412 protein-coding genes, 16 tRNA genes, 3 rRNA genes, 16 pseudogenes and 3 riboswitches (2 of these 450 only partly in view) are annotated in these 461,373 nt (G+C 37.0%); of the genes and pseudogenes, 315 read left to right on the top strand and 132 right to left on the bottom strand.

All coding sequences use genetic code 11. The features are described 5' to 3' along the window. From JFU50_RS06835 to JFU50_RS06810, 6 genes are all read left to right on the top strand, one after another. Positions 1–5,134 carry the 3' portion of a non-ribosomal peptide synthetase gene (locus JFU50_RS06835; protein WP_242489123.1) on the top strand. The gene continues 2,405 nt to the left of window position 1, outside the view, so 5,134 of the gene's 7,539 nt are visible here — the last part of the coding sequence; its start codon lies beyond the left edge, outside the window; the stop codon is at positions 5,132–5,134. Positions 5,135–5,145: 11 nt separating this feature from the next. After that, positions 5,146–5,412 carry a phosphopantetheine-binding protein gene (locus JFU50_RS06830; RefSeq protein WP_190270362.1) on the top strand — a complete coding sequence of 89 codons (267 nt, stop codon included), beginning with the start codon at positions 5,146–5,148 and terminating at the stop codon, positions 5,410–5,412. A 26-nt stretch (positions 5,413–5,438) separates the two neighbouring features. Further along, complete coding sequence (locus JFU50_RS06825; RefSeq protein WP_201222215.1) at positions 5,439–10,160, top strand: non-ribosomal peptide synthetase; 4,722 nt, start codon at positions 5,439–5,441, stop codon at positions 10,158–10,160. A gap of 81 nt (positions 10,161–10,241) precedes the next feature. Continuing rightward, entirely contained in the window at positions 10,242–17,933 is a 7,692-nt protein-coding gene (locus JFU50_RS06820; protein WP_201222213.1) for a non-ribosomal peptide synthetase, read from the top strand. A gap of 29 nt (positions 17,934–17,962) precedes the next feature. Further along, positions 17,963–20,833, top strand: coding sequence for a non-ribosomal peptide synthetase (locus JFU50_RS06815; RefSeq protein WP_207198783.1), 2,871 nt, complete (start codon positions 17,963–17,965; stop codon positions 20,831–20,833). A 27-nt stretch (positions 20,834–20,860) separates the two neighbouring features. Continuing rightward, on the top strand, positions 20,861–21,613 hold the full coding sequence (locus JFU50_RS06810) for a thioesterase II family protein (RefSeq protein WP_201222209.1): 753 nt from the start codon (positions 20,861–20,863) through the stop codon (positions 21,611–21,613). A 422-nt stretch (positions 21,614–22,035) separates the two neighbouring features. Here JFU50_RS06810 and JFU50_RS06805 read toward each other — a convergent pair whose 3' ends face one another. Then, positions 22,036–22,776, bottom strand: a complete 741-nt coding sequence (locus tag JFU50_RS06805; RefSeq protein WP_201222207.1) for an IclR family transcriptional regulator — start codon at positions 22,774–22,776, stop codon at positions 22,036–22,038. 147 nt (positions 22,777–22,923) lie between these two features. Between JFU50_RS06805 and JFU50_RS06800 the strand changes: the two genes are divergently transcribed. From JFU50_RS06800 to JFU50_RS06780, 5 genes and pseudogenes are all read left to right on the top strand, one after another. Further along, entirely contained in the window at positions 22,924–23,808 is an 885-nt protein-coding gene (locus JFU50_RS06800; protein WP_201222205.1) for a dimethylarginine dimethylaminohydrolase family protein, read from the top strand. Between the two features lie 7 nt (positions 23,809–23,815). Next, positions 23,816–24,303 (top strand): annotated as a pseudogene (locus tag JFU50_RS06795) (hypothetical protein). Between the two features lie 78 nt (positions 24,304–24,381). Next, positions 24,382–26,001, top strand: a complete 1,620-nt coding sequence (locus tag JFU50_RS06790; RefSeq protein WP_201222203.1) for a M20/M25/M40 family metallo-hydrolase — start codon at positions 24,382–24,384, stop codon at positions 25,999–26,001. A gap of 162 nt (positions 26,002–26,163) precedes the next feature. Next, the gene (locus tag JFU50_RS06785) at positions 26,164–26,925 is read left to right on the top strand and encodes a dimethylarginine dimethylaminohydrolase family protein (protein WP_201222201.1); all 762 of its coding nucleotides are present in this window, start codon (positions 26,164–26,166) and stop codon (positions 26,923–26,925) included. Positions 26,926–26,974: 49 nt separating this feature from the next. After that, entirely contained in the window at positions 26,975–28,396 is a 1,422-nt protein-coding gene (locus JFU50_RS06780; protein ID WP_098176109.1) for an amino acid permease, read from the top strand. A 198-nt stretch (positions 28,397–28,594) separates the two neighbouring features. Here the strand turns inward: JFU50_RS06780 and JFU50_RS06775 are convergent, their stop codons facing one another. Next, a complete protein-coding gene (locus JFU50_RS06775; RefSeq protein WP_201222199.1) occupies positions 28,595–29,986 on the bottom strand; it encodes a hypothetical protein in 1,392 nt (463 codons plus the stop codon). 140 nt (positions 29,987–30,126) lie between these two features. On the opposite strand from JFU50_RS06775, the gene JFU50_RS06770 reads away from it, so the two are divergent. Next, positions 30,127–30,396 carry a hypothetical protein gene (locus JFU50_RS06770; RefSeq protein WP_201222197.1) on the top strand — a complete coding sequence of 90 codons (270 nt, stop codon included), beginning with the start codon at positions 30,127–30,129 and terminating at the stop codon, positions 30,394–30,396. Positions 30,397–30,486: 90 nt separating this feature from the next. Here JFU50_RS06770 and JFU50_RS06765 read toward each other — a convergent pair whose 3' ends face one another. Then, positions 30,487–30,753 carry a hypothetical protein gene (locus tag JFU50_RS06765; RefSeq protein WP_201222195.1) on the bottom strand — a complete coding sequence of 89 codons (267 nt, stop codon included), beginning with the start codon at positions 30,751–30,753 and terminating at the stop codon, positions 30,487–30,489. 868 nt (positions 30,754–31,621) lie between these two features. Here JFU50_RS06765 and JFU50_RS06760 point away from each other — a divergent pair. The 11 genes from JFU50_RS06760 (at position 31,622) to JFU50_RS06710 (ending at position 43,807) form a co-directional block, all read left to right on the top strand. Next, complete coding sequence (locus JFU50_RS06760; protein WP_201222193.1) at positions 31,622–32,686, top strand: C45 family autoproteolytic acyltransferase/hydolase; 1,065 nt, start codon at positions 31,622–31,624, stop codon at positions 32,684–32,686. Positions 32,687–32,938: 252 nt separating this feature from the next. Beyond that, complete coding sequence (locus JFU50_RS06755) at positions 32,939–33,715, top strand: IclR family transcriptional regulator (protein WP_201222192.1); 777 nt, start codon at positions 32,939–32,941, stop codon at positions 33,713–33,715. A 275-nt stretch (positions 33,716–33,990) separates the two neighbouring features. Continuing rightward, positions 33,991–35,199 carry a CaiB/BaiF CoA transferase family protein gene (locus JFU50_RS06750; protein ID WP_201222190.1) on the top strand — a complete coding sequence of 403 codons (1,209 nt, stop codon included), beginning with the start codon at positions 33,991–33,993 and terminating at the stop codon, positions 35,197–35,199. A gap of 1 nt (position 35,200) precedes the next feature. Beyond that, positions 35,201–36,154, top strand: a complete 954-nt coding sequence (locus JFU50_RS06745; RefSeq protein ID WP_201222188.1) for a hydroxymethylglutaryl-CoA lyase — start codon at positions 35,201–35,203, stop codon at positions 36,152–36,154. A gap of 158 nt (positions 36,155–36,312) precedes the next feature. Beyond that, positions 36,313–37,611 (top strand): CitMHS family transporter, encoded by a 1,299-nt coding sequence (locus tag JFU50_RS06740; RefSeq protein ID WP_201182900.1) that lies wholly within the window; start codon positions 36,313–36,315, stop codon positions 37,609–37,611. A gap of 74 nt (positions 37,612–37,685) precedes the next feature. Further along, positions 37,686–38,369, top strand: coding sequence for an RraA family protein (locus JFU50_RS06735; RefSeq protein ID WP_201222186.1), 684 nt, complete (start codon positions 37,686–37,688; stop codon positions 38,367–38,369). A 307-nt stretch (positions 38,370–38,676) separates the two neighbouring features. Next, entirely contained in the window at positions 38,677–38,967 is a 291-nt protein-coding gene (locus tag JFU50_RS06730; RefSeq protein WP_201222184.1) for a DUF3817 domain-containing protein, read from the top strand. A 524-nt stretch (positions 38,968–39,491) separates the two neighbouring features. Continuing rightward, positions 39,492–40,640: a VanZ family protein gene (locus JFU50_RS06725; RefSeq protein WP_201222182.1), complete on the top strand. Its 1,149-nt coding sequence runs from the start codon at positions 39,492–39,494 to the stop codon at positions 40,638–40,640. Positions 40,641–40,774: 134 nt separating this feature from the next. Beyond that, a complete protein-coding gene (locus JFU50_RS06720) occupies positions 40,775–41,542 on the top strand; it encodes an ABC transporter ATP-binding protein (RefSeq protein WP_053344432.1) in 768 nt (255 codons plus the stop codon). Next, on the top strand, positions 41,529–43,448 hold the full coding sequence (locus JFU50_RS06715) for an ABC transporter permease (protein ID WP_201222180.1): 1,920 nt from the start codon (positions 41,529–41,531) through the stop codon (positions 43,446–43,448). Before JFU50_RS06720 ends, JFU50_RS06715 begins: the two co-directional genes overlap by 14 nt. Before the next feature lie 5 nt (positions 43,449–43,453). Then, positions 43,454–43,807 carry a YxeA family protein gene (locus tag JFU50_RS06710; RefSeq protein WP_201182892.1) on the top strand — a complete coding sequence of 118 codons (354 nt, stop codon included), beginning with the start codon at positions 43,454–43,456 and terminating at the stop codon, positions 43,805–43,807. A gap of 81 nt (positions 43,808–43,888) precedes the next feature. Here the strand turns inward: JFU50_RS06710 and JFU50_RS06705 are convergent, their stop codons facing one another. Both JFU50_RS06705 and JFU50_RS06700 read right to left on the bottom strand, forming a co-directional pair. After that, positions 43,889–45,319 carry a sensor histidine kinase gene (locus JFU50_RS06705; RefSeq protein WP_201222178.1) on the bottom strand — a complete coding sequence of 477 codons (1,431 nt, stop codon included), beginning with the start codon at positions 45,317–45,319 and terminating at the stop codon, positions 43,889–43,891. Between the two features lie 5 nt (positions 45,320–45,324). Continuing rightward, positions 45,325–46,026, bottom strand: coding sequence for a response regulator transcription factor (locus tag JFU50_RS06700; protein WP_201182888.1), 702 nt, complete (start codon positions 46,024–46,026; stop codon positions 45,325–45,327). 526 nt (positions 46,027–46,552) lie between these two features. Between JFU50_RS06700 and JFU50_RS06695 the strand changes: the two genes are divergently transcribed. After that, positions 46,553–47,722, top strand: a complete 1,170-nt coding sequence (locus JFU50_RS06695) for an MFS transporter (RefSeq protein ID WP_201222176.1) — start codon at positions 46,553–46,555, stop codon at positions 47,720–47,722. Positions 47,723–48,151: 429 nt separating this feature from the next. Then, a complete protein-coding gene (locus JFU50_RS06690; RefSeq protein ID WP_201222174.1) occupies positions 48,152–49,510 on the top strand; it encodes an IS1182 family transposase in 1,359 nt (452 codons plus the stop codon). Between the two features lie 162 nt (positions 49,511–49,672). On the opposite strand, the gene JFU50_RS06685 is transcribed toward JFU50_RS06690, so the two are convergent. From JFU50_RS06685 to JFU50_RS06670, 4 genes are all read right to left on the bottom strand, one after another. Next, on the bottom strand, positions 49,673–50,410 hold the full coding sequence (locus JFU50_RS06685; protein ID WP_201222172.1) for an amino acid ABC transporter ATP-binding protein: 738 nt from the start codon (positions 50,408–50,410) through the stop codon (positions 49,673–49,675). Positions 50,411–50,439: 29 nt separating this feature from the next. Further along, positions 50,440–51,144 (bottom strand): amino acid ABC transporter permease, encoded by a 705-nt coding sequence (locus tag JFU50_RS06680; RefSeq protein WP_201183503.1) that lies wholly within the window; start codon positions 51,142–51,144, stop codon positions 50,440–50,442. Next, positions 51,128–51,952, bottom strand: coding sequence for an amino acid ABC transporter substrate-binding protein (locus JFU50_RS06675; RefSeq protein WP_053344440.1), 825 nt, complete (start codon positions 51,950–51,952; stop codon positions 51,128–51,130). Before JFU50_RS06675 ends, JFU50_RS06680 begins: the two co-directional genes overlap by 17 nt. Positions 51,953–52,461: 509 nt before the next feature. After that, entirely contained in the window at positions 52,462–54,093 is a 1,632-nt protein-coding gene (locus JFU50_RS06670; protein ID WP_242489032.1) for an S-layer protein, read from the bottom strand. Positions 54,094–54,448: 355 nt separating this feature from the next. Between JFU50_RS06670 and JFU50_RS06665 the strand changes: the two genes are divergently transcribed. Both JFU50_RS06665 and JFU50_RS06660 read left to right on the top strand, forming a co-directional pair. Then, positions 54,449–55,345 (top strand): TIGR01777 family oxidoreductase, encoded by an 897-nt coding sequence (locus JFU50_RS06665; protein ID WP_201222170.1) that lies wholly within the window; start codon positions 54,449–54,451, stop codon positions 55,343–55,345. A 61-nt stretch (positions 55,346–55,406) separates the two neighbouring features. Then, entirely contained in the window at positions 55,407–56,594 is a 1,188-nt protein-coding gene (locus JFU50_RS06660; protein ID WP_201222168.1) for an LL-diaminopimelate aminotransferase, read from the top strand. A gap of 66 nt (positions 56,595–56,660) precedes the next feature. Here the strand turns inward: JFU50_RS06660 and JFU50_RS06655 are convergent, their stop codons facing one another. Continuing rightward, positions 56,661–56,903 (bottom strand): hypothetical protein, encoded by a 243-nt coding sequence (locus JFU50_RS06655; RefSeq protein WP_053344445.1) that lies wholly within the window; start codon positions 56,901–56,903, stop codon positions 56,661–56,663. A 454-nt stretch (positions 56,904–57,357) separates the two neighbouring features. Next, the gene (locus JFU50_RS06650; protein ID WP_201222166.1) at positions 57,358–57,867 is read right to left on the bottom strand and encodes a DoxX family protein; all 510 of its coding nucleotides are present in this window, start codon (positions 57,865–57,867) and stop codon (positions 57,358–57,360) included. Between the two features lie 453 nt (positions 57,868–58,320). On the opposite strand from JFU50_RS06650, the gene JFU50_RS06645 reads away from it, so the two are divergent. From JFU50_RS06645 to JFU50_RS06625, 5 genes are all read left to right on the top strand, one after another. Then, positions 58,321–58,935, top strand: coding sequence for an undecaprenyl-diphosphatase (locus JFU50_RS06645; RefSeq protein ID WP_201222164.1), 615 nt, complete (start codon positions 58,321–58,323; stop codon positions 58,933–58,935). Between the two features lie 175 nt (positions 58,936–59,110). Further along, positions 59,111–60,100: a zinc-dependent alcohol dehydrogenase family protein gene (locus JFU50_RS06640; RefSeq protein WP_201222162.1), complete on the top strand. Its 990-nt coding sequence runs from the start codon at positions 59,111–59,113 to the stop codon at positions 60,098–60,100. A 554-nt stretch (positions 60,101–60,654) separates the two neighbouring features. After that, positions 60,655–60,927 carry a phage holin gene (locus tag JFU50_RS06635; RefSeq protein WP_053344448.1) on the top strand — a complete coding sequence of 91 codons (273 nt, stop codon included), beginning with the start codon at positions 60,655–60,657 and terminating at the stop codon, positions 60,925–60,927. A 242-nt stretch (positions 60,928–61,169) separates the two neighbouring features. Beyond that, entirely contained in the window at positions 61,170–62,375 is a 1,206-nt protein-coding gene (gene tnpB, locus JFU50_RS06630) for an IS200/IS605 family element RNA-guided endonuclease TnpB (protein WP_201222160.1), read from the top strand. 204 nt (positions 62,376–62,579) lie between these two features. Further along, positions 62,580–63,059: a C40 family peptidase gene (locus JFU50_RS06625; RefSeq protein WP_201222158.1), complete on the top strand. Its 480-nt coding sequence runs from the start codon at positions 62,580–62,582 to the stop codon at positions 63,057–63,059. Positions 63,060–63,160: 101 nt separating this feature from the next. Here the strand turns inward: JFU50_RS06625 and JFU50_RS06620 are convergent, their stop codons facing one another. Continuing rightward, complete coding sequence (locus JFU50_RS06620) at positions 63,161–63,700, bottom strand: GDYXXLXY domain-containing protein (RefSeq protein ID WP_201222156.1); 540 nt, start codon at positions 63,698–63,700, stop codon at positions 63,161–63,163. After that, positions 63,690–64,751 (bottom strand): DUF2157 domain-containing protein, encoded by a 1,062-nt coding sequence (locus JFU50_RS06615; RefSeq protein ID WP_201222154.1) that lies wholly within the window; start codon positions 64,749–64,751, stop codon positions 63,690–63,692. Before JFU50_RS06615 ends, JFU50_RS06620 begins: the two co-directional genes overlap by 11 nt. A gap of 321 nt (positions 64,752–65,072) precedes the next feature. Between JFU50_RS06615 and JFU50_RS06610 the strand changes: the two genes are divergently transcribed. The 3 genes from JFU50_RS06610 to JFU50_RS06600 are packed head-to-tail and all read left to right on the top strand — an operon-like array spanning position 65,073 to position 66,731. Next, complete coding sequence (locus JFU50_RS06610; protein ID WP_056522239.1) at positions 65,073–65,393, top strand: PadR family transcriptional regulator; 321 nt, start codon at positions 65,073–65,075, stop codon at positions 65,391–65,393. Continuing rightward, on the top strand, positions 65,390–65,944 hold the full coding sequence (locus tag JFU50_RS06605) for a DUF1700 domain-containing protein (RefSeq protein ID WP_201182861.1): 555 nt from the start codon (positions 65,390–65,392) through the stop codon (positions 65,942–65,944). The genes JFU50_RS06610 and JFU50_RS06605 overlap by 4 nt, the downstream gene beginning before the upstream one ends. Beyond that, positions 65,937–66,731 carry a DUF4097 family beta strand repeat-containing protein gene (locus JFU50_RS06600; RefSeq protein WP_201222152.1) on the top strand — a complete coding sequence of 265 codons (795 nt, stop codon included), beginning with the start codon at positions 65,937–65,939 and terminating at the stop codon, positions 66,729–66,731. Before JFU50_RS06605 ends, JFU50_RS06600 begins: the two co-directional genes overlap by 8 nt. Positions 66,732–66,779: 48 nt before the next feature. Here JFU50_RS06600 and JFU50_RS06595 read toward each other — a convergent pair whose 3' ends face one another. The 3 genes from JFU50_RS06595 to JFU50_RS06585 all read right to left on the bottom strand — a co-directional run bounded on the left by JFU50_RS06595 (position 66,780) and on the right by JFU50_RS06585 (position 70,036). After that, positions 66,780–67,751 carry a bile acid:sodium symporter family protein gene (locus tag JFU50_RS06595; protein WP_201222150.1) on the bottom strand — a complete coding sequence of 324 codons (972 nt, stop codon included), beginning with the start codon at positions 67,749–67,751 and terminating at the stop codon, positions 66,780–66,782. 209 nt (positions 67,752–67,960) lie between these two features. After that, entirely contained in the window at positions 67,961–68,149 is a 189-nt protein-coding gene (locus JFU50_RS06590) for a hypothetical protein (RefSeq protein ID WP_201182855.1), read from the bottom strand. A gap of 516 nt (positions 68,150–68,665) precedes the next feature. Further along, the gene (locus tag JFU50_RS06585) at positions 68,666–70,036 is read right to left on the bottom strand and encodes a hypothetical protein (protein WP_201222148.1); all 1,371 of its coding nucleotides are present in this window, start codon (positions 70,034–70,036) and stop codon (positions 68,666–68,668) included. Between the two features lie 469 nt (positions 70,037–70,505). Between JFU50_RS06585 and JFU50_RS06580 the strand changes: the two genes are divergently transcribed. Together JFU50_RS06580 and JFU50_RS06575 are read left to right on the top strand one after the other, a co-directional pair. Further along, on the top strand, positions 70,506–71,702 hold the full coding sequence (locus JFU50_RS06580) for an MFS transporter (protein ID WP_201182850.1): 1,197 nt from the start codon (positions 70,506–70,508) through the stop codon (positions 71,700–71,702). Between the two features lie 202 nt (positions 71,703–71,904). Beyond that, positions 71,905–76,590: a hypothetical protein gene (locus JFU50_RS06575; RefSeq protein WP_201222146.1), complete on the top strand. Its 4,686-nt coding sequence runs from the start codon at positions 71,905–71,907 to the stop codon at positions 76,588–76,590. A gap of 220 nt (positions 76,591–76,810) precedes the next feature. On the opposite strand, the gene JFU50_RS06570 is transcribed toward JFU50_RS06575, so the two are convergent. Next, a complete protein-coding gene (locus JFU50_RS06570) occupies positions 76,811–77,758 on the bottom strand; it encodes a hypothetical protein (protein ID WP_201222144.1) in 948 nt (315 codons plus the stop codon). A 654-nt stretch (positions 77,759–78,412) separates the two neighbouring features. Here JFU50_RS06570 and JFU50_RS06565 point away from each other — a divergent pair. The 5 genes from JFU50_RS06565 to JFU50_RS06545 all read left to right on the top strand — a co-directional run bounded on the left by JFU50_RS06565 (position 78,413) and on the right by JFU50_RS06545 (position 82,512). Further along, complete coding sequence (locus tag JFU50_RS06565; protein ID WP_098174491.1) at positions 78,413–78,643, top strand: excisionase family DNA-binding protein; 231 nt, start codon at positions 78,413–78,415, stop codon at positions 78,641–78,643. A gap of 238 nt (positions 78,644–78,881) precedes the next feature. Beyond that, complete coding sequence (locus tag JFU50_RS06560; protein ID WP_309558543.1) at positions 78,882–79,901, top strand: AI-2E family transporter; 1,020 nt, start codon at positions 78,882–78,884, stop codon at positions 79,899–79,901. A gap of 335 nt (positions 79,902–80,236) precedes the next feature. Further along, positions 80,237–81,058 carry a basic amino acid ABC transporter substrate-binding protein gene (locus JFU50_RS06555; protein WP_053344464.1) on the top strand — a complete coding sequence of 274 codons (822 nt, stop codon included), beginning with the start codon at positions 80,237–80,239 and terminating at the stop codon, positions 81,056–81,058. 78 nt (positions 81,059–81,136) lie between these two features. Continuing rightward, entirely contained in the window at positions 81,137–81,793 is a 657-nt protein-coding gene (locus tag JFU50_RS06550) for an amino acid ABC transporter permease (RefSeq protein ID WP_201222142.1), read from the top strand. After that, the gene (locus JFU50_RS06545; RefSeq protein ID WP_056522225.1) at positions 81,790–82,512 is read left to right on the top strand and encodes an amino acid ABC transporter ATP-binding protein; all 723 of its coding nucleotides are present in this window, start codon (positions 81,790–81,792) and stop codon (positions 82,510–82,512) included. The genes JFU50_RS06550 and JFU50_RS06545 overlap by 4 nt, the downstream gene beginning before the upstream one ends. A 65-nt stretch (positions 82,513–82,577) precedes the next feature. On the opposite strand, the gene JFU50_RS06540 is transcribed toward JFU50_RS06545, so the two are convergent. From JFU50_RS06540 to JFU50_RS06525, 4 genes are all read right to left on the bottom strand, one after another. Next, positions 82,578–82,949, bottom strand: coding sequence for a hypothetical protein (locus JFU50_RS06540; RefSeq protein WP_201182838.1), 372 nt, complete (start codon positions 82,947–82,949; stop codon positions 82,578–82,580). 167 nt (positions 82,950–83,116) lie between these two features. Continuing rightward, positions 83,117–84,001 carry a cidABC operon transcriptional activator CidR gene (cidR, locus tag JFU50_RS06535; RefSeq protein WP_201182836.1) on the bottom strand — a complete coding sequence of 295 codons (885 nt, stop codon included), beginning with the start codon at positions 83,999–84,001 and terminating at the stop codon, positions 83,117–83,119. 22 nt (positions 84,002–84,023) lie between these two features. Beyond that, a complete protein-coding gene (locus JFU50_RS06530) occupies positions 84,024–84,167 on the bottom strand; it encodes a hypothetical protein (RefSeq protein ID WP_201222140.1) in 144 nt (47 codons plus the stop codon). Between the two features lie 18 nt (positions 84,168–84,185). Beyond that, a complete protein-coding gene (locus JFU50_RS06525) occupies positions 84,186–84,611 on the bottom strand; it encodes a universal stress protein (protein ID WP_201222138.1) in 426 nt (141 codons plus the stop codon). Positions 84,612–84,775: 164 nt separating this feature from the next. Between JFU50_RS06525 and JFU50_RS06520 the strand changes: the two genes are divergently transcribed. The 5 genes from JFU50_RS06520 to JFU50_RS06500 all read left to right on the top strand — a co-directional run bounded on the left by JFU50_RS06520 (position 84,776) and on the right by JFU50_RS06500 (position 90,179). Next, positions 84,776–85,156, top strand: a complete 381-nt coding sequence (locus JFU50_RS06520; protein WP_053344470.1) for a MerR family transcriptional regulator — start codon at positions 84,776–84,778, stop codon at positions 85,154–85,156. A 121-nt stretch (positions 85,157–85,277) separates the two neighbouring features. Next, a complete protein-coding gene (locus JFU50_RS06515; protein WP_201222137.1) occupies positions 85,278–86,045 on the top strand; it encodes a 3-hydroxyacyl-CoA dehydrogenase in 768 nt (255 codons plus the stop codon). A 116-nt stretch (positions 86,046–86,161) separates the two neighbouring features. Next, positions 86,162–87,307, top strand: coding sequence for an acyl-CoA dehydrogenase family protein (locus JFU50_RS06510; protein ID WP_201222135.1), 1,146 nt, complete (start codon positions 86,162–86,164; stop codon positions 87,305–87,307). Between the two features lie 28 nt (positions 87,308–87,335). Then, positions 87,336–88,487 (top strand): thiolase family protein, encoded by a 1,152-nt coding sequence (locus tag JFU50_RS06505; protein WP_201182832.1) that lies wholly within the window; start codon positions 87,336–87,338, stop codon positions 88,485–88,487. Positions 88,488–88,619: 132 nt separating this feature from the next. Then, positions 88,620–90,179 (top strand): fatty acid--CoA ligase, encoded by a 1,560-nt coding sequence (locus JFU50_RS06500; RefSeq protein ID WP_201182830.1) that lies wholly within the window; start codon positions 88,620–88,622, stop codon positions 90,177–90,179. A gap of 352 nt (positions 90,180–90,531) precedes the next feature. Here JFU50_RS06500 and JFU50_RS06495 read toward each other — a convergent pair whose 3' ends face one another. The 3 genes from JFU50_RS06495 to JFU50_RS06485 all read right to left on the bottom strand — a co-directional run bounded on the left by JFU50_RS06495 (position 90,532) and on the right by JFU50_RS06485 (position 91,919). Beyond that, entirely contained in the window at positions 90,532–90,708 is a 177-nt protein-coding gene (locus JFU50_RS06495; protein ID WP_201182828.1) for a YfhD family protein, read from the bottom strand. A 114-nt stretch (positions 90,709–90,822) separates the two neighbouring features. Next, a complete protein-coding gene (locus JFU50_RS06490; protein ID WP_082527457.1) occupies positions 90,823–90,945 on the bottom strand; it encodes a YfhE family protein in 123 nt (40 codons plus the stop codon). A gap of 53 nt (positions 90,946–90,998) precedes the next feature. After that, positions 90,999–91,919: a TIGR01777 family oxidoreductase gene (locus JFU50_RS06485; protein WP_057217250.1), complete on the bottom strand. Its 921-nt coding sequence runs from the start codon at positions 91,917–91,919 to the stop codon at positions 90,999–91,001. Between the two features lie 127 nt (positions 91,920–92,046). On the opposite strand from JFU50_RS06485, the gene recX reads away from it, so the two are divergent. Continuing rightward, complete coding sequence (recX, locus tag JFU50_RS06480; RefSeq protein WP_201222133.1) at positions 92,047–92,844, top strand: recombination regulator RecX; 798 nt, start codon at positions 92,047–92,049, stop codon at positions 92,842–92,844. Positions 92,845–92,919: 75 nt separating this feature from the next. After that, positions 92,920–93,231 carry a YfhH family protein gene (locus JFU50_RS06475; RefSeq protein WP_053344476.1) on the top strand — a complete coding sequence of 104 codons (312 nt, stop codon included), beginning with the start codon at positions 92,920–92,922 and terminating at the stop codon, positions 93,229–93,231. 47 nt (positions 93,232–93,278) lie between these two features. Here the strand turns inward: JFU50_RS06475 and JFU50_RS06470 are convergent, their stop codons facing one another. Further along, positions 93,279–93,434 carry a small, acid-soluble spore protein K gene (locus JFU50_RS06470; protein ID WP_034305387.1) on the bottom strand — a complete coding sequence of 52 codons (156 nt, stop codon included), beginning with the start codon at positions 93,432–93,434 and terminating at the stop codon, positions 93,279–93,281. A 113-nt stretch (positions 93,435–93,547) separates the two neighbouring features. Between JFU50_RS06470 and JFU50_RS06465 the strand changes: the two genes are divergently transcribed. Further along, positions 93,548–93,814: a YfhJ family protein gene (locus JFU50_RS06465; protein ID WP_053344478.1), complete on the top strand. Its 267-nt coding sequence runs from the start codon at positions 93,548–93,550 to the stop codon at positions 93,812–93,814. A 57-nt stretch (positions 93,815–93,871) separates the two neighbouring features. Here the strand turns inward: JFU50_RS06465 and JFU50_RS06460 are convergent, their stop codons facing one another. Beyond that, positions 93,872–94,849, bottom strand: coding sequence for a metal-dependent hydrolase (locus tag JFU50_RS06460; RefSeq protein WP_053344479.1), 978 nt, complete (start codon positions 94,847–94,849; stop codon positions 93,872–93,874). 205 nt (positions 94,850–95,054) lie between these two features. Between JFU50_RS06460 and mutY the strand changes: the two genes are divergently transcribed. Both mutY and JFU50_RS06450 read left to right on the top strand, forming a co-directional pair. After that, positions 95,055–96,173: an A/G-specific adenine glycosylase gene (gene mutY / locus JFU50_RS06455; protein WP_201222130.1), complete on the top strand. Its 1,119-nt coding sequence runs from the start codon at positions 95,055–95,057 to the stop codon at positions 96,171–96,173. 116 nt (positions 96,174–96,289) lie between these two features. Further along, complete coding sequence (locus JFU50_RS06450; protein WP_201182820.1) at positions 96,290–96,553, top strand: hypothetical protein; 264 nt, start codon at positions 96,290–96,292, stop codon at positions 96,551–96,553. Between the two features lie 109 nt (positions 96,554–96,662). Here the strand turns inward: JFU50_RS06450 and JFU50_RS06445 are convergent, their stop codons facing one another. Continuing rightward, a complete protein-coding gene (locus tag JFU50_RS06445; RefSeq protein ID WP_053344482.1) occupies positions 96,663–96,887 on the bottom strand; it encodes a hypothetical protein in 225 nt (74 codons plus the stop codon). A gap of 60 nt (positions 96,888–96,947) precedes the next feature. On the opposite strand from JFU50_RS06445, the gene fabL reads away from it, so the two are divergent. The 5 genes from fabL to JFU50_RS06420 all read left to right on the top strand — a co-directional run bounded on the left by fabL (position 96,948) and on the right by JFU50_RS06420 (position 101,414). Then, positions 96,948–97,697 (top strand): enoyl-[acyl-carrier-protein] reductase FabL, encoded by a 750-nt coding sequence (gene fabL, locus JFU50_RS06440; protein ID WP_201182818.1) that lies wholly within the window; start codon positions 96,948–96,950, stop codon positions 97,695–97,697. A gap of 82 nt (positions 97,698–97,779) precedes the next feature. Continuing rightward, positions 97,780–98,058, top strand: coding sequence for a gamma-type small acid-soluble spore protein (locus tag JFU50_RS06435; RefSeq protein WP_201182816.1), 279 nt, complete (start codon positions 97,780–97,782; stop codon positions 98,056–98,058). A gap of 169 nt (positions 98,059–98,227) precedes the next feature. Next, positions 98,228–98,482, top strand: a complete 255-nt coding sequence (locus JFU50_RS06430) for a YgaB family protein (RefSeq protein WP_053344485.1) — start codon at positions 98,228–98,230, stop codon at positions 98,480–98,482. Positions 98,483–98,715: 233 nt separating this feature from the next. Beyond that, positions 98,716–99,246 carry a nucleoside tri-diphosphate phosphatase gene (ntdP, locus tag JFU50_RS06425; protein ID WP_201182812.1) on the top strand — a complete coding sequence of 177 codons (531 nt, stop codon included), beginning with the start codon at positions 98,716–98,718 and terminating at the stop codon, positions 99,244–99,246. Positions 99,247–99,668: 422 nt separating this feature from the next. Further along, the gene (locus JFU50_RS06420; protein WP_201222128.1) at positions 99,669–101,414 is read left to right on the top strand and encodes an ABC transporter ATP-binding protein; all 1,746 of its coding nucleotides are present in this window, start codon (positions 99,669–99,671) and stop codon (positions 101,412–101,414) included. 299 nt (positions 101,415–101,713) lie between these two features. On the opposite strand, the gene JFU50_RS06415 is transcribed toward JFU50_RS06420, so the two are convergent. From JFU50_RS06415 to JFU50_RS06395, 5 genes are all read right to left on the bottom strand, one after another. Beyond that, on the bottom strand, positions 101,714–102,634 hold the full coding sequence (locus JFU50_RS06415) for an EamA family transporter (RefSeq protein ID WP_201222126.1): 921 nt from the start codon (positions 102,632–102,634) through the stop codon (positions 101,714–101,716). A gap of 292 nt (positions 102,635–102,926) precedes the next feature. Continuing rightward, complete coding sequence (locus JFU50_RS06410) at positions 102,927–103,274, bottom strand: hypothetical protein (protein WP_201222124.1); 348 nt, start codon at positions 103,272–103,274, stop codon at positions 102,927–102,929. Between the two features lie 13 nt (positions 103,275–103,287). Next, positions 103,288–103,818, bottom strand: a complete 531-nt coding sequence (locus tag JFU50_RS06405) for an NAD(P)H-dependent oxidoreductase (RefSeq protein ID WP_053344490.1) — start codon at positions 103,816–103,818, stop codon at positions 103,288–103,290. 18 nt (positions 103,819–103,836) lie between these two features. Beyond that, positions 103,837–105,441: a DHA2 family efflux MFS transporter permease subunit gene (locus JFU50_RS06400; RefSeq protein ID WP_446728178.1), complete on the bottom strand. Its 1,605-nt coding sequence runs from the start codon at positions 105,439–105,441 to the stop codon at positions 103,837–103,839. Between the two features lie 54 nt (positions 105,442–105,495). Then, complete coding sequence (locus JFU50_RS06395; protein ID WP_201182799.1) at positions 105,496–106,134, bottom strand: HlyD family efflux transporter periplasmic adaptor subunit; 639 nt, start codon at positions 106,132–106,134, stop codon at positions 105,496–105,498. A 412-nt stretch (positions 106,135–106,546) separates the two neighbouring features. Here JFU50_RS06395 and JFU50_RS06390 point away from each other — a divergent pair, with 412 nt between their 5' ends. After that, positions 106,547–106,960, top strand: a complete 414-nt coding sequence (locus tag JFU50_RS06390) for a MarR family winged helix-turn-helix transcriptional regulator (protein WP_056522183.1) — start codon at positions 106,547–106,549, stop codon at positions 106,958–106,960. 59 nt (positions 106,961–107,019) lie between these two features. On the opposite strand, the gene JFU50_RS06385 is transcribed toward JFU50_RS06390, so the two are convergent. The 4 genes from JFU50_RS06385 to JFU50_RS06370 form a co-directional block, all read right to left on the bottom strand. Then, on the bottom strand, positions 107,020–108,111 hold the full coding sequence (locus tag JFU50_RS06385) for an FUSC family protein (RefSeq protein ID WP_053344494.1): 1,092 nt from the start codon (positions 108,109–108,111) through the stop codon (positions 107,020–107,022). Positions 108,112–108,478: 367 nt separating this feature from the next. Continuing rightward, entirely contained in the window at positions 108,479–112,951 is a 4,473-nt protein-coding gene (locus tag JFU50_RS06380) for a glutamate synthase-related protein (protein ID WP_201222120.1), read from the bottom strand. A 333-nt stretch (positions 112,952–113,284) separates the two neighbouring features. Next, entirely contained in the window at positions 113,285–114,574 is a 1,290-nt protein-coding gene (locus JFU50_RS06375) for a glutamate-1-semialdehyde 2,1-aminomutase (protein ID WP_056522175.1), read from the bottom strand. A 144-nt stretch (positions 114,575–114,718) separates the two neighbouring features. After that, positions 114,719–115,039 carry a hypothetical protein gene (locus tag JFU50_RS06370; RefSeq protein ID WP_201182791.1) on the bottom strand — a complete coding sequence of 107 codons (321 nt, stop codon included), beginning with the start codon at positions 115,037–115,039 and terminating at the stop codon, positions 114,719–114,721. Positions 115,040–115,190: 151 nt separating this feature from the next. On the opposite strand from JFU50_RS06370, the gene JFU50_RS06365 reads away from it, so the two are divergent. From JFU50_RS06365 to JFU50_RS06355, 3 genes are read left to right on the top strand one after another with little or no spacing between them, the layout of a single operon-like run. Beyond that, positions 115,191–116,198, top strand: coding sequence for an ABC transporter ATP-binding protein (locus tag JFU50_RS06365; protein ID WP_053344498.1), 1,008 nt, complete (start codon positions 115,191–115,193; stop codon positions 116,196–116,198). Between the two features lie 48 nt (positions 116,199–116,246). Then, on the top strand, positions 116,247–117,038 hold the full coding sequence (locus tag JFU50_RS06360) for an ABC transporter permease (RefSeq protein WP_056522169.1): 792 nt from the start codon (positions 116,247–116,249) through the stop codon (positions 117,036–117,038). A gap of 4 nt (positions 117,039–117,042) precedes the next feature. Continuing rightward, on the top strand, positions 117,043–117,828 hold the full coding sequence (locus JFU50_RS06355; protein WP_201182789.1) for an ABC transporter permease: 786 nt from the start codon (positions 117,043–117,045) through the stop codon (positions 117,826–117,828). 40 nt (positions 117,829–117,868) lie between these two features. Here the strand turns inward: JFU50_RS06355 and JFU50_RS06350 are convergent. Both JFU50_RS06350 and metE read right to left on the bottom strand, forming a co-directional pair. Then, positions 117,869–118,358, bottom strand: a pseudogene (locus JFU50_RS06350) (acyl-CoA thioesterase). Beyond that, positions 118,351–120,660, bottom strand: coding sequence for a 5-methyltetrahydropteroyltriglutamate--homocysteine S-methyltransferase (metE, locus tag JFU50_RS06345; protein WP_201222118.1), 2,310 nt, complete (start codon positions 120,658–120,660; stop codon positions 118,351–118,353). The pseudogene JFU50_RS06350 and the gene metE overlap by 8 nt, the downstream one beginning before the upstream one ends. A 155-nt stretch (positions 120,661–120,815) precedes the next feature. Then, positions 120,816–121,007: riboswitch (cobalamin riboswitch) on the bottom strand. Between the two features lie 291 nt (positions 121,008–121,298). Between metE and JFU50_RS06340 the strand changes: the two genes are divergently transcribed. The 7 genes from JFU50_RS06340 (at position 121,299) to perR (ending at position 125,011) form a co-directional block, all read left to right on the top strand. Further along, the gene (locus tag JFU50_RS06340) at positions 121,299–121,718 is read left to right on the top strand and encodes a potassium channel family protein (protein WP_053344503.1); all 420 of its coding nucleotides are present in this window, start codon (positions 121,299–121,301) and stop codon (positions 121,716–121,718) included. Between the two features lie 62 nt (positions 121,719–121,780). Continuing rightward, positions 121,781–122,251 carry a thioredoxin-dependent thiol peroxidase gene (gene bcp, locus JFU50_RS06335; RefSeq protein ID WP_201222116.1) on the top strand — a complete coding sequence of 157 codons (471 nt, stop codon included), beginning with the start codon at positions 121,781–121,783 and terminating at the stop codon, positions 122,249–122,251. 11 nt (positions 122,252–122,262) lie between these two features. Further along, positions 122,263–123,372 (top strand): aminopeptidase, encoded by a 1,110-nt coding sequence (locus tag JFU50_RS06330; RefSeq protein WP_201182781.1) that lies wholly within the window; start codon positions 122,263–122,265, stop codon positions 123,370–123,372. 271 nt (positions 123,373–123,643) lie between these two features. Continuing rightward, positions 123,644–123,838 carry a hypothetical protein gene (locus JFU50_RS30675; RefSeq protein WP_342214745.1) on the top strand — a complete coding sequence of 65 codons (195 nt, stop codon included), beginning with the start codon at positions 123,644–123,646 and terminating at the stop codon, positions 123,836–123,838. Positions 123,839–123,881: 43 nt separating this feature from the next. Continuing rightward, a complete protein-coding gene (locus JFU50_RS31730) occupies positions 123,882–124,067 on the top strand; it encodes an NAD(P)-dependent oxidoreductase (RefSeq protein WP_277950978.1) in 186 nt (61 codons plus the stop codon). 37 nt (positions 124,068–124,104) lie between these two features. Then, positions 124,105–124,254 carry an NAD(P)-dependent oxidoreductase gene (locus JFU50_RS31390; RefSeq protein WP_274606917.1) on the top strand — a complete coding sequence of 50 codons (150 nt, stop codon included), beginning with the start codon at positions 124,105–124,107 and terminating at the stop codon, positions 124,252–124,254. Between the two features lie 313 nt (positions 124,255–124,567). Next, positions 124,568–125,011, top strand: coding sequence for a peroxide-responsive transcriptional repressor PerR (gene perR, locus JFU50_RS06320; RefSeq protein ID WP_053344506.1), 444 nt, complete (start codon positions 124,568–124,570; stop codon positions 125,009–125,011). A gap of 105 nt (positions 125,012–125,116) precedes the next feature. Here the strand turns inward: perR and JFU50_RS06315 are convergent, their stop codons facing one another. Then, positions 125,117–125,470, bottom strand: coding sequence for a YgzB family protein (locus JFU50_RS06315; protein WP_053344507.1), 354 nt, complete (start codon positions 125,468–125,470; stop codon positions 125,117–125,119). Positions 125,471–125,651: 181 nt separating this feature from the next. On the opposite strand from JFU50_RS06315, the gene JFU50_RS06310 reads away from it, so the two are divergent. From JFU50_RS06310 to JFU50_RS06215, 20 genes are all read left to right on the top strand, one after another. After that, positions 125,652–126,515 carry a nucleotidyltransferase-like protein gene (locus JFU50_RS06310; protein ID WP_201182779.1) on the top strand — a complete coding sequence of 288 codons (864 nt, stop codon included), beginning with the start codon at positions 125,652–125,654 and terminating at the stop codon, positions 126,513–126,515. 282 nt (positions 126,516–126,797) lie between these two features. After that, positions 126,798–128,349 (top strand): 16S ribosomal RNA (locus tag JFU50_RS06305). A 175-nt stretch (positions 128,350–128,524) separates the two neighbouring features. Then, a 23S ribosomal RNA gene (locus JFU50_RS06300) occupies positions 128,525–131,457 on the top strand. A 116-nt stretch (positions 131,458–131,573) separates the two neighbouring features. Next, positions 131,574–131,689 (top strand): 5S ribosomal RNA (gene rrf, locus JFU50_RS06295). Together the 16S, 23S and 5S rRNA genes with 15 tRNA genes alongside form the textbook arrangement of a ribosomal RNA operon. Positions 131,690–131,698: 9 nt before the next feature. After that, positions 131,699–131,773 (top strand) — tRNA-Asn (locus tag JFU50_RS06290). Between the two features lie 5 nt (positions 131,774–131,778). Beyond that, positions 131,779–131,870, top strand: a tRNA-Ser gene (locus JFU50_RS06285). 9 nt (positions 131,871–131,879) lie between these two features. After that, a tRNA-Glu gene (locus JFU50_RS06280) sits at positions 131,880–131,954 on the top strand. Positions 131,955–131,968: 14 nt separating this feature from the next. Beyond that, a tRNA-Val gene (locus JFU50_RS06275) sits at positions 131,969–132,044 on the top strand. Positions 132,045–132,134: 90 nt separating this feature from the next. Beyond that, positions 132,135–132,208: transfer RNA gene (locus JFU50_RS06270), tRNA-Met, on the top strand. A gap of 5 nt (positions 132,209–132,213) precedes the next feature. Beyond that, a tRNA-Asp gene (locus JFU50_RS06265) sits at positions 132,214–132,289 on the top strand. Between the two features lie 12 nt (positions 132,290–132,301). Further along, positions 132,302–132,377, top strand: a tRNA-Phe gene (locus tag JFU50_RS06260). Positions 132,378–132,384: 7 nt separating this feature from the next. Further along, positions 132,385–132,460 (top strand) — tRNA-Thr (locus JFU50_RS06255). Between the two features lie 15 nt (positions 132,461–132,475). Further along, a tRNA-Tyr gene (locus tag JFU50_RS06250) sits at positions 132,476–132,559 on the top strand. A 10-nt stretch (positions 132,560–132,569) separates the two neighbouring features. Beyond that, positions 132,570–132,643, top strand: a tRNA-Trp gene (locus tag JFU50_RS06245). Positions 132,644–132,660: 17 nt separating this feature from the next. Beyond that, positions 132,661–132,736 (top strand) — tRNA-His (locus JFU50_RS06240). Positions 132,737–132,774: 38 nt separating this feature from the next. After that, a tRNA-Gln gene (locus tag JFU50_RS06235) sits at positions 132,775–132,849 on the top strand. A gap of 3 nt (positions 132,850–132,852) precedes the next feature. Next, positions 132,853–132,927, top strand: a tRNA-Gly gene (locus tag JFU50_RS06230). An 8-nt stretch (positions 132,928–132,935) separates the two neighbouring features. Then, positions 132,936–133,009, top strand: a tRNA-Cys gene (locus tag JFU50_RS06225). A gap of 8 nt (positions 133,010–133,017) precedes the next feature. Beyond that, positions 133,018–133,098, top strand: a tRNA-Leu gene (locus tag JFU50_RS06220). Between the two features lie 411 nt (positions 133,099–133,509). Next, positions 133,510–133,848 (top strand): hypothetical protein, encoded by a 339-nt coding sequence (locus JFU50_RS06215; protein WP_201222114.1) that lies wholly within the window; start codon positions 133,510–133,512, stop codon positions 133,846–133,848. A gap of 39 nt (positions 133,849–133,887) precedes the next feature. Here JFU50_RS06215 and JFU50_RS06210 read toward each other — a convergent pair whose 3' ends face one another. From JFU50_RS06210 to JFU50_RS06200, 3 genes are all read right to left on the bottom strand, one after another. Next, the gene (locus tag JFU50_RS06210) at positions 133,888–134,187 is read right to left on the bottom strand and encodes a hypothetical protein (protein WP_053344515.1); all 300 of its coding nucleotides are present in this window, start codon (positions 134,185–134,187) and stop codon (positions 133,888–133,890) included. 91 nt (positions 134,188–134,278) lie between these two features. After that, a complete protein-coding gene (locus JFU50_RS06205) occupies positions 134,279–134,482 on the bottom strand; it encodes a hypothetical protein (RefSeq protein WP_056527384.1) in 204 nt (67 codons plus the stop codon). A 608-nt stretch (positions 134,483–135,090) separates the two neighbouring features. Further along, positions 135,091–135,381 carry a hypothetical protein gene (locus JFU50_RS06200; protein ID WP_201182773.1) on the bottom strand — a complete coding sequence of 97 codons (291 nt, stop codon included), beginning with the start codon at positions 135,379–135,381 and terminating at the stop codon, positions 135,091–135,093. 512 nt (positions 135,382–135,893) lie between these two features. On the opposite strand from JFU50_RS06200, the gene JFU50_RS06195 reads away from it, so the two are divergent. Both JFU50_RS06195 and glsA read left to right on the top strand, forming a co-directional pair. After that, positions 135,894–136,310 (top strand): hypothetical protein, encoded by a 417-nt coding sequence (locus JFU50_RS06195; protein ID WP_201182771.1) that lies wholly within the window; start codon positions 135,894–135,896, stop codon positions 136,308–136,310. A gap of 603 nt (positions 136,311–136,913) precedes the next feature. Then, positions 136,914–137,855: a glutaminase A gene (glsA, locus tag JFU50_RS06190; protein ID WP_201225031.1), complete on the top strand. Its 942-nt coding sequence runs from the start codon at positions 136,914–136,916 to the stop codon at positions 137,853–137,855. Between the two features lie 217 nt (positions 137,856–138,072). On the opposite strand, the gene JFU50_RS06185 is transcribed toward glsA, so the two are convergent. Both JFU50_RS06185 and JFU50_RS06180 read right to left on the bottom strand, forming a co-directional pair. Continuing rightward, complete coding sequence (locus JFU50_RS06185) at positions 138,073–138,264, bottom strand: hypothetical protein (RefSeq protein ID WP_053344519.1); 192 nt, start codon at positions 138,262–138,264, stop codon at positions 138,073–138,075. A 13-nt stretch (positions 138,265–138,277) separates the two neighbouring features. Further along, positions 138,278–138,832 carry a site-specific integrase gene (locus JFU50_RS06180; protein ID WP_242485334.1) on the bottom strand — a complete coding sequence of 185 codons (555 nt, stop codon included), beginning with the start codon at positions 138,830–138,832 and terminating at the stop codon, positions 138,278–138,280. Between the two features lie 395 nt (positions 138,833–139,227). Between JFU50_RS06180 and JFU50_RS06175 the strand changes: the two genes are divergently transcribed. The 3 genes from JFU50_RS06175 to JFU50_RS06165 all read left to right on the top strand — a co-directional run bounded on the left by JFU50_RS06175 (position 139,228) and on the right by JFU50_RS06165 (position 142,544). Then, the gene (locus tag JFU50_RS06175) at positions 139,228–139,938 is read left to right on the top strand and encodes a sigma-70 family RNA polymerase sigma factor (RefSeq protein ID WP_201182769.1); all 711 of its coding nucleotides are present in this window, start codon (positions 139,228–139,230) and stop codon (positions 139,936–139,938) included. Between the two features lie 30 nt (positions 139,939–139,968). Then, on the top strand, positions 139,969–140,553 hold the full coding sequence (gene clpP, locus JFU50_RS06170) for an ATP-dependent Clp endopeptidase proteolytic subunit ClpP (protein WP_053344522.1): 585 nt from the start codon (positions 139,969–139,971) through the stop codon (positions 140,551–140,553). A gap of 500 nt (positions 140,554–141,053) precedes the next feature. Continuing rightward, the gene (locus JFU50_RS06165; protein WP_201182765.1) at positions 141,054–142,544 is read left to right on the top strand and encodes a DHA2 family efflux MFS transporter permease subunit; all 1,491 of its coding nucleotides are present in this window, start codon (positions 141,054–141,056) and stop codon (positions 142,542–142,544) included. 151 nt (positions 142,545–142,695) lie between these two features. Here the strand turns inward: JFU50_RS06165 and JFU50_RS06160 are convergent, their stop codons facing one another. Beyond that, entirely contained in the window at positions 142,696–143,589 is an 894-nt protein-coding gene (locus tag JFU50_RS06160; RefSeq protein ID WP_201182763.1) for a TauD/TfdA dioxygenase family protein, read from the bottom strand. Positions 143,590–143,619: 30 nt separating this feature from the next. Further along, complete coding sequence (locus JFU50_RS06155; RefSeq protein WP_201182761.1) at positions 143,620–144,609, bottom strand: ABC transporter substrate-binding protein; 990 nt, start codon at positions 144,607–144,609, stop codon at positions 143,620–143,622. 388 nt (positions 144,610–144,997) lie between these two features. On the opposite strand from JFU50_RS06155, the gene JFU50_RS06150 reads away from it, so the two are divergent. Then, positions 144,998–145,765, top strand: coding sequence for an ABC transporter ATP-binding protein (locus tag JFU50_RS06150; RefSeq protein WP_201222112.1), 768 nt, complete (start codon positions 144,998–145,000; stop codon positions 145,763–145,765). Between the two features lie 25 nt (positions 145,766–145,790). Then, on the top strand, positions 145,791–146,624 hold the full coding sequence (locus tag JFU50_RS06145) for an ABC transporter permease (protein WP_379161119.1): 834 nt from the start codon (positions 145,791–145,793) through the stop codon (positions 146,622–146,624). Positions 146,625–146,699: 75 nt separating this feature from the next. On the opposite strand, the gene JFU50_RS06140 is transcribed toward JFU50_RS06145, so the two are convergent. Then, positions 146,700–147,926: a sensor histidine kinase gene (locus JFU50_RS06140; protein ID WP_201182756.1), complete on the bottom strand. Its 1,227-nt coding sequence runs from the start codon at positions 147,924–147,926 to the stop codon at positions 146,700–146,702. A gap of 352 nt (positions 147,927–148,278) precedes the next feature. On the opposite strand from JFU50_RS06140, the gene JFU50_RS06135 reads away from it, so the two are divergent. Beyond that, the gene (locus tag JFU50_RS06135; protein WP_201183494.1) at positions 148,279–149,178 is read left to right on the top strand and encodes a glycerophosphodiester phosphodiesterase; all 900 of its coding nucleotides are present in this window, start codon (positions 148,279–148,281) and stop codon (positions 149,176–149,178) included. Positions 149,179–149,507: 329 nt separating this feature from the next. Continuing rightward, the gene (locus tag JFU50_RS06130; RefSeq protein WP_201182754.1) at positions 149,508–149,966 is read left to right on the top strand and encodes a hypothetical protein; all 459 of its coding nucleotides are present in this window, start codon (positions 149,508–149,510) and stop codon (positions 149,964–149,966) included. A gap of 366 nt (positions 149,967–150,332) precedes the next feature. Here the strand turns inward: JFU50_RS06130 and JFU50_RS06125 are convergent, their stop codons facing one another. Next, positions 150,333–151,229 carry a PdaC/SigV domain-containing protein gene (locus tag JFU50_RS06125; protein WP_201222110.1) on the bottom strand — a complete coding sequence of 299 codons (897 nt, stop codon included), beginning with the start codon at positions 151,227–151,229 and terminating at the stop codon, positions 150,333–150,335. A 102-nt stretch (positions 151,230–151,331) separates the two neighbouring features. Here JFU50_RS06125 and JFU50_RS06120 point away from each other — a divergent pair, with 102 nt between their 5' ends. From JFU50_RS06120 to JFU50_RS06100, 5 genes are all read left to right on the top strand, one after another. After that, on the top strand, positions 151,332–151,868 hold the full coding sequence (locus JFU50_RS06120) for a histidine phosphatase family protein (RefSeq protein ID WP_201182749.1): 537 nt from the start codon (positions 151,332–151,334) through the stop codon (positions 151,866–151,868). A gap of 180 nt (positions 151,869–152,048) precedes the next feature. Then, positions 152,049–152,837 (top strand): HAD family hydrolase, encoded by a 789-nt coding sequence (locus tag JFU50_RS06115; protein ID WP_201182747.1) that lies wholly within the window; start codon positions 152,049–152,051, stop codon positions 152,835–152,837. Positions 152,838–152,987: 150 nt separating this feature from the next. After that, positions 152,988–153,104: riboswitch (TPP riboswitch) on the top strand. A gap of 133 nt (positions 153,105–153,237) precedes the next feature. Continuing rightward, positions 153,238–155,019: a phosphomethylpyrimidine synthase ThiC gene (thiC, locus tag JFU50_RS06110; RefSeq protein WP_342214743.1), complete on the top strand. Its 1,782-nt coding sequence runs from the start codon at positions 153,238–153,240 to the stop codon at positions 155,017–155,019. A gap of 22 nt (positions 155,020–155,041) precedes the next feature. Then, positions 155,042–155,212 carry a hypothetical protein gene (locus tag JFU50_RS06105; protein ID WP_162878748.1) on the top strand — a complete coding sequence of 57 codons (171 nt, stop codon included), beginning with the start codon at positions 155,042–155,044 and terminating at the stop codon, positions 155,210–155,212. 409 nt (positions 155,213–155,621) lie between these two features. Continuing rightward, the gene (locus tag JFU50_RS06100) at positions 155,622–156,245 is read left to right on the top strand and encodes a spore coat protein (RefSeq protein WP_201225030.1); all 624 of its coding nucleotides are present in this window, start codon (positions 155,622–155,624) and stop codon (positions 156,243–156,245) included. A 137-nt stretch (positions 156,246–156,382) separates the two neighbouring features. On the opposite strand, the gene JFU50_RS06095 is transcribed toward JFU50_RS06100, so the two are convergent. Then, positions 156,383–156,748: a carboxymuconolactone decarboxylase family protein gene (locus JFU50_RS06095; RefSeq protein WP_201225029.1), complete on the bottom strand. Its 366-nt coding sequence runs from the start codon at positions 156,746–156,748 to the stop codon at positions 156,383–156,385. Positions 156,749–157,054: 306 nt separating this feature from the next. Between JFU50_RS06095 and JFU50_RS06090 the strand changes: the two genes are divergently transcribed. From JFU50_RS06090 to JFU50_RS31950, 10 genes are all read left to right on the top strand, one after another. After that, positions 157,055–157,822 (top strand): arylamine N-acetyltransferase family protein, encoded by a 768-nt coding sequence (locus JFU50_RS06090; protein WP_201222108.1) that lies wholly within the window; start codon positions 157,055–157,057, stop codon positions 157,820–157,822. A 220-nt stretch (positions 157,823–158,042) separates the two neighbouring features. Continuing rightward, entirely contained in the window at positions 158,043–158,279 is a 237-nt protein-coding gene (locus tag JFU50_RS06085; RefSeq protein ID WP_053344532.1) for a hypothetical protein, read from the top strand. A gap of 75 nt (positions 158,280–158,354) precedes the next feature. Continuing rightward, entirely contained in the window at positions 158,355–158,981 is a 627-nt protein-coding gene (locus tag JFU50_RS06080) for a hypothetical protein (RefSeq protein WP_201182739.1), read from the top strand. A gap of 383 nt (positions 158,982–159,364) precedes the next feature. Then, a complete protein-coding gene (locus JFU50_RS06075; RefSeq protein WP_201222106.1) occupies positions 159,365–159,937 on the top strand; it encodes a YdhK family protein in 573 nt (190 codons plus the stop codon). A gap of 219 nt (positions 159,938–160,156) precedes the next feature. Continuing rightward, complete coding sequence (tnpB, locus tag JFU50_RS06070) at positions 160,157–161,362, top strand: IS200/IS605 family element RNA-guided endonuclease TnpB (protein ID WP_201222104.1); 1,206 nt, start codon at positions 160,157–160,159, stop codon at positions 161,360–161,362. A 133-nt stretch (positions 161,363–161,495) separates the two neighbouring features. Continuing rightward, the gene (locus JFU50_RS06065; protein ID WP_056528993.1) at positions 161,496–162,524 is read left to right on the top strand and encodes an FUSC family protein; all 1,029 of its coding nucleotides are present in this window, start codon (positions 161,496–161,498) and stop codon (positions 162,522–162,524) included. A gap of 498 nt (positions 162,525–163,022) precedes the next feature. Then, a complete protein-coding gene (locus JFU50_RS06060) occupies positions 163,023–164,207 on the top strand; it encodes a glycosyltransferase family 4 protein (RefSeq protein WP_057217183.1) in 1,185 nt (394 codons plus the stop codon). Positions 164,208–164,227: 20 nt separating this feature from the next. Next, a complete protein-coding gene (locus tag JFU50_RS06055) occupies positions 164,228–164,551 on the top strand; it encodes a hypothetical protein (RefSeq protein ID WP_201182733.1) in 324 nt (107 codons plus the stop codon). 37 nt (positions 164,552–164,588) lie between these two features. Beyond that, on the top strand, positions 164,589–166,379 hold the full coding sequence (locus JFU50_RS06050; RefSeq protein ID WP_201222102.1) for a hypothetical protein: 1,791 nt from the start codon (positions 164,589–164,591) through the stop codon (positions 166,377–166,379). A 262-nt stretch (positions 166,380–166,641) separates the two neighbouring features. Then, the gene (locus JFU50_RS31950) at positions 166,642–166,917 is read left to right on the top strand and encodes a transposase (protein ID WP_207198782.1); all 276 of its coding nucleotides are present in this window, start codon (positions 166,642–166,644) and stop codon (positions 166,915–166,917) included. Between the two features lie 177 nt (positions 166,918–167,094). On the opposite strand, the gene JFU50_RS06040 is transcribed toward JFU50_RS31950, so the two are convergent. Together JFU50_RS06040 and JFU50_RS06035 are read right to left on the bottom strand one after the other, a co-directional pair. Next, on the bottom strand, positions 167,095–167,517 hold the full coding sequence (locus JFU50_RS06040) for a carboxymuconolactone decarboxylase family protein (RefSeq protein WP_201222098.1): 423 nt from the start codon (positions 167,515–167,517) through the stop codon (positions 167,095–167,097). A 717-nt stretch (positions 167,518–168,234) separates the two neighbouring features. Further along, positions 168,235–168,822, bottom strand: a complete 588-nt coding sequence (locus tag JFU50_RS06035) for an ABC transporter permease (protein ID WP_242489031.1) — start codon at positions 168,820–168,822, stop codon at positions 168,235–168,237. Positions 168,823–169,190: 368 nt separating this feature from the next. Here JFU50_RS06035 and JFU50_RS06030 point away from each other — a divergent pair, with 368 nt between their 5' ends. The 8 genes from JFU50_RS06030 (at position 169,191) to JFU50_RS05995 (ending at position 175,626) form a co-directional block, all read left to right on the top strand. Continuing rightward, positions 169,191–169,688 (top strand): PaaI family thioesterase, encoded by a 498-nt coding sequence (locus tag JFU50_RS06030; protein WP_201222096.1) that lies wholly within the window; start codon positions 169,191–169,193, stop codon positions 169,686–169,688. A 382-nt stretch (positions 169,689–170,070) separates the two neighbouring features. Further along, positions 170,071–170,526, top strand: coding sequence for a LytTR family DNA-binding domain-containing protein (locus JFU50_RS06025; RefSeq protein ID WP_098176513.1), 456 nt, complete (start codon positions 170,071–170,073; stop codon positions 170,524–170,526). Then, positions 170,523–170,942 (top strand): DUF3021 domain-containing protein, encoded by a 420-nt coding sequence (locus JFU50_RS06020; protein WP_236694850.1) that lies wholly within the window; start codon positions 170,523–170,525, stop codon positions 170,940–170,942. Before JFU50_RS06025 ends, JFU50_RS06020 begins: the two co-directional genes overlap by 4 nt. A 613-nt stretch (positions 170,943–171,555) precedes the next feature. After that, a complete protein-coding gene (locus tag JFU50_RS06015) occupies positions 171,556–171,870 on the top strand; it encodes a PadR family transcriptional regulator (protein WP_201182725.1) in 315 nt (104 codons plus the stop codon). A 1-nt stretch (position 171,871) separates the two neighbouring features. Next, the gene (locus tag JFU50_RS06010) at positions 171,872–172,396 is read left to right on the top strand and encodes a DUF2812 domain-containing protein (RefSeq protein WP_201182723.1); all 525 of its coding nucleotides are present in this window, start codon (positions 171,872–171,874) and stop codon (positions 172,394–172,396) included. Between the two features lie 299 nt (positions 172,397–172,695). Beyond that, positions 172,696–173,109 carry a hypothetical protein gene (locus tag JFU50_RS06005; RefSeq protein ID WP_201182721.1) on the top strand — a complete coding sequence of 138 codons (414 nt, stop codon included), beginning with the start codon at positions 172,696–172,698 and terminating at the stop codon, positions 173,107–173,109. A 636-nt stretch (positions 173,110–173,745) separates the two neighbouring features. After that, positions 173,746–174,543 carry a fumarylacetoacetate hydrolase family protein gene (locus JFU50_RS06000; RefSeq protein WP_053344548.1) on the top strand — a complete coding sequence of 266 codons (798 nt, stop codon included), beginning with the start codon at positions 173,746–173,748 and terminating at the stop codon, positions 174,541–174,543. 537 nt (positions 174,544–175,080) lie between these two features. Beyond that, a complete protein-coding gene (locus JFU50_RS05995) occupies positions 175,081–175,626 on the top strand; it encodes a GNAT family N-acetyltransferase (RefSeq protein WP_201222094.1) in 546 nt (181 codons plus the stop codon). Positions 175,627–175,889: 263 nt separating this feature from the next. Here the strand turns inward: JFU50_RS05995 and JFU50_RS31945 are convergent, their stop codons facing one another. After that, the gene (locus tag JFU50_RS31945; RefSeq protein WP_446728175.1) at positions 175,890–176,249 is read right to left on the bottom strand and encodes a hypothetical protein; all 360 of its coding nucleotides are present in this window, start codon (positions 176,247–176,249) and stop codon (positions 175,890–175,892) included. 175 nt (positions 176,250–176,424) lie between these two features. Between JFU50_RS31945 and JFU50_RS05985 the strand changes: the two genes are divergently transcribed. Both JFU50_RS05985 and JFU50_RS05980 read left to right on the top strand, forming a co-directional pair. After that, the gene (locus JFU50_RS05985; RefSeq protein WP_201222090.1) at positions 176,425–176,943 is read left to right on the top strand and encodes a GNAT family N-acetyltransferase; all 519 of its coding nucleotides are present in this window, start codon (positions 176,425–176,427) and stop codon (positions 176,941–176,943) included. A 266-nt stretch (positions 176,944–177,209) separates the two neighbouring features. Next, a complete protein-coding gene (locus JFU50_RS05980; protein ID WP_201222088.1) occupies positions 177,210–177,737 on the top strand; it encodes a dihydrofolate reductase family protein in 528 nt (175 codons plus the stop codon). A 229-nt stretch (positions 177,738–177,966) separates the two neighbouring features. On the opposite strand, the gene JFU50_RS05975 is transcribed toward JFU50_RS05980, so the two are convergent. Then, on the bottom strand, positions 177,967–178,419 hold the full coding sequence (locus JFU50_RS05975) for a VOC family protein (RefSeq protein ID WP_201222086.1): 453 nt from the start codon (positions 178,417–178,419) through the stop codon (positions 177,967–177,969). Between the two features lie 126 nt (positions 178,420–178,545). On the opposite strand from JFU50_RS05975, the gene JFU50_RS05970 reads away from it, so the two are divergent. Both JFU50_RS05970 and JFU50_RS05965 read left to right on the top strand, forming a co-directional pair. Further along, positions 178,546–178,986, top strand: coding sequence for an Lrp/AsnC family transcriptional regulator (locus tag JFU50_RS05970; protein WP_201222084.1), 441 nt, complete (start codon positions 178,546–178,548; stop codon positions 178,984–178,986). A gap of 223 nt (positions 178,987–179,209) precedes the next feature. Then, complete coding sequence (locus tag JFU50_RS05965; RefSeq protein ID WP_201222082.1) at positions 179,210–179,530, top strand: hypothetical protein; 321 nt, start codon at positions 179,210–179,212, stop codon at positions 179,528–179,530. Between the two features lie 716 nt (positions 179,531–180,246). Here JFU50_RS05965 and JFU50_RS05960 read toward each other — a convergent pair. Further along, positions 180,247–181,482, bottom strand: coding sequence for an IS110 family transposase (locus JFU50_RS05960; RefSeq protein WP_116821653.1), 1,236 nt, complete (start codon positions 181,480–181,482; stop codon positions 180,247–180,249). A 323-nt stretch (positions 181,483–181,805) separates the two neighbouring features. On the opposite strand from JFU50_RS05960, the gene JFU50_RS05955 reads away from it, so the two are divergent. Further along, a complete protein-coding gene (locus JFU50_RS05955; protein ID WP_201182705.1) occupies positions 181,806–182,243 on the top strand; it encodes a bleomycin resistance protein in 438 nt (145 codons plus the stop codon). An 819-nt stretch (positions 182,244–183,062) separates the two neighbouring features. On the opposite strand, the gene JFU50_RS05950 is transcribed toward JFU50_RS05955, so the two are convergent. Next, positions 183,063–184,424 (bottom strand): D-serine ammonia-lyase, encoded by a 1,362-nt coding sequence (locus JFU50_RS05950; protein ID WP_201222080.1) that lies wholly within the window; start codon positions 184,422–184,424, stop codon positions 183,063–183,065. 151 nt (positions 184,425–184,575) lie between these two features. Here JFU50_RS05950 and JFU50_RS05945 point away from each other — a divergent pair, with 151 nt between their 5' ends. The 6 genes from JFU50_RS05945 (at position 184,576) to JFU50_RS05920 (ending at position 191,199) form a co-directional block, all read left to right on the top strand. Then, positions 184,576–185,121, top strand: coding sequence for a helix-turn-helix domain-containing protein (locus JFU50_RS05945; RefSeq protein ID WP_201222078.1), 546 nt, complete (start codon positions 184,576–184,578; stop codon positions 185,119–185,121). Between the two features lie 120 nt (positions 185,122–185,241). Beyond that, positions 185,242–185,430, top strand: coding sequence for a hypothetical protein (locus tag JFU50_RS05940; protein WP_201222076.1), 189 nt, complete (start codon positions 185,242–185,244; stop codon positions 185,428–185,430). 195 nt (positions 185,431–185,625) lie between these two features. Next, positions 185,626–187,083, top strand: coding sequence for a S8 family serine peptidase (locus JFU50_RS05935; RefSeq protein WP_201182699.1), 1,458 nt, complete (start codon positions 185,626–185,628; stop codon positions 187,081–187,083). Between the two features lie 1,335 nt (positions 187,084–188,418). Beyond that, positions 188,419–190,152, top strand: a complete 1,734-nt coding sequence (locus JFU50_RS05930; RefSeq protein ID WP_201182698.1) for an amidohydrolase — start codon at positions 188,419–188,421, stop codon at positions 190,150–190,152. A gap of 441 nt (positions 190,153–190,593) precedes the next feature. After that, positions 190,594–190,809, top strand: coding sequence for a hypothetical protein (locus JFU50_RS05925; RefSeq protein ID WP_053348812.1), 216 nt, complete (start codon positions 190,594–190,596; stop codon positions 190,807–190,809). A gap of 240 nt (positions 190,810–191,049) precedes the next feature. After that, positions 191,050–191,199, top strand: a complete 150-nt coding sequence (locus tag JFU50_RS05920) for a hypothetical protein (protein ID WP_201222074.1) — start codon at positions 191,050–191,052, stop codon at positions 191,197–191,199. Between the two features lie 33 nt (positions 191,200–191,232). Here the strand turns inward: JFU50_RS05920 and JFU50_RS05915 are convergent, their stop codons facing one another. Beyond that, positions 191,233–191,496 carry a hypothetical protein gene (locus tag JFU50_RS05915; RefSeq protein WP_201222072.1) on the bottom strand — a complete coding sequence of 88 codons (264 nt, stop codon included), beginning with the start codon at positions 191,494–191,496 and terminating at the stop codon, positions 191,233–191,235. Between the two features lie 1,067 nt (positions 191,497–192,563). Between JFU50_RS05915 and JFU50_RS05910 the strand changes: the two genes are divergently transcribed. From JFU50_RS05910 to JFU50_RS05900, 3 genes are all read left to right on the top strand, one after another. Beyond that, on the top strand, positions 192,564–192,773 hold the full coding sequence (locus JFU50_RS05910; protein WP_201222070.1) for a hypothetical protein: 210 nt from the start codon (positions 192,564–192,566) through the stop codon (positions 192,771–192,773). A gap of 951 nt (positions 192,774–193,724) precedes the next feature. Further along, entirely contained in the window at positions 193,725–194,042 is a 318-nt protein-coding gene (locus tag JFU50_RS05905) for a hypothetical protein (protein WP_201222068.1), read from the top strand. A 36-nt stretch (positions 194,043–194,078) separates the two neighbouring features. Next, a complete protein-coding gene (locus JFU50_RS05900; protein ID WP_201222066.1) occupies positions 194,079–195,335 on the top strand; it encodes a glutathionylspermidine synthase family protein in 1,257 nt (418 codons plus the stop codon). Between the two features lie 569 nt (positions 195,336–195,904). Here JFU50_RS05900 and pcp read toward each other — a convergent pair. The 3 genes from pcp to JFU50_RS05885 are packed head-to-tail and all read right to left on the bottom strand — an operon-like array spanning position 195,905 to position 198,236. Next, positions 195,905–196,552, bottom strand: a complete 648-nt coding sequence (pcp, locus tag JFU50_RS05895; protein ID WP_056523388.1) for a pyroglutamyl-peptidase I — start codon at positions 196,550–196,552, stop codon at positions 195,905–195,907. An 11-nt stretch (positions 196,553–196,563) separates the two neighbouring features. After that, positions 196,564–197,526 (bottom strand): DUF979 domain-containing protein, encoded by a 963-nt coding sequence (locus JFU50_RS05890; protein ID WP_141995143.1) that lies wholly within the window; start codon positions 197,524–197,526, stop codon positions 196,564–196,566. 35 nt (positions 197,527–197,561) lie between these two features. Then, a complete protein-coding gene (locus JFU50_RS05885; protein ID WP_098178254.1) occupies positions 197,562–198,236 on the bottom strand; it encodes a DUF969 domain-containing protein in 675 nt (224 codons plus the stop codon). A 494-nt stretch (positions 198,237–198,730) separates the two neighbouring features. Between JFU50_RS05885 and JFU50_RS05880 the strand changes: the two genes are divergently transcribed. The 7 genes from JFU50_RS05880 (at position 198,731) to JFU50_RS05850 (ending at position 204,813) form a co-directional block, all read left to right on the top strand. After that, positions 198,731–199,120: a VOC family protein gene (locus tag JFU50_RS05880; RefSeq protein WP_201183486.1), complete on the top strand. Its 390-nt coding sequence runs from the start codon at positions 198,731–198,733 to the stop codon at positions 199,118–199,120. Positions 199,121–199,219: 99 nt separating this feature from the next. After that, the gene (locus tag JFU50_RS05875; RefSeq protein WP_201250014.1) at positions 199,220–199,612 is read left to right on the top strand and encodes a hypothetical protein; all 393 of its coding nucleotides are present in this window, start codon (positions 199,220–199,222) and stop codon (positions 199,610–199,612) included. Positions 199,613–199,861: 249 nt separating this feature from the next. Further along, complete coding sequence (locus tag JFU50_RS05870; RefSeq protein WP_201222064.1) at positions 199,862–200,572, top strand: VOC family protein; 711 nt, start codon at positions 199,862–199,864, stop codon at positions 200,570–200,572. Between the two features lie 197 nt (positions 200,573–200,769). Then, entirely contained in the window at positions 200,770–201,372 is a 603-nt protein-coding gene (locus tag JFU50_RS05865) for a hypothetical protein (protein ID WP_201182660.1), read from the top strand. A 154-nt stretch (positions 201,373–201,526) separates the two neighbouring features. Next, positions 201,527–201,691 carry a hypothetical protein gene (locus tag JFU50_RS05860; RefSeq protein ID WP_207198781.1) on the top strand — a complete coding sequence of 55 codons (165 nt, stop codon included), beginning with the start codon at positions 201,527–201,529 and terminating at the stop codon, positions 201,689–201,691. A 462-nt stretch (positions 201,692–202,153) separates the two neighbouring features. Next, positions 202,154–203,293, top strand: coding sequence for an FtsW/RodA/SpoVE family cell cycle protein (locus JFU50_RS05855; protein ID WP_201222060.1), 1,140 nt, complete (start codon positions 202,154–202,156; stop codon positions 203,291–203,293). A gap of 323 nt (positions 203,294–203,616) precedes the next feature. Further along, positions 203,617–204,813, top strand: a complete 1,197-nt coding sequence (locus JFU50_RS05850) for an FAD-dependent monooxygenase (RefSeq protein ID WP_201222058.1) — start codon at positions 203,617–203,619, stop codon at positions 204,811–204,813. A gap of 342 nt (positions 204,814–205,155) precedes the next feature. On the opposite strand, the gene JFU50_RS05845 is transcribed toward JFU50_RS05850, so the two are convergent. The 6 genes from JFU50_RS05845 to JFU50_RS05820 form a co-directional block, all read right to left on the bottom strand. Continuing rightward, a complete protein-coding gene (locus JFU50_RS05845; protein WP_201222028.1) occupies positions 205,156–206,373 on the bottom strand; it encodes an IS110 family transposase in 1,218 nt (405 codons plus the stop codon). A gap of 312 nt (positions 206,374–206,685) precedes the next feature. Continuing rightward, on the bottom strand, positions 206,686–206,937 hold the full coding sequence (locus JFU50_RS05840) for a hypothetical protein (RefSeq protein ID WP_201182649.1): 252 nt from the start codon (positions 206,935–206,937) through the stop codon (positions 206,686–206,688). 565 nt (positions 206,938–207,502) lie between these two features. Continuing rightward, positions 207,503–208,048, bottom strand: coding sequence for a DUF1697 domain-containing protein (locus JFU50_RS05835; protein ID WP_201222056.1), 546 nt, complete (start codon positions 208,046–208,048; stop codon positions 207,503–207,505). A 151-nt stretch (positions 208,049–208,199) separates the two neighbouring features. Further along, the gene (locus JFU50_RS05830) at positions 208,200–208,844 is read right to left on the bottom strand and encodes a Vat family streptogramin A O-acetyltransferase (protein WP_201225027.1); all 645 of its coding nucleotides are present in this window, start codon (positions 208,842–208,844) and stop codon (positions 208,200–208,202) included. A 35-nt stretch (positions 208,845–208,879) separates the two neighbouring features. Then, the gene (locus tag JFU50_RS05825) at positions 208,880–209,767 is read right to left on the bottom strand and encodes a Vgb family protein (protein WP_201222054.1); all 888 of its coding nucleotides are present in this window, start codon (positions 209,765–209,767) and stop codon (positions 208,880–208,882) included. Positions 209,768–209,900: 133 nt separating this feature from the next. Next, positions 209,901–210,287 carry a VOC family protein gene (locus JFU50_RS05820; protein WP_201222052.1) on the bottom strand — a complete coding sequence of 129 codons (387 nt, stop codon included), beginning with the start codon at positions 210,285–210,287 and terminating at the stop codon, positions 209,901–209,903. Positions 210,288–210,667: 380 nt separating this feature from the next. On the opposite strand from JFU50_RS05820, the gene JFU50_RS05815 reads away from it, so the two are divergent. The 4 genes from JFU50_RS05815 (at position 210,668) to JFU50_RS05800 (ending at position 213,990) form a co-directional block, all read left to right on the top strand. Further along, the gene (locus JFU50_RS05815) at positions 210,668–211,243 is read left to right on the top strand and encodes a recombinase family protein (RefSeq protein WP_201225026.1); all 576 of its coding nucleotides are present in this window, start codon (positions 210,668–210,670) and stop codon (positions 211,241–211,243) included. Positions 211,244–211,350: 107 nt separating this feature from the next. Next, a complete protein-coding gene (locus tag JFU50_RS05810; RefSeq protein ID WP_201222050.1) occupies positions 211,351–211,599 on the top strand; it encodes a hypothetical protein in 249 nt (82 codons plus the stop codon). Between the two features lie 308 nt (positions 211,600–211,907). After that, the gene (locus JFU50_RS05805; RefSeq protein WP_201222048.1) at positions 211,908–213,299 is read left to right on the top strand and encodes a VanZ family protein; all 1,392 of its coding nucleotides are present in this window, start codon (positions 211,908–211,910) and stop codon (positions 213,297–213,299) included. Between the two features lie 232 nt (positions 213,300–213,531). After that, on the top strand, positions 213,532–213,990 hold the full coding sequence (locus JFU50_RS05800; RefSeq protein ID WP_201222046.1) for an NUDIX hydrolase: 459 nt from the start codon (positions 213,532–213,534) through the stop codon (positions 213,988–213,990). A 320-nt stretch (positions 213,991–214,310) separates the two neighbouring features. On the opposite strand, the gene JFU50_RS05795 is transcribed toward JFU50_RS05800, so the two are convergent. Beyond that, the gene (locus tag JFU50_RS05795; RefSeq protein ID WP_342366272.1) at positions 214,311–215,159 is read right to left on the bottom strand and encodes a TVP38/TMEM64 family protein; all 849 of its coding nucleotides are present in this window, start codon (positions 215,157–215,159) and stop codon (positions 214,311–214,313) included. Between the two features lie 262 nt (positions 215,160–215,421). Between JFU50_RS05795 and JFU50_RS05790 the strand changes: the two genes are divergently transcribed. Continuing rightward, positions 215,422–215,916: a GNAT family N-acetyltransferase gene (locus JFU50_RS05790; RefSeq protein ID WP_201182639.1), complete on the top strand. Its 495-nt coding sequence runs from the start codon at positions 215,422–215,424 to the stop codon at positions 215,914–215,916. Between the two features lie 820 nt (positions 215,917–216,736). On the opposite strand, the gene JFU50_RS05785 is transcribed toward JFU50_RS05790, so the two are convergent. The 3 genes from JFU50_RS05785 to JFU50_RS05775 are packed head-to-tail and all read right to left on the bottom strand — an operon-like array spanning position 216,737 to position 218,959. Further along, a complete protein-coding gene (locus JFU50_RS05785) occupies positions 216,737–218,011 on the bottom strand; it encodes an FtsW/RodA/SpoVE family cell cycle protein (protein WP_201182637.1) in 1,275 nt (424 codons plus the stop codon). Then, entirely contained in the window at positions 218,008–218,427 is a 420-nt protein-coding gene (locus tag JFU50_RS05780; RefSeq protein ID WP_201182635.1) for a PadR family transcriptional regulator, read from the bottom strand. The genes JFU50_RS05785 and JFU50_RS05780 overlap by 4 nt, the downstream gene beginning before the upstream one ends. Then, positions 218,417–218,959, bottom strand: coding sequence for a sigma-70 family RNA polymerase sigma factor (locus tag JFU50_RS05775; protein ID WP_274606916.1), 543 nt, complete (start codon positions 218,957–218,959; stop codon positions 218,417–218,419). The genes JFU50_RS05780 and JFU50_RS05775 overlap by 11 nt, the downstream gene beginning before the upstream one ends. Before the next feature lie 303 nt (positions 218,960–219,262). On the opposite strand from JFU50_RS05775, the gene JFU50_RS30665 reads away from it, so the two are divergent. From JFU50_RS30665 to hutH, 19 genes and pseudogenes are all read left to right on the top strand, one after another. Then, a complete protein-coding gene (locus tag JFU50_RS30665) occupies positions 219,263–219,478 on the top strand; it encodes a hypothetical protein (RefSeq protein ID WP_242489030.1) in 216 nt (71 codons plus the stop codon). After that, entirely contained in the window at positions 219,444–219,746 is a 303-nt protein-coding gene (locus JFU50_RS30660; protein WP_242489029.1) for a hypothetical protein, read from the top strand. The genes JFU50_RS30665 and JFU50_RS30660 overlap by 35 nt, the downstream gene beginning before the upstream one ends. 210 nt (positions 219,747–219,956) lie before the next feature. Continuing rightward, the gene (locus tag JFU50_RS05765; RefSeq protein ID WP_201183480.1) at positions 219,957–220,178 is read left to right on the top strand and encodes a DUF3953 domain-containing protein; all 222 of its coding nucleotides are present in this window, start codon (positions 219,957–219,959) and stop codon (positions 220,176–220,178) included. Between the two features lie 201 nt (positions 220,179–220,379). Then, complete coding sequence (locus JFU50_RS05760; protein WP_201182631.1) at positions 220,380–220,541, top strand: hypothetical protein; 162 nt, start codon at positions 220,380–220,382, stop codon at positions 220,539–220,541. 17 nt (positions 220,542–220,558) lie between these two features. Continuing rightward, entirely contained in the window at positions 220,559–220,924 is a 366-nt protein-coding gene (locus tag JFU50_RS05755) for a hypothetical protein (protein ID WP_201182629.1), read from the top strand. Positions 220,925–221,158: 234 nt separating this feature from the next. Beyond that, the gene (locus JFU50_RS05750) at positions 221,159–221,698 is read left to right on the top strand and encodes a GNAT family N-acetyltransferase (RefSeq protein ID WP_201222044.1); all 540 of its coding nucleotides are present in this window, start codon (positions 221,159–221,161) and stop codon (positions 221,696–221,698) included. Between the two features lie 178 nt (positions 221,699–221,876). Beyond that, the gene (locus JFU50_RS05745; RefSeq protein WP_201222042.1) at positions 221,877–222,092 is read left to right on the top strand and encodes a hypothetical protein; all 216 of its coding nucleotides are present in this window, start codon (positions 221,877–221,879) and stop codon (positions 222,090–222,092) included. Positions 222,093–222,336: 244 nt separating this feature from the next. Further along, entirely contained in the window at positions 222,337–222,786 is a 450-nt protein-coding gene (locus JFU50_RS05740) for a YrvL family regulatory protein (RefSeq protein WP_201182623.1), read from the top strand. Between the two features lie 434 nt (positions 222,787–223,220). Next, on the top strand, positions 223,221–223,382 hold the full coding sequence (locus JFU50_RS31385) for a GNAT family N-acetyltransferase (protein WP_242486097.1): 162 nt from the start codon (positions 223,221–223,223) through the stop codon (positions 223,380–223,382). Between the two features lie 255 nt (positions 223,383–223,637). Next, on the top strand, positions 223,638–223,961 hold the full coding sequence (locus JFU50_RS05730; protein WP_201182621.1) for a heavy metal-binding domain-containing protein: 324 nt from the start codon (positions 223,638–223,640) through the stop codon (positions 223,959–223,961). A gap of 2 nt (positions 223,962–223,963) precedes the next feature. Next, positions 223,964–224,194 (top strand): hypothetical protein, encoded by a 231-nt coding sequence (locus tag JFU50_RS05725; RefSeq protein ID WP_201182619.1) that lies wholly within the window; start codon positions 223,964–223,966, stop codon positions 224,192–224,194. A 259-nt stretch (positions 224,195–224,453) separates the two neighbouring features. Further along, positions 224,454–225,563, top strand: coding sequence for a lactonase family protein (locus JFU50_RS05720; RefSeq protein WP_201222040.1), 1,110 nt, complete (start codon positions 224,454–224,456; stop codon positions 225,561–225,563). Positions 225,564–226,139: 576 nt separating this feature from the next. Further along, entirely contained in the window at positions 226,140–226,535 is a 396-nt protein-coding gene (locus tag JFU50_RS05715; protein WP_201182615.1) for a DUF2500 domain-containing protein, read from the top strand. A 189-nt stretch (positions 226,536–226,724) separates the two neighbouring features. Beyond that, positions 226,725–226,928, top strand: coding sequence for a zinc ribbon domain-containing protein (locus JFU50_RS05710; RefSeq protein WP_201182613.1), 204 nt, complete (start codon positions 226,725–226,727; stop codon positions 226,926–226,928). Between the two features lie 187 nt (positions 226,929–227,115). Beyond that, positions 227,116–227,433 (top strand): alpha/beta fold hydrolase, encoded by a 318-nt coding sequence (locus tag JFU50_RS30655; RefSeq protein ID WP_242485331.1) that lies wholly within the window; start codon positions 227,116–227,118, stop codon positions 227,431–227,433. 29 nt (positions 227,434–227,462) lie between these two features. Then, positions 227,463–227,686: pseudogene (locus tag JFU50_RS05700) on the top strand (DDE-type integrase/transposase/recombinase); the annotation flags it as partial. Positions 227,687–227,793: 107 nt separating this feature from the next. Beyond that, positions 227,794–229,290, top strand: a complete 1,497-nt coding sequence (locus JFU50_RS05695) for a helix-turn-helix domain-containing protein (protein WP_201182611.1) — start codon at positions 227,794–227,796, stop codon at positions 229,288–229,290. A 173-nt stretch (positions 229,291–229,463) separates the two neighbouring features. Further along, on the top strand, positions 229,464–230,834 hold the full coding sequence (locus tag JFU50_RS05690) for an MFS transporter (RefSeq protein WP_201182608.1): 1,371 nt from the start codon (positions 229,464–229,466) through the stop codon (positions 230,832–230,834). 129 nt (positions 230,835–230,963) lie between these two features. Then, positions 230,964–232,499, top strand: a complete 1,536-nt coding sequence (gene hutH / locus JFU50_RS05685; RefSeq protein WP_201222038.1) for a histidine ammonia-lyase — start codon at positions 230,964–230,966, stop codon at positions 232,497–232,499. Here the strand turns inward: hutH and JFU50_RS05680 are convergent. Then, positions 232,496–233,020: pseudogene (locus tag JFU50_RS05680) on the bottom strand (IS110 family transposase). The gene hutH and the pseudogene JFU50_RS05680 overlap by 4 nt on opposite strands. Positions 233,021–233,326: 306 nt before the next feature. Between JFU50_RS05680 and JFU50_RS05675 the strand changes: the two are divergent. The 5 genes from JFU50_RS05675 to JFU50_RS31940 all read left to right on the top strand — a co-directional run bounded on the left by JFU50_RS05675 (position 233,327) and on the right by JFU50_RS31940 (position 237,032). After that, a complete protein-coding gene (locus JFU50_RS05675) occupies positions 233,327–233,767 on the top strand; it encodes a cell wall hydrolase (RefSeq protein ID WP_056523359.1) in 441 nt (146 codons plus the stop codon). Between the two features lie 1,057 nt (positions 233,768–234,824). Beyond that, positions 234,825–235,268: a MarR family winged helix-turn-helix transcriptional regulator gene (locus tag JFU50_RS05670; RefSeq protein WP_201182604.1), complete on the top strand. Its 444-nt coding sequence runs from the start codon at positions 234,825–234,827 to the stop codon at positions 235,266–235,268. A gap of 1 nt (position 235,269) precedes the next feature. Further along, complete coding sequence (locus JFU50_RS05665; RefSeq protein ID WP_201182602.1) at positions 235,270–236,310, top strand: threonine aldolase family protein; 1,041 nt, start codon at positions 235,270–235,272, stop codon at positions 236,308–236,310. A 3-nt stretch (positions 236,311–236,313) separates the two neighbouring features. Further along, on the top strand, positions 236,314–236,505 hold the full coding sequence (locus JFU50_RS05660; RefSeq protein ID WP_201222036.1) for an alanine--tRNA ligase-related protein: 192 nt from the start codon (positions 236,314–236,316) through the stop codon (positions 236,503–236,505). Positions 236,506–236,675: 170 nt separating this feature from the next. After that, a complete protein-coding gene (locus tag JFU50_RS31940; protein WP_201183478.1) occupies positions 236,676–237,032 on the top strand; it encodes a hypothetical protein in 357 nt (118 codons plus the stop codon). 215 nt (positions 237,033–237,247) lie between these two features. Here JFU50_RS31940 and JFU50_RS05650 read toward each other — a convergent pair. Then, a protein-coding gene (locus tag JFU50_RS05650; protein ID WP_201182105.1) for an IS3 family transposase occupies positions 237,248–238,596 on the bottom strand; the annotation gives its coding sequence in 2 pieces (ribosomal slippage) (positions 237,248–238,152 and positions 238,152–238,596; 1,350 coding nt in all). A gap of 384 nt (positions 238,597–238,980) precedes the next feature. Here JFU50_RS05650 and JFU50_RS30405 point away from each other — a divergent pair. Then, positions 238,981–239,130 (top strand): hypothetical protein, encoded by a 150-nt coding sequence (locus JFU50_RS30405; protein WP_201182598.1) that lies wholly within the window; start codon positions 238,981–238,983, stop codon positions 239,128–239,130. A 187-nt stretch (positions 239,131–239,317) separates the two neighbouring features. Here JFU50_RS30405 and JFU50_RS05645 read toward each other — a convergent pair whose 3' ends face one another. Next, the gene (locus JFU50_RS05645) at positions 239,318–240,199 is read right to left on the bottom strand and encodes a DMT family transporter (protein WP_201222034.1); all 882 of its coding nucleotides are present in this window, start codon (positions 240,197–240,199) and stop codon (positions 239,318–239,320) included. A 162-nt stretch (positions 240,200–240,361) separates the two neighbouring features. On the opposite strand from JFU50_RS05645, the gene JFU50_RS05640 reads away from it, so the two are divergent. From JFU50_RS05640 to JFU50_RS05620, 5 genes are all read left to right on the top strand, one after another. Further along, on the top strand, positions 240,362–241,168 hold the full coding sequence (locus JFU50_RS05640; protein ID WP_342366270.1) for a LysR family transcriptional regulator: 807 nt from the start codon (positions 240,362–240,364) through the stop codon (positions 241,166–241,168). Positions 241,169–241,370: 202 nt separating this feature from the next. Then, positions 241,371–241,925 carry a GNAT family N-acetyltransferase gene (locus tag JFU50_RS05635; RefSeq protein ID WP_201222032.1) on the top strand — a complete coding sequence of 185 codons (555 nt, stop codon included), beginning with the start codon at positions 241,371–241,373 and terminating at the stop codon, positions 241,923–241,925. A gap of 270 nt (positions 241,926–242,195) precedes the next feature. Next, a complete protein-coding gene (locus tag JFU50_RS05630) occupies positions 242,196–243,098 on the top strand; it encodes a hypothetical protein (RefSeq protein ID WP_201222030.1) in 903 nt (300 codons plus the stop codon). A gap of 487 nt (positions 243,099–243,585) precedes the next feature. After that, positions 243,586–244,026 carry a CoxG family protein gene (locus tag JFU50_RS05625; protein WP_201182588.1) on the top strand — a complete coding sequence of 147 codons (441 nt, stop codon included), beginning with the start codon at positions 243,586–243,588 and terminating at the stop codon, positions 244,024–244,026. A 703-nt stretch (positions 244,027–244,729) separates the two neighbouring features. After that, positions 244,730–245,227: a GrpB family protein gene (locus tag JFU50_RS05620; protein ID WP_201182586.1), complete on the top strand. Its 498-nt coding sequence runs from the start codon at positions 244,730–244,732 to the stop codon at positions 245,225–245,227. A 138-nt stretch (positions 245,228–245,365) separates the two neighbouring features. Here the strand turns inward: JFU50_RS05620 and JFU50_RS05615 are convergent, their stop codons facing one another. Beyond that, positions 245,366–246,583: an IS110 family transposase gene (locus tag JFU50_RS05615; RefSeq protein WP_201222028.1), complete on the bottom strand. Its 1,218-nt coding sequence runs from the start codon at positions 246,581–246,583 to the stop codon at positions 245,366–245,368. Between the two features lie 413 nt (positions 246,584–246,996). On the opposite strand from JFU50_RS05615, the gene JFU50_RS05610 reads away from it, so the two are divergent. The 4 genes and pseudogenes from JFU50_RS05610 to JFU50_RS05595 all read left to right on the top strand — a co-directional run. Beyond that, the gene (locus tag JFU50_RS05610; protein ID WP_201182578.1) at positions 246,997–247,632 is read left to right on the top strand and encodes a Type 1 glutamine amidotransferase-like domain-containing protein; all 636 of its coding nucleotides are present in this window, start codon (positions 246,997–246,999) and stop codon (positions 247,630–247,632) included. A gap of 168 nt (positions 247,633–247,800) precedes the next feature. Next, on the top strand, positions 247,801–248,085 hold the full coding sequence (locus tag JFU50_RS05605) for a hypothetical protein (protein WP_201182570.1): 285 nt from the start codon (positions 247,801–247,803) through the stop codon (positions 248,083–248,085). Positions 248,086–248,239: 154 nt separating this feature from the next. Further along, positions 248,240–248,767 carry an N-acetyltransferase family protein gene (locus JFU50_RS05600; RefSeq protein ID WP_446728172.1) on the top strand — a complete coding sequence of 176 codons (528 nt, stop codon included), beginning with the start codon at positions 248,240–248,242 and terminating at the stop codon, positions 248,765–248,767. A gap of 56 nt (positions 248,768–248,823) precedes the next feature. Further along, positions 248,824–248,973: pseudogene (locus JFU50_RS05595) on the top strand (lipid II flippase family protein); the annotation flags it as partial. A 384-nt stretch (positions 248,974–249,357) separates the two neighbouring features. Here JFU50_RS05595 and JFU50_RS05590 read toward each other — a convergent pair. Then, positions 249,358–250,788: a sigma-54 interaction domain-containing protein gene (locus JFU50_RS05590; RefSeq protein ID WP_242486804.1), complete on the bottom strand. Its 1,431-nt coding sequence runs from the start codon at positions 250,786–250,788 to the stop codon at positions 249,358–249,360. Positions 250,789–251,096: 308 nt separating this feature from the next. On the opposite strand from JFU50_RS05590, the gene JFU50_RS05585 reads away from it, so the two are divergent. The 4 genes from JFU50_RS05585 to JFU50_RS05570 all read left to right on the top strand — a co-directional run bounded on the left by JFU50_RS05585 (position 251,097) and on the right by JFU50_RS05570 (position 255,965). Continuing rightward, complete coding sequence (locus JFU50_RS05585) at positions 251,097–252,131, top strand: aromatic ring-hydroxylating oxygenase subunit alpha (RefSeq protein ID WP_201222026.1); 1,035 nt, start codon at positions 251,097–251,099, stop codon at positions 252,129–252,131. A 146-nt stretch (positions 252,132–252,277) separates the two neighbouring features. Further along, entirely contained in the window at positions 252,278–253,834 is a 1,557-nt protein-coding gene (locus JFU50_RS05580; RefSeq protein ID WP_201222024.1) for a BCCT family transporter, read from the top strand. Positions 253,835–254,134: 300 nt separating this feature from the next. Continuing rightward, complete coding sequence (locus tag JFU50_RS05575; protein WP_201222022.1) at positions 254,135–254,314, top strand: hypothetical protein; 180 nt, start codon at positions 254,135–254,137, stop codon at positions 254,312–254,314. 238 nt (positions 254,315–254,552) lie between these two features. Next, positions 254,553–255,965: an MFS transporter gene (locus JFU50_RS05570; RefSeq protein WP_201182554.1), complete on the top strand. Its 1,413-nt coding sequence runs from the start codon at positions 254,553–254,555 to the stop codon at positions 255,963–255,965. A gap of 40 nt (positions 255,966–256,005) precedes the next feature. On the opposite strand, the gene JFU50_RS05565 is transcribed toward JFU50_RS05570, so the two are convergent. After that, a complete protein-coding gene (locus tag JFU50_RS05565) occupies positions 256,006–257,172 on the bottom strand; it encodes an ROK family transcriptional regulator (RefSeq protein WP_342366269.1) in 1,167 nt (388 codons plus the stop codon). Between the two features lie 263 nt (positions 257,173–257,435). Between JFU50_RS05565 and uxaC the strand changes: the two genes are divergently transcribed. The 21 genes from uxaC (at position 257,436) to tnpB (JFU50_RS05460) (ending at position 282,925) form a co-directional block, all read left to right on the top strand. Continuing rightward, complete coding sequence (gene uxaC, locus JFU50_RS05560) at positions 257,436–258,839, top strand: glucuronate isomerase (RefSeq protein ID WP_201222020.1); 1,404 nt, start codon at positions 257,436–257,438, stop codon at positions 258,837–258,839. Positions 258,840–258,930: 91 nt separating this feature from the next. Further along, positions 258,931–260,721 (top strand): beta-glucuronidase, encoded by a 1,791-nt coding sequence (gene uidA, locus JFU50_RS05555; protein ID WP_201222018.1) that lies wholly within the window; start codon positions 258,931–258,933, stop codon positions 260,719–260,721. A gap of 622 nt (positions 260,722–261,343) precedes the next feature. Next, positions 261,344–262,279, top strand: coding sequence for an AraC family transcriptional regulator (locus JFU50_RS05550; RefSeq protein ID WP_201182542.1), 936 nt, complete (start codon positions 261,344–261,346; stop codon positions 262,277–262,279). Beyond that, positions 262,280–263,167: a sugar phosphate isomerase/epimerase family protein gene (locus JFU50_RS05545; protein WP_201222016.1), complete on the top strand. Its 888-nt coding sequence runs from the start codon at positions 262,280–262,282 to the stop codon at positions 263,165–263,167. It abuts the gene before it with no gap. Between the two features lie 2 nt (positions 263,168–263,169). After that, positions 263,170–264,330, top strand: a complete 1,161-nt coding sequence (locus JFU50_RS05540) for a Gfo/Idh/MocA family protein (protein ID WP_201222014.1) — start codon at positions 263,170–263,172, stop codon at positions 264,328–264,330. Positions 264,331–264,404: 74 nt separating this feature from the next. Next, positions 264,405–265,409, top strand: coding sequence for a Gfo/Idh/MocA family protein (locus tag JFU50_RS05535; RefSeq protein ID WP_201182536.1), 1,005 nt, complete (start codon positions 264,405–264,407; stop codon positions 265,407–265,409). 4 nt (positions 265,410–265,413) lie between these two features. Next, positions 265,414–266,277: a sugar phosphate isomerase/epimerase family protein gene (locus JFU50_RS05530; RefSeq protein ID WP_201222012.1), complete on the top strand. Its 864-nt coding sequence runs from the start codon at positions 265,414–265,416 to the stop codon at positions 266,275–266,277. 729 nt (positions 266,278–267,006) lie between these two features. After that, positions 267,007–267,777, top strand: a complete 771-nt coding sequence (locus JFU50_RS05525) for an SDR family oxidoreductase (RefSeq protein WP_201222011.1) — start codon at positions 267,007–267,009, stop codon at positions 267,775–267,777. Positions 267,778–268,706: 929 nt separating this feature from the next. Next, positions 268,707–270,299, top strand: a complete 1,593-nt coding sequence (locus JFU50_RS05520; RefSeq protein ID WP_201222009.1) for a spore germination protein — start codon at positions 268,707–268,709, stop codon at positions 270,297–270,299. After that, positions 270,286–270,435, top strand: a complete 150-nt coding sequence (locus JFU50_RS05515) for a hypothetical protein (RefSeq protein ID WP_201225216.1) — start codon at positions 270,286–270,288, stop codon at positions 270,433–270,435. Before JFU50_RS05520 ends, JFU50_RS05515 begins: the two co-directional genes overlap by 14 nt. Continuing rightward, positions 270,422–271,540: a Ger(x)C family spore germination protein gene (locus tag JFU50_RS05510; RefSeq protein ID WP_309558605.1), complete on the top strand. Its 1,119-nt coding sequence runs from the start codon at positions 270,422–270,424 to the stop codon at positions 271,538–271,540. The genes JFU50_RS05515 and JFU50_RS05510 overlap by 14 nt, the downstream gene beginning before the upstream one ends. A 14-nt stretch (positions 271,541–271,554) precedes the next feature. Beyond that, positions 271,555–271,758, top strand: a complete 204-nt coding sequence (locus JFU50_RS05505; protein WP_207196258.1) for a hypothetical protein — start codon at positions 271,555–271,557, stop codon at positions 271,756–271,758. Positions 271,759–271,814: 56 nt separating this feature from the next. Beyond that, complete coding sequence (locus JFU50_RS05500; protein WP_201222005.1) at positions 271,815–272,912, top strand: GerAB/ArcD/ProY family transporter; 1,098 nt, start codon at positions 271,815–271,817, stop codon at positions 272,910–272,912. Between the two features lie 150 nt (positions 272,913–273,062). Beyond that, positions 273,063–274,175: a GerAB/ArcD/ProY family transporter gene (locus JFU50_RS05495; RefSeq protein ID WP_309558606.1), complete on the top strand. Its 1,113-nt coding sequence runs from the start codon at positions 273,063–273,065 to the stop codon at positions 274,173–274,175. A gap of 129 nt (positions 274,176–274,304) precedes the next feature. After that, positions 274,305–274,457 carry a hypothetical protein gene (locus tag JFU50_RS05490; RefSeq protein WP_201222003.1) on the top strand — a complete coding sequence of 51 codons (153 nt, stop codon included), beginning with the start codon at positions 274,305–274,307 and terminating at the stop codon, positions 274,455–274,457. Positions 274,458–274,517: 60 nt separating this feature from the next. Further along, positions 274,518–274,904, top strand: coding sequence for an SRPBCC family protein (locus JFU50_RS05485; protein WP_309558607.1), 387 nt, complete (start codon positions 274,518–274,520; stop codon positions 274,902–274,904). Between the two features lie 446 nt (positions 274,905–275,350). Beyond that, on the top strand, positions 275,351–277,198 hold the full coding sequence (locus JFU50_RS05480) for a sigma-54-dependent Fis family transcriptional regulator (protein WP_201222001.1): 1,848 nt from the start codon (positions 275,351–275,353) through the stop codon (positions 277,196–277,198). A 168-nt stretch (positions 277,199–277,366) separates the two neighbouring features. Then, the gene (locus JFU50_RS05475) at positions 277,367–278,701 is read left to right on the top strand and encodes a GntP family permease (protein WP_201221999.1); all 1,335 of its coding nucleotides are present in this window, start codon (positions 277,367–277,369) and stop codon (positions 278,699–278,701) included. Between the two features lie 34 nt (positions 278,702–278,735). After that, positions 278,736–279,656 carry an NAD(P)-dependent oxidoreductase gene (locus JFU50_RS05470; protein WP_201221997.1) on the top strand — a complete coding sequence of 307 codons (921 nt, stop codon included), beginning with the start codon at positions 278,736–278,738 and terminating at the stop codon, positions 279,654–279,656. An 11-nt stretch (positions 279,657–279,667) separates the two neighbouring features. Then, the gene (locus JFU50_RS05465) at positions 279,668–281,188 is read left to right on the top strand and encodes a CoA-acylating methylmalonate-semialdehyde dehydrogenase (protein ID WP_201221995.1); all 1,521 of its coding nucleotides are present in this window, start codon (positions 279,668–279,670) and stop codon (positions 281,186–281,188) included. A 531-nt stretch (positions 281,189–281,719) separates the two neighbouring features. Continuing rightward, the gene (tnpB, locus tag JFU50_RS05460) at positions 281,720–282,925 is read left to right on the top strand and encodes an IS200/IS605 family element RNA-guided endonuclease TnpB (RefSeq protein ID WP_201221993.1); all 1,206 of its coding nucleotides are present in this window, start codon (positions 281,720–281,722) and stop codon (positions 282,923–282,925) included. A 79-nt stretch (positions 282,926–283,004) separates the two neighbouring features. On the opposite strand, the gene JFU50_RS05455 is transcribed toward tnpB (JFU50_RS05460), so the two are convergent. Beyond that, positions 283,005–283,649, bottom strand: a complete 645-nt coding sequence (locus JFU50_RS05455; protein ID WP_201221991.1) for a GntR family transcriptional regulator — start codon at positions 283,647–283,649, stop codon at positions 283,005–283,007. A gap of 257 nt (positions 283,650–283,906) precedes the next feature. On the opposite strand from JFU50_RS05455, the gene garR reads away from it, so the two are divergent. From garR to JFU50_RS05435, 4 genes are all read left to right on the top strand, one after another. Next, positions 283,907–284,797, top strand: coding sequence for a 2-hydroxy-3-oxopropionate reductase (gene garR, locus JFU50_RS05450; RefSeq protein WP_201221989.1), 891 nt, complete (start codon positions 283,907–283,909; stop codon positions 284,795–284,797). 7 nt (positions 284,798–284,804) lie between these two features. Then, complete coding sequence (locus JFU50_RS05445) at positions 284,805–286,244, top strand: four-carbon acid sugar kinase family protein (RefSeq protein WP_201225019.1); 1,440 nt, start codon at positions 284,805–284,807, stop codon at positions 286,242–286,244. Between the two features lie 66 nt (positions 286,245–286,310). Further along, a complete protein-coding gene (locus JFU50_RS05440) occupies positions 286,311–287,147 on the top strand; it encodes a class II fructose-bisphosphate aldolase (protein ID WP_201221987.1) in 837 nt (278 codons plus the stop codon). Between the two features lie 87 nt (positions 287,148–287,234). Continuing rightward, on the top strand, positions 287,235–288,554 hold the full coding sequence (locus JFU50_RS05435; RefSeq protein WP_201221985.1) for a gluconate:H+ symporter: 1,320 nt from the start codon (positions 287,235–287,237) through the stop codon (positions 288,552–288,554). 257 nt (positions 288,555–288,811) lie between these two features. Here the strand turns inward: JFU50_RS05435 and JFU50_RS05430 are convergent, their stop codons facing one another. Continuing rightward, complete coding sequence (locus tag JFU50_RS05430) at positions 288,812–289,162, bottom strand: VanZ family protein (protein ID WP_342366343.1); 351 nt, start codon at positions 289,160–289,162, stop codon at positions 288,812–288,814. Positions 289,163–289,681: 519 nt separating this feature from the next. Here JFU50_RS05430 and JFU50_RS05425 point away from each other — a divergent pair. The 3 genes from JFU50_RS05425 to JFU50_RS31930 all read left to right on the top strand — a co-directional run bounded on the left by JFU50_RS05425 (position 289,682) and on the right by JFU50_RS31930 (position 291,892). After that, the gene (locus tag JFU50_RS05425; protein ID WP_201221983.1) at positions 289,682–290,386 is read left to right on the top strand and encodes a YjjG family noncanonical pyrimidine nucleotidase; all 705 of its coding nucleotides are present in this window, start codon (positions 289,682–289,684) and stop codon (positions 290,384–290,386) included. Between the two features lie 305 nt (positions 290,387–290,691). After that, positions 290,692–291,429 carry an RNA-guided endonuclease TnpB family protein gene (locus JFU50_RS31935; protein ID WP_446728136.1) on the top strand — a complete coding sequence of 246 codons (738 nt, stop codon included), beginning with the start codon at positions 290,692–290,694 and terminating at the stop codon, positions 291,427–291,429. A gap of 4 nt (positions 291,430–291,433) precedes the next feature. Beyond that, the gene (locus JFU50_RS31930; protein ID WP_446728135.1) at positions 291,434–291,892 is read left to right on the top strand and encodes an RNA-guided endonuclease TnpB family protein; all 459 of its coding nucleotides are present in this window, start codon (positions 291,434–291,436) and stop codon (positions 291,890–291,892) included. A gap of 180 nt (positions 291,893–292,072) precedes the next feature. Here the strand turns inward: JFU50_RS31930 and JFU50_RS05415 are convergent, their stop codons facing one another. From JFU50_RS05415 to JFU50_RS05405, 3 genes are all read right to left on the bottom strand, one after another. Continuing rightward, the gene (locus JFU50_RS05415; protein ID WP_242485327.1) at positions 292,073–292,585 is read right to left on the bottom strand and encodes a hypothetical protein; all 513 of its coding nucleotides are present in this window, start codon (positions 292,583–292,585) and stop codon (positions 292,073–292,075) included. Positions 292,586–292,603: 18 nt separating this feature from the next. Next, on the bottom strand, positions 292,604–293,110 hold the full coding sequence (locus JFU50_RS05410) for a hypothetical protein (RefSeq protein WP_201182494.1): 507 nt from the start codon (positions 293,108–293,110) through the stop codon (positions 292,604–292,606). A 491-nt stretch (positions 293,111–293,601) separates the two neighbouring features. After that, positions 293,602–294,993 (bottom strand): sigma-54 interaction domain-containing protein, encoded by a 1,392-nt coding sequence (locus tag JFU50_RS05405; protein ID WP_201225017.1) that lies wholly within the window; start codon positions 294,991–294,993, stop codon positions 293,602–293,604. A gap of 531 nt (positions 294,994–295,524) precedes the next feature. On the opposite strand from JFU50_RS05405, the gene speB reads away from it, so the two are divergent. The 16 genes from speB (at position 295,525) to JFU50_RS05330 (ending at position 312,986) form a co-directional block, all read left to right on the top strand. After that, complete coding sequence (gene speB / locus JFU50_RS05400; RefSeq protein ID WP_201221981.1) at positions 295,525–296,523, top strand: agmatinase; 999 nt, start codon at positions 295,525–295,527, stop codon at positions 296,521–296,523. Positions 296,524–296,627: 104 nt separating this feature from the next. Continuing rightward, on the top strand, positions 296,628–298,049 hold the full coding sequence (locus JFU50_RS05395) for a sodium:solute symporter (protein WP_057218010.1): 1,422 nt from the start codon (positions 296,628–296,630) through the stop codon (positions 298,047–298,049). A 45-nt stretch (positions 298,050–298,094) separates the two neighbouring features. Continuing rightward, positions 298,095–298,856 (top strand): class II aldolase/adducin family protein, encoded by a 762-nt coding sequence (locus JFU50_RS05390; RefSeq protein WP_201182492.1) that lies wholly within the window; start codon positions 298,095–298,097, stop codon positions 298,854–298,856. 174 nt (positions 298,857–299,030) lie between these two features. Beyond that, positions 299,031–300,020: a D-2-hydroxyacid dehydrogenase gene (locus JFU50_RS05385; RefSeq protein WP_201182490.1), complete on the top strand. Its 990-nt coding sequence runs from the start codon at positions 299,031–299,033 to the stop codon at positions 300,018–300,020. A gap of 336 nt (positions 300,021–300,356) precedes the next feature. Further along, positions 300,357–301,226 carry a 5-oxoprolinase subunit B family protein gene (locus JFU50_RS05380; protein ID WP_201221979.1) on the top strand — a complete coding sequence of 290 codons (870 nt, stop codon included), beginning with the start codon at positions 300,357–300,359 and terminating at the stop codon, positions 301,224–301,226. Then, positions 301,223–302,221: a 5-oxoprolinase subunit C family protein gene (locus JFU50_RS05375; protein WP_201182486.1), complete on the top strand. Its 999-nt coding sequence runs from the start codon at positions 301,223–301,225 to the stop codon at positions 302,219–302,221. The genes JFU50_RS05380 and JFU50_RS05375 overlap by 4 nt, the downstream gene beginning before the upstream one ends. Beyond that, positions 302,214–302,462, top strand: a complete 249-nt coding sequence (locus JFU50_RS05370; protein ID WP_053344618.1) for an acetyl-CoA carboxylase — start codon at positions 302,214–302,216, stop codon at positions 302,460–302,462. Before JFU50_RS05375 ends, JFU50_RS05370 begins: the two co-directional genes overlap by 8 nt. Before the next feature lie 31 nt (positions 302,463–302,493). Continuing rightward, complete coding sequence (locus JFU50_RS05365) at positions 302,494–303,849, top strand: acetyl-CoA carboxylase biotin carboxylase subunit (RefSeq protein ID WP_201221977.1); 1,356 nt, start codon at positions 302,494–302,496, stop codon at positions 303,847–303,849. A 5-nt stretch (positions 303,850–303,854) separates the two neighbouring features. Next, positions 303,855–304,619 carry a LamB/YcsF family protein gene (locus JFU50_RS05360; protein WP_201182482.1) on the top strand — a complete coding sequence of 255 codons (765 nt, stop codon included), beginning with the start codon at positions 303,855–303,857 and terminating at the stop codon, positions 304,617–304,619. 368 nt (positions 304,620–304,987) lie between these two features. Then, on the top strand, positions 304,988–307,042 hold the full coding sequence (locus tag JFU50_RS05355; protein WP_342214683.1) for a sigma-54 interaction domain-containing protein: 2,055 nt from the start codon (positions 304,988–304,990) through the stop codon (positions 307,040–307,042). 18 nt (positions 307,043–307,060) lie between these two features. Continuing rightward, positions 307,061–307,936, top strand: coding sequence for a 5-oxoprolinase subunit B family protein (locus JFU50_RS05350; RefSeq protein ID WP_201182478.1), 876 nt, complete (start codon positions 307,061–307,063; stop codon positions 307,934–307,936). Next, complete coding sequence (locus JFU50_RS05345; protein ID WP_201221975.1) at positions 307,937–308,914, top strand: 5-oxoprolinase subunit C family protein; 978 nt, start codon at positions 307,937–307,939, stop codon at positions 308,912–308,914. A 316-nt stretch (positions 308,915–309,230) separates the two neighbouring features. Next, the gene (locus JFU50_RS31925) at positions 309,231–309,323 is read left to right on the top strand and encodes a putative holin-like toxin (protein ID WP_223305372.1); all 93 of its coding nucleotides are present in this window, start codon (positions 309,231–309,233) and stop codon (positions 309,321–309,323) included. A gap of 268 nt (positions 309,324–309,591) precedes the next feature. Continuing rightward, positions 309,592–310,164, top strand: coding sequence for a TetR/AcrR family transcriptional regulator (locus JFU50_RS05340; protein ID WP_053344623.1), 573 nt, complete (start codon positions 309,592–309,594; stop codon positions 310,162–310,164). 62 nt (positions 310,165–310,226) lie between these two features. Next, positions 310,227–311,657, top strand: coding sequence for an MDR family MFS transporter (locus JFU50_RS05335; RefSeq protein ID WP_116821497.1), 1,431 nt, complete (start codon positions 310,227–310,229; stop codon positions 311,655–311,657). A 444-nt stretch (positions 311,658–312,101) separates the two neighbouring features. After that, complete coding sequence (locus JFU50_RS05330; protein WP_201182471.1) at positions 312,102–312,986, top strand: DMT family transporter; 885 nt, start codon at positions 312,102–312,104, stop codon at positions 312,984–312,986. A 111-nt stretch (positions 312,987–313,097) separates the two neighbouring features. Here the strand turns inward: JFU50_RS05330 and JFU50_RS05325 are convergent, their stop codons facing one another. After that, positions 313,098–313,784, bottom strand: a complete 687-nt coding sequence (locus JFU50_RS05325) for an ArsR/SmtB family transcription factor (protein WP_201182469.1) — start codon at positions 313,782–313,784, stop codon at positions 313,098–313,100. Positions 313,785–314,284: 500 nt separating this feature from the next. Here JFU50_RS05325 and JFU50_RS05320 point away from each other — a divergent pair. The 4 genes and pseudogenes from JFU50_RS05320 to JFU50_RS05305 form a co-directional block, all read left to right on the top strand. Next, a pseudogene (locus tag JFU50_RS05320) lies at positions 314,285–314,530 on the top strand (hypothetical protein); the annotation flags it as partial. 192 nt (positions 314,531–314,722) lie between these two features. Further along, positions 314,723–314,902: a hypothetical protein gene (locus JFU50_RS05315; RefSeq protein ID WP_201221973.1), complete on the top strand. Its 180-nt coding sequence runs from the start codon at positions 314,723–314,725 to the stop codon at positions 314,900–314,902. Positions 314,903–315,372: 470 nt separating this feature from the next. Next, a complete protein-coding gene (locus tag JFU50_RS05310) occupies positions 315,373–315,621 on the top strand; it encodes a hypothetical protein (protein WP_201182465.1) in 249 nt (82 codons plus the stop codon). A 120-nt stretch (positions 315,622–315,741) separates the two neighbouring features. Next, on the top strand, positions 315,742–316,683 hold the full coding sequence (locus JFU50_RS05305; RefSeq protein WP_201221971.1) for a hypothetical protein: 942 nt from the start codon (positions 315,742–315,744) through the stop codon (positions 316,681–316,683). Between the two features lie 736 nt (positions 316,684–317,419). On the opposite strand, the gene JFU50_RS05300 is transcribed toward JFU50_RS05305, so the two are convergent. Continuing rightward, positions 317,420–318,796: an aminotransferase-like domain-containing protein gene (locus JFU50_RS05300; RefSeq protein ID WP_201221969.1), complete on the bottom strand. Its 1,377-nt coding sequence runs from the start codon at positions 318,794–318,796 to the stop codon at positions 317,420–317,422. A 161-nt stretch (positions 318,797–318,957) separates the two neighbouring features. On the opposite strand from JFU50_RS05300, the gene JFU50_RS05295 reads away from it, so the two are divergent. From JFU50_RS05295 to JFU50_RS05285, 3 genes and pseudogenes are all read left to right on the top strand, one after another. Then, a complete protein-coding gene (locus JFU50_RS05295; protein ID WP_201221967.1) occupies positions 318,958–319,860 on the top strand; it encodes a DMT family transporter in 903 nt (300 codons plus the stop codon). Between the two features lie 170 nt (positions 319,861–320,030). Next, on the top strand, positions 320,031–320,642 hold the full coding sequence (locus JFU50_RS05290; protein ID WP_201221965.1) for an FMN-binding negative transcriptional regulator: 612 nt from the start codon (positions 320,031–320,033) through the stop codon (positions 320,640–320,642). Between the two features lie 229 nt (positions 320,643–320,871). Further along, positions 320,872–321,036 (top strand): annotated as a pseudogene (locus JFU50_RS05285) (GNAT family N-acetyltransferase); the annotation flags it as partial. Positions 321,037–321,493: 457 nt separating this feature from the next. Here the strand turns inward: JFU50_RS05285 and JFU50_RS05280 are convergent. Further along, entirely contained in the window at positions 321,494–321,679 is a 186-nt protein-coding gene (locus tag JFU50_RS05280; RefSeq protein WP_201221963.1) for a hypothetical protein, read from the bottom strand. A gap of 196 nt (positions 321,680–321,875) precedes the next feature. Here JFU50_RS05280 and JFU50_RS05275 point away from each other — a divergent pair, with 196 nt between their 5' ends. The 8 genes and pseudogenes from JFU50_RS05275 to dfr all read left to right on the top strand — a co-directional run bounded on the left by JFU50_RS05275 (position 321,876) and on the right by dfr (position 328,775). Next, positions 321,876–323,186 (top strand): hypothetical protein, encoded by a 1,311-nt coding sequence (locus JFU50_RS05275; protein ID WP_201221961.1) that lies wholly within the window; start codon positions 321,876–321,878, stop codon positions 323,184–323,186. A gap of 81 nt (positions 323,187–323,267) precedes the next feature. Then, positions 323,268–323,810: an NADPH-dependent FMN reductase gene (locus JFU50_RS05270; RefSeq protein ID WP_201221959.1), complete on the top strand. Its 543-nt coding sequence runs from the start codon at positions 323,268–323,270 to the stop codon at positions 323,808–323,810. A 261-nt stretch (positions 323,811–324,071) separates the two neighbouring features. Continuing rightward, positions 324,072–324,427: pseudogene (locus JFU50_RS05265) on the top strand (MFS transporter); the annotation flags it as partial. Positions 324,428–324,514: 87 nt separating this feature from the next. Beyond that, positions 324,515–325,702 (top strand): amidohydrolase, encoded by a 1,188-nt coding sequence (locus JFU50_RS05260; protein ID WP_201221957.1) that lies wholly within the window; start codon positions 324,515–324,517, stop codon positions 325,700–325,702. Positions 325,703–326,040: 338 nt separating this feature from the next. Beyond that, complete coding sequence (locus JFU50_RS05255) at positions 326,041–326,256, top strand: DUF3953 domain-containing protein (RefSeq protein WP_242489121.1); 216 nt, start codon at positions 326,041–326,043, stop codon at positions 326,254–326,256. 570 nt (positions 326,257–326,826) lie between these two features. Beyond that, positions 326,827–327,435 (top strand): DedA family protein, encoded by a 609-nt coding sequence (locus JFU50_RS05250; protein WP_201221953.1) that lies wholly within the window; start codon positions 326,827–326,829, stop codon positions 327,433–327,435. A gap of 502 nt (positions 327,436–327,937) precedes the next feature. Next, complete coding sequence (locus JFU50_RS30650; RefSeq protein ID WP_242486171.1) at positions 327,938–328,096, top strand: GNAT family N-acetyltransferase; 159 nt, start codon at positions 327,938–327,940, stop codon at positions 328,094–328,096. Positions 328,097–328,277: 181 nt separating this feature from the next. After that, on the top strand, positions 328,278–328,775 hold the full coding sequence (gene dfr, locus JFU50_RS05240) for a DfrD/DfrG/DfrK family trimethoprim-resistant dihydrofolate reductase (RefSeq protein ID WP_201221952.1): 498 nt from the start codon (positions 328,278–328,280) through the stop codon (positions 328,773–328,775). A 599-nt stretch (positions 328,776–329,374) separates the two neighbouring features. Here the strand turns inward: dfr and JFU50_RS05235 are convergent. From JFU50_RS05235 to JFU50_RS05225, 3 genes are all read right to left on the bottom strand, one after another. After that, on the bottom strand, positions 329,375–330,781 hold the full coding sequence (locus tag JFU50_RS05235) for a M20 family metallopeptidase (RefSeq protein WP_201221951.1): 1,407 nt from the start codon (positions 330,779–330,781) through the stop codon (positions 329,375–329,377). A 67-nt stretch (positions 330,782–330,848) separates the two neighbouring features. Further along, positions 330,849–332,108, bottom strand: coding sequence for an amidohydrolase (locus JFU50_RS05230; protein WP_201182425.1), 1,260 nt, complete (start codon positions 332,106–332,108; stop codon positions 330,849–330,851). Positions 332,109–332,234: 126 nt separating this feature from the next. Beyond that, on the bottom strand, positions 332,235–333,764 hold the full coding sequence (locus JFU50_RS05225) for an AbgT family transporter (protein ID WP_053347958.1): 1,530 nt from the start codon (positions 333,762–333,764) through the stop codon (positions 332,235–332,237). A 511-nt stretch (positions 333,765–334,275) separates the two neighbouring features. Between JFU50_RS05225 and JFU50_RS05220 the strand changes: the two genes are divergently transcribed. From JFU50_RS05220 to JFU50_RS05210, 3 genes are all read left to right on the top strand, one after another. Then, a complete protein-coding gene (locus JFU50_RS05220) occupies positions 334,276–335,580 on the top strand; it encodes a hypothetical protein (RefSeq protein WP_201182421.1) in 1,305 nt (434 codons plus the stop codon). A gap of 431 nt (positions 335,581–336,011) precedes the next feature. Beyond that, on the top strand, positions 336,012–336,545 hold the full coding sequence (locus JFU50_RS05215; RefSeq protein ID WP_201182419.1) for a GNAT family N-acetyltransferase: 534 nt from the start codon (positions 336,012–336,014) through the stop codon (positions 336,543–336,545). Positions 336,546–336,719: 174 nt separating this feature from the next. Next, on the top strand, positions 336,720–337,334 hold the full coding sequence (locus JFU50_RS05210) for a LysE family translocator (RefSeq protein WP_201182417.1): 615 nt from the start codon (positions 336,720–336,722) through the stop codon (positions 337,332–337,334). A 260-nt stretch (positions 337,335–337,594) separates the two neighbouring features. On the opposite strand, the gene JFU50_RS05205 is transcribed toward JFU50_RS05210, so the two are convergent. The 3 genes from JFU50_RS05205 to JFU50_RS05195 all read right to left on the bottom strand — a co-directional run bounded on the left by JFU50_RS05205 (position 337,595) and on the right by JFU50_RS05195 (position 341,352). Beyond that, on the bottom strand, positions 337,595–339,385 hold the full coding sequence (locus JFU50_RS05205; protein ID WP_201221950.1) for a S9 family peptidase: 1,791 nt from the start codon (positions 339,383–339,385) through the stop codon (positions 337,595–337,597). A gap of 406 nt (positions 339,386–339,791) precedes the next feature. Then, positions 339,792–340,172, bottom strand: coding sequence for a CBO0543 family protein (locus JFU50_RS05200; RefSeq protein ID WP_201221949.1), 381 nt, complete (start codon positions 340,170–340,172; stop codon positions 339,792–339,794). Next, positions 340,165–341,352 carry a DUF2515 domain-containing protein gene (locus JFU50_RS05195; RefSeq protein WP_201182411.1) on the bottom strand — a complete coding sequence of 396 codons (1,188 nt, stop codon included), beginning with the start codon at positions 341,350–341,352 and terminating at the stop codon, positions 340,165–340,167. Before JFU50_RS05195 ends, JFU50_RS05200 begins: the two co-directional genes overlap by 8 nt. Positions 341,353–342,180: 828 nt before the next feature. Here JFU50_RS05195 and JFU50_RS05190 point away from each other — a divergent pair. The 4 genes from JFU50_RS05190 (at position 342,181) to JFU50_RS05175 (ending at position 346,636) form a co-directional block, all read left to right on the top strand. Next, positions 342,181–343,479, top strand: coding sequence for a hypothetical protein (locus JFU50_RS05190; RefSeq protein ID WP_201182409.1), 1,299 nt, complete (start codon positions 342,181–342,183; stop codon positions 343,477–343,479). 236 nt (positions 343,480–343,715) lie between these two features. Next, positions 343,716–344,903 (top strand): M20 family metallopeptidase, encoded by a 1,188-nt coding sequence (locus JFU50_RS05185; RefSeq protein ID WP_201182407.1) that lies wholly within the window; start codon positions 343,716–343,718, stop codon positions 344,901–344,903. A gap of 12 nt (positions 344,904–344,915) precedes the next feature. Then, positions 344,916–345,116 carry a DUF3311 domain-containing protein gene (locus JFU50_RS05180; protein WP_053344651.1) on the top strand — a complete coding sequence of 67 codons (201 nt, stop codon included), beginning with the start codon at positions 344,916–344,918 and terminating at the stop codon, positions 345,114–345,116. Continuing rightward, positions 345,113–346,636, top strand: coding sequence for a sodium:solute symporter family protein (locus JFU50_RS05175; protein WP_201221948.1), 1,524 nt, complete (start codon positions 345,113–345,115; stop codon positions 346,634–346,636). Before JFU50_RS05180 ends, JFU50_RS05175 begins: the two co-directional genes overlap by 4 nt. Before the next feature lie 339 nt (positions 346,637–346,975). Here the strand turns inward: JFU50_RS05175 and JFU50_RS31380 are convergent, their stop codons facing one another. After that, on the bottom strand, positions 346,976–347,104 hold the full coding sequence (locus JFU50_RS31380; RefSeq protein ID WP_255264060.1) for a hypothetical protein: 129 nt from the start codon (positions 347,102–347,104) through the stop codon (positions 346,976–346,978). A 348-nt stretch (positions 347,105–347,452) separates the two neighbouring features. Between JFU50_RS31380 and JFU50_RS05170 the strand changes: the two genes are divergently transcribed. The 3 genes from JFU50_RS05170 to tatC all read left to right on the top strand — a co-directional run bounded on the left by JFU50_RS05170 (position 347,453) and on the right by tatC (position 350,096). After that, positions 347,453–349,090, top strand: a complete 1,638-nt coding sequence (locus tag JFU50_RS05170; protein ID WP_201221947.1) for a PhoX family protein — start codon at positions 347,453–347,455, stop codon at positions 349,088–349,090. Between the two features lie 12 nt (positions 349,091–349,102). After that, the gene (locus JFU50_RS05165) at positions 349,103–349,285 is read left to right on the top strand and encodes a twin-arginine translocase TatA/TatE family subunit (RefSeq protein ID WP_053344654.1); all 183 of its coding nucleotides are present in this window, start codon (positions 349,103–349,105) and stop codon (positions 349,283–349,285) included. Between the two features lie 64 nt (positions 349,286–349,349). Then, positions 349,350–350,096: a twin-arginine translocase subunit TatC gene (gene tatC, locus JFU50_RS05160; protein WP_201221946.1), complete on the top strand. Its 747-nt coding sequence runs from the start codon at positions 349,350–349,352 to the stop codon at positions 350,094–350,096. Positions 350,097–350,471: 375 nt separating this feature from the next. Here tatC and JFU50_RS31375 read toward each other — a convergent pair. Both JFU50_RS31375 and JFU50_RS05150 read right to left on the bottom strand, forming a co-directional pair. Next, positions 350,472–350,588 (bottom strand): annotated as a pseudogene (locus tag JFU50_RS31375) (YjcZ family sporulation protein); the annotation flags it as partial. Between the two features lie 637 nt (positions 350,589–351,225). Then, positions 351,226–352,494 (bottom strand): ATP-binding protein, encoded by a 1,269-nt coding sequence (locus JFU50_RS05150; protein WP_201221945.1) that lies wholly within the window; start codon positions 352,492–352,494, stop codon positions 351,226–351,228. A gap of 532 nt (positions 352,495–353,026) precedes the next feature. On the opposite strand from JFU50_RS05150, the gene JFU50_RS05145 reads away from it, so the two are divergent. The 3 genes from JFU50_RS05145 (at position 353,027) to JFU50_RS05135 (ending at position 357,222) form a co-directional block, all read left to right on the top strand. Next, a complete protein-coding gene (locus JFU50_RS05145) occupies positions 353,027–354,436 on the top strand; it encodes a GH1 family beta-glucosidase (protein WP_201221944.1) in 1,410 nt (469 codons plus the stop codon). 88 nt (positions 354,437–354,524) lie between these two features. Beyond that, positions 354,525–355,232: a GntR family transcriptional regulator gene (locus JFU50_RS05140; RefSeq protein WP_201182393.1), complete on the top strand. Its 708-nt coding sequence runs from the start codon at positions 354,525–354,527 to the stop codon at positions 355,230–355,232. Between the two features lie 697 nt (positions 355,233–355,929). Next, the gene (locus tag JFU50_RS05135) at positions 355,930–357,222 is read left to right on the top strand and encodes an MFS transporter (protein WP_201182391.1); all 1,293 of its coding nucleotides are present in this window, start codon (positions 355,930–355,932) and stop codon (positions 357,220–357,222) included. 506 nt (positions 357,223–357,728) lie between these two features. Here the strand turns inward: JFU50_RS05135 and JFU50_RS05130 are convergent. Continuing rightward, entirely contained in the window at positions 357,729–358,952 is a 1,224-nt protein-coding gene (locus JFU50_RS05130) for an alpha/beta hydrolase family protein (protein ID WP_309558640.1), read from the bottom strand. Between the two features lie 530 nt (positions 358,953–359,482). Between JFU50_RS05130 and JFU50_RS05125 the strand changes: the two genes are divergently transcribed. Together JFU50_RS05125 and JFU50_RS05120 are read left to right on the top strand one after the other, a co-directional pair. Next, positions 359,483–359,923, top strand: coding sequence for an SRPBCC family protein (locus JFU50_RS05125; RefSeq protein ID WP_201221943.1), 441 nt, complete (start codon positions 359,483–359,485; stop codon positions 359,921–359,923). A 64-nt stretch (positions 359,924–359,987) separates the two neighbouring features. Further along, positions 359,988–360,455: a UPF0158 family protein gene (locus JFU50_RS05120; protein ID WP_201182385.1), complete on the top strand. Its 468-nt coding sequence runs from the start codon at positions 359,988–359,990 to the stop codon at positions 360,453–360,455. A gap of 203 nt (positions 360,456–360,658) precedes the next feature. Here JFU50_RS05120 and JFU50_RS05115 read toward each other — a convergent pair. From JFU50_RS05115 to JFU50_RS05085, 7 genes and pseudogenes are all read right to left on the bottom strand, one after another. Continuing rightward, positions 360,659–362,016 (bottom strand): annotated as a pseudogene (locus tag JFU50_RS05115) (IS1182 family transposase). Positions 362,017–362,314: 298 nt separating this feature from the next. Further along, positions 362,315–362,662: a DMT family transporter gene (locus JFU50_RS05110; protein ID WP_053344663.1), complete on the bottom strand. Its 348-nt coding sequence runs from the start codon at positions 362,660–362,662 to the stop codon at positions 362,315–362,317. 25 nt (positions 362,663–362,687) lie between these two features. Continuing rightward, positions 362,688–362,960, bottom strand: a complete 273-nt coding sequence (locus tag JFU50_RS05105) for a DMT family transporter (protein ID WP_235569608.1) — start codon at positions 362,958–362,960, stop codon at positions 362,688–362,690. Between the two features lie 69 nt (positions 362,961–363,029). Then, positions 363,030–363,569 carry a TetR/AcrR family transcriptional regulator gene (locus JFU50_RS05100; protein WP_201221942.1) on the bottom strand — a complete coding sequence of 180 codons (540 nt, stop codon included), beginning with the start codon at positions 363,567–363,569 and terminating at the stop codon, positions 363,030–363,032. A gap of 774 nt (positions 363,570–364,343) precedes the next feature. Then, positions 364,344–365,414 carry a HAMP domain-containing sensor histidine kinase gene (locus JFU50_RS05095; RefSeq protein WP_242486801.1) on the bottom strand — a complete coding sequence of 357 codons (1,071 nt, stop codon included), beginning with the start codon at positions 365,412–365,414 and terminating at the stop codon, positions 364,344–364,346. Continuing rightward, positions 365,378–366,052, bottom strand: coding sequence for a response regulator transcription factor (locus JFU50_RS05090; RefSeq protein ID WP_201182380.1), 675 nt, complete (start codon positions 366,050–366,052; stop codon positions 365,378–365,380). Before JFU50_RS05090 ends, JFU50_RS05095 begins: the two co-directional genes overlap by 37 nt. 23 nt (positions 366,053–366,075) lie before the next feature. Then, positions 366,076–367,827 carry an ABC transporter ATP-binding protein gene (locus JFU50_RS05085; RefSeq protein ID WP_397443447.1) on the bottom strand — a complete coding sequence of 584 codons (1,752 nt, stop codon included), beginning with the start codon at positions 367,825–367,827 and terminating at the stop codon, positions 366,076–366,078. 490 nt (positions 367,828–368,317) lie between these two features. On the opposite strand from JFU50_RS05085, the gene JFU50_RS05080 reads away from it, so the two are divergent. The 4 genes from JFU50_RS05080 (at position 368,318) to JFU50_RS05065 (ending at position 372,432) form a co-directional block, all read left to right on the top strand. Further along, positions 368,318–369,346, top strand: coding sequence for an NADP-dependent oxidoreductase (locus JFU50_RS05080; protein WP_201182376.1), 1,029 nt, complete (start codon positions 368,318–368,320; stop codon positions 369,344–369,346). Positions 369,347–369,646: 300 nt separating this feature from the next. Then, on the top strand, positions 369,647–371,602 hold the full coding sequence (locus tag JFU50_RS05075) for an FUSC family protein (protein ID WP_201221940.1): 1,956 nt from the start codon (positions 369,647–369,649) through the stop codon (positions 371,600–371,602). Positions 371,603–371,755: 153 nt separating this feature from the next. Then, complete coding sequence (locus JFU50_RS05070) at positions 371,756–372,169, top strand: YbjN domain-containing protein (RefSeq protein WP_098176604.1); 414 nt, start codon at positions 371,756–371,758, stop codon at positions 372,167–372,169. A 189-nt stretch (positions 372,170–372,358) separates the two neighbouring features. Then, a tRNA-Gly gene (locus JFU50_RS05065) sits at positions 372,359–372,432 on the top strand. 325 nt (positions 372,433–372,757) lie between these two features. Here the strand turns inward: JFU50_RS05065 and JFU50_RS05060 are convergent. After that, entirely contained in the window at positions 372,758–373,426 is a 669-nt protein-coding gene (locus tag JFU50_RS05060) for a B3/B4 domain-containing protein (protein WP_053344669.1), read from the bottom strand. 105 nt (positions 373,427–373,531) lie between these two features. On the opposite strand from JFU50_RS05060, the gene queG reads away from it, so the two are divergent. The 8 genes from queG (at position 373,532) to JFU50_RS05020 (ending at position 381,515) form a co-directional block, all read left to right on the top strand. Beyond that, entirely contained in the window at positions 373,532–374,671 is a 1,140-nt protein-coding gene (gene queG / locus JFU50_RS05055) for a tRNA epoxyqueuosine(34) reductase QueG (protein ID WP_053344670.1), read from the top strand. Between the two features lie 453 nt (positions 374,672–375,124). Continuing rightward, positions 375,125–375,982 (top strand): amidase domain-containing protein, encoded by an 858-nt coding sequence (locus JFU50_RS05050; RefSeq protein WP_057217886.1) that lies wholly within the window; start codon positions 375,125–375,127, stop codon positions 375,980–375,982. A 65-nt stretch (positions 375,983–376,047) separates the two neighbouring features. Then, positions 376,048–376,536, top strand: a complete 489-nt coding sequence (gene trmL / locus JFU50_RS05045) for a tRNA (uridine(34)/cytosine(34)/5-carboxymethylaminomethyluridine(34)-2'-O)-methyltransferase TrmL (protein WP_053344672.1) — start codon at positions 376,048–376,050, stop codon at positions 376,534–376,536. A gap of 91 nt (positions 376,537–376,627) precedes the next feature. Beyond that, positions 376,628–377,377, top strand: coding sequence for an oxygen-insensitive NADPH nitroreductase (nfsA, locus tag JFU50_RS05040; protein WP_057217955.1), 750 nt, complete (start codon positions 376,628–376,630; stop codon positions 377,375–377,377). Between the two features lie 337 nt (positions 377,378–377,714). Beyond that, entirely contained in the window at positions 377,715–378,563 is an 849-nt protein-coding gene (locus tag JFU50_RS05035; protein ID WP_201182370.1) for an ABC transporter ATP-binding protein, read from the top strand. Next, complete coding sequence (locus tag JFU50_RS05030; RefSeq protein ID WP_201182368.1) at positions 378,514–379,434, top strand: iron-hydroxamate ABC transporter substrate-binding protein; 921 nt, start codon at positions 378,514–378,516, stop codon at positions 379,432–379,434. Before JFU50_RS05035 ends, JFU50_RS05030 begins: the two co-directional genes overlap by 50 nt. Positions 379,435–379,500: 66 nt before the next feature. Next, positions 379,501–380,511, top strand: coding sequence for a FecCD family ABC transporter permease (locus JFU50_RS05025; protein WP_201182366.1), 1,011 nt, complete (start codon positions 379,501–379,503; stop codon positions 380,509–380,511). Beyond that, positions 380,508–381,515 (top strand): FecCD family ABC transporter permease, encoded by a 1,008-nt coding sequence (locus JFU50_RS05020; RefSeq protein WP_201182364.1) that lies wholly within the window; start codon positions 380,508–380,510, stop codon positions 381,513–381,515. The genes JFU50_RS05025 and JFU50_RS05020 overlap by 4 nt, the downstream gene beginning before the upstream one ends. A 116-nt stretch (positions 381,516–381,631) precedes the next feature. Here the strand turns inward: JFU50_RS05020 and JFU50_RS05015 are convergent. Beyond that, positions 381,632–382,578 (bottom strand): annotated as a pseudogene (locus JFU50_RS05015) (response regulator). A 4-nt stretch (positions 382,579–382,582) separates the two neighbouring features. After that, positions 382,583–383,902 carry an ATP-binding protein gene (locus tag JFU50_RS05010; protein ID WP_342366342.1) on the bottom strand — a complete coding sequence of 440 codons (1,320 nt, stop codon included), beginning with the start codon at positions 383,900–383,902 and terminating at the stop codon, positions 382,583–382,585. Positions 383,903–384,298: 396 nt separating this feature from the next. Here JFU50_RS05010 and JFU50_RS05005 point away from each other — a divergent pair, with 396 nt between their 5' ends. The 6 genes and pseudogenes from JFU50_RS05005 to JFU50_RS04985 all read left to right on the top strand — a co-directional run bounded on the left by JFU50_RS05005 (position 384,299) and on the right by JFU50_RS04985 (position 390,635). After that, a complete protein-coding gene (locus JFU50_RS05005) occupies positions 384,299–385,291 on the top strand; it encodes a glutaminase (protein ID WP_201182360.1) in 993 nt (330 codons plus the stop codon). A gap of 142 nt (positions 385,292–385,433) precedes the next feature. Next, positions 385,434–385,658, top strand: a pseudogene (locus JFU50_RS30640) (alanine:cation symporter family protein); the annotation flags it as partial. Positions 385,659–385,752: 94 nt separating this feature from the next. Next, positions 385,753–387,390, top strand: a complete 1,638-nt coding sequence (locus JFU50_RS05000) for an APC family permease (RefSeq protein WP_201182359.1) — start codon at positions 385,753–385,755, stop codon at positions 387,388–387,390. A 72-nt stretch (positions 387,391–387,462) separates the two neighbouring features. Continuing rightward, positions 387,463–387,559: pseudogene (locus JFU50_RS31920) on the top strand (alanine:cation symporter family protein); the annotation flags it as partial. 647 nt (positions 387,560–388,206) lie between these two features. Continuing rightward, positions 388,207–390,102, top strand: coding sequence for a PrkA family serine protein kinase (locus JFU50_RS04990; RefSeq protein WP_201182355.1), 1,896 nt, complete (start codon positions 388,207–388,209; stop codon positions 390,100–390,102). A gap of 191 nt (positions 390,103–390,293) precedes the next feature. Further along, positions 390,294–390,635, top strand: a complete 342-nt coding sequence (locus JFU50_RS04985; protein ID WP_207198777.1) for an SCP2 sterol-binding domain-containing protein — start codon at positions 390,294–390,296, stop codon at positions 390,633–390,635. 172 nt (positions 390,636–390,807) lie between these two features. On the opposite strand, the gene JFU50_RS04980 is transcribed toward JFU50_RS04985, so the two are convergent. Further along, a complete protein-coding gene (locus JFU50_RS04980; protein WP_053344681.1) occupies positions 390,808–391,017 on the bottom strand; it encodes a heavy-metal-associated domain-containing protein in 210 nt (69 codons plus the stop codon). Positions 391,018–391,135: 118 nt separating this feature from the next. Here JFU50_RS04980 and JFU50_RS04975 point away from each other — a divergent pair, with 118 nt between their 5' ends. Continuing rightward, complete coding sequence (locus JFU50_RS04975; RefSeq protein ID WP_056530917.1) at positions 391,136–391,315, top strand: hypothetical protein; 180 nt, start codon at positions 391,136–391,138, stop codon at positions 391,313–391,315. Between the two features lie 362 nt (positions 391,316–391,677). Continuing rightward, a complete protein-coding gene (gene yhbH / locus JFU50_RS04970; protein WP_201182353.1) occupies positions 391,678–392,847 on the top strand; it encodes a sporulation protein YhbH in 1,170 nt (389 codons plus the stop codon). Between the two features lie 413 nt (positions 392,848–393,260). Here yhbH and JFU50_RS04965 read toward each other — a convergent pair. The 4 genes and pseudogenes from JFU50_RS04965 to JFU50_RS04950 form a co-directional block, all read right to left on the bottom strand. Beyond that, a pseudogene (locus tag JFU50_RS04965) lies at positions 393,261–393,485 on the bottom strand (NAD(P)H-dependent oxidoreductase); the annotation flags it as partial. Between the two features lie 49 nt (positions 393,486–393,534). After that, positions 393,535–394,761, bottom strand: coding sequence for a CynX/NimT family MFS transporter (locus tag JFU50_RS04960; RefSeq protein ID WP_201221935.1), 1,227 nt, complete (start codon positions 394,759–394,761; stop codon positions 393,535–393,537). 16 nt (positions 394,762–394,777) lie between these two features. Beyond that, a complete protein-coding gene (locus JFU50_RS04955; RefSeq protein ID WP_201182349.1) occupies positions 394,778–395,455 on the bottom strand; it encodes a FadR/GntR family transcriptional regulator in 678 nt (225 codons plus the stop codon). 428 nt (positions 395,456–395,883) lie between these two features. Further along, positions 395,884–397,266: an amino acid permease gene (locus tag JFU50_RS04950; protein ID WP_201221933.1), complete on the bottom strand. Its 1,383-nt coding sequence runs from the start codon at positions 397,264–397,266 to the stop codon at positions 395,884–395,886. Between the two features lie 1,076 nt (positions 397,267–398,342). Here JFU50_RS04950 and JFU50_RS31915 point away from each other — a divergent pair. After that, positions 398,343–398,456, top strand: a pseudogene (locus tag JFU50_RS31915) (YjcZ family sporulation protein); the annotation flags it as partial. 134 nt (positions 398,457–398,590) lie between these two features. Here JFU50_RS31915 and JFU50_RS04940 read toward each other — a convergent pair. The 3 genes from JFU50_RS04940 to JFU50_RS04930 all read right to left on the bottom strand — a co-directional run bounded on the left by JFU50_RS04940 (position 398,591) and on the right by JFU50_RS04930 (position 400,815). Continuing rightward, complete coding sequence (locus JFU50_RS04940; RefSeq protein ID WP_157444081.1) at positions 398,591–398,764, bottom strand: hypothetical protein; 174 nt, start codon at positions 398,762–398,764, stop codon at positions 398,591–398,593. A gap of 93 nt (positions 398,765–398,857) precedes the next feature. Beyond that, positions 398,858–400,252, bottom strand: coding sequence for a cytochrome P450 (locus tag JFU50_RS04935; protein ID WP_242485324.1), 1,395 nt, complete (start codon positions 400,250–400,252; stop codon positions 398,858–398,860). 422 nt (positions 400,253–400,674) lie between these two features. Then, positions 400,675–400,815 (bottom strand): hypothetical protein, encoded by a 141-nt coding sequence (locus JFU50_RS04930; RefSeq protein WP_201221931.1) that lies wholly within the window; start codon positions 400,813–400,815, stop codon positions 400,675–400,677. Between the two features lie 156 nt (positions 400,816–400,971). Further along, a riboswitch (cyclic di-AMP (ydaO/yuaA leader) is annotated at positions 400,972–401,115 on the top strand. Positions 401,116–401,266: 151 nt separating this feature from the next. On the opposite strand from JFU50_RS04930, the gene JFU50_RS04925 reads away from it, so the two are divergent. The 3 genes from JFU50_RS04925 (at position 401,267) to JFU50_RS04915 (ending at position 405,338) form a co-directional block, all read left to right on the top strand. Continuing rightward, positions 401,267–403,093: an APC family permease gene (locus JFU50_RS04925; protein WP_201182343.1), complete on the top strand. Its 1,827-nt coding sequence runs from the start codon at positions 401,267–401,269 to the stop codon at positions 403,091–403,093. A gap of 589 nt (positions 403,094–403,682) precedes the next feature. Next, positions 403,683–404,537, top strand: coding sequence for a RhaT/GlcU family sugar-proton symporter (locus JFU50_RS04920; RefSeq protein WP_190270240.1), 855 nt, complete (start codon positions 403,683–403,685; stop codon positions 404,535–404,537). A 15-nt stretch (positions 404,538–404,552) separates the two neighbouring features. Further along, a complete protein-coding gene (locus JFU50_RS04915) occupies positions 404,553–405,338 on the top strand; it encodes an SDR family oxidoreductase (RefSeq protein WP_053344696.1) in 786 nt (261 codons plus the stop codon). Positions 405,339–405,653: 315 nt separating this feature from the next. Here JFU50_RS04915 and JFU50_RS04910 read toward each other — a convergent pair whose 3' ends face one another. After that, positions 405,654–406,199 (bottom strand): NADPH-dependent FMN reductase, encoded by a 546-nt coding sequence (locus JFU50_RS04910; protein ID WP_201182337.1) that lies wholly within the window; start codon positions 406,197–406,199, stop codon positions 405,654–405,656. Positions 406,200–406,345: 146 nt separating this feature from the next. Continuing rightward, positions 406,346–407,455: a dimethylsulfone monooxygenase SfnG gene (sfnG, locus tag JFU50_RS04905; RefSeq protein ID WP_201182335.1), complete on the bottom strand. Its 1,110-nt coding sequence runs from the start codon at positions 407,453–407,455 to the stop codon at positions 406,346–406,348. Between the two features lie 409 nt (positions 407,456–407,864). Here sfnG and JFU50_RS04900 point away from each other — a divergent pair, with 409 nt between their 5' ends. Further along, positions 407,865–409,049 (top strand): acyl-CoA dehydrogenase family protein, encoded by a 1,185-nt coding sequence (locus JFU50_RS04900; RefSeq protein ID WP_201221929.1) that lies wholly within the window; start codon positions 407,865–407,867, stop codon positions 409,047–409,049. Positions 409,050–409,075: 26 nt separating this feature from the next. On the opposite strand, the gene JFU50_RS04895 is transcribed toward JFU50_RS04900, so the two are convergent. Then, a complete protein-coding gene (locus JFU50_RS04895) occupies positions 409,076–410,050 on the bottom strand; it encodes a bile acid:sodium symporter family protein (RefSeq protein WP_201221927.1) in 975 nt (324 codons plus the stop codon). 201 nt (positions 410,051–410,251) lie between these two features. Here JFU50_RS04895 and lepB point away from each other — a divergent pair, with 201 nt between their 5' ends. Further along, entirely contained in the window at positions 410,252–410,800 is a 549-nt protein-coding gene (lepB, locus tag JFU50_RS04890) for a signal peptidase I (protein ID WP_201221925.1), read from the top strand. A gap of 164 nt (positions 410,801–410,964) precedes the next feature. Next, complete coding sequence (cobT, locus tag JFU50_RS04885) at positions 410,965–412,011, top strand: nicotinate-nucleotide--dimethylbenzimidazole phosphoribosyltransferase (RefSeq protein ID WP_201221923.1); 1,047 nt, start codon at positions 410,965–410,967, stop codon at positions 412,009–412,011. A gap of 136 nt (positions 412,012–412,147) precedes the next feature. On the opposite strand, the gene JFU50_RS04880 is transcribed toward cobT, so the two are convergent. The 3 genes from JFU50_RS04880 to JFU50_RS04875 all read right to left on the bottom strand — a co-directional run bounded on the left by JFU50_RS04880 (position 412,148) and on the right by JFU50_RS04875 (position 414,714). Further along, entirely contained in the window at positions 412,148–412,375 is a 228-nt protein-coding gene (locus JFU50_RS04880; RefSeq protein WP_201225012.1) for a zinc-binding dehydrogenase, read from the bottom strand. A 328-nt stretch (positions 412,376–412,703) separates the two neighbouring features. Beyond that, entirely contained in the window at positions 412,704–412,835 is a 132-nt protein-coding gene (locus JFU50_RS31360) for a hypothetical protein (protein ID WP_269083720.1), read from the bottom strand. Between the two features lie 484 nt (positions 412,836–413,319). Then, positions 413,320–414,714, bottom strand: a complete 1,395-nt coding sequence (locus tag JFU50_RS04875; protein WP_201221921.1) for a sigma-54 interaction domain-containing protein — start codon at positions 414,712–414,714, stop codon at positions 413,320–413,322. 550 nt (positions 414,715–415,264) lie between these two features. Here JFU50_RS04875 and JFU50_RS04870 point away from each other — a divergent pair. Both JFU50_RS04870 and JFU50_RS04865 read left to right on the top strand, forming a co-directional pair. Next, entirely contained in the window at positions 415,265–416,314 is a 1,050-nt protein-coding gene (locus tag JFU50_RS04870) for an XdhC family protein (RefSeq protein ID WP_201182324.1), read from the top strand. Further along, positions 416,289–416,927, top strand: coding sequence for a nucleotidyltransferase family protein (locus JFU50_RS04865; protein WP_201221919.1), 639 nt, complete (start codon positions 416,289–416,291; stop codon positions 416,925–416,927). The genes JFU50_RS04870 and JFU50_RS04865 overlap by 26 nt, the downstream gene beginning before the upstream one ends. 174 nt (positions 416,928–417,101) lie before the next feature. Here JFU50_RS04865 and JFU50_RS04860 read toward each other — a convergent pair whose 3' ends face one another. After that, on the bottom strand, positions 417,102–417,701 hold the full coding sequence (locus JFU50_RS04860) for a DNA-3-methyladenine glycosylase (protein WP_201221916.1): 600 nt from the start codon (positions 417,699–417,701) through the stop codon (positions 417,102–417,104). Positions 417,702–417,821: 120 nt separating this feature from the next. Then, a complete protein-coding gene (locus JFU50_RS04855; protein ID WP_201221914.1) occupies positions 417,822–419,387 on the bottom strand; it encodes an MDR family MFS transporter in 1,566 nt (521 codons plus the stop codon). A 266-nt stretch (positions 419,388–419,653) separates the two neighbouring features. Here JFU50_RS04855 and proC point away from each other — a divergent pair, with 266 nt between their 5' ends. From proC to JFU50_RS04840, 3 genes are all read left to right on the top strand, one after another. Further along, a complete protein-coding gene (gene proC, locus JFU50_RS04850; RefSeq protein WP_053344709.1) occupies positions 419,654–420,460 on the top strand; it encodes a pyrroline-5-carboxylate reductase in 807 nt (268 codons plus the stop codon). Between the two features lie 85 nt (positions 420,461–420,545). Further along, positions 420,546–421,916, top strand: a complete 1,371-nt coding sequence (locus JFU50_RS04845) for an FAD-binding oxidoreductase (RefSeq protein ID WP_201182318.1) — start codon at positions 420,546–420,548, stop codon at positions 421,914–421,916. 100 nt (positions 421,917–422,016) lie between these two features. Next, the gene (locus JFU50_RS04840) at positions 422,017–422,613 is read left to right on the top strand and encodes a dienelactone hydrolase family protein (protein WP_201182316.1); all 597 of its coding nucleotides are present in this window, start codon (positions 422,017–422,019) and stop codon (positions 422,611–422,613) included. Between the two features lie 83 nt (positions 422,614–422,696). Here JFU50_RS04840 and ald read toward each other — a convergent pair whose 3' ends face one another. From ald to JFU50_RS04810, 6 genes and pseudogenes are all read right to left on the bottom strand, one after another. Further along, positions 422,697–423,830, bottom strand: coding sequence for an alanine dehydrogenase (gene ald / locus JFU50_RS04835; RefSeq protein WP_201182314.1), 1,134 nt, complete (start codon positions 423,828–423,830; stop codon positions 422,697–422,699). 198 nt (positions 423,831–424,028) lie between these two features. Next, on the bottom strand, positions 424,029–424,850 hold the full coding sequence (locus JFU50_RS04830; protein WP_201221912.1) for an EcsC family protein: 822 nt from the start codon (positions 424,848–424,850) through the stop codon (positions 424,029–424,031). A 52-nt stretch (positions 424,851–424,902) separates the two neighbouring features. Then, positions 424,903–426,156 carry a PucR family transcriptional regulator gene (locus JFU50_RS04825; protein ID WP_201182310.1) on the bottom strand — a complete coding sequence of 418 codons (1,254 nt, stop codon included), beginning with the start codon at positions 426,154–426,156 and terminating at the stop codon, positions 424,903–424,905. A gap of 142 nt (positions 426,157–426,298) precedes the next feature. After that, a pseudogene (locus JFU50_RS04820) lies at positions 426,299–427,298 on the bottom strand (anion permease). Positions 427,299–427,313: 15 nt separating this feature from the next. After that, positions 427,314–427,934 carry a DUF47 domain-containing protein gene (locus JFU50_RS04815; RefSeq protein ID WP_053344716.1) on the bottom strand — a complete coding sequence of 207 codons (621 nt, stop codon included), beginning with the start codon at positions 427,932–427,934 and terminating at the stop codon, positions 427,314–427,316. Between the two features lie 234 nt (positions 427,935–428,168). Then, complete coding sequence (locus JFU50_RS04810; RefSeq protein ID WP_056530991.1) at positions 428,169–429,167, bottom strand: inorganic phosphate transporter; 999 nt, start codon at positions 429,165–429,167, stop codon at positions 428,169–428,171. 399 nt (positions 429,168–429,566) lie between these two features. Here JFU50_RS04810 and JFU50_RS04805 point away from each other — a divergent pair, with 399 nt between their 5' ends. Further along, a complete protein-coding gene (locus tag JFU50_RS04805; protein ID WP_201182306.1) occupies positions 429,567–430,397 on the top strand; it encodes an aldo/keto reductase in 831 nt (276 codons plus the stop codon). Positions 430,398–430,914: 517 nt separating this feature from the next. Further along, positions 430,915–431,169 carry a GlsB/YeaQ/YmgE family stress response membrane protein gene (locus tag JFU50_RS04800; RefSeq protein ID WP_170946860.1) on the top strand — a complete coding sequence of 85 codons (255 nt, stop codon included), beginning with the start codon at positions 430,915–430,917 and terminating at the stop codon, positions 431,167–431,169. Between the two features lie 145 nt (positions 431,170–431,314). Here the strand turns inward: JFU50_RS04800 and JFU50_RS04795 are convergent, their stop codons facing one another. Continuing rightward, on the bottom strand, positions 431,315–432,220 hold the full coding sequence (locus JFU50_RS04795; RefSeq protein WP_207196262.1) for an RluA family pseudouridine synthase: 906 nt from the start codon (positions 432,218–432,220) through the stop codon (positions 431,315–431,317). Positions 432,221–432,451: 231 nt separating this feature from the next. Between JFU50_RS04795 and JFU50_RS04790 the strand changes: the two genes are divergently transcribed. Next, positions 432,452–432,871 (top strand): DUF5365 family protein, encoded by a 420-nt coding sequence (locus tag JFU50_RS04790; protein WP_201182304.1) that lies wholly within the window; start codon positions 432,452–432,454, stop codon positions 432,869–432,871. Between the two features lie 69 nt (positions 432,872–432,940). Here the strand turns inward: JFU50_RS04790 and JFU50_RS04785 are convergent, their stop codons facing one another. Beyond that, positions 432,941–433,411 carry a thioredoxin family protein gene (locus JFU50_RS04785; RefSeq protein WP_201182302.1) on the bottom strand — a complete coding sequence of 157 codons (471 nt, stop codon included), beginning with the start codon at positions 433,409–433,411 and terminating at the stop codon, positions 432,941–432,943. Then, positions 433,411–433,848: a disulfide oxidoreductase gene (locus JFU50_RS04780; RefSeq protein ID WP_056530998.1), complete on the bottom strand. Its 438-nt coding sequence runs from the start codon at positions 433,846–433,848 to the stop codon at positions 433,411–433,413. Before JFU50_RS04780 ends, JFU50_RS04785 begins: the two co-directional genes overlap by 1 nt. Positions 433,849–434,239: 391 nt before the next feature. Between JFU50_RS04780 and JFU50_RS04775 the strand changes: the two genes are divergently transcribed. From JFU50_RS04775 to JFU50_RS04765, 3 genes are all read left to right on the top strand, one after another. Next, positions 434,240–435,787 carry a bifunctional GNAT family N-acetyltransferase/carbon-nitrogen hydrolase family protein gene (locus tag JFU50_RS04775; RefSeq protein ID WP_053344722.1) on the top strand — a complete coding sequence of 516 codons (1,548 nt, stop codon included), beginning with the start codon at positions 434,240–434,242 and terminating at the stop codon, positions 435,785–435,787. 156 nt (positions 435,788–435,943) lie between these two features. Further along, complete coding sequence (locus JFU50_RS04770; RefSeq protein WP_201221910.1) at positions 435,944–437,674, top strand: phospho-sugar mutase; 1,731 nt, start codon at positions 435,944–435,946, stop codon at positions 437,672–437,674. Between the two features lie 201 nt (positions 437,675–437,875). After that, complete coding sequence (locus JFU50_RS04765; protein WP_053344725.1) at positions 437,876–438,403, top strand: NADPH-dependent FMN reductase; 528 nt, start codon at positions 437,876–437,878, stop codon at positions 438,401–438,403. Positions 438,404–438,531: 128 nt separating this feature from the next. On the opposite strand, the gene JFU50_RS04760 is transcribed toward JFU50_RS04765, so the two are convergent. After that, positions 438,532–438,774: a YhdB family protein gene (locus JFU50_RS04760; RefSeq protein ID WP_053344726.1), complete on the bottom strand. Its 243-nt coding sequence runs from the start codon at positions 438,772–438,774 to the stop codon at positions 438,532–438,534. Between the two features lie 128 nt (positions 438,775–438,902). On the opposite strand from JFU50_RS04760, the gene JFU50_RS04755 reads away from it, so the two are divergent. The 9 genes from JFU50_RS04755 to JFU50_RS04715 all read left to right on the top strand — a co-directional run bounded on the left by JFU50_RS04755 (position 438,903) and on the right by JFU50_RS04715 (position 448,621). Continuing rightward, positions 438,903–439,871 (top strand): M14 family zinc carboxypeptidase, encoded by a 969-nt coding sequence (locus JFU50_RS04755; protein ID WP_201221908.1) that lies wholly within the window; start codon positions 438,903–438,905, stop codon positions 439,869–439,871. A gap of 48 nt (positions 439,872–439,919) precedes the next feature. Beyond that, entirely contained in the window at positions 439,920–440,240 is a 321-nt protein-coding gene (locus JFU50_RS04750) for a DUF3889 domain-containing protein (RefSeq protein ID WP_201182296.1), read from the top strand. A gap of 486 nt (positions 440,241–440,726) precedes the next feature. Further along, positions 440,727–441,608: a radical SAM/SPASM domain-containing protein gene (locus JFU50_RS04745; protein ID WP_053344729.1), complete on the top strand. Its 882-nt coding sequence runs from the start codon at positions 440,727–440,729 to the stop codon at positions 441,606–441,608. A gap of 207 nt (positions 441,609–441,815) precedes the next feature. Further along, positions 441,816–442,658: a MurR/RpiR family transcriptional regulator gene (locus tag JFU50_RS04740; protein WP_201221906.1), complete on the top strand. Its 843-nt coding sequence runs from the start codon at positions 441,816–441,818 to the stop codon at positions 442,656–442,658. Between the two features lie 21 nt (positions 442,659–442,679). Then, a complete protein-coding gene (locus JFU50_RS04735) occupies positions 442,680–443,837 on the top strand; it encodes a M20 peptidase aminoacylase family protein (RefSeq protein WP_180320452.1) in 1,158 nt (385 codons plus the stop codon). Next, on the top strand, positions 443,827–444,621 hold the full coding sequence (locus JFU50_RS04730; RefSeq protein WP_201221904.1) for a GNAT family N-acetyltransferase: 795 nt from the start codon (positions 443,827–443,829) through the stop codon (positions 444,619–444,621). Before JFU50_RS04735 ends, JFU50_RS04730 begins: the two co-directional genes overlap by 11 nt. A gap of 13 nt (positions 444,622–444,634) precedes the next feature. Then, the gene (menC, locus tag JFU50_RS04725) at positions 444,635–445,744 is read left to right on the top strand and encodes an o-succinylbenzoate synthase (RefSeq protein WP_201221902.1); all 1,110 of its coding nucleotides are present in this window, start codon (positions 444,635–444,637) and stop codon (positions 445,742–445,744) included. Positions 445,745–445,913: 169 nt separating this feature from the next. Further along, on the top strand, positions 445,914–446,993 hold the full coding sequence (locus JFU50_RS04720) for a YkvI family membrane protein (protein ID WP_201221900.1): 1,080 nt from the start codon (positions 445,914–445,916) through the stop codon (positions 446,991–446,993). Between the two features lie 212 nt (positions 446,994–447,205). Beyond that, a complete protein-coding gene (locus JFU50_RS04715; RefSeq protein WP_201182288.1) occupies positions 447,206–448,621 on the top strand; it encodes a SpoVR family protein in 1,416 nt (471 codons plus the stop codon). A 267-nt stretch (positions 448,622–448,888) separates the two neighbouring features. Here JFU50_RS04715 and JFU50_RS04710 read toward each other — a convergent pair whose 3' ends face one another. Then, positions 448,889–449,215: an antibiotic biosynthesis monooxygenase family protein gene (locus JFU50_RS04710; protein ID WP_201221898.1), complete on the bottom strand. Its 327-nt coding sequence runs from the start codon at positions 449,213–449,215 to the stop codon at positions 448,889–448,891. Positions 449,216–450,407: 1,192 nt separating this feature from the next. Between JFU50_RS04710 and JFU50_RS04705 the strand changes: the two genes are divergently transcribed. Next, positions 450,408–450,596 (top strand): hypothetical protein, encoded by a 189-nt coding sequence (locus JFU50_RS04705; RefSeq protein ID WP_201221896.1) that lies wholly within the window; start codon positions 450,408–450,410, stop codon positions 450,594–450,596. Positions 450,597–451,221: 625 nt separating this feature from the next. On the opposite strand, the gene JFU50_RS04700 is transcribed toward JFU50_RS04705, so the two are convergent. Beyond that, complete coding sequence (locus tag JFU50_RS04700) at positions 451,222–452,001, bottom strand: PhzF family phenazine biosynthesis protein (RefSeq protein ID WP_201182284.1); 780 nt, start codon at positions 451,999–452,001, stop codon at positions 451,222–451,224. 115 nt (positions 452,002–452,116) lie between these two features. Between JFU50_RS04700 and JFU50_RS30625 the strand changes: the two genes are divergently transcribed. The 6 genes from JFU50_RS30625 to JFU50_RS31355 all read left to right on the top strand — a co-directional run bounded on the left by JFU50_RS30625 (position 452,117) and on the right by JFU50_RS31355 (position 456,425). Continuing rightward, the gene (locus tag JFU50_RS30625; RefSeq protein WP_242489026.1) at positions 452,117–452,665 is read left to right on the top strand and encodes a GntR family transcriptional regulator; all 549 of its coding nucleotides are present in this window, start codon (positions 452,117–452,119) and stop codon (positions 452,663–452,665) included. 19 nt (positions 452,666–452,684) lie between these two features. After that, positions 452,685–453,446, top strand: coding sequence for an aminotransferase class I/II-fold pyridoxal phosphate-dependent enzyme (locus JFU50_RS30620; RefSeq protein WP_242489025.1), 762 nt, complete (start codon positions 452,685–452,687; stop codon positions 453,444–453,446). Between the two features lie 575 nt (positions 453,447–454,021). Next, positions 454,022–454,369: an ArsR/SmtB family transcription factor gene (locus tag JFU50_RS04690; RefSeq protein ID WP_201221894.1), complete on the top strand. Its 348-nt coding sequence runs from the start codon at positions 454,022–454,024 to the stop codon at positions 454,367–454,369. 18 nt (positions 454,370–454,387) lie between these two features. Beyond that, the gene (locus JFU50_RS04685) at positions 454,388–455,686 is read left to right on the top strand and encodes an arsenic transporter (RefSeq protein WP_201221892.1); all 1,299 of its coding nucleotides are present in this window, start codon (positions 454,388–454,390) and stop codon (positions 455,684–455,686) included. A 33-nt stretch (positions 455,687–455,719) separates the two neighbouring features. Then, positions 455,720–456,139, top strand: coding sequence for an arsenate reductase (thioredoxin) (arsC, locus tag JFU50_RS04680; RefSeq protein WP_201221890.1), 420 nt, complete (start codon positions 455,720–455,722; stop codon positions 456,137–456,139). A 91-nt stretch (positions 456,140–456,230) separates the two neighbouring features. Beyond that, positions 456,231–456,425, top strand: a complete 195-nt coding sequence (locus JFU50_RS31355; protein WP_207196517.1) for an arsenic metallochaperone ArsD family protein — start codon at positions 456,231–456,233, stop codon at positions 456,423–456,425. 56 nt (positions 456,426–456,481) lie between these two features. Here JFU50_RS31355 and JFU50_RS04670 read toward each other — a convergent pair whose 3' ends face one another. Then, positions 456,482–457,237, bottom strand: a complete 756-nt coding sequence (locus JFU50_RS04670) for a SurA N-terminal domain-containing protein (protein WP_201221886.1) — start codon at positions 457,235–457,237, stop codon at positions 456,482–456,484. A gap of 534 nt (positions 457,238–457,771) precedes the next feature. Between JFU50_RS04670 and JFU50_RS04665 the strand changes: the two genes are divergently transcribed. The 3 genes from JFU50_RS04665 to JFU50_RS04655 form a co-directional block, all read left to right on the top strand. Beyond that, on the top strand, positions 457,772–459,064 hold the full coding sequence (locus tag JFU50_RS04665) for a globin-coupled sensor protein (RefSeq protein ID WP_242486105.1): 1,293 nt from the start codon (positions 457,772–457,774) through the stop codon (positions 459,062–459,064). A 19-nt stretch (positions 459,065–459,083) separates the two neighbouring features. After that, positions 459,084–460,094, top strand: a complete 1,011-nt coding sequence (locus JFU50_RS04660; protein ID WP_201221884.1) for an HD domain-containing phosphohydrolase — start codon at positions 459,084–459,086, stop codon at positions 460,092–460,094. Between the two features lie 683 nt (positions 460,095–460,777). Beyond that, a protein-coding gene (locus JFU50_RS04655) for a metallophosphoesterase family protein (RefSeq protein WP_201221882.1) crosses the window boundary here: on the top strand, positions 460,778–461,373 show its 5' end (the start). It continues 610 nt past the right edge of the window; 596 of the gene's 1,206 nt are visible here — the first part of the coding sequence; it begins with the start codon at positions 460,778–460,780; its stop codon lies off the right edge, out of view.

Here is a 461,373-nt window from a genome sequence, read left to right as displayed (position 1 = left end):
AATGCGTCAAAAGTCCCTATTACAATATGATTATCAAAAAACAGATGATAGTAAAAATACTTCCGATATTATCAGCTTTTTATTACCAAAAGATATTCAAAAAAATCTTGAAGATCTTCACAAAAGAACAAAATCAACCTTGTTTATGAGTTTACTAACCGCATATCAAACCTTTTTATCTGTATATTTTGATGAAGAAGAAGTTGTTGTAGGAAGCCCATTGGCGAAGAGAAACAATGTCGATACGGAACAATTAATAGGTTATTTCGTTAACACCTTGCCCTTTAAAATTAATGTTTTTCTGGAAGATTCATTTGAAGAGATTTTGAGAAAAAATATAAAAAATATAACAGCTGTTTTTGACCACCAAAATTTACCGACAGAGAAAATTTTGAAACATTTATCATTAGATAGGACCATAGATTCAACGCCTTTGTTCGATACTGTTTTTGTACTACAAAATAACCAAAAAGAAAAGTTAACATATAAAACTTTAAAATTAAAACCTAAAAAAATTAATGCATTTAAAGCAAAATTTGATTTGGTTGTACAAGTAGAAGAATTTGATGATGCATTAGTCATTTCTTTTGAATTTAACAAATCATTATTTAATAAAACTACGATTCAAAGAATGGCTAACAATTTTCAACATTGGCTGCAAGAAATTACAACGCAGGATGACAAGCAGCTAAGGGATTTGTCTTATTTAGAGCCCGCACAGTTTCGAACAATAATTGAAATGAGTACAAGTAAAGTAAATCTGGAAATAATGGATGATCATCACTTTGAAGATGTAATTACTAGGTTTGAGAATAAAGTAAAAACAAATTTCGAAGATATTGCCATTGTTCATGGCGATGACGAAATAACATTTGGCGAGCTAAATGCTCGTGCAAATCAGATTGCACATCACTTATTCCGAAACCATGTTGGTATAGAAGATAAAATTGGTATTTTTATGGATCGATCAATTAATATGGTTACGGCTATTTTAGCCATTATGAAGGTTGGAGCGGGATATGTACCTTTGGACCCATCACAACCAGAGTCGCGACTAAAACACATGATTGAGGATTCTCAAATCATGTATTGTTTGAGTAACGATGAGGGAATTTCAAAATATCCTGGCGAAGAAAGTAAGCTAATATTGGTCGAAGAAATACTAAAGCAACAAAAAAGTGAAGTAGAAGAGTTCCATTCTATACGAATTTCGAAAAATAATTTAGCCTATATCATCTACACTTCAGGAACAACAGGAAAACCTAAAGGGGTCATGATTGAGCATGGTGGATTAGCAAACCTCTGTGACTGGCATATTAATCATTATTCTGTTTATGAAAAAGACGCAGCAACACTTGTTTCAAATACTTCTTTTGATGCTTCTGTTTGGGAGATATTCCCGTATTTAACAAATGGGAATAAACTCGTGATACTAGATTACTATGATTTACTTGATGTAGAAATCCTTTCAGAGAAGTTAGAAAAAGAGAGTGTCTCACTCGCATTTTTTTCAACGGGGCTGCTTGAGCAATTATTTATTAACGAAATGAAATTTCCAAAATCAATAAGAGCTGTTTTGACAGGTGGAGATCGTTTAAAAACGATACCTAATCGCTTGAGCTTTGATTTATATAATAATTATGGGCCAACAGAAGGTACTGTTGTTTCAACATCATATAAGATACTTCCAATTGACGATACAGTGATTCCCATTGGAAAGCCTATCTTAAATGTAGAGGCATTCGTATTTAATTCTGGAATGAAGCTTACTCCTAAAGGGCAAATAGGTGAACTGTATATTGGCGGTAAAGGTATTGCAAGAGGATATATAAATAATACAGAGAAGAACCTTGAAAGTTTTATTCCAAATCCGTTTAATCACTCTAAGAAACTATATAAAACTGGGGATTTAGTTAAGTATACAGAAGATGGGAATTTACTATTTGTAGGTAGAGTGGATGACCAAGTGAAAATACGGGGATATCGAATAGAACTAGGTGAAATCAATGCTGTTCTTAAAAAATGTACAGGTATAAAGGATTGTTTTATCACAGTAAAAGATGAATCTAAATTGAAGAAATTTATTATTGCGTATTATATTTCAGACAATGACTTGGAAGAAGATCATATCCGTGTATATATGAAAAATCATCTTCCTCATTATATGATTCCTGCTTACTTTATTAAAATGAATTCTTTTCCCCTAACAGTTAATGGAAAAGTGGATATAAAGAGCTTGCCAGATCCAAGAACTAATCAGGAAGAGACTAACAAAAAAAGTGTCATTAATGGCACGGAACAAAAATTGTTAAATATATGGAAAGAAGTGCTGAATAATCAGGAAATAACTATCTTTGATAACTTCTTTGAATGTGGAGGAGACTCCATCCTAAGTATTCAAATTTGTTCACTTGCAAAGAAAGAAAATCTTTTTATTACTTCAAAAGACATCTTTGAAAAACAAAGCATTGAAGAACTGGCAAAGGTTGTGGAATTGAAGGGCGATTTAACAATAAACCAGTCTGATGTTTTTGGAAAGGCATCATTTACACCCATTCAAAGTTGGTTTTTCTCTCAACAAATTGATAATTATAATCATTGGAATCAATCTGTAACGTTAAAAGGCTACCCGCTAATGAGTGAGAAAAAGCTTCAAAAGATCATGACACATATCGTTAAACATCACGATGGGCTGAGATCAAGGTTTGATAGTATAGAAGCATTTTCAAAAGTTGAAAAGAATGTGAACCACAACGAAATGTGGAGTACAAAATACGTAGATCTATCAAACATGAATAAGGACTTACAAGAACAAGAAATTTCTAAACTCGAGAACGTTGCACAGCAGGGTATAAATATTTCAAACGGGCCACTGATGAAAATTGTTTGTATAAAAACAGACGAAGATGAGCATACAATCATTTGGATTATTCATCATTTAATTGTTGATGGGGTTTCTTGGAGAATCTTAATCGAAGACTTTGATCGATTATATATTCAAGATATCAACAATCAAGAACTAAAACTGGATAACAAAACAACATCATTTAAAGAATGGGCAAACAAACTAAAAGAATATAAAAAGAGTATTCCTGTAGGTATTAAAGAGTACTGGCTAAACGAAAAAAGTGAAGTGTATGAAAGCCCATTAGTTAAAACAGAGAATGTATACGATGGAAGATCATTTGAAATGAAGCTAAATAAAGAGATCACAAGCAAAATCTATAATCATATGACAAGAGCTTATAAAGCATCTATTGATGAACTCTATTTATCTCTGTTTGCTAGGATAATCGGGAATTATTTCAATAAAAAAGATATTCATTTTACTTTGGAGGGACATGGTCGCGAAGAATTATTCGACGATGTCGATTTGTCTAGAACAGTAGGATGGTTTACGACGATGTGCCCGGTTTATCTAGAAAATACAGAATCATTGTCAAAAACGATTCAAGTTACAAAGCAAAAGTTAAGAGCTTTGCCTAATAAAGGGATTGAATATGGAATTATAACAGAACTATGTGGTGAAACACATGTGAAACAAAATAAGCCAATTATTAGTTTTAATAATTTAGGTAGGTTTCATCAAAGCAATCAATTAGTTGCGAAGGAAGTTATCTTTTTTAGTGAACAAGATATTCAACATAACTCCTATACTGAACATGAAGTAGATATTGAATTACTTGTAGTAAATGATGAGCAAACTATAAAAATAAATTACAACAGACATTTTGCAAGAGAAGATTTTGAGAATTATATAGAAAAAAACTTGCTGGAATTGCTACGAACATTAGAAGCAGAGACAAAATTGAAAGAATCAACGTATTTGTCGGAAGACTTTCCATTAGTAAAAATGCCTGAAGAGGAACTTAACCAACTCCTAATCAGCGAATCACGAATTGTTGATATTTATGATCTGACTTCTCTACAAAAAGGGATGTTATATCATAGTTTGCTTGATAGTGAGAGCAGCCAGTATAAAGTACAACTCATTTTTGATATCAAAGGTTGTTTGGATGTCCGAAAATTAAAGAATGCCATTAAAACAATAGTAGGGAAACATGATATTTTAAAAACCAAATTATATTCAAGTAGAAAAGGAATATTTTATCAACTATTAATGAGTTCTCTAGATATCGAAGTTCAATATGAAGAAATGAATGATCATCATGTGATGCTGGAAAAGTTGTTAGCAGATCAATACAAGAGCATAGATATCGAGAACAATAGGTTAAATAGCTTCATGATCGTTAAGCTAGCGGAGAATGAGTACCAATTAATATGGACATTCCACCATATTATTATGGACGGTTGGAGCTACTCGATGGTGATTAATGACATTTTTAATACTTATCATTCAAAAACACCTTCTTCATCCGTGAGTACCTCATTTAAAAAGTATGTTGAATATATGAAAGATTATACGAAGCATAAAGAACTACAAGAGTATTGGGCGGAGAAACTGCAAGATGTTCAAGTTCCAGGGCCTAGTTTAACAGGAGCATTAGTAAGCGAGGAATATATTGAGAATTGCTACTTGAAAGTATTAGATGAGGAATTGAGTACTTCCATTCAACGATTCTGTCAGGAAAATAAGATTACCATTAATACTCTCTTTCTAACTATTTGGCTTGCTACATTAAAGGAAGTAAAAGGAACAGATAATGTGTGTTGTGGAGTAGTGACATCGGGTAGAAATATCCCCGTTGAAAATATTGAGATTATGGTTGGTCCATTTATCAATACTGTCCCGTTTATTAAGAAAATCACCCAAGAGAAGTCTTACAAGGAACTACTAAAAGAAGTTCAAAAAGAGTTTTTAGAATTAAGTGCCTATGAAAATACACCATTATCAGATATTTATGAGTGGGCGAACGCTAAAGATCACTTGTTTGATTCTTTGTATGCTTTCGAAAATTACCCAATGACACTACCTAGTACTAGTGAAATCAAGGTGAGTTTGAAAGAAGGAAGGGAAACAACGCATTATCCAATCGTCATTATCATTACTCCTGGTTCAAGTGTTCAAATTAAGTTTAATGAGACAGTAGTCAATCCGAAGTTAAGGTCATCAGTCATTTCGGTATTTAATCAACTACTCAATGAAATGTTAGAAAAAATAAAAGTTAAGTGAGGCGAAGATATATGGAAACTACCATAGTCGTTAAGGAAAGGTTAATTGAGGAAAAGCTTATTGGATTTTGGAAAGAAATTTTAGATCAAGAAACCCTTAGTACAGATTCTAGCTTCTTTGATTTAGGAGGAAACTCTCTTTTAGCAATGCAGTTTATTCAAATGGTGAAGAATAACATGGGAGTAAAATTACCAATCAAAGTGATGTTCGAACAATCGACTATTAAGGAACTTTCAGTACTCATCAAACAACTAGATGATATTAATAAGTTAAGTTGAATGGAAAAGAATTGGGGTGATTTCCTATGAACAGGAAAATTAGTGGAACAGAAGAGAAGCTAGTAAACATGATTTCAAATGTTATCGATCCTCTTAAAATAACACTGTTAGAAAACATAAATGAATTGTTAATAACAAATGAAAAACATCATGAGTTTTTGTCTTCAATAAAAAGAGAGTTTGGTATTCAGTTAACACCTGAGATTATTTCAAGTCAATCGAATATTGAAAAGTTAGCGAGTTTCATAGATATGCTTCTCAGTATGAGAGAAGACGAGGAAAACAAACCTTTCAAACGAGGAGAAAGTGAAGGAGTACTTTCGCATAATCAAGATCGAATGTATCTGTTTGATAGACTCGAGGAAAAGAAAATGCTTTATAATATGCCATTTAAATTTATTTTAAATGGCGTAGTAGATATCGACGCCTTACAACAGGCACTAGATATTATGATTGAACGCCATGAAACTTTGCGGACGAATTTTAAAGGTGAAGAACATCAAATTCTTCAGTTCGTTATGAAAGATTGTCGTAGTGTAATAGCATATGAAGACTATCGAAAAGTAGACCCCGAAGTGATTAACTTAAGGGTTGCCTCCCATCTTAATGAAGAAATGAAAAGATGTTTTAATCTAGAAAATGATCCGTTATTTAATATGAAGCTATTTCGAATTGAAGAAAAAAAATATTATTTAGTATGTAATTTTCACCATATTATTTTTGATGGAGTATCGTTTTTGACATTTTTCGAGGAGTTAATGGGGATTTATGAATTGATTCAAACAGGACGGATTGAGGATATTCCCCCTATTGAAATGCAATATTTAGATTATGCTGCCTGGCATAAGGAGTGGGTCAAAGAGAGCACGCCCAGTCAAAGAAAGTTTTGGGGAAGTTATTTGAATCAAGAGGAAGAAGTATTAGAACTTCCATTTGACTTTCAACGCCCAAAATCACCTTCTTATTCAGGTGACAGATTAGAAATGGATATAACGGATGAACTTCGTTTATTGATAGACACGATTTTAAAGAAGAATGGTATAACTTTATATACTTTTATGATGACCGCCTATCAAGTGTTTTTAAGTCAGTATACCGGGAAGAATCAAATCATTGTCGGGAGTACCGTCGCAAACCGAGGCCAAGAAGAATTTGCTCGTACAGTGGGCTGCTTTGTTAATACATTACCTTTTAAGTTAACAGTAGATGATACAGAATCATTTCACACAATCTTAACCAGAAATCGTAAGTTAATTCTGGATGTATTAGAACATCAAGCTTTTCCATTTGAAAAAGTTGTTGAGATCATTAATCCAGACAGAGACTTGAGTTATTCTCCATTGTTCCAAACAGCTTTGGCAATGGAAGAAAGCTTCGATGGAAACTTTAGCAATTCATTTTTCACTCTTGAAAAAGATAAATTCGACATTCCTTTTTCAAATTATGATCTTACTATAAAAGTAAAGGGTTCTCAAAAGCTAGTACTTGAATTCGAGTATTCTGATGAACTTTTTCACCGGGAAACAATCGAAAGACTCATGAAGAGTTTCGAAAAATGGTTATTCCAAATTTGTCAAAATACAAATATTCCTATTTGTCATTTAGATTATTTAGATGACAGTCAAATGAATCAATTATTATCTGAGTGGCAAGGTGAAGTTTCGGATACATATCAAAATGAGACAATCATCTCCATTTTTGAAAGGATCGTAGAGAACCATTCGAACAAATTAGCCGTTACTGATAATGGAGAAAGTATAACCTATCTAGAATTAGATGAAAGATCAAATGTGATTGCAAACTTGGTTAGAAACCATATGAAAAATGGTTCAAATAAGGTAGGTCTGCATGTATACAGATCTATTGATATGGTAATCGGTATGTTGGGGATCATTAAAGCTGGATGTGCATACGTACCGCTTGATCCTATGCTGCCAACTGAAAGATTAGAATATATCATTAATGATTCGAAAATAGATATATGTATTACGAATCAAGAAGAAGAACCTGAGATTAAAAAGATAGCAAATGTGATAAAACTTGAATCCGTAAATTACATAGATACAGAAAGCTTTTCTAAATTGCTTGCACCTTCAGATTTAGCTTACATTATTTATACTTCTGGAACTACAGGAAAACCGAAAGGGGTCATGTTATCTCATAGAGGTGTAGTGAATTTAGTAATAAGTCAAAACAAATACTTACAACTTAATGAGACATCAAAGGTATTACAATTTGCTACCTTTAATTTTGATGCTTCTATATACGAGATATTTGGAAGCTTATTAAATGGTGCAGAGTTGCATATCGGAAATAATAAAGAGGAAATGTTTGATTTATTCGCACTTGAAAATCAAATCATAAGTGAAAAGTTAACGCACCTTGTATTACCACCGGCGGTATTACAAGAGCTAAATATAGAGGATTCTGATGTGACGTTCGTTGGTTCAGCGGGGTCAGAATGCCCAATAGACTTGCTAAATCGATATCAAAAGATAAACTTTTATAATGCGTATGGCCCGACAGAATACTCTGTATGGACTACATTCGAAATGTTTAAGGCATTTGAAAACAATAGGATTCAAAATAATAAAGTATCGATAGGTAAACCAATACTGAATACTAACGTTTATTTATTAAGTCCTGAGCAAAAGCTTGTCCCAATAGGTGCTACTGGTGAAATATACATTGGTGGTGAAGGGTTAGCAGTTGGATATGTTAATAATGATGATTTAACAATAGAGAAGTTTATTGAACACCCTTTTAAAGTTGGAACGCGTTTATATCGTAGTGGTGACCTTGCAAAATTCACGAGCAATGGCGAGTTGATTTTTCTAGGGCGCAAGGATAATCAAGTGAAAATAAGAGGATTTCGAGTTGAAGTTGATGAGATTTCGGTCACTCTCAACACGTATCCGCAAGTAATTGATTCATTCATTAAAATTCAAGATCAGCCAAACTTAAATAAACAAATAATTGCCTATTTCACATCAAAACAACAAGTCGATTCCAATCAGTTAAAAGCATTTTTAAAAGAGAGATTACCAAATTACATGATCCCGTCATTCTTTATACAAGTGGACAAATTTCCGTTAAACGCAAATGGGAAAATTGATTCAGCTATTCTTCCGGTTCCGGACACTAGAAGTAGTACCGATTTAGAAGTACCTAAGACGAATAATGAGAAAGTTCTTCTTCAAATTTTCAAAAGTGTCTTAGGAATAGATGTCTTAAGTATCCGAGATAACTTTTTTGAACTTGGTGGGGATTCTATTCAGAGTATTCAAATATGCTCCCTAGCAAGACAAGAAGGCATTATCATTAGTCCGAAATCAATTTTTGAAAATCAAACGGTAGCTGAGTTAGCTGCGATTGCGAGAACTGAAAATAAAGTCATGGTTCAACCTATTGATACCAGAGGGAATGTGGAACTGACCCCAATCCAAGAATGGTTCTTTGCAGAACACACGACTTCTATCAATCATTGGAATCAGTCTATTGTGTTTAGTAAAAATATTTGTGCTCAAATAGAGGACATTGAAAAAATTCTATCTCAGATAGTAGAACATCATGATGGATTATTAACCCTATTTGAAAACCATAACAATAAATATTTAGGGAATATAGACTCTGATCATAAAACATGGGAGTTAGTCTATAAGGATATTCATCATTTAGATGAGGAAACACGAATAAGAACAAGAGATGAATGGGAAATGACGATACAAGGTTCATTAGACATAAGAAATGGACCGATAATGAAAATGCTAGTTTTGAAAGAACAATCGAACAAGTATCGCTTCCTTTGGGTAATCCATCATTTATTAGTTGATGCTGTTTCTTGGAGAATTTTACTTGAAGACTTTAATTATCTCCATGATCAAGTATTAAACAATCAAACAGGAAAGCTGGCAACTAAAACTTCATCATTTAAAGATTGGTCAAACTTCTTAAAGAAATACAATGAAACGTTAATGGATTCTAAAACAATCCGTTATTGGGAGCAAAAAATAAAAAATAAAATAGCTGATTTTAAGATAATAGAAGACTTTATAGCAAAAGAAGAAAGAACAATAGAGAAGTCATTTAGTGAAGAAGAAACTGAGTTTTTGATCCATGAATTAACAAGTCAATCTAAAGCAACTGTAGAAGAAGTTTTGTTGTCATTAATCGCAAAGAGTGTGAACAAATCTTTTGAAGTAGAGAATTTTTGGATAGAAGTGGAAGGCCATGGCAGGGAAATAGTAGACGAAACAATAGATGTTACACGAACAGTTGGCTGGTTTACTGCGATGTATCCAATATTATTACATTCAGATGCGACATTTAATAATACGTTAAAAAACACAAAGAATGCAATAAGGGAAATTCCAAATAAAGGTTTTGATTATGGTGTGATCAAGTATTTAAGACCCGGAGTCATCCAGGAGCCAGATATCCATGTTACTTTTAATTATTTAGGAAAATTGGACTCTCAATTTGAATCATCTAATAGCAAGGATTTTGGTGAATTTGAAAATAAACCGAAACTACATTTCCTGGCCTTGATTCAAGACGGAAAACTAACCATAAAGATAATATCAAAATTAGCTAAGAATAAGATAGATCTATTAATAGAAGCTATTGATAAAGTGGTAATGGAAATCGTGGGCACTGAATCTAAACAAAGTTCGTTAATAGAAAGTGATTTTCCAGATGCCATGATTACTGAGGAAGACTTGTTTCATATATTAAATTCTAATAAATGAGATGATTACTAGTTTCCTAGAAGGAAAGAAGTAAGTAGATATGGATGGAACACAATGATAATGGGATCGGGAGGCGCAAAATTGGAGAAATCAATACAAAATATCTACTCATTAACTCCGCTTCAAGAAGGAATTCTCTATGAACTTGAAATGAATAAACAAACAGAAAATCTGTACATTTCTCAAATGCAAATCAGAATAACAGGCACTCTAGATGTAAACGCATTATTCCAGGCATGGAATCAGGTTGTAGATCGTCATGAAGCATTAAGAATGAAGGTCATCTCTAAAAATATAGAAAACAATGTTCAGGTTGTATTCAATTCAATCGATTATCAACCAGAAATATTCGACATGACATTGCTAAATGAACAGGAACAATTAAAGGAAATACAGAGGATATCCAATGAATCCCGTGATATGGACGTAAATAACTCGAATTTGATGAAATTCCAGTTGATAAAAATCGAAGAAAATCAATTTATAATGATTTGGACTCATCACCATATTATTTTAGATGGCTGGAGCACAAGTATTGTCCTCAATGAACTCTTTGAAATTTACAGCCAAATAGTAGGAAAAGACACAAAAGGGCTTATTGAAAAACCAAAACAATATGGCGACTTTATTCGGTTTATGAATAGAACCAATACGGAAGAGTTAAACCGTTTTTGGAAAGTGCTAGCAAAGGATATTGAACAACCAACGATCACATTTCCTGTTATAAAACAAGCGAAGGAAAACCAGAAGGGAGATAGTCTCTTTTGGGAGTTAGATAAAGAACAAAGTAAACTATTAAGAGACTTTTCAGCTAAAAACCATGTAACGATTAATGTATTATTGCAATTAATTTGGTCGATGGTGCTAAAGGAAATGTCTCATCAGAATCGAATAGTTTTTGGGATTGTGAGCTCTGGTAGGTCGAATAATTTATTCAAATCAGAAGAAATTGTTGGACTGCTCATTAATACGATTCCTATGATAGCAAAAATAGAAGATACAGATAGCATTGCTGATTTATTGAAACAATTTCAAGAAACATTAAACAACATGTTAGATTTCTCCCAAATTTCTTTAGTAGATATCAAAAATCATACGAAATTAAAGAAGGAAGATCCTTTATTTGAGACTTTATTTGTTTATGAAAATTATCCAGAAGCTAAAGATGAAGGATCGAGTATTAATTGGGAAGTACAAGGTGGAACAGAATCACACAGCTTTCCTTTATCATTACAAGCCCAGGATAATAAAGAAACAATAAAATGTAAATTGTATTTTAATCGAAGCTTTTTAGAAATTTCACTTGTACATGATATTCAAGAAGCCTTTATGCAAATTGCTAATCAAATTACAAAGGCTCAAAACATCAATGAAATTTCTGTGGAAGTTGATTTTCCAAAAACAAAAAATAATGTCAGTAATGACTTTAAAGCTATACGAAACCGTTCTGTCTCTACCTCAACTGTTAATGAAGATCTTAAAGAAATCTGGCAAGAGTTTTTCTTGAACAGAGAGATTAATGAGGATTCTGATTTCTTCCAGCTAGGTGGGCATTCGATAACAGCTATGAAATTGGTGTCAAAAATAAATAAAAAACTTGATACCAATATAAAATTAAAGGATTTGTTTGAAAATCCTACCTTGAAATTGCTAAGTCATAAGATGTTTCCAGAAATAATGATATCCACTAAAGATGAAACTCAATTTGAAGAAATAGTTATATCATTTGTAGAAAAGACTTTTTTGGAAGTTTTATCAACAAGTCAAATCGATAAAAACGCCGATTTTTTTGAAATAGGCGGCCATTCGATATTAGCCATGAAGTTATTAACAAAATTAAACAAAGAATTTAATCAAATTCTAACTTTAAAAAATATTTTTCAAAATTCAACGGTCCAATCGTTGTCTGACTTCATCATTAATAAAATTTCAGATACTGCAAGTGAACACAAAGAAACGCAACCACAAAATTATGTTCTATCTAGTAACCAAGAAGCTTTGTGGTTTAACGAAAAACTAAATGGTAAAACGACTAATTATAATATACCTCAGAAATATAAAATTACTGGGAAAGTGGACATTACACTTCTAGAAAAAGCCGTTAATCATGTCATTAATAGACATGAAATTTTAAGAACTATCGTTCGTGAAAAAGATGGTATAGGCTATCAAGAAATAAGAGAAGATTTGTACGTTAAAATAGGTGAAATAGACCTCACTGAGTTAAAAGCAGAACAGCAAACAACTCATGTTTTGCAAATAGAAGACGACATACAATCGGAAATTTTTGGAATAGAAAAAGGTCCTCTCTTGACGATAAAACTTGTTAAATTGAGTGAAAAAGAGTTTGTACTATTTGTTAATCTTCATCATTTTGTTTTTGATGGATGGTCAGTGAGTATATTTTTAGATGAATGGTTATCGTTTTATGACAGTGAAGTGAATAAAAAAGAACTTATCCTTGGAAACGATTTTATACAATATAAGGATTTTGCCGTAGAACAAAAAAGCTGGTTGGAACGTAATTTTAAAGAAGAAATGCTATTTTGGAAAAGAAATTTATCAGGCGATTTACCTAAATTAGAGCTTCCTTTAGATACGATTCGAAAAAAAGAAAATCGCAATAATGGCAGTAGTTTCATAGTGGAGCTAACAAGGGAAGAGCTCCAAAGCCTAAAGCGGATGTCACTTGAAAAAAATTCAACACTATATATGACTCTACTAACTATGTATCAGTCTTTTCTAGCAAAATATACAGGACAAAATGATGTCATTGTTGGAAGTTCTTTAGCGAATAGAATGATTTCTGGAACAGAGAAATCAATAGGCTATTTTGTCAATACACTACCCTTTAGATTAAAGATAGAATCTGAGGAAACATTTGAAGAGATTCTACATAGAAATACGGATCATATCGTTGACATCTATGATCATCAACAAATGACATTAGAAAAAATTGTTGAAGTTATTAATCCTGAAAGAAATTTGGCGAACACCTCATTATTTCAAACGGTCTTTATTTTACAAAACAATGCTAAAGCAGCATTTCAAAGTGAATACATAAACATAACGCCTGAAGTTATAAAATCAAAGGTAGCAAAATTTGATTTAAGTTTAGCTGTGGAAGAATTTGAAGATAAACTATTATTCGCTTTTGAGTATAATTCAGAGATTTTCAATGAACAAACCATTCGATTATTAGGTGAAAATTTTTTAGAGTGGATCAAAACAATTACAAATCAGCCTGAACAATCAATTGATCTAGTATCTGTTGTGAGTAAGAAACAAGAGAAGATATTGTTAGAGGATTGGCAAGGAGAAACTATTTGTTTTGAGGGGATCAATGATTCCATTCCAGAAGCTTTCTATAAAATTGTTGAACAATTTCCTGATAAAATGGCCATTGTTGATGGTTCGAGAACCATTACATATCGGGAATTAAATCAAAAGAGTAATCGACTTTCACACTATTTACTAAGCAAAGGAATTTCTAAAGAAGAGAAGATTGGAATATATGTGAATCGATCGATTGATATGGTAGTCGGGATGTTGGCAGTAATTAAAGCTGGAGCTGCTTATGTTCCATTGGATCCTCATTATCCAAACGATAGATTAAGCTACATGGTTCATGATTCGTCCATTTCATATTGTTTGACTCACAAAGAACTTGAAGAGAACGGATTAATCGATCAATCTAAAACAATATACTTTGAAGATATTGAGAAAGAATCGAATACGTTAATGGAAGAAAATCTTCACATTGCTAATCATAAAGATCTAGCATATGTCATTTATACTTCCGGAACAACAGGTAGACCAAAGGGAGTAATGATAGAACATAGAGGAATTATTAACTTAGTTTTTAATCAAAATAAAATGATGTGTTTAGATACTTCAGCTAAAGTGTTGCAATTCGCTACGTTTAATTTTGATGCATCCGTTATTGAGATTTTTAGTTCACTTTTATTTGGTGCTGAACTACATATAAGTGTAGATAAAGAAAACCAATTTGACATGAATAAACTTGTTGAACAAATAAAGGACGAAGAGATTTCGCATATTATTTTACCACCTGCTGTGTTGAAGGAACTCCCAATCACTGAATTGAGTAGTATTAAAGTGTTAGGGTCTGCAGGTTCTGAATGTCCAGTTGAACTCGTTTCAAAGTTTAAACATATATCGTTTTTTAATGGTTATGGGCCTACAGAATATTCGGTGTGTACAAGTTATAAAATATTTCCTCCGAATGAAGATGTAACAAATGAATTCGTTGTTTCAATTGGAAAGCCTCTGACTAACACTGTTGTACTTGTATTAGATAAACATAAAAAAATAGTACCGGTAGGATCTGTGGGTGAACTTTACGTGGGAGGACTTGGGTTAGCACGAGGATATTTGAACAATGAGAGTCTGACCAATGAAAAGTTTGTACCCAATCCATTCAACCCTACAGAAAAATTATATAGAACTGGGGATTTAGTTAAGTTTAATAAAGCTGGAGAATTAGTTTATATAGGTAGAGCAGACGATCAAGTGAAAATAAGAGGATATCGTGTTGAACTATCAGAGGTTAATGTTTCATTACGAAAAATAGAAGAAATAAAAGATAGTTTTGTAACGGTAATGGAAGATAGATTTGAGAATAAAAGGCTAATTGCTTACTATACGGTGAATAATGAAGTTTCGGTAGAAATAATCAGAAAAAAATTAAGAGAGACTCTGCCTACTTTCATGATTCCCTCTCATTTTATGAAACTAGATACGTTTCCTTTGACGCCGAATGGAAAAGTAGATCAAAAAGCACTTCCTAAATGGACGGAACAAATGGATGAACGTAAGGAAAACATGCTAGATGTGAAAGGATTGTCTAAAACTGAAACAGAGCTTTTGACAATTTGGAGAAATGTTTTAAACGATCCATTAATAGGTCCAGATGATAACTTTTTTGAATGTGGTGGTGATTCAATCATCAGTATTCAAATATGTTCTGCTGCAAATGAGAAACATTTATTTATAACACCTAAAGATTTATTTGAATATCAAACGGTACGAGAGTTAGCGAGTATTGTAAATGAGCAGGAGCAAAGCCAAGTGGTTCAAGAAACAATATCAGGTTATGTCCCGTTAACGCCTATTCAATCTTGGTTTTTTAATGAAAATCATGAGAATATTCATCATTGGAATCAGTCTGTCGTTTTAATGAAGGATAATACAATGTCAACTGAACAATATAAAAAAATCATTATGAAATTAATTGATCATCACGATGTTTTAAGGACATTATTTGAAAAACAAGGTGATTCATATATAGGCAATATTCGGAATGTAGATACGGCATGTGGTTTTTATGAGTATCATGTTTCAAGTTTTAAAGATGAAAATAGTTTGAAGGAAATTAAAGAACTAGAAGAAAGTGCCCAACAAAGTTTAAACATTCACAATGGACCTATGATGAAGTTTCTTCTTTTTAAGGATCAAAGAGAAGTAAGGATTTTTTGGGTAATCCATCACCTCGTAGTTGATGGTGTTTCGTGGAGGATACTTCTTGAAAATTTCGAAAGATGTTGTCAACAGATAAAGTATGAACAAGAACTATCACTGCCTTTAAAAACGACTTCTTATAAACAATGGTCCGAGAAACTTAACGAATATCAGAATACTGAACGATCAGAAGAAGCCGTCCAATATTGGGAGAAGGAAATGAATAAGACCGTTTCTCCGCAGACGAAAAGTTTAGGAGAAACGTGTGATTTTGAAGGCATGTATAAAATAGAAGTGGATGAGGCCAAAACACAAAACCTCATTAAAAATATATTAAGAAAATATAAAACGTCGATTGATGAAGTTTTATTATCTGTTATCGCTCATGTGTTTTCCAATCGAATAGGAATCCATGAATTTTGGCTCGATTTAGAAGGCCATGGAAGAGAGGATATTGAGGATGGTATTGATCTATCAAGGACGGTAGGATGGTTCACCTCTATCTATCCAGTAAGGATTGAAGGAAAATCGTCTTTGGGGTCAACGTTGAGAAATACAAAAAACACATTAAGAAGTGTGCCAAACAAAGGGTTTGACTTTGGTATCCTAAAGTATATTTCTAATAAGAATTATAGCTATCCAGATAGCCTTGTGAGTTATAACTATCTAGGTCAGTTTAACAACACAGGTGATATGGAACAAACCAATAGTAGCAATATTGATTTAAACTACAAGTTTCCATATAAACTGAATTTCGTCGCAAGCATCGTAAACAATAGACTCATTCTGAATATTATTGGGGATAGAAAAAATGAGAATTTCCAAATAATATGTAAAGAAGTTGAATCGCAAATAAACAAAGTTTTAAGCGGAAGTGTAGATTTAAATGATTCCATTGTTGAAACGGATTTCGAATCCGAGAAAATAATTGATGGAAGTACGATCACCCATTTTATTAATAAGTTTAATAATATTGAAGAGATTTACCCAGTGACATCACTTCAAGAAGGGATGTTATTCCATAGTGAAGTGAATCAAAGTTCTGAATATATTTCACAGCTATCTATTGATTTAAAAGGGGATCTTGACCTGGATAAATTAGAAGAAGCTTGGAATGATACCTGTAGAAAATATGACGTTCTAAGGTCAGTTTTTAGGCGAAATCAAATGGGAGACCGCTATCAAATTATACTCAATGACATTTATTATGTGTTTAATCATGTGAATCTAACGATGTTTAATGGCGACGAGTTAGAAGAGAAAATAGATAATCTGTTAGTGCAATGCAGGGGTAGACAAATTGAGTTAGAGAATGGTCCACTCATGAATATAACATTAATTCAACTATCGAGTCATCGCTATAAATTCATTTGGACACATCATCATGCCCTAATAGATGGCTGGAGTCTGCAAATTGTTATTAATCATTTCATGGATAATTATCTAAATGCATCCAGTATGTCAAAAGACGGTGAAGAGCATAAGCTTGCTTATAAACAAGTCATGAATCATGTTCAGAATGTTAATAAAAAAGATGAAGCAGCTTTCTGGAATAAAGAGTTGGAGGATTTCGGACAAGTAAAAGCACTAGCAAGTACGAAAAAAAATAAACAATCTTTTACATCCGATAAGGTTATTGAATATAGCTTATCTGAGGATCTTACTGAAAAACTAATAGATATATCCAAGCGACACAGGAAAACAATTAATACAGTGGTTCAAGGAGTTTGGGGCATCGTCCTATCCTACCTTAGCGAAAGCAAGTCAGTATGCTATGGTGTGACAAGCTCAGGAAGGAACCTCAGCATTCCACATATCGAATCAGCTGTAGGTTTATTAATCAACACACTTCCATTTTCTTTGAAAATCGATTGGGAAGATGAGTTACAATCTTATTTTACCGCTATTCAAAATAAGCAATTACAAATGAGAGAGTATGAGTTTAGTTCACTAACGGATATTAAGCGATATGCTGAAATTCCATGGGATAAAGATTTATTTCAACATATATTTGTGTTCGAAAATTACCCGAGCACAGAACTAGCAGAGGATTCGCGAATAATGATTGAAAATTCTGTTGGAAATGAATCGACTAATTTCGATCTTACGTTTTCTGCCGCTTTAGTGCAGTCAAAGCTCCATTATAAAATTATTTATAAAGACAGTATGTTTGATGAAAATGAGATCTTACGTTTTATGGATACGATGCAAAGGATATTCTTAAATCTAACAGAAGATGATACTTTATCTATTGGTAAATTAATAAATAACTTGAAAGTTGGGGCACTATGATAAGTAAATTGATGGCGACGAATAAATTGATGTCAATAACTGAAGCTTTTAGAAAAATAGTAGAGGATAATCAATCAAAAGTTGCACTTTGTGAAAATGAACGGCAAATTACCTATAAAGAATTAGATATTCTCTCAGATAATCTTGCCAAAAAAATCGTTGATTTAGGAATACAACAGGAAACAATGATAGGGATTCCAAGTCAAAGATCCATTGAACTGGTCATAGGGATGCTTGCAATTTTAAAGTCAGGTTGTTGCTATGTTCCAATAGACGAAAAGTATCCATTAAAAAGATTAGAATATATGCTTGCAGATACGAATATGAAGTTCTTCTTATCTAATGGCCCTCAAGGGAAGTTTAGTGAATTAGGCATTCAACCAATTCTATTTGAGCTTAATGAGCTAAGTAAGGAAGGACACACTTCTGTCAACCGTTCATCAGAAAATGGTCTAGCGTATGTAATTTATACTTCTGGAACAACTGGAAAGCCAAAAGGCGTAATGATAGAACAAAGTAGTGTAGTTAATTTAGTATTGAACTCTAAAATGCTTGAAATAAACGAAAATAATAGAGTGGCTCAATTTTCTAACCCCTGCTTTGATGCCGCAACTTTTGAGATATGGGGAGCGTTACTAAATGGAGCTACATTATTCTTGATGTCAAATGAATTTACTTCTTTTGATGATTGGAAAGAAGCAATATCAGTTGGAAAGGTAGATGTAGCGTTTTTTACAACTGGTCTTTTCAATGCAATGGTAGATGAGGATCCATTTATTTTTGAAGGATTAAAGAAAATCGTGGTTGGTGGAGATAAAATCTCCATTTCTCATGTAAATAGATTGAAACAAACGATCGGTCATGTTTCTTTAATTAATGGGTATGGACCAACCGAATGCACAACCTTTGCTATTTGTCATGAAGTTGAAGACAAAGATGTAGATGTTATTCCTATTGGAAAGCCGTTGAGTAATGTTGAAATAAAAATTCTATCTGAAGAACAAGTTGAGGTTGGCGATGGAGAAATAGGAGAGATCTACATTGGCGGTCAAGGAGTTATGAGAGGTTATTTAAATCAACCAGAATTAACAGAACAAGCTTTGATTATAGATGATTTAAATCAGACGAAGTGGTATAAAACAGGTGATCATGGCATCCGTTTAAATAATGGTGAGATTCTGTATAAAGGACGAAAAGATAGCCAAGTAAAAATACGCGGTTTTAGAATTGAGTTAAATGAAATTCAAGAAAAACTTGATAAATATACAAAGGTTGAAAGTTCAGTAGTAGCTGTTAAAAACATCAATAATGAGAATTACGTTACCGCTTATTACACACATAAGGATGAGAACACGGAAAACGTCGAGAATGATATAAAAGATTATTTGAGTAATGAATTGCCGAATTATATGATTCCACACTTCTTTGTTAGAGTTGATAATTTCCCTCTTAATGCCAACGGTAAAGTGGATAAAGAGAAATTGTTAGAAATGGATATAATGCAAAATAAAACTTCCGTAGCTATTCAAGAAGATGGAAAGAAAAAAGAAGTATTAGAGATTTGGAAAAAGGTATTAGGAAATCAAAGTTTAGGATTAGACGATAATTTCTTTGAAAATGGAGGGCATTCCATTTTAGCTACCAAACTGGTCTATGTAATGAAAGAAACTGTATTACCAGAAGCCACTTTACAAATATTATTAGCAAATAATACAGTAAATAAATTTGTTGATGCACTTGAAATGGATTCATCTGGCAGTATAGAAGTCGTGATGGAAAACGATTCTACGCTCGATCACTCTTTGAAGGAGAAAATAAGAGAAATATGTGCTCAACCAGTTCAATTTGAAAAAAACATGTTGATTACAGGAGGAACAGGGTTTTTAGGAGCACATCTATTAAACAAATTGTTAGTGGAAATAGATCATGTCAAAATCTATTGTTTGGTTAGATTTCCTTCGAAAAATAGATTAAAAGATACATTAATAAAATATGGTCTTTGGCAGGATGAGTTCGAAAGCAGAATAGTGGTAATTGAAGGGGATTTTAGTAAACATCAATTCGGTTTAGATGATATGACATATGAGAAATTAAGCAATGATGTTTCTCAGGTGTATCATGTAGGTGCAGAAACGAACTTCTTCGAACCGTATAGTAAATCAAAAATTTCGAATGTAGATGGTGTAGTAGAGATTGTTAAGTTTGCTTCTTCCAACACTCGGAAAAATATTTATTACGCATCAACGCTTTCTGTATTAACTGGAGAAAGAAAATGGGACGAAGAAGACGAATTAGTTTATTCATCCGATTTAATGATCGGGTATAGCCAGTCAAAATGGGTTGCAGAGAAACTACTTCTCCAAGCAAGAGATTATGGACTAACAGTCGATATTTTCCGATTAGGTAGGATTTCATCTAATTCATCAAATGGGGTCTGGAACGAGAAGGATATGTTGTACAAAGTTTTTGAATCATTTATTGATCAAAAGATATTACCATTTAAAGAAGAAATTCATTTTGAATTAATGCCAGTCGATTTTGTAAGTGAGTTTATTTACAAAATATCAAGATTAGATGAGAACAATAAACTCGGAATCTACCATATGTTCAATGATCAGAAAGTTTCAAGTGAATTCGTAACCTCTTTCTTTGAAAAGAATGATATATCTTACTCGAATATGGACTTAGATGAATGGCTGCAATCTTTAAAAGAAAAGACACAATCTAATGAGATTCATTCATTAAGTGCTTTGTCCCAATTAATTGACGAATCAACAAAATTAAAAGAATCAGAAATTCTACAATCCAAAACCAAAAAGGAATTAGATCTGCTGTCAATGAGAATGCCAGAAATTGATTCGAGATATGTTGAAAACTTTATGAAGTTTATGTTGAATTAATTCTTATTTAGGTGGAGGAGTAAGGGGATGAAAGGACTGAATAAAAAACTTTTTTGTTTTCCTTATGCTGGGGGAAGTGCATCTTTTTATAGAGAGTGGAAATTTGATAGCAATGAGATTGAGGTAATCCCGCTAGAATACCCTGGACATGGAAGTAAATACTGTGAACCATTGTGTGATCGTATGTCTGCTCTGACGGATATCTTAATGGAAGAAATGCAAACCAAATATCAAATAAATTCACTAAAAAATATCTCCTTTTTTGGACATAGTATGGGTGCGATAGTAGCATATGAAATTGCGGCAAAATTAGAAGAGAGATACGGAAATAAGGTAGAACAATTATTTATATCTAGCAAATCGTCTCCAGATTATAAGGTAGATCAAATCGATTGTTCTAATTCAAACAATTTAAAACAATCACTAAAAAAAATCGGGGGAACAAACAAGGAGCTCTTAGAAACAGAAGATTTCATGAATATATTCCTTCCGATTATCCAATCAGATTTAAATATATTAGCAAACTATCATGGTGAAAATAGACGTCAAAAAAAGTTGAATAATAAGGCTGTTTTGTTATTAGGCTCTGAGGATTCTGTGACGAAGGAAAGTATTGAAAGCTGGAATCAATACATTGAACATATTAACGAATTGCATATTTTAAAGGGAGATCATTTTTACTTAAAGCAAAATCAAGATATCGTATTAAAAATTATTCAAGATTATTTACTCAGTAGTCATTGTGAAAATTCTGATTTAAGTACAGTCGTATCAAGTTAAAACCTTCGATTAGGAAAAATTGTGAGAAAAAAGAATAAGACCCAAAAGTGTTCGAACCACAACTTTAGAATATTAGATGAAATCTATATTTTAAAGTTGTGGTGATTTCAGACACTTTTGGGTCCTTTTTTATTATGCCATCGGTTTCAGAGACAAGGTTTTGAAGTAACGTGACACCCGTTTCTATCTGCTTAGGATCTGAGGCCTACTATTCTTATAATTGGTTTGGTGGAATAACAATCTACCATATTGACCGCTTTGATTATTTGCGTTAATTGCAAGGGAAAGACTGAAATTTTAACGAAAAGATTAATTCGGAAAAGAAGTGACGACTTATTAAAATTTTCAGGGTTTATTATAAAACAACAAGATATTAATGGATGAATCGTTTCGTGAATACCGTTCATCCACTGGTCTCATATTCATGGTCCTCTATACCCCAATTTTGAAGAAACTCGATTGCCGGTTTCAATCACATTTTTAATGAGAAAATCAAGTCTGTCTTCTGTCAAGTTAAAGCTGACAAAACCAATACTCACTGCCCCATGCACTTCTCCAAAATGGTTTAAGACCGGAACAGCTACAGAAGATGTTCCTTCTGTTCTTTCACTGTGACTGATTCCATGTCCCTTCATTTTAGTTTCTTTCAATATATCCCAAAAAGCTGCTCTTTCTTGAACTGGCAAAAGAGCATCTACGATTTTTTTCGCTTGATTATATGGCATATAGGCGAGCATTACCTTATTAGCAGCTCCAATATGCATAGGGACTCGTGAGCCAAGCTGGTCATAAACACGGATTTGGTTTTTTTCACTGTCGATTCGTTCGATAATGAGTGACTCAATTCCTACTGGCTGGCTGAGATAGACGCTTTCCTCCACTTTGTTCATAAGCCTTTCTAGTTCAGGCCTTATTTGACTTATGTAATCCATTTTGTCATACATACGCAAACCATATTCGAGCCAAATATTTCCTAAACCATATTGTTTGGATTGTTCGTCTTGTTGAATTAGGCCATGCTTGGACATTGCTTTTAACAAACGGTGCATGGAACTAACCGGAAGTTCACATTCTTGAGATAGTTCCGTAATAGACAGCCAGTTTTCCGATGAATCGGAAACTAGCACCTTAATAACGTTCATGGCCCGGTCAATTGATTGCATAAACTTACCACCTATCTTTCATTACGAGTTACAAAAAAACTGAAGATTTAAAACATATTGACATTATACCATATTTAATTTTATAATTTAAGAAAATTTCCTATTGTCGGAAACGTTTTCCGATATGCGGAAAAGGGAGGAAAGGTAATGACATATTGTTCGTCTATGTACCAACCATTAGAACGTGTCATTGTGAAACATCCGAACGACGCTTTTATTAGTCAAGAGCATATAAGCCAAGAATGGCAGAATTTCAACTATGTAGAAGAGCCAGATTTCAAAGAAGCCCTAACAGAGTATGGTGACTTTATTTCTATTTTGGAGAAATATGTTCCAAACATCGATTATTTGCCCGCATCTTCGGAAGTCGGAATGGATTCCTTATATGCGCATGATCCTGTAAAATTCACGAGTGAAGGAGCCATTATTTTAAAGTCTGGGAAAGAATTGAGACAGCCTGAAGCAAATGTATACAAGGAGTTTTGTAAGGAGAAGAACATACCGATTATTGGTGTTTTAACTGGTGATGCTGTCGCAGATGGCGGTGATATCGTTTGGCTTGATGATCGGACACTTGTTGTTGGACATGGTTATCGTACAAACGCTGAAGCTATTCGGCAATTAAAAGAAATGACCGCTCATCTTGTCGATGAATTCATCGTAGTCCAGCTTACACATGATCAAGGCGAGGCAGAGTGCCTCCATCTTATGTCCTTTATCAGCATGGTAGACCATGATTTAGCAGTAATCCATTCTCGTCTTATGCCAGTATTTTTCAGAAAACTGCTTATTGATCGCGGTATTCAGCTTATTGAAGTGCCGGATGATGAGTACATGAACTTAGGCTGCAATGTGCTTGCATTAGCTCCGCGTGTTTGTGTAATGTCTTCTGGTAACGCTTACACAAAACAACAGCTTCTTGATGCTGGAGCCACAGTATATGAATACAAGGGAACTGAAATCAGTTATAAAGGCACTGGAGGACCAACTTGTTTAACCTGTCCAGTTGTACGTACGAATATTAAATATTGAGGGGGAAATTAAGTATAAACATGTAATTGTAAAAACACTGGGAGAAAGTTATGTAAATGGTTTAACAACCTCCGACCTAGGCAAGCCAGATTATGAAAGATTATTAGAGAAGCATGCTGCTTATGTGGAAGCATTAAAAAAATGCGGGGTTTCAGTTACACACTTGCCAGCAAGTGAGGAATTTCCAGATTCAACATTCGTTGAAGATACCGCTGTCTGACAACAGGAATCTCCTACCTTGGGGAAAACTTGATTGTAGCTGCAGGTGAATTTATCAATCATCATAATTTTTCACCATACAAGAAAATAACGGTTTCAACTGAAGACGAATACTCAGCAAACTGTATCCTTGTAAATGATTATGTGATTATTCCAAAGGGATATGAAGAGTCGAAACGTAAAATGAATGAAGTTGGTTTTAAAACGATTGAACTGGAAATGTCTGAGTTCCAAAAGCAGGACGGTGGATTGAGCTGTTTGTCACTACGCTTTTAAAAAACAGAAAATTTAGATAAAGGAAGGTTGGTTTTCCCTATATTCTTACATTTATTAAAAACCGGAAGGGGGATTTCGATGAGTCGATCACTATGGGGTACACCTGAAACTCTTCGTGCTTTATTATGTGAACTTGTTAGCTGGGAAAGCCGTACTCTTACTGAAGGGGAATGCATGTTTCCTTATAAAGTTCAAGAGAAATTAAGCAAGCTTGATTATTTTAAAAGGAATCCAGAGCACTTATCACTTCACGAAGTTGATCTAGGGAGAAACTTTGTCAATGCCTTTTACAAATATCCTGAAGCCAAGGAGACAGTCGTATTAATTAGCCATTTTGATACGGTCCAGACTGAAGAATACGGCGATCTTGAGACTCTTGCTTTTCAACCAGAGGAGCTCACAAAAAAACTTCATGAACGAAAAGATAATTTACCGGAAGAAGCTCGCATTGATCTTGAATCGGGAAGATACTTGTTTGGAAGAGGAACGATGGATATGAAAATGGGACTTGCCCTTCATATGGCTCTCATCGAAAAAGCAAGTATCGAACAATGGTCTATCAATCTTCTGCTATTAACCGTCCCAGATGAGGAAGTGAATTCAGCGGGAATGAGAGCTGCAGTTAAAGAACTTGTGACTTTGCGTGATAAATATGACCTTTCTTATAAAATGTTTTTTAACAGTGAACCATCTTTTTCACAGAAACCGGGAGATGATAGACATTATATCTATTCTGGAACGTTGGGGAAAATCATGCCGGCTGCTCTTTTTTATGGAAAAGAAACTCACGTTGGTGAGCCTTTAAAGGGAATTACAGCTAACTATATTGCCTCGTTCCTTACTCAACTCATGGAGTGGAACACTCTGTTTCAGGAAAGTGATCTCGGAGAGGATACACCTTTACCCGTTTCGCTTCAGCAAAAAGATTTGAAATTACAATATTCAACACAGACTCCTTATCGTGCAGCCGCCCTTTATAATGTTTTCATTATGAAAAGAAGCGCTGCTGAAATTATGGATATATTCGAGCAGGTTGCACAGGAAGCAGCGATAATGTGCAATGAATCATATAAAGCTGTTTGCCTGCGTGAACAGATTGAAGGTGTAGGCGAAGTAAAAGTATTGCGCTACGAAAAGTTACTTTCTTATGCCGAGGGGAAATTTGGTGCAAATTTTGTTGCGGAAATAAAGAGTGAAGTCCAAGGAAACATGGAATGGGATGAGCGGGAAAAATCACTGCGAATCGCTGATAAACTGATGATTCAATGTCAGGAGCTTGCGCCGGCTATTGTATTGCTGTTTGCGCCACCCTATTATCCAGCTGTTAATACGTCCAATGACCCGTTTATCATCGATTCTGTGCAATTAATAAAGGAAACTGCAGCCAGGTTTAATAAAGAAGTCAGCCAAATTCATTATTTTAATGGTCTTTGCGATTTAAGCTATGTTCAATATAGTGATGAGGCTGATGGCTGGACTGCTTTTGAAAAGAATACGCCAGTCTGGGGCGATACTTATAGCATTCCTTTCGCTGATATGCTTCAACTTCAAGCACCCGTGCTCAATGTAGGGCCGTTCGGCAAAGATGCACATCAGCGTACAGAGCGCCTTCACATCGATAGTGCCTTTGTCCATACTCCTGCTATGATAGAGAGTTTGATAAAGAGTATGTTTAAGAGTTTGGTAGAGAGGCGATAGAGACATTTTATCGTTTCTGCAAGGCCAGTGGTGCCGAAAATCCAATAACTAAAAAACTGCTTGTACAGTTTGGAGCACAAGTGCAATAGGTCCGGAAGGTTCAGATGGTTTAACTGTCCCTATTTTAAAAAAATTAAGTTAACTATATTAGGAGGAATAAATATGTTTAAACATGCGATTGTACGAAAGATTGGTAAAAGTTATGTAAATGGCTTAACAACATCGGATTTAGGAAACCCGGATTATGAAAAAGCGCTTGTACAACACGAGGCTTATATAGAAGCATTAAAACGCTGTGGTGTGAAAGTGACTGTTCTCGAATCGGATGAAACGTACTCTGATTCTACGTTTGTAGAAGATACCGCCGTGTTGACGCCAAAATGTGCCCTTGTAACGAATCCTGGTGCAGAAAGCCGAAATGGTGAGATTATTGAAATGAAAGAAGTTTTAAAAGACTTTTATGACACAATTGAGTATATTCAATCTCCAGGTATGTTAGATGGCGGAGATGTCATGCAGGCAGAAGATCGCTTCTATGTTGGACTTTCTTCAAGAACAAATGAAGCAGGTGCTCGGCAGTTCAAAGATATTATGGGTAAGTATGGCTATGATACGACCATCATTCCACTTAAGAAATTCTTTCATTTAAAAACGGGCGTGAATTATCTAGGAGACAATAATTTATTAGTGGCCGGAGAATTCATCAATCATGAAGCTTTTTCTAGCTATAATCAAATTGTTGTAACAGAGGACGAAGAATATTCGGGTAACTGCGTCCGAATGAACGACTACATTATTGTCCCGAAAGGATTTGAGGGAACAAAGAAAAAGATTGAAGATATTGGATACACTGTGATTGAAGTGGAGATGTCAGAATTCCAAAAACAAGATGGCGGTCTTAGTTGTCTCTCATTAAGATTCTAAGTTAGTTAGGAAGAAGGTGGATTATTAGCAAAGAAAAGGACGTGATAATATGGGGAATGGTTTGGAAAACAATGAACAACTGCAACGCTCAATGAAAAGACGTCATTTATTTATGCTTTCGCTTGGTGGCGTTATTGGGACAGGCCTATTTTTAAATGCAGGCTATACAATTAATCAAGCAGGGGCTGGAGGGGCTCTGGTGGGTTATTTAGCAGGTGGTCTTATTTTGTATATGGTAATGGTCTGTCTAGGCGAGCTAGCTGTTCATATGCCGGTTACAGGTTCATTCCAAAAATATGCTGCTACATATATTGGACCTTCCGCTGGTTTTTCGCTCGGATGGATGTATTTCGTCGGTTCAGCCGCAACTGCAGGAGTTGAGTTTACAGCAGCGGGAATATTGATGAAACACTGGTTCCCTCATGTTCCTATCTGGATTTGGTGTGCTGTGTTCATTGTACTTTTATTTACATTGAATGCGTTAACGACAAGAGGCTTTGCAGAGGCGGAATATTGGTTCGCGGGAATAAAAATCGTTGCGGTAATCTTGTTTATCTTAATTGGAATCGCTGGCATCTTTGGCTTTGTCTCCTTATCTGATCGTCCAACCCCATTCTTTGAGAATCTAGCTCCTTCTGGACTTTTCCCAGCAGGTGGTATTGCAATTGTCTTTGTGACAATGATGAATGTAATATTTTCTTATCAAGGCTCAGAACTAATAGGGATTGCAGCAGGGGAAAGTGAAAATCCTGAAGAGAACATACCTAGAGCTATTCGAAATGTAATTTTTAGAATCATTGTATTCTACATTGCCTCCATTATTATTCTTTCTGCCATATTCCCTTCTTCTGAATTAGGTCTATTAGAAAGTCCTTTTGTAACTTTAATGAAGATTGCAGGGGTCCCTTATGCAGCAGGTATCATGAATTTTATTATTTTGACAGCTATTCTTTCTGTTGGAAATTCATGTCTTTATGCATCTTCACGTTTACTTTGGTCGATGGCACATGATGGAATGGCACCTAAGATATTTGGTATTTTGTCTAAGAGAAAAGTACCGTTGAATGCCCTTCTTTTTACAATGTCTTTTTCACTCTTATCGTTATTGACCAGCTTTATTGCTGCTGATACTGTGTTCGTATTACTTATGTCAATCGCAGGTATTTCCGTCACGATTTCATGGATGGGAATTGCTTTATCGCAATATATGTTTCGTAGGAAGTTTTTAAAAGCGGGTGGGAAAACGGAAGAATTACAATACAAAGTACCATTTTATCCATTTGTCCCATTGTTTTGTTTAGGATTTTGCTTTTTGATTCTAGTATTTCTAGCTTTTGATTCTACTCAACGAGTCGGATTATTTTATGGGATAGGATTTTTAATCGCCTGTATATTATTCTATAAATTTAAACTGGCTAAGAAAGTAGAGTCAACAATAAATGTTGATAGTAGTAATGAAAAAATAATGTAGTTTAGAATCTACAGGGCATTATCTTCTTGGATTACTGGATTAGGATAAAATTTGATTTTTATCTAAAATGTAAAAAGGACTGATCTTTTTTTCAGTCCTTTTTCATATGGAAGTGGAAATTACTTCACACATTCAAATCTAGATCATCAAGTATTGTTCTCGTTTTTTAATACCCAGGCACATTGGCTGTATAAAAAGTTATATGAGAAACATCGCAACTATTGTTGTGACTACTAATCCAATGGTTACCGGTAGCAGATTCCGGCGTGCAAGTTCGAAGGGACTGACATTACATATTGCAGCGGCTGGGATGAGTGCCCAAGGAATCAAGGTTCCGCCGCCTACCCAAATTGCAGTTATTTGCCCAAGTGCAGTCAAGGTGGCGGTTCCGCTTCCAATGGCCGTTCCAAATAGTTTGGCAACCGATCCTGCTAAAGAGATTCCTGAAAACCCCGACCCATCGAGGCCAGTGATGGCACCGATGCCCGTTAATGTAACGGCGGCTATTTCTTTCGTTAAAGGAACTGAGGCCGCTAATGCGGCACCGAGATCATTGACGATGCCGAGAGACGTTTTTGGTAAATAGTCACCGATGATTTGGTTGAAGCCAGAATCACCTAAATAGAAGAATGCAGCGATTGGAATGACGGGTCCGAATACTTTGAATCCAAATTGAAATCCCTGAATTAAATAGGCCGTTGATTTTTCAAGTCCTTGTTGTTTATGTGCGACAAGGGATAAAATGAGCAAAATGAAAACGGCAGTACCGCCAACCAATGCGGTTGCATCTCCCCCTTGTAACTTCAAAATCGATAATGCCACAACATCCAACAGAAATGCGATCGGAATGAAGACTGCAAAAAACTTCTTTTGTGCCAGTGTGAGCAGATCTTCACTAAATGTTTGATCTTGGAGGATACCTTCATTATCCTCCGCCTTGATTCTTCCAAGTTTCATATCCCGCTTCAAGAGGATAAAGGCGGAGAGGGTGGTGACGACGCCCATTGTGATGACAAGGGGAATGCTCGCAGCGATAACATCACCGACTGGTATCGAAGCGGCATCCGCCGTCAGTTTAGGTGCAGCTTGAATGATGAAATCCCCTGACAATGCTATTCCATGACCAAAAAGGTTCATCGCCATCGCCACACCGAGAGCAGGTAAACCAGCCCGTAATGCAACGGGGAGCATAACCGCCCCAAGTAAGGCAACAGCCGGTGAGGGCCAGAAAAACCAGGATATGATCATCATGACGATTCCGATTATCCAAAAGGCAAGGGTAGGATTTTTAATGAATTTAGCAAATGGTGCGATCATGACATCATTAATTCCAGACTTTGTTAAAACTGTGCTCATGGCAACTATGATTGAAATAATTAAAATCGTGGACATTAATTCTGTGATTGCGAAAATGAAGCTGTTAAATATACCGCTAATGGATGAAGCTAAACTGCCTGTAGCAACTAATGCTAATAGGAAGATTCCGACTATACAAATGAGGGTAGTGTCACGACGTTTTACCATAAACCCGATTATCAATGCGATAAATACAACATAAATCCAATGGAGTGCTGTCAATTCCATCTCCATGATCCGTCCCCCTCATAAATGTGCCTAGTTACAGATTATGAGGGGAGATCGGGGTGGTGAGTTGTTTCATAAATTTAAGGGCTTATCTTCATTATTTTCACTAATGATGAAAATATCGAGTTCAAGAAGCAGCAACATGAATGCTTCTTGAACATTTTGTCATTTGGTTTATTGTGTACGGCAGCAGGGATGTCCTGGGCTTGTTAACATTTAGCCGAAATAGAAAAAATGATATCAAAAGTAATGTCAAAAATGATGCTACTGAATCGGCTATCATTAAAACAAAGCTAGACAATATTGGTCAATTTGTTGATTCAATTAGGATTGACTTTAAAGCTAGTGACCAGCGTAGGACTGCATTGTCAGAGACGGTTATTCGTATAGATAAGGCAAATCATCTTAAATATTGACGCTGATAAACTTGTGGAATTTTGGCATTTGGGACGATAAATAAGACAGCCATATTGGTTGCCTTATTACTTCAATAGCAAATGAATTTTCTAAGCATTAATTTTCCTATATCTTAATGTCATATCAACTATAGTTAATAATAAAACAAACCATAAAATAGGATTATTTAATGAGATTCCTACAGTAGATTTCCCACCCATTAATGTTAATACTCCTATTAGCACTAAAGTATAGAGAATAAATGCTGCTTCTCCTATAAATGAGTTTTTTTCGTTATCTTCATCAGTCTTTCGATTAATTACCATATAGATAATCACTACTGCGATAATTCCAATTGTCATTGTAGTCTTAGACATGTCACTGAAGACGATATTCGGGAAATAATCAAAAATCATAAGACCAGAAAATAATAAAAAGATACCTATTCTCACTAATGTTATCAAATTCATCTTCCCCATTTGTGTTTACTTGTGCCTTATCAGTTTGGATTGCCCCTTCGTTTGCTGATGCAAATGCTTTGCAAAACTATTAATTACTAAATCGAAAACTATAATTCATGACAAAAACCTTCTTATTTTACACATCAAACCTCAGTTGGTAAAATATATTAATTATAACTAGTACTATAATACCATAATAATTTAAAAATATAATTTTTTTATTTTTTCTTTAAAATAAAGTACCTAGAGATATATTGAATATTTCAAACAGATAAGGAGCGATTTTTTGAAAAAAAAATACACTGGGAAGACAAATGTTTTATTTTAATAACGCTTTTAGCTATTCCAATGGGGTTTAATCCGATATTTAGTTTGTATTGACTATTTTAAATTGTATGAACCGTACTACAGCACAATAAGACTAATTTTTAAAAGCCCTTCTCGTTTGAGAGGGGCTTGATAAATGTAATATTTAACGACCTAAAGAACTTTCTAATTGTAGGGTATTTTATCGGATTTATCCAGTTATGAATGTTGTGGATTTAAGGAAGTAAATTCAGATGTTTAATCTACATCAAAAGCCAACATTGCCATTTCGTTTGAATAAATTCTTTTGCAAGCCATCATCACGCCAAGCCCAGATTAAATGGCCCATAAAACAACGGTGAGCAGAACAGGCCCTAGTAAGTTGTTTCATAAATTTAAAGGCTTATCTTCTTTATTTTCAACAATACATCAAGTATCCTTAATTTGAATGGCCATTACTGTAAATGAGGGATAAGTCGTGAAACAAATATATAGTAATATTATACAATTTCGGGGTACACATTATGAGTTTGGATACATGCAAGGTGAGGAGTTAAAAGATTCACTAACGGTAAAAAATCGTGAAGATCAGTGGAAGATTAGGCAGCCACGGTTTACGGTTGAAGAAGAAGAGGTCAAGAAAGCGATTACACAATTTGCCCCTGGTGTGTGGGAAGAATTACTTGGCTTGCAAGAAGCGCTGAAATGGCCAATTGAACGTGTGTTGCAGGAGTTTGGAGGGTACCGATTGGATTATGTTCGTTCGGGATGTTCCATTATGACAGGTGAGAATTATTTCATTCGTAATTATGATTACCACCCAAAGACATATGAGGGACGCTTCGTCCTATTTCAACCAACCGATCAGGGCTATGCTAGCATTGGTCCAAGTCAACGTGGGACTGGACGGATGGATGGCATGAATGAAAATGGGCTAGTGGTTGGATATAACTTTATGAATCGAAAGAATCCAGGAGATGGATTCATTTGTTGTATGATTGGTAGATTGATTGTAGAATCTTGTGCGAACGTTCAGGAAGCGGTCGCGATGTTGAAGGAAATCCCACATCGGCATTCATTCACTTACGTTGTCTACGATAAAAGTGGTGATACCTATATTGTGGAAACCTCTCCGAGAAATGTAGAGGTGCGCAGGTCAAATGCCTGTACCAATCACTTTGAAATCATGAAAAATGAAAATCGTAACCATCTTATAGATTCGAAACGCCGATTGGAAATTATACAAGATCATGAAGGGAAACTTTCATCTGCCTACGATGCTTATAGATTGTTTAATGATACCAACCAAGGTGTCTTCTCAGATTTATATAGCAGCTGGGCAGGAACGATTCATACATCCGCTTATTTACCTAAGGACATGAAAGCTTGGATGGCCTTGGGAGGGAACCAGGAACCTACTTCAATAGATTTTGCGAAATGGCTCGAAGGAGAAGATGTTGAGTTAGACCGAATTAGAGGTGTAATTGATACGGATATTCCATTTGTACATATGGATGAGGGGGCAAATTGGTTTCGGAATTGATCGCTCCCTTTGGAAATTCAGATAATATAGCTTGATTTGTTGTGACAAAGCTGAAAACTGGGAATTTTTATGATTAGAGAATTAAATGGACAAAAACAGTGATTGCTGTAGAGACAGGATTTGATTTTAAACGGTAAGTAAGGCTTATGTAATCTTGAAAATTATTTACGTATCGTTAAAGGAACAGTAATCATTTTTAAACAGAATTGCAAAGGATTTGGAATTAAATACTCGTAATTGGGGGCATTTATAATGGATGAAAATGAAAGCTCGAAAGGATCACGAACAGTTCAACGCTCAATTAACATAATGAACTGCTTTACTATGGAAGAATCTGAATTAACTCTGACAGAGATCTCGAATAAAATTAATTTGGCAAAATCAACAACTTCCAGGTTAATAGATACTTTGGTACATAACGGTCTTCTTCAAAAAAAATTCTCAAATTCAAAATACCAGTTTGGCTACAAAATGTATCAATTTGGTCGTATTGCAGAAAATACCATCTCATTTGATATAACAGAAATTGCAAAACCATTCATGAAGAAGTTAAGAAATGAAATTGGAGAATCAGTAAGTTTATATATGCTGGAGAATAAAAAACGAAGGTGTATTGCGCGATACGGGAGCAATCAATCAATCCGTCATGTTGTAAGTATTGGGGAGATACTTTCGTTGGAGATTGGTTCAGGGGGAAAGGTGTTATTAGCTTTTCAGTCTCCATCGTTTATTGAATCCACATTAAATGATTTAGATTCAGAAAGTTTACGCATAAGTCTTACAAATGAATTGCCGATCATTCAAAAAGAATCTATTTCAATAAGTTTAGATGAGAGGGGAGCAGGGGTTAATTCAGTTGCATCACCTATCTTTGGATTAGATCGAGAAGTGAATTTTTGTCTATGCGTATCGGGCCCGAGTACACGATTTACGGAAGAAAGTATGAATGCTATAAAAAATGAAGTGAAGACAATTGCCTTGAAAATTTCCGAATGTTTTAGTAATCCAAAAGAAAATCATTCATTTTAGAAAAGATACACCCATCCTATTACTAGGCGACGCCTCACTGGCGCTGTCTTTTATTTTTAACCTCTTAAAAAAACAGAATTTTATAATTTTTATAGTGACATCTAAAAAGTGCTTTGTTATAATCAACACATAAAGTTCTGTTAGATGGAATTATTAGTTCCATCTAATGAAACTCAAATCAATTTAATAGTAATCGATGATAGGAACATTTCATATTTCCATTGCGTCTAGCAACAGTAATACTGAAATAAAACATCAAGGAGGAAGTAATTACTATGGATAATCCTACAAATGGACCTTTGACAGGAATTCGTGTTATTGATGCATCTACTGTGATTGCAGCTCCTTTTGCAGCCACTTTACTAGCAGACCTGGGAGCAGAAGTTATAAAAATTGAACTTCCAGATAAAGGGGATCCTTTGCGTGGACTGGGACCTTGGAAAGAATCTGAACCGTTAAGGTGGCCAGGGCTTGCACGTAATAAACAGTCTGTAACATTAGACATTCGCACTAAAGAGGGCAAGGAGATATTTAAAAAATTAATTAGAACCGCAGATGTATTAATAGAAAATTTCAGGCCTGGAACCATGGAAAAATGGGGACTAGGATATGATGTGCTGAGGGAAGTGAATCCCCGTCTCATTATGACTAGGCAATCTGGTTATGGGCAGACAGGGCCATATGCAGAAAAGGCAGGATTCGGAACGCCTAGTACTGCATTTTCGGGATATACCTACCTACAGGGATTTGAGGACCGACACCCAGTAAGCCCTTCATTTTCATTACTCGATTATATATCTGGCATATATATTGCTTTTGGAACTGTAAGCGCTCTCCTTCATCGTGAAACATCGAGTAAAGAAAAAGGTCAAATCGTTGAGATGGGACTATACGAAGGGATGTTCAGGATGATGGATTTCTTAATTGCTGAACATGATCAGCTCGGAAAAGTACGCGAGAGAGCACCTATGCTTCACGGTCATTCAAGCCCTTCGGGTACTTACCAAACAAAAGACGGACATTGGGTTGTCATGGTATGCAGTACACAAAAAACATGGGAACGTTTGGCTCAAGCTATGGATCGGACGGATTTGATAGGAAATCCTGATTATTTAACAAACCAAGCACGAATGAATAACAATGACATCCTTCAAGAACTTGTTATGACTTTTATGAAATCTCTAAATAAACAAGAACTTTTGAAGACAATGGATGAGTTTGGTGTTCCCATTTCTCCTATATTAAGCATAAAAGATATCTTCGAAGATCCTCATTATCAAGCGAGGGAAAATATTTTGGAAGTTGATCATCCTCGGTTAGGCAAAGTTAAAGTTCCCGGCATCGTGCCAAAGTTTTCAGAAACACCTGGGCGTATCCGTCATCGTGCACCGGAACTGGGAGAGCATAACAAGCAGGTATATAGTGGACAACTTGGTATATCTGAAGAGGAATTAACAAGTTTGAAGGAAAAGGGGATAATTTAACATGCAAAATAAAAAAAAGGTTGTACCCGAACAAGTGAATATATGGGAAGTCCTGCCACGAGATGGTTTTCAAATGGAAGAAAAATGGATACCTACAGAGGAAAAGGTTCGTATTATTCGTGGTCTGGCAAGTACAGGAATTAAACACATTGAAGTTACATCATTTGTACATCCGCGAGCAATACCCCAATTAAGAGATGCTGAAGAGGTTGTAAAACAGGTTCAGGATTTAGATGGAGTAAAGTTTCGGGCGCTAGTTCCTAACCTGCGCGGTGCAGAACGTGCTATTAATTCAGGAATGAAAAAAATAAAAATATTATTATCGGCTACAGACTCGCATAGCCTATCCAATTCTAACTGTTTAGTTAGTGAAGCACAAAAGGATCATTTGCCTATTGTAGAACTTGCTAGAAAATATGGTGTAGAAGTTGGAGGTTCAATTGCGGTAGCTTTTGGTTGTCCTTATGAAGGAAAGGTACCTTTGGAAAAGATCTTATCAATTCTTGAAGGTTATAAAAATATGGGGGTTACTGAGGTTTCATTAGCAGATACGGTTGGAATGGGAAATCCAAAGCAGGTTTCTGAAATGTTAAGTATTTTAAGAAAATTATTCCCTAGTTTCAAGTTCACTTTGCACTTACACAATACAAGAGGGATGGCATTAGCTAATGCAGTTGCAGCGTTGGAGCAAGGAGTTACAGACTTTGATAGTTCTACCACGGGATTGGGTGGATGCCCTTATGCTCCTAACGCTGCTGGAAATATACCCACTGAGGATCTCACTCATGCTTTTCATGAGATGGGAATTCAGACAGGAATTAATCTTGACTCATTACTCGATGTTGCTAGGGATATCAAAAATACAATTGGGCATGATGGTGGAAGCTTTATTCTTAAGGCAGGTCCAAATAGTAGGCTGCACGCTAAACCTAAAAATCAAATAAAACTGGGATGAGAACGAAAAGGGATTCATGCGAATCCCTTAAAAAACTTCAAAGGGTAATATTTAGAATCGAAAATTGTTCCAATTAATCTGAACAAGTATGAATTAGAAAGCGCTATTCTATTGCCAAACATGAAATGAAAACGCATTCAAATAAAGGGGAGGTATTTATGTTATCAATTTTAGGATTTATGATGATTGTTGTTTTTATGTATTTAATTATGAGTAAGCGTTTAAGTGCTCTTAATGCCCTGATTATCATTCCAGTCATTTTTGCACTAATTGGTGGATTCACTGACCTAGGACCTATGATGATGGATGGAATTGGAACTATTGCACCAACAGCAATTATGGTTACATTTGCCATTTTATATTTTGGGATACTAATAGATGCAGGTATGTTTGATCCTTTGGTGAACAGAATGGTGAAAATATCAAAAGGGGATCCGTTAAAAATTTCAGTTACTACTGCAGTTTTGTCTTTGTTGGTAGGATTAGACGGAGATGGAACGATCACATACCTAATTGTTGTTACGGCATTATTGCCATTATACGAGAGATTAGGGATGAATAAGCTAATACTTGCTTGTCTCCCCGCAATGTCAATGGGAATTATGAATGTCCTTCCTTGGGGTGGGCCAACTGCAAGGGTTATGTCTATATTTGGTTACGATGCAATGGAACTACTTGGACCAATTATTCCATCTATCATTGCTGGGGCATTATATGTAATTGGGCTTGGTGTATTTTTTGGCTTAAGAGAACGTAAAAGATTAGGTGTATATGGCAATAAAACGGAAGCCGAAGTGGAAATAGCCGCATCAATCGAGGACGAGGCTGTTCAATCATTAAAAAAACCAAAATTGTATTGGTTCAACATAATGCTTACACTACTATTAATTTTTGCATTAGTTAAAGCCATTTTGCCACTCCCAGCCCTATTTATGATTGGCTTTGTCATTGTCATAGTCGTGAACTACCCTAATTTAAAAGATCAACAGAAAAGAATTGAAGCACATGCAGGAAATATTCTAACTGTTACTTCCTTGATTTTTGCTGCAGGTATTTTCGCAGGTATTTTGGAGGGAACGGAAATGGTTGATGCAATGGCATCATCTTTGGTCAAAGTAATTCCTGACTTTTTAGGTCCACAATTGCCAGTTATCGTAGGACTAACAAGTATGCCATTCACTTTTGTAATGGCGAATGATCCTTATTATTTTGGTATAATTCCAATTATTGCTGAGACAGCTGCGGGATTCGGTATTGATAAACTTGAGATTGCCCAAGCATCGTTATTAGGGCAGCCTTTACATTTATTAAGTCCTTTGGTCGGTTCCGTTTACGTATTAATCGGGCTTGTTGGTATTGAGTTTAGAGAGCATATTAAATTTTCATTTAAATACGCTGTTGGAACAGCTCTGGTTATGATTATTACAGCTATCTTTTTTGGTGCATTATCAATTTAGTTATGTAATCAGTTGTCGATTTGAAAGAAACTATCATTTTCATTCGAGTAAATAACGAAATGGGGTGTAAACATATGACTAGATTGGACTCAGTTCCTGCTCTTTTACCTGTATCAATCATAGAGAGGGCTAAAGCATTAAGTACGACCCTTATAGCAGATGCGATGGATTGTACCGGTGTAATGGATTATAAGATAAAGCCTGTGGCATCTGGAATGAAAGTGGCAGCGACAGCTATGACTGTTAATATGAGAGCGGGAGATAATTTAATTCTTCATCAAACCATCTATTCTGGAAGAGAAGGCTTTGTATTAGTCGTAGATGGAAAAGACCACAAAGCAAATGCCTATTTAGGGGAGTTAATGGCTGGAGCTGCAAATGCAGTCGGACTTGAGGGTATTGTAATTGATGGATTAGTTCGTGATAAAGAGGCTCTTTGTAAATTGGGATTTCCAGTTTTTGCAAAGGGATTCACGCCTAGCGGACCATTTAAAGATGGACCTGGGGAATGTAATACAACTATCTCGTGTGGTGGTGTAACTGTTCACCCCGGTGATTTAATCATTGGTGATGAAGATGGTGTAGTTGTTGTTTCAAAGGAAACTATTGAAGATGTATTTGCCAAGGCAGAGAAAAAGTTAGCTTATGAGCAAAAGCGCCTCAGAGAAATCTCAGAATATACTCGAAAAAGTAAAGAAGGTGATCCAGAGAGAACTATTGAGCCTTCTTGGTTAAAAAATAAAACAGAAAAATTTTAAATTGTTAATTGGGAGTATTTTGTGGTACAAACACTAGAGGTGGAGGATCGGGTTTTTCATTTAAACTAGTCCGATTCCGAAGTCTCTTTTGAAGCTGTTAGAAAACACTTAGGCTCAGTCTTTGGACTGGGCTTTGTTTGTTTATTCTAGACCTAAGAAATCATGGATACTATTTATTAGTGGAGCGGCTAGCAATATAATATGATAGAGAAATAGACTGGAAAATTAAAGTAGCAAGTAGATAGAAACCTTTCATGTGAACCGTTCCTATCAATTTGTACTTGTAAAAAAGTAGGGGGATGAACAAGTGTTTTCTACAGCTCTTGGATGGTTTAGGTTTATTACAATAATTGAGGGAATCTCATATGTTCTATTGCTGGCTATTGGTATGCCCTTTAAGTACATATTGGATATTGGAGAAGCAACACTCATTTTAGGCAGCATTCATGGTTTCCTATTTGTCGTGTTCGGACTTTTACTACTTTATGTGAGCATTAAATCAAAATGGTCATTTATAAAAATGGCGATGATCTTCATCGTTTCTTTTATCCCGTTTGGGAATTTTGTTATTGATCGAAAACTATTGAAGCAAAGCTAAATAATAAAGAAATATTCAATTTATATCAAAACAAATGACTTTTTAATGGCATATTGGATTAAAAAATTACGTGATAGAGTAGCTTGAATGCATAGCTACTCTTTTTGTTATTTCCAAAATTGCCACCACATTTTTGTTAATTGGCTGCAAGTTGTTTTTTCACTTCTTGAGATTCTCTTATGCTTTCATCTCGTTCATTTTGTCCGTAGCTAACTTAATAGTTGGTCCTTCTATAACCTCATAATAACCATATGTTAATTTGGTGAGATGATGTGGGCAGAGAAGGAAGTGGAAAAATTGTCAAGAAACAGTTAGAAAGGGATATTTAAGTGCGAAATATATTTGACTATCTAAAAGAACAAATAGATATCTTAGATGAACATCTTTGGAACTTAATGATGGATGAGGATGAAATATTAGAGCCGCTTAGAGGAGTTATATATTTTATAAAAAAATATAATTGAGAGAAAAGCGCATGTTAGGATGAAGAGCATAAATTATTTTCATGAAAAGAGGGAGAGAAATTGACAGCCTATACACAACCAATCTATGTGGCAGCCATCTTTTTTGCCATATTGGTGTTTATGTTATTTATTCCATGGCTCATTTATACATATAGAAAATATAATCACTTGCCACTTTCTACTACATTTATCACATTTTCATTTATCTTTTATTTTCTATCAGCGTTGTTTTTAGTATTACTGCCATTGCCAGAAATACGCGATACTTGTTCGTTACAAAAATCTGATACACAGCATTTTTCACTGGTGCCATTTCAATTCGTGGCGAATACCTTTGAGAACAGTGGTATTGTATTAACACAACCAGGTACATATATGCAGTTATTTAAACAACCTTCATTTTATCAAGCGTTTTTCAATTTCCTATTATTATTGCCCTTTGGCGTTTATTTACGCTATTTCTTCCAAGAGAAAAAATATTGGAAGAAAGCTCTTGGCTTCACATTCGTATTAACTCTATTCTACGAAATAACACAGGTAACTGGCATTTATGGCATTTATAATTGTGCTTATCGAATTTTTGATGTAGATGATTTAATGTTGAATACTTCAGGTGGCGTACTCGGCTTCTTCATTGCCCCAGCTGTACTAGCGTTATTTCCGTCGAAGCAGAAAGTTAAGGAGAAAGCAGATAAACTATTAGCCCATGATGAAGTAAAAAAGATGTCTGTATTGCTAGCAATAATTATTGATTTATTCATATGTAAAATTGTAATCCGAATTGTTTTGAACATGTCCAATGTTAATGAGGTTAGTGAATTTGTTGTAAGTACAATTGCATTATTTGTAATGTTTTTTTTCATTCCAATGCATTGGAGTGGACATACAGTTGGTACGAAGATTATGCGCTTTCGCTATGACAGTAAAGTATGTAGGGCAGAAACAAACAAGCGATTGTTTAAACGCTTTGGTGCAATTTATGCCATGTATTTTATAACAGTGATTGCGAGCACTTTGAATAATATGGAAGTACCAATGGACTCTCCTTATTATAAGTCATCCGTATTTTTAACACTGGGTACTTGGGTCATCTTTGTTACTTTAACAATCGTGTTATTCATTCACGTTATGTTAGTCGTATTTGGTAAAGAAAAACGCCGTTTCTACTTCGATGAAGCATCTGATTTGTATACAACTAGAAAAAAATAAGGTAATAAATCGTCTTCTATACAATAGAAGACGATTTTTTTTAAGATTTAAGGTTGCTGTAAGGTTGGCACAAAGATGCTGTAAGGATGGGCATTTATAGTATAAGTATCAGCAAAAATGACGAGGTGAAACACATGGAGCCATTATTAAAAGTAGAAAATATTAAAAAAACATATGGTAAATTAAGCGCTGCTTATACTGCGTTAGAAAATGTATCTTTTGACATTCATGAAGGAGAGTTTGTGGGCATCATGGGGCCTTCTGGAGCAGGGAAATCGACTTTGCTTAATATGTTAGCAACAATTGATTCACCAACTGAAGGGAAAATCTATATGAATGATACGAGTATTCACGATTTGAAGGAAGCTGCTTTAGCAGATTTCAGACGTGACAATCTTGGTTTCATCTTCCAGGATTACAATTTGCTCGACTCATTGACTGTGAAGGAAAATATATTATTACCACTGGCGATTGCGAAAACCCCAGCTAAAGAAATTAATATCTTAGTGAATCGTATTGCTAAAGTATTTGGTATTGAAGATTTACTAGCAAAATATCCTTACCAAATTTCCGGTGGACAAAAGCAAAGAACAGCTGCAGCCAGAGCTCTTGTGACAGAACCTGCACTGATTCTAGCGGATGAACCAACAGGTGCACTTGACTCAAAATCAGCGACAAATCTACTTGAAAGCTTAAGTAATTTAAATGAAAATAATAATTCTACCATCATGATGGTGACACATGATGCATATGCCGCAAGCTTCTGCCGACGTATTATTTTCATCAAGGATGGTACGCTATCAACAGAAATTTATCGTCGTGACCAAACACGTAAAGCATTCTTCCAACAGATTTTGGATGTCCTTGCAACAATTGGGGGTGAGGTAGATGACGTTATTTAGTCTAGCGAGAAAAAATATTGCACGTAACTTCTCCCAATATTTTTTATACATCGCATCTATGGTTTTTAGTATTGTCATCTACTTCACATTTGTGACATTAAAATATAGTGATACGATTGCAGAAAAAACAGCGTCATCACAAAAATTAGATTCACTAATGAGTGGTGCGGCAGTCATTCTAATATTCTTCGTTGCCATATTTATCGCATATTCGAATTCATTCTTTATGAAAAAACGTAAAAAAGAAGTGGCATTGTATGCATTACTAGGCGTACGTAATCGTCAAATTGGCTTTATGCTCTTTTTTGAAAACTTATTATTAGGTTTGGTTTCATTAGTAATGGGGGTTGTTCTTGGATTCCTTTGTTCAAAAGGATTTATGACGATTTTGATTCATTTAATGGGCTATGATGTCATAGCACCATTTACATTTTCGGGATCAGCAGCTTTGAATACAGCTATTGTATTTCTTATTATTTTCTTAGTGACATCATTCCAAGGCTATCGTTTAATTTATCAATTTAAACTAATTGATTTATTCCATGCATCGAAAAAAGGGGAAGCTGCTCCGAAGCCATCTATGATTGTAGCCATTCTTGGAGTATTACTAATTGCCATCGGTTATTGGTTGGCGATGCAAGATCTTTTTACTTCTAAAGTGTGGCAAAAAGTCGGCTTTTTAATGACAGCACTCATTATTTTATCAACAGTAATTGTCGGTACGTTTTTATTGTTCCACAGTGTGACAGGCTTTGTGTTAGCTGTGATTAAGAAAAATGAAAAATGGCTATGGAAAGGTCTTCATATAATGACGATCTCACAACTGCTATATCGTATTCGAGGTAATGCACGTACATTGACTGTAATTGCGGTGTTAAGTGCTACAACTGTAACAGCAGGCGGTGCAGTGTATGGTCTTTATTACAACACAAATGACCAAGTTATGACCGCTGATCCGAATACCTTTATGTATCAGCAAACAGATGCAAAAAGCGATCAACAAGTTAGCAATGTATTGTCAGATACAAAGTACGATGAAAATATCGAAGCACTATCAGTCACATTTAATACAAAAGAATTAAACGCGGCATCAGTTTTCGATAGCTCAGATAAAAGAATTTATACGGTTATCAACGAAAAAACATATAACAAATTAGCAGCAGTACAAAACAAGGAAGAACTACATGTGAATGCTGACAATGCGGTTATTTTAGATATTGGATATGACAAAAGATTCTCACCTAAATACAAAGGAAAGACCATCACGACAGAAAACAACTCTGCAATCACATTCCAGAGCTTTAAAACGCAAACAGTTTTAAATGCCGGCACAGCAGGTATTGCAGTTGTGGTATCAAATGATCAATTTAAAGTATTACAAAAAGAAGGAGAAGCACTAAAATATCGTGTCATTGGTGTGGACAATGCTTCTACGGATTTATCTAAAAAAATTGCAAAACAAATACCTGAAGAAGCGCTATTTTCTAGTGCCCCTCAAGATTTTCAGAGAAGCATTGAAGGCGTGGGATCACTGCTCTTTATCGGAAGCTTCCTGGGTCTGGTATTTTTAGCTGCAACAGGTAGTATCATTTATTTTAAAGTATTAACTGAAGCAGAGGAAGATAAATCACAATACAATATGCTTCATAAAATGGGCGTTAGCGCAAAAGAAATGCGGAAATCCATTGCATCACAAGTATTCGTAATCTTCTTCGTACCACTAACAGTAGGGTTATTACACAGTGTTGTTGCTTTAAAAGCCTTCTCTAGCTTACTGATGATGGACCTTGCAAAACCTGTGATGATCTGGATGATTGCTTATACAGTTATCTACGGTCTGTATTATATCTTAACGGTAGCTTCTTACAATCGTATTATCACACAAAATAATAAAACAGAAGGATGATCGAGATGAAAAAATTTCTAATGGTAGTGGGCATTTTGTTTTTGCTAGGAGTAGTAGGAGTCTTCGCGCTTACTAATATTGACTTCAACCGTATGAATGCCAGCAATTATTATTTACAAATTACAGAGGATGGGGAAGAGCATGAAACCAAACTGGATGATGGTACAGTGATGACCTCCTACTCTTATAAACTGGACGCTACTAATGCTGATGGTGAAACAATTCCACTAGAATTCACTGCACAAAAAAATCTTCGGAAAGATGCCTACTTGAAGATGTACGTAAAAAATGGTGATGAAGTATCGTCATATGATGAAGTGAAATTTGAGGAAATTCCGGAAAAGGCACAAAAAAAATAAAATATGAAAGAAGGGCTGTCTCCAAATAAGTAAGTGGAGTACAGCCCTTTTCTCTGCCTGTTAAGAAAAATATAATTAGCATTATAAAAGAATAGTAATGGTGGTGCCCTTATTTTCAACGCTAGTCAAATCGATTTTCCCATTATGGGCTAGAATAATATCCCTTGCAATCGCCATACCTAAACCAGTTCCATGTGTACTGGTAGTATTCGTGCCTCGGTAGTAGCGTTCAAAAACCTGTTCTAAATCTTTAGAGGGGATACCACGGCCATTATCGGCAATGGTAATTTGGGTATGAAAGATTGAAGCTGTGGATATGTTGCTTGACTTTTGCTCTTGTCCACCCAGTAGATAAATATTATCAATTCGAATATTCACAACGACATTTTCATCGTTATGCACAAGTGCGTTGTAGATAAAATTAAAAATCGCCCTTTTCAGTAATTTTTTATCCACTTTATGCATGGCTTTGTCCACATTTGCCTCAAATTCAACCTGTCGATCCCCAAATGATGAATCATTTAAAAGCTCAATCGTCATTTCACGAATAAACCCAACAATATTTACATCTTCAAATTGTAACGGGAGTTGTTGATTGCGCAAACGCATCGTTAAATTGAGGTCGTCTAACAAATCTTTCATATAAATAGACTGTCTATTTATAATAGATGTATACTCATGCAATTCTTGTGGTGTTAAATCTGTGGAGCTATCTTTCATCAATTCTGCATACCCATGGATAGAAGCAAGTGGTGTCTTCATATCATGCGAAACATTGCTAATCCATTCCTCACGCATTTGGTCGATTTGATCACGTTCTTTCTCATACTGATCTAATTTCACCGAAAGTTCATTCATATTGCGAAACACATCTTCATAAACGCCTTTTGGTATGCTCATCTTCTTAAAGCGTCTCTCCCGAAGTCGCTGAATTCCTTCTATTAATAAGTTAAGTGGACTCGTTAATCTTTTACCAAATAAAAATCCAATGACTAATGCAATAATAATATCGACGATTAAAAATAATAAAAGTAAGATGTTAAAGTTTTTAAAACTTTTTCCATAATCATAGGTTATTACATAGCGACCTATTTTCTGTTCCTTAACACCTACAAAATAGCTGAAATTATGGGCTTCGCCGACAAAAACAGTCGTCTCTGCATCAATTTCTTTATACTTATACATTTGTACGATTTCAACAGGAGAATACATGGTTTGCAAATTTTGAGGTGTATAAAAGGCTGCTACTTGCTCACCCTTATTATTCAAAAATTGTATCCAGGCCTTTTTGTCTTGGAGTTTTTCTAGCCCTTCTTCATTTACCATCGGTTTGTTATCTTGCAGTTCTACATATTGTGAAAATGTTCGGCTAAAGTTTTCCGCAGATACTTCTTCTGTCCCCAAATTAGGAAAAAAGATTAAGCAGAGGAGTAAAATTGTATTTACAATCCCTACGATTACAACAATTGTCACAACGGATCCTAAAAAGCGCCGTGTCAATTTCCACTTCATTTGTCTCACCCCTTGGTATGTAATTTATAACCAAGTCCTTTAACAGTTAATAAAAACGAAGGCTTTGAAGGATCTATCTCAATTTTTTCGCGTAAACGGCGAATATGTACCATCACCGTATTATCGGAGCCAAAGAATTCATCGCCCCAAACATGTTCAAACAAAGTTTCCTTGCTCAAAATCTGATTCGAATGATGCATAAAACAACTCATCAGTCCGATTTCTTTAGCTGTGAGCTCAATCGTTTTTCCATCCTTTTTCACTTCTGTTTCATTGGCACTAAGCTCAAAAGGACCAACTTGCAAACTTTTCGGAGCTGCTTTTTCCTCTGAAAATCCAGCCCGTCTCAACTGTGCCTTCACCCGATAAGCAACTTCTTTCGGACTAAATGGTTTGGTAATATAATCATCCCCACCTATCGCCAGCCCTAAAAGTTTATCAATTTCCTCATCCTTAGCCGACATAAATAAAATTGGCACATTTGACACTTCACGAATTTGCTTGCATAAATCATAGCCTTCGCCATCAGGCAGCATAATATCTAGCAATACAAGTGCAGGATTAAACTCCTGAAACTTTGCCCAACCAGCCGCAACGGTTCCCGTCGTTACAATATTTGTAATACCTTCTTTATGTAAAACTGTCTCCATGAGACGCGCCAAATCTTCCTCATCGTCAATAATTAAAATCCACTGATCATTAGCCATTCTTCTACCTCCCAAACATCAATCTTAACCTACAGTATAGAGTACCCTGTAGCAAAAAATAAGGGGAAGGGAGAGATATTTCTGGAATAAGCGGCGTCTTAGGCATCCGTTTCATAATTTTTCATTAAAGATTATATTTAATAGCGAAGATAGGCTGCGAAACAAAGTAGAGAAAAGCACATAGGTTCCATTAAAAAAGAAAATGTACTTTCGATGAAAGGATCAGGACCTTGTTGCCATAAAACGTAGAGGCCTGATCATGGCTTGGTTTTAAATGAGGTAGTTTATGGTTGTAGGCTTATTTATTTGAGGTGGATATAGATAGTACTAAATACTGATTTGGTAAAGGTTGTATGATAAACTGTTTAAAGTATTGGTAGGTAGATAATGATATAGCTATTATGTTTTACTATGCAATTAAGTCTAGGTCTTCGATAATATTCTTTCTAGACCAAAATCATTTTCTATCAAAGATCATTAGAAAAAGTATGCAGCAAATGTGAAAGAATAAAAGGAGAAAAAAATAATGGAAACAAAAAAGGTGTTGCCTGTTCTTTTTTTAGTCATGTTTTTAGTGATGGTCGGCTTTGGGATTATTATTCCCGTAATGCCGTTCCTAGCTGAAAAGGTGGGTGGCAGTCCGACAGAGCTTGGTCTTTTAATGGCTGTCTATTCGTTAATGCAATTATTATTTGCCCCAATGTGGGGACGTATCTCAGACCGAATAGGTCGTAAGCCTGTTATGATGATTGGAATCGCAGGATTAGCGCTTTCTTTTTTCATCATGGCGACAGCAGATTCTTTATGGGTTTTATTCGTAGCTAGAATTGTTGGTGGGGTTTTATCCTCTGCTAACATGCCAACTGCAATGGCGTATGTAGCTGATATTACGACGCCAGAGGACCGGGGGAAAGGGATGGGGATCATTGGTGCTGCTACAGGACTTGGCTTCATCTTTGGTCCGGCAATTGGAGGTATCTTCTCAAAATCAAGTTTGAATTTACCTTTTTATATTGCTGGAATTTCATCTTTAATTACTCTAATTTTAGTGTTTATAATACTGAAAGAATCACTTACAGTAGAAAAAAGATCTCAGCATTCGAAAAATAAAGAATCAATGTGGAAAGCCTTTAATGGACCTCTGAGTATTATGTTTATTCTACAATTGATTATCACACTTTCGATGGCTGGACTCGAAACGACTTTCGCCTATTTCGCAGCTCAAAAGGCTAATATAAGCCTTGTACAATTAGGCTATATCTTTATGATCATGGGATTTGGCACTGCGATTGTTCAAGGTGGATTAGTGGGAAGGATGACCAAGAAATATGGGGAAGGAGCGGTCATCCGAATCGGGATTATCGTATCGGCCATTGGATTTATTCTAATACTGTTCTCTAATAATTTCTGGACATCTGCAGTTTTCTTAACCATTTTCGGATTAGGGAATGGTTTCATCCGGCCGGCCATTTCGGCACTGTTGACCAAAAATTCTACAACTGGACATGGCAGTGTTACTGGCTTACTTTCTTCATTTGACTCATTCGGTAGAATTGCTGGGCCTCCAATAGGTGGATGGTTATTTTCCATTTCGATAGATTTGCCATTTATTTCAGGAGCTATGCTTTCAGTTTTTGCATTGGTTCTTTATCAGATTTATCATGCACAGACGAAACAAGTTAAAGCATTTGTTTGATGTATGTGCAACCCTAAACAAGCCTGTAGATAACGTCCAAAGTCGGGCAAATCTACAGGTTTTTTCAATAAGTTCGTACAGTCGAAATTGAGATTATACATTTAATGTAAATGAGCAAAAAAACCCTATTTTGCAAATAGGGTTTCAGACTGTAGACAAACTCGATGAAAATCGAGTTTGTCTACAGTTTTTTTGAGGGGTTGTAAAAATTCGACGTTGATTTCCACTCCAGGCACTCGCTTTCCGCGGGCGGTCAGGGAGCCTCCTCGGCGCCTTTGCGCCTGTGGGGTCTCCCTTGGACACGCATTTCCCGCAGGAGTCTCGCACCTTCCGTTCCAATCAACTTTGTTTTAACAATTAGATATAACCACTTTTGCCTATAGTCCTTTTTGTTTTAATATAGAAGTATTAAAACTTGAGGTGATGACGATGCTTTCGAAACATAATTCTATTCAGCGAGATCAACTTGAAATGATTACTTTGGATCAACTGGTGCCAGCGAACCATTTGGTTCGTAAAATTGAGGGGGCCATTGACTTCACTTTCATTTATGACTTGGTGAAAGATATGTATTCAGAGATAGGGCGCCCAAGTATTGATCCAGTTATTTTAGTTAAATTGACATTCATTCAATATACCTTCGGTATTCGTTCGATGCGTAAAACGATTGAAGAAGTTGAAACGAATATGGCTTACCGTTGGTTTTTAGGTTACGGTTTCCATGATAAAGTACCTCACTTCTCAACGTTCGGGAAAAATTATGAGCGTCGCTTTAAAGATACAGACCTGTTTGAACGGATTTTTTATCGTATCTTAATGACAGCTTCAGAAAGAAAGTTAATAAGTGCAGAGCACGTATTCGTTGATTCAACACATGTGAAAGCCAGTGCGAATAAGCGAAAATTCGAAAAGAAAATCGTTCGTAAGGAAACACGAGCATATCAAGGACGCCTTCAAGAAGAAATAAATCAAGATCGTGAAAACAATGGAAAGAAGCCTTTTCCACCGGATAAATTTGATAAAGAAGAAACCAAAGAAATTAAAGAAAGTACAACTGACCCTGAGAGTGGCTACTATGTAAAAGATGAACGAACAAAACAGTTTGCCTATTCATTTCATGCGGCTGCGGACCGCAACGGTTTTGTGCTGGGGACGATTGTAACACCGGGAAATACGCATGATAGTCATATCTTAGAGCCTCTTGTTGAACAAGTGATTGAGAAAGTTGGAAAACCTGAAGCTGTTGCCGCAGATGTAGCTTACAAAACACCAGCCATTACAAGCTACCTTTTTGGGAAAGAAATCACACCAGCTTTACCCTATACACGTCCACGAACAAAAGAAGGGTTCTTTCGCAAGCATGACTATGTTTACGATGAACATTTTGATTGTTATCTCTGCCCATCGGGCGAGATTTTAAAGTACTCAACAACAAATAAAGAGGGCTATCGCGAGTACAAATCACCCAAACACACTTGTGCGACATGCTCATTTTTATCACAGTGTACAGTAAGCAAAGACCATCAAAAAGTGGTGACACGCCATATCTGGCAAAATTATATGGAAGAAGCAGATCATCTGCGTCATCACAAGGATGTAAAACCTATATATGCGAAACGTAAAGAAACAATAGAGCGTGTATTCGCAGATGCAAAAGAAAAGCATGGTATGCGTTGGACTACTTTAAGGGGACTTAAAAAATTGTCGATGCAGGCGATGCTTACTTTCGCTGCCATGAATTTAAAGAAGATAGCCAATTGGGCATGGCAAGGTCCAAGAATGGCTTAATAAAGTGGGCTCGTAGAGGCCCAATCTCTTAATCTTGAGCAAAATTCAAAGGGAATTTCAAAAGGGGTCCGGAATTAAAACATTCCGAACCCCTTTTGTCTACAAACTGAAACCCTATTTTGCAAATAGGGTTTTTCTATTCTACTTAATATAAGCGCCTTTTTATTGAATCATATTCAAAAAACGGCGTGTACGCTCTTCTTTAGGGTTTGTGAAAATTTGTTCGGGGGTCCCTCGTTCCATAATTTTTCCTTCATCCATAAAGATAACTTCGTCTGCTACATCACGAGCGAAACGCATTTCATGTGTCACAACAACCATTGTCATTCTTTCTTCTTTCGCTAGGTCTTTCATTACTTGTAAGACGTCACCAACTAGTTCAGGATCAAGAGCAGAGGTTGGCTCGTCAAACAGCATTACTTTTGGCTCCATGGCCAGTGCCCTTGCAATTCCCACGCGCTGTTGCTGGCCACCGGACAACTGGAACGGATAAAAATCAACTTTGTCACCTAACCCCACTTTTGTAAGCAATGCCTTGGCTGTTTCTTTCGCTTTTTGTTTTGGAATGTTCTTTACGATAATGGGACCTTCCATTACGTTTTCTACTGCTGTTTTGTGTGGGAAGAGGTTATAGTTTTGAAATACCATTCCTGTCAAACTGCGAAAAGAAGTAATGGATCTTTTACTAACAGGCTTTTTAAACTCCATTAATTTCTGATCAATTTCAATCGTCCCGTCTGTAGGCACCTCAAGGAGATTTAAACACCGAAGAAAGGTTGTTTTACCTGAACCTGAAGGACCGATTAATACAATGACTTTTCCTTGCTCCACTTCCAAATCAATACCTTTTAATACTTCAAGGTCACCAAATGATTTATGAAGATTCTTAATGTTAATCATTTTAAAATCTCCTTTTAATACTGCAGCTCTTATTTTGCTACATAACGATTAAGTCTGTCCTCGATATTTCCTTGAATGAAAGATAAAATAGTGCACAAAATCCAATATAAAGCAGCTGCTTCGATGTAAAGTAATAGAAATTCATAGTTTTTTGCAGCAATTTCTTGAGCTTTACGGAACATCTCTGCTACAAGAATTAGTGATGCAAGCGATGTATCCTTTAAAAGGCTAATAAAAGTGTTTGATAATGGGGGAATGGATACTCGAGCTGCTTGCGGTAAAACAATTCGCTTTAATGCTTGGGTATATGTCATACCAATTGAATAACCTGCTTCCCATTGTCCTTTTGGTATTGATAGAATAGCAGCCCTTATAATTTCTGATGCATAAGCTCCGACGCTTAGAGAAAATCCTATAATAGCCGATATGAAAGGATTAATCGTTATACCTAAGTTTGGCAGCCCGTAGAAAATAATAAATAATTGCACAAGTAATGGTGTCCCGCGGATGATTGACACATATACACGCGCAATTATTTGTAAAATTTTTATAGAAGATAATCGAGCTAAGGCTGTTAGTACAGCGAGAATAAGGCCAAGAACAAATGAAATTAATGTTAGTGGAATTGTATTTTTAATAGCTCCCTCTACCATAGGATAGAGGGAGGTTTGAGCGATAGAAACAAGTTGGTTCATACGCTCTGGGTCAGAGAAAATATTACTTAGGAGAAACATCTTCACCAAACCATTTTTCGGAGATTTTTGCATACGTACCATCGTCATTCATATCTTTTAGTGCTTTGTTTACTTCTTCCACTAACTTGCCGCTGTCTTTTCTAAACATTAACCCACTAGCTACACCGTTTTCTTCCTCATCAGCCACTTTGATAGGTGCATCGGGGTGCTGTTTTTTATAATCAAGGTAAGATAATTTATCATTTATCGTTGCATCTACACGTTTAGAACCAATAAGCTGTACAGCTTGAGAAAATCCTTCAATACCGGTAACTTCAGCACCATGGGATTTTGCTATATCATTGTAGTTACTTGTTAAAGATTGTGCAGATTTCTTCCCTTTTAAGTCATCGAATGATTTAATATCTGAATTGTCTTTGTGAACAAGTAATACTGCTCCTGATTGAATATATGGGTCAGAGAAATCGTATTTCTTTTGACGGTCTTCATCAATTCCAACTTGGTTTGCGATCATATCAAAACGTTTAGCATCTAATCCTGCAAACATACCGTCCCATTGTGTTTCTTTAAACTCTGCTTTCACACCAAGCCGCTTTGCTACTTCCTTAGAAATTTCAACATCAAACCCAGTTAGTTTGTCTGAATCATCGTGGAATGTGAAAGGAGGGTATGTACCTTCTGTTCCAACTGTTAACACGCCATCTTTTTTGACTTTATCATATAGACTTTCTTGTGAAGAAGATTTATTGTCGGTATTATTTGCCTCATTTTTTGTATTTGAACCACAAGCCGTAAGTACAATTGTGAAAGCTAACAATAGCGATAAAAGAGCAATCGATTTTTTCATTTGATAAACCTCCTAGTAATCTGATAGGGATTGATACTCTGTGATACTAAATTAGAAAGGGCAAAAAGTCAATAGAAACAACTTATATCATTAGTGTTAATGTTTCTTTGCGAATTATACAGATTTTAAGGGATTGAAGTGAATTAGTACTCATAACGAAGAGCTTGTTCTTTTCTACAACTTTTCATTTCTAATATCAACCATTTCGTAAAAATGATGCCTACATAGATTTTCTTTTTATCCTTGAGAACGTTTGTCCTAATTATTCTCAAGATAATTGGAGGGGTCTACCTATCCTTTCTACTTATATGGCATCTGTTCTGATACCGAACTCGCACGTGAGTTTCAAGGTTTTTTTGTCTGGAGGAGACTAAGGAGATTAGAAACGATGGATTTAGAACTTTCCAGAACATAAAGACTCCCATCCACCTTTAGAACTAAGCAGGGGATGGGAGTGTTATTTCTGGATTTGAACCGCCCGAAACTATTGCAGCATCTTTATTATTGGCTTAGTGATTGTCATGTGTTCTTTCCTCTACGCTTACGAAGATAGGGTTCGAATAGAACCAAAGGTCTTTATAGTTACGGTTATTGATCTCGGCAAAACGTGATTCGTTATCCTCAATATCAGTCTTTGAATCGATCAGCGGCTCACCGTTGCTCGTTTCTCCAGAGACATTTTCTCCCAGATTCGTACCTCTCAAACGGAAATATTGGTCCTTACTCGCTTTGACTTTGTAAGTGATAATATGGTAACCGTCGCCATCAGTTTTCCAGTCTTTGCTTGTAAAGCGTTTAACTACTTTTGTCGTATCATTGGTGTCTTTACTGTAAGCAGGTGTTCCAGGCACAGCTTTCCCAGTTACATCACCGGAAATTAAATCCACGTGATCCACTTTAACCGAATCGCCGTTGTTGTTCTTTTTAGGGCTCTTAAATCGGATTGTAATTTTGACCATTTGTCCTTCCTTCACTTTAAGGTCCCCGCCCATATCTACCTTGCTGCTGCCGCCTTTAGCTTGGAAATCAAGTGCGTTAATCAAGTCACCAAAAACAGAGAATGATTTCCCCGACCGCATGCCGTCCAAGACGGATTGCATTGTGGAACCATTCACCCAAGTGTAATTTTTGGAATATTCGCCAGGCCAGTATCCGCTTGAGTAAAGTCGGTTTTCACTGATTTCGAAATGGGAGTCCGAATTGGAAAAGTTCCAGAACTGACGTCCTTCTCCAAGAAGCGCATCCCATGCACCGCCTACCTTAGCAAGCATGTAATCGGAACCGCCGTAAGTTCTGTTTTCAGGCGTTGTCAGGTTTAAGCCGCCTCTGTCAGGCTCCATCTGGTTTCCGGGCATGCCTTCAAATCCGAACAAGACATCCGGTGCGATATTGTTGAAGTCGCGGAAATCAGATATGGTGTACACCTTTTTTCTCGAAGGGTGATTCAGGATGGCATAACTTGTATTCTTATAATTCTTCTCAAGCCATGCCAAGGCTGTTCGAGCATCCTGGGGTGTCTTATTGGCTCTTTGATCCTGTGCTTTCCAGATGGCTACATCCGTTGAATTGAACATCTTTTCATCCTGGTTGGTAAACAAATACTCGAATTGATTGCCAGCTTTTAAACTTTTCGATGAACCTGCCTGATCTCCCAAAATTCCTATGCCGACATGCTCGTATGTAGGCATGTCCCATTCGAACCCCGAAAAGATAATTTTATTTTTATATTTGCCCTTTTTCTGCAGTTGTTTCATTTTCGGAGCTTGATATTGAATGATTCCCTGAGACAGCGGAATCGGACCGCCTGGAACCAATTGTCCTTCATCATCCCGTGAAGACATTCTCAAATGGTCGGAAATACCCATCCAATCCATACCATACTTGTCAAATGAGTTGTTGAGCACGTTTTCAAGGGTCTGAGACCCCTCTGCATCGTCGGACTGAGTGGTATGGGCATGATATTCCCCTTTCATCCATCTGCCTCCAGAATTTGTCTGGTTGTTTTCTTCTGCATCTTTTGCAGCGACCGGCAGACTTTGAGAAAAGATGGCTAAGCTGAGAGCCAATACCGTGAATGATTTGAACTTATTTAACATCTTTCTGATACCTCCGAAATATTGAAATAATATTGAACAAGCCAATTTTATTGTAAAAGTATTAAGTAGCTATTTGGGGAGAGTATGGTTTTTGTAAATGAAGAGGGGGAATTTCTGGAATAATCTTTGTGGATTTCTATTCGAGAACCTATAGAAAAACCCCTGTGTTTATTGACGAAAAAAGGGGAAAGCTCTTTAGCAGAGCCTCAAGTTGTCGCGAAACCTTCGACAGCCTTTATATTTATCTTCATTCTTTTATCCATCACGTTAAATTAAAAAGAGTATACTCCTACCATTTAATGTAATTGGGTGATATAATTTTTGTGAATAAATTCACAAAAATAGAAATATCTAGTTAAAGTATTAGCTATTAACTCTTGAAAGAAAGCGTGTTGGTTATATGAAGAAGAAAGTAGTTTTGGCTGGCGGGACTGGGTTTGTCGGTAAATACTTTGAAAATCATTTCATGAGTTTAGGATATGAGGTAAGAATAATCTCAAGACAATCTCCACATATAAGTTGGAGTAATAACGAAGGGATAAGAGAATCAATTGAGAATTCTGATATGCTAATCAACTTGGCAGGGAAAACAGTTAACTGTCGCTACAATGCTAAGAATAAGGAAGAAATCTTACAGTCACGAACTGAAACTACTAAAATACTCGGAAATGCGATTAAACAATGTGAAAATCCTCCTTCATTATGGATAAACTCAAGTACGGCGACTATTTATAGGCATGCTGAAGATAATCCAATGACAGAGGATGACGGTATCATTGGCTCAGGTTTCTCGGTTCATGTGGCCAAAGAGTGGGAGCGTTCATTTTTTGAATTTCAATTACCTGAGACAAGACAAATTGCTTTAAGAATTGCGATTGTGTTGGGCGATGATGGTGGGGTAATGACTCCTTATAAAAATTTAGTTAAATTTGGTCTAGGCGGTCATCAAGGATCGGGAAATCAAAAGTTCAGTTGGATACATATAGATGATTTATTTAACATTGTCCTTTTTCTTAGAAAGAACGAGGAGTTGAGCGGAGTATTCAATTGTTCTTCGCCTCACCCAGTTACAAATCGCGAGTTCATGGCTTACCTGAGAAAAGCCATGAATAGAAAGATAGGATTACCATGCCCGAGACCCATGCTTGAAATGGGAGCTTTCTTTATGAGAACCGAAACTGAATTAATCTTAAAGAGTCGCTGGGTTATTCCTGAAAGATTGGTAAGGGAGGGTTACGAGTTTAAATTTGATAAACTCGATGCAGCCCTTCAACAAATACTCAAGAGTTCTAAATAAGGGTAGAGTGATTTGCTATAATAATAGATAAAAAGATTATTGATGAAGGGGAATCCGTATTATGAATATTACTCCATCTGAAAAAGTCGGAAGATTCACAACTGGAATTTTTTCGGAGTTGGCGACTCGTAAGCAGGATGCGATGAAGCGCGGGATAGATGTTATCGATTTGAGCGTTGGTAGTCCTGATTTGCCACCGCCTGCATTTGTAGTGGATACGCTGGTCAAATATGCACAGGATACAAACTCATACGGTTATACGTTAAAAGGTACAACTGAATTCCATAAGGCTGTTTGCTATTTTTATCGGCAGCGTTACGGGGTAGAGCTTGATTCAGATAAAGAGGTCCTTCAACTGATGGGCTCACAAGATGGGCTTGCACACTTGGCAACAGCGATGATTAATCCGGGCGATTATGTGTTAGTACCAGATCCGGGATATCCAATTTACGAAGCAAGTGTAAAACTCGCGGGAGGTAACATTTATCCGATGCCACTTACTGCCGAGAATAAATTTCTGCCACAGCTCAATCAAATCCCAGTGGAAATATTGAACAAAACGAAAATGATGATCATCAGTTACCCTGGAAATCCAGTCACTGCACTTGCTGATGAAGCTTTTTTTTCAGAGGTTATTTCGTTTGCTAAAAAGAATGAGATTCTGGTTGTTCACGATTTTGCTTACTCTGAGTTAATTTTTGATGACCATCCTCCGATTAGCTTTATGTCTATTCCGGGAGCTAAGGAGGTTGGGATTGAATTTAATTCGCTATCGAAAACGTTCAATATGGCAGGCTGTCGTATTGGATATGTGGTCGGTAATCATGATGCGTTACATATCTTAGGTACATTGAAATCACACATCGATTATGGAGTTTTTTATCCGATTCAAAAAGCTGCAGAAATGGCGCTTACATCCAACCTTTCGCTGCTGTCCGATCAGGTTAAGGAATACGAGGCCCGTCGGGATGCCTTGATAACAGGTCTTGCAAAAGGAGGATGGCATGTACCTAAATCCTCAGCTACCATGTTTATTTGGGCTCAGATTCCTGCTGGTTGGAAGTCACGCGATTTTGCTTATGAATTGATAGAAAAAGCGGGGGTTACGGTTGTCCCTGGGGATGCTTTTGGAGAACAAGGCGAAGGGTATGTTCGAATGGCATTGGTCCAACCGGCTGAGAGATTGACAGAAGCTGCAGAAAAGGTTCAATTGTTCCTGGAAGAATATCAAAAAGTGGTTCAGGATTGAATATGAAAAGTAAACGGAAAGAGTGCGGAGGGTAAGCCGCACTCTTTCTTTGCAGGTCCTTCTCATTCAATTCTTTTTTGCGACTTTATTCAAAATGAAATAGGCTGATATAGCAGATAAAACAGCAATTATTAATGTAGGTATTTGTGAACTTTGAACAAAAATTACTTCTTGAGAAAGTGTATTACTCATGCCCAATGACTCTGAAAAATCAGGGGTATATGTAGCAGTTAGAAATAGACCAGATGAAATTTGCAATAAGGTAAATAACAATAAGAAACTAATAGTGAAAATTAGATACTTTTTCATTTTACACCTCCTCATTTAATTACGAGTATAGCGTACAAAAGTTTCGATTAATTTTACACTTTTCTGGAAAATGTGAAATGGTGCATTTTTATTAGATTGCTAAAGCCATTCGTTAGGTTCTTAGCTTGTGTCTATAAAGTCCTCATCAAACTCTTCGAAACGTTTAAATCCTTTAGCTTTATAGTAATTTTCTCCGACTTAGTTTCCTATTTCAACATCGGCAATAACTTGCGATAACCCTTGTAATTCTTGGATTAACTTCTGTAAAAGCTTTGTACGAATTCCCTTTCCTTATGATATTTTATTCACTTATTCTTACTCTATCTAGTGGGATGAAATCCTGCGAATAAGCAAGCATTCGTAAGAAATACTTAATTAACTGAGGGAGTTCAACAAGAAGAATGCAAAAAAGACCGCCTATACTGGCGATCTTTCGAATTTACGTATTAAAAAACTAAGCAGCATTTTTTATCTCTCTTGTTTTTTTAGCAAATAGTTTTTCTTTAAGAGTTGGCATAATCAAACCATCTACCCCATACCTTCCCGCATTAATAGCAGAAACTAGGATAAACATTGACAATAAAACAAGTTGTGGGTTTGTACTTGTAGTACCACTAAACATATAAGAAAAGTTCATCGCTATTCCAAAAAACACTGCTGTTTTTGTAAAATAACCGATTAATAAACCTACACCTACAAATAGTTCTCCCCAAGGTACTAAGAGGTTAAATACCTCTATATTAGGAATCGCTATATTTTTTAGAAATACCACCCACCATTCTTGAACAGCCGGGTGTTCTCCTGTTGAGTTAGCTAGAGCACCCTGTAAAAAGCCAGAAGCATCAAACTGTCCACTTGCTATCTTCCCCCAACCAGCCATAATCCACGTATATCCGATATATACACGTAATACAGCTAAGAGTATAGAAATGTTTTTGTTTTGTCTTAGAGCATCAATCATCATGTTTTCCTCCAGTATTTCAAAATAATAAGTACTAAGGAATATAACAACATCATCGAAAATGATTTACATTATCAATTATATTAAAAATGTATTAAGAATATATAATGAACCTCCTTCTACAATCGGAAGTAAATCTGAGGATTCAGTAAGACTCTTCGGTTATTCAAAAATGCTATTGATCCAATTGTTGAAGTTAGTCTCAGTAGACAGCAATTTATTGGAGTTCTCTATTTGAAATTACCATCAGACGATTCCAATTTCGAAGCTAGCTAATATTATTGTTATTTAACCACTCAATCCCGAAAAACAACGCTATTATGTGAATAATAAACCACCTTACAAAAATATGACAAAATTGTAAGATGTGAACCTTAAACTGTTAGGTTAATCGATGGCGATTTATCTCTCCCTCTTTTAAGATTTAAGAAAAAGAGGAAAAAAAGGTGGTATGAAATGAGTTTTTTAGAACTGAATATGAATTTATTTAGAATGATTAATGACTTAGGGAAACAATACACATACTTAAATCCTGCTATGATTTTTATTGCCGAGTATATGGTATTTTTCTTAGCTTTTGGTGTTATTGTAATTTGGTTTACTCAAAATAAAAAGAGTAGAATGATGGTTTTTTGTGCAACCATTACTTTTGTATTTGCTGAAATAATCGGGAAGATAGCAGGGGAATTTCATTCCAATAATCAACCATTCGCTGAGTTGACAAATGTTAATAAATTAATTGAAAAAGCAGTTGATAATTCTTTTCCAAGCGACCATACAATATTGTTTTTCTCATTTTGTGTATCCTTTTGGATATTCAAAAGAGGATGGTGGTTTTTATGGATCATACCGGCTTTCCTTGTTGGTTTTTCTCGTATTTGGGTCGGTGTCCACTATCCAGCAGATATTCTAGCAGGAGCTATTATAAGCATCATTTCAGGCTCAATTGTTTACCTTATTGTTCCTAAGTTACGCTTGACTCTGAAATTATTAGGGGTTTATGAGAAATGCGAACAATTGGTTATATCTCCTTTAACTAAATCGAAGGGGAAAAAATCAAAGGATTTTTAAGAAATAATAGCATTGAAAATTTTAAATTTATGAATAACTTTCAACTAACAGGTGCTTTACTTCAATAAGAGAGTTGCTTCGGCAGCTCTTTTTCTTATGTCACGAACAGGGCAGGTTAGTGAAAGGTGATATTATAAATATAGATGAGATTTTTTAGTAAAGGAGATTTATTATTTTGGAAGCAAAATGTATTAAGTTCTATGAATTCGGAAGCCCGCAAAGCGTATTGAAAGTTGAAAGTAAAAACATTCAACGACCTGCTAATGGAGAAATCCTTGTGCGTATGAAAGTTCGCCCTATTAACCCATCTGACTTGCTACCAATTCGTGGGGTATATTCTCATCGAATCCCTTTACCTTCCATTCCTGGCTACGAAGGGTTCGGTATTGTAGAAGAGGTGGGTCCTTCAGTTTCTCAAGAACTAATAGGTAGGCGTGTTCTGCCTCTGCGTGGTGAAGGAACTTGGCAAGAATATGTTAGAACATCTGCGGAGTTGGCAGTTCCTATACCTCGTTCCATTGAGGATTATATTGCAGCACAATTATATATAAATCCGATAACAGCTTGGCTTACTTGTACAGAAGTATTAGCATTGAAACCGGATGATGTATTAATCGTGAATGCTTGCGGATCTTCTATTGGTCGTATCTTTACTCAGTTATCCAAAATTCTTGGTTTTCAGTTGATTGCTGTAACAAGAAACAATAAATATACGGAAGAACTACTTAAACTTGGAGCTTCTTATGTAATCAATACTTCGGATAGATCATTACATAATACCGTGATGGAATTAACGAATGGGCGTGGAGCAAACGCTGCTATTGATTCTGTGGGTGGAACAGATGGTTCAGAGTTAGCTTTTTGTGTTCAACCAAATGGAATGTTATTAACTATCGGGCTTTTATCAGGAAAGCCTGTAAATTGGGCGGAAATTTCAAATAGGACAAAAGTGAATGTTAAAATGTTTCATCTTCGGCATTGGAATCAACAGGTATCAGTACAAACTTGGCAAGAAACTTTTAACCTTTTGATAAATTTTATAAACGATAAAAAGTTGAGGTTTATGATGCCAGACTCTCACTATGGCCTACAGGAAGTACAGGAAGCTATTCGTGTAACAGAATCCCCTATGAGTAATAGAGGGAAGATTTTTTTATCCAGTTAGCTACTAATTTTTCTTCTTCAACTATAAATCAGGCAGTTTTTAATAATAAGATCGTTTTTTTGAAAAAATAGTGGGATTGTTCTTTGAGAAAAGGAAAAAAGAAGTTTTACTTTTAGTTTTCTATTTCGTAATATTTATTTAAAGTACAGTCGGGTGCGTACGTTCATTAAGAAGTATGGAAAAGGTATTAATAAAAGTATCATTTGATTAAATAAGTTAAGAGCATGTTTTGACCAGTCTTTTTTCAAAACATGCTTTTTCTTTTGTACGTTTATAAAGGTTAATAGTAATGAAATTATCAAACTTTATTTCAAACCTACTATTATTATCTGCTTTATCTATCTTTCTCTCATTTGCCTATAAAATGCGCATTGTTATAGATTACTTTCTGTTATCAATTTTTCTTTAAATTATAAGTAAGGAAATCAAAGTATAAAGCGATATATTAATTTCATAGGATTCCCGAACGCTAGAAGGACAAGCTACATAAAATATAGCAAGTCCGTACTATTTTATGAACTGAAGTGGGCTTAATATAAATAAGGGGCATAGCAATGATCAACTGGAAAGTGCGTTTTAAAAATCCGACGTTTATTTTTACAGTTCTTCTCCCTGGGCTTTTAATATTAACGCAAATGGTTGCAGCGTTCATTAATAACTTTATCCACCCGATTGGTTTTACCATTACCGATGATGCGCTGAATGGGGCGATGGGGATTATTAACTTTATTGCGCTTACATTCTTTGGGGTCGGCGGTGTGGTTGATCATACTACTAAAGGTCTAAGCGACAGTGATGAGGCTCGAAAATATGAGGAACCTAAGTAATTGGACGAACCTTTTTCTACTAAAAATGTAGAAGAAACCAGATGCCACCGTTTATTTTATGTAACGGAACATGTGGTTTTTTTGTTTTTAATCATTTCCCGCCAGAAGACTCCCTCTTCAAGCGTTTGAAGGGCGAGAGCCCAACGGTAAGGGGGAGATGAATGGCGGTTGGCATAAGCCAAAGTAATCTTTTGACAAACGTACGTTCGGTGGTTAATAATAACTATAAGGGGGTGAAACCAATGGTCGTAAACAAAGCTTATAAATTTCGAATCTATCCAACTAAAGAACAACTTGTTCTAATCAATAAAACGATCGGCTGCTCCCGTTTTGTCTATAACTTCTTTTTAGGCAAACAAAAGGAGAAAGATGCCTGCTGGTATATTTGTGAAGAAATGAAGCAGAACGGCCAATTACCCTCTAATGAATGGAAAGGTTCTTTTCTGAATAAATACGCAACAATCAAAGAACTTCCAGCTTTAAAGAAAGAGTATTCTTTCCTGAAAGAAGTAGACAGTATTGCCTTACAGAAATCGGTGGAAAATTTAGCAGATTCCTATAGTCGATATTATAAAAAGCAAAACAAGTCACCACGCTTCAAATCGAAAAAGAATCCTATCCAGTCCTATACGACTAAACATACGAATGGGAATATTGGAATTGTTGGAAACAAAATCAAATTGCCAAAACTCGGTCTAGTTCGTTTTGCTAAAAGCCGCGAAGTCGAAGGGCGAATCATCAATGCCACAATCAGGCGGAACCCTTCGGGTAAATATTTCATTTCCATTTTAGCGGAAACCCATGTACAAGTACTTTCTAAAACGAATCGATCGTGCGGTGTAGATGTTGGTTTGAAGAATTTTGCTATTCTTTCAGATGGTACGGTCTATCAAAATCCAAAATTCTTCCGGACGGTCGAAAAGAAATTGGCCAAAGCACAACGGATTCTTTCAAGGCGACAAGAAATAGCCTTGAATCAAAATAAACCATTGGCTGAAGCTAAAAACTATCAAAAACAAAAACGAAAAGTGGCTATCCTACACGAAAAAATTTCAAATGCCCGAATGGATTACTTACATAAAGTTTCTACCGAAATCATCAAAAACCACGATGTTATTGGAATGGAAGACTTGCAAGTGTCAAATATGATGAAAAATTACAAACTAGCTAAAGCTATTAGTGAAGTATCTTGGTACCAATTCAAAAAAATGTTGGAATACAAAGCAAACTGGTATGGTAAACAAATCGTGACCGTATCTAAAACGTTTGCTTCTAGCCAATTGTGTTCTAGCTGGGGTTACCAAAATAAAGACGTTAAACAACTGAATCTTCGTAAATGGGACTGTCCTTTTTGTTCTACTCACCACGATCGAGATATTAACGCAGGACTCAATCTAATGAATGAAGCCATAAGGCTTCTAACCGTAGGAACTACGGGAGTAGCCTAATTAAAAATTGGCCGATAGGCTAATGTTCTTAGGAATCCCCCACTTCAATCAGACCGTAAGGTCGATAAGTGGGGGGGAGTTCAAATAGAGAATTTATGGTGAATAACGAAGATGGTAGAGATAAAAAAGGATTTTAGGAATCAAATCAAAACTTCATCATATATTTAAAATTGTGTTTCACTTACAGATTGGGGAGGAAAAAGAATGAGTCTTAGTTTACCAGTTTCAAAATGGCTTGTAGCAATTGTTTCACTTGTAGCATTGGTTGCAGCATTTATTTTCGGTCCAGCTAATGCATCAGCATCAATCAACTATGGCGATGAAGTTGCCGCCTTAGCGGAGAAGCAGGTGGGGAGCCCATATAAATATGGAGGGACGACACCAAAAGGATTCGATGCAAGCGGGCTTACTCAGTATGTTTATAAAAATGCAGCGACAGAAATGAAAATTCCAAGAACAAGTGCAGAACAGTATAAAACCGGTAAAGCCGTGAAGCAAAAAGACTTAAAAACAGGAGACTTAGTGTTCTATGCAACTGGCACGAAAGGAAAAGTCTCATTTGTGGGCATCTATAATGGAAAAGGTACTTTTGTGGGAACCACAACAAAAGGTGTAAAGGTAGTTAAAATGAGCGACAAGTATTGGAAAGATCGATATATTGGGGCTAAACGGGTCATTAAGTAAAAGCTCTGATATTCATAACGGATACTTTATAATATGACTAGCAAAAAAGAGCATCGAAAATCTGATGCTCTTTTTGCTAGCCTAGGATAGTTGGAAAACACTTACTCAATGATAATATCTGTTAATACAACATGACCATTTCTAACCTTTACTATAGCAACTGAAGGTTTAGCCAAAGCGTCTGTTTCCATTTCCTTAGCCTTTTCTTCGGATGCATAATAATTGTCTAGGCCGTATCTAATCTGAACAGTTGTAGCTCTTTTTAAGTCATAAGGAATTTCTAATTCTCCTTTTAGATAAACACCTTTGCTGGGTTTTTCTTTCGTTACTAAATCGACTTTATATAGACCATCACTGCTTTGTTTTAGTCGTACATATACCTTTTTATAATCACCCATATTTCTTGTTTTAAACTCAGAAATAACAGAGTCATCAAGTTGTGAAGGCTTAACGGTCTCTATTTCGTAATTCAGAGCCACATAGCTGCCCCGGAACAGGTCCGTCGGGTCGACTGGGGCGGTTTTGATTTTGATTTCCTCTCCGGTCATGGTAGTCCAGACGGGAGGAATCGCCAAGACTAAAAGAATCAAGATTGGAATGGAAAATACGATGAGCGGTCGGAAGAATAGATTATTCTTCATTGAAATCGCCTCCTTTTTTCCGTTGGTTTTCAAAGAAGAAGCCAAAACCAATAAGCATGATGCCGCCGATTATGAATGTAAGCGATTTTGGCAGGAAGTCAAAGGAATCAATATAGTATCTGAAAATCAGTGCACATATTATCACAATGCTGGTTAAACTGCCCTTTAGAATGAGGTAAAGCAGGAAAATAAAATAAGCTATAGGGAACCATATCGAAAATTCAAAGGTAAGGAAGAGTGCGGTGATTCCATGTAAGATATGCCCTTGTATGTGGGTGGTGCTTTGTAATTTAGATGGAAATGGAAGATACGCCAGTATAATTCCCAATACAAACAGAATGGAAAGGACGATCGTATTCGACTGTTTAAAATCTAACTTCGGTACAAATTCCATTAGAAATAAGGCGATTGTATTGATGGCTAATGCGTTAATAAAAAAGCCCAAGGCCTTAGGATAATCGAATTTTTTTAATAGAACATATAAAAACGGTATAAATACAAGAATAGCAAGCGGGTAAGACGTTTCATCAAGGAATATACTTCCGTTAATATAAATGAAAAGCAGAAAGGAAGTAAAAAGAAGGATGAAGACGTCTTTTAAATAGTAACCAATGAATACTGTTCCAATGGCCCATAATAAAAAGGAACTGTTGAAATTGATGCTAATGTTAAACATCTGCTCAACTAGAAATATACCTGCTCCGAATATCAAAATTCCAACATAATGTAAACTCCGGGCTGTTTTGGGAAAGCGTTTCTGCCACTTAACACCAGCGAAGTTTACTCCAATTAGACACGCAATTATTATTAGGAATTTTACTCCCTTATTTAAATATATCCAGTTACTGGCAACGAAGGTTAATACCCCAAGACCTAAAAGAAGCGCCCCGATGGACAATAAAATAGTAATGAAACTTAAATTCTCCTTCACATCATAGGAATCTAGCATCTTTTCTTTTTCTTGCTCAGAGATAACTCCTCCTGTTTCAAGATACTTAAGTTCGTGTTCAAGAAAATCAAACTGCTTTTTCGTTATTTCTTTTTTTGCCAAAGTAATTCCTCCTTCCATATATTTCTATTATATAACTTATTCTCCGTTAGCTATTAATATATGTTAATTTTCTCTTACCCTCTTTTGATTACACTTAACGGAAATTACGATATATACAATTCTGATTAGTTAGGCGGTCAGCTCAAATCATAAAAAAATAGGATAATTACAAGGAAGAGGGTAAGCTTTTAAATATTTTTTTACAGTACCTTGCAATAAATAGTACCATGTGGTAAATTATTTGCATAAGATGTATTGTTCGTCGTTTGGTACTGTTTAATGAATAGTACTAGAAACATACTAGAAGGGAGTGATGGTACATTGAATGTACAATTTAAAAAAGGTGTTTTGGAACTGTGTGTCCTTGTGCTGTTGGATAAGCAAGACCGTTATGGCTATGAACTTGTTCAGAAGATTTCAGATCAAATCGAAATATCGGAAGGTTCGGTTTATCCACTTTTACGACGATTAACGAAGGAAGAGTATTTTACGACATATTTGCAAGAATCAACTGAAGGGCCACCGCGTAAGTATTATAAGTTAACTGACAAAGGCCGGGAGTACCTTCACGAATTGCTGACAGAATGGACCGAATTTTCTAATGGGGTCAATCAATTAATCAAGGAAGGTGTGGGCCAATGAATAAAGAAGAATTCTTAAAACAATTGGATGCCTCATTAAAAAGGCTTTCTCTAGAGGAACGGCAGGATATCCTGCAAGATTATGAAGAGTATTTCGAAATTGGGTTGGAAAAAGGAAAAACAGAGCAAGAAATTTCAGAAGCTCTTGGAAACCCGAAACAAATTTCCAAGGAACTATTGGCATCCTACCATCTTGGTCAAGTCGAGGAAACGACTTCCGCTGGAAATGTCATGCGAGCTGTTTGGGCAGTTATTGGTTTAGGATTTTTTAATATTGTGATTGTATTAGGACCTTTTATTGCATTGCTAGGGGTTGTTATTGCAGGGTGGGCATCAGCGATAGGATTCATTCTTGCTCCGTTTGGCGTACTTCTTAATCTGATTTTAGGGAGCTTTCAATTATTTGATTTGTTCTTTGCATTGGGACTTTGCGGGATTGGAATATTCATAGCGATGGGGATGTTTGTCGCTACAAGTGCTTTAATTAAAGGATTTATTCGCTATTTGAAATTTAACGTTTCCCTTGTGAAAGGTGGTTTGAAACATGGTTAATATTAAAAAATTATCGATTATTGCACTTGTTCTGTTATTGGTTGGTGTAGTAGGCTGTTTGTTTACATTTTCGCAAGTGACGGATAAGGAATCCACTACAGAGAAAAAATCGATTACAGATGAGGTAACGGACATTCAGGTTATTTCTGACAATGCAGCTGTTGAAATTATCCCAACGACAGGTACTGAGACTAGTGTAGAGTTAGTATCAAAAGGTGTGGATGTTTCTAAGCTGAATTTTTCTGCAGATGTGGAAGGAAAGAAGCTTGCGATAAAATTAAAAGATAAACGTTCCTTTAGCTTTGGGTTTCAAATTCAATCATTACATTTAAAAGTGTATGTGCCCGAGAAGGCTTATAAGTCCTTTGTCGTTAAAAGTGATAATGGAAAAGTGCAAATGGCTGAACTGGAGATAAAGAATCTGAACGTGGAATCACAAAATGGCCGAGTTGAATTAAATGATATAGTAACCGAAAAAGTAGAGGTGAAATCTGCTAACGGAAGAGTAGATCTTAATAATGTAGAGGGAAATCTGGTAGGTTCCTCGAATAACGGCAAAATCTCCCTTGTCACAAAAGACTTAGATCGGAATATTCAATTGGAAAGTGACAATGGCAAAATTATGATTAAAACAGATAAGGAGCCGACCAATACAACCTTTGATGTTCATGTTGATAATGGGAAAATCGATATTCTCAATAAATATGAGGGGAATGTTGTCATTGGTAAAGGTGAAAACATGGTTAAATTAGAAACGAATAATGGGAAAATTGAGATAATAAAATAGCAACAAAGCGAGAAAAAAGCCGATACCGTTGGAATCGGCTTTTTTCAGTTAAGCAGCCATTTTATTTTCTTGAACTGGCTTAGGCTTATGATAATACCTGTTTAAGAATGAACCATAAACGGAAGCGAGTATTTGTTGGAAAAGAGTACCGAGAATGACAGGAACAGCAACGGCGGCAGGGAAATAAGCAACGGCAAGAGCAGCTCCTGCAGCGATATTTCTCATACCTCCTGTATAGGTGACGGTAATAATCTCTTCTTTTTCCCACTTCAGGAATTTTCCGACCATCCAGGATAATAGATAACCAGAAAAGGCAATAAAGAAGACCATAATAGCCATTTTGATTAATTTTGCATCGATATGACTTAAATATGGAGCAACTTTCGCGCTGTTTAAGGTCACACATATACCAAGTGCTATTTTAGAAAAGGGAGCTAAACGCGGTCCAAGCATCGGTTTTATTTTTCCCTTGGTAATCTGATTCAGTACCATCCCAATCAGTGAAGGAATGACAACCATTACGATTAACCCTTTCATGATTGCCATGGTATCCATTTCAACCGATGTTCCGCTGAAGAAAGCAACGCTATACGGCACAATAATCGGTGACAAGAGCGTATCGATTAAGACAATCGTCAAAGTGAGCAGGGTGTTCCCTTTGTAAATGGATACCCAAAGCAAACTGGTAACACCAGTTGGAATCACAACACCTAGAACTAAACCAGTTATGGTCAGATTGTCTCCAGGAAACACCAGGTGTCCAAGTAGCCAAGCCCAAATTGGCATGACAATATGGAGGATACAAAGGACCACAATTATCGGTAAGGGATTGGAAGCGATACGCTTCAATGAACTGAAATCCGACCCTGAACTTCCGGAAAATGTAATAAATGCAAAAATCCAAGGGACGAGGAATATATAGGAATCTAAATAACTGGCAAGCAATACGCCGACCACTACACCAGTTGGCGTGATAAAAGGCATAGCCTTTTCAAGAAAATGATTTAACTTCTGTAACAACAATTTCACTCCTAGCCAAATACGTATGATGATAAAGGCAAGCTGCTTCGTACTATCATGTATGTAAAATCCCTGTGAAAGTCCCAGCAAAGGAAGTTTCACACTATCATCTGTAGATCAGGTGGAGAAGAACAAACGAAGTTTTTAATAATAATAGAAGGTGCTGATAGTCTTTTCGTTTTTCATATTATCATAGCGGGGGTAATTTGCTATGGTGCGGTTTTGATATTGTGGAATAAAATTGCCACAGTTTTTTGTTTATTATGGGTAATAAATCCATTGGAGTCGAAAACCTTTGTATCCTTGGAATGGATATACATTTTAAGCAGGAGCTTTATTTTTTTCGTTTCTTCAATACGGTCAGGCATTCCATATGCTTTTGTAATTCGTGAAACCATGGAATAGCTTCTTGTTTCTTGAGTATCTTCATTATTTTCCTTTTTTTATGAAAGTAGAAATCATAAACTTTACTTTGAAAAGATGATCTTCTTTATGAGGAAAAGGGGGGCCTACATTCATCCCCTTAATCATAACCATTCTTAGTTCCTTTGTTAGTAAAGTGATTTAGACCCTTTCTTTAGACCCTTTAATAACTTTTTTGCCGAAAGCCTTGGTATGACTGATTCGAATAGAATCTATCAGGGGAAAGAAGAGCATCATTTAGTTATCCACAGCATGTAAGGCACTATTCACAGTATAAAGAGTTCAATGCACACCTGGATGAAGGGTGTCTACAGTCAGGGAAAAGCTAATTCACAGAACAACTTCAAAATTATCAGTCCTCAAAATCAGAAAAAGGGAGGGAGGCAGCTACATAAGGGAATAGGTATTGGAGTGGAATGGAGAAAGGAATTTTTATGCATGACAAAAAACACTCGCCCAAAAGCCAGTGTTTCTGTTAGCCATATTTTATCCTAATTTTTCATATGATCTTTTTGGATAGCAAAATAGGATCGTATAGCTTCTTTTTTCTGTTTCAATACATCTAGGACGGATTCGTTATTATTTACATTTTGGTACATCGTACTATGTTTCTCAAGTTGTTCGTATGTATGCTTTTTAAGTGTGTTGAGATAATCGGAAATAGACTGATCCTTTTTTAGAATTCGCTGTTTTCCGCGTATAGACTTTTGATCAGTATCTTCTGTACCTACTATGACAGAATTCACGCGTGAGATCACCCAATCTTCACACCATATGCTTAGTGTTCTATGAATCTTAAACGCCTTGTCATGCTTCACACGGATCATATCAATATGCTCATTCACTTCTATATAATCCACATTTCTCGCTAAAGATCCCTCCGAAATTCCGCGGTGCAAGTGTTCGCGCTCCATTAAGTTTTTAATGCAGGCAGCCTGGTGTGCATACGTGGCCAATTGTTCCAGTACTTCATTATAAACGATTGTACTAAAATAAGCGGAAGCCTGTTTTGGATCGGCTAATAGATGCTTTTTGTTTGACAGGACTTTACCTAACTTTTTAAGTGAAGTGCTATACACAAATCGAGCCAGTTTTAACAAATCATCTTTTATAGGTCCATGTGCAGCTTTAAGAAACGAACGGTAGATATATTTTCCGACCCGTTCTAGCTCCATACAGACTTTATCTTCTATATATTCAAGGAATCCTGCTTCATAAATTGTTTTCCGTACCAACATCCTCTCCGTACGATTTTCAAGATAATCCTTCAACATTCCTTCTTTGAAAGAAGCTAAAATGATTTCTTTCCGTGTGAAAACGGAGCTGGCAATAGTGAAGGTTACCATGTCGCCTAATGTTTGGTCAACTGTTTCCATGGCATCAAGTACATCCTGTCTTTTGAAAAGGGAACATTCTGAATGGACAATTTCATCGTAGTGCAGCGAGACTTCTTCAGATTTATTGACAGACATATTGAATGCTGCCATGAGCATGAGTCTCTTGGAGGGCAGGGATAGGCTTCGGAAGGCATTACTATAGAAGAAACGGTATTTTTTACAGTATCGGTCCTTTTTACTGTTGAAGCTGAGACTGCCTGTCGGCCCGAGATTGAATTTATATTTTGTTATCTCCTGTTGAATGGGAAGGAAGATTTTTCGGCCGCAGCCAACTTGTGGGGATGAAAATTTCTTGATGATCTTTTTCAGATATTTTTCAGTCGTTCCAATCCCTTTAGCCATTTTGTGGAGGGGACTCTGAATCACACCATCCCAATCCATATGAAGGAGGGAATATAAACATGTGTCGAACTCCTTGGAGGATACATGGCGTATTAAATATCGGTAGGTTTCTTCATAAATCATTGTTTTCGGCTCCTTTTTTTCACAAGTCAAAGGCTATTTTTCTTTCACAGTCTATATAAACTTTTAAAAGGAAAAAGTAGCATGTCTTAAAAAAAAAAAATGGAGGCAAAGAAAACGATGCCTAAAATGAATTTAGTGAATGCAGATATTATGGGAACCTTAACAATTGGAAAGGCAGGTGCAGCCAGTAAAGAAATAGTAAGTGCGCATACAGATGGGTAACATACCATATGCTTCTTAGGGGATAGAATAAACGCTAATGTAAAAACATACATTACTCCTAAATCATGAGATTTTTGTGTATGTACATATCATTCTTTTATGTTCATGAAGATTAGAAAACTTGGTCCAGTTTCAAGCTGGGCTTATCATTTTGAATTTTATTTAGGAACACGAAATAAATCATTCGCTTATTGTATCTATTTTTAGTAAACTGGCAATAACTATTTGGATTAGAAGGTGAAGGAAAATGAGGGAAACCTTAGTGGATGAGAGGGTAAGAGGTTCTGATAAAATATGGACACGTGACTTTATCATGATTTGTTTGGCAAATCTGTGTATTTTCATGGGTTTCCAAATGACGATGCCAACCATCCCGCTGTTTGTTGAGCAGCTTGGAGGGGACGATCGCCTAGTAGGGGCTGTCCTAGGGATTTTTACATTTTCCGCTCTGCTTGTTCGGCCAATTGCCGGAAAATTATTGGAAACGAAAGGAAGACGTATTGTTTTTCTTATCGGGTTAGCCATTTTCGCTATATCCGTGGGTTCCTTCGGTTTTATGGGGAGCATCGGATTGTTATTTTTAATGCGCATTGTACAGGGAGTCGGCTGGGGTTTTTCTTCAACAGCTTCAGGCACCATCGCCTCTGATATAATTCCGGCCAAACGCCGTGGCGAAGGGATGGGGTATTACGGATTATCGGGCAATCTAGCACTCGCATTCGGTCCATCACTGGGGCTTTTTCTAGTTACAGTCCTTCCATTTCAAGAGCTGTTTCTGATTTGTTCTTTGTTAGGATTGTTTGCTGTAATAATGGGATCGATGATTCGATATCAAAAAGTGGAAATAAATCCGTTAACTGCTGTGGCTGCAAAGAGGTTTGATATTTATGAGAAAAGTGCCCTGCAGCCATCTCTACTTATTTTCTTTATTTCCGTTACATTTGGCGGAATCGCAACTTTCCTGCCACTTTATACAGCAGAAAAAGGTGTGAGTGGAATTCAGTGGTACTTCTTGCTTTATGCAATGGCTCTCATGGTCACGAGATTATTCTCTGGCCGATTATATGACAGAAGAGGCCACCGGGCAATCTTTGTGCCATCAACAGTGCTCATCATGACAGGTATGCTCCTGTTAGCTTGGATGCCAAGTGAAGCGGTACTATATATAGCTGCGGTGCTTTATGGATTTGGATTCGGTTCAGTTCAGCCGGCCTTGCAGGCATGGTCGATTGAAAAAACAGCACCCAATCGTAAAGCGATGGCAAATGCCACTTATTTCTCATTTTTCGACCTTGGAGTTGGTATAGGAGCTATTGTTTTCGGACAGATTGGCTACCTTTTCGGCTATCGGAGTATCTATGTCACAGCAGCTGTCTCGATTTTCATTTCGATTATAGTTTATTTTTGGATTGTTAGAAGTGAGGGTAAGTTAAAAATAGTATAGAAATTTTGGATGACTCCATTGAGGGGTTATCTTTTTTTTGTAGCAAAATTTGTCCGATTGAATGGAAATGGTTTTTGGTAGATTTAAGGGGTTATCCGACTTGGATACTAAATATATAAAAAATGGAAAAACTTTGTTATTATCTAAAAGAGATTATACATACGATAATATAAGGTCTAAGTGAAGGAAGGGGAATCTTTGGATGGATGATTCTTCAAATCAAGAAATGACATTAGAAAGAAGGAAGCAGATTTTCCAAGAAGAGCTTGAAGTTTTATGGGAAAGGCGGCTCATCCCAAAAACAGAATATATACGTATTAGCAGGGCGTATGATCGGCATTTTCAAAGAGCCCTTTATAAACAAAAACGATTAGATAATGAAAAAAAGCAAGCTAGTCTCAAAGCAGAGACAATATTGAAAAGTGAGGCAGCTGAGAAGAAGGTTCAGGATAACCTTGTTATAGATGAAGAATCACATCAAGAAGGAGTACAAGGGATACCTATATTTGACGAATCAATAATGAATGATAAGAAGGTTTCGGATGTCCCTAACGAACCAGTTATAGTAGAAAGACCTGAACTGGTCATCGCGAGCATCCCTGAAAGGAAACCTGTTAATCAACAGCGGGTAATCAAGCAGGAGAAGCCTGTTCAACCAATAAAGCAAAAGAGAACACCCGAGCAAATCCGGGAACGGAATATCTCTGTCGTCCTGCTCACGGGGGTAATTTTACTTCTATTTGGAGGTTTAATTTTGGCAACCTCATCATGGGGGAATTTGAATGCGGTTCTGAAGGTGTTTTTCATAGGAATGGTATCCGTCGTTTTCACGGGAATGGCCTTTATCGCCTGGAAGCTGAAAATTAAGCAGACGGCTTTTGCTTTCCTGACGCTTGCAGGATTATTTATTCCAATTACGATTTTATCAGCTTCATATTATCAGATATTTGGAGAGTACTTATCGCTTAATGGTGAAGGGCGGGCTCTACTTGGTTTTCTTGGAGGATTACTTTGCTTTGGCATATATTTCAAGATTGCTGATTACTTTAAGTCAAAAATATTCATTATCATATCCATATTAACGTTTGCTGTTACCTGTTACTTCGGTTTTGCTTTTGCGACTCCAACGATTGAGTGGATGTTTTTGACGGTTAGTGTCCTTAATCTATTGCTTTTATGGAATGTTGAACGGTTGAAAAATAGGAATAAATTAGTGTTATTCAAACCGTTCATTTTTCAATTCATCCTGTTTAAAATCATTGTGGAAACCTTTGTTATTTTGACATTATTTTCAAGTAACCTGGTTTATTCGATAACATTGATTGTCATTTCTGTTTTGTTTTTAATTTTTGCAGTCAAATTTCAAAAGAAATATTATGAAATTGCTTTTAGTGCTATCTTCACTTACGGATATATCCATTTTGTTTATAATTCATTTTTCAATGAATTCATGGTCATTGCTTTTGCACTTGTGCCAATCATTTTTATGGCGCTTTCGACTTATATGGCTAAAGCAAAGGAGCCTAAGTTATCTAAGAACTTTATGTTTACCAGTTTGATTGAGAGCGGAATCGTTTTTTTATATATAAACGCGATGGTTTATCAGGAAAACTATGCGCAAATTTTTGTTGCGCTTATGATACTATCTGCTCAGTTTGTCTATGTTTCACTTCAATCGAAAAATACGAGCTTCACGTATCCAGCTGTTGTTGTTTTTAATTTAGCATTTGTATATCTTTGCTTTGCTTTTCAATTCTCGTTTACTACTGTTTTAAATCTAATATTCGTGCTTCAGGTTTTCAAGTATATTGGGCTGTATTTATATAATCGCCACCCAAGCTACAGTCTATTTAAGCAAAGTGTCTTATTTATCTCTCCAATGATAATGGTGGGGGTATTAACTAGTAAATTGATTGAAATGGATTGGCTTGCTGTTAGTGCAGCTCTCGTCCTGATTTCTGGACTTTTCTTTATTACCTATGTAAAAGATGATACAAAATCTATGATGGAAACAGCCGTATATGGATTTCCGATTTCTTTCGTATTAGCGTTGGTTGCCTTCTATCCATATTTGTTGGAAGGTAGTGTTTGGGTCAGTTCAAATATCACTGTCAGCCTTTATTTAATGGGGACAGCACTGATTTCAATCGGAGCGGCCTACGCTTTAAAGAGTAGATTTCCAATATTCTTTCCTGTCTTTACCTATAGTGGACAGATTCTTTCCTTCCTTGCTTTTATACTGATTCCATACAGTGAGTTGAATCCAATGGGTGTAACGGGTTTAATTACTATGGCGACTGCAATAAACGTATGGTCTGTTCATGTACATCGGAAACATATATTCTGGCTGCCCGTTATTATTACAAGTGCCAGCCTATATGGTTCGCTTTACGATGTTTTTGATTTTAACCAGGTGATATTTAAGATTGGTTTCGCGTTGTTTGGTCCTTTTATCTTTTTCATTGTAGGAGAATGGCTTGGGAAATATTCAAAAAATGGGAGACTATACTTTCTTTACTCCAGCCATCTTGCAAATTTAGTGGCGATACCTGTTGGATGTTTACTCATTGTCCATACGAATAGCTCGCCGTTTCTATATGTTACGCAGCTATTGATATATATCTTAAGTGCCTTGCGTACGAAAGTGAAATGGGAAAAATACGTCTTTACGTACCTTGGGTTTTCAGTGCTTTTCTTACAGGTGCTTCTGTTTTTAGCCAACGTGGAACAAATAAAATTTGTTACTTCGATTTGCTTGATGATTACAGCAGGAATCATTGCCATTCTATGGGCAGTATCTAATAAGAACTGGAAAGATATCATGGAATATTACCTCATTCCATTCATTCATTTGGCGGTCAGTGTTTCGATATTTGAAACGGCAATCCGTGATGTCCCACTAAATCGGGAGATCATTTGGGTGGGGTTTGTGACTGTACAGATTGTGTTTTCCTGGTATCTGCTCATAAGAAGGAATTGGCAGAACTTTGTTGTGGTTCCTCTTAGCCTCGCTTTCATTTTCTATGCGATGTTTGTAAATAGTTTACCTCTGGTTATGGGGATAGTTGTACTGTTTGCATGTGCAGCTGTGATGGTATTTGCTAGCCGTCGCTATTTTAAAGGGCTAATTAAACAAGAAGGTAAAACGAGGTTCATTGATTATTATAGGGTATACGGCTTGTTATTTTTGATTTATATGAATGTGAAATTTTTAATGACCGAAACAGGTTATGAAATCCTAGGAATTTTCGTTTCACTATTGTTGCCGAGCTACTTTATCCTGATGAGAAGCTTTTCAATTCAAGCGAAGGAAAGAAACATCTATTCAGGTATAGCGACTGTCGTCAGCCTATATCCGTTTATGAACATCCAAGATTACGCGCACAGACTCCCGATTTTTACGAGTATGGCTGTTCTTTTCGTCTGTATGATAGGGATGTTGTTGCTAAGCAGACGCTATTCCAAAGGACTAATCAAGAAGAACGGATCAGGCACCACAATTGATCCTTTTAGGATTTACGGTTTGTTATTTTTGATTGATATGAATGTGGAAGTGTTTACGAATGAAACCAAATATCAGGTGCTTCAAGTCTTAGTATCGCTCTTGATAACGGGCTACTTCATATTACTGAGAAGCTTTACAGGCGAACTAAATGAACGGAAAATCTACTCCAATATTGCAGCAATCGTCAGTCTGTATCCTTTCTTAAGCATTATGAACTATGTTCACACCCTTTCGATTGTATTAGGATTGATTGTTCTTTTCATCTGTATGTTAGGAATGGTAATACTAAGCCGTCGCTATTTCAAAGTATTGATTAAGAAAGAAGAAACAGGCGCAACGATTGATGCTTTCCGGATTTATGGTCTTTTATTTTTGCTGGCCATGAATAGAGAAGTACTAGTGAATGAAACGACATATCAGTTACTGCAAGTCTTTGTATCACTCTTGATAACGGGCTACTTCATCCTGATGAAAAGCTTTACAAGTAATGTGAAGGAAAGAGATATCTATGTATGGCTTGCTGGAATTCTAAGTTTGTATCCGTATTGGATCATCATTAAGTATGCAGACACGTTAGCTCTTCCGATTGGCATCACGGTCCTTTTCGGATGTACGACCATAATGGTGATACTAAGCAAGAGATATTTTAAAGGGATACTAACGAAAAGCGAAATTGGCCTTAGTATGGATTTTTACCGGGTATATGGGTTGCTGTTTCTTTTTGCAATGAATATAGAGGTTCTGATGAGTGGATCAGTACATTTCATTCTAGAAGTTTTCGTAGCACTTCTGATTGCGGCCTATTTCATCTTGATAAGAAGCACGACGACTGATCGAATGGAAAGAAAAATCTATTTGGCTGCCGCCATATTGCTTAGTTTGTATCCGTATTGGGTCATCATCAATCAATTTTCGATTCCTGCTGTCCTCGAGGTAGAGACCGAGATTCTGCCACTGTTTATTGTCAGTACTATATTATTGAGGAAAATCTTTGTTAAAGGCAAAACTACGCAATATATCGAGATTGGAATTGTCTTTCTCTTGTTTTTAGTCTTGATAGGCGATGCAATGGCGAGCAATACCTTAAATGATGCGCTTATTATCGGAACGATTTCATTATCAGCATTGCTCTTCGGATTCATGATGAAATACAAATCGTATTTCATAGTAGGGACCGGGACAATTTTATTCAATATTTATATGAATACGAATTCGATGTGGAGTGAGATGCCATGGTGGCTGTATTTAATCATCGGCGGAGGGGTGCTTATCGGAATTGCTTCCTTTTTTGAATGGAAAAAACAAAAAGATAATAGGACATCGAAGGAAGTTCTTGAGAAAAATAAACAAAGAATTAAAAATTGGTTCAATCGATGGAATTAATAGAGCTTAACTAAACTAAGGCAGTAGCCAAAGGCTTTTACTTGAAGGAGTAAGAAATGAAATTTTCAGTATGATTCAGTTAAAGTGCCTCCTTTAGTAAAGGGGGCACTTTAACATTGGTGCATCTATTATTGATGAAATTCATATTTCGGGTGACTAGAAAATAATAGACCCAAGCGCTTAATTTTTCTCTGCATATCGGAACTATATAACAAAAATTTCATGACGAGCACGAGCTGCACGAAGAACAGCTAGAAGAAGAATCAGAACCAGAACTAGAACTCGAACCACTGTCATAGGTGCTGCTATGATCTCCACCATGATTAACATTGATTGAGTCAGAGGAGGTAGTGGCTGCTTTCACCCCGAAAATATCATTAAAGTCTGTATCATGATTATCGGAACTGGCATAGATGAAGTAGGCAGGAGCAGCATAGTCTGTTTGATCGTATCTTTCCCGCCAATCTAATACTATTTTCGGACGATTTTCTTTAAAAAGGGAGGTGAAACATTCAAAGGTCTGTTCCGCTTCTATACTTGTAGGAGTACGCATATATTTCTCCTTTAACTGTTCCAACTCCAGCGTTTCGAATTCATGGAGCAATCCTTTTCCTTTATCATGCTTGAAAAATTTCCCCCATTTTTGAATCGAACTTGAATCAACCGTAAACAGTTGTACATAGTAAAAATCAAACAGCGTGCGTTCTTCAGGTTTAAAAACAGGCTGTGAGTGGGGATTATGCTGAATGGGTTGGCCAATGAATGTCTGGCAAAAATCATCATATTCCTGTTTGTAATTCAGCATGATATGCCATAGCTCATCGATGACCTCATTAAACATTTCAACTTTGCCAAACACAGCAGCCATAATCAAGTAGCGTTTAAATTCGCGCCACAGCTCATTAACCCTTTCCTGTGAGTTTCGGGGATACTTCAGCCGGAATTCTGTATTGACCTTTTCCATATAATCGTAATCCAGTGCTTTGTTAAGCTGTACGATTAATGCTTCTGGTACAATTTCGGTTATTTCCACGTCAAAAGTGTCCGTATATAATTTACCAAATTCATTTTGATACCGCTCTATTCTAGCTGGCTCACTTCGCCGTTTCACAACAATGACTAGAAGGACAGCGAAAATTGCCGCAAGTATTACATAAAATAAGGTCATTTGGTCAACTCCTCTTAATCTATAGATCTATCACTTAGTATTATCTTACATGTTATTGGAAGGGTTTGTAAGTTATTACTGTGATTTGTTTTTGAGATAGCCATTTATTCATAGGTTGAATTTTTCTGAGACTGAGGTTTAGACATCGTCCTTTCACCCCTTTACATACTTGCGTGAAGCAGGGAAACTGACCCAAATTCAAGTAAAGGTTAATAAATCGATAAACAAAAGACTGGAACAAAAGTTTGGACCACATGGTTGGATGGGATAAAAAATATCAAATTACTCCAATAATAGCAACCGTAAAAGATCTAACCGCCATAGAAACCCCAACCTTCGTAAAAACTAGTTCTTGCCAATTCGTTTTAGGTAAAATCGAGGCAAAGGTAAAAATGAGGGTTAAAGCAGGGTACAAAGTACTTTAAAAAGCGACTGAAGATAAAAAAGAAACGGATAAAGTGGCGTTAAAAACAAAAGAAAACTCTAAGCTATCTGTCGGTGCATTCGATAAAACTGGAAATGCAAAAACGGTAAAAGTCACTTTGTAATAAGTTAATGGCCTCTCAAATTGAGAAGGCCCATGTATTTGTATGGATTAGGCACTTCAAATGAAGACTCTTATCTAGTATAGTTAAGAGGAAAAGGGGTGAAGGCATGTACTTGACAGTAAAAGAGACTGCGGAATATTTATCAATGCCGGAATCTTATATAGAAAGCATGATTGTTCAAAATAAAATTCGCACCGTCTATGATGGTGAGCAGTATTTAATTTTTAAAGAGCAGTTTAATACGCATCTGGAACAGATGGAAAAATATAAGAAGCAATTAGCGGACTATTATAGTGAACCCATCCCAGAAGATATCGATGTGAAAGATGAAGATTAGCATCTGCCTTATTGGCAGATGTTTTTTAAAAATATAGACCTAAATCGTCGTTGAAGTCAGTGGATGTTCTAAAAAAGTGAGTCTGGAATAATAATCTAACCTCCTCTCAATAAGACTTACTGATCATTCAAATAATTTTGTCTTCAATGGAAGGTAATTGTAGTAGAATCCCTCAATTCCGTGTAAAATACATGTAGAAGGAATTATCACGGCAGAATGGTAGTTAGGAGATAGGTAAGTGGTAAAAGAGTATTTACAAAGTGAAGGTTTTTCAAGGTTAATTACATTAATAGTGTTAGTCCTGTTTCTAATAAGTATTGGAAGTATGGTTAATATTGTATTATTCACATTTGTTTTCACTTTCCTAATGGGAAGGCTGGAACAATTTATCATGATTCGACTAAATAAAGTGATGCGTATTAACTCTAAAGTTGTCATAAGCTTTTTATATATAGTCGTCATTTCTTGTTTAGCCATCGTTCTTTATAAATATTTGCCGGTCATTACGTTGCAATTTACAGAATTAGTAACACAGATTGTTTTTTTCTTTCAACATCCACCCGATAGTCGGGTCATTCAATACGCCATTAGTTTAATGAACGAGACTGAATCGCCGCTCGATCTTCAAAAACAGATGAATACGCTCTATCTTTATGTATCTGATTTCGGTAAACTGGCATTACAGATTTTCCTTTCCATACTGCTTAGTCTGTTTTTCTTATTGGAAAGAGATAAAATTATTCGCTTTACTTCTAAATTTAAGCGAGGTAAATTCAAATCCTTCTTTATAAACCTTGGTCACTTTGGAGTAAAATTTATCAATTCATTTGGAAAGGTAATTGAGGTCCAGTTCTTAATTGCCATTACGAATGCAGTCCTTTCAGTAACTTTCTTATGGATTCTTGGGTTTCCACAGTTGATCGGTCTTGGAATTATGATTTTCTTCCTAGGGTTGATTCCAGTTGCAGGAGTTATTATCTCCCTAATTCCACTTAGCATGATTGCCTACAGTATCGGCGGTATGCCAAAGGTTATTGCTGTGTTTGTTATGATTGGGATTATACATGCACTTGAAAGCTATATTTTAAATCCAAAATTCATGTCGGCAAAAACAAATCTGCCAACGTTCTTCACCTTCATCATTCTTCTGTTTTCCGAGCATTTTCTTGGGATATGGGGTTTGATCATTGGGATTCCGATCTTTATCTTCCTATTAGATATGTTAGATATTGAAGAGGGGATTAAAGAAGTGCCCTAAATAAATTTAAGTAAGCAGCGACCAAGCTAATGAGGTTGCTGCTTATTTTTGTTTCCTATTTAAAATCTGGCTAATAGTTCTAATATCTGTTTTCAATATAATTTCAATAATTACTTAATAAATGAGGAAATGTCTGCCGTTTTTATAATTAAAGCCTATTTAAATTCTTGGTTTTTTGAGTTAATTGGATAAAATTTTATTTTACTAAAGTTATTTACGGACTTTTTATTGCATAAAAAAACAAATAAACGTATAATATTTTTAAGTGAAAATACTGAATATTCTTTCTAATTTGATTTGTTTGCGTTCTTTAAAAGAGAGAAGAGGGGATTATTTTGAAAAAAGTTTCGTTTTTAATGTTTGCCATGGTAGTTTCTTTGTTACTGATTATGACTGGATGCGGGAAAGAAAAGGAAGTAACGACAACTAGCGAAAAAGAAGAAGCAAATGGGAAAACACTTAGGATCGTGACGGATGCAGCATATGCTCCATTTGAATATCTAGAAGGCGATAAAGTTGTTGGATTCGATGTTGATTTTATCAATGCTGTTGCAAAAGAAGCCGGTTATAAAGTGAAAGTTGAGCATGTTGGCTGGGATCCGATTTTTGTGGAAATCGAGTCTAAAAGAGCGGATGTAGGGATATCTGCAATTACAGTAAATGATGAGAGAAAACAATCGTATGATTTTTCGGTGCCTTATTTCTTATCCACAAACAAAATCTTAGTTCCTGAGAAAAGTGATATAAAATCAGGGAAAGAATTGAAAGGAAAGGTTATTGCTGTTCAAACAGCTACAACTGGACAGGAAGCAGTCGAGTCACTTCTTGGGAAAAATCATAAAGACATCAAAAAATTCGAAAATAATAACCTGGCCATTCAGGAATTATTACAAGGCGGAGCTGAAGCGGTAGTAGCGGACAATACCGTTGTTGAAGAATATGTGAAAAATAACCCTGACCAAAAGCTGAAAGTTGTTGAAGATAGCAGCAGTTTTGATCAGGAATTTTATGGTCTTATGTTCCCAAAAGGTAGCGAGTTGAAAGCTGATTTTGATAAAGCCGTCAATGCTATTTATGAGAATGGAAAGTATGCAGAAATCTATAAAGAATGGTTCGGCACAGAACCAGATGTTGAAACGTTAAAAGCACAGCAATAAAACAAATTAATAATAAAAAATTGCGTAACTTTACGTGTGAAGTTACGCAGTTTTTTTGGTCTTTAGGGGGGGAACAGAATGAATTTTCGCTGGGACATTATTTTTGAATATGCTCCTTTCTTATTAAAGGGAACGATACTCACAATTGGGCTATCGGTTTCCTCTATTCTCATCGGAACTTTTTTAGGGTTACTGATAGGTTTAGGGAAAATAATGAGAAACAAGGTGCTCGCATTTCCATTTTACTGTTATGTCACGGTTTTTCGTGGAACTCCGCTATTAGTTCAGATTTTTTTAATCCATTTTGGTATTGTGCCCTTTTTTACTGGGAAGACGAACGCAATCACAGCGGGAGTCATTGCTTTGTCTTTAAATGCAGCGGCTTATATTGCGGAAATATTCCGTGCAGGAATTCAATCCATTGATAAAGGACAAATGGAAGGGGCTCGTTCGTTGGGAATGACCCATACTCAAACAATGATTCATGTTGTCTTACCTCAAGCATTCAAACGTATGATCCCTCCGTTAGGAAATGAATTCATCGTATTATTAAAAGATTCCTCCCTCCTTTGTGTCATTGCAGCCCCCGAATTAATGTATTGGGGAAAAGCGATGGGGGGGCAGTACTTTAAAGTTTGGGAGCCGTATTTGGCTTGTGCCTTTATCTATCTTTTCCTGACCCTTATTTTAAGTTTCGTATTAAATAGACTCGAAAGCAGGTTGAAAACAGAATGATTAAGGTCGAGAATTTAAAAAAGTCATTTGGAGATAACGAGGTATTAAAGAATATCAATGCAATCGTTGCCCCACAGGAGGTAGTTGTGGTGATTGGGCCTTCAGGGTCTGGTAAGTCTACTTTTCTCAGGTGTATTAATCAACTTGAAACGATAACGGGAGGACATATTTTCATAGAGGGACTTGATACGACAGATAAGAAGGTCAATATCAATAAAGTACGCACTGAAGTTGGCATGGTATTTCAGCATTTCAACTTATTTCCGCATAAAACAGTTATTGATAACATTATGCTTGCGCCGCTAAAGGTTCGTAAAGTTTCCAAAGAACAGGCATCACAAAGAGGCATGGAACTACTTAAGAAAGTAGGACTTGCTGAGAAAGCGAACGCCTATCCGGATTCATTATCGGGTGGACAAAAGCAACGTGTGGCAATCGCAAGGGCATTGGCAATGGAACCCAAAATCATGTTGTTTGATGAACCGACTTCTGCTCTAGACCCGGAAATGGTCGGTGAAGTGCTTGAGGTTATGAAGCAATTGGCTAAAGAAGGTATGACAATGGTCGTAGTGACCCATGAGATGGGGTTTGCTAAAGAAGTTGGTGATCGTGTGATTTTCATGGACGAGGGCTTTATTATCGAAGAAAATATTCCAAGTGAGATTTTTGATAATCCGCAGCAGGAAAGAACTAAAGCCTTTTTGAGCAAAGTGCTCTAATATTAGAATAAGAAAAAAAACCTTCCGTAAATCGGAGGTTTTTTTTGGGAACATATCAGGGGGTGTTATTTAATATATGATGAGCCTAAAAGTGATTCAGGGCTTTTACCGAGCACTAGCATACTGATTTTAGCATATCCAATATTTTCATTTTGGGAGAAGGTTTGTTGTAAAACCTGGATATTAGGATCATCCTTTAACTTTTGAACTTCCTCTATATATAAGTGGATAACGGAGGGCATAACGAATTCAGGGGTGTATTCGTTATGGTTTTCATCCATGATTAGTGTGCCCATAAATTGATATTTAAATTGAAAAGCTCGTGTTAAGGCAACGACATGGAGTAGTTTATTAAATAATTCGGGGTATGAATATTTAATTTTCTCCAAAGCTTCTTCGGTTGCTTGTAACTCATCGACACTAGATAAAGTGATCATAAATATCTCCTTTCTGAAAATATAGATTCCATCAGTAATTACAGTGCTTTTTACTCATACCAAGTCTAACTCCGCGGTTAAGTATTGTAAAATGGTTAGATGTTATCATGAGCATAACTTAAATCTATGATAGTGCTTACATGTCTAATGCTTTACTATCGAGGTAGTTAATCTTTATGAGTTAACGCTTCTCTTGTATATTTTAGCCATTCTTTTGCCGCATATGAAAGGTATTGATCCTTACTCCAAATGAATCCTAAGTTCCAACTAATGGAAGGGTTTTTGACCTTAATGGACTTGATGCGTTTATCATGGCGGCATAAACTTTCCGGTAAAAGAGCGATTCCAAGATTACAGTAAACCATTTCCTCTATAAAATCCCAACGTGAGCTTTCTGTGACAATGTGTGGAGAATAACCAGCTTCTTTACAGGACGAAATTATGAGATCACGCAAGACATAATCTTTATTAAATAAGATAAAAGACTCGTCTTCAAGGTCGGCCAAATCAATCTCTTCCCGACAAGCAAGTGGGTGGGAGGGGGGCACAATCAAGTTAATGTCTTCTTCTAAAAAGGCAAAATGATGAAAAAGTACGGTGTTAGTTGGCAGGACTATTACGCCAATGTCGAGTAAGTCATTTTGAACAGATTCTTCAATTTTCTTTGAGCCATCCTCTACTAATTGAAAGGTAATATTAGGATAATCCTCATGAAAACGGCTAAGAATTCGGGGGAAGAAGGAGGCGTCAATAATCGGCGGTAATCCGATTCGTATATGTCCCTTTTTCAAGCCTAATAAATTGTCCATTTCTGTTTCTAAATTATGAAATGCTTTATCAATTAATTTTGCCTGCTCTAATACAACCCTTCCGGCATCAGTCAGAATCAGTTGTTTGCGGGAACGATCAAAAAGTTCAACACCGAGCTCAGTCTCCAAGTTTTTGATCATCTTACTGATGGTCGGCTGAGTAATGAATAAATGATCCGCTGCCCGAGTAAAGCTATTGAAATTGGTAACCTCTATAAAGTATTGTAAATGCTTAATATCCATCACTTCACCTGCTTATCCTCTTTTAAATTTCTTTCATTTTACCTGTTAACAGAAGGGTTTGTAAAACATGAGAAGCTTTGTTGGTAAGATTTCCTCTTTGTTTCGTGAGCGTATAAAAAAGCTGGGCTCCAAATAAGAGCCCAGCTTCTTCTAATTGGTTAGTCATAGGGTTGTCGCAAATTGTTTATTTAACTAATAAGACAGGTACCGGAGAATTCTGGACGATATAGTGGCTGACGCTTCCTAGGAATTCCTTGAATCCGCTTAAGCCTCTGCTGCCCATTATGATAAGGTCACAATTTTGAGATTTCGCATGTTCCAACAAAGTAGTGATAGCTGAACCTTCTACAACAAAAGACTGAGATGTATTAGGAATTTCGGATAACAGTGCATCCGCTTTTTCGATAACTTCGTTGCCATACTTAAGCATGGCTTCTTCAATTTCTTGAAAAGCATTGCCATATATATTTGGATGGATTGGAAGTGTAACAGCGTGAAGTACCTGAATTTCAATAGCAGGATCCAGCTTCGCTAATTCAATCGCTTTTTCTAAAGATTTACGTGCCAATTCAGATTCATCATAAGCAACTAATATTCTTGAGCAGAGCATAATTAATCCGTCCCTTCATTTAAAAAGAATATACCCATAGTATATCAGTTTATAACTTTCATTCAGTTTTATATATTTAAAATTTTGTGAATATTTATTGAAGTTTACGTTAACGTCAATGTTAAGATAAGGTAAATAATCCCTTTGCAAAGTGTGGTTTTAACATGTACACCATTTCTGAGTTAGCAAAAGAATTTGATTTGACAACAAGAACACTACGATATTATGAAGAACTAGGTATGCTAAGGCCAAAGCGGACCGAAACCGGAAAAAGAGTATATGGAAAGAAAGAACATGCTCAACTTAAAATCATTATGCGTGGCAAGAAGTATGGCTTTTCTTTAGTTGAAATAAAGGATATTGTTCTGCTATTTGATAAGGACAGGACGGGTATTAAGCAATTGGAGAAAACAATTGATACAGCTGGACAGAAATTAAATGAAATAAATGAACGTATTAAAGAGCTTGATGAATTGAAGCAGGATTTTGAACAGGTGATTAAAGGTTTTACCGAAACACTTCATAGCTTAAAAAGTAAACAGTGAGTCAGGCATTTCAAGCAGCAAAACCATCAGAATAAAAATACTTCAAAGTATTATTGAAATGAGTTTTGACGATAGGTAAAGATGAATATATATTCTAGACGAAAACAAATGAGGTGAAGATTTGGATATTCAAGAAACTATTGCAGTAGTGACAGGTGGGGCTTCAGGTCTGGGAGCGGCCACTGTAAGAAACATCATTAAAAAAGGTGGAAAAGCCGTTATCTTTGACCTCTCAGAAGAAAATGGCGTCAAAATGGTCGAGGAATTAGGAGATTCAGTCATATTTATTAAAACAGATGTGACAAGTGAAGAAAGTGTACTAGAAGCGTTGGATCAGGGAATTGAAAAATTTGGATCAATTAACACAATTGTCAATTGTGCTGGCATTGCGATTGCTGAAAAGGTCATTGGAAGAAAAGGTGCGCATGAATTGGAAGCGTTCTCAAAAGTAGTGACGGTTAACTTGGTCGGTACATTTAATGTAATTCGTCTTGCGGCTGAAAAAATGGTCAATAACCAAGTAAACGAAGAGGGGGAGCGTGGTGTCATTATCAACACAGCGTCGGTAGCTGCATTTGAAGGACAAATCGGACAAGCGGCATATAGTGCCTCAAAGAGTGGGATTGTCGGTATGACTCTTCCGATTGCAAGGGAGCTTGCTTCCAAAGGGATACGTGTCGTATCGATTGCACCGGGGTTATTTCATACACCGATGTTTGATTCATTACCTGAAGAAGCGAGGGCGTCATTAGGGAAAACCGTGCCATTTCCATCAAGGCTCGGATATCCGGAAGAGTACGCTAAACTTACGGAAAGCATTATTACGAATCCAATGCTGAATGGAGAAACGATTCGGTTGGACGGGGCCATTCGAATGTCACCTAGATAAGATAGGTTCAAACCCTTCCGGGGAATTTTAAATAATTGATTAGAAAACTAAAGTGTATTTTTTATAAAAAGGAAAAGGTTGATACGAAAAAGCTAATGACAGAGGAGATAATGCAGATGGAACATCCATACTTAAGTGAAGATCACGTGATTTTCCGTAAATCATTACGCAAGTTTTTAGAGAAAGAAGCGGTTCCCTATTATGAACAATGGGAAGAAGACCGTATTATTCCTCGTTCGTTTTGGGGGAAAATGGGGGAGCAAGGCTTTTTATGTCCGGATCTTGGAGAAGAGTATGGGGGTTCTGAAGTAGATTGGGGCTTTGCGGTCATAATTAATGAAGAACTAGAAAGAGTGGGTTCAGGTTTCATAGGCTTCGGGCTCCATAGCGATATTACGGTTCCGTATATTTCCGCATACGGAAATGAGGAGCAGAAACAGCGCTGGCTCCCTAAATGCACGACAGGGGAAATCATTACAGCCATCGCCATGACAGAGCCGGGAACAGGTTCGGATTTGGCCAATATTAAAACGACTGCGATTTTGGATGGAGATCATTACATACTAAACGGCCAAAAAACATTCATCACAAATGGGATTCATTCGGACCTGGTCATCGTGGCTTGTAAAACAGATCCAAATGCTGTTCCGAAGCATAAAGGCGTCAGTTTAGTCGTGGTCGAAAGAGATACTCCGGGATTCACCAGGGGACGAAAACTGAAGAAGCTTGGTTTGCATTGTCAGGATACAGCAGAACTTATCTTTGAAGATTGTCGTATACCAAAGGAAAACTTGCTAGGTGAAGAAGGCAAAGGGTTTAAGTATTTAATGGAGAAATTGCAGCAGGAACGTCTTGTCGTAGCAATTTGTGCCCAAACCGCATCCGAGGATATGCTAGCGGATACGATTGAGTACGTCAAAAGCAGGGAAGCGTTCGGGAAATCAGTGAGTCAGTTCCAAAACACTCAATTTAAAATCGCAGAAATGGCCACTGAAATTAAAATGGGCCGAGTTTTCCTGGATCAATTGATTGCTAATCATATGGCGGGTGAACAGGTGGTCACAGAAGTATCGATGGCTAAATGGCGTTTGACAGAGACTGCCCGGAAAATATCCAATGAATGCATGCAGCTTCATGGGGGCTATGGTTATATGGAAGAATACAAGATTGCTAGAAGGTACCGTGATGTGCCGGTAGCAAGCATCTATGCGGGTACAAATGAAATCATGAAGAAAATCATAGCAAAGAGCCTTGGACTTTAAAAAACAAAATGAGAAGGGGAGAGATTACATGCGGGAAGTGGTAATTGTTGAGGGAATTCGTACTCCGGTTGGCAGAAGAAACGGTGTCTTAAAGGATGTTCGCCCAGATGATTTAGCAGGTGAAGTATTAAAGAGGCTGGTTGAAATAGCAGGCATTGATCATGCCATCATCGATGATGTCATTTTAGGCTGTGTTTCGCAGGCTGGGGAGCAAGCCGGAGATATTGCTCGGATTGCTGCTCTGATTGCCGGCTATCCGATTGAAGTGCCAGGTACGACAATTGACCGACAATGCGGATCGAGTCAGCAGGCTGTCCATTTCGCTTCCCAAGCCATTTTGTCAGGAGATATGGATGTGGTCGTAGCAGGAGGAGTAGAAAACATGTCTCGTGTCCCAATGGGTTCAAATTATCAAGGAGCTGAAACAAGTCAAAAGTATTTAGACAGCTACGAGGTAATCAACCAAGGTATATCGGCTGAAAGAATCGCAGAAAAGTGGGGAATCACCCGTGAGGAATGTGATCAGTTTTCTGTTGAAAGCCATGAGAGGGCAATACGTGCTCAAAAGGAAGGCTATTTCGACCGTGAAATAATCACAGTTACAGGTACAGATAAATTAGGAAATCATATTGAAGTTACCGAAGACGAAGGACCAAGGGGGGGAACTACGGTAGAAGTCCTTTCAGGGCTGAAGGCAGTTTTTAAAGAAGAAGGATTAATACATGCCGGGAACTCAAGCCAAATAAGTGACGGTGCTGCAGCTTTACTATTAATGGAGCGTAGTAAAGCAGAAGAGCTTGGATTGAAACCACGCTTTAAAGTGCATACACGGGTTGTTGTCGGATCAGATCCTACCTTAATGTTGACAGGTCCAATTCCTGCCACTCAAAAAGCATTGGAAAAAGCAGGTCTTTCCATTGATGATATCGATGTCTTTGAAGTTAATGAAGCCTTTGCTCCTGTACCGCTTGCCTGGTTAAAAGAAACAGGGGCCGACCCTAAGAAGCTAAATCCAAATGGAGGAGCGATTGCCTTAGGACACCCTCTTGGCGGCAGTGGTGCCCGTTTAATGGTTTCGATGATCCATGAATTAGAAAGAAGAGGCGGCCGATATGGATTACAAACAATGTGTGAAGGTCACGGAATGGCGAATGCTACCATTATTGAAAGAATAGATTGAGACGGTATTTTCTCGTGAATAACATTAGAAATTCACACGAAAGTAAAGGCTGAAAAAGTGATAAAGCCGACCATCAGGAGCATGACGTGAAATCATCCTGCTGATAGTGGGTTTACTTGAGGAGGAAATGATATGTCAGTAACGATTAAAAATATCTTTGATCAGACGGTTCAAAAATTCCCCATTAAAGAAGCTATCTACGACGTGAGAAGAAATATCCGCTATACCTACATTCAATGGAATGAGCAGGTGAATAGGTTGGCGGCGGCTCTCCAAGCAGAAGGTGTCCAAAAAGGGGACCGGGTCTCTACCTATCTTTATAATAATGAAGAACTTGCCACCGCATTCTTTGCCTGTGCAAAAATCGGTGCGGTCTTTAATCCAATCAACTTTCGCTTAATGGCAGAAGAGCTTGCATTCATCTTAAGTGATGCGGCGCCAAAGGTCGTTTTATTTGAAGGTGAATTGGAATCGACTGTGGCAGCTGTTGAAAAACGCTTCCCTGAAATAGCATTCTGGTATATTGATGAGAATGTGCCTCGCTTTGCCGAAGGATACCGCCAAAAAATGGTCAGTACATCTTCTAAGCCTGTTGATGTAGACATTCACGAGAATGATGTCTATGCCATTATGTATACAAGCGGGACGACAGGACGGCCAAAAGGAGTAATTCACCTTCATAAAGATATAGTCGAGCAGGCTATGATTTTATCAGAGGCGATGAAGTATGAAAGCAGTGATATCGGTTTGATTACCGCGCCAATGTTTCATTGTGCGGAATTGCACTGTTCATTTTTACCGCGCGTGCAGGTTGGTGCAACGAATGTAGTTCTTCATCAGTTCAATCCTAAAAAGGTACTAGAACTGTTTGAATCCGAAGGGATTACCAAACTGTTTGCGGCCCCAACGATGTGGAATATGCTTATTCAGGAAAATCTGAATGATTATAAATTTCAAAGTTTGAAGCTGGGACTATATGGAGCCGCTCCAATGGCGCCTACGCTTGTACTTGCTTGTCAGGAAAAACTGGGCATTCAATTTATCCAAGCATATGGAATGACGGAAATGGGTCCGGCCATCACTCTACTATTAGAGGATGATCAAATAAGTAAAGCTGGCTCTGCCGGCCAAGCGTGCCGCGATCATGAAATCGTCATTGCCCGTCCAAATGACGAAGGCCCATCGGATCCCGATGATGCACTCGAACCCGGAGAAATCGGGGAAATTCTTGTAAAAGGCCCTTGCATCATGAAAGGGTACTTTCAAAGAGATGGAGAGACAGAGAGAGCACTTTACAGAGGCTGGTACCATTCCGGGGATATAGGTTTCCTTGATGAAGATGGATATTTGTGGGTCAAGGATCGTGTGGATGACATGATTATCTCTGGTGGCGAAAATGTGTATCCACGTGAAGTGGAAGACACACTTTATGAGCATCAAGGAGTACTCGACTGTGCAGTAATTGGTCAGCCTGATGATAAATGGGGAGAAACGGTAACGGCCTTTGTAGTGGCTAAAGATCCGTTGTTGACGGAAAATGATCTAGAAGACTGGTGTAAGAACAGCGATACACTTGCTAACTATAAACGTCCAAGAAGATATATCTTCTGTAAAGAGTTACCTCGAAACGCAAGTGGGAAAATTCAAAAATTCATGCTCCGTAAACAGTTGGAAGAAACTGTGGCTGAATAACAAAAGGTGGGGAAATCTCCTTTGTTTTAAGCAGAATGGCTTTTTTAGTTGAGTTAGTAAAATGAAAATAAATAATCCAGTCAAATCATTTTAGGGTAATGCTTTTTTATGTAAGAAAAAGAAAAGTTATCCACAAATGAAATGCAGTTGAATCAATGAGATCTTAGGGTTATCCACACTATCCACATAGTTATCCAGAAATTACATTATTTACATGTTGATACCGCGAGACAAACACCTATTATTTGTCAGTATTTTCAGAAAATATCCACAATATACACAGGGGTGTGGATAAGACGGTGTCAGTAAGCTAATTTAAGGGGCTGACTAACAGCCCCCTAAGGTGTAAAAGTTATAATTTGCGGTTATGGGCACGGCGATTAGCCGCATTGGATCGCGCTTGTGCTTCAATATCTTGTTGGTCAGCCAGTTCTGAAGAATATTCGACATCAAGTCCGTCACTTTTTAGGTTTTTAGGAACTTGTGGAAGTTTTTGAACGTTATTGTCTCGATTATTATTGCGTCCCATATCAGCGCCCCCTTAGAGTAAATAAATAAATAAGCTAGCGATGATTTCCTTAATCATCGCTAGCTTATTTTGTGCTGAATGGTAGATCAAAATGTACGGGAAAATACTCCAAACTTAACGGCGAGATTTCTTCTCGTTAAATCCACCTGCTCGGTCTGCATTTTTAAATTCTCGAGAATAAAGAATTGCTTGCGTGCTCGTTAAGGTACTTTTTTCTTTTTCCTGTTTTTTGGGCAATTAGATCATCTCCATTTCACTTGATATCCCTATTTTTTCCTAAAAAGTTTCATTCATACATGAGAATTTTCTTTTAAGATATTGTGTAAAGCCGTATTAAGGGTTGGAAAAGTGAACGTGAATTCTTCCTCTGCAAGTTTATTAGGAAGGACTTTTTGGCCTTCTAGCACAAGTATGCTCATTTCACCGAGCATGGTTTTTAGCATGAAGGGAGGAACAGGTAACCAATGAGGCCGGTGCATGATAGTACCAATTTCTTTTCCGAATTTATCCATTTGAACCGGGTTAGGTGCTGTGAAATTGACTGGACCTTGAATGTGTTGATTGTTCATACAAAAAACAATTGCACGGGCGACGTCGTGAATATGAATCCAGGAAAGCCACTGACTTCCTTTGCCCATTTTTCCTCCGCCGAAAAGTTTATAAGGAAGAACCATCATTGGCAGTGCACCTTCTTTTTCCCCTAGAATCACACCAAACCTTGTAAGGACAACTCGCTTACTGTATGAGCGGGATTTGGTTGCTTCTTTTTCCCATAGCTTAACTGTACGGGCCAAGAAATCATCACCGATGGAATCAGAGGTTTCGGTAAAGGTCTCATGATCAGAGATACCATAAAAACCCACTGCACTTGCATTGATAATGACAGAAACTTTATCGGGAAGCTTAGAAAGGATCCGGTTCATTTCTTTGGAAGCTTCAACTCTGCTTTCGACAATCCGGCGTTTTCGTTCCGGGGTCCAACGCCCACTGTTTAAAGACTCACCGGCAAGGTTAACGAACACATCAAGGCCTTCTAAATTTTGTTCAGGGCTTGAGTCTGGGGTCAGCCAGCCGATATATTGGAGATTTTCCCGTCTTTTATATTTGTCAGGATGACGTGTCAATATATATAAATCATGATTTTCTTTTAATAATTCATCGATAAGGGCTGTGCCGACAAAACCGCTTCCACCAGCAATGGCTATTTTCATGAAAACCACTTCCTTTTTCCTGTCTTTTATTCACTTTAACATGCCCTTGTTCTTTTTTCATTTTTAGACATGCTATATATAGAAAAGGTACTCGTAAAGGGGTAAAGTAGGGATGGGGGTGGATTTTATGCCAAACATAACAAAAATAACAACCCAAAAAAAACGTAAAGATCGTTATAACATATTTGTTGATGAAAAATATGCGTTTAGTGTGGACGAAGAAGTTTTATTGAAATTTCACTTGAAAAAGGGTACTGCACTTGATGATCTGCTTCTTGCTGAAATACAATTCCATGATGAAATTCAAAAGGCATTTACGGATGCTCTTAATTATTTATCATACCGCATGCGTTCAGAATCGGAAATTCGCCTTTATTTAAGAAAGAAGGAAATAGAAGAACCGATTATAAAGGAAGCGATACATAAGCTATACAGCTTTAACTATTTAGATGATCTTGAATTTTCCAAGGCTTACGTGCGGACCCATGTAAACGGAGGCAATAAAGGGCCTACTACCCTTAAGATGGAACTGAAGGAAAAAGGAATACAAGAAAAGCTAGTTGTGGAGGCTTTGAAGGAATACCCCTATGATATTCAAATTGAGCATGCGAAAAAGCTTGCGGGAAAATCGGTGAAAAAAGAAAAAAATATCTCGGAACGAGCTTTAAGGCAGAAGCTTGAACAGACATTGACACGAAAAGGTTTTCCAAGAGATGTCATTCTCGAGGCACTTGAGGATGTGACGGTAGAAAAGGATGAAGATGAACAATGGGATTCGCTATGTCATCATGCAGAAAAGACGCAGCGCCGCTATAAAAACTATGAAGGCTTCGAATATGAACAAAAGATGAAGCAGGCATTATACCGAAAAGGTTTTCCAATAGAATTAATTGACCGATATCTTTCCAATTCAGATATGGAATAAGTACATCGATAGCCAAATCGCAAAATTTTGTTTAATATAGAAGTAAATTAATATTTAATTTAAGGAGCCATATATATGAGCGACGTAAGATACAGCAAGTTGTCGGCCTATGAACTACAACAGGAAATTGCAGCGTTAACCGAAAAAGCGAGAAAAGCTGAGCAATTAGGGATGGTTAACGAATTCTCTGTGTTGGAACGCAAAGTAACTATGGCCAAAGCCTATCTGTTAAATCCGGATGATTTTAAAAAAGGTGAAATTTATCAAATTGAAGGCGATCCGGGAGTCTATTTCAAAATTGATTATATGAATGGTGTATTCGCCTGGGGATACCGTTTGGGTGGAAGCGGGAAGGAAGAAGCACTGCCGATTTCGATGTTGAGATAATAAGATTGAAGGAACCGGGAGGACCCGATTCCTTCTGAATATTGTTTCTAATTCGATCGCTCGTTTGATGCTTTCATACGTTCTTGAGGGTGTGTGTTAATGCTGCCATCCGCACGCTTTGAAGCATATCTCGCTTTTGCACGAGGCTCACCTTGAAATTTATTATTGTTTTGGTTGGGGAATCCTTTTTGTTTATTTCGCAAGTTTTTCTCCTCCAAACATCAGAATTAAGAAAACAGCGTTTCCGCTTACTACTAGTATGGGTAAAGAACAGTATAGTTCAGTCTGTAAAAATATTGGCAATGAGGTGGTTCTAATGAATGATTACCATGAAAGATTAACCAAGATCCTGCTTGAGAAAAATGATCACATCACGTATGAGCAAGCTTTAACTTGGGTGGAATTATTATGGGAAGATTTCGAAGCGACCTATGCAAAAGCTGGGCATGAGTATGCTGGCGAAGAAATGACGTCACGTGTTGTCCAGACCTGGATTGATAATTACGGTGAACAATTCCACGAATTCATTGCGAAAAATCCTAAATATAAGCATTTATTAAATCAACAGAATCGACTGCATTAAAAAAGCTGATTCCAGCGGGTTTCCCCTGGAATCAGCCTTTTTTAAATCTGCCTAGACCTACAAAATAATATTCAATTTCTTCTGCAGTTTCGCTTCACTAAAGATCCAACCGGTATACGAATTCAAGATATTTAGGTCGCTGTCTAAATGGACGACTGCTACAAAGGGGTAATACCCATTGCTTCGGTATCTTAAATCAATAAAACGGACTTCGTAATAGTCCTTAATTTGTTCAATTTCAAAGCGGTAAACAGGGGAAAAAGACAGAAAGGCAGCCAAATTGATATCAAGCTTGGCGGCTTCGAGAATTTTGCTTTCAGGCAATGGAATTCGATCAAATGTATCAAGAATCGTCACATAACCATTATCAGCTCTCGCTACATAATAATGCTTTTCGGTAATCACGGCTATTTTCCAGCGATGAAAACGCATGGTTGGTGATAAAATAATTTTTCTTGCTCCCGGAATTTGCTGCTTAACAGCTCTTTTAATGAAAGCCTGTTCCCTGAACCTAGAGATATAATAGATCACGAGTATCCCGTAAATGGAGAGAAATAAATAGCCGGGAGGAAATCCATACCCCCACAATATCAAGCCGGCAACATGGATTCCAAAAATGAACGGGTCAAATGTATTGATGACCCCTAGAGCTACCCAATTGGAAGAAATAGGCCTTAGCGCCTGTGTTCCATAGGCATTAAAGATATCGACAAAAACATGAAGAAATACGGCTAAAAAGGTCCAAAGCCAAAGATGAAGGTAATTTGCTTCAGGTATGAAGGCGAAAAGTGCACCGCTGATAATCAAGGGCCAAAGTAATACAGCGGGAATCGAATGTGTAATTCCACGGTGATTTCGTATATATACAGCGTTATTTCGTAATTTTAAAACGGTGTCAATGTCAGGAGCTTGTGATCCTAATATCGTACCTGCAATGACTGCACTTGCAGTAACTGGACTTTGCGCAATAACAGGATCTAATGTGGCAAGTCCTCCAAGAGCAATTCCCATGACAAAGTGAGTACCTGTATCCAAAAGTCTAACCTCCCTGCCACAATTTGAAAAAAAGATCTTCCTTAATCATACCGTATTTATATATTATCCATCAAATGAATATATTTTTGACTTATTTTTGTGACCTATTACAATAAAATAAATATGAACATGATAAAAAAAAAGAATGCCTACTATTATGTATTCCCATTTTTAATAAAAGTGTAACATCTTTGGAGGAACTGAAGTGAAAGAAATAAATATCCCAACAATAGAAAAAATAAATATCGAGGCGTTTCAAAAAGATTTAGTTTCCTGGTTTCTCGAAGAACAAAGAGAATTGCCATGGAGGGAAAGCAAGGATCCGTACCGTGTTTGGGTTTCAGAAATTATGCTTCAGCAAACGCGAGTGGATACGGTCATTCCTTATTTTAACCGGTTTATAGACTGGTTTCCGACACTTGAGGATTTTGCCAATGCCGATGAAGAAAAAATATTAAAAGCATGGGAAGGACTCGGTTACTATTCGCGGGTCAGGAACCTGCATAGTGCTGTTCAAGAGGTAAAGGCGTCATATAATGGTGTTGTACCAGACAGTCCTGAGGAAATTTCTAAGTTAAAAGGTGTTGGTCCTTATACAGCTGGAGCGATTCTGAGCATAGCCTATGGCAAGCCGGAGCCTGCTGTGGATGGGAACGTCATGCGTGTACTATCAAGGATATTAATGATTTATGAAGATATTGCAAAGCCAAAGACGCGAAAGACATTTGAAGCTGCTGTTCGTAAGCTGATTGATCACAACCATACATCTGCTTTCAATCAGGCCTTAATGGAACTGGGGGCTTTAATATGCACACCTGGTAAGCCTGCCTGTCTGCTGTGCCCAGTTCAAAGTCACTGTCTTGCCTTTGAGGCAGGGGTTCAGTCAGAACTGCCGGTGAAAATCCAAAAGAAAAAAACGCGTGATGTACCAATTGTGGCTGTGCTATTAACGAATGAAAAAGGTGAATTTTTAATTCACAAGCGAGCATCTGAAGGATTGCTAGCAAACCTTTGGGAATATCCAAACTTCGAAAACCATACATCCCTTCAGCATAAACGGGAATTCTTTGAAAGTCGATTTCAAGAAATGTACGGTGTAAAACCGGAGATTACAGATCCGCTTGTGAAAATTGAACATGTTTTTTCACACCTTGTCTGGAAAGTGGATACGTATACTGGAACGGTCAAAGAAAAAATTAGTGAAGCGACGTTATTAGAGAATCAGTTGAAGTGGGTGAGTAAAACGGAGATGGAGGAGTTCGCGTTTCCGGTTTCACACCAAAAAATGATGAAGGCTTATAACGATAAAGAGGGTATCAATTAAGTTATCGTTTTTTTTATACCCTCCATACAACCAATTTAAATAGAACAAGCAGTGCGTTCCGGATAAGATAGTACATTGTTTTTATGGTAATATAAGGATATGGAGGGGGCATATAAATGAAGGTAGTTTTTCAAGCATTTATTGGTTCAATAATTCTTCATGTGTTTTATTTTGTTAGTACGATGATAGTCGGATCTATAAAAACAAGCCAATATAAACCAGGAATTGAAAACGCATGGGGTCAAGCGGAGACACTTCAAAATGAAGTAGTCTTTGGTAAAGTTATTTCCCCTTCTGTTTACTTGTTATCACTTGTAGGTGTAGCTCTGATTTGCGGAATTATTATATTTTCCTATAAAAAAATCTTTACGGAGAGATAGCTCAATAAATATGAAAAGCCAGCAATGGTTCCTCTCAATAGTTTATACTCAAAAAGAGGATATCCGCTAAGATACCCTCTTCTTTTTCGCTCAATTGTATAAAGTTAAATTAATCGTAGCTTGTTTCTGTTCCATGGGTGTAATTGGCTTCTTGTCTGTTAATTCCGCCTCTATTTTCAATTTCTTTGACGATTTCGGTATGGATACTCTGTCCTTCTTGGTTTAAATAAGGTACCATTTGTTGAAGGGAGTGATGAAAATAGGCAAGTTCACTATTTTCCCAATCCGATTTTTTCATCATCGACAACTCTGTCATATCACGTCCAACATACATAAAAAGTAACACTCCTTTTTTAAAGTGATGGGTGTTTACTCAGAAAGGATGAATAAACAAATGGAACAAAAAGTAGCGCTCGTTACAGGAAGCAGTAAAGGTCTAGGAAGAAGCACAGCATTAAGACTTGCAGAGGAAGGATACGACCTCGTTATTAATTATGCCCGGAGCAAGTCAAAAGCATTAGAGGTAGCTGCTGAAATTGAAGCATTGGGTCGTAAAGCCCTTGTAGTAAAAGCGAATGTCGGTGACGTTGCGAAAGTGAAAAGCATGTTTGAGGAAATCGATGCGTATTATGGACGTTTGGATATCTTCATCAATAATGCTGCATCAGGTGTGCAGCGCCCGTTAATGGAGCTTGAAGAAACCCATTGGAACTGGACAATGGATATCAATACAAAAGCCCTCCTTTTCTGTGCCCAGGAAGCGGCGAAATTGATGGAAAGAAATGGTGGAGGTAAAATTGTAAGTATCAGTTCACTTGGTTCCATCCGCTATTTGAAAAATTACACAGCTGTCGGAGTATCGAAAGCGGCGCTTGAAGCACTGACAAGATATTTAGCTGTTGAACTGGCTTCAATGAATATTTGTGTCAATGCCGTTTCAGGCGGTGTGATTGATACGGATGCGCTAAAATCTTTCCCGAATCGGGATGAAATGCTTGCTGAAGCAGCTGAACAGACTCCGGCTGGACGGATGGTTGAGGTAGAAGATATGGTGAGCACCATCCTATTCTTAATTTCCGATGGAGCAAGTATGATTCGCGGACAAACCTTAATTGTTGATGGAGGCATCTCTTTGCTTGTTTAATATAACTGGTAAAATTTAAATGTTTTTAGCCGGATAACACTCCATAATATTGGTTATCTTATTATTTGTGGAGGTGATATTAATGGCTAACAACAATAAATCAAAAGCAGGTACTAACGCCCAACAAGTGAGACAACAAAATGCGCAATCTCAGCAAGGTCAAGGTCAAGGCCAATACGGTACTGAGTTTGCAAGTGAAACAAACGTTCAACAAGTGAAACAACAAAACATGCAATCTCAGCAAAATAAAGGCCAAGGTCAAGGTCAAGGTCAATACGGAACTGAGTTTGCAAGTGAGACAAATGTTCAAGAAGTGAAAAAACAAAACCAAAAATCTCAAAGCAATAAAAGCCAAGGCTAATTGCTGATACGAAAAGGCATCCTTCTTTTGAAGGGTGTCTTTTTATTTTTTTCCCTTCTTTTGTATTCGACAAATGTTTCTTTACGTTTACATTTTATGTCAAAGGAGATATCAGATAAAAATAGAATATACATACTATAGAAAAAATACAGATTAGGATGGTGCAATCATGGAGCAATTTAATCAGCTTATAAACAATCAGTTGAAAACGATGGAAAAGCTTTTACTTTTACAATCTGAAATCGAAAGATGCCAAGATATAGAGAAGCAACTCCTTGATCTGCAAGAGGAGAGTGAAGCAGTTACCATTCAGGAAGAGATTCAACTTAAGAAGCAAGAATTGAAATGTATCCATGATATGTTCGAGAGGCAAACAGAAGAGGTCATTCGTTATTTTCAGCAAGGACAGGCTGCAGTACAATAAATAATTGGCTAATTTCTAAGTAGAAATGAGTGGAAGGTCAGATTTTTTTGGCTTTTTTTCACATTTTCACTGGGGGATTAGCCACTTTTGTTTTAAATTTATGAATAAATCGCTATAATATAGGAATATAGGGTAAATGGAAAAAAGTATATATATTAAATACACACAACAACTGCAAACGGAATAGGGCACAGTACGCTGAAAGGGTGTCTATAGAAAGTAGGGAGAGATAAATGGGGATTGTTCCTGCCGAAGGAGGAAAAATCCAAATTCATAGCTATAAACATAATGGACATATCCATCGTATCTGGGAAGAGACAACCGTTTTAAAAGGAACCCAAAATCTGGTGATAGCGGCAAATGACCGTACTATGGTGACGGAATCAGATGGAAGGACATGGATTACAAGAGAGCCGGCGATTTGCTATTTTCATTCAAAGTATTGGTTTAATGTTATTGGTATGTTGAGAGAGGACGGGGTTTATTACTATTGCAACATCAGTTCTCCGTTCACATGCGACCCAGGAGCATTGAAATACATTGATTATGACCTGGACATCAAAGTATTCCCAGATATGACGTTTAATTTGCTGGATGAGGATGAATATGAAAGGCATCGGAAAGAGATGAATTATCCTGATGCTATCGATCAAATATTAAAACAGAACGTAGATTATTTAATTTATATGATACGCCAGCGAAAAGGACCATTCTCCGCAGAATTTATTGATAGTTGGTATGAACGCTTTTTAACTTATCGATAATAGTAAAAAGGCCTGCTGCTTATCTAGCAGGCTTTTTTTCTATTGTGTATTCCCCAGTACTCTAACAAATCAATGCGACAGATTATACATGTTATTCATCTTATTTTTCTAGAAGTAAGCCCTATTCCTTTAACTGTTGCGGTTTTAAAGTTAAACTTACGAGATGCTGAAATGATTCCCGTTTATAGAAAGCCTCTGAATAATATGTTGTTGAAAAGAATATTTTGGAACTATTCATAAAATATTTGGAAGAGAACGTGAATATGTGAAAGACTAATGATAGCTTAATTTTCTAAAAGGAAAATAAAACTGAAAGTGTATCTTCTGGAATCTTTTACTCGATATTATACAGTATAAACTAATACTAGAGCATTACTATCTTAAATCTTCTTCAAAATTATTTGGAGAAATGGAGGAATCCCGTGGAGAGCATTAAGAGATATTTACAATTTGTTAAGCCGTATAAATGGCAGATTATCGGGACGGTATTGATTGGGCTGTTAAAATTCGCGATTCCACTGTTGATTCCCTTGCTTAGTAAATATATTGTGGATGACATCATCAATAGTGATCTGTCTACTGATATGAAATCCGAACGCCTTTTATGGGCTATGGGAATCATGCTTTTTATCTTTGTAGCGGTAAGACCGCCCATCGAGTATTACCGGCAGTATTTTGCTCAATGGACAGGAACAAAAATCTTATATGATATCCGTAATGATTTATTTACCCATGTACAAAAACTAAGCTTTAAATATTATTCCAACACAAGAGTGGGCGAGGTCATCTCAAGGATGATCACGGATGTGGAACAAACTAAGAACTTTGTTATCACCGGTTTGATGAATCTCTGGCTAGATATCGCTACAATTATTATTGTGATAGTGGTTATGTTCACGATGGACGTAAAGCTAACCATTGTATCCATCATTATGTTGCCATTTTATGCTTTTTCAATCAAACACTTTTTTGGAAAGCTCAGAACCTATACAAGGGTTAGGTCTCAAGCGTTGGCGGATGTGCAGAGTCATCTTCATGAACGTGTTTCAGGCATGTCGGTTATTAAAAGCTTTGCGATTGAAGATCGTGAGCAGGAACTGTTTGCGAAGCAGAATAAAAATTTCCTGGATAAGGCACTGAAACATACGAGTTGGAATGCTAAGTCATTTGCTGTCGTCAATACAATTACAGATATTGCACCCTTACTAGTGATTGGCTTTGCGGGTTATCAAGTCATCAATGAGCAGTTGACGCTAGGTACTATGGTAGCCTTCGTCGGTTTCATAGACAGGCTTTATAATCCTCTCAGACGATTAGTTAACTCTTCGACGACAATGACACAAACATTGGCGTCTATGGACCGGGTTTTTGAATTTGTGGATGAGAAATATGATATAGATGATGAACCGGGTTCAAAAGAGCTGAAGCAGGTAGAAGGCCGAATTACGTTTCAGGATGTGTCATTTGCTTATGATGAGAAAGAGGCACCTGTTTTAAAACATATCAACCTGGATGTGAAACCGGGTGAAACCATTGCACTTGTTGGAATGAGTGGCGGAGGGAAATCCTCAATCGTTAGTTTAATTTCACGTTTCTATGATGTAACAGAGGGAAGCGTATTACTAGATGGAACGGATATCCGGAAATATCAAGTCCGCAGCCTAAGAGATAAAATCGGAATGGTGCTTCAGGATAATATCTTATTTAGTGAATCAGTTAAGGCAAATATCCTAATGGGACGGCCTGAGGCAAGTGATGAAGAAGTATTTGCAGCAGCAAAAGCAGCAAATGCTCATGACTTCATTACGTCTTTAAAAGACGGTTACGAAACTAAAGTGGGTGAGCGGGGCGTGAAATTATCCGGGGGGCAAAAGCAACGGGTTGCCATTGCGAGGGTATTTTTGAAAAACCCGCCTATCCTTGTTCTGGATGAAGCAACATCCGCCTTGGATTTAGAGAGTGAACATTACATCCAAGAAGCGCTTGATATATTAGCGAAAAAACGGACCACGATCATTGTAGCACACCGCTTATCAACCATTACCCATGCCGATCGGATTGTTCATATTGATAATGGGGAAATTACCGAAATCGGAACACATGAGGAACTAATGAAAAAACAAGCGCATTACTATAACCTATTTCAAGTTCAACAATTGGATGCTTAAGAAAAATAGCATATAGGAAATCCTTGTATATATTACGGATTCACTACAGAAGGAATTTTAAATAAAAGAGCAGATCATTTCGCAGTAGTGCAATGGTCTCTTTTTTATTTAAAAACTATCACAATAAGTGTAAAGCTCCCAAATTGTTAAAGTCGTTCATGATGTAATTTGCATACTAAAAGAGCATCGGTAATCGATGCTCTTTATTGTTGAATTTTCAGCTGTTTTAAATGTGAAAAGTAAAACAAAAAAGTAATTTAGCCTGCAATACTTCCAGTTAAAAGAACCTGCTATATTCATTAGGATACTCTTTTTTCGTGCGAAGTCCTTTTACTATTAGGAAGAAATCTAGTGAGATGCTTTATCCCCTCAGGTAATGCAATTCCGATAATAATCAAGAACATTCCGAACCACTGCAGGGATGTAACTTGTTCATCTAGGAAGATAACCGAAACGACCATCGCGGAGGGCAATTCTGCCGCACAAAGAATCGTGCCAAGCCCGACACCAACTTTCGGCATACTGACAGCAAAGAAAAAGAAAGGAACAAGGACACCCAACGTGCCAAGCAGTAGACCATAATACCATAGGTTTGTTTGAACCAGATTTGTTACAAGTGTGATAGGGTTAGTAGTGAATACAGCAGTCAGCATCGCCCCTGTTGCAATGAAAAACAACCGCTTCATGGAAGATTCTCCAACGGCGAACTGAGAGTTACAATACATATAAAGAGCAAAAAGTAACGCCGATAAAAGGCCAAACAATACTCCTTTAAAACTAAGTGCAGAGAGAGGCTGGCCAAAAATTGCTCCAGCTAATAACGTACCGATAAATAGAACGAAAATGGCAATGAGTTTATTTTTATCCGGACGTCTTTTATTTAGAAAGCTTTCGATTAGGACGCCGATCCAGGTAAACTGAAATAAAAATACCACGGCTATCGAAGCTGGAAGCTCTGATACTGAGACGGCATATGCCTTCCCGACAAAAGTGGACATCATCCCTGTGAATAAAAGTAATCCGGCACTTTTCCATGAAACTTTATATTTAAACGAAAAAAGAAATAAAACAGAGACAATCAGCCAGCCGACCAGGTATTGACTTCCGACTAATTCTCCGGAAGAATGGCCGTCCATGAATCCAAACTTAATCATAGTGGATAATGTACCGTATGAGATAGAGCCGATTAAAACCATTATGGAATACTTCAATAGTTGCATAATTTTTCACCCCTATAAAAATAAAAATCGCCACCTGCCTAAAGGGCAAGTGACGAACGAAAAAAGGAAATCCTTTTAAAATTCCGTCTCTCAACAAAAGCTGAGTTTAAAAATGATGGTGTTGCATTACCTTAGCTTAAAGTCTCTGTGAATAATTGTCAACCAGAAAAAAAAGTAAAGTAAACTCGTCGATGGGTAAGCTTAAGGCGACAACAGCCCTTTAGATTCCCTTATACTCTGAATTATAAAATAAGATCCCCACATGGTCTAACGCCAATGTGAGGATCTTATTTTATTTGCCATTTTGCTGAATATCCTCTAACGTGCCGCGATATTCTTCATCCTTCATTTTGCGAACGGTTGGATTGTTTTCTTCAGATGAATCATCGTTTGAGTGCTGTTGACTGTGAAGATTAGAAAGCACCAAACGATAATCATCATCCTTCATTTTCAGTTCATCCCTGTCCTTTTGGACAATGATTTCGGTACTAAGGTCAATTTCTGGGGAAAAAGCGGGCTCTTCTAAAGAGTGCTCTTCCTCAACGACCGGCTTCTCATCAGGGGATAACGCTTTGATATTAAAAGTAATTAAACCCGTAACCGCTAAAATGGCAACGATAATAATTAGAATTATGCCCATTGAATCAAGCCTCCTAGAGCTCGTTTATGAATGATCGGGTGACATGGGCTACCCGTTTTCCTAATGCTTCTCCAAGCTGGAAGTCCTTTGTGGTGATGCTGTCATCTACGCCGGGTGGACAGCTGATTCCCACACCATAATAAGACCCGTATAATGCGTTTTCAGGAACAGTACCAGGTAAACCAACAATGATCATCCCCTGATGAAGCATCGGAGTAATCAAGTTCAGCATCGTAGCCTCCAGCCCGCCATGTAAGGTAGCCGTTGTACAGAATACAGCCCCGACTTTATTGATTAGTTTACCTTCCGCCCATAGATAGCCTAGTTTATCAATCCAGGTTTTCAGACTCGAACTGATGGTTCCGAAATGTCCGGGACAGCCCCAAATGATGGCGTCCATTTCTGGAAGCTTATATACATCCGCCTCGTTTACATGATCAATTAGAACTTCAGCTCCAGGAACCATAGCGGCTCCATGAGCGATTGCTTCGGCAAGTGCCTTCGTGTGGTTGCCTTCACTGTCGTATATAACATAGATCTTCATTCTTATCCCCCTATTTGGTTAAACTGATTTTTTTACTGGTGAAGGCAATAAAGGTACATCGATTTTCTCTTGTTTAGTTTGTTTAAATGTTTTGTCCTTCCGTACGTCACGCAAAAACAGTGAGAGAACAATGCCGACAACTGCAAAGCCTGTTGCCCAAAAGAAAGCATCATTGATTCCCATTACGTTTGCTTGACCCTGGATTTGGGTGGAAATCAGTGACATTGCGGTTTCCTGTGCCTGTTCGCTAGTTTGATTCATGGAACTCATGATGGATTGAACCATTGATTGGAAATTTTGCACAAAACCAGGGTCACTACCACTCATATCCGTTCCTAAAGTGATGCCATGAAAAGAAGCACGAGTTGTATAAATGGTCGTAACAAAGCTTGTTCCGATGGCCCCGGTTACTTGTTTCACCGTATTGCTCATCGCAGTACCATGTGTATTCAGATGCTTTGGAAGCTGATTCATCCCAGCTGTCATAATTGTCATCATCAGTAAAGACATTCCAAGAGAACGAATGGCATAGAAGATAACCAAAGTCGAATAGGTCGTCTCTGTAGTCAGGTTTGCGAATTCAAAGGTTGTGATTGCTGTAATAATCAAACCAACAAGTGCTAATGGACGAGGTCCGACTTTGTCAAATAAAGCTCCCGAAATAGGAGACATCACCATCATCACAAGTGCTCCCGGTAACATCAATAAACCAGATTGAACAGGTGTGAATCCCCTTAGCGTTTGTAAATAAATCGGCAACAAGAAAATACCGGTAAACATCGCCACCGTCACGATAGCTGAAATAATATTTGATAAAACGAACATATCGTACTTAAACACACGGAAATCGAGCATCGGTGTATCCGATTGTAGCTGCTGAACTACAAATAGGGTAAGAAGGAGAAGCCCAACGATGATGGTTCCTAGAACGATAGCGTCTAACCAGCCTTTTGAACCTGCTTCACTGACACCGTATAGTAGGGATGCTACACCTATCAGAGATAAGGATGCACCTAATATATCCAATTTGATTTTCTTGGGTTCTGCCACATTGCGCATATTTAAAAAGGCTAGTGTCATGATGATTATGCCAAATGGCACCATTGCATAGAACATGACTCTCCAGCTATATTCCTGTATGACCCAACCAGATAAAGTTGGACCGATGGCAGGGGCAAACATGATAGCGAGCCCAAAGATTCCCATTCCTTTCCCACGCATTTCTGGAGGGAAGATAAAAAGGATGATCGTCATGACTAATGGCTGTAATATCCCGCCACCAGCTGCCTGAATTAACCGGCCGGTAAGAATAACAGGGAAATTTGGTGCAATACCACAGATAAGAGTTCCGACTGTGAATAAAAACATGGCAGCGAGGAATAAGACGCGCGTGCCAAAACGCTCAATTAAAAAAGCGGACAAAGGAATCAATGCCCCATTGACGAGCATGAAACCAGTGGATAACCATTGAATCGTAGTTGCTGCGACATTAAATTCAGCCATCATTCTCGGCATCGCGACACTTAGCAAGGTTTGATTCAAGATGACCATGAACAAGCCAAGCATTAAGATGATTAACATGGGAGCATATTGTTTCATTCCTTTGTTTTCATTTACTGAGATTGTTTGAGGAGCCATTTAAGCCAACCTCCTTTCTGTAAACCTGAGTTGGCAAGATTATTTTGTTGATATCTTCACTTCGGCGTTCATGCCTGGTAATACTTTATCAGAAGGAGCCTTAATGGAAATTGTAACTGGAACCTTTTGAGTGACTTTTGTATAGTTTCCGCTACTATTTTGGTTACCCATCACTGAAAAGACTGATGTGGTTGCGTAACCGATTTGTTCTAATGTACCCTCGAAAACCGTATCGGGATCTCCATCGATGATAATATCGACGCTATCACCCTTTTCAATGTTTTTCAGTTTATTTTCTTCAATATTAGCTGTTATCGATAGTTCTTCCATATTAATGGTCTGTGCAAGAGTTTGACCTGCTTGGACAAGTTGATCCTCTAATACCTGTGTTTTAACAACTGTACCTGGAGCTGAAGTTTTTACAGTTTGGTCACCTTCTACCGTTGCTACTTTAGCCACTTTATTGTCTTTACTGACAATGTCGCCTTCTTTTAGGTCCCAATCTGTTAGTTTTCCAGAAGCAGGAGCTACGATCGTATATAAATCTCCTGTAACTTTTGCTTCATCTGTTTTGATGAAATTCGTGCTTTCATAATAGTAATAAGCCCCTCCGCCTACAACTGCCAAAATAACCACTAATCCAATGACATTGATTAAAATTAAACGTCCTTTATTCACGTGTTTTTCGCCTCCAAGAATTTTTGATAATGATTCAATTGAATTGCTCTAAAAAATTGTCACACGATTTGTTGCAGGTCCTTCTATAAAAAACTGACGTGACCTAATTAACACCTGCCTTCTATGTTTATAACATATTGGTTAAGTTTAATAAATATTAATTTTTATAAGTATTAATATTATCAAATAAAAAGTTTACCAGTTTACTTAATTTTTGTCATGTAATATATTCGGAGTTACTTATGGTAAATAAATCCTAATGGAAAAATTGAGGGGAAGAGCTGCGGCTTTACGGATAAAAGATGAGTAGATTTGACAATACTTTATCATTTATTTAAATTTAAGGTAGGATTGTCCTATATAAGGAGTGAGAAGGCTGGATTTTAAATGGGAAGTAACCAATAGTGTAGAAATGCAGATTTTTCGAATCAGGAAGAAACTTCGGAACATCGTTGTCAAAAATCTTCAGCCTTATGGATTGACGTCGCCTCAATTTTTCATATTGATGATATTAAAGCGAGAAGGATCAATTAAATCAACTCAACTGGCTGACTTTTTGACGGTGAAGCCGAGTGCGATTACTGTTTTTGTAGATAAATTGGTCGAAATGGATTATGTGAAACGGCAGCCTTCAGAAAAGGACCGCAGAGTCATTAACCTTGAATTAAAAAAGGGCGGGGAAGAAATTTTGGGTAAAGTCCTTGCGGAGCATAACCAATTAATGGGTAAGAACTTTAACACATTCTCAGAGGATGAGATGCAGGATTTATTAATGAAATTGGATAGGCTTGAAAAGGCAGCAGATCAACACCTTTTGGAAGATTGAATAGAAGTACAATAAATAGAAAAACGAAAAAAGACGGTTCCGAGGAACCGTCTTTTTAATTAATCTTCTTCATATTGGACAGAGATTTCATTGTCATCCTTATGGAAGGACTGGAAGCTGACAATCAACTTTTCAAGATGCTCCAATTGTTCGTCATACTCTATGACGGCTGAAATCAACGGTACAAGGCGGGCAGAAAGATGGCCCAAGTTATCATGCATTTCGTCCACTTGATTTTGCTGTTCAAAAAAGTGGGCAAGAAGCTCTTTACGACTTAAGCAATCCTGATCCCAATCTTCAATTTCCTCAATCGCTTTAATTTTTTCGATATGCAGTAATATCAGCTGTTCATGCTTACGAATTAGGGAATCAAGCTGCTGCAAGATACTCCGTTGGAAATCTTCAGGCATTTGATAAAGTTCATTCTCGAATTTATGAATTCTCTTCAAAGTTTCAAACGCCTTTTTTGTGGTGATAATCATTTGTCGATATACAACTAGCTTCCTGGCTTTAGCAACACTGTTCTTTTTGAAATATTCACGTTCCTCTTTGTACATGGAATAGATATGTTCTAGATCAAGTAACTCTTCTTTTAATCTGCTGATGTCTTTTTTCAATAATGTGTGTTCAGTAGCATGTCTTGTGCTAATTCGAATCCATTTTAAAATATCTTCCGTCACATCTGTTATGCGTGTATAAAGCTTTGCTTCATACTTAGGTGGGAGAAAAACAAGATTGACGATAAAAGATGAGACAATCCCCAGTAAAACAGATGAGAGACGAATAAAGGCAAAGTTTAGAAATTCACCTTGCTGACTTTCCATAATGGCAATAACCGTCACGATAGAAAGTACAATTGTTTTATCCATTTTTAATTTTAAATTGATGGTTATGACGACCATCACGGCTAGGCCGATTATAAAAATGTCATTTCCGAATATCAATACGAAGGAAACAGCTACCAACGCCCCGATTATATTTCCTTGTACTTGTTCCAATACCGTTTGATAAGAACGATAAATGGTCGGCTGTATTGCAAAAATTGCAGCAATCCCAGAAAGAACAGGAGCAGGAAGATTAAGTAGTTCCGAAAGATAAAGAGCTAAAACAATCGCTATTCCTGTTTTGAGAATGCGGGCACCAAACTTCATATATAGGTTAATCCTTTCTTTGTAATGTAATAGGTTTTTATAACAAAGGCTCTAGTTATATATAGACTATTGCTTAAAGTTGTATTCTAACTTATTTGTTAGTACTTTACACTAAAATAAGAGGAAGTAAACAAAAAGTAATATACAGGAATTCCCTAAAAGTTACAATGGGTAATTTTAAGTCTAATGTATAAAGAAAATAGAGGCAATTTATCATACGTGTAATTACCTCATATGTCTTTCTCTTCAGGCAGTGTAAATAGAAGAATACTATTGGAAAAAGCTGATGCTCAAAATAAAGAGCATCAGCTTTTTCGATAATATTAAGACTTAAGCTGCCAAGTATCTTTCAAGTGAGAACTTTTTATTACTCAGTGGATACAGCTGGATCCGCTTGTTCTTTAACAGGAACAACTTGAAGGAAATGTTTACTAGGGTGTTGAAGCAAAGTCTCTAGAGAAGTTGCTTCTTCTGTTTGGCCTTGATCTTTTAACAGAGACACGTATTTTCCAAGAAGTTCAGTCACGTCTTGAAGACCTTTTTTAGAAAGCGCCTCAATTGAAATTTTCGCTCCTTTTGCAACCCGCTTTTGAATAACTTCTTTCGTTAATCCAGCTTCAGGTTGTTGACGTAAATAAACGACACCGCCGGTCATCCCTGCACAGATCCATGGACCCGGATCACCTAGAACCAATCCTCTTCCATTTGTCATATATTCAAAAGCAAATCCCTTAATATTGGAAGTTACCGCAATATTTCCAGTTTCCTTTGCTGGAATGGGTTGCTTCAGCAGTCCGCCAATAATCATATCTGCTCCGGAAAGCCGGATTCCTGCCCTGGCATCGGCATCGCCTTGGGCAATAAGGAGACCGTGCTGTGCGCCATATCCGAAGCCTTTACCGACTGATCCATTATAAAACTTTCCATCTTTCCCGGGAGATTTAAAAATGGCGATATTTCCACCAATCGATGTTTTACCAATTCCATCCTGGGCGCCGCCATTTACGCTAATCGAGATTCCTTCGGTATTGTATGCCCCAAGTCCATTACCTGGAATCGAGCCATCCTGATAGGATAGGTGAACAGGAGGAAGTTTTTTGTATGATCCATCGAGTCTGCCTCGGACCCGGTGGCAGGATACCCGGCTACCGAGTACACGCTGCTCGGATGTGATCGAGCTATAGCTGCGGGATTGCTGCAGTTCTTCCACATGTGAATCCAGGTATTCTGCACCTACAGCAACCTGCATGGAACCCTCGTTCAAATAAGTCGCTTTTTCTTTATTAGAGAATGGCGTTATATCCAGGTTTTTTAATAAATATGTTAAATCCAGTGTTTGTTGACCTTTAACTTGCTGAAGCAAATCAGAGCGACCAACAATATCTTGAAGATTCTTCACACCAAGAGATCCGGTCAGTGCTTTAAGTTCTTTGGCAAACGCAGTGAACATATTCGTTAATCCTTGAACCGCTAAATCAAATTTTCGAGGAACAAAGCGGCGTAGCCCATGTTCTTTTGCTTGGGCTTCCGATTCGATTTGAGTGGCGATTCCAACATGGCATGTATCAAGATGACAGCCACGGCACGTTGTACAGCCAACTGCAATCATCGAAAGGGTTCCAAAGCCGACACGGTTTGCCCCAAGCAACATCAATTTTAATATATCCATCGAGCTTTTTAACCCGCCATCAGCCCAAATTTCAATGTTTTGACGAATCCCGGATTCAAGGAGCGCGTTATGGGCCGCCTTCACACCTATCTCAACTGGAAGACCAACATGTTCGAGGGCATGAATCCGAGCTGCACCTGTTCCGCCATCAAAACCAGAAAGCGTGATAATATCGGCGCCAGCTTTGGCGACACCGACTGCAATCGTACCAATGTTTGGAACAACTGGTACCTTAACGGCGACTTTGGCTTTGTCGTTTGCCGTTTTTAACTCATGAATCATTTGCGCCAAATCTTCAATAGAGTAAATATCATGGTTATTGGAAGGGGAGATTAAGTCAGAACCAATGGTTGCATTCCGGGCTTCCGCAATTTTCGCGGTAACCTTCGAGCCGGGAAGATGTCCGCCCTCACCAGGTTTTGCCCCCTGCCCAATTTTAATTTCTAATAGATTAGAAGAGTTTAAGAGCTCTGCGTTGACACCGAAACGGCCGGAAGCAATCTGCTGTCCGCGGGATTTCGGGTACTTGCCCAGCATATCCTTAATTTCTCCACCCTCACCATTCATACTAATCATACCTAACCGTTCGGCAGCCTCTGCGTACGCCCGGAAAGCTATCTCATTTTGAGATCCAAAGGACATAGAGGCAATGACAAATGGCAGCTCCTGTTCGCCGATAGAAAGACTGACTTCTTCGGATGGGACAGATGAATCGGAAGCTTTTAAGGATGTTAAATGACGAATCGTTGTCGGATTGGACTCTTCTTGTTCAGTAATTTTTTCGCGATAAGCGTCATAGTCACCGGTTGAAGCAACTTCTCCAATCGATTTCCAAATCCTTGGGAATAAATGAAAGGTTTTACCCATCCGTTCTTTTTCATTATTGTAATCTACCGCACGCTGTATGGCGTCGGCTTTTATTTTATCAAAGTTATAGTCTAAATCATTTGAACCAAAGAAGTTAGCGATATTTAAATAATTGGCAATTTCCTCATGCAAGCCGATGCTTGAGAAAAGTCGTCCATAGCCGCGTAGTTCATGAATGCCGATGGTGGAGATAACTTTCTCGAGTCCTTTTGTCAATGAGTTATATAGATTGGTAACACCCTTAAGATCATCAGAAGATAAGGATAGGAACATGAAATACGGACTGATTAAGTTGGCTCCAAGTCCATAAGAAACAATGATATCATGCAGGGATCTTAGTGATGCAGAACGTAAAAGAATGGAACAATCCCTACGTTTGCCTGTATTGACTAATGCTTGATCGACTGCTGAAGTGACAAGGTGTGGATCAAGCCAAAGATTTCCGTTTTGATGGGCGAGGGCATCATCCAAAACGAGCAGAGTTTTTCCTTCATCGATTGCGTTAACCGCTTCATCGGTAATTCTGGTTAATGCATCCGGAATACTTTCATCCTCTGTAAAAGTGCTCGAAATAAAATGTACTAGTTTTTGATCTTGATTATATTTAACGAATTGATCGTAGCTAGGCTGCGAAACAATAGAAGAGCATTCATAACCTGTTAATCCTTCAATTAGTAAAGGAGTTAGAAGCTCCGTAACTTTCCCCGCCTTTTTTGCTTCAAATAAAGAAGGTCGATTCCCAATGATGGTTCTTGTTGAGAAGTGCTCGGTTTCCCGATCCCGGTCGATCGCTGGGTTGGTTACAACGGCGACACTTTCCTTAATGAAATCTGCAATATTTGTCCGCTGAGGATTGAGGGCGGCCAGTGGTGCATCGTGACCTAGTGAACGAATAGGTTCAGCTCCTTTTTCGGCCATCTGTTCGACTAATTGAACATGCTCTCTTTCCCAGCCAAAGGCTTTATATTGGCCGTTATGAATGGCTTGTGTGTTTGTCATGGAGACCACTTTTTCAAAAAACTGTGGCTGTAAGCGAACTAGATCATTGTAAAGAACAAAACGATTATTGAAAAGTTCAAACACCTTATCCTGGAAATCTTTGTAGTTGTACAATTCAATAGAATCACCGTTCCATTTCAAGCCGACTTTTTCCCCTGGACCCAATGGTCTTGGATCTCCTGTATATTCATTAGAAGAAATGATACCTGGTTCAGAAGTGAACATATAGGATGTTTCCGTTTCAATATTCCAAAGTGGACGCAAGCCTAAAGAGTCGACAGAGAAAACTGCTTCGTCGCCAAAACGAGAGATAATTCCAGCAGGACCCTGTGCAAAATGTCCCCATGCTTCTCGTAAATACGTATATAAGTTTTGTAAGTGTTCAGGATATTCCTTGATTTCATTAATAATTGGAGGGAAAACAAGATCGATTGCCTCAAACAAAGAGTAGCCATGACGACAGATAAATGTTTCAATTGTTTTGTTTAAATCCTGGGAGTCACTCCCGTCTTTTGCGATTGGAACCCCAATCATTTTTGCTTCATCACGCAATTTGGCAATAGTATTGATTTCGCCGTTATGTCCAAGCACACTGAAGGGTTGGACCCTGAAAAAGCTTGATAGAGTATTAGTTGAAAAACGATTGTGTCCTAGGGTCATAGTGGAAGCGGCTAAAGGGTCAGCAAGATCATGGTAATAGGCAGGAAGCGTATCTCCGGCCCCCATTACTTTGTAGACCGCATGATACTGGCTTAGAGAAGCAACATGGATAAAATCACTTTTTTCGATGTCGGAAGTTAGTTCAAAAAGAGCATTGGAAAGCTCCTGGTGGTTTTCGATTGTGGATGAACAGGCAAATTGCCAGAACACTGGGTCTTCTTGAATGGCAATCGGCCCTAATGCTTCAGAACGGTATGCTTTATCTGTTTCGAAGATCAAGGAAAGCCCGTGTTGAAGGAGTTTCTCTTTGACTTCGATTTTCAAATCATTTGCTTCTGTTTTATTGCTTAAAAATAAGTGGCCGACTATGAAGGCATCTTGATCGACGATGCTGGAATCGATATTTTCCGCTTCAAGCTTCTTTTTCCAGAGAGCCCTAGGAATATCAATATGAATACCGGCGCCATCTCCTTCACCATTAATAAAGCCGCAGCGATGGTTCATTTTAACCAAAGCGTCGATACAGGCAAAGATATTTTCGTTGGTTGGGATTTTCTTTTTTTCAATGCAGGAAACAATTCCGCAGGCATCATGTTCTTCTCTGTAAAATTCTTTGAATGAAGCAGGTGTCCATTGTTGAGTCATATGTTTGGCGTGAATAAGGTTTTCCCTTATTTTCTGCCTTTCACCTCCTGTAGCATTTGATTTAACGAGGATAATATTAGTAAACTTAAACAAACGTTTAAGTTATTAATTGATTGAAAGAAATTGTATATAAATGTATTGATATCATATCATTTAAATATTCAGAAATCAATTTTTTATACAATAGATTGGATGAGAGGATGAGTGTCAATTTTATGAAAAAATGATTTAAAGGCCAATTTCAATGATTTATTTAAAGGAAATAAGAAACCTCCAAGAATGATGTGCATCTTGGAGGTGTATAAAAATTGCATAATTATGCTTTTTTATTTCTTATATTAGGTTTTTGAATGCATGTTCAACCGCTTTTAGAGTATAAGCGATATCATCATCTGTGTGAGCTATTGTCAAGAACCAAGCTTCATATTTTGACGGTGCCAAATTGATGCCTTGGTGAAGCATAAGCTTGAAAAACTTACCGAACATTTCGCCATCCGTGTTTTCTGCCTGCTCATAATTTTCAATTTTTTCTGTTGTGAAGTAGATAGTTAAAGCCCCTTTAAGGCGATTAGTAGTGATAGGGACATTATATTGGCGAGCTGCTTTTAGGATACCTTCTTCGAGGATTTTTCCTAAGCGATCAAGCTCATCGTATAGACCTTCTTCTTTTAGAACTTCTAAGCATGCAATCCCAGAAAGCATGGAAGCTGGATTACCTGCCATCGTTCCTGCTTGGTAGGCAGGTCCGAGCGGTGCTACAGTTTCCATGATTTCTTTTTTACCGCCATAAGCGCCGATTGGAAGGCCTCCACCGATTATTTTTCCAAGGGCAGTCAGGTCAGGCTGAATTCCCAAAAGGTCCTGTGCTCCACCGTACATAAAACGGAAAGCGGTGATAACTTCATCAAAAATAACGAGTGAACCGGCTTCATGAGATAGAGAGATGACTTCTTCTAAGAAGCCTGGGTTTGGCTCGACGATTCCAAAGTTGCCGACAATCGGCTCGACTAGGACACCAGCAATCTCATTGCCCCATTTGTTAAGCGCTTCTTTAAATGGCTCGATATCATTGAAAGGCACCGTGATGACTTCTTGTGCAATACTTTTCGGAACACCAGCAGAGTCCGGTGTTCCAAGCGTGGACGGACCTGAACCTGCAGCTACGAGAACAAGGTCGGAGTGACCATGGTAACAGCCAGCAAACTTGATGATTTTGTCGCGTCCAGTATAAGCGCGGGCCACACGGATGGTGGACATAACAGATTCAGTACCTGAATTGGTGAAGCGGACTTTATCTAGGGATGGAATCGCTTCTTTCAGCATTTTGGCGAACTTGACTTCGTGTTTAGTGGGCGTACCGTATAAAACACCTGTTTCAGCTGCTTTTGTAATCGCCTCTGTTATATGGGGGTGGGCGTGGCCAGTGATGATCGGCCCGTATGCCGCTAGATAATCGATATACTTGTTGCCATCGACGTCCCAGAAGTAAGCTCCCTTGGCATGATCCATGGCTACCGGTGAACCGCCGCCTACGGCTTTATAAGAACGAGAAGGGCTGTTGACCCCGCCGACAATATGCTCCAATGCTTCTTTATGTAAAAGCTCTGAATTACTAAAATCCAATCTAAAAACCTCCTAAAAATACAATCATAATCCCCTTAATCATAGCACTTTTCTGGCTGGAAATCTGGGGTGAAAGGTTGGGAAATAGGGTCTGGCCCCTAATAAAAACGCTGAAACCCTAGAAACAGCAGGCTTCTTCGCATTTTATTTTGTTTGGGAAATAGGGTCTGACCCCAAAACTTCAGTTATAAAGGATAGGATGTTCAGGATGGTGATAGGGTTTTCGATGTCAAAGCTTTGGCGTTTGATTTCACCTTGGGCTTGGTAGAAGATAAGGTGGCCGGTTCCTTTTTCTTCATTAATATGCAAGTGGAAGCTTAAGGGGGTGTTTTCAATCGATCCGGAGGAATCCCTTTGGACAACTTGGCATAATATTTCATCGTATTCATCTTCGTAAAGGAAATCATATCGAAGATCGATAACGACCTTTTCGATTTGGGATAGTAATAATTGTTTAATATTCATAGCATACTTGTCTCCTTTATATATGTATCTCATGCAACGCCAAAATTTGCCCTGAAAATAGTCCTTTGCATCTAGGCATTTTTATTGTCTAAAAAGCTGAGGTTGGATAAACTAATTCATTAGGACAAGAGATTACGGAGGAAATAATAGAATGAGTGATGCAATTCAAGTGAAACAGCTGCGGAAGGAATTTAAGTCGGTATCAAGCCGATCTGGTTTAAAAGGGGCCTTTCGCGATTTACTTACAAGAAATTATAAAATTGTTCCTGCTGTTAACGATATTAATTTTACTGTAAAAAAGGGTGAGATGGTAGCTTATATCGGGGAAAATGGTGCAGGGAAATCGACAACGATTAAAATGCTGACAGGTATTTTAGAGCCAACAGCGGGTGAAATTACGGTAAATGGCATGAATCCACATAAAGAACGGGAAAAGTTCACGCAGACAATCGGGGTTGTATTTGGTCAGCGCTCCCAGCTGTGGTGGGATATCGCAGTCCAAGAATCCTTCCGGTTGCTGAAAAAAGTCTACAAAGTATCAGATGAACAATATAACGACCATATGGAACATGTGATCAAGACGCTCGATATCGGCCCTTTGCTCGACAAACCGGTGCGTAAACTTTCACTTGGTCAGCGGATGCGCTGTGAGCTTGCTGCAGCACTGATTCACAATCCACCGCTGCTGTTCTTAGATGAGCCGACGATTGGCCTTGATGTGCTCGTGAAAATGAAAATTCGCGAGTTTTTGAAAGAAATCAATAAAAAATATAACACGACAATCCTTTTGACTACCCATGACTTAGGAGACATAGAGGCTTTGTGTGAGCGCGTAATCATGCTTGATGAAGGCCAGATTATTTATGATGGGGAACTGCAGAGTTTGAAAGATAATTGGGCGGAGGAAAAACAGGTTCACTTTCAATTTATTGAGCCAGTTGAGTTACACGAATTGCAATCCTTACCGCTACCGTTTACCGCGAACTGGGTATACGATGAAAAACATCAAACTTACATGGCTATGATGAAAGAGGAAAGCGATCATATTTCACAGCTTGTTTCTGCGGTCGTATCACATTTTAAAATTAAGGACGTCAAAATTCATGAAACCTCTATCGAAGAGATTGTTCGTAATATTTATGAAGAAGGCACGGTCTGACTCTCGTACCATTAAGAAACAACGTGTCTGACAAGAAGGGAGAGGACCATGGGGAAATATCTTGCTATGATTCGCATGCGTTTTTTGATGATGCTTGCGTATCGAACGGATTATTATACCGGTATTTTAATTTATAGCATCAATATTGGTGCTTATTATTTCTTATGGAATGCGATATATGGGGATAAAAGCTCCATCGAAGGACTTTCAAGTATGCAGATGACAACCTATGTAGCGGTTGCCTGGATGGCGCGTGCTTTTTATTTTAATAATATTGACCGTGAAATTGCTAATGAAATAAAAGACGGCAAAGTTGCCATCGAAATGATTCGACCTTATAACTACTTAGGCATGAAGACGATGCAAGGACTGGGAGAGGGAATATTCCGTTTCTTCTTCTTTTCCATTCCAGGTATGCTGCTGGTAGCTTTTATTTTTCCTATCGAATTGCCACATGAACCGGCAACGTGGGGAATATTCGGCATTTCCTTGCTGTTCAGTTTCATCATTAATACACAAATTAACTTATTAACGGGAATCACTACATTTTTCTTATATAACAACGCAGGGTTGATCCGGGCAAAAAGAGTCATCATTGATTTATTTTCCGGGCTGTTACTACCAATCAGTTTTTACCCAATATGGGCGCAAGAAGTAATGAAGTATTTGCCCTTTCAAGGGATCAGCTATGTACCAAGTATGATTTTCACAAATGGTTATAGCTCAGGCGATATCGGCATGGCCTTATTACAGCAATTTATTTGGGTCATCATTCTCATAATACCAATTCAGCTTTTATGGATAGTCGCAAAAAAACAGCTGATTATTCAAGGAGGTTGATGAGATGTTCTATGTATCGATGTTTTTTCAATATGTAAGCCAATATATGAAAACGAGATTGCAGTACCGTGCCGATTTTTTCATGGAAATTCTTTCTGACCTATTGAATCAGGTTGTGAATCTGGTATTTATCTTAGTTGTTTTCGGACATACGCAATTTTTAAGCGGTTGGAGCCGTGAAGAAATTATTTTCATATACGGATTCTTCCTTATACCATTTGCTCTTTTTTCTTCATTTTTTAATATCTGGGATTTTAACGATCGCTATATCGTTAAAGGTGAGATGGACCGAATATTAACTAGGCCAATCCACAGTCTGTTTCAAGTCATTTTGGAAAGAATTGAGCTTGAATCATTATTTGGTGTTGTGACCGGCCTGATCATTATTTTCTATTCGGGTGCTTCATTGAATCTCGAGCTTGTCTGGTATGACCCTATTCTCTTTGTGATTTTTTCAATCGGTGGGGCACTTGCTTATGCGTCCATCTTTGTAGCAATTGCAAGTATTGGGTTCTGGTCGGATGCGAAAACGTCAATCATGCCAATGATGTACAATATCGGGAACTACGGCCGCTATCCTGTTGATATTTATAACAAGGTCATTCGGTTTGTACTTACATGGGTGCTGCCATTTGCGTTTGTCGGCGTGTATCCAGCCTCTTATTTTCTTAGAAAAGAAGAGTGGTATGTTTATGCATTTGCAACACCGGTTATCGGGATTGTCTTTTTCACTGTATCTGTTTTCATTTGGAATCAGGGAGTGAAAAGGTACCGAGGGGCCGGAAACTAAAAAAATCCCTTCAACATTAACACTGTTGAAGGGATTTTTCTTATTTACGCTTATTCTTTCTTTCAATATATCTAGCTTGTGCTTGAACAAATTGCTGCTTTTCCTCTTCCGTTTCCGGAAATACCTGAGGAACGGGGGGGGGGCTTTCCATCTTCGTCTATTGCTAGCATCGTTAAAAAAGCACGGGCTGTAAGCTGCTTTTCGCCGGTTAATAAGTTCTCTCGCTCTACTTTCACAAATACCTCCATCGACGTCCGATGGGCACAGGTGACATAGGCCTCAAGGTTAATCGCATCCCCTGTCTTGATGGGTGCCAAAAAGTCAAAGGAGTCACTTGATACGGTCACAACCGGTTTTCGGCAATGGCGCATTGCTGAAATGCAGGCGATTTTATCTACATAGGCCATCACCTTACCGCCAAAGATGGTGTTGTGATGATTCGTATCTGGTGGGAAAACAAGATCTGTTAAAAAAGTCCGTGACTGCCGGATAGGATTAGCATTTGTAAGATCAATACCTTTTTCAGTCATTTGACTGTTGATTGACCAGTAGGTTTTTGCGAACGATTGTTGCGGCTTCCACCATATTTTTCAAAGAAGCAACGGTTTCAGGAACGCCCCTTGTTTTCAGACCGCAGTCCGGGTTAATCCAAAATTGATCTTTATCCAATACTTTGATGCCTCGTTCAATCATATCGACCATTTCCTCGACTGCAGGAACCCGTGGACTGTGAATATCATATACGCCTAGACCAATACCCTTTTCATACGTTTTTTCCTCAAATGCGGTAGCTAGTTCACCGTGGCTGCGAGATGTTTCTATGGAAATTACATCGGCATCCAGGGAAGAGATGACATCCATGAAGCTGTTGAAATCGCAATAACACATATGCGTGTGAATTTGAGTTGTATCTTCCACACTTGAAGTGGAAATCAGGAAGGAGTTCACAGCCCATTTTAAATATTCATCGCGGTCGCTTTTTTTCAATGGCAGACCTTCTCTAAGGGCAGGCTCATCCACCTGAATCATTTTGATTCCGGAAGTTTCTAACGCTCTCACTTCTTTTTCCAAGACAAGAGCTAACTGGTAGCAAACATTCTCCCTTGAAATATCATCACGTACAAATGACCAGTTCAGAATTGTTACAGGACCTGTCAGCATTCCTTTTACCGTTTTCTTCGTCAGGGATTGCGCGTACACACTTTCCCGGACCGTCATCGGCTCGATGAAATGAACATCGCCGTAGATAACAGGCGGTTTTACGCAGCGAGAACCGTAAGATTGTACCCAGCCTTTTTCGAGGAAAACGAATCCGCCCAGTTTATGGCCGAAAAATTCAACCATATCTGTTCGTTCAAATTCTCCATGTACAAGAACATCCAAGCCGATTTCTTCCTGGATATCGATCCATTTGCTGATTTCCTCGTTAACAAATGTTTCATATTGAGCAGCCGTCCATTCTCCTCGTTTGAATTTCCCGCGAGCTTGTTTTACTTCAGCTGTCTGCGGAAAGCTTCCGATTGTTGTTGATGGAAGGAAAGGCAGTTTGAAAAATTCCTGTTGTTTGTGATAACGCTCTTTAAATGGCAGCTGACGGCCGGCTGTTTGACTCTTCGCCTGTTCGACACCAGTTTGGACGTCTTTGTGGTTTCGCGCGTTTGAATTTGCTAACGTTTGAAGTGCTAATTTGTTAGCGGCTACTTTTTCAGCAATTGCTTCGGCACCTTGATTACTACCTTTTACTAGTAGAGTGATTTCTTCAAGCTTCTCATCAGCAAAAGCAAGGGCCTGTTGCACTTCTTTAGTAAGAGCCGTCTCATTACGAACCGTTACTGGTACATGAAGCAGGGAGCAAGAGGGTTGAAGCCAAATTTGGTCTTCGGCTACGTTTTTTGTGAGGGTATTGATCAACTGATTCTTTTTCGATAAATCGGAAAGCCATATGTTTTTCCCATCAATCACACCTGCACCGAGCACTTTGTCTTTCGGGAAGCCGAATTCTTGAATATTACTAAGGTTTTTCCCTTTATCATGGACAAAATCAAGACCGATCCCTTGAACGTGTAATTCAATAACTTCTTGGTAGTGCTCTACCGCATCAAAGTATGTTTGTAGCATGATGTTCAAGTTTGGAGCTGCTTCATTCAATTTTTCATATAAGTAAGTAACAGTTTGCATATCATCTTTAGAAATGGATGAAACAAGGGAGGGTTCATCCATTTGCACCCACTTCACGCCTTCTTGTTCTAACTCTTGCAGAATTTGTGTGTATAAAGGCAGGAGACTAAGGATGATTCCAGGTACATCTTGCTTATTGTAGCCTTTAGACAGAGTAATAAAAGTATAAGGTCCGACTAAAACGGGCTTAGCTTCAATTCCTAGTTTTTCTTTGGCTTCGCGATAAGCAGCAAGTGGTTTATTTTCTGTCAAAGTCAGCTTCGACGGTTTTAATTCGGGAACGATATAGTGATAGTTTGTATTGAACCATTTCGTCATTTCAGAAGCAACTTCATCCTTGTTTCCGCGAGCCATAGAATAATATACAGAAAGGGGAACAGTGCCGCCTTTATAGGCTGAATAACGCTCAGGAACAAGACCGAACATTACAGACATATCGAGCATTTGATCATATAAAGTAAAGTCATTGACAGGAATAATATCTATACCTTGGTCCTTTTGCTTTTGTAAGTTGCCTAAACGGATGGCTTCTAGCTGTGCCGTAAACTCCGATTCATCGATTTTTCCCGACCAATAAGCTTCTAATGTGCGTTTCCATTCACGATCTTCCCCAATTCGCGGGTACCCTAAACTACTACTTTTCAATATTCCCATCCTCCTACATTCTTTTTTTAAAAAATAAAATAACAACAAAAAAAGCACCCCTAACCGTCAAAAGAGAAAGTTAGAAATGCTTAAAATAAAGGGGTATACAAAAACCCCTTAAAATTATAAGGTCCCTAACACTTCCCTATTCTCCGTAGGTTAAAACAGTGTTGTCGAAACAGGCAGGTCTCCTGACTTTAGGAATCTTATTAGCGGCAGGCCTTCCCAATCCGAAAATCAGTGGCATATTGCATAGCGCTAACATTCCTATTACAGTGGCGGGACCGTGCCGGAATTACACCGGACTTCCCTTTTAATCCTAAAAAAAATTAGGAACCTATTTCCACATATGAAATTTCACAAACCCGCTGTAAATTAAACTGCAGGCAACAAATATTTATAAAATAAAAACTATTATAAAAATTTAGACAAGCTTATCATATCCCGACTAAAATGGTCAACAAGGAAAAAAGTCTCGGGAAATGGGGTCTGACCCCGCCCTATATCGACAAAACTATTGGTGCACCTAGGTTTGTTTAAGGATGTGAATGTTGGGAAATGGGGTCTGACCCCTAAATAAAGAATATATTGTTTGGACGGGGAGTATGTATAGGGGGAGTGGGTTGTTTTGAAATGAGGCGTGGGGGATGACTTTTTACATCTTGATTGCAGGGATTATTTTTTGCATGGTGATGAGCATTCGAACGTTATTTCTTGTTGAGTCGGGAGGAAAAAAGTTTTCTCTAGAGGATATGCTATGGCTCGGCAATTTATATGCGACGATATTAGTAGGTTTTGCACTGATTTATTTATTATACGAGCTTCAGAATCATTCGGTGATTCTTGATATGGGCAATCGTTTAGACGGCAGTTTTTACGAGCAACTGAAGACTTCTTTTTATTTTAGTGCAATGACAATGTTTTCAGTAGGGTATGGAGATATAGCCCCGATAGGCATGGGCAGGATGATTGCGACAATCCAGGCGTTCATTGGATACACTCTCCCGGCTGCGTTTGTGATCCGGACAGTGATTGACTTAGAACAGAAGGAAAGGAAGAATAAATGAAAGTTGTGTTTCTTTCAATTATTGGGTACGCTTACCATAATGAAAGAAATGGAGGGGTAAGAATGACTGTTAAAATTGGAGAAAAAGCACCGGATTTTCAACTTCCTGCAAACAACGGTGAAAAAGTTTCCCTATCGGATTCTAAGGGCAAACACGTTGTTTTATATTTTTATCCGAAAGACATGACGCCTGGTTGCACAACGGAGGCCTGTGATTTCCGTGACCACAATGAGCAGTTTGAGGAATTGAATGCTGTCATCATAGGGATCAGTCCAGATCCGGCGGCGCGTCATGAAAAATTTATTGAAAAATATGGGTTACCTTTTCTGCTACTAGCTGACGAAAATCAAGAGGCTGCTGAATTATATGATGTATGGAAATTAAAAAAGAACTTCGGCAAGGAATATATGGGCATTGAACGTTCAACTTTTCTGATTGATAAGGAAGGAACGATAGTTAAAGAATGGCGTAAGGTAAAAGTCAAAGGCCATGTCGAAGAAGCGCTTGAAACTCTTCGTGATCTAGAAAAATAAGGTACAGCCAGATGAAGGATAAGCGAATAACCAAGCTTGCTGAAAGGCTGATTCATCATTCCGTACAATTACAGCCAAAAGAGAGAATCTTGATACGGGGTCATATCAACATGAAACCGCTATTGAAAGAGCTGATTGATGAAACATACAGAATCGGTGCATATCCATATGTCGAACTGGAAGACGATGAAATAAGCCGACACTTGTTAAAAGGGAATGTGAAGGAACAACTTGATACCTTATCACAATGGACTTTGAGGAAATATACTGATATTGATGCGATAATAATCATCTCCAGTGAAGAAAACGATGCTGAATTGGCAGAAGTTCCTGCAGAGAGGCATCGTCTTCATGGGGAAGCGATGAAGTCGTCGACTCTTTTCTATGTAAACAACCGGCGTTGGGTTTTACTTAATTACCCGACTGTCAGATTAGCACAAAAAGCCGGTATGAGTTTTAGAAAGTACGAAGACTTTCTATTAAACGTGTGCACAATGGATTACGGGAAAATGGAAGTGGCACTGAAACCGCTTAAGCAATTGATGGAGCGTACTGAAAAAGTCCGGATTGTTTCACCTGGGACAAATCTCACCTTTTCCATTAAAGGAATGCCGGCTGTCATATGCGCTGGGAAAAATAATCTCCCTGACGGGGAAGTGTTCACGGCACCCGTAAAAGAGAGTGTTCATGGTAGGGTAGCCTTCAACACACCTTCAACATATCAAGGAATCACCTTTCGTGACATAGTTTTAACCATACAAAAGGGGAAAATCACGAAAGCAGTTTCTAATCAAAATTCTAAAATGAATGAGATTCTCGATGTAGATGAAGGGTCCCGTTTTATTGGGGAATTCGCGCTTGGAATCAATCCTTACATTTTGGAGCCAATGGACGATATTTTGTTTGATGAGAAAATATGTGGCAGTCTGCATCTAACTCCTGGCCAAGCCTATCAAGAGGCTGATAATGGTAACCGTTCTTCTACACATTGGGATATGGTTTTGATCCAGCGTCCTGAATATGGCGGTGGTGATATCTACTTTGATGACATTCTGATCCGAAGGGATGGCATTTTTATGTTGCCGGAACTAAGTGCTTTAAATCCAAATTTATTAAAATAAAGCCTTTTTTAACAGGGGTAAGGCTTTTGTCCAACTCAAAAAGAGGACACCTGAATATGCTTTATTAAGGGAATACCTCCTCAGAGAAAGTTGCACGGGACATACAGAGCCCGTGTTTTTTTTATGTTAATTAAAAGGTGAGATAAACATGTTAGTACTTTCAATAATTATTCCAAAAGAAGACATCCAAAAGCAGATGGAGGATACCTTTCCTGCTTTGAATTTCATTTATCAAGGGGATTGAGAGGATGAACCACTTCGTGAAGCAAAAATCTTAATTCCATACGGCGAAGATTTAACAGATGAGACAATTGAGAAAGCACCGAATTTAAAGTGGGTTATGGTTATGAGTGCAGGTATGGAATTAATGCCTTTTAAAGTCATTGAGAAGCGCGGGATTTTGGTAGTACACGATTGGGATGCTTTTACAGTACGAAAAGAAATTGAAACAGCTTATCATGAATGAAGCAGACGTCGAGCTGTGGGATAGAAAGATAGAAGTATGAGAATTGAATGGGAAATCGATACTCATTCTTGGTGCTGGTGCAATTGGCGGAGAGGTAGCGCGTCTTGGGAAAGCCTTTAGGATGACCACAATTGGGGTCAATCGTAGCGGAAATCCTGTGCAGCACTTGATCGTCTTTATGGGCTCTCTGAGTAAGTTACATCGTATCTGTTCTGCCAAGTACGATTGAAAGACAAAATCTGTAGCAAAAAGAACACTTTAAAGCTATGAAAGGTTCTGCTGTCTTCGTGAATATTGGACGAGGTGATCTGGTTAAAGAGGAAGTGTTGATAGAGGTTTTACAAAACAGGGAAATTGCTCATGCCATTTTAGATTTATTCGATCCAGAACCTTTAGATAAGGAGCATCCGTTTTAGCGTATGGAAAATGTAACGGTCACACCGCATCTTTCGAGTAAAAGCAGTGAATATTTACCTAGAACCTTTTCAATTTTCGAAAAAAACATGCATGAATTCCTGAATAGATGGAAAAGACTTTATCAACGTCATTGAGATCAATCAAAAGGATACTAGGCACAATTAGAAAATGGGAAAGAATTAAAGGGGTAATGAATAAACTAAAAATGAATCGATAAACAGATGAAATATTGACAAAATCAACGTATAAAAGGTACACTATTTATAAATATTATAATTTAATAATTCATACTTAATGAGAAAAAAGAGGTGGATGGCGGTGTCTGAAGTTCAGTTAAAAGAAGCGTTGGATTCCCTTAAAGATACCGGTGTAAGAATAACTCCTCAACGCCATGCGATACTTGAATATTTGATAAGCTCTATGTCCCACCCTACCGCAGATGATATATATAAAGCGCTAGAAGGTAAGTTTCCCAATATGAGTGTGGCTACGGTTTATAACAACTTGCGTGTGTTCCGAGAAGTAGGATTGGTTAAAGAACTTACCTATGGTGATTCTTCAGCAAGATTTGATTTTGTAACGACGAATCATTATCATGTAATCTGCCAAACCTGCGGAAAAATTGTAGATTTTGATTATCCGGCATTGGACGAAGTCGAACATTTTGCAGCACAGGTCACCGGTTTCAATGTTAGTCACCATCGGATGGAAATCTATGGAGACTGTACAGAGTGCTCAAAAAAAGAAGCACATTAAAAAAAGTTCCGCCACTTGGTTGGAACTTTTTTTTTGTTGCAAAAAAATGATACAATTAATCTTGGACCATCTGCCTGGGATAAATAAGCTCTCTTAAGGGGTTATTTAGTCTTGCAGGCTTTTGCGATTATATTTTTCGTTAAATTCTTCGCCTTCTAACTTTTTATCAAGGGTCAATGGTTCTTCACAATGCATGCAAATATCCACACGCCCTAATATTTTTGTAGGTTTACTACAGTTAGGACATACAACCTGGATCGATTTTGTAGAAAGCATTCCAATCCAAAAATAAACGCCGGTACTTGCAATTATGAATAAAAGACCTAGACCCATAAAAAGTGTCATAACAATAGGGTGTGTTTTAAAGAAAAGTCCAAGATACATCACAATAAAGCCGATGAAAATCAAACTTAAAGCAAATGTACGGATTTTATTGATTTTGCTAGAATATTTAGCCATGGATTGTCCCTCCTAAAATATAACTTTAACTATAACATAAACTACGGATGGAACAAAAAAGAAATAAAGGATACATATTACTTTTGAATATGTTGTTTTTGTAAATATCATCTAGGTGAAATACAGGATTTTGAAGAGTTTTGTCGAATGTAAAAAAAAAAAGGTTTTGGAGGAATTTATAATGGAAGATATCCTTCGCCCGATTTATCAAGAGCGAGCAAGTTTAAAATCTACACTTGGAATCTTGTTAATAGAAAAAAGAGAAAATAATAGCCCGATTACCGATACATTTGACTACATTCTTTTTGTTATTGTAGATGAAGCAGAAGAGGCAGTGTTTTTAAAACACTACACATATCAGGACAAAAAGGCAGCTTTACATATCGTAAAGGAAGAACAACTAAAAGAATGGCTTCTATTAGGTACAAACCGAAAAGTAGTTGACTGGATTTATAACGGAAAGGTCCTCTTTGACCGAAATGAATATTTGGATCATTTGAAAACCGAAATTCGAGAGTTCCCTTTTTATGGAAGAAAGTTGAAGATAGGGATGGAGTTTGCGAAGTTAATTCGCAGATATATGGATGGAAAAGGCTTCTTTGAAAAAGGTCATTATCTTGATGCATATAACCATATTGTTCATTCCCTGCATCACTTAGCTCGTTTGGAAGTAATAGAACAAGGTTTTTATCCAGAAGTTACAGTCTGGAACCAAGTGAAACATATGGAACCTGAAATCTATAAGTTGTATAAAGAATTGATTAGTAGTGAGGAAACGCTTGAAAAAAGATTGGAGCTTCTTTTCCTTGCGAGTGAATTTCTTATTTACTCTAGGACGAATACGGGTTCACAGCATTTAGTTGAAATAATGAGTACAAAAGAAGATCCTTGGACAATTGCAGAGTTAATGGATCATCCGGAACTTAATTATTATTCAGTAGATCTAGGTGTTCTGTTAGAATACTTAATAGAGAAGAAAGTAATTGATGTCATCAAAGTGGAAACAAAAGGACAAGACGTTTATCATCGATTTTATAGAGTATAAAAAAATATTTCAAAAAAATCATTTTTAGTGTTGACCAATAATAATCTAGGTGTTATATTAATACATGTCGCTGCGGGACATCAGCTTTCGCAGCTTCAACAAAACAAAAAACATCAAAAAACATGTTGACAAAATAGTCTACAACATGATAAGATGTAAAAGTCGCTTACGAAGTAAACGACAACGAAATTGCTCTTTGAAAACTGAACAAAACAAAGCGCCAACGTTAATTTTTTAAGTGAGCACACACTATCAAAAAGCAAAATGAGCAAGTCAAACATTTCTTCGGAGAGTTTGATCCTGGCTCAGGACGAACGCTGGCGGCGTGCCTAATACATGCAAGTCGAGCGAATCAATGGGAGCTTGCTCCCTGAGATTAGCGGCGGACGGGTGAGTAACACGTGGGCAACCTGCCTATAAGACTGGGATAACTTCGGGAAACCGGAGCTAATACCGGATATGTTCTTTTCTCGCATGAGAGAAGATGGAAAGACGGTTCTGCTGTCACTTATAGATGGGCCCGCGGCGCATTAGCTAGTTGGTGAGGTAATGGCTCACCAAGGCGACGATGCGTAGCCGACCTGAGAGGGTGATCGGCCACACTGGGACTGAGACACGGCCCAGACTCCTACGGGAGGCAGCAGTAGGGAATCTTCCGCAATGGACGAAAGTCTGACGGAGCAACGCCGCGTGAACGAAGAAGGCCTTCGGGTCGTAAAGTTCTGTTGTTAGGGAAGAACAAGTACCAGAGTAACTGCTGGTACCTTGACGGTACCTAACCAGAAAGCCACGGCTAACTACGTGCCAGCGACCGCGGTAATACGTAGGTGGCAAGCGTTGTCCGGAATTATTGGGCGTAAAGCGCGCGCAGGTGGTTCCTTAAGTCTGATGTGAAAGCCCACGGCTCAACCGTGGAGGGTCATTGGAAACTGGGGAACTTGAGTGCAGAAGAGGAAAGTGGAATTCCAAGTGTAGCGGTGAAATGCGTAGAGATTTGGAGGAACACCAGTGGCGAAGGCGACTTTCTGGTCTGTAACTGACACTGAGGCGCGAAAGCGTGGGGAGCAAACAGGATTAGATACCCTGGTAGTCCACGCCGTAAACGATGAGTGCTAAGTGTTAGAGGGTTTCCGCCCTTTAGTGCTTCGCGACTAACGCATTAAGCACTCCGCCTGGGGAGTACGGCCGCAAGGCTGAAACTCAAAGGAATTGACGGGGGCCCGCACAAGCGGTGGAGCATGTGGTTTAATTCGAAGCAACGCGAAGAACCTTACCAGGTCTTGACATCCTCTGACAACCCTAGAGATAGGGCGTTCCCCTTCGGGGGACAGAGTGACAGGTGGTGCATGGTTGTCGTCAGCTCGTGTCGTGAGATGTTGGGTTAAGTCCCGCAACGAGCGCAACCCTTGATCTTAGTTGCCAGCATTCAGTTGGGCACTCTAAGGTGACTGCCGGTGACAAACCGGAGGAAGGTGGGGATGACGTCAAATCATCATGCCCCTTATGACCTGGGCTACACACGTGCTACAATGGATGGTACAAAGGGCTGCAAACCTGCGAAGGTAAGCGAATCCCATAAAGCCATTCTCAGTTCGGATTGTAGGCTGCAACTCGCCTACATGAAGCCGGAATCGCTAGTAATCGCGGATCAGCATGCCGCGGTGAATACGTTCCCGGGCCTTGTACACACCGCCCGTCACACCACGAGAGTTTGTAACACCCGAAGTCGGTGAGGTAACCTTTATGGAGCCAGCCGCCTAAGGTGGGACAGATGATTGGGGTGAAGTCGTAACAAGGTAGCCGTATCGGAAGGTGCGGCTGGATCACCTCCTTTCTAAGGATAAATACGAGAGCGCTTTTGTTTTGTTCAGTTTTGAATGAGTAATTCATTCAGATACGAAAGACATCATCACGTTGTGATGGGATTCTTTCTACTTTGTTCCTTGAAAACTAGATAATAGATAGAAGGCAATTAATTTTTTCAAAGCATCAGTAAGATCTTTTTTAACGGTTAAGTTAGAAAGGGCGCACGGTGGATGCCTTGGCACTAGGAGCCGATGAAGGACGGGACTAACACCGATATGCTTCGGGGAGCTGTAAGTAAGCTTTGATCCGGAGATTTCCGAATGGGGAAACCCACTGTTCGTAATGGAACAGTATCTTTACCTGAATACATAGGGTACTGAAGGCAGACCCGGGGAACTGAAACATCTAAGTACCCGGAGGAAGAGAAAGCAAATGCGATTTCCTGAGTAGCGGCGAGCGAAACGGAATTAGCCCAAACCAAGAGGCTTGCCTCTTGGGGTTGTAGGACACTCAACATGGAGTTACAAAGGAACGGGGTAAATGAAGTGATCTGGAAAGGTCCGTCAAAGAAGGTAAAAACCCTGTAGTTGAAACTTCGTTCCCTCCTGAGTGGATCCTGAGTACGGCGGGACACGAGAAATCCCGTCGGAAGCAGGGAGGACCATCTCCCAAGGCTAAATACTACCTAGTGACCGATAGTGAACCAGTACCGTGAGGGAAAGGTGAAAAGCACCCCGGAAGGGGAGTGAAATAGATCCTGAAACCGTGTGCCTACAAGTAGTCAAAGCCCGTTAATGGGTAATGGCGTGCCTTTTGTAGAATGAACCGGCGAGTTACGATTTCATGCGAGGTTAAGTTGATAAGACGGAGCCGCAGCGAAAGCGAGTCTGAATAGGGCGAATGAGTATGAGGTCGTAGACCCGAAACCAGGTGATCTACCCATGTCCAGGGTGAAGTTCAGGTAACACTGAATGGAGGCCCGAACCCACGCACGTTGAAAAGTGCGGGGATGAGGTGTGGGTAGCGGAGAAATTCCAATCGAACCTGGAGATAGCTGGTTCTCTCCGAAATAGCTTTAGGGCTAGCCTCAAGATGAGAGTATTGGAGGTAGAGCACTGATTGGACTAGGGGCCCCCAACGGGTTACCGAATTCAGTCAAACTCCGAATGCCAAATACTTATTCTTGGGAGTCAGACTGCGAGTGATAAGATCCGTAGTCGAAAGGGAAACAGCCCAGACCACCAGCTAAGGTCCCAAAGTATACGTTAAGTGGAAAAGGATGTGGAGTTGCTTAGACAACCAGGATGTTGGCTCAGAAGCAGCCATCATTTAAAGAGTGCGTAATAGCTCACTGGTCGAGTGACTCCGCGCCGAAAATGTACCGGGGCTAAACGTATCACCGAAGCTGTGGATTGACACCGTATGGTGTCGATGGTAGGAGAGCGTTCTAAGGGCGTTGAAGTCAGACCGGAAGGACTGGTGGAGCGCTTAGAAGTGAGAATGCCGGTATGAGTAGCGAAAGAAGGGTGAGAATCCCTTCCACCGAATGCCTAAGGTTTCCTGAGGAAGGCTCGTCCGCTCAGGGTTAGTCGGGACCTAAGCCGAGGCCGAAAGGCGTAGGCGATGGACAACAGGTTGATATTCCTGTACCACCTATACATCGTTTGAACGATGGGGGGACGCAGAAGGATAGGGTAAGCGCGCTGTTGGATATGCGCGTCCAAGCAGTTAGGCCGGAAACGAGGCAAATCCCGTTTCCATTAAGGCGGAGCTGTGATGGCGAGGGAAATATAGTACCGAAGTTCCTGATTCCACGGCGCCAAGAAAAGCCTCTAGTGAGATGTAAGGTGCCCGTACCGCAAACCGACACAGGTAGGCGAGGAGAGAATCCTAAGGTGTGCGAGAGAACTCTCGTTAAGGAACTCGGCAAAATGACCCCGTAACTTCGGGAGAAGGGGTGCTTTTAGGGTGAATAGCCCGGAAAAGCCGCAGTGAATAGGCCCAGGCGACTGTTTAGCAAAAACACAGGTCTCTGCGAAGCCGCAAGGCGAAGTATAGGGGCTGACACCTGCCCGGTGCTGGAAGGTTAAGGGGAGAGGTTAGCGCAAGCGAAGCTTTGAACCGAAGCCCCAGTAAACGGCGGCCGTAACTATAACGGTCCTAAGGTAGCGAAATTCCTTGTCGGGTAAGTTCCGACCCGCACGAAAGGTGTAACGATCTGGGCACTGTCTCAACGAGAGACTCGGTGAAATTATAGTACCTGTGAAGATGCAGGTTACCCGCGACAGGACGGAAAGACCCCGTGGAGCTTTACTGCTGACCTGATATTGAATTTTGGTACAGCTTGTACAGGATAGGTAGGAGCCTGAGAAGCCGGAGCGCTAGCTTCGGTGGAGGCGTTGGTGGGATACTACCCTGGCTGTATTGAAATTCTAACCCGCGCCCCTTATCGGGGTGGGAGACAGTGTCAGGTGGGCAGTTTGACTGGGGCGGTCGCCTCCTAAAGAGTAACGGAGGCGCCCAAAGGTTCCCTCAGAATGGTTGGAAATCATTCGTAGAGTGTAAAGGCACAAGGGAGCTTGACTGCGAGACCTACAAGTCGAGCAGGGACGAAAGTCGGGCTTAGTGATCCGGTGGTTCCGCATGGAAGGGCCATCGCTCAACGGATAAAAGCTACCCCGGGGATAACAGGCTTATCTCCCCCAAGAGTCCACATCGACGGGGAGGTTTGGCACCTCGATGTCGGCTCATCGCATCCTGGGGCTGTAGTCGGTCCCAAGGGTTGGGCTGTTCGCCCATTAAAGCGGTACGCGAGCTGGGTTCAGAACGTCGTGAGACAGTTCGGTCCCTATCCGTCGCGGGCGCAGGAAATTTGAGAGGAGCTGTCCTTAGTACGAGAGGACCGGGATGGACGCACCGCTGGTGTACCAGTTGTCTTGCCAAAGGCATAGCTGGGTAGCTACGTGCGGACGGGATAAGTGCTGAAAGCATCTAAGCATGAAGCCCCCCTCGAGATGAGATTTCCCATAGCGCAAGCTAGTAAGATCCCTGAAAGATGATCAGGTTGATAGGTCAGAGGTGGAAGCGTGGCGACATGTGGAGCTGACTGATACTAATAGATCGAGGACTTAACCACGCTTTAAAAAATGAAATACCTTCTTATTATCTAGTTTTGAAGGAATGAAAATTTCTTCTTGCATTTTCTCAAAAAGACGTTATAATAATATATGTCTTGAAAAAATGTTAATAATGTTTGGTGACGATAGCGAAGAGGTCACACCCGTTCCCATTCCGAACACGGCAGTTAAGCTCTTCAGCGCCGATGGTAGTTGGGGGTTTCCCCCTGTGAGAGTAGGACGTCGCCAAGCTTATATCGTTCCGCAGTAGCTCAGTGGTAGAGCATTCGGCTGTTAACCGAACGGTCGTAGGTTCGAGTCCTACCTGCGGAGCCATTATTGGAGAGCTGTCCGAGTGGCCGAAGGAGCACGATTGGAAATCGTGTAGACGGGTAACCCTGTCTCAAGGGTTCAAATCCCTTGCTCTCCGCCATTTACAACTGGCCCGTTGGTCAAGCGGTTAAGACACCGCCCTTTCACGGCGGTAACACGGGTTCGAATCCCGTACGGGTCACCATTCCGAAAACATATGGAGGATTAGCTCAGCTGGGAGAGCATCTGCCTTACAAGCAGAGGGTCGGCGGTTCGATCCCGTCATCCTCCACCATTTTTTAAAAAGCAACAAGTTGTTTCTATATATCAGATATAATGAAACTGTTAACACGAAAACTTGATGCAATAGCAGCATTATTAACGTCGCGGGGTGGAGCAGTCCGGTAGCTCGTCGGGCTCATAACCCGAAGGTCGCAGGTTCAAATCCTGTCCCCGCAATCTATGGTCCCGTGGTGTAGCGGTTAACATGCCTGCCTGTCACGCAGGAGATCGCGGGTTCGATTCCCGTCGGGACCGCCATTTTTATTGTTTGGCTCAGTAGCTCAGTCGGTAGAGCAAAGGACTGAAAATCCTTGTGTCGGCGGTTCGATTCCGTCCTGAGCCACCATTGTAGTGCCGGTGTAGCTCAACTGGTAGAGCAACTGACTTGTAATCAGTAGGTTGGGGGTTCAAGTCCTCTTGCCGGCACCAGTAACATCCATATGCGGAGGGGTAGCGAAGTGGCTAAACGCGGCGGACTGTAAATCCGCTCCTTCGGGTTCGGCAGTTCGAATCTGCCCCCCTCCACCATTTTATTTATAGGGGTATAGTTTAAAGGTAGAACAGAGGTCTCCAAAACCTCCAGTGTGGGTTCGAGTCCTACTACCCCTGCCAATTTTAATTTTATAATGGCGATTGTGGCGAAGTGGTTAACGCACCTGATTGTGGTTCAGGCATTCGTGGGTTCGATTCCCATCAGTCGCCCCATTTTTTAATAAATGATGGTATAATAAGTATAACGTTAATGGGCTATAGCCAAGCGGTAAGGCAACGGATTTTGATTCCGTCATGCGAAGGTTCGATCCCTTCTAGCCCAGCCATTCGCGAAAGTAGTTCAGTGGTAGAATACAACCTTGCCAAGGTTGGGGTCGCGGGTTCGAATCCCGTCTTTCGCTCCAAAAACGTTGGCGGCATAGCCAAGCGGTAAGGCAGAGGTCTGCAAAACCTTTACCACCGGTTCGATTCCGGTTGCCGCCTCCAACAAAAATGCCGGTGTGGCGGAATTGGCAGACGCGCACGACTCAAAATCGTGTTCCTCTGGAGTGCCGGTTCGACCCCGGCCACCGGTATCACCAATAGCGAAGAAAAGCTATTACTTCAAGCTTCACACTTAATTGTGTGAAGCTTTTTTGTGTTTATCACGCACTACAGAATATGTACAAATATTGTGCGGGGTAGTGTGCGATGAGTAAAGGAGGAAATTTACTATAGGAAGATGAATTAAGAATTGTTACAAAAACTACTTACGTTAAATCTGATGAATTGGAGTTTAAATTATTCTTTGAAGACTGCCAATTAAGGAATCTTTGTCCTCATACTTTGAAATATTATCGAGAACAATTTAATGCGATTAAACGACCATTGGTAACAATGACAGAAAAGGATATTAAATTGCTGATATTAAATACCGTGAAGTTCGTCATTTACCGCGTTCTGGTGGTAAAATACAGTTGTAGTATTATGGGAAGAGAGGGGAAAATTTGAATAATATCGGTGAAGATTTTAAATTACGTGTTCATAGCAATCGTTGGGGCCATTATGACAATTACACTCTTATAAAAAAAGAAAATGGATGGACTGTTATTACTATGAAAATTCATGGTGACGAAGGCGATAAACACGGCAGTCCTGCTATTGAAAAAGCATTTGACAGAGAATCAATTTCATATCCAAACGATTTAGGATATTTCTTATCAGATATTTGGGATGCTTCAGAAACCAAAACTAAAGAAGAAGTTCAAAAATATTTCGATGAATTAGGAGAATGGATTTCTACCACTGAGAAAACGAAGCCTAATTTCGGAGCATTGCATTTATAAGTAAACAAAAAAGATGTGTCCAAATCGGGCACATTTTTTTTAGTATTCAACATTTTCTTCAATAATCGGATTTCCTTCTGCGTCAAGCAGCTCTGGTTCGTAGAGATCATAATTGAATGTTTTCTGTTCCTCTAAATATTTTATTTTTTGGTATTCTTCTTTACTCATGCCCTCCCAAATATTTGGCCTGTGTTCGACATGCCCCATCTTGTAATACTTCATATCTACTTCTGGCTCTGTGAAAGCTTTGTTGAAAAGTATAATTCCGAAAGTGAATATCATGAGTATGATGGTCAAAATGGAGCCAGCTATTTTGATTTTGTTTAGAAATTTTTTCAATGGTGGGGTTATTCCTTTCTGTGTTCGGTAATTTCAGAACTGCATAACTCACAAGACTGGATGAGTTGATAAGAAACTTTTTCGTATCAACTCAACTGTATAAAAGCCGACTTTCCACGTTACGCAGCTCTCCAGATGAAACACTATCGGCAACAATTATTTGCAAGGTTCTCATAGCTGTCATTCGCTTGTCTGGATGCTTCATTTGAAGATGTTGTTGTATCGCTCGGAAAAGCTCATTATTTTCTGGTCGGTTGGCATTATAGATTTCTTGTAAACTCTTCGATTTCTCCATGGCTTCTCCTACTTTCCATCAAGTGTGCATCCGTGTGAAAGCATTCACCTTCATTTCTTATGCAATTAACATTTGGGTTAAATCGGTAAATTTGTAAGGGTGATGCTTGCTTTGAGATGCAGTTCTATACATTCGGTGGAAGTTTAAAACTTCTTTGAGTACAAACTCCTTTGGGTCGACCTTCTCCATAATATAATATTCGGTCATGACGGTGCATTCACCTCCATTTCAACATTATTTTAAATATTCTTGGGGATTTTACGTGCATATTAAATATGCAGGTACCTCGTGGCTATCGAGGCACCTACATATCATTGCAATAATTACAGGCTATTTCAACGGGGGTAACTTTATTAGTGCTACTAGCTTTTTGACGTTAGGGCCTGAGGTGTATATTACGCACATCAGCTTTTTACCCACTTTATACATTGCATATATGCCTTCTTGACCTTCATGAACAATTACTTCATTCAGATTTACACCGCTACATTATAGCGGTCAATTTGAGAGGCTCAGTGAACTAGCGGAACAATAGGTTAAGAAAACTATTCGTACCCTAAAAATCATTATTGATATTAGAACCAGTTAATGGTAGTGGCCCGATGATTTCAGATTTCTATATTCATAGCATTGAGTTCTGCTTCCGTATAGCCAGAAGCGGATAGTGCTATTTCAATTTCTTCAGCAGCCTTATAATCAAATAATTTAAATTTAGACATTAAAGCGAAAGCATTTTGATCTTCAATTGCCAAGGCAACAGCTTCCACGTCTTGTAGTAACTTCAGGTCTTCAATGTAGAATTGAGCGGTTCGCATCGCTAAATACTCATTCAGTGTAGTTGAACTGTAGAAAAGTCTTGTTAAAGTAGCGATTGCGTTAGGAACGAAAATCTTATTCATAATTACCCCTCCAATATTCTCAATATTCTGTTATATTAATCACTACAAGTATGAGTCACCATAAAAATGTTGTCAATCTTTATCTGTTGAGCACTTTTACTCACCAGATGAATGTACATCTGTACTCAAATTGAGTAACTAGAAAATGTCGATAGACGCCTTTGCCAAAGGCAAAGAACCGATTTACAATGCTTTCACTTGAAATGATGGTGGAACAATATCAAGAAGAAATACAACCAATGATAGAAAGTTTTAAATTGAAATAAATAGAAGGAGGAAAGTATGGAAGAGTAATTAAAAGCAATCTCTTCCCTTTTAGGGGGTCTAGTAGGGGATTATTAACAATCTTCTCGTAGGACGTACACACCACTTCATTATTACATAGTAAATATTTCCTTTGTTTTCTAACTGTATGATTTTAATATCTAAACAGTTTATTATATTGATAAAGGAAGAATAACTTAAGCTAATACTATAATGAAATAAGTCTTTAAAAGGGAAGTGATAGTTAAATGCTTTATATAAGCGATATCGAAAAAATAATTAATAACACATTAAATGAGCACAATTTGGATATTATTTGTGAATTTGACAATAATCTAAGTGCACCTATGAGTTATAACGTATCGACCAATACTATAAAGTTTAATTATCTTCAAGTTAACGGTTATAAAGGAAAAGTTAGAATTAAAGAGACAGAGGAAGACTTTGTTAAAATTATTCTTTATCGTATTATTGGTTATTATTTAGATTTTAAGAAAAACAAACATGATTTAAGGATTATGATGTATGGTCACGAAGAGGAAAAAGAAAAGCTGAAATCTGAAATAGAAACTAATGCTTGGGATTATGGGAGAACATTAATACCTGAACAACTATTGGAGTCATATGATAAAGTCCGTGAGTTAGATAAAATGCTAATAAATTAATGTAATTAAATTGAGACCCGACTTTAAACTGAAAGCCACATCATTTTTAAGTATGTAATATTAGTTCCAGCAAACGTGAAGAGTCAAAAGAGCTTTTCCTCCCTTGTTCACTCTGGATTTCCCATTTTCAAGGCAACCTAGTAAGGTAGTAATGGAACAGGAACACTTATAAGGAAGCCTCCTTGGAGGGGCAACTGGTAGAATACTCTTTGGAGATTCGCTCTGGAGCTGGCTTTTTTGAGTGAGAAATTAAACTGATATCCAATAAGACAAGACCAAGAGAAAGAGGAGTTGTCTGAGAAAGCTTGACTAATAAATAAATAGAAAATGAAAAATGGGGTTTTTGAGATTACATAGCTCTCTATACGGTCCTCTCCTTTGTCATTATAAGTCAATCAGAACTATGTAACCGTTCCTCTATATCAGAAGCAATGCAAAGAGAGTGAATAGCCTCCTCCCACAATGAAGATAGTAGCTCCTGTAACTTTACTTCTTTTATTATCTGCTTCCTAGTTTTGCAAATAATAACTATGAAATATGGTAATAAATAATAACAACACTTCACAAGACAAATTTTCAAAGGGGCGGCAAATTGTGAACAATATGGGATGTCAATGCAGGTCCAATGAAGAATTACAGCAACTGGTTGATCAGGCAAAAAAATATACAAATAAGGGAAAAGTGGCGGACTATATACCGGCTCTTGAAAAGGCGAATCCTGAGGGCTTATCTGTGGCTATTTACTATCCTGACGGTAAAGGGTATTGTGCGGGGGATGTAAGTGGTAAAGTGACTCTGCAAAGCATATCAAAAGTTTTGACACTTGCTCTGGTATTAATGGAAAAAGGTGAGGAATATGTCTTTTCCTATGTAGGAAAAGAACCCACCGGTGATCCTTTTAATTCGATTGCCAAGTTAGAGACAAACAAGGCATCCAAGCCGTTAAACCCGATGATCAATGCAGGAGCATTGACTGTGACACACATGGTTGCAGGTGACAGTGTAAATGAGCGATTCAATCGTATTTTACATTTTATCCGGGAATTGACGCAAAATCCTACTATCGGTTTTAATGAAGATGTTGCACGTTCAGAATACAATACAGCAGACTTAAATAGGTCGCTAAGCTATTTTTTAAAGCAGCATAATGTAATAAATGAGGATGTGGAGGACTTAATCGAATTGTATTCGAAGCAGTGTGCCATTGAAATGGACAGTCAGGATTTGGCGAGGATCGGCTGTGTGCTGGCCATGAATGGGAAAGATCTGTTGACGGGAAAGCAAATCATCCCCGGGGACATTGCCCGTATTTGCAAGACATTCATGGTTACCTGCGGCATGTATAACGCATCAGGTGAATTTGCCATTAATGTTGGAATTCCGGCTAAAAGCGGTGTGTCAGGGGGAATCATGGGGGCCGTCCCCGGAAAATGTGGGATTGGAATTTATGGCGCTGCGCTTGATGAGAAGGGGAACAGTGTTGCCGGGATAAAGATGTTGGAAATGATGGCGAAAAAGTATTCCTTAAGTATGTTTAATATGTAAACAAGGTTGTCCGTATTTATCAAAATGAACCTGATGACATGTATGGCCTTACAAGAGGAAAAGGCCTGCCAGGTGCAATTAGTGCAGTGGCATTAGTAAGTGTGGTTCACTCCAAAGCCTTACAGAAACAAAGCATTTACTTCAAGCTGCAATTGTAATCGTTACTTTCAAAGCACAAAAAAGGACCTCTGCACATAAGGCAAGGTCTTAAGCTCGATTATAACAAGTTGGATAGAAGGGATACTTTTCTATACAAAGCATTTGCCTCTTTATTCTGATGTTCCCCCGCCTCATTTAGATGTCCTTCCATATCGGTCATTAAATCAGCTAATTTCAGTGCCTTTTGTCTGTCAGAAATATTACTGCGAATGATATATTCGTACTTTGCATTGTATTCAGTTAGTGTCATTTAATCCGTCCTCCTATAGTACAAAGCCATTTAAGCTGTCCTCTATTTCTTCATCAGCAATTCCTATGTACTTCAAAGTTATTTCAGGGTGTGAATGGTTAAGAATCAATTGTAATTTAGCCACGTCTTTACTCTGTTTATAGTACCAGTATCCGAATGTTTTCCGCATGGTATGAGTTCCTACACTTTCAATGTCTACCATATCTGCGGCTTTATTAAGCTGTCTGTATGCTTGTATCTTGCTTATCGGCTTATCACCTTTGCGTGAAGGGAATAGCCATTCGCTATCAATGGTATCTATATAAGTTGCTAACTCATTAAATACATTGTTAAGTTGTATTGTTCTAGGCTTCTTTGTCTTGCCTTCCTTAATGATAATTTTCATCTGGCCTTTAATATCCTTTACCTTCAACGATAATAGATCAGACACACGTAAGCCAGTATTTATTCCTAAAAGGAACAATATGTAATCTCTTTCGCTGCAATGTCTTTTCAATGACCATTTCATATCATCTAATTTTTCCAATGATCTGATTGGTTGAACGTCAATTAAATGTTCTTTCGCCATTTTGCATCAGCTCTTTCATCCTGCTAGTAGAATCAATGATTTGAATGTATACTTTTATCTGATAGTTAAAGAATAACACTTGAACAGGCAAGAAGTCAAAAAAATTACCGTTTTGAAAGTAAACTTTTAACTATTTGTTTACATTGGGTGTGCCTTGATTAAATTATTGGTGACGAATCCGGTGCACAAAGGGGAAGCCCTAGTATAGTCTATTTGCTGCATACAGAACACTGAGATTAGCTTGTTTGGGTCATAACCAAACAGGTTTTTAGTATGAAAGGAAATCCACAGGAAAAAATGGAATAGAATAAAATAAAGGAAAAAATTTTCACCCCCATATCTTTTTCTCTTTCTAAAACGTTTATAGGATAGAGGGTGTTGAAGGAGTGAGAAAAATGATAAATAAGTTGAAAGAAGATATTTCTGAAGGAAAAGATAACGACATGATTTTGCGTGAAGTCTATCCTGAATTGCTTCGGTTTTGCCGATTCCTTACCCAAAATAATTGGGATGGCGATGATTTAGCACAGGATACGATACTGAAGGTAATGCAGGGCTATGGGAATAAAACGGAGGTAACAACGGCTTTATTGAAGACGATAGCCCGTCATTCCTGGATTGATACGATACGTAAAAGAAAAAAAGAATCCGTAGAGGATCTGAAGGACACCGAACAGCAGGGGGCAATTGGGGAAAATGCCTTTGAAACGGTTGAATATATTATAAAATCCCTTACCCCAAAACAAGCTGTGGTGTTCATATTAAAGGAAGGGTTCCTCTATCGATCTAAAGAAATCTCAGATTATTTGAACACGACGGAAACGGCTGTAAAGGCCATCTTGAATCGTGTGAAAAAGCGTTTTGACAAAGATGGCATTGATGAGCGTAAGTTGTCCTGTGCGGAAGATTGGCAAGATGATGAGGAACAGAGGCTGATGTCTCTGATGACGCAGGCTTTGAAGGTCCGAAATCCTGATATCCTCATTAGAAGTATTCCATCTTTCAAATCCCTGAACAGTGAATCAATGATTCCTAAACTGATGAATCGTTCGATGCACTCCAAAGCATGCTTCACTCCTTCAAACACTCTCTCAATGGCTGCATAGCCAATCATTTTGTTAGGAGGAAGAAGAGATATGACTACCATTCCATATGTAATTGAGCAATCCAGCAAGGGTGAGCGCTCATACGATATTTATTCCAGACTTCTAAAAGACAGAATCATCATGATTGGGGAAGAAATCACCGATCATTTAGCCAATAGTGTGGTTGCTCAATTGTTATTCTTGGCAGCAGATGCCCCTGATAAAGAAATTACCATCTTCATAAATAGTCCTGGGGGATCGACTAGTGCCGGTTTTGCTATTTATGATACGATGCAATATATTAAACCTGATATCCGGACTGTATGTACGGGTATGGCTGCATCATTCGGGGCAATGCTTTTATTGGCGGGTACGAAAGGAAAAAGGTGCGCTTTGCCGAATAGTGAAATTATGCTTCATCAACCTCTTGGAGGGGCAAGGGGGCAAGCTACGGAAATTGAAATTTCTGCCCGAAGGATTTTGAAACTGAAGGATCATATCAATCAGATCATCTCGGAAAGGACTGGGCAGCCTATCGAAAAGGTGGCGAAGGATACTGATCGTGATTATTTTTTAAGCGCAAATGAGGCGAAGGAATACGGTATTATTGATGAGATAATCGTTCAGGGGAATTAATTCATAAAAAGGCTACTTGAATTTTGAACTTTCTCCCATTAAGTGGAGAGTTTTGTAAAAAGACCTAATTAAAAAATGACATCAGTAATGGATGAGGTTGCAGACAAAAATAAGCTGAAATATGGAATGAAGAGAAACAATCGATATAAATTTATCGGCTGTTTCTCTTTTTTTATCTATTCACTGATGTGATTACATTCATAGTGGTAAACAAAATACAATTATACGAATTAAGGTCTGGTTGTATGGTTATTAAGATGGGAACAACAAAGAAATATCTTTAATATAGTGCCAATATGAGTTGAGAAAAACACCATCTAAAAGTCGTAAATTGAGGTTAAACGAATTTAGCTGACTGTATTATTGGATAAGATAGGTTGATTTCCTTTATGATAGGGAGGCATATTAACTTAGTAAAGTCGAATTAGAATATTAAGACTTGAAAAATATAGTAGGAAGTAACGATATGTAATAACTCAATCAAAGGAAGTGCAGTAAGAATGAATCTCGATAAAACAGCAATCACTAAAATTCGTACAGGTCCCATGTTTGCGGTGATGTTGGCTGGTGCTCTCGTCGCTTTCTTGAATCAGACTCTAATCAATATCGCATTGCCTCAATTGATGAATCATTTTGAAATATCGGCTGCAACAGCTAATTGGCTGACAACTATCTTTTTGTTGGTCAATGGGATTGTCATCCCGATCACAGCTTTCTTGATGGAAAGGTTTAACACAAGACAATTATATCTAACTTCGATGGGACTCTTTGCTTTAGGAACTTTTTTATGTGGAATTGCACCTAGCTTCTCCGTCTTATTGATCGGACGTGTGGTTCAAGCTGCAGGTGCAGGGATTTTATTCCCTTTGATTACAAATGTGATTTTCACTTTATTTCCTCCTAATAGACGTGGTTTTGCGATGGGGATATTTGGAATTGCGATGAATTTCGCCCCAGCCGTAGGACCAACGTTATCAGGATGGATTGTACAAAACTATTCCTGGAGAGTTCTGTTTTTTATCATTTTCCCATTTGCACTTCTTGACTTTCTTTTTGCAATTTTTATCATTAAAAATGTAGGGGAAACTAGCCGACCCAAACTCGATAAAATGGGTGTAATTCTATCCACTATCGGATTTGGAGGAGTTCTATACGGATTTGCTACAGGCGGTACTAAGGGGTGGGGCAGTTTAGAAGTCCTTATAATGTTCCTTGTTGGCGGAATCAGTATAGTATTATTTGTCTGGAGACAATTTACCGTAAGGCATCCTATTTTGGAATTTCGAATTTTTCGTTATCGGATGTTCACATTAACTACGATTATCAACGTCATCGCGACTATGGGTATGTTCTCTGGAATGATATTAATGCCAATCTATATGCAGAATATCCGTGGCTTTACTCCCTTGGAATCTGGCCTCATGCTATTGCCTGGAGGTATTGTAATGGGGATTATGTCTCCTATCACAGGTAAGCTGTTTGATCGGTTTGGGGCGAGATGGCTAGCGGTAAGCGGACTTGCTATTACTATTATTACAACCTATCTTTTAACACGGCTTGAAACAGATACGTCTTATTCTTATGTGGTATGGGTATATACTATTAGAATGTTTGGTATGTCGATACTGATGATGCCTATCTTTACAGCTGGATTAAATGAATTGGCACTTAGCTTAAATAAATACGGAACAGCAATGGTTAATACGTTGAGAATGGTTGCAGGTGCTGTCGGCATGGCATTCTTTGTGTCAGTTATGACAAATCAGGGAACGAAACATGTACAGGGAATTTTAACACAAAATCATATCTCACCAGAAAATAAAACCCAAATGGCAATGGCCATTAAACAAGGAAGTGTAATGGGGGTAGATGATGCATTTATGATAGCTACATGGTTAACCATAGTTGCGTTCATACTGGCCTTTTACATACGGCGAACTTCACCACAAGAAGATACCATCACCAATCGATTATCAAAAAAACAAGTTTGAATAAACAAGGCAAAGTTAGTGAGTATCACATCTAGTTCCCTAGGTACAATAAATCCTTTCATTATAAACGGACTTGCCTTAAGATGACATATAAATACCAGAATAAGGGACACTTTTTATGAGTGTCCCTTTTCATTTCAGACAGAAAGTTTTATTTCTTAATAAGTAGTCTACTGGATTCGTTGTCTTTATTTACAGGAACATCTTTTCCTACTGTGACACGGCGAACAACGCGATGTTGGCTCTCATAGTCTGCAATAGCATAATGCTGCGTGGCTAAGTTATCCCAAATAACAACATCCCCTTCGCTCCATTGCCAACGTACGGTATTTTCTAAGCGGGTAACGTATGAATCGAAGATACTCAATAATCGTTCAGATTCACTTGTTGTATATCCTTCAACTCTTCCCGCAAAGCCACCTAATAACAAATGCTTTTTCCCAGTTTCTGAGTGCACATGAACGACTGGATGTCTCGTTTTATAAATTGTCGATTCAAATACATCACGATATTTCTTTTTAATCTCATCATTGATATTTTCGGTTGGTTTGAATTGAGCGTAATCGTATTCATTTGTATGGATGGCCCATAGTTCGTCTGCTAATTTTTTCAATCCTTCTGGAAGATCTTCATATGCTTTATTCGTATTTGCCCAAACTGTATCTCCACCCACTTTAGGAATGGTTACGCCTCTTAAAACAGAGTATTTAGGAACTTCTGGAACGAAAGTAACATCAGTGTGCCAATGGTTTGCTTTAGCACCTTGTTCAGAATCAAGTTCGAAGATATAGTTTGTATTGTCTTTGACCGGTACTGTAGGATGTGCATAAGGCTCACCTAGTAGTTTGGCAAATGCTTCTTGACTAGCATCGTCCAAATGATTTTGACCTTTGAAGAATACGACTTTATAATCGTTTAGCGCTTGTTTGATTTCACTGAAAATAGCTAAATCCAAGTCTCCGCTTAATTGGACTCCTTGAATTTCCGCTCCAATTCTTCCTGCTACTGGTACCACTTTTAATTGTTGTGTTTTAGTTTCCGTCATAATCAATCTCCTCCTGAATGGTATGTTTTTTTATTTTTTAAAGGCTTCATCAATGTATTCATTGTGGATCTGGTTTTTAAAATTAAACGATTTCTTGATATAACCCACACCAGCTAAAGTATCGATTGATTCTTGTTGTGCTTTGATGGCCTCTTCAGTAAAGAAGATATTTGGCTCTTCAGCCGTTATTATTTTCTTGACTGTGTCCACAGGCAATTTAGTTTCTTTAGAATAAATTTCAGATGCTTCATCTGGATTTTCAATTTGCCAATCGGCTGCTTTTTTATAAACCTTTAAATAGGCCTCTACAATTTCAGGATGTTCTTCGGCAAAACCCTTACGTGCAATGATTGCACCAGGAGCTAATATTTTTCCTTTTACTTTAAGTGCGACTGCATTTCCTTTTTCAATATTATTAAGATAATAAGGGTTCCATATGGCCCAAGCGTCCAATTGTTTGGTTTCAAAGGCGGCCTGGGCATCATCCGGTTGTAAATTGATGAGTTTAATATCATCAGTCGTTAAACCATGAGCTTTCAATGCCTTAATTAAATACACATGGCCCGTTGTCCCCGAGGCAACACCAACCGTTTTTCCCTTTAAGTCTTCAATCTGCTTTATGCTACTATCTGCTTGAGCTAGGATCCGGACAGAAGACTCACCCTGACCTGTTTGTGCAATCACTTCGAATGGTAGATTCTTATCAATTCCGGCAATTAGTGCACCATCCCCTAAAAAAGATAGGTCAACCCTGTTGGAAGCAAGGGATTCCAAAAGCGGGGGACCACTCGGGAATTCACTCCACTCGATTTGGGCATCCAGTTTAGAAAACTCTTCGTCGAACAATCCCTTTTCCTTTGCAATGACTAATGGCCCCATCTTGCCATTTAGGGCAATATGCACTTTTAGTGGATCACTTTTTCCGGAAGCTTTGCCGGCATCGGAATTACAGCCTGCTAATACTGCGATACTGATGATGGCAAGTAGTACTGCGGTTAACTGGCTACGATATTTCTTCATGAATTCCCTCCCTTTTTTTATTACACTTACCACATCTGGATAGTCAGATTAATGACAAAAAAGAGATTCAACGAAGAGTATGCCGGGGTTACTCTTCATTGAATCTCCGGTAGTCCAGTTGATTCACATGACTTTTATTGAATTGGCTCCTTTGTGAAGCGGATTGGTGTATGAATGCATCTTAACAGCTGTTAGAATAATCTGTCAATTATTTTTTTATAATTAATCCGATAAAATAAATTGGTATTAGGTGTTGATATTAAATAATCGATAAGTTAATATAAAATGAAATATTGAATCGACTAGTTAACTAGAGATTCAGCAAAGGGACATTATGTGTCTTCTTGCTGGATCTCTATTTTTTTTATTTGAGAAAGGGTGATGAGTATTGGTATCGACGTTAGAAATTAATCACGTAAGCAAGACATTTAAGAATGATAATGAAAGAGTCCATGTTTTGGATAACTTGGATCTAACCGTAAACAATGGTGAATTCGTTACCATCATTGGTCCGAGTGGTTGCGGGAAAAGCACTTTATTAAAGTTGATCGCAGGACTTGATTTAGACTTTGAAGGCGCGATTATTGTAGGCAATCAGGAGGTTAGTGGCCCTTCCAAAGACCGTGGTTTCATTTTTCAAGAGCACCGTTTATTTCCATGGTTAAACGTGGAGAAGAATATTTCAGGTAACCTTCCATTAAAAAAGCCAGAAATACGAAAAAGGGTGGATGATTTGATTTCACTTGTTAAACTTAAAGGATTTGAAAAGGCATATCCACGCCAATTATCCGGTGGAATGTCTCAGCGGGTCGCGATTGCCAGAGCCTTATTACGTAACCCTGAAGTTTTATTGTTAGATGAACCATTTGGTGCATTGGATGCTTTCACGCGAACACATCTTCAAGAAGCATTATTGGAAATATGGGAGAGGAATAAGACAACGATGGTGCTTGTCACCCATGATATTGATGAATCGATCTATTTATCGAAGAAAGTGGTCGTCATGGATGTAAAGCCTGGACGGATTAAAGGTATCGTTCCAATTGATTTACCTTATCCAAGAACTCGAACAAGCAAAGCGTTCCAAGAATTTAGGTCCGTTATTTTAAATCAACTAGATCATCATCCTGAAGAAAAGGAAGATTGGAGCATCTAATAAAATTTTTAAAAAGAAAGAAAGGATGAAGAAAATGTCTACACAGACCGTTGCTCAAAACAAGACGATTGTCATTAGGAAAACGACAAAACAATCCAAAATGGCCAAATCAGCATTTCGAGGATTATTCCTTCCTGTTGTAGTGTTGATTGCATGGCAATCATTAGGTTCAGTTGGAATCCTGCCTGCCCAATTATTCTCATCACCTTTATTGATCGTTACTACTTTTATTGATCTCGTTCAGTCAGGTGAAATGGCCATACATTTACAAATTAGTTTAACGCGGGCGCTTCTTGGCTTTGCATTAGGTGGTTTTTTAGGTTTATTGATCGGAGTCATTGTTGGTATGCAAAAAAAATCCGAGGAGTATTTAAACCCAAGCATTCAAATGTTACGAACAGTTCCTTTACTTGCCATTACACCTTTATTCATTATGTGGTTCGGATTTGGTGAATTATCTAAAGTACTGCTTATTGCGTTAGGTGCTTTTTTTCCTTTATATTTACAAACCTTTTTAGGACTTCGGAATGTGGATAAAAAACTATATGATGTTGCTCAAATCTTAGAATATAGCCGTCTGGAACAAATAACGAAGCTCATGATTCCTGCAGCTTTACCAAACATATTACTCGGTATCCGTTTAGCATTAAGTTCCGCATGGATGTGCTTGGTCGTCGCTGAATTATTAGGGGCAGATAAAGGGGTAGGCTTCATGATCCAAGATGCCCGTTCATTTATGCAAACTGACGTCGTATTCGTAGGTATCATCATTTTTGCTCTCGCTGGTAAAATCTCAGACTCTTTTGTCCGCTTTTTGGAAAATCATTTACTGAAATGGCAAGATAGCTTTAAAGCTTAATTGAAAAGGATGACCGCCCGTGATGGGAGGTCATCCTTTTTTTGTTTTGTTGGAGTTGCTGGAAGGTGTTGTTTTTTATTCTTTTTCTTTATATAAAGGTAAAAAAATAGTGAAGGATGTTCCTTTATTCAATTGGCTTTTAACTATAATTTCTCCCTTGTATTTTTGGGCGATATTATAGCAAACAGTTAAGCCGATACCGGTACCTCTTTCTTTAAGTGAATAAAACGGCGTGCCTAGTATTTCAAGCTGTTCCTTAGAAAGTCCTATACCTGTATCCGTGATTTTTATTTTTGCCATATTTCGTTCTTGTTCTGTTTCTACAGTGATAAATCCGGGATTGTTCATTGATTCAATCCCGTTTTTAATAATATTTACTAATACTTGTTTAAGTTCAATCGGATTCATTTTGATGTATAGTTCTCCGCTAAATTTAAGTAGAAAGCCTACATTACAATTATTAGCAAAACTAGTTAATAGATCAGAGATTTTCTGAATTTCATGATTCAAATGAATAACCTGGATATTTCCTGATTGTGGTTTTGCTAATGATAAATAGTCATTAATTATTACCTGTGTATATTCAAGTTCTGTAAGCATGGTTTGTACATAAAATTTTTCTGTTTCGTTCAGTTCTTTTTCTTGATCTAATAATTGGGCAAATCCTTTTACGACTGTAATGGGGTTCCTTATTTCATGCGCAATGGTAGCGGCTAGCTGACCGACTGAATTTAATTGTTTAGCTTGTTGAATTTCTTTATGAAATGCATTTGTGGATTGCATTCTATTGTTTGTTCCTATAAATACAAATACTAATATTATTTGTATAGCTATAAAATTCAATGTATTACCAAAACTATCTAATGCGACATACTCGTACGTATACTGAAGATTTGTATGCGAAATAACTAAGATAAAAGTAGGTCCAAGTATGATATTTAAAGAAGCGACAATATAAAACCCTATTTTATCAAAGAGAAAAATGGGGATTAAGGGTGCTATTGCGAATAAAGACAACATAATTGCAGTATCTGGGAATACCCAAAATTTAATATATAAATAAACAGTAATTAAGAAAATGAACAGGGTTTTATATAAATTAGTTTCTTTTTTTACGAAAAATAACAAAGAAAGAATGATTCCAGATATCAAAATGACCTGTAAAGACATATCGTAAGGATTAGCTTTCCAACTTATTGGAGATACAGAAATTCCAACTAATAGTAAAAAGGATATCATTGCCATAAATGCCTTAAGTATAAATCGGTGTTTGTTTTGATAATACTGATAGTTTTTTAACATAATTCCCCTTGATTTTAATATTCTGTTTTTTTTAATAGTAATCTTTTACTAGTTTTTTGTAAATCAAAAAAACATAGATTTTGATATCTCATTTTACAAAGCTTTAAATTGGGAAGCAAATTAAGTAAAATAAGTCTAAAGGAACTGGATAGTGCATTCAAAATAGGTGAAACGAACTAAGTGATTTTTATCAGTATGCTGTTTTATGGGTTTCTTTCCTTATTTTTATAGAGGTGTAGTTTCTTTACACTATATTAGTTGTAGCTTTACATTTCCCTTCTAAAATGAAAGTAAGAATAGAAGGGAGAGAGGGAAATTGAAAACTAGTATAAAGAAATTAGGTCTATGTATTATGAGCGTAGGATTTATATTACAGGCTACATCGTTGGATGCTTCAGCTGCTTCAGCAAAAGAAAATCACTCAAACTCATCAATTTATGAGAAGAAAATTGTGAATATCGCGCATCGCGGTGCTTCTGGTTATGCTCCTGAACATACCATTCCCGCTTATCAATTGGGAGAACAAATGAAGGGTGACTACATAGAAATCGATCTCCAGATGACTAAGGACGGAAGATTAATAGCGATGCATGATGAAAAGGTGGATCGCACAACAAATGGTACAGGTCTGGTGAAAGATTTAACACTAGCAGAAATAAAAAAACTGGATGCCGGCTCTTGGTTCAATGAAAAATATCCGCAATTTGCAAAAACGAAATATAAAGGGTTAGTGGTTCCAACTCTTGAAGAGGTCTTTAAAAAATTTGGCAGACAGGCAAATTATTATATTGAGACTAAGTCTCCAGAGGTATATCCAGGAATGGAAAAAGAACTTCTAGAGGTTCTGAAAGATTATAAGATGGTAGATTCAAAGGGACGTACCAAAAATGTACTTATACAATCGTTCAGCAAAGAAAGTCTGTTGAAGGTTCATGACATGAATCCAAAGTTGCCACTGGTTCAACTTTTCTCTTATAAGAATCAGGCAACTATTTCTGATAAAGAATTGGAATCTATTAAGGAATATGCCATTGGAGTTGGTCCGAACTTCACTAAGATAGATGGACAATACGTGAAAATGGTCAGAAATCATGGTCTTCAATTTCATCCGTATACAGTAAATGAAAGAGCTGATATGAAAAAAGCTTTAGAATGGGGAGCAACGGGATTGTTTACAAATTACCCTGATGTATTTAATGAGGTAATAAAAGAGTATAAAAAAGAAAAACACAATCAGATTATGAGTAAATGAAGAATAGATTGAGAAGATCTATATAAGCTTATTAGGAATCATCAACTAAATAAAGGTATCCATAAGTAAGCTTCGATTCTTCGGGGCTTTTTTTGTATCTCGTTTTTTGAATTTAAACCTAATCCGAAACTTCAGAAGAAGGATGATATTATCGTACGTGTGACATCGACGGCAATTTGCGCGTCAGATCTTCATAGTATTATGATATAGAGAAGTATAATATGTGTTTTAAAAAAAGAAAGGCCGATAAATGATCTTGAATAAGAGTGTTTGATAAGAAAATGATACAATTTATTATATAATAATATTGATAAAGGGAGGTAGGTCTGATGGTATATAATTCGGCGGCTGAACTTTGTGAAGGGTTTGAGGCAGTATATCAGCCTATTCAAGTTCAGTTAACGATTGAGATTGTTGATAAGAGATTAGGGCCTGTAAAGGCTGAAGCAGAGATTGCCATCAAGCCTGTTGAGTCAAAGGGGTTTTTAGAGGTGTTGGTGGAGGATCTGGAATCGGAGCATATTTTTGCTGATGAAAATGGCAGCATATACGGAAGCTTTGGAATTGATCAGAGCATCCAAATTTATGATGAAGTTCTAGACATTATTCCGTTAGATGATCTAATCGGAAAAGAAAATTGGAAAGTGACTGTCGATTCATTTATCGCGGAAGAAAAGCTAAAAGGACAGCTGGAAAAGGTACTGAATAATTACCAATTTAGTGATATGAGCGGTAAATATAAATTTAGAAAAATATGTACGATTACGGAACTCCAATTTTTGAAGTGAAAAAAATAGAGAAGGTAAAAGCCTTCTCTATTTTCATTATTATTCTTGGATCATTTTAAATCTGTTCTGGTTAGCTTTTCTTCGTATTCGGCCTCATCTAACCCTATTCACTCCTTATTCTCGTCCTTTAACTAAGAGCTTCTTCGAATTATGTTTAAATCAGACAAAAGTAAGTTCGGCATTGGTTAAAAACATATTCCCATCAAATATCTATTATTAAAAAATCCACTTTTTTGAATGCGATGGTAAGTATGCATGAAATCGCATCGGATTGTGAAATATGGTTCTATATTTTTCATCATTTGTTAGATATATTGAATTAAAGGGTACTAAAAAAGCACAGGAGTTAGCCCCTGTGCAACGAAATTATTTATAAACCTTACTTGGGATTTTTACGGCAGGATGGCCAGCGGCATAAGGAGCCACTTCATATTCTTGGAATACGAGATAGATCCCCCCGTTTGTATAATAGAACTGTGAATCCTTATTGACGGGAACATCGCTCTGTTTTTTCACATAAAAACTATCTCTTTTCCTCATGTAGTCATAAGCATATTTCTGCACCTTCGTATATTTCACTTTGGATGTGAGGATTTCACTGATTTTCACCTGTTTACCGGAAGATTCTTTGAAATTATAGGATGTTGTGTATCCCATTCCATGAGCTCCACCGCTATAGTAGTAATCGTCAATAAGAATGCTTAGCTTTCCATCTTGGTTGAATTTCACTTTATACGAAATACTGTAACTATACTGACAAGAGTATGGGGATTCTTTGCACCATTCCTCATTTTTATCTTTTTCCCTATCCTTTTTGGCTTGCAGATAAGAGGAATAGGCGTCCTTGGCATGCTTAGTTAACACCTGATTAATTTTATCCTGAGCTGCTTTACTTTTAAGTCCTGATACTTGCGGATACGACAAGTCACTGATATTTTTATATTTTTTCTTGGTTATCTTCACATTGCTGAATTTTAAATATTTTGTAGATACATAGGCTTTTTTTCCATTGTACCGAATTTCCGACCAGCCGGATTTTGTTTTCGAATAAACGGTTACGGCTTTCCCTTTCTCCAACGATTCTACTTTTTTATAGCTGGTGCTGGGGCCACTTCTAACAGTTAAAGGGGAACCCTTCGTATTTACCGTGGCATTTTCTGTAGTGGTCGCTGAGACTGAGTCGATTTTTATCAGTAAAAAAGAGATGCATGTAAAAGTTAATGCGACAGCAAGGACAATCTTAGTGAAATTCTTGAATAGCATTCAATTACCACCTTTGTATAATTTTTACATTATCTATTATATAAGTAGGTGGATCAATTAGAAAGTGAATTTTTTATTTCAAAAGTTAAAGAGGAGAAAAAAATGAAAATTGGTTTAGTACGACACTTTAAGGTGGCACATGAATTCCCAACTGGAAAATATGTGACGGCGGATGATATGAATCAATGGTTTAAGGATTATGATGCAGCAGATATTATTTATGGGACAACTTTATTGGACGATGTGGAATGGAAGAGATGTTATTGCAGCGATATGTCGAGAGCAGTGAAGACGGCTGAGCATATCTATCCTGGTGAGGTTAATCAGATGGAGGAACTTCGGGAAATACCATCTCCACCTCTTAACGGGAAGGTGAAGCTGCCATTCATACTTTGGGCCATTTGGATTCGCTGTTGCTCGGTAGTTAACAAGCAGACGAGAGCGGAGATTAAGATTGCTGAGAAACGGATCAATAAAGTATTGGACGAGCTTCTCGCAAAAGGAGAGCAGGATGTTTTGATTGTGAGTCATGCTGCTCTCATGGTATATATGAGGAAAGAGCTGATCCGACGGGGATTCGCAGGTCCAAAGTTTAAGATTGCTAGTAATGGAAAGTTGTATGTGTTCGAAAGAAAATAAGGAAAAACTCGCATGTGAACTTTTTTAAGTTTTCATGAGCAAATAGGGTAAGCCTTTTGATATTTCAAAGAAAGATGAAGGCATTTTACCGATAGTTATTCTTTTTCTAATGGTTGTGGTTTATTATTGTAATAGTGTAATTTTTTCGAATTCAATGGTAGGGAAAAGAGGGTGAGCATTTTGGTAAAGGCAGTTTTTTTTGATTTAGATGATACGTTACTTTGGGATCAGAAGAGTGTGAAAGAGGCTTTTATAGCGACATGCGAATTGGCAAAGGCGAAATATGATTTGAATGTTGACGAGTTTGAGGAAGCGGTACGGAAAGAAGCACGTGAGCTTTATTCTTCTTATGATACATATGAATTTACGCAAATGATCGGTATCAACCCGTTTGAAGGACTTTGGGGTAATTTTCAAGATGATCATGATGAATTCCGTAAGATGGCCGAGATTGTACCAGCTTATCGGAAAGAGGCATGGACAAGAGGCTTGAAGGCATTAGGGATAGATGACCCGGCATTTGGTCTTGAGCTAGCAGAACGTTTCCCTGCTGAGAGACGGAAAAAACCATTTATTTATGAAGAAACATTCCAGGTGTTAGATGAGTTAAAAGGGAAGTACAAATTGTTATTGCTGACGAATGGTTCGCCTGAGCTTCAAAATACGAAGCTTGAAATCACGCCTGAGTTAGTTCCTTATTTCGATCAAATCGTTATTTCCGGCGCGTTTGGACGTGGGAAACCGGATGCTTCTATTTTCGAGCATGCATTAGAAATCATGGAGCTTGATAAGCATGAAGTATTAATGGTCGGCGACAATTTAATGACGGATATCCTTGGTGCATCACGTGCAGGCATTAAATCGGTTTGGATAAACCGTCATGATAAGGAACGGAATGAAGTCATCCCTAATTATGAAATTACGCATTTAGAGGAGCTTTTTCCTATCCTTGAGAGTCTAAATAAATAACGGATATATCCCCTTCAAGTAGTAAGTTCAAAAAAACTTAACTTGGAGGGGATTTTATTTAATTCAAAACATGGCATTAAAATAATAGGTCTTTGAATTTATTTACAAACCAAAATGGATGGTATATAGTTACCATGTAATAATTAATATTATTCAGACTAGGGGTGTCCAATAAAAGTTGGGCTGAGAGAGAAGCGCGTTAAAGCTTCTTAACCCTCAGGACCTGATCTGGTTCATACCAGCGTGGGGAAGTTAGAATCTACTATTCAATGACATGTAATTTGGTCATTTCTGTAGTCATACTAACTTTAGCCGGGTCTTAAATATGAGACCTGGCTTTTTCGTGCGAAAATGGATTGGATTTTGTCCTTTTTAATCTAACTTAAAAAGGAGAAATGAAATCATGAGTAATTCAGTAAATGACATGAACGTTTCAATTATGTCCAATTTTGCAGGAAGTAAAAAAGTTTATGTAGAGGGGTCTAGACCTGATATAAAAGTTCCTATGCGTGAAATTAAACTAAGTCCCACAACAGGAGCATTTGGTGAAGAGGAAAATTTACCTCTACGCGTATATGATACTAGCGGTTTCTATACGGATTCTGAGTATTCTATTGATATTCGTAAAGGTCTTGACCCTATTAGACGCAACTGGGTTCTTGAACGGGAAGACGTTGAAGAGTATGTGGGGCGTAAAATAAAACCAGAAGATAATGGGTATAAAAAAGTTGAGTCTCATTCCAAAGCAGAAGTTTTTCCGGGATTGATAAGAAATCCTTTGCGTGCAAAGAAGGGGAGAAACATAACCCAACTCCATTATGCTCGTAAAGGTATCATTACCCCAGAAATGGAGTTTATTTCGATTAGAGAAAGTGTTTCCGCTGAGTTTGTACGAGATGAAGTAGCTAGCGGGCGGGCCATTATACCGGCTAATATTAACCATCCTGAAAGTGAGCCGATGATTATCGGACGTAATTTTCATGTGAAAATAAATGCGAATATTGGGAATTCAGCGGTTAGTTCATCCATCGAAAATGAAGTAGAAAAAATGACTTGGGCCACTCGCTGGGGAGCCGATAACATCATGGATCTCTCTACCGGAAAAAATATACACACAACCCGTGAATGGATTATTAGAAATTCGCCTGTACCTGTTGGAACAGTACCGATTTATCAAGCGCTTGAAAAAGTAGATGGAGTCGCTGAAAATTTAACATGGGAGGTTTTTCGGGATACTTTAATTGAGCAGGCTGAGCAAGGTGTTGATTACTTTACCATACATGCTGGTGTGCTTCTGCGATATATCCCATTAACAGCAAAGCGGATGACGGGAATTGTTTCCCGTGGGGGTTCTATTATGGCTCAATGGTGTCTGGCTCATCATGAAGAAAGCTTCCTCTATACTCATTTTGAAGAAATCTGTGAAATCATGAAAGCATATGATGTATCTTTCTCATTAGGAGATGGACTTCGTCCTGGATCTATTGCAGATGCAAACGACGAGGCGCAATTTGCGGAATTGGAAACATTGGGTGAACTAACAAAGATTGCTTGGAAACATGATGTACAAGTTATGGTTGAGGGGCCCGGTCACGTTCCAATGCATTTAATTAAAGAAAATATGGATAAGCAACTGGAAGTTTGTCAAGAAGCCCCATTCTATACATTGGGACCCCTAACAACTGATATAGCTCCTGGCTACGATCATATTACTTCTGCGATTGGGGCTGCCATGATTGGCTGGTTTGGAACTGCGATGCTTTGTTATGTGACACCGAAAGAGCACCTTGGTCTTCCAAATAAAGAGGATGTTCGAATAGGGGTTATTACGTATAAAATTGCAGCCCATGCCGCTGACCTAGCAAAAGGCCATCCAAATGCTCAAAAACGAGATGATGCCCTTTCAAAAGCAAGATTCGAATTTCGTTGGAGAGATCAGTTTAATCTATCGCTCGATCCTGAAAGAGCCGTTGAATATCACGATGAAACTCTGCCTGCTGAGGGTGCCAAAACAGCTCACTTTTGTTCAATGTGCGGTCCTAAATTCTGCAGCATGAGAATCTCACAAGATATTCGTGATTTAGCTAAAGAAAAAGGGCTTGGTTTTGAGTCTGTAATTGATGAAGGCTTGAAAGAAAAAGCGAATGAATTTAGAAACACAGACGGAAAAATCTATCAATAATATGGACGAAAAGGAGAATTCGATGAATCGAGTAATCCAGATTAAAGTTGAAATAAAACAGTTGGAAAATCAGCTGGATCAGCTTAAAAAAGAGCTGAGTATTTTTCGGGAAAATTGTAATCATGAATTTGTAAAAAATGATTATTTACAAGAATGCACAAAGTGCCACTTAATTGAGAGTCTGCAATGGTAGGGATTTCTCGATTAAATAACTTTGGATTCTTGGTATTCTAGTAAGTAGAAAAATTGCAAATCAATAAGACTTTAATGCTCCTTGGGATTATTCAGTTTTATAAGTATTAAGGAGAAAAAGGACTAACCATCCTTTTTCCTTATTTTTCATAAGCACCGAATCAGACTTTGAGAAAGTTCCATAGATACCCTCGGCATTACCTTTCTCTTTTATAAGTATAAGTTACCCCAGGTATTTTTCTTTATCCTATATGTCCCTCATTTCTTCGGATCATGTTAGTCATAAAAACCAGTGTATAAAGGAACGTGGCTTTATTAGGTTTTCATGGAAGGGTTTTGCACGGATATTCTTGTTTTGTTTTAACATACTAAGCTTGTCCACATCATAAAACAAGGAGGGAATTTACATGATGCAAAATCAACAAGGTCAAACACACGAGAATATGCAAACAGGTGCTATACCCCCACAAATGAATCACGGTGGTCACGAAGTATTCGATGTACATGAAGTGTTGTCGGGAACGATTGGTACTTTAAACACTTATATGCTTTTGCGTCAGCATGTACAGGATCAGGAATTACTGGACATTCTGGATCGTCAATATCAGTTCATCCAAGATGAATATAACCTTTCATTAGAGTGCTTTCAATCTGGCCAGGACCCATCCAAACGAACACAGAGTTACAACATGAATCAAGGTAACGATTTTATATATGGATTGACACCAACTCAGCCAAAGAAACCTTTGCAATCCGTATCGGAAATTACGGATGAATGCATTTCAGGCTTGATGCTTGGGGCAGTGAAGTCTGCTGCTTCTTTAAAAGCAATGTCTGCACTTGAAATTACAAACCCAGTTGTGCGTCGCGTATTTGCAGCTTCTGTTCCGAACTGCATTGAAATGGCATATGAGATTTCGATATATCAAAACAAACATCATTACTACCAAGTTCCACAGCTTGCACAGCAGGATATGCAACAAATGTTGAATTCATATTCACCCGCACAAGGAAATAACAACGTAAGCCATTAATTAAAAAACAAACAAAATCTAAAAAAACTAGCAAATTTATTCCGACCAGTTAGATAACTATAGCAATTTATTAAGGGATAGGACTAAGCACCGTAAGTCCTATCCCTTCAATAATATTAACCAGTGTTGTTTCCTTATTATTGTTTCATCTGATTTATTTCCTGAACACAATTTTGGACAAGAGTTACAGCCTGGCTCATAGTTGCTCCTCCACCAAATGCTGCCGTCACTCCGATTGCTTCCAGGATTTCTTGTTCTGAACACCCTTGATCAAGGCATCCTTTAGTATGGTAGATAATACAGTATTCATCTTGAGAATATAAGCTTATGCCTAAAGCGATAAGCTGTTTCTCTTTCTTAGATAATAGACCTTCTTTAAAGCATTCTTCCGTAAAGGAATTGAATTTCTCAGCGAGCTCAGGCATTTTATCCGTAAAAATACCAATACCAGCTTTATAATCGTGAAGAGTAATTTCTGTAGTGTTTTTTGCTTCAAATTCCATATCCCATTCAACTCCATCCATAATAATCTTTCATCAAAAATTAGTATGAACTAAACAAGAAATGATTAATCAAAAACGATGGAGTTATTGTGAATGAATAGCCTGTTAGATCACGTGTAGATGCACTAATACATATACATAAGGATATTCTGTTGCATCGCCACATACAGCTCATTTGTATAGAGCATCCATAGACCGCAAGGCACTCCAGAATAGTTGAAGACTAAAATATGGACAAAGTATAATGAAATATGTAAAGAGTTAAGATACCTTTTTGCAGTGTCTAACTTAAGGGGGGAAATCGTAATGAATGAACTGAACGCATTATTCCGAAAAAGAATAGGGCTGCTGGAACATGAAAAAGTGACTTTTGAAAAATTAGATGAAATTCTTGAAAAGACAGCGAAAACAATTCCCTTTGAAAACTTATCCATCATGGCATCTCATCTTAGTGACATCAACAAAGAAAATATCATGAACAAAGTTCTTGTGAGAAACGAGGGGGGACTTTGTTATGAATTGAATACGGCGCTTTATTTTTTCCTAGTGGAAAATGACTTTGACGTTTTCTTAGTTCGCGGCGTAATTTACAATCAAGGGTGGATGACCATAGGTAGAACCCATGTCGCCATTCTATTAAATCATGAAGGTCAAACTTATTTAGTCGATACGGGATTTGGAGGGAATTTACCTTTAAAACCAGTACCGTTTAACGGAGAAACCGTTATTTCTCAAAATGGTGAATTTCGAATTAAAAAGGAATGTAACGAACATGGAGATTATATTTTTGAATTAAAGCTGAAACATAAAGATCCCGATTGGAAAATTGGGTATGCTTTCGATTCTTCAAAGACCGTAGAAAATGTTGTGGAACTGAATGAGATTCAAACTATCATCAGGGAAAACCCAAAATCACCTTTTAACAAACATCCTTTAATCACTCGACTTACAAATAGCGGGAACATCACTTTAACCGATACATCCTTTACGCAGTGGGACGACGGGAAAGTGACAAAAGAAGAAATAGATAGCACACGATTCAAAGAGATAATGAAACAGTATTTTGATAGATAAGAGATAACGAAAGAAAGTTGCCCTCCCTCAGGCTGTCGAGAAACCTTTGACAGCCTTTTTTATGTTCCTTAACCTAGACATTGAATTTGTTAGGGTGCATACGGGAACCATTACTGTACGACCTTGAAGGAAGGAGACAATCTGATTTTGTTATCCTTATTAAATGCAGGACAATCACCCTTCCTTGTCGAACTAAGTACAAGAGAAGAGGCTGATGAAAATGAGTAATGCAAAATACAAATTTTATTATGTGAATGGGGAAACAGAGGAGTTAGAGACGAATGAACCCTATACTGATGAAGCCAATAGTATTCTGAATCTGCAGTTAATTCAAAATGCGACATGGTTACAAGCAGGTGGGAAGCATATCAACTTAGCTAATGTAATTAGTATCGAATTTGCAGGAGACCAAGATAAACGTAAATTAGAGCAAATTAAGTTTAGGCCTAATAAATAAAGCACCCAATACGGGTGTTTTTTTTTATCATTTGTTATAGTTTTAATTGAATAGGTGAAAAGGGAGGGATTCAAAATGGAGAAGAAAAATCGATTAGTTTTTACTAGATCAAACGCTGGTACTAAACGGAAATTCGATGAGGCTATTACAATTCTGGAATATAGCGTAATGCTTGTTGAACTCTTCGACTTAAAAGAATTTAATAATGTTATTGCCGGGCAGTTAAGACTAATTCTATGTGAGAACAAATATACACGAATAAAGAGGGAAAAAGTCACCATTGATAACTCCTTAATAAAGAAAATCAATCCTAACCCGAAATTGTATCCCGTTAAAGATTTCATTGAAATAAGCAAAGAAGGCAATACAGAAATACCCGAAGAACTTTTCGATTACACTAAGCCGAGGATTGATTTAAATATTTGGCGAAATCAAGTAATCTATAAAAGTAGTTTAGGGGGCATTCTCCAGGAAATTACAATCTTAGATTTTATTAAGGAGTCTGCTCAAAAGAGTGGTGGTGCTCACGTGGAATCAAGTCTTCCTGAAAAGTCTTTTATGGTGGACGAGCATGCCGAAAGTATTTTAAGGTGTATAGCAAGAGGATTATTTAGGTCTATTGGTAGAGATTTTGAAGAACATTCTTCTATGAACCTTACACATATAATAAAGAAAATTGAAGAATCAAAAGCCTCCGAATAGTTTCTTTATTGTAAAAAAGGGGGGGATTTACCCTTACTTCATGACATGACAATCACATTGCCTGAAGATTGAGTAAAAAGCATTTAGGGGAAGATATAACAGAAGGCTGAGTAAAGGTAAGTTCTTTATGTAATGAGTAGAAGAAATTATCCAATTAAGTCTTCAATTGTAGCAGGTTAGGATAACAATAAAAGACGATTTTTCCACCTAGAGTAGGAAAAGTCGTCTTTTTATTTGTTTATAGGTCAGGAGATAAACCGGAATAAACCCACTAAATGAAAAAACAGTATGAAAGGCACTATTTTTTTGTCCTGAGCGTACTCCACAATTTCTGCATATTTAATTGGTACGATGTATTCAAATGTTAAAGGAGGATTTATTACATGCTGAAAAAAAGAATAAAAATGCCCATCATTTTATCATTATGTGCAGCCCTTTTCTTAGTATTGGGTGCATGCTCCAACACTAATGATGAAAGTAAAGAAAATAAGGAAGACAAGGATCATAGTAATATGGACATGAACCATTCTAGTTCAGGTGATGTTCCTAAAGGTTTAAAAGTAGCTGAAAGTCCAACCTATGAAGTCGGAAGTCAAGCGATTATAGAATCAGATCACATGGAAAGTATGAAGGGTGCGAAAGCAACAATTGTTGGTGCCTATGATACTACCGCTTATGCTATTTCGTATACTCCTTCAAATGGTGGAGACAAAGTGGAAAATCATAAATGGGTTATTCAAGAAGAGCTTAAAGATGCTGGCGAGAAAACGTTAGAACCTGGAGCAGAAGTTACAGTAGATGCATCCCATATGGAGGGGATGGATGGTGCAACCGCTGAAATTGATTTTGCTGAAGAAACGACTGTGTATATGGTTGATTTCACTCCGACTAATGGTGGAGAAGAAGTTAAAAACCATAAATGGGTAACAGAAAGTGAATTAACATCGGCTGAATAATGTTGAAACAACAAATTTTTACGTTCAAATCAAAGGTTAGCCAGTTCTTACTGGTTAACCTTTTTTATCATTTCCCGCCGGAAGACTCCCTTTTCAAGCATGTGAAGGGCGAGAGCCCAACGATAAGGGGGAGATGAATGGCGGTTTGGCATAAGCCAAAGTAATCTTTTGACAAACATACGTTCGGTGGTTAATAATAACTATAAGGGGGTGAAACCAATGGTCGTAAACAAAGCTTATAAATTTCGAATCTATCCAACTAAAGAACAACTAGTTCTAATCAATAAAACGATCGGCTGTTCCCGTTTTGTCTATAACTTCTTTTTAGGCAAACAAAAGGAGAAAGATGCCTACTGGTATATCTGTGAAGAAATGAAGCAGAACGGCCAATTACCCTCTAATGAAAGGAAAGGTTCTTTTCTGAATAAATACGCAACAATCAAAGAACTTCCAGCTTTAAAGAAAGAGTATTATTTCCTGAAAGAAGTAGACAGTATTGCCTTACAGAAATCGGTGGAAAATTTAGCAGATTCCTATAGTCGATATTATAAAAAGCAAAACAAGTCACCACGCTTCAAATCGAAAAAGAATCCTATCCAGTCCTATACGACTAAACATACGAATGGGAATATTGGAATTGTTGGAAAAAAAATCAAATTGCCAAAACTCGGTCTAGTTCGTTTTGCTAAAAGCCGCGAAGTCGAAGGGCGAATCATCAATGCCACAATCAGGCGGAACCCTTCGGGTAAATATTTCATTTCCGTTTTAGCGGAAACCCATGTACAAGAACTTCCTAAAACGAATCGTTCGTGCGGTGTAGATGTTGGTTTGAAGAATTTTGCTATTCTTTCAGATGGTACGGTCTATCAAAACCCAAAATTCTTCCGGACGGTCGAAAAGAAATTGGCCAAAGCACAACGGATTCTTTCAAGGCGACAAGAAATAGCCTTGAATCAAAATAAACCATTGGCTGAAGCTAAAAACTATCAAAAACAAAAACGAAAAGTGGCTATCCTACACGAAAAAATTTCAAATGCCCGAATGGATTACTTACATAAAGTTTCTACCAAAATCATCAAAAACCACGATGTGATTGGAATGGAAGACTTGCAAGTGTCGAATATGATGAAAAATCAAAAACTAGCTAAAGCTATTAGTGAAGTATCTTGGTACCAATTCAAAAAAATGTTGGAATACAAAGCAAAATGGTATGGTAAACAAATCGTGACCGTATCTAAAACGTTTGCTTCTAGCCAATTGTGTTCTAGCTGCGGTTACCAAAATAAAGACGTTAAACATCTGAATCTTCGTGAATGGGATTGTCCTTTTTGTACTACTCACCACGATCGAGATATTAACGCAGGACTCAATCTAATGAATGAAGCCATAAGGCTTCTAACCGTAGGAACTACGGGAGTAGCCTAATTAAAAATTGGCCGATAGGCTAATGTTCTTAGGAATCCCCCACTTCAATCAGACCGTAAGGTCGATAAGTGGTGGGTAGTTCAATTGTTATGTTGATTATTAATAAAGATTACAGAATGGGAGATACAAATCCATGACTCTAGGCCCGCGTGTCCTTAAAACAGGAATTGCTGTTACATTGGCATTGTTAATTTGCTCGATCTTAAATTTGCAGCCTGCAGTGTTTGCAGGGGTGGCAGCTGTTTTCACGATACAGCCTTCTATTTATCGTACATGGAGGCATTTGTTTGACCAAATCATTACCAATGTAATTGGTGCACTGACTGCGCTTTTTTCTATTCATTTCTTGGGGGATAGTCCAATTATGATTGGACTTGTCATGATATTGGTAATTTCGCTATGTTTGAAATTGAAAATGGAAAGCACAATACCGCTTACACTCGTTACGGTATTAGCCATCATGAGTGCTCCAGGTAATGAAAGTCTACACTTTATATTAAATCGTTGTTTAATCATTTTAGTTGGCATTGTGTGTGCAATGATCGTAAATATTGCCATCTTCCCACCAAAATATAAACGAAATTACCTTGATAAAGTTCAATTGATTTTTAACAATCTTTCTTTATTATTACGTACGGCATTTTCCAAGGAAATGAAGGCAAAATCTTTTCAAGAACACTATGCAAAATTAATTAAAGACATTCCAAAACTAGAAGAACAATATAAGATTTTTGATGAAGAAAGAGGGAACCTTGTAAAACTAAACCAGCTGGATGTTAGGGAAATCGTAGTATTTAAACAAATGCTGAAGACCCTCAAGCAGGCAGAACAAGTAGTAGAAAACATTGATGAACATTATTTCCAGAGTAAGACGAATGAGGAGGAAAACCATCTCTTCGACCATCATCTTGAAGAGTTAATCAAAGGTCATGAATACTTGTTGCTAAAATACGAGGGGAAAATAAAAGGGGAAGATTATCATATTGAAAATGATATGGCGGAAAAAAGCCAAATATTTTTCGAGCGTGCTCTCGAAATATACAGTCAAAATAAAGAACAGAAATTACGCACAATGATTATTGCTTCTTCCATCGTAGAATATAGCCTTCAATTGCGACGATTAAGTCGATTAATCGATCAGTACCAAACGGCAAAAAGGTAATGGGAGTCATCTGATTATAATCAGGAGAAAAGGATGCTCACTGTACCATAGTATTAAAGGATCTTCATCATCGTTTGACTATTTCACTTAACAGTTTTGATATTTCGCCTTAATTTTCCAGTACACAAAAAATACAATAGTTTCAATGTAAGAGGACGATTCTGGTAAATGAATCGTTCTCTCTTTATTTTTGCTAGTTAACATTGTCATCAACTCTTCATGTGAATACTGGTAATCACCCTATTTCTGTAATAATTTTAAAAATATGTTCTAGAATTCCTATTCCCTTTACTAAAATATATAAAAATTCATGAAAACTTTACTTTTATTTACATACTTCTCGTATTGATGTCAATATTCAGTAATACATGTTTGTTATAATCGATTCACAGTTTTAAAAGTAGAATTGACTTGGGATAAGGGTCTTCTAAAAATCTTTCATTTACAGATGAGTAAGCAGGCTGATTGAAGATGACTGAAAAGTAGGAGTGAACAAAAATGGAGCAATCTATAAATCTAAATGAACTTACATTTAACGATAAAGATAGATATGTAATCATTACGAATGCTTATCCACACGAAAAGCAATTATATCGTAATGGGTTTATCCACCGAAGAGTCAAGGCTTATTTGGCAGAGGGTTTGAAGGTCGATGTCTTTGTTTTACATCCTGCCTATAAAAAAGCAGAAAAGTATTCGTATGAAGATGTGCCTGTTTATCGAGGAACTGAACAGCATCTACGCATGTTCTTAAATCATAAAGTACATAAAAAAGCGCTCATTCATTTTGTTAATTCAAAAATGGTACAAGCGATAAAAGAAACAAGCACAGATTTACCAATTATTACGTGGATACATGGTTTTGAAACGGAGGCTTGGCATAGAAGATGGTTTAATTTTCTTGAAAGCCCTGAAAGCTTACGGAAGATTCTTGAAATGGCGGACGACTATTATGTAGCACAGCTTTCTTTTATGAATTGGTTTTATCAAACGAATGAATTGGATACAACTTTTGTTCATATTTCCAAATGGTTCAAAGAACATATAGCGGAATGTGACGCGAGAGCAGAATCGAAAAATTCAGTAATCATTCCCAATGTAATAGATGACAATCTGTTTACTTTTATAGAAAAGCCAGTAGATATGCGGACAAAAGTCCTTTCAATCAGGCCGTACGCTTCTCGGAAATATGCCAATGATTTATCGGTGAAAGCAGTGCTAGAGCTTTCAAAGAGACCATATTTCAATAAATTAGAATTTGCTTTTTATGGTGATGGAAAGTTGTTCGATCAAACAGTTGAGCCAATCCGTAATTTTGAGAATGTAACTATTCATAAAGGCTTTATATCTCAAGAGCAAATCGCTGCATTGCATAAGGAGTATGGAATTTTTCTTTGTCCAACCCGTTTGGACTCTCAAGGGGTTTCAATGTGTGAGGCCATGTCTAGTGGGCTAGTGCCGATTTCAACAGATATCACGGCAATCCCCGAATTCGTTAAACACGACGTTTCTGGCCTTCTTACAAAACCTGAGTCTCCTATCGAAATTGCGGATGCAATAGAACGCTTATATTACAATTCGGACGTATTCTTAAGAGTGTCAAAACAAGCATCGCAGTCTATTCGAGATAAATGCGCCGTAGATGTTGTTATTAAAAGAGAATTAGAGATTATCCAAGGTTAATGGAGGGGAGTTTTTTCAATATGGACGAACGAAACGAATATTGGAAAACTATGTATGAGGAACTAGAATTACAAATGAAAGACATGATGTCCATGACATTAGAGCTCATAGAGAACGATAGCACTGAAAAACAAAACATTATTGAGAACGTTACAAAAGAAAATAATAGGTTGCGAGAAGAATTAGAAAAAAGTAAGTTAGCCCAACAAGAAAACATTAAGCTAAACAAAGAGATACGTAGACTTAAGTTATTAGAACACAAATTCAACGTTACATATATAGGGAAATTCACGTTGAAATACCTTGCACTCAAATCATCTATGAAAGAACAAATAAAAAAATAGAAATTCATATCACATTTCAGTCATTGGAGTGAAAACTTTGAGTTCACATGAATTAGTGCGTAACAGAAAAATGAAGGTACTTCTATTTGGCTTTATTGACATGAATTCAATGGATGGATCTGCAGTATTTTTATCTTCCCTAGCTTCGACTATTGCGTTAGATTCTAACATCGAGGTAGATTTACTTTTAGCTAGCCCAGTCAAACGCGATATATTAATTCAGCCACTTGAGAAATTTGACAATATAACGATTCTTAATCCTTTTGTTGATCCTTTTTTTAATGCCACCGATGAAGAATGGGTAAAAAAAGGTGTCATTAATTTTGATATTGCTGAAATGCTCATTTCTCATTATTGGAGTCAAAAGGAATATGATTGGCTATTTGTAAGAAGCATTGAGACTGTTGAAAAAATAGCAAGGCATAAGCATATCATAAAGAATACATTGGTTTATGCTACAGGCTTAACTCACATAGGTCAGGATGTTAATGAAGAAAAATTTGAGAGCATCAAAAATATATACAATCAATGTGCTTATTTCTTATGTCAAACAGAAGAGATGTGCGAATTTGTAATTGAGATTCTTAATTTGAATAAAGAAAAAAACAAAGTTTCCCTGCTTACCCCGATGATACCAAACGTTGAATCAGCAGGAGGGGAAGATCGGTTAAAACACAAACTTGTATATACCGGGAAATTTGACCCTGATTGGAAGACGATTCCTATCATTACTGCTTTTAAAGAATTAAAGCGTGAGATTCCGAATCTTTCACTTGATATAGCAGGGGATAAATTCAAATGGGTTAAAGGCGATTCTCAGTTTAAGGAAGAAGCAACATATCTCCTGGAACATACAGAAGGGCTTACATGGTACGGGGCAGTGACGAGGGAGAATGCTCAACAATTAATAGTGAACAGTGACATTGGGATAACCTGGAGAAGTGAGGAAATGGACAGCAGTCTGGAACTGTCTACGAAGTTATTGGAATACGGAATTTTAAGGAAGGCTGTAATAATGAATCCAACCAAAATGCATTTAAAGCTTTTTGGGGAAGATTACCCGTTATATGCTGTTACAGAGAAGGATTTCCGTGACACAGTCAAATTAGCTTTATGTAATAAGGATATTTATGAGTTTGCAGCCAAACGAATGTATCAAGTTAGCAGGCAGTTTTTGTTTTCGGAAGCATTAAAAAAACTGCAAGGGCTATTATGGAGTAGACGTATTACTGATTATTTATATAAAAGTGGAAATGCATATTATATTGATGAAGATGACTTTGATGAACTAAATAAGCATGTACCATCCCATCAGGTAAAAAAATTGCCTGCAGATATAAATGTTGAAGAAGTTTTCACCTATATTTTCAAAAGCATTCCAGAAGAATTAAAAAAAGTAGAAAAACTTGTTAAGCTGTCTCGGTTTGGTCAAATCATTCAAGCGGAAAATGCAGGATGTTTTACCTTCCTTCAAATTCATAAAAGTTATAGCGGCTTTGAGGAAAACTTTCAAAATAATTTGCCATATCTAAAAACTATAGGATTTGAAACCAATAGCACTCCAAAATTAAAACCAAAAGACATGGAAATTTCAAAAAAAGAACGGATAATTGTAGAAAATAAAAACAATGATGTGAGAGTGAAAAACAAAGAATTTGTTAAAGAAGTAAAGAAATTAAAAAAACTGAACGCGGTTCAACTTAAACAAATTACTAAGCTAGAAAAACAAAACCTAGCACTTGGACGTAAATACGATTCACTTTCGAAGTCGAAAATGGGTAAGATAACATTTAAATATAGGGATTTAAGAAAAAGGCTTAACTTTTAAGAAGGGGAAGGTTTTTTTGAAGCTGACTAAGTAGACAATGCAATGGAAAAGACTCAAAATAGAAAATCATTAAATTGTGAAACAATAGCAGCTTCCTTGTTGCTGATATTTCAGAAAGCTATATGTCCCCTGAGAGATTAAAGTCAAAATCAGACTCAAGACTCCTTTCCAATGTAAACGTCAAGTAGCCCTAAATACACGATGAAAATTGTGTTTTCGGGGCTGCTTTTTGTTTGCTTCCCTTTTTACCGGTACCTTGCATATGGAAGGTACCGGTAAAAAGGGAAGACTTGATCTATTTCTTCTTTATTCGTTACATCCATATTTGGTAGGTGTAGGTAAGGATCATATACACTTATTATTATCTTGTTCGTCAAGTTTAGCACCCAGTAAAATCATGCAGTACCTAAAAGGAAGATCCTCAAGAATTCTGCAGGATCAATTCCCTGAGCTGAAAAAGAAGTATTGGGGGACAACATTTATGGGTAAGAGGCTATTTCTGAGCCACAGTAGGAACGATGACAGAAGAAACAATTAGAAATCATATAGCTAATCAAGTCACTGAAGAAAAGAACGGCATATTCAGGATTGAAGACTGAATATGTCGAAAAAATTTATTATGCTTAAGGACTTTGGGATGACTTTAGTCGTCGACATATATGTCCAAATCCACCTGCTTTAGCATGTGGTCGTTTAAGGCGTGTTAGCGGTTTTATTAATTTGGCTGCATTTCTAAATCCTTAATTTTTACATTTCTTTGAGCAAAAACTTTTTTTACCACCTTTAGAGCATTCAAGACACGGGGGAAGCCTGTATAGGGAATCAAGTGCATGACAGTTCCAACAATTTCATTTGGAGTTAATCCAATTGTAAGTCCTGTGTTGATATGCAATTCCAATTGCGGCTCCGTACCTAGAGTTACAAGAGAAGAGATTGTGGCAATCGTACGTTGATGATTAGTTAAGCCCTCTCGTGAATAAATATCTCCAAAAGCAAATTCAACAATATAACTCTCTAAATCAGGTGCAAGTTCTTTAAATTCGTCTACAATATTCATGTGTGTTCCAATTTCCTTTTTATCTGTTAAAGTATACTCCTTTATAATATCTACACCTTGTTGGTAACGAGTTTTTTCCATGTTATTTTCCTCCTAAAAAATCATTTGTATTTGACAGAAATAACTATAACGCAGTTTTCTTTATTCGTAAAATACATATAACTCATGCAATTCATTCCTTTTTTTCATGATTAAAAAGGTAATTCAGCTGGAATATACTGGATAAATTCACGAACTGCAGGTGTATTGGGCTACTTCTATAAAGTAAGTGAGGAGAACTAAAAGCCCCTGAACGCTACCTAGCGTACAGGGGCTTTTGTCATTTATATCGAGAAAAGGAGCAGGGGAAATGATTATGATAATTGACCATCTTGAAACTTTTTATGTATGTTGTCCATTTTAAGATGACGTTAATTTAATCAAACTTTATTTCAGTATAAAAAGGATTTTACATCATATTCAACTGTTTTATAGATCGTGACAAAGATAATAAGTTGATTTCAGATGCACTAGAGACATTTGGAAATCAACTATTACTTAGTGTGCAAAAGTATGTCCGTATGGTAACACCGTGGCCGAAGCGATGTACAACGCGTTTAGAAATGAATTCGCAAACGGGGCACATGTCGCTTCGCTTGAACAGCTGGCTCCTGAACTAGATAATTGTATATTGGTTTAACAACATTGACATTCATGGAACACTTTATTATTTGACACCAGTGGAATTTCAGCGATGGTACTTATAAAAGTCGTTCAATTTAGTGTTGACATACCCTCTTTGCTTGCCCGTTCTTCAAGTTAAATCGCATCCTCTTTCTCAATATTTCGAATCGCCGAGTAAGCAATTGTTACTCCGACTGCCGCGAGCGCTAATTGAAGAGGAATGAAAGTCACCATTGAGAATGCTGGATTAGAAGCACAAGCAATCATCACTACTATAAGGGATGAACTTATTGTGGCCGGAACAGAATGTTTACGCATCCCAAAATACAATGGAATTAAGCTGATTCCTGCTGTGGCAATGGAATATGGAATCATTTTTAAGGCCTCTCCAAAATACTGATTTGCAGTTATTGAAAATGGAACAATGGGAAAATAGCTATTTATGATAGTAAATGATCCCGCAACAATGATATTAGTCACCAACATGGTGATAAACGTCAGCGCAGCTATAAATAACAGTTTGCTAGCAATCATTTTCTTTCGATTAATGGGATATGAGAACATAATCAAAATGGTTTTGTTTTTATATTCCTCAATGACTATTTTCGCAATCAATACTGCGGCAAACACAATAAATGTAGCTCTCACCATTGCGCCGATCATTACAAAGGCTTCTTGATACATTGTAATCATTGAATCTCTTTCCTGCTGTTCTAAATACATAACGAAACACAGTATAGGTGTCATGATTATGTTTGCGATAATCGTACCTTTTATTTTGTTAAATAGCTTTCTACCATTTCTTGAATCGATAAATCATCTTCCACTAGCAAAATATTAGATTGCATTTCTTACCGCTCCTAACTTTTACATATATTAACACTTTTAATTATACTCCAAGATCTATTGAACGTGAAAAAATGTGGAAACCATTCTAGCAGAAATTCTATTGGTGAATACAACAGAAAATGTCAATTAATTCTCAAAACTTGTATTACTAAATTAAGAGCGATCATCACAATATTGAATTAGTGAAGCTTCTACAGTATCCTTGATATTATAATATTCTGAAAAATACAGGGGGAGAAATGATGGAGGAGAAAGTGCTAAAAGCGATTCAAGATGATTATCCAGATGCATTTGCATGGTGTTATGGATGTGGTCGGTTAAATAAAGATGGTCATCATTTTCGAACGGGTTGGAAAGGAGAACAAACTAGGACAATTTATACACCACGCTCAGAACATATTGCAATTCCAGGCTTCGTTTATGGCGGCTTAATTGCATCGTTAATTGATTGTCATGGAACAGGTTCGGCTGCATTGGCATTGCATCGAAAAAATGGGCATGAAGTTGGGGATGGAATAGAGCCTCCTCGGTTTGTAACAGCTTCATTAAAAGTGGAATTTGTAAGGCCAACTCCAAATGATGTTCCATTAATAGCGGTTGGGAGGATACAAGAGATTCATCCTAAGAAGTGGAAAATTGATACAGAAGTATTTGCAAATGAAACACTTTGTGCTCGTGGAGAAGTTGTAGCAGTGGTGATGCCAAGCACTTTTACAAGCAAAGAACAATCCCTAGCATGATGAGTCATAAGTAATCAATGCAACGGATCCTTCAGTTGAGAAGAAGTAAGGCCTAATAAAAGCTTTATAAGAAAAAGAGTATGTGACCGTCCAAGCATTTTGGACGGTTATTTAGTGCACCTAGCAAGTATCTTCAAAATCAAAGAATGAAAGACAGTGCAGGGCAGAATGTTTTAACATACATATTCACCTTAGCTTGATGGAGAAAGTCCATCCAAGTGGGTGATTCCAAGGCGGATGCGCTTTTTGTACCAAAATACCGATGTAACTGACAGCGCATTTTTTGCAAGTTAGAGCTATTTAGTTACATGTGGCTGGAAATCACAAGCGAAATTTCAGTTTATCAATATACTTAAAATATAAGCAAAGGGAGGTCGCAAAGATGAAAATACAGGTAGAGATAGATGAGGAGGTCCAAGCGATAGAGGTACTTATCCGAAATCATGAATGGAATGAGGAAGTGCAAGAATTAATGGAGCGCTTGAAGGAGAGAAAACGACCATATTTTGTTGGCAGGAAAGAAGATATGCAGCATGTTTTCAGGGCAGAAGAAATAATCTGTTTGTTTACAGAGCAAGATTCCATAATGGTGCGGACGAAACAAGGGACTTTTGAAATGAAAGAAAGATTATATGAACTGGAAAAGGACCTTCCAGGTAATCAGTTCGTTCGATTATCCAAATCGGTGATCGCAAATCTAAATGAGTTAAGCAGATTTGAGGCATCTTTCAATGGAACTTTATGCGTTTATTTTAAGTCAGGGGAAAAAGAATATGTTTCTCGACACTATGTTCAAGGAATTAAGAAAGCATTTCAATGGAGAAGGAAGGGATTATGATGAAAACACTTTTGTTTCGTAGTTTTGTAGGGATTTGTTTTGGAGCACTCGTGATGGTATTGACGTGTTTTGGAGTAATAGGTTTTGGTGATGTGACCTCATTAGACAGTGGGATTTTCGTGAAAAATGCGATAGGCTGCCTATTATGTGGCTGGTTTTTCAGCACAGCAACTATATTATTTGAAATAGAGAAATGGAGTTTATTATCTCAGACTATTCTACATTTTTTGACTGTTAGTATACTATACTTTCTTCTTTCTTTCTTTGTTGGATGGATTCCATTTAGTTTAAAAGGGTTAGTAACAGGAATTGGTATTTTCCTACCATTCTATGCGATCATCTGGATTATTTTCTATCTCTATTTCCGCTACCAAGTGAAAATTTTGAATGATGGGTTAGATAAGAGAGGGAATTGAGAGAGGATGGACAGTAATTTTTTAAGGTAAGAGAGATAAGTAGTTTCAGTAATAATGTTTTTACCTGATTGAGTTGCTTTTTTAGCAGCTCTTTGTTTATTGGCTCCTGCCTTCTGATGATTCTTCTTACATATCAGGACAAATACTTTTCGTAAATGGTGGATCAATCGCTACCTGATAAATTGTCTGAAAGGCCCCCTCATTTCCTAATATTTAGCCTTTTCCTAGAGCTATCCCCACAAAGAAAATACGAATATCTTATACAGTTTTTTGGTATATCTGACACATGTTACGTCAAAGGTAAAGCGTATTTAATGTCTCCTAAGAATAGTCCATATTGACAGGTGCTTTACTTCAATAAGAGAGTTGCTTTGGCAGCTCTTTTTTTTATGGAACTATCGGGGCAGGTTACGATAAGCGTAGTTGTAGATTTATAATAAAGTTTGATTGTTTCTAAAAAAGATTGATTATTTTTTTTATGATTTGATAAGAACTCCCTTTAAATATGGAATAAAATTGAATATTTATTCCATATATTTATTGTTAACTATATCGCTTTATGATATATTATTTTTAGATGTATCATAAAGTGATATAAAAAGGTAGGGTGAAAATGAAATCATTAGAACAGTTAACCGATTCTGTATTTTATATTATGGCAGGATTTACAAAACCAAGACATGGCTATGCGGTGATGAGTTTGATTGAAGAATTAACGAATGGGCAAGTAGTAATTGGACCTGCATCGCTATACACAATTATTAAAAAGTTAATAACCGAATCCTATATTGAGCTATTTGATGATTCAGATTCACGTAGAAAAGTATATAAATTGACAAATAAAGGTAGATATGTGTTGGAACAAGATATTTTGAGACGTAAAACGATGCTTGATTTCGCTGAAAATGGATTAAAAGGGGAGAACTAAAGTGGGGGAAACAAAATTTATAGTTTCAAACGGGATTGCTTTTTCAGAAAAAAAAGATTTAAAAATGCTAAGAAAGTATGCTGCAAAAGGATGGATTGTGAAACGCTTTAAAAAAATGGGATATGAATTAGAAAAGGGTGTTGCTGAAGATGTTATTTTTAGTCTTGATGTAAGAGAATTAGCAGAAAATGAACTAGAAGAATATATTGAAATGTTTGAATTGGCAGGGTGGGAGTATATTTGTTCAAGTTATAATATGCACCTATTTAAAGCGAGACCTGATACAAAGCCAATTTATACAGATAAGGAAACAAAACAGGAAAAGATAAAAAACCTTAGAAAACCAGTTATATTAGCAGTTGCCATCAGTATGGCTATGCTCATTGTAAGCTATATAGTTTTTTCAGTAAGTTCAGGATTATTAAGTACAATATTTTCAAAACTTTTTTTATTATCACTTGTCATTACTATTCCAATGTTAATGACATTAATGGCGACCTACTACCATTCGTTTCGAACAAAATAATATGGAAAGTGAATTTGTGAGTTTATAAAGAAATGGTGGTTATTATAACTTATTCGCTTACCAAAATTATCAATCTTTTTTATAACATTTTCGAGAGCTAAATCCCTTACATTTTGATCAATCTTTGTTCAAAACGTAGGGGATTCTTTTTATGATGAAATGAATGTTTTCAGCAACTTTTTAATCGAACTTTATTTTAAGCCAACAGTAGTGTATTTGAACTGTGCAATAAAGAATTTTATGGATAAAACCTAACTTCTTGTAAAAAATAAGATAATAATCTACAAGGAGACTTAATAATGAAAAAAATAGCCATACTCTTTCTTATCTTTTTCATTTCGTCTAGTAGTGCTACTGAAGCAAAAAACACAATTGAAACAATTCCTCAAAACAAGCCACCTTCCATTATGGAATTAGCTTTTCTAAGATATCTTGGTGGAACCATTCTTGAAGTTATGGAAAAACACGGTGATAGTCAATTATTCACATTTAATAGAATTGAAAAAATTTCAAGAGATATTCAAAATGATACATATGAAGTGTCATTACATGTAATTGGATATGAGGGACCCATCAACCCGCCTTTTAAGTTAATTCAAATGACTATTCGTATACCAGGAAAAAAATATACTAAATATAGTGTGATTTCATACAAACATCGGTATATTAATGACAAAGAATTGAATGAGCTAACTAAATATGTTGCAGATTAAATTAGATTTCATAATTTCGCAGTTTGTGTCCATTCTACAATAAGTCTTAATGAACGGGTGCGTTAGCTGAAGATCAGAGCTGTCTTTAAGGCAGCTTTTTCTTTATGCCTCTATCGGGGCAGAATAGTTGAAGAAGGATTGATAACTTTTTTCTAATTAGGAAAGATTAGAAAAGATGTGTGTTTTTATATAAAAAAACTTATTGTACTGATTTTGATTATATCTCTATTTACTTTAGATTCAGTTGGAGTGTATGCACTCAAAGAATGCCCAGAGTTAAATGAGTTAGTAGAAATATCAATAAGGGATAAAAAAGAAGTAGTTAAAGCATTAAAATATTAATTCCTAAAACTTACGAAGTAGGAGATTATCCTGTAATTCGTTCGAATCAATTACTAAAGGAATGTCTCCCGAAGAAGCGTTTAATTATGTTCCAAGTGTCATTGAGGTGTTACTTACAGGCTTCCATTTCCCTACTATTATGTCTAGAGCGACTTCGATATTACCACTAACTTCATTTTCATTGGGCTTTTCGGTTATAATGAAGTTGGAAGTCTTCGTTTGCGATTATGTGGAGACCCGAATTTTATATTATCTGAGGTAGTATACCTTACTTATCAAAGGAGTTTATTCATCATGAATGTGCTACAAAAAACACAAAAAATAGTTCGCTATCAGAATCAACAGGGCAAAATACATTACGGTATTGTTGAGGATGAGATGATATTACAACTGTCTAGCAGTTTTGCTGAACTTGTCAACAAGGAAATAAAGTATGACGGGGTAGAGCTGAAATATAGTGACGTTAAAATTTTGGAACCTGTAAAACCTTCTAAAGTGGTTAATTTCGGCTGGACCTATGCAGGTCATGCGAAGGAAACAGGGGGAGAGGCAAACCTTGTAGAACCATTTCTATTTTTAAAGCCATTATCTGCGCTTATTCCAGACAAGGAGAAAATTATCCTTCCTCCAAACGATCTATCCAACCAAGTAGAACTTGAAGGGGAAGTAGCCTTGGTGATTGGAAAGCGCGGAAAAAACATTAAAGAAGAAGATGCGCTTGATTATGTGTTTGGTTGCACAATATTTAATGACGTCACAGCAAGAGATCTTACAAAAAAAGATCCACAGTTTACGCGGGGCAAAGGATTTGATACGTTCGGACCTTTGGGGCCGTGCATCGTTACCGGGGTAGATCCTACAAATTTACGGATTGTGACCACTTTAAATGGCCGCGTTGTCCAGGACGGGAATACCAATGAAATGTCTTTAAGCATTCCGTATCTAATCAGCTGGCTTTCGCAGGTAATGACACTTGAGCCAGGTGACATTTTGGCCACGGGTTCACCATCTGGCAGCTGCCCGATCAAGTCAGGGGATGAGGTCGTTGTTGAAGTCGAGAATATCGGTCGGTTATGTAATGAGGTTCAGTAGGATTTGCCAGTATTCTTAATGCTAAATATGAAAATGTTCATAAATAGATGAGCCGACTTTTTAAAATGTTACAGGGGACATCGCAATAAAAAGAAAGAAGAGTTTCTTTGTACTTGCATTCGCATGTGGTACTGCTAGAGAAACGGCAGTATTAAAAGAGCTTGGTGTCAATTTATTTGAGATAAATGATAAACCTGATGGTCAATGGCTAAATATAGTTGAGTATTGAATCATTCCTTAATGAACTAACGGTGCGTTAGTTCATTAAGGAACACAAAAATGATCAATCTTTTTTATAAAAGAATAATCAAATTAAATAGTATAAGGGCATGTTTTGATTAATCTTTTTTCAAAACATGCCCTTTCTATTTATTCATATATAGGTTTCTTGTATTAATTTGATAAAACTTTGTTCAAAGCTACAGAAATATGATATGAAAATTTTGTAGGTTTTCACTTAAACTAAAGAAGCAGATACTTCAAAAAGGATTATTGAAAACTTTATAGAATTTAAGAGCTGAGAGGGAGGGGTTCGGAGTGCTTAATGTTGAGATTAGAAGGCCAAGAACTGAGAACATTAAAGAGTTAAATCATTTTTTTAGGGTAGTGATTACAGACACGTTTACTAAAGAAGGTATCGGAGAGAAGTTGGATGATATAGAAGATGAAATCGAAGCTAAGAAAAAATACTTAGAAAGTGATCTTGAAAGCAATGGGGAAAAACGATATTTCTTGATTGCTTTAGATGATGATAAAATTATTGGTTCAATCGAATACGGTCCATCAAGCGAGCTGATATGCAATTGTACAAAAAATGCTTTAAATAAGCTAATTGAGGTAGGTACAGTATTTGTTCATCCTGACTACCAGAGGAATGGGGTAGGTAATTTACTATTGAAGACAATGTATCATACTTTGCAGCATAGGGGCATAGAAGAATTTTGTTTAGATAGTGGATATATTCGTGCACAAAAAATCTGGAAAAAGAAATTTGGAGATCCTGATTATTTGTTAAAGGATTATTGGGATGAAGGGTATGATCATATGGTTTGGAGAATCAAGGTCAATGATTTATTAAAATAGGATATTTTGCACTCGTTCGTTGTATGCTTTTATTCAATTAGACAGCATAAATGATCTCCACAATCAGGCGCCTTTGTTATAGAGAGCGTCCAAATTGCGTGTTTAAGGCCTCAGAATTAAATAAGTTTATTGTAACTTTACAGCATCAGTATAACGCACTGTACACTTTTACTGATGCTTGATTTCAACAAATATTTCGGGAGTCGAATGTTTAACAACCGCCCAACTTCCTTGAATAGCAAGGATCGTAGGCTTTTTTATTATTAAAATTCACTTTTCACCACGTCATTTCCTTCGATAAATTCTTTATTCAATGCATAGTAATCTTTTACATCAACTATAATCCAGCGTTTGAATTTTTCATTATAAGTTAAAGCTAACCAATATTCCTCAAATGTTTCTACTATTGGTTCACTGTCATTAAATCCATTGTATCTTTTTTGTTTATTATGAAATTCTACTGGAATTCCCACTCGATATTGTTCATTTTCTTTAGATAATTTAATATTCCCAAGATTGATTCGAGTCCCTAACGCTGTTCCTTTCCAATAACTTTCATTTGTTTTTGCAAACTGAATGTTTTCCTCATAGTCTTTAACGATATTATCAGCGACTGTATTGATAATGGCGACCTATTCTTATAGAACTATCGGGGCAGGATAGTTCAAGAGTGCATATTGATTTGTTCAACAATTGGTTCATTTTATGGAATAACACTTATTGAGCTAACTGAGGGTTGAAGAAAGAATGTTATAATAAATTTTATTATTTTACTGTTTTGCATTGGAGGTACTTAACTTGGAAATTAGAAAAGCAAGGAAAGAAGATATAAAAGGCATATCAAGAGTTTATGTTGATAGTTGGAGGACTACTTATCGTGATCTAGTACCTGACGATTATCTGGACGAATTATCGTATGAAGATGCTGAAAAAAGATGGAATGATTTTTTATATAACGAAAATGAACCTTTTATATATGTTGCAATTAATGAAACAGGGAAAATTATAGGTTTTGCATCCGGTAAAAGTATAGATGAGAAGAATTACGATGGAGAACTATATTCGCTTTATCTCTTACAGGAATGTAGAGGATTTGGTGTTGGTAGGCAGCTTATTTCAGCTATTGCTAAACATTTTAAAGAAAAAGGTATTTATTCTATGATGGTTTGGGTAATGAAACAGAATAATTCTGGACTTGGATTTTATGAACGTATGGGAGGAAAAGAATACATTCATAGGACCAGTACGTTTGGAGGAACCATAGTAGAGGATATTGCTTATGGCTGGAAGGATATCTCAGAATTATGTATTGAGTAAGAGTAATAAAGATTTACAAGCGTGTAACTTGTTTAATTAACGGACGCGATTCTTGAATAAGATTCGCTTTTCTTAATGAACTAACGGGTGCTTTAGCGCCATAAGAAGGCCGCCAATTTGGCGGCTAATATACGAACTACTTTCCTTTTCTTATTGAACTATCGGGGCAGAATAGTTCAATAGTTGAAAGTTAAGAAACAGAAGAATTTATATAGTTTAATAGGTATACTAATTTTATCATCTGAAACAAAGGAATGGAGATTTACATGAAAAAACAGCGTAACATTATTTTATACATTGGTACTTCAATTGATGGCTATATTGCAAATGATGATGGTACATTAGAGTGGTTAGAATCAACAGAAGTAGAAGGAGATTCTGGCTACAATTCACTCCTGGATAGAATTGACACTGTTGTTATGGGAAAAGGAACTTATGATGTCATTCGTGGATTTGATATGAATTATCCGTATAGTGATTATAAAAATTATGTATTTTCTAAATCTGTTAGTGGATCAGATGAATATGCTTCATTTATTGATGAAGATGTCAAAAATTTCATTAAAAATATAAAACAAAGGCCTGGTAAAGATATATGGTTAATTGGTGGAGGAGACTTAGCTCGTGAATTTTTTAAAGAAAATTTAATTGATGAATTTCACCTAGCCATTGCACCTATTATTTTAGGGAAAGGAATCTCCCTTTATAACGGAGATGATATTACTCTAAAATACACGTTAACCAAAGTAGAAAAATTAGGTCAACTTGCTATGCTTCATTATATAAAAAAATAATTTTCATCATCTTTCCCTTTTTTAGTAGGGGAAGATTTTTACCTTTTCAACTACATTTTTTACTGAAAACCGTTCGAAAATTAATAGATGTTTATATAACTAACGGGTGTATTAGCTGAAGATCAGAGTTTAAATATAAAATAAAGCTAAACCGTTTAAAACAAAGTTAAACGGTTTGTAAAAAAATTTCATTGAAACACCTCTTAGGGATGAGTAACAGTAAATATTATCAATTGAATTGTTGGAAATTTACCTTTTCAATAAACTCAATGACTTCCCCATTTGGGCTGTATACAAGTGCATTATTAACTTTAATTACTGGATATCCTAATTCAATTGTAGCTGGTGGAACACAGTTTTTTGCCCCAAAGTGAATAGCTGTTTTATAAGCTTCACTTGCATTCTCTACTGTTAAGGCAAAGTGTAATAATGCACCATGTTTTATTTCTTCATGCTCCAAAGCCTTTCTTCCTTGAGCAGCTATTTGTGCCTCGTAATCAAAGACTTCTATAAATGTATTACCATCGGATGAAACGAGCATAGCAGCTTTCTCTAAATTAAACTCAGGTAGTGCCCAAGTATGTGCAATTTTAAAATTCAATGCATTAGTATAAAATCTAATGACTTCATCGAAATCCTTTGCTTGGATTGCAATATGTGCAATTCCTTTAATATTAGACATAAAAACGCCTCCCTTTTTTAGTGTACTTTATTCTATGTGATGAATACATATGATTAATAAGCTAAATTTGATATAAAACCTTATAAATAATGGTATTTTTAAATAAATACCTAAGGAGTTGTAAGTGTGAAAAATTACAGTGATTTAGATGCGGTTGACTATAAAATAATGGAGATTTTACAAAAAAATGCGCGCATTCCTATTTCGAAAATTAGCCAAAAGGTTGCTATGTCACAACCTTCTGTGAAAGAACGCATTTCTAAATTAGAGGAACAAAAAATAATTTTAAGCTACAACACTGTACTTAATCCAGATAAGTTGGACAAAGGAGTAACAGCATTTATTTTATTCAAAACTGAGAAATGCCAATCTTTCATTGAATTCTGTAAAGATTCTAAAGAAGTTTCTGAGTTACATAGAATTAGTGGGGATTTCAATTATCTAATTAAAGTTCAAACGATATCTATTGAAACGCTAGCAGATTTTCAAGATTCTCTTACCGAATATGGAAGTTCCAAGTCTCTTATTAGTATGAAAAATCATATTGAGAGTAGATTGGTGTTTTAGTGTGTACCTTTCAAAAAATTTCTATTTTATCAGGAAACAACTTCATTCTTAGGGAACATACAAATTGTCATTCTTCTTTCATTTTTGATTTCACAGATGTACTATTTAATCAATTTGATTAGAAGAAAAGGTAATTTCATTTTTTCACTAACGGGGCAGTATTGTTGAAGAAGGATTTTACTTTAATAAGACGAACTTTTGCTATATTTAAGGAGTTTTGCTTATGAAATTTACATTATTTCTTGAGGCAAGTAATTCAGAAGAAACTAACAAACACTTAGATGATTTTAAGAAATTTGCTGTTAATTATAAAGTTTTCATGTCTGTTTCTGAAATTGGGGAGTATTGGAAAATTAAAGGTATGTACAAGGTTTTTCTTGATATAGATGAATCATCTGAATCTAATGTAAAACCTATGCTAAATAATATTGCATCTAAATGGCTGGAACTTCCCAATGAATTTTTAGCTTCAAACACTATGGATGGCTTTGAAATTTATATTCCAAACCTTCATATGATAACTCTTGTGATAGACGATAATTAAAACCTCTCTTGTTAAGCTAACGGGTGCGTTAGCTGAGGATCGGAGCTGTCTTTAAGGCAGCTTTTTCTTTATGCAACTATCGGGGCAGGTTAGTTCAAAAGTAATTTTTAATATGCAACCCAATATATGGAATTATGTGTTAAAGTTTCACTAAGAAGATTTGAGACTCGAATTTAAAGGGAGATAAAGATGAGAAATGTATTTTATATATTTATTACTAGTTTAATTTGGTTATTATCAGGAATATTTTTGTTCATTCATAATAAGGGGGCGATGAATGTTAGTCCTTGGGGGATGCACAATTATGTTAATATAACGATACAAATAGCAGTTATTCTATTACCGGTTATTGGACTATTTTTGTCAATTCTTATTAAGAAAAGAGTCATAAAGTATGTAATGATTTTGGGATGCTTAATAAACATTTATTATCTCTCCATTCCATTTATCTTTGCTTGGTTACATTACTTTAAGGTCATTTAATACGGTAGAATACTTTTGAAAATTAAACTAACATGTGCTTTTCTTCAATCTTTAAACACTTTCTACTATATCGTGCTTAAGCTGTTCTTATGCAACTAAACCAGCTAATAGTTAGTCAACATTTTTCAATGAAAACTTAAAATATTTCATGCTATACTAAATTTGTGCATGCTAAATAACCTTCCAATGAACTATATTTGGAAAGTTTTGTGCTATTTAGTTATACTTTTAAACTAGGTTAGATCTTGGAAAGTCGAGTTATTTTGTAATAGTGCATAAATCCATTGTAGAAGCTTATTGGCACATGCTATCACAGCTACTTTAAAGGGCTTTCCTTCTTCACGTTTCTTATCATAGAACTCTCGTAATCTCTTGTTCCGAGGGATGATTTCATCTGTCGTTTTCTTCTTGCGACAATCACGAATGGCACAACGAACTGCCATATATAAGGCATGTCGTAGTCTACCAGAACCTCTTTTGGTAATCCGATTTACTGAGCCTTTAAATTTACCTGATTCAAAGATACTTGGATCAATTCCGGCAAATGCCACTAGTTTTTTAGGGTGATTAAACCGATCAATCTCTCCAATTTCAGAAATAATCGTTGTAGCGATTTTTTCACCGATACCAGGGATGGATTGGATAATCTTATATTCTTCAATTTCTTTTGCCAAAGCATTTATCTCTTCTTCAAATTTGGATAAGTGCTTTTGGTATTCTAGAAGCATTTTTATATACATCTCTAGGCTTAAAATGTGACTCTGATATAAAGTTCTCTGAAAAGGATTTCGAGCTGAGGCAGCCATAAGTTTCTCTGCCTGTGTATTCGCCCACTTTCTAGAACGACTTGGACAAAGTTCATTAATCCTATTTGCTACAGTTTCTTCATCGACTGCTGATATGTCTTCAGAAGTAGGGAATTCTAATAGAGTAAGCAAAGAAACAACCGAATACAAATCTCCAAAAACCCCTCTATATTCAGGAAATACTTGATCAAGAACAGCCTGAAACTGTAGTTTTGTTTGTACATAGATACCTGTTATATTTGCATGTTGTCTTGAAAGATTACGAAGATTTAAGAGTTGTATCCCTCGTTTTTTATAAGGCTCTAAATCCTCTTTATAGTACAGCTCGCAGAGGTGACGTGCATCGATTAAATCTGTCTTTACTTTCCGTAAACTAGAGCTCTTCGCACGATAAGAAATGAGTGGGTTAACGATAATTAATAAGTAACCTCTCTCCTCAAAATACTGTACAACGGGCGTATGATAATGCCCAGTAGACTCTAAAACGACCGGAGGTCGAATTCCTGTTACGTTTTCTATCTCTCTAAGATATTGGTGTAAGCTCTCTAGTCCTTCAATGGTATGTGCTACTTTAAAACTTCTTTTATAAGGCTTCTTTTTATCCAAGAACGCTTGAACCTGACTTTCACCTTTAGCTACATCCAGACCAACCACTGGATTCATTTTTTATCTCCTCCAAAAACATAATATTGCCGGTAACCCCTAATCCTTCTTGCAGTATCATAGCTTCGCTTGTTATACGAGATCTTGGTCCCAACCAGCCAAATCATGTTTAAGCAAGTAGGGGGCGAACTGTTTAGTTGACGGGGTCCAAGCCCCACGGGCAGGAACGTTCTACCCCGGCTACCGTTATCATATATCGATATAAAAATTGTTCAACCAGAAATAACTGGCTGACCTTTATAATACGAAGGGGGCAGGATAGTTCAATAAGGAATGATATAGAATAAAGGGTGCTAACAACATTGGAAATGGAGATAGATATGATGTTTAGACTAAATTCATTAGTACCAGAGTTATCAGTTTCAGATATAAATAAAAGTCTTAATTTTTATTTAAACATTCTCTCGTTTAAGTTAGAGTATCAACGTCCAGAAGATAAGTTCGCTATGTTATCACTAAATGACTGTCAAATTATGATTGAAGAGATAAATGGGTATTGGCAGACTGGGGAGTTATCATATCCTTTTGGGAGGGGAATTAACTTTCAAATAACGGTAAGTGATATTAACGAAATATATAAAAGTCTAAGAATGTATCAGTATCCGATTAAGATAGAAATTCAGGAGAATTGGTATAGAGCAGATACTAAATTAGTAGGACAGAAGGAATTTTTAATCATGGACCCAGACGGATATTTATTAAGGTTCGTCCAAACCTTGGGGGAAAGAGAAAATGAAGGAGATCCAGCTGTTGGTGATTAACTTGTTTTCATGGAAAACTGCATGCACAATTGTATCTCGTTAATGAACTAACGGGTGCTTTACTTCAATAAGGAAGGTTGCTGAGGCAGCCTTTTTCTTATGGCACAAACGGGGCAGGTTAGTTGAAGAAGCTTTCTCGATATTTACTGTTTCCCAAAGTTGTTTCTTACAGCTACAATAATGGTGAAATACAATGGGAAACTGAGAAGGAGCTTATACTTTTTGAATCTTATTAAATATTTTGGAATCCAGTTTATTCTATTTACTGTAATAATCCTAACAGGGGTTTACTCAGATAGTTTCATAAGCAAGCCATTTACTTACACTGATTTAATAGCAATAATTATTTATTTTGCTATACTAATCGTCGTGCTAAATGGAAATTTTAAGCTGAAAAACGTCTAATGCCTATTCATTTATTTAATAGGGTTATACTTTCTTTGTTAGCATTTGTTATTACCATTATTATTATAGGGATTTTAACAGGAGAATGAGGTTCCTTATTCAACTAACGAGTGCGTTAGTTCATGAACAAACACAAAAATAAACAATTATATTCAAAGTTATATAAAAACAGTTAGCTAATAAGCAAGAAAAATAAAAAAAGCCTACTGTAGATTTAAAAAGTATCGATATGCAGGATTGTGTTGTTCCACAATCGGGCCAGATTGTGGAACAACACCTTCATAGAAAATTTGATATCTAAATCAAAGTTTAGAAGATTTTGTGAGGGTTTGTACTTATACTATCGGGAGGCTAGTTTAACAAGAACTGAAATTTTAAATATAAAAACACAGGGTTAAACTACCCCTTGTTAAATTACTTCTGTTTCTCTAACGATAATTTCAACCCTTTTTGATAATATTGTGTCTTCATCTCTTCAGGAACCATGCTTCCACCAGTCCCCCAAATAATATGTGTACCCTTACTCATCTTTTCCGTTAAACTATGCTTCTGTAAATAATCGATGCCCTCTTTACATAATTTACTTGGTCCTATCATGCCTGCTAGTGCAGAGGGTTCTAAATGGATCCCCTCTGTATCGACTAGCTCTTTTAGCAACTTATACAACTGTTCATCGCTAACCGTATAATTACCACTTAAAAAAGGTTCCATAGTTTTACCCACAAACCCAGATGGTTTTCCTACAGCAAGTCCATCCGCGTCTGTTACATTATCGATACCAACATCAAGTACAGAAACTTTATCATGAAGTCCAGTCATTAAACCGAGTAACATACACGGTGAGTGGGTAGGTTCTGCAAAGAAACAGTGAACATAGTCTTGATACAATAATTTCAAACCAAAAGCTACGCCTCCAGGACCTCCACCTACTCCACATGGAAGGTAAACAAACAAAGGATGATTTTCATCTATTATTATCTCTAGCTCTTCTAATTGTTTCTTCAATCGAGATGCAGCCACTGCATATCCTAAAAATAGGTCGTGAGAATTTTCATCATCCACAAAATAACATGATGGGTCACTATTTGCTTGGATTCGACCTTCCTCTACAGCTTTACTATAATCAGCTTTATATTCAATAACTTTGACATTTTTGCTTCTAAGCAAGTCCTTTTTCCACTGTTTTGCATCAGCTGACATATGAACAGAAACATTAAAACCTAACTTTGCACTGATGATGCCAATACTAAGTCCTAAATTTCCAGTCGAGCCTACTGCGATTGAATATTGTGAGAAAAAGGTTCGAAACCTATCACTATCAATAATCGAATAATCATCTTGAATCGTTAACAATTGATGTTGAAAAGCTAATTCTTCTGCATGTTTGAGAATTTCATAAATCCCGCCTCTTGCTTTAATAGATCCTGATATAGGAAGGTGACTATCACATTTTAGTAATAATTCTCCTAATATAGGTTGTTGATAATCCTGTTCTAAGGATTGTTTCATGGCAGGAATTCTCACTAAAGGAGATTCTATGATACCATTCGTTCCTTTTGTTTCAGGGAAAACCTTGGCGATATATGGAGCAAAACGTTTCAACCTTTCATCTGCATCTCTTACATCTTCTTGAGTAAGGGGGGATTTTTTAATGCCCGTTTGAAATTTTTCGACATTTGGATTGAGCCAAAATACTTCATCCATCGAAATGAGATTGTTTAGTAAAGGATATTGGTCTTTCCATGTTTGTATTTCTTTGCTTTCAATCTCTTTCATTTGTTTAAACCTCCTAATTTTCTTGTAACGAGTTGTATTATAAATTATAATTAAATAAATTTTAATACAGTTTAACACACAATTATCTTTATGTTAATTTAAATTTAATTCATTTAAATTAAATTTAACATTTTGTTAAGGAGTATCGATTATGGAAAATATAGATATTGGTAAGAAAGTTGAAAAATATAGAAAAGCTAAAGGATTGAGTAGTAGAGAGTTAGCAAAATTAGCTGAAATTACACCTTCAATGTTAAGCCAAATTGAACGAGGTTTGGCGAATCCTTCTATTCAAACCCTAAAGGTCTTAGCTAAAACCCTGAATGTTCCAACTTTTAGTTTTTTACTTGAAGAAACAATTACGGAGGATTTAATCGTTAGGTCTAGTAATCGTAAGAAAATGATCATTGATAATTTGTCTTATGAGTTATTGTCACCTAATTTTACGGGTAATTTAGCAACAGCGATTATGAAAGTTCCTTCGAATACTTCTTCGTCAGAAAATCTTCTAGAACATAGAGGAGAGGAAGTAGCATTTATTTTGGAAGGGAATATTAAGGTGTATTTAGGTGAAGAAGAATATCTATTAGAAGCTGGTGATAGTGTGAAAATACCAGCAAATTTAAAACATAAATGGGAAAATAATTTTAGTCAAAATGCAGTTGTATTATTTTCAGTTACCCCACCTGTGTTTTAATGTAGAAAAATGTTACATATAATGTTCTTCTTCCACAATCAGGCGCTTTTCTGTAACAAGGAACAGCGCTTATTTCCATTATAGGGCCAGATAATTGATCAACACAGAGGAGGAGAATTTTTGTTAATACATAAAATCGATGACGAAGTATCTTTGAGGTTATTCAATGTGGGTGACGCTGAAGAGTTTTTCAATTTGATCATTAGTTCAAAACCTTATCTCAAAGAATGGCTTGATTACGTAGAAAAAGTAGAGGATACTGTTGAGACCATAAAATCTCGACTACAGAGCTTATTTAATATTATCTAAATAATACTGCGTTCATCACAATAATAATGAGAGGAGTATTCCGAGCTTTATCACGGGACAGTCGCTCTTTTATTTATTAAAAAATATTTATTCTTTATTTCAATAATATGAGATTTATTAGGAAAACTTGGAATTTAAGTTGTTGTATATTAAGATAGTATATGATGAATATTTTCCATATATAGGAGGAGACATATGAAAAAGAAAATTTTACATACGGTACTTTCGATTGCAGTAGGAGCAGGGATACTGTCCGTTGGTGGTGTTCCTACCCAAGCTAAGAGTCAAAATCAGGAGATGAATGACACATACGCAATAGCTTTTAAAAGTGGATTACCAGAGAATTATCAAGAGGTAATACGGAAAGCTGGTGGTAAAGTAACTAAAGTTCTTCCCGAAGTTGGAGGATTAGAAGCTCAATCTGACGAGCCTTCTTTTCTTAAAAACCTAAAAAGTAATTCTTCAATAGAAGCTGCTAACAGAGAAATTCCCCTAACCTTAGACAAAACAGCAGTCAGCCCTTATAACTATGAGTCTAGTATCATCAGCCAGCAAAATTCAGAGAGTTATTGGGACTCCCAATGGGATATTCAAAGGGTGACCAACGGCGGGAAATCATATGATTTAGAAACAGGCGGATATAAAAATAAAGATGGTAGTATTACTCATAAAGCAGTGGTGGGAGTGATTGATACTGGAATTGATGAGTCTCATCCTGACTTAAAGAATAATATAATAGGTGGACGTAATCTTGTTCCTGCTGGAATGGATGAATCTGAAACAGGTGATCCTACTGATATAAAAGATCGCAATGGGCACGGTACTCACGTTGCCGGGATCATTGGAGCAAATGGTAAAGTAAACGGTGTAGGACCAGATTTAGGAATCCGATCCTATCGCGTATTATACTCAGAGCAAGCCCTTGGATTACCAGCTTGGATTATAGATGGAATTATTGCAGCAACAAATGACAAGGTAGATGTTATTAATATGTCTCTTCGCTTCTATAATAATACCAAAATGACAATTGAGGGAGAAAGTTATAAATCAGTCGCTGAAACGTTACTTTGGAAGAGAGCAATTCAATATGCAGTAAAGAATGGAGTAACTGTAGTAGCCGGTAGTGGTAATGAAAGTTTAAATTTAGATGACAAGAAGGAAGTAAACGAATTTTTAAATAAAATGTATGAACCATATGGAATGAGCGTGAAAGGGCCTGCAACTGTAGTACCAGCACAAATGCCAGGAGTTATTAATGTGTCTGCCTCCACAAAATGGTCAACTCAACAGCTTGCTTTCTACTCTAATTATGGAAACAGTGCTATTGACGTGGCAGCTCCTGGAGGAGATTATGGGTCTAAATATGCAGAAACCAATGATCCTGCGGCGGCTGATCCAAGTAACTTAATCCTAAGTACTTGGCCTACCTATTTAGGTACTTCATATGAGTTTAATGCTGGTACTTCTATGGCCACTCCTCAAGTAGCTGGAATTGCAGGAGTTATTAAGGCAGCTCATCCGGAGTATAAACCTGCCCAAGTAACAGCACGTATTAAGCAAACAGCTCTTGACTATGGAAAGAATGGACAAGATGCTTTATTTGGTTCAGGAGAAGCAAATGCTTATAGAGCATTAGAAAATATAAAGAAGTAGCTTATGTTTCTAAATAAGATGAAATATTAAAAGTACAAGGAAAGTAAATCATCTTTTCAAAATAAATATAGAGGCTACTGATTAGGTGAGTGGCCTCCATATAAACTGAATAAGGTCTTTTTTCTTTCATCTTTTTAACTTATTGCACAGTTTGTGTCAACTTTACTATAAGTTTTATAGTACTACCTCAGTATAATAGATAATGCTCACGAATACTCGCTTATTCGCAGGATTTCAAACCACATGGTATAGGTTGCTTTAGATGAACGAAAGAGATAGGACCGTTTTGATAAGATGAGGGCAGATTGAAATAGAGGATCTATTGAAAATCCAATATTATTAAATATAATGCGTACATTCTCCACGCTGCCCCTGGAGGCTTCCCTCCCATGTCTCAACGGGTCATAATCATATGCCCTTTCATTCCTTCGTCATGCCTATCCAAGGGGGGAGGCCGGTTTTGCTAATGGAACGGATCAATGCCCTTTTGTTCTATAAATCCAGTACTTCGTGCTTTCTTTGAAATTCTACGAATAAGCTAACTTTCGTAAAAAACAATGTGAATTTTAATTTACGCTGCTAGTTGTTCAAGAGGGAAGACCATTTCCGGTTTATAGGCAGAGCCATTACGAGCAATTCCTACTAGGACACGGGCCCTACGCCTCTTTCCTACCCCAGCTGAATTATGTTCCTTACAGCCTCAAGATATCGTAACCGGGTGGAAATCATGTATTTAGCTATCGTGGTAGGTCTTTAGATAAAGAGCTATTTTTACGTGCTAAAGCAGATGCCGAAAAAGCAGGATTCAATAAAGTTTTCCTTTGTACTGACCACATTGGATACTATGAAAAATATGGATTCACTTATATAGGTGACGGATACCATCCTTGGAGAAGTAGTTCAAGAATTTATGAGAGCAATAACCAAAATAATCATTTTTCAGCGTAGCGATTTTTTATTCAAGAATGGCTTTTCTGAACGAACTATCCTGTGTTTTACTTCAATAAGGGAGTTGCTTCGGCAGCTCTTTTTCTTATGGAGCTAAAGTCAGGTTAGTTCAACAGTGCTGTTTGATCTTTGTTCAACAATTGGGCCATCCTAATGATTTTTGGAGAAAAATAAATATACCCCTATGTAAAATTCAGAATATTTCGTATAATATATTTATATTTGGTACGGACATCATGATGTTTATGAAGCTTTTTCAACAGCATTTAGTAGGGGGGGCTCTTTCTAGTTGTTTAAATGAAATATTTCTTAGAACATCATCGGTGTATATGGCATAAATCAAGAGGTGTTATGGATAGGATCTTAAATCAGAAAAGGGGTTTTTTCTTGAAAAGAAATTTTTTAAGTAAAAGAAATTTGTTTATCTTCTCCCTTGTTTTTGTGCTTGCATTAGTAGGCTTTTCTTCAGGTACACTTCCAGACCATCTTGACCCTCTTGCACCTGACACTGTTTACTTTAACGGAAAAGTTATCACCATGGACAAAGATACTACTATTGCCGAAGCCGTAGCAGTCAAGGACGGAAAAATCATTGCTGTTGGTTCAAATAAGGAAATTAGCAAGTTAAAGGGACAGCACACGAAAGTTGTTGATTTAAAGAATAAAGTGTTATTGCCGGGATTCTATGATGCCCACAGTCATTTTCCGAGCTCCGGAATGGATGGGACTGTTCAAGTTAATTTAAATAGCCCACCGGTAGGTCCTATTAAAAATATTGATGATCTGATCATTGCCTTAAAAGATCGAGCTATGGAAACCCACGAAGGTGAATGGATACTCGGGCGAGGGTACGATCAGACACTTTTAGCGGAAGGACGTCACCCGACACGTGAAGATCTGGATAAGGTATCAACGGAGCATCCAATCTATATCGGACATACTTCCGGACATTTAGCAGTAGCTAATAGTGTTGCACTTAAATTGGCAGGAATTACAAAAGATACTCCTGATCCACCTGGTGGGGTAATCGTAAGAGACCCTAAGACAGGAGAACCGACTGGGGTATTAGAGGAATCTGCTAAAGGTCTTGTAAGCAAGCATATTCCTGTTGTTACAGAAGAGGAAAATCTTGCAGCGTTTAAAAAGGCTGTCCAGGATTATATCTCAAAAGGTGTAACGACCTCGATTATAGCTGGGGCAAATAAACAGGGTCTTATTGATTTACAAAGATATCAGAAGCAAGGTTTGCTGCCGTTAAGGGTTACAGCCATGGGTGCCGGGTTTGGTGGCGTTATAACCCCTGGTGAATTAGGCGGTTTTGTAACAGGTTTCGGTAGTGATATGTTGAAGCTTGGCCCTGTGAAGCTGTCTCATGATGGATCCATTCAAGGGTACACCGGCTATTTAAGTAAACCGTACCACGTGCCGCCGGGAGATGATCCAAATTATCGGGGATATCCGGCGACAAGTCGTGAGGAATTAACGAAGCGAGTAGTGGAATTGCATAAGGCTGGATACCAAATTGCGATTCATGGTAACGGAGACGCAGCAATTGATGATATTCTTTACGCCTTCCGTACTGCCCAGGAGAAGTATCCGCATAAGGATGCCCGTCATCGTATTGAGCATGCTCAAATGGCTAGATTAGATCAATTGGATGAAATGAAGAAACTGGGTGTTACACCATCATATTTTGTTTCCCATACCTTCTTTTGGGGCGATCAGCACAGGGATATATTCATGGGGCCTGAACGTGCCGCTATGATGAGCCCTCTTAAATCGTCCATTGATCGTGGTATTAAATTTAGCATTCATCTTGATTCTCACATTACCCCAATGGACCCGCTGCAGGCAGTATGGTCTGCTGTTAACCGGATTTCAAGAAGCGGCAAGGTGATTGGTCCGGAGCAAAGAATCACACCATTAGAGGCACTTCGCGCAGTAACAAGTGATGCAGCATGGCAAAACTTCGAGGAAAATGAAAAAGGCTCAATCGAAAAAGGGAAATTTGCGGACTTTGTTGTTCTGGAAGAAAATCCGTTAACAATTGACCCTATAAAAATTAAAGAAATCAAAGTACTTAAGACAATTGTGAACGATAAGGTTATCTACGAAAATTAAATTAAGGATAGGATGCACGGGGACGGTTCTACTGCTTCATTCACTTGCTGGTGAAGCACAAGAACCGTCTCTTTACTTCCTGCGTGCCCAGCAAGCCATTAATTGTTAGTTGGCGAAAGTCCAACCCGAGTAAGTGCCAAGACGCTCGGTAGCTGACAGGCAACTGGTGGAGAAATCCTAAGGTTGAAGCCCTGTGACAAAGTAACTTGCTTTAAGGGGGGGAATACCAGCTAATACAAAGTTATGTGCTTATTCAAGAAAAGGGCGCGATTCTTTAATAAGAATCGCTTATCTTAATGAACTAACGGGTGCTTTACTTCAATAAGGGAGGTTGCTGCAGCAACCTTTTTGTTATGCAACTTAGGGGCAGGTTAGTTGAATAAGGTAATATTTGGATTAAGATAGATATAAGTAGAAAAGTTAATAACAAGGGGTGATTTTTTGGAGAAAAATATTGGGGATGTAGATTTTTTTAAACAAGTAGTAAAAAGACTTTGCAAAAAAAACAATATTTCCCCTCAGAAACCTAAATTTGAAATCATCGAGAACGTAATGGTTATTAGCATTAAGAACCATTTAAAAGATGGAGTAGACTTAGATTGTTTTAATATTTTAAACCTTATTTACCGAACAATTGGACCTTTAGAAGAGAGCTGAACAAACAAGAAATAGAATTATTGAGGCTTATGCAGAGTGTCAAGGCATTTTATTTTGATTATAGCAATGAAATGAATACCATTTGGCGATGAATTTTTTTACTAAGTTTTTAATGTTTTTACTGATATATGCAAAGTTAGCAGTACACTAATAAAGTAATAAGGTTTACTTCAGTAAAATAAGGTATATTATATTTGTTGAATAGATTCTCTTTAAAGACATGAAAAGTAGGTGAACAAAGTGGGAAAATATCAATTGGATTACAAAGGTCAGGTAGCTGTGACAAAGTTTCATGAAAAACAGACGCCTGCCAAATTTGATAAAAAGCGACAACTTGAAAAAATACGTGCGGAGTATTTGAAAAAGAAGCAAAAACAAACAGATAAATAATATGAATGAAAACATAGGAAGACTAAAATCTCCCTATGTTTTTCTTATTCGAAGTTCTTTTTTCAATTGACGATTGAGTTTATTATTCCCATAAATTTCAGATTCGGTGACAAAAAACTCGTCATCAGATATCCATTCCTCACTAAAAATTTCAGTAGCAGAATCAATAGACCAGCCGTTATTTTGGATACACCAGTAATCTCCAGCAGAAATTTTTAAAACATTTGGATACTCACTTGGCTTAGGTAGCTGAATAAAAAGATAAGTCTCGATCTTTTCAGCAAGATACTTTCTCAACACCCCACACTCAAAGAAAGTCAGGGAATACCAATGCGCTGAATTTACTTCTAATAACTTAAAGGTAAACCAATGAGTAAACCTATAAAAAACCTACTATATCAACGTTTATAGGTTAAAAGGTTTACAGGTTTACGCAATTATGGAATTCTTTATATAAAAAAATAGATAGATGATGAGTTAGAGTTAGCCTTAGACAAAATTAGCTTATCAATCATCATTAGAAAGTTTGAAAATCGCTTAGAATGGTTTTCTGAACACACAAAGCTGATTAATAAGCATAGATGGAATGTAGCAAGCTACCAGCGTTTAGCTTAATAGCTTTTATTGCTAGTAGTTTTCTTACCACAGCTAAACATTTCTGATATGCTCCAATAAAAAATAAAGCAACGCATTCCAATATAGAAACGGCTGCTTTAATTCATACTTTCAATTTTACGCTTGACGAGTTTTTTATAAAAATGGTTACGGTTTTGGTTACGTTTCTAAATGGTTGTAAATCAATTCTAGTCAATTGCGATAGTTAAGAAACATTGTATTCATCGTAAGAACTAATATAGAATAATTTAAAATAATTGAAAAAATATACCTCAATTAAATAAACTGAAATCTATTAAATTGTTGATATATCAATGTTTCTAACGTATTTTTTGATGAATTTATAAACTTAGTTACGTTTTTGATTACGTTTTTCCCAATTTTCTGTATATGGTGCAAACAAACACAAGAAAATAGGTAAGTTATTCATCGTTCAAATATATACAGGCTATTTTTTCAAACCTCTTACTTATGCAACTAACGCATGCGTTAGTTGAAGATCGGAGCTGTCTTAAGGCAGCTTTTCCTTACGGAACTTTCCATAAGGAGTGCTATTATAAGACCTATCGTAAAATGCCAAAAACGATGTGCATTGGTGGGCGGAATTATACCCTCTGACGTATTTATATTACCTCTTACTAAAATGCCTTACAGAGCCATCTAAGTAGTAAATAATTTCCACTTTTTAGTTTTTTATTTCCAGGAATAATGCTATTATTTGTAAAATACATATAATAAGGCGGGATCTTATGGATGAAAAAACTCAACTAGCTTTGATTTTTCTATTAATACCTCTGGCAATATCAATTTATTTTTGGTTTTCGGATTCAGCCTTATTACGAGGCGGATATGACTTAGCTATAGATGGTTTTGTAGTAGCCAGAGCCTTAATGATTATTTACACATTACATTTATTAGGAAAATTAGGAGAATTTATTATTAAGAACAAAAAAGATTAGTTATGAGCTATTTTTTTTTGTTTTATAGATTGATGGATTAAATACTTCAATAAGGGAGGTTGCTGAAGCAACTTTTTTCTTATGGAACTATAGGGGCAGGTTAGTTCAATAAGGGAAAATTATGAAACTATTGGGACTTTCTATCCGTAGAATATAGAGAGAGGGTGTGCATGTATTGATGTTTTCACGGTGGACGTTTCTCCAAGGGATTATAGTAATAATTTTAGGAATTCTCGCATTTATAACTGATTATTTTAAGAAAGATATGGCAACGTCAAATCTATCAAACACTGTAAATACAGTACAGATGTTAATGACACTATTATTTATTATTGCTGTTATTGGTTTATTTAGCTTACTTATGTTTTTCCAATCTAAGAAAAGTAATACTTTTTTATTGCATCCTATTTGGAAAAAAATGCACATAATAGTATCTTTCCTATTGGTTATATCAATAGTTGTATTTATTAGTGCGTTTTTTATAAGTCCCCTCAGTGAAGTAATTCAGAGTAGTAGGTGGATTTTATTCATAACCATCTATTATTTTCTATTTTTAATAAATATTTTAGTTTTAACCTTAATAAAAAAGAATACAATTTCAAATGCGAAAAAGATTAAATCATCATTTATATGGACAGTATTAGTGCTCTTTGTAACTATTTTTTTTATTTAACCTTAACTAAAATTCATTTTGAATCTTATAAAACTAAAGGTGTGTTAGTTCATTAAGTCGTACAAGACCACAGAGTTGTCTTTTTTTTGTTCAAAAAACAATGTTTAACAGAGCCATAATAAAAAATCAAAACGATCATTTTATCAGCATTTAAATACTTAATTCGCTTTCTCTCTGATTCTCGGAAAATAATAAAAAAAATATGTAATATAAATTAGTTTAAGAAAGAATTAAAATTTTTTATAAAAAATACAAATGAAAATAAGGTGAATTATTTAATGAAAATGAATAAGAGAAAATTAGCTTCTTTAATAGCCTCTTTAGCGTTAACAAGCTCTGTTTTAGTAGGTTGCGGATCTACTCCGTCTGTTAATAAAAGTGATGAAACGTACAAAGAAGACGAAGAACAAAATGATTCTAGTTCAGGTTCAGGTTCTAGCTCTAATACCAATACAAATTCCAACAGTCATACAGTTGTTCCTCCGGTAACCGGTTCTAAAACAACTAAAAATGGTGTCGTCAGTGGTTCTAGCAAAGCTTCTACTAATAAAGGTTCCACTGGTATTGGAAGCGGAAAAGGCGGGGCAAGTAGTTAAATCGAAATTTCAAAAAGCATCTAAGGAGAGACTAATATGGATAATAAGAATGAAGCACAATATCTTTTAAAGTGGATTGAATTAAACGACAAAATGGTCGAGAAAGGCTTTACCTGGGGAAGTTTAGAAGAAGATGAAGATTGGCACCAATATATGTCTTATGGTATACATACATATTCTCAAAGAGAAATAGATAGCATTAATATTGCTACCAAAAAAATAGGGAACGTATACAACAAGATGTATCACAAACTGTTGGACGGTTCTCAAGAAAGTAACGTATGGAAGTCTGAACTAGGATTGCCTGTTCAAACCTGGGATGCTGCCAATGTTCCTAGTGATTTATTTAGCTACTTTACTAGAATGGATTTCATTGTTAATGGAGATGAAATCAAGCTAATTGAAGTGAATTGTGATACACCTACAGGATATATAGAATCATCTATTGTTAATCAAATCATTTGTGAAGAATATGAATTTGTATCTCCAAATAAACTTGAAGAAAATATCAAAAGAACTTGGGCAATGATTAGCAAAGAATATAATATAACAGATAATGACACCGTTCATTTTACTTCCTACGGTTGGCACGATGAAGATCGTGAAACTGTTTTATTCAATTTAAATAAGAGTTGTCTACATAAAACTAAATTTATAGCTATTGAAGATATTATCGTATCGGATGAGGGGCTGTTCGATCAAGAAGGAGATAAGATTAACCTCTTATATCGACTTTATCCGCTTGAATATTTAGTTGATGATAAAGATTTTACCGGAAATGAAATTGGCCTTTCTTTTTTGCAACATATTGCTGATGGTAAAGTAAAATTAATAAATCCGCCCGGATCCTTTCTTATGCAGTCTAAAGCGGTTTTAGCTCTTATATGGACGCTACGAGATGACAGCGGGATCTTCAGCTTTGAAGAACGAGAGAGCATCCGTCGATACTTCTTACCTACTTATTTAAAAAGTGGTTTTCCTTTTGAGAATAAAGCATATGTAGCAAAGCCAATTTACGGACGCGAAGGCGGAAGTGTTGAGATTTTTGACAACTTTTCTAAGTTAGTAGAGAAAGATGAAGAAGATTATTACGCAGAATGGCAAAAGGTATATCAACAATATGTTGAGATGCCAACTAAAACTGTAAATACTTGGGACGGAGAATATACTGGAAAAATGCTTGTAGGGTCTTTCTTAATTGGTGGAGAAGCTAGTGGCTTATTCCTTCGTGTAGGAGAAAAAATAACCGGCAACCTTTCTATGTTTTGTCCAGTGGCCATTGAGAAATGGTAGGTAGTGTCACTGAGATAATCATAGACACACTTTTCGCAGAAGAGCGCATATCAAGAAAATAAAGACACAGAATTCTAAGTAATTCCTTTTTAGTAAAGAATCGTAAACACATAAAAAAAGAATAGAAGGGGTTTAGGGAATGTTGGGAAAAAGCAGGTGGACAAGCATTACACTTGCCTTCATACTTTGTTTTTCACGATGAGGACGAATCATTTAATTTAAAGAGTAATCAGTGGATTGATGATGATGAAAAATGGTCATAAGTATTATTTTATGAAACTTGTGGCTTTACTCCCTGTTCAGGTGGGGTATGGAAAAAACAGTAACTGTGGTGCAGCGCTGGTCGTGCGCTGCATGGTTGGCTAACAGGTGCTTTACTTCATTATCAGGAGCTGATCAGCAGCTCCTTTTGTTATGGGGATTATTGTAATGAATCAAAAAGACCTCTTGATATGATGAAAGTGTCCCAAGCTCGCAAGCGAAAAGGACACTTTCATCATAAACATGAGGCCAATCATGAATTATAACCAAAACAAGTAAATCGGTCGAATTTTAAAAAAACGGTACAATTAATGGGTCGTCCCGCCTACTGTATGAATATCCGATTCATATTTAGCAGCTGTGACAGCAGCTATTTTTATGCCCTTAACAATTGTCTCAAGGCTTAAACTAGGCGCTTCTTTATTAATAGTTTGCTCCGGAATGAAAGGAATATGGATAAATCCACCCCGGATGCTTGATGAGGTTCGGGTGATATAGTCCATTAATCCATAGAAGATATGGTTGCATACAAATGTTCCGGCGGTATGGGATACCGATGCAGGAATGTTGCTTTCCTTCATGTTTTCGACAATTCTTTTGATGGGGATCGTAGACCAATAGGCTACTGGCCCTTTGTCTGCAATAGGCTCATCAATAGGCTGGTTTCCCTGATTGTCTGGGATTCTAGCATCATCCATATTGATTGCCACCCGTTCAGGTGTGATGTGAAGCCGACCCCCAGCTTGTCCTACACAGATAACGATGTCAGGATTATGCTGCTGGATAAGCTGCTCCATTACTGCAACTGATTTCCCGAATACAGTTGGGATTTGTTCAGCAACTAGAGTCACATCATCAATAACTTCTCCATGTAACTGTTTTACTGCTTCCCAGGAAGGGTTTACTCTTTCTCCGCCAAAGGGCTCAAACCCGGTTAATAACACTTTTTGCTTCATGAAGATCCCTCCTATACTCCTAATGAAACAAGTAAGTACATAAGTACGATATTGAAAGCTAATACTGCCAAAGCTGTTGGAACTTGAACTTTTATGACATGGTTTTTATCTTTCAAGTCCAGCAAGGCTGCCGGCACAATATTAAAGTTGGCAGCCATTGGCGTCATTAATGTTCCACAATAACCCGCAAACATAGATATGGCAGCTATATGATTTGGATTAGCGTCAAATTGGTTAATCAGAAAAGGAATGGCGATACCTGCAGCCATAACCGGGAAGGCAGCAAAGGCGTTCCCCATGATCATAGTGAATATAGCCATGCCGAGACAGAAAATGACCACAACCCAAAATAGCGAACCTTCGGGAATGATTGCTGTCACAGCTTTGGAAACGACTGTACCAACCCCTGCATTTGTGTAAATAGTTCCCAATGTTGCAAGTAGCTGTGGCAGCAATACAGCCCAACCAATAGATTCTAGCAGGCGACGTGATTCTTTCACAGCTCCTGTAGGTGTTCCGCGTGTCATCACCATCGCAAAAATAATGGCAGTCAAACACGCCAGACCTAAAGCAACCATCGTTACATTAGATGGATCCAGCAAAGCCTTTCCGCCAATTTTAACACCGTCTAGCAGCTTAGAACCAGCTAAGGTTAAAATAGGAATCAAGATGGCGGGTAGGAAAAGACGGCCGCCAAGCCGTTTTCTTCGCTCTTCCTTTACAGTAATGCTTTCTTCAACATGTTCGCTTTTCTTTAACCCGCCACCTGCAATGATTAAAACCATAATAATAACCATAAGTCCAATGTAAAATGGCGGAATAATTTGGCCGAACATTAATGTAATTGAATAAATCAAGTAAAAGCTTCCCGTAGTCAACCGGCGGCTGTTCGTCCGATCAGTGAAAATATATAGGGAGCAGCCTAGAACAATGATGCCCATCAATACGTAAATCATTTCAACTGAGAATATCATAATAGATGCTCACTTTCTCTTTGGAGTGTTTATCATTATTGGCCACGACTGCCCAAACGTTTATCCAGCTTTTTATCAAACATACGGAGGCGAATGGCGTGTACAATAAAAGCAAAGATGGCAGTAGGAATTCCCCATAACGCCATTGATATTGGGTCAGCAGGGATATTGTTCTGTTCAAAAAATCCGTTCATCAATAGAATTGCACCAACCGCCACGAAAATATCTTCTCCGAAAAACAAGCCAATATTATCGGTAGCGGCTGCGTGTGCACGGATTTCCTGTTGCTCTTTCTCAGGTAGCTTACCATATTTTGTTAGAGCAGCCCCTTCTGCCATTGGGGCAATCAGCGGACGTACAGTCTGCGGATGACCACCAAGGCTGTTTAAACCAAGAGCAGCTCCGACTTCCCTGATCAATAAATACATGGTCAATACCCGGCCAACAGTGATGGCTTTAATTTTTGATACAACCTTTGAAGCTTGCTGCTGGAGACCATTTTTTTCAAGCAGCCCAATAACGGGAAGCGTGACTATGAGAATAGACATGTACCTGTTAGTTGTAAATGCTTCGCCAAATTGCGTAATAATACTGGTAATGGGAATACCTGCAATCATCCCCGTAACGAGTGCTGAAATAGTTACCACAACTGCTGAATTGAATCTAAGTACGAAGCCAATCATGATTAAAAGAACACCAATTAGAACCATACATATCCCCTTTCTTATTATTAAAACTATTCTGCAAAAATATAAACTACATGTTATTGTACATTAAAGTAAGAATTTTTGAAATAAATTTTTTATTAATCCAAGTGACTAATTATGTAAAAATCAAAGTCTTTTATAATGAAAGAATAGAAAAAATGCATCAAAAAAATACTTATTTACAACAGTAGAAAAACTAAAAATGGGACACGACTATTTCTGTGGAAGAAGCATTAAAGAGATTCAAGAATAATATCACCAGAAATAGGATTGTTATATAGTCTATTTAACTAACGGGTGCGAAGATCTAAGCTGACTTTAAGTTAGCTTTTTCTTTATTCATCTATCGAGCGCAGTTTAGTTGAAGAAGGATTATGGATTCTAGCTGCCGAATAGTTTAAATTAACCGATCCAGCTCCAGATACGGTGTAAGGGGTCATCTTAGCCACAAAATGACTAAGGTAAAAAAAATAGTTGAAATGAAAGAAGTGAAGGTTTTGATTAAATATAAATGCCTCCATCATGTAAGTCTTACTGTGACAGATTTGGAAAGAGCAAAAGAATTCTATGGTAAAACTTTATGTTTAAAAGAAATACAGCGTCCTGATTTTGATTTTCCAGGTGCCTGGTATGAAATAGAGGGACATCAACTTCACTTGATAGTCGATCCCTCTTCACAGACAATTCGTAAGGATAAAAGCTTATCCAGCAGAGAAGGTCACTTTGCCCTTAGAGTCGAGAACCACTATGACACTCTTAAATGGTTAAAACAGAATAAAGTTGAAATACTTGAAAAACCATACGGGAAAAGTGGATTTGCACAAATTTTTTGTGCCGACCCAGATGGTAATTTGATTGAACTAAATGTTAATCAAAAAGATCTATAAGTAGGCAAAGATAAAGGTTGCCATTACTGGCTCTTTTCTTATTGAAGTAACGGGGCAGATTAGTTGAAATAAGACAAGTAGGATTAAACAAATCTATTATTGAAAAAAAGAGTGATTAACAGAGATAATTTTATTAAGCTAACTTGTGCTATAGTTCAAGATGTGGGGCTGCCACCACCATTATCAAATGAATTTAGGTTGGAAATTGAAATGAAGAAAAATATGTTTAGTTTTACGTCAGCCATAGTTGGAGTTATGGCTCCATTACTTTTATTTGCTGCAATTGAAATAATTGATTACAAGTTAAGTGATATATTACTAATTAGTAGTTTGACCCTGTATGGTGTTTCTATTGTTTGTACGATTATAGCTGTAAAAAGGAAAGAAAAAAATAAGATAAAGTACATCCCACTCATTACATTAGTCCCCTTTACTCTTTATCAATTATTAATTTTATTGGTTTATTCATTAGGGAAATTCATAAATGGGTAGTAACAGGGGCGTTAGCTGAAGATCGGAGCTGTCTTTAAGGCAGCTTTTTCTTTATGCAACAACCGGAGCAGGATAGTTACAAACAATTAATAGGCGAGGTTACAACTGCAACAATAAGATGAATTAATATATATATAAAAATAGATGAATTTTACCTTAATGGATAATTATGGTATAAAAAGGATGTGGATACGATTTATACATAGACTTACTTACATTATTAGATATACAAGGAAGGTGTTATTATCATTGGAAATTAAATCGATTGTTTTACAGACTAAAAGTTTAAAGCAAATGAAAAAATTCTATATTGATACGTTAGGTTTTTCTCTTATTAATGAGGATAAGAATCGCTTTCGAATTGCTGTGGGTACAGGTGAATTTGAGTTTACAACAAAAGACGTGGTAGATAACCCCTATTACCACTTTGTTTTTAACATACCAGCTAACAAATTTTTTGAAGCAAAATCATGGGCAAAAGAAAGAGTAAGTTTACTTATTGAAGATGGGGTAGATGAAGCTAATTTTGCTCATTTACCTGCCCATGCTCTTTATTTCTATGACCCTTCTGGTAATTTAGTAGAATTTATTTCAAGATATGAAATTGCTAAAGATAGTATTGAGCCTTTTTCGGTTAAAAGTATTTTAAACATTAGTGAAATAGGTTTAATTGTAGAAAACACTATAAGTGTAAGCGGAAAATTAAATGAAATTGGTGTGACCGAGCGTGACAATAATACAATAAGTAGAAAATCCCTTAATTTCATGGGTGAAAGAAGGAATGGAATATTTATTATATTAGCCCAACCAGGGAGAAGATGGATATTTTCTGATAAAACATCTGCCATATTTCCTCTTGAGATTACATTAATAAATAACAATAAAATAATCATCAATTCCGATAATGAATTTCAGATATATCGGGACGAGCACAAAGGAGAGTTATTTTCTGAAACGTAACATCTATTAGAATACCAATTTTTGGTAGATATCTATCCTTCTTCAACTAAAGGGTGCTTTACTTCAATAAGAGAGTTGCTTTGGCAACTCTTTTTGTTATGGAACTATCGGGGCAGGATAGTTCAACAAGTGGTTGGGGTAATTTGGTAAAATTAATATAGATTTAGTAAAATCAATATAATACTGGGGGAAATCTTTTGAAAAAAAACTATTTCATTTTTAGCTTAATATCAATTTTATCCTTGATAATAATTTCTGGTTGCACTAATAAAGACAGCATAGCTACAATTTCAGTTAATTCCGATTCTGAACATACGAATACTTTTAAAAAATTAAATTTAGGGGAACTGTATGATTTTGATTTCAAATTAAATAATGCAGATATAACTTGGGTAAATGTTTGGATAGAAAGTTACAAAGATGGAAAACAAGAACCTCAACCGTTAGCTGAACTATCTTATGGGAAAAGCCCTAACAAAGTGGAGGAAGGAAATTTAGGATTTGGAATAATAAATACTAATGATACTCGTTTAGGTTTTCTTTATGCACCCAATGTAACTGCAACCCCACAAAAAATAGACAAAATACATTCTGTTGGTGTGTTTAGTAGATGGGATTATGCCATAGGGGAAGATAAAGTGGAATTAAAATTAGGAGAAACGTATTTATTAGGTGCATACAGGGAATCCAATGGAAACTCCATAAGGACATACAATTTACAAGACGAAAATGAAGTGAAGAAAATGATAAGTGATGATAAAATTGTATTTTTACTAAAAATTAAAATAGAAGAAAAATAAATGAATAATTAGTTTCCACAGCAGTTGGTTCAATTGGAACCAATTCAACTGTTACTCTAAAAAAAGGTGGAAGTACATGGGGTTTAAAGTTAACAAACAACAATAAAAATAAATGTTGGTTAATTACCAATTGTACAAAACTACAGATCCTAATATGAAGATTGGGATTCAAGCCATAAAGACTCCGCGAACTCCTCAAATTATAGATCAGATTCAAGCCGAAGAAAAAGGGATCTGCATACTTGAAGTAGTAATAAATGGCATTGAACAGGCAGGAAAGAAATGCAAAGGGAACAAAATCGCCAGCAGCAGAAAATAAGGGGCAAGAATAATACAAAAAGTCGTCAACATGTATGGGAAATGGATAGGTAACTTCTTACAGACGAATTTGGTAGCCTTAAAGGCTACTGATTTTTATATCGGGGGATATGCTCAACGCTTGGGGGAATTTGAAAAAGTCTAAAGGATTGTTATTAGTTTATATCTGTTACTGGTATTAATGGTATACCTTAAAATACTTTTTGTGAAATAATATTTAAATGAGGCTATGTTACTACCAAAATTTAATCACTGAACAAATAAAAAGAAAAAATAAAAGCGTATAACAAAAAAATGATTTCATTTTAAGCCTTTTTTTAATTGGTTATCCTCCATACATATTTTTATTCAATTGTATACCTAGAATGTATGAATAATAAAAGTGCATCTATTTAAAAAAAATTACATTTTTAGTATAATGAAGTAAAATTATAACATAAGAAAATATTTACAAGGGGAAAAAATGAAAAATTCAAAGTTGGATTACAACCTAATTACACTTTTACTTTTGCTATTTATAACTAGTTGTATAGCCATATATACTGCTCAAGAATTTGGTCAATACGAAGGGAATTTTTTATTTAGACAAGTATCTTGGTATTTTATAGGTTTCAGTATGATTTTAGGAGTTATGTATTTAGATTCTGAACAAATATTTCGCTTGAATTGGTTTATTTACTCGCTTAGTTTATTTCTATTAATTGCATTAATTTTGTCACCTGAGTCAATAGCACGAGAAATAAATGGTGCCAAAAGTTGGTTTCAAATTCCTGGGATTGGGTCTATACAGCCAGCTGAATTTACTAAAATATCTTTAATAATTTGTTTAAGTTACTTAATACAAAAACATCATAATAAATATGTAGACAAAACTTTGAAAACGGATTTTATTCTATTAATTAAGATGGGGGCCGCAACACTTCTTCCTATACTTTTAATTATGAAACAACCAGATTTAGGAACATCTTTAGTATTAATGTGTATTTTTATAGGGATATTATTTGTTTCAGGAATATCATGGAGAATAATTGGTGTTATTTTTATTATTTGCGTATTAATTGCCAGTGGAATTTTTTACTTAGTTTTTCTTAACCCTGAACTTCTTCAATTAATGGGAATAAAAACATTTCAATTAGGAAGGATTTATGCTTGGATTGACCCAGAGTCTTATCAATCAGGAGAAGGCTATAACCTAACCAAAGCCTTACTTGCCATAGGATCAGGTGCATTTTATGGTTATAGAGGAGACGGTGTATACGTTCCTGAAGCACATACAGATTTTATTTTTAGCGTTATTGCTTCTAAATTTGGTTTCTTAGGATCTAGTATTTTAATAACAATTTATTTTCTCCTTATTTCGAGCATGGTGAAGTTAGCCATAGATGTCAAAAATAGTTTTGAATCTTACCTATGTGCAGGTGCGGTTTCTATGATTTTTTTCCATATTTTCGAAAATATTGGAATGAATATAGGTTTATTGCCGATAACAGGGATACCTTTACCTTTTATAAGCTACGGAGGCAGCTCATTAATGGGGAATATGTTAGCAATGGGATTAATTTTTTCAATAAGCTATCGAAAAAGAGCATATATGTTTGACTAAGGTGGCTTAGTATTCCAGGATTAATTCAATTTTCTCTTTTCGTAATATTAGGTTTGTTTTTACTAAGAAAACTAGTGCAATTTATTAGACGGTAAAAACCGTCTTTTTTTTATGTCACAGTATGTGTCAACTCAAAAATAAGTCTTATGCAACTAACAGGGCAGGTTAGTTGAAGAATGCTGTTTGAACTTTATTCAACAATTGGGCCATTTTGTTGAATAATTAAAGTCCTAATATTTTACTGTGGTAAATAAGTTATATAGGCCGTGAATATACTGTGGATATGTTAAGACTTTAATTAGGATAGGAGTGAATAAGCAATTATGAAAGAAACGATGCGCGTTCTTATTTCTGGTGCGAGCATTGCCGGTCCGGCACTTGCTTACTGGCTTCACCGCTACGGATTCGAAGTGACTGTAATAGAACGTGCACCAGCATTGCGCACGGGTGGGTACGGGGTTGATATCCGTGGTGCAGCCATTACGGTACTTGAGGGGATGGGTATACTCGATCAAGTTCGTGCAGCTGACACGAACATGACTGGTGTTTACTTCGTGAATAGCAAAGGCAAGATCGAAGGTCAAATAAGCGAAGCGAGTATGGGGAACCATCAAGGTCTGGACATCGAAATCATGCGTGACGATCTTTGTCACATTTTGTACGATTTAACTAAGGATACGGTCGAATACATTTGGGGAGATTCGATTACCGCAATACATGAGACTGAAGCTGGTGCAGAAGTTCAATTTATGTATTGCAAGCCGCAGACTTTCGATCTGGTAATCGGAGCGGACGGTCTCCATTCTAATGTGCGCACCTTGACTTTTGGCGACGAAGCACAGTTTAAACGTACGCTTGGCTGTTATATCTCAATTTTCACCCTTGAGAATTACCTCAACCTCGACCACCGCCAGCTGTTTTATACGATACCAGGCAAAACTGTAGGTATGTATAGCGCCCGTAACAATACCGAAGCAAGGGGTATGTTCTTGTTCCAATCAGAGGCATTGAAATACGACCGCTATGATACAGAAGCTCAAAAGAATCTTGTAGAAAATGCCTTCGTAGGCCATACGGGCTGGGAAACCTCGAATCTACTCAAAACCATGAAAGATGCGACAGACTTTTATTTTGACGAGATTTGCCAGATTCACATGCCGACATGGTCAAAAGGTCGGGTTACATTGTTAGGCGATGCGGCGTATGGCCCATCACCCCTATCGGGTCAAGGTTCTAGCCTGGCGCTTGTCGGAGCTTTTGTATTAGCTGGTGAACTCAAAGATGCGGATTGCGATTTCACCCGTGCCTTTGTTGCCTACGAACAAAAAATGAGAAAGTTTGTTGAGAAAAATCAAAAAATAGGACTAATGGCTGCCGGGAGTATGATTGAAAGATCAAACTTCAAAATCTTTCTACGCAATTTAATGTTTCGCGTACCCATCCTTATGGTTGTATCGTTTAAGATGATTTCGAAAATGATAGCGAAAGCTGCCAACGGGATTGAACTGAAAGATTATTGATATGCGATATTTTAGAGACGAGTTTCAACCAGTCTTAAAAAACTGATAATTTCTTTGCTTGTGTGTAACTATCAACAAATGACTTTTTATTATTCAGTAACAATACAAAACCCGAACAGTTTTCTGCCTGGTAGCTAAGCGTAAGAAGGCTCTTAAGCCTTTAATAATATTGTTGATCTTCCGCAATCGGGCGCGATTCTTTAATAAGGTTCGCTTTTCTTATAGAACTACCATGAAAATTAAACACTAATAATAAGAAAAAAGACCATATTAAATAAAACGCAAGCTTCAATTTTTTTGAAAAAGAGCGACGCCTTATTAGATCTCCTAATAAATCGGTGGTTAGGATGCCTCTGATATATTTACGGTATATCCTAAGTTTTCTAACCTTCGGACCGAATTTCGTACAATGGAAGCTTGCTTTTGCTTATCAAAATAATCTTCGCCTAAGTCTACATACATTTCTTTCCTTGTTAAAAGATAATAAGAAATTCTTAACATGGCGTGGGCAACGACAATTCCAGCTCGTTTTCTTCCTTTTCGCGCAGCTGTCCGTCTGTATAGAGCGCCAAGATAGTTTTTGGAGGCTCCAACTGAATGAGCAGCCTCAGTTAAAGCAGATTTTAAATATTTATTTCCCTTTTTGCCTCTGGTTGATTTCCTTTTTCCTGCACTTTCATTGTGTCCTGGTACGAGGGCGGCCCATGAACATAATCTGGCTGCACTTTCGAACTGTTTTTCAACGTCCGTTCCGATTTCAGCTAGAATTTGTTCTGCCATTCGAGTGGCAATCCCAGGTATTGAATCCAGTCGTTCTATGTTTTCTTGATACACACTAACTCTTTGGGCAACCTCTTGATCGAGGTTTTCAATCTGTTCAGTCAGAAAATCAATATGAGTTAGAATCGTTTTAAGCATCATGCGTTGATGAGGATTCACATACCCATTCAGGGCAAGGATTAAATCATCTTTTTTCTTCTTCATCGAACGTCGCGCAAAGTTTGCTAGTTTCTCAGGATCATCCTCACCATTTGCGATCGCTTGAAGCATGTCCTTTGATGAAACACCCATAATATCAGATACGACAGAGCCTAATTTGATATTTGCACCTTCAAGCACCTTTTGAATTCGATTATGCTGTCTGGCTCGTTCTTCAATAATACTTCTACGATACCGAACAAGCTCACGCAATTCTCGTTGATTTCGATCAGGGATAAAGCTTGCCTTCAATAAACCATGACGAAGAAGTTGAGCGATCCACTCAGCATCCTTGACATCTGTTTTTCGACCAGGGACTGCTTTCATATGTTGTGCGTTAACAACTAAAAATTCCATTTCTTCAGCCTCAATTAAGTTCACGATAGGCTTCCAAAACACACCTGTGCTCTCCATAGCGACATGAGTGCAACCATGTGATTTAATCCAATCCATCAGTTGAATTAAAAACACCGTTTTTGTAGAAAATGTTTGAATCTCCTTTCCTTCGGGGGTCATAATGCAGGCGGTAATGTTATCTTTATGTACATCCATTCCGCATACTCGTTCAATGATAACTTCCATTGAAACCATCCTTTCTATGGCAAAAAATTAGAGGCTGGTGCAAAAACCAGAATAGGATTAATCTACCATGAGTGCTTCCCGTAAGGGAGCGACAGTCTGTGATGCACCGAGGTCGTTGGAGTCAGACTAACGGATGGGCTCTAATGGCACCATAGTTCATCGACCTTCCTCACCCAGCCATAGAATCAGTATGGACGGTTTTCCACCATTTTCATTCTCTGTGGTGCAGCGCTGGTCGTGCGCTGCATGGTTGGCTAACGGGTGCGTTAGTTCAACAAAAAGACCGATTATTTCGGCCTTTTTGTTTTCTTGTTATTCAGCAGTGAATGTAAATGTTTCTTTTAAAGGTCTGCCTTCGCTACCCTTTTGAGTCCAAACGATTTCCACTTCCAATTCCGTTGCTTTTTCAGCCAAAATGAAATTGCTAAATTTATAAGGATATCCATCATTCATTTGTTTTGCTAAAGAAATCGCTTCTTCAAAGTGGTCTTTATTGCAATCCTCTTCACCAGGACAACCAAAAAGTGCAAACTTCGTCGTAGAATTAGGTTCATTGCTAAACATATAAATTTCCGCAGACAATACATTCTTACCAATGTTATCAACCTCTAAAGAGTAAGTATGAAATTTTCCCTTTTCGGGCTTTCCTAATCCCTTACCTTGTTCAGCTTCGGCTACTTGAACTGACCATTGTTTCGATGTTTGTTTGGTTGGTAATTCACCACAGTTACTTTGCCCAAAATAGAATGGAATATGTTTTGAACTAACAGGTGCTTTATTTCAATAAGGAAGGTTGCTGCGGCAACCTTTTTTCTTACGGGGGTCCCACCAACAAAACGCGGAAAACATACGCTAAGCAAATTTCGACATAAAGAAAGCCGAAGTTTCCTACGTTAAGGATGTCAAGTTGATCGATATTTACGTATATTTTAAGTGTTAATTTGCACATCCAACTATAAAACCCAGCTACCTTCACATGAGAAGATTAGCTGGGTTTCTTAAGTATGTACATCCAATCATTTATAGAACTACTCGGATTCGCCTAGTAGGCCCAGTGACAGGGTTCTGGCTCTAATCTGTCAGATATTTTCCGATTTCCGGAAAATAGTTCTTGCTAGTATCATGTAATTCACGCCTCTGCTGCTTGCATAAGTTCGTATATTTTGCGAGTTGTATTTACATTCCTAATTGTTATTTGTTGATATGGCTTTGAACCAACGAGTTTAGTCATACCGGATTTGCTAATATTCTTTTTTTCAACCGACCATAGAATGGCTCCAGGAACGTATTTTACCGTATCAATTTCTGGTTTGATGACCAGCTTATTAAGCACTGACTCATCATCAATTTCGTCCCATAAAAACAGCACAGCGCTTCTCATTTGTTGGTCGTTCGTCCATGACTCTGGAAGGGAGTGTATGACTTTTTTTAAATCATCAAAACTACGGACTAAAACTTTGATTTGTAATCCGAAGTTTGTATGTATAGCCTCTTCTAAAATATGGGATATTGTTGTTTTTGATTGGCCATTCACTGTGAAAATAATATTACCTGAATTGATATATGTAACTACAGAGCTCATACCTACTCGTTCAAAAATTTTTTTAAGCAATTTCATGTCAATTTTATTTTTCCCACCAACATTGATTCCCCTAAGCAGTGCGACATAGACCATGATAATCCTCCTAGATCGATTAATTTAATTCAACTGGTGTTTATTGCAGAACTTTCATAAAGTGTCTTATCGGCAAAAAAGGTTGGATATCTAAAAAAGTACCTAACCTTTTTTGTTACCATAACGAGTGCTATAGGCAGTTGTTAATTTGTCATATTTTATTTTTCAGGTTTTCTAGATTATCTATATCTCCATTTACTATCAAACCAATATGATCAGAAATAACTTCAATATCTAAATCCCACCATTTTATTTCTAGCAATTTGCTAATGATTTCTGCTGAGAAACGGGTTTTAATTTTCTTTGCAGGATTTCCTCCAACAATTGTATATGGTTCTACATCTTTAGTAATAACTGATTTTGCTGCTATAATAGCACCATCACCTATGTTGATTCCAGGCATAATGACCGTATCCATCCCAATCCAGACGTCATTTCCAATTATCGTGTCCCCTTTAAACGGCAATTGATCTAGCGCTGGTGTGTATTTCTCCCAACCTTGTCCAAAAATATTGAACGGATAAGTGGAGAAGCCATCCATCCTATGATTAGCTCCATTCATAATAAACGTTACACCGGGTGCTATGGCACAAAATTTCCCTATAACAAGTCGATCACCAAAAAATTCGTAATGATACAACACTTGATCTTCAAAGGATTCTCCATTTTTTGCATCGTAATAAGAATATTCACCTGCAATAATATTTGGTCTAGTAATTGTATTTTTAATAAATTGTAAAATATTATTTCCTTTAATCGGATATTTATCTGTAGGATTCGGTCCATCTCTGCTTATTTGATTCCATAGGTAGTCACTACCTTTCAAAGTTTTTATCCAAAGCTTAACCGGCCTAACTTATTGCATTCCTCAGCGAACCACAAGGCCTTGTCAGGTCCTACTACCATACCATGTGGCTCCGCATTTTTCGTAGGAATAGGATATTCCGTAATTTCACCGTTTATTGTAATCCGACCTATTTGATTACTTCCCCATTCAGTGAACCATAAAGCACGATCAGGGCCGGTTACAATTGCGTGTGGACGAGCATTCGGAGTAGGAATGGTAAACTCACTTATTATTCCAGAAGTAGTAATTCTTCCAATTTTATTTCCGTTAATTTCTACAAACCAAAGTGCACCATCCGGTCCATTTGTAATTCCCACAGGACCAGCCTGTTTTGTGGGTAACTTATATGTAGTCACTTCCCCGTCTATCGTAATCCGACCTATTTGATTACTCTGATTCTGAGTAAACCATAGAGCATAATCAGATCCAGCTACAATAAAAGAGGGATAAGAATCAGGAACAGGCAAACTATACTCAATAATTTCACCTGATGATAAGATTCTTCCTATTCTATTTCCGTTCATTTCTGTAAACCAAATGTCTCCATTATGTCCTTGCGTGATTCCAAAAGGTCCTGAATCGCTGTTTGGTAGCGTATATTCAGTAATTTCACCTGTTACTGTTAGTTTACCAATTTTATTTGTCCTATTTTCAGTAAACCATATATCACCCTGATCTGTAGAAGTGATAGATAGCACACCTGCATTGAAAGTAGGAAGATCAATATGAGTCACTTTACCATCAACAGTCATTCGACCTATTTGATTCGCTTTATGTTGTGTAAACCATAGGGCACCATCTTTTCCCCTAGTAATTCCATAAGGACCTGAATCTATATGAGGAAGTTCAAATTCTTCAATTTTTATTTTCACGTTAATTCCTCCTTTTTTTGTATAAAATTATTCTAGTAATTCGTTTTGAATACGGTGCATTTTCAGTTAACACAAATAACTCCGTTCGAATAAATTGAAGCGGAGTTATTTGTGTTGAAAAAATCCTAATCAATTACAGCATTTTATATATTTCAATAAGGTTCCTATCTGGGTCTCGAAAATGTGCAATACGTGATCTCCATTCTTTACGATCGTGTGGTTTAGTAATAAATTCAATCCCATTTTCTCTTAAACGGTTATAAGTCTTATCAACATCTTCTACTTCAAATTGAAGTAAAAATTTTGATTGAGATTCCCCTTCTAAAAATTTATTTTCCTCTCCGACCACTTCTGCCATGGCTTTTCGGGATAAAAGCTCGATTTTCGTTTCTCCATTATTGAAAAGTGCATATTCCATTTCTTCCTCGTACCAACTTATTGAAAGTCCTAATATATCTTTGTAAAAATTGGAGCTTTTTTTAAAATCATTAACCAACAGTCTGATTTGTAATAACTTCAATTCAATCTCCTCCTAATAATATAATTCTCTTCATTTACAAAAAACCTTTATGTAAACTAAACCTGTAGACCATCTACATTTCTAGTTACCATAAACTATATCTTCCCATTTAACTTCGATTTACTTACGAATAATCCCTTCTCTAATTCAAGAAAAGGCCCGATTGCTGAACAAAATTAATAAAAACACACACTTGCTATCTTTTATTGTATTCCATAAATAAAATTTTATTTTTAATAGAATTTGTTCCAAAACTCAAAACTTTAAGACACTCTTAAAATCAAACATATTATTTGTTAATTTATCCTTGTTTACCGTCTAAAAGTTAGTCTATAATTAATTGTATAAAAGTTTTAAGACTTATAGACAAAGGGTGATACATATTGTTAATTGGTTATGCGAGGGTTTCAACTACTGGCCAAGATTTAGAAACACAAAAGGAAATTTTGGAAAATGAAGGGTGTAAAAAGCTTTTTGTTGAAAAAGTAACCGGAACAAGTACAAAACAAAGAGCCCAACTTTATGAAGCTATTGAATTTGCACGAGAAGGAGATACATTAGTAGTAACTAAAATAGATCGTTTGGCTCGTTCCATTATGGACTTAAATAAGATCGTTCATGAATTAGCAGAAAAAGGCGTGAATGTAAGATTTGTAAAAGAAGATATGAAGTTTGATGGTTCAAACGAAGGAAACAGCTTACAAACACTTCTATTTAATATTTTAGGTTCATTCGCACAATTTGAACGTGATCTTATTGTAGAAAGAACAACAGAAGGTCGAGAGAGAGCGAAAAGGCAAGGGAAACATATGGGAAGACCAGGACAAGATGAAAAGACTTTAAAACGAGCTATTAAGCTATATAATGAACGTGAAACAAACGGAATGAGTGTAAATGACATAGTAAAAGCTACAGGAGTTCCACGTTCCACGTTATATGCAAAAATTAGGGAATAGGGTTGCTATGGCAGCCCTGTTCTTATGGAACTAAAGGGGCAGTTTAGTTGAACAAGAAAAACGAATAATGCGTATTTGACACTAAAAAGCGATGTAGAGGTGAAGTGATGAAATCGTATGTTATACCAATTTTAAAGGGAATCATAACAGGGATTTTAGACGCAAAGAGGGAGAAAATTAGTTTTACTATTACTTGTTCAGAATGCGGATGTCTTGGAGAATTAGGAAATTATTTTTCAAAAGAATCTGGGGATATAGCAGTTGTTAATGGTGACGGAATCGGCGAAAACGAAGAAAACATTGTATCAATTCGATGCAAGAAATGTGGAAATGAAATAGTCAGTTCAGAATTTTAATGCACAGTTCGATTCTATTGTGAAGAAATGTACTTAAGCTAACGGGTGCTTTAGCTGAAGATCGGAGCTGTCTTTAAGGCAGCTTTTCTTTATGGAACTATCGGGGCAGGATAGTTCAAGAGTGCTGTTTGAACTTTGTTCAACAATTGGGCCATTTAATGGAACAACATTGAGTAGCCAAATTGAATATTATATGTTGGAAAACTTAATATTCCTGAATATTTTTAGAACTGATATAGTAAAGGAGTGGAAGATACCGGTAGGATGAAATTAATACATTTCTTGGTTTTGTATGAGGGAGATAGAAAATGAGGTTAGAAGAAATCATTGGTATAGTTAAGGAATACTTTTTTCTGGCATTAATAGCCGTAATTCTTTTAGGGATTATCTTTTTTCTAATGTATTTCATTGTATATAAAAAAATTTTTGGAGGGAAGAAATGCCTTCAAAAGAAGCAATTGCTTCTTTTGTGTTTGCTTATTAGTTATGTCATCATGGTTATTGGCGTGACTTTTTTGAATAGAGGCCCAAACTATCAGGGCGGGATGGATTTGTCTTTTTTTACTTCGTATCGAGAAGCTTGGTATAGTTTTAGTGTAAGTCATTGGCAGTTCATATACTTAAATATATTCATGTTCATTCCGTTCGGGATTCTTTTCCCAATATTGCATTCACGTTTTCAAAAAGCTGTATGGACTATTGGGATGGCAACGTTATTTACACTTTCCATTGAAAGTGTCCAGTTAATAACAGGATACGGTATTTTTGAAGTTGACGATTTATTTAATAATCTACTGGGGGCCGTCATTGGATATGGTATCATCATGGGCTTCATTACAATAAAAGAAAAGGGAATAAAGCGATCCTTTTTCTACTTTTCACCTTTATTGCTAGTGGTTATCTTATCCGGAAGCATGTTTGCATACTACTATTTGAAGGAATTTGGTAATCTCTCCATCATTCCAGCTCATAAAGTAAATATGGAAAAAACCACAACCACTACTGATGTTAAGCTCAACGACAAAAAAATGACCGTTCCGATTTATAAGGCGCCAAGCTATACAAAGAGTGATGCTGACGTATTTGCCAAAGATTTTTTTGAGAGAATGCATGTGGATACATCAGACATAGAGGATATTTCTTATCCAGATGAAGGGATGTATCGGATTAATGGAGAGAAATCTTATGATATGACAGTCCAATTCTTGGATGGAAGTTATAGTTTTACAGATTTTTCAAGATTTGATGAAAATATAGAGCCTGAAGATTCAGATGAAGAATCCTTAAAAGAAATATTGGCAGAATTTGGTATAGATATCCCGAAAGACTCGCAGTTTCAAAAAGGCGATACTGGTTCGTATGAGTGGACAGTAGATAAAAAGGTAAGTGGAAATCAGCTAATAGACGGTTCTTTAACGGTAAATTATTATAATGATCATACAGTGAAGGGAATCGAGCATCAGTTAATTACCTATGACAAGGTAAAGGATGTTCAAATAAAAAGTGAACAAGAAGCGTATAAGGAAATTTCAGATGGTAAATTTCAATATTACTCTGAAAATAAAATGATAAAAATCTTACATATCGATAAAGTAGAAGTTAGCTACTTTTTAGATTCCAAGGGCTATTATCAACCTGTTTATGCATTCCATAGTACAGTAGATGGAATGGATATGACTATCTTAATTCCGGGAATCTAGAAAGCTTTATTGCTGATTTTATCAATATTCCACAATCGGGCGCGATTCTTTAATAAGAAATGCTTTTCTTAATGAACTAACAGGTGCGTTAGCTGAAGATCAGAGCTGTCTTTAAGGCGGCTTTTTCTTTATGGAACTATCGGGGCAGGTTAGTGGTAGAAGAAGGTAATCAGGTGTTAAGTAGAGAAAAAGGTAGCAATAAATATAAAATTAAATAACTGAGGCGAAAAGGATGGCTCATAATGGGATAGTTTTAGTAGTTAGTGTATCAATATTCAGAGATGATGAAGTCTTAATAATTAGAGAAAATAAACCAACTGCTATTGATAAGTGGAACTTTCCGAGTGGACGCATTGAATATGGTGAAGACATTCTCTATTCAGCTCGTAGGGAGGTAAAAGAGGAAACTGGCTTTGATGTAAAACTTGATGGTACAACGGGTGTATATAATTTTATCAGTAGTACAAACAATCAAGTTATTCTATTTCATTTTACTGGTGAGGTTAATGGTGGTTCATTAAATCTTGAAGAAGATGAAATTTTAGACAGTAGATGGATTAAGGTGAATGACCTTGTGAAATTTGATAATGAAGAACTACGTGAACCAAGGGTACTAAAGCAAATAATAGATAACTTATTAAAAGAGAGGGTACATTCAATTAGTATTTATAATGAACAACTAGATAAATAATTTTTATTAAGCTAACAGGTTCTTTACTTCTTTATCAGGAGCTGATCAGCGACTCCTTTTCTTATGGCACTATAGGGGCAGCATTCCTGTATTAACTGAAATACTAAAAAGTTTGTGAAGAAATCTACTTAAACTAACGGGTGCGTTAGTTGAACAAGGAGTTGTCTTTAAGGCAGCTTTTTTTTATGCAATAACGGGGCAGGATAGTTCCATAAACGTAAGCAACAGTGTTAAGAATGAATGGATTTGATACCTATAATTTTTTCGGTCACAAAAAAAACGCTATACTTTTTCCAGCGTTTTTCTCATAATACATTCTGCTACTGTACTTTTCTTTTGTTTAAAACCCATTTTACTCCTATCGATAAAATAAACAATACACCAGCAGCAAGTGACACTGCCGAGATTAATTCCTGTCCTGTCATGGTGAGGGCTTTTGCCAATTCGACTGAATATGATAGGGCTAAGGCTGTCATTAGTTTTGAGAGTGAAGCAATCAGAATAAATCTGCAAAAAGAAACTCCGCCTATCCCCGATCCCAGGCAAATGATTTCATCTGGGAGAATCGGGATAATAAACAGAAGGAAAAGGATGGCCGTTTCATTTTTTTCTACATAGTTTTGGTAGGTTTGCAAGTGCTTTTCTTTTACTAATTTTAATGCAAGCTTTTGTCCACCAATCCTAGCTATTAGGAACATGACTGCTATTCCGGCAATAGTTCCGAAAAAACCTAGATAAGCTGCGGTAAATGAGCCAAAAACTGCACTACCTGCAGGAATTGTTACAGCTTCAGGCAAGGGTAATATGATTGGCTGAAGGAAACAAATAAGTAGGAAAAGGAGTTTGCCTAAAAGGGTATTTTCTCCTAAAACGCTCTCAATACCGTTCGCATCTGCCAGAATCAAAAACTTTGTAGAATAAAAAATCAGACAGACAATAATCAAAAAAATGCTCAAGTACACAAAGGAAAGACTCGTAAGTTTTAAATAGTTTACTTTCTTCATTTTTATCAAGACAAGATTAATAGACAGAATGCCTATTAAGATGACTGTAAATATAACTTTATAAATTATCAGCAGCGATGGTAAAAATACAAAAACGCACATAGCTGCAAACGCGCCCATCAATAAATTCGTCCAAAACCCAGGCAGTTTCTTTCCAAGAACCACAGTATTCTTTCTCCCTTTAAGTGATATTTGTATGATTAAGTGTACTGGCTATGCCATCTAAAGAAAACAGACCTGGGGTTTAACTGAAAGTAAGACCTGAGGCTTAAATTTCGTGAGATCATTCCCATTATCATACTTTCAAATTCAAGGGGAAAAGTACCCTTAATTAACTAACGGGGCAGGTTAGCTCAATAAAAAAAGGAATTAAACTTTGAAAGGCGAAGTGAATCAATAAGAAAATACAGTCATAAGGAGAGATATATTGAAAAAAATTAGAGAAGCAACAGACAAGGATATGAAAGTAGTTTATATGATGGGCTATGATGTTTGGGGAGACAGAATGCTTTCTCAAGAATATGTAACGATGTGTCAGGGTTCCAGTAAGTACAAAAAGGGGAAATGGTATGTTCTGGAGGAAACTGATACAAAAGAGTTATTAAGTTCCCTAATAGTATATGAACTAAATCTTACAGAAGACTTACTTGTTAGAGGGATTGGGTCAATTGCTACTCCTTTACATTTAAGACAAAAAGGGTATGCTTCTATATTAATTGAAGAAGTGATAAACAAATTAGAGCAAAATATAGATTGTAATAATTTTTTCTTATATAGCGATATTGGGTCAGACTTTTATAGAAGATTTAATTTTATTGAAATACCTTCTTCTAAGCAAAAATATAAGGATAGTATTTGTATGTATTATTCAAAAGAAAATGATATTGACTCCATATCTTTTGATATTCCCGACTACTTTTAAAAGATATTCTTATGGAACTAACAGGTGCGTTAGTTCTATAACAGGGGTTGCTTCGGCGACCTTTTTCTTATTGAACTAAAGGGGCAGGTTAGTGAAATAAAAATATTAAAACAATTAATATAGAATCAATACTTATTGGTAGGTGAAAACAGTGTATTTTAAGGCATTTTTAAAAAAGAAAAAAATAGATTTAATTATTTTTGCATTCGTAATGATTTTAGGATGGATTTCAAGTTATATACTTATTAATGGACCCGCATCCTGGGGAGGTCCTGTTGGTGTAATAATCGCATATTTAATAAGGTTCTTTTGGGAATATAGGAAATTTAAAAGAGATACTAAAGAATCAAATAAATTTTTACATAATAGACGGAGTTTTTAATAATATTAAGAACTTCGTTTCTTGTTTTACCAACTTTTTAATTGTGAATAAATACACTTAAACAAACAGGTGCGTTAGTTCATTATGGATTACTAAAAATAATCAAACTATTTTATAATAACTGTATACTGAATCACAAGAAAAGAATCCATCTCGATCAATCTTTTTTCAAAATGGATTCTTTTTATTTACGCTAATATGGGGGTTCAGGAGAAAATTTTGATCAATCTTGATTCCAAAAATACACATAGATCTTAATTAGTTCTATATTTTGATAAATCGACTTACTGATCATTTATCAGTTCCTATATATTCAACTTTTAGGGAATTTTCCACCTGATAATTATCCTCATGATTAATTGCATCTTTCAAAGCTTCATGCCTTTCCCCATTCCTAGTTTCTTCAGAAAAGAGAGTATGAGCTACAATACCATACTCTCATATTTTCTTCATCAGCATAATATTTTTTTTGTGATACACACTTAAAACCAGACCAAACAAGAAGGCGTTAATCATCGCTGATAAAGCACCATAACTCATAAATGGCAGGGATAGACTTATTAGTGGTAATAAGCCGAGAGACATTCCGATGCTGACAGTAACCTGTGCAGTGAATATGGCAAAACTGCCGGAAACAAGCATTTTCCCAAATGGGTCTTTCACAGTTTGGAATATACGGGAAATTCGCCAGATCATCCATAAAAACAGCAGACCAATGAGCAATGCCCCGGCCCAGCCAAGCGTATAGGTAATTGTTACAAAGATAAAATCCGTCATCATTTCATTAGAAAAATCAATCGCTCCGAGGGAACCAAAATGGCCAATCCATCCGGCATCCTCAATTAGCTTTTCTAGTTTCAAAGGCATATACCCCGAGGTCTCACTGAATTTTTCAGGCGTAACAAACGCATAAAGTCTTTCTAATTGATAGGCCCTTATATCTTTCAAGGATATAAGCAGAAGTGAAACACATGTAGTAAGTAGGACTGCTGCAGTGATAAGGATTTTCCTTTTATTTAGGCTACTCCTCCAGACCATTACAGCAACCATCAATGAATAAATCGCCACCGCCTGCTCGTTGGCTGTATTCAGAAACAAGAAGGCAGAACAAACGTATAAAATGGCAGCCAAATAAACATTCATCTTTTTTGATTGCAGCATTCCGGCCCAGGCAAGCAGAAAAAGTGGCAGAACCACAATAGAATCGACCGACAATAAACCCATAATATTAATTCGAGGATTGCCGTTTACTAATACATTGGAAAATTGGAACTGAACAAGAATCAGACATCCCATCGTAAAGAAAACCCAGCCCCATCTCTGAAATTTCCGATAATCGAAAAAAAGAAGGACACAGGCCAAAATTACACTTCCTGTGACAGAATATGCCTGCTTCAGCACTGAAAATGAATTACCATCCTTAAATAAGAACCAAAACAAAAACAGGCCCGCAGCTGACATGAACAGAAACATACTCATTAGCTTCCAATCAATCTTCGGCCTGTGCAGCTTGTCCATCTTCTGCCCAATGTCAGAGGGGCTTCCCATATTCCGGACAGCCAGTTCCTCTGCTTCTTCCTCTTTATATCCTTTTTTGACCAGTTCAGTTTTAGCTTGATGCAAATGGGCTTTTAATTCAGCTTCTATATATTTTTTTGCTTCTTTTGATCGGATATACGACGAAACCTCATCTAAAAAATGATTGCTTCTCAATCGGTTCTTCCTCCTTCAAACGCTGTCCGCCAACTAGCAGAGGCGGAACCACTTTTAGATTCCTTTTTCTTTAGCCACTTTTTCGCACGTTCATCCAAGGAATAGAGCTTCCTTTCTTCAGTTTCCCAAAAAGACTGGAGCCAGCCTTCCTTCTCAAGCTCATGCAAGGCAGCATACAAGGAGCCTTCGTTATTTTCAAATTTCCGGATGCCTTTCTGGTAAAGAGATTCATTAATTTGATAACCACTTTTCTCCTTATCCAATGATCTGAAAATACCAATTAAGATGTCTTCCCTACTTACATCCTGCTTTTCGATAGCAGTATGGATGGAGTTTCTATGGTTTTCCGTGAATTTCAAATCAAGAAATGTATGCTTTTTCATAGCCGATTTCAAGCGTGTTAATTTATCTTCCATCGGTGGATTCCTCCCAATAGGTTTTTAACCTTCTTTTCGCCTGGCGCATCCGGGTCTTCACCGTTCCAAGTTTGACCCCGGTAATTTCAGAAATCTCCTTGAGCTTCATTTCCTGAAAATAATGGAGATAAATGAGCTCGCGATACTGGATTGGCAGTTCCATGACTGCACCAGCAAGCTGCCTGTCTTCATCCTGCTGAATGATCTCTTCTTCCACATTATCGGTAGAAGTCCATTCCTGCTCCTCTTCTGCAGTCGAAACTTTTCGGAAGTACCAGCTTTTCCTATAATCCTTACAATGGTTAATAGCAATTCTCCAAAGCCACGTCCTTATATTTGATTGTTGGTTATACGTGGGCAGCGCCTTATAGCATTTGATGAAAATCTCCTGTGTCAGGTCCTCTGCCACAACTACATCTTTTACATAGGAATAGACCAATTGCAGAATATCCTGGCCATAAAGGGACATGATTTCATCCAGTAAGGATTCGTCATCTTTCATTTGAGACCATTTAAACACAAACTCCTCCAAAACAGTTCACACTTCCTTCCCTAGATATATAGACGATAGTACTTATAAGAAGGTTTTCTATTTTTAAAAATTATCCCTTTGTTATTGTGGAGTACAGCTGAAAATATAGAAAACATGTTAAGAATTAGTACAGCAATAGTAGAAAATCCTTGCCTGACAACATCCAATCGGAAAAGTTAAACCGTTTATAAACATGAAAAACCGAAATCATTACTGATTTTGGTTTTTTCTTATAGAACTAAAGGGGCAGTTTAGTTGAATAAGCTGTATTCTAAATACGGTTTGTAGAAAGAGGAGCGATAGATGTTTTTTAAAAAGAGAAAAATAAATAAAAATGACATAAAGTTTATGGCGGAATTGTTATATGAAGATGTATCATCTGAAAAATGGGACCAAGCAAACCTTACAAAAGATAATTTGAATCTTTCAATAGAAAGTGTTCGCTTGGTTGATGAGTATGCTGATAGGTTAATGCATACAGACTTTGGACAGCAGACTTTTAAAAGAACATCCAGATAATTTTCCCGTACGAATCGGAGTCTATCTAGGAGAAGTTATTAAAAACCATACAAACGGGCAATATAATTGGTTTGAGTTTAAGTCTATCCAAGAAAATACGATTCATTTAGATAACTATATGGTGAGTGTAGAAAGCGAAAGTGTTCTTTACTCAAAAAAATTAGACAAAGTGATATGTCCGATTTATGAAGCTATACAATATCTTAATGGAGAGTCTAAATATAAAACTCTTTTAAACTATGTAGACGAAGTAATAAAAAATCAATAAAGGAGACGAATATAAACTTTATTAACTAACGGGTGCTTGAGTTTAAGATTATGGAGCTGTTCAGACGGCTCTTTTTTCTTCTTCAACTAAAGGGGCAGTTTAGTGAAAGAAGTAATTTCCATTTTTCATACAAATGAAAAGGTGTTAAATGGTATGATTAAAAAGAAATAGTGCTGAACTTAATTTTTAGGGGGAAATATATTTTTGAAAATGGTTAGAATTATTTTAGCGATAGTGGTTATTGTTCTATCAGGTTATAGTCTAATAACTCAAACCTTTGAGTTATTGCCGTATTATATGTTTTTCCTTGGGGCATTTATGTTGGTGTCAGGATTTGTCGAACTTCAAAAAGACAGAAAAGGATTTTGGGGGTATATGAATATTGTTATCTCTTTATTTATTTTCTTTTTTTACATACCGTATTTCATATAGAACTAACGGGTGCGTTAGTTCATTAAGGATCACTAAAAATAATTAAACTATTTGATAAAAACTGTATACTAAATCACAAGAAAAGAATCCATTTTGAACAATCTTTTTTCAAAATGGATTCTTTTTATTTACGCTAATATGGGGGTTCAAGAGGACCTTTTGATCAATCTTTATTTCAAAGCTACATAAGGTGGTATGGTAATGGAAATATCATTAAATGATTTTTTAGTTGGAGACGGTTTTTCATATATTTTTAAATCTGGGAAGAGAGGGATGATTAATTTTTATTTTTTTATTGATTCAGTTGAAGAGGATTTAACTACGAGTTATAGCCAAAGCTTAAAAGAATTTTTAAAAAAATAAATAAGTATCCGATTTATTTGCATGGAATTAGTGGTTCGAAGGAAATTAATATATCGAAAGGAGCAAAAACATCGAAAGTTGCGCCTAGAAATTATCATCATTTAGTAGAAATAAATAATATTGAAGAGCTAGTCAATTATTTTCCTAAAGCCTATTTGGACGCTTTTAACAATGATAGTATTTTGTTTTCTACTGAGAAAACAATAGAAATGGATTTTACGAGTGACATTGGTTTAGCGAGATTTATTTTGGATTATACAAAAACGACATCAAAAGATAGATATTATCTTTGGGTAGGCCATGACGGAATAGGTTTTGACTTCGTTTCGAATTTTTCTGATTATCCGTACAATAAAGTTCCGATTACAAGTGATGAGGATTAAACGAAAAAAGACCAGAAATCATTTCCTGGTCTTTTATTGAACTAAAGGGGCAGATTAGTTCAATAAGAATTATGAGAAAATATAGGAGATAAGAAATTTAGTAATGCTTTTTGTTATGTATAGAACTTTTCTTAACTGTTTTAGATATATCAAATCTTTAGGAGCTGTATGTAAAATAGAAGGTAAAGATATATATTTTAAACAAATACATAAATAACAATTGAGGGAGTTTTTATGATTAAAGGAAATTCTGTATACTTACGACCAATTAACGAAAAAGATATAGAGAGTATTCATATGTGTTTTCAGGATGAAGAGATCCTATATATGACTGGTACTAAAAAGCGATTAACTAAAGAAGAAATAGGAATAGGTTTGAAACAATTTAGTAAAGATTCTACACGAAATGACTTTGCTATTTGTCTAATAGATACCAATAAAATTATTGGTGATTTATCTATTACAGAAATAGATTTAGAAAATAATAAAGCTATGTTCCGAATAGCTATACATAATAAAGAGTATTTTGGGAAAGGGTATGGTACTGAAGCGACTAGTCTTGCACAAAAATTCACATTTGAACAGCTTAAACTAAATCGATTAGAGTTACAGGTTTTTTCACATAATATGCGTGGAATGAAATCTTACGAGAAATCTGGGTTTAAGAGAGAAGGAATATTAAGGCAATCTCTATTTGTGAAGGATCAATATTCTGACGAAATTATTATGAGTATGCTTTATGAAGAATATCTAAGTTTTAAAAAAAACACTTAAACTATCAGGTGAAATAGAAGAATTGCAGGACTGTCATGTGACAGTCTTTTTATATGCGACTAACGGGGCAGTTTAGTTCAACAAGCGTAGTGTCTTCGGACTGTGACATTTTTGATATTAATAGAGTATTCCTATAAAATTATTAAAAAATGGTACTAATACTACCAGGAGGATTTTTATGGCGAAATATATTTCGATTTCTTTATTAATATTTATTGGTCGCTTTATCTTGTTATTGGCATTACTTCCTGTCTTTGAAGATGTAATGATTTCATTCTCATGTATTTTTCTTTTGTTGTTATCTATAATTATTTCTTTTTTAGTTAGGATTGTTGAATTACTCAAGAAAAATTATAATTTACAAAAGGCCACTTTCAATAAGTTGGAGCTTTAAAAATAAAACAATTTGTCTGCACAGTTTGTGTCAACTCAACAATATGTTATAGAACTAACGGGTGCGTTAGCTGAAGATCGGAGCTGTCTTTAAGACAGCTTATTCTTATGCAACTATCGTGGCAGGTTAGTTCAATAAGCGTGGTGTAGTCGAACGGTACGAGATATTTCTAAAAAGATTAGTTATCGGTAAAATAAGTTAGAGTTTCAGAAGTAAAGAGATCTAACAGAGGAGAAACAGACATATGCCAGAAAATAAAAATGATTCATTTCGTGATATGAATTTAAAAGAAAAGATGGCAACAGTTACCGGATTAGCATTTCTCATTATCCTGGTAGTGGGCTTTGTATTGGGGCTTTATTTCTTTGGACTGGCAGGGGTTTTTGAACTGCTCGGCGTTCAATATGAATCTATCTGGTCATTGATTGTTTTTGTTGTCAGTTTCTTTATTTTAGGCATCATTGTCGAATTGTTTTCCAAAGCAATTTTCAAGCTGTCTGTCCGAAATATAACAGGGAAAATAAAGGTGTTTTTTATCCGAATCAGTTTTGAAGGCACATCGAACTGGCTAGTCCTGTTCGCAGTGGATGAGTTTATGAAAAGTATTACACTTTCCTTGAAAACAGAGATTATTATTGCATTGCTACTTGCCATAATAGAAATTGTTTTCGATGATGATAAGGAAATCTCCTAATAAAAAAATTTACCTAAGTATAATTGGGGATTTTTTGTACCTCGGGTAGAGAATAATGGAATTGGGAAGTGAACAGTTCAAAAATAAAAAAGAGAAGTCTTGTTCAACTATCGGGTGCGTTAGTTCTATAACAAGGGGGGGCTTCGGCAGCCTTTTTCTTATTGAACTATCGGGGCAGGATAGTTCAATAAGGGGAATATTGAAAAATTCCCTAAAATTAGTGAAAGATAGATGAGGGATTTGTTATGAAAATTAGTCAAATCAGGAATTTCAATTTGGTCGCTAAATTAAATAAATATGTGCACGATTTACATTCAAATTTATATCCTAAATACTTTAAGGAAAAATGTGAAGGAAGTTTTCAAAAGTCTGGTTATTAACGAAAGTTTCATTTTCCTTTTGTTAGAAGATAACGAAGAAGCTCTTGGCTATGCTTGGATAGAGATAGAGAATATATACACCAGATTAGCATAGTAGGAACAAAGAGGAATAAGGGGTATGGTTCAAGTCTTATGGAATGTATATATGAAATTGCGAACGATCGAGGAATAGATTTAATAGAATTAGATTATTGGATTGAGAACATTGTTGCATAGAACTTCTATAAAAAGCAAAATTTTATAAAGTACAGAGAATTTGTTTATAAAGAACTTTAATTCTTACTGAACTAACAGGTGCTTTACTTCAATAGCAGGGTTGCTTAGAACCAAGAAGAAGATGTATCGTTTCTTAATTTGAAAAAAATATATATGAAGAACCTGGATAAACCATTGAATAGTACACTTATTTCATTAGTAAATGATTGGCACAAAAGAACATATTTATCTTAATATATACAAGGGGGAGTATTTATGCTAATTGTAACGAAGGAACAGATTGAGGGGTATAAAATTAAAGAAATAAAAGGGGCTTGTTTTGGCCTGGTTGTAAGAAGTCGTGGTTTTGCTGGTCAAGTTACTGCGGCGTTAAGGTCTCTTGTAGGCGGAGAAATTCATGAATATACAGAAATGCTTGAGGATGCAAGAAAACAAGCAATAGACCGATTAACACAGAACGCTCATGCAATGGGGGCTAATGCAATAGTCATGTTTCGATTTGATTCAGGTGAAATTGGACAAAACATGAGTGAAATTGTAGCATACGGAACAGCAGTTGTAATTGAAAAGGTTGAGTAAATATGAAATGGATTTGGTGTTATTTTCTATTTCAAATTTGTCTAATACTTCTCTTTTGGATTTTTTCCAAACGTAAAGATAGGCGTTATAAAGCAAATAATGATAACCTTTCAAAAGATTTTGAGCCCACGCAAGAAGTGTTTATTGACCCAATTTCAAAGGTTTTAATAAGAGTCTATGTTAATCGCAAAAACGGTGAACGTAGATATATTGAAGAAAAAGGTGAAGAATAGAAGGCTGCGCCTGTTCAACAAACAGGTGCTTTACTTCAATAAGGAAGGTTGCTGAGGCAGCCTTTTTCTTATGGCACTAACGGGGCAGTTTAGTTTAACAATAAATGGACTGCTTCGGCAGTCCTTTTTCATTTGTTGTTATAACTAAAGATAGGCTGTGGGATAAGTGGATGATAATCCTTTTAACCAATTTGCATCAATTTGGGGAATTTAAATGGGAAAAGCACCATATAAAACAATGAAAGGAGGAAGGTATAAAATGCAGATAATGAACGAATATTTCCGTGCGAATGCGAGTATGGTTTACATTATGACCAATAATGAAGTAATGAATCAAATCATTTCCTTTTACAGGGACATGAATGGAATGCTTACTTTTGTGGATTCCTACCCAACTTATGGTAGAGGTACTGGTACAAAGGAAGTCTCCACTGCAACGGCAAACGATGGTGTCGATCCGCTTACGTCACAAGGAGCCCTAACTTTGTCCCGTGATGGACGTTTCCTTCTTGCAGTGAACGCAGGCAGCCATAGTATCAGCAGTTTTATCATTACTGACAGCGGTGCACCCGTTCTCGTAGATGTGAAGCCATCAGGAGGTACTCAGCCCAATACCGTAGATGTGTTTGGTAATCTTGTCTATGTTGCCAATGTAGGGAATGTGGCTAACAATTTCGCCTCCAATATCACTGGTTTTCGCATAGATAATAACGGACGCCTTACTCCTATTCCTGGATCCACCCATTCTCTCAGTACTTTCAATGCTCAGCCCGCTCAGGTTCTCTTCACTCGTGATGGTAGTAAAATCCTTGTATCCGAGCTTACTTCAAACCATCTCAGTGTATTCCATGTAAATCAAAATGGTACGGTTACAGAACCAATCGTTAATGATTCTTATGGTCAAGGACCATTGGGTGCTTATTTTCTATCCTCTGGAATCCTCTTAGTTACTGAAGCAGATTCAAATGCCCTGTCATCCTATTCAATGAGTACCGACGGGATCCTTCATGTGATCAGTGGCTCTGTACCAACTGGATATAAAACCGCATGCTGGGTTGTAACAACTAGGAATGAACGTTTTGCATATATTACCAATACCTTAAGCGGCACCATCTCCACCTACCGAATCGATCGCAATGGAGCACTTTCAGTTGTAAGGCATATTACCAGTACACCGCCAAGTACAGCTCCAGGACTGCCCATGGATGTTGGAGTGAGTAAAGATGGACGGCATTTTTACACTCTTAACGGAAATCAGGGCACAGTCTCCGTATTTACTATTCAAGATGATGGAAGTCTGGTTAGATTGCAGGTTGCTGCTTGGACCAACTTTCCATATTTAGGATCACAAGGGTTGGCTGTTCTTTGATTCTATTTGGTCCATCACATTTGATGGAGTAGAAAGTTTCTCTTAGTGAATGAGTCATCTTCAACTAACGGGGGCTTGAGTTCAAGAGGGTGAGTTGCTGCAGCGACTCCTTTTTTCTTCCTTTCTATTAAAAAACATTCGCAAAAGTCAATTCAAAATCGACGAACGTTCATAAATGTTTTTATAGACACATACCTTGGTTTTAAAAAGGGGGAATAAAAAGAACTCTCCCTTTCTATTTTTGCATCTTCAATTTATCCCGAGCGATTATCGATACCTTATGATAACGTTTTGCATGCCATTTAGAAACATCCGCTTACATTCCCGTACCGCCAACAACTAATACATGTCCTATTTTCACCAGCATCCCTTCCATTGAAAATCTATCACTCTACCTTCGTAAAGTAAAAAGTCTTCTTCAACTAACAAGTGCTACTCTTCATTATGAAGGGGAGCCATTCGAAGAGAAAAGAGTAGGATAAGTCCAAAATGTATATGCCATTTTTTTGAAGGCAGTCTGAAACTTTATTTCATTTTATCCGTATATTTTATTATCATAACAAGGAGGAATATCTAATGTACGATGTTGGTGGAAGCGGAGATTGGCTTTTCACAGTTGCTCCGATATTTATAGGAATTATTTTCGTTATCATTTTTATAGTAATAATAGTTAATTTATTCAGTGGTCTTAGCCAATGGAAGAAAAATGAGGAATCTCCTTGCTTATCTGTTCCTGCAATTGTAAAAATTAAACGAACGAATGTCACAAGGAATAGTCATCTTCACGAACATAATAACAATGTCCACTCGCATGGCTCATCTACGACTTATTTTACTACATTTGAATTTGAGAGTGGCGATCGATCAGAATTTCGTATTTCAGGCAAGGAATTTGGTATTCTTGCAGAAGGAGATATCGGCACTTTAACTTTTCAAGGAACAAGATATATTAATTTTTCTAGGAAAAATTAGACTGACTGATAATGGATAACGCTTACGCTTTAAGGTAATAAAATTACATAATTTTATTTTCACTTAACATAGAACACACTGAAATAATTGGCTTTGTTCAGTATCTGTTAGTCCTGCCAAGATGAAACTATAGGATTTAATAGATAAGCTATTTTAATTAAACCTACATAAATTGGGGGATGAAGAATAATGAGTGAAAAAGGATGTATGAAATGTGGAAGCAATGATGCTGCTAAGAAAGACGTGGCAATGACTGGAACAGGATTGTCGAAAATGTTTGATGTCCAAAGTAATCAATTTACGGTTGTGTATTGCAAGAAGTGCGGATATTCGGAGTTTTATAATAGGCAATCATCAGCAGGCAGTAATCTGCTGGATCTATTCTTTGGTTGATCACGGCACGAGAAGAATCTCCTTTTTTTAAAAAAGGAGATTCTTGTTTTTTTCATTATGCATGACGTACATTACTTCTTCAAAATTCCTATACTATAAGACTTTGAATCTCAAGGGTTTCTACTTTATTGGTGTCATGACGGACTTGGGACCGGGAAATCACCGTCTCCTTTAGAAGATGTCAACCATGAAAGATTTGCTGTCGCTGCTTGATCATCTAGAAATCAATCAGGCGACACTCATCGGTCACTCAATGGGTGGTCAAATTGCTACTGAATTCGCTCTGAATTATCCTGAAAGGGTTTCAAAACTTGTTTTGCTTGCGCCTGGATTATCTGGGTTTAGCTATTCAAAGGAATTTGAAAAGAATATGAAGACGATTCATGAACTGCCCCCGATATCAATAGGGTTTTGGAGGGTTATTTGGCATGGCCAAAAATATATATCAGAAATAAAAATTTTAGAGAAAGATATTGACGTCCTATTAGTTTGTTTAGTTGAATAGTTAAAAGAGGACAAGATGATAGCGTCAAAATCAGACGATTACGGTACATTAACAATATAGTGGAACTAGAACATCGTTTCATTAAGAAGCGTGTGCGTTAATGTTGGGATTCAAGTCGTATGGAACACCCACTTCTATATTGAGTGGTATTAAAGCGATGCATGCGATGAAAAAAGGACAACTTCACCAACATGTGAAATCTGTCAAAAAAGATGTAAAATTCATACATAAGTTGTTTGGAATTGCATCATAATCAGTTTTTACACTAGAACCCTTAATCTGATAGTCACTGTAGTGATGAAAATAAGCTTGGTTCGGAGATAATTAATAAGAAAAAATCTATCATAAGGGAGTACCTGTATGGTCAAATTGTTAATTGCTGATCGCGATCAAAATGAACGAACAGGGATTGGCTGGCTAGTTTCTTCGTTTTCGATTCCATTTGATCACATTCTATTAGCAGGCTCAGTATCTGATGTATTTCATCTAATAGAGGCCGAAGTACCAGATGTTGTTTGCATTGAACTCGATATGATTCCAAAGGATACGTGGGACAGCTTTAAGGAGCTGACCAAACGGTACATACAAAAGGTCATCGTCATGACGGCTGAAGCCACATTTGAACGTGCGCTTCAAGGCATCGAGCTTCATGCCTATGATCTATGGGTAAAACCTCAGTCGCCTGACCATATCAAACGAGTATTAACCCAGTGCTGCAAGGCCGTTTCCCAAACTGAGGAGAAACAAGAGCCATCGGCCCAAATTGAGGTGCCTGCCGTATCTTACAGTTCTCTATTCGTGCATCAAGAAACGTTAGGCGCCAATTTCCGATTAATGCTGATGCAGTTGGAAAATTCGAAGAAACAACCTATATTGCTATCTTTTTTACAAGAATATCCATTTAAGAATCGGCCGGTTGTATTGCCGCTAAGCGACATGATCGTTTCTGTTTTTTCATTCGATAACCAGCAGCCACAGCCACTCAAACAATTAAAGCACATAGGCAATCGGATTCTAACCGAATGGGAAGAGCAGTTTTCGGAGCCCATGTCACTAGTTTTATATGATACTAATGACCCGTTGCTTTCGTTAAATGAAAAATATCTTCATGCGAAGCAAGCGCTAGAAATTCGTTTTTTCAAAGGGTATCGGCAGCTTTCGGTCATTGAGGATAAGGTGAACTGGGTTATGATCGATCCGTTTTTAACCCCGTCTGAACAGCGCGAATGGATTGACATGCTGAACGAAGGTGACAGGGACAAAATTAAGCAGTGGATGTATAAAGAATTTTTGAATAAGGAAGACCCCTATCCCGAGCCAGGTTTATTGCGAACCCGGTTAACAAGCTTATTAGCCCAAGTCCGACGCTTCATGAAGTCATTTTACCTTGATGAAGGGATGCTTGAGAGACGTTATCATCAAGTATTTGAATCCATCCTATACAATCCGATTCTATATCGGATCGTCCAGGAGTTATTGCTGTTCTTATATGAAGTTCTTGATCGGGCAAATAACAATCAAGAAAACGCTCGTACAAATGTGATTGAGCAGGCCATCCGGTACATTGAGGAGAATTTTACTAACCCTAAGCTAAGGCTTGAGGACGTTGCGAACCAAGTAAACAGAAGCGCAGCGTATTTTAGCTCGCTCTTAACAAAAAAACAAGGAAGCTCGTTCCGACAGCTATTAACAAAGACACGGATAAACGAAGCACAGCGTCTATTGATAGATACAAAACTCTCGATTCAAGATGTAGCAGATAAAACAGGATTTATAAATGCAAATTACTTTAGCAAAATTTTCAAGGAAAAAACCGGTACAACCCCTCGTTCATTTAGAAATCGTAAAAAAGTATAGAAATCTAAAATAATTATAGTTTTCAAATGTAAGCGTTTTACATTACACTTTAAATTCGAAAAAAATTAGAAAAATTCAAAAAATAGACGTCTGTTTTCAATCGCTTTCCTTCTCTAAACTAGAGATGTAGGAAGTGTCCCAAAAATTAAATATTGAAAAGGGGAAAGACGCTTATGACCGAACAAAAATTTAAGATGGATGACGCTCCACTTAACAAGTTCCATATGAAAATTACAGCGCTTACTTTTGGCTCTAATTTCTCTGATGGGTATGCTCTTGGGATTATTGGAGTGGCTCTTACACTCCTTAGCCCACAAATGGAACTCAATTCGATGTGGGTAGGACTAATTGGAAGTTCTGCTTTGGTCGGGCTCTTTTTCGGTAGTCTAGTACTTGGAGGGTTATCTGACCGCATAGGCAGACAGAAAATATACCTGCTTAACTTCTTATTGGTCACTATAGCTTCGTTGCTGCAACTATTTGTGGATGGGCCCGTAGAGTTGTTAATTTTGCGTTTACTGATAGGTTTTGCTCTCGGAGGCGATTATGCAGTCGGATCGACTTTACTTGCCGAGTTCGCGCCTAGAAAGTATAGGGGATTCTTACTGGCTTCTCTAAATGTGCTCTGGACGGTAGGTTACGTCTCTGCAACCATTGTCGGATATTATTTAGGTCAAGCTGGTCCGGAATCATGGCGTTGGATGCTTGCTAGTGCCGCAATCCCTGCATTCATTGTGCTGATACTGCGAATCGGAACACCTGAATCCCCACAATGGCTCATCAGCATGGGACGTATTGATGAAGCACGCCATATCGTAAAGAAGTATATCGGGCCTAATGCGGAAATCGACGAAACTGTTATTGAGACTCAATATAAAAATGGCTTTCGTGCTCTTTTTAACAAAAAATTCCGGAAGCGCACAGCTTTTGGAAGTCTATTTTATGTCTGTATTGTCATTCCGTACTTTGCCATCTACACATTCCTACCGTCTATCTTAAATAGTATGGGTTTAGCAGAAAACTTCACTGTAGACTTGTGGTTAAACATATTCCTAATCTTGGGTTCGATTGCTGGTCTTTGGCTTATGGAGAAATTTTCTCGCAGAGGTTTCACTATTAGTACGTTTGCAATCCTGACCGTCTGCTTGCTTATGCTTAGCATTTTTCACGAACCTAAACTTTTAGTAATTCCGATTTTTCTGGCTTTTACTTTTATATTATCAGCAAATTCAAATCTTACGCTAACATATCCGGCCGAACTTTTCCCTACCGAAATTCGCGCATCTGGGGTTGGTTTTGTGACAGCGTTCAGCCGAATTGGTTCTGCTATCGGGACATTCCTCCTGCCCCTTAGTATGAACACTATAGGGTTGGATGCCTCGATGATTGGAATGACGGCTATTCTGTTAATTGGTACTATCATTTCGATTGCCTGGGCACCGGAGACAAAGTCACTCTCTTTAAGCGAGGCAAGTAATCCTTTTAATGAAGCAAGTAATTCAAATTCAAACTTAAACCCCTTGAACCATAAGAAGATTAATTGACATGAAAAAAGGAGACCTTTCCATTTATCGAAAGAGAGGTCTCGTTGCGAAATTTTACTAATTCAATGGCTTAAACATCATATAAGTTAATGTTTTGTCAAACTGCACAATATAGGAGATGAGTTTATTATGAAAACAGAAGAAAAAGTAATGATAACTGAAGATGATTTTAGTATCGGGGATTTGATTTCAGTAGCAAGGCATCATGCCCCTTTGGAGCTGTCTATGAGTGTAAAGAAAAGGATTAGCCAAGGAAGGGATATAGTCGAGCGTTTTGTCGAGGAGGAGCGAGTCATATACGGAATTACGACCGGAGTAGGAGAGAATTCAAAAATAAAAATTTCAGCCTCTGATTCGAGAGAATTGCAAAAAAATATAATTATGAGTCATGCTTGCGGTATGGGCGATCCGTTGGAGAAGGAAATAGTAAGGGCAATTATGGTGATGATGATCAAAAATTTATCCCTTGGTTATTCTGGAGTAAGACTTGAAACGGTAGAGAGATTAGCAAAGATGGTGAATAAAGATGTCATACCATTCGTCCCTCGAGAAGGTTCCCTAGGTTACTTAAATCATCAGGCACATATCAGTTTGGTCCTTTTGGGGATGGGTGAGGCCTATAATCAGGGCGTACTAACAGATGGCGAGACGGCTTTGAAGAAGGCCGGAATCAAGCCAATCGAACTGCATGAAAAGGAAGGGCTTTCTTTGATTAATGGCACGGTAGATATGACTGCAATTGGCGCTCTGGCCGTTTATGATGCCATTAATGTTCTTAAGGCGGCAGACATTGTTTCGATAATCAGTTTTGAGGCGCTGAAAGGAACATACTATGCCTTTGATCCCAAAATTAGTAAAGTAAAACGTCATCCTGGACAAAAAAAGACAACTGATAATATTCATAAGCTGATAGAAAACAGTGAGATCACGGAAAAATTTAAAGATTACCGCACACAAGATGCTCTTAGTATTAGGTCCATTCCACAAGTGCATGGAGCATGTAAGGACGCTGTTGATTACGTTAGGACGATTGTGGAGAGAGAAATGAATTCAGCCTCAGATAATCCGTTGGTGTTTGATGATCAAGAGGGTGCAAGAGCGATATCCTCTTCCAATTGTCATGGAGAAGCGATAGCCTTAGCCATGGACTTTCTGGCAATCTCTCTATCTGAATTGGCCAATATTTCTGAACGAAGGATTTTTAGACTCGTCTCGCCTCAGTATAGCGAGCTGCCCCCGTATTTGATCGAGCAAAGTGGGCTTAACTCGGGCTATATGATTCCGCAATATGTCGCGGCGTCATTGGTTTCTAACAATAAGGTTTATTCACATCCGTCGTCTGTGGATTCCATTCCGACAACAGGGGGACAGGAAGATCATGTAAGCATGGGGACATCTGCAGCTTTAAAGGCACTGAAAGTAATCGCCAATACTGAAAAAGTGATTGGGATCGAATGGATGTGCAGCTGCCAGGGGATTGAATTCCATCAGCCGTTACAGCCTGGAACAGGAACGACTGCAGCCTGCGATTTGTTTAGAAAATATGTGCCTCGCCTTGAGCAGGACAGAATTTTATACAAAGACATGCGTACAGCTGCGGAACTGGTTCATTCAGCAGAAATTGTAAAGCATGTAGAAGCAAAAATCGGTCCTTTGCAATTTTAAAGATATGATTCATAGCTGAAGTTGCAGTTTGAATCAATAAAAGAATATGTTAGCTTGATATTAGCATCTTGAAGAATTTTGTGAATGCGATTCTGCTCTGAAGTGCGATGATGAATCAATTTTTTTCGATAACGAGTAAGATCTCGTAAATCACGAATATCCTCCGGTGGGACAAAATTGCTTTCAATAAGTCCACATCTTAGAAGCTTGGCAAGCCATTCGGCATCTTTCACATCAGTTTAACGCCCTGGAACATTTTTGACATGTCTGGCATTGGCAAGAACAAGGTGAAAAGAACCTTCAAGTATATTCCATATTGGTTTCCAATAGACTCCGGTACTTTCCATCACAATATCGGATACCTGAAGGGGAGCTAGCCAATCACTTAAAGCCAAGAGTCCCGTTGTTGTAGTTGGAAACGTTTTAATAGAGGTTTTTGGCTTTTTATCTAATGGACTAAATAATACACAGGCTACTACTGTTTCTTGGTGTACATCTAGGCCAGCACACCGTTCAATCATTGCTTCCATAGGAGAATCACCTCAAAAAAAATTAACAATACATATGACAGGAGATTTGTTACAAAAATTTTTGTATACGTACTTGTAGTACACTAAATGGTTCTTCAATACTGTCACAACCAGTTTCTTATATAGAGGTTTCTTATGGAGCTATCGGGACAGTTTAGTTGAATAAAGGTATAAAAAAGAATGCCATAGTTTTCATCTTACTTAAAAACTGTAAGCTTTAAAAACTAAGCATTCTTATTTTATAAACAATGACATCAATGTAGGCTTTTTTTCATACTATATTTCTGGGGTGAAAAAATGCCAAGAGTAAATTACAAAAGTTCAGACGTTGACTTAATGGCAAGGATGATGAGAGCTGAAGCCGAAGGTGAAGGGTTACAAGGAATGTTATATGTTGGAAATGTAATTGTTAATCGTCTTAAAGCTGATTGTTTAGACTTTATAGATTTAAGAACAATTCCACAAGTCATTTATCACGTACAAGGAGGAAATTATTCTTTTGAAGCTGTTCAAAAAGGTAATGTATTTTATCAAAGAGCGAGGACTGCTGAAAAACGATTAGCAAAACAGAATTTGGAATACTGGAGACAACACCCAGGGAAATATGCCCTTTGGTATTTTAATCCATATGCTCCATGCCCGCCTACATGGTACGATCAACCCTTTGCTGGACAATATAAAAATCATTGTTATTATGAACCAAAACCTGGAACATGTGAAAGTGTTTATACCGGTTAGGTTGTCTAGGAGCTATTATTAATTCTTGAATTTTATTGTAATTTTGCCTTTTTGGTGCTACGAATACAAAATTTTTAGGTGTTGGTAGCCAACCATATTCATTCAATGCAACTCCTGTAGGTAATGTAACAGTTGTCGGTTGAAAAAAACGCTTGAGACCCTAACCGAAGCCTATTTTTTCAATCGTTGTTTTGATGTACTTTTATCTCACGAAATAAAAAGGGAACTTCCTGGTTAGCAGGTGTTCCCTTTTTATATATATCAAACATTAAGTATTAGTAATTTATCCAAGAAAGCAAGATTGTGAGATATTATACTCAAACTAAAGGGTGCTTTAGTTGAACATGAAGAGTATTTAGTTTACGCAGCTCGATATAATAGATGAAAACCATTAGGAGTTGACTTTATGCTTAATCGGATCAAGAATAAATTGATTCCCACACAAGTAACGGGAGAAGAAGTAGATAATATCTACGCTATCTTACCCCCTCCAGGAACCAATCAGAATTGATCATGCAAACAGCCCTATTTATATTGGTGAACATGATTTATATGAAGAAGAAGTAGAGAATGAAGATTGATATTGAAATTTATGCTTGGCATAGTCGAATAGGTTCCATGTATTCGTTATTAATGTATTTTAAATCGATTTTAGAGCGTTAACCAAAAGGGTTAACGCTATTATTGTTTGCAAAATAGCTGGATAATGAAGTGAGTGGATTTTTCCTTCTTTTTTAACTAACGGGTGCGTTAGCTGAAGAATCAGAGCTGTCTTTAAGGCAGCTTTTTCTTTATGCAACTATCGGGGCAGGTTAGTTGCATAAAAAATAATTATTAAGAATGGTGTTTTTGTTCAATATTGAAAAAAATAACCTCGATCTTTCGGGGTTATTTTTTATTTTTGAAATTGGTCAAACTAGTGGTATCAAATCAATTGGAAAGCGTATTTGGGATTACGTTTTATCCTTCATCCTTCATTGATTTAAAAAAAGTTGACAAAGTCCACTAATAATACTAAAGTATTAGTGGATGAAGTCCACTAAAAAGGAAGGCTACAATGAAAATTAATAATAATACCATTGCTGATATACGGCAATTCAATAGATTTTATACGAATATACTTGGTGTATTAGATAAGCATATATTTGATACAGGATATTCTTTAACTGAGGCACGAGTCGTTTTAGAAATCGGTATGATGGAGCAGTGTATAGCAAACAATTTAGTTGATAAACTGGAAATTGATCGCAGTTATATGAGTAGAATAATTAACAAGTTAAGTAAAGATGGACTGGTTATTAAGGAAAACTCGACTTTGGATAACAGAACTAGTCTGATTCGGTTGACTCCTAAAGGGATGACTCTTTTTAACCAGCTTAATGAAAGATCCGATGAACAATTAGTGAGGTTATTCCAAGGATTATCACAAAATGAAATAAAAGAAATCCATGCTTCTATGATGTTCATTCAGAAGAAACTGGATAGTTTGGGGAGAATATAGGATGATACGTTTTGAAAATGATTATACAGAAGGTGCTCATAAGCAAATTCTAAAACGATTAATAGAAACCAATGAAGAACAAACACCCGGATATGGAGTGGATGAACACTGTGAAAAAGCGAGGGCTTACATTAGAAAAGAGTGTGATGCTCCGAATGCAGATATACACTTTTTAGTAGGAGGAACACAAACGAATACCACTATTATCGCTTCCATTTTGCGCCCGCATCAAGGTGCAGTTTCAGCAATTACTGGTCATATAGCAGCACATGAATCTGGCGCAATTGAAGCAACGGGACATAAAATACTTACTTTACCGAGTGATGATGGGAAAATCCAAGCAGCACAGGTGAAAAATTTATATGATGCTCATTGGAATGATGTCACTCATGAGCATATGGTACAGCCAGGCTTGGTTTACATTTCTAATCCTACAGAAAATGGAACGACTTATAGTAAAGTCGAATTGGAAGCATTAAGTAAAGTTTGCCGGGAATGTCGTTTGCCATTGGTAATGGATGGCGCTAGATTAGGATATGGTTTGGCTTCAATGGATAGCGATTTAACCTTGGCAGATATTGCAAGTCTATGTGATGTATTCTATATTGGCGGAACTAAAGTTGGTGCGATGTTTGGTGAAGCAGTAGTCATCATAAATGATGCCCTGAAAAAGGATTTCCGATATATTATCAAGCAAAAGGGAGGATTATTGGCAAAGGGAAGACTTTTGGGGATCCAGTTTGAAACCTTATTCGAAGATGGATTATACTATGAAATTTCTAATCATGCCGTGGAAATGGCAATCATGATTCGAGATGCATTTGTTGAAAATGGATTTTCATTACGATATGATTCTACATCAAATCAGCAGTTTCCCATTTTGCCGGATGATGTAATTTTGGAATTAGGCAAAAAGTATTCATTTTCCTTCTGGGAAAAAGTCGATGCCTCACACAGTGCTATGAGATTTTGTACTAGTTGGTCTACGAAAAAAGAACATGTTGAAATGCTTGTAGAAGATATTAAGGCGACTAAAGGATAAAAAATGGCAACGATAGAGTTATACGCAGAGAATAGTTATTTAAAAGAATGTACGGCGAATATTGTTTCAATAAAAGAACAATTTGTTGTGTTTAATCAAACGATTTTTTATCCAGGTGGCGGTGGACAGCCTTGTGACCGAGGGATTATTAAACAAGGTGATAAAACCTATAATATTTTAACAGTAAAAAAATAGATGGAGAAATTATTCATGAACTTGAACGTCCATTACAGCACATTAATCAAACAGTAGAGATGCAGATTGACTGGTCTTGGCGGTTTCAGAATATGCAGTACCACACATTATTGCATGTCATTTCAGGTTATTTATATCAACATTACAATGCTTTAGCTACAAGTAGTTAAATTGAAAAAGAACATGCGAGATTAGAGCTGTCTTTTTCTCCTGGAATAATACAAGAAATACCATTTGATCAATTAGAACAATCAATAAAGAAGTTACTGGCACAACCCCATAATGTTTACACGAAAATATTAAGTAGAGATGAAGCCGAGCAAAAAGAAGGGACTATTAAGACGGTAATTAATTTACTTCCAGCTTCTCTTAACGAAATTCGAATTGTTCAAATAAATGATATTGATGCGCAAGCATGTGGCGGAACCCACGTCAACAACACAACTGAAATTAAAGACTTCTCCATTATGAAAATTCAAAATAAAGGTCCCATGAAAAAAAGGATTAAAATTCAACTACTGGATTAAGTTCTACTATCCCTTCTTTTTAGCAATGAGGGGATAATCAATTGGACAGTAGAAAATTTATACGGGAATAGTTCAATAAACGGTAGCATCAATATTGATTATTATTTTCATGTTCCAATTTGCAGCTGCAGTTTGTTATGCAATTAACAGGTGCGTTCGTTCTTTAAAGAGCTGTGATAATGAAGTGAACCCAAAAAGTTAGACACTTTATTTAATTAGGCAGCCTTGAGGGCATGAACCCGGAATTCTACCGGGCTCATGCCTTTTAATTTTACCTTGATTCGTTGATGATTGTAGTAATGGATATATTCTTCTAATTCTTGTTTGAAATGCTCCATGCTTTCAAATTCTTGAAGATAAAGTAACTCTGATTTTAATAGGCCAAAGAAGTTTTCTATGACCGCATTATCGAGACAATTTCCTTTACGGGACATGCTTTGTGTAATGTTATGTCTTTTCAAATCATGCGAATATTGTTTCATCTGGTAATGCCAGCCCTGATCTGAATGAAGAATGGGTGAATCTTTCGATTCCAAGCGGTCAAAGGCTTTCTCCAGCATTTTGGAAACGAGGGGATAAACAGGCCGAGATTCGACATTATAGGCGATGATTTCTCCATTAAACAGATCAAGAATGGCCGATAAGTATAGTTTCTCCCCAGCTAGATGGAATTCTGTGACGTCTGTCACCCATTTTTCATTTGAGTTTGTTGCCTTGAAATCACGTGCTAGAATGTTGGGTGCAATCTTGCCGATTTTCCCTTTGTACGAACGGTATTTCTTCATGCGAACTAAAGACTTCAATCCTAGTTCATTCATCAATCGGAGAACTGTTTTATGATTGATGCGAGCACCTCTGTTACGTAATTCTAGGGTGATACGCCGATACCCATAGCGCCCTTTATGCGTATGGAAAATCTCTTCGATAAGGGATTTCATTTCTGTGTATTTATCCTCACGCCCGAAGGCGTTTACCCAATAATAGTATGTACTCCGTGCCATGTTAGAAATGGATAGAAGCAGATTTAAATCAAATTGTTTCCTTAGTTCATGGACTACTTTCGCTTTGTCTTTCTTTGTAGGGCTTCCTTTTCTTGAACTAAGGCATTCAACTTTTTTAGATAGGCATTCTCTGCACGTAAGTATTCTAATTCGGCAAGAAGTGCTTCTTGAGAGCCTTTAGCTGGTGATGTTTTTTTGGTTTCTTTTTTCATGGATAGACGCCCCTTTTTCTTTGGTTTAAGGGCGTCTATACCTCCTTCCTTCAACTGATTTGACCATTTCAAAAGTGTAGAATCGGAAGGAAGATTATAGTGTACAGCGGTCTCGCTGATCGATGCCCCATATTCGTTCATATAATTAAGTACCTCTAGTTTAAAGGGCAGAGTGTAATTTGTATAGGATGAAGCAATTCCTTCCATCCCATGTTCTAGATAGCGAGCGACCCATCTCTTCAGAGGGGATAAACCTACATTTCTTTCTTGTGCGATGGATTTATAGGATTTTTTCCCTTCCAAGTACTCTAAAACTGCATGTAATTTTTCGTCTATCGTATATTTAGTCAAAAAAACTGCACCTCCAATTGTTAGATGTTGTCTAACAATTGGGGTGCAGTTCATAATCAGCTCTTTTCTTATGGAGCTAAAGTAGCAGGACTGTAGTATAAGACTTGAGTAGTCAATTTCAGATGTTAATTTTTCTATCTTTGGTACAATAAAGAAAAATTAAAAGTGGGAATTACTATTAAAAAGAAAAGCCTTTATGCCCTTAATTTAATATTATTGCTATTATTAGTGGCTTGCCAACAATCATCAGAAAATTTGAATTTTAAGGGTGATAGTGAAAATTGATCAGCAAAACTTAATGTAGTAAAAACTGATAAAGGAAAAGATTATAAATCTGTTGAAAACCTTGAATTTAAGATTAATACTCCTAATTATGCTTGGGGTATGGGCGATATTGAATTGAATAGTACTGGTGTATACAAAACACATAAAACTGAAACGGGTGAATTTTCTACGTCAAAAACTGATGTTATCGATATAGAAGTGACGTGGAATGGAAAGGTTGAAAACTTTTCGTTAAATAATAAGGAGTAACTTTTTGATTATTTTTTGCATTTAAAAGGAAGATAGTCTGTTTGAACTTAAGCTCCTGAATAATGGATAGCAAGGTTCTTGTTCAACTAACAGGTGCGATTCTTCATTCTAAAAAATCTGATTGAAGGTTACTTTATTTTTAGCACAGAATAAGTTTACTAACCGTATTCAACTATCTTTTATATATTTACGACGTTTTATTCATACCATATTCTATCCTTTTCTTCGGAGTATGATTGGCAACAAAAATACCGATTAAAATTATCGTTGCACCAATATATTCTTGCATGACCATCTTTTCACCAAGGAATAGAAAGGCAAAAATTGCAGCGGTAATTGGTTCTAAGGAAAAGATAAAGCCAGTATTTTCAGGTGTTGTGTAGTTTTGCGCTATTGATTGAACGACAAATCCAAAAGCAGAGCAAATGATTGCTAAACTGACAATGGCTGCCCAACTAACAGCACCTATTGGCCATGAAAATGGCTCAAAAAGTAATGATGCAATTAGCCCCAGTATCCCCGTAAACCCAAGCTGAAAAATTCCAAGCTGAAAGGCATCAACAGTTCGTGCAAAATAATTATTTGCTACAATATGGATGGCATATAATAGGGCTGTTAATAAACAATAAATTATCCCGATTTCAAAAGTGAATGAATCTTTCAATGAAAGCAAAGTGAGTCCTGTGAACGTAATTAGAGTGCCCAACATAACTTTGCGTACTGGTAATTTCCTTTTAATTACAACCATAATCAAAGGAACAAAAATAACAGTTGTCGTAATTAAAAAGCCAGCTGTTGAGGCACTGGTAGTTTGCATTGCAAAGCCGAATGTAGCAAACACACCACATAATATAGTACCTAAAATCGCACTCGCTTGGATCGTTTGCCGATGCACGTGACGTATTTTTTGAAAAAACAATAGAGCCATTACAATGAATGCAATAATAAATCGAAATGCAACAAGCATAAATGGCTGCACTTCACCTATACTGAATTTCGTAAATATATAAGATGAGCCCCATCCCATTGTAACGAAGACTAATAGAATATTAGCTTGTTTTTGTGTCATGTTAATCTCCCTCTCTATATAAGTGATATAATCGTAGCATCCCTTTTGTTATTAGGGAAACGAATGTTTTTAATAAAACTATTAGATTTACTAATATAGAGGTGATTAACATGAATGCATATTTCGCACTTCTTGCGGTACTTGAAATGGGTAGTTTTACAAGTGCGACAGAAACAACTTGGTTATACGCAATCAGCTGTCAGTCAGCTTGTTCATACAGTAGAAGCTGACTTGGAAACGCAGCTTATCATTCGTTCACGGACAGGAGTAACACTGACACCAGATGGAGAGCAATATTTACCGTTTATTAGAAGTATTTGTAATGCAATTAGAGAATTACATGAAAAGAAAAAGGAAATGCAAGGGTTAGAACGAGGGACTATTCGAATTGGAACATTTTCGAGTGTGGCATGTCACTGGTTACCACAATGGATGAAGGAATTTAAAATACTGTATCCTAATGTCCGATTTGAAATTCATTTAGGTGATTATACGGATATTGAAAATTTAATTAAAGAAGGGGTAGTAGATTTTGGCTTTGTGAATCCAGATGCAGTGACACAACTCGAAATGATTCCTATTCAACAAGATGAAATGCTTGCGTGTTTACCACCAAATCATCATTTGGAAATGCGTGATAAAGTACTATTACAGGAATTATTAGAGGAGCCTTATATCTTATTAGATGAAGGAGCTGTTAGTGAACCTCTTAATGTATTTCATCGACACCAATTTGAACCGAAAATCGAATATCGTGTACAAGATGATTATGCCATTATGTCAATGATTGAGCAGGGACTAGGTCTTTCAATTTTGCCTTCATTAATATTAGAACGTTTACAATATAATATTGTGACAAAATCGATTGAACCACAAGTAATGCGGACTATTAGTATAGCTTATAAAGAGAAAAGTATTTTACCGATTACAAGTCGATATTTCATTGACTTTATTGTAGCGAAAGGATAGAGAAAAAGCGATGCGAGCCATGGCAGATCACCCTGAATTGGTTCAATTTGCAACTGAAATTGAATGAAAAAGGACTTCTTTATTGCAAAGGGGTTCTTTTTTTGTGCATTTCTCTTGTAGAACTTAAGGGGCAGTTTAGTTTAAGAGGTATTACCTGTAAATTGTAGAAATTATATAAGAAATAAATATGAAGGTGGTTTCTATGGGACAGTTTCAACCAAAGCATTTCATAAAAAAGAACGGTGAATCATTTTTATTGAGAACAGCTTTACCCGAAGACGCGGAGAAGGTGCTAAGATTTAATAAGGCTATTATTAGTGAAGCCCCTTATTTACTTACTACCGAGACTGAATTCAAAGTATCTTATGATCAAGAAAAACAATTTTTAAAACATATAGTTGATGACAATGGGAAGTTAGCAATTATAGCTGAATATCAAGAAGAAATAATAGGTTTTTTAGATTTTCATAATGGTCATAAAAAGCGAATTCTACATCAAGGTGCCTTTGGAATGAGTGTTGCCAACGAATATAGAAATCAAGGAGTTGGTAAAGCATTGCTAACTGTATTGTTGGATTGGGCAAAAGACAACCCTTTAATTGAAAAAGTTTGCCTTGAAGTATTTGCTGATAATACGAATGCAATTTGTTTATACGAAAATTTTGGGTTTGTTGAGGAAGGCCGTAAATTGAAAGCTATAAAGATTGATAATGAAACATACTATGACTTAATCTTAATGGCTTATTTTACGAATTAATCACAGATGTTATATAGCTAACGGGTGCTTTACTTCAATATGAGAGGTTGCTGCGGCAACCTTTTTCTTACGGAACTAAAGGGGCAGGTTAATTTAATAAGGATAATCCTGGTTATGATAAAACCATTCTTTTTTGGAATTTGTCTAGTTATTAAGTAATAGTCTTAATGTCTTTTCGGATAACTATAATAAAGGTAAAATACCCATATTTATTGGGTGATTCTGGATATACAATCAAGGCGATTTCCTACCAGATAGGGGGACTTAAAAATGGCATCTATTGTTTACACAGTGATATTAATTGTTAGTTTTTTATTTTTAGTGTGGAAAAATGACGATAAAGAATCTTATTTTCCGTTAAAAATAATTGGATATTTTATATTAGGTTCATTTGCCTTTAATTTCAATCAAATTTCACTTCCACTTGGGTTTGTAGTGTATCTGATATTTTTTCGACCTAAGTTAAATGTACAGGTTAAACGAATAGCTGCGGTCTTTGGTTTTCTTGCATTTATATTCGTCCATTGGACCATAGCATATGCAATGGATGAATGGGAAAGTCGCCCAATATTCATTGAGCATGAACTTGGTTCAGTATATACGATGAACTTTCAAGAAGAATATGAACTGGTTAAGCAAGATTTAAATCTAGAGAACAACAGTTTGAGGCTTGAGGATTTTGAAGTAGACTATACTGAAGATGGAAGAATTACAGACTTAAGCTGGCAACTACTTGGTCAAAATGGCAATAGCTATAATCTCTATCAAATTCGATATGATATTGATAAGAATAGGTATCAAGTTATGAATAGTCAGCTTGAAACATGGCTCCAATACAATCGATTAATTGATGCTGAACATTTTTTTGAAAATCTTAATGTGCTTGATATTAAAGATATTACTCATGCTAAGGGTGACTTTTCTTCCTATGTTATACAAAGTACAGGGGAACTTATCAATTATGCAGTAGAAAATCGAACTCATGTCGTATCAAATGGAGAAATACAATTATTAGATGATGAGCAGTTACCAGTTGAAGGTTATTATATTTCAACATTTGCAATGAAGAAAACGGCAGAAGAAAGAGATGATCAAGGAAATATCACACAAGAAAGCTTCGAAGGTACTGAATTGTCTGATTATCTATTTGATGTAAATTTTGATGAGGAATGATAGAAATTATTGTTGAATATCTAGCAAGCTAAATTTCATCTAACGGAAGGTGTCTATCTAAAAGTTTCTTCCGTAATCAAGGCGAATCCTACTAAAGATTCGTCTTTTATGAATCTTTAAACTGGAATAGGAAAATATGTTAAAATATAACTGACTTTATGAAAAAAACTACTTCAGCTAAAGGGTGCGTTAGCTTAAGATCGGAGCTGTCTTTAAGGCGACTTTTTCTTATGGAACTAAAGGGGCAGGATAGTTCCATAAGGGATACTGTTAAGTGACATTAAAGTCGTTTAAAAACGTCAGTCCTGTTATTCCATTAAAGGGCCGGATTGTGGAGGATTGGAGAATTTTGATTCTACAAATAATTGGGGGATTGGAAGAAGGAAAGCTATGTATAATTAGTGATGTAAGTTTATGCTTTTTATGTAATAATTATTTTGTAGAAATGTAAAGTTACAATTCATACATAGTGAAGGTGGGGATCATAATGGCAACGGGAACGCATACTGTAGAAGTTCCAGTAGATGTACAAGCAGTTTGGGATTATGTCAGTGATCTCGAAAAATGGGCAACGACAGTACCAGCCTATAAAGAACATGAAATCATAAATGACAAGCAATCTATTTGGACATTTGAAGGTAGTGTGAAAGGTATTAAAAAAACAATACAAGCGCAGGTAGATATTACCGAATGGAATGAACCTTCAAATATTAAGTTTGAATTAAAAGGTTTATCAGATAATTTTACAGGAAGCGGTCACTTTACTGCAGAAGATGTTAATGGTAAAACAATAATGACTTGTAAGGTGGAAATCCATGCAGGCGGATTATCTGGTGCGGTGTTAACACCAATTATTAAATGGGCTGTTCCAAAAGTAGCATCTCGTTTAACAGAATCTATCGCACGTAAAATTGCAGTATTCTCATAGTTTTCAAAGATTGAAAGCCAATTCATTTTGGAGATACCTTCTCTGAAGTATAGATGGTAACATTCTGAAGTGACCAAAATAATGATATCGAGCTCTACTAGAAATTTTATAATTAGCGGAAAGGGGGCTGTCCAAAAAGGATGGCCTCTTTTTTTCAATATTCCAGAATCGCTTTTCTTAATGAACTAACAGGTGCTTTAGCTTAGGGTCAGAGCTGTCTTTAAGGCAGCTCTTTCTTTATGCAACTATTGGAGCAGGTTAATTTAAAAAAGGTTTGTAATTTATGGTAAAACAAGATGTATAATTTGTGTAATTCAGAAGGGAGGTTGAAAAGAAATGAAGCTTTCTTTTTGGTTCTATTTGGGAGCTGTGTTTGTTTATTTTTTAAGTTTTATTTCTTCCTTTTCAGTTGGGTTATATGTATTATTTGGAGCAATTTTACTTTTACTATTTGGGTTGGTGATATCTTTTAAACTTCTTAGAAAAGAAATGAATATATTCATTTTAATAGGTATTTCCATTGTAATCTGTGTTGTTTCATATGTCATTTGGTATCTTTTAGTTCATAATGTAGATGACTATTATATATTTTTCCCTTTTACAATTTTCGTATAAATACTTCCTTGTTGAACTAACAGGGCAGTTTAGCTGAAGAATGGTAAAGTTAACTATAAAGAATTTATTAAGGGAGAGAGAGAGACATATGGAACAAGTAAATTTCTTAGATAATAGTCAGTCTTATGAAAATGTGGAGAAAGCTTTCTTAGTGCATAAAAAAATAATTAAAGAACTTCTGGAAGAAGCTGATATCCAGCACATAGGAAGTACAGCTATACCTAATTGCCTTACAAAGGGTGATTTAGATATACAAGTGCGTGTTATTCCTGAACACTTCTCTAAAGCCGTACAAGCACTTTCACAATTATATGAACTTAATGATGGCAGTGTAAAAACTTCATTCTTCAGGTCATTTAAAGACGATACAAAAATTCCTCCTTTAGGAGTACAATTAAGTGTCATTGATTCTGAATATGATTATTTTTGGAAGTTCCGAGATGTTTTATTACGAAGTGATGCTTACAGGATGGAATATGATGAGCTAAAGAGGAAGTATGAAGGCAAAAATATGGATGAATACAGGGAAGCCAAAAACGAATTTTTCCAAAGATTAATGAAGACTCCTGAATTTAATAATCTGTGATAAATTGCTTTTTTCATCTTCAACTACCATGAAAATTAAACACTAATAATAAGAAAAAAGACCATATTAAATAAAACGCAAGCTTCAATTTTTTTGAAAAAGAGCAGCGCCTTATTAGATCTCCTAATAAATCGGTGGTTAGGATGCCTCTGATATATTTACGGTATATCCTAAGTTTTCTAACCTTCGGACCGAATTTCGTACAATGGAAGCTTGCTTTTGCTTATCAAAATAATCTTCGCCTAAGTCTACATACATTTCTTTCCTTGTTAAAAGATAATAAGAAATTCTTAACATGGCGTGGGCAACGACAATTCCAGCTCGTTTTCTTCCTTTTCGCGCAGCTGTCCGTCTGTATAGAGCGCCAAGATAGTTTTTGGAGGCTCCAACTGAATGAGCAGCCTCAGTTAAAGCAGATTTTAAATATTTATTTCCCTTTTTGCCTCTGGTTGATTTCCTTTTTCCTGCACTTTCATTGTGTCCTGGTACGAGGGCGGCCCATGAACATAATCTGGCTGCACTTTCGAACTGTTTTTCAACGTCCGTTCCGATTTCAGCTAGAATTTGTTCTGCCATTCGAGTGGCAATCCCAGGTATTGAATCCAGTCGTTCTATGTTTTCTTGATACACACTAACTCTTTGGGCAACCTCTTGATCGAGGTTTTCAATCTGTTCAGTCAGAAAATCAATATGAGTTAGAATCGTTTTAAGCATCATGCGTTGATGAGGATTCACATACCCATTCAGGGCAAGGATTAAATCATCTTTTTTCTTCTTCATCGAACGTCGCGCAAAGTTTGCTAGTTTCTCAGGATCATCCTCACCATTTGCGATCGCTTGAAGCATGTCCTTTGATGAAACACCCATAATATCAGATACGACAGAGCCTAATTTGATATTTGCACCTTCAAGCACCTTTTGAATTCGATTATGCTGTCTGGCTCGTTCTTCAATAATACTTCTACGATACCGAACAAGCTCACGCAATTCTCGTTGATTTCGATCAGGGATAAAGCTTGCCTTCAATAAACCATGACGAAGAAGTTGAGCGATCCACTCAGCATCCTTGACATCTGTTTTTCGACCAGGGACTGCTTTCATATGTTGTGCGTTAACAACTAAAAATTCCATTTCTTCAGCCTCAATTAAGTTCACGATAGGCTTCCAAAACACACCTGTGCTCTCCATAGCGACATGAGTGCAACCATGTGATTTAATCCAATCCATCAGTTGAATTAAAAACACCGTTTTTGTAGAAAATGTTTGAATCTCCTTTCCTTCGGGGGTCATAATGCAGGCGGTAATGTTATCTTTATGTACATCCATTCCGCATACTCGTTCAATGATAACTTCCATTGAAACCATCCTTTCTATGGCAAAAAATTAGAGGCTGGTGCAAAAACCAGAATAGGATTAATCTACCATGAGTGCTTCCCGTAAGGGAGCGACAGTCTGTGATGCACCGAGGTCGTTGGAGTCAGACTAACGGATGGGCTCTAATGGCACCATAGTTCATCGACCTTCCTCACCCAGCCATAGAATCAGTATGGACGGTTTTCCACCATTTTCATTCTCTGTGGTGCAGCGCTGGTCGTGCGCTGCATGGTTGGCTAACGGGTGCTTTACTTCAAAAAGGGAGGTTGCTGCGGCAACCTTTTTCTTAATGAACTAACGGGGCAGGTAGCTGAAGAGCAGTGACATATAAAGGTATTGTCCTTTTTTACGTAGAATATTTTAAGAATAGCTTGTAAATAAATGGGGGTAGACATATGGAAATTTGTTTTATAGGTGGCGGAAATCACTTGAATAACGAATTAGGTGAAGTGTTCCTGGAACTTTCAAAAATGATTAAACCTGATGCTAAGATTTTAATAATCCCTTTTGCAACCGACAACTCCAGGTATGAAAGCTGGATGGAAAGTATCAAACAAGCCTTTTCAATAATGGAGAATGTGAGTGTTGAATTATTAAACGAAGACCTTTCAGAAAAAGAAATGAAAAAGTCTATAAAAGAACATGATGTTCTTTATTTTATTGGTGGAAAGCCAGAAAGGTTAATCCATGTAATAGAAGAAAAAGGACTTACCCCAATTATCAAAGACTTTCAAGGTTTAATCATTGGATATAGTGCGGGTTCATTAGCTTTCTGCAATGATTGCATAATAACAAAAGATAAAGACTATCCAGAAACGATAGTGATCAAGGGCTTAGGATTAGTTGGGTTTAGCGTTGAGGTCCATTACGAGGATAATATAGATGGAGAATTAATTCCCCTATCAAATGAACGAAAGGTATATGCAATACCAAATGGAAGTGCAATTTTCTCCAAGAACGGGAAACTATTTAAAGTGGCAAATGATATCTATTCCTTTCAAAATATGAAAAAGGAAATAGTAAATTCCTAATTCTTAATGAACTTACGGGTGCTTTACTTCAATAATAGAGGTTGTCTGCGGCGTACTTTTTCTTATGGTTCTAAAAGGAAATAGTACACACGGGAAAGAATATAATGTAATATATATCATTTATTTACATTTTTTTAAGAGAATCCGAAAAGAAAAGGAGCTAAAAAGGTGTATATAATAATTGCATTTCTAGTTTTTGTGATTGTGTTTATTGCAACTACCCAACTAATTTCAAATAGGTATTGGAAATGTATCTATACTACATTTGGATATGAGAATTATTTTAAGGTGGTTTCCAAACTGAAAAGCGAAGGAATAACATACAAAACTAAAACTCCAATAAATATAGGTTCCGAAAATCTCCCAAATCGTATGGATTCTACTCAATATGATGTTTTTGTTAAAAAAGAAGATGAACAAAAAGCCCAGAAAGCACTGCACAAGAATAATTGATTTATCATGGACTAACAAAGGTGAGATCATTGAGTGTGGGCTGTCAGATATGGCAGCCTTTTTCTTATAGAATTAAAGGGGCAGGTTAGTGAAAGAGGGTATCTACCATATTTGTGGAATTATTATTGAAATATGTAAGGTAAAGGGGCTAATAATGATGACAAAAAATAATTTCCAAGTTTCCCTAAGTACAGGAAATTTAGATGATGCAGAAGCCTTGTTAGAAATTCAAAGGGAAGTTGTTTCAGAAAACGAATTTATGATTTCCGTTTTAGAAGAATTTGAAGAGACAACGGAGCAACAAAGAAGTTGGATACAGAAAATTTTAGAAAATGAAAGAGAAACAATAATTGTGGCTGAAATTAAAGGAAAAGTTATTGGTTTGATTGTATTTCGGTCAAAAAATACCAAAAGGCTTGCTCATACTGGTTATTTTACGACTATGATAAAGAAAGATTATCGAGATATGGGTATTGGTAAACTCCTTATTAAAGAACTTTTAAACTGGGCAGAACAAAACCCTTTAATTGAGAAAGTAAGTTTAGGAGTTTTATCAACAAATCAGAGGGCAATAGCCTTATACAAAAGTGTGGGATTTGTAGAGGAAGGACGTAAAATTAAAGAAGTAAAGTTTAGCGAGGACTTATATGTAGATGACATTCTTATGTATAAATTGGTTTAATCCTTCTTGAACTACTATGAAAATAAATTTCTGTAACTTCGAAAAAAGACAATACCAAAGAATCTATTCTTGCGGATGACGTAATAAATCAAAAGGGAAGTTACCTTAATCTCAAGGGCTTATCTCTTATGATGGTTACTTCTCGTTTATTAGGAACCTTACTAGCTCAAGTATTTTTTATTCCAGGGGCAGGATATATTGCGTAGTTTACTAAATTTATTGTCTAATAATTATCTGATTTCTTATAGAACAACAGGTGCGTTAGTTTAATAGGATGCAATAAAGGAGACCACAATAATTGGTCTCTTTTATTAATGTTTAACAAAGCCTGTTTAATAATAATGTATGAAATAAATATCTTTGATGTATTTATCGGCTACTAAATCTGTGTGCTGTACCATGATCTGGATACTAGAAGATTCATGGCCATCTTATTCCGTTCAAAAAGATCTGAGGCAGCACTGCGGAAATGTAAGTAAGGGAATAAAAACTGTTTTTACATTCAGTAAGTGCCGCGTAGAACGTGCAATAAACCGTAAAAAACAAATGATTAAGCTCCCTAATATTTATGATTCATTTCTTTAATGAAATCACTTATAAAAGTCTAAATCTTTGCAGTATTTCCGCACTAACCGTGACGCTTTTGATTGGCTAATGGATAATTGATTAGCGACTTTTCTTGTATTCCTGAATTTTGTATAGGAGTTAACGATCAGGTTTCTTTCAAGTTCTTCTAGCGCTTTATCTAATGAATAATCTTGGAGCATCTGACTCGATAGGTCTTGGGGTGTGCTGTTTCGACTAAGTGGTGTCTCTTGACTTGGGGTTACTCGAGCATTTTTTTGTTGTAGTATGATCGGTAAATCAGATACCTGAATGATAGCATCACTCGTTACAACTAAGCTTTCAACCAAATTCTCTAATTGACGTATATTTCCGGACCATGGATAGTCATAAAAAATATCGAGGACTTCCTTCGATATAATACGATTAACTTGATACTTTTTATTGAATACTGAAAGAAAATAGTAAGATAGCGGGATGATATCTTCTTTTCTTTCCCTTAATGGCGGTATTTGTAAATTAACCACATTAAGTCGATAATATAAATCTTCCCTAAATCGTTTTTTCTGCACCATCTCAAATAAGTCTCGATTGGTAGCGGAAATAATTCGAATATCCACTTTCTTTAGTTCTCTGCCCCCAACAGGAAGAAATTCAAGGTCTTGAATAACCTGTAAAAGCTTAGCTTGAATATTAAACGGGATTTCTCCTATTTCATCTAAAAACACGGTACCACCGTTTGCCATTTCAAGTAGTCCTTTTTTTCCGCCTTTGGTTGCCCCGGTAAAAGACCCCTCCGTGTATCCGAAAAGTTCTGATTCTATTAATTGTTCCGGTATGGTAGCACAGTTAATTGATAAGAAAGGCGAGTTCTTTCGAAGTCCTCTATTATGAATGTATTTAGCCAACACTCCTTTCCCTGTACCAGACTCCCCTTGAATCAAAATGGTTGCATCAACCATAGAAATCTTATCGCATATTTCCATTACATTGTTCATCTGTTCATTGTTCGTAATTACGTTTTCTTTATAAGAATTCTTTTCACTTATTTCTTCTGGTTCCTTTTCCTCTGAAATGTATAACCCTTTATAGTTTGGTTCTTGTGCTGTTGTAATAATAAGTTCAATTTCCTGTTCATCGTTGAGTAAAGGAATAGCTGTTGTAATCATTTCCTTTCCAATATATGAAACTTGCTTTATTGTAACCGATTTCTTTTCCTTCAGAACAAAGGGTAAAATACTAGGTTTCCAATATCCTTTGGAGAATATTTCATTATTATGTTTTCCAACTATTTCGCTTAACTGCTTTCCATAATGCCTTTCATAAGCTTTATTTGCGTAAATAATGCAGGCATCTTTGTTAAGAACATAAATCTCATTAGGTGAATGATCTAAAATTTTTTTCAATATCTCAGTACTCATTTCAATTTTTTCTTCATTATTCATTAAGTTTTGCATGAGTTAGCTCCCTTCATCTCCTTTTATGATGTCAAATGAGTCTGTAATAACTAAAATGAGTCTATTATGGTTAAATTGAGTCAATTATAAATCATATTTATACATTAAAGAAGGGGAAATAGTAAAATATCGGTAATAATAGAGAGCTTTCGAATTGGCATTATCCTTGCATAAGAGTTAAGTAAAGCATGCTACAGATATAAGGAAATATGATGCCAATAGGTAGAGGAGATTTAAAAGTAATACCTGTATCCTTATTCAGAGCAAGTCTTTAATCTTATGCATAATTAAAAGGAGGAACTGCCATTATGTCTACAAAAGAAGATATGAAAAAGTTGGAATACACACTACCTTATAATCAGTATGTGGATCCTGAAGTCATGAAGGGGGAAAGGGAAAATATTTTCTATAAAAACTGGATTATGGTTGGGCATACAAGCCAGGTAGAGAAGGTTGGAGACTTCTTTACATTTGATTTGGTTGGGGAGCCGATTATTGTAACACGGGGAAAGGATGAAGAGTTACGGGCTTTTTATAATATTTGCCCTCACCGCGGTGCGATGGTCGAGCGTACTGAACAGGGCAATAAAAAAATTCTCCAGTGTATGTATCATGGATGGACATTCCATTTAGATGGTAAGGTGAACAGGACTCCAAATTTCAAAACAAATGATATAGAAAAGCCTAGCTGCATGACTTCAATTCGATTAGAAGTACATCAATCGATGATATTTGTAAATCTAGATCAGGATGCCCCTTCTTTCGAAACAGATTATCAATCTTTTTTAAATAACATAAAAGAATATACTTTTCTTAGTTCCTTAAAAAAGGTCAGGGAAAACCGGCGAATTGTTCTTGCTAACTGGAAATCAATCATTGACAATTATTTGGAATGTGATCATTGTCAAATTGCACATCCTAGCTTCTCGAAGGCATTCGATTTAACTAAATATAGTATTACTCCTTGTGATAATTTTTCCTATCAGTGTACAACAGCAAGCGATGAAGAAGAAGGTTCTGGTGCACGTTTTTACTGGGTATGGCCGAATACCATGATTAGTATTTACCCAGGTACTGGAAATATGACAACGAGCCATATTATCCCGGTTGATGAAAAAAGTTCATTGGCTATTTATCGTTATTATTTTGCTGATGAAAAGTTAACTGAAGACGAGGAAGATTTAATTAAATTTGTCGATCAAGTGCGAGAAGAAGACTTCGAACTAGTTGAGTTATTACAAAGTGGATTACATTCTAAGGCTTGTGGAAGAGGAGTATATTCTCCGACCGAGCACGGTTTGAAACATTTTCATCAATTAGTCACAAAGGCGATGCAAAGCTAGTCTGTAATCTATAAATGGTCTATAGTTTATTAAAAATGAAAGCGTTTTATATGTGTTGTTCATTTGTTAGTGAATTATATAAAAGCTAGAGCTGAAAGTGTAGTTTGCATACTATCAAAAAGCAATGAAAGAGGGTTTTTTATTTTATGAAACAATCAAATGTAGATAAAGCAATCTTTTGGCCGGCTCTAGCTATTCTTGCTGCTTTATCAATTCCTGTACTATTAAATCCTAAACAAGGGACTGCTATCCTCGGAGATCTTCATCATTTAATTGCCGAGAGTTTGAGTTCATTATATTTATGGGCTGTGGTAGCGGCTTTAGGTTTCTTGATTTGGCTGGCATTTAGTAAATATGGAAAGATAAAATTTGGTGCGCCTGATACCAAGCCGGAATTTTCAACATTTAGCTGGCTAGCTATGTTATTTACGGCTGGAATTGGTGCAAGTATCACATACTGGAGCGCCATTGAATGGGCGTATTATTACACAGCTCCTCCATTTGGGGCCGAACCAAAAACTACGGCGGCGGCAGATTGGGCGTCTACGTATGGATTATTTCATTGGGGATTTAGCGCATGGGTACTATATTGTCTACCTGCTTTGCCGATTGCCTATAACTTATATGTGAGGAAAAATCCGAGTGTGAAATTGAGTTCAGCGTGTGAAGGTGTTCTCAAAAAGGGAGCAAATAGCTGGGTAGGAAAAGCGATTGACGTTTTTTTCATGGTTGGACTAGTTGGAGGTATAGGGGCTGCTCTAGGCTTGGGACTTCCGATGATTTCTGAAGGTATTTCTGAATTATTTAATATACCACGAAGCTTTATGTTAGATATGGCGCTTATAGTAATCTTGACATTAATCTTCTGTGTTAGCACGTATTTTGGTCTGAAAAAGGGCCTGAAAAGATTAGCTAACATCAATACGTATCTCTTTTTAGCACTTTCTGCATTCGTTCTTTTAGCTGGTCCAACTTTGTTTATTATATCCAGATTTACGGATAGCGTTGGGGTTTTGTTACAGAATTTCTTTCGTATGAGTTTCTATACCGACTCCGTTGCCAATTCTGGCTTTCCGGAAGCCTGGACGATATTCTACTGGGCCTGGTGGTTTGCTTGTGCTCCTTATATGGGCATATTTGTAGCGAAAATCTCAAAAGGAAGAACGATAAGACAAGTCATTTTTGCTGAATGCATTGGAGGAACGGTAGGATGTTGGGCAGCGTTTTCTATAATGGGTAATACAGGTCTTTACTTTGAACTTAATAAACTTGTTCCTGTCATTGACATTTTAGAGAAGAAAGGTGGAGAAGCAGCGATTGCTGCCATTTACCAGGGCCTTCCCGGCGGCAGTATTGCCTTGTTTGTCATTATCATTATCACCCTTATTTTTCTTTCTGCTACATTAGACTCTTCGTCATTCACATTAGCAAGTGCAGCTTCAAAAAAGTTGTCATTAGATCAAGAGCCAGCTCGATGGCATAAAATATTTTGGGCTTTGGTCATAGAGCTTGTAGCGTTTTCCATGATGTTCGGTGGAGGACTACATGCTCTTCAATCAGTAGTAGTCATTACCTCCGTTCCACTCATATTAATAATGGCGATGGCATCAATATCGCTCATTAAATGGATAAAAGAGGATCAGGCAGAAAGCAGTAGCATAGAAAAAACTATCAATGAAGAACCTACAAAACTAACATCTTGATGTATCATCCAAACTGGGAGGATACAGGAAAGGTGCAAAAGCTTAAGGGATAAACGCCAAACAGGCACCAGCTAAAAGAACAGCTGGTGCCTGTTTGGCGTTTGCTGATCCAACCGTATAAAACTTTTCTGGGAGTTGTGTAAAAAAACCTTAAATTATTTACATTCCTTTTATTCATCTTTCCGCTATTACTTGTTTCACTAAGTGTAAGTGATTTAGCTTAAAGGTGCCCAAGCTATTGATACAATTGCCCAAATAATAAGTACAATTGTGAGACAAAGCAATGTAAATTGAATTCTAATGCTTGTAATACCAATTGAAAGTAGGAACGTACCGATTGCTGATCCTAATCTACTTATTGCTGTTGCCAGTCCAACACCAGAAGATCGGGTTTCTGTTGGAAAGCACTCGAGCGGAGTAAAAAAATATATTTTCAATATTCATAATTATTTATATGATAACGCTTACAAAAATTATTGACGAAAGAAAGGGCAGGTGATATTCTATTTATAGAAATATTTGGTTAGTTTACTAAACTAATTAAAAATATTTAGGTATTAAATGTAAGTAATTATTGTTTGTATCATTTTGTAAGGGCTTTCAACACAGGTAAGCAAGAATGCAATGAGATTTATCTGGTTAAAACCATACAGCGTTATTTCTTCTAGGATAAAAACCTGATGAATCAGTGGATTTCTAATGCTATGGAGGGATGAAAATGAGTCAATTAGAAAGGTTGGAATCCGTTGAAGAAGCTGTTGTATACGTTAAAGTCAGAAAATTTGGTATTAGAGATAAACTAGGTTACTTATTTGGGGATTTTGGGAACGACTTTTTCTTTATTTTAGTAAGTTCTTTCTTAATGGTTTACTATACGGATATTTTTCATATCAGTGCAGCTACAGTTGGAATACTTTTTTTAATTGCGCGTTTATGGGATGCTGTTGCGGATGTTACTTGGGGACGTTTCATTGATACAAGAAAGCCAGGCAAACATGGAAAATTTAAACCTTGGATTTTCAGGATGTCCTTTCCATTGGTACTGTCAGGTATATTAATGTTTGTGAAGATTCCAGGTATGTCTGATGGCTTTTATATGGCCTGGGCCTTTGTCACTTACATTGTTTGGGGAACTTTGTACAGCACAGTAAATATTCCATACGGCTCGATGGCTTCAGTTATAACAAGCGATCCTGTCGAACGTACATCACTATCCACATTCAGGACAATGGGAGCTATGTTGGCTAGTTTAATTATTAACGTAGTGGGTCCATTAATTCTATTTGTGGATAATAAGGCAGATCCAAACCATTTTCTGGTAGGAGCTATCATTTTTGGACTTCTTTCTATCTCTTGTTATATAGCATGTTATAAATTATCGACCGAACGAATTATTGCCCCTATAAATGAAAATCAAAAATCTTCTTTAAAAAAGTCTGTAAAAGGAATTGTCAAAAACAAGCCTTTATTGTCTATCCTTGCAGCATCCTTAATTTTCATGATGTGTACGATGCTGATAGGAGCAATTAATGTGTATTTGTTTAAGGATTATTTCAGCAATGCGTCAGCCCTAAGTTTAATAGGATTGGTACAAACTGCCGCAGTTTTCGTTGCTATGCCAATAGCAAAACCATGCGTTGCTAAATTTGGTAAAAAAGAAACGGCGTCAATAGGGATGCTGCTTGCGGGGGGAGTATATGGGCTACTGTACTTCATGCCGAACCTATCTGCGATACAATTCATCATCATTTCAGCAATAGGGATGTTTGGATTTGGATTCTTTAATATTGTGGTGTGGGCATTTGTAACAGATGTAATAGATTATCACGAATATTTAACTGGCCTTCGTGAAGATGGAACTGTGTATTCAATCTATTCATTTGCTCGTAAAGTAGGACAAGCAATTGCAGGAGGAATCGGCGGTTTTGCGATTGCAATGGTTGGATACGATGCAACACGAGAAGCACAAACACAACAAGCGCTTGATGGAATTCATGCACTGGCAACCTTAGTACCCGCAGTCATCTATATAGTTGTTTTCTTAATTTTGGCCTTCCTTTATCCATTAAATAAGAAAAGGACCATTCAACTGGCTGAAGACTTGGCTGAGAGAAGAAATATTAAGGATTAGTGAAAAAACTCCCCTGAAACACAGAAAGGGGAGTTTTTCGTTATTTCTTGGGATAGCTATTTTCATAAGAAAGATTCAGAATAGGAACATCAAGGAAATTTTTGATTGCAAGGGCACATGCTCCCATTACACATGATTTTTTTCCAATTGCCGATAGAGTAAGTTCACGGTAATGACTAATGGAGGAGGTCAGATTATTCCTGATTTTGTTAATGGAATCAGGATATATACGAAGCAATTCACTGTCTAATACCAGTACGTCCGGATTATACATGTTAATCATATTGTTTAGGCCAATGGATAAGTAGTAAATAAATCGTTCCATAATCTTATGTACCGCTTCATCACCTTCATCAATCCACCGTTGAATATTCTCATATGTCAAATTTGGGATTTGTTTTTCTTCTGAAAGAAATTCAAAAATACTCGATTCTGAAGCGTATTTCTCCCAGCAGCCTTTATTACCACAATTACACTGCTTTCCGTCCGGAACAACAATCATATGGCCAATTTCTCCTGCAAATCCATCATGTCCCCGAAAAAACTCATTCTTCATCATCATTCCAAGGCCTATTCCAGAATGAAAGGTTGCGCTTAAAAGGTTATCTGCTTCATGATGCACAAAAATACGCTCAGCAAAAGCACTTAGATTAGCATTGTTTTCAAGATGAACATCAATTTCAAATTCCTTTTCTATGTCGTTTTTTAAATTGATATCTTTCCATTTAAATCGTGGTACAAAGTGAATGAGTTCGTCTTTTCCTACCAGACCATGGATTGCAATGACTATACCAACAATTCCATAGCGACTGTCAGCGTATTTGGCTTTGTACTTTTTGATCGTTTTATTCAGCAGTTTGAGAATCTCCGAGTAGTCTGTAGTATTTATTTCTTTGATAGAGGAGGTGACACTACAGCCGAGAAGATTGCTTAGAGTGAAGGAAATCCGTCCGTAATCAATGTCAATCCCGAGCGCATATCCTGCTTGGCCGTTTAAGGAGAGCATGATAGGCTTCCTACCGACACTGTTATGCTCTAGTTGTGTTTCTACTATTAGATCTTCGTCCAATAAATCTGCAACCTGCGCTGAGATAGTTGCTCTTGTTAAATCCGTAGCTTTGGACAAATCTGCCCTTGAAATCATGCCTTCTTTTATTATTTCTTTAATAATTAACCCACGATTAATTTTTTTGATATATGCTCGCATCACCGGTAATCATTAATATCCTCCCATTTTGGCAACAACTTTTAGATATATTTTTATTATAACAGTTTCTCGTATGTCAAATACTATTAGATTATAGTGTATTCAGATAGAGTTAATTGACGGAAAAGTGAAAAAATGATAAATTATTTATATAATTAATTAGTTTAGTAAACGAATTAATAGGATTGGCTAATTAAAAATGAAAGGGCTTACAGTGGAACAGATGCTGGTACCCATATAAACTTTTATCAGGAGGGAAATTTATGAAAGTCTTTTTGGATGATCATTTTTTGTTAAACACGGACACAGCAATCGAATTATACGAAAATGTTGGTGGAAACCTGCCGATTTTTGATTTTCATTGCCACTTATCCCCACAAGAGGTATGGGAAAACAAACCCTATGAAAATATTACACAATTGTGGCTTGGAGGCGACCATTATAAATGGAGAGCCATGCGTATGCACGGAATTGGCGAGCGATATATAACAGGTGATGCAGAGGATTGGGATAAGTTTGCTGCATGGGCGGAAACGATGCCTCACTTAATTGGAAACCCTCTATATCATTGGGCACACATGGAGCTGAAATTGTTTTTTGGTATTGAAAAAATCCTGAGCCCTGAAACTGCGCAAGAAATTTACGATGAGTGCAACGAAAAGCTTTCCAGGCACGAATTCAAACCAAGATCATTTATTGAAAAATCAAACGTTAAATTTATTGGAACGACGGATGATCCTATTTCTGAGCTCGAATTCCATCAGTTACTGAAGCAGGATGAATCCTTTCAAATAACCATTGCTCCGACTTTCCGTCCCGATGGCGCCTTATTCGTCGAACGTCCTGATTTTAAAAGCTGGCTTCAAAAATTAGAAAAAGTATCAAAAATTAAAGTGGATTCAATTGAAAGCCTAATAAAGGCCCTTAAACAACGTGTCAATTACTTTCATGAAAACGGTGGTAGGGGTTCGGATCATGATATTCAGAAAATGGTATATGTAGACACCACTATAGAAGAAGCGGATATCATCTTCATGAAACGGATGAATGACGAACAGCTATCAACTGAAGAATTGACTGCTTACCGATCATTCTTATTGAAGGAATTGGGGAAAATGTATGCAGAAAAGCAGTGGGTTATGCAGCTGCATATGGGAGCTATGCGTAATAACAACACTAAGATGAAAGAACTAATTGGTACAGATATTGGGTTCGATTCTATTGGAGAGACCAATTTAGCAGAAGGATTATCTAGTTTTCTTGATGCGCTTGATCAAGATGGATCCTTACCCAGAACTGTATTATTCAATTTAAATCCAAAAGATAATGCGATTCTTGCAGGAATGATCGGGAATTTCTTTGAAGAAGGGATCCCGGGAAAAGTTCAATTTGGTTCAGGCTGGTGGTTTAATGACTCTATTGATGGAATGGAAAAACAAATGAAGGAACTTGCGAATGTCGGACTTCTGAGCCACTTTGTTGGTATGCTGACAGATTCCCGAAGCTTCCTTTCGTATGCTCGCCATGATTATTTCCGTAGGATTCTTTGCAACATCCTAGGCGATTGGACTGAACAAGGATTAATGCCTAATGATAAAGAGCTACGTGAGCAAATGGTTAGGAATATTGGCTATTACAATGCTGAAAAATATTTTGCGAAACGATAAAAAATAATTGTTGTCTTTTTTTGCTTGATTATTTAAATGTTAATGGAGTTAAAAGGAATAAATCATTTTATTTTTTTAAGGAGTGTTGGACATGTTATATCCCATCGTAACTGAAGCTCGAAACCTTATAGACTTGAATGGAATTTGGAACTTTAAACTGGATGCAGGTGAAGGGTTTCATGAAAATTGGAAAGACGAAAAATTGGCTGGCACTATGACAATGGCGGTCCCATCCTCTTTCAATGATGTAGGAGTTACGGGTGAAATCCGCAATCATGTTGGCTGGGTCTGGTATGAACGTGAATTTACAGTGCCGGCCATTCTTGCTTCAGAACGTGTTGTATTAAGATTCGGTTCTGCAACACATGCTGCAAAAGTATATGTGAATGGAGAGCTTGCAGTTGAACATAGAGGCGGATTCCTCCCATTTGAAGCAGAAATTAATTCCTTTTTAAAAGCAGGAAAAAATCGGTTGACGGTAGCAGTAAACAATGTGGTCGATCATTCAACACTGCCAGTTGGAACCTATGTGGAAAAAGAGGTAGCTGGTATTGGAGAAGTAATTCGCAACATTCCGAACTTTGATTTTTTCAACTACGCTGGATTACAGCGTCCGGTAAAAATCTATACAACACCCCGTACTTACATTAAAGATGTAACGATAGTGACAGAATTGAATGGAAAGGTAAGCTACACCGTAGAGACAGTAGGGAAATCAGAGGTTCATGCCAGTGTAGTAGATGAGTCAGGTAAAATAGTTGCCACAGCTAATGGAGTCTCCGGTACAATCATGGTCAATGGTGCGAAGCTTTGGGAGCCATTAAATGCATATTTATATACGCTGAATATAGAACTTTCAGAAAATGGAGAAACGGTTGATCAATACGAACAGCCCTTTGGTATCAGAACCGTAGATGTACAAGATGGTAAATTCCTCATAAACAATAAGCCTTTTTATTTTAAAGGCTTTGGTAAACATGAAGATACACCAATTCATGGAAGAGGCTTTAATGAAGCAGGCAATGTAATGGATTTCAAACTTATGAAATGGATGGGTGCCAATTCATTTCGCACTTCTCATTATCCTTATTCTGAAGAAATGATGCGTCTTGCAGATCGTGAAGGCCTTGTTGTCATTGATGAATCAACTGCTGTCGGTGTTCATTTAAACTTTATGTCAGTTTTAAATGGACAGACAACAAAAAAAACCACATGGCAAGAAGTGAAAACGTTTGAGCATCATCAAGAGGTCATGAGAGAACTGATTGCCCGTGATAAAAACCATCCTTCAGTTGTGATGTGGAGCATTGCGAACGAACCTGCTTCAGAGGAAGAGGGTGCCTATGAATATTTTAAACCGTTAGTGGACCTGACGAAGGAGCTAGACCCGCAAAAAAGGCCGGTTACAATTGTTACACATTTAGGTGCGACACATAAAACCGATAAAGTTGCAGAACTGATTGATGTCCTTGCTCTAAACCGCTACTATGGCTGGTATATTGACGGTGGTGACCTTGATTCCGCAAAAGCAAAACTACGTGAGGAATTTACCGGCTGGAATGAACGTTGTCCAGGAAAGCCAATCATCATGACGGAGTATGGAGCTGATACAGTTGCAGGCCTCCATGATGTTGATCCAGTCATGTTCACCGAAGAATACCAAGTGGAATATTTAAAAGCCAATCATGAGGTATTTGATGAATTTGATAACTTTGTCGGCGAACAAGTATGGAATTTCGCAGACTTTGCTACTAGCCAAGGAGTTATGCGGGTCCAAGGAAATAAAAAAGGCATCTTTACCCGTGAGCGAAAACCGAAACATTCTGCCCATGAGTTACGAAGACGGTGGACGGAAATTCCTGATTACTTCTACAAGAAATAAATGTGTTAGTTAATAAAAAAAGAAATGATTAGAATCATTTAACGTGATGTAGAAAGGAAGAACGTACGATGTTTTAGGTGTATGGATAAAGCGGAATTGAACAGTTGCTTTATTGAAATCACTTTCCGATATCTTTACAAAAAAAGACGATGAAACAAGGAATCCTCTAAGGTCGTTATCCTGGATACAGAAGGTTAGAAAGGTGTAGATAAATGGACAAGCCAAATGCAATGGTTTTAGGGTGCAACTGCCGATCATTACAGCATAAGTGTTTGTCTACTTATATGCATGACAGTGGGGCTCATTCGCAACAATGAGTAGATAAAGAAGAGATCTTCTTTAAGAACTGGATGGGGCAAGAAGTGAACTTACTAACCTAGCAACCAATTATCCTTTAAACTTCAGTAGGAGACAAAATCAGCACACAGGATAAAGCTGGTTTTGTCTCTTGTTTTAATTACATTGTTTATCTGATAGTATTGTGCAAAAAGCAATATCAGTCAAAAATATGGAACAATTCAGCTTTTTAGGAGAATGCTTTTTGTTTCTGGCTCCGATAAAATAGAAGTATATCAATAGAATCAACATATTGATAGCGCTTACTTGATGAGGTGTGAGAGTAATGAATGAGCATAAAATATTTTCGTATCCAAAGCAGCCTATGGATGAATGGATTACCTCTTTTTACCGAGTGCGGGGCGTTGAGTCGCATCTATTTAATTTTCACTCACATCAAGAGTATGAGATCTATTTCTTTCATTCAGGAGATTGCAGGTATTTAATCAACAATCGAATCTATGATTTACAACCGGGCGATATCATTCTTTTGGATGGTATGACATTACATAAGCCCAATCCACAGCCAGGCAGTACTTACATTAGAAGTATGATCCACTTTTCACCAATATGGCTGCAAGAGTTGTTGATTATCCTAGGCATCCCAAATTTACTAGACCCATTTCAAAAGCTTAACAATTGCTTGTTTCGGACAGGGTATAATGAATCGGGGATTTTTGTGGATGAAGGAATGAAAAGGATAACCAGTTTGATGGCGCATCTAGAGGCAGAGCTACAGCAAAAAGGCAAAAAAAACGAAACCATTGAAGCAGAAATAAGGCTTGAGCTTGTTCAATTGCTGGTGGGAATCTATAAAATGAGCCAAAAAGAATTAGCCCAGCACTCTAACAAAAGGACAGAAAAGGAACATCATGCTGAAGGTATTGCTTCATGGATTAATAACCACTATACGGAAAAAGTAACTTTGGATCGACTGGCCAATGATATGAAACTGAGTAAGTATTATGCTTCTCACGTTTTTAAAGAAGTAACAGGATTTACTGTCATGGAATATGTGATGGGCTGCCGGTTTAACCAGGTGAAGTATCTGCTGGAAATGGAACCTGATCAAACGCTGGGGAATATATCTCGTGCAACAGGTTTTGAGAGTATCGCCCACTTCAGCCGGTTTTTTAAAGAAAAAGCTGGCATCACCCCATCTCAGTACCGTAAAAGCAGACTGAAAATGGACATCACGGGAAGGAAGGAGGAACAAGTTTAAATGAATCCAAATCTAATGATTTCAGGTTTTTCTGATGAAATTTCATCGGATTTTGATATCCAACTTGACACTGTCTCACAGCTTGGAATGAAGTTTATTTCTTTGCGAGGCATTGATGGGAAGAGTATTGGGGATTTCACAGTGGAAGAGATAAAAGAGACCGTACTTCCAAAACTTCAAAACGCAGGAATCGGTGTTTCTTCTATCGGTTCCCCAATCGGGAAGGTTTTCATAAATGATGAAGCAGGTTTTGTAAAACAAAAACGTATGCTGGAAGTCCTCTGCCAAATAAGCAGACTGCTTGACTGTGGATATATCAGAATATTCAGTTTTTATATTCCTAAGGACGAAGATCCGGACCAATTCGGAGAAGATGTGATCAGGAAGTTAACGGAATTTGCTGCGATAGCGGAAAAATACGATGTTATTTTATTGCACGAAAACGAAAAGGATATCTATGGTGACGTTGGCAGAAGATGTACAGAAATTTTGAGGAAAGTTGCTTCACCGTATTTTAAAGCGATTTTTGATTTTGCCAACTTTGTACAGTGTGGTGAAAACACCCAGGATTGTTACAACTTGTTGAAAGATGAAGTGATCTATATTCATATCAAGGATGCTATAACAACTAGTAATCAAAATGTTTTGTGCGGAACAGGAGAAGGCAGAATACCTGAAATTCTTTCTCAAATGATAGAAAGCGGTTACAAAGGATTCTTAACGCTTGAGCCGCATCTGGTTCAGTTTGATTCATTAAAGGATCTAGAGCTGGAAGATGCTGCAATGGTTATCGAGAATAATAAAGGACTTGATGGAAAAAGCGGATACAAACTTCAATACGAGGCACTCCTAAAGATTCTTGAAAAAATTGATAATGAGGAGAGATGATCATGAAAGCAGTGAGATTGGGAATTATTGGTCTGGGAGCACAAGGCGGATTATATGCAGGATTTCTGGCGGAGGGAAAAGTGAAAAATATGGTGATAGGAGCCATTTGCGACATCGATTCTGCTAAAAAAGAATTGGCCGCAGACAAATATCCGGACATCCCTTTTTACGATAATTATATTGACATGCTTGAAAGCGGAAATGTAGATGCTGTTGTTACCTGTGTACCACATTATCTGCATCCCGAAATAGGAATGGAAACATTAAAGAGAGAGATTCATGCTTTAGTTGAAAAGCCTGCGGGCGTTTATACAAAGCAGGTAAAGGAGCTGAATGAATATGCAGCCAAGAAACCAGAGTTGACATTCGGTATTATGTTCAACCAACGGACAAATCCACTCTATCAAAAAGTGAAGGAACTCATCGACAATGGTGAAATTGGTCAAATTCGTCGAACAAACTGGATGATCACAACCTGGTGGAGACCGCAGGGATACTACGATTCAAGCGCATGGAGAGCAACGTGGGGGGAAGAGGGCGGCGGTGTCCTTGTGAATCAGGCCCCGCACCAGCTCGACTTGCTTCAATGGATATGTGGTATGCCTAAAAAGGTATATTCTAATGTGAAATACGGTTATCAGCGAAATATTGCAGTGGAAGATGAAGTAACCGCTGTACTTGACTATGGGAATGGAGCCACTGGGGTTTTTATTACATGCACACATGATATTATCGGTACAGATCGGTTTGAAATTTTAGGTGACAAAGGCAAAATCGTTGTCGATGACAGCAAAAAAGTGACTATCAAAAGACTCTCGAAACCTGAATCGGAATTGAGCGACAGCATGAGCATGCAGGATGTTATGAAAATTTTCATGGGCGGCAATCAATCTGATATATACAGTGAAGAAGTACTGGAATTCGAAAGTGTCTGGGGTGCACAGCACACAGCCGTATTGGAAAACTTTGCTGCAGCTATTGTGGAAGGGACTCCTCTACTAGCACCTGGCAGCGACGGGATACATGGAGTTACCTTAGCGAATGCGATCCATCTATCAAGCTGGTTGGATAAAGAAGTCGAAATCCCATTTGATGAAGAACTTTACTTAGAAGAATTGAATAAAAGGATCGATGAAGAAAAAAATACTCTTGTTACATCTTAATGTGAATTAATAATAGAAACAGACAAATTCTCAGTCTTACTGGCCAAGAGTTTGTTAGAGAAGGAGATTAGCTTATGTTGAAAACAGCAGTTATCGGGCTTGGAGATATTTCTTACATACACATTCTTGCAATACAAGCTAACCCGAATGTTGAGTTGAGTGCTGTCTGTGATATCGATGAAACATTAAAAGATTCTGTACCTGGTGTTAAATTTTACAATGATTATCAAATCATGATTGAAAAAGAGGCAGTCGATTGTGTCCATATTTGTCTGCCTCACGACCTGCACTATCCTGTAACGAAATATTGTATGGAACAAAGGATACATGTATTTCAGGAAAAACCTTTGGGCTTGAACACGGAAGAGGGACTAGCACTAGTAAAACTAGAGGAAGAAAACAAGAATATAAGGTTGTGTGTGTGTTTACAGAATCGTTTCAATGAATCTTTTGAAAAGCTTCAACGGATTATAGAAAGCAGAGAATATGGCAAGGTACTTGGTGTAAAGGGGTTAGTATCGTGGAATAGACCGTCATCCTATTATGAAGTGAAGCCATGGCGCGGCAAAATGGCATGTGCCGGCGGTGGAGTGATGATCAATCAAGCTCTTCACACATTGGATTTAATGCAGCTGATCGGTGGAGAAATGGCTTCGATAAAAGGGGAAGTTGCTCAGCTGCTGGATTATGAAATTGAAGTGGAGGATACAGCCACTGCACATATTACGTTTGAAAACGGAGCACAGGGGCTGTTTTTTGCTACAATTGCCAATGCAGAAAACGACAGCGTGGAGTTACAAGTACTTTTGGAGAAGGGGAAATTTACGATTAAAGACAGTATTCTATTTAGCGTAAATGAAGAGGGAAAGGTAAAAAGATTAGCAGAAGATGCGAAGATGCCCGGCTCAAAATTCTATTATGGTGCCAGCCATGCCAAATTAATTGATATATTCTATGAAAGTATTCTATCTGACACTCAAGATTATATTCATGCTAGAGAAGCCGTTCAATCGATAAAAATGATTGAAGCTATTCGAAAATCATCAGAAACGAAACAAGCAATATTCATGGAGGGATAAAATAATGGGAAAAGCTAAAATTGGTGTTCAAATGATGATGCTTAAAGGGAAAGTAGAAGAATTAGGTGTCTATGAAACAATGAGAAAAATTGAGGAGCTTGGTTTTCATGCTGTTGAGGTTTCACAAATTCCGATGACTGCAGAAAATGTTGCAGAGTTAAAGAGAGCCAGCCAAGATTTCAATATAAAAATCGCCGCTCTATCTGCAGCTTTAGAACCCATGCTGCCAGGAATGGGAGGGGAGACATTAACGAATGATTTTGAAAAGATTATAAACGATTGCAAAACATTGGATTGCAATTTTTTACGAATCGGCATGCTGCCCTTTACGACAATCGGGGATAAAGATAAAATCATGAGTTTTGTAAAAAAAGCAGACGAAGCGGCAGAGAAATTAGCAGAGCACGGCATTGAATTGTACTACCATAATCACCATATTGAATTCCAAAAATATGATGGTGAATATTTATTAGATATTATCAAGAATAACACTGCCAAGATTGGATTTGAATTGGATGTACACTGGATTCAGAGAGGCGGATTAGATCCTGTTGAGGTAATCAATAAATTTGAAGGCCGCATCTCATTGATCCATTTAAAAGATTATCGTATTGGACAAATTGATATGAGCGGTTTTGAAAATGAATTTGACCAAGGTAAGTTTTTTCAAGCATTTAACAATGTGATTCAATTCGCAGAGCTTGGTGAAGGAAGCCTTGATCTCAAAGCTATTATTGAAGCCGGTATAAAAAGTGGCTCACAGTACTTCCTCATTGAGCAAGATGAACTATATGGCCGTGATCCATTTGATTGCCTCAAAACTTCTGTGGATCACTTACGAAAACTAGGGTATTCTGATTGGTTCTAATAATAAAATAATAAATTGAAAAAAGCAGAATTAAGGAACCTAAACAGCAACTGGGGTTTTGTTGAGAGGTTATTTTAATTGGCATCAAGCAAAGAAGATATCGGAAGACAAAAAAACAATTCACGATTTATTTTTGTGAATTGTTTCGGACTGGTTCAGAAAGATCAAACGGTATAAATTCACCATACTCTTCCAACTTGTTAATTAAGGAAAGAATGAGATTTTTCATTTTATCGCCTCCTGTTGTGTTGTTGCCTTTATTATCAACTAATGGATAATTTTGAGTCAACATCGATGAAAGCGATAACAATAGTTAAGAAAACGTACATCATTCACTATTTATGCTATCATGCTCTATTATTCTTTCTCTTTCATAAGCTTTGTTTTGGGAGCTGTTCTTCAATATGTAAACATAAATTGATAGGAAGTAATGCTCCAAATGGATTTACGGAAGAACGATAATGATATTATTCACTTTATTAATTTGTCTGGTAAACAAATTAATAAAGGCTTTTTTTAAAGTGATTTTAAAGGGTTTACACAAACGTTATTGACCAACAAATAAAAAGACGTAATGGAGCGGGCTTGACCGCCTTGTGGAACGGACTCGAATGACTGTTGAATCTTAACAAGAAAAAGCCGTTCATAGTTCCGAGTATTGGAAGCTACGGGAGAAGGACAACTTGGAGTTACAGAGGACAGCATTGGCTGAATAGGAGGAATAGTAGAATGACAAATTTATTTGATTTAACTGGAAAAACAGCCGTTGCAATTGGCGGAAACAGCGTATTAGGTTCTTCCATCTCCAAAGGATTTGCCGCACAAGGCGCTAATGTAGCGATTGTCGGAAGAAACCTTGAGAAAGCGGAAGAAGTCGTTAAGGAAATTGAAAGCAGCGGTGGAAGTGCAAAGGCTTTTCAGGCTGATGTATGCTCACGTGATTCTTTATTGAAAGCGGCAGATGAAATTGAACAATGGTCCGGCGGTTGGGACATTCTTCTGAATGCACCGGGAAAAAATAGTTCAACAATGTTCTTTGAACTCGGAATGGATGAATGGGATGACATTATGGATGTCAATTTAAAAGGCATCGTGTTAACCTGCCAGATCTTAGCGAAGAAGATGATTGAACAGGAAAGAACAGGCAGTATAATTAATATTTCTTCTGTTTCATCGACCACGCCATTATCCAAGGTGTTTACATATTCTGTTTCAAAAGCAGGGCTTAACAGCGTGACACAGTTTTTGGCACGTGAATTCGCTCCGAACGGCATTCGTGTCAATGCTATAATTCCAGGTTTTTTCCCAGCTGAACAAAATAGCAAAATCTTAAGCGCTGAACGAATCGAGTCCATTATGAATCATACGCCAATGAATCGATTTGGTACACCGGAGGAATTGCAAGGCGCTGCTGTGTGGCTTGCCTCTGAAAGAGCATCAAGCTTTGTCACAGGAACACTAATTCGAGTGGACGGTGGATTTGGCAGCATGACAATCTAAGATATCAGTAACCCTACAGACTTGAAAATCACGCAACGATGAATTGCATCGGCTGCGGTGGTATTTTTAGGGGAAGTACTTCTTTAACAATCATAACCGGCTCTTCCACTGTTCCTCGTGTACCGCCCACAGAGTATTTCCACCAAAGTAAAGCTTAATCATGGTTCCAAGAGCCAGCTCGATGGCACAAAATATTTTGAGCTTAAGTCATATGGTTTGCATAATTTTCCAGGATGTTCGATGGAGGACTACACGCCTTGCAATTAGTAGTAGTCATTACCTCCGCACTACTCATATTAATAATGGCGATGGCATCGATATCGCTCATTAAATGGATAAAAGAGGATCAGCTGATAACAGTAGCATAGAAATAACTATCAATGAAGAATCTATAAAACTAACATCTTAATGAATCATTCAAACTGTGAGGATGAAGAACAGACACATTATTCATTATCATTTTTTTCTAAGTATAAATCTTGTATCCACCTTTTAATGTAACATCAAAGGTCATTATTTTTAGGCTTAGCATATGAAGCATTAAAATATTCTATCTACCTAGTTCGTAAAAGTTATACTTTTACGAACTTTATTTATATATTTACGAATGTTATTGAAAGATGAGTTAAAAAAATGAATGGTAGTAAAATTAATATACTTGTTAGCGGCAGGGGATTAAAATGATAGCCAGCAAACTTAAAACTATAGAAGAAACTCGTCAAAAATAACTCTTTTTGGCTGTAATTCCCTCACCTCATTTTCAAAACTACGTTCCATTATGACCTGATTTATCCCCAGTTCCTTAGCATTTATAATCATTTCCTCCAAGTGTCTCTTTAAATTATGTTATGTGAGTTTCAGGATTATCTGTATAAAATATCCTGGATGAAGAAACATAGAAAAATGGAGTTAGAGCGACCTGCAAAAAAATGGGGGTAACCAGCTTGATTCGTAATGTGAGTAAATTGTTAAGAAAGACGAAAGAAAAAAAACCTCATATACAAAATAATTACCAGGATTCTAAACCGGAGGACCCACTTAATGGAGAGTTTAGTCAAAATGTAGAAACGCTTCGTTTGATTTATGATAATTGTTCAGATGTCATGTTCCGCTCGTTCTTACTTTTCGGTAAAACGAGAGCAATGCTTATTTACATTGAGGGTCTTTCAGACATCGAGGGGATAGAAGAATATGTGCTTTCTCCACTCATGCAGGAATCAGCAAATGTGCCACAACCATTAAATGACTTTCTAGTACATAAAATGCCCATTTCAAAAGTGAAAAGAGTGAAAATGATAGCGGATTGCATTGAATCTATCTCCATTGGAAATCCGATCCTTCTATATGAAGGGGAGCGTGATGGATTTTCTTTAGGATTGTCTAAATGGGAAAAGCGAGCAATTGAAGAACCTGTTGCTGAGGGAGGAATAAGGGGATCGCGAGAGGGATTTAATGAATCTCTAGAGGTAAATACATCTCAATTGAGACGTATTATTAAAAGTCCTGCTCTTAAAATGCAATCGATGAAAATTGGGAAATATACTCAGACGACTGTTGCGATTGCATATATTGATGGACTTGTGGATAAAGCACTGATTGAAGAGATTACGATTCGGCTGGAACGAATTGAGATGGACGGTATTTTAGAAAGTGGATATATCGAGGAAATGATTGAGGACAATCCGTATTCACCTTTCCCTCAGATCTTGTCAACAGAACGGCCGGATGTAGCCTGTTCGTGCTTGCTGGAGGGACGGGCAGTCATTCTTGTAGAAGGAACCCCTTTTACTTTAATTGCTCCAGTATCTTTCTTTTCTTTGATTCAATCACAAGAGGATTATTATCAACGTTTTATGATAGGAACTCTCATCCGTTGGTTACGTTATATTTTTATGGTGTTATCTCTATTGCTTCCTTCCTTTTATATTGCTATTTTGACGTTCCATCATGAAGCGGTCCCAACTGCACTGCTGCTAAGCATGGCTGCATCCCGGGAGGCGGTCCCTTTCCCTGCTATTATTGAGGCATTGATCATGGAAATTACGTTTGAAGCACTAAGAGAGGCAGGGGTTCGATTGCCAAAGCAGATAGGCTCTGCTGTCAGCATTGTTGGAGCGCTAGTGATTGGTCAAGCTTCCGTACAAGCAGGGTTGGTTTCAGCACCAATGGTGATTGTAGTTGCGATTACGGGGATTTCTTCTTTTATGATGCCTCGTTATATTGCTGGAATTGCGATAAGGATGCTGCGTTTTCCAATAATGCTGCTTGCCGGTACCTTAGGACTGCTTGGCATAATAATGGGAGTTATTGCTATAGTCATTCATTTGTGCAACTTGCGCTCCTTCGGTGTTCCCTATTTAGCACCACTTGCACCTTTAAAAGGTAAAGAACTGAAAGATGTACTATGGAGATCTCCTATGTGGATGATGGATACACGCCCGAGCTTTACAGGGAAATCTAACGTATACCGTCAGTCTCCAGAACAGGGGCCAAAACCCAAAAGGGGAAGTGAAACGGAGTGAATACTGGTTGGAGGCGATCAAAGATATTGGAGAAGGTAAAGAGGCGTTACTTCAGGAAAAGCGTCCTGCTTTTTCTGGGCATTTGTGGAACAATCCCTTTAGTAAGCGGGTGTTGGGATCGAGTGGAAATCAATGATTTGGCGATTGTCACAGCAGCAGCCATCGAAAAAAAGGAAGATAATCAAATCGAGCTATCCATCCAAATATTTATCCCTAAGTCATTAAGCAGCGGAGGCGGTCAAGGAGGGCCAGGTGGAGGAGGTGGAGTACCTACAACATTGGTGAGATCCGAAAAAGGATCCAATATTTCAGATGCATTGTCTAAGCTTCAAAGCAAGGTTCCACGCAAAATTTTTTGGGGACAATGTAAAGTATTTGTATTCGGCGAAAAGGTAGCAAAGGAAGGAATACAAGAGCATCTGGATTTCTTGCTGCGCCATCCGCAGCCAAGGGAGAGAGCATATGTGTATGTCAGCAAAGGAAAAGCTAAGCCTATCCTTGAATCATTGCCGCCTCTAGAAACCTATTCAGGGGAGGTGATGAGGGAACTAACTGATTTACATATAGGGATGCGGGTCACATTACAGAATTTAGATGAAATGTTAACGGGTAAATCTCACGCTGCTGCACTTCCGTTAATTGGTATTTTACCGCCTGGGAAAGGTGAAAAGAAATTACAGGGGATTCCTTACATTGTCGGAGCAGCCGTGTTTAATAAAGATAAAATGATTGGCACGATGACGGAAAAAGAAACAAGAGGGATATTGTGGTTAAGAGATGAAATAGAATCCTACACAGTGACCCTAAAACCCAAAGGTGAAAAAGGGGAGATATCTTTAAATCCTGTGTCGGCACAAGTCAAGCTGGTTCCACAAATTCAAAATAAGAAATGGAAATTGCTAGTGAAGGTTAATACAGAAGGATCTGTTATTCAGAATGGAACGAATATGATTCTTTCAAGTCCAAAAGCACTAAAGGATGCAGAAAGATCTTATCAAAAAGAGATAGAAAAGCGTATCGAGATGGCTTTTCTGCGTACTCAGAATAAGAAAGCTGACATTATAGGGTTAGGTAGAGACTTCTATCGGAAATATCCTAAGCAGTTTAATAAAATCGAAAACCACTGGAATGAGATATTTGAGGAGATTGAAGTGGAAACTGATGTTGTGGCCCATATTCGCAGACAGGGCTATATAGACAAACCGGCGGGGCTGCCTGAGAAAGAGGTGAAGGACAAGTGAGATGGGGGACATTTTTGTGTACAACAGTAATTGTAGCTCTAATCATTTTGTATGAGTGGCCGAAAATGAAACAAAATCCTAAAAAAGACAAAATGGCTTTTTTCTCATTGCTCCTCATGGGTTTGGTTCTGTCCATGTTCAATATTCAACAAATGTCAGGACCCACTGCATGGATTGTAACTTTTTTTAAGCCGTTTGGAGAGTTTATGGAAAAGTAAAGGCCCATGATTGAGGCGGATATCATTTACCTCATACAGAGGAAAGGAGGAGGATGATGGAGAAAGGTAAAATTTCATCCCTGCAGATGGCGATCATGTTGTATCCTACGATTGTGGCTACAGCTATACTCGGGGCTCCAAGCATCACAGCAAAATATGCTCTAAATGATTTATGGCTGTCCCCCATTTTAGCTGCCCTCATCGGGTACGCGACGGTGTATATCGCTTATAAACTGCACAAACTTTATCCGAAACAAACGGTTATCCAATTCAGTGAACAAATTATTGGGCGGATTCCGGGGAAAATTCTCGGTTTTTTATACTTGTTTTTTTATATCCCTATCACGGGGGAAATCCTAAGAGGTTACGGAGACTTTATTGTCGACTCTTTTATGGTCAATACCCCGATTATCGTGATCATGGCATCGATGGTAATCCTTTGTGCACTTATCGTACGCGGAGGTATAGAGGTGTTGGGGAGAGCTGCCGAATTGTTTTTACCTATTTTTATCTTTCCGATCTGTATCTTAATCATCCTACTGAGTGCAGATCTTGATTTTAAGAATATATTCCCGATATTGGGGGAAGGGATTATGCCTCCACTAAAGGGTGCTATTATACCGGGTGGATGGTTCAGCGAGTTTTTTCTGATTATTTTTCTCCTCCCTTTTTTAGCGGATATGAAAAAAGGAATGAAATACGGGATGATGACTGTTTTTGCCGTGATGATGACGTTAGTTGTGGTAAACCTAATCGTTCTTTTTGTACTCGGACCATCGACATCCTCTAAGGTTTATCCTCTGATGAACGTAGCTCGGTATATAAGTTTCGGCGCCTTTTTTGAACATTTGGAATCCGCCGTTATGGCCATTTGGGTAGTAGGAGCGTTTGTCAAAATTTCTGTGTTTTATTATGCGGCTGCTTTAAGTACCGCCCAGTGGCTGAATCTTTCCGACTATCGGCCTGTTGTATGGCCGATAGGGATATTAATTGTAGAATTCAGCTTTTGGTCGTTTCCTAGCTCTATGGAAGTTAGTCGTTATGATATCATCGCCTTCCCTTTTCATGGAATTTTGATGCAAACGATTATTCCTCTGCTTTTGTTGGTGATTGCTTTTGTAAGGAAGCGAAATAAGGGAACAAAAACCGGCTGAATTAGATTTTTTCTTGATATTGGTGGGGCGCGTTATATGGGAGGGAGTACTGAGTACTTATAAAACCGTTAAGAGAGTTTATGCAAAGTGAATCGATCTTTGGGCTGCGTGATTTCGATTTTCCATACAATCACAGAAAGGAGAAAGATGATGGAGAAAGGCAAAATTTCATCACTACAAATGGCAGTCATGTTGTATCCTACTATCGTGGCTACCGCTATTCTTGGGATTCCAAGCGTCACAGCGAAATTTGCCAAAACGGATTTTTGGCTGTCCCCTATTTTTGCGTCCCTCATGGGGTATGTGACGGTGTATATCGCTTATAAACTGCACAAACTTTATCCGGAACAATCAGTTATCCAATTCAGTGAACATATCATTGGCCGATTAGCGGGGAAAATCATCGGTTTTATATTCTTGTTTTTTTATATCCAGATCACGGGAATCATTATCAAAGAGTATGCAGAATTTGTAGTGGACTCCTTTCTAATTAATACACCAATAATCGTGATCATGGGAACAATGACAGTCCTCTGTGCCTTCGTCGTACAAGGTGGTTTAGAAGGAATAGGGAGGGCTGCCCAATTATTTGTCCCTCTTTTTATATTTCCACTGCTTATCGCAATTATTTTGGTGTTCCCCGATTTTGAATTTAAGAATATATTCCCTATATTAGGGTATGGGATTATGCCTCCACTAAAGGGTTCAATTGTTCCGGGTGGATGGTTCACGGAGTTTTTTCTTATGACTTTTTTCCTGCCTTTTTTAGCGGATAAGAAAAAAGGAATGAAGTACGGAATGTTGACGGTCTTTGCTGTGATGATCACGTTAGTTGTGGTAAATCTTGTCGTTCTTTTTGTACTCGGAACAACGACACACACTAAGGTTTATCCTCTGATGAACGTAGCTCGTTACATCAGTTTTGGCGAATTTTTTGAACATATGGAGTCCATCGTCATGGCCATTTGGGTAGTAGGGGCTTTTGTGAAAATTTCTGTGTTTTATTATGCCACTGTTTTAGGTACCGCACAGTGGTTAAATCTTTCGGATTATCGGCCCATTATATGGCCGTTAGGAATCTTAATGATAGTTTTCGGCTTTTGGTCAATGCCTAACTCAATGGACTTGGAGCGTTTTAACCTCGAAACTTTTCCTATTTATGCAGTATTAATACAAACCATTATTCCGCTGTCTTTATTGGTGATAGCTGTTATACGTAAAAGAAAAAGCAAACGAAATAGTAAGGGAATCAATTCAGGCTAATATTTCAGATTGTTGCCGTTTTATTTTTTAATTTTTTTTGGCATTGAAAGGGAATGGTGATTCTTCCTAGAAATAACAGGTTAGCAGGTCGCAAAATATCGTTCTCAATAACGTTTTACGATTCAGGAAATGATTACTGTAATGGAGGATGAGTCATTTGCAAATTTAGAACAATTGTTGATAAAAAAAAGAAAGAAAATACAAATCCAAATAAAAGACCTATGGCTTCAGGCGGGTGAGATTGATGAGTTTCTTGCATCAGCGAAGGAGGAAAATGAATGATCCAATGGAAAGAAGAAAGGATAATCGAGAGTAATATTGAAAATGTGTGGAGTTTATTTTTTGATAAAAATATTAAGAAAATTATGGATAAAGTGGAGGAGCATACTAATTGAAAAGAAGGAAGAGGAAGTGGGCGCAAAGCATAGGCAAAGTTATCGTGAAGGAAAGCGATTGGAAACCTATATCGTTGAAACATTAAAGTATGAAGACCTTGAGGATAAAAAGCAGAAGCAAATTAGTTTTGTTTTAGGAAAGGCCTTTGAAATTACTCTAACGTTTACGTTGCTTAAGATCGATGATACACACATGAAATTTATTTATGAGGGGCAAAATAAAGGAGTTAATTTTGTAGGTAGAGCAATGTTGAAACTAGGTAGCGAGAAAAGCAACAATAAGGTAGTACCGGAATTTATGCAAAAGGTTGAACAAGAAGCGCTAAAAGCTTAGCGTATGGAGCGAAATTATTACTCTATGTTAATACAACGAATGAGCTTTTTCATACATTCGATGTTAGCAGTAAAACGGATACTGTAGTCTATCTCCTCTAAGAACTGAACGACTGGCCCCTGATAATGTTACCTGTTGAAATCTCTTCAAGCGTAAGTAATCAATAGTGATTTTCCTAAGGCTTCCTTTAAGCTTGTCTTACTTTCTCCTTATGTAATGTCTAATCCAATGATGGAGCCGATTTTTCATCCCTCCTGGATCAGATCTAGATTAACCTAGACCCCTCATTTTTAGTGCATATATGCTTATGCTTCGACTATCAAAATACGTCTAGAGTTAAAACTCACTTGGGCAAGAAGGGATGATATTATTTGGATATATGTGATTATTTTACAAAAAGATAGAATGTATCTACCAAATATTATATTTTTGGGGGAGGGGAAACAATGAGACATAATTTAGTAGAACATAAAGAGCATTTTCAGCGAGACGAATTAGAAGTTGCGCGCTGGATGAAAACGGATTTTGTTTTTTTGCGTAATACCACTACGTTAAAAGATGCAGCGGAGCTTCTTATAAAGAATCAATTGAATGAGGTACCGGTTGTTGATGAACATCAACATTTTCTTGGTGTATTATCTTTATCTATGATTATGCAATCCTTGTTAAAAGACACTTGCCTAGATGAGTCAATCGAAATACATTATGACCGGAGGATTAAACCGCTTTCCTTTCAAGAAATATTATCAGACATTTCGCCACTGACTAAAGCTAGTGTTCCTGTTGTTAATAATCAAAATATTTTGATAGGTGTGTTGACTCAGCATGAAATTTTAGAAGTTCTTGCCCAAACCTATCACAAAATGAACTTGCTAGAAACTAAGGTAGAATGGTTCAATGTTTGTTTTGATAATATTTATGAAGGTATTATTGTAGTTGATAAAAATGGTTTCGTCAAAATGATTAATAAAGCATATAGTAGTTATCTTGGGGTGGAACAAGGCGCAGCTATTGGTCAACATGTAGTAAGTGTAATAGAAGGAACCCGCTTACATATTGTTCTTCAAACCGGAATTCCAGAACGGAATCAAGTTCAATTTTTGCAAGGACAGGAAGTGGTTGCTCATCGTATTCCTATTTGGAGGAATAATGAAATAATCGGTGGGATAGGGATACTCGTTTTTCAAGGGGTATCTGAATTATATAGGATATTTGATAGAATCCAGGACTTACAAGTCACAAAAAATCCTTCACTTTCTAACATTAATATTGAACAACAGCCTCCAAAAGAGGATCCAATAACCTTTGCTCAAGTCATTGGTGAGAGTGAAAGCTTTGCACATGCAAAAAACATTGCTCGTCGTGCAGCAAAGTCACCTGCATCCATATTGATAACGGGTGAAAGTGGAGTAGGAAAAGAGATATTTACCCAGGCAATCCACTCCCTTAGTAATTACAGCGGAGGTCCTTTTATCAGTGTTAACTGTGCTTCTATACCTGAACAATTATTAGAATCGGAGCTATTTGGTTACGAAGAAGGGGCTTTTACTGGTTCAAAGAAAAAAGGGAAACCAGGGAAGTTTCTTTTAGCGCACAAAGGGACCCTTTTTCTCGATGAGATTGGTGATATGCCTTTACATATGCAATCAAAGATATTACGTGTCCTGCAAGAAAGAGAAGTAGAACCAGTTGGTGGATCAAAGCCTATTTCTGTCGATTTCCGACTTATTGCTGCGACCAACCGTCCAATCGAGGATATGATAAAAGAAAATAAATTCCGAGAAGATCTTTATTATCGTTTGAATGTCATTCCCATCTATATTCCACCTTTAAGGGAAAGGAAAAATGATATTCCACTTCTTATTGGTCACTTTATTAAATTAATTTGTAAAAAATATAAGATACCATCTAAAGAGATTAGTAGAGAAACGGTAGCGACTATGATGGAGTATGATTGGCCAGGAAATATCAGGGAGCTGGTGAATGTAATAGAAAGGCTAGTTACATTGGTAGAAGGCCATGATATTTATTTTGATGATTTTCAGCGCTATTTTTTAGAACAAAGACAAAAAAGGCAGATTCCAGAATTCATAACAATGGAAAAAACGAAACTTGAAAGTTTTAACTCATTTGAAAGCCTTAAAAATGCAGGATTAAATAAGGAAAAAGAATTATTACTTCTAATTATTAAAGAAGAAAAGGGAAATAAAACACGTGCAGCAAAAAAATTAGGGATCTCAAGAGCTACTTTATACAATAAATTGAAGGAATATAACATAGAATTGTCTACTTGATTAGACAACTGAACAAAATATTTTACAACTGTATAATAAGTTATACAGTTTTTTATTAGGAATTTAAAATAATTGTGTGTTTTCACATAAATCAAATGTGGCACAGTTATTGCATTGTTTATAGGTAAGAGTCGAATCAAAAAAACTAAATAATGGTGGAGGTGCTAAATGGTCATTAGCTTTATAGGATTTTTTGCCGCCTTAATTTTATTAATTATTTTTACTATGCGAGGAGTCAATATCATCATTGCTGCATTAGTATCTTCAGCAATCCTAGCATTAACAAGCCGGTTGCCTTTAGAGAAAGCGCTTACAGTTAATTACATGGATGGGTTCACCGGATATTTTGCTTCATGGTTTCTAGTATATTTACTTGGAGCTGTGTTTGGAAAGGTGATGGAAGAAACGAAAGCTGCAGACGCAATTGCAGAATGGATAAAAATCAAAGTAGGCGCTAACCGAGCGGTGTTTGCTGTTGTTACAGCTTGTGCTTTGATGACCTATGGTGGAGTAAGTATTGCCATCGTCGCATTTTCGGTATATCCAATTGCAGTCTCTTTATTTAAAGCAGCAAATCTGCCTCATCGATTTATTCCAGGTGCTATTGTATTTGGATCTATCTCATTCTCAATGACTTCACCAGGATCACCAGAAGTTCAGAATTTGATACCTATGGAATTCTTTAATACTCAGCCAACAGCAGGTGGTTTGATTGGTGTTATCATTGCTGTATTTATCATGATTCTAGGTGGTTTTTGGCTTAAGAGCATGGTCTCTAAAGCAGTGAAAGATGGAGAGTTTTTCAATTTGCCGAATTCGGAAACGGATGGAGCAGCATTAGCAGAAACAGCAGCTACGGTAGAAATGAAAAAGGATGAAAAATTACCGAATATTCTGATTGCCATTTTACCCTTGGTTGTAGTAGTCATTGTTTTGAATATCATGTCAAAGTTTCTTTCTCCAACTGGTGCAGCGTTAGTGGCTTTATTTTTAGGGGTCATCGTTGGGCTTGTACTGATGAATAAATATACCCGGAAATATGGCATGATTTTTGGTAAAGGAAGTGAAAACGCTATCATTGCAACTGCGAATATCTGTGGAGTTGTTGGTTTCGGTGCAGTTGCAAAAGAGTCACAAGCATTTACATATATAGTAGATTCGCTTGTTGGTATGCCTGGAATGGCATACGCAGGATTAGCGGCTGCTGTGACGATTATTGCTGGTGTTACAGGCTCAGCATCAGGTGGACTGGGAATCGCACTTCCAATTTTGGCTCCTCTTTATAATGCACAAGGGTTAGATCCAGGGGCAATGCACCGTATTTCGTCACTTGCTTCTGGTGGACTTGATTCGCTTCCGCATAACGGTTATGTGGTCACAACCATTAGAGTAGTAAGTAATGAGACACATAAACGGGCTTATAAGCCAATTTTTATTCTGAGTGTTGTTGTTCCAATGATCGCATTGGTTTTAGCGGTCTTGTTATATACAATTTTTTATTAACATGAAAACAATTAATAAATATGGAGGGAACTATATGAAGGAATTTCAAACAATAGCTTTTATTGGTTTAGGAAATATGGGACTGCCCATGGCTACTAATCTTGTGAAAGCTGGATATACCGTTTACGGTGTGGATACAAATTCTGATGCAGAAAAGAAGTTTTCACAAGATGGTGGAAAAATAGGTGTCCCTACTGAGCTTTTGGCTAAGCAAGTAGACATTGTCATGACAAGTCTTCCTACTCCACAAATTGTTGAGAAAGTCTACTTAGGAGATGGTGGAATCGTTGAAAACGCAGATTCTGCTCTAACTATTATTGATTTTAGTACCATTTCTCCTCAATTAAATGAAAAGATATATGCCATTACCAAGGAAAAAGGAATCGACTATCTTGGAGCACCAGTAAGTGGAAGCGTTTCTGGGGCAGTAAATGGCACCCTAACGATCATGGTGGGTGGAGACAAAAAGGTTTATGAACAAGCTCTGCCATTACTGAGAGTATTGGGTGACAATCCATTTCATTTAGGTGAAAGTGTGGGTGTGGGGACCGTTATTAAACTATTAAATAACTTAATGATTGGTTTTTATACACAAGCTGTCGCAGAGGCTGTTGCCCTTGGAGAACAAATGGGCGTGAAAGCAGATACGATTTATGATGTTTTAAGTGTTAGTTTCGGTCAAAGCAGAATATATGAAAGAAACTATAAAGGGCATATTGCACAAAACAACTTTAATCCAGGTTTTTCAACAAATCTCTTATTAAAAGATTTAAAGCTGGCAAAACAAATGGCAGACGAAAACCAGACTCCATTGCCAATTGGGGATAAGTTAATTGATTTATATTCCGAGGCTGTGGAAAAAGGATATGGCGAGCAGGATATGGCATCTGTATATCTAATGGTCAAAGAAATAATCCCAAGTAAAAATGATGGTTTAGTATCTAATAAAAATTAGGAGGAATAAAAATGACTACAATTAAAAATGATACAAAGAAATTAACACATTTTATTGGCGGAGAAATGAAAGCGGGCAAAAGTGAACGCTTTGGTAATGTGTATAGTCCTTCAACGGGTGAAGTAATTAATTTGTGTCCATATGCTTCTGTAGAAGATGTGAATGAGACAGTTGATGTGGCACATGTGGCATTTACAGCATGGAAAAATACCTCTGTCGGAAAAAGAGTGGAGGTCATCCACCGTTTCAGAAGTCTTTTAGTAGAAGAAACAGAAAGACTTGCCAATATAATAGGTTTGGAAAATGGGAAAACGATCGATGATGCAAAAGGGGAAATTAGTAGAGGGATTGAATCTGTTGATTTCGCTATTAACGCTCCGCATATGTTAAAAGGTGAATATTCGGTCAATGTTGGGGGAAATATCAATGCTTTCTCCATGAAACAACCTTTAGGTGTGGTTGCAGCGATCTCTCCATTTAATTTCCCGGCAATGGTGCCGCTTGCGATGACGACGATGGCGGTTGCATGTGGTAATGCAGTGATTTTGAAACCATCTGAACGTGTTCCGAATGCAGCTTTATTCATCTCAGAATTATGGAAAAAAGCTGGTTTGCCAGATGGGATTTGGAGCATTATTAATGGTGATAAAGAAGCAGTTGATGCCATACTTAAAAATCAAAAAGTACATGCTATCTCTTTTGTAGGTTCCACCAGGGTAGCTGAATATATTTATCACGAGGGATGCCGAAATAATAAACGAGTCGCTGCTTTTGGTGGCGGAAAGAATCATATGATCATTATGCCTGATGCTGATTTAGATCAAGCGGTTAATGCCTTCCTAGGTGCTGCGTATGGATCGGCTTCCCAACGTTGTATGGCAATTTCAGCAGCAATGCCAATTGGCGAAAAAACAGCTGAAGCATTCGTGGCAAAATTAAAAACTCGTGTTGAAGAATTAAAAGTGGGGGCATATAACGACGAGAATGCAGACTTCGGAGCCGTTATTACTCAAGAATCGAAAAATACAATCATCAAGTATATAGATGAAAGTCTTGAAGAAGGCGCAGAATTATGCGTGGATGGTCGAAATCCAGAAATTTGCGAAACAAACAAAGGTTTTTATTTAGGAGCAACACTGTTGGATCATGTTACTCCTGAAATGAAAATTTATCGTGATGAAGTGTTTGGCCCAGCTCGTATTGTAGTACGTGTTAATAACTTAGATGAAGCTATTGCATTAGTTAATAATCACGAATTTGGGAATGGTGTCACGATCTTTACAGAAAGCGGTGCTGCTGCTAGAAAATTTTCTGAACAAATTGAAGTAGGGATGGTAGGAGTAAACGTACCTATTCCAATCCCAGTAGGATATCACAACTTTGGTGGATGGAAACGTTCAAAATTTGGAGAAGGCCACATGTTTGGCCCAGACACCGTCCGCTTTTTCACAAAAACCAAAACCGTTTCAGAAAGATGGCCTGAATCTAAAGAAATCGAAAATAAAACGGATTTTTCTTTTCCTAGTAATTAATTAAAGTAATGCCCCGTTCGAAAAAGCGACCTTTTTCGAACGGGGATTTTTTATATGAAATATTTTCTAAATATAATAGAAGAAACTAGCAAAAAAAGCATCTGTTTAAGCAGATGCTTTTTGATTTAGAAGTTTCCGGATTTAATGATTTACAACTGAATTAAGTCGGAAAATGTTGCGACCACTAATTTGAAAGTATGGCTATCCCAATAAAATTCAGAATGAAGGGATAAAGTGAATAATGAATACCTTGATAGAACTGTATTCGGTTTATTAAAAGATGAATGGCTTACTGATAAATAATAAAAATTCTGCTTAGTTATTATTTTTAGTTTTACAAGGGAAAAACATTTTTAAATGAGGTAGGAAAATGTTTTTTATCATTTCCCGCCAGAAGACTCCCTCTTCAAGCGTGTGAAGGGCGAGAGCCCAAAGGTAAGGGGGAGATGAATGGAGGTTGGCATAAGCCAAAGTAATCTTTTGACAAACATATGTTCGATGGTTAATAATAACTATAAGGGGGTGAAACCAATGGTCGTAAACAAAGCTTATAAATTTCGAATCTATCCAACTAAAGAACAACTAGTTCTAATCAATAAAACGATCGGCTGCTCCCGTTTTGTCTATAACTTCTTTTTAGGCAAACAAAAGGAGAAGGATGCCTACTGGTATATCTGTGAAGAAATGAAGCAGAACGGCCAATTACCCTCTAATGAATGGAAAGGTTCTTTTCTGAATAAATACGCAACAATCAAAGAACTTCCAGCTTTAAAGAAAGAGTATTCTTTCCTGAAAGAAGTAGACAGTATTGCCTTACAGAAATCGGTGGAAAATTTAGCAGATTCCTATAGTCGATATTATAAAAAGCAAAACAAGTCACCACGCTTCAAATCGAAAAAGAATCCTATCCAGTCCTATACGACTAAACAAACGAATGGAAATATTGGAATTGTTGGAAACGAAATCAAATTGCCGAAACTCGGTCTAGTTCGTTTTGCTAAAAGCCGCGAAGTCGAAGGGCGAATCATCAATGCCACAATCAGGCGGAACCCTTCGGGTAAATATTTCATTTCCGTTTTAGCCGAAACCAATGTACAAGTACTTCCTAAAACGAATCGTTCGTGCGGTGTAGATGTTGGTTTGAAGAACTTTGCTATTCTTTCAGATGGTACGGTCTATCAAAACCCAAAATTCTTCCGGACGGTCGAAAAGAAATTGACCCAAGCACAACGGATTCTTTCAAGGCGACAAGAAATAGCCTTGAATCAAAATAAACCATTGGCTGAAGCCAAAAACTATCAAAAACAAAAACGAAAAGTGGCTATCCTACACGAAAAAATTTCAAATGCCCGAATGGATTACTTACATAAAGTTTCTACCGAAATCATCAAAAACCACGATGTTATTGGAATGGAAGACTTGCAAGTGTCGAATATGATGAAAAATCACAAACTAGCTAAAGCTATTAGTGAAGTATCTTGGTACCAATTCAAAAAAATGTTGGAATACAAAGCAAAATGGTATGGTAAACAAATCGTGACCGTATCTAAAACGTTTGCTTCTAGCCAATTGTGTTCTAGCTGCGGTTACCAAAATAAAGACGTTAAACATCTGAATCTTCGTGAATGGGATTGTCCTTTTTGTTCTACTCATCACGATCGAGATATTAACGCAGGACTCAATCTAATGAATGAAGCCATAAGGCTTCTAACCGTAGGAACTACGGGAGTAGCCTAATTAAAAATTGGCCGATAGGCTAATGTTCTTAGGAATCCCCCACTTCAATCAGACGTAAGGTCGATAAGTGGGGGGTAGTTCAATGCTGTGTCTCCATTCGGTTTAAACAAAATTCTAAATCATTCTGCAGGTGTTCTTTCATTAATCGCTCCGCTTCGTCTCCGTTATGAAGAAGGATGGCCTTGTAAATATCATGATGTTCCTCAATCAAAAACGGCCGTTTATGATAGACAACTGTTTTCCGGAACAAATAAATAATGGACTGCATTCGGTCAATTATATCGATCATCATAGGATTGTTAGTTGCGCCTACAATAATATCATGAAATTCATTATTCGCTGACATTACTTCTTCCGTATTACCTGTGCTGCCAATTTCCACGCACTCTTTGAGCTTTACAAGCGCTTCTTCCGTCATGAAACTAGCACAATGGCGTGCTGCAAATCCTTCCAGTAATATTCGCACCTGAAAAATATGACGAAGATCCATATCGCTTGGGTTCACAACGCGTTTTTGTTTAATAAGCCCTTCCTGTTCGAGTTTACGAATGGATTCACGCACTGGCGTCCGGCTAATACCAATTTCTTCTGCTAGCCTTTCCTCGACCAGCTTCGTTCCACGTTCTAATTCTCCGTTCAATATCCGATCTCTTATATATTCATAAGCCTGTACATAGGCATGAACGTTATCTTTTTTTACCAATATAATCGTCTCCCGAATCATGATTTGTTCTTACCTTAAAGTATAAGTTTAAGAAGGGTTATTTAAAAGTATATTTTTTTGTATACATTTTTTTAAAAAATGTATACAAAATTATAAAAAATGTGTACAATCGATTATAAGGTTTTGAAAACGCTTTATAAATCAAGTTTTGGACTGAGAATTGGGAAAAGGTCCTCTCATATAAAAGTAGCTGCACTTAAGCAGTTTTGTCTAAAAAACACATTAAAAGTGTTAATTAGAAGAAGGGGGAATTGGAATTGACTAAAAAAATTGGATTTATTGGATTGGGTATCATGGGAAAACCAATGTCATTTAATTTACTTAAAGCAGGTTACGAATTAACTGTTTACGATATTAATACGCAAACTGTGGAGGCGCTTGTAGAAGCAGGGGCAAAAGCAGGTACACCAACTGAAATGGGTGAGACATGTGATGTCATTATTACGATGCTGCCTGCTTCTCATCATGTGAAACAAGTCGTGCTTGGTGAAAATGGTATTTTGGAAACGGCTACAGAAGGAACGGTAATCATTGATATGAGCTCTATTTCACCGGTCGTATCGGTTGAAATTGCAAATGAAGCAGCTAAACAGGGTGTTGAAATGATGGATGCTCCGGTAAGCGGCGGTGAACCGAAAGCGGTCGACGGGACGCTGGCGATTATGGTTGGTGGAAAAGAAAGCGTATTCGAATCTGTTAAAGATGTTCTCCACTCTATAGGGACAGATGTTACATTAGTTGGCAAGAATGGCAGCGGTGTCACAGCAAAATTGGCGAATCAAATTATCGTTAACCTAAACATCGCGGCTATGTCCGAAGCACTTGTTCTTGCAGCAAAAGCGGGTATTGATGTGGAAAAAATGTACCATGCAATTCGCGGCGGTCTTGCTGGAAGCGCTGTACTCGATGCAAAGGTACCTCTTATTCTTGACAGGAACTTCGTAGCCGGAGGACGAATTGATATTAATTTAAAAGACATCACAAACGTAATGGAAACAGCTCATGAAATCGGAGTTCCACTTCCACTATCAAGCCAGCTTCTAGAAATTTTTCATGCGCTTAAAGTAGACGGCAAAGCGGGCGATGACCATGGCGGTATCGTGCAGTATTATGAAAAACTGGCAAACGTGGAAGTAAGGAGGGTGTGAATTGACAGTGACTTATTCAAACAATTTAAACGTAAAGAATACATTTGCCAATCTGCCGACAGTTCCGGATGAAATAGTTGTAAATGAACTACTCGCAAAGGAACTGCAAGATTTCAATAAAAAAATCATCGTTCTTGATGATGATCCAACGGGAGTTCAAACCGTTCACGGTATTTCCGTTTATACAGATTGGTCGGCTGAAAGTATCGAAGCGGGATTCGCTGAAGAGAATTCAATGTTTTTCATTTTGACAAATTCGAGAGGCTTTACAGCTGCTGAAACTGAACAAGCACATAAGGAAATCGCAAATGTCATCCAGCACACAGCTGAAAAGCAAAACAAAGAATTCATCATTATCAGTCGTGGGGACTCAACGCTGCGTGGTCATTATCCTCTTGAAACAGAGGTGTTGAAAGAGACGGTCGAAGCACAATCAGGTATGCAGTTTGATGGAGAAGTCATCATGCCCTTTTTTAAAGAAGGCGGTCGCTTTACGATTAATAACATTCATTACGTGCAGGATGAACATGACTTAGTGCCGGCTGGTGAAACTGAATTTGCGAAAGACAGGACATTTGGTTACAAATCGTCGCATCTCGGTGAATGGGCAGAAGAAAAGTCAAACGGAGCATTTAAAGCGGAAGATGCTGTGTATCTGTCGCTAGAAAGCATTCGGGATCTTGATATTGATGGATTAGTTAGTCAACTGATGGCAGTTAAAGATTTTAATAAGATCATTGTTAATGCGGTTGAATATGTTGATGCAAAAGTCGTGGTGATTGCATTAATCCGAGCCCTAAAAGCAGGCAAGCATTTCATGTTCCGGAGTGCAGCGGCTTTAACAAAAATCATCGGAGGCGTGAGTGACAAAGCACTTTTAACGAAAGAAGAACTTATGAAAGACCATTCTGATCATGGCGGTCTGATTATGATTGGCTCACATGTGAAAAAAACAACGGAGCAATTTGAAGCTCTTCAAACATGTAATTTCATTGAGTTCATCGAATTCGATGTCCACCTCGTGCTGTATCCGGATAAGTTTGAAGCGGAAATTCAACGGATTATAGAGACGAGCGAGCAACTTATTCGTAAAGGCCAAACGGTTGCAGTATATACGAAGCGGGAGCGTCTTGATCTTGGTGAAAACAAAAAAGAAGAAGAATTGAAGCTGTCAGTGAAGATTTCCGATGCTGTGACAAGCATCGTCAAGCATCTTGAAGTACGTCCAAGTTTTATTATTGCCAAAGGCGGCATTACTTCAAGTGATATAGGGACGAATGGCCTTAGCGTTAAGCGAGCAACGGTAGCTGGTCAAATAAAGCCTGGTATTCCGGTCTGGTTGACTGGGAGCGAAAGCAAATTTCCTGGGATAGCTTATGTGATTTTTCCTGGAAATGTTGGGTCAAGAACAACCTTAAAAGAAGTGGCAGAACTGCTGCATCAGTAAGTTGAGCGGCATTTGCCGCTTACAAGGGTGATTGTAAGCGAATACAAATAGAAAGGCGGCATAGGCATGCTTGTCAATACGAAAGAAATTCTTTCTGCAGCACAAAATGGGAAATATGGTGTTGCTGCGTTTAATGTATATAATCTCGAAACCGTACAGGCAGCGATTACTGTTGCAGAAAAAGAAAATCATCCGGTTATCATTGCTCTAGGAGAGCGATATTTTGATACGGTCGATGTGGAAGGCTTTGCAGCATTAGTAAAAACACTCGCAGGGAAATCTTCCGTTCCAGTTTCACTTCACCTTGATCATGCGTATGAAAAGGAATCGATTATTCGTGCAATCAGGTGCGGTTTTACATCGGTCATGTATGATGGTTCAAAATATGAGCTTGCGGAAAATATCCGCCATACAAAAGAAATCACGGAGATTGCACATATGGCGGGTGTCAGTGTAGAAGCTGAAATTGGATCGGTTGCCCGCGGCGCTTTTTCAGATGAAGAAGAAGGAGACGGCACATTGACAGATCCAAAGTCTGCTAAAGAGTTTGTCGAGGAAACAGACGTCGATTTTCTGGCTGCCTCAATCGGAACAGTACACGGGATGTACACGGGAAAACCGAATATTGACCTAGATCTATTAGAGGAGATTCGCCAGCTAGTTGGTATCCCTCTCGTTCTTCATGGAGGATCTGGTACACCAGATGAGATTATCAAGCAGGCTGTTGCAAGAGGGATATGCAAAGTAAATGTAAATACAGAGGTATCGTTGGCGGCCACCTCGTATTTAAATCAGGCTTTTGAACAGGAACAGAAGGCGGCTCATCTATCGGCTATTATGGCGGGTATGCAAGAAGCGATGGAACCGGTCATGACGAAATTTGTTCGTTTGCTTCAAAATTAAGACGTGATATAGAAGAGAAGTGAAAGAGTTGGTTGATGCTGGAGCAGCAGCAGCCAACTCTCACTTAAAAGACAAGGGGGATAAAAAATGCCGATATTATCTATCTGTATAGGGGTTGCCCTATTGCTAGTATTAATGCTTGCTTTTAAATTAAACGCTTTCATATCCTTGCTTATTGTTTCCTTAGTAGTGGGGATCATGGAAGGAATGACACCGAATGCTGCAATGGCATCCATCCAAAGTGGTTTGGGTGGAACGCTGGGTAATCTCACTATAATCATCGTCTTTGGGGCGATACTCGGTAAGTTGATGACCGATTCTGGTGGGGCCCAACGAATAGCGATGACACTCATCAAAGCATTTGGGAAAAAGAGAGTTCAACTAGCTGCTGTTCTTACAGCTTCTGTTGTTGGGATCGCCCTTTTCTTTGAAACAGGAGTCGTCGTTTTAATTCCATTAGTATTTACGATTGCTATTGCAGCAGGAGTACCTGTATTGTATATCGGTATGCCTGTTATAGCTGCTCTTATCACGATGCATGGATTTGTTCCTCCACATCCAGGACCAACAGCGGTAGCCAGTGTATTTGAGGCAAATTTGGGTAAGACCTTAATATACGGGATCATCATTGCGATCCCTGCCATTATTATTGGTGGGCCGTTATTTACGAAATTGTTTAAGAAAGAAGATTTGGAAGCGGATATTCCAAAAGAGCTATTTAATCCTAAAGAATTTAAAGAGGAAGAAATGCCAGGGTTTGTAACCAGTCTTCTTACATCCCTCATGCCGGTGATTCTGATAGCAATTAAAGTGTTTGTAGAAATCTTTATGCCTAAATCATCGATTATGCCAGTTGTTGATTTTATAGGTAATCCGGCTGTGGCTCTTTTAATCTCTGTTATTCTTGCCATTTTTACCTTTGGTCTTAATCGAGGTAAAAAAATGAATGAAATCATGAAATCCCTTACAGACTCGGTCAGCGGAATAGCTATGATTCTATTAATCATAGCTGGTGGCGGTGCGTTCAAACAAGTACTGATAGACAGTCATATTGATCAATATATCGCAGGTATCATGGCTGAATCAACGCTTTCTCCATTAATCCTTACTTGGCTAATAGCTGCTATCCTAAGGGTAGCAATTGGGTCTGCCACCGTAGCTGGTATGACTGCGGCTGGGATTGCAGCACCGCTTGTCGGGGCCACAGGTGTGAGTCCAGAACTTATGGTTTTAGCTGCTGGTGCAGGAAGTATAACTTTCTCTCATGTGAATGATGCAGGTTTTTGGATTTACAAGGAATACTTTAACCTTACAATAGGTAAAACCATTAAAACCTGGTCCGTTATGGTCACCATTATTTCCCTAGTAGGACTGGCTGGTGTACTCATCATCAATATGTTCTTATAATAGAAAATAGAAAAACCCTATTCTTTCTATAAAGTTATAGAAAGGATAGGGATTTTTTTATGGTTCAACAAGAATTCCTTTATTCTCATCCATAATTTCGACAAAGAATCCACCAGGTTACTATATGAATCCTTTAAGTATTTACTTTTCGTTGGATATTACCATGTCCAGCTAGTCTTTTTTCTTATCCCTTACTTTAAGTTTTTTAAGAAATAAAATACCCCAATAGCCTATTATCACACCCACTGTATTTAAAATTACATCGTCAATATCTGTGCTACAAAAAATTGAAAAACTTCAGCTATACAAGTGACACTTAGACCTAACAAAAATATTTTTTTAAAAGAAACCCATCTTTCCCAGATTAACGGCACGAAAAAACCCATTGGTGAAAATAAAAGCATATTTGCAGAAATATTCAAAAGTGATATACTGCCCCAATCGTCTACATTCGCATTTAATTCAAAAAAATATTGATAGAGAGTGTGAAAAGGTATTAAATTCTTTTTTGAAATATCACTTGATAAATCAAAATAGAGTTCACCTGTATTACTAATAATCCCCATATCCCATCTAGGAATGACTGTTTGTGAGGTTAAACCAACAATATATAAGACGAAAATTGTTAAAACTACCTCATTTTAAACTTTTATTTGTTTTTGTGTTTTTTAATAAAAATTAATCTATCTATTAAAAAAAGGTAGTGCAACAATCATATATCCTATCATGTGCTTTATATACATAATTACTAAGCACATAGTTCCCCACTTAACCTAAATCAATGAATATAAGTTGTTTACCACAATCTAACGGAATATGTGAAAATTTAGATGGAACTATTGTACACTAAATATTGTATTTACAATATATAGAGAAAAAAGTAGCTCCAAAAAACAGGAGCTACTTTGTCATTATTTTTCCTAGCAGCTAAAATCACTAGGAGATGAAATAGCCACTAGAATATTTTCTGTTTATAAGTTACCATTTGAAATTTGTTTCTTGGTCATTTTCCCTAATTTTGTTCAATGGATGGAATTAATAAAAAAGGTAGCTAATTCATGTTATTTTTATGAAAAGTGATTGAGATAGTTGTTCAAACATGTCGGTAATGAATAATGGAGGTACTAATGAAATACGAGGTTATATTGTTCGATGTTGATGATACATTATTAGACTTTAGTATATCGGAAAAAAGGGCACTAAATGGAGCCTTCCTTGAGTTCGGTTTACCTACAGGAGTCAAGGATTATGAAGCCTGTTATCAAGAGATTAGTAGGGTATTATGGAGAGAATTGGAACAGGGACTTACTAATCTATCAGATCTAGGAGTGGAGAGATTTAAGAGGTTGTTCCTCAAGCATGAGCTTGACATCGAGGCAGAGATGTTCAGCCGTGTGTATCTTAACTATTTGAGTAAGGAAATCCATCTTATACAGGGAGCTGTGGAAGTTTGCGAGAATCTAGCAGATTGTCGTCTAGCTATTATTACTAATGGATTCACCGATGTGCAGACATCAAGAATTGGCGGTTCTCCTCTTAGCAATACTTTTGAGCATATTATAATTTCTCAAGAGGCGGGATTCCAGAAACCTGCAAAGGGTATTTTCGATTACGCGTTCTCTAAGTTACAGATTACAGACAAAGCTAAAGTTTTAATTGTGGGCGACTCTTTGACCTCCGATATTCAAGGAGGAATAGATTACGGGATTGACACCTGTTGGTTCAATCCGCACCGAAAGGAAAATAATCTAGGAATTAAGCCAACATATGAAATCTGGAAGCTGATAGATATTATGCAGGTTGTAGAAAGTAAAGTAGTGGAGAGATTTTAAGTGAACCTTTTAAAAAGAGTTGATTGGAAGAGTTTATTCTGACAGTAGAATGTTAGATTTTTGGGAGTATAACAGGAAAGATTGATTACCTGTTTTTCTAATTATAAGCAAGATAAGAAATGACTAAAACAAGTATGGGTGTGTTAGCTTTTTATCATTTCCCGCCAGAAGACTCCCTCTTCAAGCGTGTGAAGGGCGAGAGCACAACGGTAAGGGGGAGATGAATGGCGGTTGGCATAAGCCAAAGTAATCTTTTTACAAACGTACGTTCGGTGGTTAATAATAACTATAAGGGGGTGAAACCAATGGTCGTAAACAAAGCTTATAAATTTCGAATCTATCCAACTAAAGAACAACTAGCTCTAATCAATAAAACGATCGGCTGCTCCCGTTTTGTCTTTAACTTCTTTTTAGGCAAACAAAAGGAGAAAGATGCCTACTGGTATATTTGTGAAGAAATGAAGCAGAACGGCCAATTACCCTCTAATGAATGGGAAGGTTCTTTTCTGGATAAATACGCAACAATCAAAGAACTTCCAGCTTTAAAGAAAGAGGATTCTTTCCTGAAAGAAGTAGACAGTATTGCCTTACAGAAATCGGTGGAAAATTTAGCAGATTCCTATAGTCGATATTATAAAAAGCAAAATAAGTCACCACGCTTCAAATCGAAAAAGAATCCTATCCAGTCCTATACGACTAAACATACGAATGGGAATATTGGAATTGTTGGAAACAAAATCAAATTGCCAAAACTCGGTCTAGTTCGTTTTGCTAAAAGCCGCGAAGTCGAAGGGCGAATAATCAATGCCACAATCAGGCGGAACCCTTCGGGTAAATATTTCATTTCCGTTTTAGCCGAAACTAATGTACAAGTACTTCCTAAAACGAATCGTTCGTGCGGTGTAGATGTTGGTTTGAAAAACTTTGCTATTCTTTCAGATGGTACGGTCTATCAAAACCCAAAATTCTTCCGGACGGTCGAAAAGAAATTGGCCAAAGCACAACGGATTCTTTCAAGGCGACAAGAAATAGCCTCAAAATAAACCATTGGCTGAAGCTAAAAACTATCAAAAACAAAAACGAAAAGTGGCTATCCTACACGAAAAAATTTCAAATGCCCGAATGGATTACTTACATAAAGTTTCTACCAAAATCATCAAAAACCACGATGTTATTGGAATGGAAGACTTGCAAGTGTCGAATATGATGAAAAATCACAAACTAGCTAAAGCTATTAGTGAAGTATCTTGGTACCAATTCAAAAAAATGTTGGAATACAAAGCAAACTGGTATGGTAAACAAATCGTGACCGTATCTAAAACGTTTGCTTCTAGCCAATTGTGTTCTAGCTGCGGTTACCAAAATAAAGACGTTAAACATCTGAATCTTCGTGAATGGGATTGTCCTTTTTGTTCTACTCACCACGATCGAGATATTAACGCAGGACTCAATCTAATGAATGAAGCCATAAGGCTTCTAACCGTAGGAACTACGGGAGTAGCCTAATTAAAAATTGGCCGATAGGCTAATGTTCTTAGGAATCCCCCACTTCAATCAGACCGTAAGGTCGATAAGTGGTGGGTAGTTCAAATAGGAATTCCTGTGTCGATTTATATATAAGCCGATTTCCTTAAGTTTAAGAATCATCGGCTCCTATTTTTTTAGATAGGGTTGCGTAGCGTCAGGCTATTCTCTTGGCAAGGTATTAGATTGCTTCACTTCCATTTGAATGGACTGGAAGGGTTCTTTTCCAAAGAAAGCTTGAGCTCTTTTAGCCATTTCATTTAACATCACGTCATTTTCAATTAATTCCCCCCTTATACGGTCTATCAATTGTAGGGCGTTTGGTCCTGTGACTTGCTTTGCTACACGCTCAAGGAGAACTTTCGTATCAACTGAATATTTTTGTGCGAAGCTGTGACACATCACCATATTTTTCCGAAGTGCATAAGAATATTCACTTGTAAAAGCCCTTCGGATGCATCCTCGTGTCCCGGCGTAACCGTATGAAATCTCGGAAGCGGCCCGATAAAAAAGAACCATTCCATCCGCGTGACTGGATTCTGGGTGCAACCGAAGTTCACTTATCAACGAAATTAAATGTTGAACCACTATTTTAGCTGACTCCGTTGTTTTCCACCATTCCATCAAATGTTGGTGATCTTCCATACTTATTTCCATGGGTTGTGAATTAGGCAATATGCTCTTCTCTCCTTCCTATAGACGTGGGATTGCTTGAATATTCTGGATTCTTGCACGACTGATCTTCCATTCAGGTCCAAGAAAGGCTTTGCCGAGACGTATCGCTTCTTTGATTGATTCTGCGATTTGGCGGTTTAAATATCTACTTTGTTCAATCAAATAAAAAGTGTCCGGCTTCGCACCTTTTACTGCTAGTTCAAAATTAGGGTTTAATTGTTTTTCGCTAATACGTAGTGTATCCAGTTCAAACACAAGCATATCCTTTGCAAGAGAAATGGATTCTCCTTGATGTATCCTCATGATTGTTCCACGTACTGCATCAAATCCGTAGCCAATATCAGCTACTGAAGCGTGGTAAGGATTAAGCCCTGGTGCAGTCCGGATGGATGGAATATCTCGAAATCCTGTGGTAATGGAACAGACAACTTCTTTAGCAGCTAGACCTTTTTCTAAGGTATTATCAATGGCTTCAAGATAAAAATCCCTTTGATTGGAATTCATCCCCGTAAAAGTAGATGTCATTCATTTGTTTCCTCCTTAGCATTATATGAATAGGATTTTAAATCCTAAATCTTGAAACTAATGATCTTGCTCTACTGTTAAGAAATATACTCCCTTGAATAAGATTATATTTCAATGTATTCAAAAATAATTAGTCGGAAGTTTTTGAGTCAACTGGACTAGATTTAAAACAAAATAGCAGACCATGCCCTTTTTTCAGCACTACCCAAAAAGAAAAAAGCCTTGCAGAAGTTCTGGATTGGTTACCCGCCTGCAAGGCTTTTCTTTTACTCAAAATATGTATGTGAATGTAAATTTTTTATATCAATTTACATTCAGTATTCTTCTTTGCTATTCATTCTTTATGTGTCATATCAGAATGATAACAAGTTCATGGTCACTCTTATTCTAATCCGAATTACCACACACGCAAGCTCGGAGACAGGGAGTAGTTGCTTGAAAAAATTAATTTTTATAGGGCTGAATTAAGAAGAGTTGTAACAAGATATCATTCAAAAGTACTTCTTATATTTCTTTAATTTATAGATGACTGTAGGCTGGCTAACTCCCAAATATTCTGCCATTTCGTAAGTGGTTTTACATTGTTTGTATGCTTTAGTAATCAGTTGTAATTCAACCTTTTCTAAAGTCTTCTTTAGATCGTGATTCTCGTCTGATTCCTGCTCGATTGTTTGGGAAGAGGAATTTTCTGTTTGTTCTATTTGTCCTGTGATGGCTTGGGGAAGGTGTTTGGGAAATATAATGGGTTCCTCAATGATCAGAATTAACTGTTCAATTAAATTTTCTAATTCGCGTATATTTCCTGGCCATTGATAATGAGTCAATACTTCATAAGTCGTTGGATGGAATTTTTTTAATTTCTGGTATTTATCATTTGTTTTCTGTAAGTAATGTTGAATTAAGAGCGGTATATCTTCTTTACGTTCATGTAATGCAGGAATTTGGATAGGTATCACATTCAAACGATAAAACAAGTCTAATCTAAACTTTCCCTCACTTACCATCCCCTTCAAATCCTGATTTGTTGCTGCGATTAGCCGGAAGTTAATAAGGCTTTCTTTTTTTCCACCGATGCGCTTTATTTTTTTTTCTTGTAACACTTTCAATAATTTAGCCTGCATGGCAAGTGGAAGTTCCCCGATTTCATCTAAAAAAAGAGTACCACTGTCAGCTTGTTCAATCAGCCCCTGCATTCCTTGTTTGTTTGCTCCTGTAAAAGAACCTGGTTCATAGCCAAATATCTCTGATTCAAACAAACTTTCCGGTATTGTGCTGCAATTCACCTCAATAAAGGGTTCTTTCCTTCGATTGCTTTGATTATGAACAGAGCGTGCAAATGTACTTTTCCCTACCCCTGATGGTCCTAATAAAAGAATCGTGGCATCTGTTTTAGCAACATTGTGGATCGTTTTTAAAATCTGCTTGGTTGCATTACTTCTAGCAATCATATCGTGGTAATCTAGTTCTTTTTCCCTTAAATCCTCGACTTCTGTTTGATAGCCTTTTACTATTCGTTGTAATTGCTCGTATTGTTCCTGCAATTGCAATATCTCGGTTTGATCCTGGCCATAGCTAATTACCCTAACGAGAAGGCCTTCTTTATTAAAAATGGGATAGCCTGTTGACATGACAACATGCCCTGTTTGTGTATGCTGCATAATACGCATCGCTTTTTTTTCTTTTAAAACGAGTGCATTGATAGATGGTGTGAGAAGTCCCTCTTTTTCTAATTGATATACAGATGTACCGATGTATGAGGCAGGTTCCATACCATAAATCTCCCAGAGTTTTGGATTGGAGTATAAAATGATACCTTTTTCGTCTGTAATTGTAATGTTATTATTCGATGTTTCGATAATTTTTTTTAACTCCTGCTCAAGCATTCTATCATCCAATACGTTCGCCTCCTTTTATTTTTATAGGTGTTGATTAAAATATTAATCGAAAAGAGCGAATAATCAAAAATTAAATTAGGGAATTAGGATTTGATTTAATTTTAAATCAAATGCTTATAAAAAAATAGCTAAAATCGTCGTAATTATCTGAAAAAAGTTGGCGCGAATCTTGCTTAAGTAATAGGTAAGATGAAAATTATGAAAAACATGGGGGTGTTTACTATGCTGTAGCAAATATCCAGTACATATTGCCAGTGCGTCTACAATAGTTTTCACACGTGAGGGTCTCAAATACGGCGTTCTAATTAAGTCTACAAAAATAGTTGCAATAGAAAAAACAGGTGCTTGAGCACATGGTAATACTTTTAATCGATAGATTTACTATGACAATCTGAGAGTGTTCCTTCCTAGCTAACCGTAAAGTATATTTTAAAAATCACATTAGAATATATGCCAAGGTTGTGGCAGGAATGGAATTTGTAATTATACAAATATAGTAGGAATTTAGGAGGATATTACATGATGAAGTATCAACCGAAGGACTCATTCAAATCACCCCGTTTTTGTGGAGTGCGCACATTTATGCGGCTTCCATTTGTTGAACAGCTAGATGAACATATGGATTTTGTCATTACGGGTATTCCATTTGATTCAGGGCAATCATTTAGAACGGGGGCAAGATTTGGCCCAGAAGCTATTCGCGATTTTTCGATTCTTTTGCGTCCTTATAACCCTGAACAGGATATTAACATTTTTGATTATATTTCAGGGATTGATTATGGGGATATTCCAATCATTCCGGGCTATATTTCTGAAACATATAAAAAGATTGAAGAAGAACTTACTCCTGTTATTGAAAAAGGGATCATTCCTATTTCATTAGGAGGCGATCATTCTATTACTCTAGGAGAGTTACGCGCAATCGTAAAAAAACATGGGCCAGTTGCCCTGCTTCAATTCGATGCCCACTCCGATACATGGGATAGCTATTTTGATCAAAAATATAATCATGGAACCGTTTTTCGCCGCGCAATAGAAGAAGGTCTCATAGATGTATCTAGATCTCTTCAAATTGGAATGAGGGGCGGTCTGTACGGACCGGAGGATCTTCAGGATGCTCGGGATTTAGGCTTAGGCGTTTATACGACGAACGATTATAAACGAATGGGTGTTGAGAAAATGCTAGAGGTCATTCATGAGCGAGTAGCAAATGGCCCTGTCTTTTTATCCTTTGATATTGATTTTCTAGATCCTGTTTATGCACCTGGAACGGGGACACCGGAAGTTTCAGGGGCCAACATTGATGATGCTTTAACCTTTGTAAGAGGATTGACGAATATAGATTTTGTAGGATTTGACCTTGTTGAGGTTTTACCTGCATACGATCACGGACAAATCACCGCTGCCGCCGCCGCTAATATTGTCTATGAGTTCATCACACTTATTGCTCTTGCAAAAAAAGAAAAAATGGAGAAAAAAGAGAGAGTGGAAGATTTGGAAACACAGCTTAACAAATGATTTCCTTTTCAAATGGATGGAAGGAATCAGTGGAAATGCCATTCCTTCCATCTTTAAAACACAGCGATATATTAAACCAAACAACCGCAAAAGGAGATGTGTAAATGCATATTTTGGATATAACGATCATGATTCTATATTTTTCTGTTTTAATCATTGTAGGAGTAATTGGATCTAAACGGGCAAAAACAGCAGATGATTTCATTGTAGCTGGGCGTAATCTAGGGCATTTTATGTATTTATCATGTTTAGCTGCTGTAATATTAGGGGGCGCTTCTACTTTAGGAACAGCAAAGTTAGGTTATCAGTTTGGAATATCCGGTATTTGGCTAGTGGTAATGATCGGGCTAGGCATTATCGCAATAGGGTTATTTTTAACAAATAAGATATTTGATTTAAAAGTTTTGACGATTAGTGAAATGTTGGAGAAGCGTTACAATTCACAAACACGATTGATCAGTGCCTTAGTCTCGGTTATCTATACATTTATGTTGACTGTAACGCAAGTGATTGGAATGGGGACGATTTTACATGTTTTGGCTGGTTGGAATTTAACAATTTCCATGATAGTCGGGGGTGGAATCGTTTTATTTTATACAATATTAGGAGGAATGTGGTCAGTCACTATGACTGATGTAGTGCAATTCGTCATTATGACGATCGGTATTTTCTTTATCATGCTTCCAATGAGCATCTCTAAGGCAGGAGGGTGGGGCTCACTTAAAGAGAATCTCCCTGCATCACATTTCGAGTTAGGCAACATTGGCGGAGAGACAATTTTTCAATATTTTTTACTATTTACCTTAGGGGTAGTTGTGGGTCAAGATATTTGGCAGCGTCTTTTTACCGCACGAACCAAAGCGATTTCTCGTGGCGGAACGGTTGGAGCAGGAATATATAGTGTTTTTTACGCGATTGCAATCAGTATCATTGGAATGTGCGCTTTTATTATCCTTCCTAATTTAGGCGATCCACAAAATGCTTTTACTAGTATAGCAATGGAAACTTTACCTGCGGGTCTATTAGGTGTTGTCATTGCAAGTGTGGTCTCCGCTCTTATGTCCACTGCTTCAGGAACATTGCTTGCTTCATCTACTTTAGTTGTTAATGACATCATTAAAAAATATATCGGTCCAGGAATGAGTGAACGTCAATTTTTAAAAACATCTCGGATTACAACTTTAACGATTGGTGTATTGACCATAATCGTTTCGATATGGATTCAAGACATTTTAGTTGCATTAGATGTAGCTTACGCAATTTTATCCGGTGCTGTGTTCTTTCCGATCATTCTTGGATTCTTTTGGAAGAGAGTCACGGCTACAGCTGCATTTTACTCCATTCTAGCTAGTATGATCGTTATTATTGTGGGATTGGTGATTAATGGGCCGTCCTCCACTCAACCAATTCTGTACGGGCTCGCTACTAGTTTTGTGGTTATTACAATACTTACTTTAATGAGTTCCAAGAATGAAATAAATCAAGATGTAAAAGGTAATGACGACGTGGATACCATAGCTAATTGATGATACACCCAAACGAGCAAAAAATGATTTAAGGGGGAAAGAAAAATGACAAAGACAATTTCCTTGGAACCAGCAACATTCAATACATTGGTAGAAGAACGTAATCATCGGAAAGAAAGATTGGCAGCTTCATTCCGTCTTTTTTCAAAATTTGGTTTCGACGAGGGGATAGCTGGACATATTACGGTTCGTGATCCTAAATATACAGACCATTTCTGGGTCAATCCGTTTGGGATGCATTTTAGTCAAATTTCCGTTTCAGATCTTATATTGGTTAATCATAAAGGTGATATTGTAGAGGGTGAACATTCAGTGAATGGTGCTGCCTTTGCCATTCATTCAGAAATTCATAAAGCTCGACCGGATGCCATTGCAGCGGCACATGCTCATTCGGTCTATGGAAAGACATGGTCTTCTTTAGGGAGATTACTAGATCCGATTACGCAAGACGCCTGCCAATTCTATAATGACCATGCATTATTTGATGATTTTACTGGTGTGGTGTATGCATCTGAAGAAGGGAAACGCATCGCTAGGGCTCTAGGTCAATACAAAGCTGTCATTCTCCGCAACCATGGGCTGTTAACAGTGGGCCAATCTGTAGACTCAGCTGCTTGGTGGTTCATAACCATGGAACGTTCATGTCAAGCACAGATTATGGCTGAATCTGTAGGTAAGCCCATTTTTATAGAAGAGGAGTATGCCAAATTAACAGCAGAACAAACGGGAACTGAATATGAGGGATGGCTGAGTTTTCAACCTCTTTGGGATAGAATTAGAAAAGAGCAACCAGATTTCTTGAAGTGAACATAAAAAGTAATTCCGGAAAGAAGATAAAAAGAATCTAACGGTGAAGTCCTTGGTTGGGCTTCACCTATTGTAATGAAGATGGAATGAATTAGAAGAAGAATTCAAATTCACAGATTGCCGCCCCTGCAATGAATAAAAAAGGAATCAAGAGGTTCTTGAGGAGGTTTAATAATGCCCAGTTCTAAGAAAGCAGCTCCTTCACTTTATGTAAGGGTCGATATACCGGAAAAATACATAAACAAGTTTAAAGAGATTTGTTCTGAAGTTGTTGTCGAACCATGGGAATTCGGCGAACCTGAACCACAGGCAACTGTAGATTTATCAAAGTTCGATATCCTCTATACGTCGGGACTTCACGATAATCTTAACATACTTAAAAAGGCTCCAAAGATTAAATGGATCCATTCAGATAGTGCGGGAATGGAGGCCATGCTGAATGAAGACATTCAAAACAGCGATATCATCATCACCAATGTAAAAGGCTGCACGTCTGTTCCGATTGCCGAGCATACAATTGCCATGTTATCTTCGTTAGCGAGAGGTGTGCATACAATAATCCGAAATCAAATAAATAAAAATTGGGTTGAAATTCCTGTAACGGACCTTGAAAATGCAACAGTGGGCATAATCGGGTATGGTGACATTGGCTTTGAAATTGCAAAAAGATGTAAAGTACTTGGAATGAAAGTGATAGGATGTCGTCGGAACCCCGACAAAAGGAACAAAGAATATGAACCTGCTGATTTGATTATGGGCATGGATCAAGTGGATGAAGTACTTTCACTATCAGATTTTATTGTATTAGCTCTCCCATTTACCAAAGAGACCTCTTATTTTTTTAATAAAGAACGGTTAAATAAAATGAAAAAAGGTAGTTACTTAGTTAATGTTGGTCGCGGAAATACCATTGTCGATGGAGATTTAATTGAATGTTTGAGCAATGGGCACATAGCTGGTGCAGCACTTGATGTGTTTGAAGTAGAGCCTTTACCTAAAGATCATCCTTTTTGGCAGCTTGAAAATGTAATAGTTTCTCCACATAACGCATACAACTCTTCAAAACATCTAGATCGTGTGATGGAGTTATTTTTGCAAAATTTAAAGCTTTTTTCTGAGGGGAAGCCACTGATAAACGTCGTTCATAAACAACTGGGTTATTAGTAGTAATGGGCTCGTTGAAAAAAAATACCTTATAGATATTATTTTGAGGATATGAAAAATTCAAATTTTACATGTGAAACAAGAGTCATAAATGTGAGAGACTGCAAAAGCCTAGAACGCTTTGTGGTCTTTTTTATATTTTAGACCTTATGATCTAGTAATTTATTAATATATTGCATTTATGAAAGATAATATTTCAATATTGAAATATTACTAAAGGTGTTTAGACGTTTTATTAGTCTAATAGTCTGAAAAATCGATAAATAATATGATTATCAGTTTTGGCATGAATATTGCAACGTTCTAGTATAAATCCAATAAATGAGGTGAAGTCCATTGACCCGTTACGAATATGGCGGCGATGAGTTTATTTTTGTTGAATTAGCTGAGGCAATGAGTCTTGAAACGAATTTTAAAGCAATGGCAATTACTAAGGCGTTACGAGAAAAAAAGGTATCAGGAATACTGGATATTTGTCCTTCCAATGCTTCTTATATGATTCGGTTTAATCCAGATCTCATTCATCCAGATGATTTAATTTCAAAATTGAAAGAACTTGAACAAGATGTTACGTTGGAGAACTTTGAAATAACTGCACGTGCAGTTGATGTACCCATTTTATTTGAAGACCCTTGGACACATGAGGCATTAATGCGTTTTAGAGATCGACATCAGGACCCAACATCAACAGATATTGAATATGTGGCACATACAAATGGCTTTCAATCAAAAGAAGATTTAATTAAATCAATTACGGATGCCCCTTATCTTGTGTCGATGATAGGTTTTGTACCGGGGTTGCCATGGTGCTATCAAATGGTTCCAAACGAGAAGCAAATCGAAGCACCTAAATATGTCCGTCCTCGAACATTTACGCCAGAGAGAGCATTCGGATTCGGAGGTGCATTTGCTGTTATTTATCCGGTACAAGGTGCAGGTGGTTATCAATTGTTTGGAACTGCTGCAGCACCGATTTTTGAAAAAGAGCAGCGTTTACATGATTTTAAAGAGTCAATGACCTTCCCTAGACAAGGGGATGTTTTTAGATATCGAAGCATTTCGATGGAGGAATACGAAGATATTCGAAAACAAGTTGAAAATGGGGAATTCCGATATTTGACGAAGGATATCACCTTTAAACCGAAAGATGTTCTCGAAAATCCAAATGCGTTTTCAGAATCTGTGATAAGGAGGTTATATGCATGATTAAAGTTATTAATCCTGGACTTCAAACGACTATTCAAGATTATGGAAGAATTGGATTTTATGAAGTGGGGATGCCACCATCGGGAGCCATGGATAAATACTCATACAGAGCAAGCAACTTACTTGTTGGGAATGATGAAAATGCAGCTGTTCTCGAGATTACTTATATGGGGCCAGTCTTAGAATTTCAACAAGATGTAACCGTTGCTATTGCAGGAGGGGAAATACCGCCAAAGATTAATGATCAGTATGTTCCAATGTGGGAAACTTTAGAAGTTAAGGCTGGAGATGTGCTGTCATTTGATTTTGTTAAACAAGGAGCCCGGGTGTATTTAGCGGTAGCTGGCGGAATTGAAGTGCCGCTTATTATGGAATCACGGTCCACATATACTTTGTGCGGAATTGGAGGTTTCGAAGGAAGGCCACTCCAAGGTGGGGACCATTTGAAAATCGGTAATGCTAACCAATCAAAGATTGCGATTGGAACACGGATAAGTGATGAATTGATTCCGGTCTTCTCAAAAACGAATGAGATTCGTGTTGTTGTAGGATTGTGCAGTTATCGCCTGACTGAAGAAAGTAAAAAACGCTTTTTCTCCATCGATTGGACGGTTACAACGGAAGCAAACCGTGTTGGCTACCGTTTTAAAGGGGAGCGTTTGAATTTCGTAGAGCGTGAACAACCATTTGGTGCCGGTAGCAACCCTTCAAATGTGGTTGATCTAGGGTATCCAATCGGATCCATTCAAGTACCAGATGGTGTCGAACCGATTGCTTTGTTAAACGATGCTGTGACAGGTGGAGGCTATGCGACGATTTGTACAATTATTAGTACGGATTTAGACAAAATGGCTCAAATTAAAACAAATGAGAAGGTTCGGTTTGTTGCTGTTGATATTAATGAAGCCCTTGAGGCGAGAAAATTATACAAAGATAAAATCAATCAAATGAAAAAACAAGTATTAGGACAAATAGGGGGAATCAATCATGGCTGAACAAAAAACAGTTCTATCACCAATCCCAGGAGTATTTTATCGCAAACCAGCTCCTGATAAAGACGTGTACGTAAAAGAAGGAAATACAGTTAAGACAGGCGATGTTCTTGCTATGGTGGAAGTTATGAAAAACTTCTATGAAATTAAAGCAGAAACAGATGGGGTTCTTGCGCAATTCTTTGTTGAGGACGAGGACCTTCTAGACGCTGGACAGGAAATAGCGGTAATCATTGAACAGTAATCATTTTTGTGGAAGGAAGGAGGAAAAGTAAATGGGCTATTTTAAAAAGGTGCTGATTGCAAACAGAGGGGAAATTGCTAGGAGAATTATTCGTACATGTAATAAGGAAGGCATTCAAACAGTCGCTGTCTATTCCGAAGCCGATGCAGAGGCTCCTTATGTCAGTGAAGCGACTGAAGCTGTATGCATAGGTCCGGCTCAAGCGAAAAAGAGTTATCTTGATATTGAAAAAGTGATTCAGGTAGCAAAAGAAACACATGCCGATGCTATTCATCCTGGGTATGGATTCTTATCTGAAAATCCGGAATTTGTACGCAGATGTGAGGAAGAAAACATTGTCTTTATCGGTCCCTCTGCGGAAACAATACATATTATGGGCAGTAAGCTTGAAGCTCGTACCCAAATGCAAAAGGCGGGCGTAAGGGTTGTGCCAGGTACGGATAAAAGCATTGAGTCAGTTGACGAAGCATTGCTGATTGCGAACGATCTTGGTTACCCGCTCATGTTAAAAGCTAGCGCCGGTGGTGGTGGTATTGGGATGCAGCTTGTTCAAAATGATGCCGAGCTAATAAAAGTGTTTGATGCGACGAAGCAACAAGCTACTTCATTTTTTAAGGATGGAACTGTCTTTTTAGAAAAATGGATTTCAAAACCCCGCCATATTGAAGTGCAAATTGTCGCTGATACATACGGAAATGTCTTACATTTATTTGAACGGGAATGTTCAGTCCAGCGCCGAAATCAAAAGGTGATAGAAGAAAGCCCTTCACCATTTCTAAATGATACCCTTAGAAAAGAATTGTTAGATGCAGCCATTCGAGGTGTAAAACAAATAGACTATACAAATGTAGGCACAATGGAATTCATTTTTGATGAAAATCAAAACTTCTATTTTCTTGAAATGAATACTCGTCTGCAAGTAGAACACCCAGTAACTGAAGAAATAACGGGACTGGATTTAGTTGAACTACAGTTAAAAATTGCTGCAAAGGAAAAACTGACAATCACACAGGAAGAGATAAACAAAACAGGACACGCGATTGAATGCAGACTTTATGCAGAGGATCCTAATACTTTCTTTCCTAGTCCTGGAGTAATTTCTAGGTTGAAATTACCTGAAAACGATGTAAGGTTCGATTTTGGCATCATTGAAGGCAGTGCGGTGACCCCTTTTTATGATCCGATGATCGGTAAAATTATTGTACACGGCATCACACGTGATCAAGCAATCGAAAAAATGCAGCGAGTCCTTGATGAGATTGACGTACAGGGAGTTAAAACAAACCTCATGCTTTTAAAACAAATCATGAAAAATAACCAGTTTATACGTGGTAATTATACGACTCAATTTTTGGCAGAAAATAAAATTCAAGTGCTTGAGGGGTGAAAACAATGTTTAAGGTAGATTTGAACTGTGATATGGGTGAAAGCTTCGGTCTTTATGAATTAGGTAATGATGAAGAATTAATGCAGTCCATTACCTCGGCTAATATTGCATGTGGTTTTCATGCCGGAGATCCCCATGTTATGAGAAAAACAGTGGAACTAGCAAAGAAATATGATGTTGGGATTGGTGCGCATCCAGGGTTTCCTGATTTATTGGGCTTCGGTCGTCGCTTCATGACCTGTACACCCTTAGAAATTAAAGACTATGTGATGTATCAAGTAGGTGCTTTAAGAGAATTCAGTGCTGCAGCAGATGTCAAAATCCAGCATTGTAAACCACACGGAGCTTTATTTATGAAAGCAATGGAAGATAAGACTATAGCACGAGCAATATTAGAAGCAATTCATGCTATCGATCCAAATATGGTCATATTTGCACTTAGCCAATCTGAAGTGATGGAAGAAGCGATAAAAATGGGTGTCCCTGTTGCAAAAGAAGCTTATGCTGACCGGGAGCATACTGAAAGCGGGTCCATTTTGTTAACGAGAACAGGCGCACAAATCAATGATTATGAAGAAATGGCGCAGCGAGTTGTTCGTATGGTCAAAGAAGGAAGAGTCATCACACACGATGGAAAAGATGTTTCCATTAAAGCAGAGACCATTTGTATTCATGGAGATACACCAGGAGCGCCGACTCTGGCTAAAAAGGTTGTAGAAGCTTTAAAAGAGGGCGGCGTCGAGATTGTACCTATTAAAAAGATTATCTAGTAAGGTACTGGTCCTAAAATGTATATTGGTATAGTAGTTGGCCTCTAAATATTGAACTATGCTCTTTAAAAAGGATTTATAGATTAGTCGACTAGTAGATGACTCCGGTATTGAATGCCGGAGTCATTCTGTTTAGCCCCCAATATAACGAATTGTATTGTAATTGTATTCCTCTAGACACTCTTCAATTAATTTGTAAACTTCTCAAACTAAGCCCTAGCTCTTTCACTTGTCGTTGGAATTTCAGATACTTAATAAAAGATATAATTGACCTAATAATCAAAATTATATATATATTAAAATACTTCTGAATTCATATCCTTATCTATAAAAAGTATAATAAAATAAAGATTTAGTTATCGGGAGGGGTGAGTAAGTTGATTATTTGGAACGATATTCTTAAACCGATTTCAGTATATGTTAATATTCAGAGCACTATTGGATCTGTCATTCAAAAATTATCAGATCATAAAGCGAATATTGTGTTTGTAAAGGATAAGGGGTCTTTAGTGGGCTATAGCACAATGGAGATTCTAATGCACCAAATTGCTCAAAAGGAAGACTTATCACAGCCGATTAGCTATAAAAATGATATTTTAAAAGTCCCACAGTTCACGCCTGTTGAATTTTTCCATAACGTTTCTCTGATTATAGGGGAAGATGCTAATGGAGAAATTGTCGGCTACACTACAATTGAACAAGCACGGAATAAAATCAGTGAGTTGAATTTGAAGGATTTAAATCTCCTTTTACATGGAGCTGGAGTAGGAATTGTCCGAACAAATATCGATTATCAAATAGAATACATTAATGAAACAGCAGAAAGTATTTTAGGTCTTCACCGTTCATTTTTACAGTTTCGAGACTATAAAATGCTTTTAACTATCGATAAAAATCTTGATAGAGTCATGACTGGGGAAACTCTTATAAATGTGAACGCCTCTATTAACTTTAAACATACAGTAGGGAATTTTTACCCCTTAAGAATGGAAGATAAAATAAAAGGACTCATACATATTTTTTTCTCGCGTGAAGTTTTCGAGGATTCTGTTAAAGAATTAGATTTTGTTCGAAATCTGAACTCTGATTTACAAACGGTTTATGCTTCTTCCCAGGAACAAATACTCGTCATTGACGAAAGCGGCAAAATCATTCGAGTAGCGGGTATGTTTCTTCACGATTTTTGGAAAGTGGATAATCCAGAAAACATAATTGGTAAGCATATAAGTGAGTTTACTAGAAAAAACATTTTTCAGCCTAATGTTTTTGAACTATGCAAGAAACAAATGAAAAAGGTTACATCGATTCAGGATTCCATGGGGAAAAGTAGAGTCTGGTCGGTCGCAACCCCGGTATACCACGAAGGGAAATTAGAAAAAGTAGTTGTACTTTCAAGGGACATTACACAAGAAAGATCCTCAATTTTAGATCAATCGGACGAAGGTTTTCAACCGCTACAAGATCATGATGATTTAAACATTAACGAAAAACAACTTGTTTATCGTTCGAAAACAATTGAGCGCTTAGTAGTAGAGATAAAGAGAGTAGCCCAATTTAATTCGACAATTTTACTCGAAGGTGAATCCGGTGTTGGGAAAGAAGTATTTGTTCACCATATCCATTCAGCCAGTCCAAGGAGTAACAAGCAGCTAGTTAGGATTAACTGCGGTGCAATTCCAGAGAATCTCATAGAAAGTGAATTGTTCGGTTATGAGAAAGGGGCATTTACTGGTGCAGATAAAAATGGGAAAGCAGGCTTGTTTGAGATTGCTGATAACAGCACGCTTTTTCTCGATGAAATTGGTGAACTCCCTTTAAATATGCAAGTGAAGCTATTACGTGTGTTGCAGGAACGAGAAGTGACTAGAATTGGCGGGACCCAGCCGAAACCTGTAAATGTTCGAATTATAACGGCAACGAATAAGGATTTACGAGAGTTGGTGAACCAAGGTGAATTCAGGGAGGATTTATACTACCGATTATATGTTATTCCATTTAGTATTCCGCCATTACGTGAGCGAAAAGAAGATATCTTTCCCTTGGCCATTTATTTTCTGGAACAATTTAAAAAAATGTATGATATCAAGAAAAGCTTCACCCCAGAAGCTATTGAAGTTTTAGAGACATATGCATGGCCGGGAAATGTAAGAGAACTTCAAAATATAGTGGAGCGATTAACGTTATTAGGCGAGGGAGAATGGATAAAACGAGAACATGCATTGAAATTTCTGTACGGGGAAGTTCAAAAAAAGAAAACACAACTAATGGTTTTAGAAATAATGCCACTTAAAGAAGCGGTAGAAGAATTAGAAACTCAACTTATTCAAAGAGGGATGCAAAAATACGGCACTGCCGATAAATTATCTAAAGTACTAGGTGTTAGTCCTGCGACAATAAGCAGGCGGATGAAAAAGTTGAAATAATAAAGGGGGCGACAATTATTGTTTAATTTGCCTGAAACTCATTTTAATTTCGGTGGAGACGAATACATATATGCTGAAATTTCTCGTGATATGAGGATTGAGAGTAACTTTAAAGCAATTGCGGTGACGGAGGAGCTGAGAAAAAGAGAGATTCCAGGCGTTATTGATATTGTTTCATCCAATGCCTCCTATTTAGTTCGTTATAACCCGGACATCGTCTCAGCAAGAGATTTGCTGGACTATTTAAAAGAAATAGATTTGACGAAAAGCAATCCTGAAAAGTTAAATTTATCAGTACGAATAGTAGAAATTCCAGCATGGTACGACGATCCAGTGTCAAGAGAATATTCCATGCGTTTTAAGAGCAGACACCCTGCCCCTGACTTAACAGACTTTGAATATGTGATGAAAGTAAATGGGTTTACAGACAAAGAATCATTTATAAAATCTCATTCAGACACACCCTATTTAATTACAATGGTTGGATTTCTGCCAGGAACGGGTTGGCATTTTCCGCTTGGATTGCAGCCAAATGAGATCATTCAAGCACCAAAATATAATAGTCCCCGTACAGAAACGCCGGAAAGAGGCATTGGTATAGGTGGTGCATTCAATGTGATTTATCCAGTCAATGGACCAGGTAGCTATCAACTAATAGGACGATCAGCTATCCCTTTAGTAGATAAAACAAACCCATTAGAAGAGACTTCTTTTTTGGCAAGACCAGGAGATATATGGAAGTATCGTCCTGTTAAGGAATCCGAATATAATGAGATCGAAAGCAGCGTACGTGCTGGAACGTATCATAATAAAGTAAAAGAAATTGATCTTTCTCCACTTGAATATGTACAAAAAGGAAAAAAGTATATCGATGAGCTCATGGAGGATTTTTAAATGATAGAAATTAAGGAGCCTGGGTTATGGACAACGGTACAGGACTTGGGACGCGTCGGGAAGTATCATCTGGGCGTACCGCCATCAGGAGCAGCTGATAAATATTCATTTATTATTGGGAACCTACTTGTAGGAAATCCTGCTGAGTTTGCATCACTTGAGATGACATTATTAGGGGGAGAGTTTGAATTTCATAGAAATTTAATTATTGCCCTTACAGGTGCTCCAATGGAAGCATACTTAAATCACCAACGATTATCTTTCTGGGAAACCCACCAAGTAAAAGAAGGAGACATTTTAACGATAAAAGCTTGCCAACAAGGGGTGAAAAGTTATTTAAGTATCTCTGGTGGCATAAAGGTTCAAGATGTTTTAGGTAGTAAATCAACCTACGAACTAAGCCAGATTGGGGGCTTTGATGGCAGAAAGTTAGCTGTAGGCGATAGAATACAGATTAATGAACCATTGCCAGGGGCTTCAAAACAGGTTGGTAAATCTGCTCCACTAGAATTCGTCCCAACCTTTAATGATTTTCAAGAATTACGTGTCACGATGGGGTTATCGGGTTACTTATTGAGCGATCAAGGGTTAAAAACTTTCCTCAATTCGGAATGGATCGTTTCGCATGAATCCAACCGGGTTGCTTACCGATATACTGGCCCAAGAGTGTCATTCACTGAGCAATATCCACCATTCGGTGCAGGAACTAGTTTTTCGAATGTTGTTGATTTTGCGTATCCTATAGGATCTATTATGTTTACAAATGAGGAAGAACTGATTGTTTTACATAATGATGCAATGACAGGAGGGGGTTTTGTTACAATAGGAACCGTCATAAGCCAAGATTTAGATTTAATTTCTCAATCTAGACCTTTATCGAAATGTCACTTCATCACAGTTACTATTGACCAGGCCATCCAAACGCGAGCAGAAAGAAGAAAAAGGATGGAAACGCTGGTCGGTCTTATTAAAAGGTAAGTAATGACTTAAACTTTGTACCAAAATAATAACTGGAGCAGGATGTATGAGTATTAAATGAAGAGGCTCAAAATAACTCGATAGCAGAAGCGGAAATCAAGAGCTTCTAGTCAGTGTTTAGATTGAAGTCAACTTCCTATTAATATGAACTTTCGATTTTTCAATGAACATGATTATTACGAGAGCACACTCTTACTGGGTGTGCTCTTTTTTTATTATTAATGCACTATTGCCATTGAAATGTCAGTACTTCATGTTTTCCTGTATAGGACAATCTCTGATCAGGAAATGCTTGATGTAAGGAGGCGATGTATGAGTGGGTACTTTTGAAGTTCTTTCCCTAATGCTAAGCTTTGGCATGTTTGTAATTGCTATTCTTGATTTTAAAAATCATGACAAGAATCCTTGAAGATACCGATATATGTTTTTAAACGATAGTCCGTTATTCTATTGATGGAAATGTTTTTATTAAAAAGGCCAGTGTCCTAAGGATGGTAAAAGTTTTCCGATTCTTTTTACTTGCAGAGAACACCCAATGAGGTGTTCTTTTTGTTGTTGATAGGTATACCTGAATCAAAGCAAATCCTATCATTGTTGCTATCTACATTGACAAAAAAATGATGTGTCAGTATAGTTCTAATAGACCGGTTGATATAATTTTAAGGAGTGATTCAGCTATGGCAGACAAAAGAAGCTCAAAAGAAGTTCTGATTGAAGCTGCTTCTCGACTTTTTCGAATACGTGGATATTATGGTGTAGGGCTTAAGGACATTATTGAGGAAAGTGGTATTCCTAAAGGCTCGCTGTATCATTATTTTCCTAAAGGAAAAGAAGAATTGGCTATTGAGGCGATTAATCATACAAAAGAAATGGTTGTAGGTGAAATTCAGCGAGAATTTGATGAAATTGAAGACCCTATTAAAGCAATTCAGGCTCATATTTATCAATTATCCGAGGTTTTTGGCGAAAATGGTAATCTTTTAGGCTTGCCAATCGGAACAATAGCGGCTGAAACATATACGACAAGTGAGCCTATAAGAATGGCCTGTCAAGAAGCTGTAACGGATTGGCAATCTATTTATGTGAAAAAATTACATGAGGCAGGATACAGTGAGAAGCGGTCTAAGGATTTGAGTATCGTCATTAACGCTTTAATAGAAGGTGGTATTCTTTTATCTTTAACGGCGAAAAGTGGGGAACCTCTCCACGCTATTGCGGAGCAGATACCATTATTGTTGATAAATAAATAAGTCATACGGAAAAATTATTATAAGCTTAGGTCGATGCAGTTAGTAATTGGAGGAATTTTTTTATGTCTACAGATGCAACACAGCAACAAAACCCAGTCATTAGAACGACCCCTATATTAATCTCTTTTTTAATTGCAGGGTTCATTGGGTTATTTAGTGAGACAGCTTTAAATATGGCACTTGGCGATTTAATACAGGAATTTAATGTTAGTCCTTCTACTGTGCAATGGCTGACAACGGGGTATCTATTAACATTGGGGATATTGGTTCCAGTTTCGGGGCTCTTGATTCAGTGGTTTAATACTCGTCAATTATTCATTGCATCAATGGTGTTCTCTATTATCGGAACGCTCATTGCTGCAATAGCACCTGGTTTCGGCCTATTAATGCTAGCTCGTGTCATCCAGGCAGTCGGAACGGGACTTTTACTTCCTCTTATGTTTAATACCATTTTGGTAATTTTCCCAATTCATAAAAGGGGAGCAACCATGGGGTTGATGGGGCTCGTGATCATGTTTGCACCAGCCATCGGACCGACAGTTTCAGGTTTGATCATCGAAAATCTGACTTGGCATTTTATTTTCTGGGTGTCTTTGCCGTTCTTTGTGATCGCTTTACTATTTGGTCTCAAGTATATGCAAAACGTTTCAACGATCACCAAGCCTAAAATCGATGTACCATCCATTATTTTATCGACCATTGGTTTTGGGGGAATAGTTTATGGCTTTAGTATTGTAGGAGATCAAGGATGGAGAAATGCGATCGTTCTATCCTCGATCATTGTAGGCCTTGTAGCGCTATTCCTGTTTGCTGTAAGACAATTCAACATGGATAAACCGATGATTGACTTGCGTGTTTTTAAATATCCTATGTTCACGCTAGGGTTAATAACCGTCTTCATTACCTTCATGATTATCATGTCATCTATGATCCTATTACCATTATACTTGCAAACTGGGCTAGCGTTAGCTGCGTTTTCAGCAGGTCTTGTACTTTTACCAGGTGGCGTACTGAATGGTTTCATGTCTCCAATTACGGGGCGCATTTTTGATAAATTTGGACCAAGAGGGCTAGTGATTCCAGGCTTTATTATCATGATTGCTATGTTATGGACTTTGACGAACGTAACGACTGAAACCTCTATCATTATGGTAATCGTCATGCATACTTTCCTTATGATTGGTGTTTCGATGGTCATGATGCCTGCTCAGACAAATGGGCTGAATCAACTGCCGAAAAATCTTTATCCAGATGGAACGGCTCTTATGAATACATTACAACAAGTATCGGGAGCCATTGGTACGACGGTTGCTATTACCATCATGTCAGCATCTCAAAAGAACTATATGGCTAGTGTAGAAGACCCATTTGACCCATCAACCATTAGCGGTTCATTGACTGCAGGTGTTCAGGATGCCTTTGTTTTCGGTCTAGTCCTTGCAATCGTCGGTTTGATTGTGTCGTTCTTTATTAAAACAGCTCGCGATAAATAAGGAAGATCTCTTAACGTAATAACATAAAGAAGCCAGCAGGGAATGGAGTTTCTCTGTCTGGCTTTTTTATTGTTTGTTTGGCTCTGTTAAAGGATGTTGTTGATTTTGAGCTAAGGCAGGGTAGTTGAACAAGAAAACATATAAAATTTTAGAGGAATAAGGGTCAACCACTTGTCATCCCTCTGGATAGAAACAAAAAGATTATGAAGCGCCTTTGTCGTTTTGTGCTTAACAAAATTCACTAGCTGTAAGGAAAAGCCCATTCATTAAATTAGTTAGTATTGAGCATGTAAAGGTTCCATAAGCAGGGAAGCCAATTCGAACAACTTAGATTTAACCAGTTTTATTTTATCTCCATTGCATTCCATATTTCGATCACAGCTGAAATATTCAGAAGTTATAATAGGCACAGGTTGGTCATTATAATATGTAGGGAGATAAAAAATGAATACTTTCAAATTTACACTGTTAATACTCTTAACAACATTTTTAATGGGTTCTTCTTTTGCTGTAGGTAAAATAGGTTTGTCTTATTCATCCCCGTTGTTATTAGCAGCATTACGCTTCACACTTGCCGGACTCTTAATGGTAGTAATCGTTATCGCTTTAAAAAGACCGCACCCAGAATCTAAAAGAAACTGGATAAAGATGCTTATTATTGGTACTTTCCAAACAGCTGGTGTTATGGGGTGTATTTTCTTAAGTTTACGAACCATTACAGCTAGTGAATCCTCAATTCTAACATTCACTAACCCTTTACTTGTTGTTCTATTTGGTACCGTATTTTTACAAACGCGCTATAAACTTTATCAATGGATTGGTGTTCTTTTAGGATTAGTAGGAGTAAGCATTACAATGGGAACGCAAATTGAATTTAAGATTGGTATTCTTTTTGGCATTCTTTCTGCTGTTTTTTGGGCAATTTCAACATTATTAGTTAAAAAGTGGGGATTGTTTTTCGATACGTGGGTTCTATCTGCTTATCAGATGTTTTTTGGTGGATTACTACTTTTACTTAGCAGCTTTATTCTTGAAAAACCAGTCTTCATTTTGAACGGTAATTCATTGTTCATTTTATTATGGTTAAGTATTATGTCTTCTATTGTTCAATTTGCCGTCTGGTATTATCTTTTACAAAAGGGTGATCCAGGAAAAACGAGTGCCTTTTTATTTTTGGCACCTTTCTTTGGTGTATTATCTGGCTGGTTACTATTAGGGGAGACGTTATACCCTTCAATCATAGTTGGTGGCTTGTTTATTATAATTGGTGTCTATCTTGTAAATAGAAATTTCCAGCAGAAAAATAACCAAGTTAAAAGAGCTTTATAAATAAATCGTTTGCTCTAAGCTTTCAATCGCAAATGTAACCCCTCATAGTGTTCAGAAAAAAATAAGTTACCCTTATCTGTGAACTAAGGAGGGGTTTTTCTCAGCGTTAAATTACACATTTATATTAAAAGCTTGTTTAAACCCTACTTTTCCTTTATCTGTGACTTTAACAGCGCGAATTGATGGAACTTGTATTATCCAACCTAATTCAAAAAAGTGTGTCATAAGTCCATGCCCTAAAGAGCCAGCAAGATGATGATGACGCTCACTCCAGTCTAGACACGCGTGAGAAAATGAGCGGCGTTTTCTTTTTAAGATACATAAATCAAGGCCGAAATCAGTAAAAAACTGTTCTCCTTTAGGTGTAACTACAAATTCTCTTTCTTCTTTATCCAAATAACCAGCATTCAACATCGATTCGGTTAAATCGACTCCTAATTTTCCTGCTAAATGGTCATAGCAAGTTCTTGCTTCCCGAAGCAATTTTACCTGACTAGATTGTTTTAAAGAACGCACTTCAGGAGGTGGGGAAATCGCAAGGAACGATTCTAAAATGCGCGCAACTTCTCCATTTGCTAGTTGGAAATAGCGATGACGTCCGTGTTTTTCAACGTTAACAAGGTTACCTTCTATCAATTTAGAAAGGTGAAAGCTGGCTGTTTGAGGTGTTATCGCAGCCATAAAAGCTAATTCACTGGCTGTATGAAAACGTCCGTCCATTAAACTCGTTAGAATTGTTGCCCGCGACGTTTCTCCAAGGAGAAAGGCAACTTCAGCCACATTTGGATTTATATTCACTTTTACCATCCTTTCTGCATTCCACATTTCGATTATAGTTGTAGTGTCTATCGTTTTCAATGAATAATAACAATTCCAAGGGGGAACATGATGAACACCTATAATATAGAAATATTTACTTCTCAAAGAACAGACCACGTTTCAAAAGGATCTGCAAGCATGGCAGATAAGGTGATAGAATTTGGAAGGTAACCTGGATTTATCAGTGTTGAGAGCGCAAGAGATCACGAAGGGTATGGTTATTTTACAGTCCCTTATTTGGAATCCAGTAGCACAACAAAAAGGAAAAGAAATGTAGTACAGAAAAATACAACGTGCAGATTTGTAAAGTAGTAAGAGCTATTCTTTTATAGGGGGTAAATGAGTTGTCTAGTTCAACTGAAAATAAATGTACAGTCCCTGGTTGCTAAATGGAAGCAGCTCTTTTTCTTATTGGCTATGTTAAATCTAATAACGAAGTGGGGCACGTCATCATAAACGGCAGTAAGAAATATTATGTAAAGAAAGGCATCTACCACCTCAATAATATTAATAATTACCATTACCGTTTAAAGAAATGGATAAGTCGTTTTAATGGTGTTTCTACGAAGTATTTACAACTTTATTTAGTGTGGTTTCAATTTCTCGACAATAGGAAAATGGAAAGCCATTTGAGCAAGAAAAAGCAAATGCAAATGCTTATCTTGGGTTTAGTGGCAATCTACAGAAACTTTGATTTTTGCAGCCCTGATCAGGACTGTAACTAACGATAGAATGGCAAGATATTTTTTCATTTTATTAATAATTATCTTACGAATCATAAATTCGAGTGAGAATCTTGTAGCAACAAATGAGTCAACTAACGATACCGCAGCTACCTCTTCTTAGAAAACTTTATAATCTCAATAGAGTAAGCTAATTGGTACATAATCAAATCAGCATTAAATTAAGACTTCGTAATGTCTCATAAGACTTGTATCATAGAGGGCTCATTTTACGGCCACTTTGCTGAAGATAAACAAGTCTTAGCAGGAGATCCGTTAATCAGCAGCAGCCGATACGACGTCACATTCGGAACATTCATCGTAGGCGATAAATCACTTAACGTTTACATCAATGGAATGCTACAGAAATCGTAACAAGTCCGAGCATAGCGGACTTGTCTAAATGTAGAGGCTGGTGCTGTTATTGAGTATTTATATAGGCTTGAAGGTATTCAAACCCTTTTGATAGAACTCTATATAATGCGGAAAAGTACAGAGTTCAAGCATACTTTGGGGGTGAGTTAAGGAACTGGAAAAGAAAGATAAAATTACGCACATTAAGTACGCGCAAATGAACAGCGATCCGAAAATTGAACAAGTGACAAATCTGGGAAGCTTCAGAAATCCTTAGATGAACAATGGGAAAAAGAATTTGAAATAATGATAGAAGAGCACAAGGACTATATATTTTTGTTCACAGAAATGAAAGAATTTCAAGATTTCGAAGAAGAGCTAAGAAAACGAATGGGTGAGTCAATTAAACAAGCAGAATTGGAATTCATAAAAGAATTGATAGAGAGCACTTATAGGACGGTTTACATCTTAAAGGGCAGGAGGACACAACTTTGAAAAAGTTCTTATTATCATTATTAGGTGGAGTAATAATAGGGGGAATTATTTGTTACGTTTTTATGGACTATGAAACATCAAACTATGTAATACAAAATTATAATGGTCAGAAAGAGAAAGAAATTAAAGAATGGGACTTCATGTATCTATCACAAGCTGGGTTCATAATTTTGGCAACAACTCTGTTGATTTATTTTTCTTGGGGCGCTGTAGAAAAACGAGTGGATAAAGATAATAAAATGTAAATATTTTAATTTTTTACAATAATTTAACATTTATTTGTCGTTTTGTGTTAATGTTGTTTTGTGATTATCGAAATTGATAATAACAAAAACAATTGATTGGGGATGTAAGGAATGAAAGCCTTGAAAAGGCTACTATTCTCGTGTTTAGCAGTGATGTTGTTTTCTTCGCTACTAAGTACGGAAGCGTATGCGGGAGGACAGAAAAATAATTATGTTTATAAGCTTGGTAAAAGCGGTTCATCAGGTACTTTCTCTAAATTACAAAAAATTAGGTCTGGTCTTTATTTCACAGCATGTGGCAAGGTGACATACGACCTCGAACACATTGTTAATTTCGGAAAATGGGATACGAAGAACTTCAGGTGGAATACTTCCTCTTTTACACTGTCCAATCTTAAGGGCAGAATGACTGGCGGTGTTGCGTTGACAGGAAACTACGAGGGGACAGGAAATAACAAGCTAGATCATAAATACTCTGGTGTTGAACTAAAAAGCGGCACATTCAAATATACGTGGAATCGTACGATGGCTTTAGGTCCAAAAAACAAAAATGCTCACTACGATATAACAACAAAATCAGGCTGGGCAACTCCATCAATCAATTGTAATAACGAAGCAAACGTTGTTTTAGACGTTGGCGGCAGCGCATCATCTCTTGCTTATTTGGATGAGGCAGCAAGTTTTGAAACTTATTCTGACGAAGATATCCCGACTGAATTTACAGAAAAGACAGAGAGCTTATCTGAGGCTATAGGAGACGATTTTGACGGACAAGTTGAACCATTAGGCAAGGATGTCGTTGTCAGTCACTTCGATAATGCAAAAAAAGATACTATCATTCTAACCCAACAAAATGATACTCCTATCAGTGTTAATAATGTAGATGACGAGGACTTTTCTAAAGTTGTGGTAGATGATGTTGCATACGAAATAGGCAATTTTAAAAATGCTGCAGATGAAAAAATGAATGTTGTAAAGTTTGAAAAGGACGGCATTTACATGGCGTTAGTTACAAATCAAACGAATGAAGAAGCTCTTAAACTTGCAGAAGAATTGAAGTGAAAATATTATTCGAGAGAGGTTCTATTTATTTAGAACCTCTCTTTGTGGGGTCCTACCAACAAAACGTGGAAAACATACGCTAAGTATCCCTATGTTCAAGAGTGGGGTTCTTTTTCTAGAAGGGTTACCGCCAACAGGATTAATATTGTCCATTAGATAGCAAGATAAAGATCAGAGTGAAGTAGTAAGTGGAGCAGGAATCTTCGGTAATTTTGTTTATCTTTTGTAACTTTACTACCATTTAAGGTAAGAAAGGCGATATATATTATAGTGTGCCTTCTTATGGTCCTTTTGTTTCTATTGGTTTATGGGAAGTATCCAAGGTTTAGTTATGCAACTTACGGGTGCGTTAGTTGAATAAGGAATTCTTTATATATGGTTTAATATGGTAGCATGGCTGGGGAGGAGGAGTTGAAACTTCACGAAATCCTCATGTCCTGAAATCACTCCATTTAACCGAGTATTTGTGAGAAAATCGTATTAAACTAAGGGAGTTCAAGAAAGTACTAACGCAGCAGTTTTCAATACTTCGGAGGCAAGTTAATTAAAGAACCCTCCAAAAATCATCGTTTTGAGAGGGTTTTACTTTATCTACAAGTTTGTAGAGTTGGAGATTAAATATGTCTCAAACGATTGCTCAAATTCTAAGTCACATAAACAACCGTTTTGATATATTTTCTTAGGGTTGGAAATCCGCATAATCTTGTGATGCTACCTCTATATAAACTTCCCCATACTAAATGAGTAAAAAGTTATTTGGAGTAATATGATTTTTTCTACTGTCAATTAAAGCAATACAGTGAGCCAATCGCTCTATCCCTAGTTTAATTTGACTCTCGTTCACTTGAGAGATGCTTAATCGAACGAGATTTTCCTTTTTATATTCGGGTAAAAACATTCTAGAGGCATCATCAACATAAATATGTTGCTCGTTTAGCATATGAACTACCTGTTTTGCTGTCACATTCTCGGGCAAACTGATGGATAGATAGAATCCTGAAGTCGGTTTAGAAAAATGAGTATTAGCCGGTAGTAATAATTCACATGCTTCTTGAAGAATTTGCATTTTAGTACGGTATACCTCTTTTACTTTTTTGAGATGGCTATTAAACATACCACTTTTTAAATAGATTTCTAGCGCACCTTGAGAAAGTGCTGAACTATTAAAATCTGAACTAAATTTATAACGTAAAAAATTGTTAATCATTAATGTAGGAAGAACGACAGTACCAATCCTTAACCCTGGGAGAAAAATTTTCGAAAAGCTTTTAATATAAATCACTCTCCCAGAAGGATCAAAAGAAAATAAAGGATCTGATTTTGGATTTGGATCAAGGTCTCCTAAAATATCATCCTCCACTATATATACATCGTATTTTTCAGCTAACTCAACGATTTTTTTCTTTACGCTATTCGTGTAACAATGTCCAAGTGGATTGTGAAATCTCGGGATAATATAGAAAAATTTTATATCATTATTTCGAAAAATGTATTCCAGACGATCAAGATCAATCCCTTCCATTGATAATTCAATTCCAAAAGTAGTAGCTTGATGCAGATTGATGGACTCAATGAATCCGAAATAAGTAGGCTGTTCAATTAGAATATTGTTTTTTCCATTTGGAAATGGCATAGAAACTAATAAATTAAGGGCTTGCTGCGAGCCAGATACAACGACTACTCTTTCAGGTTGAGTGAACACCTGTAAATTCTGCATATACTTCACTAACTGTACTCGTAATGAGTAAATCCCTTGTTGATCAGAGTATGTAAAAAGCTCTTCTTTATATAGTTCAATTGCTTGATTCATACAATGTTGAAACTCAACATAAGGCATAATGTTTTTATCTGGACCAGCAGATAAGAAATCAATCACCTCATTTTCATTCGTCGCATCTTGAAATTCATTCACAACATAGTAGCCACTTTTAGGAACAGAATAAATTAAATGCTCTTTTTCTAGTTCGATGTACGCTTTAATAACTGTATTTTTGCTACATGAAAAGTACTCAGATAACTGACGAACAGAAGGGAGTTTACTACCTGCAATGAGCGATCCATCTGCTAGTCGAAGCTTAATTTCTTCCATTATCTTAATATATTTTGAGTTCATATATTGATCCTCCTTTAACTGTACCAGGACAGATAGGTAAAAAAATGGTTTATTTTCATTGTGTGTACCTATTATTATTTTAATTATATCAGAACTATTTTTAAGAAAAGTAGAAAATGGTACAGAGGTGATACAAACTATAAAAATGGGGGTAGGATAAGATGCAGAGAGAAACCAGAGAGAAACTTGGATTATTGTTAGGATTAGTAGGTGTCATTTGTTTTAGCTTAACACTCCCTGCTACAAGTATTGCAGTAGAGTATTTTGGGACTACGATAGTCGGTTTAGGAAGAACAGTCGTTGCTGCTATTTTAGTAGTTGTGGTATTGATCGTTCGAAAAGAAAAACTACCTTCTCCAGGCCAATTCAAAAGTCTACTTATTGTTGCTGTTGGTGCAGTTTTAGGATTTCCTCTCCTCACTTCTTGGGCAATGGAATCCTTACCTGTTTCTCATGGAGCTGTGGAATTAGCCCTGTTACCGTTAGCAACAGCCGGATTTGCTATGTTTAGAGCAGGTGAAATCCCTTCTCTCAAATTCTGGATTTCAAGTATAATCGGCTCTTTAGCTGTCATTATGTATGCACTTCATCTTGGATTCGGTCAATTGCAATTTGCCGATTTAGCTTTACTAGCAGCAGTGATTATACTGGGACTTAGTTACGCAGAAGGGGGGAAATTAGCGAAAGAATTAGGTAGCTGGCAAGTAATTGCTTGGGCAATTATGATCGGTGCTCCATTTTTTATTATTCCAGTTGGGCTAAACCTTACAACTGAAATGCTACATGCCCCTTTACAAGCTTGGGTTAGTTTTATTTATCTCGCAGTGGTTAGTCAATTTCTAGCATATGTTGCTTGGTATAGCGGAATGGCTATGGGCGGAATAGCAAGAGTTAGTCAGATTCAATACTTACAACCATTTTTGATGATTCTATTTGCAACAGTATTTCTAGATGAATCCATCACATTTTTCACTCTTGTAATAGCAGTGATTGTTGTCTTTTCTGTTATTTTAGGCAAAAATGCTCACGTATCAAAAAACGGAGCTGTATCAGAGAAAAACTAACTGCATGTTCAATTGAGATAGGTAACGTATGGCATATAGCTTATAGAACGACCGAATTGTATTAGATGAAGAAGTTGTCATGAATATAGAGGATTGTGGTTAACAAACCGTTATCCTATAGAGAAATTATAAAATTAATGATAAGAAAAGATTCTGAGAGGAGAAAAAACATGTATATTCCTACACATTTTAAAATTAAAGACGAAACGCTTGCCTTCGACATTATAAAGGAACATAGTTTTGCGACTCTTTTTTCTCAACATAATGGAATGCCTTTTGCGACTCATTTACCGTTAATTTTGAACAAGGATAATTCATACTTATATGGACATTTTGCTCGTCCTAATCCTCAGTGGAAAGACATCAAAAATCAAACCGTCTTAGCTATTTTTCATGGTCCGCATTGTTATATCTCCCCATCTTGGTATGAGACGAATAAAGCAGTACCAACATGGAATTATGTGACCGTTCATGTTTACGGAGAAGTCGAACTGCAAGAGGATGAACATGAGTTAATGAGCTCCCTACATGATATGGTATCGAAGTACGAAGCTCCTGACAGTTCATACAGTTTGCAAGATGTTGATGCTGAGTTTCTCGCTGGTATGAACAAGGGAGTTCAAGGATTCAAAATAAAAATTAACAAAATAGAAGGGAAAGCAAAGTTAAGTCAAAACCATCCATTGCAGAGACAAGAGTCAATTGTTAATCAACTGGAACAAATTTCAAATACAGATGAGCAACTGATTTCATTATTAATGAAAGGAAACCTAAAAAAATAACGTTGAATGTTACTGCACTAACAGGAGTGTTGATCCAATAAGGATTAACGCTCTTTTTTTTTGAACTTCTTTTAGATCAATTCGGTGACGGAATATATGAGGTAATAAAAGTTTATGACGGAGAAGTCTTGGATTTGAGTCAATATTTTGGACACAAAAAAGTTAAATCTTAAGCTTTATTTCTTGGCTTGGGACTTTTATATCCTAAGCTGCTGTGAATTCTTTTTCAATACAAAAAGAAGTAATGAATAGAGGAATAAAGAAGCTTTGGGTTTTTCCAATAAATGAATCAGTAGAAAAAGTATATCAAAAGTATGGATTTCAAACAGTTGATAAATTGAAAAATGGACATTCATTTTTAGCTGGGAAAAGTATTAAAGAAATTAGAGTTTAGAAATAGTCTTAAACTAATAGGTGCTTGTATTAAGTAGGTTGTTGGTCACCCTTTTTATTTGAAAGCTATGTTTAACTTGATTGTTGATTTCATTCAAATTAAAAAGCGAATTCGAAATATAAATGGAATACGCTTCTTTTTATGGGCGACGAATAATTAATAATTGGCCCCCGAAAAATCCAAAAACACATTAATTAGCCCTAACAACATATCCAAAATAATAAAAATTATAATAATTGTAATGATACGTTGCAATGTAAGAACATAAACTTCTTTATCTTTATAACGCTTATAAAAAATCCATAAAACAATTCCTCCTGATAAAAAGATTAAATTAAATGCTAAATATACAATCTTAAAAATAGTCAACTTTCAAAAACACCTTCTCTTTTCTTAGCTAAGACAGCTTATTTATTTCATTATAGCTATTACTCTACAAATATTTGCGAAAGCATTGTTATGCTATCATTTTTCTTAATGGAATCGTTGCTTTTGTTTCGGTTATTGGGTGTAAGCAACTTTCCACCGCAAACGTGTGAATACTACGTTCATCTGTATCAAAAGCAAGTGTATCCAAGAAATTAAACCAACCCAAATACGTTGTAAAAAGAAATAATAAAGCCATTGAAAAAATGTTCATCATGTTATTCCGGAATCGAGCCATTTAATCGAATAAAACAATGCATAATCGATAAAAAACACAAAAAGCGAATTGTTTTTGAAATGGTTTCAAGATTAATTAAAGTAATTTTTTCTATATATATGGGGATAATTCAGAGAGGATTCTTTTATGAAGTTTTGTAAGGTGAAAATAAAATTCCCCTGAAAGGATGAAATAAATGAAAGTGGTTACAATTTCAACAGTAGATGAACTTGTAAACGCAGTTGGCAATCAAGCGATTGAAGTAATTCGTGTGAAAGGAAAAATAATTGAAAGTCCTTCGTTAAACTTGTCACCAGGGCAACAATTACTGGGTGAAGGTGATTCAATGATCAAATTTAAGAGAGGTATTGATGGTATTGAGGTAAGTCGGGACAATAAGATTGAAGGATTAACATTTATAGTTGAACCTAGCTGTCGAGCAATTTTAAACAGACCAGATGTAGATTCACTCGGAACATTAAGCTTAAAGAATGTAAAAACAATCGGACAAATTCAACTATTAGCTACTGGTTCTGTACGTTCGGGGCAGGTAATTGCACAAAATGTGGAAGTAATCGAAGCGGATACGAGGGAACTACAGGATCGACCTAAAGGATTTGGTGTATACGTCTTGCAGGGAGCCTTCACATTATGGAATCAACAAACCGATTCGAACGTGACAATTACAGCTCATCTTACTGGTCTGAGGGCAGGAAGTAATGAAAAACCTGTACAAGGAAGTGGCATATTTGTTAGTGGGGCTGGCGATGTAGGCGGTCGACTCGAAGTGGATATGTTAGAAACAGGTGAGATACACTCAAATGGTGGAATTAAACAAGGCACGCCAGATGTCATTTCAGGTGGCGTTTTTGTCGTTTATGGTGCGCATGTGAAAAAGGTTGTGAATCATGGTTCTGTGACGACGTATGGTGTGAATGATATGGTGTTAGATAATTGGGGAATGGTGAACGAATGGATGGCAGAAAAGCGAATTACTTCTCATGGGCCAAGTGGTATTGGTTTTGTAAACTTTAGCGAAATCGGGACGCTGCGTATCCTCAGTGATATCGAAACGTACGGGATCGGTGCTCGGGGGTTTAATTTGTATGATGGAAGCTTAAAATATGCAGAATTTAAACGGATTGTTACTCATGCAAATGCTGCTGTTGGTATTCAAGTCAGTCGACCTCTAGGAACATTAGTCGTGCATGAAGATATTGAAACATTTGGAGGTGAAGGGGAATCCTTAGTAAAGGGAGTCATCACGCAACTATCTGCCGACGGATTAAGTGTCAAAGAAGGCGGTAAAATTGATAAGGTCGAAATTGGCGGCAGAATCGTTACAAATGGGCAAAATGTTCGAAGTCTTCACGTACAAGGTGAAATAAATACAATGACGGTCAAGGGTGGAATATTCTCAAATGGATCTGGATCGAAGGCAGTATTAATTGAAAATGGTATCGTCCCATTAAACGGTATAAAAATATATGAACAATCAGCAAAATAAAGAAAAATTTATCTTAATAATAGTCCTTATTGGAGTTAAGACAAACTATTTGGTAGATCAGCTACTGAGGAGGAAAAAACAATGACAAAATTAAATATCGGAATTATCTTAGGAAGTACACGCCAAGGACGTGTAAGTCCACAAGTAGGAGAATGGGTAAAAGGAATTGCTGACAAACGTGGCGATGCGAATTATGAAATCGTAGATATTGCAGACTTCAATTTACCTTTTGTATTTACAACTAATGGTGAAGAACCAGGATTAAAAGCTTGGTCAGAAAAGCTTACTAATTTAGATGGGTTTGTATTCATTGTGGCAGAATATAATCATAGCATCACAGGTGCATTAAAGAATGCATTAGATTCAGCTCGTGACGAATGGAATAATAAAGCTGCTGGTATTGTAAGCTATGGTTCAACTGGTGGTGCTCGTGCAGCTGAACATTTACGTGGAATTTTAGGAGAATTACTAGTTGCAGATGTTCGTGTACATCCAACATTGTCATTATTTACAGATTTTGAAAATGGAAGTGTTTTTAAACCAGCTGAACACCACCCTAAAAATGTAAATGCTATGCTTGACCAAGTTATCGCCTGGAGCGGTGCATTAAAAACTTTACGATAAAAATCATTCCAAACATTAGTAAATGTGAGGAGGATTATAGCTATCCCTCTTTTTGTGATAGCGTAATAACGGTTTAATGATATGAGTTCAGATCATTTTGGCTTTGTGAAGGCAAAGTGAAATAAAGGAGATATAATAAAACTCAATATTCTACCATGTAATGCACATTTTCTCCACGCCGCCCTTGGAGGCTTTCCCTCCCATATCAACGGGTCATAAAATATGCCCTCTCATTCCTTCGTCATGCCTATCCAAGGGGTGGAGGCCTTACCGGACCTTACTTATACAATTGTCGTCTTCATTGGATTGCGCTATTTGGATTTGGACTTTATGCGACCCCATCAACAGATATATCTGTATCTAATGCTCCTGCTGACAAAGTCGGTGAAGCAGCAGGAGTTTATAAAATGGCAAGCTCACTTGGCAGTGCAATAGGCGTCGCGATTTCTGCAGCTGTTTACGGTGCAATTGCAGCAAATGGAAATCTTGAACCAGCGGCTACAGTAGGTAGTATCGTAAACGTTATATTCGGTGTACTTTCAATATTCTCTACTATCTTTTTGGTGCCAAAAGATGCCGGTAAAACATCTAATGCTCCTGAAAAATTACCAGTTTGAAGCCCTGTTGTAGAATAATTAGTAGTTGGAAATGTAAAACGCCACATTTAGTGGCGTTTTCGAAAATAATAAAAGGAGGAAGAGTTTATGAGAAGTGAATTAATAGAAATGTTAGAATCTCGTAAGGATGAAATTATTGAAATTCGCAGACATCTACACCAAAATCCTGAGCTTTCTTTTAAAGAAGAAAAAACAGCTCAATATATTATTGATTTTTATAAAGGAAAGGACGTAGAAGTTCAATCTAATGTAGGTAATGGATACGGAATTATCGTGACAATTAAAGGTGGAAAGCCTGGAAAAAACATTGGTCTGCGCGCTGATTTTGATGCGCTCCCAATCGTCGAAGAAACGGATGTACCATTTACATCAAAAAATGAAGGCGTTATGCACGCGTGTGGTCATGATGGCCATACAGCCTACTTGTTAGTCTTAGCGGATTGCCTAATTCAATTAAAAGATGAAATTCCAGGTACAATAAAAATTATTCATCAACATGCGGAAGAAGTTCCGCCAGGCGGGGCAAAGAGTATTGTAGAATCCGGCATGCTTGACGATTTAGATAATGTATTTGGAATTCATCTGCTGCCAATGGGCCCAGCAGGAGTTGTTGGTTATCACGCTGGATATTCTTTTAACGGCAGGGCTTATATGAAATTAAAAATTCAAGGTAGAGGTGGACATGGTTCCTCACCACATCTAGCGAATGATGCCATTGTGGCTGGTGCTCATTTTGTTACAGCCGCTCAAACGATTATTAGCCGTCGATTAAGTCCTTTTGATATTGGTGTGATAACGATTGGTTCTTTTGATGGAAAAGGAACATTCAATGTAATTAAAGACAGCGTAGAGCTTGAAGGCGATATCCGTTATATGACTGTTGAAACAAAAGGAACAATTGAAAAAGAAGTTAAACGTCTTGTAAAAGGACTTGAAGAAGAATTTGGTGTAACATGTGATCTAACATATACGAATGATTATCCACCTTTATATAATGATCCTGAAATAACAGAAAAGGTTGCTGAGTTTCTCAAGAATGCAAATGATAAAGATATTAAAGAAGTAAAGGAATTTCCAGCAATGCCACCATCTGAAGACTTTGCTTACTATGCTGAAAAATTCCCTTCCTGCTTCTTTTACATTGCTTGTACACCTAAAGGAGTAGAAAAACCTTATTTTAATCATAATCCTAAATTTGATATCGATGAAGATGCCCTTCTCGTGGCAGCAAAAGCAGTAGGATATGTAGTTTGCGGTTATTATGAGTTAGATTAGGAAAAAGATTAGAATTGTTTGTAAGGTGTGGTATAGATGACCACATGGTTCGGTGTATTAGATAATTCTATTGATAAAAAGCAAAACGAATACCGAGACAAGCTAATAAAGAAGAAAGCGAAAAATCCATAGTATCATTGAGTTTGTGTAACATGAAACTACAAATGGAACATCAATTATCAGGAGCTGATCAGCAGCTCTTTTTCTTATGGAACTAAGGGGCAGGTTAGTAAAAGAAGGAATTTCCATTTTTCACACAAATGAAAAGGTGTCCAATGGTATGATTGAAAAAGAAATTGTACAGAACTTAATTTGTAGGGGGAAATATATTCTTGAAAATGGTTAGAATTATCTTAACAATAGTGGTTATTGTTCTATCAGGTTATAGTCTAATAACTCAAACCTATGAGTTAATGCCGTATTATATGTTGTTCCTTGGGGCACTTACGTTGGTGACAGGATTAGCCGAACTTCAAAAAGACAGAAAAGGATTTTGGGGGTATATGAATATTGCTATCTCTTTATTTATTTTCTTTGCTTCCATACAGGCATGAACTAAACGGGTGCTTTACTTCCATAAGTAAGGATGTCTTTTGTGTCGTATAAGACACAAACTGTGAAATAAAAATGAAAAAGAAAGAGTATCATATTACTCTTCCTTTCTGTCTATTTTATACTTGTCTAACCTTAATGAAATGTCTCTAAGTAAAATGTTTCTTTCCTTTTGAGTTTTGAGGAAGCTGATTAAAAACCAAACAATAAATGCTATTGGAATTAAATAAAATAGTATACCAGAAAGTGCCATAAAGTCTACCCAGTCCATTGTTTCTCTCTCCAATCTTTCTATATTGGTGAATTATAGCATATTTGTTTGATAGATTCTTAAATTGAACGGAATCCCAAACTATCGGAGCTGTCTTTAAGGCGACTTTTTTTTATGCAACTATAGGGGCAGTTTAGTGCAATAAGAAAATCAAAAATTGGGGATAATAACCTTTAATATTGTTAAATGAAAAGGAGATCTCCAATGAAGAGTAAATTTTCTTTTATTATTATTTAAATACTGCTGATAATAAATAATCAGAAATGATTGTTAGACATTACCTAAAAGGTGGAGTGAAAAAGTGGAAAATCATATTGCTTACCTTCTAGAACATTATGGGTACTTCGGAATTATATTTGCTTTAATCGGAGGTATTGTTGGACTTCCTATACCCGACGAGGTTATTCTTACATATATTGGTTACAATGTGTTTCAGGGTAAATTATCTTACTTAATTTCAATAGTAAGTGCCTTTGTAGGAGCAACGGGGGGGATTTCGCTTAGCTACTTCATTGGTTATAAATTTGGGTTGCCTTTATTAGAAAAGTTTGGACCAAAAATTCACATTACGGAACAAAAAATTAATAGAACAAAGAAATTATTCAAGAAATTCGGACCCTTTCTTTTATTATTTGGTTATTTTATTCCTGGGGTACGGCACCTTACAGCGTATATAGCAGCTGTCAATCGCTTCCCTTTTAGAATATTTGTTGTTTACGCCTATACTGGTGCATTAATATGGAGTTTTACTTTTATCACACTAGGAAGAATATTAGGGGAAAATTGGACCAATGTTGAACTATATATGTCAAAATACTGTATTTATTTAATTACGAGTTTATTGGTCCTTTCAATATTCATTTATTTTTTATGGAAGAGAAGAAATCGATTAAGAAGGGGTATTTCATAAAAGTGACGGTTAAGATGGAGGACTTCAATAAAATTATATTTAGAGCTTATAAAACTAACAGGTGCGTTAGTTTAGATCGGAGCTGTCTTTAAGGCGCCTTTTTCTTTATGCAACTAACGGGGCAGTTTAATTGAAGAAGGAAATTTAATATATTAAAAAGAATATACATATTTTGAGCAAATCCTCAAAAGGAAGGAAGTGATATTGGTTGAGTCGTATTAATAAGTTTGATTTCATCAAGGCTTCTATTGAAGACATTGATAAGATAGTTAGTTTGCGGTTAGCACTTTTAAAAGAACTAGGTTAGTTAAAATCTCTTCAGGAGGAACATCTTATGGAGACATCAACAAGAGAGTATTTACATAAAGCACTTTCAAAAAATGAATTTATATCCTATATTGCGGAATCGAATGGGGAAGCCATTAGTATTAGTGGAATGGTTTAATTTCAAAGACCACCATATTTGGAAAATCTTCATGGGGTTGAAGCCTACATTCTTAATATGTACACTATCCCTGAGTATCGTGGAAAAGGTTTGGCAAAACGAATGCTAAAAAAATGTATAGACGAAAGCAGAAATAGTGGTGTTAAACGGATTTGGTTGCACGCCTCTAAATGGAAAACATCTATACAAAAAAATGTGCTTTACGACGAAGGATAGTGAGATGGAGTTGTTTCTTTAATACGTTTTCTTGTTATCGATTAACGGGTGCAATAGTATAAGGTTGCCTGCTGCTTCGGCGGCTTTTTTCCCACTAAAGTGGCAGGATAAATGAAGAAGAAATCTCAATAGAAATACAAGATCACATGGTAATATAGTTTAAAAAGGGCTGTTATTAGACATGAAATTTTTTTTAATTGTTGCAATGGACAAGAATAGAGTAATTGGTAAAGAGAATGACATTCCGTGGAGAATTCCAAAGGATTGGCAGTATGTAAAGAAAACTACAAAGGGACATCCAATCATATTAGGTAGAAAGAACTTTGAGTCAATTGGAAGTGTCTTACCCGACAGAAGGAATATTATTTTGACAAGAGATAAGGCTTTTAATTTTGATGGTTGTGAAATTGCTCATTCAATCAAAAATGTTTTTAAGTTATGTGAAAATGAAGAAGAGATTTTCATTTTTGGAGGGGAACAAATTTATAAAATGTTCTTACCTTATGTAGAAAGGCTGTATATTACAAAAATTCATCATGAATTCGAAGGGGATACATTTTTTCCGGAAATTAATTTTAATGAATGGGAAGAAGTATCTGTAGAAAAAGGGATTACTGATGATGAAAATCCATATATTTACTATTTTCATGTTTATGAAAGAAAAAACATACTAAACTAACAGGCGCGTTTCTTCATTATTGTGTTTAGGAGATAATAGGGTGAATAAAGAAAAAAGAAAAAAGAAAAAAGAAAAAAGAAAGTATTTCTAAAAGGTATACTCGTTGAAATTCGAGATTCAGTCTTGTTTGAAGTAGCTTGGAGAATCTTATTTTTTATTCCAAGAATGATAATACGTTTAATCTATAATTTATTTTAACTTAAGGAAAAAAATAAGTTATTTTCAACTATCGGGTGCTATAGAATGATATAGGTTTTTGTAGCAGCTGTTTATTATTGCAAGTAGAAGGGTTATATGACATTATGTTGACCATATAGTTTATAGGCTGTTAAATAAAGAATGGAATCAAAGATAAAAGTTCTCAATGAAAAAGGGATCTTCCAATCGAAGATCCCTTTTTATACTGCTATTTCACTTAGAGTCACCCAGTCATTATTGGATCATTCCGTCCTCTTGAGCGATTTTTTCTACCTTATTATCGAAAGAGTATTCAAAAAAAACCCATAAATTCATCACCATATATGCTATGAACATTGGTCATCATTTCAATAAAGTCAGGGAATTTTCCATACGTACGATTACAACAATCTTTCTAATCATTATCTTTTAACTAAGGGCTTTACATCTTGCGGAATAGGGGAGACATAGCTTTTCCCTTTTAATCGTTCTTTTAGCTCTGCTTTTGCCTTGTCAATTAATTCTGGATTTTGGAGTACTTCTACTGCAGTTGCCGCAATAACCTTGCCAGCATGAAGCATACCTTTATGGGCAATAGATGTTGATCCGAGTGTAACCCACTGCCAGCTATGCAGAGGGGATCCAAGAACAAAACAAGCTGTTGTGCATTGAGCAGTAGGAACCATCCAACTAACATCCCCCACATCCGAGGAACCTGTTAATGGCGATTGACAGCCCTCAATGGGTTCCAACCAACTTGCCATAGCATCATCTTGACTATCATTAAACGGATTGATTGTACTATTCCTTTCTTGTTCGGTTAAGGTAGCACGGATCTCTTTTGCAAGCTGTTTTTCTTTATCATCGTGTTGTGGAATACCTAATTCTTGAAAATTCTTATACATAACCGAATCTAACACTGTGTTTTGGATAACATTAGAACAGGCTTTATCGAAAACGATTTCTACTTCAGTTCCTGTCATAAGGGCTGCTCCCCTAGCAATATTACAAACTCTTAAGTAAATATCTTGAACTTGTGAAACTTCTGGAGCTCGTAATAAATAAAGAACTTCTGCATCTTGTTGGACAACATTAGGCGATAATCCACCAGAATTCGTTATCGCATAATGAACTCTGGCGTCTTGGATAATATGTTCTCTTAAATAGTTCACGCCAACATTCATAAGTTCTACGGCATCTAAAGCACTACGTCCCAAATGTGGTGATGCTGCTGCATGAGAGCTTTTTCCTTTAAACTTATAATACACTTGGAAATTGGAAAGTGAATCCATCGACATAATTCCGTTAACATCTAGTGGATGCCAACAAAATGCAAAATCAACGTCATCGAATAAACCTTCTCTGACCATGAAGGTTTTGCCTGATCCGCCTTCTTCTCCAGGACATCCATAATAACGAACTGTCCCATTTATATGATTCTCTTCCATATAATTCTTCACTGCAACAGCAGCAGCTAACGATCCAGTACCAAGTAAATTGTGACCACATCCATGGCCATTTTCACCTTGTACAATTGGCTCTTGTTTAGCTGTAGCTGTTTTTTGACTCATACCTGACAACGCATCAAATTCTCCCATGATTGCCACAACAGGTTTACCAGTTCCAAAGCTACCAATAAATGCTGTCTCTATGTTTCCAACACCTTTTTCAACAGAAAAGCCTTCGTTTTCTAACGTGCTGCAAAGCAATTCAGCAGATTGATATTCTTCAAAACGTGTTTCTGCAAAATTCCATATACAGTCACTAACTTCAATGAATTTTTCTTTTTTTTGTTCAATGATTTCTGATAGTCTATTTACATGTGTCATTTTACACGCATTCCTTCCTATATATAATCAATTTAATATGAATGTATATTCGATTTAATATGAAATATTATTTTAAAAGTCGTCTTGCAATAAGATTCAAAAGTTCTACACTTCTTGGTAACACTTCTTCTTGAATATCAAATTTAGGATGGTGGTGTGGTGCAGGAATATCGGTCCCAATAATCATATATGTCCCTTTACCACCATTATCCTGTACTCTTCGAATCATAAAACTTGCATCCTCGCTTCCAGCAGAACCGGATTCCCTACATGCTTTGATTGTTGAAAAACCATCTACATTTCGGGCTTCTTCCATAGCTAGATCGACAAGTTCTTGATCACAATGAATCGTAATTGCTTGTCCTATAATTTCAATTTCATATTCAAGCTCATGCATACCTGCACTATGAGCCACGATATTTCGAACACGTTTCTCCATTTCTGCATTTGTTTCTTCGGTTACGGAACGGGTTTCAATTATCATTTTTGCATGCGCTGGAATAATATTAGCGGCTGTACCACCATTAAGAATACCTACATTTATGCGGGTAGAACCTGAACTAAATCTTGGAATAGCATGAATATTTAATAATGCAGTGGCTGCTCCTAACAATGCATTTTTTCCTTTTTCAGGAGAAGCACCTGCATGAGAAGATACCCCGTGAAAATGAGCTGCCATTTTCGTACTTGCTAAAAAGCCAGAAGACCCACCATGAAATTCTCCTAGAGGGACATCTGTGCCAAGGTGCAGACAATATAAATGATCCACATCATCTAAAATTCCTTTTTGTACAATTGAATAGGCACCGCGTACTCCCTCTTCAGCTGGTTGAAAAATAAGCTTAACCGTTCCTGCAAAGTTCTGGTCCGCTAATTTTTCAGCAAGCCCTAATCCAATTACTGTATGGCCATCGTGTGCACAGGCATGCATATTCCCTTCATATTTGGAACGAAAACCGTTAGTTTGTGGGAAGTGGTCAGAATCAGTACTTTCCGTTACAGGTAATGCATCCATATCAAACCGGAAAGCTACAGTTGGGCCATCTGTTTTTCCTTTTAATATACCGATAACAGCAGTATATCCACCCTCCATTTCTTGGAGAATTTCTGGATTTGCACCGTCTTGTAATGCTCTATTAAATGTTTCTTGTAATACTTCTGTAGGTGGAACTCCACGGCGAGAATCCCCATCTAAAGCATCTTTTCCAAATATCACGTTATATTTCAAAGAAGTTAGTACTTCTACTACTTTTGAAGCAGTTCGAAATTCGGTAAAGCCAACTTCTGGGTGTTGATGAAGATCACGTCTTAAAGAAATAATATCCAATTCTTTCACTCCTAAAGTTATTTGATGAAAATTTAATAATTTTCGACGAGTTTTGGCGTCTAGCCCAAGCAGCCTAGCCCCTCGAGTCGCTGAAGGGGCTATTCAAGGCGCTTGCGATTTTTCAAATTACGGTAATTTCGGGTATACGCCAGGACCAATTGGGAGGCCAAGGAAATACCAAACCACTACCAATAGCGTCCAAATGATAAAGATGATAATCGGATATGGCAATATAAGAGAATAATAAGTTCCTAGTTTTGCATCTTTTCTATACTCTTGTAGGAAACTTAAGAATAGTGGGACAAATGGAGATACAGGTGCTAATGGTAGAACAGATGAATCTGCTACCCTAAAAAGCATTTGGGCGAAGGCAGGATGATAGCCTAATACCATAAACATTGGAACAAAAACCGGAGCTAATATAGACCAAATCGCGGATCCGCTAGCAATAAACATGGAAAGAAGTCCAGATAAGAACATTAACCCAATAAGGACGGGTGCACCATCTATGTTTAGCTGTTCTAAGAGATCTGTGATGGATAATGCCAAAAATTTACCCATATTACTCCAGTTAAAGCAAGCGACAAATTGGGAAAGTGGAAAAACCATAATAATAAATCCGGCCATTCCTTTAATCGGGTCTACTAATAATTCTGGTATATCATTTTGTTTCTTAATTGCTCCCACCTTAACTCCATAAGTAATAGAGACTGTAAAAAAGAAAAGTAAGATGATCGCGACAATACCAGACATAAATGGAGAGGGAAGAATAGCTCCAGTTTCTGGATTTCGTAATAGGGCTCCTTCTGGAACGACTAGAACGACCATAACAGCTATAAAAATCAATGCTGAAATACCTGTAGCCAGGAGTGCTTTGTTTTGTTGCTTCGTTAATTGTTCCAATTTTTTATGCTTACCGCTACCTTCATATTTTCCTAAGCGCGGCTCAACAAATTTATCTGTAATCAAGGCAATGACAACAGTAAGTACGAGAACTGAAGTAGCCATAAAGAACCAGTTATCGGTAACATTAACTGTCAAATTTGCTTTCATACCATTCGCTACTTCCGAACTAATTCCTGATAGCAAGACATCTGTTGTGACGATTAATAAATTGGCAGTGAAACCTGAACCAACCCCAGCAATAGCAGCGAGCAACCCAGCAACAGGGTGCCGTCCCACAGCAAGGAAAATTAAAGCTCCAAGAGGAGGCATAATAACAAGCGCAGCATCAGAAGAGACATGGCTAAAAAATGCAACGAATACAACTAAATAACTCGCGTATTTCCCTGAGACCTTTAACGACATTTTTCGAATCAAAACTTCTAACAAACCGACTTTTTCAGCAAGTCCTACGCCTAGCATTAGGGCTAAAATAGAACCTAGTGGTAAAAAGCCGGAAAAGTTTTTAATCATATTCGGCAGTATCCATTGAATGCCTTCACGGCTTAAGAGATTTTGAACTTCTACTTTCTCTCCACTAATGGGATCCGATGCCGAAACATGGAAAACAGATAAGAGAGCGGTTACAACAAATAAAAAGGCGATCATATAAATAAATAAAATAAATGGATGGGGGATTTTGTTTCCTATTCGCTCTACTTGATTGAAAAATCCACCTTTTTTATGATTTTGCAGATTAGTTGTATCTTTCATTACTTTTTGTTCCATTACATTCTCCTCCTAAACCTTCTTCCATTTGTAGTTTGTGCTTTTTTTGTACCATTTAATTTATAAACTTTTTCTCTAAACCTTCCTTAAGCTAAAATTACCCAAAATGGTCTTTCATCCTTCGTGTACTTCATACATACCTTTCAAATTACTTGTTTTTCATTTAACGAATACTTAACGTTATTTTCGTTAAATGTATTATATAATTAAGAATAATCTATTTCAATAAAATTTTCAGAAAAAAAGGAATCTTTTTTTTCTAGCTTTAGTAATACTTTCTAAACAAACAAAAGGTTTTGAATCTTTTGCATGTATAAGTTCTACCACTCTTGACCTCACGATAGAGAAGTAAACCATATTAAGTAGCACCGTTTATTTATGTCAAACGGCGCTTTACATGTTATTAATATTTGGATCTCATTATTATTCCCTGTTGGGGTTAATTGGTTATTTTGATATAATAAATCTAATAGTATGATGTAGGGGTGAAGTAAACTTGTATAAAATTGGTGTTGTAGGTCCACTTTCATCTTTAAAGAAAATTCGGGATGTTACTAATGAATTTGAGCATGAAATAGATTTCATTGATTTTCCATATGAAGATGCACGAGAGGTAACGGACATTATAAAAAATCACCAAAACGCAGTAAATGGTTGGTTTTTCTCTGGACCAGTTCCTTATAGAATTGCAAAAGAAATGTTAGATTCAGAGGCCAATTTTACGTATTGTCCTCCTGTTGGATCTAGTTTATATAGATGTTTTTTACAAATGTCTGCGGATCAAAAGTATTTTTTCGATAAGATATCCATCGATATGATTCGATTAGAAGACTTTTTTTTGCAAGAGTCGCTACAAGAACTAGGAATTTCCACTGAACATATTTATGTAAAAACATTTGATGAACAATATAATTTTCAAGACATTGTTCAATTTCATCTTCAGTTGTGGAGGGAAGGGGAGGTACAAGGTGTCCTTACCGTTTTACAATCTGTATATGAAGCATTGAAGAAAGAAAATGTTCCTGTCTACAAAATAAATATGACAAAGATGGAAATTAGACAAGCGGTCAAGATTTTAATTGAAAAAGCAAAAAGTACTTATTTCAAGGATAGTCAGATAGGTGTAGAGATTATTGAAATTGATCAGTTTGATCAATTTGTAGACGAGGTTAATATTCGTTACCATCTGCAGCATTTGGAGCTGAAAATTAAACAAACATTGCTTTCATTTTGCGAAAAATTAGATGGATCCCTCATCGAAAATGGAAACGGCCGCTATCAAATATTTAGTTCACGCAAGGCAATTGAACGAGAAATTGGTAGCTTGCAAAGTACTGTTCAACAACTGTCACTTGAGATGGATGTCTCTGTTGCAGTTGGAATTGGTTTTGGTGAGACGGCTGCATCGGCTGAAATCAATGCTCGTAAGGCGATCCGTCATTCGAAGAAGCAAGAAAGTTCCGGCATTGTTGTTATCCAGGAAGATGGTTTAATGATCGAATCTGTAGGTCAAGAAGAACAATTGGCATATACCTCCCGTTCTAATGATAAAGAACTGCTAGATAAATTAAATCAGGCTAACATTAGTGTAAAAACGTATAAAAAGATTGAAGCATTGATTGATCGTATGGGCTGGGACGGCTTCACTTCCTCAGACTTAGCTTCTCATTTATCTATGACCGTTCGAAATGCCCAGAGAATTATGAGTAGTTTAAGTGAAAGCGGTTTAGTGGAGTACAAAGGAGAAGAACTTCAATCGCCTCGGGGAAGACCTCGTAAAATTTATATGTTAAAGAAGTAACACCTCGACATTTTTGATATACAATTTAATTTCCGAGGAAAGTTTTGAGGATTTCTCTTAATTAACTCTCCCTAAGTTAGCGTCACATTGCCATCAAGTTAACAATTTATAATACCCTCAGAACAAAATTTTGGGCTTTCTTGTAACAAAGAAGCTCATTTTATCGTTTTGGGGGTTGTCCTATTTTCTTAGCTTGATGGGCATGTGGTGTACCTCAATAAGCATATAAAAGAATCCTCCAATTCTAAACAGCAGCATATAAGATTCATTATATGAACTTTTGAATGTACGTTCGTTACATTCAAATTAGAGAAAATACCCTTGTTCAACCAAAGGGTCAGGATAGTGCAATAAAGAATTCAATTTATAAAGGAATTTTCACCATTTAAAAAGAATAATTAATTATAGTAATAAACAGAGGGAGAGATGAAATGTTTCCAATATTAGAGACAGAAAGACTAATATTAAGAGAAATAACAAAAGAGGATGCAGAAGGAATTTTTGCTTGTTTTTCTAACGAAAATGTAACACGTTATTATGGACAAGAAACATTAGAGAGTATAGAAGAAGCAGAGAAATTCGTTGATTTCTTTTCAAATAACTACAATGAAAAAAGAGGCATACGCTGGGGGATTGAAAAAAAAGAGACCAAAGGTATAATTGGAACAATTGGTTTTAATGCTTGGTTACCTAAACATAAAAGAGCAGAAATAGGTTACGAAATCCATCCAGAGCAGTGGGGAAAAGGATATGCTTCAGAAGCAGTATCTAGAGTTCTTACATATGGTTTTGATGTTATGAATTTAACTCGTATAGGTGCTGTTGTATTTTTAAACAATGAAGCATCTAATAAGTTACTGACCAATATTGGTTTTCAAAAAGAGGGGGTTTTGAAGAAATATATGTATCAGAATGGTATAGCACACGATACATATGTCTATTCATTACTTAAAAATAATAAGTAAACGTGTTTAGCTAACGGCTTTAAAGGCTGTGACGATCAGCTTTTTTCTTATGCAACGAACGGGGCAGGATTGTTGATTAAAGAGCTATTTTATTATGTTAAAAGTGTTAAAATAAACTATGTAGTGGTTGGTTAAATCGGCTGTATAATCTCTAAAAGAAAGGAATAATATATAATGTTGACTTTCATTTTAGTTGTTCTGATGTTATTTTTAATCCCAGGTCCCGCTGTTTTTTTGACAATATCTCAAACTATTAAAGGTGGAAAAAAGAATGGAATTATCACAGGCTTGGGTATTGCTGTTGGTGACTTAATTCATACTCTTGCGGCAGTTGTTGGACTTTCCGCGATATTAATGACATCTACACTTGCTTTTGGAGTTGTTAAATATTTAGGTTCAGCATACTTAGTTTATTTAGGAATAAGAGCTTTGCTTGAAAAATCAAAGAAAATTGAAAAACCTATTATTAAGAAAGTGAATAATAATCTATCATTTCGTCAGGCTTTGTTAATTGAATTACTAAACCCTAAGACTTCATTATTTTTCTTAGCTTTCTTACCACAGTTTGTAAAAAGTGATGGTTCCCCAGTGACAATTCAGCTTTTAATGCTTGGGTTAACATTTGTACTGATGAGCATAATGTATACCACTCTCTTAGTTTTCCTAACAAGTACAATTGGCAACAAGTTATTAGTTAAATCTAACAGCAGTTCAAATTGGTTTGGGAAAGTCGTAGGTATAGTCTACATTGGTTTGGGAATAAAGTTAGCTCTTCAAACACACGAATAGATAAATATATTTTTATTCGTTAATCAACTAACAGGTGCAATCGTTCTTTAAAGAGCTGTGATGATGATCAGCTCTTTTTCTTATGCAACAAATGGAGCAGGTTAGTTATTTAAAAAATTATGATAAAATAGGGAAAATTTTATTACTCATATCAAAAGAGACTTTTGTTTTCTTAAAGAAACTAAGAAGCACATTTCCTTATAGTCGGTACGCTAATTCCTTTTAATCACCCTTCAAAATATAAAAGACGCATTGGGAAATTATTTACCAATATATTGATTGAGGAAATGTGCTATTGCCGTATAGGCAGTTATTTTATTATTTAGTTTTACGATGGAATGACCTTCATTTTCAAAACAGATAAACTTTACAGGGTGATTTCTTGCCATTAATTTATTTACGATTTGTTCAGATTCTTCAATTGGGACACGTGGGTCATTAGACCCATGAAGTACCATCAGCGGACTGGTAATCCGGTCAGTAAGTTTCAATGGATCAATCAGATCATAAAAGTTTCCGTCCTTTTCAATAGTTCCATATTCAACTTCGCGAAGTTTGCGTCGCCACGGACTGGTTTTTTTAAGAAAAGTTCTGAAACTTGAAATCCCAACGAGATCAATTGCAGCAGACCATAATTCCGGATAGTGAGAGATGGCTGCAAGAACCATAAATCCTCCGTAGCTCCCTCCCATAATGGCAACTCTATTAGGATCAGCGCTTCCTTCTTTCTTTAACCAATCTACTAAAGAAACAAGATCTCTTACGGAGTCCATTCGTTTGCGAACATCATCCAGATGAGTATATGTTTTTCCATATCCTGTACTCCCGCGTACGTTAGGAGTAATTACTGCATAGCCAAGGCTTAGGAAATACTGCAGAACTGGATTGAAAACAGCACGGATTTGGCTTTCAGGACCCCCATGAACATATAGAATAACAGGAATTTTTTCTGATTGGGTATTTGGCTTGAAGTAAAAGGCAGGTATTTGGAGATTGTCAAAAGATTTAAAGGAAATAAGAATGGGCTCAATTAATTTATTTTCCAAAAACTTTGTCTGAAGAGATTGAGTAAGCCGTTCTGTCTTCATTTTCTTTAGGTCAACCTGCCATATATCAGACGGATAGGTCGGCCCATTGAATACATAGGCTAATTTTTGATTGTCGGGTGAAAATGTTAAGCTAGTTATCATCCCCATTGGTGTCATCCATGTATAAAGGGCACTTGATTTTAGATCTAAAAGAATGCCTCTTGAAATACCTCCTTCATTAATTGAAAAAGCTAACTTTGAATGATCTTTACTCATAGCGAGGCCTTCAAAGTCCCACTGTCCTACCTCCAGCCAAGTGATATGTTTTGTTGAAAGATCAATGATCGAGAGCCCAAAAAATTCTCTATCTTGATTTGTTAATAAATAGAGATGATCTCCATCCTTACTGAAATGAGGGTTTTTATAGCTTGCTTCACCCTGATGATCTGTTAACCAATTCATTTCTCCTGTGTCAAGATTCAGTAAACCTAAATCGTTATCCAACTGGGAATTTGTTTTCCGAATCAATAACGAATTACAATCAGGAGACCACATGATGGAGGAATAGAGTCCATCCTTTGACAAAACCATTTGTATTTCTAATGTTTCGATATTTTGAATATAGATATCGAAAAAGGCAGGATGTCGACGATTGCTTGACCAGGCTATCCATTTTCCATCAGGTGAGTGACCCCCATATTCATGTTTATGGTCAGGAGAGTTGGTAAGCGGAATCAGTAGACCATCACTTTTGAGTAAAAACAGTTGTTGCTTCTCATTACCGCAGACATCCATGCCGATGAGAAGGCCGCGTTGTGATGAACTGTTTAAATATTTAACAAAAGTAATTCGTTCATTAGTAAAAGAAATTCGGGTAGGTTCACTTATATCGAAATCCTTTGCCCAAACCTGAGGTAAACCAGAATAATCAGCAATAAAGATTAACTTATTACAATTTGGATCATAAACAGGGTTACTGACAGTTCCAACAGACAAATATGATTTGATGCCAATTTCTTTCATACATTCACTCCTTAAAATGTGCTAGAAAAGAGAGGAATTGAGATAGCCCAAATAATAAAAAGCTCAAAAGGATCTAATTACGTCTCACAACCATTATATTTAGATGCATATATATCATGTACTTTATATCTTGGCTATGAGTGCCGAAAATAGTTGAGAACTAGATTTTAGGGAATGTTTTTAAAAGGTTTTTCCATAAGTAAATCTATAAAAGTAGTGAGCTATTTTAGTCTTTAATCATCAAATCCAGAAGGGAAACCCTCCTAGCATATTTCAAAGGGGGTCACAAAAATTTTATTTTAATTTTTGTGACCCCCTTTGTTTTTTTATCCATAACACGAAATTGGCATGTACTTTTTTGTATTTAGCAAGTTTGTTTTTTAGATTCCTATAACACAGTCGATTGTTATTGAAACCATCGATAAAATTTCCAAATAATGAGCATGAAGATCATGTATCCGAAAAGGGAATAAGAATGATGCCATGCTTCGCTATGAGTAAACAATCCTAAATTCTCCGAAAAAGATTCGGAAATACTTATACAAAGTCCAATCAAAACGATAAACAGTATTCTTGAATATGCAGTCAACGCTTTTGCGATCCATAAAAAGAGCGTAGTAAAGATTGGCATAATCAATAATGTAAAAGCGACATTGATTGTAAATGTATCTGGGAATGGTCTTGCCGGAAAGGAATACATTTGTTTACCTACAAACAGTAAGTCTAAATACGTTCCGATGAAACTAGAGAAAATTATTGTGGCTACAAAAGCCCGATGGTTACTCATCTTCTGCTTCTTCTCGGAGTAGGACGTTTTTTTTTGCCAGAATGGCAAGTTCAATTTTTTCAAGCGTTGTGCAGTATTCATCATAAATCTCCCCATCTATATTTTCTCCCTTATCGATTAAGTACTCCATGATGTGCCAGTCTTCAAACCAGTCTTTGCTTTCCTCCTCTTCATGATTAAGATCTTTCCATGTGTATATTAATCGAGGACTGTATAAGCGATCCGCACCTTTTCTTAATTGGCACTTTTTTGTTCGACGTTTATAAAATGCACGGGAGAATGATTCGTTTACATCATTAAACAAATGCGGCCAGTAGTCTTTTCGCGAACCGGTATGTGGATGATCATGAGCCCAATCTACTACTCCTGATAAGATGTTCTCACGGCTAAACAGCAGTGAGTATAATCGCTTGCCCAGCAATATTCGCTCATGAAGGGAGGTGAAATGCTTCATTGTATTCCCAACTAGTAATGTTTCTTGTTTGGTCTCATCTTTATAGAATGGAAAAAGAATGTGATTAAAGCGAAAAAAATCATAAAGTTTGAATCCAATACTATTTAGTACTGTCTTTTTAAAATGGGCATTTTGAATGACCCTTTTTTCTAAATAGCTTTGTTCATTAATAACAGTGGCAATGGCTAACATATACTGGTCGCCTGTTCTCCAAAAATGGTTCCATAATGTTTCCATAAACGTTGATACATTGAAAAAAGGTAGAAGATGAAACAGTCTTTTTGATCTTTTGACACTTTGTTCATACAACAAAAATTGTGGGTACACATCTTGGAAGATTAACCAGTTCCCTCGTTCCAAAAAAGAAAAGAAGATAAGTTGATCTTTTTCCGACAATAGTCTTGTATATAAATCCCCTTTTAAATCCGTCATATTCCAACCGCCATTACGCGATACCATATGTCCAAGTAGTGCCCAGTGTATTTCTGGGTAACGGAGGTAAAACTGAAAATAGGCATGCGTTCGAGTCACATTATTATTGTTGTGTTGTCTTGTTCGTTCTTTTATTTCATGTATTAACATTGTCTCTTCTCCCGTTAACTCCCCCGTTTTAACAGAAGTCTGTTTTTTACCTTTTTTCTTTAATTCATCTTTTACATCTAAAAGAGAGTACGGAAACGTCTTGGAAAATCCGTTCCATTTCCTTTTCCGATCGTTGTGATGCATCCTTCTTCCTCCCATTAACTTGAATGTTCTTCTTTTTTAGGCCAAATAGGTTATCGTAATAACCAACAGGTGATCAAATTCTTCAATCTATTTATGAGAAATCAATCTTTTAAACTTCTAGTAAGGATTTTTAAAGGTATTTTAACAGTGTAGCTATCATCAGTTTATTACGAACGTGAGGAACAAATGATGATCGTTTTTTCGTACAAGAGGTAGCGCGCACATTTTAATGTTATCTGTACTAAGAAAATCATAAGTATTTAAAGTATTCTAAGAAGACAAAATTGAGTGAAAAGTTTCTTTCAATATTGAGGGAGGATAGTTAAAGAGTGCTGTTTGATCTTTGTTCAACAATTGAACCATTTTATTGAATAAGATCTGCATAAATATCCCCTTACGCAGCCATTTAGGTGCGCTTGAGAGGCGTAAACGTTGATTTATCAATGGTGTATAAACGAAGATGTTTTGTAAACCTCACATGAATAACGTATACAAGGTATTTTTCTTTCATATCGCATGATAAAATGGTGTAAAAGGGAAATATTGGTGTGGTTAGGCATGTTTTTACAGCTATAAATACCATTTCTATCATTCTTTTCTTTTTGCTACTGTTATTTTTCATTTCTCTTGGTTCATTTATACGATCAAGAGTAACAAACCAAACTAACAGAACTCTAATACAAATTAAATAAAAGTTAGATAAAATGAATGAATTACGGAAAAACAACAGAAGAATTAGAACTTACGATAATGTGAATTATGTTAAACTAGGATATTCTATAAAGAACAATGAATATATTACAGATGATAAAGGAAGTCGAATACAGGATGTATAAAATCGGACTAGTCGGTCTAAAAACTTCTATAGAACGGATATTAGACTTGGCAGAAGAATATAAACATGAGTTGGAATTCATCTCTTTTCCCTATGTAAATACCGAAGAGGTAGAGGGAATTGTAAAAGAACATAATTCTCACGTACATGCATGGCTTTTTTCTGGTCCACTTCCCTATGAAATTGCGACAAAAACACTAGGTACAGATAAAATAATGGTCCATGTTCCTGCTACGGAATCAGGTTTTTATAAATCTTTTTTAGAGATGATCTACGAACAGGGGAAAATTATTGAGCATCTAAGTATTGATACTATGTCCTCAAATAATATTAGCGAAGAAGCTTTGTCACAGTTGAATATAAAAACCCAAAAGATTTATACGAAAGTGTTTGAGTTAGATGTTGATACGAATGAATTGGTACATTTTCACTTAAATTTATGGAATAAGGGAAGGACAGAAGGCGCTTTTTCTTGTTTTCCGTCTGTGTGTGAAGCTTTAAGGGAATACGGAATTCCAGCCTATCGGATGACGATGAGTAAGATGGAAGTGCGACAAACGCTTCGGATTCTTTCTGAAAAAGTAAAGGCTTCCTACTTTAAAGACACACAAATCGGAGTTGAAATCATTGAAGTTGAATATTTTAACAGAGTGGCAGAGGAAATGAAAACTCCTTATCATTTACAGTACTTGGAGCTCCGGCTAAAAGAAATGCTAATTCAACTTGGTGAAAAAATAAATGGTTCCTTTTCAGAGAAAGGGAATGGAAGATACATGATTTTTAGTTCGCGCGGCGCAATTGAACGAGAAATTATTATGCTCGAAGATACCATTCAAAAATTGGCTTTTGAAGCAGATACAACAGTTGCTGTTGGAATTGGCTTTGGCGAGACTGCCTATTCGGCGGAAATCAATGCTTTTCGTGCTATTCAACATTCAAAGGATATGAAGAAGCGTGAAATTGTGATTATTCAAGATGATGGCAAAATTATTGAATCACCAGGCAAAAAGAAAGAACTACAATATGATACCCGTACCCACAATAAACTCCTTATAGAAAAGTTAAAAAAGGGTAATATAAGTGTTAAAACGTATAAGAAGATATCGGCTCTCGTTCAAAGAATGGGCTGGAGTGATTTTACTACTAAGGACTTAGCGACATATCTTGAGATGACAGAGCGCAATGTTCGGCGTATTGTTGCGGATATGTGCGAGGTTGACTTGGCACAATGCGTTGGTGAAGAGGCTAACGCCACCCGTGGAAGGCCGAGTAAAATTTATCGATTATTATAAATTGTAAGCACCCATAATTTGGGTGCTTATTTTTTTTGTACTTCAATTTAGCATATTAAAGCGTTGAAAGGGAAAAATTAACTATTGGATTCAGTCAGAAAAAATAGTTTAGAATTTTCAAAAAAATATTGAAATAAAGCTTATGAAATATTATACTCCATTTAAGGAATTTCTTCCTTAAACTATCCGAAAATAGATATTGTTATGTAAATTGAATGAAAAAGGAGTTGTAGTGGATGTCTCAAACGATAATGATTCATGATTTAATCGAGGCTGTTAAAGATGAAGTGATTGGGTGGCGAAGATATTTACATAAGTATCCGGAGCTATCTTTTCAGGAAGAAAAAACAGCACAATTTGTTTATGAAACGCTACAAACTTTTGGTAATTTGGAAATTTCACGTCCGACAAAAACGAGTATAATGGCTCGTTTAATTGGCCAACAGCCTGGGAAGGTTATTGCACTGCGGGCAGATATGGATGCGCTTCCAATTGAAGAAGAGAATGATTTTGACTTTGTATCACAGAATTCAGGCGTGATGCATGCTTGCGGACATGACGGGCATACGGCGATGCTGCTTGGCACGGCAAAGATTCTTACCCAGTTAAAGAATCAAATTAAAGGGGAGGTTCGCTTTTTATTTCAACATGCTGAGGAACTGCCGCCCGGTGGAGCACAAGAGATGGTGAAAGCAGGTGTGCTTGAAGGAGTAGATATGGTCATTGGCACCCATCTCTTGTCGACTCTACCTTTAGGAAAAATTGGTTTGGGTTACGGTCCGATTATGGCTGGAGCTGATACTTTTGCAATTACCGTGGTGGGTAAAGGGGGGCACGCCTCACAGCCTGAACTTACGGTTGATCCCATTGCAATTGGAACTCAGGTTGTATCAAATCTCCAGCACATTGTTTCGAGGTATCATGATGCTCAGGAAGCTCTAGTGATTTCAGTGACTCAGTTCCATGCGGGAAGTGCGATTAATGTTATTCCAAGTAGTGTAAGCATTGGAGGTTCCGTTCGAAGCTTTAATCCGGAACTGAGGGAAAAGATTCCAACCTTTATCGAACGCATTGTAAAAGGAATTACTGAGGCACATGGGGCTACTTATGAATTCGATTATCAGTTCGGTTATGCTCCGACCATTAATGATGAAGAAGTTACCCGATTGATGGACGAAACGGTCTGTGAAGTATTTGGTGAAGAAAGTCGAGAGATTTCAAAGCCAATTATGGGAAGTGAAGACTTCTCTGCTTTTCAAAAAGTAGTTCCGGGATCTTATATTGTAATAGGAGCTCGTAATGAAGAAAAAGGGATTATATATCCTCACCATCATCCCAAATTTACTTTCGATGAACAGGCTTTACAATATGGGGTGAAGTTATTTGTTCACGGGACTTTTAAAATGTTAAATCTAACATACTAGGGGGTTAAGAGTATGAAAAAAATATATTGGCTCGGAATTATCCCGTTTCTTGGCTTTATTGTAGGCGCTTTGTTTACTAATAAAGTGACTCCCTATGTTCTAGGAATGCCATTTTTTCACTTTTGGATTGTACTCTGGTCTGTGCTAACCACAGGTATTATGGGGATTATATATCTACTAGATCCTGCTAATCAGAAGGGAGATTCAAGATGAATATTGCCGTGTTTTTCATCCTGTTTTTTTTCGTCATTTCTGTTTTGATTGGTATCCAGGCTAAAAAAGGGAAAGAAATGAACTTAGAACAATGGTCAGTTGGGGGACGTGGAATGGGAACCCTATTGATTTTCCTCTTGTCCGCAGGTGAAATGTATACGACCTTTACATTTTTAGGTGCAAGTGGATCGGCTTATGGGGAAGGAGGCTCCATCTTTAGTATCGTATCATACGGCTGTCTGGCTACAGTCATCTCCTACTGGACATTTCCTGCTATCTGGAGGTATGCAAAGAAACACCAATTAGTTTCCCAATCAGATTTTTTTGTAAAAAAATATCAAAGTCCTTATCTTGGTGTGCTTGTTGCTGTAATAGGTGTTATAGCTTGTACTTGCTACTTAGTCCTGCAATTGAAGGGGTTAGGATATATCGTTTCTGCAACATCCTATGGGGCCATTTCATCTACAGCTGCCATTTGGGTTGGAGCAATTGGTGTAACCATTTTTGTAATGGTTTCAGGTATTCACGGTTCTGCTAGGACAGCTATCTTGAAGGATATTCTGATTCTAGGCATTGTCATATTTTTGGGAGTTTATTTCCCTCTTCATTATTATGGCGGTCTTCAACCTATGTATGAGGCCATTGAAAATGCAAAGCCGAACTATACCATACTTCCGGATCAAGGAATGAGCGTTTCGTGGTATATATCGACCGTTATATTAAGCTCTATTGGATTTTATATGTGGCCGCACGGGTTTTCTCCTATTTATGCTGCCTCTAGCGAAAAAGCTTTACGAAAAAATGCAATCCTAATGCCAATGTACCAATTGATTTTGTTGTTTGCCTTTTTTGTCGGATTTGCAGCTATCTTACAGACGCCTGGATTAAAAGGCGCGGAAGCCGATCTTATCTTGCTGCAACTTTCTAAACAGGATTTTGATCCATGGTTTGTGGGCTTAATTGGTGGCACGGGCGTGTTAGCCGCTTTAGTACCAAGTTCGATGTTGTTGATGTCAATATCAACATCTCTGGCAAAAAATGTATATAGCGTATTCACTCCATCAGCAACGGAAAATCAGATTGCAAAACTGGTAAAATTCTTGGTTCCCCTTATTTCTCTCGTAGGGATTTACTTAACCTTTAAAGGTGGAAATTCCCTCTTTAGTCTCGCTTTAATCGCCTATAATTTTATCACACAACTTGCTCCTGCCTTTTTCGCAAGTTTGATGAGAAAGAATTTTGTAACCAAACATGGAGCATTCGCCGGGATTATAACAGGAGGCGTGCTAGTTTCTATTATGGAACTAGGGAACATAAAAATTGGTCAACTGTTTCCTTATCTTCCTCAAGCAATTAAAGACTTGAATGTAGGAATTATCGCCCTATTTGTTAATATCGTAGTTTTAGTGGGTGTCAGTGTGATGACAAAAAACATTACTAATACTCATAAGGATAATGATGTTTTAGAGACAACAACAGTAGAGCACAAGGTTCTAATACAAAAAGAATCTAACAGATAACACAACATGTATAGTAACTAATCCAAGAGTAATTCACTTCTAAAAAGATTATGTAAATACGAATGCCCTCCAGTTAAACGATCTGGAGGGCATTTTTTATTATGTAGACCGACAAAGAAATGTACTTTTTTTATTGTCAAAAATTCAAAGTTGATCCAGTGCTTGGTTATTCAACGAAGCTCCATTTTTGATTAAGATAAAAGGGCACATTGAGAAATTGATCATCAATGAGAGAAGGTAATTTCAGTTCTTTTAGATCGCTTACTGCTGAAATAAGTAAGAAGATTATCTAACAAGGAAATAAACCGGTCTGAATATGACCGGTTTGTTACATTTAGATTACTCTGTTTTAGCGCTCTGATCTTTATTTCTTTTATTTCCTTTACTGTTGTCCCCACTAACAGGAACTTGTCCGTGTAATTGCGGTGAATTTTGATTACGGCTGCCTTTATTAAATTTTTTTGTCATATCTCACATCTCCTTTCTTATTTCAAATACAGTTTGTCCGTTTTTGGTGAACTTATGTTTTCTCATGAAAAGAACATCCATAGAATCTAATCCTTTACAATTTTTAATAAATTATTTTAAAAAAATTAATACCATCTTTACTTTAATTTGCTAAATTTGATTTGTGGCTTGGATAGGCACTATTTAACAAGTTAATCGAGAAGTACATACATAGTCTATTTCGATTTTGCAGAGAAGGTGAGTTTGGCTTCAAAATAAGTGATGGGACTTAGTTCAGAATGAAGCTGATGAGTGAGAAATTTTAAAAAATAGAGGACTAAGTCTTCAAGGAAAATAAAGGAGGACATTATGGAAAACATACCGTTAAATAGACGCACCTTTTTAACACGTATTGGAACAGGAGCTACTGCTCTTGCAGTGGCCACTTCTGGTTTAGGTATTTTAAGCGAGACAGTTAATGCGGAAACCGACAGCCTTTTACATGTAAAACCGAAGAAAAAGGGCTTTAAGTTTACTCCGATTGAAACTACAAATAAGGACGAACTCGTTCTTCCAAAAGGATTTAAATATGACGTTGTAGCCGCTTATGGCGATGTAATCAATGGTAAAGGTGACACATTTGGTTTTAATAATGATTTCACCCTTTACTTTCCTATTCAAAATTCCAATGAAAGAGGATTATTATGGGTAAACCACGAATATACAAACCCTCTTTACGTGGAAGGAGAAAAAGTAAATGGCAAGTATGCTCCTACACAAATTGAAAAGCTTCTTTATAACCAGGGCGGTTCCATTATTGAAGTGTACTATGACAAGAAAGTGAATAAATGGAAAATGGATGCTGCTTCCACTTATGCCCGACGAGTAACGGGATTAACATCTTTTGCACTTACTGGGCCGGCCAAAGGAACAAAAGTGGTAAACGGCGCAACAAGTGTTCAGGGAACATTCGCTAACTGTTCTGGTGGAAAAACATTATGGAATACGGTTTTATCCTGTGAAGAGAACTTCGAAGAAACCGCTAATAATGCCGGATTAAACCAAACACATTACGGCTGGGTAATCGAAGTTGACCCGTTCAATCCAAATTTTGCGGTTCGCAAACATACCGCTCTTGGACGTTTCAACCATGAAAATGCTTCAATGGGACTTGCCAAAGACCAACGTGTCGTCGTTTATATGGGAGACGATAAAAAAGATGCTTGTGTCTATAAATTTGTAAGTAAGGATAAATATGTACCTGCATTAGGAAAGGCAAATTCCCGTCTTCTTGAGGAAGGGAATTTATATGTAGCGGACTTTAAAAAAGGAAGATGGATAGCTCTGACAATTGAGGCCGTACAAAAGGCGGCGGCTGGCAAACCGGAACTATTGGAAAAGTTCCAAACGCAAGGTGATGTTGTTACTAACTGTCACGAAGCAGCCCTCCTTCTTGGCGGAACACCGACTGACCGACCGGAGGATGTGGAAATTTCACCATTTGATAGCTCGATCTTTATTGCACATACGAATAATGATAAGCACGGAAACTTACATGGACACATTACACGTTTTATCGAAAAAAAAGGTGACCATGGAGCAACTGAGTTTGAATATGAAATTTTCGCAGCTGGCGGACGTCAAAGCGGATTCAGCGCACCAGACAACTTAACTTTTGACAGCAACGCGAATTTATGGACCGTAACGGATATTTCATCGAGTAGCTTAAATCAAGGTGCATGGACAAGCTTTGGCAATAACGGAATGTTTGTCATTCCTACCGTTGGTCGAGATAAAGGGATTGCCTGGCAGTTTGCAGCCGCTCCAATGGAGGCTGAATTAACCGGACCTTGTTTCACTCCAAATGAAAAGACACTATTCTTGTCTGTTCAGCACCCTGGTGAAGAAACGGAAGATATCAATAATCCTACAAGTACATGGCCGCATCGTAAAGGTGAAAAGATGCCTCGTCCGGCAGTCGTGGCTATTACAGGATTTAAATTTTAAGGAGGAAACACGATGTTGCAAAATATTGGGATACCTGGATTGGTTTTGATTTTGGTCATTGCTCTCATCATATTTGGTCCATCTAAGTTGCCCGAAATTGGACGTGCTTTCGGTAGCACATTGAGAGAATTTAAAAACTCTACTAAGGATTTAATTTCATCAGACGAGAAAGAAGAAAAGACGCAATCTAAGTAATTTTTAAGAAGATGTAAGCAATAAGCTTACATCTTCCTCTTGCATTTAAGAAAGGAGGGGCTGTATGACTAATCAAGAAATGCTTATGGTTGAGCACCTTGAGGAACTCAGGAAACGGATCATCAATACTTTGATTGCTTTTCTGGTTTTTTTAATTGGATCATTCATTTTTGTGAACGACATTTACACATGGCTTATTCGTGATCTCGGCCATAAGTTAGCTGTATTGGGGCCAAGTGAAATCCTCTGGGTATATTTTATGATTTCTGGCGTGATTGCGATTGCTCTTACGATTCCAATTGCCGCCTATCAAACATGGCTATTTGTAAAACCGGCACTTTCTGAAAATGAACGAAAAACGACACTAGCGTACATTCCTGGACTGTTTATCCTTTTTATTGCCGGTTTATCATTCGGATATTTTGTCGTGTATCCAACCGTTCTGGGTTTTTTACTATCTTTGTCTGAAGGTCAATTTGAAACGATGTTTACGTCTGAAAAATATTTTAAATTTATGATTAACTTGACACTGCCGTTTGGATTTTTATTCGAAATTCCGCTGGTTGTCATGTTCCTCACCTCTCTTGGTGTCGTTAATCCTATGATTCTTTCAAAAGCGCGAAAGATAGCTTACTTTTTGCTTGTCGTTGTAGCCATTTTAATTACACCACCAGATTTCATGTCAGATATATTAGTTACCGTGCCTCTTTTAATTTTATACGAGTTTAGTGTGACATTGTCAAAAATCGTCTACCGGAAAAAACTCAAACAGCAATCAGATAACGTCATTGAAATGAGGAAAACGTCTTAAATAAAAACGAACTTCTGTTTATAAGGAGTTCGTTTTTTATTATGTAAATTGGGGTAACCATTCTATGCTCACCAAGCTAAGTGAGGAATTCCTATGCGAGAAATATAGGACATATTATCCGTTGAGTGATTATATATCAATAAAATTTTTCTGGATATTCATTCACCTGTTCGTAAAAGTATACTTTTACGAAATTTTTTTGATTGTTACTTCTTTAAAATAGGCTGTGTTAAACAATGCCTGTGATTTTTCTTCTTCAGCTAGGGCAGATTAGATGAAGAAGCCGACCATTAAAGGTCGGCTTTTTTCATTCTATTTTTAACAACAGGCGCCATATCCGTAACCGCCGCCGTAACCGCCGCCGTAACCGCCGCCGTATCCACCAACAAAGCTAGCTCCAACAATGATTAAGAGTATAAACAAAACGACTATAAAGGCGAAACCTCCACCAAATCCAAAACCGTCGTCACACCTTGATTCACAACCTGACATATAGACATCTCCTTATTAGTTTTTAAGGAGGAAATTAATTAAATGGGTAATATCACCTTATGCTCTAATCAGGGAAATGACACAAGTTCATTGGATAAAATGTTGAAGGTACCTCTTATTGGGATTAAAGGTTCGTTAGTTCAATAACACCTATGAATATAATCAAACTTTTTAATGAAATTTCTTTACCAATTAATATGTAAAGAAACCATTCTGAGAAGTCTTTTTTCAAAATGGTTTCTTTTTATTAAACGTAAAATGAAGGCACGCACATATTTCTGACAAAACTCTATTTCAAAGCTAAACAAAACGTTCCAAAAATCCTTAACCATAGAACTTCCTTTATCAATTTTACCAAAATTATAGGTACTAAATAAAGTTCGATAATTTTTAATAAAGATTGATAATTTGTAAAAAAGTTTGATAAAAATTCTATTTTGATAATGCAACTTCGTTTTTTTCAGGATCCACTTTAGCATTTCTTCTTGAATAAAAAATGACCCACCTTGGTCCGCATTAGTTAAGAGGCGTGGTGGGTTCTTTTATCTTAATAATAATTCCTTTTATACTATTCAAGAAAACACTACAGTAAATGGAATAATAAAAATCGATATTACTTAAAAAATAGATTCATTACTTATTTTTTAGAATAATCTTCATGATAAGCGGGAAGTGTTACTGTAATAGTTGTTCCCTTATTCGAAACACTATTTATATTAAGTGTACCTTTCATCGTTTGGATTGTCTTAACAGCTAACATTGATCCTAACCCTGTACCTTTTTCTTTGCAACTGTAATAAGGTTCACCAAAACGGTTTATTTGTTCTTTGTTCATTCCTATTCCATTGTCACTTATTTCGATAATTATGTCGAAATTATTTTTATAGGAAACAATACTAAGTTCCCCGCCGTTTGGCATAGCCTCTATACCATTTTTAATCAGGTTTATGAAGCATTGCTTGAAATGTTGAATATTCCCACGCGTAATGCCTGGAGTTAACTGTTCTGATATATTAACTAAATTCATGTTAGCTAATGGTTTTATCATTTCAATTACATATCCTATTTCACGGTTTATTAAGATATTATCCACTTTTTCGATTGCAGGTTTTGCAAATGCTAAGTATTCACTAATAATTGATTCTGCACTATTAAGTTCTCTAACAACATGTTCTATATATTGTTCTTTTACTTCTTGAGAGAGATCAGAAGCCTTTAGCAGTTGAACAAACCCTTTCACAACTGTTAAAGGATTTCTAATTTCATGTGAAATACTAGCTGCAAGTTGACTAACTATCTCCATCTTTTCAAGTCTCACCATTTGTGTTCGGATTAAAATTGCATCTTTTAAAATTTCCATGATATATACAGCCAAAACGATAATAAAAGGAGGGAGGATGATAAAGTAAAATACATACGCCTCCGTTATTCGAAAATAATCAGACATAACGAGTGAAATAAAGCTGGTTAGTATTCCTAGAAACAAAATTAATAGTATGGAGCTATTTAGCTTATTTTTTCTATTAAAATTTTTGAATTTGGAAGAAAATAGAGCCGTTATAATAAATATAACGATATATACAATTAACGTAAGTAAATTGAAACCATAAAAAGCAAATCTAAAAGTTAATATTATGACTAACAGAGCAGCCCCTACAGGCCAACCACCATAAAGTGTCCCTATAATAAAAGGGATTTGCCTGAAATCATGGACACAATATTCATCTATATAAATAGGAAACTTCATACATAATATAATAGGAATGCTCATGCATGTAGTAATGAGGGTCTTGCTATACTGACTTAACCTTTTGCCATGATCTAATAAAATGGAATAAATCAAAATACTTACTAAGATATAAAAGAGATTATCTAATATGTTTTGATTAATATAAATAAAATTCATTGGATTCTCCTGAAAAATTAACAACTAGGTCTATTATACAGGAATAACATTAAAAAGGAGGATTTTAATATGGTAATTGTTAATTGACAAGAACGACGTTTAAATATAAAGAAAGACTTGTTTAGAAACGCCATCCAGTTACTTCATTAAAGGGCGCTTTAATGAAAAAAGAAAACAGAAATGATCAAACTATAAAGAATGATTTAAGCTGATTGTACTACTAGGGTTAATGGCATTATTATTACTATTAATTTAAATTCGAAAAGGTAAGTAAGTTTATTTTCATCTTCAACTAAAAACAGGGCGTTGATTCGGTAGAATTAACGTCTTTTATTTTTGTTTTATTAATGGTACTTGGATTTAATTATTTCATTACAGTAGATACTATCTTTTATACTTATGTTTTAATGTTTTACGAATTTTATGTAGTCAAATAATGATAAAAAGTATATAATCACATTAATATTTGTACCTATAAATATTATATATAATAATAAATTTAATAGGATGGTATAAAAACGGAGGGTTTATAATGAAGTTTCCACATGATTTTTTATTTGGAGCGACTTCTGCTTCTTATCAAATAGAAGGAGCATGGAATGAAGATGGTAAAGGTATAACGAATTGGGATGTCTTTTCAAAGATTCCAGGGAAAACGTATGGGGGTACTAACGGTGATGTAGCCATAGACCATTATCATCGATACAAAGAAGATATAAAATTAATGGCAGAGATGGGACTTGAATCGTACCGTTTTTCCATTTCATGGGCACGTATTTTGCCAACAGGAGACGGAGAAGTCAATGAAAAAGGCTTGGAATTTTATAATAATGTTATTAATGAATGTTTAAAATATGGTATTGTTCCATTTGTTACGCTGTATCATTGGGATTTGCCTCTGACGCTTGAAGAAGATGGAGGATGGACGAATAAGAGAACAGCTGAGGCCTTCGTCAAGTATGCAGGAATTTGTTTTCGGGCATTTGGAGACCGCGTCAAACATTGGATTACGTTTAATGAAACGGTTATGTTCTGCGGATTAGGCTATTTAAAAGGAGCTCACCCGCCTGGTATCCAAAACGATGAGTATAAATACTTTCAAGCGACACATTACGTGTTTTATGCACATGCAAAAGCTGTAGAAGTCTATAAAGAACTAAAATCTTACGGCGAGGTTGGTATTACCCATGTTTTCTTACCAGCTTACAGCGTAGATGATAAACATGAGAATGTATTAGCTGCTAGACATGCTAATGAATATGAAACTTTTTGGTATTATGACCCAATTTTAAAAGGTGAATATCCGTCTTATGTGGTTGAGCAATTAAAGGAGAAAGGCTGGACGCCAAGTTGGACAGAAGAAGAATTAGATACGTTAAAAAGAAATGCTGGAAAAAATGATTTTATTGGACTTAATTATTATCAGCCCATTCGAGTAGAAAAAAATCACGAGGCTGACTCATCCATGGCACATTCAAGAGAAACATCTACTCTAGCTCCAGGCAACCCGTCTTTCGATGGCTTTTATCGGACCGTAAAGATGGAAGATAAAACATATACAAAATGGGGGTGGGAAATCTCACCTCAAGGGTTTTTAGACGGGCTGCATATGTTAAAAGAGCGTTATGGTGATATTAAAATGTATGTAACAGAAAACGGACTTGGTGATGAGGATCCGATTATTGAAGGCGAAATAGTAGATGTTCCTCGTATTAAATATATTGAGGAACATTTAAAAGTGATAAAGCGTGCAATCAAAGAAGGCATTCATTTAAAAGGGTATTACGCATGGTCTGTCATTGATCTATTAAGCTGGTTAAATGGGTATAAAAAGCAATACGGATTTATTTACGTGGATCATCATGATCATTTAAACCGAAAGAAAAAGCTGTCGTTTCATTGGTATAAGCATATTATTGAGACGAGAGGAGAAGAGCTGTAAGTAAAAAGAAAACCTCTTGATTTTAATCAAGAGGTTTTGTGTATAATAGAAGCAGTAAATGATTGAGGACGATTAATAGGGAGATAATATGGCTGTAAAATATAAAGAAATTGCTGATCGATTAGAATGTGAAATACAGGAAGGTAAGTTTGATAAAACAAAAAAGTTGCCGACAGAAGAAGAACTGATAAAAAAATTTGAAGTGAGCCGAAATACGATTCGAAAAGCAATTAATCAGCTGGTCAATCGTGGCTATATCTATCAGGTGCAAGGCAGCGGCATGTTTTTACGGGAAGAATCTGTAACAGATTATATTAATTTAGGCAGTCTCAGAGGATTAACAAAAGATTTGACTTCAAAAACAATTGAGACGAAAATTCTGGCTTTACATGTGCTAGAAGCTGATGAAGTAAACGCAAAACAAATGCGATGTGAAGTAGGAACAAAACTTTATTATATCAAGCGGCTACGAATTGTAGATAAAGAACCTTTTTCAATTGAAATAAGTTACTTTAAAAAAGATATTGTGCCATATTTAAATGAAGATATTGCAGCGAGTTCTATTTACAGTTACCTTATAGAGGACTTAAAATTAAACATTGGTTTTGCTGACAAAGTAATTAACTGCGAAAAAATCGATGAAGCAAGTGCGATAGTGCTGCAAGTTAATCCGCTAGATCCAGCATTGATTATTGAAAATACAGTATGCTTATCTAACGGAACCATCTTTGAATTATCTAAATCAGTATTCCATTATCAAAAAGCAAAAATCTTAAATCGAACCAATTTTAAATAAAATAAGATTGAACCGGTAAAGACTTCTGTTCTTAATTGGAATTGAACAGTGTAGCTTTTACCCTTCCTAAATGTGTTAGTGACTTATGTAAATAATCCAAGTGATTTTTTGTTATTGATGTTACTGATAATATATCTAATTAAAAAATATTATTAATCTAAGAGGCGATACTTTGACAAAGTATCGTCTCCTTATATACGATTGCACAATGATTTGGTCTTATTTAACCCGGCCCCAATTACTTAATAATGATTTCTGGACAGACTTCCCTACGAAAGAGGAAGTTTGTCCTGTTTTTTAACAATGAACAAATTTAACAGATGCCTTAGCTGAAAATCCGGAGCTGTCTTTAAGGCAGCTTTTTTTTATTCAACTATTGAGGGAGGTTAGTTAATCAAAAGGAAAGTTATTAGACATAATTTTTTGAAAATTATTGATGGTCATATTAGTAGGTATTATACTAATTACTAATCGCTAAACGGAAATGGGCAAAATTATCAAGGCAAAACAATGGAGAAAAGAGCTAATGTAGATTACGCATGGTATTACATAAAATAAGGTCCGTCAGTAATGAAAGGTAAATCGCTGCGATAGAAGTAATAGCATTCCGTAAATTATCTTTTTTACCTCTTGAAAAATAATTGAAATAACAATTTAATTAGGAAGAAAAAAGTTCTTCGGAAAGGAAGACAGAATAATGTCTGAAGCATTAAAAAGTATAGAAAATCAACCAGATTGGATACAAACATATATTGATTCTCCAGAAAAACAACAACAGTTATATCGACGTACGTTGCTGATTGTTGTTATATCACAAATATTCGGGGGGGCAGGTCTTGCAGCTGGTGTAACCGTCGGAGCACTTCTTGCACAAGACATGCTGGGTACAGAGAGTATGGTAGGGGTTCCGACTGCATTGTTCACATTAGGTTCTGCAGGAGCAGCGCTGATTGTAGGGCAACTCTCCCAACGTTTTGGACGCCGTTCTGGACTCGCAACCGGTTTCTTGGCTGGTGGTCTTGGCGCGGTCGGGGTAGTAATTTCCGCATTAATTAACAGCATTCCACTTTTATTTGTTTCACTGCTAATCTATGGTGCTGGATCGGCTACAAACTTACAAGCACGCTATGCCGGTACAGACTTGGCAAGTTCTAAACAGCGGGCAACAGCTATCAGTATTGCTATGGTATCAACCACATTAGGTGCTGTTGCAGGCCCCAATTTGGTAAATATAATGGGCGAATTGGCTTGGTCAATCGGTGTTCCTTCTTTGGCTGGTCCATTTATTCTTGCGGCTGTAGCTTACATCCTTGCTGGCTTGGTGTTATTAGCTTTACTTCGTCCAGACCCTTTCATTGTGGCAAAAGCAATGGCAGATGTTCAGAAAACACACAATGCCGTACTTTCAAACAAGGATTCAAATGCACCGACGATAAACAAGCGAGGAATTGTTGCCGGAGCTACAGTAATGACCTTAACTAATTTTTTAATGATTGCAATTATGACAATGACACCTATACATATGGGACATCATGGACATGATTTGAAAGAGGTAGGGGTAGTAATTGGTTTTCACATAGCAGCGATGTTTCTGCCTTCTTTAGTAACTGGATTCTTAGTAGATAAAATTGGACGAACTGCAGTGGTTATCGCTTCTGGTGCCACTCTGCTCGCTGCTTGTATACTTGCTTCCAGTGGACCAGCTGATTCCATGCTGGTGCTCAACACCTCACTTGTTTTACTTGGGCTTGGCTGGAACTTCGGTTTGATTAGTGGTACAGCGCTGATAGTTGATTCAACTCACCCTTCCACTCGCGCAAAGACGCAAGGATCTGTCGATGTTTTGATTGCTTTGTCAGGAGCAGCGGGCGGTGCACTATCTGGCATGGTTGTAGCTCATTACAGCTATGCAACACTCTCATTTGCCGGAGCTATCCTTTCACTACTGCTTATTCCAGTTGTCATTTGGTCCCTTAGAGGTAAAGAATGATGGACTTTTAAAGTTAAGAAGTATGGAAAATGCACAAAATTATTCATTCAATTGAATATGTGATTTGACCAATCTTTTTTCAAATCGTGCTCTTTCTATTTGTATTTGCGGAAAAAAAGATTGATAACTTATATTGAAGTTTGATAAAAACAGCTTGTTAGATTTTGGAAATCTAGCTAGCTGTTTTTATTTGGAATATATAAATGTAGAATGAAGTGCGAAAGAATATTTTTATTTACCTAAAGGGCCGTAGAAACTCATTTAGGAAAGTAGGTAGCGTATGGATTTCTTTCAATTTATTATTTTGCTTTGCTATTACATTGCATAATATAGAAGAGGCTCTTTAGGTCGCTTAAATGGCCACAGCAGGTGAATTTCATTTTGCTGTGATTATCATTACTAAAAAATAATTGAAGCTTAGGGGGCACGAGGAACTTTTGATCAATCTTTATTTCAAAGCTACACATCCCGAGGAGACCCCCAGTTATTAATTATTTTTTTTGATTTTAATTACTGGATATTTCATATTCGTTTAAAAATTCAATAATTCCATCTACCAACCCAGATGATAATGGTAGTTCAGGATTTGTATAGGTTGCTAGATTTCTCTCTCGATCTACAGGTGCTTCTTTCAATACATGATTCATCTTCTCGAGTATAAGTAATTCAGAATCTCCTTTTGCCTTGTGTAGCGCTTCTGCATTAGTGGACGCCACTTGAATATCTCTATTACCGTTTACAATTAGAACAGGGATAGTTAGCTCTTTTACTAATTCTATCGGATTATATTGAATCCAAGAAATCATGTAAGGTTGAACAGAAGGACGGAATACACTTTGCAAGTCTGCACTTACAGTCTTAACTTGTTTACCTTGTTTTAGTTTTGTTAATATATCTTTAGACTCTGTTAATAACTTCGGTGTCAGCTGCTCTTCAAGCTGTTTAAGAAGTACTTGGTCAATAGGTTCGCCTGCTCCAGCTAATGAAATGAATGTGTCTGTCTCTGTTTTCTTTGCAGCTGCCATTCCAATTAATGAACCTTCACTATGACCGATGATGCCAACTTTAGAAAAACGGCTATCCTTTTTAGCAAATTGAACCCATGCAGCTGCATCTTCAATATATTGTTCGAATCTCAGTTCCTCTTCTTTTCCTGCCAAATTCATATTTTCCCCGACTCCGCGCTTATCATACCTAATACTTGCGATACCTTTTTCTGCAAGACTTTCTGCTAACATTTTCAAACTATTATTTTTCCCAGGAAGTGCAATGGAGTTCCCATCTTTATCAGTTGGACCCGAACCCGCAATTATAATCATCACAGGAAAAGGACCTTCATCTTTTGGTGTTTCTAAAAGTCCATACATGGTTCCTTTCTCCAAGTCGGCCTTCACAACTTCACCTGATCTTTTTTCCTCAACTTTTTCATCAGATTTCTTGAGCAATTCAAAAGGAAACTCTTGCCCTTGCTGAACAAATGTTCCTGAAATCTTCTCCTGATCTACTTTCCCATCAAACGTTATTTGCTGATTTTGAATTTTCATATCAAAAAACAAGTCTGATTTATTTAACTTTACATTTGTTAAGGGGAATTTGTTCAATCCTTGTACAGGAATACTTATCGTTCCATCTTTCTTCGTGAAATGAACAATAATCGGGAGAGGCTGATTTGGAATCATTATTTCTCCTTCCCACGTACCTTCAATAGCTTTCAACGAATTCTTTTCCACCTGTTCTACCTCCTTAGTACTGCACCCTAGCAATAATACTAAAGCACTTACAATGATACACATAATCGAAAACAGTCTTTTCATAAGAGCCCCTTTCCAGCCTATAGATAATAGGAACAGAAGATATTTTTTTAGAAGTTAGTGTTCCAGTACTTTATAACTCGAATAAAGCCTAATACAGTGCGATCAAATTTATTGTTTGATTCAGTCACTCATTCCTTAACAAGTCGGATTAGTCTTCTTCCAGTTGATACAACTACATTTTAACATTTAATTTCAATAATTTTCCTTATAATAAAAATTATTCTTCCGCTAAACTGTAAACTTTTAGTTGTGGTAGCAAATAATGAAATAACTGGTGCTTTACTTCAATAAGGGAGTTGGTTTGGTAACGGGGCAGATTATTTGAAGAAGAACTATATAAATAAAAGGGGTTTTTTAGAAGTTAAGAAAGTATAATTTGTTTATTTAATGATGATATAGATATAATGGAACAATTATCAAATATTCCGAAAGTGAGTTGATTTTGTATGGATACTCAAGTAACTACGAAATTTAAAATACTCAAACCAGTTAATGAGGTATTTGAAGCCATAGTAGACCCTGAAAAAATGTCTAATTATTGGTTTTCATCGGGAACTGGAAGAGTGGAACAAGGCAAGACGATTACTTGGAGATATGATGAATACAATGCTGAAGGGGTTATCAATGTATTGGAAGTCGAGGAAGATAAAAAAATTGTTTTCTCGTGGGGAGGATATGGTCAAGAAACGGTTGTTACAATTACACTAAAAGAGTTGGATAATACGAGTACAATTATTGAAGTAAACGAATTGGGTTTTAAAGAAGATGACCCCGAGATAATAAACAAAATGATAGGACAAAAAGAGGGTTGGGTATATATGTTAACTTGTTTAAAGGGTTATTTGGAAAATGGTATTAGTAATTTGAGAGCATCATTAATCCATTAGTTAAATAATTCTTGTGGAACTAACAGGTGCGACTGTAAAAAAATATAGAAGGAGATCCTATATCATGACTGTACAAGTAAAGCTTAAAGATATTATTGAAGAAATGGAAATACAGTTTGAAGAGTCTCAATCATTTCTAAATATTAATACGGGTGAAATTTTTTTTGTAACTTCTAATGATTTGAGAGCTGCTGAAGATGATGAACCATTCGATCATTTACCTGATTGGCAACAAGAAAATTTAAGGGTTGCTAATGATGTTGTTGAAAACTTTGAGAATTATATAGAGTTACCAACTAAATATGATGTCCATGAATATGAAATGATGGAAGACTTCTGCCTAACTGTTAGTGATCTACGAAAGCAAAATTCTTTATTATTAGAAATTAAGGGAAAGGGTGCCTTTAGAAAATTCAAGGACAAAATAATAGATTTTGAAATCGAAGATCAATGGTATTCATATCGTGACGAGCGTTTTAAACAAATTGCTAAAAAATGGTGTCAAGATAATAACGTCAACTATATTGAATAGATAAGACAAAGTACTTTCAATAAGCGTGAATGAGACTAACTAGCAAGAATCATTTTAAGAAAAAAAAAATCATCAAACCTTTAGTTTGATGATTCAGTTTGTAGACAAAAGGGGTCCAGAATGTTTTAATTCTGGACCCCTTTTGAAATTCCCTTTGAATTTTGATCAAGATTAAGAGATTGGGCCTCTACGAGCCCACTTTATTAAGCCATTATTGGACCTTGCCATGTCCAATTGCAATCTTCTTTAAATTCATGGCAGCGAATGTAAGCATCGCCTGCATCGACAATTTTTTAAGTCCCCTTAAAGTAGTCCAACGCATACCATGCTTTTCTTTTGCATCTGCGAATACACGCTCTATTGTTTCTTTGCGTTTCGCATATATAGGTTTTACATCCTTGTGGTGACGCAGATGATCTGCTTCTTCCATATAATTTTGCCAGATATGGCGTGTCACCACTTTTTGATGGTCTTTGCTTACTGTACACTGTGATAAAAATGAGCATGTCGCACAAGTGTGTTTGGGTGATTTGTACTCGCGATAGCCCTCTTTATTTGTTGTTGAGTACTTTAAAATCTCGCCCGATGGGCAGAGATAACAATTAAAATGTTCATCGTAAACATAGTCATGCTTGCGAAAGAACCCTTCTTTTGTTCGTGGACGTGTATAGGGTAAAGCTGGTGTGATTTCTTTCCCAAAAAGGTAGCTTGTAATGGCTGGTGTTTTGTAAGCTGCATCTGCGGCAACAGCTTCAGGTTTTCCAACTTTCTCAATCACTTGTTCAACAAGAGGCTCTAAGATATGACTATCATGCGTATTTCCTGGTGTTACAATCGTCCCCAGTACAAAACCGTTGCGGTCTGCAGCCGCATGAAATGAATAGGCAAACTGTTTTGTTCGTTCATCTTTTACATAGTAGCCACTCTCAGGGTCAGTTGAACTTTCTTTAATTTCTTTGGTTTCTTCTTTATCAAATTTATCCAGTGGAAAAGGCTTCTTTCCATTGTTTTCACGATCTTGATTTATTTCTTCTTGAAGGCGTCCTTGATATGCTCGTGTTTCCTTACGAACGATTTTCTTTTCGAATTTCCGCTTATTCGCACTGGCTTTCACATGTGTTGAATCAACGAATACGTGCTCTGCACTAATTAACTATCTTTCTGAGGCTGTCATTAAGATACGATAAAAAATCTGTTCAAACAGGTCTGTATCTTTAAAGCGACGCTCATAATTTTTCCCGAACGTTGAGAAGTGAGGTACTTTATCATGGAAACCGTAACCTAAAAACCAACGGTAAGCCATATTCGTTTCAACTTCTTCAATCGTTTTACGCATCGAACGAATACCGAAGGTATATTGAATGAATGTCAATTTAACTAAAATAACTGGATCAATACTTGGGCGGCCTATCTCTGAATACATCTCTTTCACCAAGTCATAAATGAAAGTGAAGTCAATGGCCCCCTCAATTTTACGAACCAAATGGTTCGCTGGCACCAGTTGATCCAAAGTAATCATTTCAAGTTGATCTCGCTGAATAGAATTATGTTTCGAAAGCATCGTCATCACCTCAAGTTTTAATACTCCTATATTAAAACAAAAAAGACTGTAGGAAAAAGTGTTTATTTCTAATTGTTAAAACAAAGTTGATTGGAACGGAAGGTGCGAGACTCCTGCGGGAAAAGCGTGTCCAAGGGAGACCCCACAGGCGCAAAGGCGCCGAGGAGGCTCCCTGACCGCCCGCGGAAAGCGAGTGCCTGCAGTGGAAATCAACTTTCGAATTTTTACACCCCCTCAAAAAAACTGTAGACAAACTCGATTTTCATCGAGTTTGTCTACAGTCTGAATCATCAAACCTTTAGTTTGATGATTTTTTTACTTGTTCGGAAGTATTAGAAGCATTTAATAAAACTACCCCTCCAATTATTAATACTAAGCCACCTAATGTAATGATGCTAAATGGTTCTCGCCATAACAGTACACCAATTAACGCTGTTATAGCTGTTCCTATTCCTGACCAAATAGCATAAGCTAAACTTAACGGAATTGTTTTAAGACATAATGATAAGCAATAAAATGCTAAACCAAAACCAAGAATAACTCCAATTGAAGGGAATAAATTTGTGAATCCTTCCGACAATTTAAGCATTGTCGTGCCGAATATTTCGCTGATAATTGATATTCCTAAAGCGATATAACCTTTCATACAATTACCTCCGATTCTCTAAAGGTTAATGAGCGCCACCACTTGAGAGTTTCAAAACAACAACTCCACCAATGATTAGGACTAAACCAAGAAATTTTTTCAGATTAAAACTTTCTTTATAAACGATAACACCCACTAATGCGGTTAAAGCTGTGCCTATACCTGACCAAATAGCATAAGCCGTACCAAGTGGAATTGTTTTAAGAGATAAAGACAAGCAATAAAAGGCTATACCCATTCCAATTATTACTCCAATGGAAGGGAACAACTTTTTAAATCCGTTTGATACTTTTAACATTGAACTACCAAATACTTCACTAATGATGGCTATTCCCAAAATTACATATGGATTCAAGGTGAACTCCTCCTATTTTGTCATATTTATTAATTGCTGGATTACTTCCTTATTCATTTTGTCATCTAACGGTGCTATATTAAACAGTTCTGAGTAATAAATGCCATCTATTGCTAACCGAATAATAGTTGCTGTTATAGGATTTATATTATCCTGTTCGACTTTGTTTTGCATATACTGATAACTTTTGGACATACTTTCTGATAAACTAGGATTCAACATAGAAGCAGCAATTATTCCTATATTTAACTCGGCATTGTGGTCCAAGTCCTCTTTGGTTGTTTCAATTAAAGCACGACACCATTTCCCTTTTTCTAATGGGTCTTTCTTAGCATGTTCTTCAAATAACATAGTGAATTCTTCAAAAATATATTGTGTTAACCCTAGCAATAATGCTTCTTTATTTGGGTAGTGATATAATAAGCCACCTTTACTTATTCCAGCTTGTTTTGCCACAGCATCTAAAGTCAAATCATTAAAATCATTTTGAATAATGAATTCTTTTGCAGATTTCAAGATAAGATTACGTTTCATTTTAGCTTTCGATTCCAAATAGTATCAATCCTTTTTAAAACCGTCCAGACGGTTTTTTTAAAATAATATCGTCCAAACGGTTTTTTTGTCAAGTACATACAATAACTCTTATTCAACTAAACCAGCCAATAGTTTGTTAATATTTTCCAATAAACACTTAACATATTTCATGCGATGCTTAATTTGTGCATACCAAATAATTTTCAAAGGTTCTGTGAAGTTTTGGGCTATTTTTTACTTGGTGTAGAAAAGAAAAAGATTTCGGAAACTTCTGATAAAATTGTTGACCGATGGGGAAGAGGCGTTATCTTAGTCATCTTTTTATGCACTTTTCCGTCGGTAAGTACAAATGATATGAATTGGCTTTTGATACTTTATTTATTTTTATTATATGCTTTCAGTCTATTCTTGAGTGGAAGTACCTGAAGAACTCAAAATAATATGTCACCACCCTTATTTTTCTAATATTAGGTGTAATTATTATGTATAATATTGAATATTTTTTTCAATTATTGGGCTGAAGTTAGGTTGCTTAATAGATAGAAGGTTGTGAAATATTGTACTTAAAGTAACAGGTGCTTTACTTCAATAAGGGAGATGCTTAGGCAGGTTTTTTCTTATGGAGGTAAGGCGGCAGCACTCCAATGAATAAAAATGAGATTTGAGCGTAAAAAGACCCTTGGTATGGTAAAAGTGTCCTGAGGCTGGCCAGCCTCAGGACACTTTTATCAAAACCAGGAGACCTAGCATGAATTATACCCAAAATAAGAAAATCGCTCATGAAAAATTTCTTCATGATATTGGTACTCGTATTGTAAAAGTCGTTCCCTTTCCGAGTTCACCTTTAACAGATATAGTCCCATCATGCATATCAATAATCTTTTTCACAATCGATAAACCTAAACCACTCCCACTTTTTGAGCGTTCCCTTGCCTGGTCTGCTTTATAGAATCGTTCGAATATGTGAAGCTGGTCTTTATCTGAAATGCCAATTCCAGTATCAGAAATCTTTATGACTGCTTGATCATCAATCTGTTGTAATCGAATAGTAATTGTTCCATGATAGTGGGTGAATTTGATACTATTGTGTATTAAATTTGTCCATACTTGGCTCATTAAATCCTCATCTATAAAGACCGAAATCTTTTCTAATGATACATCCATTACTAATTCTTTTTGCATCCAATTCGGTTCGCAAGCCAAAATAATTGTTCGAATTTGTTGATCTAGTCGATAGCTTTTTTTTTCAAACGGATGATGCTTGGATTCAAGGGATGTAAGCTTCAGAAGATTATCACTTAATTTAGATAATCTCCGGCTCTCTGTCTCAATAATATGGAGGTAATGATTTCGTTCTTCTATTGTCAGCTTATTAAATTGAAGCGCTTGGGCAAATCCTACAATGGAAGTAAGAGGCGACTGTATTTCATGTGAGACATTAGAGATGAATTCCTGCCGCATTTCTTCCATTTGTTTCAATTGTTTGGCCATGTGATTGAAGTGGTTAATGATTTCGGTTATTTCGCCGTTTCTCTTATCCATTTTAAAATCCAAATGGACATTATAATCGCCATTGGCAATTTTCCTTAAGGCATCAATGATCTCCAGGTAAAAATTTACGCGTTTATTGTGATTTATAGCATGCATAAGATAACCAATGAATATCATAATGGCGATGCTAGTCATGATTGTTGCTAGATATTGAACAAAATCGGATAGTCTTAAAGGCAATAGCTGAATGATATAGTAACCAGCCGAAAAACAAAACGACATAAACGCCAGAAAAAACAGTCCGCCAAGTATTGGTTTGAAAAATCGATTGGCCGTCAACTTGTTATCTCCAAACGGTAACCTAATCCCCAAATCGTTCGAATCCGAAATGGGAATTCCAATTCTGGAAACCGTTCTCTCACTCTTTTAATATGAACATCGACAGTTCGTTCATCACCTTCATAATCATAGCCCCAAATATCTTCAATAAGTTCTTCCCTAGAGAAAGTTTTTCCAGGATAACTTGCTAGTTTAAATAACACTTCAAACTCTTTTAAAGGAATCGTATATTCCAGGTCTTTAAATGACATTTCATGTGTGTTGCGATTCATCTTTAATTCACCTATCTTTAATGTTTGAGAAATAGTGATTTTATACCGTTTTAATAATGCTTTTATTCTAAGGACTAATTCGATTGGCTCAAATGGTTTTACAAGATAATCATCTGCCCCAAGACCAAATCCCTTTACTTTCTGTGTTGTTTCTCCTTTTGCCGTCAGCATTAAAATGGGGATATCACTAAATTCCCGTATCTCTTTGCATAATTGCCATCCATCCATGTTAGGCATCATTATATCAATAACTGCTAAATCGATTTTTACCTTCTCCATTAAGTTCAATGCTTGTAGCCCATCTGAGGCTTCATATAGATCAAACCCTTCTTTTCTTAACAAGAGTTGTATAAGTTCGCGAATATGGGCATCATCATCGACAATTAATATTTTTGTCATCCTTCTTCTTTCCTTTCGATGAATTAGGCTAGTTCAAGTTTGTTTAACTGCTGTTCAGCAAATTCGCGATATAATGAGTGCGTATTATATAGTTCTTTATGTGTTCCGCTGCCTGTTATTTTCCCTTTTTCTAGGAAGATGATTTGATCTGAATTAATGACAGTCGATAGGCGGTGAGCAATTACTATTGTTGTTCTGCCTTTCATTAAATCATTTAACGCCTGTTGAACAACATGTTCCGATTTGCTGTCTAGGCTTGAGGTAGCTTCATCAAGCATTAATATTTTTGGGTTTCTTAAAAATGCACGAGCAATCGCAATTCTTTGTCTTTGACCGCCTGATAATTTCATACCTCGTTCACCAACCTCAGTATCATATCCGTTTGGAAGTTCAGAAATAAACTGATCGGCATACGCCATTTTAGCTACTTGATTTAATTCTTCATCTGTTATATCCCGATCTATTCCATAACAAATATTATCTCTAATTGTACCTGATACAATAGGACTTTCTTGCGAAACATAACCAATCTGGCTTCTCCATGAAAGGAGTGTGAAATCATTTATGGATTTCCCACCTATGGAGATAGAGCCTTGCTGTGGTTTATAGAAACGCTCAAATAATGAGAAAAGAGTCGTTTTTCCGCTGCCACTTGGGCCGACAATTGCAGTGACTTTACCTGCTTCAACGGTAAAGCTTATATCTTTAAGTACCTGTTCTCCATTATTATAACTATAGTTTAGATGATCCACGGTGATTGATTGATTGATATTTTGAACTTGCTGATTCGCGTCTTCTTCCTCTTCTGAATCCAAAATGGAAATTATACGCTCTGTTGCACCCGTAGCTTTTTGGAATTGTGTAAAGAAACCTGCTAATTGAGCCATTGGCATGATAATTTGGAAAAGGTACATAATGAATGCAACTAAAGCTCCAGCTGACAGAGCTCCTGAAGAAACACGCATTCCCCCATAACCTAAAATTAGGACAAGTAATGCCATCATGACTAAACTCATTAGTGGGCCAATTAAAGCTTGTATTTTTGCTTCTTTTAATCCGAATTGAAATAATTTGGTAATCCCTTTATTTCCATTTTGATATTCAAATGTTTCTGCATTGGATGCTTTAACTAGACGGATTTCGGTTAGCACCTGTTGGAGAATTGAGGTGAAACTTGCTGTCTCATCCTGCATCCCCTTTGATATTTGATGCATTTTTTTGCCAAGCGGCATTAATATTAAAACAGAGAGTGGGATTGCAATGAGCATCAACAATGTCATTTTCCAATCCAGTACAAATAACACAATCATGGAGCCTACAATGGAAATGATTCCTGTAACGAAATTAGATAGGTGTTCCGAAATTAATCCTTTCACTACAGTTGTATCATTTGTCATTCGACTAACTGTTTCTCCTGATTGATGTTCATCAAAATAATTCACGGGTAATACAAGTAATTTTCTCCATAGTTGATCTCGAATACCCGCTACTACAGATTGCCCGATCCGATTTAATAAATAGATGGAAAATCCACTAGCCAATGCTTGAACAATAATTGCAAGAACGAGAAGTGTGATCCGTTCAGTGCTTAGTGAGCTAATTGAAAAATCATTAATAAGATTCTTTGTGAATAACGGGACTAATAATCCTACACCTGTTGTACTTAAGCTTAATACTAAAGCAATCCCTATCATTAGTTTAGAAGGCTTTGTTTGTTGAACTAATCGAATAAACTGGCGCCATCCTTTTTGCTTTTTTACTTCTGACATATTTATTTACATCCTTTCTTAATCCTTTTTACAAGAGGAAGTATACAAAGAAGTTATGAATTGAATATGAACTTCTAAGTTAATTATTCTATTTAGTGGTTTTTTCGAAATAACTGGTAACATGACTTTGTTTTGCTAGTTAATCTACCAAAAAAGCAAACATAGGGATGCCGTAGCTAAAATCCGTGCATGAATGATTTGTTAAATAAGTGATACTTCATATTAGATGAAGCCGTTGAACAAATCATAAATCAACTTTAATGTTTACCAAAGCCTTTTGTATAAAATATACAGGAGTTTGCCCTAATCCAGATGACCTTTATATGAATGAAATAGATAGGACATAATAGATATCATAGGATTTAGATATTTTAGTAAGGGTTACATATAGAAAAGTATGGAATTATCAAGAGGGCATAATTTTTGACCAAGGATCTTTAACAGTGATACGCTTACTTTTAGATATTACGTATTCAAAATCAAGGAGGAACACAAAATGACACAATCCAAACAACAAAAAATCACCCTGGCAAACCGACCAAAAGGAATGCCTTCGAAAGAAGATTTTAACTTTGTGGAGAGTGATGTTCCCACACCAAAAGAAGATCAAATATTATTACGGACGCTTTATTTATCTGTCGATCCATACATGCGTGGAAGAATGCAAGATACTAAATCATATATAGCTCCATTTGAATTGAATAAGGTCATCACTGGAGGCGTTGTAGCCGAAGTGGTAGAATCCAATTCGAATTCCTTCAAACAAGGAGATGTTGTTGTTGGGAATATCGACTGGGCAGAGTATACGGTGGTCAATGAAAAAGAAATCCGAGTGATTGATCCTAAAGTTGCCCCTGTCACAACTCATTTAGGGATTCTCGGGATGACTGGTTTAACAGCTTACTTTGGTTTGCTCGATATCGGAAAACCTCAAGAAGGTGAAACAGTCGTGGTTTCTGGAGCAGCTGGGGCTGTTGGTTCAGTAGTTGGACAGATTGCTAAAATCAAAGGTGCTAAGGTAGTAGGCATTGCTGGCTCAGATGAAAAACTTGAGTATTTAACAAAAGAGCTTGGCTTCGATGGAGCTGTTAATTATAAAAAAGATAGCTTTGCGACAGATTTAAAAAACGCTGTTCCTAACGGAGTCGATGTTTATTTCGATAATGTTGGCGGTGAGGTAACGGATGCTGTTTTCACACTTTTAAATACAAATGCTCGTATTCCATTATGCGGAGCGATTTCCTCTTATAATGCAGAAGGAAAAGATTTAGGGCCGCGTCTGCAATCGGCGATGATCAAAACGAGTGCACTTATGAAAGGTTTCACAGTTGGTAATTATGCCGAAAGATTCCAAGAAGGTGCGACAGATTTAGGGGAATGGCTACAGCAAGGAAAATTGAAGTATGAAGAAACCATTATTGAAGGGTTTGAAAATACCCCTGATGCATTTCTAGGTTTATTTAAAGGAACGAATCTGGGTAAACAACTTGTAAAAGTTGCAGAACCTAAATACGCTACGCTCTAAGCATGGGAACCTAGTAGAGGGTAACATTGGTGTGACATAGTCTTTAAAACAGTATTGAAAAAAGAGTAAATAATTAAGGGTATATAATAAGCGGCCTTTTTTCGATATTCAATCGGGGGAAGGCCGTTTCCCTTTTCCTAGATACGAGAAAGATTAACGTATATTCCTCTTCCTTTAAGGTATCTTTTGTTGTTAATGAAGGATATTAAAAGAAGCTCTAGATTAAGCCATCAAGATAACGGTTGAATAGCGTCAAAAGAGAAGATAGGGAGCGAATTATTTAATGAAAGGAAAAGTGAAATGGGCAAAAATAAACAAAGAGTATCTTCAAAGTCTCCGAAATTAGAAGCGATACATACGACATTTAAACAGGCTTTTGAAATAAAAAAGAATCCATTTCCGTGGATAAAGGCATTGAGTGCAGGAATTGCTGCTGCATTACCTGTATTCATAGGATTATTATTTGGGAATTTTGAGTACGGTTTACTGGCAGGAATTGGTGGATTCTCTTATTTATACGTGTTTAACCAACCGTATGAGCAAAGAGCTAAAAAGATTTTCTTTGTAATGTGGGGCCTTTCTTTATCTGTTGTCTTAGGAACCCTTTTGGCCCCATATCAGCTAGGGACAGCTATAGTGATGGGGATTATTGGGGCATGTGTATTTTTCATTTTTGGTGCTTTAAATATCACTGGTCCTTCGGCAATATTTTTCGTTTTGAGTTTTGCGCTTGCTACAGGTATGCCTATTGATCAATCACTTGCGCCGTTACGTGGAGGGCTTGTTTTATTAGGTGGGGCATTATCTTGGATAATCTGTATGTTAGGCTGGTTTTACAATCCCCATGGACCTGAAACTAATGCAGTGGAAAAAGTGTATAGAGAGTTGGCGGTATTCTTTGATTCAATAGGGACAGAGAAGTTTAATACAGCAAGACACAGAACGGTACTAGCAATGAAGCAAGCAGAAAATACGCTTTTAGCCGGGTATTCAGCCAAGAGAAGTACAGATATATTTAAGCGGTTGTTTCTTTTAAATGAACATGCAAACGCGATATTCTTGAGAGTTCTTGAAATTTCTTTGAACAATAAGATCGTACTTCCACCTGAATTAGGGAAATCCGTTCAGGCATTAGCTGACTCTATTGGATCTAAAACGAAAAATAAATCAAAGATTCTTCAGCCAGAGCAGGTTGATAAAGAAGTAGAAGATTTATTCATAAAAATCTATAATGCAGATGCCATCATGAATGAACCGGTTCAAAAAATTCATCAAGAAGTCTTAATCTCAAAGCCTTCTCTAAAAAAAACCATATTTCTGGGGGCATTTGATAAAAACTCCATAGTCTTTCTCACTTCTGTACGATATGGAACAATCCTTACTATCGCCGCTATCATCGCTTATTCAGCCGGTTTTAATCGTTCGTATTGGGTGCCCTTATCCTGTGCTGCAGTAATGTCCGGTGCTACCATTATCGCCACATTTCATCGTGCTGTTCAAAGGACTTTCGGGACAATCATTGGGCTCCTATTAGCAAGTTTGATTCTTGCATCTGTTCATAACGAGTTTATTATTGTGCTAATCATCTTGTGTTTGACTTTCATTACAGAGCTTTTTATCGTTCGGAATTATGGGTTAGCTGCGATGTTCTTTACACCTTCAGCTTTAATCATGGCAGAATATTCAACTCAAAGTTACGACTTCAGTTTCTTTGCAACAGTAAGGATAACTGATATCGTTGTAGGGAGTATTATAGGCCTTGCTGGGTCATTGTTAGTCGGAAGTCGATCAGCGTCCAGTCTTCTGAGTCATTTTATCGCGAAAACGATTCGAAGTCAGGGTCAATTTTTATTAATGGCGTTCTCTGAAAATAATAGGACCCTTACATTTGATGAGAGCAGTGAACGAAGCAAAATGCAAACCAATATGGTCAATCTATTAACGGTATACAATACGTCTCTAGGTGAGATATTCAAAAACAAGGCCAGATTAGAGTCTCTATGGCCCGTAATATTCTCAATAGAACAATTGGGGTATTATCTAAATGCCAGCTTGAAATACTCTGAACGTCCTGTTCTTTTAGAGAAGGATCTCGCTCAATTGCTTTATGTTTTTGAAACCATGGCAATAGCTGCAGATAAAGATCAATCTTCAACAAATAAAACCGTACCAGAAATTGAAGGGTTTTCAAAAATTCGTCACGAGATTTTGGACCTCCAAGAAGCTCTTCAGTTTAGGGGAGAAGTTTCAAGCTAACCTTAGAGTTTTGTTTAAGGGAGTTCTTATTATTGGCTCCCTCAATTCAACTGAATGAATGCACTAGCTGAAAATAGAGGGTTTATTCAAAAAGTCTGTAAAAATGCCAATTTTCAGTATAAAATGTAAATACATACAGAAAGGTGATGGATCATGTCAAACGTTGCAAAATTTCGAGATTTTTTAACGCGCGAGAAAATCTATATGAATGAGTTGAAAGAAGATGACACCACCTTTTTTAGAGCAGAGCAAAAGTTAAAGGATGGCTGGAAGGTTCTTTTAGTTTTTGCTTTCAACCAAAATGAAAATGTGGCGGATTTATTTTGCTTTAATGTTGCCGAGTTGAAGAATCCTGATAAAAGGCGGGATGTACATACACTGTTAAATGAATATAATGCTAATTTTAGATATTCAAAGTTGTATGAAGAAAAAGGGACTATTTCAATTCGTTATTCTTATTCCCTTGAGGGAGAATTTTTACCAGATCTAGCTTTCAGGAAGTTAATCATGTTACTTGAAACAGCGGAGCAGGTATACCCGTCGTTAATGGAAGTCATCTGGTCTTAACAGTGGAGATGTAGGGAAAGTTCTCTGTTATTAGAGAACTTTTTAACATCTTTAATAGAGTGATGAATATACTATTGTAACATTCATTAAATTTTTATTATTTTTTTAAAAATAACTATTGCATTTATTTAATATAAACTATATAATTAATTTTGTTGATAGCGATTCGACAAATTTCTACAAGAATACGCGGGTGTAGTTTAGTGGTAAAACCTCAGCCTTCCAAGCTGATGATGAGGGTTCGATTCCCTTCACCCGCTCCAATACATACTCATAACGCAGGGTTTCGTTACCTGGAGAACGAAGCTTTGCGTTTAAATATTTTATAATGAGAATTCTACTGTTTACAGTAGGTTTTTTTTTATTGTCTAGATTTGTATGTACCTATAATTTAAGGAAGTAGTATGAGATGAGGCTGATCCTGGGTGACTAAGAAACTAGTTGATATGTTGTCAGGAAGCGTATCAAGTGAATCCAAAACTGGGGAATGTGTTTGTAATAGAAGAAAAAACATTCACAGGTTGATATCCTATCCTATAAAAAGACCCCTTCCGATTTTGAAAGGGGTTTAGTTCTGCTCGATTGTTATTATACTTCTAAAATGGAATAAGTTCCTTCTCCACCGTGGATTTCGAGGAACATTTTCATTAAGGACTCTGTTAGCTGATGGGCTTCTTTGATTGGAGTCTTTGGTTGTAAATAGATGATTTGGATTGCCTTTTTCGTTTCTTCCGTGACCTTTGTTCGTTCTGAATCAACGTAGGGGCTTCCAAATGCTCCATCACGATCGGCAGAAGTAATCATGTTTTCCATTGAATTCAAGCGGCCATTCAAGCCGTTATACTCATCTGTACTCTCGCCAATTTTAATCGAGATATCTCCTGTTAATTTATCAGCATCATATATGCCAATAGGCACTTCATATAAAAGGGAGAAGAAGTTATTCAGGTCGATAGCGGAATGAATAGATGTTAAGTAATTTTGTTTTTTAACACGACGGTATAGAGCTTCCACGGAAGGACGGTAGCGTGACGGATTCGTTCCGGTCGTTTTGAAAATCTTTCGCCACTCTTTGATACCCGGGAAATCGGTTAATTCTTTTTCATCTAGATCGAAGAAAAGAGCTTCTTGAAATAACTGTAGTCTTCCTTTGACCATTTGCGGGGAGGGGCCAACTTCGATGTTTTCATATGTAATGATCCCAACTTTGAAATCAGGGATTTTACTGCTAAGATTAGCGGAAATGTTAATTTCCAAGCGTTACACCTCCAAAAATGATTGCAATTAGTTTATCATAGATAGCAATGGTTTGAAATGAATACAAGCTTCGATGGGAATAATGAATGAACGAAGGTGAAAAATATGGATATGAATTCACTTAAGCAAGAAGTGATTATATATAGTAAAGAGATTGGCATTGATAAAATTGGGTTTACATCAGCCTCTAATTTCACGGAATTGAAAAGTCGGCTGATCCGTCAGCAGGAACTAGATTATCAGTCAGGATTTGAAGAACCGGATATTGAAAAAAGGGTCAGGCCTGAATTGATTTTTGATAAACCGCAATCCATTATTTCGATTGCACTGGCCTATCCTTCTAAATTGAAGAATGCACCGCAAAGCACAAAAAGTGAGCGACGTGGGATTTTTTGCCGGGCCTCTTGGGGAACGGATTATCATACGGTTCTTCGTAATAAATTGCAGTTACTTGAGGATTTTATTAAAGATAAAGTGCCAGGAGCAATGGCAAAGTCTATGGTAGATACTGGTGAATTATCGGATCGTGCTGTTGCTGAGCGTGCAGGAATAGGCTGGAGTGCTAAAAATAGTATGATCATTACTCCTGAGTTTGGGTCTTATGTATATTTAGGTGACATGATTACAAACTTGCCATTTATACCGGATCAACCGATGGAAGATCAATGCGGGACTTGCAATAAATGTGTGGATGTTTGTCCAACAGGTGCACTTGTGCAGGGTGGCCAGCTGAATTCTAAGCGCTGTATTGCTTTTTTAACGCAGACAAAAGGATTTCTCCCTGATGAATTCAGGACGAAAATAGGCAATCGTTTGTACGGATGTGATACGTGCCAGACTGTTTGTCCGAAAAACAAAGGAATGGATTTTCACTTTCATGAAGAGATGGAGCCTGACCCTGAGGTTGCGAAGCCGTTGTTGAAGCCTCTGCTTACGATCTCAAATCGGGATTTCAAAGAAACATACGGCTATGTATCTGGTTCGTGGCGAGGCAAAAAGCCAATCCAGCGAAATGCCATTTTAGCATTAGCCCACTTTAAAGATGAAACGTCACTACCCGAATTGATTCAGATCATGAAGGAAGATCCGCGTCCTGTATTACGGGGAACCGCGGCCTGGGCGATTGGGAAAATTGGACGGAAACAAGTAGTCTCTATTTTAGAGGAAGCTTTAATGAACGAAACCGATGAAGAGGTTCGTGCAGAAATTGAAAAAGGACTGCAGTTTACCTTGGAGCATCAATAATATTAAATATATCAGTTATAGCCGTCTCGTAAGAAATTTAACGGGACGGCTTTTTTTATTTTTTGTAGAAATGTGAGGATGAGGGTTTAATATGTAGGTAAAAAAGAGTCCTCGATATGCTTGGACTATCTTTCCATTTGCCGGCTAATTTTTTTATAGGGCGGGAGAGGCTCAAAACCTTTCAACCGGAATACTGGGGAAGTAGATTTTGTATTCTGTTGTGATGATGGGCTAATAATACCTTTTATTTTTCAGATATATTATTTAATCAAGTGGATACCCTAGCTCGTGATGTTCTAAGCGTTTTTGCTAGTTTCTTTTGTTAATAAGAGTTTATTTCGAGGAAATGAACAAAAACAGGCCATTAATATATTCTTCTTTAATGAAGTTGTGTTTTTGTCCATGCCCTCATACATACACATTAGCATAGATGGTATGAAGGGGGGCATAATTTTGAGGGAACAATTGAAACAGCTTTTGCAAGAAAGAGTGGAGTGTTATACTTCTGATACTCAAGAACGCGATGAAAGAAAATTGCATCTGAAAAAGGAGTTAATGCGGAACCGCTCTACGGAAATTGTGCGGGTAAATGCTGCAGGAAAGGTTCACTCGAAGAGAAAGGAAGAAAAGGATACGGTATTGACCTATAAAGTACATCTACAATATTTATTGAAGCAGGAAGATTCTTTTTATATAGAAGAGGAAATGGAAGAAAGGGAGGCGAGGTTTAGAGATGGGTATTTAATAGATGAACGTGACCTTGTACCAAGCTTTGAACCAGAAGAGGTGCCTCCAAAATGGGAAGAAGGTTCGGAGCGACTTTCTTATAAGTATGACAGGATGAAGGCCGTCCAGTATGCCGAGCGGTGGTGGAATGAATTTAATCCTGCGTACCACAAGTTCACTGATGATTGCACGAATTTCATTTCACAATGTTTGCATGCAGGAGGAATCCCAATGTGGGGGGCGCCAAACAAAAATAAGGGCTGGTGGATAAGAGGGAAAAGCTGGAGCTATACCTGGACGACTGCACACTCCTTATATAATCTGCTCGCTGGCGGAAAGGGAATCCAGACAAAACGTTTAGAAACAGCTGAGGAGATGGATATAGGCGATATCATGTGTATTGACTTCGAAGGAAACGGACGCTTTGATCATAACTTGATTGTAACGGCGAAGGATCAGAACGGAATGCCGCTTGTGAATGCCCATACGATGAACAGTCGCCATCGATACTGGACGTACGAGGATTCGAGCAGATATACACCGAATATCGTTTATAAATTTTTCTCGATTTTGGATGGAGTGTGATTGGTTTTTAGTCTGTTTGTTTAATGCTATAATTAGATGAAGTTTAAACTAGAGGTGAAAATGAAGTGGCAATACATGTAGTTTTATATCAACCACAGATTCCAGCAAATACAGGTAATATCGCAAGAACGTGTGCAGGAACAGACACGTCCCTGCACCTTATTCGTCCGCTCGGTTTTTCAACAGATGACAAACAGCTTAAGAGGGCCGGTCTCGATTATTGGGAGAATGTTAAAATCCATTATTATGATTCATTGGAAGAGTTTTATGAGAAGAATGCCGGCGGTGAATTTTATTACTTAACGAAATTTGGAGAGCAGCCGCATACAACCTTCGATTATAGTGATCAGGACAGTGAGATTTATTTCATGTTCGGTCGTGAAACGACGGGCCTTCCGAAAGACCTGATTCATGAAAATTTAGACCGTTGTCTGCGAATCCCGATGACGGATAAAGTTCGTTCTCTAAACCTATCCAATACAGCAGCGATCTTAATTTATGAGGCCTTAAGGCAGCAAAATTATCGTGATTTGGATTTAAAAACAAAAGGTTGATGGATTAATGCTTTTATTACCATACTATCAGTGGGGGATATAGCCCCCCTGGTGGATGTTTTACCTACATACTTTTTTAGGGGTGGAAGCTTTGAATAATATTATTGAGAAGATTTTAGATCACCGTTCCATTCGTTCTTTCGAGGACAAGCTATTGTCGGAAGAGCAAATTCAAACGATTGTTGAATGTGCTCAGGCTGCATCAACTTCAAGTTATATTCAAGCGTATTCAATCATTGGGGTAACCGATCCAGAAAAGAAAGCCAAGCTAGCGGAGCTTGCCGGACCACAATCTTATGTAGAGAACAATGGGCACCTATTCGTTTTCTGCGCTGATTTATATCGACATGATCGGATAGCTGAGATGGAAGATACAGACCTTTCCGATTCGATTGAAAGTACGGAAAAATTCATGGTTGCATGCATTGACGCAGCTCTTGCAGCTCAAAATGCGGCATTGGCTGCAGAATCAATGGATCTTGGCATTTGCTATATCGGTGGAATCCGTAACAATCTTCCAGAAGTGTCAGAGATTTTGAATATTCCACATCGTGTTATTCCGTTATTCGCCCTTGTAGTCGGCTATCCTAAAAATCGTTCCGATAAAAAGCCACGTCTGCCACAATCTAATATATACCATGAAAATGGCTATCAGGCGGATAAGCAGGAGTTTATCGGTCAACTGAAAGAGTATAATGAAACGATTTCTAGTTATTATGAAAGCCGTACAAAAGGCAAACGAAAAGATACCTGGACACAGCAAATGGCTGGTATGCTTGGAAAGAAAAGCCGGATGTATATGAAAGATTATGTGGAAAAGCAAGGATTTAAAAAACATTAAATGATAAAAAAACTTTGTTAGGATATCTGAATTTTTATCCATAAATGGATTATTCTTAAAAGCCGGCTATCCATAATTAGCCATAAGATGACCTCGGGTATTGTCCCCGAGGTCATTCTGTTTTTATTTCATATTGGAATAAACAGGTAGCCCTTTCTAGATAAATAGTATTAGCATTGTTCCCCATACATCCAACATGAAATTATCCTTTTATAGCCATATAAATAACTATTGACAATATATTTATATAGAATTATAGTAATTAAGTAATGGATAATGATAATCATTTTCATTTGAGTTTTTACTTACTTATTTTTCAGTAAATGGAGGTTAAATAATGGTTCGCCTATATACAGAGAATTTAAATATTGGCTATGGTGAACGTTTAATTGTAAAAGATCTCAGTGTGGAAATTCCAGATAAAAAAATTACAACAATTATCGGATCCAATGGTTGTGGGAAATCTACACTGTTGAAAGCAATCACTCGCATTATTCCCAATCAATCTGGGTCAGTCGTTTTAGATGGAGTAAATATCTCAAAAGAAAGCACAAAGATACTCGCTAGAAAGATGGCGATTCTTCCGCAAACACCAGAAAGTGCAAGTGGATTAACAGTCGGCGAACTCGTATCTTATGGTCGCTTTCCTTATCAAAAAGGCTTCGGACGCTTGACCAAAAAAGATTATGAAGTGATCGACTGGGCACTTGAAGTAACAGGAACAAAAGACTTTAAGTTCCGGCCTGTAGATGCACTATCAGGAGGTCAACGCCAGCGCGTTTGGATTGCAATGGCCCTTGCACAAGAAACAGAAATCATCTTCCTTGATGAGCCGACCACCTATTTGGACATGGCACATCAACTAGAGGTTTTAGAACTCTTACAGAAGCTGAATGTAGAACAGGAACGTACGATTGTCATGGTCCTACATGACTTAAATCAAGCTGCTCGTTTTGCTGACTATATTATTGCCTTAAAAGAAGGAGAAATAGTCAAAGCGGGAGATTGTGAAGAAGTCATCACTCATGAAGTACTTAAGGAAGTATTCCATATTGATGCGGTAATCGGAAGAGATCAACGAACAAACAAACCAATGTGTAGTACATACAATTTATTAAAAGGAGAATTGACAACAAATGAAAAAGATAATGATTCCATTTATTCTGCTGTTAGTGTTAATTATTAGTGCTTGCGGTAACGAGTCAACCGAAAAGGATGAGAGCTCGAATTCGAAAAAGGAAAAATCGGGTACCATCACGTACCAATCTGAAAATGGGCCTGTCGAAGTGCCTGCGAATCCTAAGCGTGTAGTCGTACTATCTTCTTTCGCAGGTAATGTCATGGCTTTGGATGTTAACCTTGTAGGAGCTGATTCCTGGTCTAAAATGAACCCGAATTTTAAAAAATTAAAAGATGTCGAGGAAGTAACTGACGAAAACTTGGAAAAAATCATCGAGTTAAATCCGGATTTAATCATTGGTTTATCAACGATTAAAAATGTCGATAAACTAAAAGAAATTGCTCCAACCGTAACGTATACATACGGAAAAGTGGACTATTTAACACAACATGTAGAAATTGGTAAACTCTTGAATAAAGAAAAAGAAGCTCAAGCATGGGTGGATGATTTCAAAAAACGGGCAAAATCCACTGGTGATGACATTAAAGCTAAAATTGGTGAAGATGCTACCGTTTCCGTATTGGAAAAGTTTGACAAACAATTCTATGTATACGGCGATAATTGGGGCCGTGGAACGGAAATCCTTTATCAAGAAATGAAATTGGGCATGCCTGAAAAGGTAAAAGAAGTGGCATTGAAAGATGGTTACTTTGCCTTATCATTAGAAGTCCTGAAAGACTATGCCGGTGATTATGTCATTTTGAGCAATAACAAAGATCAGGACAATTCATTCCAACAAACAGATACGTTTAAAAACATACCTGCCGTTAAAAACAATCAACTATTTGAAGCTGATGCAAAAAAATTCTACTTCAATGATCCAATAACATTAGATTACCAATTAGACTTCTTTTCAAAAAGTTTTCTTGGAAAATGATACAGCGAGGGAGAGGGAGTCTGATTCCTCTCCTTTTATTCTATAAAAAAGAGATGAGAGAGACAGATGACTAATGAAAATCAACGTTTCATCCCATTTATATATAAACTGATCATAGCGATCGTTGCCTTTATCGGCATGTTCATCATATCTATGGTGTTTGGTGCAGCCGATGCTACCATCAAGGATGTATGGCAAGCACTGACGTCCAATGCTACAGGTGATAAGATTTCCATCATTCGGGAAATCCGGTTCCCTCGTGAAGTTGGTGCCATCTTTGTAGGTGCAGCACTTGCAGTTTCTGGTGCCATCATGCAGGGAATGACGAGGAATCCTCTTGCTGATCCTGGGTTGCTTGGATTGACGGCAGGTGCCAATGCAGCTCTTGCCATTACCCTAGCCTTCATTCCTTCGGCTAATAACTTAGGCATTATGATCGCGTGTTTTATTGGTTCTGCTGTCGGGGCAATTATGGTTTTCGGTATCGGTGCAATGAAAAAGGGAGGATTTTCTCCATTAAGGATTGTTTTAGCAGGTGCTGCAGTTTCTGCATTCCTATTTGCCGTTTCACAAGGGGTCGGTATTTATTTCAAAGTATCAAAAGATGTATCGATGTGGACGGCAGGGGGAAATATCGGAACATCATGGAGTCAACTTCAAGTAATCGTTCCGTTTATTTTAATAGGTATCTTGATCTCCTTTATCTTTTCTAGACAGCTCACTATACTTAGCTTAAGCGAAGAAGTAGCTGTTGGATTAGGTCAAAAGACAACACAAATAAAAGCGATTCTCTTCGTTGTCATCATTCTCCTTGCTGGGGCTTCCGTAGCGCTTGTAGGGAATATGGTGTTCATCGGTTTAATGGTTCCCCATATGGTTCGAGCCATTGTTGGTACGGATTATCGTTTCATCCTACCTATGTCCGCAATTTTAGGAGCCACTTTCATGCTTCTTGCCGATACAATTGGCCGTACAATTAATTCTCCATATGAAACACCTGTGGTAGCGGTTGTTGCGATGATAGGTTTACCTTTCTTCCTCCTAATCGTTCGAAAAGGAGGTAAAGCATTTTCATGATCCAGTCAGCTTTAATCAAAAAACAGCGATGGATACTAGGTGCATTATTCGCACTTATTATCATTACAATCATTATTGGGACCAGTTTGGGGTACTCTAATTTATCTTATGACCGACTGATTCCAACGCTTTTCGGGCAAGGGACGTTTAAAGAGGAATTCATTTTATTTTCCGTCCGATTACCACGAATCATCATTACTCTTTTAGCAGGAATGGCCCTTGCACTATCTGGTGCGATTTTACAAGGAATAACACGTAATGACTTAGCTGATCCAGGGATTATCGGTATTAACTCTGGAGCTGGTGTTGCGATTGCGGTTTTCTTTTTGTTTTTCCCAATAGACACAGGTTCATTTGTTTATATGATTCCACTTGTCGCTTTTATCGGCGCGTTACTGACAGCGTGCTTAATATATGTACTCTCTTATAAAAGAAGGGGCGGTCTTGAACCTGTACGGTTAGTGTTAATTGGTGTGGGGTTTTCAATGGCACTTTCCGGTATGATGATTGTACTCATTTCATCAGCCGAAAGATCAAAAGTTGATTTTATCTCGAAATGGTTAGCGGGGAATATTTGGGGTACGGATTGGCCTTTCATATGGGCAATACTTCCGTGGCTGGTTATACTCATTCCATTTACTTTATATAAAGCAAACCGATTGAATCTTCTTGGGCTAAGCGAACCTGTTGCAATCGGTGTGGGTGTATCGATTGAAAAGGAACGGATTGTCTTACTTATAACAGCTGTTGCCCTAGCCGCTGCTGCCGTTTCAGTTACAGGTGGAATTGCATTTATTGGACTTATGGCCCCACATATAGCAAAATCTTTAGTGGGACCTCGAAATCAATTATTTATTCCGGTTGCCATATTAATTGGTGGATGGCTACTATTGCTTGCCGATACAATCGGTCGTAATATAGTTGAACCCGAGGGTATTCCAGCGGGTATTATGGTCGCTTTAATTGGTGGACCTTATTTTATGTATTTGTTATTAAAAAAATAAGAATATGTGTACAGACTCATGATTGTTGAAAGAATCCCTTGAAATATTTATTTCAGGGGTTTTTTTGCTTTGTGGAATTTAACAAATTTCCGTAGCAATCTTGTTTTTATTTATGATTATCTATATCTAATAATCTCCTCTGAATTCAAGCGCTTCGCTTCGAAAAAGAATACTTGAATAAACTTTTTTGTATTTACTCGGGTAGGAGTAAGAACTATTGTTGAATCATTTTGCAATTCTTTCATTTTTTGGCGAACGACAGTGAAATCAAAAAATTTAGAAGCATAATTTTCAAACTTTGGATTTGAAAAATCCGTTAAACCTAGCGAAGAAAAATGAATTAACGAATGATTAATTGCCCTGCGTATTCGCTGTTCGGTAGCTTTTATTTCCCGGTTAATATCAGCCTGTACAGCTGATGGTCCGAGCTTTTTTTTGTAATTTCTACAAAAATATCTTTAAGAGTTGGGAAATGCTGTTCAAAAGTATAAGTACGTTCATACATGAATAAATATTGAAGCATTTCAATGAAATCTTTAGATCCATTTTCTCCCACAATCCCTAATTCCGATAAAAGAAATTCGCCCACTTCTATTATACTTTTTTCATTTAAAATATTTGATTTATCCACTTTTGGCTGTTCAAAATGCAATACACTATTTAATGAGGTTTGGATATTAGTGATCGATCTTTCTAAATAAATACGTTCCATTACTTTTCGAATAACTGTTAATATTTCAATACGGTTAATTGGTTTAGTAATATAATAATCGATTCCGAGAGAGTATGCCTCACCAATAAGTTCTTTTGATTCAACTTGCGAAATCATTATGATTTTCCCATTAAATGTATCTTTTATATGACGAAGTGTCTCAATGCCATCGCGGATAGGCATTAATAAATCAATAAATAATATATCAATTTGTTTTAAATTCAAAATGTGTCCTTCTAATAGACTGCCATCTTCCGCTTCCTCCACCACTTCTCCTAAATCTTCGTTCTCTATAATTTGGCTTAGGATTGAACGTATAGCGCAATCATCATCTGTTATAAAAAAACGCATGAAATCACCCTTTCTGAATCAACTTATGAATTGGTAACTTTATTGAAAAAACGACGCCGTTAGGCTTATTCTCAAACAGGATATCTCCCCCAAGTTCTTTCACCACTTCTTTTACATATGAGAGTCCAATCCCTGTTGATGGTGTCCCCAAATGATCATATTTCGAAGTGAATCCAGGTTTAAAAATCACCTTCTGATATTTTTGAGGGATTCCAGTTCCATTATCAGCAACTTTTAATTCTACATTGTCGGAAAGTTCACACAAACTTAATCTAACGATTCCCTTATCAATAATTGCTTCCACTGCATTAGCTACTAAATTATTGATAAGAGATAATACGGTATATACATGATAATGTGAATCGTTGTTTCGATCTAATGAGTATTCAAATTGAATATCTTTTTCTAGTGATAAGGCATATTTTTCATTAATTCGGATAATTAATTGGAAAAGTTCAGCAAGATCCATATAATCTTTAAAACTCTCATTAGAAATCAATTTAGAGAGACCGGCAAAAATTCGTTGATTATCTTTTTTAACTTCATGCATTTCGCCTGCGATGCGTAATGCTTTTTGACTTAATTGCTGTGTGAGAACATGAGGCTGTTTTTCCCGCTTTTCCCGTTCATTTAAATCACGATACAAATCATACGATTCCTTTGTAATATTCTCTGCATTTTTTAATGTTTTTTTTAAATGAATCGTTTCCTCATATAAATTGGAAATGAGCATCAGCATGTGTTCATTTTGTTTTCTGATTTGCCTTTCTCTTGATTGTGCTTCATAAAGTTTCATCATATTAAAAAAGCTTAAAACGATAAAACTGTGACCGAATGCGATTATAATCATCTCATTTAATGCACCTATCGTAATTGTTGTATCTAATACAAAATATTGAAAGATTAATTCTACAGAGTCGGACAATATTTCGATAATGAGACCAATAAATCCAATAATCAATGATCGGTTTTGAAAGCGGTTGATTTTCGCTAAATAAAAAAGAAAGGAATAGGTAAAATAAAAGAAAAAACTAGGATAATGTTCTTGAAAAGTGGACGTCCAGTGAAAATTATCCTGAATGAAAAAGTCTATTAGAATACGAAATACAACAACCATTGTTCCTGTCAAGATGCCCGATAAAATGGCAGGTGTTTTCTGTAATAATAGTAAAAAGAAGAAAAGTACCGGCGGACCAAAACTTATTCGAAACGTTTCATTTAAAGGATAAAAACTCAATTCACCTGCTAATGGCACTGTTAACGACATCAGAACAAGGATATAGACCTCTTTTTTCATTAATGTACCGAGATTCAAGTCGATCACCTCCCAATTTGTTAGAAAATTAGTATACAGTTTCATCGGTTTCAATACAACGCTTACTTTGGTTCTTAAAAACGAATCTAAAACGGATTTGTACCAAGTATGGCAAAAACAATCTGGTTTATCTATTCACAAAAATTGGTACTGGAACCTGTGAGACAATCACGCTTTTTTTTTGAAGATTTTATTTTTTTGATTTTGTAGGTTTTCGTATGATTATGTAGTTCCCTCTTTAAAATTAAAAATAGGTTCCCTCTAGAGAAATTTTGAAAGCGCTTAACAATATTTATAAGCTTAATTATGTTTTCAACGAATCTATTGTAAGTAGGCTTAATGGGATTCGGTAAAAACGCTTATAAAGAAAAAATAATGATACAACAACTAAAGAGGTGGGGAAATATGGTTGAAAAATTAGCGGAAGAGTATAACATTCACGCAAGTAGTCAAAAGAAAACCTGCTTAGATGAATGGGTAGCACATTACAGATCCTATGCTACTAAAGGACAAACCGCCAATTATATACCTGCATTGAGAAATACACACTTATCGCAATTAGGTATTTGCATACTAGAGCCAGGTGGAACAATGATAACGTCAGGGGATTGGGAAGTCCCTTTCACATTGCAAAGTATATCAAAAGTACTCAGCTTTATAGCCGCATGCTTGGGTCGTGGTATTTCTTATGTGTTAGATCGGGTCGATGTGGAACCAACTGGGGATGCTTTTAATTCAATCATTCGTTTGGAAATGCATAAGCCAGGAAAACCGTTTAATCCTATGATAAATGCTGGAGCAATTACTATAGCTTCGCTTCTCCCAGGCGAGTCTTCACAAAAAAAATTAGAATTTCTCTATGAATTAATCGAAAGTTTGTTAGGGAAACGCCCGACAATCAATAAGGAAGTGTTTCAATCTGAGTGGCTAACTTCTCATCGAAATAGAGCTCTAGCTCACTATTTAAAAGAGACGAATTATTTAGAATCGGATGTAGAGGAAGCTTTAGAGGTTTACCTGAAGCAATGTTCCATAGTAGTAACAACAGAAGACATAGCCCTGATTGGACTAATTCTCGCACAAGATGGGTACCATCCTATTCGTCAAGAACAAGTCCTTCCTAAAGAAGTAGCTAAACTAGCCAAAGCGTTAATGCTAACTTGTGGAATGTACAATGCTTCGGGGAAATTTGCGGCTTTTGTTGGGGTGCCAGCTAAAAGTGGAGTATCTGGCGGGATTATGGCACTAGTTCCTCCAAGTGCTAGAAGAGAAATGCCTTTTCAAGATGGATGTGGTATTGGTATATATGGACCAGCTATTGATGAATATGGGAATAGCGTAACAGGTGGGATGTTATTGAAACAAATGGCACAAGAATGGGATCTAAGTATTTTCTAAAAAGCCTAATGGTTAAGGGGGTTCTGGTGCTAATAATAAAAGGGCGATAAAGGGGACATCCTTAAGATTTCCCTATCAATCTACTAAACAACCAGAAGTGATGTACCCAACAATTACTTTAAGATGTAAATTGACGTATCAAATGTTTTTTTGGTCAAACTTATTAATTATTATGCTTGCTTCTTTCGGTTTGTACTTCTTATTAAATCGAAAATTATACAATTTCGATTGTTAAAAGAAATGGTTCGTGTTTTTAAGAAAGATAAAACTAGTTCCAAAAATGAGGTTTCACCGTTTTCAACCGTTTTGTATTAATATGGCTTCTAGTGTGGGGTCAGGTAACATTACAGGAATCCCCATTGTGATTATTTATTGAACGTACACTAGCACTAATCATTAATCCAGTTACTTTAAAAAGTTAATATAAAGGAATGAATTTTGGAAAGCATGGTGATAAACATATGAATAATTTGCAGAGAAAGATGGGAACATTTTCGTTAACGATGGTAGGACTCGGGTCAATTATTGGCTCAGGTTGGTTATTCGGAGCATGGAGAGCGGCACAAATCGCTGGACCAGCTGCCATTATCTCTTGGATTATTGGGATGGTTGTTATTTTATTTATCGCACTTTCTTACAGTGAATTAGGGGCTATGTTTCCTGAAGCTGGGGGAATGGTAAAATATACGCAGTACTCTCATGGTTCGTTTATAGGGTTTCTTGCAGCTTGGGCAAACTGGATTGCAATCGTTTCTGTAATTCCTGTTGAAGCGATTGCTTCTGTTCAATATATGAGCTCATGGCCTTGGAAATGGGCGGAGTGGACACATGGTTTAGTAGTAAATGGAAGTCTTACTGGGGGAGGCTTAGCAATTGCCTCTGTATTACTAATCGTCTACTTTTTATTAAATTACTGGACCGTTAGTTTGTTTTCAAAAGCTAACTCATTTATTACTATCTTTAAAGTTATTATACCAGGACTTACGATTGGGGCACTTTTATTTGCTGGTTTTCATGGATCCAATTTTACGTCTGCAGGCAGTATAGCACCTAATGGTTGGGCAAGTGTACTTACTGCTGTAGCAACTTCTGGTATTATCTTCGCATTTAACGGTTTTCAAAGTCCCATTAATATGGCTGGTGAGGCAAAGAATCCTGGACGTTCGATCCCAATTGCAGTAATCGGTTCAATTTTAATTGCAACAGTTATCTACGTTTTATTACAGATTGCGTTTATTGGAGCCGTTGATCCGTCTATGATTGTGAACGGGTGGCAACATTTGAATTTCAATTCACCGTTTGCTGACTTAGCAATTGTTTTAGGCCTAAACTGGTTAGTTATTTTACTATACGCCGATGCTTTTATTTCTCCTTCTGGGACAGGGATAACATATACAGCGACAACGTCACGAATGCTTTATGGAATGGAAAAGAATAAATATTTACCAAGCGTGTTTGGGAAATTACATCCTCTCTATGGCATTCCGCGTCAAGCTATGTTTTTAAATCTAGGTGTATCTTTCTTATTTTTATTCATGTTTAGAGGCTGGGGAGTACTAGCAGAGGTTATTTCGGTTGCGACTTTAGTCTCTTATATTACAGGTCCAGTAACTGTTATGACATTAAGACGCACAGGTATGAACTTGTACAGACCATTACGTCTAAAAGGATTAAGTATTATTGCACCACTTGGCTTTGTTTTTGCTTCTTTAGTTCTATATTGGGCAAGGTGGCCACTGACAGGACAAGTATTATTTATCATTATGATGGGTCTTCCCGTTTATTTCTATTATCAAGCAAAAATAAAATGGAAGGGGTTCCGTCAAAACTTTTCAGCAGGGCTGTGGATGGTTGTTTACTTACTATGTATGATGACGATTTCATTCTTAGGAAGTGAAAAGTTTGGTGGACTAAACGTAATTCCATTTGGTTGGGATATGGTTTTAATTACATGTATATCACTTGTGTTTTATAGCTGGGCAATAAAGAGTGGATTCCAAACAGAATATTTGGAACAAGGACAGAAAGTAAACGATGACTTGAGATCAATAGAGGAGAACAACATGGCATCTCAATCGGAAAAAAAGAACGCTGTATAAAATATGAAAAACACTTCCTTGGTTGGCATACTCCAATATGTATGGAATCAATGGAGGTGTTTTTTTATATTTTATAAAAAAAAAGATAAAAACGGCTTGCGAGGTGATCCAGCTTATTATTTGGAAAAAGGCTTAAAGAAGCGGTGGATGGGTGGATTATTTACGGTCTCGTGTTTAACGCTGTACAGTAAATACAATTATTCTTGCCAGAGCCAATTCGTTAATGATACCAACTGTATAAAAATGGCTAATTGAAATTAACGAAGCTCGCTAAAAAATCAAATCGCTTTTTCAATTTTGTTTTTTTTGGCCAAATAGTATGTGTAGTCACTGCCATTCTCATATATATAGTAGAACTTCGAAAGTACTTTTATTTGCTTGTATTGATGAGGGGGCGCAAAAAAGGGGACGGCAAATTTAATTTGCTGTCCCCTTTTTTGGGAATTATAAGAAAGGATTTATTATTCCTTTTATTTCACACCTGGTTTATCGTCATACCCAGCAGTGAAGATAGCGGCTAAAAATGCAATAGCAACTGCAATGATAATAACTGTGCCCATGTTGTGACCTCCCTTTACCCATATTGTCCCACTTAAGTATAGGCTTAGTATACCCTAATTTTTAGCAGGAGTGCACGCAATTTTTCTTGTCGGGTGATTTGTCATTAATTGTTCAAGTTTAAAGCCTTTCTTAAACAGAGAAAGTCTAGAGGTATCCAAGACAATTGCACAACCTCTTTTTAAAGTCTGACATGTTTGTCAGACTTGGCGCATAGATTTAAGTATTCTCTGAAAGTGACAGGGGGAGGTTCCTGAAATGGATATTTTAAAGAAAATCGAAAAATTTAGAGAAGATGAACAGAAGCTGAAGTGGGAAGGTACCTTCGCAGAGTACTTAGACATCTTGAAAGAAACACCATTGGTTGCACAATCTGCTCATTCACGTGTATACAACATGATTAAAGATGCAGGGATAGAGGAAGTAAATGGATCAAAGAAATACAATTTTTTCAGCGGCCAGCTGTTTGGTCTAGAGGATTCACTGGAAAGACTTATCGAGGAATATTTTCATCCGGCGGCTAAGCGACTTGATGTACGTAAACGGATCTTGCTCTTGATGGGTCCAGTCTCAGGTGGTAAGTCTACGCTAGTTTCTTTACTGAAGCGGGGACTTGAAAATTATTCGTTAAAAGATACTGGAGCAATTTATGCAATAAAGGGATGCCCGATGCATGAAGATCCACTGCATCTCATCCCGCAGTACTTACGGCAAGATTTTTATGAGGAATATGGCATTCGAATTGAAGGTAACCTATCGCCGCTGAATGTTATGAGGTTAGAACAGGAGTACGGAAGCAGAATTGAAGATGTGATGGTCGAGCGTATTTTCCTTTCAGAGGATAAGCGTGTTGGTATTGGAACATTCAGTCCATCTGATCCTAAGTCACAGGATATTGCTGATTTGACAGGCAGTATCGATTTTTCAACAATTGCCGAATATGGGTCCGAATCGGATCCTCGTGCCTACCGTTTTGATGGTGAGCTGAACAAAGCCAACCGTGGGATGATGGAGTTCCAGGAGATGCTGAAATGTGATGAGAAGTTTTTATGGCATTTGCTTTCATTGACTCAGGAAGGGAATTTTAAAGCAGGACGGTTTGCATTGATCAGTGCCGATGAACTTATCGTGGCTCATACGAATGAAACGGAGTATAAAGCTTTTATTTCCAACAAGAAAAATGAAGCACTACATTCCCGAATCATTGTCATGCCGATTCCATATAATCTGAAGGTGACCGAGGAAGAAAAGATTTATGAAAAAATGATTCATGAAAGTGATGTTTCTGATGTTCATATTGCACCGCATACATTAAGGGTTGCGGCAATTTTCAGTATCATGACGCGTCTAAAGGACCCGAAAAAAGGTGATATCGATTTAGTGAAAAAGATGAGGTTATATGATGGAGAAAATGTGGAAGGCTTTAATTCTGCAGACATCAATGAATTGAAAAAAGAATATCAGGATGAAGGCATGAGTGGAATTGATCCGCGTTATGTGATTAACCGAATTTCGTCAACGATTATTAGAAAGGAAAATCCATCGATTAACGCACTGGATGTACTGATGTCGTTAAAAGCCGGTCTTGACCAGCATCCGTCGATTACGAATGAACTTCGAGAGCGGTATTTAAATTTCATTTCACTGGCACGTAAAGAATACGACTCCATTGCCAAAAATGAAGTGCAAAAGGCATTTGTGTATTCATATGAAGAGTCGGCGAAAATCCTGATGGATAATTACCTGGATAATGTCGAAGCATACTGCAATAAATCAAGGCTGCGTGATCCATTGACGGGGGAAGAAATTAACCCGGATGAAAAATTGATGCGGTCGATTGAAGAGCAAATCGGAATTTCTGAAAATGCAAAGAAAGCATTCCGCGAAGAAATTCTAATCCGTATTTCTGCCTATGCACGTAAAGGGAAGCGATTCGATTACAATTCACACGACCGTTTACGTGAAGCCATCCAGAAGAAGCTGTTTGCCGACCTGAAGGATGTTGTCAAAATCACTACTTCAACTAAGACACCAGACGAAAGACAGCTGAAGAAAGTGAACGAAGTCATCACGAGACTTGTTGATGAGCATGGTTATAATACCACTTCTGCCAATGATTTGCTGCGCTATGTGGGAAGCTTGTTAAATCGGTAAATCATAAATTTTGCCCCTACCTCTAAAAGGGTGGGGGTTTTAATTATAAAAAATGAAAATTTATGTCATTCATACTAGCTAATGTTATCTTTTAGCTGAAGTGGAATGAGACAACTTCATGAAGGAAAACCACGTCTTATAACAGTGATTTAGGAGTTTTTTTTGTAAATGCAATCATCTGAAACAGATTGATGGAGGGATTACATATAGGTGTAATCACTGAGTTGAATAAATTAGCTGAGAAAATCAATGATAACCCAGAGCATATTCAAAACGAAAAAAATCGTGTGTATCAATTCAATATTGATGAAATTGGTCCCGTTCAACTGTTGATCAAAGATGGACAAGTTGAAGTGGTCAAAGGTACATCACATGATCCAGAAGTGACATTGAAATTATCAGAGGGAAATTTATCAAAGTTATTAAAGGATGAATTAAATACTGCTATTGCCTTCATGACAGGTGGCTTAAAGGTAGATGGAAACATCAGCCTTGCTCTGAAACTGCAGGAATTTGTAAAATGTTATAATTAAAAAATACCGAACTCTTCCAGCAGTAGAAGAGTTCGGTATTTTTATGATCAGAATTTATTTCTTACGGTAGCTAGGAAGTAACGACTGCAAAGTAAGAAGCCAGTATAAGTTGTATAAGTGTAGCAACGCCTTAGTCATCGCCCTTACAGGATCGCCAATCAATTAGTTTTCTTTATTTGGTGACATTCAACCCATACTGTTCAATAAGTGTCACAAGTTGTCCGGGTGAAAGTTTGTCTTCACTATAATCAATTTTGATTTCCCCGTCATCAACATCGATGATCGCACGCTCTACCCCGTCTGTAGACAATAGAATGGACTCTAGATTTATTATTGGTCCTTCAGATGTTGCTTCCTTTACATAGAGTGTGGTTGTTTGCATACTCCTTTCACCTCCAAGAGATTTGTTCATATGTCTTATCTATACCCTATCTTTCCGATACCTATGTAACGTTTTGGATTTGGAAATATTGGGTATCAATAAGTAGAGGTGATGGAAAATGAGTAAAGAAGAATTGAAACGAGATCATGTTCCTGAAAATAGCTCTATGGCTAAGGATTATGAGGAGATGAAAGAACTTGGCAAACAGATGGAAAATCAAAGGACGAATGAAGAATTGAAAGAGTGGGATAAACGCCCAGGTACAGTCCAACATGAAATAGAGGAAGAAAAAGATTGAAAAAGTCCTCAACTAGAATAAATCTATCTGTGTAAAAAGGGTGTCCAGAAAGTTACTGGGGCACCCTTTTGTTGTTTAGTGAAAAACAGAAATTTTTAAGTTTGACCCTTGAAAAAACCGTACAAGATCTCCTATATTATGCAATGCTTGTCTAATTTTATAGGCAATCGTCCATTATCGAATTTTTTTGTAAATTATCCTTTATCGCTGCATAAGATAGAGTAATACTTTTCTTTTAGTCCGTTGTTTCCGGACTGTATTTTATTTATGTGAAAAACCGGAATGATGTGGGCTTTCTCACACTAACTTATTATATGAAGGAATGATGAAAAGCGTGCAAACATTTATAAGGGGGGAAGAGAATGTCGGAAGAGAATAATCAACAATATGTGATTTCACAGGAAAATTGGTCCCTCCATCGAAAAGGCTATGATGATCAACAACGCCATCAGGAAAAGGTGCAGGAAGCAATTAAGAATAATCTACCTGATTTAATTTCAGAAGAAAGCATTGTAATGTCTAATGGACGGGATGTTATTAAGATCCCTATTCGCTCCTTGGATGAATATAAAATTCGTTATAACTATGATAAAAACAAACATGTAGGTCAAGGCGATGGCGATAGTAAAGTAGGGGATGTGGTCGCAAGAGATGGCTCACCATCCGATGCCGGAGGAGGCAAAGGGCAGGGTGCAGGTGACAAGGCAGGCGAGGATTATTATGAAGCCGAAGTGTCAATGATGGAACTAGAAGAAGCACTGTTCAGCCAGTTAGAACTGCCTAATCTTCAGAAAAAAGAACAAGCGGAGCATACGCTTGAGCATATTGAATTCAACGATATTCGCAAGACAGGCTTAATGGGGAATATTGATAAAAAGAAAACCATGATATCCGCTTTCAAACGAAATGCCTTAAGCGGCGACCCAGGTTTTCATCCAATTTATAAGGAAGATTTTAAATTCAAAACGTGGAATGAAATACAAAAACCGGACTCCAAAGCAGTCGTATTGGCAATGATGGATACTTCCGGAAGTATGGGTCTATGGGAAAAGTACATGGCCCGAAGCTTCTTCTTTTGGATGAACCGATTCTTGCGGACAAAATATGAAACAGTTGAAATCGAGTTTATTGCCCACCATACAGAAGCGAAAGTGGTACCGGAAGAAGATTTCTTTTCGAAAGGGGAAAGCGGCGGTACAATTTGTTCTTCCGTATATCGAAAAGCATTAGAACTTATTGATCATAAATATGACCCTGTGAAGTTTAACATTTATCCATTTCATTTTTCCGATGGTGACAATCTCACGTCTGATAACGTTCGATGCGTAAAGCTTGTGGAAGAACTCATGAAGGTTTCCAATATGTTTGGCTATGGGGAAGTCAATCAATACAATCGCCATTCGACATTGATGACAGCTTATAAGAATATCGACAATGAAAAATTCCGGTATTATATTCTTAAGCAAAAAGCTGACGTTTTCCACGCGATGAAGAGCTTTTTTAAAGACGAAGAAAGTAAGAAGTATGCATAAAAAAGGAAACCTGTTGATCTAAATAGTTTAATTCAATTATATATAGCGATATTTAAATCAATATAATAGTAGGTAAAAGACGTGCGGTTCACATAGTACGTCTTTTTTTAAATTTTTGTTTTTTATACAGGTGAGGGAGATAAGATACAGCTAATCTAAAGAGGGAGAGTTTGCATAAACTAAGAGGAAATAGAAAGGGATAGGGGAGAATATCCTCGATTTCATGTATGGTTTTTAATAGTATGGAAGTCAGATTCAAATGAGCTGACCTACTAATTTGAAAAAGTAAGAAGTTTGGCTGGTCATTGCAACATCACAGCGATATGAAATTACTTACGATTCATAAAGTGGAATTGCATATAAAAGTAGCCGTTGCTCAACAGGAGCAACGGCTACTTTTACATCTACTATACTTATATCATTCGTTTCGTTACTTCAACGACACGTTGTCCTAACGCTTTCCCAAGTTCTTTATCATGATCAGTTATAAGCACATCACTTTCAACTGGACATGAAATCCCTACACCATAATACGATCCACCATAAAGCGTATTTTCAGGAATATTCCCCGGTAAACCAACAATAATCATCCCTTGGTGAAGCATAGGTGTAATAAGTTTTAATAAGGTTGCCTCTAGACGCTTAAAAAAGCACGATATTTGTGCACAGAAACATTTATTAAAGCGATTAATGAGTTGTTACATATTCGTTTTTTCCTGCACGCATTCCAACTATGAAAATTAGAGCTGATACTACGATTAACATTAATAAGGGAATCGTCCAACTGTGTGTAATGTCATGTAGCCCTCCAAATAATACTGGTCCAACAGCAGCTAAAAGATAACCAAATGATTGAGCCATTCCGGATAGTTCCGTCGCCTCATGGGTACTTTGTGTACGAAGACTAAAGAACATCATGGATAAACTAAATATAGTTCCGACTCCAACCCCAATCAAAATCATGCATACTGGGATAAGCAGCGTGCTTCCGTACAAAATACCGAATATCCCTACAATAAGAAAAATAACAGGAGGGACTACTAACAAACGCTGACTTTGTATGCGTCCAGCTAAAATTGGCACAATGAATGTTATAGGAATGACGGCAAGCTGCATGATGGATAGCATCCAGCCAGCTTCATCAGCATTTAGTCCTTTTTGCTCCAGAATTTCTGGCATCCAGGTAATTACTGTATAAAAGATAAACGATTGCAGTCCCATGAATAAAGTGATCTGCCATGCTAAACCCGAACGCCATAAGTTAATGTTTTTTACCTTTTGAGCCGTTTGTTCATCCTTATCGGACTTGAATGGCTTTTTTAATTGTGGCATCCAAAAGAAAACGGTAATAAGAGATAAGATTCCCCAACATCCAAGTGCACCAGCCCATCCTAACCCTGATAAAGAGGAAATGGGAATACTGATACCGGATCCTATTGCACCACATAAATTCATGGAAACTGCATAAACCCCTGTCATCAAACCGATATTCCGTGCAAAGTTATGTTTAATAAGACTGGGTAACAATACATTGCCAATAGCGATGGCTAACCCAATTAAAATGGTTCCTAAAAACAATGTCGTCACTCCGCCAATAGATCGTATCCCAATCCCAATCGTTAATAAGATTAAGGAAATGAATAGGGTAAGCTCCATTCCAAAACGTCGAGCTAACTTAGGTGCAAATGGAGATAAGAGTGCAAAAGCAAGTAAAGGCAATGTTGTTAATGAACCTGATAGTGTATTGGATATTCCCAAATTATCCCGAATCGAAGTTACCAGAGGTCCTACAGAAGTTAAAGGAGCTCTTAGGTTGGCCCCAATCAGAATGATCCCGATAATAAGTAGTCCAATTCTAGGTTTAAGATCTATTTTTGTTTGTTCTAGTTGATTTGCCGCTTGATGAATACCCATAATTTGTCCTCCGTACTTAGACTAAAGATTTTTTGAATTGTGTAATGTATTCATTCACTGTTTCAATTGCCCGATTTACATCTTGTTCGATGATGGCATCTACAAGGTTACAATGAATGTTCAAATGAAAGTTCGCACCTGAACTCATCTCAGCTATCTGATGGATGGAAGCATGCAAAGAATCTTCCATATGTTCGTACAAATCAATCAATAAATCATTATGTGATGAACCCATAATTGATTTATGTAACTGAATATCAGCTTCTTCGTAAGCCTTACTATCCTTTGCTTCAGCAGCCTTACGACATGCTTCTATATGAATTCTCATCTGTTCTATATCTTCTTGGTCACGTCTTAGTGCAGCTAATTGTGCTCCTTCTCTTTCAAGTGCATGACGAACCTCTAACGTCTCTAATAAACTTGACTGCTGGATCCTTCTTTGAAATGCAACTCCCAGGGCACTTGATGACTTGACGAACGTTCCCTTTCCTTGTTTTGTTACTAAAAGACCTGCATAAACAAGTGATCGTACAGCTTCTCTTAATGTATTTCTACTCACATCGAACTGTTTTATCAAATCCATTTCAGGAGGAATCTGATTTCCAATCTTCCATTCGCCAGATTCGATTAACGATTCAATTTGGGAAACAACTTGTTCTACAAGTGATAAACGATTTGTTTTAGATATGGTCAATATATACACCTCAAATTTGTAGGATGATTGGTTCATTGGTTATTTTAACATATGTATGTTGAAATATAAACAAGAATAATGTTAAAGTACGGGTATTCAAAACTTCCTTCCCCATCCAATTTTCCACCTTGGCTGTATAATGGACACAATTTCCTATAAGAAAAAACATTTCCTATTTAATGTTCATAACTTATACGAGACATGGGGTGTTTTTTCTCTTGTCCCCCATTACTGGGCTGAATTTCGTATGCCGGTAAATGAAAAGGCTCGAATAATACAGTCTGGATTATTGCAAAAGAACTTTCTCAATTGTACAGAAAGTCTTTAATATTGGAGAAAAAAGCCCTGAAATCAAAAATTTCAGGGCTTCATTTCTTATAAGGTACTTTATGTTAAAACAAATAAGGAATTATAAAAAAGTCTGGGAATTAAATTCCCAGACTTAATTGTAATTCAAAAGAAGTATGTCTATTTCTTAGCTGATTTTTTTGTTTGACTAAAAAAGAGAGCAGGATAAATACTGCTACAGTTACAAGACATACAGTGGTACCAATTATATTTTGTTTATTAAAGATAAAAGCAATAAAAATAAAGCTTAAAGCTATGATCGCAAATATAGTTGTATATGGGTACCATTTTACCCGGAAACCTGGTTCGTCAGTGTATTGTTTACGGAGCTTCAATTGGGCAGAACATATACTGATCCATAATAATAAAACTGTAAAGCCAGGGATAGCCATTAGATAGCTTAATATCAGATCGGGAGTCAAATAGGATAAAAACACACCAAATAATATACATAATGTAGTTAAAAATATTCCATTAAGTGGGATACCTTTTTTGGTTGTTTTTATAAATACCTTAGGGGCTTCTCTGTTCTGAGAAAGAGTAAACAATGTTCTTGATGTAGCGTATATACCTGAATTTGCAGCTGATAAGACAGCAGTTAAAAGAACGAAATTCATAATATCAGCAGCTCCTGGAAGTCCTGTTAAGCTGAAAACCTGAACGAAAGGACTCTCTTCAGTACTTACTTGGTTCCAAGGTATTACTCCGCAAATAATAAGAATTGGCAAGACGTAAAAAAGGATTACCCGCCATACTGTTCCTTTAATGATTTTTGGTATAACTCGCTGACTGTCTTTGGTTTCTGTGACAGCCACACCAATTAATTCAGCACCCCCATATGAAAACATTACAACTAAAAGTGCACTTAACATGCCTCCAATTCCTTGGGGGAAAAAGCCACCATGTTCCGTATAATTAGAAAATGAAGCGGAACTAGGGAAAATTCCTATCAGAATCAAAGCTCCTAAAATAATAAAAGCAATTAAAGTTATTATTTTAATACCTGCAAACCAAAACTCGAGTTCTCCATAGTATTTTACTTGAAACAAATTTATTCCTATTACTACTGACGCACATAGTATACTTAGTAGCCATAATGGTACAGAAGGAAACCAGTATTGTAAAAAGCTTCCGGCTGCCACTATTTCTACAATGATCACGATAATCCAGTTAAACCAATAGAGCCATCCTACAATAAAGGATAATTGAAACCCAAAAGCTTTATTTATAAGATGTTGTACGTTCAAATTGGGAAAAACGGTTGCCATTTCTCCTAAAGCTGCCATTACAATAAATAACAATAGGCCCCCTATTAAATAGGCTATCACAACACTTGGACCAGCCATATTTAATGTATCTGAGCTCCCCTTAAAGATCCCTGTTCCTATCATTCCTGCTAACGCAATAAACTGGACATGTCTTGGCAATAAGCCCCTTTGTAAATCATGATGAGTCTTTTCCATGTTATTCATGCCTTTCTTCCGTTATTTTAATAAAATATTATTTTAATAAAAATCAAAGGACTCTTCTGTGATTAAACGCTTTTGTGTACTAAAGTAACTATATTAATATATCATAATTCAGAATAATGTCAATTTATGTAGGGGAACAGAAAAATTATATCTTTAACACGAGAGAATGAATTGTGGATATTATTTAAACATATTTTGATACTTATTCTTATTAAAATGTCATTTGTTAAAGTTAATTTATTTTTGTATTAGAATACTCACTTTTAAGGAGGTTATTTTTTAGGAAATAAATGTTGTGAGGAACTACTGAAAATACTTATATCTAGATTCCCGTTCATATAAGTTCATCTTTGTAAACAAAGAACCCAAATCCAAATATGAGGAATTCGGGTTCATTGCTCTTTATAATTTCGATAATGGAATTCTTCTTATCTCCTTTGATTGCCCCTAGCTATCAGGCTCATATAGATGAAGGACTCAAAATTGTTCCCTACTTGCTGCATCTACCTTTGTTTATAGGAGTCCCCATTCTATTATTGATTACAGCATATATAAAGCAAAAAATAAAACCAACAGTTTCATGAAGAGGGAGGCTGTTGGTTTTTTTTTTGGCTGTGAAGATACTCAAAAATAGAAAGAAAAAAATGAATGAAAAGAGGAGAAAGTAATCTTCTCCACGAGCGACTGTAAAATATTGTTTAATGTTATAGAGAGATTGGAACATATTCAAACCCTGTAAGTTGTCAATGACCATAATAAGTAAATACGTACCTAAAAAAATTAATAAAACTGGAAGCATTTTGGCCATGCTATCACCTTCAATCTTTTCTTAAAGTGCGGTTAATCATCTGAAAATATACACTATATAAGTGAGACTTTAAAATATATATAAAGCTGATACAAAATAATTTTCATCCTATTCAATATTCAGTGAAGATCATGAAATAACCAATTATAAGACCAAAAAAAGTTAAATTGTATTATTGCTGTCATTTTCCTGACTAGTGCATAAGATGAACTAACCCATTTAAGTTCTTCTATAAAAACAAATAAGGAGATGTTTCTATATGTCAGGTTGTGAGTCAAGTTGTGACGGCGGATTTGGATTTGGTGGAGGTTTCGCCTTTATAGTTGTTTTGTTTATATTGTTAATAATTGTTGGAGCTAGCTTTTGTGGTGGTGGATACGGTGGTGGATACGACGGTGGATATGCCCCGGTTCAAGGATATGGCGGCTACTGCTAAAAAAATAAAAAAAGCCGACCTTAATAGGGTCGGTTTCTTCTATAATTATTAAAAAGAACTGTGAGGCTATTCTATTCACTCTCACATAACGTGGAGAAAGAAAGTGGATGTAGGTAATCGGTGTCCTGCACCTGTTCACTATCCTGTAGAAATTCTAAATAACCGGCAAATACCTGTGAAGCCATCCCTAGATAGTGCATTTCAGTGTGGATGGTACCCATCTTGTGTGAATGAAGCATATACATTTTCATCCCTCCTTTTGTAATTCAGATGTCCACCAAAATAGGTCCGGCTCTTAAAAACGAAAGTTTTGTTCATGTAATCCATTTTATATTCATTTAAATTTCAGAAGCTCCAGGGTGGAACCCTTCTTCATTTCTTTCTTCTACTATCATGCGCAATCCACGCTTTGGTCTGAGTGTAAGTGTTGTAATTGGTTTTACTTCATGATGGTCCGGTGCTAGCCTAATTCTATATCGTTGAGCAATACACGCTAGGACAAGCACAGCTTCCATCAATGAAAAATAATTACCAATACAAACTCTTGGTCCCCCGCTAAACGGAAAGTAAGCATACGTAGGTAAAGTTTTCAAATAGTTGTTTTCAAATCTCTCAGGAATAAAAGAATCTGGATTATCAAAATACTCCGGCTTGTGCTGCACCACATATGGACTTAGCAAAAACATATCGCCTTTTTTAAAATGATACCCCCCTATTTTCACATTCTCCTCCACTTCCCGTGAAATGATATAGACTGGCGGGTATATGCGAAGTGATTCCCTGATAATATTTTGTGTGTATGTTAATTTCATGAAATCGTCAGGCGTAGGAGTACGGTTGCCTATTACTCTATCTATTTCATTGAAAAGTTTAGTTTCCACTTCTGGATTCTGTGAAAGAAAGTATATGGCCCAGGAAAGCGTATTTGCCGTCGTTTCGTGACCGGCAATGAAGATGGTCATTAGTTCATCGCGTACTTGCTGGTTTGACATACCTAAGCCGTCCTCATCATCTCGAGCCTCCATTAAAATTCCAAGCATATCTTCATGTCTTTCTGCATCTTCCCTACGTTTTTCGATAATGCTATAAATCACTTTATCAAGTCTTTGTATCGCATTTTTATATTCACGGTTGCTTTTAGTTGGAACCCATAAGGGTAATTGAAGAAGTGTTCTCATCCTTTTGACGGAAATTTTCAAGGCTGCTTCCATCGGTTCTCCGACCACATCATACCCATCTTTGAAATCCATGCTGAACATGGTCCTGCTTATTATCCCAAGGGCGATATTCATCATATCTTTCGTAATAATCCGTTCTTTCTCATTTTCCCAAGTTGAAATATAGTCCATTGTTATATCAATCATATCCTGGGCATAATTGCTAATATGGGACTTTTTGAAAGAGGGTTGAATAAGCCTTCTCTGGCGCATGTGAACGTCTTTTTCGCTAGTAAGAAGTCCATCACCAACGAGTGGTTTTATAGCATTGCTGTCCTTTGATTTGACGAAGGATTTTTGTTTCGTTACAAGTATCTGCTTTATTAAATCCGGATTTGAAATGAGGTAAACATTTTGGAAAGGTCCAAAACGAAATTTTGCAACGTCTCCATATTCTTTTGATAAACGGGTAAGAAAGCCAAGTACATCTTTTTGAAACTCCTTTGTATGGCCAGAAATTAGTTTTCCATTTGGGACCATTGGAGTATCATATAAAACTTCATCAGTTTCACTCAATGTTCTTTCTCTCCTTTCGGTAATAATAATTTCTTGTAATCATTCTATGAGAATAAGCTATATTGGTTTGGACAAGTTGTTAAAAGAAAGAGCACATAATTTTTAATTAGTTAATCATAATGAATATACGAGTCCTAAAGGGTGAGGGGAGATTACTAGATTTCCATTCGTACTCAACTAAAAATAAAGTTTTCTCTATAAGTTGAGTATAGAAAAATTACAAATCGTGAGAGCGTATTTTGAGCTGATAAGAAACCACAAAGAGGAGAGAAGTACAAATGGTAGTTCCTAATTTACTGGTAATAAACAGGTGAGGAATTAAAGGTGTCTAGTGTGAAAAAACTCTGGGTGAGAGGAATCCAGAGTTTTTTTTTGGGATATTCAGAAAGAAATTTCCTTTTGTTAATAAATAAGAGATGTATTCAGCTTCGTTCTTCCCTATCTCTATTTTGGTGCGGATCATTTTTTTCCATTGTAGGACCACCATATTGTTCGTTAATTTCTTTAACCACTTGATCTAAAAATTCATCAGATATTATTGGGTTATCATTTTTTTTTGGCATGTAATTCTCTTCTATCCTTTCTTGGTACCATGCGTCTTAATCACTAATGAAGTATTCGTTAACAACATAACCTCTCTAAGAAAAAATTATTCTTTTTGTTTGCAAATTTTTCATTTACTTTTCCGAATCACGGGAGTATGATATCAACAGTTTCATATTTCTAAATCGCTGAAACCTTATGGTACGGGGGAACCGTTATTAGGATTGTTTTACAATCCAAGGGGTGAATCCTTTCTAGGTAGGGCTACTCAAAGGTCCGAATCCGACAGCTAACCTCGTAAGCGTTATATGAGAAGGAAGGTGGAGCTTGTGAGACAAAAAAATGATGTCTGCAGGTCTATTTAACTATGACTTGTGGGCATTTTTCTATTTTATTCTTGTTTTTTTCGTAAAGTTTTTTTCATATAACTGGGCAAAATAAACTTAATTTGAAAAATGGCGGTGATTTCTAGTGTTATCTTCTATAAAGAGGTTCTTAATAGGCCGGCCTCTAAAATCTACTGCATTAGGTGACCAAAAGCTTAACAAAACAAAAGCTTTGGCCATATTATCTTCTGATGCTTTGTCTTCCGTTGCATATGGCCCGGAACAAATTTTAATTGTTTTAATTACAGTGGGTGCCGCAGCATTTTGGTATTCCATTCCTATCGCCATTGGTGTATTGATTCTGTTAATGGCTTTAATCTTGTCCTATAGACAAATTATCTTTGCTTATCCTCATGGCGGGGGAGCATACGTGGTTTCAAAAAACAATTTGGGTGTAAATCCTGGGCTGATAGCTGGAGGATCTTTGTTAGTCGACTATATCCTAACTGTGGCTGTAAGTGTTTCTGCGGGTACAGATGCCATCACATCTGCTTTTCCCAGCCTACATTCATATAATGTCGTTATTGCTATAATTTTTGTAATTCTTCTTACCATCCTTAACCTAAGAGGGGTAACAGAGTCGGCTTCCGTATTAGCCTATCCAGTGTATCTTTTCGTTTTAGCGTTATTCATTCTGATTGGTGTAGGTGTATACAAAATTTTGACTGGTGAAGTTTCCCCTGACTTACATGCATCAATCGGAACACCAGTAGCAGGGATCAGTTTATTTATACTTCTAAGAGCTTTTGCATCAGGTAGCTCTGCATTAACAGGAGTTGAAGCGATTTCCAATGCGATTCCAAACTTTAAAAATCCAGCGCCTAATAATGCTGCAAAAACATTAATAGCAATGGGTTCCTTACTTGCTGTGTTATTTACGGGTATTGTATTCTTAGCCTATTATTTAAGCATTGTTCCTAGCGCAGAGGTAACTGTTGTTTCACAAATTGCTGAAGAGATATTTGGACGCAACTTTATGTATTTCTTTATCCAAGGAACGACAGCATTAATATTAATTCTTGCTGCCAACACTGGCTATTCTGCTTTCCCTTTGCTTGCGGTAAATCTTGCAAAGGATAAATTCATACCAAGGGCGTTTACAATTAGAGGAGACCGATTAGGATATTCCAATGGAATTATCATACTAGGACTTGCATCAATCATCTTAATAATCGCATTTGGAGGACATACAGAAAATCTTATTCCACTTTATGCGGTAGGGGTATTTATTCCATTTACGTTGTCTCAGTCCGGGATGATTGTTAAATGGATTCGCGAAAAGCCAAAAGGATGGATGATGAAATTAACCATTAATTCAATTGGTGCCATTATTAGCTTTATCGTCACGATGATATTCTTTTTAACCAAATTTACTCAGGTTTGGCCTGTTTTGATTTTTTTACCTATCATCATTGTTATTTTTCATCGAATTAGAAAGCATTATGAAGCAGTTGGTGACCAACTTAGGATTACAACTTGTGAGCCTATATTACCAATAGAAGGGAATATTATTATTGTACCTGTGGCTGGTATAACGCATGTGGTTGAGAACTCCTTAAATTATGCTAAATCTCTTTCAGCACATCAGGTTATTGCCGTTTATGTTGCTTTTGAAAGAGAAGATGAAAAAAAATTCGAAGAAAAATGGAAGAAGTGGCAACCAGATGTTAGACTCGTCACACTGAACTCTTATTACAGAAGTATCATTCAGCCATTAACTAAATTTGTAGATACAGTTGAACATAAAGCGAGGGAATCTAACTATAAGGTTACTGTAATCATTCCACAATTTATTCCGAAGAAAGGCTGGCACAATATTCTTCATAACCAATCTAGTTTACTGATCCGTGCCTACTTACTTTATAGAAGAAATGTAGTTATTACGACAGTACCTTATCATTTGAAGAAATAAAAATATATAACAAGTGATTTCACAGACAGCCTTACTTTGCTGTATTCTCTACCGAAAGAGCAAACCTTAACAGGGTTTGTCTACAGTTTTTTTGAGGGGTTGTAAAAATTCGAACGTTGATTGGAACGTAGGGCACTAAGCTTTCCGCGGGCGGTCAGGGAGCCTCCTCGGCGCCTTTGCGCCTGTGGGGTCTCCCTTGGACACGCTTTTCCCGCAGGAGTCTTGCACCTTCCGCTCCAATGAACTTTGTTTTAACAATTAGAAATAAACACTTTTGCCTACAGTCAGTCTTAGAGCAAACCTTAACTGGGTTTGCTCTTTCTTCAATTTACGCTCTATATTGAGAAAAGAGGGTTACCGCTGGCAATCCTTTTTATGTTGGACAATATTTCTGAAGCTGAATTTGTCTATCCTTTTGAATTTATCATTATCATTCATTAGATTAATTGGTTATTAGATGATCAAAATCTAAGAAGTTTTCATTGATAAAATTACCATGGCTCAATTTCCTTAATGAGAACATATTAAAAAAAGACAAAATAAAATTTCCTGATTTAATGTTTTGAACATACATATGTGGGGGTTGAAGATGGATATATTATTAGCTCTCTTACCGGCACTATTCTGGGGAAGTATCGTTTTATTTAATGTGAAACTTGGTGGTGGTCCCTATAGTCAAACGCTCGGTACAACGATTGGGGCTTTGATTTTTTCTATTGGGGTTTATTTTTTCGCGGATATCAAGTTGTCACCTCTAGTTTTTGGTGTGGGGTTTGTTTCAGGACTTTTTTGGGCTGTTGGACAAGCTAATCAGCTCAAAAGCATTGATTTAATGGGTGTTTCTAAAACAATGCCGATTTCAACGGGATTACAGCTGATTTCTACTACTTTATTTGGAGTCATAGTTTTTCACGAATGGTCTACACTAAAAGCAGTTATTTTAGGCGTACTGGCTTTAGTATTTATTATCATTGGAATCGTGTTGACCTCACTGGAAGATAAAGAATCAAAAGAGAGTAAATCGGGAAACTTGAAAAAGGGAATCGTTATTCTACTCATCTCAACATTTGGTTATTTAGTTTATGTGGTTGTTGCACGTCTCTTTGATGTTAATGGCTGGTCAGCATTGTTTCCTCAAGCAATCGGGATGGTGGTAGGTGGCTTATTATTAACGTTTAAACATAAGCCGTTTAATAAGTATGCAATTCGCAATATCATTCCTGGATTAATATGGGCAGCAGGAAACATGTTTTTATTTATATCACAGCCTCGTGTGGGAGTCGCTACGAGTTTTTCCCTATCTCAAATGGGCATAGTCATCTCAACTCTCGGCGGGATCATCATTTTACGTGAGAAGAAAACAAAGCGCCAATTAATTGGAATCGTTATTGGAATTATCTTGATTATTATAGCTGGGGTTATGCTCGGCCTCGCAAAAAGCTAATTGGAGGATGATAGAATGTATACAGATTTAGAAGGCAAGGTCGTTGTGATAACTGGTTCATCTACTGGTTTAGGAAAAGCAATGGCAATTCGCTTTGCTCAGGAAAAGGCAAAGGTCGTGGTTAATTACCGTACTAAATTAGAGGAAGCAGATAGTGTGTTAGAAGAAATCAAAAAAACAGATGGGGAGGCTATTGCAGTAAAAGGTGATGTCACCGTTGAAGAAGATGTAATTAATCTTGTGCAATCAGCCATAAAGGAATTTGGAAAACTAGACATTTTCATTAATAATGCAGGAATAGAAAATCCAGTACCTTCTCATGAGATGCCCTTAAGCGACTGGAACCGGGTAATTGATACCAATTTAACCGGTAATTTTTTAGGTTGCCGTGAAGCCATCAAGTATTTTGTAGAAAACAACATTAAAGGAAATGTGATAAACATGTCCAGTGTACATGAGAAAATTCCTTGGCCTTTATTTGTTCACTACGCGGCAAGCAAGGGTGGTGTGAAGTTGCTTACGGAAACTTTGGCGTTAGAATATGCGCCAAAAGGTATTCGTGTAAATAGCATTGGTCCTGGTGCAATAGCCACACCAATAAATGCCGACAAGCTTGAAGATCCTGAAAAGAAAAAGGATCTTGAAAGTATGATTCCGATGGGGTACATTGGAAAGCCTGAAGAAATCGCTGCGGTTGCCGTATGGCTGGCATCTTCAGAGTCTAGTTATGTTACGGGCATCACCCTATTTGCTGATGGAGGCATGACGAAATACCCTTCATTTCAAGCGGGAAGAGGATGAAGGCATCTCTTGAACAAACTCATCTTAATATTAATGGTTGAAAATTTACTTCTGGTATAATAGGCGAGCCCTTTTCTATACATAATAAGGGCTTTTCTCAACATAGTTCTTATGAAATAAAACTGAAAGAGCGGCCTTTTACCGGGTTGGCTCGTTCTTCAATCTTTTTAAGACTTTTTAAAAAGGGAAGATGCAAGTTCAGCTAAAAAAGAGTGAATCTGTCTCACAACTTATACTAGGCGTAGGTAGCTTAATGAATAGGTTTGATGCACAAAAAATCCCAGTAGGATCATTCCTACTGGGATTTTTACTAAATTAACGATTATGATGATTAAACCAGGTAATGAAGTTATCAACGACCGTATCTAAAAACTGAACAGTCGGTTCATGAGTAAGAGTACCTTCTTTATCGATTTTTTCATGAACTGCTCCAACATAAACTTCATTTCCAGGAAGCAAAGGAGAGGAGATACCTAGAGCAAATAGAATTTCACGCAAATGTAATTGGGCTTTAACCGTTCCTAAATGTCCCATGGACGCACCCATGATCCATGATGGTTTACCAATCATGACTTTATCTACACGTGATAACCAATCGATAACATTGCCTAATACGCCTGGAATCGTTCCATTGTATTCAGGCGTTACCCACAAGACTGCATCTGCATTGGCCACTTTGCTTTTAAATTCTTTTACCACTACAGGAGGGTCGTTTTCGATATCTTGGTCATAAAAAGGCAAATCCCGAACGTTTAAGATTTCAAGTTCAAACCGTTCTTGATATTGAGTTTGAATAAATTTAGCAAGCTTTAGGTTATAAGATTCTTTACGAATACTCCCTACAATTGCAACAACTTTCATCTTCATTACCTCCGAGTATTTATTTGTATTTTCCATTCGTGTTAATTTGTTCCACTTTGATATTATAATTGTTATTTTATTGAAAGGGAAAAAGGATGCTTATGAAAACTCAAATACTTGTACTACTTCGGAGTATTGTGATCACTTTAAATCAGTGTTGCATTCTTTGCTATTAGCGATATAGTAGCAGTATCTTCTTTTACCTTTGCTTCCTTTTGCCTTACGAGAGGAATTATCTTCTCCCCGAAGACTTGTAAATCTTCTTCGTAGTGCAGGAATCCTGTTAGGATGATATCCACTCCGATTTTTTTCAATTTAATGATGCGGTCCGCAACTTGCTCGGCAGACCCAATTAACCCGGTTTTAAATCCGTCGTTGTATTGAACGAGATCCTCGAATGTTGAGTTTTGCCACATTCCTTCACCTTGTGAAGAAGCTTGACCTGCAAATTTCACTTGGCTTTTAAATCCTTCGACAGCCTTTTGATCTGCATGTAAAACAATATCTGTTAAAACTTGTTTTGCTTTTTCTTCTGTATCACGGACAATCACAAAACCATTGACACCAATCTGAATTTCTCTTCCATTCGAGCGAGCCAGTGATCGTACATGGTCTATTTGTTCTTTTAATTTCTCTAGTGTGTTTCCGTTTATAAAATAAACATCAGACACTCGTCCTGCCATTTCTCTTGCGGCAATAGAGTTGCCACCTTGAAATATTTTGGGAGGGTTAATCGGTTTGGGTTTTAGGGGTGCTTCATTTGTTCGGTAAAAATCACCCTTAAAAGTAGTCGCTTCCTTTGTCCATAAATTCCGTAGAACTTGTATAAACTCTTCAGAACGCCGATAACGTTCATCATGATCTAACCATGGTTCTCCATAACCAGTAAACTCGCCTTTAAACCATCCACTAACGATATTTATGGAAGCACGTCCATTGCTGATATGATCGATTGTTGAGATAATTTTGGCTACGACACCTGGGTGCCATAGTCCAGGAAGAACGGCTGTAATGATATTAATTTTATTAGTCACACTTGCCAATGCAGAAGCAAGCGTAGCAGCTTCTAATTGATTCTCAGCCCCATAGCTTGCAAAGAATCTAGTTTGTAGTAAAACATAATCAAATCCAAGATTTTCGGCCATTTGTGCATATCGTTTATTCGCGTCATACGTCCAACCTGTTCTTTGGGGAATATCCGAAATAACCAGACCTCCACTTACATTTGGTGCCCAATATGCAAATTGTAAACTCATTAAAATTACCTCCTGTTTTTCGGGAATACTCTTATCTAAAAAGCAATTTTTCATAAAGAAAGGCTCTTGTCAGCCTTCAAAAAAGAAGAGTTCGACAAGAGCCTCTGGTAAACCAGTCAGCATTTTTTGTTTTTTTAAGTACGTACACCTTTGTGAGAAAGTTTAATATACATTAAGCCTACCTGTCAAGTGAGTATTGAGAGGCGGATTTGTACCCTTTATAAAAAACCATTCTTAAACATTACTTGACTAATGTGTTTAATAAGATTTAATATTAAAACGAAGATTCTGATAATTAAATAGCCGACTAGGTCACTAGAGGCTCCCAATTCAAGGTGGATTATATCTTGAGAGGGGAGTCTCTTTATTATTTTTGAAAAATCAAGACGAATTAAGGAGGACTCAATTAATGAAAATAGCGAAAGAAAATAAGGCTAATTATCTTGAGATAGCTAACAATCTCGCGAAGGAATTTGCTAAAACAGCAATTGAGCGAGATAAAAGAGGAGGAACGGCAAAATTTGAGCGTGACTTACTTCGTGAAAGTGGTTTGCTTTCGCTTATGATTCCAAAATCCCTAGGAGGGAAAGGGGAAGATTGGAAAACAGTTTTACAATTAACACGTGAACTGGCAAAAGTGGATGGATCGATCGCACATTTATTCGGATATCATTTCTTATGTTTGACATCTGTCCACTTATTCGGATCTCCATTTCAGAAAGAAAAGTTATATAAGGAAACGGCCGAAAAAAATTTGTTCTGGGGAAATGCCTTTAATCCGCGGGATGAAAATTTGCTATTGAAGAAAGAAAACTCACAATGGATATTGAGTGGGAAAAAAAGCTTTTGTTCAGGGGCAATGGATTCTGCCCGCTTATTGATTTCTGCTAAGAGCACAGGTTTTGAACGCCCTGTTATTGCTGTTATTCCAACTAATCGAAAAGGAATTATTATACAGGATGATTGGGATAGTTTTGGACAGCGGCAAACAGACAGCGGGACTGTTATTTTTAATGAAGTGTTACTGAAAAATGAAGAGGTGCTTGATTATTATGAACAAGACCTCCAAGGTTTGTTTCCTACATTAAGGACACATATTGCCCAAACAATTTTGGTTCATGTGATGCTAGGAGTTGCGGAAGGAGCCTTTGAAGAAGCAAAAAACTATACAAAGAATGTGACCCGTCCTTGGTTGACGTCTAATGTAGAAGATGCAACCAGCGATCCCTATACCATTCGCCATTATGGAGAATTATTCGTTCAATTAAAAGCTTCAGCTGCACTGGCTCAAAATGCTGCAGATGCCCTGCAGTTTGTATGGGGAAAAGAGTGGACACTAACTGAGCAGGAACGGGGAGAGTGCGGGATCACAATTGCAACAGCGAAGGTTTCTGTAGCGAAAACGGCATTAGAGGTAACGAATCGTATGTTTGATGTAATGGGTGCAAGAGCTACCTCGGCTAGGTATCAGTATGATCGATTTTGGAGGAATATAAGAACCCATACATTGCATGATCCGATTGAATATAAAATTCGGGATATCGGCAATTGGGCCCTCAATTCTAAGGTGCCTGAAATCACACCTTATTCCTAACGAAGTAAGCATGAATTATTTCAAGTTTAAAAAAAACCATCCGATTTAATCTTTGAAAAACGTCGATGGTAATACTTATCTAATGAATATCCGAAAAAGGAAGCGAGCATCTGTTGAAACAGCATTCCAAGTACTACAGGAACCGCAACGGCAGCCGGGAAATAGGTGGTCGCAAGAACAGCTCCAGCACTGATGTTCCGCATCCCGCCGGTAAAAGTTAAGGTAATGACGTCTTCCTTTTCCCATTTTAATAATTTACCAATTATCCAAGAAAGAGCATAGCCTGAAGCGGCTATAAATAAAACTAAGAAGGTCATGATTATTAATTTTTTGTCGAAATGAGTTAAATAGGGTGCAATTTTTGAACTGTTCAATATTACGACAATTCCTACGCTTAGTTTGGAAAAAGGGGCTAAGCGGGGGGATAGACTTGTTTTTACCTTGCCTTTCGTAGTCTGATTCAAGAACATTGCCAGCATGGACGGAAGAACGACCATTCCGATTAACCCTTTCACCATTGACCACATATCCATTTCGATTGAGCCGCCTCCGAAAAGGGCAACACTGTAAGGAACGATGAATGGAGAGAGCAGGGTGTCGATGAGGATAATGGTTAGAGCAAGTACGGCATTTCCTTTATAAATGGATACCCAAATCATACTGGTGACACCCGTTGGAATGACTACTGATAAAACTAAACCCGTAATCGTGAAGGCATCCCCACGAAAAACTAAATGGCCAAGGGCCCAGGCCCATATTGGCATAAGTACGTGCAGGATGATCAAAACGATGAAAACAGGTAAAGGGTGTGTGACTACCCGTTGCAGTGATTTAAAGTTTGAGCCTAAACTTCCTGCAAATGTGATGAAAGCAAATATCCATGGAACTAGAAATGTGTAGTCAGTTAAATGTTCGGCTAATAAGACGCCAATAACAACGCTTATTGGTGTAATAAGCGGCATAGCTTTATCCATTTGTTTATTAATAGTCTTCAGCATCATTCATTCATCCATCCATTTCCTACGTGAAATTCTTCATAAGTAAGTTTACCATTTTCAATAATACGTATTTTAAAAGAATGAACTTTTGACTTAACGACTTCTACTATATACATAATAAATCCATTTAAGTAAAATATTAATATGAAGAGATTTTTATTTTAGAAATGTTAGCCGTTCAAAATAGAGGAGAGGGGAGTATCTATGCAGAAAGATATAAAAAGTGAAGTATTTTCATGGGTGAAATCTATCCTATTTGCTTTAATAATCGTGTTTATTTGCAACCAGTTTTTATTTACCCCAGTGATTGTTAAAGGTAAATCAATGGAGCCAACTTATGAAAACAATAACAGGATTGTAGTTACAAAAATCGGTAAGATCGAACATTTCGATATGGTCGTATTTCATGCTCCTGATGCAGATAAGAAGTATATCAAAAGGGTGATCGGCCTTCCAGGTGACAGTGTGGAAGTGAAAAAAGACGTACTATATATCAATGGGAAAAAGTATACAGAACCATATTTGAAAACAAATAAAGAGGAAATTCCACCTGAAGAAAATCTGACGGAGAATTTTACCCTGCAAAATCTATTAGGGAAATCCAAAGTACCCAATGGTTATTTATTTGTCATGGGAGATAATCGTAGGGATAGCTGGGATGGCAGAAGATTTGGTTTTATATCCGAGGAATCACTTGTGGGTAAAGTGGAATTTCGTTTCTATCCATTAAGCGAACTAGGGATGCCACAGTAAAAATTATAAACTTGGAATACGCGTGTGTTAATTATCCATATTACTTGAAGAGAAATTTTATAGCGTAATAATATGGACTAAGTTGTATTTATAGCAGATGATAGATTAAGAACCTTTTCCAATGGTTAAGGTTTTTTATTTTGAATTTTGGAGGTTTTTTCATAATGAAGAATGAATTAGCCACTCTCTCCATCCCAATGCTGGATGAAGAAATGGGACAGCAGGTAAAAAGGTATGTGGATTTTCTGACAGTTCCGCAGGGAAGTTTGGGACGGCTGGAAGAATTGATAATTGAATTAGCAAAGATGACAGGTGAAGCCTTTCCTGAAGTATCGAGACCGGGCGTGATTGTGTTTGCAGCCGATCATGGGATTACGGATGAGGGGGTTTCCGCTTATCCAAAAGAAGTGACAGAACAAATGGCTCTCAATTTCCTGAATAACGGAGCCGCCATCAATGTATTCAGCCGTGCGATTCATGCTTTTTTTGACATAGTTGATATCGGGATTGACGCTGATATTGAAGCACCGGAATTAACTTCAAGGAAAGTCCGCCGTGGAACAAGAAACTTCTATAAAGAAGATGCGATGACACGGGAAGAAGTAAACCAAGCGCTTGAAATCGGGTATGAGCGCGCGCAGAAAATGATTGAACAGGGAGCGAAATGTCTAATCCTCGGTGAAATGGGAATCGGAAATACGACAGCTAGTTCTGCAATCATCTCCGTTATTAGCGGGAAGAGCGTAGAATCGCTTGTAGGCCAGGGAACAGGACTAAAAAGTGAAGGTATTTTACATAAACAAAGAGTTATTGAAGAAGCAATCTTATTAAGAAAACCTATTCCTGATGATCCAATCGATATTCTGATGAAAATTGGCGGATTCGAAATTGCCGGGATGGCAGGAGCCATGCTAGCAGCAGCCAATAACCGAATTCCCATTCTTGTAGATGGTTTTATTACAACGACGGCTGCTGTAATTGCAAACCTGATTTCGGGTCGTGCATCTGATTATATGTTTGTCGGACATCAATCCGCAGAGCCGGGACATAGAACGGCCATTGAATTGCTTGGTAAAGAGCCAATTCTTCAACTGGGAATGAGAATAGGAGAAGGAACAGGAGCCGCAGTTGCTTTTCCTATTCTTAAGTCGGCGACATTGGTCATAAAGGAAATGGCAACATTTGAGTCGGCAGGTGTGTCAAACAAATAATAATTATAGTAAGAAGGAGGCTTTCTATATGAAGGCCTCTTATTTTTATGTAAAAAGACCTGCTAAGAAAAAACCATCATGCATCTACCGTGATTTCTTGTTTTTTTACCATGAGCGGTCCGGTGCATCCGCTTTATTAGGTTTTGTTATTATGTTCCAAAGTTATTACTACATTACCCTTTTTGTGTCCTTTTTCTACATAGCTATGAGCCTCGGCAATTTGTTCCAACGGAGAGTGCCTATCTATGACAGATTTTATCTTTCCCGCCTCAATAAGCTCTTTGAGAAAGATTAGATCCTCAGTTCTTCCGGATGTTATTCCACCTATTACTTTCTTGCTGCCTATCATTGAAGTCCAAAGCATTTGAACAACCTGTGGCAGCCCAGCGACAGCTGCAAGATAGAATAACCAGAACAAAGGAGAGTTATTTACTGAAACGTAATATCTCTGTTAGAATTTTCAAGAATATGGATACCGATATTCAGTATTCAAAGTTTAGAAAAGAGAGTTTTTTGATAGACAAAAAGATTACTATCCTTGCTCCACTAATAGGTGCGATTCTTCATTAAGAAGGATCGCCTTTCCTTATGCAGATAAAGGTGCAGGATAGTTGATCTTTGGTGTCGTAATTGAAACTATTCATTAAGAAGAATGTAAATCAGCTAAAAAAGAGGATATTAAATCCTCTCATTTATTTGTCTTTATCTAATTGTTCATCAGATTTTTGGACGATTTCTTTTAATTCTTCTATGTCACCTTTAGCATTAATAATTTCAAAAATCTCATTTAAGCCTTCTGAGGTTTTTTCATCTTCTGTTTTCACTTTACCCCTCCTAATTGTGGTTATTTTTAAGGTCTCCAAAAACTAGAAGATAAAACATAAAAAGAAAAAAAGGATTAGGAAAAGTGTACAAGTTGATTTCATAATATAAACCCCTCCAAATAGGAGAGGTTGTAGAGGTCTTATGTAGTTGTTTAAGTTGGTAACACTTCCCGATATTACACATCAAAGGCTGCTTGTATATTTGTAATTTGAAGTTAGCTAATTAAGTTAATTCTTCCTTACCGGCAATGATATCATTGGTTGCTTAAGCGTCTGCTTGCTGTTGTAATTGGTCATGTAGAATTGAACTTCTGTTTCAGCCGAAAGTATTTTTCTTTTGATATGTGGATCGAAGTGTGTTCGAATTCTAGAGAGAAAGTACTTGTTCAACTACAGGTGCGTTAGTTGATTAAGGAACACAAAAATGACTAAGGAAATCTCAATAGCATTAATTTGATTAAACTTTATTTCAAAGCTACATTACTCAGGAGAGTTGACTTTGATATTTCTTCATTTTTCGAACGACAGAAGGCTGGCTAATGCCTAAAAATTTAGCCATTTCATATGTGGATTTACATTGTTTATGTGCTTTCATCATCATCCATTTTTCCACTTGTTCAAGAGCTGTCTTGAGATCGCTGTCCTCAACCATCATTTGATCGATCATTAGGGTATCATCCTTTTTCTCCAAAGATTCTTGACTATGAAAGTAGGAGGGGAGGAAGCCTGGGAAAATAATGGAGTCTTCGGAAGTCAAAATGAGCCGTTCAATTAAGTTTTCTAATTCACGTACGTTCCCGGACCATTTATGCTGGATGAGGATTTCGTATGTGGATGGGTGCAATTTCTTGTCGGTCTTGTATTTCTTGTTAATGATCTCGAGATTATGATTGATTAAGATGGCAATATCCTCTTTTCTTTCTCGTAAAGGTGGGATATGGACAGGAATCACGTTTAAGCGGTAATACAAATCGAGCCTAAATGATCCTTTTTCTACCATTTCTTCGAGGTTTTGATTTGTTGCTGTTACGAGCCGAAAGTCTATCTTATGCTCTTTTTTTCCACCCACTCTTTTAAAGTTTTTCTCCTGCAGAACATTTAATAATTTCACCTGCATATCCAGGGGAAGTTCTCCGATTTCATCTAGAAATAAGGTTCCGTTATGTGCCAGTTCAATCAATCCTTGTTTCCCATGCTTTTGCGCCCCTGTGAAGGATCCTGCCTCGTATCCAAACATTTCAGATTCAAAAAGACTTTCTGGAATGGTACTGCAGTTGACTTCGATGAATGGTTCTTTACTGCGATAGCTCTGATTATGGAGCCTTCGGGCAAAGACGCTCTTTCCAACCCCGGATTCCCCGAGAAGCATGACAGTAGCATCCGTTTTTGAAACACGGAGTATCGTTTTGGCGATTTGCCGCATTTCCTTGCTTCGATAGATAAGTTCTTCCTGTTCCCGAAGTTCCTCGACCTCTGTTTGGTAGTCTTGAACCTTTTTCTTCAATTGTCCGTATTGATCCTGTAGGTTTCTAATTTCTGTTTGGTCCTGGGCATAACTAACGACGCGAACCAGTTCACCATCATCATTAAAGATGGGATATGCAGTCGACATGACGATTTTTCCCGTCTTCGTATGTTGCATGATTTGAATAGGTGTCCGTTCTTTCAAAACCATAGCGGTGATCGATGGAGAAAGTATTCCTTCAGTTTCCAGCTGGTAAACCGATTTTCCAAGATAATGGTCGGGCTCAATTCCATAAATCCACCAGTGGTTAGGATTCGTAAATAAAATAAAACCCTTTTCATCGGTCACGGTAATATTGTTATTGGATGTGCTGATGATGGTGTCCAATACTCTTTTCACATTGTTATCACTCATTATTTTCTCCTTATCTATTGTTCTAGTGATTCAAATATAAATCAAAAACAAGGGTAAAATCAAGAATTTTCAGATATTTTGATTTGAAAGTGAATCAATGTGACCAGAATCTTTTTGGTTAGCTTTGCTTTAGCAGCCTTTTGTTCAAATGATGGTAGGCTTTTATTCTAATAAATTTATAATGCGTGCAGTTTTTTTGTGGAGCAGGTGCGACGATAATTTTATTTATGCTTTTAACTCTTTTCACAACGAGTTGTACAGTAAGGAATATTAGGCTGTGTTTCGTATCTAATCGCAGCATTAGGACTGATTCTTTTGCATTTTAATCTAGGTGAGCGTTTCCTATAAAGGCGGTTTATTGCTATTTTATGTTTTGTTGCTCTTTCACTGTTTCTTAGCATAGTTTTAGTAAGAAAGAATACTAAATAGATAGTATAGAGAGAAATTTTTTGTGAAAAAATGGATAAGAAAAGGGATTTTTCCTTTTTATCTTTCACTTTCTTCATAAAGGTCAATAATTAACTCTTAGCAGGCAGGAGGAGAAACGGATATGTCACGGTTACAAGAGTTTAAAGATGTATTTAAAAATATTAAATTAGCATGGGAACGTAACGAACAAGCGGCGATTGCCATGCAAATTAGTGTTAAAGGTTCTGCCTACAGACTGCCAGGTACTAAAATGATGATGGCTTCTGATGGGCAAATGTTCGGTACGATAAGCGGAGGATGTTTGGAAAGCGATCTTTTTGGGTGGGCAGAAAAGGCAATGGAAATGAAAACGCCTTTAACACATAAATACGATTTAAGTGAAAATGAAGTGTGGGGTTTAGGAATAGGATGCAAAGGGATTCTTGAAATGCTCATTCTACCTATAGATCAAAATGATGTATTTTGGAAAAAAACAGAAGATATTATCCAGAAGGGTCAAGCTTTCTCTTGTGTACTGGAAATACCTACTGGGAGGAGGTTATTGATTGAAAAAGAAGGTAATATAATTGGGGATTTGGATAATCTCCCCTGCGAGGTTGTTGAAAAAGCAAGAAATAGTATGGACACGCAAACTCGTGCAGAAATAATGAGCTGTGACGGAAGCAGATTTCTAATTGATGCAGTTAAACCTGGGGAAAAATTAATTGTTGCTGGAGCCGGAAGGGATGCAGTACCTGTGGCTGATTTGGCTGCTAAAGCTGGTTTTTCAGTTACTGTATTAGATTCACGTGTGGAATTTAACAACCCTCGACTTTTCCCCTCTGTTATACATTTAATCGAAAATCCTGAAGAGATTAATTCAAATAATGTCACCGATTCATGGTGGATCATCATGAATCATTACCAAGAGATTGATGAAAAGGCATTACAACTTGCTTTGAAAAGTAATCCACGGTACATCGGTGTTCTTGGTCCTATGGCTAGAACAAAAGAAATGCTTATAAATATTGGACAAACTTTTTCCGATGGGCCGATACATTCACCAATTGGTTTGGATCTAGGAGCCGAAACGATGGAGGAAGTAGCCATAAGTATTGTTACTGAACTAATGACAGTCAAAAATGGTAGAAATCCGGTTCCACTCCATGGAAAGACGAAAATCCATGGTTAAGGTAGGAGCTGTAATTCTTGCAGCTGGAATGTCAACACGTATGGGAAAACCTAAACTATTATTATCTTTAAATGGTCAACCTCTTTTTAAATATGCTCTTAAAGCAACGGTCGATGTTTCATTACAGCCAATCGTTTTAATCGCAGGTCATTATATAGAAGAAATTCGACATTATACTCATGATTTAGAAGATATAGAAATTATTTATAATCAAAATTATGCAAATGGTATGGCTTCTTCTCTGAAACTCGGTATTCAGGCGGTAAAAAAAGATGTGGATGCTGTCATGGTTTTCTTAGCGGATCAACCCTTAGTTTCCAAATCAATTGTACAATTACTAATTGACCACTATAAAGCTCATAAGCATGAAGGGATTCGTATTGTCCGGTCAAAATATAAGGAAGATTTAGGTCATCCAGTTCTGTTTGATGCTGAATTATTTAATGAATTCGATTCAATAGATGGAGATCAAGGAGGCAAAGAAATTATAAAAAAATATACACAATTAACAAAAATCATTTCCTTTGATAACCAGATGTGGGGAATGGATGTTGATACACCTGAAGATTACTTAATAATGAAAAAATATTTTGATTTAGAACTTTACACTTAGAAAAGCTTTGGCTAGAAAGGGACTACTGCACGAGTCGCTCCTATATAATCGTGGTTGAGCAGTGCTTTTTGTAATTTTTCGGTTGCCCATTCTAACTTTTGTTCTGAAACCTAAAAGAAAAGAGTGACCGTGTTTTGCGGTCACTCCTTTTAAGCATAGGAAAATAATAAATTATTAGCGAGATATAAAAGGATTGTCGGTTACCCAAAAACGCCATGGATAGTCCTTCGCTTCTCCGGAGTTGCCAATGCCGATTCGGGGTCCGCTGGATATGTGCTCAGGCTTTTTTCCAGAAGCAAGATAAAGCGGCGGTTTTGTGAAAGGTTGACCATAATCGGCCATAGTAATGCCTAGTGCTTTGGATAACTTTCCAGGTCCGTTCGTCAACTTTCGAAAATCAGCAAGCCCACGTCTTTCATGCATTAACTCAAGCCCTGAATAGGGTTCCACAGCCCGGATTAAGATGGCTTCCGGCTTATCCAGCCCACCGCTTACGACATTGACAAGCGTATGGGTGTGCATGACGTATGTATAGATCATTCCGGACTTTCCGAACATCACTTCAGTCCGCTTCGTCCTTCTATTTCCAAAACTATGTGCAGCCCTATCTTCCGGTCCCATATAGGCTTCGGTTTCAACAATAAATCCAGAAGCGATTCCTTCTGATGTTTCTTTTACCAGCAGGCAGCCGAGAAGGGATTTTGCCAGCACGAGCGTTGGCTGCTGATAAAACTCCGGTGGTAATATTGAATGGAAATTTGTATCCTTAAGCATAGTATCACTCCATATAGTCTCTTATAGATAAAATTCCCTTATTGTAGAAAAAGAAACCTAGGGATGAAGGATAGTAAAAAGACCGGCTGGAAAGGCGCCGGTCTCTATGTTAATCATTTATTAACCTAAATCTTTTTCCGCTTCTTGATCTCTTTTGATTTTTCCGGAACCAACTGAAAGAGCAACTAATATTCCGACAGAGACAAAAAAGATACCAGTGACAAATACACTTGAAAATGCATCAATCCAGGCATTTTCAATGGTTTTTATAATGATATTGCTGACTTCAGCCGGCATCTTCAGATTCTCAGGATAGAGCATGATATTGAACAAATTATCTGTTTTATCGGCAAGTGCCTTCAATGCTTCTTGTATTAGGGTATTTTTTTCACTAACAACCGCGTCATCCATATTTTGCTGTAGATTGTGATTCATGACTGCATTCAAAATCGTAATACCCATCGTTCCGCCTATTGATCGAAAGAAGGTCGAGGCTGCAGTGACCGATCCTAACTGTGATTTTGGAAATTCATTTTGAACGGCAATCATCAGGGTCGGCATAACAAGACCCATTCCCACACCTAAGACAGCCATGAAGGAATAAGCGGTCAGAATTGTAGTTTCACCATCCATCGTACTCATTAGGAAAAAGCCGAGAGTCGCAATGGCCATTCCAAAGGTAAGCACGGTACGAAAGCGAAATTTTAACAACAGCCGCCCGCCAACGACACTAGAAAGAATCAACCCGATCATCATCGGAGTCATGGTCGATCCGGCTTTTGTTGGTGACACTCCTAAAACTCCTTGCATGAACAGTGGGACAAACATGATAGCCCCGAACATACCCAGACCTAGCAAAAATCCTAAGATATTCGTGGTGGCAAAAACTCTATTTTTAAAGAGAGATAAATCAAGAATTGGTTCAACTGCTTTTCTTTCAAAAATGATAAATAGGACAATAAAGACAAGGGTGCTGCCGAAAATCAAGAGAGATTCAAGTGATATCCATTCGAATTTATCACCCCCGAATGTTAAGCCCAATAAAAGCAGGACAATACCTGGAATTAAGGTGAAAATACCAAGGAAATCGATATTCACTTTCTCTGTTTTTTGAATCGCTTCGTTCTTCAACCCGACATAAATCAAAATCGCTGATAATAATCCCGTCGGTACATTAATGAGGAAGATCCAATGCCAGCTGATATGGTCGACAATCAGTCCACCCAGAAAAGGACCAATTACAGAACTTAAGCCAAAAAGGGCTCCGAATACACCCTGCCATTTGGCTCTTTGTTCAGCAGTGAAAATATCGCCGATAATCGTTTGGGATAAGGGCATGATCATCCCGCCCCCGATTCCTTGCAGCCCCCGATAGATAATCAGCTGCTCCATCGAAGTGGCAGTGGCGCATAAAAAAGAGCCAATCGTAAAAATAACTGTACCAATCAAATAAAGGGAACGTCTGCCATATAAATCTGAAAGCTTCCCAACAATCGGTACAACGGTCGTAGAGGCAATTAAATAGGCAGTCGTCACCCATGCAAAGATAGTGAAACCATTCAATTCCCCAATAATCGTTGGCATTGCTGTCCCTACGATTGTCTGTTCCAATGAACTGAAAAACATTCCAATGATCAATCCTGTTAAGACAAGCTTGGTATTGACTGCTCTTTTCTCGATTTGCATTTCATTTCTCCATTTCCTTAAACTGTTTTCCTTTTTTCAATGACTAATAGGTCAAAATTATATAGTGAAAATGACTTATAAGTCAATCCTTTTTTTTCGCTAAAAAAATCAGTTGCATAAGTCGTTTATTCGTCTATTTAAACTTAGTAATTCGACTAGAAATATGCAATTCCTTCCTAATCTAAATATCTGCGACGTGTTTCCATTTGCCATATCCGATATAATAAGAGAGAGTATAGATGAACTTATGATTGGAAGTGTAAGATATGAATAAAAAAATCGGGTTTATTGGATGCGGTAAAATGGGAGCGGCAATGCTTGAAGGCATGTTGCGCTCGGAAGTCATCTCACCTGAAAATATAATGGTCAGCACAGCAAGTGTTGAGACTTTGACGAAGATCACCTCGAAATATAAGATTGAAGGCTGTTTAGATAATAAAGAGGTAGCCGGTTTTGCCGATTTGCTCTTTTTAGGGATTCAACCCGCCATGCATAAGCAAGTGCTCGACGAAGTTAAGATTCATGTGAAAGAAGGAGCTGTGATCATTACAATGGCAGCTGGAATAACTACATCACAAATTGAGGAAGGTTTGGGAAAACCAGTGAAGGTTGTCCGAACGATGCCAAACACTCCTTCCCTTGTCGGTGAAGGCATGACGGCAATCAGCATTAATCGTGAAATCACAGCAGCTGATATTACTGATGTTACTACACTGTTGAATTCTTTTGGAAAAACAGAGCTTATACATGAAGATTTGATGGACGCAGTGCCAGCAATCAGTGGATCCTCACCGGCTTATGTATACATGTTTATCGAGGCGCTTGCGGATGGAGCGGTTCGTGACGGTATTCCACGAAAACAAGCATATCGAATGGCCGCACAATCTGTAATGGGTGCTGCTAAAATGGTGCTTGAAACAGAAAAGCATCCTGGCGCTTTAAAGGACGATGTATGCACTCCGGGGGGGGCAACAATATCTGCGGTTGCTTCTTTAGAGGAGAATCAGTTCAGAGCTAGTATTTTACAAGCGATGAAAGCCTGTACAGATAGAACGAAGGGGCTCGGACAGTAAGAATTATAGATTGCCTATTCTCAGGCAATCTACTTTTTTACATAATATTATCAGAATGTTTAGTTAAAAAAGAGGGGGAAGCAGAATGAATATATATTATATAGAGGATTTAAGAAAGATACTAACGGAAGAACAAGTCACGGTGAATGAAACTATATTAGAGCAGCACAGTCATGATGAATCGTATCATACTCCGCACTTACCGGATATGGTCGTTTATCCAAGAAGTGCTGTAGAAGTGAGCGCAGTCATGCGTTATGCGAATGAACATGAAATACCAGTCATTCCTTTTGGTCTAGGTTCGAGTTTAGAAGGACATGTGGTTCCAATTAAAGGGGGAATTTCGCTCGATTTATCCTTGATGAATCAGGTGTTGGAAATCAGGGAAAGTGATTTTTTGGTGAAGGTCCAACCAGGTGTGACACGGACGCAGTTGAATAAAGAATTGAAAAAATACGGATTGTTCTTTTCTGTCGACCCCGGAGCCGATGCGACATTGGGAGGGATGGCAGCTACGAATGCAAGTGGCACAACTTCGGTCAAATATGGCATAATGCGCGATCAGGTTCGGGATTTGGAAGTGGTTCTAGCAAACGGTGAAATTATCCATACCGGTAGCTTAGCTACAAAATCATCATCTGGGATACATTTAAATGGCTTATTTGTCGGCTCGGAAGGCACGCTAGGTGTATTTACTGAACTGACTCTAAAGGTGTACGGCATTCCTGAAGTAACAATGGCAGGGAGAGCTTCATTTCCAACCGTTGAACAAGCAGTATCTGCCGTCAATGGAATCATGCTTGCTGGGATTCCAATTGCGCGTATTGAATTGGTCGATGCCGAGTCTATTAAAAAAGTAAATCAATTTATGGACAAACTTTATGAAGTTAAACCAACATTATTCTTGGAGTTTCACGGGAATTTTGCCGGACTAGAACAGGATGTCAATTTTGCTAAGGAAATCGTAAGTGATTTTGGCTGTGAGGATATCCAGTTTGAAACGGATTCAAAAGCGCGAAATGCATTATGGGAAGCTCGCCATAATCTTGCATATGCTTTTATTCACAGTGCTCCGGGTAAGAAGCTGATGGTCACGGACGTAAGTGTGCCCCTCCATGAATTGTCGAATGCCATATTAGAAACTAGGAAAAAAGTCGAACAATCCAAAGTAGAAGGAGCGATTGTGGGCCATGTGGGTGATGGAAATTATCATGTGTTATTTATGATTGATCTAAGTAATCCAGAGGAAGTGAAAGAAGCGAAGCGGTTAAATGAAGAAATAGTTGAATATGCCTTAGCGAAAGGCGGTACATGTACGGGTGAACATGGGGTTGGGCTTGGAAAATCCAAATATCAGCGGAGAGAGCATGGAGCGGCGTATGAGGTGATGAAAACGATCAAGCAGGCCTTGGACCCGAATGGAATAATGAATCCAGGGAAGATTTTTGTAGATTGATAGATGAAACATGAAAGAGGGGGCTTTAGGCACCCTCTTTCTGAAACGACAAAAGAGGGGAACTGTATGATGAAGAGAAAAATCTTAACAGGGGTACAAGATGTTCAAGATACAAACAAAAAATACTAATAAAGTAATCATTGTACTGCATGAAATTTACGGGGTTAATCAACATATGAAGGATTTTTGTGAGTTATTATCAGAACAGAACTTTGATGTCATTTGTCCAAACTTTTTGCAACGGGAAGAACCATTTGCTTATGTGCAAGAAAAAGAAGCATATCTTAATTTTATGGATAATGTAGGTTTTACTAAGGCATCGAACAAAATAAAAAAGATAATATTGAAAGCTAATGAGGAATACTCAAAAATATTCATCATTGGATTTAGTATAGGGGCGACAATTGCTTGGTTATGTAGTGAGGAGATATTTGTTGATGGAATAGTAGGATATTATGGCTCCCGCATAAGGGATTATTTAGAAAAAGCACCAAAATGCCCTACATTGCTGATCTTTCCTCAAGAAGAACGATCGGTTGATGTAGACGAGTTAGTTTTACATCTAGATAAAGAGAATATCGAGATACATACATTTAATGGTTTTCACGGTTTTAGTGACCCGTTTTCTCCTAAATATAATCTAGAATCAGCAGAAAAAGCCAGTAGCCGAGTTATTAAGTTTTTACTAAAGTCATAAGTAACTGTAGCGGGAAGAATCCCGATTAAGTGCAATAAAAAAAGACTCCAGACGCGATGAACGTCTTTGGAGTCTCCTTATTATTATGCGTTGATATTATTTGGGTTTAAAGCATTTTCAACACTAACATAGTTGTAGCCTAGGTCTGATGCAACTGCTTCGAACGTGATTTCTCCATTGGCTACATTGACGCCTTTTGCAAGGGCATCGTTTTCAAGGATTGCTTTGATGGCGCCTTTGTTGGCAATTTGCAGTGCGAAAGGTACAGTTACGTTCGTTAAGGCAACTGTAGATGTTTGAGGCACTGCTCCTGGCATATTTGCCACCGCGTAATGAACTACTCCATGTTTAACATAAGTAGGGTTATCATGTGTTGTTATGTGGTCAACCGTTTCAAAGATACCGCCTTGGTCGATAGCAACATCGACAATGACTGAACCTGGAGACATTGATTTAACCATTTCTTCAGTAACGAGCTTAGGAGCTTTTGCACCTGGAATCAGAACTGCACCGATCACTAAATCAGCTTCTTTGACTGCTTCAGCTATATTATAAGGATTTGAAATGAGTGTAGTTAGTTCATTTCCGAAAATATCATCCAATTGGCGAAGGCGATCAGGACTTAAGTCAAGAATGGTAACATCTGCGCCTAATCCAATAGCGATTTTAGCTGCATTTGTTCCAACCATACCGCCGCCGACGACAGCGACTTTACCACGTTTAACTCCAGGAACTCCGCTTAATAGAATTCCTTTACCACCGTTATTTTTTTCAAGGAACTGAGCACCGATTTGCGCTGCCATACGTCCAGCCACTTCACTCATTGGTGTCAATAAAGGAAGTGTACGGTTTATTGCAACCGTTTCATAAGCAATGGCCAAGACACCGCTTTCTTTTAGAGCCTGTGCAAGAGCTGGTTCAGCTGCAAGATGCAGATATGTGAAAAGAATTAAATCTTTACGGAAATATTTATATTCAGATGAGATAGGTTCTTTTACTTTCATGATCATTTCTGTGCTTGACCAAACGCTAGCAGCGTCCTCGACTATAACAGCTCCAGCTTCTTGATATGATTCATTTGTAAAACTGCTTCCTAATCCTGCGTTCATTTCGATTAATACTTCATGTCCCGCATTGACTAATGCTACAACCCCAGCTGGAGTGATAGCTACACGGTTTTCATTGTTTTTAATCTCTTTCGGAATTCCTATTCTCATCTTAATCCCTCCAATAATTTGTTTTACTATTTGTATCACAAGTATAATGGGAAAAAGAAACAGTTAGTATGTGGAAATCAGAAAAAGGAAAAAGGTGTATTTGTGGAATTCCACAAACGCAGTATCAATAATTATGGACTTGCCAGGGTTAAGAGCTTAGTTTAGATAGTTAACGTGAGAAAACATTACGCTGAAATCTTAATTTTTTGCAACCGGTTCATGCATTCGCTCCAAAATCCTTCTTTTCTTATATAGCATTATTCCCGTATCGGCCATATCAGCGATCATAGAGCGATTGGTAATGGCACCAAAGATTATTCCAGCAACAGGTACCATTTGCAGAAGCTTTTTCCAACCAAACTGATCACGATATGTATAAACAACTTCCCGCCATCCTTGCAATTCAGAAGCAAGTTCTCTTTTGGATTCAGATTCGGGAAGGTGCATATTCGACAATTCCTTTAACAGTGCCTTTTTTCCGACAACATCTGATGTAGTAAATTGTAGGCATTTGACGATGAAAATACGCTCCTGACGGTCTCGTGGATTGTAGCCGTAAGAGAGAGCGATTTCCTGAAGTGTCTTGATTGACATACCAAGAAGCAAGGGGATGTCAATGGCTAGGGTGAAGATTCCACCTATGCCAGTAGTAGCACCCTGAACTGTGGCCAATTTACTTCCGGAATTTTTAATCTCTTGACTAACACTGTCCATAATATGAAGGGGAAGTTTTGAAACATCTTCTATGGAGGAAACATTCAGTTCAGGATTCTTGGCCTGCAGCTGATTTAGAATATTGGATTCCTTTGTTAAATATTGTCCTCCGGTTTGAATATAGCTACCGATTTCATCGAGCATGACACCAAGCTTTTTCTGTATGAAGTCCGGTGTTAGCTTGTCTAAAAGTTTGAAGGGGAGACGTCCAATTCGTTCCCAAAACCATAACCCATTCTGGTCTTTTTCCCATTTTTCAATGATTTTTAATTCTTTCTCAAGTTCTTCATTCGATTCTAGATTCATTTAACCAACCTTTCCATTTATTTATTTTTTTTCCATATGTTGATGGAATATTTCAATTTTTCTTGTGAAATTTGTCAAATTCATAAAGTTTAATATCTAGAAATAGAGACATTTTTTGAATCGGATCTTTTAAACGAATATTTCCTACTTCTGTAATCCGTTTTAAACGGTAATTTAAGGTATTCACATGGATATGAAGATTTCTTGAAGCTTCATTTGGATTGCAGTCTTTCTCTAAATAGACAGTAAGTGTTTGCAGTAATTCTGTCTGGTTTTTCAAGTCATAAGCTCTTAGCTTCAAAATAGAAGGATGAGCGTGACGTTGTTTGTTGTTTGCAAGAGTTTCAATCATTTGAAACATGCCTAGCTCTTCATAATGTAAAATAAGCTTCATATCATGAGGAAAAATATTTTTCATTTTTAAGGTATATTGAGCTTCTTCATAGCTTGATTTTACGTCCATTAAGTTTTTATACATATTACCTGAAGTACCAAGGATATGTTCAACACCAAAACGCCGTTTCATTTCTAATATGAAGAAAGGAATGAAATCATAAATGGATGTGGTAAAAGAAGGGCTATTTTCTTGGTCCGATCCCGCAAAAAGAATGAGCTTGTTATGGTCAATGGCAAATAAGAACCTGTTTATCTTTTGAGTAGTCGTTAACATATAGGAAATGTAGCGTTCTACTTCGCGATTGATCTCTTTAGGGAATTCAAATACTAATATGGAAAAAACAACAGGAACTTGGATAGAAAACTTCGTGAAATTTTCTATTATTTCTGATTCTTCTTGATAATGACCAGTTAACATACGCCAAAGAAACTCCTGATGACCTGCTTCTTTCCTTTTCTTTTTTAATTGTAATTGCTGCAACTGGTTTTTCGCTTCTTTTGCAGCAAATTGAAGAAAGTCCATATCTTCTTCGGAGAAAGGTTGATTCACTTCCAAGGCCCAAATGAAGCCAAGGACTTCATTATTTTTCCTAATAGAGACTGCCGCTCGATTACCGAGACCAACATCATTGATAGCCCCAATTTTAATAGGAGCGTCTTCTTTCAATAAAGCCGGGATAAACCCATCTTTCCATAAGCTGTTGATGACTTTTTCAGGAACGCGCCTTCCGATAATAGTCATGATGCGGGCTTGGTCGGTTGTATCATCATGCGTACTATAAGCAAGCAGGCGATGGTTACCATCCTCAATTGTAATGGGACAGCCTAAGACGGAACTGATTCTATCCGCAAACTCCATCATATCTCCATAAAGGTCTTTAAAAATATCTCTATTTGTGAATTCCTTCATTATTATTTTGCCCCTCGCTTAAAAGATTCCTTTTTCTTTAAATTTTAAACGATTAACAGTGTTTTAGCATAGAATTATATCCATGTTTTTTACGGGAGAAACAGAAAATCCCTACCGATGGAAACCGGAAGGGATTTTTATTTTAGAAAAGGAAATTAATCAAAAGATAAAGCAAACCTGCTAATGTTGCTGAGATAGGAATGGTAATGAACCAGGTAACAATCATTCTTCTTGCCGTTCCCCATTTTACGCCCTTAACACGGTGGGCTGAACCAACTCCAAGAATCGAAGAAGAAATAACATGTGTTGTACTAACTGGCATGTGTATCACGGTCGCGCCAAAAATGATGAAGGCTCCGGTTAAATCCGCTGCAACACCATTGACAGGGCGGATCTTCATAATCTTGCCGCCAACTGTTTTAATGATTTTCCATCCGCCAACAGAAGTTCCAAGTCCCATTGCTAACGCACAGGAAAATTGAACCCAGAAGGGGATGTCAGTACTTGTTGCATAGCCATTTGCAATAAGGGCCATCGTGATGATCCCCATGGCTTTTTGGGCGTCATTCGTTCCGTGGGTATACGATTGAAGTGCTTGCAGTTGCAATCTGTATAGTACGGAATTTCTGGTTTGTTTTTGTCAGGTTATTATTTTTAAATATAACTTTAAAGATGCTGTATACGATAAATCCAATTACAAAAGCAATTATAGGGGAGAAAATCAAAGCTTGAAGAATTTTTAAAAATCCTTCCCATTTAATGCCGGCGAAACCAGCTGCTGCAATGGCGGCACCTGCAATCGAACCAATCAATGCGTGGGATGAACTGCTTGGTATCCCGTAATACCATGTAAGGAGGTTCCATATAATAGCGGCAAGCAAAGCTGCCAAGATTACATATGAACCATTTGGAAGCGTGAACGGATCCACAATATCCTTAGTTATGGTCTTCGCTACGCCTGTAAACGTCATAGCTCCGACGAAGTTCATGATGGCTGCCATGACAATGGCATGCCGAGGTTTCATGGCCTTTGTTGAAACAGCTGTAGCAATTGCATTTGCTGTATCATGGAAACCATTGATGAAGTCAAATGCTAAAGCAAAGAAAACGATTAATATAGTTAAAATTAATAAAGTATCCATTTATGGGGGTACTCCTTAGGCGTTTTTCATTATGATTGTTTCAAGTGTATTGGCCACAGCTTGACAGTGATCAGCGATCTCTTCAAGGCTTTCGTATATTTCTTTATATTGAATGATTCTGATTGGATCCTTTTCAACCGTAAACAAGTTTTTGATCGATTGACGTTGGATTCCGTCACAAACAGATTCAAGGTCTTTAATTTTAATTGCATTTTCACGAATCATTGGTAATTTTTTTGTGGAAAGTGTATCGACAGCTATTTCAATCTCATACGTACACTCTTTAATTGCATCCACAAATTTAAGCATATACTCATCAGCATTGACGATTGAGTACATTTCGAATAATGCGGCGCAGTGTTCCAAACCGTCTATGACATCATCCATTCTCATGGTTAATTCTAGGATATCCTCACGTTCGATAGGAGTGATGAAGGCATTGTTTAGTTCTTTAATTACGTTATGAACCATTGAATCGCCTTTATGCTCATAATCTTTCATAGTATCTGAAAATACTTTTAGATCGGAGATATTCTTCAGTTTATAATCCGCGAAATAGTCAGCACCTTCTTTAAGGTTTTGAGCGATGTTAAAAAGCATTACTGCGAATTTGTCTTTTTTAGATTTAAAAGCCATGTTAAGCCTCCCAATTAGTCATGCAATTTTTACATAAAATTATTATACGCTTAGTATTAACAAGTTGATTGTAACGAATTCATGTAGTATGAGGAAAGGTTTTTCGACGAAAATTTACAAAATCTTAATAAAACTTTACAATCGAAAACAAGGATAAGTAAAAAATGGGAATCAGTTACACTTAAAAGGGCGAAATCATAAAAAAACCTTCCCAATATGGAAAGGTTTAAGGTTTTATAAAAATAAAGCAATTAGATAATAAATCAATCCGGCTAAGGAAGCTGAAATCGGCAAGGTTATGAACCAAGTGATTAACATACTTTTAGCTGTTCCCCATTTTACACCTTTGATACGGTGTGCAGAACCTACCCCAAGTATGGATGAAGAGATGACATGTGTCGTACTGACCGGCATATGCAGGAATGTAGCACCGAAAATTATCGCTGCACCGGTCATATCGGCAGCGACCCCATTTACTGGACGTATTTTCATGATCTTACCGCCCACCGTTTTAATGATCTTCCAACCACCGATTGAGGTACCAAGCGCCATTGCGATTGCGCACGATAATTGCACCCAAAAGGGGACATCAGAGCTAGAGGCATATCCGTTAGCCATTAAAGCCATAGTGATGATACCCATGGATTTTTGAGCATCATTTGTTCCGTGTGTATAAGACTGAATTGCCGCTGTGAGAATTTGTATTCTCCTAAATCGCTTGTTAGTCTTACCTAAATTATTATTTTTGAAAATTACCTTAAAGATGTTGTACACAATAAATCCAAGTGTAAAGGCAAGAATCGGAGATAAAATTAATGCTTGGACGATTTTGGTGAATCCACTCCATTTAATCGTATCGAAACCTCCAGCCACAATGGCAGCTCCCGCTATAGAACCAATAATAGCATGGGAAGAACTGCTTGGAATACCAAAATACCAAGTGATTAAATTCCATGTTATTGCGGAAAGTAGAGCAGCGAGGATTACATATGAGCCATTGTTTAATGTGAAAGGATCAACAATATCCTTCGTAATGGTATGTGCTACACCAGTGAATGTCAGCGCTCCTAATAAATTCATGACCGCAGCCAAAATGATCGCATGACGTGGTTTAAGCGCCTTAGTTGACACGGCTGTTGCAATAGCATTGGCTGTATCATGAAATCCATTGATAAAGTCAAAGATTAAAGCAAAGATAATAATTAGCGCGGTTAAGATGAATATAGTATTCATACATGGAAGACTCCCTTAATATTCAAGTATGTAATGAGAAAATTTAGATAGTGACCAATGAATGGGCGTTGGACAACTTTGCAACTCCACATTATTAGAATGGAAGTTTTACGTTTGATTATTCTTTAAAGATGGCACCTTCTTCTTTTTCTTGGTTTACGGACGGACTATTCAATTGTAACTAATTTCTTATCTATAAGCATAGATATTTCGTCATTTTTTTACAAAATATTTAACTTAATGAAGGATTAAATGATAAATTTTCACTTTAAATAGAAAATTTTGGATAAAATGTTTGTTGAGTCATTTAATAAACCTTTAAATTCCGAGGCTTATGGTTAGAAATAAAAGGTAGGACGATGATATAATTGGTAAATAAAAGGTAAGGGGGATTGGCAAATGATATCAAGTATAGGGGAAACGATTACTTTACATAATGGAGTAAAAATGCCGCAGTTAGGTTTCGGTGTATTTAAAGTGAAAAATGGCAGTGAAACGGTTGAGTCCGTCAAGAAAGCAATCGAAGTAGGATACCGTTCAATTGATACGGCTGCCGTTTATGAAAATGAAGAGGGTGTAGGACAGGCTATTAGAGAAAGCGGAATACCGCGTGAAGAATTGTTCATCACATCTAAAGTGTGGAATACTGATCAAGGTTATGAAACGACCCTTCAGGCATTTGATGATAGTTTGAAACGCCTTGGTTTGGAATATTTAGATTTATACTTAATTCACTGGCCAGGAAAAGACAAATACCTGGAAACGTGGAAGGCATTAGAGAAGCTTTACAATGAAGGAAAAGTGAAATCAATCGGTGTAAGTAATTTCCATGTCCACCATTTAGAAAAATTATTAGCGAACAGTGAAATAAAACCTGTCGTAAACCAAATAGAATTACATCCACTTTTGACTCAAGTTGAAATTCGTGATTACTGCGAAAAGCATGATATCAAGGTAGAAGCATGGAGCCCGCTAGGTAGGGGGAGCTTAATAGAAGAACCGACTATCAATCATATTGCAAAGAAGCATGGAAAAAGCTCTGCTCAAGTATTAATTAGATGGCATCTCCAACATGAAATTGTCGTTATCCCTAAATCGATTACGCCGTCCCGTATCGAGGAAAATGCACAAGTGTTTGACTTTTCATTGAGTCTTAACGAAATGAATCAAATTGATGCCTTAAACAAAAATGAACGATTTGGAAGCAATCCGGATGAACTTTTGTTTTAATGATTGATGATATAGACTTTAAAGAGAACTAAAAATGATATGAGGGTGTCCCAGTAATTTCGGGGCATCCTTTTTTCGTTATATCTTTATAAACATATTTGAGCTAGATACTGCTTATACTATGAATGTGACAAAAATGTAGCATAGTGTATACCCTTTTCATAAGTCTAATAATCATTTTTTCTTTGCCAAATATTTTTTAAAAAAATGAGGTTTTAGATTATTTTAACGGGGAAAATAATGAGTACAGCGACAAACAAAAAGAAAAACACACTAACATTGAGGAGTGTCCAATCAGTTCCTCAGGGTCAATAGCTAGCTAACTTTCCCACTAACTAAAGCATTCACATTCATTAGATATTGTGCATAATCGGCATCATACCATTTGAGTGAAAAGGTTAATGAATTGAACAGGACATGAATATTTGGAAGTGATGAGATTTCTTGAAGTCTGCTGTAGAACAGGAAAATATACTGTCTGGTATAAAAATACAACTACTTAAGGAGGAAATATATTATGGGATTTTTATGGTCATTAATTATCGGAGGTATTATCGGTTGGTTAGCAGGTATGATAGTAGGACGTGACGTACCATTTGGTATCATTGGTAACATCATCGCTGGTTTTGTTGGTGCATGGTTAGGTTCATTAATTCTTGGGAACTGGGGACCTTCAGTAGCAGATTTCGCTATTATTCCTGCATTAATTGGAGCAATTGTATTTGTCTTCATATTAAGCTTGATCTTAAAAGGCATGAGAAAAGCTTCTTAAATATCACAATAAAAGCTGGCCCAAGTGGCCAGCTTATTTTTTTGATTCATAATCCTTACTATGCAGCTTTAGAAACGGCTGCTTATAATGATAGAATTTTAAGAAAACTGACTCCTACTTATTTGGGGTCAGCTTCTTTTGTATATTAGAGAGTCTCAAATATCCCGGACTTATCTAAGAAAGGTGCTTCTATTATCATTTTTTCTTCGGAAATTGGATGGATAAATTCAATTTTTCGAGCATGAAGGGCTTGCCGTGGAAAGGTATTTTTTCCGCCGTACAAGGTATCACCAGCCAAGGGGTGATTTATGTGGCTAAAGTGCACCCTGATTTGGTGGGTGCGGCCGCTTTCCAAAGTGCAACTGACAAGCGTTAAGTTTTTCTTCGAATCCCGCTTAAGCACTTGGAAATGGGTAATAGCCACCTGGCCAGTAGGTGAAACCCTTCGTCTAGTAGCATGATGGCGGTCTCTACCAATTTTTTCGTTGATTTTACCTTCATTCTTTTGGATGATTCCTTCAACTAAAGCGACATATGTTCGTTTGATTTTTCTTTCTTCCAGCATTCTATCCAACATAGACCCAGTGAGGCGATCTTTGGCAAAAAGAACGGCTCCAGTGGTATCTTTATCAAGCCTATGAATATGCTTAATCATACAGGTTTGGCCGGTGTTCTGAAGGTGGTACCCTACACCATTGATAAGCGTATGTGTATCGCCGGGTTGAGAAGGGTGGGTATCCATTCCTGCCGGTTTATTGGCAATCAATAATAGGTCATCTTCATATAAGATAGAAATCCCTAAATCTACAGCTTTAACGGTTTCATTTTCAGCATTCATTAAAGGAATGCTAATCGTATCGCCTTCGGAAAGAGTCGTTGTCCATGAAACAGTATTTCCGTTCAATTTTACTTCTTTACTCATTCTCCACTCATGCACCAATTTCTTTGGCGCCTTCCAGTGGTCCTTAAAAAGCTTATCTAATGTTAATCCATTCCAACTTTGAAGAACTTCAATTGATAATATTTGGTTTGTTATATTAAAATGTCCCAATATAATTCCTACTTTCGACTTATGTGATTGTAATTAATTGAAAAAAATATATAATGATTACAAATAAAAGTAAAATTAGTAACATTAGACCTATTGTTTAGAATTCAGTGGCGAAAATTACCACGTTTTTTTTACAATATTTATGTTATTCTAGAGGGAAAGAAATCGCTTGTCCTAGAATATACATACTATTAGATAGGTCTAATGGATCTAAAAAAGGTGGTTTTTTTAGTGAAGACGGTCTTTTCTTCAACCGAAGAACAAGAGCAAGAAATTGCGAGTCTCGTTGCACGTTTCTACAAATCTGTATTTCCTAAATACTTCACAGAAAATGAAATTATTCATTTTCGGGAGATAGGCGTTTTGCAGCCGAATAAAAGTACATTTACCTACTTTGCAACACTAAGAGACGCATTTCAAGTAATGGCATGCCTTCAAGTCCTCTTGTCCATTCTAGACAAAAAGAAGATAGAGGATTCTTTTATAATTGATTCTAAATTTGAAGAATTGTTTCAACATAACATTACTCTATTGAATGAATGCGGAATCTTTTTCCCTTTTTATTATGACCATTTTACACGTATAAACCATGAAGCAAGTAAAGATATGCAAATGATGGATATTCAGGTGGCGAATCAATATTTAGTATAAAACATTAAAAATGAGCCGGCTATAACGGAAATACTTTTCCCGTTATAGCCGACTCATTTTTTTCTATCCTTAATTAATATCATTGTCCTCAAACCATTTTTTGAAGGTTTGTTCTTCGTTATAGCCAACTATACGTTCTTGTTCTTTTCCATTTTTAAAGTGAACAATTGTCGGCGTGCTTTTGATGCCATAATCGCTCCAGCCTTGTTCAAACTCCAATAAATTGTATTGAACGAGATCGATACCCATCTCTTCAGCCAACGGAGCTACGATAGGTGTAGTTTTTTGACAGTGAGGGCACGTAGGACTATAAAAATAAACAGTCATTTCTTCTTTATCTTGAAGGTCATTCTCTAATTCTTCGGGAAGGATCAGATTTTGATAATTTGGGTCATCCAATTGATCGACGGTGGCGGATTTAAGATGCTCTTTGCCATACGGATTTCCTTTTGATTTTTCTTCTTTTTTATAGTTTGTCAAAACGCCTAGTATGACAAAAAGCGCGACGATTATCACTAAAAATATAACCATTTTCTTCATTAAGCTGCAACCTCCTTGGATCTTGTCCATACGATGTAACTGCATATGAAAATAATGACAAATGCAGTTAAAGCTAGGAACGGGATGGTAATAAAACCAAAAACGTTAATATATTGTCCTGTACAGGGAACCCTTCCGCATGCTAGGGTATGTTCGGAAAAAAATGAAACCTTTTGTATTAAATAATGATAAGTTGAAATAAATGCACCAATTGCAGATAATATCATGGTATAGAAGCTGATCCAATAATCTTTTCGAATGATTGCAATTCCTAAAATGATTGTAAAAGGATACATGATAATCCGCTGATACCAACAAAGCATACATGGTTCATATTGCTTAATCTCAGAAAAATATAAACTTCCAAGCATAGCAATGATGGAAGCAGCCCAGGCTACAAATAATATATTCTCCCCGCTGCGTTTTGTATTGTTCATCGATCCTCTTCCCCATCTCTTTTTTCTCTTATGAAAATTATAGTATGTATGGATGCGGTCTGTAAAATATATATTCTTTTTATGGGGGTACAGAATAGATTTGGACGCGGGAAGAATTGAAAACTTTAAAAGAGTGGCAGTTAGCTTAACAGATAATAGGTAATTAAACCCGATTTAACAGAAGTAATGATGGTACGATAAGGCTACCCAGTAGGCGAATTGGCAGTAAGAAAGGTAATAAAAAATAGAGATGTTATCTATATGCCTCCGAAAGGAAGAAAAGTAATGTTTTATCTAGGAAGTATTGAATAGGCTGGAGAAGGTTCAGTTGTTTTAATTTTTGAATAAGGGGTATAATTCTTATGGAAGAGATTAAAGGAGTTTGAGGAAAATGCCTAATTTGGACCTGCATAAATATGAAAAAATAATGGAAATACGTAACATGAGGCTAGGGGACATTGATGAAATAATTGCTTTACAATCTAGTTGCTTTCCTGGAATGGATCCATGGAAGCGCGATCAGCTTGAAAGTCATCTGGAAATTTTTCCAGAAGGACAATTTGTAGCTGAATATGATGGAAAAGTGATTGGATCATGTTCTAGCCTCATTATTAATTTTGACGAATATGATGATCGCCATACATGGGATGATGTAACCGATAATGGATACATCACGAATCATAATCCGGACGGTTATAATTTATATGGAATCGAGGTCATGGTCCATCCTAAATTCCGCAGGATGAAAATTGGTCAAAGACTATATGATTCAAGAAAAGAACTTGTTGCCCATTTGAACTTAAAAAGCATCATTATTGGCGGCAGGATTCCTAATTACCATAAACATGCGGAGGAATTGCTACCAAGAGAATATGTGAAAGAAGTGCAATTACATAAAATATATGATCCGGTTCTATCGTTCCAGCTTTTAAATGGCTTCACGCTCATGAGGATAAATCCTAATTATTTGCCTGATGATTTGCAATCCAATAAATATGCTACACTCATGGAGTGGAATAACGTTGATTATCAGCCGAAAACAAAACGTTATTATAAAACATCTGAACCGGTACGTATCTGCGTCGTGCAATACATGCTGCGTAAAATCGATTCATTCGAAGACTTCGCTAACCAAGTCGAGTATTTCACCGACGTTGCTTCGGATGCTAATGCGGATTTCGCCGTATTCCCGGAATTGTTCACGACCCAGCTGATGTCTTTCTTAAATGAAAGATCACCAAGCTTGGCAGTACGGAAACTGTCAGATTTCACGGAACAGTATATTGAATTGTTTACCACTTTAGCTGTAAGGTATAACGTCAATATAATTGGCGGTTCTCATTTCGTTAAAGAAGACGACGATAATATCTATAATATAGCCTATTTATTCCGCCGTGATGGGACAATTGAAAAGCAATATAAAATTCATATTACACCGAATGAAAGAAAATGGTGGGGCATCAATGCTGGTGACCGTGTACGCGTCTTTGATACAGACTGTGGAAAGATCGCCATTCAAATTTGTTATGATATTGAGTTCCCGGAACTTGCTCGGATTGCGACTGATATGGGAGCTAAGATTATTTTTACGCCATTTTGTACGGAAGACCGACAAGGTTATCTGCGTGTTCGCTATTGTGCTCAGGCCCGTGCAGTGGAAAACCAAATTTATACGGTTATTTCTGGGACTGTCGGGAATCTGCCGCAAACGGAAAATATGGATATCCAATATGCACAATCAGGGATTTTCGCCCCGTCGGATTTTGAATTTGCACGTGACGGGATTGTTGGGGAAACGAGCCCGAATCTTGAGATGGTTCTGATTGGCGATGTTGATTTAGAGATATTAAGACGTGAGCGACAATCGGGTACCGTAAGACAATTAAAAGATAGACGCCATGATATTTACAAACTACATTATCAAAAAGGTGAAAAATAAAGATTTAAACTAGCTCGTGATGAAAAAGCCATGCTCGATGTGGCTTTTTTTATTACGAGCCTTTACTTCATTTATTGGGAAAAATGTGATAATTTTGTTATAGAAACAGATACATAAAAGTTTTTAAAAAAAGGTCGTTGAGAGGGGATGTCAGAGATGGACTGGAAATCAGTATACACCACTTGGGCAGGGTATCAGAATTTAAATGGGGAATTACGTGTCTTGCTTGAGGAAATGCAACAGGATGAAGCTAAACTCGAAGATGCCTTTTATAAGAATTTAGAATTTGGAACAGGCGGTATGCGTGGAGAAATTGGAGCAGGAACCAACCGAATGAATATTTACACTGTAAGAAAGGCTACGGCTGGATTGGCTCAATATATTTCAACGTTCGGGGAAGAGGCAAAAGGGAGAGGTGCTGTCATTGCTTATGATTCAAGACATAAGTCTCCGGAATTTGCACTCGAAGCAGCTAAAACCTTGGCTACATTTGGCGTAAAGGCTTATTTATTCGATGAATTACGCCCAACTCCAGAATTGTCATTTGCTGTTCGCAAGCTAAATGCATTTGCTGGGATTGTCATCACAGCGAGTCATAATCCACCTGAATATAATGGTTACAAGGTTTATGGATCAGATGGAGCACAGTTACCTCCGGAAGCTGCTGACCAAGTGATTAGCTACGTGAATGCCATTGAAAGTGAACTTGATTTACAAATTAAAGAAGCTAAAGATCTTAAAGAGCAAGGGCTTATTAAAATAATCGGGGAAGAACTGGATGCAGCTTATAATAAAGAGTTGCTCACAGTTCCTGAAAATCCACAGCTTGCTGAGGAAATAGATGTATCACTAGTCTTTACTCCACTTCATGGAACGGCAAATAAATCAGTCCGACGTGCCCTGCAGAGCTTAGGGTATCAAAACGTCCATATCGTTAAGGAACAGGAATTACCGGATCCAGACTTTTCAACGGTCAAATCTCCAAATCCGGAGGAACCTGCAGCATTTGAATTGGCCATCGAGCTTGGAAATAAAGTCGAAGCGGACCTATTGATTGCGACAGACCCAGATGCCGACCGACTTGGTATTGCCGTGAAGAACAAATCGGGCAAATATGTCGTTCTGACTGGAAATCAAACAGGTGCGCTTTTTCTAGATTATTTACTAGCTCAGAAAAAAGAAAAAGGTACGATACCTGAAAATGGAATTGTCTTAAAAACCATTGTGACTTCAGAAATCGGGCGGACAATTGCAGAGTCCTATGGCTTAAAGACGATGGATGTACTTACCGGATTTAAATTCATTGCTGAGAAAATAAATCAATATAATAAAAGTGGCGAACACAGCTTTTTGTTTGGGTATGAAGAAAGCTACGGATATTTAATTAAGGATTTTGCTCGTGATAAAGATGCTATTCAAGCAGCAGTGCTTGCTGTCGAAGTCTGTGCTTATTACAAAAAGCAGGGATTGACTCTTTATGAAGGTTTATTGAACGTCTTTGAAAAATATGGCTTCTATCTGGAAGGGTTGCGTTCATTAACGTTAAAAGGAATTGAAGGAGCGAAACAGATTCAAGGAATATTGGATCAATTCCGTCAGAACCCGCCAACGCAAATCGCAGGCATCCAAGTAGTCGTCGAGGAAGACTATCAGAGCAGCAAAAAGCATTCACTAACTTCAAATAGTGAAGAGCTAATTGAGCTTCCGAAATCAAACGTATTGAAATACTTCCTTAAAGATGGGACATGGGTATGCCTTCGTCCTTCAGGTACAGAACCGAAAATTAAATTTTATTTCGGTGTCCAAGGCAAGACGATGGCGGAATCAGAAGCTAAATTATCAGCTGTTATAGCAGACTTTATGGGTAAAATTGAAGCATTAGTCTAAAGTGATAAACAGATAAATGTAAACGAAGGGCTTCAGGTCCTTCGTTTTTTTGCGTAAAAGTTGTTTTTTAGATGAAGTTGGAATACGTTTAGTGTAATAAATGTCTCTAATTCAAGGAAATTTTTAGCTGGTTTTGATATACTGAAAAAGAGAGTAACATGGGTGAAATATTCAAATAGAAACAATGGAGGAGTATTATACATGAAATTAGTCATCATTAATGGATCACCACGTAAACAAGGGCGTACAGGGATTGCCTCTCGCTTCATTTCCAAGCAATATGGAGCAGAACTAATCGATTTAAGTAACAGTGAGATTCCTTTATATTCAGGTGAAGGCGAGCAATATCAATTGAATGTAATTCAAGATTTTCGTAAAAGTATTGAAGAAGCGGATGGAGTGATTTTGACATCTCCTGAATATCATGGTTCGATGAGTGGCGCTTTGAAAAATGCATTGGATTTTCTAAGCAGTGATCAATTTACACACAAACCAGTTGCTTTACTAGCTGTATCAGGCGGTGGTAAAGGTGGGATTAATGCGTTAAATTCTATGAGAACAGTGGGCCGAAGCCTATATGCAAATGTGATTTCAAAACAATTAGTGCTTGATCCGCATTGCTTCGATTATGAGAATGACGGTTTAACTGAAGAGCCTGCGTTACTTGTCGAGGCCTTAATTGAAGAACTTAAAATGTATGCAACTGCTTATGCAACAATGAAAAAATAATGGATGAGGGTCAGGTATAAAAATACCTGACCCTTTTTTTTAGGTTTTCACCCGCCACAGTTAAATCCCCATGAAATTAATCTTCTTCTTGTATATATTTTCCCGTTTTGCAAAAACTATTGTTGATTTTAGCTTGGGAGTTCACTTAAATAATCACTTGTCTTTTCTGCCGCATGATCCAAATAACGAAGCAGTGCATACAGTTGAGATTGAATAATTTGATAATCATGCTCAAACCGATAGGCGTGTAAAAAATGTTCTATTTTTTTCGAAAGAAAGTGATCTTTCGTACGAACCATTAATACTAACAGGCTGTCCCAATCAGAGCGGTGTGTGTGAAACAAAGCCTGATCATAATCCGCAATTTTCATGTAGTTCTCCTCCTTAGGAGCTATTTGTATTTTGTTCAGATTGGGTAGAACATTTACTTACAATAAGTGGCGATGTATACGGGCCGCGGTTGTTGCTTTTTACCTGAATAAAAATAAAAGGTGAGAACATGAGAAAGATAATCTTAATAGTATTGATTGGTCTTCTTTTTTTTCCTGAAGCACCACGCGCAGAACAGGTGTATTCACCTGGACAAATGGAAAAGGACCTACAAGAAATTCAGAATCAGTATAAATTCGAAGTCCAAAAAATTGGAAAAACGGAAAAAGGAAAATATATAAAAGCAGTCAGGTTAGGGAAAGGGAAAAAATCCATCTTACTAGTAGGCTCACATCATGGGCGAGAATGGCTAAGCTCTATCCTGTTGATGACTATGCTAAAAGATTATGCAGCAGCCTATCAAGCGGGCAAACCAATAGGCGGGTTTCCTTCAGGTTTATTGGATGAAGTGAGCATCTGGTTTATCCCGATGCTGAATCCTGATGGAGTCAGCATTCAACAAGGAGATTTATCAAATTTGAATTTCCTTGAAAAAGCAGGGGTCTGGAGAATGAATCGATATAGTACGAATTGGTCGCGGTGGAAGGCCAACGCAAAAGGGATTGATTTAAACAGGCAATATCCGATTGGGTGGGAAGAAGTAATGAGTGATGCAAAAAAACCTACTTATCAATTTTATAAAGGGGAACAACCGCTAGAAGCTACAGAGGTTAAAGCGCTTGCGGATTTTACGAAGAAAGTTGATCCCACAATTGCGGTGTCCTATCATACATCCGGCCGGGAAATTTTCTGGCATTATAAAAATAAGAGAGAGAATATGGCGAGGGATTATGGCATTGCGAAAAAAACAGCAGAATTAACAGGTTATGAACTGACCTTTCCGGAAAAGGAGGCTGTAGGCAGCGGATTTACGGATTGGTTCATAACCGAGTTCAAGCGCCCGGGAATGACAATTGAACTTAGTTATTTGGTGGATGAAACCAATCCTCCATTTTCTGTATTTCCTGAGGAATGGAAACGGAACCGGTTAGTTGGGATTATGCTTGTAAAAGAAGCGAACAAGCTGCATAACAAATGAACAATTTAACATAATAAAACTAACAGGATGTATGAGGAGGAAATGGTTTTGAAAAAAGTCATCATGATGATTTTAGGACTTCTTGTAATTTTACAATTTGGTTCCATATCAACACATGCCCAAAAACCAGATTACGAAAAATACGGAAAGATTGCAATCGCCGTCGTACAGGCCGATTACCCTGAAGTTGAGATTACTGATTATGAATATAAGGGAAGAAAAACAATAGGGGAAAATCAGGTGGAAGACGATTTTAGTTTCTTAGTCGTGGAGAAAGGCAATAAATTCAAAGTCACTGTGGCAGTCCAACATGATCTTACCAATGAAAAATTACTTAGTTTAAAGGTCACAGAACAGAAGGAAAAGTAAATTTACCCCAATATATTTTAGTATTACCTAACATCTTCGGTTTTTGAGGATGTTTTTTCTATTAACGTTGAACAATTAATCACGGAACTTTTCCGCCTTCCCACATTAGGAAAAAGATAGAAGACTAGGGAATATCGGATAAAAGTGCAGAGCATAAGGATCTGGAAAATGACCTTAGTGGAATCATGGCCTGAAAATGAAATCAGATCTATCCGTTGATTTTATAAAAAATACAAAAGATCTATAGGTGATGAGGAAGTGAAATGAGGAAATTAAGCCATGATTGACTCAATCAGGGGATTTTTGGAACCTTGAATGAAAGGGTAATTGGTAAATGAAATCAAATATATAATAAGTTTACATAATTGTGATTTTAATTTCACCCTTTGTACCGCTACAATTAACTTTTCATTGCATTTATGAGCCGCTAACACGTATAGTTAGAATCAGATTGACAATATAGCATGACTTTAGGGGTATTTTATAATGAGAAAGTTTAAGAAAGTTTATGTAGAAATTACGAATATATGTAACTTGAAATGTAATTTTTGTCCTAGTTCTAGCTTGCAGAGGACACTGAAGTTTATGGATCCGGATGGTTTTACTCATGTTATTGAGAAAATCAAACCACACACCGATCATATTTATTTTCACCTGATGGGTGAACCATTTTTAAATAAAGATTTAGGAACTTTCTTGGATATTAGTGCCGAACATGATCTGAAAGTGAATATAACAACGAATGGTACTTTGATTCAAAAGGTTAAAGAAAAGCTGCTTTCCAAAAAAGCACTTCGTCAGGTGAATATTTCACTTCATAGCTTTGAAGCGAATGATACGAGTAATAGTCTAGACTCATATGTGAGTAATATTGCTGACTTTATTAATGAGGCAAACGAAACAAGTGAAATGATCTGCGCAATTCGATTATGGAATATGGATACGGATGAGCTTAAGGCGAGTAATGGTCTAAACGATGATATTCTCAGTATGTTGGAGGAGAAGCTTTCGTTGGATATTCGATTAAGTGAAGCTCTTCAGGATAAGAATAATATTAAACTGAAGGACCGTGTTTATATAAATATGGCTGAAAAATTTGAATGGCCAGAATTGGACCGCGACATTATCGATGAGAATATTTTCTGTTATGCTCTAAGAGACCAGTTAGGTATCTTAGTGGACGGTACAGTTGTTCCTTGCTGTTTGGATAGTGAAGGGAAAATTCCACTGGGGAATATATTTGAATCATCTCTTGAAGAAATTATAAATGGTGAACGGGCTAAAAATATGTTTGATGGTTTTTCGAGAAGATGTGCAGTAGAAGAACTATGCAAACGATGTGGCTATGCAAAGCGTCATAAAAAATAAGAGGTAATGAAAACCACGGAGAATCTTCGTGGTTTTTTTTTTGACTAATGTTTTATATTTATTTAGGTTTTTTTATTAAAAATTCTGAATATTGTTGTTTTATTAAAATGCCCATGATAAAATATTCTCTATTATAAATGAAGTGAAAACTTCATATAGTAATAAAAAAGTTTTGGATTCATATTTTGTCTGTAAGGGGAAGGTTTTATGGATTTGCAAGAAAAAGTTAAAGAGGTATTCCCTGGATTATCTACTGGCCAAAAAAAGGTCGCAAATTACTTGTTAGTTCATTCACATACATTTGCAGTCAGCTCAGCTCAAAAGTTAGGGAAGGATATAGGGGTGAGTGAAACAACGATCATTCGCTTTTGTTATTCTTTAGGGTTAAGTGGATTTGCGGAACTTCAAAAACTTATTCGTAATCAATTAATATTCGAGAGTAGCCTGAATGAATATCATTCTTCTAAACTAGAAGTTGCGAATCAGCCAAACTTCATGGCACAAGTAATGCAGAAAGATATCGTCAGTATCGAAAAAACAATAAAAAATCTATCAAATGATGATTTTACAAAATCAGTCGATAAATTGGCGGCAGCCGACCAAGTATTAATTTCCGGACATCGTTTATCATTTTCAGCGGCGCATTGGTTAACTTTTACGCTTAGACTTGTAAGGGAAGAAGTCCATTTATATAGACCGGATACAGATGATATTTTTTTACAACTAAACAAAATAACTGAAAATTCTGTTTTTGTAGCAATCTCATTTCATCGTTATGTGAAAGAAACTGTGAAAATTACGGAAATGGCAAAACAAGCGGGTGCATTTGTAATCGGAGTTACCGATTCTGAATTGGCTCCAATTGCGGAGTTTTCGGACGTTTTATTGCCCATTTCAGCACCTAGAACCTCCACTATCGATACTGCACCTGTTCTATTCTCATTATTAAATAGTTTAGTAGCAGGTGTATCGATTAAAGACGCGCAGGGATTTAAAGAAAGAAAGGCTATGTATGATGCGTTCAATCAAGATGATGATTTTTTCTTTTAACAGAAAAAAGGGGAGAAAGAAATGGATATAACACAATCAATTGAAAAATTAAGACCTCGTATTATCGAAATATTTGACCATTTACACTCTCATCCTGAAACAAGTTGGAATGAAGTGAATACTACAGCATTCATTTCGAATGTTTTAAAAGAAAATCAGTGCTCTGTGAAAAAATTTAAAGATTGTACGGGCGTAATTGGAGAAATCGGGAATGGAAGTTTCACTGTCGGATTACGATCAGATATTGATGCACTTTGGCAAGAAGTGCATGGGTCGTTTCAGGCCAATCATTCCTGTGGACACGATGGGCATATGACTTTGGCTCTTGGAGTTTTCCTGGTATTGAAGGAAATGAACTTTCAACCCAAAGGAAAACTGAAATTCATTTTTCAACCTGCTGAAGAAAAAGGTACGGGTGCATTAAAGATGATTGACGAAAAAGTAGTGGATGATGTTGATTTTCTTTATGGTGTGCACTTAAGACCAGCGGAGGAAGTGAAAGATGGACAGGCGGCACCAGCAATTGTTCATGGAGCTGCACAGTTTATTAAAGGAGAAATAGTAGGGACAGATGCACATGGAGCTAGACCGCACCAGGGGCAAAATGCTATTGAAATAGGAGCATCATTCGTTACATTGTTAAACAATATCCATCTCAATCCATCCATACCTTTTTCAGCAAAAATGACACAGTTTTTTGCAGGTGGCGAAAGTTCCAATATCATTCCAGGGAAAGCTACATTTTCATTGGATTTAAGAGCTCAGGATAATGAAGTAATGAAAGACCTTACCAAAAGAGTGGAAAAAGTTGCAGAAGCTTTGGCCGTCGCAAATGGAGTTGAAATTAATCTGGAGTCGGGAGCTAATGTAGCTGCTGCAATTGTGAACAACCAAGCTCAAGAAATAATGGCTGAAGCTATTGCAGATACTCTAGGGAAAGAAAATTTAGTAGCTCCAGTTATTACAACTGGAGGAGAAGATTTTCATTTTTATACATTAAAAAAACCAGAAATCAAAGCGACGATGCTTGGGTTAGGCTGTGATTTGACACCAGGTCTACATCATCCGAATATGACATTCAATAAAGAAGCTTTGCTATCCGGAATTGAAATTCTAACGAAAGCGATCATTCTTACTTTTGAAAAATATGGTGAGGGGGAACGACGATATGACAAATGAATTAATCATTAAATCTTTATCTACTCTAGAAGATTTACAAGAAGTGCAGCAACTTGAAATTCTCGTATGGGGCATGGATTGTGTCCCTACCCATCAAACGCTTACAGCAGTCAAAAACGGTGGCATTATTTTAGGTGGTTACATCGATAATCAATTAGTAGGGTTTCAATACAGTTTCCCTGGATTTAAGGATGGAAAGGTTTTTCTTTGCTCACATTTGCTAGCTATCCATCCCGAACATCAAAAGAAGGGATACGGTAGATTACTTAAATTGGCACAAAAAGAAGAAGCACTTAAAAAAGGCTATCATTTAATTACCTGGACATATGATCCATTGGAAAGTGTGAATGCTAACTTGAATATCGGTAAACTAAAAGCGGTTTGCCGTACATATATGGAAGATTGTTATGGGGAGCTTAAAGGCGAACTTAATGAAGGACTGTCCACTGATCGTTTCATGGTGGAATGGAATTTAGAGCAAGAAACTGGGAGCGATGATCAACTTACTGATAAAGCGACGCATATCGTAACGACGGAAATGAATAAGCAAGGCTTTCCGTTCATCGAAGATTATAGTTTGGAAACAACTGCGGAAATCGTGGCTATACCCATTCCAACGGAAATTCAAAAAATAAAAAAAGAAAATCTTTCCCTTGCAATTGATTGGCGTGTAAAAACAAGTGAACTATTCCAAACGCTTTTTTCCAAAGGGTATGTTGTAGTAGGAATTGAACGAAAACAAGGTGAAAACATCCAAAACTACTTATTAAAAAAAACAGAATAAGAGGAGAATAGAGATGAAAATAAAAGAAGTGCGTTTACGTCATTTGAATATGGATTTGACTGCTCCATTTACAACTAGTTTTGGAACATTTGTAGATAAAGAGTTTATCCTAGTGGAAGTGAAAAATGAAGAGGGACTTTCAGGATGGGGTGAATCAGTCGCGTTTGGAGCTCCTTGGTATAACGAAGAAACAATTAAAACTAATTGGATTATGCTGGAAGATTTCCTGATCCCGCTTGTGTTGGATAAAGAATTAGAACATCCGAGTGAGGTATCGGAAATGTTCTCACATATTCGTAAAAATAATATGGCAAAATCGGCAATCGAGGGAGCTATCTGGGATTTATACGCAAAAGAAAAGAATATCCCATTAAGTACAGCTTTAGGCGGAGAACTGGATAAAATTGATGTAGGCATAAGTATAGGAATACAAGAAACAGTAGCTGATTTACTTAAGAAAATTGAAAACGGCTTGAAAGATGGTTATAAAAGAATCAAAATCAAAATTCAACCAGGTTGGGATGTAGATGTAATCAGGGAAGTACGCAAGCAATATCCTAATGTACCGATTATGGCAGATGCAAACTCTGCCTATCGTTTGAAAGATATCGAGTTACTGAAACAACTCGATCAATTTGATTTAATGATGATCGAGCAGCCTTTGTCATCTGATGATATTGTGGATCATGCGACATTACAAGCGCAAATCAAAACACCGATTTGCTTGGATGAAAGCATACACTCCGTAGAAGATGCACGAAAAGCTCTTGAGTTGGGAAGTTGCAAAATCATCAATATTAAAATCGGAAGAGTAGGCGGCTTAACGGAAGCAAAGAAAATTCATGATTTATGTAAAGAACGAAATGTACCGGTTTGGTGTGGAGGCATGTTGGAATCAGGTATCGGACGTGCCCATAATATCGCATTAACAACACTTGATAATTTCACAATGCCTGGTGATACGGCAGCATCGGCAAATTATTGGCATAAAGACATCATTCAACCCGAGGTTACAGTGGAAGATGGAGTCATTATTGTTCCAAAGACGGCTGGTATTGGCTTTAAAGTCGATTACGCAACTGTCGATGAATTTACTTCTTATAGTAAAAGATATACCAAATGAGTAATTAAGCAGTTTTAGTATTCCAGCTTCGCGAGCGATGTGAATAACCTTATCGTAAAAACGCTGAAGCTGGAAAGTTATTAATGAAAAAAACGGGTAGAATTGAATGGGGAAATGTTTCGTGTACACTAAATTGTCAGAATAATCATTTAATTAAGGTGGAATTCATATGAAAAACAGTGTAAATCTTGCAGGTGCATATATTGGAATTATCATCGGAGCAGGATTTGCTTCAGGACAAGAAGTATTGCAATTCTTTACGAGCTTTGGAATCTACAGTGTATTGGGAATTATAGTAGCAACTGTATTATTTGCTTTTCTAGGTATGCAGGTTACACAGTTGGGCTGTGCCCTTCAAACACGCTCTCATAAAAGTATAATCGATCATATTTGTGGTCGTTATTTAGGTAGAGTGGTTGATGTTATGATCACGTTTTTCTTATTTGGTGTAACTGTCATTATGATTGCAGGTTCTGGCACTATTTTTGAAGAACAATTTGGCATTCCAAGTGTAGTAGGAGCTGTAGTGATGACAGTACTTACCATTGGAACTCTCTTACTTAATGTTAATAAAATTATGTCTATCATTAGTGCAGTCACACCGTTTTTATTTATCATCATGATTATTATTTCGGGTTACTCATTCTTTACATCTGATCTTAGTTTTAATGAGATCATTTCTTCCTCTAGTAAAGAAACAGCAGCAACTGGAAATTGGATTATGGGTTCATTACTGTATGTTTCCTATAATATGGCTGCTGGAATTGCAATGTTAGCCGTAATGGGTGGTACGTTTAAGAATAAGAAAGAGGCAGGTATGGGCGGTATTTTAGGTGGAATCGGTTTAGGAATATTATTATTCTTGATCAATATGGGAATGATATCTGATTTAAAAGGCATTGAAGGTGCAGGAATGCCCACTCTAATATTAGCCAATCAAATTTCTCCATGGTTGGGTTATATACTATCAATTGTACTTTTGGGGATGATTTACAACACTTCAGTTGGAATGCTTTATGCTTTTACTGCTAGATTTGTTCCATCCGAAACAAAAATCTTCAAAATTTCAGTAATTGTTGTAGGGATACTGGCTTTCCTTGCTAGTTTCGTAGGATTCATTAAATTGGTTGGAACCGTATACCCAGTTACAGGATATTTAGGTTTTGTAATTATAGCAGCGCTTATTGTTTCTTGGGTTCGCTCAAAATCGAAAAAAAGAGCAGTAAATGCAGACTTCGTGAAGTATTAAAAGTGAAGGGGATTTAACTGATTACAATATCGTTCCCTGAATTAAATAACATTGATAATGAAAAAAGAGTTTATTTCTAAATATATTCCTAACATCTTCGCTTTATGGAGATGTTTTTTTCTATTAACGATGAACCTTTAAACGTGATTACGGCATTTTTCCGCCTTTTTTTCATACATTAGGATAAAGGCGGAAGACAAGGGGGATATCGGATGAATGAAGCGGAGCAAAAGGCTCTGGAATATGCCATTAGTGAGATTACAGAAATAGCAACTGGGTTCGGGTTGGATTTTTACCCGATGCGTTATGAAATTTGTCCTTCAGAAATTATTTATACATTTGGTGCATATGGGATGCCAACTCGTTATTCTCATTGGAGTTTTGGAAAGCAGTTTCATAAAATGAAGCTACAGTATGATTTTGGATTAAGTAAGATTTATGAACTGGTTATTAACTCTAATCCTTGTTATGCTTTTCTTCTTGACTCCAATTCACTTGTGCAAAATAAATTGATTGTTGCCCACGTTTTGGCGCATTGTGATTTCTTTAAAAATAATGTTCGTTTCAATAACACAAAGAGAGATATGGTAGAAAGTATGTCGGCCACGGCAGAAAGAATTCGAGAATATGAAATTCTGCATGGCAAAAAGGAAGTAGAAACATTCCTCGATGCTCTTTTGGCTATCGAAGAACATATCGATCCGTCACTTATGAGACCAAAGCTTGCCTGGACGATGGAGGATGAGGAAGAAGAAGAGGAAATAAAGCCTGCAGCGACTCAATACGATGATTTATGGAACCTTGATAATAAGGATAAGCCAAAGAAATCTAACGTGAAAGGTCGGAAAAAATTTCCTCCGAGGCCTGAGAAGGATATTATGCTTTTCATTGAGCAGTACAGTAGGGATTTAGCAGATTGGCAGCGGGATATCATGACAATGATTAGGGAAGAGATGCTGTATTTCTGGCCACAGCTCGAAACGAAAATCATGAACGAAGGCTGGGCATCCTACTGGCATCAGCGCATTATCCGTGAATTGGATTTATCTTCAGGTGAAGCAATTGAATTTGCCAAATTGAATGCAGGTGTTGTTCAACCATCACGAACCAGCATTAACCCTTATTACCTTGGGCTGAAGGTGCTTGAAGATATTGAAGAACGCTATGATAATCCAACCGAAGAAATGATAAGACTTGGCGTTAAGCCTGGATCCGGTAGGGAAAAGATGTTCGAAGTCAGGGAAATTGAATCGGATATATCCTTTCTGCGCAATTATTTGACGAAAGACCTGGTTATGCGGGAGGATATGTATTTATTCCAGAAGCAGGGCAAGGATTATAAAATTGTCGACAAAGCGTGGGAGCAAGTTCGCGATCAGCTCGTCAGTATGAGAGTGAACGGAGGATTCCCATATATCACAGTAAATGACGGCGACTACATGCGGAATGGTGAACTTTACTTAAAACATTGGTACGAGGGTATTGAATTGGACCTGAAATATCTTGAAAAAGTCATGCCGTATATCCATCAGCTCTGGGGACGTTCCGTGCATATGGAATCGGTCATGGAAGGAAAAGAAGTCCTGTTTTCCTATGATGGAAAAAGTATTCATCGGAAGTATTTATAAGGAAGAATGAACTGCTGAGTAATCGGCAGTTTTTTTGGTTTAGTTTCAAAATTCAATACTTTCCACACTGATGAAGTGACTTGATTTCTCTGTGTCCAAGTTACTTAATTATCCTGCTGATTTTTTTCTTAATGATTCAAAGCAAAAAAAGACGTTATTTGTAAGGCGATTCTTCCTTTTTTGTTGAATAAGAAAAGGTTGCCGCAGCAACCTCCTTAATTGAGGTAAAGTCCCCGTTAACTGAAGATGTACAATATTTATTTATCATTACATTTCGAAAAGGTTATCTCGCTCCACTTTACAAACTCTAGCTGCGAAATTTTTATACCATTCTGTTTTACCTTTGTCTTGTGCAGCTTTATGTGCTGAATGTTCCTTCCAATTCTTTATTGCATCTAGAGATTCCCAGTATGACACAGTGATTCCTAGCCCCTCATCTCGAGCACTTTCCACGCCTAAGAAACCCTGCTGTTGAGAAGCTAACTCTTCCATTTTGTCTGACATTTTTCCATAACCATTGTCACCTTCCGTTCGCTGTGAAGAAAAGATCACTGCATAATACGGTGGTTGAAGAGTTTTTGCAATCCCACTCATTTCTTGTCCTCCTAATAAATTGAATATTGAGACATTTATATCTTCTGAATTTTAACATAATTTCTGGTATTTTTGTTTAATTAACCTGCCCTGTTTGTGGCATAAGAAAAAGGTCGCCACAACTAATGAATGTACTATTCCCCCAGATGATCTCTACGAAATATGAACAACATGGTACCCCCTTTAGCAGAAACCATCAAGGCTCTTTAATGTGTGAAGAACAAATTACTATGTTAACCCCTGGTGATAGTTAAGAATAGATCTTCTTTATTGTTGAATAAATAGTAACAAAGAAGGCGTTTCACAAAGGACGGTAAACAACATTACGAGTGGAGTTGTAATTATTACCGAATGTTTCACGATTTGGAAATTTACTTCAACGGCTATTCATACAACCAAACATGGGGGGACGGAATTCACGGGCGAATAACTCTTCCGTGTTTTTCTTTTTATATAAAATAGTGTTCCGGAAAAATTAACAACATTTACCATAAAATCAATGAGCTTGAAGTGATAAGATGGACTAGATGTAGTAACTTTGTTTATTTCTCCAATGTTAATTGCAACAAAACAGAGTATATCCTTCGAGGACGATGATTTCATAAGTGAGCTCGAGGTCACAACTAAATTTCATATTAATCCATGTAAATATTCCATTTGGAACAATATTGGACGGTGAAATCATCAACAATGTAAGCCTGATTTTGAAACACTGATGTAAAGATTTTAATCTAAAGAATAATCAGAACATACTCTACAATACAGCAACGAAATATATAAACTATGGGGCTGATTAACGTTAGCAGCTCGTAAAAGTAGTTCCCAGACGTTTTCAAAAATCATATGAATGATTGATTAAAACGTTTAGAGAATCGCTATACAACAGCAAATGCAAGTGCGGGGGCTTCCTTGCTATATGTACGGATCTTGGCGCAATGCTATGTCGAGAGTAGCCCGCCCGATATTCATTAATACTGGATGGAAAGCTAGAGGAGATACATACACTTATGGATAACAAAAGATGTATATGTGCGTGCCAAGTGGGATGATATTACCCGTTTAACTAAGTTATTCGAAAAGAATAAAACTAACGTTGACTATTATTGCAACGGTGTTTAAAAGCAATCTGTTAATGCTTCCGTACAGTTCGCTATTCATTTGTGAATCGAAAGTAAAATAGGGGGACTTTGGGATGAAAGAATGGATGTTGAAAATGTTTCAAGAATCATCGGGCAACTTAATCGAATTAATAACCGTTACTCTGATAGCGGGGCTAATCGGTTTCATAATCATATGCGTTCGTGGTCTTTTTTACAGAGCATTGGACTTCTTTTCAATACCTGTTGGTCGGTTAATAGAGAAATTGGTTAAGAGAAACTAGATATGGGGTTTTAGTCCGATAAAAACACTCCTCGATCGCTTATTAGTCGAACCCTCGCTAGAATATATGATGAGTTCTACGGACACAGGAAGTCGATGGGGGGGTGTAAGCTGCGTTTTTTATGACATGATCGAGCTGTGGGAAATGGTTGCTGGACAACAATGTCCAATGCGCTGCGCTAACCTTAGATTTCATTTACTGTTTTTTCACACCAAAAAAGAGAAAATTAGCTTGCTGAAGTAAATACTTCTGCAATGAGACATTGGAAAAAGAGGGGTAATTCACTCAGAAGAGATAAAGTAAAAGGGATATAGGCTTTTACAGTAGCTAATTGAGAAAAATGATTGTTCCAGCTAGCACTACAAAATCTAATAATCAACTAACCATTCTATGTAAAGGAATAACTGAACTAATGAAATCTACTAAGAGGATTACCAACCACAATATTTGTTATAGTGGTCGGCTTAGTGTTGGAGGTAAAATATGGAAATTGACATTATGAAACCTAGCAAACTAAATAACTGGTCAAAAACGAATAATCCCCAAAGTAAAACAGTTAAAATAGCCCAGCTATCGGATTCTTCGATTTTTCGTTCCATTTCTATTAAAAAGTTAACCTCATTTCTCAACGTATCTGTAGATCAGCAATAGCGTATAAAACTGCGGACCCACTGATTTTCACTCTATCTCCCGAAGATTTGCAGTATAATGTTCCTCCGCGTTTGGAAAGCTGTCTTGCTACCATTTCATTCTTACCAAGACGTTTTGCCCAGTAAGGAATGAAATTACAATGTGCAGAACCACAAACAGGGTCTTCATTCACCTTGAGATTCGGGAAAAAGGATCTAGAAACAAAATCGTATTTATTACTTTTCGCCGTGATTGAAACGCCCAAACCATCCGGCAATTTTTCTAGCTTAGAAAAGTCAGGGGAGGCATTTTGAACATCCTCTTCCTTTTCCAATACTAACATCAAATCTCTGCCCAGATAGGTTTCTATAGGCTTAACACCAAGAGCTTCGACTATTTGATCTGTTAGAGGAAATTCTTCTGGCATCCTGCTTGGAAAATCCATTTCGTAAAGTTCATCTTTTTTTAATACAACAAGTTCACCACTCATTGTTTGAAACTTGATTTCCTCCACATTATTTTCGTAATAGTTGGCAATTACATAAGCCGTTGCCAAAGTAGCGTGGCCACAGAGTTCAATTTCGTCTGCCGGCGTAAACCATCTTAATCTGTAGCTTTCACCCTCTTTCACAGCAAATGCTGTTTCAGAAAGGTTGTTTTCAGTAGCGATTTTCTGCATAGTATCATCCGACAACCATTCTTCCATGATGCAGACACCAGCAGGATTTCCTTCAAACACTTTTTCAGCAAACGCGTCTACCACGTAATATTTCATTCTAATAACCTCCTTGTCTTTATCTAAAACTCATATTTACAAAATTACTTTATCATCGTAATTGTATGCTTTCAATGATATTATTGTATGCAATACAATTATCTGGAGGCTCAATATGCCTGTAAATTCATTTGAAAATTACCCCATGACGTGGAAACCAGATAAGAAACAGCTTGCTTCTCCAATATATAGATCCATTGCATACCTATCACCTAATACCAAACTTCCGCCTCAAAGAGAACTAGCAGATTATCTTGATATTAATCTTAGTACAGTAACCAGAGCTTTTAAAATATGTGAAGTTAAAGGATTAATTTACGCTGTTACCGGAAGTGGAACCTTTGTCGCTCCTAATGTGGGAAATGCTATTTTCATGGCAGATAGCGAAGAGAATAAGAGTTTCATAGAGATGGGTATTATAGAACCACTTGATTGCTCAAATGCATTAGTAGCAGAAACGATTAAAAGAATTGTCACTAAAAATTATTTGGAAAAATTATTGGATTACAGACACCCATTAGGCATGCCTTATCATAGAATGGCAGCCAAAAAGTGGATGGAGCGTTTTAACATGGATATATCTGTTGAAAATATCGCGATAACTTCAGGGGGGCAAAATTCCCTTACACTGATTTTAATGTCCCTGTTCAATCCATTATCCTAATTTTATAGAATTGGCGAATATGCTTAATATTCATTTAGTTCCAGTAGAAGGAGATACCTTTGGAATGTTACCAGAACGGTTAGACGCCATATGCAGGGCTAATCATTTGCAGGGGATCTATTTAATTCCTTCCTGTAATAATCCGACTGCTATCATTATGGATATGAATCGAAGAAAAGATATAGCAAAGGTCATAAATAAACACAACCTTATACTAATGGAAGATGACATATTTTCTTTCCTCGCACCGCAAGGCTATTTACCGATTTCACATTTTGTACCGGAACGGTTTGTTTATAGTTTAAGTATCTCTAAATCACTAAGCTCCGGAATGCGAGTTGGATTTTTGGCCTACGCTAATCAGTTTGCCGAAAAAATCACGCACGGAATTTTCAATATCAATATAAAAACCTCCTTATTAAATGCAGAAGTTATAACTGAGTTGATCAATACTGGCAGTGCAGAGAAGATTATTTCGCAAAAGAAAGAAATTGCAAAAGAACGTAATCTTCTCTATCAAAAATATTTTCAAAAAGAAAATTCTAACGAAAACCCGTTGAGTTTCTTTCGTTGGCTTCCGTTGCGCCAAAAGTATCAGCTGAAACAGTTTGAACAGAACGCTTTGGAACATGGTATTCATGTTTATCATTCCCATCGTTTTTTGGTCAAAAATGATAAATCCGATCAGTTTATTCGTATTTCGCTGACATCGGCCAAGGATTCTGATGAATTAGAGAAAGGGCTTTGCATACTTAAGAATTTCTTACTAAATATCGAATGAAAAATGATGTATTTTAAAGGAACTGACTTGCAGTGTTTTGGCTCACGTTAGAAGTGGTTAAATATCATCTCGAATGACAGAAAAAGGACAAATTACCGAATTTGAAGCTTAAGGGCTCCACGAGCCGGCAAGCAGTCGTTTTCTAACCCACCATACAACTCTATTAGGTATTAGAATTCAGCAATTATTGAAATCTGGGCGAATAAATATTCTAACTCCATTTCATATTAACGGAGTTTAACCAACAAACGATAAAATAACTTTTGTGAGAAAAAACTAAACGAAGAAGAATTCACGATCGGTGATATCGATGAAATAGTTGTGAGTGCTGTGGCAGTCCTGTTCGAGCGAAATTGGAAATTAAAAAAATTCTTGTAGCGAATAAAAGCAGAAGACCAATCTGAAACCAGGCTGGTCTTTCAAGAAGATTAAAGTAAAAAATTTTAAGATATATAGTTTTCACTTGAATATATAAGAATATGCTTATATAATGATCAGGAAATGAGACGGTAGAAGTTTATCGTTTTTAAGATATAAGTATATAATTATTTAACAATTAGTTGAGGAGGGGTAAAATGCAAACGAATGAAGCTACGGATATAGAAATTGCTGCGAGCATTCTTAAACTTCTAGGTGATAAAACACGTTTGACCATGGTTAAAATCATGTCTGAGCATGAATGTTGTGTCTGTGAATTTGTGGACTTGTTCGATATGAGCCAGCCAGCTATCAGCCAACATTTACGTAAGTTGAAAGATAGCGGAATTGTGAATGAAGCGAGAAGAGGACAATGGATATTTTACTCGTTAAACCAAACATCTTCGTATTACTCATTTATTCAAACCGTTATCAAGGACTTGCCAAGTCAAGCATTTAAAGTAGAAGAATTAACAGCACAAGGAAAACGAATTTGTTGTGACTAACTAGGAGGTACTACTTCAGTGGGTTCAGTTATTTTGGCAATTATCATCTTTTTATTAACGCTCGTACTTGTCATCTGGCAGCCAAAGGGATTGTCGATTGGATGGTCAGCTTGTGGCGGAGCGGTATTAGCTTTACTTGTGGGTGTGGTGGATTTTACAGATGTCATAGACGTGACATCAATTGTCTGGAACGCAACGCTCGCCTTCATCGCCATTATTATTATCTCCCTTATTTTAGATGAGATAGGCTTTTTTGAATGGGCGGCTTTACATATGGCTAGAGCGGCCAAGGGAAATGGAGTAAGGATGTTTGTCTATGTAAGTGTCCTGGGTGCTCTTGTGGCTGCTTTTTTTGCAAATGACGGAGCAGCTCTTATTCTTACACCGATTGTATTAGCAATGGTTCGTGCCTTAAAGTTTAGTGATAAAATGATTTTTCCATTTATCATAGCTAGTGGTTTTATTGCCGATACAACCTCACTACCTTTAGTGGTAAGTAATCTTGTAAACATTGTGTCCGCAGATTTCTTCAATATCAGTTTTGCCGAGTTTGCATCAAGAATGATTGTACCAGATCTTTTTGCACTTGTAGCAAGTATCTTGGTTTTATATCTATTTTTCCGTAAAAGCATTCCGAAAAATTATGATGTATCACAACTTAAAAAACCAGTGGAAGCCATTCAAGACCAAAGAATGTTTCGGTTGTCTTGGATAGTACTAGGAATTTTACTTATTGGTTATTTTTCAAGTGAATTTATTAGGGTACCTGTATCCATTATTGCAGGTATTGTTGCTATTTTCTTTCTAATGATGGCTAGAAGGAGCCCAGTGGTCAACACGAAAACCGTTATTAAAGGCGCGCCATGGGCAATCGTGTTTTTCTCAATTGGCATGTATGTAGTGGTTTACAGCCTACGAAATGTTGGATTAACAAATGTATTAACGGATTTAATCCAAGTTACCGCCGATCAAGGGCTATTTTCAGCAACGATTGGGATGGGCTTCATTGCCGCCATTCTCTCATCGCTTATGAATAACATGCCAACTGTGATGATTGATGCCCTTGCCATTTCCGACACCAATACAACAGTCGTGATTAGGGAGGCCCTTATTTATGCAAATGTTATAGGTTCGGACTTGGGCCCGAAAATTACACCGATTGGTTCTTTGGCTACATTATTGTGGCTACATGTCCTTTCATTAAAAGGCGTGAAAATCTCATGGGGAACCTACTTTAAAACGGGAATCATCTTAACCATTCCAACATTGTTCATCACATTAGTTGGCTTATATATATGGTTGCTCATTATTCATTAAACACTTACTTTACTTTAAAAGGAGAGATACAATATGGCTAAAAGAACCCTTTACTTTTTATGTACAGGTAACTCTTGCAGAAGCCAAATGGCAGAGGCATGGGGCAAGAAATATTTAGGAAACGAATGGGAAGTGCTTAGTGCAGGAATTGAAGCCCATGGGTTAAATCCAAATGCCGTAAAGGCAATGAATGAAGTTGGAGTGGATATTTCCAATCAGTCATCAGATATCATCGACACTGACATTTTAAATAATGCAGATTTTGTTGTGACTTTATGTGGTGATGCAGCAGACAAATGTCCAATGACGCCACCGCATGTTAAACGGGAACACTGGGGCTTTGATGACCCAGCAAAAGCGGAAGGAACAGATGAAGAAAAATGGGCTACTTTCCAACGTGTTCGTGATGAAATTGGAGCAAGAATTGAACGTTTCTCTAAAACAGGCGTATAAATAACATTGAAAAGCCGAGAGTGATCTCTCGGCTTTCGTTTTATCCATAGCATGAGTAAATGATTATATATTGAGGGGAGATGAGCTAGTGATGAAAGTTGAAAACTTTGATCCGTCAATGTGTTGTTCAACCGGTGTTTGCGGGCCAAGTATTGATCCTGAATTAACAAGGGTGGCTTCAGCTGTTTATTCTTTTATCCATTACTACAATCATCAACGAATCAAGGGAAAATTAAAAGGCATGAGCCCGGTAGATTACCGGGTTCATGCCTTTGAGGCTGCCTAATTAAATAAACTGTCTAACTTTTTTGGTTCACTTCAATTCGGCAGCTGTCTTCTTAATTAAATTTTAATCTTAACCTTAGCATCTTTTTGAAGCTCTTCCACATGTTTCACAAGCTTTTCTTGTTTCTTTTGTTGCTCTAGTAGCTTCTTGATTTGCGGCTTCATTTCTTCAAGTTTCTGTGCCTCTTGCCCACTTGCCTTCGCTTGCTCCTTAACCTGGTCGTAATACTTTTCAATTTCTTCATCAGTTGCTTCTTCTACTTTAATCTCTTTATCAACGTACTTCGTATACGGAATATCTTTAGCGATCTGAGTTTTCAACTTTTCCAAATTCAACCCTGCTTGTTTCATCGCTTCATTAAATTTCTCATCATTCTCGTATCGGCCTTTCATTTCTGCAAGTTGCTTTTCGATTTCATCCTTGGAGGCTGTGTAGCCCTTTTTTTCAGCAGCTTGAAGCAGCAGTCTTTGCCCCACTAAAGAATTGATCGTTTGCTCTTTAATTTGTTCGGCTACTTTCTTCGAGGTTGGATCTTGTCCCAATTGTTGCATCTGCATTTGTGTCGTAGACAGCATGTTATTATATTCCGCACCTGAAATTTTCTCGTCATTGACGATGGCCACTGTTTTCTTTTCATCTACCTTTTGCTTGTCTAGTTTCTTCTGCAATTCTTCCATCTGTTTTTGCTGATCCTCAGTTGTTTTAGCCGTTTCTTTCTCGTCATTTTTTTTATCAGCTTCATCGTTCGAACCACAAGCTGTTAAAAATACTGCCAATAATCCAATAACGATAGGGTACAATAGTTTCTTCATATCCGTTCTCCTCTCGTATTCGAAACTAAAAAATCATCTAATGCGAATTATAAATGAATTTCCCTTTAAAACACAATATAATCATTCTTTTTTCCAGAAAACAGGAAGATAGTTTAGGCATTACCTCATATAAAAGGTGCAACTTTCTAGGAAACTGAATCAATTTACCCTTCATAGATTCAATAAGCTGAAAAGAGATAGTAAGGCAAACATACACGAACAAAAGGGGAAATTATTTCGATCCATCCATAGCAGAGACTTTCATAGACTATTTTAAGAGCAAAGATCTGATTGTATAACAAGATACATATAGAAACGCCTGGGGTTGTATTTAAGTAGTTGATAAAAAGTTTCATATCCTACTTAATAATGAAACGTTTTAATTAGCTATTTCAGAATTATTATTTGATAGAACAGAAAACTTTGTGAAAATTCCTTGAATTGTCATATATATAGATATAAGTAACTACTGTATCTGAGTTATTTATGGTATTATATACCTGGTAATTAGATTGTAGTTCAGGAGGAAGTTCATTGTTTTTTAAGAGATTCAATTCACAAAAAGAAAACATAGTTAACATAGCAGGGAATGCTAAATTGGATATACCTAGGGGGACGGAGATTGAAAATCAAGTGCAAATGATTAGCCTAACTAAAGAGGATCTTCGAATCATGAACCGTTTACAACCCATTGTCATTGAGAAAATTGATGATATCGTAAGTGAATTTTATAAAAATTTAGAAAATGAACCTTCCTTATTAACCATCATCCATGATAAGAGCTCGATTGATCGATTAAGAAAAACCCTTAAAAAACATATTTCCGAGATGTTTGATGGCGTTATTGATCAGACCTACTTCGAAAAAAGGATACAGATTGCCCAGATTCATGTCAAAATCGGACTTAAAACAAAATGGTATATGTGTGCCTTTCAGGATCTTCTCCTTTCTCTTACCACTATCATTGAAGAACACATAGAAGATCGAGTGGAAGCTTTTCTAGCTGTAAAGGCTGTAACTAGACTATTAAATCTGGAACAACAATTAGTGCTGGAAGCGTATGATTCTGAAACGGAAAGATTGAGAGAACAAGACGAAGAGCAAAAAAAATGGATGAAGGAACGTGTGGCAAATTCTTCAGAAAACCTCGCGGCGATTTCCGAAGAGACTAATGCATCCTTCCAACAATTAAGGGTTCAGTCCCATGAAATTGTTACACTTGCAAACAAAGGGACTGCCTTATCAGTGCTAGCAGAAAAACGAGCTGGAAAAGGGAAAAATCAGCTAAGCAAACAAAATGACACGATGGTGAATATCCATCAATCGGTCAATGATATATCAGGTGATGTAGAGGTATTGCTCGAAATTTCGAATAGGATGCAGGTCATTGTGAATATAGTAACAAGCATTGCCGAACAAACAAATTTATTAGCTCTAAATGCGGCAATTGAAGCAGCACGAGCGGGTGACGCTGGAAAAGGTTTTGCTGTTGTAGCTGGAGAAGTTCGTAAGCTTTCCGAAGAAACTAAAAAGTCAGTAACAAACGTATCCACTTTAATCATAGAGACGAACGCTCAAGCTGGAAAATTAACACACTCTCTCGAAAACATTAGGGAGGCTGTAAAAGACGGTAATGAAAGCATGAAAGAAACGGAAAATCATTTTGAACAAATACTAAGAACGATGGGTGAAACGAAATTCCAAAATGACAAGATTGAAAATGAATTAGTTTCCTTTGTGAATGTGGTGAATGAATTAAGTCAAGCATTTGAAGAAGTAACTTTATCTGCCGATAGCCTTACCATGATTACACAAGAAATGAAGTAATTTGATGGAGGTATAGACATTGAAAGTTAAATCAAGTGTACCACTTGAATTGGTGGGGTATTTAAAGCTGGCGGATGCCGTCATCATTACGGATCACCATCATCGCATTGTTGATATTAATGCGTATTATGAGCAAACCACTGGGTATTCAAGAGACAACATCATTGGATTCAAGGCTGGATTTTTAAAGTCAGGGTTAACACCTCCGTGTACCTACACGTCCCTTAAAAGAGAATTAAGGAAGGGGAATCCTTGGTCAGGGGTCTTCACCAATCGAAAGAAATCAGGAGATATTTGGCATTCCTCGATTACAATCACTCCGATTCATATAGAGAATCATCTGTATTTTGTTGGGGTTTTTCGCGAATTGGAGCAATTGAAAGAAGGGGTTTATCTTTCGGAAAACAAAAGAGTCGAGAACCAGAGAGAATTGTTAAAGGTCCTTGCTATTTCATGCGAAATCCGAGATCCTGGCATCGAAGAGCATTTATTGAGAGTACAAATCTTAACCGAGAATCTGGTTTTGGCACATAATCGAAGAAACCATTTAGAACTATCTAAAAGCTATATTAACCATATTGCTCATGCAAGTATTTTACATGACATCGGGAAAGCGGAGATTCCTGAAGGGATTTTATATAAACCAGGTCCCTTATCTCCATACGAACGGAAAATCATTGAGATGCACCCATTAATGGGAGCTGATATTTTGAATAAGATTTCAAGGGAAATAAACCATGAGATGATCAGCAGTCTGGAAGTGGCTGAAAACATCATCACCTACCATCATGAAAAATGGGATGGAACGGGATATCCCTATCGTTTGAAAGGGGAAGATATTCCATTAGAAGCTAGAATTGTAGCCATTGTGGATGTGTTCGACGCATTGATCAGCAGAAGACCTTATAAAGATTCATGGCCAGTGGAGCGAGCGTTATTCTACATACACGAACAAAAGGGAAAGCATTTCGATCCATCCATAGCGGAGACTTTCTTAGACTATTTTAAGAGCAATGATCTGATTGTATAACAAGATACATATGGAAATACCTGGGATTGTATGTAACAGAAAAGGTATTAATCGGAAGGGGGCTGCTGAGAAATCGGCAGTTTTTTTGTAGTGGCTCTATAAAAGAGTAGAGATTCTATACTTAAGAAATAGAAATACTAGTTATGCTTGATACCAAAGTTACCTCTAGATCAACTTCTTTCTTATAAAAATCCAGCTACTATTTCAGATGAAGAATAAAGACTATGCCACTAGTACTGGTACAAACTTTAATAAAATAGACGAAAAATGGGAAAATGGTTAGAAAACATGAACTTCAAATCCACCATCTATTAACGTATTCATCGATGAATAAGTAGAGATTTAGAAAGGATCTTTGATATCTCAGACATTCCTTCTTCTATTGTTTTCTTTACTTACCTTTCATATAAGGTTAATACTCTACTAATAGTTTCACCTTATTATGAAGTAAGAACTGAACTTTATAGGGTGATCTTCAATAAAATGTAAGGTTGTAATACTATAAATATCCAATCCAGTTTTTGCGATGAAAAACAGGGAGACTTTGTTTATAGTAATGGTTTTTTGAATTGGAACTACATAGTTTTTCTTCACGTATTTTTTGTAATCCTTATATGCTCACCATTGAAATCGATAGCTTTATCCCTATAAAACAGTTACTAGAAGAGAATGGGAGATTTTTTATGAAGAATCAAGAACCACATGAAGGGTTGGATAGACGGAATTTTATTAAGATAGGAGGAATGAGTACACTTGCCTTAACACTTGGATTCTCTGGACTTTCAGATGATTTATTTAGCACCACAGCACTCGCTGAAGAAAAAGATGACATTTCTCTACAATTTAATCGTAATGGAAAATTAAAAATCGTTCAATTTAATGATACACAAGATGATGAACGTATTGATCGTAGAACATTACAGCTTATGGAGAAAGTGCTTGATACAGAAAAACCTGATTTTGTTGTGCTTAATGGAGACATTATTACGGGTGGATGCGATACACCTATGGAGATGAAGCAAGCCATTAACAATGTTGCACATCCTATGGAACAAAGAGGAATCAAGTGGGCTATTACCTTTGGAAATCATGATGAAGATTCTACCCCGAAGGGCGGTCTTGATGAGGAAGACATGCTCAAAATCTATCTTTCTTATAAATACAATATGAACAAGCCTACTGTCGAAGGTATTACTGGGACAGGTAATATGAATTTACTTATAAAGGATTCAAAAGGAAAAAAGGCAGCTTTCAACCTCTGGCTTCTTGATAGTGGAAG

Source organism: Peribacillus sp. TH14 (assembly GCF_016651145.1).
In the GTDB taxonomy this organism is placed as follows: Bacteria; Bacillota; Bacilli; order Bacillales; family DSM-1321; genus Peribacillus; species Peribacillus butanolivorans.
The sequence above is the reverse complement of the archived record's forward strand: the minus strand, read 5'-3'. Positions and strand labels throughout refer to the sequence as shown.

Coding starts and splice junctions, on each gene's coding strand:
- JFU50_RS06830 (WP_190270362.1), top strand. CDS start 5,146: ATGGAAACTACCATAGTCGTTAAGGAAAGGTTAATTGAGGAAAAGCTT.
- JFU50_RS06825 (WP_201222215.1), top strand. CDS start 5,439: ATGAACAGGAAAATTAGTGGAACAGAAGAGAAGCTAGTAAACATGATT.
- JFU50_RS06815 (WP_207198783.1), top strand. CDS start 17,963: ATGTCAATAACTGAAGCTTTTAGAAAAATAGTAGAGGATAATCAATCA.
- JFU50_RS06810 (WP_201222209.1), top strand. CDS start 20,861: ATGAAAGGACTGAATAAAAAACTTTTTTGTTTTCCTTATGCTGGGGGA.
- JFU50_RS06805 (WP_201222207.1), bottom strand. CDS start 22,776: ATGCAATCAATTGACCGGGCCATGAACGTTATTAAGGTGCTAGTTTCC.
- JFU50_RS06800 (WP_201222205.1), top strand. CDS start 22,924: ATGACATATTGTTCGTCTATGTACCAACCATTAGAACGTGTCATTGTG.
- JFU50_RS06790 (WP_201222203.1), top strand. CDS start 24,382: ATGAGTCGATCACTATGGGGTACACCTGAAACTCTTCGTGCTTTATTA.
- JFU50_RS06785 (WP_201222201.1), top strand. CDS start 26,164: ATGTTTAAACATGCGATTGTACGAAAGATTGGTAAAAGTTATGTAAAT.
- JFU50_RS06780 (WP_098176109.1), top strand. CDS start 26,975: ATGGGGAATGGTTTGGAAAACAATGAACAACTGCAACGCTCAATGAAA.
- JFU50_RS06775 (WP_201222199.1), bottom strand. CDS start 29,986: ATGGAGATGGAATTGACAGCACTCCATTGGATTTATGTTGTATTTATC.
- JFU50_RS06770 (WP_201222197.1), top strand. CDS start 30,127: ATGCTTCTTGAACATTTTGTCATTTGGTTTATTGTGTACGGCAGCAGG.
- JFU50_RS06765 (WP_201222195.1), bottom strand. CDS start 30,753: ATGTCTAAGACTACAATGACAATTGGAATTATCGCAGTAGTGATTATC.
- JFU50_RS06755 (WP_201222192.1), top strand. CDS start 32,939: ATGGATGAAAATGAAAGCTCGAAAGGATCACGAACAGTTCAACGCTCA.
- JFU50_RS06750 (WP_201222190.1), top strand. CDS start 33,991: ATGGATAATCCTACAAATGGACCTTTGACAGGAATTCGTGTTATTGAT.
- JFU50_RS06745 (WP_201222188.1), top strand. CDS start 35,201: ATGCAAAATAAAAAAAAGGTTGTACCCGAACAAGTGAATATATGGGAA.
- JFU50_RS06740 (WP_201182900.1), top strand. CDS start 36,313: ATGTTATCAATTTTAGGATTTATGATGATTGTTGTTTTTATGTATTTA.
- JFU50_RS06735 (WP_201222186.1), top strand. CDS start 37,686: ATGACTAGATTGGACTCAGTTCCTGCTCTTTTACCTGTATCAATCATA.
- JFU50_RS06720 (WP_053344432.1), top strand. CDS start 40,775: ATGGAGCCATTATTAAAAGTAGAAAATATTAAAAAAACATATGGTAAA.
- JFU50_RS06715 (WP_201222180.1), top strand. CDS start 41,529: ATGACGTTATTTAGTCTAGCGAGAAAAAATATTGCACGTAACTTCTCC.
- JFU50_RS06710 (WP_201182892.1), top strand. CDS start 43,454: ATGAAAAAATTTCTAATGGTAGTGGGCATTTTGTTTTTGCTAGGAGTA.
- JFU50_RS06705 (WP_201222178.1), bottom strand. CDS start 45,319: ATGAAGTGGAAATTGACACGGCGCTTTTTAGGATCCGTTGTGACAATT.
- JFU50_RS06700 (WP_201182888.1), bottom strand. CDS start 46,026: ATGGCTAATGATCAGTGGATTTTAATTATTGACGATGAGGAAGATTTG.
- JFU50_RS06695 (WP_201222176.1), top strand. CDS start 46,553: ATGGAAACAAAAAAGGTGTTGCCTGTTCTTTTTTTAGTCATGTTTTTA.
- JFU50_RS06690 (WP_201222174.1), top strand. CDS start 48,152: ATGCTTTCGAAACATAATTCTATTCAGCGAGATCAACTTGAAATGATT.
- JFU50_RS06685 (WP_201222172.1), bottom strand. CDS start 50,410: ATGATTAACATTAAGAATCTTCATAAATCATTTGGTGACCTTGAAGTA.
- JFU50_RS06680 (WP_201183503.1), bottom strand. CDS start 51,144: ATGTTTCTCCTAAGTAATATTTTCTCTGACCCAGAGCGTATGAACCAA.
- JFU50_RS06675 (WP_053344440.1), bottom strand. CDS start 51,952: ATGAAAAAATCGATTGCTCTTTTATCGCTATTGTTAGCTTTCACAATT.
- JFU50_RS06665 (WP_201222170.1), top strand. CDS start 54,449: ATGAAGAAGAAAGTAGTTTTGGCTGGCGGGACTGGGTTTGTCGGTAAA.
- JFU50_RS06660 (WP_201222168.1), top strand. CDS start 55,407: ATGAATATTACTCCATCTGAAAAAGTCGGAAGATTCACAACTGGAATT.
- JFU50_RS06655 (WP_053344445.1), bottom strand. CDS start 56,903: ATGAAAAAGTATCTAATTTTCACTATTAGTTTCTTATTGTTATTTACC.
- JFU50_RS06650 (WP_201222166.1), bottom strand. CDS start 57,867: ATGATGATTGATGCTCTAAGACAAAACAAAAACATTTCTATACTCTTA.
- JFU50_RS06645 (WP_201222164.1), top strand. CDS start 58,321: ATGAGTTTTTTAGAACTGAATATGAATTTATTTAGAATGATTAATGAC.
- JFU50_RS06635 (WP_053344448.1), top strand. CDS start 60,655: ATGATCAACTGGAAAGTGCGTTTTAAAAATCCGACGTTTATTTTTACA.
- tnpB (WP_201222160.1), top strand. CDS start 61,170: ATGGTCGTAAACAAAGCTTATAAATTTCGAATCTATCCAACTAAAGAA.
- JFU50_RS06625 (WP_201222158.1), top strand. CDS start 62,580: ATGAGTCTTAGTTTACCAGTTTCAAAATGGCTTGTAGCAATTGTTTCA.
- JFU50_RS06620 (WP_201222156.1), bottom strand. CDS start 63,700: ATGAAGAATAATCTATTCTTCCGACCGCTCATCGTATTTTCCATTCCA.
- JFU50_RS06605 (WP_201182861.1), top strand. CDS start 65,390: ATGAATAAAGAAGAATTCTTAAAACAATTGGATGCCTCATTAAAAAGG.
- JFU50_RS06600 (WP_201222152.1), top strand. CDS start 65,937: ATGGTTAATATTAAAAAATTATCGATTATTGCACTTGTTCTGTTATTG.
- JFU50_RS06590 (WP_201182855.1), bottom strand. CDS start 68,149: ATGGTTTCACGAATTACAAAAGCATATGGAATGCCTGACCGTATTGAA.
- JFU50_RS06585 (WP_201222148.1), bottom strand. CDS start 70,036: ATGATTTATGAAGAAACCTACCGATATTTAATACGCCATGTATCCTCC.
- JFU50_RS06580 (WP_201182850.1), top strand. CDS start 70,506: ATGAGGGAAACCTTAGTGGATGAGAGGGTAAGAGGTTCTGATAAAATA.
- JFU50_RS06575 (WP_201222146.1), top strand. CDS start 71,905: ATGGATGATTCTTCAAATCAAGAAATGACATTAGAAAGAAGGAAGCAG.
- JFU50_RS06570 (WP_201222144.1), bottom strand. CDS start 77,758: ATGACCTTATTTTATGTAATACTTGCGGCAATTTTCGCTGTCCTTCTA.
- JFU50_RS06565 (WP_098174491.1), top strand. CDS start 78,413: ATGTACTTGACAGTAAAAGAGACTGCGGAATATTTATCAATGCCGGAA.
- JFU50_RS06550 (WP_201222142.1), top strand. CDS start 81,137: ATGAATTTTCGCTGGGACATTATTTTTGAATATGCTCCTTTCTTATTA.
- JFU50_RS06545 (WP_056522225.1), top strand. CDS start 81,790: ATGATTAAGGTCGAGAATTTAAAAAAGTCATTTGGAGATAACGAGGTA.
- JFU50_RS06540 (WP_201182838.1), bottom strand. CDS start 82,949: ATGATCACTTTATCTAGTGTCGATGAGTTACAAGCAACCGAAGAAGCT.
- cidR (WP_201182836.1), bottom strand. CDS start 84,001: ATGGATATTAAGCATTTACAATACTTTATAGAGGTTACCAATTTCAAT.
- JFU50_RS06530 (WP_201222140.1), bottom strand. CDS start 84,167: ATGACTAACCAATTAGAAGAAGCTGGGCTCTTATTTGGAGCCCAGCTT.
- JFU50_RS06525 (WP_201222138.1), bottom strand. CDS start 84,611: ATGCTCTGCTCAAGAATATTAGTTGCTTATGATGAATCTGAATTGGCA.
- JFU50_RS06520 (WP_053344470.1), top strand. CDS start 84,776: ATGTACACCATTTCTGAGTTAGCAAAAGAATTTGATTTGACAACAAGA.
- JFU50_RS06510 (WP_201222135.1), top strand. CDS start 86,162: ATGGAACATCCATACTTAAGTGAAGATCACGTGATTTTCCGTAAATCA.
- JFU50_RS06505 (WP_201182832.1), top strand. CDS start 87,336: ATGCGGGAAGTGGTAATTGTTGAGGGAATTCGTACTCCGGTTGGCAGA.
- JFU50_RS06500 (WP_201182830.1), top strand. CDS start 88,620: ATGTCAGTAACGATTAAAAATATCTTTGATCAGACGGTTCAAAAATTC.
- JFU50_RS06495 (WP_201182828.1), bottom strand. CDS start 90,708: ATGGGACGCAATAATAATCGAGACAATAACGTTCAAAAACTTCCACAA.
- JFU50_RS06485 (WP_057217250.1), bottom strand. CDS start 91,919: ATGAAAATAGCCATTGCTGGTGGAAGCGGTTTTGTCGGCACAGCCCTT.
- recX (WP_201222133.1), top strand. CDS start 92,047: ATGCCAAACATAACAAAAATAACAACCCAAAAAAAACGTAAAGATCGT.
- JFU50_RS06475 (WP_053344476.1), top strand. CDS start 92,920: ATGAGCGACGTAAGATACAGCAAGTTGTCGGCCTATGAACTACAACAG.
- JFU50_RS06465 (WP_053344478.1), top strand. CDS start 93,548: ATGAATGATTACCATGAAAGATTAACCAAGATCCTGCTTGAGAAAAAT.
- JFU50_RS06450 (WP_201182820.1), top strand. CDS start 96,290: ATGAAGGTAGTTTTTCAAGCATTTATTGGTTCAATAATTCTTCATGTG.
- JFU50_RS06445 (WP_053344482.1), bottom strand. CDS start 96,887: ATGTATGTTGGACGTGATATGACAGAGTTGTCGATGATGAAAAAATCG.
- fabL (WP_201182818.1), top strand. CDS start 96,948: ATGGAACAAAAAGTAGCGCTCGTTACAGGAAGCAGTAAAGGTCTAGGA.
- JFU50_RS06435 (WP_201182816.1), top strand. CDS start 97,780: ATGGCTAACAACAATAAATCAAAAGCAGGTACTAACGCCCAACAAGTG.
- JFU50_RS06430 (WP_053344485.1), top strand. CDS start 98,228: ATGGAGCAATTTAATCAGCTTATAAACAATCAGTTGAAAACGATGGAA.
- ntdP (WP_201182812.1), top strand. CDS start 98,716: ATGGGGATTGTTCCTGCCGAAGGAGGAAAAATCCAAATTCATAGCTAT.
- JFU50_RS06415 (WP_201222126.1), bottom strand. CDS start 102,634: ATGCAACTATTGAAGTATTCCATAATGGTTTTAATCGGCTCTATCTCA.
- JFU50_RS06410 (WP_201222124.1), bottom strand. CDS start 103,274: ATGGGCATAATTCTAATTATTATCGTTGCCATTTTAGCGGTTACGGGT.
- JFU50_RS06405 (WP_053344490.1), bottom strand. CDS start 103,818: ATGAAGATCTATGTTATATACGACAGTGAAGGCAACCACACGAAGGCA.
- JFU50_RS06390 (WP_056522183.1), top strand. CDS start 106,547: ATGCAGATTTTTCGAATCAGGAAGAAACTTCGGAACATCGTTGTCAAA.
- JFU50_RS06385 (WP_053344494.1), bottom strand. CDS start 108,111: ATGAAGTTTGGTGCCCGCATTCTCAAAACAGGAATAGCGATTGTTTTA.
- JFU50_RS06380 (WP_201222120.1), bottom strand. CDS start 112,951: ATGACTCAACAATGGACACCTGCTTCATTCAAAGAATTTTACAGAGAA.
- JFU50_RS06370 (WP_201182791.1), bottom strand. CDS start 115,039: ATGAATATTAAACAATTATTACTATCCCAAATCGAAAAGGTCGTTATC.
- JFU50_RS06365 (WP_053344498.1), top strand. CDS start 115,191: ATGAGTGATGCAATTCAAGTGAAACAGCTGCGGAAGGAATTTAAGTCG.
- JFU50_RS06360 (WP_056522169.1), top strand. CDS start 116,247: ATGGGGAAATATCTTGCTATGATTCGCATGCGTTTTTTGATGATGCTT.
- JFU50_RS06355 (WP_201182789.1), top strand. CDS start 117,043: ATGTTCTATGTATCGATGTTTTTTCAATATGTAAGCCAATATATGAAA.
- metE (WP_201222118.1), bottom strand. CDS start 120,660: ATGGGAATATTGAAAAGTAGTAGTTTAGGGTACCCGCGAATTGGGGAA.
- JFU50_RS06340 (WP_053344503.1), top strand. CDS start 121,299: ATGACTTTTTACATCTTGATTGCAGGGATTATTTTTTGCATGGTGATG.
- bcp (WP_201222116.1), top strand. CDS start 121,781: ATGACTGTTAAAATTGGAGAAAAAGCACCGGATTTTCAACTTCCTGCA.
- JFU50_RS06330 (WP_201182781.1), top strand. CDS start 122,263: ATGAAGGATAAGCGAATAACCAAGCTTGCTGAAAGGCTGATTCATCAT.
- JFU50_RS31390 (WP_274606917.1), top strand. CDS start 124,105: ATGAAAGGTTCTGCTGTCTTCGTGAATATTGGACGAGGTGATCTGGTT.
- perR (WP_053344506.1), top strand. CDS start 124,568: ATGGCGGTGTCTGAAGTTCAGTTAAAAGAAGCGTTGGATTCCCTTAAA.
- JFU50_RS06315 (WP_053344507.1), bottom strand. CDS start 125,470: ATGGCTAAATATTCTAGCAAAATCAATAAAATCCGTACATTTGCTTTA.
- JFU50_RS06310 (WP_201182779.1), top strand. CDS start 125,652: ATGGAAGATATCCTTCGCCCGATTTATCAAGAGCGAGCAAGTTTAAAA.
- JFU50_RS06205 (WP_056527384.1), bottom strand. CDS start 134,482: ATGGAGAAATCGAAGAGTTTACAAGAAATCTATAATGCCAACCGACCA.
- JFU50_RS06200 (WP_201182773.1), bottom strand. CDS start 135,381: ATGAATAAGATTTTCGTTCCTAACGCAATCGCTACTTTAACAAGACTT.
- JFU50_RS06195 (WP_201182771.1), top strand. CDS start 135,894: ATGCTTTATATAAGCGATATCGAAAAAATAATTAATAACACATTAAAT.
- glsA (WP_201225031.1), top strand. CDS start 136,914: ATGGGATGTCAATGCAGGTCCAATGAAGAATTACAGCAACTGGTTGAT.
- JFU50_RS06185 (WP_053344519.1), bottom strand. CDS start 138,264: ATGACACTAACTGAATACAATGCAAAGTACGAATATATCATTCGCAGT.
- JFU50_RS06180 (WP_242485334.1), bottom strand. CDS start 138,832: ATGGCGAAAGAACATTTAATTGACGTTCAACCAATCAGATCATTGGAA.
- JFU50_RS06175 (WP_201182769.1), top strand. CDS start 139,228: ATGATAAATAAGTTGAAAGAAGATATTTCTGAAGGAAAAGATAACGAC.
- clpP (WP_053344522.1), top strand. CDS start 139,969: ATGACTACCATTCCATATGTAATTGAGCAATCCAGCAAGGGTGAGCGC.
- JFU50_RS06165 (WP_201182765.1), top strand. CDS start 141,054: ATGAATCTCGATAAAACAGCAATCACTAAAATTCGTACAGGTCCCATG.
- JFU50_RS06160 (WP_201182763.1), bottom strand. CDS start 143,589: ATGACGGAAACTAAAACACAACAATTAAAAGTGGTACCAGTAGCAGGA.
- JFU50_RS06155 (WP_201182761.1), bottom strand. CDS start 144,609: ATGAAGAAATATCGTAGCCAGTTAACCGCAGTACTACTTGCCATCATC.
- JFU50_RS06145 (WP_379161119.1), top strand. CDS start 145,791: ATGAAGAAAATGTCTACACAGACCGTTGCTCAAAACAAGACGATTGTC.
- JFU50_RS06140 (WP_201182756.1), bottom strand. CDS start 147,926: ATGTTAAAAAACTATCAGTATTATCAAAACAAACACCGATTTATACTT.
- JFU50_RS06135 (WP_201183494.1), top strand. CDS start 148,279: ATGAGCGTAGGATTTATATTACAGGCTACATCGTTGGATGCTTCAGCT.
- JFU50_RS06130 (WP_201182754.1), top strand. CDS start 149,508: ATGGTATATAATTCGGCGGCTGAACTTTGTGAAGGGTTTGAGGCAGTA.
- JFU50_RS06125 (WP_201222110.1), bottom strand. CDS start 151,229: ATGCTATTCAAGAATTTCACTAAGATTGTCCTTGCTGTCGCATTAACT.
- JFU50_RS06120 (WP_201182749.1), top strand. CDS start 151,332: ATGAAAATTGGTTTAGTACGACACTTTAAGGTGGCACATGAATTCCCA.
- JFU50_RS06105 (WP_162878748.1), top strand. CDS start 155,042: ATGAATCGAGTAATCCAGATTAAAGTTGAAATAAAACAGTTGGAAAAT.
- JFU50_RS06100 (WP_201225030.1), top strand. CDS start 155,622: ATGCAAAATCAACAAGGTCAAACACACGAGAATATGCAAACAGGTGCT.
- JFU50_RS06095 (WP_201225029.1), bottom strand. CDS start 156,748: ATGGAATTTGAAGCAAAAAACACTACAGAAATTACTCTTCACGATTAT.
- JFU50_RS06090 (WP_201222108.1), top strand. CDS start 157,055: ATGAATGAACTGAACGCATTATTCCGAAAAAGAATAGGGCTGCTGGAA.
- JFU50_RS06085 (WP_053344532.1), top strand. CDS start 158,043: ATGAGTAATGCAAAATACAAATTTTATTATGTGAATGGGGAAACAGAG.
- JFU50_RS06080 (WP_201182739.1), top strand. CDS start 158,355: ATGGAGAAGAAAAATCGATTAGTTTTTACTAGATCAAACGCTGGTACT.
- JFU50_RS06075 (WP_201222106.1), top strand. CDS start 159,365: ATGCTGAAAAAAAGAATAAAAATGCCCATCATTTTATCATTATGTGCA.
- tnpB (WP_201222104.1), top strand. CDS start 160,157: ATGGTCGTAAACAAAGCTTATAAATTTCGAATCTATCCAACTAAAGAA.
- JFU50_RS06065 (WP_056528993.1), top strand. CDS start 161,496: ATGACTCTAGGCCCGCGTGTCCTTAAAACAGGAATTGCTGTTACATTG.
- JFU50_RS06060 (WP_057217183.1), top strand. CDS start 163,023: ATGGAGCAATCTATAAATCTAAATGAACTTACATTTAACGATAAAGAT.
- JFU50_RS06055 (WP_201182733.1), top strand. CDS start 164,228: ATGGACGAACGAAACGAATATTGGAAAACTATGTATGAGGAACTAGAA.
- JFU50_RS31950 (WP_207198782.1), top strand. CDS start 166,642: ATGGAAGGTACCGGTAAAAAGGGAAGACTTGATCTATTTCTTCTTTAT.
- JFU50_RS06040 (WP_201222098.1), bottom strand. CDS start 167,517: ATGGAAAAAACTCGTTACCAACAAGGTGTAGATATTATAAAGGAGTAT.
- JFU50_RS06035 (WP_242489031.1), bottom strand. CDS start 168,822: ATGTATTTAGAACAGCAGGAAAGAGATTCAATGATTACAATGTATCAA.
- JFU50_RS06030 (WP_201222096.1), top strand. CDS start 169,191: ATGGAGGAGAAAGTGCTAAAAGCGATTCAAGATGATTATCCAGATGCA.
- JFU50_RS06025 (WP_098176513.1), top strand. CDS start 170,071: ATGAAAATACAGGTAGAGATAGATGAGGAGGTCCAAGCGATAGAGGTA.
- JFU50_RS06020 (WP_236694850.1), top strand. CDS start 170,523: ATGATGAAAACACTTTTGTTTCGTAGTTTTGTAGGGATTTGTTTTGGA.
- JFU50_RS06015 (WP_201182725.1), top strand. CDS start 171,556: ATGAAATCATTAGAACAGTTAACCGATTCTGTATTTTATATTATGGCA.
- JFU50_RS06005 (WP_201182721.1), top strand. CDS start 172,696: ATGAAAAAAATAGCCATACTCTTTCTTATCTTTTTCATTTCGTCTAGT.
- JFU50_RS06000 (WP_053344548.1), top strand. CDS start 173,746: ATGAATGTGCTACAAAAAACACAAAAAATAGTTCGCTATCAGAATCAA.
- JFU50_RS05980 (WP_201222088.1), top strand. CDS start 177,210: ATGAAAAAACAGCGTAACATTATTTTATACATTGGTACTTCAATTGAT.
- JFU50_RS05975 (WP_201222086.1), bottom strand. CDS start 178,419: ATGTCTAATATTAAAGGAATTGCACATATTGCAATCCAAGCAAAGGAT.
- JFU50_RS05965 (WP_201222082.1), top strand. CDS start 179,210: ATGAAATTTACATTATTTCTTGAGGCAAGTAATTCAGAAGAAACTAAC.
- JFU50_RS05960 (WP_116821653.1), bottom strand. CDS start 181,482: ATGAATCCAGTGGTTGGTCTGGATGTAGCTAAAGGTGAAAGTCAGGTT.
- JFU50_RS05955 (WP_201182705.1), top strand. CDS start 181,806: ATGTTTAGACTAAATTCATTAGTACCAGAGTTATCAGTTTCAGATATA.
- JFU50_RS05950 (WP_201222080.1), bottom strand. CDS start 184,424: ATGAAAGAGATTGAAAGCAAAGAAATACAAACATGGAAAGACCAATAT.
- JFU50_RS05945 (WP_201222078.1), top strand. CDS start 184,576: ATGGAAAATATAGATATTGGTAAGAAAGTTGAAAAATATAGAAAAGCT.
- JFU50_RS05935 (WP_201182699.1), top strand. CDS start 185,626: ATGAAAAAGAAAATTTTACATACGGTACTTTCGATTGCAGTAGGAGCA.
- JFU50_RS05910 (WP_201222070.1), top strand. CDS start 192,564: ATGGATGAAAAAACTCAACTAGCTTTGATTTTTCTATTAATACCTCTG.
- JFU50_RS05905 (WP_201222068.1), top strand. CDS start 193,725: ATGAAAATGAATAAGAGAAAATTAGCTTCTTTAATAGCCTCTTTAGCG.
- JFU50_RS05900 (WP_201222066.1), top strand. CDS start 194,079: ATGGATAATAAGAATGAAGCACAATATCTTTTAAAGTGGATTGAATTA.
- pcp (WP_056523388.1), bottom strand. CDS start 196,552: ATGAAGCAAAAAGTGTTATTAACCGGGTTTGAGCCCTTTGGCGGAGAA.
- JFU50_RS05890 (WP_141995143.1), bottom strand. CDS start 197,526: ATGATATTCTCAGTTGAAATGATTTACGTATTGATGGGCATCATTGTT.
- JFU50_RS05885 (WP_098178254.1), bottom strand. CDS start 198,236: ATGGTTCTAATTGGTGTTCTTTTAATCATGATTGGCTTCGTACTTAGA.
- JFU50_RS05860 (WP_207198781.1), top strand. CDS start 201,527: ATGAAGATTGGGATTCAAGCCATAAAGACTCCGCGAACTCCTCAAATT.
- JFU50_RS05855 (WP_201222060.1), top strand. CDS start 202,154: ATGAAAAATTCAAAGTTGGATTACAACCTAATTACACTTTTACTTTTG.
- JFU50_RS05850 (WP_201222058.1), top strand. CDS start 203,617: ATGAAAGAAACGATGCGCGTTCTTATTTCTGGTGCGAGCATTGCCGGT.
- JFU50_RS05845 (WP_201222028.1), bottom strand. CDS start 206,373: ATGGAAGTTATCATTGAACGAGTATGCGGAATGGATGTACATAAAGAT.
- JFU50_RS05840 (WP_201182649.1), bottom strand. CDS start 206,937: ATGTTTAGCAATGAACCTAATTCTACGACGAAGTTTGCACTTTTTGGT.
- JFU50_RS05835 (WP_201222056.1), bottom strand. CDS start 208,048: ATGGTCTATGTCGCACTGCTTAGGGGAATCAATGTTGGTGGGAAAAAT.
- JFU50_RS05810 (WP_201222050.1), top strand. CDS start 211,351: ATGAAATCGTATGTTATACCAATTTTAAAGGGAATCATAACAGGGATT.
- JFU50_RS05805 (WP_201222048.1), top strand. CDS start 211,908: ATGAGGTTAGAAGAAATCATTGGTATAGTTAAGGAATACTTTTTTCTG.
- JFU50_RS05800 (WP_201222046.1), top strand. CDS start 213,532: ATGGCTCATAATGGGATAGTTTTAGTAGTTAGTGTATCAATATTCAGA.
- JFU50_RS05780 (WP_201182635.1), bottom strand. CDS start 218,427: ATGGAAGATAAATTAACACGCTTGAAATCGGCTATGAAAAAGCATACA.
- JFU50_RS30665 (WP_242489030.1), top strand. CDS start 219,263: ATGTTTTTTAAAAAGAGAAAAATAAATAAAAATGACATAAAGTTTATG.
- JFU50_RS05765 (WP_201183480.1), top strand. CDS start 219,957: ATGGTTAGAATTATTTTAGCGATAGTGGTTATTGTTCTATCAGGTTAT.
- JFU50_RS05760 (WP_201182631.1), top strand. CDS start 220,380: ATGGAAATATCATTAAATGATTTTTTAGTTGGAGACGGTTTTTCATAT.
- JFU50_RS05750 (WP_201222044.1), top strand. CDS start 221,159: ATGATTAAAGGAAATTCTGTATACTTACGACCAATTAACGAAAAAGAT.
- JFU50_RS05745 (WP_201222042.1), top strand. CDS start 221,877: ATGGCGAAATATATTTCGATTTCTTTATTAATATTTATTGGTCGCTTT.
- JFU50_RS05740 (WP_201182623.1), top strand. CDS start 222,337: ATGCCAGAAAATAAAAATGATTCATTTCGTGATATGAATTTAAAAGAA.
- JFU50_RS05730 (WP_201182621.1), top strand. CDS start 223,638: ATGCTAATTGTAACGAAGGAACAGATTGAGGGGTATAAAATTAAAGAA.
- JFU50_RS05725 (WP_201182619.1), top strand. CDS start 223,964: ATGAAATGGATTTGGTGTTATTTTCTATTTCAAATTTGTCTAATACTT.
- JFU50_RS05720 (WP_201222040.1), top strand. CDS start 224,454: ATGCAGATAATGAACGAATATTTCCGTGCGAATGCGAGTATGGTTTAC.
- JFU50_RS05715 (WP_201182615.1), top strand. CDS start 226,140: ATGTACGATGTTGGTGGAAGCGGAGATTGGCTTTTCACAGTTGCTCCG.
- JFU50_RS05710 (WP_201182613.1), top strand. CDS start 226,725: ATGAGTGAAAAAGGATGTATGAAATGTGGAAGCAATGATGCTGCTAAG.
- JFU50_RS30655 (WP_242485331.1), top strand. CDS start 227,116: ATGAAAGATTTGCTGTCGCTGCTTGATCATCTAGAAATCAATCAGGCG.
- JFU50_RS05695 (WP_201182611.1), top strand. CDS start 227,794: ATGGTCAAATTGTTAATTGCTGATCGCGATCAAAATGAACGAACAGGG.
- JFU50_RS05690 (WP_201182608.1), top strand. CDS start 229,464: ATGACCGAACAAAAATTTAAGATGGATGACGCTCCACTTAACAAGTTC.
- hutH (WP_201222038.1), top strand. CDS start 230,964: ATGAAAACAGAAGAAAAAGTAATGATAACTGAAGATGATTTTAGTATC.
- JFU50_RS05675 (WP_056523359.1), top strand. CDS start 233,327: ATGCCAAGAGTAAATTACAAAAGTTCAGACGTTGACTTAATGGCAAGG.
- JFU50_RS05670 (WP_201182604.1), top strand. CDS start 234,825: ATGAAAATTAATAATAATACCATTGCTGATATACGGCAATTCAATAGA.
- JFU50_RS05665 (WP_201182602.1), top strand. CDS start 235,270: ATGATACGTTTTGAAAATGATTATACAGAAGGTGCTCATAAGCAAATT.
- JFU50_RS05660 (WP_201222036.1), top strand. CDS start 236,314: ATGGCAACGATAGAGTTATACGCAGAGAATAGTTATTTAAAAGAATGT.
- JFU50_RS30405 (WP_201182598.1), top strand. CDS start 238,981: ATGGGCGATATTGAATTGAATAGTACTGGTGTATACAAAACACATAAA.
- JFU50_RS05645 (WP_201222034.1), bottom strand. CDS start 240,199: ATGACACAAAAACAAGCTAATATTCTATTAGTCTTCGTTACAATGGGA.
- JFU50_RS05635 (WP_201222032.1), top strand. CDS start 241,371: ATGGGACAGTTTCAACCAAAGCATTTCATAAAAAAGAACGGTGAATCA.
- JFU50_RS05630 (WP_201222030.1), top strand. CDS start 242,196: ATGGCATCTATTGTTTACACAGTGATATTAATTGTTAGTTTTTTATTT.
- JFU50_RS05625 (WP_201182588.1), top strand. CDS start 243,586: ATGGCAACGGGAACGCATACTGTAGAAGTTCCAGTAGATGTACAAGCA.
- JFU50_RS05620 (WP_201182586.1), top strand. CDS start 244,730: ATGGAACAAGTAAATTTCTTAGATAATAGTCAGTCTTATGAAAATGTG.
- JFU50_RS05615 (WP_201222028.1), bottom strand. CDS start 246,583: ATGGAAGTTATCATTGAACGAGTATGCGGAATGGATGTACATAAAGAT.
- JFU50_RS05610 (WP_201182578.1), top strand. CDS start 246,997: ATGGAAATTTGTTTTATAGGTGGCGGAAATCACTTGAATAACGAATTA.
- JFU50_RS05600 (WP_446728172.1), top strand. CDS start 248,240: ATGATGACAAAAAATAATTTCCAAGTTTCCCTAAGTACAGGAAATTTA.
- JFU50_RS05590 (WP_242486804.1), bottom strand. CDS start 250,788: ATGCAAAACTTAATGAATAATGAAGAAAAAATTGAAATGAGTACTGAG.
- JFU50_RS05585 (WP_201222026.1), top strand. CDS start 251,097: ATGTCTACAAAAGAAGATATGAAAAAGTTGGAATACACACTACCTTAT.
- JFU50_RS05580 (WP_201222024.1), top strand. CDS start 252,278: ATGAAACAATCAAATGTAGATAAAGCAATCTTTTGGCCGGCTCTAGCT.
- JFU50_RS05575 (WP_201222022.1), top strand. CDS start 254,135: ATGCTTGTAATACCAATTGAAAGTAGGAACGTACCGATTGCTGATCCT.
- JFU50_RS05570 (WP_201182554.1), top strand. CDS start 254,553: ATGAGTCAATTAGAAAGGTTGGAATCCGTTGAAGAAGCTGTTGTATAC.
- JFU50_RS05565 (WP_342366269.1), bottom strand. CDS start 257,172: ATGCGAGCATATATCAAAAAAATTAATCGTGGGTTAATTATTAAAGAA.
- uxaC (WP_201222020.1), top strand. CDS start 257,436: ATGAAAGTCTTTTTGGATGATCATTTTTTGTTAAACACGGACACAGCA.
- uidA (WP_201222018.1), top strand. CDS start 258,931: ATGTTATATCCCATCGTAACTGAAGCTCGAAACCTTATAGACTTGAAT.
- JFU50_RS05550 (WP_201182542.1), top strand. CDS start 261,344: ATGAATGAGCATAAAATATTTTCGTATCCAAAGCAGCCTATGGATGAA.
- JFU50_RS05545 (WP_201222016.1), top strand. CDS start 262,280: ATGAATCCAAATCTAATGATTTCAGGTTTTTCTGATGAAATTTCATCG.
- JFU50_RS05540 (WP_201222014.1), top strand. CDS start 263,170: ATGAAAGCAGTGAGATTGGGAATTATTGGTCTGGGAGCACAAGGCGGA.
- JFU50_RS05535 (WP_201182536.1), top strand. CDS start 264,405: ATGTTGAAAACAGCAGTTATCGGGCTTGGAGATATTTCTTACATACAC.
- JFU50_RS05530 (WP_201222012.1), top strand. CDS start 265,414: ATGGGAAAAGCTAAAATTGGTGTTCAAATGATGATGCTTAAAGGGAAA.
- JFU50_RS05525 (WP_201222011.1), top strand. CDS start 267,007: ATGACAAATTTATTTGATTTAACTGGAAAAACAGCCGTTGCAATTGGC.
- JFU50_RS05520 (WP_201222009.1), top strand. CDS start 268,707: ATGGGGGTAACCAGCTTGATTCGTAATGTGAGTAAATTGTTAAGAAAG.
- JFU50_RS05500 (WP_201222005.1), top strand. CDS start 271,815: ATGGAGAAAGGTAAAATTTCATCCCTGCAGATGGCGATCATGTTGTAT.
- JFU50_RS05495 (WP_309558606.1), top strand. CDS start 273,063: ATGGAGAAAGGCAAAATTTCATCACTACAAATGGCAGTCATGTTGTAT.
- JFU50_RS05490 (WP_201222003.1), top strand. CDS start 274,305: ATGATTACTGTAATGGAGGATGAGTCATTTGCAAATTTAGAACAATTG.
- JFU50_RS05480 (WP_201222001.1), top strand. CDS start 275,351: ATGAGACATAATTTAGTAGAACATAAAGAGCATTTTCAGCGAGACGAA.
- JFU50_RS05475 (WP_201221999.1), top strand. CDS start 277,367: ATGGTCATTAGCTTTATAGGATTTTTTGCCGCCTTAATTTTATTAATT.
- JFU50_RS05470 (WP_201221997.1), top strand. CDS start 278,736: ATGAAGGAATTTCAAACAATAGCTTTTATTGGTTTAGGAAATATGGGA.
- JFU50_RS05465 (WP_201221995.1), top strand. CDS start 279,668: ATGACTACAATTAAAAATGATACAAAGAAATTAACACATTTTATTGGC.
- tnpB (WP_201221993.1), top strand. CDS start 281,720: ATGGTCGTAAACAAAGCTTATAAATTTCGAATCTATCCAACTAAAGAA.
- JFU50_RS05455 (WP_201221991.1), bottom strand. CDS start 283,649: ATGATTCGGGAGACGATTATATTGGTAAAAAAAGATAACGTTCATGCC.
- JFU50_RS05440 (WP_201221987.1), top strand. CDS start 286,311: ATGCTTGTCAATACGAAAGAAATTCTTTCTGCAGCACAAAATGGGAAA.
- JFU50_RS05435 (WP_201221985.1), top strand. CDS start 287,235: ATGCCGATATTATCTATCTGTATAGGGGTTGCCCTATTGCTAGTATTA.
- JFU50_RS05425 (WP_201221983.1), top strand. CDS start 289,682: ATGAAATACGAGGTTATATTGTTCGATGTTGATGATACATTATTAGAC.
- JFU50_RS31935 (WP_446728136.1), top strand. CDS start 290,692: ATGGTCGTAAACAAAGCTTATAAATTTCGAATCTATCCAACTAAAGAA.
- JFU50_RS05410 (WP_201182494.1), bottom strand. CDS start 293,110: ATGACATCTACTTTTACGGGGATGAATTCCAATCAAAGGGATTTTTAT.
- JFU50_RS05405 (WP_201225017.1), bottom strand. CDS start 294,993: ATGCTTGAGCAGGAGTTAAAAAAAATTATCGAAACATCGAATAATAAC.
- speB (WP_201221981.1), top strand. CDS start 295,525: ATGATGAAGTATCAACCGAAGGACTCATTCAAATCACCCCGTTTTTGT.
- JFU50_RS05395 (WP_057218010.1), top strand. CDS start 296,628: ATGCATATTTTGGATATAACGATCATGATTCTATATTTTTCTGTTTTA.
- JFU50_RS05390 (WP_201182492.1), top strand. CDS start 298,095: ATGACAAAGACAATTTCCTTGGAACCAGCAACATTCAATACATTGGTA.
- JFU50_RS05385 (WP_201182490.1), top strand. CDS start 299,031: ATGCCCAGTTCTAAGAAAGCAGCTCCTTCACTTTATGTAAGGGTCGAT.
- JFU50_RS05375 (WP_201182486.1), top strand. CDS start 301,223: ATGATTAAAGTTATTAATCCTGGACTTCAAACGACTATTCAAGATTAT.
- JFU50_RS05370 (WP_053344618.1), top strand. CDS start 302,214: ATGGCTGAACAAAAAACAGTTCTATCACCAATCCCAGGAGTATTTTAT.
- JFU50_RS05365 (WP_201221977.1), top strand. CDS start 302,494: ATGGGCTATTTTAAAAAGGTGCTGATTGCAAACAGAGGGGAAATTGCT.
- JFU50_RS05360 (WP_201182482.1), top strand. CDS start 303,855: ATGTTTAAGGTAGATTTGAACTGTGATATGGGTGAAAGCTTCGGTCTT.
- JFU50_RS05345 (WP_201221975.1), top strand. CDS start 307,937: ATGATAGAAATTAAGGAGCCTGGGTTATGGACAACGGTACAGGACTTG.
- JFU50_RS05340 (WP_053344623.1), top strand. CDS start 309,592: ATGGCAGACAAAAGAAGCTCAAAAGAAGTTCTGATTGAAGCTGCTTCT.
- JFU50_RS05335 (WP_116821497.1), top strand. CDS start 310,227: ATGTCTACAGATGCAACACAGCAACAAAACCCAGTCATTAGAACGACC.
- JFU50_RS05330 (WP_201182471.1), top strand. CDS start 312,102: ATGAATACTTTCAAATTTACACTGTTAATACTCTTAACAACATTTTTA.
- JFU50_RS05315 (WP_201221973.1), top strand. CDS start 314,723: ATGTCTCATAAGACTTGTATCATAGAGGGCTCATTTTACGGCCACTTT.
- JFU50_RS05300 (WP_201221969.1), bottom strand. CDS start 318,796: ATGAACTCAAAATATATTAAGATAATGGAAGAAATTAAGCTTCGACTA.
- JFU50_RS05295 (WP_201221967.1), top strand. CDS start 318,958: ATGCAGAGAGAAACCAGAGAGAAACTTGGATTATTGTTAGGATTAGTA.
- JFU50_RS05290 (WP_201221965.1), top strand. CDS start 320,031: ATGTATATTCCTACACATTTTAAAATTAAAGACGAAACGCTTGCCTTC.
- JFU50_RS05280 (WP_201221963.1), bottom strand. CDS start 321,679: ATGATGAACATTTTTTCAATGGCTTTATTATTTCTTTTTACAACGTAT.
- JFU50_RS05275 (WP_201221961.1), top strand. CDS start 321,876: ATGAAAGTGGTTACAATTTCAACAGTAGATGAACTTGTAAACGCAGTT.
- JFU50_RS05270 (WP_201221959.1), top strand. CDS start 323,268: ATGACAAAATTAAATATCGGAATTATCTTAGGAAGTACACGCCAAGGA.
- JFU50_RS05260 (WP_201221957.1), top strand. CDS start 324,515: ATGAGAAGTGAATTAATAGAAATGTTAGAATCTCGTAAGGATGAAATT.
- JFU50_RS05255 (WP_242489121.1), top strand. CDS start 326,041: ATGGTTAGAATTATCTTAACAATAGTGGTTATTGTTCTATCAGGTTAT.
- JFU50_RS30650 (WP_242486171.1), top strand. CDS start 327,938: ATGTACACTATCCCTGAGTATCGTGGAAAAGGTTTGGCAAAACGAATG.
- dfr (WP_201221952.1), top strand. CDS start 328,278: ATGAAATTTTTTTTAATTGTTGCAATGGACAAGAATAGAGTAATTGGT.
- JFU50_RS05235 (WP_201221951.1), bottom strand. CDS start 330,781: ATGACACATGTAAATAGACTATCAGAAATCATTGAACAAAAAAAAGAA.
- JFU50_RS05225 (WP_053347958.1), bottom strand. CDS start 333,764: ATGAAAGATACAACTAATCTGCAAAATCATAAAAAAGGTGGATTTTTC.
- JFU50_RS05215 (WP_201182419.1), top strand. CDS start 336,012: ATGTTTCCAATATTAGAGACAGAAAGACTAATATTAAGAGAAATAACA.
- JFU50_RS05210 (WP_201182417.1), top strand. CDS start 336,720: ATGTTGACTTTCATTTTAGTTGTTCTGATGTTATTTTTAATCCCAGGT.
- JFU50_RS05205 (WP_201221950.1), bottom strand. CDS start 339,385: ATGAAAGAAATTGGCATCAAATCATATTTGTCTGTTGGAACTGTCAGT.
- JFU50_RS05200 (WP_201221949.1), bottom strand. CDS start 340,172: ATGAGTAACCATCGGGCTTTTGTAGCCACAATAATTTTCTCTAGTTTC.
- JFU50_RS05195 (WP_201182411.1), bottom strand. CDS start 341,352: ATGCATCACAACGATCGGAAAAGGAAATGGAACGGATTTTCCAAGACG.
- JFU50_RS05190 (WP_201182409.1), top strand. CDS start 342,181: ATGTATAAAATCGGACTAGTCGGTCTAAAAACTTCTATAGAACGGATA.
- JFU50_RS05185 (WP_201182407.1), top strand. CDS start 343,716: ATGTCTCAAACGATAATGATTCATGATTTAATCGAGGCTGTTAAAGAT.
- JFU50_RS05180 (WP_053344651.1), top strand. CDS start 344,916: ATGAAAAAAATATATTGGCTCGGAATTATCCCGTTTCTTGGCTTTATT.
- JFU50_RS05175 (WP_201221948.1), top strand. CDS start 345,113: ATGAATATTGCCGTGTTTTTCATCCTGTTTTTTTTCGTCATTTCTGTT.
- JFU50_RS31380 (WP_255264060.1), bottom strand. CDS start 347,104: ATGACAAAAAAATTTAATAAAGGCAGCCGTAATCAAAATTCACCGCAA.
- JFU50_RS05170 (WP_201221947.1), top strand. CDS start 347,453: ATGGAAAACATACCGTTAAATAGACGCACCTTTTTAACACGTATTGGA.
- JFU50_RS05165 (WP_053344654.1), top strand. CDS start 349,103: ATGTTGCAAAATATTGGGATACCTGGATTGGTTTTGATTTTGGTCATT.
- tatC (WP_201221946.1), top strand. CDS start 349,350: ATGACTAATCAAGAAATGCTTATGGTTGAGCACCTTGAGGAACTCAGG.
- JFU50_RS05150 (WP_201221945.1), bottom strand. CDS start 352,494: ATGAATTTTATTTATATTAATCAAAACATATTAGATAATCTCTTTTAT.
- JFU50_RS05145 (WP_201221944.1), top strand. CDS start 353,027: ATGAAGTTTCCACATGATTTTTTATTTGGAGCGACTTCTGCTTCTTAT.
- JFU50_RS05140 (WP_201182393.1), top strand. CDS start 354,525: ATGGCTGTAAAATATAAAGAAATTGCTGATCGATTAGAATGTGAAATA.
- JFU50_RS05135 (WP_201182391.1), top strand. CDS start 355,930: ATGTCTGAAGCATTAAAAAGTATAGAAAATCAACCAGATTGGATACAA.
- JFU50_RS05125 (WP_201221943.1), top strand. CDS start 359,483: ATGGATACTCAAGTAACTACGAAATTTAAAATACTCAAACCAGTTAAT.
- JFU50_RS05120 (WP_201182385.1), top strand. CDS start 359,988: ATGACTGTACAAGTAAAGCTTAAAGATATTATTGAAGAAATGGAAATA.
- JFU50_RS05110 (WP_053344663.1), bottom strand. CDS start 362,662: ATGAAAGGTTATATCGCTTTAGGAATATCAATTATCAGCGAAATATTC.
- JFU50_RS05105 (WP_235569608.1), bottom strand. CDS start 362,960: ATGTTAAAAGTATCAAACGGATTTAAAAAGTTGTTCCCTTCCATTGGA.
- JFU50_RS05090 (WP_201182380.1), bottom strand. CDS start 366,052: ATGACAAAAATATTAATTGTCGATGATGATGCCCATATTCGCGAACTT.
- JFU50_RS05080 (WP_201182376.1), top strand. CDS start 368,318: ATGACACAATCCAAACAACAAAAAATCACCCTGGCAAACCGACCAAAA.
- JFU50_RS05075 (WP_201221940.1), top strand. CDS start 369,647: ATGGGCAAAAATAAACAAAGAGTATCTTCAAAGTCTCCGAAATTAGAA.
- JFU50_RS05070 (WP_098176604.1), top strand. CDS start 371,756: ATGTCAAACGTTGCAAAATTTCGAGATTTTTTAACGCGCGAGAAAATC.
- queG (WP_053344670.1), top strand. CDS start 373,532: ATGGATATGAATTCACTTAAGCAAGAAGTGATTATATATAGTAAAGAG.
- JFU50_RS05035 (WP_201182370.1), top strand. CDS start 377,715: ATGGTTCGCCTATATACAGAGAATTTAAATATTGGCTATGGTGAACGT.
- JFU50_RS05030 (WP_201182368.1), top strand. CDS start 378,514: ATGAAAAAGATAATGATTCCATTTATTCTGCTGTTAGTGTTAATTATT.
- JFU50_RS05025 (WP_201182366.1), top strand. CDS start 379,501: ATGACTAATGAAAATCAACGTTTCATCCCATTTATATATAAACTGATC.
- JFU50_RS05020 (WP_201182364.1), top strand. CDS start 380,508: ATGATCCAGTCAGCTTTAATCAAAAAACAGCGATGGATACTAGGTGCA.
- JFU50_RS05005 (WP_201182360.1), top strand. CDS start 384,299: ATGGTTGAAAAATTAGCGGAAGAGTATAACATTCACGCAAGTAGTCAA.
- JFU50_RS05000 (WP_201182359.1), top strand. CDS start 385,753: ATGAATAATTTGCAGAGAAAGATGGGAACATTTTCGTTAACGATGGTA.
- JFU50_RS04990 (WP_201182355.1), top strand. CDS start 388,207: ATGGATATTTTAAAGAAAATCGAAAAATTTAGAGAAGATGAACAGAAG.
- JFU50_RS04985 (WP_207198777.1), top strand. CDS start 390,294: ATGGAGGGATTACATATAGGTGTAATCACTGAGTTGAATAAATTAGCT.
- JFU50_RS04980 (WP_053344681.1), bottom strand. CDS start 391,017: ATGCAAACAACCACACTCTATGTAAAGGAAGCAACATCTGAAGGACCA.
- JFU50_RS04975 (WP_056530917.1), top strand. CDS start 391,136: ATGAGTAAAGAAGAATTGAAACGAGATCATGTTCCTGAAAATAGCTCT.
- yhbH (WP_201182353.1), top strand. CDS start 391,678: ATGTCGGAAGAGAATAATCAACAATATGTGATTTCACAGGAAAATTGG.
- JFU50_RS04960 (WP_201221935.1), bottom strand. CDS start 394,761: ATGGGTATTCATCAAGCGGCAAATCAACTAGAACAAACAAAAATAGAT.
- JFU50_RS04950 (WP_201221933.1), bottom strand. CDS start 397,266: ATGGAAAAGACTCATCATGATTTACAAAGGGGCTTATTGCCAAGACAT.
- JFU50_RS04940 (WP_157444081.1), bottom strand. CDS start 398,764: ATGTATATGCTTCATTCACACAAGATGGGTACCATCCACACTGAAATG.
- JFU50_RS04930 (WP_201221931.1), bottom strand. CDS start 400,815: ATGCCAAAAAAAAATGATAACCCAATAATATCTGATGAATTTTTAGAT.
- JFU50_RS04920 (WP_190270240.1), top strand. CDS start 403,683: ATGGATATATTATTAGCTCTCTTACCGGCACTATTCTGGGGAAGTATC.
- JFU50_RS04915 (WP_053344696.1), top strand. CDS start 404,553: ATGTATACAGATTTAGAAGGCAAGGTCGTTGTGATAACTGGTTCATCT.
- JFU50_RS04910 (WP_201182337.1), bottom strand. CDS start 406,199: ATGAAAGTTGTTGCAATTGTAGGGAGTATTCGTAAAGAATCTTATAAC.
- sfnG (WP_201182335.1), bottom strand. CDS start 407,455: ATGAGTTTACAATTTGCATATTGGGCACCAAATGTAAGTGGAGGTCTG.
- JFU50_RS04900 (WP_201221929.1), top strand. CDS start 407,865: ATGAAAATAGCGAAAGAAAATAAGGCTAATTATCTTGAGATAGCTAAC.
- JFU50_RS04895 (WP_201221927.1), bottom strand. CDS start 410,050: ATGATGCTGAAGACTATTAATAAACAAATGGATAAAGCTATGCCGCTT.
- lepB (WP_201221925.1), top strand. CDS start 410,252: ATGCAGAAAGATATAAAAAGTGAAGTATTTTCATGGGTGAAATCTATC.
- cobT (WP_201221923.1), top strand. CDS start 410,965: ATGAAGAATGAATTAGCCACTCTCTCCATCCCAATGCTGGATGAAGAA.
- JFU50_RS04880 (WP_201225012.1), bottom strand. CDS start 412,375: ATGCTTTGGACTTCAATGATAGGCAGCAAGAAAGTAATAGGTGGAATA.
- JFU50_RS04875 (WP_201221921.1), bottom strand. CDS start 414,714: ATGAGTGATAACAATGTGAAAAGAGTATTGGACACCATCATCAGCACA.
- JFU50_RS04870 (WP_201182324.1), top strand. CDS start 415,265: ATGTCACGGTTACAAGAGTTTAAAGATGTATTTAAAAATATTAAATTA.
- JFU50_RS04865 (WP_201221919.1), top strand. CDS start 416,289: ATGGAAAGACGAAAATCCATGGTTAAGGTAGGAGCTGTAATTCTTGCA.
- JFU50_RS04860 (WP_201221916.1), bottom strand. CDS start 417,701: ATGCTTAAGGATACAAATTTCCATTCAATATTACCACCGGAGTTTTAT.
- JFU50_RS04855 (WP_201221914.1), bottom strand. CDS start 419,387: ATGCAAATCGAGAAAAGAGCAGTCAATACCAAGCTTGTCTTAACAGGA.
- proC (WP_053344709.1), top strand. CDS start 419,654: ATGAATAAAAAAATCGGGTTTATTGGATGCGGTAAAATGGGAGCGGCA.
- JFU50_RS04845 (WP_201182318.1), top strand. CDS start 420,546: ATGAATATATATTATATAGAGGATTTAAGAAAGATACTAACGGAAGAA.
- JFU50_RS04840 (WP_201182316.1), top strand. CDS start 422,017: ATGTTCAAGATACAAACAAAAAATACTAATAAAGTAATCATTGTACTG.
- ald (WP_201182314.1), bottom strand. CDS start 423,830: ATGAGAATAGGAATTCCGAAAGAGATTAAAAACAATGAAAACCGTGTA.
- JFU50_RS04830 (WP_201221912.1), bottom strand. CDS start 424,850: ATGAATCTAGAATCGAATGAAGAACTTGAGAAAGAATTAAAAATCATT.
- JFU50_RS04825 (WP_201182310.1), bottom strand. CDS start 426,156: ATGAAGGAATTCACAAATAGAGATATTTTTAAAGACCTTTATGGAGAT.
- JFU50_RS04815 (WP_053344716.1), bottom strand. CDS start 427,934: ATGGCTTTTAAATCTAAAAAAGACAAATTCGCAGTAATGCTTTTTAAC.
- JFU50_RS04810 (WP_056530991.1), bottom strand. CDS start 429,167: ATGAATACTATATTCATCTTAACCGCGCTAATTATTATCTTTGCTTTA.
- JFU50_RS04805 (WP_201182306.1), top strand. CDS start 429,567: ATGATATCAAGTATAGGGGAAACGATTACTTTACATAATGGAGTAAAA.
- JFU50_RS04800 (WP_170946860.1), top strand. CDS start 430,915: ATGGGATTTTTATGGTCATTAATTATCGGAGGTATTATCGGTTGGTTA.
- JFU50_RS04785 (WP_201182302.1), bottom strand. CDS start 433,411: ATGAAGAAAATGGTTATATTTTTAGTGATAATCGTCGCGCTTTTTGTC.
- JFU50_RS04780 (WP_056530998.1), bottom strand. CDS start 433,848: ATGAACAATACAAAACGCAGCGGGGAGAATATATTATTTGTAGCCTGG.
- JFU50_RS04775 (WP_053344722.1), top strand. CDS start 434,240: ATGCCTAATTTGGACCTGCATAAATATGAAAAAATAATGGAAATACGT.
- JFU50_RS04770 (WP_201221910.1), top strand. CDS start 435,944: ATGGACTGGAAATCAGTATACACCACTTGGGCAGGGTATCAGAATTTA.
- JFU50_RS04765 (WP_053344725.1), top strand. CDS start 437,876: ATGAAATTAGTCATCATTAATGGATCACCACGTAAACAAGGGCGTACA.
- JFU50_RS04760 (WP_053344726.1), bottom strand. CDS start 438,774: ATGAAAATTGCGGATTATGATCAGGCTTTGTTTCACACACACCGCTCT.
- JFU50_RS04755 (WP_201221908.1), top strand. CDS start 438,903: ATGAGAAAGATAATCTTAATAGTATTGATTGGTCTTCTTTTTTTTCCT.
- JFU50_RS04745 (WP_053344729.1), top strand. CDS start 440,727: ATGAGAAAGTTTAAGAAAGTTTATGTAGAAATTACGAATATATGTAAC.
- JFU50_RS04740 (WP_201221906.1), top strand. CDS start 441,816: ATGGATTTGCAAGAAAAAGTTAAAGAGGTATTCCCTGGATTATCTACT.
- JFU50_RS04735 (WP_180320452.1), top strand. CDS start 442,680: ATGGATATAACACAATCAATTGAAAAATTAAGACCTCGTATTATCGAA.
- JFU50_RS04730 (WP_201221904.1), top strand. CDS start 443,827: ATGACAAATGAATTAATCATTAAATCTTTATCTACTCTAGAAGATTTA.
- menC (WP_201221902.1), top strand. CDS start 444,635: ATGAAAATAAAAGAAGTGCGTTTACGTCATTTGAATATGGATTTGACT.
- JFU50_RS04720 (WP_201221900.1), top strand. CDS start 445,914: ATGAAAAACAGTGTAAATCTTGCAGGTGCATATATTGGAATTATCATC.
- JFU50_RS04715 (WP_201182288.1), top strand. CDS start 447,206: ATGAATGAAGCGGAGCAAAAGGCTCTGGAATATGCCATTAGTGAGATT.
- JFU50_RS04710 (WP_201221898.1), bottom strand. CDS start 449,215: ATGAGTGGGATTGCAAAAACTCTTCAACCACCGTATTATGCAGTGATC.
- JFU50_RS04705 (WP_201221896.1), top strand. CDS start 450,408: ATGAAAGAATGGATGTTGAAAATGTTTCAAGAATCATCGGGCAACTTA.
- JFU50_RS04700 (WP_201182284.1), bottom strand. CDS start 452,001: ATGAAATATTACGTGGTAGACGCGTTTGCTGAAAAAGTGTTTGAAGGA.
- JFU50_RS30625 (WP_242489026.1), top strand. CDS start 452,117: ATGCCTGTAAATTCATTTGAAAATTACCCCATGACGTGGAAACCAGAT.
- JFU50_RS30620 (WP_242489025.1), top strand. CDS start 452,685: ATGCTTAATATTCATTTAGTTCCAGTAGAAGGAGATACCTTTGGAATG.
- JFU50_RS04690 (WP_201221894.1), top strand. CDS start 454,022: ATGCAAACGAATGAAGCTACGGATATAGAAATTGCTGCGAGCATTCTT.
- arsC (WP_201221890.1), top strand. CDS start 455,720: ATGGCTAAAAGAACCCTTTACTTTTTATGTACAGGTAACTCTTGCAGA.
- JFU50_RS31355 (WP_207196517.1), top strand. CDS start 456,231: ATGAAAGTTGAAAACTTTGATCCGTCAATGTGTTGTTCAACCGGTGTT.
- JFU50_RS04670 (WP_201221886.1), bottom strand. CDS start 457,237: ATGAAGAAACTATTGTACCCTATCGTTATTGGATTATTGGCAGTATTT.